Annotated in this window: 351 protein-coding genes and 4 pseudogenes (1 of these 355 only partly in view); 176 read left to right on the top strand and 179 right to left on the bottom strand. The window is 73.1% G+C overall.

The features are described from left to right. Positions 1–165: 165 nt before the first annotated feature. Positions 166–918, bottom strand: coding sequence for a peptidylprolyl isomerase (locus tag ACIHAD_RS21835; protein WP_397356368.1), 753 nt, complete (start codon positions 916–918; stop codon positions 166–168). Positions 919–1,721: 803 nt separating this feature from the next. Next, positions 1,722–3,149 carry an alpha/beta fold hydrolase gene (locus ACIHAD_RS21830; protein ID WP_397356367.1) on the bottom strand — a complete coding sequence of 476 codons (1,428 nt, stop codon included), beginning with the start codon at positions 3,147–3,149 and terminating at the stop codon, positions 1,722–1,724. Between the two features lie 346 nt (positions 3,150–3,495). Here ACIHAD_RS21830 and ACIHAD_RS21825 point away from each other — a divergent pair, with 346 nt between their 5' ends. Together ACIHAD_RS21825 and ACIHAD_RS21820 are read left to right on the top strand one after the other, a co-directional pair. Then, on the top strand, positions 3,496–4,023 hold the full coding sequence (locus ACIHAD_RS21825) for a hypothetical protein (RefSeq protein WP_397356366.1): 528 nt from the start codon (positions 3,496–3,498) through the stop codon (positions 4,021–4,023). Positions 4,024–4,185: 162 nt separating this feature from the next. Then, positions 4,186–4,311: a hypothetical protein gene (locus ACIHAD_RS21820; RefSeq protein WP_397356365.1), complete on the top strand. Its 126-nt coding sequence runs from the start codon at positions 4,186–4,188 to the stop codon at positions 4,309–4,311. A 387-nt stretch (positions 4,312–4,698) separates the two neighbouring features. Here ACIHAD_RS21820 and ACIHAD_RS21815 read toward each other — a convergent pair whose 3' ends face one another. From ACIHAD_RS21815 to pdhA, 3 genes are read right to left on the bottom strand one after another with little or no spacing between them, the layout of a single operon-like run. After that, positions 4,699–6,114: a dihydrolipoamide acetyltransferase family protein gene (locus ACIHAD_RS21815; protein WP_397356364.1), complete on the bottom strand. Its 1,416-nt coding sequence runs from the start codon at positions 6,112–6,114 to the stop codon at positions 4,699–4,701. Further along, positions 6,111–7,163: an alpha-ketoacid dehydrogenase subunit beta gene (locus ACIHAD_RS21810; protein WP_397356363.1), complete on the bottom strand. Its 1,053-nt coding sequence runs from the start codon at positions 7,161–7,163 to the stop codon at positions 6,111–6,113. Before ACIHAD_RS21810 ends, ACIHAD_RS21815 begins: the two co-directional genes overlap by 4 nt. A 1-nt stretch (position 7,164) precedes the next feature. Next, positions 7,165–8,247 carry a pyruvate dehydrogenase (acetyl-transferring) E1 component subunit alpha gene (gene pdhA / locus ACIHAD_RS21805; protein ID WP_397356362.1) on the bottom strand — a complete coding sequence of 361 codons (1,083 nt, stop codon included), beginning with the start codon at positions 8,245–8,247 and terminating at the stop codon, positions 7,165–7,167. Between the two features lie 144 nt (positions 8,248–8,391). Here pdhA and ACIHAD_RS21800 point away from each other — a divergent pair, with 144 nt between their 5' ends. After that, positions 8,392–8,901, top strand: coding sequence for an Lrp/AsnC family transcriptional regulator (locus ACIHAD_RS21800; RefSeq protein WP_397356361.1), 510 nt, complete (start codon positions 8,392–8,394; stop codon positions 8,899–8,901). Positions 8,902–9,012: 111 nt separating this feature from the next. On the opposite strand, the gene ACIHAD_RS21795 is transcribed toward ACIHAD_RS21800, so the two are convergent. Together ACIHAD_RS21795 and paaZ are read right to left on the bottom strand one after the other, a co-directional pair. Then, complete coding sequence (locus ACIHAD_RS21795) at positions 9,013–9,804, bottom strand: enoyl-CoA hydratase/isomerase family protein (RefSeq protein WP_397356360.1); 792 nt, start codon at positions 9,802–9,804, stop codon at positions 9,013–9,015. Position 9,805: 1 nt separating this feature from the next. Further along, the gene (gene paaZ / locus ACIHAD_RS21790; protein ID WP_397356359.1) at positions 9,806–11,845 is read right to left on the bottom strand and encodes a phenylacetic acid degradation bifunctional protein PaaZ; all 2,040 of its coding nucleotides are present in this window, start codon (positions 11,843–11,845) and stop codon (positions 9,806–9,808) included. A gap of 91 nt (positions 11,846–11,936) precedes the next feature. Between paaZ and paaA the strand changes: the two genes are divergently transcribed. From paaA to ACIHAD_RS21755, 7 genes are read left to right on the top strand one after another with little or no spacing between them, the layout of a single operon-like run. Beyond that, a complete protein-coding gene (gene paaA / locus ACIHAD_RS21785) occupies positions 11,937–12,902 on the top strand; it encodes a 1,2-phenylacetyl-CoA epoxidase subunit PaaA (protein WP_397356358.1) in 966 nt (321 codons plus the stop codon). After that, positions 12,899–13,192 carry a 1,2-phenylacetyl-CoA epoxidase subunit PaaB gene (paaB, locus tag ACIHAD_RS21780; protein WP_352324188.1) on the top strand — a complete coding sequence of 98 codons (294 nt, stop codon included), beginning with the start codon at positions 12,899–12,901 and terminating at the stop codon, positions 13,190–13,192. Before paaA ends, paaB begins: the two co-directional genes overlap by 4 nt. A gap of 14 nt (positions 13,193–13,206) precedes the next feature. Continuing rightward, on the top strand, positions 13,207–14,112 hold the full coding sequence (gene paaC, locus ACIHAD_RS21775) for a 1,2-phenylacetyl-CoA epoxidase subunit PaaC (RefSeq protein ID WP_397356357.1): 906 nt from the start codon (positions 13,207–13,209) through the stop codon (positions 14,110–14,112). Then, the gene (gene paaD / locus ACIHAD_RS21770; protein ID WP_397356356.1) at positions 14,109–14,675 is read left to right on the top strand and encodes a 1,2-phenylacetyl-CoA epoxidase subunit PaaD; all 567 of its coding nucleotides are present in this window, start codon (positions 14,109–14,111) and stop codon (positions 14,673–14,675) included. Before paaC ends, paaD begins: the two co-directional genes overlap by 4 nt. 1 nt (position 14,676) lies before the next feature. Continuing rightward, the gene (paaE, locus tag ACIHAD_RS21765; protein ID WP_397356353.1) at positions 14,677–15,762 is read left to right on the top strand and encodes a 1,2-phenylacetyl-CoA epoxidase subunit PaaE; all 1,086 of its coding nucleotides are present in this window, start codon (positions 14,677–14,679) and stop codon (positions 15,760–15,762) included. A 56-nt stretch (positions 15,763–15,818) separates the two neighbouring features. Then, on the top strand, positions 15,819–16,559 hold the full coding sequence (locus tag ACIHAD_RS21760; RefSeq protein ID WP_397356352.1) for an enoyl-CoA hydratase/isomerase family protein: 741 nt from the start codon (positions 15,819–15,821) through the stop codon (positions 16,557–16,559). Continuing rightward, a complete protein-coding gene (locus ACIHAD_RS21755; RefSeq protein ID WP_397356351.1) occupies positions 16,556–17,410 on the top strand; it encodes a 3-hydroxyacyl-CoA dehydrogenase family protein in 855 nt (284 codons plus the stop codon). Before ACIHAD_RS21760 ends, ACIHAD_RS21755 begins: the two co-directional genes overlap by 4 nt. 7 nt (positions 17,411–17,417) lie before the next feature. Here the strand turns inward: ACIHAD_RS21755 and ACIHAD_RS21750 are convergent, their stop codons facing one another. Then, positions 17,418–18,047 (bottom strand): TetR/AcrR family transcriptional regulator, encoded by a 630-nt coding sequence (locus ACIHAD_RS21750; RefSeq protein WP_397356350.1) that lies wholly within the window; start codon positions 18,045–18,047, stop codon positions 17,418–17,420. Between the two features lie 112 nt (positions 18,048–18,159). Here ACIHAD_RS21750 and ACIHAD_RS21745 point away from each other — a divergent pair, with 112 nt between their 5' ends. Beyond that, on the top strand, positions 18,160–19,011 hold the full coding sequence (locus ACIHAD_RS21745; RefSeq protein ID WP_397356349.1) for a PHP domain-containing protein: 852 nt from the start codon (positions 18,160–18,162) through the stop codon (positions 19,009–19,011). Between the two features lie 3 nt (positions 19,012–19,014). Here ACIHAD_RS21745 and ACIHAD_RS21740 read toward each other — a convergent pair whose 3' ends face one another. Genes ACIHAD_RS21740 through ACIHAD_RS21705 form a run of 8 tightly spaced genes read right to left on the bottom strand, consistent with a single transcriptional unit; the run spans position 19,015 to position 29,264 of the window. Beyond that, positions 19,015–19,749 carry a tyrosine-protein phosphatase gene (locus ACIHAD_RS21740; protein WP_397356348.1) on the bottom strand — a complete coding sequence of 245 codons (735 nt, stop codon included), beginning with the start codon at positions 19,747–19,749 and terminating at the stop codon, positions 19,015–19,017. Then, positions 19,746–21,362 carry a beta-N-acetylhexosaminidase gene (locus tag ACIHAD_RS21735; protein WP_397356346.1) on the bottom strand — a complete coding sequence of 539 codons (1,617 nt, stop codon included), beginning with the start codon at positions 21,360–21,362 and terminating at the stop codon, positions 19,746–19,748. Before ACIHAD_RS21735 ends, ACIHAD_RS21740 begins: the two co-directional genes overlap by 4 nt. 10 nt (positions 21,363–21,372) lie before the next feature. After that, positions 21,373–23,322 carry an NPCBM/NEW2 domain-containing protein gene (locus tag ACIHAD_RS21730; RefSeq protein WP_397356345.1) on the bottom strand — a complete coding sequence of 650 codons (1,950 nt, stop codon included), beginning with the start codon at positions 23,320–23,322 and terminating at the stop codon, positions 21,373–21,375. Between the two features lie 10 nt (positions 23,323–23,332). Then, positions 23,333–24,877 (bottom strand): alkaline phosphatase D family protein, encoded by a 1,545-nt coding sequence (locus tag ACIHAD_RS21725; protein WP_397356344.1) that lies wholly within the window; start codon positions 24,875–24,877, stop codon positions 23,333–23,335. Between the two features lie 9 nt (positions 24,878–24,886). Beyond that, positions 24,887–26,188, bottom strand: a complete 1,302-nt coding sequence (locus ACIHAD_RS21720; protein WP_397356343.1) for an ABC transporter substrate-binding protein — start codon at positions 26,186–26,188, stop codon at positions 24,887–24,889. Positions 26,189–26,210: 22 nt separating this feature from the next. Further along, on the bottom strand, positions 26,211–27,032 hold the full coding sequence (locus ACIHAD_RS21715) for a carbohydrate ABC transporter permease (RefSeq protein WP_397356342.1): 822 nt from the start codon (positions 27,030–27,032) through the stop codon (positions 26,211–26,213). Positions 27,033–27,039: 7 nt separating this feature from the next. After that, on the bottom strand, positions 27,040–27,966 hold the full coding sequence (locus tag ACIHAD_RS21710; RefSeq protein WP_397356341.1) for a carbohydrate ABC transporter permease: 927 nt from the start codon (positions 27,964–27,966) through the stop codon (positions 27,040–27,042). After that, complete coding sequence (locus tag ACIHAD_RS21705) at positions 27,963–29,264, bottom strand: glycoside hydrolase family 36 protein (RefSeq protein WP_397356340.1); 1,302 nt, start codon at positions 29,262–29,264, stop codon at positions 27,963–27,965. Before ACIHAD_RS21705 ends, ACIHAD_RS21710 begins: the two co-directional genes overlap by 4 nt. Positions 29,265–29,425: 161 nt before the next feature. Between ACIHAD_RS21705 and ACIHAD_RS21700 the strand changes: the two genes are divergently transcribed. The 4 genes from ACIHAD_RS21700 (at position 29,426) to ACIHAD_RS21685 (ending at position 34,270) form a co-directional block, all read left to right on the top strand. Continuing rightward, entirely contained in the window at positions 29,426–30,580 is a 1,155-nt protein-coding gene (locus ACIHAD_RS21700; protein WP_397356339.1) for an ROK family protein, read from the top strand. A 212-nt stretch (positions 30,581–30,792) separates the two neighbouring features. After that, a complete protein-coding gene (locus ACIHAD_RS21695) occupies positions 30,793–32,457 on the top strand; it encodes an RICIN domain-containing protein (protein WP_397356338.1) in 1,665 nt (554 codons plus the stop codon). A gap of 147 nt (positions 32,458–32,604) precedes the next feature. Beyond that, a complete protein-coding gene (locus tag ACIHAD_RS21690) occupies positions 32,605–33,633 on the top strand; it encodes an alcohol dehydrogenase catalytic domain-containing protein (RefSeq protein WP_397356337.1) in 1,029 nt (342 codons plus the stop codon). Between the two features lie 13 nt (positions 33,634–33,646). Continuing rightward, on the top strand, positions 33,647–34,270 hold the full coding sequence (locus ACIHAD_RS21685) for a cysteine hydrolase (RefSeq protein WP_397356336.1): 624 nt from the start codon (positions 33,647–33,649) through the stop codon (positions 34,268–34,270). A 48-nt stretch (positions 34,271–34,318) separates the two neighbouring features. Here ACIHAD_RS21685 and ACIHAD_RS21680 read toward each other — a convergent pair whose 3' ends face one another. Further along, positions 34,319–34,771, bottom strand: coding sequence for a hypothetical protein (locus tag ACIHAD_RS21680; protein ID WP_397356335.1), 453 nt, complete (start codon positions 34,769–34,771; stop codon positions 34,319–34,321). 279 nt (positions 34,772–35,050) lie between these two features. Between ACIHAD_RS21680 and ACIHAD_RS21675 the strand changes: the two genes are divergently transcribed. From ACIHAD_RS21675 to ACIHAD_RS21630, 10 genes are all read left to right on the top strand, one after another. Next, positions 35,051–37,258 carry a hypothetical protein gene (locus ACIHAD_RS21675; RefSeq protein WP_397356334.1) on the top strand — a complete coding sequence of 736 codons (2,208 nt, stop codon included), beginning with the start codon at positions 35,051–35,053 and terminating at the stop codon, positions 37,256–37,258. 112 nt (positions 37,259–37,370) lie between these two features. Next, positions 37,371–38,486, top strand: a complete 1,116-nt coding sequence (locus ACIHAD_RS21670; protein WP_397356333.1) for a GntR family transcriptional regulator — start codon at positions 37,371–37,373, stop codon at positions 38,484–38,486. A gap of 55 nt (positions 38,487–38,541) precedes the next feature. Further along, positions 38,542–39,834 (top strand): ABC transporter substrate-binding protein, encoded by a 1,293-nt coding sequence (locus ACIHAD_RS21665; RefSeq protein WP_397356332.1) that lies wholly within the window; start codon positions 38,542–38,544, stop codon positions 39,832–39,834. Continuing rightward, on the top strand, positions 39,831–40,763 hold the full coding sequence (locus ACIHAD_RS21660; RefSeq protein WP_397356331.1) for a carbohydrate ABC transporter permease: 933 nt from the start codon (positions 39,831–39,833) through the stop codon (positions 40,761–40,763). Before ACIHAD_RS21665 ends, ACIHAD_RS21660 begins: the two co-directional genes overlap by 4 nt. Then, a complete protein-coding gene (locus tag ACIHAD_RS21655; protein ID WP_397356330.1) occupies positions 40,756–41,568 on the top strand; it encodes a carbohydrate ABC transporter permease in 813 nt (270 codons plus the stop codon). Before ACIHAD_RS21660 ends, ACIHAD_RS21655 begins: the two co-directional genes overlap by 8 nt. Before the next feature lie 34 nt (positions 41,569–41,602). Beyond that, complete coding sequence (locus tag ACIHAD_RS21650; protein WP_397356328.1) at positions 41,603–42,610, top strand: Gfo/Idh/MocA family protein; 1,008 nt, start codon at positions 41,603–41,605, stop codon at positions 42,608–42,610. Beyond that, a complete protein-coding gene (locus tag ACIHAD_RS21645; RefSeq protein WP_397356327.1) occupies positions 42,607–43,377 on the top strand; it encodes a sugar phosphate isomerase/epimerase family protein in 771 nt (256 codons plus the stop codon). The genes ACIHAD_RS21650 and ACIHAD_RS21645 overlap by 4 nt, the downstream gene beginning before the upstream one ends. Continuing rightward, positions 43,374–44,813 (top strand): beta-N-acetylhexosaminidase, encoded by a 1,440-nt coding sequence (locus ACIHAD_RS21640; protein WP_397356326.1) that lies wholly within the window; start codon positions 43,374–43,376, stop codon positions 44,811–44,813. The genes ACIHAD_RS21645 and ACIHAD_RS21640 overlap by 4 nt, the downstream gene beginning before the upstream one ends. Continuing rightward, positions 44,800–45,825 (top strand): NAD-dependent epimerase/dehydratase family protein, encoded by a 1,026-nt coding sequence (locus tag ACIHAD_RS21635; RefSeq protein ID WP_397356325.1) that lies wholly within the window; start codon positions 44,800–44,802, stop codon positions 45,823–45,825. Before ACIHAD_RS21640 ends, ACIHAD_RS21635 begins: the two co-directional genes overlap by 14 nt. A gap of 1 nt (position 45,826) precedes the next feature. Beyond that, on the top strand, positions 45,827–46,831 hold the full coding sequence (locus ACIHAD_RS21630; protein WP_397356324.1) for a dihydrodipicolinate synthase family protein: 1,005 nt from the start codon (positions 45,827–45,829) through the stop codon (positions 46,829–46,831). 48 nt (positions 46,832–46,879) lie between these two features. On the opposite strand, the gene ACIHAD_RS21625 is transcribed toward ACIHAD_RS21630, so the two are convergent. The 5 genes from ACIHAD_RS21625 to ACIHAD_RS21605 all read right to left on the bottom strand — a co-directional run bounded on the left by ACIHAD_RS21625 (position 46,880) and on the right by ACIHAD_RS21605 (position 52,210). Continuing rightward, complete coding sequence (locus tag ACIHAD_RS21625) at positions 46,880–48,028, bottom strand: mandelate racemase/muconate lactonizing enzyme family protein (protein ID WP_397356323.1); 1,149 nt, start codon at positions 48,026–48,028, stop codon at positions 46,880–46,882. Positions 48,029–48,207: 179 nt separating this feature from the next. Then, positions 48,208–49,167, bottom strand: a complete 960-nt coding sequence (ppk2, locus tag ACIHAD_RS21620; RefSeq protein WP_397356321.1) for a polyphosphate kinase 2 — start codon at positions 49,165–49,167, stop codon at positions 48,208–48,210. A gap of 102 nt (positions 49,168–49,269) precedes the next feature. After that, positions 49,270–50,346 (bottom strand): phosphate ABC transporter substrate-binding protein PstS, encoded by a 1,077-nt coding sequence (gene pstS / locus ACIHAD_RS21615; protein ID WP_397356320.1) that lies wholly within the window; start codon positions 50,344–50,346, stop codon positions 49,270–49,272. 423 nt (positions 50,347–50,769) lie between these two features. Continuing rightward, positions 50,770–51,450 carry an alpha/beta fold hydrolase gene (locus ACIHAD_RS21610; protein ID WP_397356318.1) on the bottom strand — a complete coding sequence of 227 codons (681 nt, stop codon included), beginning with the start codon at positions 51,448–51,450 and terminating at the stop codon, positions 50,770–50,772. A gap of 1 nt (position 51,451) precedes the next feature. Next, positions 51,452–52,210: a DinB family protein gene (locus tag ACIHAD_RS21605; RefSeq protein WP_397356317.1), complete on the bottom strand. Its 759-nt coding sequence runs from the start codon at positions 52,208–52,210 to the stop codon at positions 51,452–51,454. A gap of 72 nt (positions 52,211–52,282) precedes the next feature. Here ACIHAD_RS21605 and ACIHAD_RS21600 point away from each other — a divergent pair, with 72 nt between their 5' ends. Beyond that, positions 52,283–53,239 (top strand): helix-turn-helix transcriptional regulator, encoded by a 957-nt coding sequence (locus tag ACIHAD_RS21600; RefSeq protein WP_397356316.1) that lies wholly within the window; start codon positions 52,283–52,285, stop codon positions 53,237–53,239. A gap of 7 nt (positions 53,240–53,246) precedes the next feature. Here ACIHAD_RS21600 and nhaA read toward each other — a convergent pair whose 3' ends face one another. Continuing rightward, the gene (gene nhaA, locus ACIHAD_RS21595) at positions 53,247–54,449 is read right to left on the bottom strand and encodes a Na+/H+ antiporter NhaA (RefSeq protein WP_397356315.1); all 1,203 of its coding nucleotides are present in this window, start codon (positions 54,447–54,449) and stop codon (positions 53,247–53,249) included. Positions 54,450–54,622: 173 nt separating this feature from the next. Further along, the gene (locus ACIHAD_RS21590) at positions 54,623–54,769 is read right to left on the bottom strand and encodes a hypothetical protein (protein ID WP_397356314.1); all 147 of its coding nucleotides are present in this window, start codon (positions 54,767–54,769) and stop codon (positions 54,623–54,625) included. A gap of 279 nt (positions 54,770–55,048) precedes the next feature. Between ACIHAD_RS21590 and ACIHAD_RS21585 the strand changes: the two genes are divergently transcribed. Then, positions 55,049–55,381: a YnfA family protein gene (locus ACIHAD_RS21585; RefSeq protein ID WP_397356313.1), complete on the top strand. Its 333-nt coding sequence runs from the start codon at positions 55,049–55,051 to the stop codon at positions 55,379–55,381. Here ACIHAD_RS21585 and ACIHAD_RS21580 read toward each other — a convergent pair. Then, positions 55,359–56,045 (bottom strand): glycosyltransferase family 2 protein, encoded by a 687-nt coding sequence (locus ACIHAD_RS21580; protein ID WP_397356312.1) that lies wholly within the window; start codon positions 56,043–56,045, stop codon positions 55,359–55,361. The two genes, ACIHAD_RS21585 and ACIHAD_RS21580, sit on opposite strands and share 23 nt — an antisense overlap. Beyond that, complete coding sequence (locus ACIHAD_RS21575) at positions 56,042–57,022, bottom strand: NAD-dependent epimerase/dehydratase family protein (protein ID WP_397356311.1); 981 nt, start codon at positions 57,020–57,022, stop codon at positions 56,042–56,044. Before ACIHAD_RS21575 ends, ACIHAD_RS21580 begins: the two co-directional genes overlap by 4 nt. Before the next feature lie 128 nt (positions 57,023–57,150). On the opposite strand from ACIHAD_RS21575, the gene ACIHAD_RS21570 reads away from it, so the two are divergent. From ACIHAD_RS21570 to ACIHAD_RS21560, 3 genes are read left to right on the top strand one after another with little or no spacing between them, the layout of a single operon-like run. Then, entirely contained in the window at positions 57,151–58,476 is a 1,326-nt protein-coding gene (locus tag ACIHAD_RS21570; RefSeq protein WP_397356310.1) for a glycosyltransferase 87 family protein, read from the top strand. A gap of 29 nt (positions 58,477–58,505) precedes the next feature. Beyond that, the gene (locus ACIHAD_RS21565; protein WP_397356309.1) at positions 58,506–59,132 is read left to right on the top strand and encodes a TIGR04282 family arsenosugar biosynthesis glycosyltransferase; all 627 of its coding nucleotides are present in this window, start codon (positions 58,506–58,508) and stop codon (positions 59,130–59,132) included. After that, positions 59,129–59,740 (top strand): class I SAM-dependent methyltransferase, encoded by a 612-nt coding sequence (locus ACIHAD_RS21560; protein WP_397356307.1) that lies wholly within the window; start codon positions 59,129–59,131, stop codon positions 59,738–59,740. The genes ACIHAD_RS21565 and ACIHAD_RS21560 overlap by 4 nt, the downstream gene beginning before the upstream one ends. Positions 59,741–59,865: 125 nt before the next feature. Here ACIHAD_RS21560 and ACIHAD_RS21555 read toward each other — a convergent pair whose 3' ends face one another. The 4 genes from ACIHAD_RS21555 to ACIHAD_RS21540 form a co-directional block, all read right to left on the bottom strand. Further along, positions 59,866–60,390, bottom strand: coding sequence for a PepSY domain-containing protein (locus ACIHAD_RS21555; RefSeq protein ID WP_397356306.1), 525 nt, complete (start codon positions 60,388–60,390; stop codon positions 59,866–59,868). Positions 60,391–60,547: 157 nt separating this feature from the next. Beyond that, the gene (locus ACIHAD_RS21550) at positions 60,548–61,390 is read right to left on the bottom strand and encodes a GNAT family N-acetyltransferase (RefSeq protein ID WP_397356305.1); all 843 of its coding nucleotides are present in this window, start codon (positions 61,388–61,390) and stop codon (positions 60,548–60,550) included. A 178-nt stretch (positions 61,391–61,568) separates the two neighbouring features. Further along, entirely contained in the window at positions 61,569–62,615 is a 1,047-nt protein-coding gene (locus ACIHAD_RS21545) for a methyltransferase (protein ID WP_397356304.1), read from the bottom strand. A gap of 160 nt (positions 62,616–62,775) precedes the next feature. Further along, positions 62,776–63,642: a hypothetical protein gene (locus tag ACIHAD_RS21540; protein WP_397356302.1), complete on the bottom strand. Its 867-nt coding sequence runs from the start codon at positions 63,640–63,642 to the stop codon at positions 62,776–62,778. Between the two features lie 164 nt (positions 63,643–63,806). Between ACIHAD_RS21540 and ACIHAD_RS21535 the strand changes: the two genes are divergently transcribed. Next, positions 63,807–64,001 carry a peptide deformylase gene (locus tag ACIHAD_RS21535; RefSeq protein WP_397356301.1) on the top strand — a complete coding sequence of 65 codons (195 nt, stop codon included), beginning with the start codon at positions 63,807–63,809 and terminating at the stop codon, positions 63,999–64,001. Here the strand turns inward: ACIHAD_RS21535 and lexA are convergent. Continuing rightward, positions 63,985–64,644 carry a transcriptional repressor LexA gene (gene lexA / locus ACIHAD_RS21530; protein WP_397356300.1) on the bottom strand — a complete coding sequence of 220 codons (660 nt, stop codon included), beginning with the start codon at positions 64,642–64,644 and terminating at the stop codon, positions 63,985–63,987. The two genes, ACIHAD_RS21535 and lexA, sit on opposite strands and share 17 nt — an antisense overlap. Before the next feature lie 221 nt (positions 64,645–64,865). Here lexA and ACIHAD_RS21525 point away from each other — a divergent pair, with 221 nt between their 5' ends. Next, positions 64,866–66,215, top strand: a complete 1,350-nt coding sequence (locus ACIHAD_RS21525) for a S8 family peptidase (RefSeq protein WP_397356299.1) — start codon at positions 64,866–64,868, stop codon at positions 66,213–66,215. 81 nt (positions 66,216–66,296) lie between these two features. Here ACIHAD_RS21525 and ACIHAD_RS21520 read toward each other — a convergent pair whose 3' ends face one another. From ACIHAD_RS21520 to ACIHAD_RS21505, 4 genes are all read right to left on the bottom strand, one after another. After that, positions 66,297–67,004 (bottom strand): hypothetical protein, encoded by a 708-nt coding sequence (locus ACIHAD_RS21520; RefSeq protein WP_397356298.1) that lies wholly within the window; start codon positions 67,002–67,004, stop codon positions 66,297–66,299. A gap of 86 nt (positions 67,005–67,090) precedes the next feature. Next, positions 67,091–68,134, bottom strand: a complete 1,044-nt coding sequence (locus ACIHAD_RS21515) for a LuxR C-terminal-related transcriptional regulator (protein WP_397356297.1) — start codon at positions 68,132–68,134, stop codon at positions 67,091–67,093. A 55-nt stretch (positions 68,135–68,189) separates the two neighbouring features. Next, positions 68,190–69,080 carry an aldo/keto reductase gene (locus tag ACIHAD_RS21510; RefSeq protein WP_397356296.1) on the bottom strand — a complete coding sequence of 297 codons (891 nt, stop codon included), beginning with the start codon at positions 69,078–69,080 and terminating at the stop codon, positions 68,190–68,192. A gap of 48 nt (positions 69,081–69,128) precedes the next feature. Continuing rightward, on the bottom strand, positions 69,129–69,419 hold the full coding sequence (locus ACIHAD_RS21505; protein ID WP_397356295.1) for an NAD-dependent epimerase/dehydratase family protein: 291 nt from the start codon (positions 69,417–69,419) through the stop codon (positions 69,129–69,131). A gap of 72 nt (positions 69,420–69,491) precedes the next feature. Here ACIHAD_RS21505 and ACIHAD_RS21500 point away from each other — a divergent pair, with 72 nt between their 5' ends. Both ACIHAD_RS21500 and ACIHAD_RS21495 read left to right on the top strand, forming a co-directional pair. Then, the gene (locus tag ACIHAD_RS21500) at positions 69,492–70,397 is read left to right on the top strand and encodes a LysR family transcriptional regulator (protein ID WP_397356294.1); all 906 of its coding nucleotides are present in this window, start codon (positions 69,492–69,494) and stop codon (positions 70,395–70,397) included. Positions 70,398–70,471: 74 nt separating this feature from the next. Further along, the gene (locus ACIHAD_RS21495) at positions 70,472–70,933 is read left to right on the top strand and encodes a VOC family protein (protein ID WP_397356293.1); all 462 of its coding nucleotides are present in this window, start codon (positions 70,472–70,474) and stop codon (positions 70,931–70,933) included. 43 nt (positions 70,934–70,976) lie between these two features. On the opposite strand, the gene ACIHAD_RS21490 is transcribed toward ACIHAD_RS21495, so the two are convergent. Then, on the bottom strand, positions 70,977–71,312 hold the full coding sequence (locus ACIHAD_RS21490; protein ID WP_397356292.1) for a hypothetical protein: 336 nt from the start codon (positions 71,310–71,312) through the stop codon (positions 70,977–70,979). A gap of 144 nt (positions 71,313–71,456) precedes the next feature. Here ACIHAD_RS21490 and ACIHAD_RS21485 point away from each other — a divergent pair, with 144 nt between their 5' ends. Then, complete coding sequence (locus tag ACIHAD_RS21485; RefSeq protein ID WP_397356291.1) at positions 71,457–72,098, top strand: 4a-hydroxytetrahydrobiopterin dehydratase; 642 nt, start codon at positions 71,457–71,459, stop codon at positions 72,096–72,098. A gap of 13 nt (positions 72,099–72,111) precedes the next feature. On the opposite strand, the gene ACIHAD_RS21480 is transcribed toward ACIHAD_RS21485, so the two are convergent. After that, positions 72,112–73,167, bottom strand: a complete 1,056-nt coding sequence (locus ACIHAD_RS21480; RefSeq protein ID WP_397356290.1) for a B12-binding domain-containing protein — start codon at positions 73,165–73,167, stop codon at positions 72,112–72,114. Next, on the bottom strand, positions 73,164–74,735 hold the full coding sequence (locus ACIHAD_RS21475; protein WP_397356289.1) for a PP2C family protein-serine/threonine phosphatase: 1,572 nt from the start codon (positions 74,733–74,735) through the stop codon (positions 73,164–73,166). The genes ACIHAD_RS21480 and ACIHAD_RS21475 overlap by 4 nt, the downstream gene beginning before the upstream one ends. A gap of 237 nt (positions 74,736–74,972) precedes the next feature. Between ACIHAD_RS21475 and ACIHAD_RS21470 the strand changes: the two genes are divergently transcribed. The 6 genes from ACIHAD_RS21470 to ACIHAD_RS21445 all read left to right on the top strand — a co-directional run bounded on the left by ACIHAD_RS21470 (position 74,973) and on the right by ACIHAD_RS21445 (position 82,078). Next, positions 74,973–76,331: a TrkH family potassium uptake protein gene (locus ACIHAD_RS21470; protein ID WP_397356288.1), complete on the top strand. Its 1,359-nt coding sequence runs from the start codon at positions 74,973–74,975 to the stop codon at positions 76,329–76,331. Next, on the top strand, positions 76,324–76,986 hold the full coding sequence (locus ACIHAD_RS21465) for a potassium channel family protein (RefSeq protein ID WP_397356287.1): 663 nt from the start codon (positions 76,324–76,326) through the stop codon (positions 76,984–76,986). The genes ACIHAD_RS21470 and ACIHAD_RS21465 overlap by 8 nt, the downstream gene beginning before the upstream one ends. Before the next feature lie 118 nt (positions 76,987–77,104). Further along, on the top strand, positions 77,105–78,232 hold the full coding sequence (locus ACIHAD_RS21460; protein WP_397356286.1) for a M20 family metallopeptidase: 1,128 nt from the start codon (positions 77,105–77,107) through the stop codon (positions 78,230–78,232). 98 nt (positions 78,233–78,330) lie between these two features. Continuing rightward, positions 78,331–79,218 (top strand): GNAT family N-acetyltransferase, encoded by an 888-nt coding sequence (locus ACIHAD_RS21455; protein WP_397356285.1) that lies wholly within the window; start codon positions 78,331–78,333, stop codon positions 79,216–79,218. Next, the gene (menC, locus tag ACIHAD_RS21450; RefSeq protein WP_397356284.1) at positions 79,215–80,324 is read left to right on the top strand and encodes an o-succinylbenzoate synthase; all 1,110 of its coding nucleotides are present in this window, start codon (positions 79,215–79,217) and stop codon (positions 80,322–80,324) included. Before ACIHAD_RS21455 ends, menC begins: the two co-directional genes overlap by 4 nt. An 89-nt stretch (positions 80,325–80,413) precedes the next feature. Continuing rightward, entirely contained in the window at positions 80,414–82,078 is a 1,665-nt protein-coding gene (locus ACIHAD_RS21445) for a helix-turn-helix domain-containing protein (RefSeq protein WP_397356283.1), read from the top strand. Here ACIHAD_RS21445 and ACIHAD_RS21440 read toward each other — a convergent pair. The 8 genes from ACIHAD_RS21440 to ACIHAD_RS21405 form a co-directional block, all read right to left on the bottom strand. Continuing rightward, positions 82,056–84,134 (bottom strand): prolyl oligopeptidase family serine peptidase, encoded by a 2,079-nt coding sequence (locus ACIHAD_RS21440; RefSeq protein ID WP_397356282.1) that lies wholly within the window; start codon positions 84,132–84,134, stop codon positions 82,056–82,058. The two genes, ACIHAD_RS21445 and ACIHAD_RS21440, sit on opposite strands and share 23 nt — an antisense overlap. Continuing rightward, a complete protein-coding gene (locus tag ACIHAD_RS21435; protein WP_397356281.1) occupies positions 84,131–85,405 on the bottom strand; it encodes an erythromycin esterase family protein in 1,275 nt (424 codons plus the stop codon). The genes ACIHAD_RS21440 and ACIHAD_RS21435 overlap by 4 nt, the downstream gene beginning before the upstream one ends. Next, positions 85,402–87,264 (bottom strand): ABC transporter substrate-binding protein, encoded by a 1,863-nt coding sequence (locus ACIHAD_RS21430; protein WP_397356280.1) that lies wholly within the window; start codon positions 87,262–87,264, stop codon positions 85,402–85,404. Before ACIHAD_RS21430 ends, ACIHAD_RS21435 begins: the two co-directional genes overlap by 4 nt. A gap of 79 nt (positions 87,265–87,343) precedes the next feature. After that, a complete protein-coding gene (locus ACIHAD_RS21425) occupies positions 87,344–88,240 on the bottom strand; it encodes an ABC transporter permease (protein WP_397356279.1) in 897 nt (298 codons plus the stop codon). Beyond that, a complete protein-coding gene (locus ACIHAD_RS21420; RefSeq protein WP_397356278.1) occupies positions 88,237–89,187 on the bottom strand; it encodes an ABC transporter permease in 951 nt (316 codons plus the stop codon). Before ACIHAD_RS21420 ends, ACIHAD_RS21425 begins: the two co-directional genes overlap by 4 nt. Next, a complete protein-coding gene (locus ACIHAD_RS21415; protein WP_397356277.1) occupies positions 89,184–91,241 on the bottom strand; it encodes a dipeptide ABC transporter ATP-binding protein in 2,058 nt (685 codons plus the stop codon). Before ACIHAD_RS21415 ends, ACIHAD_RS21420 begins: the two co-directional genes overlap by 4 nt. A gap of 168 nt (positions 91,242–91,409) precedes the next feature. Beyond that, the gene (locus ACIHAD_RS21410) at positions 91,410–92,834 is read right to left on the bottom strand and encodes a serine hydrolase domain-containing protein (protein ID WP_397356276.1); all 1,425 of its coding nucleotides are present in this window, start codon (positions 92,832–92,834) and stop codon (positions 91,410–91,412) included. Between the two features lie 300 nt (positions 92,835–93,134). Beyond that, complete coding sequence (locus ACIHAD_RS21405; protein WP_397356275.1) at positions 93,135–95,492, bottom strand: family 20 glycosylhydrolase; 2,358 nt, start codon at positions 95,490–95,492, stop codon at positions 93,135–93,137. A 168-nt stretch (positions 95,493–95,660) separates the two neighbouring features. Here ACIHAD_RS21405 and ACIHAD_RS21400 point away from each other — a divergent pair, with 168 nt between their 5' ends. The 6 genes from ACIHAD_RS21400 (at position 95,661) to ACIHAD_RS21375 (ending at position 101,483) form a co-directional block, all read left to right on the top strand. Continuing rightward, the gene (locus ACIHAD_RS21400; RefSeq protein ID WP_397356274.1) at positions 95,661–97,148 is read left to right on the top strand and encodes a sulfatase-like hydrolase/transferase; all 1,488 of its coding nucleotides are present in this window, start codon (positions 95,661–95,663) and stop codon (positions 97,146–97,148) included. Between the two features lie 46 nt (positions 97,149–97,194). Then, complete coding sequence (locus ACIHAD_RS21395; protein ID WP_397356273.1) at positions 97,195–98,199, top strand: aliphatic sulfonate ABC transporter substrate-binding protein; 1,005 nt, start codon at positions 97,195–97,197, stop codon at positions 98,197–98,199. Positions 98,200–98,246: 47 nt separating this feature from the next. After that, entirely contained in the window at positions 98,247–99,458 is a 1,212-nt protein-coding gene (locus ACIHAD_RS21390) for an ROK family protein (protein WP_397356272.1), read from the top strand. Positions 99,459–99,621: 163 nt separating this feature from the next. Further along, a complete protein-coding gene (locus ACIHAD_RS21385; RefSeq protein ID WP_397356271.1) occupies positions 99,622–100,422 on the top strand; it encodes an ABC transporter permease in 801 nt (266 codons plus the stop codon). Next, positions 100,419–101,189, top strand: coding sequence for an ABC transporter ATP-binding protein (locus ACIHAD_RS21380; protein WP_397356269.1), 771 nt, complete (start codon positions 100,419–100,421; stop codon positions 101,187–101,189). The genes ACIHAD_RS21385 and ACIHAD_RS21380 overlap by 4 nt, the downstream gene beginning before the upstream one ends. Before the next feature lie 39 nt (positions 101,190–101,228). Continuing rightward, positions 101,229–101,483, top strand: coding sequence for a hypothetical protein (locus tag ACIHAD_RS21375; protein ID WP_397356267.1), 255 nt, complete (start codon positions 101,229–101,231; stop codon positions 101,481–101,483). Here the strand turns inward: ACIHAD_RS21375 and ACIHAD_RS21370 are convergent, their stop codons facing one another. Both ACIHAD_RS21370 and ACIHAD_RS21365 read right to left on the bottom strand, forming a co-directional pair. Next, positions 101,484–103,538, bottom strand: coding sequence for a SpoIIE family protein phosphatase (locus ACIHAD_RS21370; protein WP_397356266.1), 2,055 nt, complete (start codon positions 103,536–103,538; stop codon positions 101,484–101,486). It lies immediately after the preceding gene. Between the two features lie 79 nt (positions 103,539–103,617). Then, entirely contained in the window at positions 103,618–104,175 is a 558-nt protein-coding gene (locus ACIHAD_RS21365) for a TIGR00730 family Rossman fold protein (protein ID WP_397356265.1), read from the bottom strand. 107 nt (positions 104,176–104,282) lie between these two features. On the opposite strand from ACIHAD_RS21365, the gene ACIHAD_RS21360 reads away from it, so the two are divergent. Beyond that, a complete protein-coding gene (locus ACIHAD_RS21360) occupies positions 104,283–105,188 on the top strand; it encodes a polysaccharide deacetylase (protein WP_397356263.1) in 906 nt (301 codons plus the stop codon). Between the two features lie 38 nt (positions 105,189–105,226). Here the strand turns inward: ACIHAD_RS21360 and ACIHAD_RS21355 are convergent, their stop codons facing one another. Continuing rightward, positions 105,227–106,777, bottom strand: coding sequence for an alpha-L-arabinofuranosidase B (locus tag ACIHAD_RS21355; protein ID WP_397356262.1), 1,551 nt, complete (start codon positions 106,775–106,777; stop codon positions 105,227–105,229). 531 nt (positions 106,778–107,308) lie between these two features. On the opposite strand from ACIHAD_RS21355, the gene ACIHAD_RS21350 reads away from it, so the two are divergent. The 7 genes from ACIHAD_RS21350 (at position 107,309) to ACIHAD_RS21320 (ending at position 113,492) form a co-directional block, all read left to right on the top strand. After that, positions 107,309–107,605: a phosphopantetheine-binding protein gene (locus ACIHAD_RS21350; RefSeq protein WP_397356261.1), complete on the top strand. Its 297-nt coding sequence runs from the start codon at positions 107,309–107,311 to the stop codon at positions 107,603–107,605. Continuing rightward, positions 107,598–108,779, top strand: coding sequence for a cytochrome P450 (locus ACIHAD_RS21345; RefSeq protein WP_397356260.1), 1,182 nt, complete (start codon positions 107,598–107,600; stop codon positions 108,777–108,779). Before ACIHAD_RS21350 ends, ACIHAD_RS21345 begins: the two co-directional genes overlap by 8 nt. Continuing rightward, on the top strand, positions 108,776–110,050 hold the full coding sequence (locus ACIHAD_RS21340; RefSeq protein ID WP_397356259.1) for a condensation domain-containing protein: 1,275 nt from the start codon (positions 108,776–108,778) through the stop codon (positions 110,048–110,050). Before ACIHAD_RS21345 ends, ACIHAD_RS21340 begins: the two co-directional genes overlap by 4 nt. Next, entirely contained in the window at positions 110,043–111,422 is a 1,380-nt protein-coding gene (locus tag ACIHAD_RS21335) for an amino acid adenylation domain-containing protein (protein WP_397356258.1), read from the top strand. Before ACIHAD_RS21340 ends, ACIHAD_RS21335 begins: the two co-directional genes overlap by 8 nt. A gap of 247 nt (positions 111,423–111,669) precedes the next feature. Further along, entirely contained in the window at positions 111,670–111,804 is a 135-nt protein-coding gene (locus ACIHAD_RS21330; protein WP_397356257.1) for a hypothetical protein, read from the top strand. Between the two features lie 135 nt (positions 111,805–111,939). Continuing rightward, complete coding sequence (locus tag ACIHAD_RS21325) at positions 111,940–112,500, top strand: RNA polymerase sigma factor (protein ID WP_397356256.1); 561 nt, start codon at positions 111,940–111,942, stop codon at positions 112,498–112,500. Continuing rightward, positions 112,497–113,492 (top strand): hypothetical protein, encoded by a 996-nt coding sequence (locus tag ACIHAD_RS21320; protein ID WP_397356255.1) that lies wholly within the window; start codon positions 112,497–112,499, stop codon positions 113,490–113,492. Before ACIHAD_RS21325 ends, ACIHAD_RS21320 begins: the two co-directional genes overlap by 4 nt. Before the next feature lie 90 nt (positions 113,493–113,582). Here ACIHAD_RS21320 and ACIHAD_RS21315 read toward each other — a convergent pair whose 3' ends face one another. From ACIHAD_RS21315 to ACIHAD_RS21300, 4 genes are all read right to left on the bottom strand, one after another. After that, complete coding sequence (locus ACIHAD_RS21315; protein ID WP_397356254.1) at positions 113,583–114,293, bottom strand: SDR family NAD(P)-dependent oxidoreductase; 711 nt, start codon at positions 114,291–114,293, stop codon at positions 113,583–113,585. A 61-nt stretch (positions 114,294–114,354) separates the two neighbouring features. Next, a complete protein-coding gene (locus ACIHAD_RS21310) occupies positions 114,355–114,999 on the bottom strand; it encodes a response regulator (protein WP_397356253.1) in 645 nt (214 codons plus the stop codon). After that, the gene (locus tag ACIHAD_RS21305) at positions 114,963–116,219 is read right to left on the bottom strand and encodes a sensor histidine kinase (RefSeq protein ID WP_397356252.1); all 1,257 of its coding nucleotides are present in this window, start codon (positions 116,217–116,219) and stop codon (positions 114,963–114,965) included. The genes ACIHAD_RS21310 and ACIHAD_RS21305 overlap by 37 nt, the downstream gene beginning before the upstream one ends. Continuing rightward, positions 116,216–116,992 carry a lysostaphin resistance A-like protein gene (locus ACIHAD_RS21300; RefSeq protein ID WP_397356251.1) on the bottom strand — a complete coding sequence of 259 codons (777 nt, stop codon included), beginning with the start codon at positions 116,990–116,992 and terminating at the stop codon, positions 116,216–116,218. Before ACIHAD_RS21300 ends, ACIHAD_RS21305 begins: the two co-directional genes overlap by 4 nt. A gap of 199 nt (positions 116,993–117,191) precedes the next feature. Between ACIHAD_RS21300 and ACIHAD_RS21295 the strand changes: the two genes are divergently transcribed. Next, the gene (locus tag ACIHAD_RS21295; protein WP_397356250.1) at positions 117,192–119,057 is read left to right on the top strand and encodes a serine hydrolase domain-containing protein; all 1,866 of its coding nucleotides are present in this window, start codon (positions 117,192–117,194) and stop codon (positions 119,055–119,057) included. Between the two features lie 2 nt (positions 119,058–119,059). Here ACIHAD_RS21295 and ACIHAD_RS21290 read toward each other — a convergent pair whose 3' ends face one another. Beyond that, positions 119,060–122,848: a protein kinase gene (locus ACIHAD_RS21290; RefSeq protein ID WP_397356249.1), complete on the bottom strand. Its 3,789-nt coding sequence runs from the start codon at positions 122,846–122,848 to the stop codon at positions 119,060–119,062. Between the two features lie 201 nt (positions 122,849–123,049). Here ACIHAD_RS21290 and ACIHAD_RS21285 point away from each other — a divergent pair, with 201 nt between their 5' ends. After that, positions 123,050–124,327 carry an NAD(P)/FAD-dependent oxidoreductase gene (locus ACIHAD_RS21285; protein WP_397356248.1) on the top strand — a complete coding sequence of 426 codons (1,278 nt, stop codon included), beginning with the start codon at positions 123,050–123,052 and terminating at the stop codon, positions 124,325–124,327. Between the two features lie 10 nt (positions 124,328–124,337). On the opposite strand, the gene ACIHAD_RS21280 is transcribed toward ACIHAD_RS21285, so the two are convergent. From ACIHAD_RS21280 to ACIHAD_RS21270, 3 genes and pseudogenes are all read right to left on the bottom strand, one after another. Beyond that, positions 124,338–125,321, bottom strand: a complete 984-nt coding sequence (locus ACIHAD_RS21280; protein ID WP_397356247.1) for a BtrH N-terminal domain-containing protein — start codon at positions 125,319–125,321, stop codon at positions 124,338–124,340. A 128-nt stretch (positions 125,322–125,449) separates the two neighbouring features. Then, positions 125,450–126,931: an MFS transporter gene (locus ACIHAD_RS21275; protein ID WP_397356246.1), complete on the bottom strand. Its 1,482-nt coding sequence runs from the start codon at positions 126,929–126,931 to the stop codon at positions 125,450–125,452. A gap of 110 nt (positions 126,932–127,041) precedes the next feature. Further along, positions 127,042–127,260 (bottom strand): annotated as a pseudogene (locus tag ACIHAD_RS21270) (trypsin-like serine protease); the annotation flags it as partial. A 45-nt stretch (positions 127,261–127,305) separates the two neighbouring features. Here ACIHAD_RS21270 and ACIHAD_RS21265 point away from each other — a divergent pair. From ACIHAD_RS21265 to ACIHAD_RS21255, 3 genes are read left to right on the top strand one after another with little or no spacing between them, the layout of a single operon-like run. Further along, positions 127,306–127,497, top strand: a complete 192-nt coding sequence (locus ACIHAD_RS21265) for a hypothetical protein (protein WP_397356378.1) — start codon at positions 127,306–127,308, stop codon at positions 127,495–127,497. Between the two features lie 10 nt (positions 127,498–127,507). Continuing rightward, a complete protein-coding gene (locus ACIHAD_RS21260) occupies positions 127,508–128,572 on the top strand; it encodes a serine hydrolase domain-containing protein (protein ID WP_397356245.1) in 1,065 nt (354 codons plus the stop codon). Between the two features lie 34 nt (positions 128,573–128,606). After that, positions 128,607–129,092: a protein-tyrosine phosphatase family protein gene (locus tag ACIHAD_RS21255; RefSeq protein WP_397356244.1), complete on the top strand. Its 486-nt coding sequence runs from the start codon at positions 128,607–128,609 to the stop codon at positions 129,090–129,092. Positions 129,093–129,111: 19 nt separating this feature from the next. On the opposite strand, the gene ACIHAD_RS21250 is transcribed toward ACIHAD_RS21255, so the two are convergent. Both ACIHAD_RS21250 and ACIHAD_RS21245 read right to left on the bottom strand, forming a co-directional pair. Next, a complete protein-coding gene (locus ACIHAD_RS21250; protein WP_397356243.1) occupies positions 129,112–129,645 on the bottom strand; it encodes a helicase-related protein in 534 nt (177 codons plus the stop codon). Continuing rightward, on the bottom strand, positions 129,635–130,210 hold the full coding sequence (locus ACIHAD_RS21245; RefSeq protein WP_397356242.1) for a DEAD/DEAH box helicase: 576 nt from the start codon (positions 130,208–130,210) through the stop codon (positions 129,635–129,637). Before ACIHAD_RS21245 ends, ACIHAD_RS21250 begins: the two co-directional genes overlap by 11 nt. A 516-nt stretch (positions 130,211–130,726) precedes the next feature. Here ACIHAD_RS21245 and ACIHAD_RS21240 point away from each other — a divergent pair. The 3 genes from ACIHAD_RS21240 to ACIHAD_RS21230 all read left to right on the top strand — a co-directional run bounded on the left by ACIHAD_RS21240 (position 130,727) and on the right by ACIHAD_RS21230 (position 135,700). Further along, entirely contained in the window at positions 130,727–133,135 is a 2,409-nt protein-coding gene (locus ACIHAD_RS21240; RefSeq protein WP_397356241.1) for a PQQ-dependent sugar dehydrogenase, read from the top strand. Positions 133,136–133,160: 25 nt separating this feature from the next. Then, the gene (locus ACIHAD_RS21235) at positions 133,161–134,909 is read left to right on the top strand and encodes a CBM35 domain-containing protein (protein WP_397356240.1); all 1,749 of its coding nucleotides are present in this window, start codon (positions 133,161–133,163) and stop codon (positions 134,907–134,909) included. A 248-nt stretch (positions 134,910–135,157) separates the two neighbouring features. Beyond that, complete coding sequence (locus ACIHAD_RS21230; RefSeq protein ID WP_397356239.1) at positions 135,158–135,700, top strand: cysteine hydrolase family protein; 543 nt, start codon at positions 135,158–135,160, stop codon at positions 135,698–135,700. Positions 135,701–135,828: 128 nt separating this feature from the next. Here ACIHAD_RS21230 and ACIHAD_RS21225 read toward each other — a convergent pair whose 3' ends face one another. Continuing rightward, entirely contained in the window at positions 135,829–136,674 is an 846-nt protein-coding gene (locus ACIHAD_RS21225) for an alpha/beta fold hydrolase (RefSeq protein WP_397356238.1), read from the bottom strand. A gap of 64 nt (positions 136,675–136,738) precedes the next feature. Between ACIHAD_RS21225 and ACIHAD_RS21220 the strand changes: the two genes are divergently transcribed. After that, positions 136,739–137,290, top strand: a complete 552-nt coding sequence (locus ACIHAD_RS21220) for a helix-turn-helix domain-containing protein (RefSeq protein ID WP_397356237.1) — start codon at positions 136,739–136,741, stop codon at positions 137,288–137,290. 66 nt (positions 137,291–137,356) lie between these two features. After that, positions 137,357–137,854 (top strand): hypothetical protein, encoded by a 498-nt coding sequence (locus ACIHAD_RS21215; protein ID WP_397356236.1) that lies wholly within the window; start codon positions 137,357–137,359, stop codon positions 137,852–137,854. Positions 137,855–137,875: 21 nt separating this feature from the next. Here ACIHAD_RS21215 and ACIHAD_RS21210 read toward each other — a convergent pair whose 3' ends face one another. Then, positions 137,876–138,349, bottom strand: coding sequence for a nitroreductase family deazaflavin-dependent oxidoreductase (locus tag ACIHAD_RS21210; RefSeq protein ID WP_397356234.1), 474 nt, complete (start codon positions 138,347–138,349; stop codon positions 137,876–137,878). Between the two features lie 90 nt (positions 138,350–138,439). Continuing rightward, a complete protein-coding gene (locus tag ACIHAD_RS21205) occupies positions 138,440–138,976 on the bottom strand; it encodes a TetR/AcrR family transcriptional regulator (RefSeq protein ID WP_397356373.1) in 537 nt (178 codons plus the stop codon). A gap of 123 nt (positions 138,977–139,099) precedes the next feature. Between ACIHAD_RS21205 and ACIHAD_RS21200 the strand changes: the two genes are divergently transcribed. Both ACIHAD_RS21200 and ACIHAD_RS21195 read left to right on the top strand, forming a co-directional pair. Further along, positions 139,100–139,699 (top strand): hypothetical protein, encoded by a 600-nt coding sequence (locus ACIHAD_RS21200; protein ID WP_397356232.1) that lies wholly within the window; start codon positions 139,100–139,102, stop codon positions 139,697–139,699. A gap of 63 nt (positions 139,700–139,762) precedes the next feature. After that, a complete protein-coding gene (locus ACIHAD_RS21195) occupies positions 139,763–140,287 on the top strand; it encodes a GNAT family N-acetyltransferase (RefSeq protein ID WP_397356230.1) in 525 nt (174 codons plus the stop codon). A gap of 49 nt (positions 140,288–140,336) precedes the next feature. Here ACIHAD_RS21195 and ACIHAD_RS21190 read toward each other — a convergent pair whose 3' ends face one another. Next, complete coding sequence (locus ACIHAD_RS21190) at positions 140,337–141,755, bottom strand: hypothetical protein (RefSeq protein ID WP_397356228.1); 1,419 nt, start codon at positions 141,753–141,755, stop codon at positions 140,337–140,339. A gap of 84 nt (positions 141,756–141,839) precedes the next feature. Further along, positions 141,840–142,361: a snapalysin family zinc-dependent metalloprotease gene (locus tag ACIHAD_RS21185; protein WP_397356227.1), complete on the bottom strand. Its 522-nt coding sequence runs from the start codon at positions 142,359–142,361 to the stop codon at positions 141,840–141,842. 188 nt (positions 142,362–142,549) lie between these two features. Between ACIHAD_RS21185 and ACIHAD_RS21180 the strand changes: the two genes are divergently transcribed. Continuing rightward, entirely contained in the window at positions 142,550–143,806 is a 1,257-nt protein-coding gene (locus ACIHAD_RS21180; RefSeq protein ID WP_397356226.1) for a cation:proton antiporter, read from the top strand. A gap of 39 nt (positions 143,807–143,845) precedes the next feature. Here the strand turns inward: ACIHAD_RS21180 and ACIHAD_RS21175 are convergent, their stop codons facing one another. From ACIHAD_RS21175 to ACIHAD_RS21155, 5 genes and pseudogenes are all read right to left on the bottom strand, one after another. Next, the gene (locus ACIHAD_RS21175; RefSeq protein ID WP_397356377.1) at positions 143,846–144,013 is read right to left on the bottom strand and encodes a hypothetical protein; all 168 of its coding nucleotides are present in this window, start codon (positions 144,011–144,013) and stop codon (positions 143,846–143,848) included. A 211-nt stretch (positions 144,014–144,224) separates the two neighbouring features. Continuing rightward, positions 144,225–144,440: pseudogene (locus ACIHAD_RS21170) on the bottom strand (alpha/beta fold hydrolase); the annotation flags it as partial. Continuing rightward, positions 144,410–144,694, bottom strand: coding sequence for a hypothetical protein (locus ACIHAD_RS21165; protein WP_397356376.1), 285 nt, complete (start codon positions 144,692–144,694; stop codon positions 144,410–144,412). The gene ACIHAD_RS21165 and the pseudogene ACIHAD_RS21170, both read right to left, overlap by 31 nt. A gap of 57 nt (positions 144,695–144,751) precedes the next feature. Next, the gene (locus ACIHAD_RS21160; RefSeq protein ID WP_397356225.1) at positions 144,752–145,444 is read right to left on the bottom strand and encodes a YqjF family protein; all 693 of its coding nucleotides are present in this window, start codon (positions 145,442–145,444) and stop codon (positions 144,752–144,754) included. Between the two features lie 224 nt (positions 145,445–145,668). Beyond that, positions 145,669–146,268 carry a helix-turn-helix domain-containing protein gene (locus tag ACIHAD_RS21155; protein ID WP_397356224.1) on the bottom strand — a complete coding sequence of 200 codons (600 nt, stop codon included), beginning with the start codon at positions 146,266–146,268 and terminating at the stop codon, positions 145,669–145,671. 116 nt (positions 146,269–146,384) lie between these two features. On the opposite strand from ACIHAD_RS21155, the gene ACIHAD_RS21150 reads away from it, so the two are divergent. Beyond that, positions 146,385–147,221, top strand: a complete 837-nt coding sequence (locus ACIHAD_RS21150; protein WP_397356223.1) for an EamA family transporter — start codon at positions 146,385–146,387, stop codon at positions 147,219–147,221. Between the two features lie 34 nt (positions 147,222–147,255). Here the strand turns inward: ACIHAD_RS21150 and ACIHAD_RS21145 are convergent, their stop codons facing one another. Together ACIHAD_RS21145 and ACIHAD_RS21140 are read right to left on the bottom strand one after the other, a co-directional pair. Next, positions 147,256–147,795, bottom strand: a complete 540-nt coding sequence (locus tag ACIHAD_RS21145) for a hypothetical protein (protein ID WP_397356222.1) — start codon at positions 147,793–147,795, stop codon at positions 147,256–147,258. After that, positions 147,792–148,142: pseudogene (locus tag ACIHAD_RS21140) on the bottom strand (AAA family ATPase); the annotation flags it as partial. The gene ACIHAD_RS21145 and the pseudogene ACIHAD_RS21140, both read right to left, overlap by 4 nt. A 21-nt stretch (positions 148,143–148,163) precedes the next feature. On the opposite strand from ACIHAD_RS21140, the gene ACIHAD_RS21135 reads away from it, so the two are divergent. Further along, a complete protein-coding gene (locus ACIHAD_RS21135; RefSeq protein ID WP_397356221.1) occupies positions 148,164–148,352 on the top strand; it encodes a hypothetical protein in 189 nt (62 codons plus the stop codon). Here ACIHAD_RS21135 and ACIHAD_RS21130 read toward each other — a convergent pair. After that, positions 148,312–148,845 carry a hypothetical protein gene (locus ACIHAD_RS21130; protein ID WP_397356220.1) on the bottom strand — a complete coding sequence of 178 codons (534 nt, stop codon included), beginning with the start codon at positions 148,843–148,845 and terminating at the stop codon, positions 148,312–148,314. The genes ACIHAD_RS21135 and ACIHAD_RS21130 overlap by 41 nt on opposite strands. Before the next feature lie 155 nt (positions 148,846–149,000). Between ACIHAD_RS21130 and ACIHAD_RS21125 the strand changes: the two genes are divergently transcribed. The 13 genes from ACIHAD_RS21125 to ACIHAD_RS21065 all read left to right on the top strand — a co-directional run bounded on the left by ACIHAD_RS21125 (position 149,001) and on the right by ACIHAD_RS21065 (position 160,736). Continuing rightward, positions 149,001–149,405 (top strand): hypothetical protein, encoded by a 405-nt coding sequence (locus ACIHAD_RS21125; protein ID WP_397356219.1) that lies wholly within the window; start codon positions 149,001–149,003, stop codon positions 149,403–149,405. A 425-nt stretch (positions 149,406–149,830) separates the two neighbouring features. Beyond that, positions 149,831–150,301, top strand: a complete 471-nt coding sequence (locus ACIHAD_RS21120) for a hypothetical protein (RefSeq protein ID WP_397356218.1) — start codon at positions 149,831–149,833, stop codon at positions 150,299–150,301. A 34-nt stretch (positions 150,302–150,335) separates the two neighbouring features. Then, positions 150,336–150,935 carry a hypothetical protein gene (locus tag ACIHAD_RS21115; RefSeq protein ID WP_397356217.1) on the top strand — a complete coding sequence of 200 codons (600 nt, stop codon included), beginning with the start codon at positions 150,336–150,338 and terminating at the stop codon, positions 150,933–150,935. Positions 150,936–150,940: 5 nt separating this feature from the next. After that, positions 150,941–151,069, top strand: a complete 129-nt coding sequence (locus ACIHAD_RS21110) for a hypothetical protein (protein ID WP_397356216.1) — start codon at positions 150,941–150,943, stop codon at positions 151,067–151,069. A gap of 148 nt (positions 151,070–151,217) precedes the next feature. Then, positions 151,218–152,651: an MFS transporter gene (locus ACIHAD_RS21105; protein ID WP_397356215.1), complete on the top strand. Its 1,434-nt coding sequence runs from the start codon at positions 151,218–151,220 to the stop codon at positions 152,649–152,651. Then, on the top strand, positions 152,648–154,174 hold the full coding sequence (locus ACIHAD_RS21100; RefSeq protein WP_397356214.1) for an FGGY family carbohydrate kinase: 1,527 nt from the start codon (positions 152,648–152,650) through the stop codon (positions 154,172–154,174). The genes ACIHAD_RS21105 and ACIHAD_RS21100 overlap by 4 nt, the downstream gene beginning before the upstream one ends. Continuing rightward, positions 154,171–155,844, top strand: coding sequence for a glycerol-3-phosphate dehydrogenase/oxidase (locus ACIHAD_RS21095; protein WP_397356213.1), 1,674 nt, complete (start codon positions 154,171–154,173; stop codon positions 155,842–155,844). Before ACIHAD_RS21100 ends, ACIHAD_RS21095 begins: the two co-directional genes overlap by 4 nt. Further along, a complete protein-coding gene (locus ACIHAD_RS21090; protein ID WP_397356212.1) occupies positions 155,841–157,394 on the top strand; it encodes an FAD-binding oxidoreductase in 1,554 nt (517 codons plus the stop codon). The genes ACIHAD_RS21095 and ACIHAD_RS21090 overlap by 4 nt, the downstream gene beginning before the upstream one ends. Before the next feature lie 10 nt (positions 157,395–157,404). Next, a complete protein-coding gene (locus ACIHAD_RS21085) occupies positions 157,405–158,016 on the top strand; it encodes a glycerol-3-phosphate responsive antiterminator (protein ID WP_397356211.1) in 612 nt (203 codons plus the stop codon). 25 nt (positions 158,017–158,041) lie between these two features. Then, complete coding sequence (locus ACIHAD_RS21080; protein WP_397356210.1) at positions 158,042–158,959, top strand: DMT family transporter; 918 nt, start codon at positions 158,042–158,044, stop codon at positions 158,957–158,959. Continuing rightward, complete coding sequence (locus ACIHAD_RS21075; protein WP_397356209.1) at positions 158,959–160,059, top strand: alcohol dehydrogenase catalytic domain-containing protein; 1,101 nt, start codon at positions 158,959–158,961, stop codon at positions 160,057–160,059. The genes ACIHAD_RS21080 and ACIHAD_RS21075 overlap by 1 nt, the downstream gene beginning before the upstream one ends. Before the next feature lie 86 nt (positions 160,060–160,145). Beyond that, complete coding sequence (locus tag ACIHAD_RS21070) at positions 160,146–160,385, top strand: hypothetical protein (protein ID WP_397356208.1); 240 nt, start codon at positions 160,146–160,148, stop codon at positions 160,383–160,385. A gap of 111 nt (positions 160,386–160,496) precedes the next feature. After that, complete coding sequence (locus tag ACIHAD_RS21065) at positions 160,497–160,736, top strand: hypothetical protein (protein ID WP_397356207.1); 240 nt, start codon at positions 160,497–160,499, stop codon at positions 160,734–160,736. 19 nt (positions 160,737–160,755) lie between these two features. Here ACIHAD_RS21065 and ACIHAD_RS21060 read toward each other — a convergent pair whose 3' ends face one another. Continuing rightward, a complete protein-coding gene (locus ACIHAD_RS21060; RefSeq protein ID WP_397356206.1) occupies positions 160,756–161,946 on the bottom strand; it encodes a MarP family serine protease in 1,191 nt (396 codons plus the stop codon). A gap of 154 nt (positions 161,947–162,100) precedes the next feature. After that, positions 162,101–162,895, bottom strand: coding sequence for a polyphosphate kinase 2 (ppk2, locus tag ACIHAD_RS21055; RefSeq protein WP_397356205.1), 795 nt, complete (start codon positions 162,893–162,895; stop codon positions 162,101–162,103). A gap of 144 nt (positions 162,896–163,039) precedes the next feature. Here ppk2 (ACIHAD_RS21055) and ACIHAD_RS21050 point away from each other — a divergent pair, with 144 nt between their 5' ends. Together ACIHAD_RS21050 and ACIHAD_RS21045 are read left to right on the top strand one after the other, a co-directional pair. Further along, complete coding sequence (locus ACIHAD_RS21050; RefSeq protein ID WP_397356204.1) at positions 163,040–163,918, top strand: GerMN domain-containing protein; 879 nt, start codon at positions 163,040–163,042, stop codon at positions 163,916–163,918. A 239-nt stretch (positions 163,919–164,157) separates the two neighbouring features. Then, positions 164,158–164,763: a hypothetical protein gene (locus ACIHAD_RS21045; RefSeq protein WP_397356203.1), complete on the top strand. Its 606-nt coding sequence runs from the start codon at positions 164,158–164,160 to the stop codon at positions 164,761–164,763. A gap of 43 nt (positions 164,764–164,806) precedes the next feature. On the opposite strand, the gene ACIHAD_RS21040 is transcribed toward ACIHAD_RS21045, so the two are convergent. Further along, positions 164,807–165,703, bottom strand: a complete 897-nt coding sequence (locus tag ACIHAD_RS21040) for a universal stress protein (protein WP_397356202.1) — start codon at positions 165,701–165,703, stop codon at positions 164,807–164,809. A 202-nt stretch (positions 165,704–165,905) separates the two neighbouring features. On the opposite strand from ACIHAD_RS21040, the gene ACIHAD_RS21035 reads away from it, so the two are divergent. After that, positions 165,906–166,760, top strand: coding sequence for a universal stress protein (locus tag ACIHAD_RS21035; protein WP_397356201.1), 855 nt, complete (start codon positions 165,906–165,908; stop codon positions 166,758–166,760). A 426-nt stretch (positions 166,761–167,186) separates the two neighbouring features. Next, the gene (locus ACIHAD_RS21030; RefSeq protein ID WP_397356200.1) at positions 167,187–167,375 is read left to right on the top strand and encodes an acetate--CoA ligase family protein; all 189 of its coding nucleotides are present in this window, start codon (positions 167,187–167,189) and stop codon (positions 167,373–167,375) included. A gap of 3 nt (positions 167,376–167,378) precedes the next feature. Here ACIHAD_RS21030 and ACIHAD_RS21025 read toward each other — a convergent pair whose 3' ends face one another. Both ACIHAD_RS21025 and ACIHAD_RS21020 read right to left on the bottom strand, forming a co-directional pair. Further along, a complete protein-coding gene (locus tag ACIHAD_RS21025) occupies positions 167,379–168,041 on the bottom strand; it encodes a response regulator (protein ID WP_397356199.1) in 663 nt (220 codons plus the stop codon). Beyond that, complete coding sequence (locus tag ACIHAD_RS21020) at positions 168,038–169,150, bottom strand: sensor histidine kinase (protein WP_397356198.1); 1,113 nt, start codon at positions 169,148–169,150, stop codon at positions 168,038–168,040. Before ACIHAD_RS21020 ends, ACIHAD_RS21025 begins: the two co-directional genes overlap by 4 nt. A 218-nt stretch (positions 169,151–169,368) precedes the next feature. Here ACIHAD_RS21020 and ACIHAD_RS21015 point away from each other — a divergent pair, with 218 nt between their 5' ends. Continuing rightward, positions 169,369–169,749, top strand: a complete 381-nt coding sequence (locus tag ACIHAD_RS21015) for a DUF6223 family protein (RefSeq protein WP_397356196.1) — start codon at positions 169,369–169,371, stop codon at positions 169,747–169,749. Between the two features lie 58 nt (positions 169,750–169,807). Continuing rightward, complete coding sequence (locus ACIHAD_RS21010) at positions 169,808–170,044, top strand: hypothetical protein (protein ID WP_397356194.1); 237 nt, start codon at positions 169,808–169,810, stop codon at positions 170,042–170,044. Positions 170,045–170,083: 39 nt separating this feature from the next. On the opposite strand, the gene ACIHAD_RS21005 is transcribed toward ACIHAD_RS21010, so the two are convergent. Continuing rightward, a complete protein-coding gene (locus ACIHAD_RS21005; protein ID WP_397356193.1) occupies positions 170,084–170,707 on the bottom strand; it encodes a TetR/AcrR family transcriptional regulator in 624 nt (207 codons plus the stop codon). A 59-nt stretch (positions 170,708–170,766) separates the two neighbouring features. On the opposite strand from ACIHAD_RS21005, the gene ACIHAD_RS21000 reads away from it, so the two are divergent. The 4 genes from ACIHAD_RS21000 (at position 170,767) to ACIHAD_RS20985 (ending at position 172,879) form a co-directional block, all read left to right on the top strand. Continuing rightward, positions 170,767–171,159 carry a VOC family protein gene (locus ACIHAD_RS21000; RefSeq protein ID WP_397356192.1) on the top strand — a complete coding sequence of 131 codons (393 nt, stop codon included), beginning with the start codon at positions 170,767–170,769 and terminating at the stop codon, positions 171,157–171,159. Continuing rightward, positions 171,156–171,605: a cupin domain-containing protein gene (locus ACIHAD_RS20995; RefSeq protein WP_397356191.1), complete on the top strand. Its 450-nt coding sequence runs from the start codon at positions 171,156–171,158 to the stop codon at positions 171,603–171,605. Before ACIHAD_RS21000 ends, ACIHAD_RS20995 begins: the two co-directional genes overlap by 4 nt. Positions 171,606–171,636: 31 nt before the next feature. Next, the gene (locus ACIHAD_RS20990) at positions 171,637–172,050 is read left to right on the top strand and encodes a DUF6294 family protein (RefSeq protein WP_397356190.1); all 414 of its coding nucleotides are present in this window, start codon (positions 171,637–171,639) and stop codon (positions 172,048–172,050) included. A 520-nt stretch (positions 172,051–172,570) separates the two neighbouring features. Further along, positions 172,571–172,879 (top strand): hypothetical protein, encoded by a 309-nt coding sequence (locus ACIHAD_RS20985; protein ID WP_397356189.1) that lies wholly within the window; start codon positions 172,571–172,573, stop codon positions 172,877–172,879. Between the two features lie 84 nt (positions 172,880–172,963). Here the strand turns inward: ACIHAD_RS20985 and ACIHAD_RS20980 are convergent, their stop codons facing one another. After that, on the bottom strand, positions 172,964–173,290 hold the full coding sequence (locus ACIHAD_RS20980; RefSeq protein ID WP_397356188.1) for a hypothetical protein: 327 nt from the start codon (positions 173,288–173,290) through the stop codon (positions 172,964–172,966). Positions 173,291–173,476: 186 nt separating this feature from the next. Continuing rightward, complete coding sequence (locus ACIHAD_RS20975) at positions 173,477–175,462, bottom strand: acyltransferase domain-containing protein (RefSeq protein ID WP_397356187.1); 1,986 nt, start codon at positions 175,460–175,462, stop codon at positions 173,477–173,479. A 610-nt stretch (positions 175,463–176,072) separates the two neighbouring features. Here ACIHAD_RS20975 and ACIHAD_RS20970 point away from each other — a divergent pair. Beyond that, on the top strand, positions 176,073–176,921 hold the full coding sequence (locus ACIHAD_RS20970) for an IclR family transcriptional regulator (RefSeq protein WP_397356186.1): 849 nt from the start codon (positions 176,073–176,075) through the stop codon (positions 176,919–176,921). Between the two features lie 254 nt (positions 176,922–177,175). Here the strand turns inward: ACIHAD_RS20970 and ACIHAD_RS20965 are convergent, their stop codons facing one another. Then, positions 177,176–180,859, bottom strand: coding sequence for a hypothetical protein (locus ACIHAD_RS20965; RefSeq protein ID WP_397356185.1), 3,684 nt, complete (start codon positions 180,857–180,859; stop codon positions 177,176–177,178). Positions 180,860–181,283: 424 nt separating this feature from the next. Here ACIHAD_RS20965 and ACIHAD_RS20960 point away from each other — a divergent pair, with 424 nt between their 5' ends. After that, entirely contained in the window at positions 181,284–181,757 is a 474-nt protein-coding gene (locus ACIHAD_RS20960) for a hypothetical protein (protein WP_397356184.1), read from the top strand. A gap of 38 nt (positions 181,758–181,795) precedes the next feature. Here ACIHAD_RS20960 and ACIHAD_RS20955 read toward each other — a convergent pair whose 3' ends face one another. After that, positions 181,796–182,452, bottom strand: coding sequence for a hypothetical protein (locus tag ACIHAD_RS20955; RefSeq protein WP_397356183.1), 657 nt, complete (start codon positions 182,450–182,452; stop codon positions 181,796–181,798). A gap of 344 nt (positions 182,453–182,796) precedes the next feature. Here ACIHAD_RS20955 and ACIHAD_RS20950 point away from each other — a divergent pair, with 344 nt between their 5' ends. Genes ACIHAD_RS20950 through ACIHAD_RS20930 form a run of 5 tightly spaced genes read left to right on the top strand, consistent with a single transcriptional unit; the run spans position 182,797 to position 192,412 of the window. After that, positions 182,797–184,299, top strand: a complete 1,503-nt coding sequence (locus ACIHAD_RS20950) for a hypothetical protein (RefSeq protein ID WP_397356182.1) — start codon at positions 182,797–182,799, stop codon at positions 184,297–184,299. 10 nt (positions 184,300–184,309) lie between these two features. Next, complete coding sequence (locus ACIHAD_RS20945) at positions 184,310–185,299, top strand: polyprenyl synthetase family protein (RefSeq protein ID WP_397356181.1); 990 nt, start codon at positions 184,310–184,312, stop codon at positions 185,297–185,299. A gap of 31 nt (positions 185,300–185,330) precedes the next feature. Next, positions 185,331–185,909 carry a hypothetical protein gene (locus ACIHAD_RS20940; RefSeq protein ID WP_397356180.1) on the top strand — a complete coding sequence of 193 codons (579 nt, stop codon included), beginning with the start codon at positions 185,331–185,333 and terminating at the stop codon, positions 185,907–185,909. Positions 185,910–185,912: 3 nt separating this feature from the next. Continuing rightward, entirely contained in the window at positions 185,913–188,126 is a 2,214-nt protein-coding gene (locus ACIHAD_RS20935; RefSeq protein WP_397356179.1) for a geranylgeranyl reductase family protein, read from the top strand. After that, positions 188,123–192,412, top strand: coding sequence for a fibronectin type III domain-containing protein (locus ACIHAD_RS20930; protein ID WP_397356178.1), 4,290 nt, complete (start codon positions 188,123–188,125; stop codon positions 192,410–192,412). The genes ACIHAD_RS20935 and ACIHAD_RS20930 overlap by 4 nt, the downstream gene beginning before the upstream one ends. On the opposite strand, the gene ACIHAD_RS20925 is transcribed toward ACIHAD_RS20930, so the two are convergent. Further along, positions 192,396–193,631 (bottom strand): MFS transporter, encoded by a 1,236-nt coding sequence (locus ACIHAD_RS20925; protein WP_397356177.1) that lies wholly within the window; start codon positions 193,629–193,631, stop codon positions 192,396–192,398. The two genes, ACIHAD_RS20930 and ACIHAD_RS20925, sit on opposite strands and share 17 nt — an antisense overlap. 98 nt (positions 193,632–193,729) lie before the next feature. Here ACIHAD_RS20925 and ACIHAD_RS20920 point away from each other — a divergent pair, with 98 nt between their 5' ends. Further along, entirely contained in the window at positions 193,730–193,951 is a 222-nt protein-coding gene (locus ACIHAD_RS20920) for a hypothetical protein (protein ID WP_397356176.1), read from the top strand. Between the two features lie 63 nt (positions 193,952–194,014). Here ACIHAD_RS20920 and ACIHAD_RS20915 read toward each other — a convergent pair whose 3' ends face one another. The 3 genes from ACIHAD_RS20915 to ACIHAD_RS20905 are packed head-to-tail and all read right to left on the bottom strand — an operon-like array spanning position 194,015 to position 196,356. Continuing rightward, on the bottom strand, positions 194,015–195,256 hold the full coding sequence (locus ACIHAD_RS20915) for an RNA polymerase sigma factor (protein WP_397356175.1): 1,242 nt from the start codon (positions 195,254–195,256) through the stop codon (positions 194,015–194,017). 49 nt (positions 195,257–195,305) lie between these two features. Beyond that, positions 195,306–195,677, bottom strand: a complete 372-nt coding sequence (locus ACIHAD_RS20910) for a YciI family protein (RefSeq protein ID WP_397356173.1) — start codon at positions 195,675–195,677, stop codon at positions 195,306–195,308. Between the two features lie 40 nt (positions 195,678–195,717). Then, positions 195,718–196,356 (bottom strand): DUF998 domain-containing protein, encoded by a 639-nt coding sequence (locus ACIHAD_RS20905; protein WP_397356172.1) that lies wholly within the window; start codon positions 196,354–196,356, stop codon positions 195,718–195,720. A gap of 159 nt (positions 196,357–196,515) precedes the next feature. Here ACIHAD_RS20905 and ACIHAD_RS20900 point away from each other — a divergent pair, with 159 nt between their 5' ends. The 4 genes from ACIHAD_RS20900 to ACIHAD_RS20885 all read left to right on the top strand — a co-directional run bounded on the left by ACIHAD_RS20900 (position 196,516) and on the right by ACIHAD_RS20885 (position 200,347). Continuing rightward, a complete protein-coding gene (locus ACIHAD_RS20900; RefSeq protein ID WP_397356171.1) occupies positions 196,516–196,941 on the top strand; it encodes a hypothetical protein in 426 nt (141 codons plus the stop codon). Positions 196,942–197,147: 206 nt separating this feature from the next. Next, complete coding sequence (locus ACIHAD_RS20895) at positions 197,148–198,368, top strand: MFS transporter (RefSeq protein ID WP_397356170.1); 1,221 nt, start codon at positions 197,148–197,150, stop codon at positions 198,366–198,368. Between the two features lie 175 nt (positions 198,369–198,543). After that, complete coding sequence (locus ACIHAD_RS20890; RefSeq protein ID WP_397356169.1) at positions 198,544–199,239, top strand: response regulator transcription factor; 696 nt, start codon at positions 198,544–198,546, stop codon at positions 199,237–199,239. Beyond that, positions 199,232–200,347, top strand: a complete 1,116-nt coding sequence (locus ACIHAD_RS20885; RefSeq protein ID WP_397356168.1) for a sensor histidine kinase — start codon at positions 199,232–199,234, stop codon at positions 200,345–200,347. The genes ACIHAD_RS20890 and ACIHAD_RS20885 overlap by 8 nt, the downstream gene beginning before the upstream one ends. Here ACIHAD_RS20885 and ACIHAD_RS20880 read toward each other — a convergent pair. Next, positions 200,307–201,128: a helix-turn-helix domain-containing protein gene (locus ACIHAD_RS20880; RefSeq protein WP_397356167.1), complete on the bottom strand. Its 822-nt coding sequence runs from the start codon at positions 201,126–201,128 to the stop codon at positions 200,307–200,309. The two genes, ACIHAD_RS20885 and ACIHAD_RS20880, sit on opposite strands and share 41 nt — an antisense overlap. 102 nt (positions 201,129–201,230) lie before the next feature. On the opposite strand from ACIHAD_RS20880, the gene ACIHAD_RS20875 reads away from it, so the two are divergent. Both ACIHAD_RS20875 and ACIHAD_RS20870 read left to right on the top strand, forming a co-directional pair. Continuing rightward, positions 201,231–202,055 (top strand): phytanoyl-CoA dioxygenase family protein, encoded by an 825-nt coding sequence (locus ACIHAD_RS20875; RefSeq protein WP_397356165.1) that lies wholly within the window; start codon positions 201,231–201,233, stop codon positions 202,053–202,055. Between the two features lie 42 nt (positions 202,056–202,097). Further along, a complete protein-coding gene (locus tag ACIHAD_RS20870; protein ID WP_397356164.1) occupies positions 202,098–202,886 on the top strand; it encodes a hypothetical protein in 789 nt (262 codons plus the stop codon). 24 nt (positions 202,887–202,910) lie between these two features. On the opposite strand, the gene ACIHAD_RS20865 is transcribed toward ACIHAD_RS20870, so the two are convergent. Together ACIHAD_RS20865 and ACIHAD_RS20860 are read right to left on the bottom strand one after the other, a co-directional pair. Then, the gene (locus tag ACIHAD_RS20865; RefSeq protein ID WP_397356163.1) at positions 202,911–203,546 is read right to left on the bottom strand and encodes a cysteine hydrolase; all 636 of its coding nucleotides are present in this window, start codon (positions 203,544–203,546) and stop codon (positions 202,911–202,913) included. Between the two features lie 24 nt (positions 203,547–203,570). Further along, a complete protein-coding gene (locus ACIHAD_RS20860) occupies positions 203,571–204,812 on the bottom strand; it encodes an MFS transporter (protein WP_397356162.1) in 1,242 nt (413 codons plus the stop codon). 136 nt (positions 204,813–204,948) lie between these two features. Here ACIHAD_RS20860 and ACIHAD_RS20855 point away from each other — a divergent pair, with 136 nt between their 5' ends. From ACIHAD_RS20855 to ACIHAD_RS20845, 3 genes are all read left to right on the top strand, one after another. Continuing rightward, positions 204,949–205,911, top strand: a complete 963-nt coding sequence (locus ACIHAD_RS20855) for a LysR family transcriptional regulator (RefSeq protein ID WP_397356161.1) — start codon at positions 204,949–204,951, stop codon at positions 205,909–205,911. Positions 205,912–206,481: 570 nt separating this feature from the next. Continuing rightward, positions 206,482–207,078, top strand: coding sequence for a cadmium resistance transporter (locus ACIHAD_RS20850; protein WP_397356159.1), 597 nt, complete (start codon positions 206,482–206,484; stop codon positions 207,076–207,078). 121 nt (positions 207,079–207,199) lie between these two features. Next, entirely contained in the window at positions 207,200–207,850 is a 651-nt protein-coding gene (locus tag ACIHAD_RS20845; protein ID WP_397356158.1) for a hypothetical protein, read from the top strand. 537 nt (positions 207,851–208,387) lie between these two features. On the opposite strand, the gene ACIHAD_RS20840 is transcribed toward ACIHAD_RS20845, so the two are convergent. From ACIHAD_RS20840 to ACIHAD_RS20825, 4 genes are all read right to left on the bottom strand, one after another. Next, a complete protein-coding gene (locus tag ACIHAD_RS20840; protein WP_397356157.1) occupies positions 208,388–208,924 on the bottom strand; it encodes a hypothetical protein in 537 nt (178 codons plus the stop codon). 48 nt (positions 208,925–208,972) lie between these two features. Continuing rightward, a complete protein-coding gene (locus tag ACIHAD_RS20835; RefSeq protein ID WP_397356156.1) occupies positions 208,973–210,148 on the bottom strand; it encodes an alpha/beta hydrolase family protein in 1,176 nt (391 codons plus the stop codon). A 45-nt stretch (positions 210,149–210,193) separates the two neighbouring features. After that, positions 210,194–210,682 carry an RNA polymerase sigma factor gene (locus ACIHAD_RS20830; RefSeq protein WP_397356155.1) on the bottom strand — a complete coding sequence of 163 codons (489 nt, stop codon included), beginning with the start codon at positions 210,680–210,682 and terminating at the stop codon, positions 210,194–210,196. A 90-nt stretch (positions 210,683–210,772) separates the two neighbouring features. After that, entirely contained in the window at positions 210,773–211,711 is a 939-nt protein-coding gene (locus tag ACIHAD_RS20825; RefSeq protein WP_397356154.1) for a MerR family transcriptional regulator, read from the bottom strand. A 249-nt stretch (positions 211,712–211,960) separates the two neighbouring features. Here ACIHAD_RS20825 and ACIHAD_RS20820 point away from each other — a divergent pair, with 249 nt between their 5' ends. From ACIHAD_RS20820 to ACIHAD_RS20810, 3 genes are read left to right on the top strand one after another with little or no spacing between them, the layout of a single operon-like run. Continuing rightward, positions 211,961–213,415, top strand: a complete 1,455-nt coding sequence (locus ACIHAD_RS20820) for a phytoene desaturase family protein (protein WP_397356153.1) — start codon at positions 211,961–211,963, stop codon at positions 213,413–213,415. Then, positions 213,412–214,311 (top strand): phytoene/squalene synthase family protein, encoded by a 900-nt coding sequence (locus tag ACIHAD_RS20815; protein WP_397356152.1) that lies wholly within the window; start codon positions 213,412–213,414, stop codon positions 214,309–214,311. Before ACIHAD_RS20820 ends, ACIHAD_RS20815 begins: the two co-directional genes overlap by 4 nt. Beyond that, positions 214,308–215,276, top strand: a complete 969-nt coding sequence (locus ACIHAD_RS20810) for a phosphate acyltransferase (RefSeq protein WP_397356151.1) — start codon at positions 214,308–214,310, stop codon at positions 215,274–215,276. Before ACIHAD_RS20815 ends, ACIHAD_RS20810 begins: the two co-directional genes overlap by 4 nt. A gap of 5 nt (positions 215,277–215,281) precedes the next feature. Here ACIHAD_RS20810 and ACIHAD_RS20805 read toward each other — a convergent pair whose 3' ends face one another. Beyond that, positions 215,282–215,989, bottom strand: a complete 708-nt coding sequence (locus ACIHAD_RS20805; protein WP_397356150.1) for a spheroidene monooxygenase — start codon at positions 215,987–215,989, stop codon at positions 215,282–215,284. Between ACIHAD_RS20805 and ACIHAD_RS20800 the strand changes: the two genes are divergently transcribed. After that, a complete protein-coding gene (locus tag ACIHAD_RS20800; RefSeq protein WP_397356149.1) occupies positions 215,961–216,554 on the top strand; it encodes a glycerol-3-phosphate acyltransferase in 594 nt (197 codons plus the stop codon). The two genes, ACIHAD_RS20805 and ACIHAD_RS20800, sit on opposite strands and share 29 nt — an antisense overlap. Here the strand turns inward: ACIHAD_RS20800 and ACIHAD_RS20795 are convergent. The 3 genes from ACIHAD_RS20795 to ACIHAD_RS20785 are packed head-to-tail and all read right to left on the bottom strand — an operon-like array spanning position 216,508 to position 219,883. Then, a complete protein-coding gene (locus ACIHAD_RS20795; RefSeq protein ID WP_397356148.1) occupies positions 216,508–217,632 on the bottom strand; it encodes a glycosyltransferase in 1,125 nt (374 codons plus the stop codon). The genes ACIHAD_RS20800 and ACIHAD_RS20795 overlap by 47 nt on opposite strands. 53 nt (positions 217,633–217,685) lie before the next feature. Then, positions 217,686–219,125, bottom strand: a complete 1,440-nt coding sequence (locus ACIHAD_RS20790) for a phytoene desaturase family protein (protein ID WP_397356146.1) — start codon at positions 219,123–219,125, stop codon at positions 217,686–217,688. Further along, on the bottom strand, positions 219,107–219,883 hold the full coding sequence (locus ACIHAD_RS20785; protein ID WP_397356145.1) for a carotenoid biosynthesis protein: 777 nt from the start codon (positions 219,881–219,883) through the stop codon (positions 219,107–219,109). The genes ACIHAD_RS20790 and ACIHAD_RS20785 overlap by 19 nt, the downstream gene beginning before the upstream one ends. Before the next feature lie 133 nt (positions 219,884–220,016). On the opposite strand from ACIHAD_RS20785, the gene ACIHAD_RS20780 reads away from it, so the two are divergent. The 4 genes from ACIHAD_RS20780 to ACIHAD_RS20765 all read left to right on the top strand — a co-directional run bounded on the left by ACIHAD_RS20780 (position 220,017) and on the right by ACIHAD_RS20765 (position 224,827). Then, positions 220,017–222,158 (top strand): NACHT domain-containing protein, encoded by a 2,142-nt coding sequence (locus tag ACIHAD_RS20780; protein ID WP_397356144.1) that lies wholly within the window; start codon positions 220,017–220,019, stop codon positions 222,156–222,158. 33 nt (positions 222,159–222,191) lie between these two features. Continuing rightward, positions 222,192–222,368, top strand: coding sequence for a hypothetical protein (locus ACIHAD_RS20775; RefSeq protein ID WP_397356143.1), 177 nt, complete (start codon positions 222,192–222,194; stop codon positions 222,366–222,368). 113 nt (positions 222,369–222,481) lie between these two features. Continuing rightward, entirely contained in the window at positions 222,482–224,305 is a 1,824-nt protein-coding gene (locus tag ACIHAD_RS20770) for an alkyl/aryl-sulfatase (RefSeq protein WP_397356142.1), read from the top strand. 24 nt (positions 224,306–224,329) lie between these two features. Then, positions 224,330–224,827, top strand: a complete 498-nt coding sequence (locus tag ACIHAD_RS20765) for a DUF1269 domain-containing protein (protein ID WP_397356141.1) — start codon at positions 224,330–224,332, stop codon at positions 224,825–224,827. Between the two features lie 34 nt (positions 224,828–224,861). Here ACIHAD_RS20765 and ACIHAD_RS20760 read toward each other — a convergent pair whose 3' ends face one another. After that, positions 224,862–225,485 carry a response regulator gene (locus ACIHAD_RS20760; RefSeq protein WP_397356140.1) on the bottom strand — a complete coding sequence of 208 codons (624 nt, stop codon included), beginning with the start codon at positions 225,483–225,485 and terminating at the stop codon, positions 224,862–224,864. After that, positions 225,482–226,666, bottom strand: a complete 1,185-nt coding sequence (locus ACIHAD_RS20755; RefSeq protein WP_397356139.1) for a sensor histidine kinase — start codon at positions 226,664–226,666, stop codon at positions 225,482–225,484. The genes ACIHAD_RS20760 and ACIHAD_RS20755 overlap by 4 nt, the downstream gene beginning before the upstream one ends. A 148-nt stretch (positions 226,667–226,814) precedes the next feature. On the opposite strand from ACIHAD_RS20755, the gene ACIHAD_RS20750 reads away from it, so the two are divergent. Together ACIHAD_RS20750 and ACIHAD_RS20745 are read left to right on the top strand one after the other, a co-directional pair. Continuing rightward, positions 226,815–227,912: an ABC transporter permease gene (locus tag ACIHAD_RS20750; RefSeq protein ID WP_397356372.1), complete on the top strand. Its 1,098-nt coding sequence runs from the start codon at positions 226,815–226,817 to the stop codon at positions 227,910–227,912. Next, positions 227,909–228,598, top strand: coding sequence for an ABC transporter ATP-binding protein (locus tag ACIHAD_RS20745; protein ID WP_397356138.1), 690 nt, complete (start codon positions 227,909–227,911; stop codon positions 228,596–228,598). Before ACIHAD_RS20750 ends, ACIHAD_RS20745 begins: the two co-directional genes overlap by 4 nt. Before the next feature lie 38 nt (positions 228,599–228,636). On the opposite strand, the gene ACIHAD_RS20740 is transcribed toward ACIHAD_RS20745, so the two are convergent. Continuing rightward, entirely contained in the window at positions 228,637–229,422 is a 786-nt protein-coding gene (locus ACIHAD_RS20740; protein ID WP_397356137.1) for a hemerythrin domain-containing protein, read from the bottom strand. Positions 229,423–229,707: 285 nt separating this feature from the next. Between ACIHAD_RS20740 and ACIHAD_RS20735 the strand changes: the two genes are divergently transcribed. Further along, positions 229,708–230,637 (top strand): non-reducing end alpha-L-arabinofuranosidase family hydrolase, encoded by a 930-nt coding sequence (locus tag ACIHAD_RS20735; RefSeq protein ID WP_397356136.1) that lies wholly within the window; start codon positions 229,708–229,710, stop codon positions 230,635–230,637. A gap of 194 nt (positions 230,638–230,831) precedes the next feature. Here the strand turns inward: ACIHAD_RS20735 and ACIHAD_RS20730 are convergent, their stop codons facing one another. Next, the gene (locus ACIHAD_RS20730) at positions 230,832–232,688 is read right to left on the bottom strand and encodes a vWA domain-containing protein (protein ID WP_397356135.1); all 1,857 of its coding nucleotides are present in this window, start codon (positions 232,686–232,688) and stop codon (positions 230,832–230,834) included. A 134-nt stretch (positions 232,689–232,822) separates the two neighbouring features. Then, positions 232,823–234,091 carry an MFS transporter gene (locus tag ACIHAD_RS20725; protein WP_397356134.1) on the bottom strand — a complete coding sequence of 423 codons (1,269 nt, stop codon included), beginning with the start codon at positions 234,089–234,091 and terminating at the stop codon, positions 232,823–232,825. 203 nt (positions 234,092–234,294) lie between these two features. Between ACIHAD_RS20725 and ACIHAD_RS20720 the strand changes: the two genes are divergently transcribed. From ACIHAD_RS20720 to ACIHAD_RS20710, 3 genes are all read left to right on the top strand, one after another. After that, entirely contained in the window at positions 234,295–235,686 is a 1,392-nt protein-coding gene (locus ACIHAD_RS20720; RefSeq protein ID WP_397356133.1) for a rhodanese-like domain-containing protein, read from the top strand. Between the two features lie 64 nt (positions 235,687–235,750). Further along, entirely contained in the window at positions 235,751–236,320 is a 570-nt protein-coding gene (locus ACIHAD_RS20715; RefSeq protein ID WP_397356132.1) for a rhodanese-like domain-containing protein, read from the top strand. Continuing rightward, positions 236,317–237,165, top strand: a complete 849-nt coding sequence (locus tag ACIHAD_RS20710; protein WP_397356131.1) for a sulfite exporter TauE/SafE family protein — start codon at positions 236,317–236,319, stop codon at positions 237,163–237,165. Before ACIHAD_RS20715 ends, ACIHAD_RS20710 begins: the two co-directional genes overlap by 4 nt. On the opposite strand, the gene pta is transcribed toward ACIHAD_RS20710, so the two are convergent. From pta to ACIHAD_RS20695, 3 genes are all read right to left on the bottom strand, one after another. After that, on the bottom strand, positions 237,151–239,211 hold the full coding sequence (gene pta, locus ACIHAD_RS20705) for a phosphate acetyltransferase (protein WP_397356130.1): 2,061 nt from the start codon (positions 239,209–239,211) through the stop codon (positions 237,151–237,153). The two genes, ACIHAD_RS20710 and pta, sit on opposite strands and share 15 nt — an antisense overlap. 82 nt (positions 239,212–239,293) lie before the next feature. Continuing rightward, positions 239,294–239,821, bottom strand: a complete 528-nt coding sequence (locus ACIHAD_RS20700; protein ID WP_397356129.1) for a hypothetical protein — start codon at positions 239,819–239,821, stop codon at positions 239,294–239,296. A 112-nt stretch (positions 239,822–239,933) separates the two neighbouring features. Further along, complete coding sequence (locus ACIHAD_RS20695; RefSeq protein WP_397356128.1) at positions 239,934–240,908, bottom strand: Acg family FMN-binding oxidoreductase; 975 nt, start codon at positions 240,906–240,908, stop codon at positions 239,934–239,936. 107 nt (positions 240,909–241,015) lie between these two features. Here ACIHAD_RS20695 and ACIHAD_RS20690 point away from each other — a divergent pair, with 107 nt between their 5' ends. Further along, a complete protein-coding gene (locus ACIHAD_RS20690; protein ID WP_397356127.1) occupies positions 241,016–241,141 on the top strand; it encodes a hypothetical protein in 126 nt (41 codons plus the stop codon). After that, entirely contained in the window at positions 241,138–244,059 is a 2,922-nt protein-coding gene (locus tag ACIHAD_RS20685; RefSeq protein WP_397356126.1) for a pyridoxamine 5'-phosphate oxidase family protein, read from the top strand. Before ACIHAD_RS20690 ends, ACIHAD_RS20685 begins: the two co-directional genes overlap by 4 nt. A gap of 15 nt (positions 244,060–244,074) precedes the next feature. Here the strand turns inward: ACIHAD_RS20685 and ACIHAD_RS20680 are convergent, their stop codons facing one another. The 3 genes from ACIHAD_RS20680 to ACIHAD_RS20670 all read right to left on the bottom strand — a co-directional run bounded on the left by ACIHAD_RS20680 (position 244,075) and on the right by ACIHAD_RS20670 (position 246,959). Continuing rightward, entirely contained in the window at positions 244,075–245,199 is a 1,125-nt protein-coding gene (locus ACIHAD_RS20680) for a M50 family metallopeptidase (protein ID WP_397356124.1), read from the bottom strand. 69 nt (positions 245,200–245,268) lie between these two features. Next, positions 245,269–246,114, bottom strand: coding sequence for a universal stress protein (locus ACIHAD_RS20675; RefSeq protein ID WP_397356123.1), 846 nt, complete (start codon positions 246,112–246,114; stop codon positions 245,269–245,271). Continuing rightward, positions 246,102–246,959, bottom strand: a complete 858-nt coding sequence (locus ACIHAD_RS20670; RefSeq protein ID WP_397356122.1) for a universal stress protein — start codon at positions 246,957–246,959, stop codon at positions 246,102–246,104. The genes ACIHAD_RS20675 and ACIHAD_RS20670 overlap by 13 nt, the downstream gene beginning before the upstream one ends. A gap of 213 nt (positions 246,960–247,172) precedes the next feature. Between ACIHAD_RS20670 and ACIHAD_RS20665 the strand changes: the two genes are divergently transcribed. Both ACIHAD_RS20665 and ACIHAD_RS20660 read left to right on the top strand, forming a co-directional pair. Beyond that, positions 247,173–248,078: a universal stress protein gene (locus ACIHAD_RS20665; RefSeq protein ID WP_397356121.1), complete on the top strand. Its 906-nt coding sequence runs from the start codon at positions 247,173–247,175 to the stop codon at positions 248,076–248,078. 31 nt (positions 248,079–248,109) lie between these two features. Then, the gene (locus ACIHAD_RS20660; protein ID WP_397356120.1) at positions 248,110–248,937 is read left to right on the top strand and encodes a universal stress protein; all 828 of its coding nucleotides are present in this window, start codon (positions 248,110–248,112) and stop codon (positions 248,935–248,937) included. A 12-nt stretch (positions 248,938–248,949) separates the two neighbouring features. On the opposite strand, the gene ACIHAD_RS20655 is transcribed toward ACIHAD_RS20660, so the two are convergent. Together ACIHAD_RS20655 and mgtA are read right to left on the bottom strand one after the other, a co-directional pair. Next, positions 248,950–249,660, bottom strand: coding sequence for a universal stress protein (locus ACIHAD_RS20655; protein ID WP_397356119.1), 711 nt, complete (start codon positions 249,658–249,660; stop codon positions 248,950–248,952). A 23-nt stretch (positions 249,661–249,683) separates the two neighbouring features. Continuing rightward, a complete protein-coding gene (mgtA, locus tag ACIHAD_RS20650) occupies positions 249,684–252,401 on the bottom strand; it encodes a magnesium-translocating P-type ATPase (protein ID WP_397356118.1) in 2,718 nt (905 codons plus the stop codon). Between the two features lie 341 nt (positions 252,402–252,742). Here mgtA and ACIHAD_RS20645 point away from each other — a divergent pair, with 341 nt between their 5' ends. Then, positions 252,743–255,259: a cation-translocating P-type ATPase gene (locus tag ACIHAD_RS20645; protein WP_397356117.1), complete on the top strand. Its 2,517-nt coding sequence runs from the start codon at positions 252,743–252,745 to the stop codon at positions 255,257–255,259. 19 nt (positions 255,260–255,278) lie between these two features. Here ACIHAD_RS20645 and ACIHAD_RS20640 read toward each other — a convergent pair whose 3' ends face one another. The 4 genes from ACIHAD_RS20640 to ACIHAD_RS20625 form a co-directional block, all read right to left on the bottom strand. After that, positions 255,279–255,410: a hypothetical protein gene (locus ACIHAD_RS20640; RefSeq protein ID WP_397356116.1), complete on the bottom strand. Its 132-nt coding sequence runs from the start codon at positions 255,408–255,410 to the stop codon at positions 255,279–255,281. 3 nt (positions 255,411–255,413) lie between these two features. Then, positions 255,414–255,914, bottom strand: coding sequence for an HPP family protein (locus ACIHAD_RS20635; RefSeq protein ID WP_397356115.1), 501 nt, complete (start codon positions 255,912–255,914; stop codon positions 255,414–255,416). Further along, a complete protein-coding gene (locus tag ACIHAD_RS20630; RefSeq protein WP_397356114.1) occupies positions 255,911–256,750 on the bottom strand; it encodes a universal stress protein in 840 nt (279 codons plus the stop codon). Before ACIHAD_RS20630 ends, ACIHAD_RS20635 begins: the two co-directional genes overlap by 4 nt. Positions 256,751–256,873: 123 nt before the next feature. Beyond that, the gene (locus ACIHAD_RS20625) at positions 256,874–258,055 is read right to left on the bottom strand and encodes an acetate/propionate family kinase (protein WP_397356113.1); all 1,182 of its coding nucleotides are present in this window, start codon (positions 258,053–258,055) and stop codon (positions 256,874–256,876) included. A gap of 220 nt (positions 258,056–258,275) precedes the next feature. Between ACIHAD_RS20625 and ACIHAD_RS20620 the strand changes: the two genes are divergently transcribed. The 8 genes and pseudogenes from ACIHAD_RS20620 to ACIHAD_RS20585 all read left to right on the top strand — a co-directional run bounded on the left by ACIHAD_RS20620 (position 258,276) and on the right by ACIHAD_RS20585 (position 263,837). Continuing rightward, positions 258,276–258,881, top strand: a complete 606-nt coding sequence (locus tag ACIHAD_RS20620) for a CBS domain-containing protein (RefSeq protein ID WP_397356112.1) — start codon at positions 258,276–258,278, stop codon at positions 258,879–258,881. 141 nt (positions 258,882–259,022) lie between these two features. Then, positions 259,023–259,325 carry a hypothetical protein gene (locus tag ACIHAD_RS20615; RefSeq protein ID WP_397356111.1) on the top strand — a complete coding sequence of 101 codons (303 nt, stop codon included), beginning with the start codon at positions 259,023–259,025 and terminating at the stop codon, positions 259,323–259,325. 99 nt (positions 259,326–259,424) lie between these two features. Next, positions 259,425–259,538: pseudogene (locus ACIHAD_RS20610) on the top strand (hypothetical protein); the annotation flags it as partial. Positions 259,539–259,563: 25 nt separating this feature from the next. Next, complete coding sequence (locus ACIHAD_RS20605) at positions 259,564–259,836, top strand: hypothetical protein (RefSeq protein WP_397356375.1); 273 nt, start codon at positions 259,564–259,566, stop codon at positions 259,834–259,836. Between the two features lie 103 nt (positions 259,837–259,939). Further along, positions 259,940–260,803, top strand: a complete 864-nt coding sequence (locus tag ACIHAD_RS20600; protein ID WP_397356109.1) for a PaaX family transcriptional regulator C-terminal domain-containing protein — start codon at positions 259,940–259,942, stop codon at positions 260,801–260,803. Positions 260,804–261,128: 325 nt separating this feature from the next. Next, on the top strand, positions 261,129–261,449 hold the full coding sequence (locus ACIHAD_RS20595) for a hypothetical protein (protein WP_397356108.1): 321 nt from the start codon (positions 261,129–261,131) through the stop codon (positions 261,447–261,449). 8 nt (positions 261,450–261,457) lie between these two features. After that, positions 261,458–262,771: an L-seryl-tRNA(Sec) selenium transferase gene (gene selA, locus ACIHAD_RS20590; protein WP_397356107.1), complete on the top strand. Its 1,314-nt coding sequence runs from the start codon at positions 261,458–261,460 to the stop codon at positions 262,769–262,771. 103 nt (positions 262,772–262,874) lie between these two features. Next, the gene (locus tag ACIHAD_RS20585) at positions 262,875–263,837 is read left to right on the top strand and encodes a helix-turn-helix domain-containing protein (RefSeq protein ID WP_397356106.1); all 963 of its coding nucleotides are present in this window, start codon (positions 262,875–262,877) and stop codon (positions 263,835–263,837) included. A 4-nt stretch (positions 263,838–263,841) separates the two neighbouring features. Here the strand turns inward: ACIHAD_RS20585 and ACIHAD_RS20580 are convergent, their stop codons facing one another. Both ACIHAD_RS20580 and ACIHAD_RS20575 read right to left on the bottom strand, forming a co-directional pair. Next, the gene (locus ACIHAD_RS20580) at positions 263,842–267,366 is read right to left on the bottom strand and encodes a S8 family peptidase (protein ID WP_397356105.1); all 3,525 of its coding nucleotides are present in this window, start codon (positions 267,364–267,366) and stop codon (positions 263,842–263,844) included. A 437-nt stretch (positions 267,367–267,803) separates the two neighbouring features. Next, the gene (locus tag ACIHAD_RS20575; RefSeq protein WP_397356104.1) at positions 267,804–268,214 is read right to left on the bottom strand and encodes a DUF2871 domain-containing protein; all 411 of its coding nucleotides are present in this window, start codon (positions 268,212–268,214) and stop codon (positions 267,804–267,806) included. Positions 268,215–268,231: 17 nt separating this feature from the next. Between ACIHAD_RS20575 and ACIHAD_RS20570 the strand changes: the two genes are divergently transcribed. Together ACIHAD_RS20570 and ACIHAD_RS20565 are read left to right on the top strand one after the other, a co-directional pair. After that, positions 268,232–268,606 (top strand): sterol carrier protein domain-containing protein, encoded by a 375-nt coding sequence (locus tag ACIHAD_RS20570; RefSeq protein WP_397356103.1) that lies wholly within the window; start codon positions 268,232–268,234, stop codon positions 268,604–268,606. Between the two features lie 89 nt (positions 268,607–268,695). Next, positions 268,696–269,256 carry a hypothetical protein gene (locus tag ACIHAD_RS20565; protein ID WP_397356102.1) on the top strand — a complete coding sequence of 187 codons (561 nt, stop codon included), beginning with the start codon at positions 268,696–268,698 and terminating at the stop codon, positions 269,254–269,256. On the opposite strand, the gene ACIHAD_RS20560 is transcribed toward ACIHAD_RS20565, so the two are convergent. Beyond that, the gene (locus tag ACIHAD_RS20560; protein ID WP_397356371.1) at positions 269,223–271,082 is read right to left on the bottom strand and encodes a hypothetical protein; all 1,860 of its coding nucleotides are present in this window, start codon (positions 271,080–271,082) and stop codon (positions 269,223–269,225) included. The genes ACIHAD_RS20565 and ACIHAD_RS20560 overlap by 34 nt on opposite strands. Positions 271,083–271,258: 176 nt before the next feature. After that, a complete protein-coding gene (locus tag ACIHAD_RS20555; RefSeq protein WP_397356101.1) occupies positions 271,259–271,471 on the bottom strand; it encodes a hypothetical protein in 213 nt (70 codons plus the stop codon). Between the two features lie 180 nt (positions 271,472–271,651). On the opposite strand from ACIHAD_RS20555, the gene fxsT reads away from it, so the two are divergent. Continuing rightward, positions 271,652–274,138: an FxSxx-COOH system tetratricopeptide repeat protein gene (gene fxsT, locus ACIHAD_RS20550; protein WP_397356100.1), complete on the top strand. Its 2,487-nt coding sequence runs from the start codon at positions 271,652–271,654 to the stop codon at positions 274,136–274,138. Here fxsT and ACIHAD_RS20545 read toward each other — a convergent pair. The 3 genes from ACIHAD_RS20545 to ACIHAD_RS20535 form a co-directional block, all read right to left on the bottom strand. After that, the gene (locus tag ACIHAD_RS20545) at positions 274,135–275,421 is read right to left on the bottom strand and encodes an HEXXH motif domain-containing protein (RefSeq protein ID WP_397356099.1); all 1,287 of its coding nucleotides are present in this window, start codon (positions 275,419–275,421) and stop codon (positions 274,135–274,137) included. The two genes, fxsT and ACIHAD_RS20545, sit on opposite strands and share 4 nt — an antisense overlap. Beyond that, complete coding sequence (locus ACIHAD_RS20540; RefSeq protein ID WP_397356098.1) at positions 275,418–276,686, bottom strand: FxsB family cyclophane-forming radical SAM/SPASM peptide maturase; 1,269 nt, start codon at positions 276,684–276,686, stop codon at positions 275,418–275,420. Before ACIHAD_RS20540 ends, ACIHAD_RS20545 begins: the two co-directional genes overlap by 4 nt. A gap of 229 nt (positions 276,687–276,915) precedes the next feature. After that, positions 276,916–277,872: a cyclase family protein gene (locus tag ACIHAD_RS20535; protein WP_397356097.1), complete on the bottom strand. Its 957-nt coding sequence runs from the start codon at positions 277,870–277,872 to the stop codon at positions 276,916–276,918. A gap of 277 nt (positions 277,873–278,149) precedes the next feature. Here ACIHAD_RS20535 and ACIHAD_RS20530 point away from each other — a divergent pair, with 277 nt between their 5' ends. The 13 genes from ACIHAD_RS20530 to hypE all read left to right on the top strand — a co-directional run bounded on the left by ACIHAD_RS20530 (position 278,150) and on the right by hypE (position 287,674). Then, the gene (locus tag ACIHAD_RS20530) at positions 278,150–278,398 is read left to right on the top strand and encodes a carbohydrate-binding module family 20 domain-containing protein (RefSeq protein ID WP_397356096.1); all 249 of its coding nucleotides are present in this window, start codon (positions 278,150–278,152) and stop codon (positions 278,396–278,398) included. 134 nt (positions 278,399–278,532) lie between these two features. Next, positions 278,533–279,837, top strand: a complete 1,305-nt coding sequence (locus ACIHAD_RS20525) for a hypothetical protein (protein ID WP_397356095.1) — start codon at positions 278,533–278,535, stop codon at positions 279,835–279,837. A 14-nt stretch (positions 279,838–279,851) separates the two neighbouring features. After that, positions 279,852–280,364, top strand: a complete 513-nt coding sequence (locus tag ACIHAD_RS20520) for a hydrogenase maturation protease (protein ID WP_397356094.1) — start codon at positions 279,852–279,854, stop codon at positions 280,362–280,364. Then, on the top strand, positions 280,357–280,710 hold the full coding sequence (locus ACIHAD_RS20515; RefSeq protein WP_397356092.1) for a hydrogenase maturation nickel metallochaperone HypA: 354 nt from the start codon (positions 280,357–280,359) through the stop codon (positions 280,708–280,710). Before ACIHAD_RS20520 ends, ACIHAD_RS20515 begins: the two co-directional genes overlap by 8 nt. Before the next feature lie 56 nt (positions 280,711–280,766). Next, positions 280,767–281,807 carry a hydrogenase expression protein HypE gene (locus tag ACIHAD_RS20510; RefSeq protein WP_397356091.1) on the top strand — a complete coding sequence of 347 codons (1,041 nt, stop codon included), beginning with the start codon at positions 280,767–280,769 and terminating at the stop codon, positions 281,805–281,807. A 33-nt stretch (positions 281,808–281,840) separates the two neighbouring features. After that, positions 281,841–283,637, top strand: a complete 1,797-nt coding sequence (locus ACIHAD_RS20505; protein ID WP_397356090.1) for a nickel-dependent hydrogenase large subunit — start codon at positions 281,841–281,843, stop codon at positions 283,635–283,637. Further along, on the top strand, positions 283,630–284,166 hold the full coding sequence (locus ACIHAD_RS20500; RefSeq protein ID WP_397356089.1) for a NifU family protein: 537 nt from the start codon (positions 283,630–283,632) through the stop codon (positions 284,164–284,166). The genes ACIHAD_RS20505 and ACIHAD_RS20500 overlap by 8 nt, the downstream gene beginning before the upstream one ends. Next, positions 284,163–284,756 carry a DUF5947 family protein gene (locus tag ACIHAD_RS20495; protein WP_397356088.1) on the top strand — a complete coding sequence of 198 codons (594 nt, stop codon included), beginning with the start codon at positions 284,163–284,165 and terminating at the stop codon, positions 284,754–284,756. The genes ACIHAD_RS20500 and ACIHAD_RS20495 overlap by 4 nt, the downstream gene beginning before the upstream one ends. Positions 284,757–284,766: 10 nt before the next feature. Then, the gene (locus ACIHAD_RS20490) at positions 284,767–284,976 is read left to right on the top strand and encodes a hypothetical protein (RefSeq protein ID WP_397356086.1); all 210 of its coding nucleotides are present in this window, start codon (positions 284,767–284,769) and stop codon (positions 284,974–284,976) included. A gap of 29 nt (positions 284,977–285,005) precedes the next feature. Further along, positions 285,006–285,119, top strand: a complete 114-nt coding sequence (locus ACIHAD_RS20485; protein WP_397044786.1) for a DUF6893 family small protein — start codon at positions 285,006–285,008, stop codon at positions 285,117–285,119. 10 nt (positions 285,120–285,129) lie between these two features. Beyond that, a complete protein-coding gene (locus ACIHAD_RS20480) occupies positions 285,130–285,399 on the top strand; it encodes a HypC/HybG/HupF family hydrogenase formation chaperone (RefSeq protein ID WP_397356084.1) in 270 nt (89 codons plus the stop codon). Between the two features lie 11 nt (positions 285,400–285,410). Beyond that, on the top strand, positions 285,411–286,538 hold the full coding sequence (gene hypD, locus ACIHAD_RS20475) for a hydrogenase formation protein HypD (RefSeq protein WP_397356083.1): 1,128 nt from the start codon (positions 285,411–285,413) through the stop codon (positions 286,536–286,538). Beyond that, a complete protein-coding gene (gene hypE / locus ACIHAD_RS20470; protein ID WP_397356082.1) occupies positions 286,535–287,674 on the top strand; it encodes a hydrogenase expression/formation protein HypE in 1,140 nt (379 codons plus the stop codon). The genes hypD and hypE overlap by 4 nt, the downstream gene beginning before the upstream one ends. A 65-nt stretch (positions 287,675–287,739) precedes the next feature. Here the strand turns inward: hypE and hypF are convergent, their stop codons facing one another. The 10 genes from hypF to ACIHAD_RS20420 all read right to left on the bottom strand — a co-directional run bounded on the left by hypF (position 287,740) and on the right by ACIHAD_RS20420 (position 295,360). Beyond that, complete coding sequence (gene hypF / locus ACIHAD_RS20465) at positions 287,740–290,016, bottom strand: carbamoyltransferase HypF (protein WP_397356081.1); 2,277 nt, start codon at positions 290,014–290,016, stop codon at positions 287,740–287,742. Further along, a complete protein-coding gene (locus ACIHAD_RS20460; protein ID WP_397356080.1) occupies positions 290,006–290,668 on the bottom strand; it encodes an SIS domain-containing protein in 663 nt (220 codons plus the stop codon). Before ACIHAD_RS20460 ends, hypF begins: the two co-directional genes overlap by 11 nt. Continuing rightward, positions 290,665–290,880 (bottom strand): HypC/HybG/HupF family hydrogenase formation chaperone, encoded by a 216-nt coding sequence (locus ACIHAD_RS20455; protein ID WP_397356079.1) that lies wholly within the window; start codon positions 290,878–290,880, stop codon positions 290,665–290,667. Before ACIHAD_RS20455 ends, ACIHAD_RS20460 begins: the two co-directional genes overlap by 4 nt. After that, the gene (locus ACIHAD_RS20450; RefSeq protein ID WP_397356078.1) at positions 290,877–291,488 is read right to left on the bottom strand and encodes an SIS domain-containing protein; all 612 of its coding nucleotides are present in this window, start codon (positions 291,486–291,488) and stop codon (positions 290,877–290,879) included. Before ACIHAD_RS20450 ends, ACIHAD_RS20455 begins: the two co-directional genes overlap by 4 nt. Before the next feature lie 35 nt (positions 291,489–291,523). After that, the gene (locus ACIHAD_RS20445; protein ID WP_397356077.1) at positions 291,524–291,919 is read right to left on the bottom strand and encodes a PadR family transcriptional regulator; all 396 of its coding nucleotides are present in this window, start codon (positions 291,917–291,919) and stop codon (positions 291,524–291,526) included. Positions 291,920–292,051: 132 nt separating this feature from the next. Continuing rightward, positions 292,052–292,522 (bottom strand): S26 family signal peptidase, encoded by a 471-nt coding sequence (locus ACIHAD_RS20440; protein ID WP_397356076.1) that lies wholly within the window; start codon positions 292,520–292,522, stop codon positions 292,052–292,054. Then, complete coding sequence (locus tag ACIHAD_RS20435; protein ID WP_397356075.1) at positions 292,519–294,345, bottom strand: ABC transporter ATP-binding protein; 1,827 nt, start codon at positions 294,343–294,345, stop codon at positions 292,519–292,521. The genes ACIHAD_RS20440 and ACIHAD_RS20435 overlap by 4 nt, the downstream gene beginning before the upstream one ends. Then, positions 294,342–294,878, bottom strand: a complete 537-nt coding sequence (locus ACIHAD_RS20430) for a TlpA family protein disulfide reductase (protein ID WP_397356074.1) — start codon at positions 294,876–294,878, stop codon at positions 294,342–294,344. The genes ACIHAD_RS20435 and ACIHAD_RS20430 overlap by 4 nt, the downstream gene beginning before the upstream one ends. A 36-nt stretch (positions 294,879–294,914) precedes the next feature. After that, entirely contained in the window at positions 294,915–295,109 is a 195-nt protein-coding gene (locus ACIHAD_RS20425; protein WP_397356073.1) for a hypothetical protein, read from the bottom strand. Positions 295,110–295,180: 71 nt separating this feature from the next. Beyond that, positions 295,181–295,360 (bottom strand): hypothetical protein, encoded by a 180-nt coding sequence (locus ACIHAD_RS20420; protein WP_397356072.1) that lies wholly within the window; start codon positions 295,358–295,360, stop codon positions 295,181–295,183. A gap of 215 nt (positions 295,361–295,575) precedes the next feature. Here ACIHAD_RS20420 and ACIHAD_RS20415 point away from each other — a divergent pair, with 215 nt between their 5' ends. From ACIHAD_RS20415 to ACIHAD_RS20370, 10 genes are all read left to right on the top strand, one after another. Next, entirely contained in the window at positions 295,576–296,097 is a 522-nt protein-coding gene (locus ACIHAD_RS20415; protein WP_397356071.1) for a MauE/DoxX family redox-associated membrane protein, read from the top strand. 505 nt (positions 296,098–296,602) lie between these two features. After that, the gene (locus tag ACIHAD_RS20410) at positions 296,603–298,054 is read left to right on the top strand and encodes a thioesterase domain-containing protein (protein ID WP_397356070.1); all 1,452 of its coding nucleotides are present in this window, start codon (positions 296,603–296,605) and stop codon (positions 298,052–298,054) included. Then, positions 298,051–302,661, top strand: coding sequence for an amino acid adenylation domain-containing protein (locus ACIHAD_RS20405; RefSeq protein WP_397356069.1), 4,611 nt, complete (start codon positions 298,051–298,053; stop codon positions 302,659–302,661). The genes ACIHAD_RS20410 and ACIHAD_RS20405 overlap by 4 nt, the downstream gene beginning before the upstream one ends. Then, the gene (locus ACIHAD_RS20400) at positions 302,658–308,057 is read left to right on the top strand and encodes an SDR family NAD(P)-dependent oxidoreductase (RefSeq protein WP_397356068.1); all 5,400 of its coding nucleotides are present in this window, start codon (positions 302,658–302,660) and stop codon (positions 308,055–308,057) included. Before ACIHAD_RS20405 ends, ACIHAD_RS20400 begins: the two co-directional genes overlap by 4 nt. Next, positions 308,054–308,245, top strand: a complete 192-nt coding sequence (locus ACIHAD_RS20395; protein ID WP_397356067.1) for an MbtH family protein — start codon at positions 308,054–308,056, stop codon at positions 308,243–308,245. The genes ACIHAD_RS20400 and ACIHAD_RS20395 overlap by 4 nt, the downstream gene beginning before the upstream one ends. Continuing rightward, entirely contained in the window at positions 308,238–311,378 is a 3,141-nt protein-coding gene (locus tag ACIHAD_RS20390; RefSeq protein WP_397356066.1) for an amino acid adenylation domain-containing protein, read from the top strand. The genes ACIHAD_RS20395 and ACIHAD_RS20390 overlap by 8 nt, the downstream gene beginning before the upstream one ends. Then, the gene (locus tag ACIHAD_RS20385) at positions 311,375–314,497 is read left to right on the top strand and encodes an amino acid adenylation domain-containing protein (protein ID WP_397356065.1); all 3,123 of its coding nucleotides are present in this window, start codon (positions 311,375–311,377) and stop codon (positions 314,495–314,497) included. Before ACIHAD_RS20390 ends, ACIHAD_RS20385 begins: the two co-directional genes overlap by 4 nt. Then, the gene (locus ACIHAD_RS20380) at positions 314,490–317,522 is read left to right on the top strand and encodes an amino acid adenylation domain-containing protein (RefSeq protein ID WP_397356064.1); all 3,033 of its coding nucleotides are present in this window, start codon (positions 314,490–314,492) and stop codon (positions 317,520–317,522) included. The genes ACIHAD_RS20385 and ACIHAD_RS20380 overlap by 8 nt, the downstream gene beginning before the upstream one ends. Next, a complete protein-coding gene (locus tag ACIHAD_RS20375; protein WP_397356063.1) occupies positions 317,519–321,139 on the top strand; it encodes an amino acid adenylation domain-containing protein in 3,621 nt (1,206 codons plus the stop codon). Before ACIHAD_RS20380 ends, ACIHAD_RS20375 begins: the two co-directional genes overlap by 4 nt. Then, positions 321,120–322,391: an MFS transporter gene (locus ACIHAD_RS20370; RefSeq protein WP_397356062.1), complete on the top strand. Its 1,272-nt coding sequence runs from the start codon at positions 321,120–321,122 to the stop codon at positions 322,389–322,391. The genes ACIHAD_RS20375 and ACIHAD_RS20370 overlap by 20 nt, the downstream gene beginning before the upstream one ends. Here the strand turns inward: ACIHAD_RS20370 and ACIHAD_RS20365 are convergent. From ACIHAD_RS20365 to ACIHAD_RS20345, 5 genes are all read right to left on the bottom strand, one after another. After that, positions 322,360–323,379 carry an LLM class F420-dependent oxidoreductase gene (locus ACIHAD_RS20365; RefSeq protein ID WP_397356061.1) on the bottom strand — a complete coding sequence of 340 codons (1,020 nt, stop codon included), beginning with the start codon at positions 323,377–323,379 and terminating at the stop codon, positions 322,360–322,362. The two genes, ACIHAD_RS20370 and ACIHAD_RS20365, sit on opposite strands and share 32 nt — an antisense overlap. Continuing rightward, on the bottom strand, positions 323,358–324,092 hold the full coding sequence (locus ACIHAD_RS20360) for a thioesterase II family protein (protein ID WP_397356060.1): 735 nt from the start codon (positions 324,090–324,092) through the stop codon (positions 323,358–323,360). The genes ACIHAD_RS20365 and ACIHAD_RS20360 overlap by 22 nt, the downstream gene beginning before the upstream one ends. Further along, positions 324,089–328,072 (bottom strand): amino acid adenylation domain-containing protein, encoded by a 3,984-nt coding sequence (locus ACIHAD_RS20355; protein ID WP_397356059.1) that lies wholly within the window; start codon positions 328,070–328,072, stop codon positions 324,089–324,091. The genes ACIHAD_RS20360 and ACIHAD_RS20355 overlap by 4 nt, the downstream gene beginning before the upstream one ends. After that, positions 328,069–328,380: an acyl carrier protein gene (locus tag ACIHAD_RS20350; RefSeq protein WP_397356058.1), complete on the bottom strand. Its 312-nt coding sequence runs from the start codon at positions 328,378–328,380 to the stop codon at positions 328,069–328,071. Before ACIHAD_RS20350 ends, ACIHAD_RS20355 begins: the two co-directional genes overlap by 4 nt. 208 nt (positions 328,381–328,588) lie before the next feature. Further along, positions 328,589–328,783, bottom strand: coding sequence for a hypothetical protein (locus tag ACIHAD_RS20345; protein ID WP_397356057.1), 195 nt, complete (start codon positions 328,781–328,783; stop codon positions 328,589–328,591). A 125-nt stretch (positions 328,784–328,908) separates the two neighbouring features. On the opposite strand from ACIHAD_RS20345, the gene ACIHAD_RS20340 reads away from it, so the two are divergent. Beyond that, positions 328,909–332,043: an ATP-binding protein gene (locus ACIHAD_RS20340; RefSeq protein WP_397356056.1), complete on the top strand. Its 3,135-nt coding sequence runs from the start codon at positions 328,909–328,911 to the stop codon at positions 332,041–332,043. A 102-nt stretch (positions 332,044–332,145) separates the two neighbouring features. After that, entirely contained in the window at positions 332,146–335,793 is a 3,648-nt protein-coding gene (locus ACIHAD_RS20335) for a serine/threonine-protein kinase (RefSeq protein ID WP_397356055.1), read from the top strand. A gap of 247 nt (positions 335,794–336,040) precedes the next feature. Here ACIHAD_RS20335 and ACIHAD_RS20330 read toward each other — a convergent pair whose 3' ends face one another. Together ACIHAD_RS20330 and ACIHAD_RS20325 are read right to left on the bottom strand one after the other, a co-directional pair. Further along, complete coding sequence (locus tag ACIHAD_RS20330; RefSeq protein WP_397356054.1) at positions 336,041–336,232, bottom strand: hypothetical protein; 192 nt, start codon at positions 336,230–336,232, stop codon at positions 336,041–336,043. Positions 336,233–336,285: 53 nt separating this feature from the next. Beyond that, positions 336,286–336,480: a hypothetical protein gene (locus ACIHAD_RS20325; RefSeq protein ID WP_397356053.1), complete on the bottom strand. Its 195-nt coding sequence runs from the start codon at positions 336,478–336,480 to the stop codon at positions 336,286–336,288. 385 nt (positions 336,481–336,865) lie between these two features. On the opposite strand from ACIHAD_RS20325, the gene ACIHAD_RS20320 reads away from it, so the two are divergent. Continuing rightward, positions 336,866–337,666 carry a GNAT family N-acetyltransferase gene (locus ACIHAD_RS20320; protein WP_397356052.1) on the top strand — a complete coding sequence of 267 codons (801 nt, stop codon included), beginning with the start codon at positions 336,866–336,868 and terminating at the stop codon, positions 337,664–337,666. Here the strand turns inward: ACIHAD_RS20320 and ACIHAD_RS20315 are convergent. From ACIHAD_RS20315 to ACIHAD_RS20275, 9 genes are all read right to left on the bottom strand, one after another. Beyond that, positions 337,612–338,286 (bottom strand): ABC transporter ATP-binding protein, encoded by a 675-nt coding sequence (locus tag ACIHAD_RS20315; protein ID WP_397356051.1) that lies wholly within the window; start codon positions 338,284–338,286, stop codon positions 337,612–337,614. The two genes, ACIHAD_RS20320 and ACIHAD_RS20315, sit on opposite strands and share 55 nt — an antisense overlap. Further along, positions 338,286–340,085 carry a dipeptide/oligopeptide/nickel ABC transporter permease/ATP-binding protein gene (locus tag ACIHAD_RS20310; protein ID WP_397356050.1) on the bottom strand — a complete coding sequence of 600 codons (1,800 nt, stop codon included), beginning with the start codon at positions 340,083–340,085 and terminating at the stop codon, positions 338,286–338,288. The genes ACIHAD_RS20315 and ACIHAD_RS20310 overlap by 1 nt, the downstream gene beginning before the upstream one ends. Next, the gene (locus ACIHAD_RS20305; RefSeq protein WP_397356049.1) at positions 340,085–341,014 is read right to left on the bottom strand and encodes an ABC transporter permease; all 930 of its coding nucleotides are present in this window, start codon (positions 341,012–341,014) and stop codon (positions 340,085–340,087) included. Before ACIHAD_RS20305 ends, ACIHAD_RS20310 begins: the two co-directional genes overlap by 1 nt. Next, entirely contained in the window at positions 341,015–342,592 is a 1,578-nt protein-coding gene (locus tag ACIHAD_RS20300; RefSeq protein WP_397356048.1) for an ABC transporter substrate-binding protein, read from the bottom strand. Positions 342,593–342,688: 96 nt separating this feature from the next. After that, entirely contained in the window at positions 342,689–344,272 is a 1,584-nt protein-coding gene (locus tag ACIHAD_RS20295) for a PucR family transcriptional regulator (RefSeq protein ID WP_397356047.1), read from the bottom strand. Between the two features lie 29 nt (positions 344,273–344,301). After that, positions 344,302–345,156 (bottom strand): serine hydrolase, encoded by an 855-nt coding sequence (locus ACIHAD_RS20290; RefSeq protein WP_397356046.1) that lies wholly within the window; start codon positions 345,154–345,156, stop codon positions 344,302–344,304. After that, positions 345,149–346,468, bottom strand: a complete 1,320-nt coding sequence (locus ACIHAD_RS20285) for a serine hydrolase domain-containing protein (protein ID WP_397356045.1) — start codon at positions 346,466–346,468, stop codon at positions 345,149–345,151. Before ACIHAD_RS20285 ends, ACIHAD_RS20290 begins: the two co-directional genes overlap by 8 nt. Before the next feature lie 9 nt (positions 346,469–346,477). Next, positions 346,478–347,791: a serine hydrolase domain-containing protein gene (locus ACIHAD_RS20280; RefSeq protein ID WP_397356044.1), complete on the bottom strand. Its 1,314-nt coding sequence runs from the start codon at positions 347,789–347,791 to the stop codon at positions 346,478–346,480. Beyond that, on the bottom strand, positions 347,755–349,602 hold the full coding sequence (locus ACIHAD_RS20275; RefSeq protein WP_397356043.1) for a S9 family peptidase: 1,848 nt from the start codon (positions 349,600–349,602) through the stop codon (positions 347,755–347,757). Before ACIHAD_RS20275 ends, ACIHAD_RS20280 begins: the two co-directional genes overlap by 37 nt. A gap of 556 nt (positions 349,603–350,158) precedes the next feature. On the opposite strand from ACIHAD_RS20275, the gene ACIHAD_RS20270 reads away from it, so the two are divergent. Beyond that, positions 350,159–350,773, top strand: a complete 615-nt coding sequence (locus ACIHAD_RS20270; RefSeq protein ID WP_397356042.1) for a TetR/AcrR family transcriptional regulator — start codon at positions 350,159–350,161, stop codon at positions 350,771–350,773. Positions 350,774–350,989: 216 nt separating this feature from the next. Here the strand turns inward: ACIHAD_RS20270 and ACIHAD_RS20265 are convergent, their stop codons facing one another. From ACIHAD_RS20265 to ACIHAD_RS20255, 3 genes are all read right to left on the bottom strand, one after another. Beyond that, positions 350,990–351,883 (bottom strand): aminoglycoside phosphotransferase family protein, encoded by an 894-nt coding sequence (locus ACIHAD_RS20265; protein WP_397356041.1) that lies wholly within the window; start codon positions 351,881–351,883, stop codon positions 350,990–350,992. Positions 351,884–351,911: 28 nt separating this feature from the next. After that, the gene (locus tag ACIHAD_RS20260) at positions 351,912–352,331 is read right to left on the bottom strand and encodes a cupin (RefSeq protein ID WP_397356040.1); all 420 of its coding nucleotides are present in this window, start codon (positions 352,329–352,331) and stop codon (positions 351,912–351,914) included. A 337-nt stretch (positions 352,332–352,668) separates the two neighbouring features. Next, a complete protein-coding gene (locus tag ACIHAD_RS20255) occupies positions 352,669–352,884 on the bottom strand; it encodes a 4-oxalocrotonate tautomerase family protein (protein WP_397356039.1) in 216 nt (71 codons plus the stop codon). Positions 352,885–353,059: 175 nt separating this feature from the next. Here ACIHAD_RS20255 and ACIHAD_RS20250 point away from each other — a divergent pair, with 175 nt between their 5' ends. Next, complete coding sequence (locus ACIHAD_RS20250; RefSeq protein WP_397356038.1) at positions 353,060–353,824, top strand: beta-phosphoglucomutase family hydrolase; 765 nt, start codon at positions 353,060–353,062, stop codon at positions 353,822–353,824. Continuing rightward, positions 353,821–356,265, top strand: coding sequence for a glycoside hydrolase family 65 protein (locus ACIHAD_RS20245; RefSeq protein ID WP_397356037.1), 2,445 nt, complete (start codon positions 353,821–353,823; stop codon positions 356,263–356,265). The genes ACIHAD_RS20250 and ACIHAD_RS20245 overlap by 4 nt, the downstream gene beginning before the upstream one ends. Here the strand turns inward: ACIHAD_RS20245 and ACIHAD_RS20240 are convergent. The 6 genes from ACIHAD_RS20240 to ACIHAD_RS20215 form a co-directional block, all read right to left on the bottom strand. Further along, positions 356,232–356,468 (bottom strand): DUF6289 family protein, encoded by a 237-nt coding sequence (locus ACIHAD_RS20240; protein ID WP_397356036.1) that lies wholly within the window; start codon positions 356,466–356,468, stop codon positions 356,232–356,234. The genes ACIHAD_RS20245 and ACIHAD_RS20240 overlap by 34 nt on opposite strands. A 38-nt stretch (positions 356,469–356,506) precedes the next feature. Then, positions 356,507–356,659 (bottom strand): hypothetical protein, encoded by a 153-nt coding sequence (locus ACIHAD_RS20235; protein ID WP_397356035.1) that lies wholly within the window; start codon positions 356,657–356,659, stop codon positions 356,507–356,509. 181 nt (positions 356,660–356,840) lie between these two features. Continuing rightward, the gene (locus ACIHAD_RS20230) at positions 356,841–358,013 is read right to left on the bottom strand and encodes a DegT/DnrJ/EryC1/StrS family aminotransferase (protein ID WP_397356034.1); all 1,173 of its coding nucleotides are present in this window, start codon (positions 358,011–358,013) and stop codon (positions 356,841–356,843) included. After that, positions 358,010–358,774: an amidohydrolase family protein gene (locus tag ACIHAD_RS20225; protein WP_397356033.1), complete on the bottom strand. Its 765-nt coding sequence runs from the start codon at positions 358,772–358,774 to the stop codon at positions 358,010–358,012. Before ACIHAD_RS20225 ends, ACIHAD_RS20230 begins: the two co-directional genes overlap by 4 nt. Beyond that, a complete protein-coding gene (locus ACIHAD_RS20220; protein WP_397356032.1) occupies positions 358,771–359,478 on the bottom strand; it encodes an amidohydrolase family protein in 708 nt (235 codons plus the stop codon). Before ACIHAD_RS20220 ends, ACIHAD_RS20225 begins: the two co-directional genes overlap by 4 nt. 10 nt (positions 359,479–359,488) lie before the next feature. Next, complete coding sequence (locus tag ACIHAD_RS20215) at positions 359,489–361,465, bottom strand: PQQ-binding-like beta-propeller repeat protein (RefSeq protein ID WP_397356031.1); 1,977 nt, start codon at positions 361,463–361,465, stop codon at positions 359,489–359,491. Positions 361,466–361,572: 107 nt separating this feature from the next. On the opposite strand from ACIHAD_RS20215, the gene ACIHAD_RS20210 reads away from it, so the two are divergent. The 3 genes from ACIHAD_RS20210 to ACIHAD_RS20200 are packed head-to-tail and all read left to right on the top strand — an operon-like array spanning position 361,573 to position 365,020. Beyond that, a complete protein-coding gene (locus ACIHAD_RS20210; RefSeq protein ID WP_397356030.1) occupies positions 361,573–362,310 on the top strand; it encodes an amidohydrolase family protein in 738 nt (245 codons plus the stop codon). Continuing rightward, complete coding sequence (locus ACIHAD_RS20205; RefSeq protein ID WP_397356029.1) at positions 362,307–363,035, top strand: amidohydrolase family protein; 729 nt, start codon at positions 362,307–362,309, stop codon at positions 363,033–363,035. Before ACIHAD_RS20210 ends, ACIHAD_RS20205 begins: the two co-directional genes overlap by 4 nt. 41 nt (positions 363,036–363,076) lie before the next feature. Then, complete coding sequence (locus ACIHAD_RS20200; protein WP_397356028.1) at positions 363,077–365,020, top strand: twin-arginine translocation signal domain-containing protein; 1,944 nt, start codon at positions 363,077–363,079, stop codon at positions 365,018–365,020. A gap of 9 nt (positions 365,021–365,029) precedes the next feature. On the opposite strand, the gene ACIHAD_RS20195 is transcribed toward ACIHAD_RS20200, so the two are convergent. The 5 genes from ACIHAD_RS20195 to ACIHAD_RS20175 all read right to left on the bottom strand — a co-directional run bounded on the left by ACIHAD_RS20195 (position 365,030) and on the right by ACIHAD_RS20175 (position 370,154). Then, on the bottom strand, positions 365,030–365,905 hold the full coding sequence (locus ACIHAD_RS20195) for a dihydrodipicolinate synthase family protein (RefSeq protein WP_397356027.1): 876 nt from the start codon (positions 365,903–365,905) through the stop codon (positions 365,030–365,032). A 10-nt stretch (positions 365,906–365,915) separates the two neighbouring features. After that, the gene (locus ACIHAD_RS20190; RefSeq protein WP_397356026.1) at positions 365,916–366,782 is read right to left on the bottom strand and encodes a carbohydrate ABC transporter permease; all 867 of its coding nucleotides are present in this window, start codon (positions 366,780–366,782) and stop codon (positions 365,916–365,918) included. Continuing rightward, on the bottom strand, positions 366,779–367,645 hold the full coding sequence (locus ACIHAD_RS20185; RefSeq protein WP_397356025.1) for a carbohydrate ABC transporter permease: 867 nt from the start codon (positions 367,643–367,645) through the stop codon (positions 366,779–366,781). Before ACIHAD_RS20185 ends, ACIHAD_RS20190 begins: the two co-directional genes overlap by 4 nt. Positions 367,646–367,673: 28 nt before the next feature. Further along, on the bottom strand, positions 367,674–368,918 hold the full coding sequence (locus ACIHAD_RS20180; RefSeq protein ID WP_397356024.1) for an ABC transporter substrate-binding protein: 1,245 nt from the start codon (positions 368,916–368,918) through the stop codon (positions 367,674–367,676). Positions 368,919–369,020: 102 nt separating this feature from the next. Continuing rightward, entirely contained in the window at positions 369,021–370,154 is a 1,134-nt protein-coding gene (locus ACIHAD_RS20175) for a DegT/DnrJ/EryC1/StrS family aminotransferase (RefSeq protein ID WP_397356023.1), read from the bottom strand. Positions 370,155–370,228: 74 nt separating this feature from the next. On the opposite strand from ACIHAD_RS20175, the gene ACIHAD_RS20170 reads away from it, so the two are divergent. Beyond that, on the top strand, positions 370,229–371,428 hold the full coding sequence (locus ACIHAD_RS20170; protein WP_397356022.1) for a hypothetical protein: 1,200 nt from the start codon (positions 370,229–370,231) through the stop codon (positions 371,426–371,428). Positions 371,429–371,451: 23 nt separating this feature from the next. On the opposite strand, the gene ACIHAD_RS20165 is transcribed toward ACIHAD_RS20170, so the two are convergent. The 4 genes from ACIHAD_RS20165 to ACIHAD_RS20150 all read right to left on the bottom strand — a co-directional run bounded on the left by ACIHAD_RS20165 (position 371,452) and on the right by ACIHAD_RS20150 (position 375,272). Continuing rightward, the gene (locus ACIHAD_RS20165) at positions 371,452–372,507 is read right to left on the bottom strand and encodes a dihydrodipicolinate synthase family protein (protein ID WP_397356021.1); all 1,056 of its coding nucleotides are present in this window, start codon (positions 372,505–372,507) and stop codon (positions 371,452–371,454) included. 35 nt (positions 372,508–372,542) lie between these two features. Next, the gene (locus ACIHAD_RS20160) at positions 372,543–373,550 is read right to left on the bottom strand and encodes an NAD-dependent epimerase/dehydratase family protein (protein ID WP_397356020.1); all 1,008 of its coding nucleotides are present in this window, start codon (positions 373,548–373,550) and stop codon (positions 372,543–372,545) included. Between the two features lie 77 nt (positions 373,551–373,627). Then, positions 373,628–374,521, bottom strand: a complete 894-nt coding sequence (locus tag ACIHAD_RS20155; RefSeq protein WP_397356019.1) for a Gfo/Idh/MocA family protein — start codon at positions 374,519–374,521, stop codon at positions 373,628–373,630. A gap of 319 nt (positions 374,522–374,840) precedes the next feature. Further along, positions 374,841–375,272 carry an ester cyclase gene (locus ACIHAD_RS20150; protein ID WP_397356018.1) on the bottom strand — a complete coding sequence of 144 codons (432 nt, stop codon included), beginning with the start codon at positions 375,270–375,272 and terminating at the stop codon, positions 374,841–374,843. A gap of 265 nt (positions 375,273–375,537) precedes the next feature. Between ACIHAD_RS20150 and ACIHAD_RS20145 the strand changes: the two genes are divergently transcribed. Continuing rightward, positions 375,538–376,500 (top strand): LysR family transcriptional regulator, encoded by a 963-nt coding sequence (locus tag ACIHAD_RS20145; RefSeq protein WP_397356017.1) that lies wholly within the window; start codon positions 375,538–375,540, stop codon positions 376,498–376,500. Here ACIHAD_RS20145 and ACIHAD_RS20140 read toward each other — a convergent pair. The 10 genes from ACIHAD_RS20140 to ACIHAD_RS20095 all read right to left on the bottom strand — a co-directional run bounded on the left by ACIHAD_RS20140 (position 376,487) and on the right by ACIHAD_RS20095 (position 389,239). Further along, entirely contained in the window at positions 376,487–377,335 is an 849-nt protein-coding gene (locus ACIHAD_RS20140; RefSeq protein ID WP_397356016.1) for an alpha/beta fold hydrolase, read from the bottom strand. The two genes, ACIHAD_RS20145 and ACIHAD_RS20140, sit on opposite strands and share 14 nt — an antisense overlap. A gap of 126 nt (positions 377,336–377,461) precedes the next feature. Beyond that, positions 377,462–378,250 carry an ATP-binding cassette domain-containing protein gene (locus ACIHAD_RS20135; RefSeq protein WP_397356015.1) on the bottom strand — a complete coding sequence of 263 codons (789 nt, stop codon included), beginning with the start codon at positions 378,248–378,250 and terminating at the stop codon, positions 377,462–377,464. Beyond that, on the bottom strand, positions 378,247–379,281 hold the full coding sequence (locus ACIHAD_RS20130) for an ABC transporter ATP-binding protein (protein ID WP_397356014.1): 1,035 nt from the start codon (positions 379,279–379,281) through the stop codon (positions 378,247–378,249). The genes ACIHAD_RS20135 and ACIHAD_RS20130 overlap by 4 nt, the downstream gene beginning before the upstream one ends. Then, the gene (locus tag ACIHAD_RS20125) at positions 379,274–380,260 is read right to left on the bottom strand and encodes an ABC transporter permease (RefSeq protein ID WP_397356013.1); all 987 of its coding nucleotides are present in this window, start codon (positions 380,258–380,260) and stop codon (positions 379,274–379,276) included. Before ACIHAD_RS20125 ends, ACIHAD_RS20130 begins: the two co-directional genes overlap by 8 nt. After that, positions 380,257–381,186 (bottom strand): ABC transporter permease, encoded by a 930-nt coding sequence (locus tag ACIHAD_RS20120; protein ID WP_397356012.1) that lies wholly within the window; start codon positions 381,184–381,186, stop codon positions 380,257–380,259. Before ACIHAD_RS20120 ends, ACIHAD_RS20125 begins: the two co-directional genes overlap by 4 nt. Further along, positions 381,173–382,876, bottom strand: a complete 1,704-nt coding sequence (locus tag ACIHAD_RS20115) for an ABC transporter substrate-binding protein (RefSeq protein ID WP_397356011.1) — start codon at positions 382,874–382,876, stop codon at positions 381,173–381,175. Before ACIHAD_RS20115 ends, ACIHAD_RS20120 begins: the two co-directional genes overlap by 14 nt. A gap of 242 nt (positions 382,877–383,118) precedes the next feature. Then, positions 383,119–386,223, bottom strand: a complete 3,105-nt coding sequence (locus ACIHAD_RS20110) for a glycosyl hydrolase (RefSeq protein WP_397356010.1) — start codon at positions 386,221–386,223, stop codon at positions 383,119–383,121. Positions 386,224–386,227: 4 nt separating this feature from the next. Further along, positions 386,228–387,106 carry a carbohydrate ABC transporter permease gene (locus ACIHAD_RS20105; RefSeq protein ID WP_397356009.1) on the bottom strand — a complete coding sequence of 293 codons (879 nt, stop codon included), beginning with the start codon at positions 387,104–387,106 and terminating at the stop codon, positions 386,228–386,230. Beyond that, entirely contained in the window at positions 387,103–387,987 is an 885-nt protein-coding gene (locus tag ACIHAD_RS20100) for a carbohydrate ABC transporter permease (RefSeq protein WP_397356008.1), read from the bottom strand. The genes ACIHAD_RS20105 and ACIHAD_RS20100 overlap by 4 nt, the downstream gene beginning before the upstream one ends. Further along, positions 387,974–389,239, bottom strand: coding sequence for an extracellular solute-binding protein (locus ACIHAD_RS20095; protein ID WP_397356007.1), 1,266 nt, complete (start codon positions 389,237–389,239; stop codon positions 387,974–387,976). Before ACIHAD_RS20095 ends, ACIHAD_RS20100 begins: the two co-directional genes overlap by 14 nt. A gap of 321 nt (positions 389,240–389,560) precedes the next feature. Between ACIHAD_RS20095 and ACIHAD_RS20090 the strand changes: the two genes are divergently transcribed. Further along, positions 389,561–390,595 (top strand): LacI family DNA-binding transcriptional regulator, encoded by a 1,035-nt coding sequence (locus ACIHAD_RS20090; protein WP_397356006.1) that lies wholly within the window; start codon positions 389,561–389,563, stop codon positions 390,593–390,595. Here ACIHAD_RS20090 and ACIHAD_RS20085 read toward each other — a convergent pair. Both ACIHAD_RS20085 and ACIHAD_RS20080 read right to left on the bottom strand, forming a co-directional pair. Next, positions 390,576–393,545 carry an alpha-mannosidase gene (locus tag ACIHAD_RS20085; protein ID WP_397356005.1) on the bottom strand — a complete coding sequence of 990 codons (2,970 nt, stop codon included), beginning with the start codon at positions 393,543–393,545 and terminating at the stop codon, positions 390,576–390,578. The genes ACIHAD_RS20090 and ACIHAD_RS20085 overlap by 20 nt on opposite strands. A 19-nt stretch (positions 393,546–393,564) precedes the next feature. Next, on the bottom strand, positions 393,565–395,796 hold the full coding sequence (locus ACIHAD_RS20080; RefSeq protein ID WP_397356004.1) for an FAD-dependent oxidoreductase: 2,232 nt from the start codon (positions 395,794–395,796) through the stop codon (positions 393,565–393,567). A 128-nt stretch (positions 395,797–395,924) separates the two neighbouring features. Between ACIHAD_RS20080 and ACIHAD_RS20075 the strand changes: the two genes are divergently transcribed. After that, entirely contained in the window at positions 395,925–397,214 is a 1,290-nt protein-coding gene (locus ACIHAD_RS20075; protein WP_397356003.1) for an ROK family transcriptional regulator, read from the top strand. A 2-nt stretch (positions 397,215–397,216) separates the two neighbouring features. Here the strand turns inward: ACIHAD_RS20075 and ACIHAD_RS20070 are convergent, their stop codons facing one another. Both ACIHAD_RS20070 and ACIHAD_RS20065 read right to left on the bottom strand, forming a co-directional pair. Next, positions 397,217–399,076, bottom strand: a complete 1,860-nt coding sequence (locus ACIHAD_RS20070) for a glycoside hydrolase family 97 catalytic domain-containing protein (RefSeq protein WP_397356002.1) — start codon at positions 399,074–399,076, stop codon at positions 397,217–397,219. 60 nt (positions 399,077–399,136) lie between these two features. Further along, positions 399,137–399,671, bottom strand: the 3' portion of a protein-coding gene (locus tag ACIHAD_RS20065) for a hypothetical protein (protein WP_397356001.1). The gene runs 134 nt beyond the window's last position; the window shows 535 of its 669 coding nt (coding positions 135–669); its start codon lies beyond the right edge, outside the window; the stop codon is at positions 399,137–399,139.

The following is a 399,671-nucleotide window of genomic DNA, read 5'->3' as shown; positions in this document are numbered from 1 at the left end:
AGGTCCTGCCACCCCGAGAGGGTAGCTGTTCGCTCCGCCCTACGACCGCAGAAATCACCCACCGTCACTGCTCCACAACCTTTGATCCAGATCCCGTTCCAGACCGTGCCGCCCCCGTTCCAACCGGTAAGTGGGACGGGGGCGGCGCGAAAGCGAGAGCGGCGCCTACCTGCGGCAGACCTGGGCGTCCCGGATGTCGACCGGCAGGACGGGCTTGCCGTCCACGGGCGGCGTGGGGCCGTCGGGCTCCGGCTGGATTCCGCCCGCGGCGATACGGTCGAGCGCGGCGAGCCCGGCGGCATCCACCGCGCCGAAGACCGTGTAGTTGGGCGCCAGGCCAGAATCGCCATAGACCAGGAAGAACTGGCTGCCGTTGGTGTCCGGCCCGGCGTTGGCCATGGCCAGCACGCCCCGCGCGTACGTCTTGCGCACTCCGGTCGGGTCGCCGGGCCACGGCGGCAGATCGGTGGGCAGCTCGTCCTTGTACCGGTAGCCCGGCCCGCCCTCGCCGGTGAAGCTGGGGTCGCCGCACTGCAGCACCTTCAGCCGGTCGTACGCGGTGAGCCGGTGGCAGGAGGTGGCGTCGTAGAAGCGGTGACGGATCAGGTGCACGAAGCTCTGCACAGTGCACGGCGCCTTGGCCGGGTCGAGGGTGAGCCCGATGTCGCCGTGGTTGGTCTTGAGCACCGCGGAGACCGGACGGTCGGGGGTGCGGCGCGGGTCCGGCGGCAGCGGCACCTTGCGCACGGCCGGGTCGTCGGGGGTCTCGGTGTACGCGCACGGCCCCTTGGTCGTCCTCGGCGGACGGTCCAGGGCCGTCGCGGAGGCCGGCATCGCGGCGGCCGCGACCAGCGCGCCCGTCGTGACTGCGGATAACGCGGCGCGGGCCGCGAGTCGTACCAACGCTCTGCCGGACATCGTGTCCTCCACTGCGTGATGATCGCCGGGCTTCCTGTGGTCTAGTCGATCTGACCCGCTCAGTCAAGACCATGGCCGCACGGCGTCGGCACCGCCCCCACGCAACGTCCGCGACAGTCGAAGTCCAACCCCGGGTTGATGCGCCCGGAGCGCGGTTCGCCTGCTGGCACGTCCAATCCCGAGTTGACGCGCCGGGGGCGGGTTGGCCTGCCGGGTGCTTTTCCGCGTCGCACCCTTTGTCCATCGGATTACTCGGCCTCTGGTGCGGGTCTGAGGGCACGCTTCCGGCGGGCTGCAGCGGCGTGGTGTGAGGGTCTCGAACAAGGGTGAGGGCCTTCGGCTCGATGCGGATTGCGCCAGCAAGCACCGGGCCGAAGGCCCTCACGGCCCCACCGTAACGCGCCCGCCGTCCGGGCGGGCGCCTACGCCGAGATCCCACGTAGGCGCGTTTCGTAACCGTTGGCTGTGCGTCCTCGCCGAAGGCTTACCTATGCCGATGTCTTGTGGATTCGGTCGCGCCGTTGGGTGTTAGGGCCTGGCGCCTCAAGCGGGACGGGGTAACGCTTGTTCTCGCTGGAGGGGCGATTCATGGTGGGCCGCGGATGGGGTCTGGGCATGCGGCTTGGCCTTGGACTCGTCACGAGTGGTGGCCGGCCGTGTGGGAGGCCGTGCGACTTGCATCATCGTGAGGCGGGACTGTGGCCTCATCGGCTCGCGCGGACGCCGAATCGCTTTGGGGCAGTCGCCTGGCCAGGGCGTTCTGGTTCGGTGGATTCGGGAGCTGTGCGGGGCTTCTGGGGTTGTCAGCATGGGGTTTTCGGAGCGGGCATGGTGAGGTCGGTGAAGTAGCGGTTCATCAGGTCGCGGGCGCAGGTGTTGAAGCCGTAGAGAGTGTGGCCGGGGCCGTCGTGGCGGATGGTGGCGCTGCCGGGGACGGCGGCCAGGGCGCGTTCGACCGCGTCCGACTCGCCCCAGGCGCCCGCGCCCAGGATGGGAGGTACGCCGTTCGGGAGGGGGGCGGGTGGGTTGGTGACCGGGACGGGCCAGCCGATGCAGCTGAGGGTCGCCGATGCCAGGGTGTTGGCGGTGCCGGTGAGAGGGGCGATCTTGCGGAGTCGGGCGTCGGCGGCGGTCAACTCCTTGAGGGTGGTGTGGCGCGGCCAGTCGAGGCATTCGGTGACGGGGGTGGACTGGTCCGGGTAGCGGGCGCCGCCGGCCGGGACGAAGTCGGAGGCGTCGCCCTTGTCGTCCGCCTTGCGGATCGCGCGTGCCAGGGCGGGCCAGGCCGGTGTGCCCTGGCGGGCCATGAAGAGGGCGAGGGACTGCAGGTCGCGGGCGTCGTACGCCAGGTTGGCCGTCGTGGTGGGGATGGGCTTGTGGCGGGCTCGTTCGGTCAGTTTGCGCCAGAGGCCGGGGACGTCCTGGCAGTCGTGGGTGGCGCACCAGGTGAAGAAGCGCCGCATCGCCTCCTCGTTGGACTTGGCCATCTCCTCCAGTTCGCGAGACCAGTCGGCGGGGTCGTGGTTCCAGGTGCCGTCGAGGACCATCGTGCGGATCTGGCCGGGGAAGAGCCGGGCGTAGTCCTGGCCGTAGAAGCCCGCGTAGGAGGCGCCGTAGTAGTTGAGCTTCGCGCCGCCCAGGGCCTTCCTGATCGCCTCCATGTCTCTGGCCTGGTCGGCTGAGCTCATGTTGGCGAACAGTTCGGGGTCTTGGTGGCGGCAAGCCTCGGCGTAGCCGCGGTTGGTGTCGGACAGGCGGCCGAAGTCGGCGTCGTCCCGTGGGGATTCCGGGATGGGGATGCGGGTCCAGACGCATGTGAGGCCGGTGCTCAGGCCGCCGAACTGCTCGCCGTAGCCGCGGGTGTCCCAGGTGACGATGTCCATGCGGTCGCGTAGCCGGGCCCACCAGTCGGGGAAGGCCTGGGTGGTGGCGATGCCAGGGCCTCCCGGGCCGCCGTAGGCGACCAGGACCGAGCCTTCGGAGGTGCCCGTCGCCTTCAACCTGCCCAGCTTCAGTGTGATCTTGCGGCCGTCGGGTTTGCGCCAGTCGACCGGGACTTGGAGGTCGGCGCACTCCATGCCGATCTTGTCGTTGGGGCAGGGTCGCCAGGTCAGGGACGATTTGGCGGTCGGGTTGGGGGGCTGGGCTGAGGAGGGGCCGGCTGCGGCCATGGCGGGCTGGCCGCTCAGCGCCAGCAGGGCGGCCAGGATCGTGGCGAGGGGTTTCGGCATGCGGTCATGATTGCGGCGCGGGGGGCGGGATCGCGTCGGACCAGGGTCTGGTCTTGAAGGAGGGAAGTCCTACCACGGGTTGTCAGACCGTGGTCTGGCCGGTGTCACGCCCTCCCGGCAGCCCCTGCTACGGACCACGGAGAGCGTTGCCCGGAGGGCTTTCCGGCCGGACCTTTGGTGGCCCGGGGAGGCTGTCCTGTTTGAGGAGGTATGGGGGCCGGCCGAGGGGCGAGGAGGTCCCGCTGTCGATCAAATGGCCGGGCAGTTCGGGATCGCCAGGGACGGCCTGGGGGTGCTCTGCGAGAGGCACGAGGCCGTCGTCGTACGGGTGCGCTAGCCTGCCGGGATGCGGCGGATTCTGGTGGCGGGCATCAGCGGGGCGGGCAAGTCCACGCTCGCGCGGGCGCTGAGCAGCCGTCTCGCCGTGCCTCATCACGAGATGGACGGCCTGTACTTCGCCGGGCCCGGCTGGGCGGTGAACAAGGCGTTCCCGGAGCGGGTCGCCGAGATCGCCGGGACCTCGGCCTGGATCTTCGACTCCTTCGGCTATCCGGAGGTGCGCGACCTGCTGTGGGAACGTGCCGACACCGTCGTCTGGCTCGACTATCCGCGCCGGGTGGTCATGCCGCGCGTCCTGCGGCGTTCGCTGCGCAGGACGGTTCTGCGCGAACCCGTCTTCAACGGCAATCGGGAGACGGTCGCCGGATGGTTCCAGAGAGATCATCCGGCGTGGTGGGCGTGGTCGCAGCACGCGTCGCGACAGGCGGAGATCCGGCGGCGCACCCGCGATCCGCGCTTCGCGCACCTGCGCGTGCTCCGCTTCACCAGTACGTACGCGGCGGCGGTCTGGCTGCGGTCGGTCCGGCCGGTCTGACGTCGGGCAGCCTGTGTTCGCCGGGTGTGCAGGCGCTGGGCGACTGCCCGTTCGCCGATGCCGAGGAGGGGCGGCGGCAGGCGGAACAGCAGCGCGAGGCCATGGCGGCGGCGGTGGGCAAGGCCCGCCGACGCCAGGCGGACGGCCTGATCCGCGCACGTCGTGGAGGCGGCCCTGCAGGAGTCCGGGCTGTCGTGGACGTTCATCCGGGCGGGGATGTTCGCCACCAACACCCGCTGGTGGTGGACGCGGGCGATCAAGGGCGGCGGGGACGGAGAACGTCCCTGAGACCTCGGTCATCGTGGAGAGGCTCACCGGGCGGCCCGGTCAGACGTTCGCGGAGTGGGCGCGAGATCACGCCGCCGACTTCCGCTGATCGCTGGGCGTCCGAGGTTCGGCCCACGTGGCTCGGCCTGGGGTTCATGGTGTTCACCGTCCTGGGGCTGGAGGACGGGCGATAGGCGGCTCATCGCGGGCCCGGCGGGTCGCGATGATCGTGCTCCAAGGGCTGTCGTGGAAGCAGGGGGTGACGCTCGGCGGGACCAGGATCTCCGGACCTGGTCCCACCGGCTGTCGTTCGCGGTCGTAGCGGGATCTCCGCCTCCCCCGCCGACTACGGGCGCCTCTTCGGCGCCGGCGGGGCGGCCGGGTTGCGGAACGTACTGATCGGTGCGGTCAGACGTGGGCGAGCAGGACGGCCGGGTTCTCCACGCAGTCGGCCACGAAGCGCAGGAAGCCGCCTGCCGCGCCGCCGTCGCAGACGCGGTGGTCGAAGGTGAAGGACAGTTGGGTGATCTTGCGGGGTACGACGGCGCCGCCGTACACCCAGGGGCGGTCGATGACGCGGCCCACGCCCAGGAGCGCCGCCTCCGGGTGGTTGATGATGGGGGTGGAGCCGTCCACGCCGAAGACGCCGTAGTTGTTGAGGGTGAACGTGCCTCCCGTCAGCGCGGCCGGGGGCAGGCCGCCGGAGCGGGCCAGGGCGGTCAGGCGGGTCAGTTCGGCGGCCAGTTGGGCCGTGGTCATGAGGTGGGCGTCGCGGACCACCGGTACGACGAGGCCGCGGTCGGTCTGGGCGGCGAAGCCCAGGTTGATGTGGCCGTGACGGACTATCTCGGCTCGCTCGGTGTCGACCGAGGAGTTCAGCTCGGGGAAGCGGAGCAGGCCGGCCACGCAGGCGCGGGCCAGGAGTGCCAATAGGCCGATGCCCAGGTCCGGGTTGGTCCGCCGGAGGGTGTCGCGGATGGTGATCAGGTCGGTGGCGTCCACGTCCACCCAGGTGGTGGCGTCGGGGATCTCGGTGCGGCTGCGGGTCAGCTTGTCGGCCACCGTACGGCGCAGGCCACGCAGGGGGACGCGCTCCGCCACCGGCGCCGCCGCGGCCCCGGGGCGGGAGGTCACGGGATCCGCCGTCCGGACCGCGGGCGGGGCGTCATGGGCGGGAGCGGGGGTGGCGATGGCGTGTTCGACGTCGCGGCGGAGGATCATCCCGTGGGGGCCGGTGGGGAGGACGGCGGTGAGGTCCACGCCGTGCTCGCGAGCCATCCGGCGGACCAGCGGCGAGATCACGCGAGGCGCACGCCCCGGCCCGCTCGACGCCGAAGGCGCGGGCACGGGCGCGGGCGCAGACGCGGGCACGGGCGCAGACGCGGGTGCGCGGGTGGCGGTGGGGGGAAGGGGGCTGGTGGGGCGGGGGCGGCGGCGGGTTCTGGGTGGGGTGCCGGTGGTGCCGTAGCCGATCAGGACGTTGCCCGAACCGGCGCGTTCCTCCTCCCGGTACCGCGCCGCCGCCGAATCCTCCGCCCGGTTCTCCCCAGGGTCCTCCGCCCGGTTCTGCGCCTCGGACCCGACCTCGATGAGGGGCTCCCCCACCGCCACGACCGCGCCCGCCTCGGCGTGCAGCCGCAGTACGGTCCCCGCGTACGGCACCGGCACCTCCACCGCCGCCTTCGCCGTCTCCACCTCCACCACGATCTGGTCGATCTCCACCGTGTCCCCCACGGCCACCTTCCACTCGACGATCTCGGCCTCCGTCAGGCCCTCGCCGAGGTCGGGCAGCCGGAACACCTGCCGCGCGGCGGTCGCCGTCATGACGCCTCCCGGGTGAGGTGCAGGAGGTCGGGCTCGTCGTCGAACTGGAGCCGGTCCACGGCGTCGAGGACGCGGTCCACGTCGGGCAGGTGGGAGTGTTCCAGGATCGGCGGCGGGTACGGGATGTCGAACCCGGTGACGCGCAGCACCGGCGCGGCCAGCGAGTGGAAGCACCGCTCCTGCACGCGGGCGGCGATCTCCGCCCCCACCCCGGCGAACCCCTGGGCCTCCTGGATCACCACGCAGCGCCCGGTCTTACGCACCGAGGCCACCACGGTCTCGTCGTCGAACGGGACGATCGTCCGCAGATCGACCACCTCCAGCGAGAGCCCGTCCTGGGCCGCGGCCTCGGCGGCCTGGAGCGCCACCGGCACGCTGGGCCCGTAGGCGACGAGCGTCGCGTCGCGTCCCTCGCGGCGGACGGCCGCCCGGCCGAACCCGGCGGCGCGCCGGTCCGCGGTGGACGTCTCGTCCTTCGACCAGTACAGCCGCTTGGGCTCCATGAAGATCACCGGGTCGGGGTCGGCGACGGCGTCGCGCAGCAGCCAGTACGCGTCGTCGGCCGTCGCGGGCGTCACGACCTTGAGCCCCGGCGTGTGGGCGTAGTACGCCTCGCTGGAGTCGCAGTGGTGCTCGACGCCGCCGATGCCGCCCGCGTACGGGATCCGGATCACGATCGGCAGCGACAGCCGCCCGCGGGTGCGGTTGCGCAGTTTGGCGACGTGCGAGGCGATCTGCTCGAAGGCCGGGTAGGCGAAGGCGTCGAACTGCATCTCGATCACCGGGCGGAAGCCGCCCATGGCCAGGCCCACGGCCAGGCCCACGATCCCCGCCTCGGCCAGCGGCGTGTCGAAGCACCGCTCCTCACCGAACTCCTTGGTGAGCCCGTCGGTGACGCGGAAGACGCCGCCGAGCGGGCCGACGTCCTCGCCGAAGACGAGGACGCGCTCGTCCTCGCGCAGGGCGTCACGGAGGGCGGCGTTCAGCGCCTGGGCCATGCTCAGAGCGGCGTTCGGGGTGGTCGGGGTGGTCGGGGTGGTCGCGGTCATCTCAGTCCTCCCGCGCGGTCAGCTCGGACGCCAGCAGGGCCCGCTGCTCGTTCAGCTGGGGCGTCGGCTCGGCGAAGACGTGGTCGAACAGCTCGAAGGGGTCGGCCTCGGGGTCGGCGTTCATCGCGTCGCGCAGGCGGGCGGCGTACTCCTCGGCGGCCTTGTGCGCGGCGGCGACGTCCTCGGCGCCGAGCAGGCCGCGCCCGCTCAGGTACGTCTCCAGCCGGGCCAGCGGGTCGGCCGACTCCCACTGCTCGACCTCCCGGCTCTCGCGGTAGCGGGTGGGGTCGTCGGCGTTGGTGTGGGGGTCCATGCGGTAGGTGTGCGCCTCGACGAGGAACGGGCCGCCGCCGGTCCTGGCGTGCGCCACGGCGGCGTTCAGGACCGACAGCACGGCGACGAGGTCGTTGCCGTCCACCTGCTCGGACGGGATGCCGTAGCCGATGCCCTTGTAGGCCAGCGCCGGGGCCGCGCTCTGCTTGGCCAGCGGCACCGAGATGGCGTACTTGTTGTTCTGGACGAGGAACACGACGGGGGCGCGCAGGACCGCGGCGTAGTTGAGCGCCTCGTGGAAGTCGCCCTCGCTGGTGCCGCCGTCGCCGATGAAGGCCATGACGACGCCGTCCTCGCCCTTGCGGCGCATGGCATCGGCCATGCCGACCGCGTGGATCGTCTGGGTGGCCAGCGGCGTGCACTGGGGGGCGACGCGCGTGGCGGCGGGGTCGTAGCCGCAGTGCCAGCCGCCGCGCAGCAGGGTGAGCACCTCGACCGGGTCGAGGCCGCGGGAGACGAGCGCGACCGAGTCGCGGTAGGTGGGGAACAGCCAGTCGTCCTCGCGCAGCGCCAGGACGCCGGCGATCTGGCAGGCCTCCTGGCCGCGGCTGGAGGGGTAGACGGCCAGCCGGCCCTGCTTGGTCAGCGCGGTCGCCTGGCGGTCGAACCGGCGGCCCAGGACCATCCGCCGGTACGCCTCCACCAGGTGCTCCCCGGTGGGCTCGGCGTACCCGGCGGGCGGCTCGACGGCGGTGCCGTCCTCGGCGACGAAGCGCACCGGCTCGGGTGAGGGCAGCAGGCCCTCGACCATCCGCGGACTCCTCCTCACGGACATGGCGACGCTCACTTTCTCTGGACGTTTGTGAGGGAAAGCGTCCGCTTCCCGAGCCATCCGTTCAAGACATCAGGCATGATGAGCGACAAATGGATTCATTGAGGACTTCGGGAGGGCCAATTGTCGGCCAACGAGGGCATCGAGGGTGGCTGGCCGGGACGTTCGGCCGCGAACCTGGACGGGGTGGACCGGGCGATCATCGCCGAGTTGCTGCGCGACGGCCGGATGTCGATGCGTACCCTGGCCGAACGCGTGCACGTCTCGCGCGCCAACGTCTACGCCCGGCTCACCCGGTTGATGGACGACGGCGTGATCACCGGCTTCACCGCCGAGCTGGCGCCGCACCGGGCGGGCCTGGGCACCAGCGCGTACGTGTCGGTGACGATCGAGCAGAACTCCTGGCGCCAGGTCACGGCCAGGCTGCGCGAGACGCCCTACGTGGAGCACTTCGCCATGGTCGGCGGCGACTACGACGTCCTGGTGCTGGTCAGGACGCCGGACAACGCGGCGCTGCGGCACGTGGTGCTGGAACGCATCCAGGACATCCCGGGGGTGCGGGCCACCCGTACCTGGCTGGTGTTCGAGGAGGCCCGCGGCCGGGGCGCGGAGTGGGGGGCACACGAGAGCTGAGGCGGCCACACCGGCCACACCGGCCCCTCCGGAGCACACGAGAGCCGAGGCGGCCCCCAGGCCCCCACGGCGAAGGGGGCCGGTCAGCGGTTCGTGAAGGCCAGGGGCGGGTCAGCGCCCCTCGAAGGTGGGTCTGCGTTTGGCGAGGAACGCCTCCACCGCGCCCGCGTGGTCGGCGGTCAGCCCCAGCCTGGCCTGCGCGCGGGCCTCGGCGGCGAGCACCGTGCCGAGGTCCTGCTCCCACCCCTGCGCGATGAGCCGCTTGGACTCGGCGTAGGCGGCGGTCGGCCCGGCGGCGAGCCGGGCGGCGAGCTCGCGTCCCGCCATGCACACCTCGGCCCCCGGCACCACCCGCCCCGAGACGCCCCACGCGACCGCCTGCGCGGCCCCGAACGGCTCACCGAGCAGCACCAGCTCCTTGGCCCTCGCCTCGCCGACCGCCCGCGTCAGCGTCAGCGACAGGCCGGAGTCGCAGGTGAGCCCGACCCCGGCGAACGCCGTGGCGAGCTTCGCGTCCTCGGCCAGGACGCGCAGGTCGCAGGCGAGCGCGAGGGCCAGCCCGGCGCCGACGCAGGTGCCGTTTACGGCGGCGACGACCGGCTTGGGCATCGTGGCGAGAAGCCGCACGACCGGCGCGTAGTCCGCCTCGACGGTGTCGAAGGCGTGGCCGGGGTCGGCGCGCAGGGCCTCGGCGTGCTCGGCGAGGTCCTGGCCGACGCAGAACGCGCGGCCCGCGCCGGTCAGCAGCACGGCCCTGACCGAGTCGTCGGCGGCGACCTCCTCCAGCGCCCGGCGCAGGGCCCTCTTGAGCCCGTCGTCCAGGGCGTTGCGCCGGTCGGGGCGGTTGAGCGTCACCACGGCCACGGCGCCGTCGTGTTCGAGCAGGATCGGGGTGTCGTCCACGTCAGCCCTCCGGCCAGGTCTTGGCCACGAGGGTCAGCACGTCGTACGTGGCGACCGGGACGCCGTCCTGGTTGGTCACGGTGGCGTCCCAGCGGACCTCACCGTAGTCGGCGCCGCTGCGCGGCGTGATCTGCTTGACGGTCAGCGCGACGGCGATGGCGTCGCCGGCCTTGACCGGGGTGAGGAAACGCAGCCCGTCGACGCCGAAGTTGGCCAGCACCGGGCCGGGCGCCGGGTCCACGAACAGCCCGGCGGCCAGCGACACCACCAGGTAGCCGTGCGCGACGATACCGCCGAACAGCGGGTTGCGGGCGGCGGCCTCGGGGTCGGTGTGGGCGTAGAAGGTGTCGCCGGTGAAGTCGGCGAAGTGCTCGATGTCGGCGAGGGTGACCGTGCGCGGCGCGGAGGCGATCGTGTCGCCCACCCGCAGCTCGGCCAGCGACTTGCGGAAGGGGTGGACGCCGGACTCGGCACGGGCCGAGCCGGTCGTCCAGCGGCCGGTGATCGCGGTGAGCTGGTCCGGCGAGCCCTGGACGGCGGTGCGCTGCATGTGGTGCAGGACGCCGCGCACGCCGCCCAGCTCCTCCCCGCCGCCGGCCCGCCCGGGGCCGCCGTGGACGAGGACCGGCAGCGGCGAGCCGTGCCCGGTGGACTCCTTGGCGTCGTCGCGGTCGAGGACGAGGACCCGGCCGTGCCAGGGCGCGAGCCCGAGCACGACGGACCGAGCGACCTGCGGGTCGTGGGTGGCGACGGAGGCGACCAGACTGCCCTTGCCCCGAGCGGCCAGGGCGACCGCCTCCTCGACGCCGTCGTAGGCGAGCACGGTCGCGACCGGCCCGAACGGCTCCACGTCGTGCGGCTCGGCGGCGCCGGGGCGGGCGCGCAGCAGGAGCGGGGTCATGAACGCGCCGCGCTCGGGGTCGCCGTCGAGCAGGGACGCGCCCCGCGGGTCGCCGTGGACCACCTCGGCGCCGGCCCGCAGCGCCTCGACCGCCTTGCGCACTTCCTCCCGCTGGCCGAGACTGGCCAGCGGGCCCATCCGCACGTCGGGGTTGCGCGGGTCGCCGACGCTGATCGCCGACAGGCGCGCGGCCAGCGCCTCGACCACCTGGCCGGCCAGGTTCTCCGGCACCAGCACGCGGCGGATGGCGGTGCACTTCTGCCCGGCCTTGACCGTCATCTCGGTGACGACGCCCTTGACGAACAGGTCGAACTCCGGATCGTCCGGGCGCACGTCGGGGCCGAGGATCGAGCAGTTGAGCGAGTCGGCCTCGACGCCGAGGACGACGCCGCCGTCGAGCACGTTCGGGTGGCGGCGCAGGATGCCCGCGGTGTGGGCCGAGCCGGTGAAGGCGACGGAGTCCTGGACGGTCAGCTCGTCGAGCAGCCCGGCGGGGCTGCCGGAGAGGAGCTGGAGCGTCCCTTCTGGCAGGAGGCCCGACTCGATGATCTGCCGGACGGCCAGCTCGGTGAGGTAGGCGGTCTGGGCGGCGGGCTTGACGATCGACGGGAGCCCGGCCAGGAAGGCCGGCGCCAGCTTCTCCAGCATGCCCCAGACGGGGAAGTTGAAGGCGTTGATCTGCACGGCGACGCCCGGCCGCGAGGTGTAGAGGTGCTGGCCGGCGAAGGTGCCGCCCTTGCCCAGGCGCTCCAGGCCGCCGTCGAGGACGACGGTGTCGTTGGGCAGCTCGCGCACGCCCTTGCTGGCGTAGCTGAACAGGGTGCCGATGCCGCCGTCGACGTCGACCATGGTGTCGCGCGAGGTGGCGCCGGTGCGGGTGGACAGGGCGTACAGGGCGTCCTTGCGCTCGATCAGGTGCTTGGCCAGCGCCTTGAGCAGGGCGGCCCGCTCGTGGAAGGTCAGGGCCCGCAGCGCCGGGCCGCCGGTGTCGCGGGCGTGCCGGACCAGGGCGGCGACGTCCAGCCCCCGGCTGGAGATCCGCGCGACCTCCTCGCCCGTCGCGGCGTCGAGCAAGGGTTCCCCGTCGTCCGACGCGCGGAACCATCGTCCGGCGGCGTAGCTCTCCAGCAGCGCGCTCACGCTGTCTCCTCTCTTGCGCGGAAGCCCCGACTCATGCAACCGTATTACTGACCGAGCGATAAGTAAATAAGACCGATGTCTCGGAGGGACGATGACCACCACGCCGGCGGAGCCGGACCTGGAGGAGCGGCTGCAGGCCGCCTTCGACGCGACCATCGCGGGTCACGACCGGATCGAGCCCCGCGACTGGATGCCGGAGGCGTACCGCAGGACCCTCGTCCGCCAGATCGCCCAGCACGCGCACTCCGAGATCATCGGCATGCAGCCCGAGGGCGAGTGGATCGGGCGCGCCCCGTCGCTGCGCCGCAAGTCGATCCTGCTGGCCAAGGTGCAGGACGAAGCCGGGCACGGCCTCTATTTGTACTCCGCGTGCGAGACGTTGGGCGTCTCCCGCGCCGAGCTGACCGAACTCCTCTTGTCCGGCAAGCAGAAATACTCCTCGATCTTCAACTACCCGACGCTGTCCTACGCCGACGTCGGCACCATCGGCTGGCTCGTGGACGGCGCCGCGATCTGCAACCAGGTGCCGCTGTGCCGCACCTCCTACGGCCCGTACGGGCGGGCCATGATCCGCATCTGCAAGGAGGAGTCCTTCCACCAGCGGCAGGGCTACGAGCTGCTGATGACGATGATGCGCGGCACCGACGCCCAGCGGGAGATGGTCCAGGAGTCGGTCGACCGGTTCTGGTGGCCCTCCCTCATGATGTTCGGCCCGCCCGACGACCGCTCCCCCAACAGCGAGCGCTCGATGGCCTGGGGCATCAAGCGCAACTCCAACGACGAGCTGCGCCAGAAGTTCGTCGACATGACGGTCCCGCAGGCGAAGGCGCTCGGCGTCACGCTGCCCGACCCCGACCTGCGCTGGAACGAGGAGCGCGGGCACCACGACTTCGGGCAGCCGGACTGGTCGGAGCTGGCGGCGGTCATCCGCGGCGACGGGCCGTGCAACGCCCAGCGCGTGCGCCACCGCCGGGCCGCCCACGAGGACGGCGCCTGGGTGCGCGAGGCCGCTTCGGCGTTCGCGAGCCGTACGGCGGCCGGGGCGGGCGCCCGATGAGCGCCGACCGGCGGGAATGGCCGCTCTACGAGGTGTTCGTCCGCGTCAAGCGCGGGCTCAACCACGTCCACGTCGGGTCGCTGCACGCCCCCGACGACGCGATGGCCCTGCGCCACGCCCGTGACGTCTACACCCGGCGCAACGAGGGCGTGAGCATCTGGGTCGTACGCTCCGACGCCATCACGGCCTCCAGCCCGGACGAGAAGGACCCGCTGTTCGCACCGAGCGGCGACAAGGTCTACCGGCACCCGACGTTCTACGACATCCCGGGCGACGTCCCGCACATGTGAGAGGGGGGTCCAGCGTGAGCGATGACCACGGCAGCATCTTCGACGGCCTGACCGGCGGGGACTCCGCGCAGTGGGCGTTCGGGACGGACTTCGAGGACCCGCTGGCGGGCGTGGACACCACCGTGCCCGAGGGGGTCGGCTGCGCCGAGCTGGCCGCGTACTGCCTCATGCTCGGCGACGACGCGCTGATCATGTCGCAGCGGCTCACGGAGTGGTGCAGCCGCGCGCCCGACCTGGAGGAGGACATCGCGCTCGCCAACGTGGCGCTCGACCTGCTCGGGCAGGCGCGCTTGCTGCTGGCGCGGGCGGCCGCGGCCGACCCCGGCGTGGCGCCCGCGCTCCCGCAGGGCTCGCCGGTGCCGCCGGAGGACGCGCTGGCGTTCTTCCGCGACGCCGGGCAGTTCAGGAACGTGTGGCTGGCCGAGGTCGAGAACGGCGACTTCGCGCACGTCGTCGTGCGCCTGCTGCTGTTCTCGACGGCCCGGCTGGCGCTGCTGGAGCGGCTGTCGGCGAGCGCGGACACGGTGCTGGCCGCCGTCGCCGCCAAGGGCGTCAAGGAGGTCTCCTACCACCGGGACTGGGCGGGCCGCTGGTTCCTCACCCTGGCGCAGGGCACCGAGGAGTCGCGCCGCAAGCTCGACGCCGCGCTCGACGAGCTGTGGCCGCTGCTGGCCGAGCTGGTCACCGCGCATCCGGTCGAGCTGACCCTCGCGGACGCGGGCGTCGCCGTCGATCCCGCCGCGCTGCGCGCCGACGTGGACGCCGTGCTCGGCCAGGTGTTCGCCGTGAGCGGCGTGCCCCGTCCGGCCGGCGAGGGCGAGCCGGGCGGCGGCCGGGACGGCGGCCACACCCCGGCACTGGCCGGTCTGCTGGCCGACATGCAGTCGGTCGCCCGCGCCCACCCGGCAGGCCGCTGGTGAACGCCCGCGAGCACGCCGGACACGCGCCCCCGGACGCCCGCGAGCACGCGACCCGCGACGCCCGCGAGCGCGCCGCCCGGGTCGCCGGGCGGGTGCGGGATCCGGAGATGCCGATGCTCACCCTCGCCGACCTCGGCGTGCTGCGCGGCGTCGAGGTGGAGCCGGGCCCGGACGGCGAGGTCGTGGTCGCCTCGATCACCCCGACGTACACCGGCTGCCCGGCCATGGCGACCATGCGCGACGACCTCGTCCACGGGCTGCGGGAGGCGGGCTTCCCGCGGGTCGAGGTGCGCGTCGTGCTCGATCCGCCGTGGTCGAGCGACTGGATCTCCGAGCGCGGCAGGGCCGCCCTGCGCGCGTCCGGGCTGTCGGCGCCCGGACCGGCCCGCCGGACGTCCGGGCCGGTGCCGCTCACGCTCGGCCCGGCCAGGCCCGCCCCGGCCTGCCCGCGCTGCGGGTCGCGGGCCACCCGGCTGACCTCCGAGTTCGGCGCCACCGCCTGCAAGGCCCTCTACGCCTGCGCCGACTGCCTGGAACCGTTCGAGCATGTCAAGGAGATATGAGATGACCACGCTCGCGCCCGCGCCGGCCCGGGCGCACGCCGCCTTCCACCCGCTGACCGTGGCGGCGGTCGACCACCTGTGCGAGGACGCCGCCGCGATCACCTTCGCCGTGCCCGGCGAGCTGCGCGAGGCGTACGCCTTCCGCGCCGGCCAGTCGCTCACCCTGCGCCGCTTCGTGGACGGGCGGGAGGAGCGGCGGTCGTACTCGATCTGCGCCCCGGCCGGGCAGGCGCCTCGCATCGGCGTCCGGGAGATCCCGGGCGGGCTCTTCTCCTCCTGGCTGGTCCGCGAGGTGCGGCCGGGGACGCGGATCGAGGTGCAGACCCCCACCGGCTCCTGGCAGGCCGACCCGGACCTGGGCGAGCGGCACCTGTGCGTGGCCGCCGGCTCGGGTATCACCCCGATGATGTCGGTCGCCTCGACGGTGCTCGCCCATCCCGGCGCGCGGGTGTCGCTCCTGTACGGCAACCGGACCAGCCGCACCGTGATGTTCGCCGAGGAGCTGGGCGACCTGAAGAACCGGTACGGCCCCCGCCTCCAGCTCGTCCACGTGCTCTCGCGGGAGCCGCGCGACGTCGAGCTGTTCTCCGGCCGGCTGGACGGCGACCGGCTGCGGCGCATGTTCACCGAGCTGGTGCCGATCGAGACGTTCGACCACGTCTGGCTCTGCGGGCCGCTGCGCATGGTCGAGGACGCCCGCCGCGTCCTGGCCGAGCTGGGCGTCCCGGCCGCGAACGTGCACGTCGAGCTCTTCTACGTCGACGCTCCCCCGCCGCGGCCGAGGCGGCCCGAGGGTGTACCGGCCGGCGCGACCACCGTGCTGACGACGGTGCTCGACGGAAGGCGCACGACCGCCACCGTCTCGCGCGAGTCCACCCTGCTCGACGGCGCCCAGCAGACCCGCTCCGACCTGCCCTTCGCCTGCCGGGGCGGGGTCTGCGGCACGTGCCGGGCGGTGGTCCGCGAGGGCGCGGCGGACATGCGCCGCAACTACGCGCTCGAACCGGCGGAGGTGGACGCCGGATTCGTGCTCACCTGCCAGACGTTCCCGGCCGGCGACCGTGTCACCGTGGACTACGACGCCTGATCCCACACAGAGGAGCTTTCCGTGACCGAAGCCCGCGCTCCCCAGGCGGAGCGCCCATGACCCTCATCGTCGAGGAGGGCGCCGACCGGGTGGTGTGGCGGCTCAACCGGCCGCAGGTGCGCAACGCGATCGACCGGGAGCTGGTCGCCGCGCTGCACGAGGCGTGCGCCGCCGTCGAGGAGGAGCCGCGCGTCGTCCTGCTCACCGGCGAGGGCACGACCTTCGCCGCCGGGGCGGACATCGCCCAGCTCCGCGAGCGGGACCGGGGCGACGCCCTGCGGGGCATCAACTCCAGGATCTTCGACCGGATCCACCGGCTGCCGATGCCGACCGTGGCCCTCGTGGACGGCTACGCCCTGGGCGGCGGGGCCGAGCTGGCCTACGCCTGCGACTTCCGGATCGGCACGCCGCGCACCCGGATCGGCAACCCGGAGACCGACCTCGGCATCCTGGCCGCCGCCGGGGCCGCCTGGCGGCTGGCCGAGCTGGTCGGGGAGCCGCTGGCCAAGGAGATCCTGCTGGCCGGCCGGGTGCTGACGGCCGAGGAGGCGCGGGCGGTCCACCTGCTCAACGACGTCGTGGAGCCGGAGGACCTGCTGGCCGCCGGTCACCGGCTCGCCGACCGCATCGCGGCGCGGGCGCCGCTGGCGACCCGGCTGACCAAGGCCGTCTTCCACGCCCCGCGCGCCGCGCACCCGTTCGTGGACGACCTGGCCCAGGCCGTCCTGTTCGAGACCGAGGAGAAGCACGCGCGCATGACGGCATTCCTGGACCGGCGGAAGGAGCGGCGCTCATGACCGCTCCACTGACACTGCCGCGGATCGTGGGCGTCTTCGGCGGCGGGCGGATGGGATCGGGGATCGCGCACGCCTTCCTCGCCGCCGGCAGCCACGTGATCGTCGTGGAGAGCGGCCCGGGGACCGCCGCCCAGGCCCGGGAACGGGTGACGGGAAGCCTGGCCAAGGCCGAGGAGAAGGGCAGGCTGGGCAGCCCGCTCCAGGACGTCCTGTCCCGGCTGCGCGCGACGGCCGACCCCGCCGAGCTGGGCCCGTGCGAGCTGGTCATCGAGGCGGTGCCGGAGGACGCGGCGCTCAAGGCGCAGGTGTTCGCCCTGGTCGAGCGGCAGGCGCCGGGCGCGGTGCTGGCCACGAACACCAGCAGCCTGTCGATCGGCGGGCTCGCGGCCGGCCTGGCCGCGCCGGAGCGTTTCATCGGGCTGCACTTCTTCAACCCCGTCCCGGTCAGCGACCTCATCGAGGTCGTCGTCGGGCCGCGTACGGACCCCGAGCTGGTCGAGCGGGCCCGGGAGTGGGCCGAGGCGCTGGGCAGGACGCCGGTCACGGTGGCGGACTCGCCGGGCTTCGCCAGCAGCCGGCTCGGCGTCTGCCTGGCCCTTGAGGCGATGCGGATGCTGGAGGAGGGCGTGGCGAGCGCGGCCGACATCGACACGGCCATGACCCTCGGCTACCGCCATCCGACGGGCCCGCTGCGCACCACCGACGTGGTGGGCCTGGACGTGCGGCTCGCGATCGCCGAACACCTGGCCCGCGAGCTCGGGCCCCGGTTCGAGCCGCCCCGGATCCTGCGTGACCTGGTGGCCGCCGGGCATCTCGGCCGCAAGACGGGCCAGGGGTTCTACACCTGGTGAGCCCCGGTCAGCGCGCGTGCCCGGCCAGGCCGTCGAAGGCGATGGCGGTGACGGCGTCGGCGACCATCGCCCGGTCGTAGGCGCCGTCCGGGCGGTACCACTCCACCAGCGAGTTGACCATGCCGAACACCAGCCGGCTGACCAGCGCGGGCGGCACGTCGTCGCGCAGCGCGCCCTCGGCGACGGCGTCGGCGACCAGCGCGGCCAGGCGGTCGTCGAGCCAGCGGCGGCGTTCCAGGGCCGCCAGCTCGACCGGGCTGTTGCCGCGTACGCGCAGCAGGAGCGTGACGCTGGGCTGGTGGGCGACCAGCACCTCGACGCTGCGCCGCACGACCTCGCGCAGGCGTTCGTAGGCGGTGCGGCCGGCGGCGTCGCGGGTGGCGGCGGTCAGGGCGGCGGTGAGCTCGTCGAGCGCGTCGTCGAGGGCCTGGCCGAGCAGTTGCTCCTTGCTCGTGACGTGGTGGTAGATGGCCGGCTTGGTCAGGCCGAGCTCCTTGGCCAGGTCTCCCATGCTGGTGGCGTCGTACCCCCTGCGGTTGAACAGCTCCACCGCGGCGCGCAGGATCGCGGCCTGGTCGTAGCCGGGGCGGCCGCGCCCGCGGCGCGGGGCGGGCCCGGCGGGCTCGGTCGTCGTCACGAAAGCCAGCATCTCACGGCAGATCAGACGTCCTCCCCGAGGCGGCCACGCCCCGGGACGCGGAGGCGATCGCGGGGTACAGTCATGATGATCTTCTCCTACCCTCCGAGGAGTGAGCCCTGTGACGTTGCCCGCCGACAGCCATGTGCACAGCGAGTGGTCCTGGGACACCGCGGGGGGTGACATGGAGCGTTCCTGCGCGCGGGCGGTTGAGCTGGGCCTGCCCGCGATCGCGTTCACCGAGCACGTCGACCACACCGTCTGGACGGTCGCCCCCGGCACCCTCGACGGCTACGACCACCTGCTCGCGCTGACCTCGCCGGACGGGCACCTCACTCCCCCGGCCTTCGACGCCGCCGGCTACCTGGAGGCGGTCGAGCGGTGCCGCGAGCGTTTCCCGGAGCTGCGGATCCTGAGCGGCCTGGAGGTGGGCGAGCCGCACCGGCACGCCGGGAGCGTCGCCCACGTGCTGGCCGCCGGGCGGTTCGACCGGGTGCTCGGCTCCCTGCACTGCCTGCCCGCCGGTGACGGCTTCAGCGAGCCGCCCGGCCTGTACGCCCGCCGCGCCGCCGCCGAGGTCGTCCGGGACTACCTGGCCGAGATCCCCGAGGTCGTGGCGGGCAGCGACGTGTTCTCCGTGCTGGCCCACGTCGACTACCCGGTGCGGTACTGGCCTCGGGCGGCCGGGCCGTTCGACCCGGCCGACTTCGAGGAGGAGTTCCGGCACGCGCTGCGGGTGACCGCCGGGTCGGGCCGGGCGCTGGAGATCAACACGGTCGTGCCGCTGGACGCGACCCTGCTGCGGTGGTGGCGCGAGGAGGGCGGCCAGGCCGTGACGTTCGGCAGCGACGCCCACGAGCCGTCCGTCGTCGCGCGCCGGTTCCGGGAGGCGGCGGAGCTGGCCCGGGCGCACGGCTTCCGCCCGGGCCGGGACCCGTACGACTTCTGGGGCCGTACGGGCTGACCCCTACCGCTCCACCAGGCGGGCCCTGAGCGGCGCCAGGTCGGCCGCCGGCAGGCCGCCGGACAGCAGGTACGCCTCCGCGCCGCCGTGCCGGCCGTCCAGGTGGGTCAGGGTGGCGAGCATGGTGTCCGCGGTGACCTCGGCGAACAGGCGCAGCGCCCTGGTCCGCGTGGCGTCGTCGTCCAGGGCGGCGAGGTGGTCGTCGAGGCGCAGGCAGACGGCGGTCATGGCGTAGTCGGCGGCGATGTCCGCACGGGAGACGCCGGCCAGCGAGAGGGCCAGCGCCACCGCCAGGCCGGTGCGGTCCTTGCCGGAGTGGCAGTGGAGCAGGACGCCCCCGGCCGGCGCGTGGGCCACGGCCGACAGGACGGCGGCGAACCGGCGGGCGCCCCGGTCGAGGATCACCCGGTAGATGCCGGGCAGCGTGTCGTCCAGCGCCTCCAGGACGCTGTCCTCCTCCCGCAGCACGGGCAGGTGGCGGCGGCCCGGTACGGCGGGGCCGGGGTCGGCCCGGCACTCGGCGGCCAGCCGGAGGTCGGCGACGAGCCGTACCCCGTGGGCGCGCAGCGCCGGGACGGCCGTCCGCCTCGGACGGTCGCCCCGCACCAGCGCGCCCCACCGGATCCGCCCGCCGTCCGCGGTCGGCAGGCCGCCGAGGTCCCGCACGTTCTCGCAGCCGGGCCAGCTCAGCACCCGCCCGCCCGCCGGGGGCTCCAGGGGCGTCGCAGGGCCGGTCATGCGAGGTCCCGCAGGTTGCTGGTCCAGGCGTCGATGGTGGCCTGCCACTCCTTCGGGTCCTCCGGGCGTCCCGGCACGCCGGGCCGGGTCTGCCACGGCAGCGGCCCCGACGCCCGCCGGTACTCCACCCCGATCGCCTCCAGCCGTGGCAGATGTCCCGCCAGCCGCGCGCGGAAGTCCTCCAGGTCCCGTCCGGCCGTCGCCCAGACGGTCTCGGCGAAGGCGGCCAGCCGGGGGAAGACCATGTAGTCGACGCGCCGGTTGGAGTCGATCAGCTCCGTCCAGACCCCGCACTGCGCGCCGAGGACCTGGGCCGCCGCCGGGTCGTCGCGCAGTTGCGCGGGCACGGGCTCGAAGGCGTAGACGTCCTCCAGGGTGAGCACGGTCCCGAACGGCACGGGCTCGTCCTTCCCCGGCCCCTGGCGGTAGTCGAAGTAGACCTGGGTGTTGGAGCAGTTGATGACGTCGTGCCCGCGCCGGGCGGCGGCCACCGCGCTGAGGTCGCCGCGCCAGGACGCCACCACCGCCCCCGGCGCCAGGCCGCCTTCCAGGATCTCGTCCCAGCCGACCAGCCGGCGCCCGCGTCCGGCCAGGAAGTCGTCGAACTGGTGGATGAACCAGCTCTGCAGCTGCTCCTCGTCCCGCAGCCCCAGCTCCCGGATGCGGCGCTGGGCGGACGGGCTCTCCCGCCACTGGTCCTTGCGGCACTCGTCCCCGCCGACGCACACGTACGGGCTGGGGAACAGCTCCAGCACCTCCTCCAGGACGTCGCGGAAGAAGGCGATGGTGGCGTCCTCGACGTTGAGCACGTTCCGGCCGATGCCCCAGGTGGTGCGGACCTCCGGCGCCGTGCCGAGGTTGCCCAGCTCGGGGTGGGCGGCGATGGCGGCCTGCGTGTGGCCGGGCAGGTCGATCTCGGGCACGACGGTGATGTGGCGGGCGGCGGCGTAGGCGACGATCTCCCTGATGTCGTCCTGGGTGTAGAAACCGCCGTGCGGGCGGCCGTCCATGGCGCCGTTCCAGCCGGTCTGGCTCTCCCGGCGCCACGCGCCGACCTCGGTCAGGCGGGGGTACCGGCGGATCTCCAGCCGCCAGCCCTGGTCGTCGGTGAGGTGCAGGTGCAGGACGTTGAGCTTGTGCAGGGCCATCAGGTCGATGAACCTCAGCAGGTCGTGCTTTGTCATGAAATGCCGGGCGACGTCGAGGAGGCAGCCGCGCCAGCCGAAGCGCGGCTCGTCCTCGATGTGCGTGCCCGGCGCGACGAGGGGTTCCGTGGCCGGCGTCCGGCGGAAGGCGGCGGCGGGCAGGAGCTGGCGGAAGGTCTGCGCGCCGTAGAAGGCCCCGGCGGGGCCGCCCGCGTCGATGGCGACGCCGTCGTCGCCCACGCTCAGCCGGTACGCCTCGGGCCCGAGGCCGTCGCCGAGCCCCAGGGTGATCGTCCCCGGGCCCGGCGTGCCGGGCAGCAGCTCACCCCCGGCGACCTGGCTGAGCTCGGCGCGCAGCCAGGCGGCCACCCCGGCGAGCGCCGGATCGGCGGTGAGCGCCGTGCGCCCGTCCAGGACGAACCTCCCGCGCCTGGTCTCCTGACCGACGGGCCTGGGAACGATCTTCAAGGGGATCTCCTCACTGGCAGGTGATGGCGGCGTCGGCGAAGTCGGCGTGGTCGGAGGTGGCGTTGTCCCCGCCGTTGGTCGCGACCAGCCGGACGAACCGGGCGCCCGTGACGGACGCCGTGACCTTCCTGGCGGGCACGGCGCCGGTGAGCACGCCCGAATGCGCGACCCGGCCGCCGTCGGCCCACACCTCGAAGTCGGCCGATCCGGCCTGGCCGACCTCGTCGTCGATGCCGGCCTGGAACTCGACCGTCGTGCAGCGGCCTGCGGTGTAGAACTCGATGTCGGCGGGGGCGTGCGTGCCCAGGCCCTTGGCGTACCGGACGCCCTCGACGGTGATCGGGCGGCCGTCGCCGGCGGCCTTCTCGCCGTTGCTGGTGTCCTTCTCGACCGGGCCGAAGTAGTTCGCGGCCCTGGTCCAGGCGAGGTCGCTCAGGTAGGTGCGGCCCGAGCCCGGCGCCTTCGCCACGATGACGACGGCGACGGCGCTCCGTCCACCCTGGGTGAAGGCGACCTCGTAGGTGCCGGGGGCGGTCCCGGCGGGCGGGGTGACGGTCCAGGTCACGGTGAACGTCTCGCCGCCGCCGAGCCGGGCGGTCCCGGCCGGCGTACGGGCCTCGGCGCGCCAGCCGTCCGGCGCGGACGCCTTGACCTCGACGTCCCGCAGCGGGGCGGTGGCCCCGGTGTTCGTGACGCGGGTGACCAGGTCGCCGGGCACGCCGGGCTCCAGCACCGACGGCCGGTCCTCGCCGAGGAAACGCGGCGGGTCCGCCTCGAACGTCACCAGGGGCGGCGCCTGCTCCCGGCTCTCCGAGACCCGGTAGAGCAGCGCCGCGTGCGCCGGGACCTGGGCCGACAGCACGTCCTTCGCCGAGGCGACCGCGCCGGACCACAGCTCCTCGACGCGGTGGCGGGAGCCGGCGCCGAGCCGGGTGGAGATCACCGCCGCCCGGTCGCTCTCGTTGAACAGCGCGATCGCCCGGTCGCCGCCGTCCAGCGGCTTGGCCAGGACGTGGTACCAGCCGTCGGAGGAGACGAGCCGGCCGTGCGCGCCCAGCCGGTCCTGGTCCACCGCGATCACCTTGGGGTTGGCGACGACGGCGGCCGGCGCCTTGGCCGGGTCGGCCTGGAGGACGAGCGGCGCGGCGCCCATCGCCCACAGCGTGAACTGGGCGCGGTACTCGGTCTCGGTCATCCCGCCGCGACCGGCCTGGATCAGGTCGGGGTCGGCCCAGCTCCCGGGGCCGGCGTACTCGGCTCTGAGCTGGTTGGTCTCCCAGATGTCGACCATGCTGGGGTAGCTGTCGGGGATGGGCTTGTTGTAGACGTTCGTCCGCCAGGTGGTGGCGCCGGCGTCCTTGCCCCACAGCCAGGGCACGGTGCTGCCGTCCTCGTTGTTCATGGCGAACACCACGCCGTCGCCGAGGGCCTGGCGCATGCGCGGGTAGAGGGTCTGGGCGATCTGCTGCACGTTCTGGCCGGGGAAGTCGGCCGTGGGGACGTTGCACCAGTCGTACTTGACGTAGTCGGCGCCCCACGCCCTGAGCTGGGCGGCGTCGGCGGCCTCCTGCTTGTAGGAGCCGGGGCCGCCGCCGGAGCACGCCTTCGTGCCGGCCGACAGGCTCAGGCCGAGCTTGAGTCCCTTGCCGTGCAGCTCGTCGGCCAGGGCCTTGACGCCGCTCGGGAAACGGGTCGCGTCGGGGGCCAGGGCGCCGCCGTCGCGCTGGGCGGCCAGCCAGCAGTCGTCCAGGACGACGTACCGGTAGCCGAGCGGCGCGAGCGGGGCGAGGGCGGCGGCGGCCTGGCGGACGGCCGCCTCCGAGACCGAGCAGCCCAGGGAACGGCTGCTCCAGCCCATCGGGGGCGCCGCAACGGTCGCCGCGGTCGCCGCTGAGCCGGGTAAGGGTGCGAAGGGCAGGGTGAGGAGGGCCGCCGCGGCGGCGGCCGTGATCGTGCGCATGGGGATCCCGTCAGGCTGGGTTGAGGCTCGGGGTGCCGGGCTCGACGACGAACGAGCCGGAGGTGTAGGCGGGCGCGTACGGCTCGGTCACCCGGGACAGCGAGCGGAAGTCGACCTTCATCTCCTGCTGGGTGAGTCTGGCGCGGACGTAGCCGCGGCGGCCGTTGAAGAACTTCACGTGCGGGTTCTCGGCGAGCAGGGTCTGGGTGTTGGGGTACTCGTCGAGGCCGTTGCCCGCGCTGGTGACCGACGTGGTGACCAGCTCGACCGCGACGGACTTCGACTCGGGGTCCTGGAAGTCGCGCTTGACCTCCCCGGCCCAGTGGGAGTGCACGTCGCCGGTGAGGACGACGGCGTTGCGCCGGTGGTCGTCGATGGCGGCGGTCAGGCGGTTGCGGGAGGCGACGTAGCCGTCCCAGCCCTCGTTGGAGTAGCCCTTGCCCTCGCCGTTGGTCCAGTCCATCTCCATGAGGAAGACCTGCTGGCCGAGCAGGTCCCAGGTGGCCTGGGAGCCCTTGAGCTGCCCGTCGAGCCAGGACTCCTGCGCGCCGCCGAGCATCGTGCGGTTGGGGGCCAGCCGCTCGGCGCAGTCGGCGCCGACCGTGCCGCTCTTGCCGGTGCAGGCGTACAGGTCGCGGTACTGGCGGGTGTCGAGCATGTGCAGGTTCGCGACGGCGCCCCAGCGGATCGTGCGGTAGAGGCGCAGGGCGGGGCCGTCGGGGCGCTGGGCGCGGCGCAGCGGCATGTTCTCGTAGTACGCCTGGAACGCCGCGGCCCGGCGGGCGAGGAAGGGCGGGTCGGGCTGCTCGGGCACGTCGCCGGCCCAGGCGTTCTCGATGTCGTGGTCGTCCCACACGACGACCCAGGGCGCGACGGCGTGGGCCATCCGCGACTCCGGGTCGGCCTTGTGCTGGGCGTGCCGCAGCCGGTAGCCGGCCAGGTCGAGGCATTCGCCGCCGGCCTGGTCGCGTACGGGGTACTTGTAGTCGCCGTACTCGTAGATGTAGTCGCCGAGGAAGGCGATGAGGTCGGGGTGGTCCTCGGCCATCCGGCGGTAGGGGGTGAACCAGCCGGTCTGGTAGTCGGCGCAGGAGGTGAACGACAGGTTCAGCGGACGGGAGCGGGTGCCGGGGGCGGGGGCGGTCAGGGTGCGGCCGGCCTCGCTGATCTCGCCCTCGGCGCGGAAGCGGTAGAAGTACTCCGCGCTCGGGCGCAGGCCGTCCAGCTCGACGTGCACGCTGTGGGCCGACTCGCGGCGGGCGTCCTCGACGCCCTGGCGTACGACGTGGCGAAAGTTCTCGTCGGTGGCGAGCTGCCAGCGCACCGGCACGACGCGGTCCGGCATGCCGCCCAGGCCGTCGAGCGCGACCGGGTCCATGGCGAGCCTGGTCCAGAGGACGACGCCGTCCGGCGTGGGCTCGCCGGAGGCGACGCCGAGCTGGAAGGGGTCGGACAGGGGGGCACGCCGGGCCGCCGCGCGCACGGGTGGGGCACCCAGTGCGGCGGCGAGGCCCAGGCTCGCGCCCCCGGCGAACAACGATCGCCGGGTGATCAAATGAAGCTCCTACTCTATGGAGGCGTTGCCGGCGGCCACGGCCTGGTCGGCGGCCTGCTGGGGGGTGAGCTTGCCGAGGTACATCTCGTTGAGGATCTGGTTGAGCTTGGTCTCGAAGCCGGTGAAGCCGGTGGTGACCGGCAGCGGGAAGGTCTGGCCCTCCGACTCCTTCAGGAACGGCGAGACGTCGAGCTTCTTGGACTTCCAGTAGTCGACGTAGCCCTGCGACAGCCCGTTGAGCGCGGGGAAGACGTAGCCGCCGTCGGCCATCATCTTCTGCGGCTCCTCGGTGCCGAGCCAGGCGGCCAGTTTCATCGCCTCGGCCGGGTGCGCGCTCTTGGCGGAGACGGCCTCGGCCAGGCCGTTGAGGTTCACCGAACGGCCCTGCGGGCCCTCGGGCATGGCGGCGACGCCGATCTCGAAGTTGGCCTCCGGCGCGACGAACGGCAGCAGCGCGTTGTTCGCCGGGAACATGGCGACCTTCCCGGCCTTGAACATGTCGGTGACCTTGCCGGTGGGCGGGTTGGTCTGGGTGGCCGGGGGCGAGACGTGGTGCTTGTTGACCAGGTCCACGCCGAACTGCAGCCCCTGGACCGAGGCGGCGTCGTTGAAGGTGTAGGTGCCGAAGGGCTTGTCCAGCAGCTTGCCGCCGTTGGAGTTGATCCAGTTCATCCACTGCGTCTGGTAGTGGTTCCAGGAGGCGAAGCCGTACGTGGTGACCTTGGCGGGGTCGAAGCCGGGCTCGCCGGGGTGCTTGCCGGCCTCGTCCACGGTGAGCTTGCGGGCCGTGTCGAGCAGGGTGCCGGAGCCGTCGGCCGTCCAGGTGAGCTTGTCCGGCAGGGGCACGCCGGCCTTGTCGAACAGGTCCTTGTTGTAGAGCAGGCCGACGATCCCCCAGTCCTTCGGCACGCCGTACAGCTTGCCCTGGTAGGTGAACGAGCCGACCACGGTCGGGTGGTACTTGGAGGCGTCCACCTGGACGGGCGCCAGCACGCCCTTGGTGACGAACTCGGGGAACTGGGTGGGGCTCATCCAGAAGACGTCCGGCGCGGTGCCGGCGACGGCGTCGGCGGTGAGCTTGGTCCAGTACTGGTCGTAGGGCAGCAGTTCGATCTTGACGTCGATGCCCGGGTTGGCCTTCTCGAAGGCGGCCATGACCTTCTCGTAGCCGACCTTCTGCTGGTCGTCCCAGAGCCGGTAGGTGAGCGTGACCTCGCCGGAGTCTCCGGAGCCCGACCCGCAGCCGGACAGGATGAGCGTGGCGGCGCAGAGCAGCGCCCCGGCCCAGCGAATCGGGGGGGATTGCAACATTCGCTGACCTCTTGTTCGTGTGCTACTTGAGGCCGGTGAGGACCACCGACCGGACGATGTGCCTCTGGAAGAAGACGAAGACGGCCACCATCGGCACGAGCGCGATCAGCCCGCCGGCCATCATCAGGTTGTAGTCGACGCCGATGCCGACCTTGAGGGTGGCGAGCGCCACCGTCATCACCCTGGTCTCGTCGCCGCTGGTGATGATCAGCGGCCAGATGAAGCTGTTCCACGACGAGATCACGGTGATGATCGTCAGGGTGCCGAGCGCCGGGCGGCACAGCGGCAGCAGGATGCGGAGCAGGACGGTCATGGCCCCGGCCCCGTCGATCCGGGCGGCCTCCTCCAGCCCGGCGGGCAGGGACTTGAAGAACTGGCGCATCAGGAAGATGCCGTACGGGGTGCCCAGCACGTACGGGATGAGCAGGCCGTACCAGGTGTTGACCAGGCCGAGCTCGCGCATGATGAGGAACAGGGGGATCATCGTGACCGCGCCCGGCACCATCATGGTGGCCACGTACAGCCAGAACAGGGCCTCCCTGCCCCGGAAGCGCAGCCGCGCGAAGGCGTAGGCGGCGAAGGTGGTGAAGACGAGCTGCCCGAGGGTGAGCACGACCGTCATCAGCAGCGTGTTGAGCACGTAGCGGGGGAAGTCGCCGCTCAACAGCCGGGTCAGGTTGCCGGTGGTGGGCGGCAGACCGGGCAGCCACGGGTCGGTGGAGCTGAGCTGCGACTGCGTCTTGAAGGCGGTCAGCACGACCAGCAGGTACGGGAAGACGGAGACGAACGCGCCGGCCGCGAGCGCGACGTGGAGCAGGATGCGCTTGATCAGGGATGCCGTCATGGGGGCCTCAGCTCAGGTCGTAGGTGGTGCGCTTGCCGAAGAACCTGACCTGCGCCAGCGTGACCAGCAGGATGACCCCGAACAGCAGCATCGACAGGGTCGAGGCGTAGCCGAAGTCGAACTGCTTGAACGCCGTCTCGTAGATGCGGAAGTTGAGCACTTCGGTGCTCTGGCTGGGGCCGCCGTCGGTCATGACGTACACGGTGTCGAACACCTGGAAGGCGCCGATCAGGTTGGTCACCATGACGAAGAACATCGTGGGGTTGAGCAGCGGCAGCGTGATGCGCCAGAACCGCTGGGCGGGGGTGGCGCCGTCGGTGGCGGCGGCGTCGTACAGCTCCTTGGGGATGCCCTGGAGGCCGGCCAGGAAGAACAGCATGGTGTAGCCGGTGTGCTGCCAGACGTTGACCAGCGCGATCGCGGGCAGCGCCCAGGCGGGGTCGGACAGCCAGTCGGGGCCGGTGACCCCGGCCAGGCCGAGCAGGCTGTTGAGCGCGCCGTCGCGCGGGTCGAAGATCCAGTTCCAGACCAGGCCGAGGACGATCGGGGTGGCCATCCACGGGATCACGAACAGCGAGCGGTACAGCCGCAGGCCCTTGACCTTGCGGTCCAGCAGCAGCGCCAGCACCAGGGCCAGCACGGTCTGCAGCGGGATGCACAGGACGACGTACAGGAGGGTGACCCCCAGCGCGTGCCAGGTCTCGCCGTCGCCGGCCAGCTTGCGGTAGTTGTCCAGCCCGGCGAACGTGGGCTCCGACAGCAGCTCCCAGTTGAAGAAGCTCAGGACCAGGACGATGACGACCGGCAGCAGCAGGAACGCCACGACCCCGAACAGGCTGGGCCCGATGAACAGGTAGGCGTGCCAGCCGCGGGCGCGCCGGCGAGGCTTGTCCGGCGCGTCCCGGACGGCGGCCCGGACGGACTGGGTGATCACGACGGGTCCGTGGCGGTGGGGACCAGCAGGCGGCGGGTGGTCTCCAGCCCCCAGTCGTCGAGCGCGGCGATCGGGTCGCTGGAGCCGCGCAGGCCGCCCGTGGCCCCGATGTGCGCCGCCCACTCCTGCCGGGCCTCCACCTCGGGCCGCACGATGAGGCAGTCGGGGTCGTTGACCCACCAGCGGGCGTGCAGGAACTCGCGCGCCGCGCCGGTCAGCCGGGCGCCAAGCTGGGAGGGCTGGCTGATGTCGCCCGATCGGGGGTGCAGGGTGGGGGCGATGTCGGGGCTGACCCGCATGATGTCCACCAGCCCGATGCTGGGCAGCATGGGCGCGCCGCAACCGTGCAGGGTGGCCCGCGGGCCCGCGCCGCGCCGGACGAGCTCCAGCCCGCGCCGGTAGGCCGCGATCGGGTCGAGGTCCTCGTGGCGGCGGCCGGCCAGCGCGCCGGCGTAGAGGTAGTCGAGCTTGAAGTGGGTGATGCCCATGGCGGCGAAGGTGCCGAAGACGTGGGTCAGGTGCTCGGCCGCGCCGGGGTGGGTGACGTCGAGGACGGCGAGGTCCTGGTTCCACATGCGGCCCGCGTACGCGCCGTCCACCAGCCAGTCGGGGTGCTCGCGGTGGAGGCGGCTGTCGTGGCCGACGAGGAAGGGGGCGGTCCAGATCCCGGCGCGGCGGCCGGAGCCGGTGACGGCGTCCAGGGCGCGGGCGAGTGAGCCGAAGCCGGGCCGGGGGTCCAGCCAGTCGCCGATGCCGGCCTCGTAGCCGTCGTCGATGAGGAACATGTCGGTGGGCAGGGCGTGCCTGTCGGCCAGCGCCAGGTTCTCCAGGACGTCGGCGTCGGTGACCTTGTCCCAGTAGCCGTACCAGGTGCACCACATGGGCGGGACTGGGGGGAACGTCCTGGGTTCGGCCAGGTCGTCCGCCCAGGCACGCAGGGCCCGGCCGAGGTCGCCCTCGACGCGGTGGTGGCGTACCGGGCCATCGGCGGAGATCACCAGGCGGTCGCCCTCCCGGCGGGCCCGGACGGAGGGCACCTGGAGGGGGCCGGGCGCGCTCCACAGCTCGACCGCGCCGTCGCCGGTCTCGACGGCCAGCAGCCCCTCGCCCTGGAAGACGCCGTCGGGAACGGGGGTCTCGGGCCGGTAGGCGAGGATCTGGATCGTCTCGTCGGCGGGTCTGGGCGGGAGGTCCCCGAGGCCGTAGGCGCCGGTGGGGCTCCACGACTGCCAGCCGTGCTCGAAAACCCGCGCCCGGGCCTGGTCACACCTGATCTCGCCGACGTCAACGAATGACATCAGACCTCATCTCTCTCAACTTACGAAGGAGCACTTCATTAGTAGCACTGGCCCTTTCGGAGGGTCAACGCCCAATTTCTAGGCGTTTGTACGAGATGCGGCCTCCGGCCGGCCCCTGGCATAATCTCTGCTTACAGAGGAGACCTACGTTAAGGACGGCGATGGCGGATCTACGCGGCGGCGACCTGTCACGGCTGCGACAGCTCAACTCGCTGACCGCCATCCGGGCGCTGCGCCGGGCCGGCCCGCTCACCCTGTCGGCGCTGGCCGAGCGCACGGGGTTGTCGCGGCCGTCCATGAAGGAGGTCACCGGCGAGCTGATGGACCTGGGCTGGGTGGAGGAGGTTCCGCCGAGCCCCGGCTCGATGGGCCGGCCGGCCCGCCGCTACCGCTTCCGCGCCGACAGCGGCTACCTGGTGGGCGTGGACGTGGGCGGCCACAACGTCCGCGCGGCCCTGGCCGACCTCGACGGCGAGATCCTGGCCGAGACCCGGCAGCCGGTGCTGCCTGACGCGCCGCTGGAGGACCGCCTGGCCGCCATCGAGCGGGCCGTCTCCGGCTGCCTGGCGCTCGGCCGCGTCCCGGTGTCCGACCTGTGGACGATCGCCGTCGGCACCATCGGCGTGATCGACATCGAGGGACGGGTCATCTACTCGGCCGCCGTCCCCTCCTGGCGCGACCTCGACCTGGCGAGCCGGATGCGCGAGATGTTCCCCTGCCAGGTGCTGATCGAGAACGACAGCCGCCTGGCGGCCATGGCCGAGACCCGGCGGGGCGTCGCCCAGGACGCCAGAGACGTGGTGTTCCTGCACGTCGGCAGGCGCATGGGCGCCGGGCTGATCATCGGCGGCAAGGTCCACCGGGGGTTCGGGGCGGCGGCCGGGGAGATCTCCATGCTGCCCGAGGCCCGCTGGTTCGACGCGCCCGAGCACCTCAACTCGTGCGCGGTCGTCCCCGAGGGCACGCCGCCGGAGGACGCGGCCGGCTGCACCCTGGCCGCCGCCAGGAACGGCGACCCGGTCGCACTGGAGGCCGTCGGGCGCTACCTCGACGACCTGGCCATAGGCGCGGCGGCCATGGTGCTCGTCCTCGATCCGCAGGTCGTGGTGCTGGGCGGCGGGTTCTCGCGGTCGGCGGACGTGCTGCTCGGGCCGCTGCGCGACCGGCTGGAGCGGCGGTGCATGCGCATGCCGGAGGTGCGGGCGTCCACGCTGGGCGACGAGTGCGTGGTGGCGGGCGCGATCGACTACGCCGTCGACCATCTCGACGACCAGCTCTTCACCCCCGAACGCGGCCCGCTCCCGCTCACCCGCTGAGGGTTCGTTGCACAATTCCTGCAATCGGTTGTTGCAGAAATAACGACACCACCAGGCAGAACGCCGAGCGCGTTTGCAGTTTTACCTGGACGTATTGACCTTTCCCCGGTGTGAAGCCACTGTTACTGCAACCGGTTGGCACCAGCTCGCGCGGCACACCCCCCTTCCACTCCTCCATCGAAACGGAGCTGGACGTGCGTAAGAACCAACCCTTGGCGACAAGGCTGGCGGTCGTGCTGACCACCGGCCTGCTCACCGCAGGCGGCCTGGTCGCCGTGCTGAACACGCCCGCCTCGGCGGCCCCCGCCGGCGGCGACTACACGCTGGTCAACGGCGGCAGCGGCCTGTGCGCCACCGTGCCGGGGCAGAGCACCGGCGACGGCGTGCAGCTCGCGCAGAACGCCTGCGCCGAGGCCGCCGGGCAGGTCTTCACCCTCACCGCCGCCGGGAGCGGCTTCCAGGTCAAGGCCGCGCACAGCGGCAAGTGCGCGGGCGTCCGCGACGCCTCCACCAGCGCGGGCAAGGCCGTGCAGCAGGAGACCTGTACGGGCGCCGCCTCCCAGACCTGGCAGCTCACCGCGTCCGGCGGCGCGTACCGGATCGTCAACGCCAACGGCGGCAAGTGCCTCAACGTCAAGGACAACTCCACCTCCCCGGGCGCGCTCCTGCAGCAGAACTCCTGCGACTCGGCCGCCACCAAGCAGTGGACGCTGAAGCCCGCGGGCGGCGGCCCCACGACCACCCCGACGGCCACCCCGACCGTCACGCCCACCGTCCCGCCGCCCACCGGCGCCCTGTACGCGTCCCCGAACGGCAAGGACGGCGCGGCCGGCACCCAGTCCGACCCGACGACGCTCACCTCCGCCATCACCCGCGTCGCGGCGGGCGGCACGATCTACCTGCGCGGCGGCACGTACGCCTTCTCCCAGACGGTCACCATCGCCCCGGGCAACAACGGCACCGCCTCGGCCCGCAAGAAGCTGTCGGCCTACCCCGGCGAGACCCCGGTGCTGAACTTCGCGGCCCAGAGCGAGGACCCGGCCAACCGCGGGCTCGCCGTCAACGGCTCGTACTGGCACCTGTACGGCATCACCGTCGAACGCGCCGGCGACAACGGCATCTTCGTCGGCGGCAGCGGCAACATCATCGAACGCTCGGTGACCCGGTACAACCGCGACACCGGGCTGCAGCTCTCCCGGATCGCCTCCGACACGCCGCAGAGCCAGTGGCCGTCCGGCAACCTCGTCCTGAGCACGGTCTCGCACGACAACGCCGACTCCGACGGCGAGGACGCCGACGGCTTCGCCGCCAAGCTCACCGTCGGGCCCGGCAACGTCTTCCGCTACGCGGTGTCCCGCAACAACATCGACGACGGCTGGGACCTCTACACCAAGACCGAGACCGGCCCGATCGGCCCGGTCACCATCGAGGACTCGCTGTCGTACGGCAACGGCACGCTCAGCGACGGCAGCCAGGCCGGGAACGGCGACCGCAACGGCTACAAGCTGGGCGGCGAGGACATCAAGGTCAACCACGTCGTCCGGCGCAACATCGCCTTCCGCAACGGCAAGCACGGCTTCACCTACAACCGCAACCTCGGCACGATGTCGGTCACCGGGAACGTCAGCATCGACAACACCGAGCGCAACTTCTCCTTCGACGGGGGCACCTCGGTGTTCCGCGACAACACCTCGTGCCGCTCGGGCAGCGGCGGCAACGACAAGATCGTCGGTGACGCCGACGCCTCCAACCAGTTCTGGTCCGGCTCGAACGGCTCCCGCTGCTCCGCCTACGGTGGCGCCCTGAACTGGTCCTTCGCCGCGGACGGCCGCCTGGTGGTGACCTTCGGCGGCGTCCCGGTCGCCCCCGCGGGCTGACCGGCGGCCCCACAGGTCCGGGACCCGCGCCACGGGTTCCGGGCCTTCGCGCGCCGGTGGGGTAAACGAGGCGGAAGTGGAAAAGGTGGCTTTGTGAGGGCCTCGCGGTGAGGCCGCTGCTTCCCGTACGAAGAAAGAGGAGACGCCATGCCGTCTTCTGCCCTGCACCGTTCCATCCAGGTCGCCGAGCCCGGCGGCGCCATGGCCCAGACCCCGGCGCGGACCCGCGAACCGGGCCCCGGCCAGGTGCGGATCACCGTCGAGGCGTGCGGGGTGTGCCACTCCGACGCGCTGATCCTCGGCGGCGCGATCCCGGGCACCGCCTTCCCCGTCACGCCGGGGCACGAGATCGCCGGACGCGTCGAGGCGATCGGCGACGGCGTCGCGGGCTGGTCCGTGGGCGACCGGGTGGCGGTCGGCTGGTACGGCGGGAGCTGCGGCCACTGCGACGCCTGCCGGCAGGGCGACGGCGTGCTCTGCCCCGAGCTCCAGGTGCCGGGCGCCGCCTACCCCGGAGGGTTCGCCGACTCCGTCGTGGCGCCGGCCGTCGCCCTGGCCGCGATCCCCGACGAGCTGACGGCGGTGCAGGCGGCGCCCCTGGCCTGCGCGGGCGTGACCGTGTTCAACGCGCTGCGGCGCAGCTCGGCGCGGCCGGGCGACACCGTCGCGATCCTCGGGCTGGGCGGCCTGGGGCACCTGGGCGTGCAGTTCGCCGCGCAGATGGGCTTCGAGACGGTCGCGATCGCGCGCGGCGGCGACAAGGAGCCGCTGGCGCGCGAGCTCGGCGCCGCCCACTACATCGACGGCGCCGCCGAGAAGGTGGCCGACGCGCTTCTGGCGCTGGGCGGGGCCAAGGTGGTGCTGGCGACGGTGACCAGCTCGGCGGCGATGTCCGGCACGATCGACGGGCTGGGCCGGCGCGGCGAGCTCATCACCGTCGGCATCGACACCGACCCGCTCGTCGTCACGCCGCTGCAGCTCGTCGGCGGTGCCCGCCGGGTCTACGGGCACGCCTCCGGCATCGCCGTGGACACCCAGGACACCATGAGGTTCGCCGCTCTGAACGGCGTGCGGGCGTGGACGGAGGAGGTGCCGCTGGAGGAGGCCGCTGCGGCGTACCAGCGGATGTTGTCCGGGCGGGCCCGTTTCCGCATGGTCCTGACCACCGGCAACTGAACGGCGGGGAGCCATGACCGAGTCCTACGACCCGGGCCGCACGGCGGTGCTGCTGGTCGATCCGTACAACGACTTCATCTCCGAGGGTGGCAAGGTGTGGCCGCGGCTCGGGCCGGTGGCGCAGTCGATCGGCCTGCTGGACAACCTGCGGGCGGTGATCACCGCGGCGCGCGCGGCCGGGGTGCTGGTGGTGTTCGTCCCGCACCGCCGCTGGGAGCCGGGCGACTACGAGAGCTGGGCCCATCCGAACCCGACGCAGCTCGGCATCCGGCAACGGCACACCTTCGCCCGCGGCTCCTGGGGCGGGGAGTTCCATCCCGACCTCCAGCCGCAGGAGGACGACGTCGTCGCCCACGAGCACTGGGCGCAGAGCGGCTTCGCCAACACCGACCTGGACCTCCGGCTCCGGCAGCGCGGCGTCACGCACGTGGTGGCCGTCGGCGTGCTGGCCAACACGTGCGTCGAGTCCACCGGACGGTTCGCCATGGAGCTGGGCTACCACGTGACGCTGGTGCGCGACGCGACCGCCGCCTACCTGCCGGAGATGCTGCACGCCGCGCACGAGCTGAACGGGCCCACCTTCGCCCACGCCATCCTCACCACCGAGCAGCTGGTCACGGCCTTCGCATGCGGCTGAGCCGGGGCGGCGGCGTGGGTGCGGGTGGGGAGCGGGCGGCGGGCGCGGTCAGCGGGCGGCGGGGCGGGTGGACGTCCAGTAGGACCGGGTCATCTCGGCGGCCAGGCCGATCACGACGAGCCCGATGATCCCGTGGTACCAGCGCCAGCCGACGCCGATGCCGACGAACCCGTCCAGGATCATGATGCCCGCGCCCCCGCCGACGGCCGCCAGCATCACGGCCAGTACGGCGAGCACCGCGCCCCTCGGCAGCCGGCGGCCCACGGCGGTGACGGTGGCCAGGACGACGCACGCCCCCAGCACCCCGGAGGCCGCCGCGAACCCCTGCGCGAGGGACGCGTCCAGGAAGTAGCCCGCGGCCTCGGCCGCCGGCACGGGCGGCCCACCGGGGAACCCGAGCCTGCCCTGCACGGCGAAGACGGCCTTGCCCGCCGCGTACCCGAGCATCAGCGCCGCCAGCCCGTACGCCGGCCACCGCCGCGGGCGATGAGAGTCAACCATGCCGGCCACGCTAGGCACCCCCCGCCGCGCACCCCTCCCCCACACGCGCGACCCCCCTCCCCCACCAGAGGGACCCCCCTCACCCCCTCCACCCGAGGAGCACCGCGCTGCCGCCGTCCGGACCGGCTCCTACCGCCGACAGGGCAGCGCTCCATTCGACAGCCGGAATTCATGCCATTTTTCTTCCGGAAATTCACGGCTATCGTTTCGCCATCTCACGGATTCAATGTCCGGACATTTCCGTTTCCGGCGTTAATTCATTCCTATGGAGGTGGCTTCATGCCCGCAGGGCTGTGGAGAATCGCGGGCGCGCTGGCGCTCGCCGTACCGCTCGCCACGGCGCCCCCCGCCGTGGCGAGCGCGGCGGACCCGCCGTCGGTGGTGATCGACTCCTCCGAGTCCGCCCCCGGCCTGGTACGGCTGACCGGCCGCTTCACCTCCGCCTACGACGTGTCGGTCGTGCTGGACGGCGAACGCATGGAGCGGGCCAAGGTCACCGACCCCGACGCCGACGACAGCGGAACCTGGTCCTACGACCTCGACACCAGCGCCCTGGACGGCGAGATCGAGGTCTACGCCAAGGCCACGGCCGCCGACACCCGCTACGGCACCTGGTCGCCGCCGCTGACCCTGCGCGTGGACAATCCGCAGGCCAGGGCCCCGCGCGTATCGATCGCCGAACCCGCCGACGGGGCCCGGCTCACGCGTCCCACGCCGGTCCGGGTGGACGTGTCCGGCGCGGACGTGCGCACGGTCCGGGTCCGTGTCAACGGCGGCCCCTGGCGGCGCGCCGCCGGCGGGGCAGGACGCTACGTCACGCTGGTGAACCCGGCGCGGTACGGCGACGTCATGGCGAGCCTGGAGGCGGAGGCGGTCGACGCGCGCGGCCACGTGTCCAGGTCGTCCACCACGTACGTGGCGCTCGGGGCGGCGAGGAAGCGGGCGGCGGTGCCGCACCGGCAGGACCGGGCGATGTGGATCTGGGAGAAGGCATCCTACAACCTGGTGCTCAACCCGGGTTCGCGCCGCCTGCTGGAGACCGTCCTGCCCGCCGGATCGACGCTCTACCTGGGCGTGGACACCTACGCCGGGCGCGACCTGATCGAGGACGCGCGTCCGGAGCTGCGCGACCTGGTGGCCTGGGCGCACGGCCGGGGGATGAAGGTGCACGCCACCGTGGCCGGCGGGACCCGGCCGCCGTACCTGGGCGCGCTGTCCCGCTACCGCGAGCGCGCCGTCGGGGAGATGGAACGGGTCCTCGACTTCAACCTGTCCTCGAAGCCGGAGGAGCGGTTCGACGGGATCAACGTCGACATCGAGCCGTACAGCCTGCCCTGGTTCACCAGCGGCAAGCCCGACGTGCAGATCCAGTGGCTGGACACGCTGCGCGCGATGATCGCCCGCCGGGACGCCTCCGGGCAGCCGCTGCTGTTCGGCCCGGCCGTGCCGCGCTGGCTGGACACCTCCGCCTGCTGCACCGGCATCACGTACGGCGGGACCACCCGCACCATGGCCGAGCACATCCAGGACCTCAGCGACTACATCGCGATCATGGACTACCGCGACCAGGCGGACGGCGGCGTCGGCATCATCGCGCAGGCGGCCGGCGAACTGGCCTACGCCGAGCGCATCGGCAAGCCGCTGTCGGTGGTGGTCGGCGTGGAGACGCTGGACATCGCGACCAGCGGCGACCCGTCCAGCATCACCTTCCGCGAGGAGGGCAGGGACGCGCTGGAGGCCGAACTGGGCAAGGTCTCCCAGGCGTTCGCGGGCAGCCCTGCCTTCGCCGGGATCGCGCTGCACCACTACGACTCCTACCGGGAGCTGCCCACGGTCTGGGGCCCCTCGGCCAGGTGGCCCGCCCCGCCCGCCGACTCCGGGCCGCCCACGGGCGTGGCCTCGCCGCCGCGGGCCGTCGCGTTCGACCACGCCACGGTGGACCTGACGTACGGGCGGGCGCTGGACGACACCGAGGTCGCCCACTACGAGGTGCACCGCTCGACCGAGCCGGGCTTCACCCCCGGCCCCGGCACGCTCGCCGGGAAGGCGCGCGGCCTCACCCACACCGACACCGGCCTGCTGCCCGGCACCGCCTACCACTACCGGATCGTGCCGGTGGACGTGGCCGGGCACCGCGGCCCGGCCTCCGACCCGGTCACCGTGACGACCGGCGCGACCGCCCTGCGGCCCATGGTCGTGGAGTCGATGGCGGTGACGGTGGAGGGCGGCGCGGCCCGCGTACGGCTGCGCGTGGTGGACAAGGAGAGCGGGCAGCCGGTGGCGGCCACGGTGCGCGGGCGGTTCACCTTCTCCGCCGGCCGCTACGTGACGGTCACGGCGGGCGCCGACGGCTGGGCCACCGCGACGTCGGAGGCGCTGAAGCAGCCGACCGGCGAGGTCGGCTTCGCCGGTCACCGCCTGACCGCCGCCGGCCACTACTGGGCCGCCGCCTACGACCGCGACAAGGACGTCACGGCCCGCTGGTGACCCCGAAAGGGAGGGAATTCATTCCTCATATGCCACTGATAACGGAGTGAATTTAGGGTTGACATTACTTCGGAATAGCGAGAAGAATCCCGTTATGGAGCCACCTGAAGGAATGAATTCCCTCCCCAGGGGAAGGCGATTCCGCACCCTCGCGGCGCGCCTGCGGCAGGAGATCGTGCAGGGCCGCTGGCCGGTCGGCGGCAGGCTGCCGACCGAGTCCGAGCTGGCGCAGACCTACTCGGTCGGGGTCAACACCGTGCGCCGCGCGGTCGACCTCCTGGTCGAGGAGGGGCTCGTCCGGCGCCGGCAGGGGTCGGGCACGTTCGTGACCAGCTCCGTCACCCCGGGGGCCAGGCCGCGTCTCATCGGCGCGCTCGTCCCGTCGAACACCTACTACTTCCCGCAGGTCGTGCAGGGCATCGAGCGGGCGGCCACCGCCGCCGGCGTGCAGCTCGTGCTGGCCTGCTCCAACTACGACCCCGACGTCGAGGCCGGGCAGATCCAGCAGCTCGTCGACGTCGGCGTGGCCGGGCTGCTGCTGGTGCCCAACCTGCACCTCACCGCCGACCCCGACGCCCACCTGGCCCGCCTGCGCGGGCTGCCGGTGCCGTACGTCCTGGTGGAACGCCGGCCGGCCGACCCCCGCCCGGCCGACCCGACCTCCTACGTCTGCACCGACGTGCACGGCGGCGGCTACGCCGCGGTGCAGCACCTGAGCGAACTCGGCCGGGGCCGGATCGGCTACCTCGGCCGGATCGGCACCGCCAGCTCCGAGCAGGTCTTCGCGGGATACCGCCAGGCCGTCGCCGACCTCGGGCTTCCGGAGATCCCGGAGGCCGTGGCCCGGCAGCCCGTCTGGACCGGCCCCGACATGCTGGCCTACGCCAACACGCTGGTCACCGAGAAGGTGCGCGCGGTGGTGTGCCTCGGCGACCGCGAGGCCACCGCGCTCCTGCCCTACCTGCGCCGGGTCGGCCTGACCGTGCCCGACGACATCGCCGTCGTCGCCTACGACGACGAGGTCGCCGACCTGTCGGAGGTGCCGCTCACCGCGGTCTCGCCGCCCAAGGCGGAGGTCGGCCGCATGGCGACCGAGCTGCTGCTGCGCCGGATCGAGCTCGGCGCCGCCGCCCCGGTCTGCCGGGTCGTGCTGCAGCCCCGCCTGGCCGTCCGCGCCTCCTGCGGAGCCGCCTCCGGCAGCCTGGTCGAGGTCCGCGTCCCGACCTGACGCCGGCGTTCCCCTCACCCCCCTTCCCCCCTCTTCGTTCCTGTTGGAGGACCCAATGAGAGTGCGCGTGCTCGCCGCTGCCGCGGTGGCCGTCCTCACCGTGGCCGGTACGGCGTCGTGCGGCGGCTCGGCCGACGACTCCGGCGCCGTCACCCTGAAGCTCGGTTTCTACGCCGCCGCGGGCGACCCGGCCGACACGACCATGCGGCAGCTCGTCAAGGAGTTCACCGCCGCCAACCCGTCGATCAAGGTGCAGCTCGAGGTCGCGCCGTACGTCAAGTTCTTCGACCGGCTCAGGACGCAGATCGCCGGCGGCCAGGCGCCCCAGCTGTGGCTGTCGGACGGCGTGCTCGTGCAGGAGTTCGCCGCCCGCGGCGCGCTGGCCGACCTGAGCGACCGGGTCAAGACCGTCAACGCCGCCGACTACTCCGGCATCGACCTGAACCGCGACGCCCAGGGCCGGGTCTTCGGCTTCCCGCAGGGCGCCCAGACCCCGGTGCTCTTCTACAACAAGAAGATGTTCGCCGAGGCCAAGGTCGCCGAACCGACGGCCGAGTGGACCTACGACGACCTGGCCGCCGCGGCCAAGAAGCTCACCAAGGACGCCAACGGCGACGGCAGGCCCGACACCTACGGCTTCCGCGCGTACTCGCCGGGGTTCACCGAGAGCTGGTGGCCCATCGTCAAGGCGTTCGGCGGGGACGTCGTCACCGACGGGGGCCGCAAGGTCGTCGTGGACAGCCCGCAGTCCACGGCCGGGCTCGACTGGATGCTGCGCGCCATGGGCAAGGACGGCTTCGCCCCCGACTACGTGACCACCGAGGCCATGGGCAAGGGCGTCGTGCACACGCTGTTCGCGACCGGCCGGGTCGCGATGTCGTACGGCATCTACGCCCGCACGCTTCCCGCGGTGAGCGCCGGCGTCGACTTCGGCGTGGCGCCGCTGCCCAAGGGCCCGGCCGGGCGCGGCAACGTCGCGATCGTCAACTCGTGGGTGGTCAGCAAGGCCGCCTCCCCCGCGCAGGCCGACGCGGCGTGGAAGTGGATCACCTTCTTCTCCGGCGAGGGCCCGCAGCGCAAGTGGGCCGAGCTGGGCGAGGCGATCCCGATCAACAAGAAGGTCGCCGCCACGGCCCTGCCCGCCGACCGCGGCCCGGTCTTCCTGGAGTCGCTCGACGCGGCCACCGACCTCGGCACCAACGCCGTGTGGTCGGAGTACACCGAGGCCCTGGCCAAGCGCATGAACGAGGCCCTGTCGAACGCCACGCCGGTCGCCACCGCGCTCCAGACCGGGCAGAAGGAGGCCCAGGAGGTCATCGACCGCTTCTACGCCGGGAAGACGCAGTGACGGTGCTCACCAGGCGTTCCGGGCAGGTGGCCGCCGAACAGCGGCCGCCCGCCCGCAGGCGGCGCTCGGGCGAGCGGGCCTGGGCCTTCGCGTTCGCCTCGCCCTACCTCCTCCACCTGGTCGCGCTGGCCGCCTGGCCGCTGCTGGCCTCGCTGTTCTTCAGCATGACCGAGTACGACCTGATGTCCCCGCCGAGGTTCGTCGGGTTCGGCAACTTCACCCGCCTGTTCGGCGACCCGGTCTTCTGGCGCACGCTGGGCAACACCGCCTACTTCGCGGTGCTGTTCGTGCCGGCGCAGACGGCGCTGGCGCTGGCCCTGGCGGTCGCGCTCAACCAGCGGCTGCGCGGCATGGCGCTGTTCCGGGCGGCCTACTTCGTCCCGGTCGTCTCCTCGTGGGTGGTCGTCGCCTATGTGGCCGACGCGGTCTTCAACCCGCAGACCGGCATCGCCAACCAGGTGCTCGGCCTCCTCGGGCTGCCGGCCGAGAACTGGTTGCAGGATCCGGCGCTGGTGATCCCCACGCTGGCGGCGGTCGCCGTCTGGAAGGGCGTCGGCTACATGGCGGTGCTCTTCCTGGCGGGGCTGCAGGCCATCCCCGAGGAGCGCTACGAGGCGGCCAAGATCGACGGCGCGTCGGCCTGGAACCGGTTCCGGTACATCACCCTGCCGGGCATCTCCGGCACCACGTTCCTGGTGCTGGTGCTCACCTCCATCGAGACGCTGCAGTCCTTCGAGCAGGTCTTCGTGATGACCGACGGCGGGCCGCACGGCGCGAGCGAGCTGACCGTGCTCTACCTCTACCGGCAGGGTTTCCAGTTCTTCCAGATGGGCTACGCCTCGGCCGTGGCGTGGGTGCTGTTCGTGCTGGTGCTCGCGCTGACCCTGGTGCAGTTCCGGCTCCAGCGCAGGTGGGTGCACTATGCGTAAGACCGTCTCGTACGTGCTGGTGCTGGCGGGGGCGGCGGTCATGTTGCTGCCGTTCGTCGCGGCGCTGGGCAACTCGCTCAAGAGCTTCGCCCAGTACATCCAGGTGCCGCCCGCGTGGATCCCCGACCCGGTCCAGTGGGACAACTACGCCGAGGTGTGGCGGCGCACGCCGTTCGGGCTCTACCTGGTCAACAGCCTGGTGATCGCGGTGCTCGCGGTCGCCGGGAACGTGCTGACCAGCGCCATGGTCGGGCACTCCCTGGCCAGGATGCGGCTGCCGGGCAAGCAGGCGCTGCTGACGATGGCCCTGGGCACGATGATGTTGCCGACCGTCATCACGATCGTCCCGAACTTCCTGCTGTTCCGCTCGCTGGGCTGGCTGGACTCGATGCTGCCGCTCATCGTGCCGTACTGGCTGGCCACGCCGATCGGGATCTTCCTGATGCGGCAGACGTTCCTCGGCATCCCCAAGGACTTCGAGGAGGCGGCGGGCCTCGACGGCGCCAACCCCTGGCAGGTGTTCTGGCGCATCCACCTGCCGCTGGCCAAGCCCGCCCTGGCCACGCTCGCGGTCTTCACCTTCACCACCTCGTGGAAGGCCGTGCTGGAGCCCACGATCTACCTCACCTCGCCGGAGAACTACACGCTGCCGGTCGGCGTGCTGAGCCTGAAGGGGCAGTTCGTCGGCAACGACCAGCTCGTGACGGCCGCGGCGATGATGAGCCTGCTGCCGATGCTGGTCGTGTTCGTGCTGGCCCAGCGTTACTTCGTCCGCGGAACCATGTCCGCGGGTCTCAAGGGCTGAGATCAGGCCCTCCGTCCGATCCGGAAAGGAAATCGTGACCACAACATCCGGGCTGCGCCTGGGCGTCATCGGCGCGGGCACCATCGCGGAGTTCCACGTGGCCGCCGCCCGCCAGAGCGCCGGGCAGGTGAAGGTCGCCGCGGTGTGCGACGTACGGGCCGAGGCGGCCGAGAAGCTGGCCGCCGAAGCCGGCGCCCGCGTCTTCACCGACCACCGGGCGATGCTCGACGCGGGCGGTCTCGACGCGGTCGTGATCACCGTGCCGCACGCGCTGCACGCCCCGATCACCCTCGACGCCGCCGCGGCCGGGCTGCACGTGCTCGTGGAGAAGCCGATCGCCACCACGCGCGAGGACGCCGTCCGCATGATCGAGGCGTGCCGGGCGGCCGGCGTCGTGTTCGCGGTCGGGCACGTCCTGCGCTTCGTCCCGATGCTGCGCGCGGCGGCCGGGTTCCTCGCCTCGGGCGAGCTCGGCCAGGTCGTGGTGGCCGCCGAACGGCGCACCGCCGACTACGCCGACCCCTCGCGTCCCCGCTGGTTCCTCGACGCCGACATGGCCGGCGGCGGCATCGTGCTCAACGTCGGCACGCACAGCATCGACAAGCTCCAGATGCTCGTCGGCTCGCCGATCGTCGAGGTCACCGCGCACGTCGCCGGACCCGCCGGCGGGTCGGTGGAGACCGAGGCGGTCGCCCTGGCCCGGCACGCCGACGGCACCCGTTCGACGATCTCCGTCACCGGCACCGGCCTGCCGTTCACCGACGAGGCGGAGATCGTGTGCGGCGGGGGCGCGGTGCGCATCAGCCGCGGCGAGGGCGTCTGGTCCTTCCGGGGCGGCATCGCCACCCAGGTCGCCGCGCCCGGCATCGGCGAGATGGCCACCGCCTTCGCCGCGCAGCTCGCCGACTTCGCGCGGGCCTGCGCCGGCCGCACCACCCCCGAGGTCACCGCCGAGTACGCCCTGTCGGTCCTCGACGTCGCCCTGGCCGTCTACGAGTCCGCCCGCCAGGGTTCCACCGTCACAGTGAAGGGACAGTCATGAACCCGCTCGCGTTCAGCACGCTCGGCATGCCGGGCGCACCGGCCGAGGAGGTCATCGCCACCGCCTCCCGGTACGGCTGCGCCGCCGTCGAGCTGCGCTGCGCCGATGGTGAGATCATCGCGCCGGACACCCCCGACGGCGAGCTGCGCTCGATCGCCCGGACGTTCGCCGCCGCCGGGATCGGGATCGTCGCCGTGTGCTCCTACGTCCGCGTGGCCCGGCCGGACGGCGACCCGGTGGCCGAGGTGCTGCGCCACGTCGAGATCGCCGAAGCGCTCGGCTCGCCGTTCGTGCGGGTCTTCGGCGGGGTCGAAGGCCAGGACGACCCGGCCGCCGCCGCGACTCGGAGGCTCGCGGACGTGGCCGGGCGGCTCCCGGGCAACGGCGTGGACGTGCTGCTGGAGACGCACGACGTGTTCCTGACGGGCCAGGCGGTCGCCGGGGTGCTGGCCGCGGTCGGCTCGCCGCGCGTCGGCGCGCTGTGGGACGTGGTCAACCCGTGGCGGGCGGGCGAGAGCCCCGCGGCCACCGCGGACGCGCTGGCGCCGCACCTGCGGCACGTGCAGATCAAGGACGCGGCCTCACCCGCCGACCTGGCGCCCGTGCTGCCGGGCAAGGGCGCGGTGGGCGTGCCCGCCGTGCTGGCCGAGCTGGACCGCATCGGGTACGCGGGCGTCCTGGCGCTGGAGTGGGAACGCGCCTGGTACCCCGACGCGGCGCCCGTCGGCGAGGCCCTGACCGCCTTCCGAACGGTGCTGGGACGATGATCCCCCTGGCCGCCTCGGCGCGTCCGGGGGAGGGAACGTTCCAGCCGGGCGTGGGCGCGCCCGTACGCGGGCCGCACGCCGCCCTGGCCAGGGAGCTGCTCGGACCGGCCACCGGCGGCGACGCCCCGGGCGAGATCGAGCTGCGCCTGGTGCCCGACCCGTCGCTCGGCGCGGAGGGCTACACCCTGGACGTCGCCCCGGAACGGGCCGTGATCTCCGCCGCGGACGTCGCAGGGCTGCGCTGGGGCGTGCAGACGTTGCGCCAGCTCGACGGCCCCGGCGGCGTGCCCTGCGGGACCGTGCGCGACGTGCCCAGGTACGCCTGGCGCGGCGTGATGATCGACGTGGCCCGCTGGTGGCGCCCGATGTCCTTCCTGCGCTCGTACGTCGACCTGCTGGCGCTGCACAAGTTCAACGTGCTGCACCTGCACCTGACCGACGACCAGGGCTGGCGGTTCGAGGTGCGCGGGCATCCGCGGCTGACCGAGGTCGGGGCCCGCCGCGCCGAGTCGCCGGCCGGGCACGCGCGCGAGGGCCGGTTCGACGGCACCCCGCACGGCGGCTTCTACACCCAGCGGGAGCTGCGCGACCTGGTGGACTACGCGGCGGCGCGCGGGGTGAGCGTGGTCCCCGAGATCGAGTTCCCCGGCCACTCGCAGGCCGCCATCGCCGCCTGCCCGTGGCTGGGCCGCCCCTCCGGGACGCCCGTCCGGGTGCGTACGTCGTGGGGCATCTCCTCCCACGTGCTCAACGTGGGCGACCGGGCCGCCGGGTTCGCCCGCGACGTGCTCGACGAGCTGTGCGACGTGTTCCCGTCCAGGTACGTGCACATCGGCGGGGACGAGGTGCGCGGCGAGGAGTGGGCCGCCGACCCCGAGGCCGCGCGGCGGGTCGCCGAGGCCGGGCTCGACGGGCCGCGGGCCCTGCTCGGCTGGTGGGGCCGGCTCCTCGCCGGGCACCTGCGCGGGCTCGGCCGCCGCGCGGTGGCCTGGGACGACATGCTCGACCACGACCCGCCCGAGGACATGGTGATCATGGCCTGGCGGGGCGTGGACCGCGTCGAGGCGGCCCTGCGCGCCGGGCACGACGTGGTCGCCGCGCCGCACACGCACACCTACCTCGACTACGCCGAGTCCGACGCCCCGGGCGAGCCGGTCAGCATCTCGGGGCCGCTCCCCCTGGAGACGGTCTACGGGTACGACGCCGGCGAGTCCGTCCTCGGCATGCAGGCCCAGCTCTGGGGTGAGTACCTGCCCACCAGGGAACGCCTCGACTACAACGCCTTCCCGCGCCTGTGCGCCGTGGCCGAGGCGGCCTGGTCGGCGGGCCGCGACCTGGGCGGCTTCACCCGGCGGCTGGCCGGCCACCTCCCCCTGCTGGACCGGCTGGGCGTGGCCTACCGGCGACCCGAAGGAGCCGCGCGTGTTCACCTCTGAGCAGGAGCTGGAGGACCGGCTGGCCACCCCGTCGGCCGCGCTGACCGCCGACGTCGCCGGGCTGGACGGCGACCTCGTCGTGCTCGGCGCGGGCGGCAAGATGGGGCCGAGCCTGGTCCGGCTGGCCCGGCGCGCCCTGGAGGCGGCGGGTCGCGGCTCGGCCCGCGTGTACGCGGTGTCCCGCTGGTCGGACGGCCGGGCGGCGCGGGCGCTGGCCGACGAGGGCGTCGAGGTGGTCGCCCACGACCTGATGTCCGGCGGCGACCTGGCCGGGCTGCCCGACGCGGCGAACGTCGTGTTCATGGCGGGCGCCAAGTTCGGCACGTCGTCGGCGCCGTACCAGGCGTGGGCGGTCAACGCGGCGCTGCCGGCCGCCGTGGCCCGGCGCTACCGCGACTCGGCGATCGCGGTGTTCTCCACCGGCAACGTGTACCCGCTGGTGGACGTGGCCGGCGGCGGCAGCGCGGAGGAGGACCGGCCGGACCCGGTGGGCGAGTACGCGATGAGCTGCCTCGGCCGGGAACGCGTCTTCGAGCACGCCGCCGCGGCGTACGGCACCAGGGTCGCGATCCTGCGCCTGAACTACGCGGTGGACCTGCGCTACGGCGTGCTGGCCGACCTCGCGGCCACCGTGGCGGCGGGCGAGCCGGTCGACCTCACCACCGGGCACGTCAACGTCGTGTGGCAGGGGTACGCGAACGAGGTCGCGCTGCGGTCGTTGCGCCACGCGCGCGCCCCGGAGGCGTTCACCCTGAACCTGACCGGCCCGGAGACCGCCTCGGTGCGCCGCACGGCGGCCCGGCTGGCCGCCGCGATGGGGACGGAGGCGTCCTTCGCCGGCGTCGAGAGCGGCACCGCGCTGCTCAACGACGCCTCGCGCTGCCACGGCCTGTTCGGCTACCCGGACGTGCCGCTGGACACCCTGATCGCGTGGCAGGCCGCCTGGCTGTCGCGCGGGCTGCCCCTGTCGGGCAAGCCGACCAAGTTCGCGGTACGCGACGGGAGGTTCTGAGATGTCGATCGGCCTGCTGCGGGAGGGTACGGTCATCCCCGCCCACCCGCTGGCGCTGACCTCCGGGCGCGTCCTGGACGAGCGCCGCCAGCGCGCGCTCACCCGCTACTACCTGGCCTCCGGGGCGGGCGGCGCGGCGGTGGCGGTGCACACGACGCAGTTCGAGATCCGCCGGGCGGGGCTGCTGCGGCCGGTGCTGGAGCTGGCCGCCGAGGTCGTGGCCAAGGAGGCGGGGCGGCCGTTCGTCATGGTGGCGGGCGCGTGCGGCCGGACCGCCCAGGCCGTGGCGGAGGCGGAGCTCGCGGCCTCGCTGGGCTACCACGCCGTGCTGCTGTCGCCGCAGGTGCCCGGCGCGGGCGAGCCGGAGCTGCTGGCGCGGGCCAGGGCGGTGGGCGAGGTGCTGCCGGTGATCGGCTTCTACCTTCAGGAGGCGGTGGGCGGACGGCGGCTCGGCCCGTCGTTCTGGCGGTCGCTGAGCGAGCAGGAGTCGGTGGTGGCGATCAAGATGGCGCCCTTCGACCGGTACCGCACCGTGGACGTGGTCAAGGCGGTGGCGGCGTCGGGCCGCGACGACATCGCGCTCTACACCGGCAACGACGACAACGTCCTGGCCGACCTGCTCGCCCCCGTCGCGGGCCGCCGGATCGTCGGCGGGCTGCTCGGCCAGTGGGCGGTGTGGACGCGGGCGGCGGTGCTCATGTTCGAGGAGGTCCGCCGGGCGTGGGCGGGGGACGACGAGGTCCTGCGTTCCCTGCTGGCCCGCGCCGGCGACCTCACCGACGCCAACGGCGCGGTGTTCGACGTGGCGGGCGGGTTCCACGGCTGCATCGCCGGGGTGCACGAGGTGCTGCGCCGCCAGGGCCTGCTGGCCGGCACGTGGTGCCTGGACCCGGGTGAGGGGCTGTCGCCGGGGCAGGCCGGGGAGATCGCGCGGGTGAGCGCGGCCTATCCGTGGCTGGTGGACGACGAGTTCGTCGCCGCGCACCTGGACGACTGGCTGCGCTGAGACGACGACCGGGGCCGGGACACGCGTCCCTGCCCCGGTTCCCGCGCGTCAGACGGTCCAGTGGGCCGTGGACAGGGCGCGGACGGCGTCCTCGTCCACCTCGACGCCGAGGCCGGGGCCGGTGGGCACCAGGGCCGTCCCGTCCGCGACCTCCACCGTCTGGCCGCCGACGTACGCCGAGCGCACGAACTGGCGGCCGTTGAGGTCGACCGGGGTGTCCACGCCGAAGGCCGCGAACAGGTGCAGCGAGGCGGCGAACCCCAGGTCGGTGTCGGTCAGCCCCGAGCCCATGATGCGCAGCCCGGCGTCCTCGGCGAGCTGGCAGAGCCGGCGCGACAGCGTCAGCCCGCCCGACCGCTGCACCTTGGCGATGGCGATGTCGACGGCGTCGAGCTTGACGAACGTGGCCAGGTCGGTGGGGTGGCGCAGGCTCTCGTCCAGCGCGACGGGGAGCGGGCTGTGGTCGCGCAGGCGGCGCAGCCCGGTGACGTCGTTGGCGGGCAGGGGCTGCTCGAACGCCGTCACGCCGAGGTCGGCGAGCCGGCGTGCCATGCGCAGCGCGCCGTCCACCGTGTAGCCCTGGTTGGCGTCCACCCACAGGGGCGCGTCGGGGGCCGCCTCCCTGACGGCCGCGACGACGGACAGGTCCGTCGCCTCGTCGTGCAGGCCCACCTTGACCTTGAACGCGCGGTAGCCCTCCGCCCGCCCCTCCTCGACCGCCTGCCGCACCTCGCCGGGCGTCTGACCGGCCACGATCCAGCCCAGCGTGATCCGGTCGAGGCGGCGCTGGCCCCAGAGGACGCCGACGGGCACGCCGAGGGCCCGTCCGAGCAGGTCGTGCAGCGCGATGTCGAGCGCGGACTTGGCGATGGGCGAGCCGATCGTCAGCCCGCGGTTGATCGCCTTCTCGTAGGCCGCGCAGGCGCCGTCCAGGTCCCAGGCGGGGCGTCCGACGAGGGCGGGGGCCAGGTAGCCGGCGATCGTCGTCGAGATCGTCTCCACGGTCTCGTACGTCCAGGCGGGCGTCGGCGTGGCCTCGCCCCAGCCGGTCACCCCGCCGGCCGTCACCTTGACGAGAACCCGCTCGGCGGGCCTCCCCTCCGTGGTGACGTTTCCTCCTGAAATGCTGAACGAACGGATGGACGGCAATTGCACGACGAATATATCGACACGCTCGACGACCAGCGATTTCATCATTCTCCAACGAGCAGGAATTCATGCTTACCGCAGCATTTGAGCCTCCCGAATCTAGCATGCCGGAATTGATTCACGAATCAATGGCAGGAATTCATGCCGCAAATGCCGGAGCCCTTTCGCCGACGCCCTGACCTCCCGGTACGACGAGATCGCGGACTACGACCGGGCGAACCCGCCGGTCACGGGTCGGTGCCCTGGGAGGCGACGTGGTCCTCGTCGAAGATGTCACCCGCCGAGATCACGATGCGCGGGTCGGGCACGCCGACGACCTCGTCGTCCTTGTCGTCGTAGCCGAAGAGGCTGAGCACGTGGCGCATGGCCTCCAGCCGGGCGCGTTTCTTGTCGTTGCTCTTGATGACGGTCCAGGGCGCCGACTCGGTGTCGGTGTGCAGGAACATGTCTTCTTTGGCCTGGGTGTAGTCGTCCCATTTGCGGAGGGAGGCCAGGTCCATCGACGACAACTTCCACTGCCGTACGGGGTCCACCTGGCGGATGATGAACCGGGTGCGCTGCTCGGCCCGCGAGACCGAGAACCAGAGCTTGACCAGGTGCAGCCCCGAGTCCACCAGCAGGTCCTCCAGCCGGGGCACCTGCTCCATGAACTCCAGGTACTCGTGCACGTCGCAGAAGCCCATGACCCGCTCGACCCCCGCCCGGTTGTACCAGGAGCGGTCGAACAGCACGATCTCCCCGTTGGCCGGCAGGTGGGCGATGTAGCGCTGGAAGTACCACTGGCCGCGCTCGCGCTCGCTCGGCTTCTCCAGGGCGACCACCGTGGCCCCCCGCGGGTTGAGGTGCTCCATGAAGCGCTTGATCGTGCCGCCCTTGCCGGCCGCGTCGCGCCCCTCGAACAGCACCACCAGCCGGCGGCCGGTCGCCTTGATCCAGTACTGCAGCTTGAGCAGCTCGATCTGCAGCAGCCGCTTGTCCCGCTCGTACACCTCCCGGGACAGGCGCTCGTCGTAGGGGTAGTGCTGCCGCCAGGTGTCGACCGGGCGGCCGTCGGCGCGCACCAGCACCGGATCGTCGTCGTCGCCGTCGTCCACCCACAGTCCGGGGGTGGTGTCGAGCAGTTCGCTGTGCTCCGCGGCCGCCAGGGGGGCGAGGACCACGGGCTGCTCGTCGTCCGGACCGGTCATGCGGTCCGCGACCGGATGTTCGCGTTCATGGCATCCTCTCTTCACCGGACGCGGCGGGCTAATCGTGCCGGCGCTCCCGGAATTCGCCCGGCGGCGGCCCGTTCAGCTCGTGGCGCCCAGGTGCCCGCGCACCTGGGCGAGCAGGTCGTGCGGCAGGGGGGCGTAGCCGTACAGGGCCAGATAGGACTGGCCGGCGTCGCTGGAGGTGTAGTCGAGGAAGGCGCGCACCAGCGGGTCCGCCCGGCCCGCGCAGACGATCTCGTACGTGACCTGGACGATCGGGTAGGCGCCTGGGACCGCCCGCCGGTGGTCGAAGGCCAGCACCAGCCCGCCCTCGCGGCTCGTGACCGTGGCGCCCTGAAGGGCCTTGCTGGCGCTCTCCGGCGAGAGCGTGACGAACTCGCCGGCGGCGTTGCGCACGTCCGCGGTGCTCAGGCGGGCGCTGCTGGCGAAGCCGTACTCCACGTACCCGATCGAGTTCTGGGTGTGCTGGAGGACCTGGGTCATCCCGCTGGAGCTGGTCACGCCCTGGCCGACGCCGGTCCACGTCCTGGACGGCTGGTGCGGCCAGCCGCCGGTGGCCCGCAGGAACTCGGTGAGGTTCTGGGTGGTGCCGGACTGGCCGGAGCGGCGGAAGACGTGGATGCGGGTGCCCGGCAGGCCGTGGCCGGGGTTGTCGGCGGCGATCTCGCGGGCGTTCCACTTGGCGATGCGCCCGGTGAAGATGCCGGTCAGGGTCGCGGGCGACAGGCGCAGGGCGGGTACGGAGGTCAGGTTGTAGGCCACCGCGACCGGGGCGACGACCATCGGCAGGTGCTCGGCCCGGCTGCCGCAGCGCCGGTCGGCGCGCGCCTGCTCGTCCGGGGTCATCGGCACGTCCGTGCCGGCGAACGCGCTGCGTCCCGCGATGAAGTCCTCGATGCCGAGGTCGGAGCCGTTGGCCTCGTAGGTGACGCGTAGTTCGGGGTGGACGCGGTGGAACTCGCCGATCCAGGCGTCCATGGCGCCCTTCTGCGCGGTGGAGCCCGAGCCGCGCAGCCACGCGACGACCGGCTCGGGGGCGGACCCGTCCTCGCTGCTCATGCTCAGGAACACGGCCCCGGCCGCGGCGGCGGCCCCGGCGACCAGAACGAGCACGGTGACCAGGACCGACTTGGCCGTCCATGTCAGCCTTGCCATTGCACAAGGTTATGAACCGGTCGCGTCCGGACGCGTCATCCGGGGGTCAAGCCCTCGGACATGAACGGTTACCTTGTCGCCAAGCCGGCCGGCCGTCCCGTACCGCTCGGACATGTTCACCGCATGGACATCGGCCGGACGGAAAGATGTCCGGCGAGACGTACAGGGCCGTGTCCCGCGATGTGCTTCTCTGCCCGATTCGTTCCATATGGGGGCGTCATGCACTCCTCGTCCAAGCGGCGCCTGGCGGCACCGGCGGCCACACCGGCGCCGACGTCCCCGTGACCGCCGCGGGCCCGCTGGCCGAGCAGTTCACCGGCAAGCACCCCAACACCCACGTGCACGAGGTGCTCTCGCAGATCCTCACCTCGCGCCACTGAGCCCCGCGGGCGCTCAGCCGCCGCCAGGAGAGCCCGCGGGCGCTCAGCCGGCCGCCGCCGCCAGGAGCCGGGCCAGCGCGACCGGCTCGGTGATCATGGGCCAGTGCCCCGAGTCGATGTCGACGAGGTCGAGGTGCTTGACCCGGGCCAGCTCGGGGACGTCGCCCCCGTCGATCCACTCCCGCGCCTGGGCGGGGGTGAACTCGGGGCACACGACGACGGCCGGCACCTCGAAACGCCGCTCGTCCGTCAGCCGCACCACGCCCCTGGCCACCCCCTCGGGGACGGGGATCGCGGCGGCGGCGAAGCTCCGCCTGGCCTCCTCGTCGAGGTCGGCCGAGTCCGGCCCCTCGAACGGCCCCCACCCGGGGAACGGCATGACGCCGTCCGCGATCTCGAAGAAGTCGGCGTAGGTGCCGCCGTCGGCAGCGGGGAAACCGCCGATGAAGGCGACCTTGCCCACCTTGTCCGGGCGCGCGTCGGCGGCCAGCCAGGCCAGGGTGCAGGCGGCGGAATGACCGGCCACCAGGGGCCTGCCCTGAGCCGCGTCCACGGCGGCGAGCACCGCGGCCACCTGGTCGGCGAGCGCGGCGGAGGCGGATCCGTCGCCCTGGCCGGGGAGGGCGACCGGCACGGGACGGTGGCCGAGCGCCTCGATCGCGGGCGCCACCTCGTCCCAGGCGGAGGCGTCGAGCCACAGGCCGCCGATGAGCAGGATGTCCATGTCAGTCTTCTTTCCGTAGTGCGTTCAGGTCACGTTCCGCGTAGAGCCGGTGTTCCCATTCCTCGTTCAGGACGATGTGCAGGCACTCCTTGAGGGGGAAGCCCGCCAGCCGCGGCCAGCCGGGCTCGTCGCGGGTGACGTCCGAGGCGAGCCGTGCGGCGGTTAGCGAGGCGACGACCCGGCCGACCATCGCCTGACGAGTGCGGCGGACCGCCAGCACCTCCTCCAGCGGAGGCCGCGCCTCGCGGTCCCACGGGACGCCGTCCCAGCCGGGCGCCTCGTCCCAGGGCAGGTCGAGCGGGTGCCACGGCGAGACGTCGCCCAGGATCATCCGGCCGACCCAGGCGGCCGAGGCGAAGTTGAGGTGCCGCAGGGTCTGGACGAAGGACCATTCGCCGTCCACGCTCCGGTGGAGCTCCGCCTCCGGGAACGTCGCGGCGCGGGCGAGGGTGCCCGCCCACAGTCGTTCCAGGATCGCCCACGCCTCGGCGAACCCCTCGGGGTCCTCGGGGCGCATCCTGGCGCGCTCGGGCATGCGGCGGTTCAGCTCGGCCTCGACGAGGGGGACGATGTCCACGCCGTTCACCACGACGTTCCGCAGCTCGCCGCTGATCTCCACGTCGACGAGCTCGGCGCCGCTCACCCGCAGGCCGGAGAGGTCGGCCGCGCGCACGCGGGCGTCATGGAGGCGCACCCGCGTGAACGTGGCCTTCCGCAGGCACACGCCTTCGACGTGCGTGCCTTCCTGGAAGTCGGTCATGCCACCCCACGTTAGGACCTGTTCCGGACGTTCTACTTCCGGTTTCCGCCATGACCGTTCTAATCTGCCCGGGTGCCGACCGAACTCAGCCCCACCGCGCGAGCCCTGCGCGCCATGGAGGTCCTTCAGCGGCGTCCGGGCGTGACGGCCGGCGAGCTGGCCGCTTCCCTGGGCGTGACCGAGCGCGCCGCCCGCCGGTACGTCGGGATCCTGCGCGAGGCGGGCGTCCCCGTCGAGTCCGCCAGAGGCCCCTACGGCGGCTACCGACTCGGACGCGGGGCCAGGCTGCCGCCGGTCGCCTTCACCGAGCCCGAGGCGCTCGGCCTGGTCATGGCGGTGCTCGACGGCCAGCCGTCCGCCGCCGACGCCGACGACCTGGTGGGCGCCGCCCTGTCCAAGGTCATCCGGGCCCTGCCGGAAGGCGTCGGACGGCAGGCCGCCGCGCTGCGCGAGCACGCCTCCGCCGCCCCCGACCGGTACGCGGCCCGTCCGGACATCGCCGTGACCAGCGCGCTCGTCGCCGCGTCCGCGGCCCGGCGGCGCGTGCACATCGCCTACCGGAGCGGGTCGGGCCAGGAGTGGGAGGCCGAGGTCGACCCCTGGGCGGTCGTCGTCCGGTACGGGCGCTGGTACCTGCTGTGCCACTGCCACCGCGCCGGCGCGATCCGCACGTACCGGGTGGACCGCGTCCGATCCGTACGTCAGAGCACCCGCGGCTTCCGCCCGCCCGACGGCCTGGACCCGGTGGCGGCGCTGGAGGAGAACCTGGGCGCCGGATGGGCGTACTCCACCCGTGTGGTCTTCGACGCGCCCCTGGCCGAGGTGGCGTCCTGGGTCCGGCCGCCCATGGGGCGGCTCGAACCGTACGGGGAGGGCTGCGTGCTGGTCGGCAGCACGGGCAACCCGGCCATGTACGCCCAGGAGTGGCTGTCGGCCGTGCCGTTCGCCTTCCGCGTCGAGGGCGGCCCTGAGCTGCGCGCGGCGGTCGCGAGCCTGGCCGCCCGCCTCGCCGCCGCGCTGTCCGGTTAGCTCAGGGTCAGCCCGGACCGGTCGGCCGGTGCCGGCGGGCGCGGGCGCCGAGGATCAGGGCGGCCAGCACGGACGCCGCCGCCGAGGCCAGCAGGATCGCGCCCTTGGCCTGCGTCAGGTGCGCCGGGCCGGCGTAGGAGAGCTCGGCGATCAGCAGCGAGACGGTGAAGCCGATCCCGCCCAGGACGCCCACGCCTGCGATGTCGGTCCAGCTCAGCCGTGGGTTGAGGTGGGCGCTGGTGAAACGCGCGGTGAGCCAGGCGGCCCCGACGATGCCCAGCGGCTTGCCGGCCAGCAGCCCGGCCAGCACGCCCCACGTCACGGTCCCCGCCCAGAAGCCGCCCGCGCCCGACAGGGGGATCCCGGCCGACAGCAGCGCGAACACCGGCAGCACCACCCCGGCGCAGAACGGCCGCAGCGCGTGCTCGGCGCGGTGGGAGGGCGGCTCCTGCTCGCCGGCGCGCGGCCTGGTGCGCATCAGCAGGCCCATCGCCACGCCGGCGATGGTCGCGTGCACCCCGCAGGCGTGCGTCAGCGCCCAGATCAGCGCCGCGAGCGGCCCGTACAGCAGCCACGAGGGCAGCGCGCGGCGCACGGCGGTGACCGCGCGGCCCCGCCCGTGCTGCAGGTACGCCCACACGCACAGCCCGGCGGCGGCCCCGGCCAGGGCCGCGAGGTTGAGGCCCGAGGTGTAGCCGACGGCGATCACGACGACCGCGCACACGTCGTCCACGGTCGCCAGCGTCAGCAGGAACGTCCGCAGCGGCGCGGGCAGGCCGCGGCCCACCACGGCCAGGACTGCGAGCGCGAAGGCGATGTCGGTGGCCATCGGCACGCCCCAGCCGCCGGCCGCCTCGCCCGACGCGGCCGCGTTCACCGCCAGGAACAGCAGCGCGGGGACCACCACGCCGCCGAGCGCGGCCACGACGGGCAGCGCGGCGCGGCGCGGGTCGCGCAGCTCGCCGTGCACGAGCTCCTGCTTGAGCTCGTTGCCGACGATGAAGAAGAACACCGCCAGCAGCCCGTCGGCGGCCCACGCCTGGGCGCTCAGGCGCAGGCCCAGCCCGGACGGGCCGAACGACCACGTGCGCAGGGCCTCGTAGGACGCGGCGAGGGACGAGTTGGCCCAGGCCAGCGCGGCCAGCGCGGCGAGGATGAGCAGAGCGCCGCCGACCGCGTCGGAGCGCAGGGCGGTGATGATCCGCGACATGAGGGGAGATCTCCAGAACGGTAAGGACGAATCGGGCCACCGGATGCGCATCCTCGACCGCGCGGAGCATTCGCGCGCCGAAAGCCTTCAGCGAGCTCCGGCCGTGCGGAACTTCGCGGCGGAGGGCCTTCGGTGGGCCCCGGCCGTGCGGGCCTGCGGGTGGTGGAGGGCTGTCAGCGGGTCTGCGGCGGGCGGATGCCCGCGATCACGCCCCACGTGCTGACGTAGCCGTTCGTGCCGACCGGGCGGAACTCCAGCGGACGCACCGGACGGGCGTGCCGCTCGCTCGCGACATGGAGGCAGGAACGGAACTCACGCACCCTTGCCTCCCTTTTGTCCACCCATGTCCTCGTACCACCCTACAAGTTCCCGCCGCCCCTTGAATCCGGTACCCAGGTACGGGGTTACCGTCGGGACATGACGGCCGCCGCCGCCACCCCACGCCCGACCTGCGCGCCCACGCCCAGGCCAAGATCGACGAGATCGACCTGAAGATCGCCGACCTGACCACCATCCGGGAGTCGCTGACCCAGGTGGTCGCCGCCGGCTGCGCCTGCCCCGACTGCCCCCGCCCTCGCGGATGCGGTGTACTGACCGTCATGACGATGATCCGCTCGCTGCTGCTGTTCGCCCTGGCCGCGCTCGCCGAGATCGGCGGCGCGTGGCTGATCTGGCAGGGCGTGCGCGAGCAACGCGGCCTGCTGTGGATCGGCGGCGGCGTCATCGCCCTCGGCCTGTACGGCTTCGTCGCCACCCTCCAGCCGGACGCCGACTTCGGCCGCATCCTGGCCGCCTACGGCGGCGTCTTCGTCGCCGGGTCCCTGCTGTGGGGCATGGTCGTCGACGGCTTCCGCCCCGACCGCTGGGACGTCATCGGCGCCCTGATCTGCCTGGCCGGCGTCCTCGTCATCATGTACGCCCCCCGCTCCTGACCCCGCCCGGGCGCACGTCCGCCATGACGCGGCGCATGTCGGCCACGGCGCGCAGCGTCCCGCGCAGGGTGCCGGTCACCTTCGAGCGGCCCGTCCGGGGCAAATAGTCCACGTCCGCCTCGCCGATCCGCCAGCCGGCCGCCGCGGCGCGCAGCACCATCTCCAGCGGGTATCCGAAGCGGCGGTCGGCCAGCCCGAGCGACAGCAGCGGCACGCGGGCGGCCGCCCGCATCGGGCCGAGGTCGCGCAACGCCACGCCGGTACGTCGGCGCAGGCCACGGGCCAGCACGGCGTTGCCCAGCCGGGCGTGCCGGGGCCAGGCTCCGGCGCCGCGCGGCAGCCGCCGGCCGAGCACGAGATCGAGCTCCCCGCCGAGGACGGGCGCCGCGACCAGGGGAAGCTGGACGGGATCGAGCGAGGCATCGGCGTCCATGAAGCAGACCAGATCGGCGGACGCGGCCAGCAACCCGGCCTGACAGGCAGCGCCGAATCCGCGTACGGGTTCGGCGACCACCCGCGCCCCGAGATCGCGGGCGACCTCGGCCGAGCGGTCGGTGGAACCGTTGTCGACGACGATCGGACGGTAACCGGCCGGCATGCGCCCGAGCACCCAGGCGAGCGCGGCCTCCTCGTTCAGGCAGGGCAGGATCACCTCGATCGTCATGACCGGGCGAACTCCCCCATCCCGGCCTCGAACCCGATCGTGGCGCGGAACCCCAGCTCGGCCTCCGCCCGCCGGGGCGAGGCGACGATGTGGCGGACGTCCCCCAGCCGGTAGCCGCCGGTGATCCGCGGGGCGGGGCCGCCGCACCCGGCGGCGAGCGCGCGGGCCATCTCGCCCACGGTGCGCGGGGCGCCGGAGGCGATGTTCCAGGCCCTCATCCCGCCCGGCGGCGAGGACGCGGTCAGGGCCGCGAGGTTCGCCCTGGCCACGTCGCGCACGTGGACGAAGTCGCGGAGCTGGCGGCCGTCCTCGAACACGACCGGAGCCCGGCCGGCCCGCAGCTCGGAACGGAAGATCGCGGCGACCCCCGCGTACGGGGTGTCGCGCGGCATGCGCGGCCCATAGACGTTGTGGTAGCGAAGGGCCGCCACGGTCCCGCCGGTCTCCCTAGCCCAGTTGGCGGCCAGGTGTTCCTGGGCGAGCTTGCTGGTGGCGTAGGCGTTGCGCGGATCGGGCGGGGCGTCCTCCTCGACCGGGGCCCAGCGCAGGGGTTCGCCGCACCGCGGGCAGCGCGGCTCGAACCGGCCCTTCCGCAGGTCGTCCACGGTACGCGGGCCGGGCCGGACGTCGCCGTGCGCGGCGCACCCGTAACGTCCCTCGCCGTAGACCACCATCGAGGAGGCCAGCACCAGCCGAGCGATCCCGTGCCGGGCCATGGCGGCCAGCAGCACGGCGGTGCCGTAGACGTTGACGGAGGCGTAGGCGGGCAGGTCGGAGACGTCCACGCCGAGGCCCACCTTGGCCGCCTGGTGCACGACGGCGTCGACGCCGGGCAGCAGCGCGTCCAGGGCCGTGGCGTCGCGCACGTCCGCGCCGGTCCGCGTGTCCAGGCCGACGAGGTCGTGGCCCGCCGCCTCCAGGGCCTCGGCGACGTGGCCGCCGATGAAGCCGGCCGAGCCGGTGACCATCACTCTCACGCCGCCGACGGTAGCCGCCGCGCGGGCCGGGCCGAAGCGGCGTTCACGGTTCGTAAGGGTTCTTACGAAGAGCGAACGGGAACCGCCGCCGCGTCCTCGGACCGGCCCGGGGATGCGAGGCTGCCGCCGTGAACCGGAACACGACGGTGGCCGCCGGGACGCTGGCCGCTCTGGCGGCCGTGGTGCTCAGGACGGTGACGGGACCGCCCCACCTGGGCTGGTACCTGACGGCCTGGGCGCTGTTCGCGGCCGCGCTGTGGCGGGCCGGACGGCTGCCGGAACGGCCGCTGGCGGCGCTGGTCGTCGCGGGCGGGATCGCGCTTGCCGGGTTTGGCCTGCTGGCCCCGCCGAGCAGCAGCACCGACTCCTTCCGGTACGCCTGGGACGGCCGGGTGCAGGCCGCCGGCATCTCGCCCTACGACCATCCGCCGTCCGACCCGGCGCTCGCCCGGCTGCGCGACGACTGGCTCTTCCCGCCCGCCTGCGACGCCCCCGCCCTGTGGCCCCTGCCCGGCGGCGGCTGCACCCGGATCAACCGCCCCTCCGAGCCGACGATCTATCCGCCGGTCGCCCAGGGATACTTCCTGCTGGTCCACTGGCTGTCGCCGGACGGGGTGCGGCACAAGGCGCTCCAGCTCGGCGGCTTCGTCGCGGCCGTGGCCGTCCTGGCGATCCTGTGCCGGACGGCGGGGGCCCGGCGGGCCGCGTACTGGGCGTGGTGCCCGGCCGTGCCCGTGGAGGCGGTGAACAACGCGCACGTCGACGTGCTGGGCGTGCTGCTGGTGGTGCTCGCCTTCAGTGCCGTCCGGGGGCGCGGCGCGCTGCTCGGCGCGGCCGTGGCGACCAAGCTGCTGCCCGTGACCGCGCTTCCCGGCGCGTTGTCCGGCGTGCTGGCCGAGGGCGTGGCCTGGCGCCGGATCCTCGCCACGGCCGGGCCCGCCGGGCTCGTGCTCGCGCTGTCCTACCTGCCGTACGTCCTGGCCTCGGGTGCCTCGGTGGCGGGCTACCTGCCGGGCTATCTCAAGGAGGAACGCTACGACGGCCCCGGCGGCGGCAACCGCTATGCCGTCCTGCGGCTGCTCGTGCCGGACGGGTGGGCGCCCTGGGCCGCGATCGCGCTGCTCGGCCTGGTCGTCCTCGCCGTCCTGCGGTACGGCGACGCCGACCGGCCCTGGCGCGGCGCGCTGCTGGTCAGCGGCTCCCTCCTGCTCCTGTTCACCCCCGGCTACTCCTGGTACGCGCTGCTCGTCATCGCCCTGGCCGCCCTGGACGGGCGGTGGGAGTGGCTGGGCGTCGCGCTGGCCGGCGCGGTCGCCTACACCGCCGGCCCGGCGGCGCCCGGCACCCCGGGCACTCCCTCGTACGCCGCGGCCGCCCTGGCCGTGCTGATCGGCTGGGCCGTACGACGGTCCCGCGGCGGCGATCACCTGCTGTCAGCGGCTCGGAAGGACTGAGGAAGCTGAGTCACCCCACGTTCGAGCACATGCCGCAGATCGTGCTCATCGCCAAGGAGCCCGTGGCCGGACGCGTCAAGACCCGGCTGACGCCCCCGTACAGCCCGGCCGAGGCCGCCGCGCTCGCCGAGGCCGCGCTCCGCGACAGCCTGCGCGCCGTCGCCGCCGCCCCCGCCTGCCAGCGGGTGCTCGCCCTGGACGGGCTGCCGGGCCGCTGGCTGCCCCGGGGGTTCGTGGTGATCCCGCAACGCGGCACCGGCCTGGACGAGCGCCTCGCGGCCGCCTTCGCCGACGTCCACCGGCTGCGGCCCGGGCCCGTCGTCCTCATCGGCATGGACACCCCACAGGTCACTCCCGAGCTGCTGCGCGAGGCCGGGGAGGCGCTGGAGGAGCACGATGCGGTGTACGGCCCGGCCGCCGACGGTGGTTTCTGGCTGCTCGGGCTGCGGCGGCCGGACCCGGCGTTGCTGCTCGGGGTGCCCATGTCGCACGCGGAGACCGGCAAGCTTCAGCTCGACCGGCTCGACCGCGCCGGGCTGACCGTTCACCACCTGCCCGAGCTGATCGACGTCGACACCGCCGCGGACGCCGCCGCGGTGGCGAGTGAGGCCCCCGCGTCCCGCTTCGCCACCGCGATCCGGCGGCTGAGCCGATGATCGGGGAGATCTACGCCGCCGCGCTGGCGGGCGAGCGCGCCGAGATCGAGTACGTGGACGGCACCCGCGCCGTGCTGGAGGCCGCGCGCTGGTCCGCGCCGATCGACGGCGACGAGGAGCTCCTGAGCCGCTGTCGCAGCCCCACGCTGGACATCGGCTCCGGCCCCGGCCGCCTCACGGCGGCCCTGACCCGGCGCGGCGTCACCTCGCTCGGCATCGACATCACGCCGCGCGCCGTCGTCCTGACCCGCCGGGCCGGCGGGTTCGCCCTCCTGCGGGACGTCTTCGACGACGTCCCCGGCACCGGCCAGTGGGCGACGGCGCTGCTCGCCGACGGCAACATCGGCATCGGCGGGGACCCCGGGGCGCTGCTGCGCCGGGTCCGGCAGCTGGTCCGGCCGGGCGGCACGGTCCTGGCCGAGCTCGCGCCGCCTTGGACGCCCAGCCGGGTCGACCGGCTGCGGCTGCGCCGGGGAACGCGTGCCGGGGAGTGGTTCGGCTGGGCGACCGTCTCGGCGACCGACATCCGGCGGCTGGCCGCGAACGCCGGGTTCACGTCCTCCCGCTGCTGGCCGGCGCACGGCCGCTGGCTGTCCCGCCTGCGATAGCCCCCGCCTCGCGGACTCCGTCCACAGGACGGACCCGGCGGGACGGTCGACCGGCACGACGGGGAACACCCGGGTCACCGTGATGGCGGCCCGGGTGCGGGACCGCCGCCGGGCGCGTGCAGCCCTCAGTCGTCGTCGCCGCCGGACGCGCCGTGGTCGTCGTCGCTGTCGGACGCCCCGTGGTCGTCGTCGCTGTCGGCGGTCTGGTCGTTCTTCTGGTCGCCCTTCTGGGCGTCCGTACGGTTGCCCGTGCGGTCGTCGGCCTGGTCGTCGCCGTGGTCGTCGGCCTGGTCGTCGGCATGGTCGTCGGCCTGGTCGTCGGCGTCGTCGTCCGTCTCCTCGGCGAGGACGGTGCCCTTGGCGGCGTCCACGGTGATCTCGTGCTCGACGCCGTCGGCGGCGTCGATGTCGATCTCCCAGACCTGGCCCTCGTCCTCGCTCTCCAGCTCGGCCGAGGTGACCTTGCCGCCCGGCACCTTCTCCAGCGCCGTCTTCTCGGCCTGCTCCCGGGGGACCGCCGGAGCCGCGGACGTGGCGGCGGACGTGGGGGCGGCAGGCGAGGGGGTGGAGGCGGTGGCGAAGGCCGTGCCGGCGCCCGCGGCGAGTACGGTGGCCGTGGCCAGTCCAGCGATGATCATAGGCTTGCGCATGCGGAAAACCCTCCGTTGCGTGGTCGTCGTCCTGACGCCTCCTACAGTGGCCGCCGGCACGATAGCGACGAACTGCGGGAACCCTAACGTCCGGTTAAGACGCCGAACCGGGCCCCACGACCACCACGGCCCGCGAAAACCCTTGCGGGCACGCCCCCTACTCGTAACGGGCGCGGCGGGCGATCTTCTCGAACCCGAGCCCCTGGAAGAGGGCGCCCGAGGCCGGGTTGTTGACGTTGACGTCCAGGAAGACCTGGACGGCCCCGCCATCGCGCATCCGGCCGAGCGCCGCGACGGCCAGCGCCCGCGCCAGCCCGCGCCGCCGCCAGCCGGGCACGGCGCCCACCTGGACCAGGAACTCCTCCGCGCACGTCACGAAGCCGACCGCGACGCCCGCCTCGCGCGCCACCAGCGAGCACCCCGGCAGGAACCCGTCATCGACCAGCCAGTCGACCCACTCCTGCCGCGACCACCCGGGAAAGCCCGGACGGTCCGCGAAGGACGCGGCGTACGCCTGGTGGAAGGCCCCTTCGGTGTCCGGGGACCACTCCTCGACCGCCACCTCCGGCGGCATCGGGACGTCCGGCAGCGGCCGGGCCAGGTCGCGCCGGAAGACGTCCTCGGCGAACGCCTGGCGGAACCCGCGCGCCAGGAACAGCGCGTGCGCCTGCGGGGTCAGCGACTCGGTCTCCAGCCGCACCGCCCCCGGTTTCACGGCCAGCCGGTCGAGCAGGCCCGACCCCAGCCCCCGTCCCCGGTGGTCCGGGTCGACCAGGCCCGTCGCCGCCGACGTCCCGCCCACCGGCCGCACGGCCCCGCAGGCCACCAACCGGCCGTCCGCGAACGCGCCCACCGCCGTGCCCCCGGTGTACCTGCGCTCCAGGAAGGACGGCGACGCGGTCGCCGGGAGCCCGCCGTCGCGCGCCGCGCACCTGCCGGCCAGACCGGCGATCTCCGGCAGGTCCGCGGCGGACAGCGCGGCCCATTCGATGGTGGTCACTACGGTCTCCTTCGCGTGCGGATGATCAAGTATGTCCTCGCACCGGAGGCGACGAGGCCCAGGGAGTGACGGCCCGCTGTCGCAGGCACGGGCCAGGGGTGCCGGCGCCGGCGCCGGGACGCGGGCCGAGGACGGCCGGGGGACGGCCGGGGGCGCGGCCTCAAGCCGTACTGATCGGTCAGCCGTTCCCGGGGACGCAGTCGAGGACGACGTTGCCGAGCGGGGTGTGACGCACCCCGGCCACGTCGAGCCCGGCCCCGGCGGCTAGAGCGGCGTAGTCGTCGACCGTCCGCTCCCGGCCGCCGCTCAGGACCAGCATGCGCAGGTTCATCTCGGCGAACATGGCCGGGTCGTCGTCCGCCCCGCCCCGGGACTCGATCACCACGACCCGTCCGTGCGGCCCGGCCGCGTCGGCGCAGCGCCGCAGGACGCGCTCGGCGTCGTCGTCGCTCCAGTCGTGGATCACCCGCCTGAGCACGTAGACGTCGCCGCCGGCGGGCAGCGGCTCGAAGAAGCTCTGGGGGGCGAACGCGCACCGCTCGTCCAGCCCGAGCCCGGTCAGGAACCGCCGGCCCCGCTCCAGCGTGTCGGGCAGGTCGACGAGCGTGGCCCGGAGCCCCGGGTTGGCCTTCAGGAGCTCGGCGATCAGGGCGCCGGTGCCGCCGCCGACGTCCACGACGTGCCGTACGCCGGACCAGTCGTACCCTTCGGCCGCGTCGGTGAGGTCTCCGGCCCCGGCGGCCATGAGGGCGTCGAACGACTCGCCCACTTCCCGGTGGGCGGCGAGATGGTCCCAGATCGTGACGCCGAACACGGTCTCCCACGCGGGCTGCCCGGTGCGGACGGTGTGCAGCAGGCCGGTGAACGAGACGTCCATCTGCCCGCCGAAGCCGTCGAGGTCGAGCCGGTCCCGCATCATGGAGGGGTGGCCGGAGGCCAGCAGCGCGGCGGGCTCGTTGACCGCGAACACGCCGGGCGTTCGTTCGGCGTAGACGCCGCGGCAGGCGAGGTGCCGCAGCAACCGGCCCAGGGCGTCGGCGTCGGTGCCGGTACGGCGGGCCAGTTCCTCGACGGGCAGCTCGTCGCCGCCCATCAGATCGGTCAGGCGCAAGGTGGCCGCGACGCGTACGGCCATCGGGGTGACCATGTCCGTGACGGGGGCCAGCACCTCCCACGCCGCTTCCCACGCCGTCGGACGGACGGTCTCGTCGCCGGTGCCTGTCATGGCCGCGCCCCCTTCTCCCAAAGGATCAAGGCTCGCCCGCAACCTACCACGCGATCACCCGCCGCTGCCGTGCCCATCTCAGGGCGAACCCGCCCCAACGGGCGGGAACACGGAGAGGACAGACCCCGGTCCCCCGAGAGGGACAGAGCAGGCCCGTAGGTCAGCCCAGGAGCCTGGAGAACAGGGTCCCGAGGCCGAGGCCGTCCAGGAGGGACGTCGGCCGGTCCTGCTCGGTGGTCGCCGCCGACAGGGGCACGTTCTCGGTGGCGCACGCCGACGGCCTGCCGACCAGGACGTCAAGCGTCCTTCTGACGCCGAGCGCGTCGAGCAGCGACACCTGGGACGAGTCGGTCGTGATCGACATGCCGGTGTCCGAGGCGCGGATGGTCGAGGCGCCGTCGGTGACGCACGTCTCGGGCCGGTTCACCAGCGCTTCGAGCACCGCCGTGGCCCCCGCGGCGTCCAGGAGGGACGTCGGCTCCTCCTCGGCCGACGAACCGACGTCCGCGGAGTCGGTGGCCGACGGGTCAGTGGCTGCGGAGGCCGTGGCCGAGGAGCCGGTGGGCGAGGAGCCGGTGGGCGAGGAGCCGGTGGGCGGGACGCAGCCCATGGCGTCGGCGACGATCGGCTCCAGGATCCTCCTGGACAGCGCGTCACTGTCCGAATCTGTGAGCCCGACGTCGCCCGGGTCCCCGTCCGTCCTGGTCACCCCGACCTCGTCCTCCACGTCGAGCAGGAACGCGTCGAGGACGCCCGGGAACTCGGCGGCCTCGACGAACGACGCGTCCGCCGAGAGCGGCAGCGCCCCGGGCCGGTCCGCCGGACGGAGGAGCCCCCGTAGGAACGTGCGCACGGCCGAGGTGTCGAGCAGCGTGCCCGCCACGACCGAGGGCCCGCCGGCGATCTCGACCCGGGCGGCGACGCACGGCGCGGCGGCCGTGCCGGCTTCCTCGGCCGTCGCCGGGCCCGCCGCCGCCAGCAGCCCCACTGCGGTCAGGCCGAAGACGGCGATCGTTCTCTTGCACATGGGTGCCTCCCCGCGACGTTACGTGATCATCCGCAGCGATCATTACCCATTGCAGTGGATCAACTACTCTATGAATGTTCACAGCCCTCTTTACCCGCCGAAACCGGGTCACCCCGCATGCTCTACCGTCTGCTGAGCGAGCGACCGTCGAGCGGAAGGACCCCATGAGACACGTGAACGGCGTGAGCGCCGAGGAGCTGTCCGGCCGGCCGGCCCGCATCGCCCAGCACGAGACCGACCACCTGAACGGCACCCTCCACCTCGACCGCGCCGACCTCCGCACGCTCTCGACCACCGCCAACCACGAGCGCTTCCAGGCCCCCGGCCCTGACGCCCGCGGGGTCACACGCTGCGGATGACCGAGACCACGATCCCCAGCACCACGGCCTGGTCGCCGTCGATGACGTCGTAGCGGGGGTTGCGCGGTTCGAGCAGGACGTGCCCGCCGCGCCGCCGGTAGACCTTCACGGTGGCCTCGCCGTCGATCATCGCGGCGACGATCTGCCCGGAGTGCGCCTCGGGCTGCTGCCGCACCACGACGATGTCGCCGTCGCAGATGGCCGCGTCGACCATCGAGTCGCCCCGCACCCGCAGGCCGAACACGGTGCCGCGGCCGGTGAGGTCGCGGGGCAGGGTCAGGGTGTCGTCGAGGTGCTCGTCGGCGAGGATGGGGGCGCCCGCGGCGATGTCGCCGACCACGGGGACGCTCACCAGCTCGCCGGACGGCTCCGGCGACGGCGGCCGCAGGAACAGGCGCACGTCGATCGGGCGGGTCATCGTCGCGCCGCGGCTGAGGAAGCCCTTCTCCTCCAGGCTCCTCAGATGCTTCGAGACCGACGAGGACGAGCGCAGCCCGACCGCCTGGCCGAGCTCGCGCGTGCTCGGCGGGTATCCGTGTCTGACCACCCAGTCGCGGATCGTGGCCAGGATGCGCTGCTGGCGTTGCGGCAGGGCCGAGAAGTTCAGGTACTCGAACGCGTCGTGGTCGTCGTAGGTGGTCACAGAGGAATGCTAGAGGCCCGGTGGCGGGCGCGGTGGCGACCACCGGCGGAACGGGCGATCCCGGCCGCGAGGGCGCCGGCCGCGGCGGGACGGCGACAAAGAGGTGACTTCCAGGGCAATGAAGTGCTGACACTACTGTAAGTAGTTAATTCACTACAGAGGGTATTTGCAAGGGGAAGCAACAAGTGTCCCATGCCCGTCCCGAGAAAGGAGGTGGAGCCTTGCGTGTCCTGATTCAGCTCCGCCCCGCCCGAGAAACCGTCGAAGCCGTCCTCGACCCCGGTGTGACCGCCACCGTCGCCGACGTGGCGGGCGACCTGCCGGGACTCGTCCTGGACCAGGCGTTCGCCCCGCTGGCCCTGCCGCGCGCGCTGCCCGCCTCACCCTCAGGCGGCCTGCTGTCGTCGCTCAACCGGCCGCTGGGCTTCTCCCTGTCGGCCGAGCACGCCGGCGTGCTCGTGCGCGGCGAGCTCTCCGACGACGACCTCACCTCCAGGCTGGCGCTGCTGTCGTCGTCCGTACGCGAGGTCGTCGGCGTGTTCGCCGACCCGTCCATCCATCCCAACCTGACCTGCGCCGACACCGGCCCGGTCGGCGACTGGCACGACGTGGAACGCCTGCTGCACGCCTCCGACCTGCGCGCGGCCGGCTACGACGGCCACGGCGTCAACCTGGCGGTCGTGGACGGCGGCGTCAACGCCGACCACGTGAGCACCAAGCTCGGCCGTCAGGTCACGCTCGACGCCGGGCACAGCTGGGCCCCGCCGGGCGTCACGCCCACGCCGGGGCGCTACCCGGTGGAGCACGGCAGCCTGTGCGCGTTCAACACCCAGATCGCCGCCCCGCGCTCGACGCTGCTCGACATCGCCGTCCTGCGCAGCAGGAAGGGCACGGTGGAGGGCATGCTGTCCGACGCCGTGGCCGCCTACGCCCATCTGCGCGGGCTCCTGGAGGCGATGCCGGCCGAGTCCCGTTCGCTGGTGGTGAGCAACAGCTGGGGCCTGTACAACCCGGAGCAGGACTTCCCGCCCGGCCACCCCGGCAACTACTCCGACAACCCGATGCACCCGTTCAACGTCATGATCTCCAGCCTGGAGCACGCCGGGGCCGACATCGTGTTCGCGGCGGGCAACTGCGGGCGCGACTGCCCGGCGGCGAGCTGCGGGTTCACCGACATCGTGGGCGGCAACGGCCATCCGAAGGTGGTCACGGTGGCCGGGGTCGACACCCACGGCGAGCGCGTCGGCTACTCCTCGCAGGGCCCGGCCCGGCTGGGCGACCACAAGCCCGACCTGGCCGCCTACACCCACTACGCCGGCTCCGAGGCCGGCGGGCCCGGCACCCCCGACACCGGCACGTCCACCTCCTGCCCGGTCGTCGCCGGCGTCATCGCCGCGCTGCGCACCCGCCACCCGTCGGCCAAGCTCTCGCCCGCGCAGCTCCGCACGCTGCTCAACCGCACCGCCGAGGACCGCAGCACGGTCGGCTTCGACCATGACTACGGCTACGGCATCGTCAACCCCGTCGGCGTCCTGGCCGCGCTCCGCTCGCACCGCACCCGGGCCGCCTGACCCGCGGCGACGCCGCGCACCCGCGAACGAGACGGGTGCGCGGCGTCGCCGTCCACCGGGGAGGGCCGGTGGAGGGAGAGGTCAGCCGTGGTTCCAGACCGAGGAGATCCGGTCGTTCCAGCCGCTGGGGACGAGGGTCGGGATGTCGGAGAAGGGGGCGACGAGGATGGAGCTGCCGCCGAAGTTGATGTGCTCGTAGTAGCGGACCGTGCAGTTCGTGCCGCCGATGGAGCTGATGACGTCGTTCCAGTCGTGCAGGTGCAGCGGGCCGTGGTGGACGTCGGTCAGATCGTTGTAGCCCAGCCGGGCCGGGCACCAGAACCAGTCACCGGCGTACTCGACGTGCTCGAACATCTGCACCTCGCCCTGCGTGGCCGGGCGCGGGTCCCGCAGTCGCGCCGAGGCCCACAGGGCGCCGTTGAGCGCGGTGTCGTCGGTGAGCGCGGTCAGGCGCTCGGGGTGGTAGAGGTAGGTCAGCGGGCGGCCGTCGAACCGCGCCAGGTCGGCCGGGTCGTGCTCGACGCCGTCCACGACCACCGCCATGGCGGGCGCGGGGTGGGTGAGGGGCCGCGCGGGCTTGGGCCGGGCCAGCGCCCTGGCCGGGTCCATCGGCACGGGCGGGGCCGAGCGGGGCGCCCTGACCGCCTTGGCGACGAGCGCCTCCAGCGTGGTGATGCCGTGGTCGCGCAGGAGCGCCAGCACGTCGGACTCCTCCAGGCCCCCGACGTGGTCGGAGAACTCCAGGAAGCGCTCCACCTGGCGGCGGGCGGGGGTTGAGATCTGGGTCACGGGTGCCTCCCCTGGTAGTGCTGCGTACTCCTTCATGGTCGGGCGGGGCGGCGGCCCGGACAGCCCCCCAGTGTCGGGGATGGCGCTCAGGAGGTGAAGGCGGCCATGAGCTCGTCCCGGCCGCTCGCGCCGGTCTTGCGGAAGACCGCTTTGAGGTGGTCGTGCACGGTGTGCCCGGAAAGGTCGAGCAGCCGGGCGATCTGCTTCGGCGCCGCTCCGCCGCACAGCAGGTCCAGCACGCCGCGCTCGCGCGGGGTGAGGGCGTACCAGTCGCAGAACGAGGGCAGCAGCAGCCCGCCGGTCGCCGACTGGATCACCACGGCCACGTCGCCCGCGCCGTCCTCGTCCAGGGCCTGGGCCTCGACGGCGAGCCAGCGGCCGTAGCGGGCCGCGGGGGCGCAGATGATCGGCCGGGCGGCGTCCGCGCCGCGCGCGTGCTCGGCGGCGTCGGCGGCCAGGGCCGTGACGAACGTGTCGGCCAGCCAGGCGTGCACGCCGTGCCGGTCGGGGCAGCGCAGCCGGTCGAGCCATGCCTGGGCCTGCGGCGTCACGGCGCGGATCGCGCGGTCGGGGCCGACGACGATCACCCCGGCCGACAGGGCGGGCACGGTGGGGGCGAGCGGGGCGGCGGTGACGTACCCGCGCAGCACGGTCATCAGGGCCGGGGCGAGCAGCGTCGCCCTGTGCAGGTCGTCCTCGGTGAACGGCGGGGCGTCGCGGGCGCGTACCAGCCCGAGCAGGCCCCACACGCCGCCGCGCGCGTCACGCAGCAGCAGCCGCAGCTCGCAGGAGGCGCCGCAGGCCGCGAACGCCCGCCGCGCCCCCTCCTCGGCGCCGGCCACCGCGACCGGCACCCGCAGCCGGGCCAGGGACGCGGGCCGGCAGGGGTCGCCGTGGGCGCGGCGGTGGGCGAGCAGGGAGACGGCGAGCTCGCGTTCGTAGCGGTGCCAGAAGCTGAACGAGCCCTGCCCGAGCCCGGTCGCCGGGCTGGTGCCGACCAGGCGCAGCGCGTCGTGCCGCAGCAGCGGGGCGATGGCGGCGGACACGGCGGCGCCGAGGTCCTCGGCGGCGATGCCCCGGTCCATCAGGGTGCGCACCTCGTGGACCACGCGGTCCTGGCATGAGCTCACGCGGCCAGGCCAGCACACCGTCGCACCGCCGCGCAAGCGGAAAGTAGTCGGCCGGCTACGCATCCCGCCCGTCCGCGGCCTGCCCCAGCCGTCGGAGCTCGTCCTCCGTCAGGGTCAGGGACGCCGCCCGCGCCGAGGCCCGGACCGACTCAGGACGGCTGGCGCCCGGGATGGGGACGACGTGCCCGGAGTGGGCCAGGTGCCAGGCCAGGCAGACCTGCTGCGGGGTGACGCCGCGTTCCTCGGCCACCTCGTGGAAGGGGGTGCGCGGCGGGGCGGCGCCGGGGCCGTCCAGGGCGCTGCGGGCGATGCCGCCGAGGGGGCTCCACGGCAGGAAGGCGAGGCCGAGGCGGCCGCACAGCCGCAGCTCGGGCAGGCTGTCGCGGTGCTGGGGGCTGTAGCGGTTCTGGACCGAGACGAGGGAGTCGCCGAGGACGGCCCTGGCCTCGTGGATCTGCTCGCAGGTCACGTTGGAGACGCCGGCCGCGCGGATGAGCCCCGCGTCGAGGAGGTCGCGCAGCGCGCCCACCGACTCCGCCCACGGGACGGCCGGGTCCGGCTTGTGCAGCTGGTAGAGGCCGATCGCCTCGACACCCAGGCGGCGCAGGGAGCCCTCGCAGGCGGCCCTGAGATGGTCGGGACGGCCGTCGACCGTCCAGGCGCCGTCGCCTGGACGGCCGCGTCCGCCCTTGGTGGCGACCAGGACACCGGAGGCGTCGCCGGGCCGGGCCGCCAGGGCCTCGGCGATGAGCTCCTCGTTGTGGCCGCGCTCGCCGGCGTGCCAGTGGTAGGAGTCGGCCGTGTCGATCAGGGTGATGCCCGCGTCGAGGGCGGCGTGCACGGTGGCGATCGCGCGGGCGCGGTCGGGGCGGTCCTCGATGGACAGCGGCATGGCGCCGAGGCCGACGGCGCTGACCTCGGCGGTTCCGATGCGGCGGGTGATCATGGTTGTCCGGCTTTCCGGGAGGAGGGCGGTTTCAGGGATGACGCCGGTTCACGCGGCGAGGTCGGCGGCGGCTCGCGGCAGCCGGGCCGCGACGTCGGTGAACGGGAAGCCGAGCGCGGCGGCCCGGCCGTTGTCGACGGCGTAGAAGCGGGTCCGGCCGGCCAGGGCGCGGGCGAGGGCCGCCGCGTCCGCCCGGTCGGCCACGACGTGCTCGACGCCGGACGGCGGCGCGGCCGAGCCCCGGTTGACCACGGTCACATGGTCCCCACCGTCCCGCAGCAGGCGGATCAGGTGGCGGCCGAAGTAGCGGTTGCCGCCGATGACGCAGATCTGTCGCATGCCGCCAAGACTGGCCCGGACGGGGTCACCAGTGGTAGTGGTGGCTTGCTGGCCTCGTGTTAAGGAGAACTGTTGATCGACGCCCATCGGCTCAGGGTGCTGCGGGAGGTGGCCGCGCACGGCAGCTTCAACCGGGCCGCGGCCGCGATGCTGCTCACGCCGTCCGCCGTCTCGCAGCAGATCGCCGCGCTGGAACGGCAGCTCGGCACCCCCGTCGTCACCCGCAGCACGCGCGGCGTGGCCCTCACCGAGCCGGGCCGGCTGCTGGTGGAGACGGCCGAGACGATCGCGGCCGAGCTGCGGCACGCGCGGGAGCGGATCGACGAGCTGGCCTCCGGGCGCGGGCGGCTGACCGTGGCCACCTTCACCAGCGGGGGCCGCGCGCTGCTGCCCGGCGTGCTGGCGCGGTTCGTCGCCGCCCATCCCCAGGTCGAGACGAACGTGGTCGAGCGGGAGCCGGAGGACAGCCTGCCGCTGGTCCGGCGGGGCGAGGCGGACCTGGCCGTCGCCTACCACTTCGCCGGGCCGCTGCCGGTGCTGCCCGGCGACCGTACGGGGCTGAGCTGGACGCCGCTGGCCGAGGACCCGCTGTCGGTGGCGTTGCCGGCCGCCCATCCGCTGGCCGGCCGGCCGTCGCTGGACCTGACCGAGCTGGCCGAGCAGCCGTGGGTGATCGGCTGCTCCAAGACGGAGGCGTTCCTGCGCGGCTACGCGGCGGCGGCCGGGTTCGAGCTGCGGGTCAGCGGCTCGACCAGCGACTACCACCTGGCGCAGGCGCTCACGGCGGCCGGGCTCGGCGTCAGCCTGGTGCCGTCCATCTGCCTGGCGCCCGGCACGCCCGGCCTGGCCGTCGTGCCGCTGAACCCGCCGCGTCCCGTCCGCTACATCGGGGTCGCCACCGCCCGGCGGCGCGACCACCCGCTGGTGCCGACCCTGGTGGAGTGGCTGCGCGAGGAGGCGGCCACGCTCGGCCGGTAGCGGACCGATCCTGTCCGCCGGTGCTGTCACAGTGTTCCCGGAAACGTTCTCTCCACCGAATGGAGTGATGTCATATGAGCCGCCATGTCCAGATCACCTTCGACGCCCACGACCCCAAGGCGCTGTCCACGTTCTGGCGCGACGCGCTGGGCTACGTCCACCCCGGCCCGCCCGGGGTCGAGCTGCCCGAGGGCGCCGACCCGCTGGCCGCGTGGGACGACTTCCTGGCCCGGGCCGGCGTCCCCGAGGAGGAGCGCGACGCCAGGTCGGCCGTCGAGGACCCCGACGGGCGGGGCCCCCGGGTGTTCTTCCAGCGGGTGCCGGAGGGCAAGGCCGCCAAGAACCGCGTGCACCTCGACGTCCGGGCGGCTCCCGGGCTGCGCGGCGAGGAGCGTATGGCGGCGCTGGAGGCCGAGTGCGAGCGGCTGGTCGAGCTGGGCGCGACGCGGGTGCGACGCCACGAGCCGGAGCCCCCGTTCGGCGCCGGCCACATCGTGATGACCGACCCCGAGGGCAACGAGTTCTGCCTCGACTAGGCCGTTCACGCGCGTCCCCCCGGGCGGCGCGGGGTGGCCGGTGTCAGTCCCCGGCGCACCTGCACGGCACGGACACCAGCGTGCCGGCTTCGATGTGGGCCAGCTTCTTCGAGCCGAGGCAGAAGCGGCATCCGAGCGTCTCGGCGATCCACGGGTCGGACCACACCCTGTGCTCCCAGGCCGGCGGCGGCCCGTCCGGGGGCGGTTCCTCGCCGCGCTCGGCGGGCTCGCCGCCGCCGCCCACCTGGCCGAGGCCGCCGCAGAACGTGCAGGCGAGGAACGGCTCCCCGAGCCGCACGCCGCGCCGGCCCTGACATTCCGGGCAGGTCATCGGGTCCGTCACTTCCGGACGCTCTTCCTGCTCGTCATCGTTCGCCATACTTCGGACGGTAGCCGAACATGCGCGGAGTGTCCGCCGCTCGACGGAACCGGCGCGTACGTGCGCACGCGTGCCCGGCACGGCGCGTCGAGGCTGCCCGCGGGGGTGGGGTCCGGCGAGGCCGACGCCTGCGAAGATGACCGCATGACCAAGTTGACCGGACCGCAGATCGCGCAAGAGGACCTGGCCGGGTGGGCGTACCTGCTGCGCGGCCTGCACACCCGCCTCCGCACCGGGACGTTCGCGGCCGGGCTCGCGCTCGTCGACGCCATCGGGGCGGTGGCCGAGGAGATGGACCACCATCCCGATCTCGACCTGCGCTACACCCATGTGGACGTCCGGCTGACCAGCCACGACACGGGCGGGGTCACCGGCCGCGACGTACGGCTGGCGCGCGCGATCTCGGCCCTGGCCGCCGACGCGGGCGTACGGCTGGACTCCGCGGCCGTCTCCGCGCTCGAACTCGGCCTCGACACCCCCGCGCGGGACTCGGTACGGCCGTTCTGGGCGGCGGTGCTGGCGATGGAGCCCGACGCCGGGGACGACCTGCGCGACCCGGCCGGCGCGCTGCCCAACGTGTGGTTCCAGGCGTCCGGCGACGAGGAGCCCCGCCAGCGCTGGCACCTCGACGTGTGGGTGGAGCCCGAGCAGGTGCGGCCGAGGATCGACGCGGCGGTGGCCGCGGGCGGCCGGCTGGTCTACGAGGACGAGGCGCCGCAGTTCTGGGTGCTGGCCGACCCCGAGGGCAACCACGCCTGCCTGTGCACCTGGCAGGAGCGCGACTGACCGGCGGGAACGGTCAGCCGGGCCCGTCCGGCAGCCCGGCGCGGGCCTGGGCGATGAGCTCGCGGGTGAGCGGCAGGCCGGCCAGGCGGGCGTCCAGCGCGTCCAGCGTGACGGCCAGGACGCGGGCCGGCACCCCGCGCGCGGCCAGCACCTGCGCCATCCAGCCGATGAAGGACGTGAACAGGCCGGGGTCGTTGACGTACGCGGCGGCTTTGAGGTAGTCGACGACGTACGCGACGTCCTCGGCGGTGTGCCCGGTCGGTTCCTGGCCCTCGGCGACGGGCGCGTGCTCGTCCAGCTCGTCCACGACGCCTCTGACCAGCTCCTGCGCCCGCTCGGTGAGCACGGTGTACTCGGGGCCGGCCAGGTGCGGCGGCTGTCCGGCGCTCAGCCCCGTCGCGGCCCGGCGCCGCGGCGGCCCGGCGTCGAGCAGGTCGGCGGCGGCCCGCGCGTCCGGCGCCCAGGCGTCGGCACCGAGCAGGCGGGCGTAGCGGCCGTCGGGCCCGAAGGCGCCGCCGCCGACGAGCACGGGCGTGCCCGCCGCCTGGCAGGCGCTGATGGCGGCGTGCGCGGCGGGCAGCCGGGTGGCGATCGACCCCGACAGGGCGACCGCGACCGGCGCGGTCCTGTGCACGTGCACGACCAGGTGCGCGGGGGGGACGTGCGCGCCCAGGTAGTCCACCTGCCAGCCGCGCAGCCGGAGCACCTCGGCCAGCAGCCGGGCCGGGAAGGTGTGCCACTCGCCGTCCACGCACGCCACGCTCACCCGCCCCCTGGGCGGCCCGGTGCGGTGGCCGCGCGCGGCCGGCTCGTGGGCCAGCACGGCGAGCACCCGCTCGTGGACGGCGGTCGCCGTGTGCTCCTGGGCGACGGTGAGCCGGTTGGCCGCCCAGTCCAGGCCCACGCGGGCCTGCGCGACGGCGAGCACGTCGAGGAGCATGGTCTCCAGGGGCGCGCCGGCGTCGAGCGCGGCCCGCGCGGCGTCGATCGCGGCGTACTCGTCGCCGGCCTCCGCGGCCGCCCGCAGCGTCTCGACGCAGCGCTCGATCTCGCCGTTCACGCCGTTCACGCCGGGGGACCTCCGGCCGGGCCGTCGGGCGCCTCGCGCGGCGCGCCGATGGCGACGATGGCGATGTCGTCGCGCTCCCGCTCGCCCGCCCACTGCGAGGCGAGCATCTGGACGCGTTCGGCCAGGGCGGCGGCAGGCATGCCGACGCAATGCCGCAGCTCCTCCCGCAGCCGGTCGTCGCCGAACATCTCGTCGCCCAGCGGCCCGCCCCTGGCCTCTATGACGCCGTCGCTGTAGAGCAGGCACGTCTCGCCGGGGTCCAGGAGCACCGTCTCGGTCACGCTGGTGACCTGCTCCAGCAGGCCGATCAGGGTGCCGCGGGTGAGGGCGACCTCCACCCGGCCGTCGTTGCGCACGATCATCGGCGGCGGATGCCCGGCGCTGGTCAGCCGCAGCTCCAGCCGCGGGCCGCGACGCCCGACCCCGGCCAGCACGAGCGTGACGTAACGCGGGCTGGACTCGGCGAGCAGCACCTCGTTGAGCCGTTCCAGCACGCGCTGGTGGTCGTCGGCCAGCGGCAGCAGGGCGCGCAGCGTGTTGCGGATCTTGCCGGTGAGCACGGCGGCCTCCAGGCCCTTGCCGGAGACGTCGCCGAGCACCACCAGCGCCGCCCCGCCGGATCCGGCGACGGGGTGCACGTCGTAGAAGTCGCCGCCGACCAGCGCGCCGTGGCCCGCCGCCCGGTAGCGGGCCGCCACGTCGGCGACGTCCAGGTACGGCGTCATCGGCGGCAGCAGGTCGGCCATCAGCGTCTCGGTGACGGCGCCCTGCTCGGCGTACACGCGGGCGATGGAGATCGCCGTGCCGGCGCGGGCCGCGAACAGCCGCGCGAACACCTCCTCGGCCGGGGTGAAGCCGGCCGAGGCGCGCAGCAGGATCAGCGCGCCCGCGGGCAGGCCGTAGCCCGGAAGCGAGATCACCACCACCGAACGGGCCCCGTCCTGCCCCTCGCCCAGGACCCAGCCGGGCGCCTGCTCGGGGTCCACCCAGCGGGCGGGCACCGGAGGGAAGGCCCGCAGAGCCTCGGCCAGGCCAGGCATGGCCTGCGGATCGATGTCCAGGTTCCTGCGCATGGCCTCGCCGCCGGCGTCGTGGTAGGCGACCTCGTACCGGCGGCAGCCCATCGGCACGACGACCCGGGCGGCCTGGGCGAGGTGCGTCACGGCCAGGCGGGCGACGGCCTCCAGGCAGCGGTCGAGGTTGAGCGAGGACAGCAGCTCGGTGGCGGCGGCCACCATGGACGCGGCGGAGTCCCGCTCGGCCCGCAGCCCCCCCATGGCGTGCTCCCGCGTGGTGACGTCGACCAGCCACCAGGTGACGCGCTCGCGATCGGCGCGCACGGGATGGGCCTCGAAGACGCGCTCACCGACCGGTCCCCGGGCGGGTTCGGGCGCCTCCCCGGCGCCGGCGGCCAGGCGGGCGCAGAGCTCGTGGTGGGCGCGGGCGAGCCATTCCGGCCCGATCCGCGCCGAGCCGCCCAGCAGCGACCGGGCGGCGGCGTTCGCCCGCTCGACGGCGCCGGAGGCGTCGGCGACCAGCATCGGGTACGGCGTGTCCTCCCCCAGCATGCCGATCCCGCCCCATTCGTGATCACCTACGTGACTGTCACTCTACTGACGTGACCTGCACGGCTTTCCCGACGCCGAATCGTTTTTGTCGCATTTTTAGCCTCGGCACCTTCGCGCGGCGTGATCCCGTCCCGGCTCCCGACGCGTTTGCGGGAGCGGTGGCCCGGTGGTCTACGGTCTGATCGTGCTCGCCTCACATCATGTCCCCCGCCCGGCCGCGTACGGCGGGAGCGCGTCATGAGACACCTGCGGCTGACGGGCGCCTTCCTGTCCCGGTTCCACCACCCGGCGCAGGTCATCGCGACCGGGTTCGCCGCCTTCATCCTGACCGGCACGGCCCTGCTGACCTCGCCGATGGCCACGGCCACGGGCGAGTCGGCCGGCTGGCTGACCGCGCTGTTCACCGCGACGTCCGCGGTCTGCGTGACGGGCCTGGTCGTGGTGGACACCGCCACGCACTGGTCGGTGGCCGGGGAGGTGGTGATCGCCGGGCTGGTCCAGGTGGGCGGCCTGGGCATCATGACGATGGCCACGCTGTTCACCGTCCTGGTCGCGGGCCGGCTGGGGCTGCGCGCCCGCATGTTCGCCCAGGCCGAGACCAAGACGCTGAGCATGTCCGACGTCCGGCGCGTGGTGCGCAACGTGGTCATCTTCAGCCTCGTCTCCGAGCTGATCGTCGCCTCGCTGCTCACCGCGCGCTTCGTCACGGGGTACGGCGAGCCGCCGGGCCGCGCGATGTACCTGGGCTGGTTCCACGCGGTGTCGGCGTTCAACAACGCCGGGTTCGCGCTGTGGCCGGACAACATGGTGGGTTTCGTCACCGACGCGTGGATCTGCCTGCCGATCGCGCTGGCGGTGATCGTGGGCGGGCTGGGCTTCCCGGTGGTGTTCGAGCTGGCCCGCGCCTGGCGCCGGCCCAGCCGCTGGTCGGTGCTCACCCGGGTCACCGTCGGGGTGACGCTCGTCCTGCTCGCGGTGGGCACGCTGATCTTCCTGGTGACCGAGTGGCGCAACCCGAGGACGCTCGGCGGGCTCGACGACTCCGGCAAGCTGCTGGCCGCGTTCTTCACCGGGGTCATGCCGCGTTCGGGCGGGTTCAACAGCCTCGACATCGGCCAGCTCTACCCGAGCAGCCTGCTCGCCACCGACCTGCTGATGTTCATCGGCGGCGGCAGCGCCGGCACGGCGGGCGGCATCAAGGTCACCACGTTCGGGCTGCTGGCGTTCATCATCTGGGCCGAGCTGCGGGGCGAGCCCCGGGTGAACATCGGCCACCGGCGCCTGGCCGAGTCCGCGCAGCGCCAGGTCATCTCGATCACGATGATCGGCGTCGTCCTGGTCGCCGTCTCCACCTACCTGCTGCTCGCCATCACGCCCCACAGCCTGGACCAGGTGCTGTTCGAGGTGGTCTCGGCGTTCGGCACGAACGGGCTGTCCACCGGCATCACCGCCGACACCACGCCGGCCGGGCACCTGCTGCTGGTCGCGCTGATGTTCATCGGGCGCATCGGCCCGCTCACGCTGGGTTCCGCGCTCGCCCTGAAGGAGCGCACCCGTCGGTACGAACTACCCGAGGAACGTGTCATCGTTGGCTGACAAGAAGACAGACCCCGTCGTGGTCATCGGCCTGGGCCGGTTCGGCACCTCGCTGGCCCTGGAGCTCACCCGGCGCGGCACCGAGGTCCTGGCCATCGACAACCGGCCCAAGGTCGCCCAGAGCCTGGCCGGGCAGATCACCCACATCGCCACCGCCGACTCCACCGACCTGGAGACGCTGCGCCAGCTCGGCGTGCCGGACTTCTACCGGGCGGTGGTGGCCATCGGCGGCGACCTGGAGGCCAGCATCCTGACCACGTCGCTGCTGATCGAGCTGGAGATCGACGACATCTGGGCCAAGGCCGTCAGCCGCCAGCACGGCCGGATCCTGGGCCGCATCGGCGCCCATCACGTCGTCTTCCCCGAGCACGACATGGGCGAGCGGGTGGCCCACATGGTGACCGGCCGGATGCTGGACTTCATGCAGGTGGACGAGAACTTCGCGCTGGCCAAGACCCGGCCGCCCAAGGAGTACATCGGGGTGCCGCTCGGCCGTTCCAACCTGCGCCGCAAGTACGGCGTCACCGTGGTGGCGGTCAAGAGCCTGGAGGAGGAGTTCACCTACGCCAGCTCCGACACCGAGCTGGCCTACGGCGACGTGATCATCGTTTCCGGCCGCACGGAGGACGTCGAGCGCTTCGCCGAGCTGCCGTAGCCGCCCCTGGGGTCGTCGCCGTGGCCCAACGCGGCGGGCCGATGTTGGCCGGTGCGACAGGTCCGTCGCGGTCGTGGTTCACGAGGATGGGCGGTCCGTCCGACCGGAGGCAGCCGTCATGACCCCACGCCGTACCACGTCCGACCGGGCCCGCGAGGCCGCGATGATCGCCGACATCGAGCGGCTCGTACGCTGCGAGTCGCCGTCGGACGACCTGGCCGCGGTCGCCCGCAGCGCCACGACCGTCGCCGGCGTCGGCGCCGCCCGTCTGGGGGCCGCGGCCGAGCGCGTCGTCATCGGCGGGCGCACCCATCTGCGCTGGCGGTTCGGCGGCGAGCCCCGGGTGCTGCTGCTCGGCCACCACGACACGGTCTGGCCGGTCGGCTCGCTGGAGCGGCACCCGTTCGAGGTGCGTGACGGGGTGCTGCGCGGGCCGGGGTGCTTCGACATGAAGGCCGGGCTGGTGATGGCCTTCCACGCGCTGGCGGCGCTGGACGACCTGGACGGCGTGACCCTCCTCGTCACCGGCGACGAGGAGCCCGGCTCCCCCACCTCGCGGGAGCTGGTCGAGCAGGAGGCGCGCGGGTGCGCGGCGGCGCTGGTGCTGGAGGCCGCCGGTCCGGGCGGGGCGCTGAAGACCGAGCGCAAGGGCGTCTCCCGGTACGAGGTGCTGGTACGGGGCCGGGCCGCGCACGCCGGGCTGGATCCGGAACGCGGCGTGAACGCGACGGTCGAGGTGACCCACCAGATCGCGGCCGTGGCGGCGCTGGCCGATCCCGCGCTGGGCACGACCGTCACCCCGACCCGCCTGGAGGCGGGCACCACGGCGAACACCGTGCCGGCGCGGGCCCGGTTCGAGGTGGACGTACGGGCCGTGGACGCCGCCGAGCAGGACCGGGTGGACGCGGCGATGTGGGGCCTGCGGCCGGTGCTGCCCGGCGCGGGCGTCACGGTCGGCGGCGGGCCGAACCGGCCGCCGCTCCCGGCCTCGGCGTCGAAGGACCTGTTCGAGCGGGCGTGCCGGCTCGCCGGCGCGCTCGGGATCGAGCCGCCGGCCTCGGTCGCCGTGGGCGGGGCCTCCGACGGCAACTTCACCGCAGGGGCCGGCACGCCCACCCTGGACGGCCTGGGCGCGGTCGGCGGCGGCGCCCACGCCGACGACGAGCACGTACTGGTCGCGCAGCTCCCGGGCCGCACCCGCCTGCTGACCGCCCTGGTCGCCGACCTGCTGACCGCGAAGCGGTGACCGCCCCGCCGCCCCTTGTCCGGGCGGACGAAAGCGGTGCCGCCGCCCGGTGCTCGCCGACCAGCTACGGGACGGGAGCGGCTGCCACCATGACCGGCGTGACCGATCTCATCCGTGACCGTCGCGACTCCCGGCCCGTCGAGGCCGCGTGCGCCGCGGCGCAGGCCGCCGCCGACGGCGCGGGCATCGACATCCGCCCCTTGGACAGCGTCGGCGAGCTGGAAGCCGTCCGCCGCCTGTACGAGCACATCTGGCGCACCGGCGAGAACAACCCGCCGGTGACGGCCGACCTGCTGCGCGCGATGTCGAAGGCGGGCAGCTACGTGAGCGGCGCCTTCGACGGCGGCCGGATGGTGGGCGCCTGCTTCGGCTTCTTCTCCCCGCCGGCCCGCGCCGCCCTGCACAGTCACATCGCCGGCGTGCTGGCGAGCATGCGGGGCCGCAACGTCGGCTTCGCGCTGAAGCTGCACCAGCGCGCCTGGGCGATGCTGCGCGGCGTCGGCGAGATCTGCTGGACCTACGACCCCCTGGTACGCCGCAACGCCCACTTCAACCTGGCCAAGCTGGGCGCCGTCCCGTCCGAGTACCTGCCGAACTTCTACGGCCCCATGGACGACGACATCAACCGCGCCGACGACACCGACCGCGTCCTGGTCCGCTGGCGGCTGGAGACGCCCGCCGTCGAGGCGGCCTGCGCGGGCCGTCCGGCCCAGGCGGACGCGGCGGCGGCCAGGGCGGCCGGCGCGGCCGTGGCGCTGGAGGCGTCCGCGGCGGGCGGGCCGCTGACCCGGTACGCCGGCGCGCCCACCGTCCTGGTCGGGGTGCCCGGCGACGTCGAGGCGATGCGCGAGAGCGACCCGGCCCGCGCCGCCGACTGGCGCAGGGCACTGCGGGACGTGCTGGGCGAGCTGCTCGAAGGGGGCGCCCGGGTGCGCGGCTTCGACCGTACAGGCTGGTACATCGTGGACAGACAGGAGACGGAATGAAGATCACCGGGGTCGAGATCCGCACGGTCGAGATGCCGCTCGTGACGCCGTTCCGCACGTCGTTCGGCACCGAGACGGTCCGGCAGGCGGTGCTGGTGCGCGTCGTCACCGGCGAGGCCGAGGGCTGGGGCGAGTGCGGCGCGGGCACGGCGCCCCTGTACTCCTCGGAGTACACCCACGCGGCGGCCGACGTGCTGGCCCGCTTCCTGGTCCCGGCGCTGGCCGGCGTGGCGGACCTTGACGCGCACAAGGTCGCCCCGGCGCTGGCGGCGTTCAAGGGGCACCGGATGGCCAAGGCCGCGCTGGAGACCGCCGTCCTGGACGCCGACCTGCGCGCCCGCGGCGTCCCGCTGGCCCACGCGCTCGGGGCGGTGCGCGACAGTGTGCCGTGCGGGGTGTCGGTGGGGATCACCGGGTCGATCCCCGCGCTGCTCGACGCCGTCGCCGAGTACCTGGACGCGGGCTACCTGCGGATCAAGCTCAAGATCGAGCCGGGCTGGGACGTCGAGCCGGTCCGGGCCGTACGCGAGCGGTTCGGCGACATCCCGCTCCAGGTGGACGCCAACACCGCGTACGGGCGCGGCGACCTCCGGCACCTGGCCGGGCTGGACCCGTTCGGCCTGCTGCTGATCGAGCAGCCGTTCGCGCAGGACGACCTGATCGGGCACGCCCGGCTGGCCGAGCGGATCACCACGCCCATCTGCCTGGACGAGTCCATCGTCTCGGCCCGCGCCGCCGCCGACGCGATCGCGCTCGGGGCCTGCCGGATCGTGAACATCAAGCCGGGCCGGGTGGGCGGCCATCTGGAGGCCAGGCGGATCCACGACGTCTGCGCCGCGCACGACGTCCCGGTGTGGTGCGGCGGCATGCTGGAGACCGGCGTGGGCCGGGCCGCCAACGTGGCGCTGGCCGCGCTGCCCGGGTTCCTGCTGCCGGGCGACACCTCGGCCTCCGACCGCTACTACCGGACCGACCTGACGCCGCCGTTCCGCCTGGTGGACGGGCACCTCGCCGTGCCGACCGGCCCGGGGATCGGCGTCGCCCCCATCCCGGAGGTCCTGGAGGCCGTCACCGTCGCGAAGACCTGGGTGCCGATGCCGTCCTGACCGATTCGTCCGTTTCGACGGATCGGACGGTAGCATTTCGTCATGCCGGACGAACGACACGCCACCGGGGCGGCGCTAGCTTCGGGAACGTGCTCGTCGCCATGACCGGCCTCCCGCGTGCCAGCCTGGGCCGCGTCCTGGAGGAACTCGGTACCACCCTGCTCCACGTCGTCTGCGGCGACGCCGGGGCCGCCCAGGACATCGGCGGCGTCGTCATCCACGACCCGCTCGACGAGCCCGAGCTGCCCGGCAACGCGCTGGTCCTCGGCGTCGGCCTGCACGACCCGGCCGACATCGCGCGGGTCGTGACCCGGCTCGGGCGGCACGGCGCCGCCGCGCTGGTGGTCCGCGCGCCCGTCGTCGCCGACGAACGGCTCGTCGCGGCGGCGGGCCGGGCGGGCGTGGCGGTGCTGGCCTTCGCCCGGGGCGCGTCCTGGACGCATCTGGCGGGCATGCTGCGCGAGCTGACGTCCGAGGGCGGCCGGCTCGACCCCGACGCCCACGCCTCGGGCCGGATCCGGTCCGGCGACCTGTTCGCCGTCGCCAACGCCACCGCCGCGCTGCTCGACGCGCCGGTCACCATCGAGGACCGCAACTCGCGGCTGCTGGCCTTCTCCAGCCGCCAGGAGGACACCGACACCTCCCGCGTGCGCACGATCCTGGGCCGGCAGGTCCCGGAGCAGTACACCCGCATCCTGGAGGAACGCGGCGTGTTCCAGGCGATCTACCGCAGCGACCGGCCCGTCTTCGTGGCCCCCCTGCCCGACCCCGACGGAACGGTCCAGCCGCCCGCGCTGCCCCGGACGGCGATCGCGGTGCGTGCCGGAGACGAGATCCTCGGCACGATCTGGGTCGTCGTCCCCGGACCGCTGGGCGAGGAGCGCAGCCAGGCGCTCTACGAGGCGTCCAAGCTGGTGGCGATGCACATGGTGTGGCAGCGTGCCGACGCCGACATGGAACGGCGGCTGCGGGCCGAGCTGCTGGGCACCGCGCTGGAGAGCGGGCCCGGCTCCCTGGAGGCCGCGCGCCGCCTGGGTCTGAAGGACGAGCCCGCGGTCGTCCTCGCGCTCACCGTCGTGGGCCCGGCGGGCGAGAGCCCGCTGCCCGCGCAGCTCGCCGCCGAACGCAAGCGGCTCGCCGACGCCTTCGCCATGCACCTGTCCGCCGTGCATCCGCGGGCCGCCGCCGCGCTGGTCGGCGACGTCGCCTACGGCATCCTGCCGCTGCCGCAGAACCGGCAGGACGCCGAGGAGCGCGCGGTCCTGGTGGCCACCGAGTTCCTGTCGCGCGTCGGCTCCCGGCTGCGCCCGCTGGTCGGGGTGGGACGGCCGGCCGGGGACAGCACCGCGCTGGCCCGTTCGCGTTCGGGCGCGGACCGGGCGCTGCGCGTGCTGCGGTCGGGCGTCGCCGGCCGGCAGGTGGCCCGCCTGGACGACGTGCACGTGGACGCGCTGCTGCTGGAGCTGGCCGACCTCGTTCCGCGCGGCGACGTGCCCAGCGGGCCGGTCGCCCGGATCGTCGCCTACGACAAGGAGCACCAGACGAGCCTGGCCGAGACGCTGGGCGCCTGGCTCGACGCCTTCGGCGACGTCTCGGTGGCCGCCGCCGCGATGTTCGTGCACCCCAACACCTTCCGCTACCGGCTGCGGCGCGCGGCCGAGGTCGGCCGCCTCGACCTCGGCTCCGCGGACGCGCGCCTGTCGGCCATGCTGCAACTGCGCCTGATGTCGATCAGGTCGGCTCCGGACGACTGACCGCGCCGCGCAGGCCGAGCGTCCCGATGAGGAACGCCAGCCATTCGGCGTCCTGGGCGACCGCCACGTCGTGGGGGGTGGCCGCGCCGTGCCCGGCGTCGTCGAAGACGTGCAGCAGGACGGGCTCGTCCCCCTGCTGGGCGGCCTGGAGGCGGGCGGCGAACTTGCGCGCGTGCCAGGGGCGGCATCGCGGGTCGGCCGCCCCCGCCTGGATGTAGAGCGCGGGGAAGACGCCGGGGCGCACCAGCTCGTACGGGGACATCCGGAGCAGCCGCCGGACCTCCTCGGGGTCGTCCGGGTCCGCCCACGCCTTGCGGATGACGAAGTCGAGGTACGGGTCGCGGGTGCCGCCGATCAGGTCCAGCAGCGGCGCCCGCGGCAGGACGGCCCGCCACAGCTCGGGCCGGGTGGTGACGGCGATCCCGCACATGAGCCCGCCGTCGGAGCCGCCGGTCAGCGCGAGCCGGTCGGCGGCCGTCACCCCCTCGGCGATCAGGTGCTCGGCGACCGCCACGAGGTCGGAGTCGCGGACGTGCCGCCGCTCCCGGTGCGCGGCCCGGTACCAGTCGCCGCCGAACTCGCCGCCCCCGCGCAGATACGCCTGGACCAGCACGCCCCCGGCGGCGACGAAGGCGGCCAGGTCGGGCTGGTACTGGGGAAGGAGGGGCACGTTGGCCGCCCCGTAGGCCGAGACGAGCGTCGGCGCGGGCCACGCCGGGTCGAGGCCCGCCGGGCGCACGACGTGGTACGGCACCGCGACCCCGTCGGCCGCCACCGCCTGCCCGGCCTCCACCTCGGCGTCGAGGGTGACCGCCGGGGCCGACAGGGTCTCCGGCGCGCTCTCGCCGGGTCGGTGCCGGTAGACGCCCCAGGAGCTGGTCAGGGTGGAGAAGGCGAAGACGAAGTCGGCCGCGGGCACGCCGGTGGCCAGGGCGGTCAGCGCGAAGAAGGGGGCGGCGAGCGCGCCCCGGCCGGGCAGGGGCACCTCCCCGGCGACGCCGCCCGCCCGGTCGATGATCCGGACGCGGGCGAACGTGCGGTCGAACTCGCTGAGGTACAGGTGCTCGCCGACCGGCGTGAGCGAGCGCAGCACGGTGTCGCCCTCGGGGACCAGTTCGGCCCATCCCGAGGGGTCGTCCGGGTCGGCGGCGTCGAGCGGGATGGCGACCACCCGGCCGCGCGGCGCGCCGACGTCGGTCACGGCCACGTAGCGGTCGCCGACGACGTGGCCGGCGACCGTGCCGGCGCAGCGGGTGACGAAGGGACGCCACGCCGCCCCCGGCTTCGACAGGTCGCGGACCGCGCACGGGATCGGGCTGCCCACCCGGTGCGCGGCCACCGCCCACCGGCCGTCCGGCGAGAACTGGACGAGCGTGTACTCCCGCGAGCCCGCCGGGACCGGGACCGGTTCCACGACGGTCTCCCCCGGCGTCCCGAGCCGGTGGGAGAACACCGCCTGCCGGAATTCCTCCGGCGGGCCGGTGAGCGCGAAGAAGGAGAAGCCGCCGCTGTCGGGCGTCCAGGAGACGCCGCCGGCCCAGGCGCTGTGCAGGACCTGTCCGGGCGCGTCGAGCAGCCGGCCGGTGTCCACCTCGACGAGCCGGATGGTGTTGTGCTCGCTGCCGTCGGCGCACACGCCGAGGGCCAGGACGCGGCCGTCCGGGGAGGGCGCCAGCCAGGACAGCACCGCCGGGTTCTCCTCGCCGCCGAACCTCGCCAGGTCGGCCACCGTCCGCCCGGGGCCGTAGGGCCGGTCGGCGACGACCACGGCGGACGCCGTACCGCCCGGCGGGGTGACCGGGCGGAACCAGCGGCCGGCCGCGTACCTGGGCAGGGCCGGGCGGGATCCGCTGTCGTAGGCCCGGATCAGGTCCCGTACGGCGACCGGGTCCTGCCCGTCGTAGGCGACGGCGGCGGCCAGCTCGCCCTGCCGCCGCTGCCATTCCCGCACCTCTGGCGTCTCCCGCTCCAGCCACCGGTACGGATCGGGCACGCGGACGCCCGCGACGTCCTCGACGACCTCGACGGTGCGGGCGGGCGGGTAGGAAAGGGTCACGGTGACTCCGACGGTCGGGAACGGGCGGACGGCTGGTCGGGAGGGGCGGGCTGCCGGGGGTCCGGGGGTGCGGCGGCGGCGAACTCCGCGTGCAGCCGTTCGAACGCGCCGGGGATCCGGCTGACCCGGCGGACGTGGACCAGGACGTCGTAGGCCGCCGGGAAGTCGTCCACGGGGTCGAGGCCGCCGCCGGCGAGCGTGCCGTCGATCCCGTCGAACAGCTCGCCCGGCGCGCGGCGGAGGTCGACCACGGTCACGGGCGGCCCGAGACGGTCCAGCGGCGCCTCGACGCAGTTCGGGGGCAGGGTCCGCGCCGCCAGCGAGACGTCGCAGTCGAACGGCCTCGGGGAACGCTGCGTGAAGCGCACCTCCGGGCCGGAGCCGTAGGTCGCGCCGATGACGACCAGGCCGCTTCCCAGGGACGCGGCGAGCAGGCCGCCCAGCGTCGGCCGCCCGTGGAAGGGCGAGCGCCGGACGTGGGAGTTGTGGGCGCTGACGACGATCCGCTCCTCCCGTTCGAGGATCCATTGCACGGTCTCGGCCATGAACCGTTCCCGGGGGTAGGGCGCGCCCGGCGACACGTCACCCTCGGTCTCGTCGGTCTCGTCGGTCTCGTCGGCGAACGCCTGGAGGGAGGCCGCGCACCGGCGCAGCACCGGGTCGTCCAGCAGAAGCGCGCGCCCGGCCAGCTCGCGCAGCCCCGCGATCAGCCGGGCGCGGCCGGTCGCGGGCATGGCCGCGTACCGGATCGCCGCCTCGGTACGGCCTCCCAGGTCGCTCAGGAGCAGCAGCTCCTCGTCGCCCGGCCCGGCCGGCATGCGGTCCAGGCACGCGCGCACCGCCGGTCCGGGCGAGGTGGACGAGCCGGGCAGGTCCATGCCGTAGAAGGAGACCTTCGCCGGGCCGCCGGAGTTGCGGCGGCGCATCCAGCGCAGTTGCCGCCGCATCGGCTCGCACTCGCCGAACCGGTAGGTGATGCCGTCGCGGGCGACCGCCGCGGCCTCCCCCGGCCCGCCGTGGACCCAGGCGTCCACGGCCAGGCCCTCGGCGAAGCCGGACTCCATCACGAACGCCGAGAACCCCAGCTCGCGGACAAGGATGCGGAACAGCCGGTCCTTGAGCTGGTAGAACTCGGTGACGTTGTGCGCCCCCTCGCCGACGGCCACCACCCTGGCGTCGCCGACCAGCTCCCGCAGCGTACGGGCGTCGGCGAGGGCGGCGGCGGCCGGGTCGAGGTGGCGCAGCGGCCGGGCGAAGGCGTCCCGGGTCATGCGTGGAAGTACCAGAGCTCGGGCGTGTACAGGTAGCTGAGCAGGGCCCGGAACGACGACTGCGGGCCGGACAGCGTGTCCTTCCACACCACCAGGGTGTGCGGGGTCGGGAAGAACAGCACCGGCAGCTCCTCGGCGATCCTGGTCACCTCGGCCGACAGGGCCTTGGCGTCGGCGCCGAAGGTCGAGGCGTCGATGAGCCGGTCCACCTCCTCGTCGCGGTAGCTGCCCAGGTTGAAACTGCCCTTGGCGTTGAACACGGTGTTGCTGCTGGGGTAACCGGCCGCCAGGTAGAGCGGGCCGTAGTCCTGCATCGCCCAGTCGTTCTTGGTGGCGGGCGCGAAGGTGTTGCCGTAGTTGGCGTACATGTAGGTGAGGGACTTGGTGACGATCTTGACCTCGACGCCGAGCTTCTTGGCCGCCGAGGCGAAGGCGACGTCCCGGGCGCCGACGTAGGCGGGGGTGTTCGCGGAGGCCAGGGTGAAGCTGATCTTCTGACCGCGCGGGATGCCGGCGCCGCACTCGCCCGTCCCGGTGCCGGGCCGCACGCAGGTGGTGGAGCCGTTCGGGACCACCTGCCAGCCGTTGTCGGTGAGCAGTTCGGCCGCCGCCGCCGGGTCGTGCGGGTACGGCGGCGCGTCGCCGAACGCCGGCGGGTACGGGGAGCCGCTGCCCGCCGTGCTGTAGTTGGGCGAGCCGGCGCCGTTGTAGATCCCCCGCCCGGCGATGTAGCCCGGCTGGTCGATCAGGCGCTGGAACGCCTGCCGGACGTACGGCTGCTGGATGATCTTGTCGAAGCCGTTCACGGTGTTGCCGAAGTTGATGGTCAGCGAGTCGAACCGGGCGGGCGCGGGCGCGCCGTAGACGTTGAACCCCTTGGCCTTCAGCGCGCCGATCTGGGTGATGAAGCTGGAGTCCAGCGTGCCGACGGTCAGGTTCCCCGCCTTGAACTGGTTGAGCACCGCGGCGGCCGAGGTGAAGGCCTTGAAGTCGACCTGGTCGAGCCGCGACTCGCCCGGCCCGCTGTAGGACTCGTTGGGCGCCAGCGAGAACGAGCCCGTCGTCGGGTCGAAGCTCTTGAGCCGGTACGGGCCGTTGACCACCTGCCACAGCGGGTTCGTGGCGAACGTGGACTGCGACTCCGACTCCTTCGTCAGGTACCTGTAGATCGCCGCGGCGTTCTTCGGCTTGGTGTAGTCGAGGTGCGGGCCGCCGGCGCGGTCGATGTCCCACGCCTTGGACGGCATCACGTACAGCAGCGTCAGCATCGACATCAGGTACGACGGGTTGTAGGCCGTCTCCAGTTCGAGGGTCAGCGTGTCCGGCGCGGCGGCCTTGGCGGTGACCCCGTCGGGGAACTGGCCCGGGGTGTAGAAGCTCCAGTTGGCCGGGCTCTGCGCGAGCGCCGCCTTGAGCAGCGTCAGGGAGAAGACGGCGTCATCGGCGGTGACCGGGGTGCCGTCGGACCACTTGTAGTCCTTCATCCTGATGGTCACGGTCTTGCGGTCGGGGCTGTAGGCGGGCGGCTCGGCCAGGCTCAGCTCGGCGTCGGCCACCTGGTCGCCCTCGCCGCTGGGCCGGTAGAGGGAGCGCCACATCAGGCCGCGGGCGATGACGGTCCCGTTGGCGGCGGCCGGCGGATAGGGGTAGATGTAGTTCGGGCTGAGACCGGGGGTCAGCGCGACCGTGACCGTGCCGCCGTCCTTGGGCTTGCCCGACTGCGCCGGCTGGCCGGCGTAGCCGGCGGCGGCGTCCTTCGCGGCGCCCCCGCCGCCGGTGCACGCTGTGGCGAGCACCGCCACCGCGGCGGCGAGCGCCACCGCCAGGCGTGCTCGCCGCTTTCCGGACACGTGCGTCATTGCAGGCTCCCTACGTGTGGGGTGGAGATGCGCGAACGGGGCGAAGGAGCCGCGGCCTCGCGGTGGGGGGCGGAACGCATCAGTCGGCCCGCCGCCCGACGGCGTCCCGCAGGGCGTCGGCGAGCAGGTTGAGCGCCAGCACGGTCAGGACGATGCAGCCCCCGACCGGGTAGATCAGCCACCAGTAGTCGGCCGAGATGTAGGCGACGCCGCCGGCGAGCTGGCTGCCCCAGTCCTCGGTCGGGTACGTCAGGCCGAACCCCAGGAAGCCCAGCGCCGCCACCACGAGGATGGCGTCGGCGACCTGGAACGTGATGTTGACGATGATCACGCCGAGCGCGTTCGGGATCAGGTGGGTGAGGATGAGCCGCCGGCGGGAGGCGCCCATCACCCGCGCGGCCAGCACGAACTCCCGCACCCGCAGCGTCAGCACCTCGCCGCGGACCAGCCGGGCGGAGACCAGCCAGGAGAACCCGCCGATGACCAGGCTCAGCGACAGGGCGTCGGCGTGGAAGCGGGCCGACAGGATCAGGACGAAGAACAGGAACGGCACCGACAGCATGACGTCGACCAGCCGCATCAGGAAGCCGTCCACCACGCCTCCGGCCAGCCCGGCGACCGCGCCGTACAGGGTGCCGATCGCGGTGGCGAACAGGGCGGCGAGCAGGCCGATCTGCAACGACAGGCGGCCGCCGGCCATCAGCCGGCCGAGCACGTCGAAGCCGTTGGCGTCCGTGCCGAGCGGGTGCCCGGGGCCGGGCGGCAGGGCCGCGTTGACCAGGTCCACGTCGATCTGGTTGGTGCGGTAGAGCAGCGGCCCGAGGAAGCAGAACCCGGCGATCAGCAGCAGGAGCAGGCCGCCCGCGAGGCCCAGCGGGCTGCGCCGGAGCCCGCGCAGCACCGAGGGCCGCTCCCGCGCCGAGGTCGTCTCGGCCGTCTCGGCCTCGGGCCGCGCGTCCACGTTCTGTGTGGTCATTTCCTCAGCTCGATTCGGCGGTCGGCGGCGGCGACCACGAGGTCGGCGACGAAGTTGCCGGCCACGGTCAGGACGCCGCCGACGAGGGTGTAGGCGAGGAGCACCGGATAGTCCTCGCGTTGCAGGCTGTTGAGGAACAGCAGGCCGAGGCCGGGATAGTTGAACAGCGACTCGACGATCAGGTTGCCCGCCAGCAGCGTGGGGATGAGCGTGCCGACCAGCGTGACCAGCGGCAGGCAGGCGTTGCGCAGCAGGTGGCGGAGCAGGACCAGCCGCTCCGGCAGCCCCTTGGCCCGCGCCACCCTGATGTAGTCCAGGCCGAGCTGGTCCAGGGCCGAGGAACGCTGATACTGCGCGAAGACCGCGACGCCGGCCGCGGCGAGCGTGATGACCGGCAGCGCCATGGCCCGCGGATCGGTGAGGACGACCCACGGCGAGTGCGACTGGGACGCCTCGGCCGGGAAGAACGGCAGCGCCTGGCTGAAGACGGCGATGAGGATCAGCCCGAGCAGGAACGACGGCGTCGCGTAGAGCACGTAGGAGGCGGCCGTGAGGAGCCGGTCGGCGACGCTGTTGCGCCTGACCGCCTGGAGCACGCCGAGCGGCACGGCGATCACCAGTGCCAGCACCAGCCCGGCCGCGGAGAGCATCGCGCTGCGGCCCGCGTTCTGGCCGAGCAGGGTCGCCACGTTCTCGTTCAGCTTGTACGACCTGCCCAGGTCGCCGTGGGCCAGCTGGCCCAGGTAGCTGACGTACTGGGCGAGGACCGGGCGGTCGAACCCGTGCTGCCGGTTGAAGTCGGCGACCGCCTCGGGCGAGGCGCGCTGCCCCAGGACGACCCGGCCGGGGCTGTCGGAGACGAGGTGCAGCAGCAGGAAGACCACCGCGGAGATCCCGAGCAGGACGACGAACGAGATCGCCAGCCGCCGGACGACGTACCAGGTCATGACCGGGAGGCTCCCTTCAGCGAGGTGGCCGCGGGTTCGAGCGGCTGGAGCGGGTGGTGGCAGGCGACCTGGTGGGTGCCGGTGACCGGCCGCGGGAGGGGTTCGGCCTGCGCGCACAGGTCGTCGGCCAGGGCGCAGCGGGTGCGGAAGCGGCAGCCGCTGGGCGGGTCGATCGGGCTCGGCAGCTCGCCGCGTACGCGGGCGCCGCCCGGCTGCGGGGCCCCCGGGTCCGCGTCGGGGACGGCGGCGAGCAGGCCGGCGGTGTAGGGGTGGGCGGGGGCCCCGTACACCTCTTCGGTGGTGCCGGTCTCGACCAGCTTGCCCAGGTACATGACCCCGACCCGGTCGGCCAGGTAGCGCACGACGGCCAGGTCGTGCGAGATCACCACGCTGCTGAGGCCGCGTTCGATCTGGATGCCGCGCATGAGGTTGAGCACCTGGGAGCGGATGGAGACGTCGAGGGCGCTGACCGGCTCGTCGGCGACCAGCACCGCCGGGTCGAGGGCCAGGGCGCGGGCCAGGTTCACCCGCTGCCGCTGCCCGCCGGACAGCTCGTGGGGGTAGCGGTCCATGACGCTGCCGGGCAGCCCGACGTCCCGCAGCAGCTCGCGGGCGCGGGCCGTGCGGTGGGCGCGGTCGCCGGAGCCCTGGATCGCCATCGGTTCGCGCAGGATCGTGCCGATGCGCATGCGGGGGTCGAGGGCGGCGCCGGAGTCCTGGAACATCATCTGCAGCCGGCCGCGGCGCGGGCCGAGCGCCCGCGCGCTCATCCGGCTGACCGGCTCGCCGTCGAAGATCACTTCGCCGGAGGTGGGCCGGTCGAGGGCGACGAGCATCCTGCCCAGGGTCGACTTCCCGCAGCCCGACTCTCCGACCAGCCCGAACGTCTCCCCCGCCGCCACCTCGAAGCTCACGCCCGAGACCGCCTTGAGGGTGCGGCGCCCGCCGAACAGACCCCCGCCGCCGACCGGGTACTCGCGCCGGAGATCGACGACGCGCAACCGCGGCGCCGCCGCCCGCTCCGGGGACGCCGCCGGGCGGGTGACGAACCGGGCCTGGACCCGGTCGGCCGGTCCGGAGGCCGGGTGGTGGCAGGCGTGGACGTGCCCGCCGTCCTCCGCCGAGGGGGCCGGACGCTCCTCGCGGCATCGGTCGGTGGCGGCGTCGCAGCGCGGCGCGAACGGGCAGCCGGGCCCGGCCGCGGTCAGGTCGGGCGGCGCGCCGGGGATGCTGAACAGCCGCTCGTCCCGGTCGTGGGTGAGCGAGGGGATCGAGGACAGCAGCGCGTGCGTGTAGCGGTGCCGGGTCCGGGTGAAGAGCACGGGGGTGGGGGCGGTCTCGGCCAGGCGGCCGGCGTACATGACGCCGACGCGGTCGGCGTGCCGGGCGATGACGCCCATGTCGTGGGTGATGAGGATCATCGACATGCCGAGCCGGGACCTGAGGTCGTCCAGGAGGTCGAGGATCTCGGCCTGGATGGTGACGTCGAGTGCCGTGGTCGGCTCGTCGGCGATGACGACCCGCGGCTCGCACGCCAGCGCCATCGCGATCATCACGCGCTGCCGCATGCCGCCCGAGAGCTGGTGCGGGTAGTCGTCCATGCGCTCGGCCGGGCGGGGCAGGCCGACCAGGGCGAGCACCTCGGCGGCGCGTTCGCGGGCGGCCCGCCGGGAGGCGCCGTGGTGCAGCCGTACCGGCTCGGCGACCTGCTCGCCGATGCGCCGGGTGGGGTTCAGCGCGGTCAGCGAGTCCTGGAACACCATCGCGATCTCGTTGCCGCGCAGGGTCCGGTAGCGCGCGGCGGGCAGGCCGACCAGTTCCTCGCCGCCGAAGTCGATCGAGCCGCCGGTGACCTGGCCGCCGGCCGGCAGCATGCCCATGATCGCGAGACCGGTCATGGACTTGCCGGACCCGGTCTCGCCGACGATCCCCAGGGTCTCGCCGCGGTTCAGCACCAGACTGACGTCCGAGACCGGGCGGACGACCCTGTCACCGCGCCGGATCTCGACCGACAGATCCCGGATCGCCAGCACGCGATCGCTCTCCAAATCCATCCGACGATAGTGGGACCCGCGCCCCCGGCGGTGTTCGTCGCGGTCATCGAACGTTGGGGGCCGGGTTCGTCCGGGCGTACCAACTGATCGGCGGGTGGGCAGGGCGGGGGCGGGCATGGGAAGAGCCCGCCCGGCGCGGCGCGGGCGGGCCCTTCCGGTGCGGGTGCCTCAGGCGGACGTGCGGCGGTCGGCGCGGCCGTCGTGCAGGTAGAGGGCGCGGCCCGTGCCGTCGTCGCCGAGGAAGGCGATCGGCGCGTGCACGCCGCGCTCGGGTTCGAGCGGGAGCAGCACGTCGCCGCGCCAGGCGGCCAGTTCGGTGCGGTACGGCACCTCGTCCAGCTCGGCGGTGATGCCCACGGGCGTGCGCCGCAGCCACAGCCGTCCCGCCGCGTCGAGGCTCACCTCCGTCTCGCACGTGCTCGACGTGTACGTGCCGGCACAGCGGGCGGCGACGGCGGACGGCACGGCGGACGGCACAGTGATCGGCACAGTGATCGGCGCGGAGGCCGGGGCGGGTGCCGGGGGCGCGGGCAGCTCGACCCCGCCCAGCTCGCCCAGCACGCGACCGGCGATCTCGGCGAACACCGGCCGCGACCGGCCGCCGTTGGCGACGATCACCACGGCGACGTCGCGTCCGGGCACCACGCGCAGGCACGCCGACTGGCCGACGGTGCTGCCGTCATGGCCGAAGACCGCGCCGCCGGGCAGGTCGAACAGCTCCCATCCGAGGCCCCAGGCCGTGCCCTGGGCGATGTCGGGCAGCGTGACCTGCGGCCGCCGCATCGCGCTGACGCTCTCCGCGCTCAGCACGCGGGCGCCGTCCGGGCCGAGGCCGCCGTCGAGGTGCATGCGGGCGAAGGCCAGCAGGTCGCGCGGGCGCATGGCCAGCATCGACCCGGCGGGCGCGTTCGAGCGGGCCAGCGCCCACACCGGGGTCGGCTCGTACGGGCCGTCCGGCGTGCGCTGGACGTGTCCCACCGCCGTACGGTGGACGATCGCCTCGTAGGGGTCGTTGGCGGCGTGGGTCATGCCGAGGGGCGTGAGCAGGTGGTCCCGCAGGCACGCGTCGAACGGTTTGCCCCGTAGGACCTCGACGATCCGGCCCAGCACGCAGTAGCCGGCGTTGTTGTAGGAGAACATCTCGCCGGGCTCGAACAGTTGCGGCACCTCGTGCAGGACGTCCAGGAAGCGCTCGACGCAGTCGTCGCCCTTGCCGGTGTCGGTGAAGACGTCCCCCTCGAAGCCCGCGACGTGGCACATGAGCTGCCGGGCGGTGATCCGCCGCGCGGCCCGCTCGTCGCCGATCCGGAACTCCGGGAGGTGGGCGCGCACGGGCGCGTCGAGGTCGAGCCGCCCCTCGTCGGCCAGTTGCATGGCCAGCGTCGCGGTCAGCACCTTGGTGATCGAACCGATCTGGAACAGTGAGCCGGTGGTGGCCTCGACGCCCGTGGCCGTGCTCAGCGTCCCGGCCGCGACCTCGACCGTCTCCCCGCCCGCGCAGACCGCCACGGCGGCCCCGGGCACCTGGTTCTCGGCGAGCAGCCCCGCCAGCCGGTGACGCAGCCACGCACCGATCTCCTCCAGCTCCGGCACCGGTGTCCCCCCTGGCTCGACTCCGCCCGACCCTAGAGCCGACGGCAACCGTCAGGTTCGTCCGCTGCCACTATGCCTGGTCCGTTTCTTCGTCGGAACGACCCAGACCGATGTGATCTGTGATGGATATTTCAGTACTGCCTGACTCTCTGTCATATGCGATGTTCCGCTCACAAGCCGCATGAGCACAGCTCATGTCACCCCCGGAGAAAGGCAGCAGCGCGCCGCCGCCTCCCGTCCCGCTGAAGGCCGGACGGGAGGCCGGGTGCGGGCCCCGGAGGCCGGGGCCCGCGTCGCGGCTCAGTCCTTCACGGTGACCGTCAGAGCCCCCTGCACCGGCGCGAGGCCGGTCGGCCGCACGGTCAAGGTGCCGCTGTACGTGCCGGCCCCGGCGAACGACCGGTCCGACCGGGCCGTGAAGGCGTCGTTGACCCGCATGTCCGGGATGCTCGCCGCGCGCGGCGTGGTCAGCGTGACCTCCTCCGTCACCCCGTCGCTCCAGGCGATCGACGCCTTGAGCCCGTCCGCGGCGTGGCCGGGCGCGGTGACCGTCCACGTGGCCCCCGCCGGACGTCCGGCGCGGACGGTGACGGGCCGGCCGAGGACCTGCAGCCGCCACGGGACGTCGGCGGTGGGGAAGAAGTTGGTCCCCGCGACCGTCAGCCGGCCGCCGACCGCCGACAACCTGGTGCTGAACCCGGCGTAGTCACGCTGGTCCTGCGGGGTCCAGCCGACCTCGGCCGTCGCGATCAGGCGCGGGAAGGAGTAGTACTGCGCCTGGCCGAGCCGCCTGATGAACTCGCCCCACATCGCCGACTCCACGCCCAGCACGGACGACTCCGCGACGCCGGGCACGTACGTGCCGGGGTTCCAGTTGTAGTGGCGGTCCAGCCCGCAGACCCCGCCGCACGCCCAGGTGCCGCCCTGCGGCTGGCGGGGGTCCTGCTTCTGCGGGACGTAGGTGTTGGCCGCCGGGGACAGGATCGCCTTGGCCCCGCGCTCGTTGACCGCCTTGGCGACGGCGGCCAGGTTGCCGTTCCAGAACTGCACGACGGCTTCTCCCTGGGGCAGGGCGGTTCCGGCGTACTCGTTCCAGCCGACGACGGTCTTGCCGAGGCCCTTCACCGCGGCCGTGAACGCGTCCACCATCCTGACGTAGTCGGCGTGCGGGGTGACGTGCGCCTCGTCCCCGCCGATGTGCAGGTACGGGCCCGGCGTCATAGCGGCGATCTCGGCGAGCACGTGCCGGGCGAACTCGTAGGTGACGGGGGCGGCGGCGTCCAGCGAGGAGTAGCCGACCGCGCCGGTGCCGTTGTGCGGCACGGTGGCCTCGCCCGGCTGGAGCCGCGGCTGCGCGCCCGCCGTGTTGAGCTGCGGGACGGAGTGCAGCGCCGAGTTGACGTGACCGGGCAGGTCGATCTCGGGGATGACGGTCATGCCGTTCTCCCCCGCGTACCGGACGATCTCGGTGTAGTCGGCCTTGGTGTAGAAGCCGGTGATGCCCGGTTCGGTGCCCCGGTCGGTCATCGCGGTGGCGCCGCCGACCCGGGTGAGCAGGCCGTAGTCGATGTCCGAGGGGTTGGAGGCCGGGTCGTCGACGGCGATGCGCCAGCCCTGGTCGTCGGTGAGGTGCAGGTGCAGCCGGTTGATCTTGAACTGGGCGGCGGCGTCGATCGCGGCCTTCACCTCCGCCACCGGGTAGAAGCTGCGCGCGACGTCGAGCATCATGCCCCGGTGCGCGAAGCGCGGGTAGTCGGTGATCGTCACCGCGGGCGCCGTCCACGAGGCGGGCACGACGGAGTCGGACGCGATCCACTGCGGGAAGAGCTGGCGCAGCGTCTGGACGCCGTTGAGCGCGCCGGCGGCCGTGCTCGCGGTGAGGGCGATCCGGCCGGGGGCGACGGTGAGCCGGTAGCCCTCCTCCTCGTGGCCGGCCGGGCCCTTGCCGGGGCCGACCTCGACGACGATCGGCGTGGGGCCGTCCCCGGCGGTGACGACCGGCAGGCGGTAGCCGGTGGCCGGGCGCAGCGCCCTGGCCAGGTACTCGGCGGGCGCCCGCGCGTCCTGCCCGGCCGCGATGACCCGGGTGTTCTTGTGCAGCGTGTACGGCGTCCCGCCGTGCTCCCGGAGCGCGACCGGCTTCGGCAGCAGGCCCAGGACGGGCTGGGGCGGCGCGGGCGGCCGGTCCCAGATCTCGAACTCGGAGATCGAGTAGCCGTAGGAGGCCCAGCGCTTCCTGCCCTGCATCCGGACATAGGAGACGGGGGCCTGTGAGGCCACGTCGATGACGTCGGTGCGCGGGCAGGTGTCGCGTTGCAGCGCGGCCACGTCGGTCCAGGTCACGCCGTCGGCGGAGGTCTGCAGGACGAGGTCGCGGGCGCAGGCGTTCGGCCAGCGCAGGGTCACGTGGTCGATCTTGGCCGGCGCGTCCAGGCGTACCTGGACCCAGTTGTCGTCGGCGTACTTGGAGGACCAGCGGGTGGCGGTGTCGCCGTCGTTGACGTGCGCGGCGGCGAAGTCGGCGCGGTCCAGCTCGACGCTGGAGGCGGTGGCGGTGCCCGCGAGGGCCAGGTTGACGGGCTCGACGGCGGCGTACGCGCTCGGCGCGGGCCCCAGGGCCGCGGCCACGAGCGCGGCGGTCAGGAGGTGTCGGCGCATCGGACTCCTTCGGGAGGCGGGGGGATATCGCAAAGTGTGATCACCCTCACCGATTTACGTCAAGAGATCGGAAATAAAAACCGACATCTCTCCCCCGTCACCCCCTTGCGGAGCCCATGATCCTTCTTTAACGTAAACCCTCAAGAAAAATTAGCGATCGGAGAGCGAGTGACCAGTCCCCGCAACGTCCTGTTCCTGATGACCGACCAGCATCGGGTGGACACCCTCGGCTGCTACGGCAACCCCGTCGTCCGCACCCCCGCGCTCGACGGCCTGGCGGCGGAGGGCACGCGCTTCGACCGGTTCTACACGCCGACCGCGATCTGCACCCCGGCCCGCGCGTCGCTGTTCACGGGGCTGCACCCGTTCCGGCACGGCCTCCTGGTCAACCCCGAGCGCAACGGCGGCGGCCGGGACGAGGTCGCCGACGACCACCCGACCCTGGCCGCGCCGCTGCGGGCCGCCGGCTACAACCTGGGCCACGTCGGCAAATGGCACATCGGCCGCGAACGCGGACCCGAGTTCCACGGCATGGACGGCGAGCACCTGCCCGGGGCGCTGAACCCGTTCGACCACCCCTCCTACGAACGGTGGCTGAAGGAGCACGGCCATCCGCCCTTCGCGGTGGACAGCCCGATCTTCGGCAAGGCCCCGAACGGCACCGGCCGAGGCCATCTCATCGCCGGCAGGCTCCGGCAGCCGGCCGAGGCCACCATCGAGGCGTTCCTCGCCGACCGCACCCTGGAGCTGCTGGAACGCTACGCGGCGGACTTCGGCCGCACCGGCCGCCCGTTCCTGCTGTCCTGCCACTGGTACGGCCCCCACCTGCCGTACCTCATCCCCGACCGCTACTACGACATGTACGACCCGGACCTGGTGCCGCTGCCCGCCTCGATGGCCGAGACCTTCGACGGCAAGCCCGAGGTGCAGCGCCGCTACTCCGAGTACTGGTCGGCCGACAGCTTCGACGCCGACGCCTGGCGCAAGCTGATCGCCGTCTACTGGGGTTACGTGTCGATGATCGACGATCAGATCGGCCGGCTCCTGACGGCGCTGCGCGAGCTGTCCCTCTGGGACGACACCACCGTGGTCTTCACCGCCGACCACGGCGAGTTCACCGGCGCCCACCGGCTGAACGACAAGGGCCCGGCCATGTACGAGGACATCTACCGTATCCCCGGCATCGTCCGGGTGCCCGGCGCCCCGGCGAAGACCGTGGACGCGTTCGCCACCCTGATCGACCTCAACCCCACCATCCTGGACCTGGCCGGGCTGCCGCCGCAGGAGCCCTGCGACGGCGAGAGCCTGCTCCCGCTGCTGCGCGGCGAGCCCGCCGAGGGCCGGGACTCGGTGGTCGCCGAGTTCCACGGCCACCACTTCCCCTACTCCCAGCGCATGATCCGGGACCGCCGCCACAAGCTGGTCTTCAACCCGGAAGGCGTGCACGAGCTCTACGACCTGGACGCCGACCCGCACGAACTGCACAACGTCTACGCCGCGCCCGCCTACGCGGCGGTCCGGCGCGAGCTGACCGTAGGCCTGTACCGGGAACTGCTGCGCCGCGGCGACCCGGCCTACACCTGGATGAGCTACATGGCCGACATCGGCGAAGGCCGCGCCCCCGACGTGGACGGCGTCGCCGACGAGGTCGCATGAGGCCGCCGTCACCCCCCGATCCCTCCGTGAGACGAGAAAGGACCCCATGATGAGGCGTCCTCGTACCCTGGTCAGCGCCCTGGCGGCGCTGGCCGTCCTCCTCCCCGCCGCCGCCTGCGGCTCCTCCTCCGGCGACGGCCCCGAAGCCAAGAGCGTGCGCTTCGGCTACATCGCCGACTTCTCCGGCGCCGCCGCGCTCGCCGCGGCCGACAAGCAGGGCCTGTGGGCCAAGCAGGGGCTGGAGCCCGACCTGAAGGTGTTCACCAACGGCCCGCTGCAGATCCAGGCGCTCGGCTCCGGCGACATCGACTTCGGCTACATCGGCTCCGGCGCGACCTGGCTCCCGGCCAGCGGCAAGGCCAAGATCATCGCGCCGAACATGCTCGGCATGGCCGACCGGGTGATCACCTACCCGGAGTCGGGCATCTCCTCCGTCAAGGACCTGAAGGGCAAGAAGGTGGGCGTCCCCGAGGGCACGTCCGGCGACATGATCCTTGAGCTGGCCCTGAAGGAGGCCGGGCTGTCCGGCAAGGACGTGCAGAAGGTCAACATGGACCCGAGCACGGTCGTGACCGCGTTCAGCGCCAAGCAGATCGACGCGGCGGCCATCTGGTACCCGCTGATCGACACCATCAAGAAGAACGTGCCGGGGCTGGTCGAGCTGACCAAGAGCGAGGACTACTACCCCAAGCTGAGCTTCCCCAGCTCGTTCGTCGCCCGCAACGAGCTGGTCTCCGGCGACGCGGCCACCGTCACCAAGGTGCTGAAGGTGCTCCAGGAGGCCAACGACTGGGTCGCCGGGCACGCGGCCGAGGCCGAGACGCTGACCGCCACCTTCCTCAAGGCGCCGCCGCAGCAGTTCAAGGGCGCCTCGGCGGTGACGAAGATCCTGCCGACCGCCGAGCTGGTCAAGCAGGCCAAGGACGGCACCGCGGCCGGCTGGTACAAGGGCCTGGCCGACCTGTTCGTCACCATGGGCAAGCTGAGCGAATCGCCCGACCCGTCCACGTACTTCACCGCCGACCTGTACGCGTCGGCCGCCGCCGGATGATCCGGCCGGAGAGTTGACCGAAATGCCTTGCCCACCATCATGGTCCCATGTCGTCACCCACTGACGCGCTGCAGCGGCTGCGGCTGGTGCACGAGGACGCCGTGCTCGCCACGCTGCGCGCGGCGGGCGCGCTGAGCCGGGCCCAGCTCACCGAGCGCACCGGCCTGTCCCGCAGCACGCTGTTCGCGATCATCTCCGACCTGATGGAACGCGGTGCGGTGATCGAGACGGACTCGGTGCCCGCCGAGCCGCGCGGACGCGGCAGGCCCGCCGCGTACGTCTCGCTCAACCCGGCCGCCGGCCTGCTCCTCGGCCTCGACCTCGGACGCGGGCGGGTACGGCTGGCCGTGGCCAACGCCGCCCACCAGGTGGTGGCCACCGCCTCCGCCTCCCTGCCGGAGGACGCGGCCCCGCTGGAGGAGGCCGAGGCGGCGATCCGGCTGACCCGGGAGATCGCCGCCGAGCGCGGCATCGGCCTGGGCGCGCTGGAGGCCGTCGGCCTCGGCCTGGTCGGCGTCGTGGACGAGAGCCCCACGCCGGCGCCCCTCGACGTTCCCGGCATCCCGCCGACGCTGCCGGCCTCCTACCTGCCGGTGGCCCGGCGGGTGGCCGAGGAGTTCGGCGTGCGGGTGGCCGTGGACAACAACGCCAGGCTCGCCGCGCTGGCCGAGGCCACGTGGGGCGTCGGCCGCTCGGTGCGCGACATGGTCTACGTACGCTGGTCGGTCGGCGTCGGCGGCGGCTTCATCGTCGCGGGCCGGCTGCTGCGCGGCGCGCACGGGGCCAGCGGCGAGATCGGCCATGTCTCCCTCGACCCCGGCGGCGAGCCCTGCCACTGCGGCAGCCGCGGCTGCCTGGAGGGCGGCATCGGCGGCCAGGGCCTGCTCAGGGCGTGCGCCGCGCGCGGGGTACGGCTGTCCGGCCTGGACGCGCTGGTCGCGGCCGCCCAGGACCGCGTGCCGGCGGTGTGCGAGGTCATCGTCTCGGCCGCGGCCGACCTGGGCCGGGTGCTGGCCGGCACCGTCGCCCAGCTCGACCCCGCGCTGATCGTGGTGGGCGGCGAGCTGGCCGGCCTGGGCAGCCTCGTCCTCGACCCGATCCGCGACGCGGTCGCCCGGCTGGCGCTGCCGCGCTCCCCCCGGGAGATCGCGGTCGCGCAGGCGGACCTGGGGGTGAACGCCTCGGCCATGGGGGCGATCGCCCTCCTCGTCCACGAGGAACCCTCGATCCCCGCCCACCTCCGCCCCTTGACCCCCTGACCCGCCCCACCCCAACCGCTCCTCGTGTTCCGCCGCCCCTCGAACCCCGCACTCACCTCACCCGCCGCCCCTCGAACCCCGCCCCGCTTCGGCCCCCTTTTACGCAACCCCCGACACACCTGCACCGCCCGGAAGGACCCCCGACGATGACGAGCCCCGAACCATGACCGCCGTGACCGTGACCGACCCTCCCCCGGCCCGCAGGCGGCGCCTGGCGCGCCCCCGCCGCACGCTCGTGCTCAACGCGGCCGCCGTCGTGGCGGGCCTGGCCGTCTGGAGCGGGCTGTCGCTGACCGGCATCCAGGGCCTGTCCAGCCCGGCCGAGGTGGCGGCCCGCGCCGCCGAGCTCGTCTCCGACGGCACCCTCCCCGCCGACCTGCTGGCCAGCCTGCGCCGCGTGTTCACCGGCTTCGCGCTCGGCACGGCGCTGGCCGTCCCGATCGGCTTCCTCATGGGCTGGTACGCCACCGCCCGCGCGCTGATCGAACCGTACGTCCAGTTCTTCCGGACGATCCCGCCGCTGGCGATCATCCCGCTGGCCATCGTGCTGATGGGCATCGGCGAGACGCCGAAGATCTTCGTGATCTTCCTGGCGGCGTTCCTGTCGAGCGTGGTCTCCACCTTCCAGGGCGTCCTGGACGTCGACCGCACGCTGATCAACGCGGCCAGGGTGCTGGGCGCGGGCGACCGGACGATCTTCCTGAAGGTGATCGTCCCGGCGTCCACGCCGTTCATCATCGTCGGCATGCGGATCGGGCTGGGCGCGGCCTGGGGCACCCTGGTCGCCGCCGAGCTGATCGCCGCCCAGGAGGGCCTGGGCTACCGCATGCAGCAGGCGCAGCTCTACTACGACCTGCCCACGATCTTCGTCGGGCTGATCAGCATCGGCGTGCTCGGCCTGGTCATGGACCGGCTGCTGCTGCTCGCCGAGCGCCGTTTGACCGGATGGCAGGAGCGCCGATGACCCCCAAGATCTCCTTCGAGTCCGTCTCGAAGACCTTCCCGCTCAAGGACACCGAGTTCGTCGCCCTCGACCGGGTCGACCTCGACATCGCCGACCGCGAGTTCGTCACCGTCGTGGGCCCGTCGGGATGCGGCAAGAGCACGCTGATGAGCATGGCCGCGGGCCTGACCGAGCCGGGCACCGGACGCATCCTCCTCGACGGCGTCCCGGTGACCGGCCCCGGCCCCGAGCGCGGCGTGATCTTCCAGCAGTACGCGCTGTTCCCCTGGCTGACCGTGCGCAAGAACGTCGAGTTCGGCCTGAAGCTGGCCGGCCTGCCCGCCGGCGAGCGCAGGCGGCGGGCCGAGCACGCCATCGAACTGGTGGGCCTGACCGACTTCGCCGACGCCCTGCCCAAGACGCTGTCCGGCGGGATGAAGCAGCGCTGCGCCATCGCCCGCGCGTACGCGGTGGGCCCGCAGGTCCTGCTCATGGACGAGCCGTTCGGCGCGCTCGACGCCCTCACCCGGGTGCAGTTGCAGGACCAGCTCCTCGACACCTGGAGCAGGGAACGCCGCACGGTCATGTTCATCACCCACGACGTGGACGAGGCGGTCTACCTCGCCAACAAGGTCGTCGTCATGGCCGCCCGGCCGGGCCGGATCCACCGCGTCATCGAGGTGGACCTGCCCTACCCGCGTACCGAGGAGATCCGGCTGTCGCCGGAGTTCGCCCGCATCAGGAACGAGGTCTGGCACTCGGTCTACCACCAGGACGCCACCGTCTGACGGACCCCGACGCGGGCGGGGACGGCTCCCGAGGGCCCGGTGTCGCCCGTACGCGCCTGCTCGGCCGCCGACCGGGCCGCCGCCGCACCGGCGTTCCACCTCCTGGACTCCACCGGCCTGGTCACCGGCGTGGCCGGGAGCGCCCGGTACGCCATGGCCGCCCGCGACCCCGCCATCAAGGCCATGGGACGCGAGAGCGCCGCCGCCCTGCTGGCGGGGGACTACCGGCGGGCCTTCGACGCCCACACGGCGCTGCGCGACCTGTGCCTGATCACGGGCGTGCCGCGCCGCTGATCACTCCTCCGCCGCGGGCGGGAGCCGGAGGGCGATGATGGCGATGTCGTCCAGCCCGGTGCTGGGCAGGCCGCTGAGCACCTGGTCGCAGAAGCCGTCCAGCGGTTCGGCGGCCAGCGACTCCGCCACCCGGCGCAGGCGTTCCAGGCCGAGGTCGAGGTGCTCGCCCGACCGCTCGATGAGGCCGTCGGTGTAGAACAGCAGCGTGCTGCCCGGCGGCAGCGGCTCGGTCTGGGAGGCGCGGGTCTCGTCGTCGGCGAAGCCGAGCAGCGGGCTGAGGGCCCCTTCCAGGAAGCGTCCGTGACCCTGGGCGGTGACCAGCAGGGGCGGCGGATGGCCGGCCACCGCGAACCGCAGCTGGTGGCCGCCGTCGCACGCCTCCACGCGGGCGAACACGCACGTGGCCGTGACGTCGCCGAACAACGACTCCATCGCGACGTTGAGCCGGGTCAGGATCTCGCCGGGCGGCTCGCAGCGGTCCATCGCCAGCGCCCGCAGCATGTTGCGCAACTGGCTCATCAGGACGGCCGCCGACAGGTCGTGCCCGGACGCGTCGCCGATGACCAGCGCCAGGACGTCGTCGGGCAGGATGAAGGAGTCGTACCAGTCGCCGCCCACCTCGGCGGCGCTCGGGCTGGCCCGGTAGCGGGCCACGATCCGCAGGCCGGGCAGCCGCGGCGGCTCGGCGAGCAGGCTGTACTGCAGCGCCAGCGCGACCTGCTGGGTGCGCTGGAAGCGGATGGCCCGGCTCAGGGCGTCGTGGGCGTGGCCGAACATGTTGCTCAGCAGCGTGATGTCGGCCCGGCTGATCGCGGCCCGTTCGCCGCACGTCACCACCGCGACCACGGCGGGGACCGTGCCGTCGACCACGACCGGCAGGATCAGCATGCTGTTGGCGCCGCTGGCCGTCAGCCAGGCGCGCGTGCTCGCCGGCGCCAGGTCGGGCGGCGGCGATCCGGCCGGGAACGTCTGCAGCACGGGACGCCGCCGGCGTACGGCCGTCACGAAGGTGTTGCCTTCGTCGAGCTGCTCCTCGCTGTACGGCGACTGCGGCACCAGCCCGCGACGGGCCGCGCTGACCAGCCGCTCGACGACGAACGGGGCGCCGCCATGCCGCTCCCCGGTGAGGTCGGTGACGAGATAGACGCCGCAGCCGTCGGCCAGTTCGGGCACGATGACGTCGGACAGCGCGCCGAGCATCTCCTCCAGGCTGCTGAGCTGGGCCGTGGCGGCGGCGGCGCTGTCGAGCAGGCGCTGCCGCCGCTGCTCCTGCCACTGCTCCTCGATGTCGGTGCACGACCCCACCCACTCCACGACCTCCCCGTTCTCGCAGATGGGCACGGCGCGCATCTCGAAGTGCCGATAGGAGCCGTCGGCGGTGTGCAGCCGGTAGACGTGCTCCCAGGTGTCGGTGGCCCTGCTGACCGCCCGAACCCACGACCTGATCGTGTCCTGGCGGTCGTCGGGATGGACCATCTTCAGCCAGCCCTGGCCGCGGTGCCCCTCCCACGACTGCCCGGTGACCCGCTCCCAGCTCGGGCTGGGCTCGTGCACGTAGCCGTCGCGGGTGGTCACCCAGATGATCTGCGCGCTGACCTTCATCAGGCTCTCGTAGCGGCGCAGGATGCGGCGGCGTTCCTCGGCGATGGCCTCGATCCGCCGCGCCGCGGTGACCTGGTCGGTCACCTCCATCACCACTTCCAGCACGCCGTAGTCGCCCGGTCCGAAGACGACCCGCGACAGGCTGGAGGTGAAGAACCGCCCCTCCTGGCCTTCGAGCCCGCCGACGACGTACTCCGGCTCGGCCGTGGTGACGAACGGCTCGCCGGTGGCGTAGACCCGGTCGAACTGGGCGCGGAAGTGCACGTCGACGAACTCCGCGAACGCCTGCTCGACCGGCAGCCCGGTGCGGTGGTGGGCGAACAGGGAACGGTAGGCGGCGTTGGTGTAGACCAGCCGGTGGTCAGGGCCGCGCGCCACCGCCACGCCCATCGGCGCCGGTTCCAGCACCTCGAACGCCAGCCCGCTGCCTGCGGGCTCGCCGTCAGCCCCCATCGTGACCTCCCCCGACGGCCACCGCCTCCCCCACCCCTACCCGCTCGCGATCCGCCCCGAACGCCCGCCGCCGGGCCGGTCAGCCCTGGTCACCCGGCGGGATCAGGCCCGACTGCTCCTCCAGGTAGGCGATGGCCCCGACGCTCTCCTCGGCGAAGAACACCAGCTCGGTGAGGGGCAACGGCAGGAAGCCCTCCGCCTCCATGCGCTGGAACTGCTGCTTCAGCCCGTCGTAGAAGCCCGCGGTGTTCAGCAGCACGACCGGCTTGGTGTGCAGGCCGTGCTTGCGCAGCTCCAGGATCTCGGTGGCCTCGTCGAGCGTGCCGCTGCCGCCCACCATGATCACGAAGCCGTCGGCGCGGGACAGCAGTTGCGCCTTGCGCTCGGCCAGGTCGCGGGTGACCATCATCTCGTCGGCGCCCGGCCGGGCCTTGTGCGCCAGGAACTCGACCGAGACGCCCACCAGGCGGCCGCCGGCCTCCTGCACACCGTCGGCCATGACCTTCATCAGGCCGGTGTCGGAGCCGCCCCACACCAGGGTGTGGCCGCCCTTGCCGATGAGCTCGGCGAACTCGCGGGCGGGACGGGTGTAACGCTCGTCGAGGTCGGCGGCGGAGCAGAAGACGCAGATGTTCACGCCGTAACTGTAGGCGAACCGGTCCAGGCCAGGGCACCTGTGAAGGATCTCCCCAAGATCCGTCGAGCCCGGTGCCCGGCCGTCACACCGGGGGTACGTCCTGGTCCATGAAGAAAGCCATCAACGTGTGCTTCGGCGTGGACGTGGACGCCGTGGCGGGCTGGATCGGCTCGTACGGCGGCCAGGATTCACCGAACGACATCCAGCGGGGCGTGTTCGCCGCCGAGGTCGGGACCCCGAGGCTGCTGCGCCTGTTCGCCCGCGAGGGGATCAGGACGAGCTGGTTCGTCCCGGGACATTCGGCGGAGTCGTTCCCCGACCAGATGCGGCGGATCGTCGAGGCCGGGCACGACGTCGGCGCGCACGGCTACATGCACGAGAACCCGGTCTCGATGTCCGCCCAGCAGGAGGAGGACGTCCTGGCGCGCAGCCTGGAGGTGCTGGACCAGGTGTTCGGCGTCCGGCCCCGCGGCTATGTGGCGCCGTGGTGGGAGATGTCCGCGCGGACCGTCGAGCTGCTGCTGCGCTACGGCTTCGGCTACGACCACTCGCAGTCCTACCGCGACTTCCAGCCCTTCTACGCCCGCAAGGGCGAGCGGTGGACGCGCATCGACTACGAGCAGGCCGCCTCGACCTGGATGAAGCCGCTGGTGCCCGGCGAGGAGGTGGACCTGGTGGAGTTCTCGGCGAGCTGGTACCTCGACGACCTGCCGCCGATGATGTTCATCAAGAGCCCGCCGAACAGCCACGGCTTCGTCAACCCGCGCGACCTCGAACAGCAGTGGCGCGACCAGTTCGACTGGGTCTACCGCGAGCTGGACTACGCGGTCTTCCCCATCACGCTGCACCCCGACGTCAGCGGGCGTCCCCAGGTGCTGCTGATGCTGGAGCGGCTCATCGCGCACATGCGCGGGCACAAGGGCGTCACGTTCATGTCGATGGCCGAGGCCGAGATCGACTTCCGCGCCCGCTACCCCTTCGGCGGGCGGGCGCGTCCGGCCGACATGCACTGAGCCGTCCCCGGCCGCGCGCCGGGGACGGCTCGGGGTCCTCACGCCCAGGGCGGGCTGACGACCCAGCTCACGTCGGCGGCCCAGGAGGTGGCGCTGTCGAAGACGTGCGAGCCGCCGTTGCTCGCGACGTAGACGGTGTTGTCGTAGTGGCGCAGGAACCGGTCGGGGAAGTTCGAGGAGGCGAACGACGTGCCCTGACCGCTCTTGCCCGCCTGCGGGCAGAAGGTGGCGTCGGCGGCGAACAGCGCGCTGCCGTCGTTGTGCTGCCGGTAGAGCTGGTAGTTCTGGTGCCGCAGGTAGTCGCCCGGGTAGTTCCGCGACTCGAACGACACGCACGAGGCCCCGGCCAGCCCGCCGCGCACGATCCAGGTGGCGTCGCTCCTGTCCACCGACGAGCTGCCGGAACCGATCACCGACGTGACCACCTGGTCGTTCTGGTGGCGCAGGTAGCGGGTGGTGCAGCAGGCCGTGGTCGCGCGCAGCGAGATGGACGCGCCTGGGGTGAGCGTCCCGTCCGAGCCGCCGCCCGTCGTGGTGTACCCGGCGGCGACGATGCCGGCCTGCACGGCGTTCTCGGTGGCGTTGGAGGGGTAGCCGGAGGTCATCACGCCCTCGTAGAAGGTGCCCGCGGAGCCGTTGCTGTTGTCGCCGCCGATGCCGAGGATGATCGCGCCCTCCTTCTTCATGGGGTTGTAGCCGGGGGCGTTGGGGCGGGGGCCGTCGTAGTAGGTGGACAGGGCGCCGGACTGGGCGTTCCCGGCGCGGATCGCCCAGTGGTTCGGCTCGCCCTTGACGATGGCGGTCAGGTAGCGGTGGCTCACGCTGGGGTCGTTCGCGTTGTAGCCCGGGTTCACGCCGGAGAACAGGCCGTTCTCCAGGTCGGCCATGACCCAGGGGCCGTTGCCGGTGCCGTAGCCCCAGACCTTGATGTCGCCGAAGTAGATGGCCTCCATGGTGCCGTTGCCGTTGTCGCGGCTGTTGGTCTCGGCGTTGCCGTAGTCGAAGCAGCAGCCGCCGTTGTGGTGGGTGCCGTCGAAGACGGCGTACATGCCTTCGGGCTGGTCGCCCTTGGCGACGCCGTTGGTGTTGTTGTTGCGGTAGCCGGTGCCGGGGGTGACACGGACGCCGTACGCCTTGTGGCCGTTGATCATGGTCGGGGCGGCGGTGGCGATCGCGAGGTTGTCGTACCCGCCGGGCGCCGGGCCGGGGAACCCGCCGGGGGGCGCCTGGGTGAGGTGGTTACCCCGTCCGGACTGGTCGTAGATGACCGTGATGACGCAGGTCGTACCGGCGCAGAACGTGTCCTGGGCGGCGGCGTCGGCGTAACCGCCCACGCCGAGGAGGCCGATGTTGCGAGTGGCGTTGTCGGAGGAGCGGCGCACCTGGTAGAGCGAGCCGTTGTAGGCGGCGTACAGGGCGCGGGTGGTGCTGTGCGCCGCCACGCAGGGCGTGCCGCCGGCGGCGTAGATGTCGCACGACTGCTGGGTGGCGGCCTGGGACGTCGCGGGGGCGGCGGCGAGCAGCCCGGCGACGAGCGCGACGGCCGTTCCCGCCTTTTTGAGAATGGTTAATCCGGACCGGGACATCATCAATGAACCTCTGCCTTTCAGGGGGGCGCCGAGAGAATTTGACGCAGGGAAACACGCGCGCGGACGCGCGCAGCCTTATGCCCGTTGACCTGCGACAAACCGACGGGGACGAAAAGGAAGTTACTCTGTTATCGCTAACATTTTTGGCGCTGCGAGCCTCCGGATATATGCAAGAGAGTTGACCGGCCCACTATGAAACGAAATCACGCGGCCCGTCAAGTTCTTCGCCGTGTTTCACCGGGGACGGCTCACGCCGTTTCGGACAGGCGTACCACCACGAGGGCGCCGGGGCTGGAGGAGCCGGATCGCGACCGGCCCGCGTAGGCGTCCGCCCGCATCCGGTGGGTGCCGGCGGGGCCGACAGGGAGAGTGCCGGCAGCGCGATTCCTGTGCGCGGACCGTTCACGGTCACCTCCCGACGGGAGCCTGGCCGGGTGGGGGCGAGGGTGATCAACACATTCTCAACGGGGGCTCAACATCGGCGGGGGCAGGCTGGCCCGGCCTTCGCCTTCACCTCACCACGGAGCCGGGATGACCACTGTCACGTCACGGGACGACCTAGAACTGGAATCGGCGTACGAGGCTCCGCGCACCGACGTCGAACGACGGCTGGCCCGCCTGTGGTCGGCCAAGCTGCGCGTCGCGCCCGTCGGCATCGAGGACGACTTCTTCGAGCTGGGCGGCGACTCGCTGCTGGCGGCCGACGTGCAGTTCGCGATCGACCGCGAGTTCGGGTTCGAGGTGCCCGCCTGGACGCTGTTCCTGTCGCCGACCATCGCCGAGCTCGCCGAGGTGATCGGCTCGCCGGCCCCCCTCGACCATGCGTGACCTCGCCGACCCCGGCCTGTTCGAGGCGGGCGGGCAGCACGAGACCTGGCGGTGGTGGCGCGAGAACCACCCGGTGCACCGGCACGACCGGGGCTTCTGGTCGGTCACCCGGTACGCCGACGTGGACCGCGTCCTGCGCGACCACACGTGCTTCACCAGCGAGCGCGGCACCCTGCTCAACCTCCTGGGCCGCGACGACCCGGCGGCCGGGCGGCAGCTCGCCGCCACCGACCCGCCCGAGCACGACCGGATGCGCGCCCCGCTGCAGAGGGTCATGGGCCTGCGTTCGGCCGCGGCCCACGAGCCGTCCGTCATCGCGGCGATCACCGGGCTGCTCGCCCCCGGCCTGGACGGGCCGGAGTTCGACCTGGCCACCGCCGCCCGGGGGCTGCCGCTGGCGCTGGCCGGGCCGCTGCTGGGGCTGCCGGAGGACGACCGTCCGCGCCTGCTCACGCTGGTCATGGCGGCCAGCGCCGAGGACGACCCCGACTACCAGGTCGCCGGCGACGCGTCCGGGACGCTGCGCCGGGCGCACCGCGAGCTGTTCGCCTACTTCCTGCACCTGGTACGGGAACGCGCCCGCACCCCCGGCGAGGACCTGATCAGCCTGATGCTGTCGGCCGACGGCGGCCGGATGGACCCCGGCACGGCCGTCTCCAACTGCTACAGCCTGCTGCTCGGCGCGAGCGTCACCCTGCCCAACGTGGTCAGCTCGACGGTGTTCGAGCTGGCCCGGGGCGGCGGCTACCGCGCCTGGGCCGCCCGTCCCGAGCTGCTGCGCGGCGGGGTCGAGGAGGCGCTGCGCTGGGCGTCGCCCGGCAGCCACTTCATGCGGCACACGACCCGGCCGGTGCGGCTGTCCGGCGTCGACCTTCCGGCGGGCGAGCCCGTGGTCGCCTGGATCGGCTCGGCCAACCGCGACACCGCCGTCTTCGCCGACCCGGACACCTTCGACCCGGCCCGTACGCCCAACCGCCACCTCGCCTTCGGCAGCGGACACCACTACTGCATCGGATCCCACCTGGCCCGGCTGACGCTGCGGCTGTTCTTCGCGACGCTGTTCGCGACCTTCGCCGACGTCGAGGTCGCCGGCGAACCGGTCCGGGTGCGATCCACCTTCCTCACCGGCTTCAAGAAGCTGGTCATCTCGGGAACGCCCAGGAGAGGCCGATGACGACAGAGATCCCGTTCACCTACGCCCAGCAGTTGCTGCTCGGGCTGGAGCAGGCCGTGCCGGGGAGCGTGGTCAACTCGACGTTCATCGTGCGGGCGGCCTACCGCGTGGAGCACGAGGTGGACGCCGGCGTGCTGCGCCGGGCCGTGGACGACGTCGTGGCCAGGCACGACGCCCTGCGCACGACCGTGTCGCGCGACCCGGACGGCGGCGTCCGGGCGCGGGTGCACGAGAGCGTGCCGGGCCGCCTGCTGGTGCACGACGTGGACGACGAGGACGCCTTCCTCGCGGCGGCCACCGGCTCGGCGTACCCGCCGCAGGAGCCGCCGCTGCTGTGGGTGCACCTGGGCCGGTGCGAGGACGGCACGAGCCTGCTGGTGATCGTCACCCACCACCTCGTCTCCGACGCCTGGTCGCTGCCGCTGCTGGCACGCGACCTGTCCGACGCCTACACCGCCCGGCTGCGCGGCGGGCCGCCGCCGGATTCCGGCGTCATGGGGTACGCCGAGGTCGCCGCCGACGACTTCTCGCCGTCCTGGGAGAAGACGATCACCGACGCGCTGCCGTACTGGAAGGACCGGCTGGACGGCGTGGCGGAGCTCGCCATGCCGGTGCCGACGCCCGGCAGGCGCGGCGACCAGCGGACGTGCCGCTTCACCGTGCCCGGCCCGCTGTGGCGGCGCCTGGGCCGGGCGGCCCGCCGCCGCAGGACCACGCCGTTCACCCTCCTGCTGACCGCGTTCACCGCGTCGGTCTGGGCCGGGCACGACGACGCCGTCGTGCCGATCATCACCGCCGGGCGCAAGCCGTCGGAGTGGTACACGGCCGGGTTCATGCTCAACCTGCTGTGGTTGCGGATCACCACCGGTGACCCCGCCGACCTGGACGAGCTGAGCCGCCGCGCCGACGAGGCGTGCCGGGCGGCCTACCGGCACGACGTGCCGCTGCTGCGGGTGCTGCCCGAGGCGCCGGAGCTGGCGGCCGTGATGTTCGACCCGTCGGAGGTCGTCGAGCGCACCTTCCCGGTGTTCCAGCTCATCCCGAGGACGCCGTTCGCCCCCACCGCCGAGGACCCGGCGCTGCTGCTGACGCCCGTGCCGGAGGAGCGGCAGCCCGCTCCCGTGATGCCCGTGCACCTGCTGTGGTCGATGCGGGTGGACGAGGAGGTGGTCGGCATCGTCTCCTACGAGACCGCGATGTTCGGCCGGGACTGGGTGGAGGAGAAGGTCGCCGGGTTCCTGCGCGTACTGGAGCGGCTGGCCGATGCTTGAGCTCATCGAACCGCACCTGGGCCGCGAGGCCACCGCGATCGCCGACCGCGAGGGCGAGCTGTCCTACCGGGACCTGGACCGGCTCAGCGCCGGGCTCGCGCGGGTGTTGCTGGACGCGGGTCTGCGTCCCGACGAGCCCGTGGTGATCCATGCGCATCTGTCCCGGTGGGCGGTGATCGGCATGCTCGCCGTCCTGCGGGCCGGCGGCCGTTACGTGGCCATCGACGCCGCCTTCCCCTTCCAGCGGCAGCAGGACGTGGCCCAGGCGTGCGGGGCGCGGATCGCGCTCATCGAGCCGGACATGATCGTCCCGCTGACCGGCCCGGCCCGGCGCGTCGAGATGGCCCGTACGGACCTGCCGGACGGGCCGGTGCCCGCCACTCCGGCGCGGCTCGCCTACACCTGCTTCACCAGCGGCTCGACGGGCACGCCCAAGCCCGTCACCGTCTCGCGGGCCGCCCTGGCCTGGTCGACCTCCGCCCGGCTGGCCCACTACGCGTCGCCGGTCACCGGGTTCCTGCTCTGCTCGTCCATCTCGTTCGACAGCTCGGTCGCCGGGATCTACTGGACGCTGGCCTGCGGCGGCAGGCTGGTCATCCCGAGCCAGCGCCCGTCCGACCTGGCCGCCGCCGCGCGCTTCGCCGTCGAGCACCGGCCCTCGCACCTGCTCATGGTGCCGTCGTTCTACGGGCTGGCGCTCCGCAACGGCCTGGCGGAGGCGTTCGGGTCGCTCGGCACGGTGATCGTCGCGGGTGAGACGTGCCCGCCCGCGCTGGTCGGCGAGCACTACGCCGCGCTGCCCGGCGCGGTCCTGCACAACGAGTACGGCCCCACCGAGTGCACGGTCTGGAGCACGGTCCACCGCTGCCTCCCCCAGGACGCGGAGGCGTCCCGGGTGCCGATCGGCCGCCCGGTCCCGGGGGCGCGCGTGTCCATCGCCGACCCCGGCCCGGACGGCGTCGGCGAGCTGGTGATCTCCGGCCCCGGCCTGGCCGAGGGGATCGGGGACGCCTACCGCACCGGCGACCTGGTCTCCCGGCGCCCGGACGGGGAGTTGCTGTTCCACGGCCGCGCCGACCACCAGCTCAAGCTGGGCGGCGCGCGGATGGAACGCGCGGAGATCGAGCACGCCATGGCGGGCTTCCCCGGCGTGCTGGCCGCCGCAGTCGGGGTCGCGCGGGCCGGCTCCGGACCGGCCCGGCTGAAGGGCTACCTCGTCACCGGCCAGGACCGGATCGACCGCCGGGCCCTGCGCGCCCACCTGCTGGACCGGCTGCCGATCGTGGCCGTCCCGACGGTGTTCCAGCGGCTGGAGTCCCTGCCGCGCCTGCCCAACGGCAAGGTCGACTACCAGGCCCTCGACGGCGGCTGACCGCCTCCCCGGGATGATGAGGGGCGTTCCTTACGCGGTCGCAGGGAACCGCTCACGGCCGGTCAGGCAACAACTGTTGTCCTGATTCATCGCCGAAAGGCCACAAAGTGAGGGCCCCGAATCATCCGGAAGGTGATGACGCCTCCCATGTCCAACGCTCCCTCTACGAACCGGAAGCCTTCGCCGAGCTGTTCCGCCGGCACGCCTCCAGATCATCGAACCCGCTCCCGACGGGAACAGCTTCTCGGTGGCCCCGCACGACCAGTCGGCGGAGGTGGGTGGCCGCTGGATCGTGTGGGCCGCTGAGCCGTACCGGCTGGGCGCGGTACGGCTGCTGGTGTCGGAGAAGCGCGTGCCGAAGAACCCGGTGACCGGCAACTGACCCCGCGTCTCCTCCCGCACCTCTCGCCGCTCCCCGCTCGCCATGATTTAAGACGAAATGATGGCGCGGGCGCGCACATAGGCAGAGGTGTCCGAACAAATGATTCGATGAGGAGATTCGCCATGGGAACCGCCCGTGGATGACGAGCGGTCGGCCAAGTTCGAGGCCGCCTACAACCGGGCCTACGGCCAGATCACCGCCTACGCCGCGCGCCGGTGCGACTCGCCTCAGGACGCCGCCGACGTGGTGGCCGAGACCTTCACCGTCGCCTGGCGCCGGGTGGACGAGCTGCCGGAGGGCTCTGAGGCCACCCTCTGGCTGTACGGGGTGGCGCGCAAGGTCCTGGCCAACCATTTCCGGGGCGACAACCGGCGCAGGGAGCGCACGGCCGAGCTCGACGCCGAACTGGCCGACCTGTACGGCCACTCCCCCGACACCCAGGTCGAGCTGGACGCGATCGGCCGGGCGTTCAGGAGCCTGCCCGACGACGACCGGGAGCTGCTGTCCCTGGTCGCGTGGGAGGGGCTGGAGCGCGAGGAGATCGCGAAGGCGCTGGGGCTGTCCCGCAACGCCGTACGCATCAGGCTGCACCGCGCCCGCAAGCGCCTGTCGCGCGCCTTGACGTCGGCGGGCGTGCACGTCACCGCAGACAGCCGGCTGGTCCCGGCGGAGAGGCCGTTGGGAGGAGCGCTGTGAGGAACGCGGAGAAGAACACCGAGAAGACCCTGGACGAGATCGAGGCGATCGGGAGGTTGGCCCGGGTCGCGCCCGGCGAGCGGGGAGGCGAGCCGTCCGGCGCGGGGGCGCGGGCGCTGCTGGCCGCGATCACCGCCGAAGAGCCGGGCACTGCACCGGGCACAGCACCGGGCGCGGCACCGGGCGCGGCCCGGCCGGGGTGGCGTGGCATCAGGCCCAGGCGGCCGGCGTTCGGTGTCGCCGCCGCGGTCGCGCTGGCCGCGGGTGTGGTGGCGGTCCCGATCGTGCTGACGGGCGGCGCGCCCAGCTCGTGGGCCGTCAACCTGGACGAGGGGATGGTGACGATCCAGATCCGCGACTTCGACGACGCCTCCGGGCTGGAGAAGCGGCTGAAGGAGCTGGGCGTGCCCGCGCTGGTGGACTACGTGCCCAAGGGCATGATGTGCCGCGAGCCGCGTGGCAAGGACGTGGAGAACATCCCCCGCGGCATCTACAGCCTGCCGGAGAACATCCCGGGCGAGTCGGAGGGCTGGCAGATGCGCATCAACACCAAGCTGTTCGGCCCGGGGCAGACGTTCGTCTGGACGCTCAGCGGCAAGGGCGGTCTGACCTCCACGTACCTGATGGAGGGCCCGGTGGCGCCCTGCGAGCCCGTGCCCATCCCCACGGTGAAGCACGAGGAGCCGGAGTTCCGCGCCATGAGCACCAGCGAGCTGGGAGGTCTGCGGGTGGACGAGAAGACCGTCGGCGAGGTGCTGCCCCAGCTGAGGAAGCTCGGCCGGAAGGTGATCTTCGCGGTCATCACCGTCCCGCCCGGCAACCCGGGAGGGTTCGGCATCGACCACACCCAGAGCACGCCCGTCGGCGACCACTGGGTCGTCTGGGACGCGGAGCAGAACGCCAAGGGGGTGATCCAGCTGCTCGTGACGGAGGAGCGCCTGGACAAGAACCCCGTCTACGGCGGCCCCCGCGACGCGATCATCAAGGACTGACGACTCGCCCCTCCGCGCCTCCCGGGGAGGCGCGGAGGGCGCTCCATCAGGGCCTTCCGTGGTCGAGCGGCGGGCGTCGGGGTGCGGTGGTCACCAGGCGAGGGGGCCCTCGGCGTCGAAGTAGCCTCCGGTGGGGCCGTCGGGTCCGACCTGGGCCATGCGCACGATGATCTCGGCGCCCCGCTCGACGGTCTGCCGGCCGCTGTTGCCGTTCAGGTCGGTACGGGTGAAGCCGGGTTCGACCGCGTTGATCCGCATCCGGGGAAACGCCTTGGCGTACTGGACGGTGATCATGTTGACCGCCGTCTTCGACGCCGGGTATGCGACGCCCGGGTAGGGGTGGCCGGGGCTGCCGGGGTCGCTCATCCGGGAGAGCGAGGCCAGGCCGCTGCTGACGTTGACGACGACCGGCGCGCCGGACCGCCGCAACAACGGGAGGAACGCGTGAAGGACGCGCACCATGCCGAAGACGTTCGTCTCGAACGTCCGCCGCATCATCTCGGCGGTCAGCTCCGCCGCGCCGGCCACCTCCTGGCCGTCCACCATCTCCACCTGGATGCCGGCGTTGTTGACCAGCACGTCCAGCCCTCCACCCGCCTCGACGGCCCGCGCCGCCGCCGCCACGGACGCGTCGTCGGTGACGTCCAGCGGCACCGCCCGCGCGCCCAGCCGCTCGGCGGCCCGCCGCCCACGTCCGGCGTCCCGGCTCGCGACGTAGACGGTGTGCCCCGCGCCGACGAGCCGCCGGGCGGTCTCGAACCCGAGCCCCTTGTTGGCCCCTGTGATCAGTGTCGTCGTCATGGCGGAACGCTAGGAATTGAAGCGCGCTCGAAGTCAATCCGCCCGGAATACCGGGTGACGGTCAGCGTTTGAGGTAGGCCAGGACGGCGAGGACGCGGCGGTTGTCGTCGGCCGAGGGGGCGATGCGGAGCTTGGCGAAGATGTTCGCGGTGTGCTTGGCGACCGCGCTCTCGCTGAAGTGCAGAGCGGCGGCGATGGCGACGTTGGACCGGCCCTCGGCCATCATCTCCAGCACGTCGAGCTCGCGCGCGGTCAAGCTGTCGATCATGCCGCGCGCCTGGCTGCGGGACAGCAGTTTGGTGATGACCTGGGGGTCCATCACCGTGCCGCCCGCCGCGACCCGGCGGACCGCGTCGACGAACTGGGCGGTGTTGGTGACCCGGTCCTTGAGCAGGTAGCCCACGGCGCCGTCGCCGGTCGCCAGCAGCTCGTTGGCGTAGAGCTGGTCGACGTACTGGGACAGGACCAGGACGGGCAGGCCGGGACGGCGGCGGCGCGCCTCCAGCGCGGCCTGGAGGCCCTCGTCGGTGTACGTGGGCGGGAGCCGTACGTCCACCACGGCGATGTCCGGCTCGTCCTCCAGCAGCGCCCGCAGCAGGGACGGGCCGTTGTCGACCGACGCCACCACCTCGCAGCCGTGTTCGCGCAGAGTCCTGGTCAGCCCGTCCCTCAGCAGGAAGAGGTCTTCGGCGAGGACAACGCGCACGGGATCTCCAGGGTCGCAGTGGTCGGCCCGCCGGGCGGGCTGTGCAGGGTGAGGACGCCGTCGAAGGATTCCAGACGGCGGCCGACCCCGCGCAATCCGGTGCCCTTCGCGGGGTCGGCGTCGCCCCGGCCGTCGTCGGTGACGGTGACGCACAGGCGCCCGCCGTCGTGATCGAGGACGATGGCGACCTCCCGCGCGGCGGCGTGCTTGGCCGCGTTGGCGAGCAGTTCGCCGACCGCGAAGTAGGCCGCCGACTCCACCGGCGAGGGCAGGCGCCCGGTCAGCCCGACCTGGACGTGGACGTCGAGGAAACTGTCCAGCGCCAGCGACCTGACGGCGTCGCCGAGTCCCCGGTCGGCCAGGACCGGCGGCTGGATGCCGTGTACCAGGTTGCGCAGGTCCTCCAGGGCGCGGGCGGAGGTCTCGCCCACCTCCAGCAGCAGTGCGCGGGCGGCGGCCGGATCGCTGTCGAGGAGCCGGGTGGCGCTGTCGAGGGTCAGGCCGAGGGAGACCAGCCGGGCCTGGGCGCCGTCGTGCAGGTCGCGCTCGATGCGCCGCAGCTCGGCCGCCTGCACGTCGAGCACCTGGGCCCGGGTGTCGGTCAGGTGGGCGATCCGCCGGACCATCTCGGCACGGCGTGGCACCGACAGCAGCAGCCGGGTCCACCGGGCGTGCAGGCGCAGAACCGGCGGGGCCAGCAGGAGCCCGGCGGCCATGAAGGCGACCCCCAGCACGAGGGCCGCCAGCATCGTCGTCGTGTCGTGCACCGGGACGAACGCGTACCAGTTGCCGTCGCCGAGCAGCCGCCACACGAACGGCTGCACCAGCGCGCCGAACGCCCCGTACCAGAGGAAGGCGAGCGGGACGGCGACGAGGACGCCGCCGGACCAGGGCTCCAGCCAGGCCCAGACCAGGTCCCGCCAGAACCCGTCGGCGGCCAGGATCGCCCCCGCCCGCCTGCGCCTGCTCCAGGAGCGGTCGCCGGCGAACGGTTCGGGCGGGGTGACGCGCGTGCCCGTCCATCGGGCGGCGCGGGCGCGCGAGCGGTCCGACAACGACCGCAGCGCCGTCGCCCCGGGGACGAGCAGCCAGAAGCCGGCGCCGATCGGCAGCAGGAGGAGAGCCAGGACGACGAGCGACCCGACCGCCGACACCGCCACGGCGAGCAGCCCCGCGAGCTGGCAGCGCGCCACGGCGACCAGCGCCCTCTTCGCCCTCATCGAACGTGGATTCTAACCGGTGCCCTCCACACCCAGAGCAGCGCCGCCAGCAGGCACGCCACGCCGAACAGCGCCACCGGCGCGACCGCGCCCGCCTCCTCGTCCATGAACAGCAGCAGGCCGAGGTTGATCAGCGTGTGGAAGCCGCCGGTCAGCAGCAGCCGGTGGGCGCGCACCCGTTCCATGGCCAGCCCCATCACGACCGACATCGACACCGTCGCCAGCAGGAACGCGGCCGCGTACGCCGGGCCCAGGCCGAACACCGGGACGTGCCACGCCCCCCACAGCACGCCCACCACGACCGACGCCGTCAGCGGGCCGATCCGGCGGCGCAGCAGCGGTTGCAGCAGGCACCGCCAGCCGATCTCCTCGGCGCACGCCCCGATGAACTGCGCGACCACGATCAGCGCGAACGGGCTGCTCAGCGCCCCCGGCGCGGTGAACCGCGGGTCGCCGGTCAGCAGGCCGTACGCGCCGACGCACAGCACGATGATCAGCGGCGCCGTGGCCGGCAGCGCCACCCCGGCAACACCGACCCGGTCACCACGGCCGATGCTCCCGGACAGAACCTCGCGGGCCGTGCGCGGCCACAGCAGCGCGACGGCCGCCACGCCCAGGGCCGGGCCGAACTGGGTCAGCTGGATGACCTCGGGCGGGATCGGCGTGCCCGCCTGCCAGGCGCCCAGAAGCCCCGCCGCCGCCAAGGCGACCACGGCGAACACCCCGGCCGGCGCCGCCACGCCACGGGCCGTCCCGCGTTCTGTCCTCACCATGTTGTACTCACACTTTCGTCGAACCGGTAGAACCAGGACGACGATGCCGCCCGGTCCGCACCCGTTCAATGCATCTGTCCCCTCGGCAGGGGTGGACCCAGGTACACCCCCCGCCCTCGCCAGGACCGGTCGCGGTTGGCCCTGGCCGACCATCTCTGCCAAGATCACCGTGTTTCGCCCGCCTTGACCGAGGAGCCCTGTGGACAGGAGACGTTTTCTCACCCTGACCGGTGTCGCCGGACTGGCGGCCACCACAGTGGCCGCCACAGTGGCCGCCACAGTGCCCGCCGGGCCCGCGCTGGCGGCGGCCTATCCGTCCGCGGACGCGGGCCTGACCGCCGAGGCGCACGCCAAGCTGGTCGAGCTGGCTCCCTACGGCGTCACGGCGCTCGCCTTCACCCCGTCCGGCGGCTGGGTCGTGGTCACGCAGGACGGGCGTTACTTCGCCCGCGGCATCCCCGACGCCTGCTTCACGGAGCTGGGGGCGCTGGTCAAGGCCGCCCGGAAGATCAACGCCATCGCCTTCCCGCCGGAGGGCGGCGACCGCTGGGTGATCACCACCGACAAGGGCGTGTCGGCGCGCGGCCTGCCCACGGCGTGCCTCAGCCGGATCAAGGCGTACTACACCGCCGGGCAGCAGGTCGTGGACGTGGCCTTCCCGCCCGCCGGCGGCGACCGCTGGGTGGTGGTCGCCGCGAACGCCTTCCAGGCGAACGGCGTGGACGACGAGTGCTACCAGATGATGCGCAACCTCACCCAGGGCGGCCGCCGGCTGACCCGCGTCGCCTTCCCGAAGGCGGGCGGCTGGGCGCTGGTCGCGCAGGACGAGTTCCACGCCCGCGGCGTCCCCGACGCCTGCTTCAAGCAGATGAAGACCGTGGCCGGCGGCGGCTGGCAGCTGCACAACCTGGCCTTCGCGCCCGGCGGCGGCTGGGCGCTGGGCTCCCGGGGCAAGGCGCCCGCGCTGCCCGCCGACCGGGTGCGGCAGTTCGAGAACGCGGTCGGCGGCTCGACCATCTGGCAGCGGATGAGCGCGTACAAGACGCCGGGCGTGGCGGTCGCGGTGGTCGTCGGCAACAAGATCGCCTGGTCCGCCGGCTACGGGCGGCTCGCGGCCGGCGGCGCCGCCGCCACGCACCCGGAGAGCGCGTTCCAGGCCGCCTCCATCAGCAAGGCCGTGACCGCGGTGGGCGTACTGCGCCTCCTCCAGACGCGCAAGATCGCGCTCACCGCCGACGTCCGGCCGCATCTCGGCTGGACGCTGCCGGCCCGCTCCTGCGTCTCGCCGACGGCGACGCCGACCGTCGAGCAGCTCCTGACGCACCGGGCCGGGGTCGTCGGGCGCGGCTCCACCTCGCCCGCCGGGGCCTGCTCCGGCTTCGACGCCTCCGGCGGCGGCTTCGCCGGGTACGGCGCCTCGGCCACGGTCCCCTCACTGCTCCAGGTCATGAACGGCGAGGGCAACTCCCCCAGGATCGAGCTGTCCACGGAGCCGGGCGCCGAGTACCACTACTCCGGAGCCGGGTACGTGCTGCTGCAGCGCATGGTGGAGGAGCTGACCGGCACGTCGCTGGCCGACTACATGACCCAGGAGGTGTTCGCCCCGCTGGGGATGGCGGGCAGCTCGTACGCGCTCTCCCCCGCCTTCGAGCTCGCCTCCGGCCACACCTCCACCGGGACGGTGATCCCGGGCGGCCACAACCGTTACCCCGAGTCGGCCGCCGCGGGCCTGTACACGAACGTGCTGGACCTGTGCCGCCTGGTGTCCTACCTCAACCGGGCCTGGACCGCCGGCGGCGACATCGCCGGCCCGCTCAGCCGCGCGTCCGTGCGCACGCTGCTCACCCAGGGCCCGCAGCCCGGGATGGGACGCGGGCTGTTCATCGCCGGCTCCGGCACCCAGAACTTCTCCTACACCCACGACGGCTCGAACTACGGCTTCAAGTCGGTGTTCAAGGGCTATCCGGAGCTGGGCGCGGGCTACGCCGTCCTGGCCAACGGCAACGACACGGCGCTGGTCAACGAGGTCGCCGCGGCCGTCAGGTCGGTCTACGGCTGGGCGTAGGGTCAGGCCGGGCCCTCCTCCAGCTCGGACAGGCGGTCGATGAGCCGCGTGGCGGTCGGCCGCCCGGCGGGATCCTTGGCGAGGGCGTCGGTCAGCAGCGGGCGCAGCAGGCCGGGGGCCGCCCCCACGTCGGCCTTTCCATGCACGATGTTGTAGAAGATCCTCTCGATCGAGCCCTCGCCGAAGGGCGGCCGGCCGGTGGCCGCGTACAGCATCGTGGCCGCCCAGGCGTGCACGTCGACCCCCGGCCCGGCCACCTCGCCCGCGATGATCTCGGGGGCGAGGTAGCCGGGGGTGCCGATGAACATGCCCGTCATGGTGAGCCTGGTGGAGTCGACGGCCTGGGCGATGCCCAGGTCGATCACGACGGGGTCGCCGTCCATCAGGAGCACGTTGCTCGGCTTCAGGTCGCGGTGGACGACCCCCACCTTGTGCATGGCGGCCAGCGCCTCGGCCATGCCCTTCCCGAGGCGGAGCAGGGCGGCTACCTCCAGCGGCCCGTCCTGGCGCACCAGCTCGTTCAGTGACACGCCGGGGACGTACCGGGTCACGATGTACGGCGGGTCGCCGGTCACGTCCGCGTCGACGATCTCGGCCACGGCGGCGGCGCGGACCCTGCTCGTCGCCTCCACCTCCCGGGCCAGGCGCCGCCGGGCGAGCTTGTCGCCGGCCACCTGTGAGTGCAACACCTTGATGGCCACCGGCCTGCCATCGGGATCGACGGCGAGGTGGACCATGCCGCTGCCGCCCTCGCCGAGCCGGCGGACGAGCCGGTAGGGGCCGAGGCGTTCTTCGTGCGAGCGGGCCGCCGGCGGGCCCGGCCGCGCCGGGGCCGCCGGTTCGTCCCGGAGGCGCAGCCGACGCGAGCGGCCGAGGGTGACGGAGGTGCCGGGCCGGATCGTGACCGGCTCGTCCGGCGGCAGGTCGTGGGCCACGGCGTCGCCGGGGAGCCGCAGGCGGGTGCCGTGGGTGGAGCCCAGGTCGATCACGTTGACGTCCCAGCCGTCCAGCTTCACCCGCAGGTGGTGGCGGGAGACCGTGCCCTCGGAGTCGTCCATCTTGACCGGGCGGGCCTTGCCCGCGACCACCTCCGGGGCGGTCTCCGGGGAGCGGCCGACCAGGTGGGTGGCGTCGAGCCGGAACGTCGTCCCGTCGTCCAGATCGAGCATCCCGAGCGGCGGCCGCGGGCCCTTGTGTGGCACGAGCGTCCGTTTCAGGGCTCGGCCGCAGACGGCGCAGGTGGCCAGGCGGGGGTCGTTGAAGTGCCCGTTCTCGCAGTCGACGCCGTACACCTGCACGCCGTCCCGGGGGACGTCGGGCAGCGGGACGGTCTCGTCCACGGGCGGCCGGACGGGGCCCGGCGTGTCCGGCAGGCTGAGCGCACGGCCCTCGGGGGTGTCCGCCAGGGCGGCCAGGAGATCGGCGGGATGCTGGAAGCGCTCCTCCGGCCCGCTCGCCGTCGCCGTGGTGATGATGTCCCGCAGGTGCGGCAGGCCGGTCAGGGCCGACAGGTCGACCCGCCCGGCCAGGATCGCCGAGATGACCGCGGGGATGCTGCTCTCTCCCGGGTACGGCGACTGCCCGGTCAGCGAGAAGTACAGGATGACGCCGAGAGAGTAGAGGTCGGACCTGATGTCCACCACCTCGTTCCGCACGGCCTCGGGCGACATGTACGCGGGCGTCCCGACGATGGCCTCCCCGGGACTGGTGATCTCGGCCGCGCCCCTGCTCTTGGCGATGCCGAAGTCGACGATGACGGCGTCCTTCGACGGTCTCATCATGATGTTCGACGGCTTGAGGTCGATGCGGGTGACCCGGCGGCTGTCCAGGTAGCCGAGCGCCTCGGCGATCTGCGCGCCCAGGCGGACCACGTCGGTGGGGCTCAGTGGCCCCTGCTGGTGCACGATCTCGTTGAGCGTCCGCCCCTCGACCAGTTCCATCACGAGGATCGGCCGGCCCTCGTCGTCCTGGGCGACGTCGTAGGTGCGGACGATCCGGGGGTGGTCGAGCCGGATGGCGATGGCGGCCTCCCGGCGCAGCCGGGCCTCACCCTCCGGGTTGCCGGACGGGAAGCGCCGCGGCACCTTCACGGCCACGTCCCGTGCGAGCACGATGTCCCGGCCCCGGTAGACGGTGCTCTGGCCGCCCTCGCCGATGAGCTCGACCAGCTCGTACCGGTCGCCGACGGTCCGCAGCACGGACTCGACCATGGGCGGGGGGCTCGCCTGCGGGGTGCGGACCAGCGTGACGTCGGCAGCCGGGACGCGCAGGGACACGTCGAGCGCGGCCCGCTCCCCCTCGTTGCCGAGGGCGATGCCGAGCAGGGCCTGCTTGAGCCCGTCCGCGAGCTTGTACGACACCAGCCGCGCGTCGGTCTCGCCGCCGTAGTTCGTCGCGTCCGGCCTGCCGGGGTCGCGGGCCACACTCAGCACGCCGTGCACCTCCAGGTGCAGCAGCAGCCGGTCGACACTGGCCCTGCCGACGTGCAGCAGCGGATCGAGCTCGGGCTGCTCGGCGGAGCCGACGATGTCCATCGCGGTGAACGAGTCGCCCTGCCGCTTCAGGATCCAGTCCACGATGTAGTAGCCGGTGAGCCGCCACCGGTCCTCGTCGATCGGCACCCGGAAGAGCCGGTCCTGGCCGCTCTGCCGGAAGAAGAGCTCCAGCAGCTCCTCCAGCCGGGCGTAGAACGCGACGCGCTGCTCGTCCTGGTCGCCGACGACGAGGAACGGCCGCTCGCCCTCCCACCTGACCAGCTCGCCGAACTCCTGGAGCAACCGGCGGGGTATCCCGCGCGCCTTGAAGCGGAGGTAGCGGGCCAGTTGCTCGAACTCGGCCGGCCGCTCGTCGAGCACCGCGTCCAGCAGGCGGCCGGGCGCCTCCCAGGAGCAGGGGACGTAACAGCGCCAGGCGAAGACGCTCTCGTAGACGCTGTTCCCCCGGCTGGTGTCCCTGACCACGTGGTCGTGCAGGTCGGGGCCGGCCACCACGAGGAAGTGCGCGCCCTGCGTGGTGAGCGTGTTCTTGAGGCCGCCCAGCAGCCGTTCGATCTCCTCGAGGCCGGAGGGGTGCGCGGTGAGCTTGTCCACCTCGTCGAGCACGATGATCAGATGGACCCGCCGCGGCCCGCGCGACCACCGGCGCCACCCGCGCCGCCGCGCCGGCTGCCTGGCCAGCAGGTTGATGATGCGCGACAGGTCGTGCTCGACGTCGGTGTCCGAGTAGGTGAGGTACGAGGCCTCCAGCGCCAGGGAGCGGGTGCGCTTGCCGGACAGGCCACCGCTCGGGCTCAGCCAGCCGGCCGGCCCGGTCAGCTTCTTGGCCGCCGGGCCCATGCCCACGTTGAAGGTCGCCGTCCGTTCGGAGGCGTCCGACTGCGTCTGCTTCAGCCCGAACGAGGTGCGCACGTGCGCGAGCAGCAGCGCGCGCCGCGCGCCCGCGTCGAGGCGTTGCAGCACCCGCCGGTCGTGCAACGCCTCGTAGGTCCGCCTGACCACGGCGAACAGGAGCTGGTCGGGGGTCATGGGACGGGCGACGTTGAGCGAGATGGGCACGACGAGCTCGTCCCTGGGGCGGCCGGCGGCGATCTCCTCCACCGCGCGCATGACGACCGTGCTCTTGCCCACGCCCCGGAACCCGGTGATGAGGAACGTGCCTCCGCGCGACCAGCGCAGCCGCTGGTCCAGCTCGTCGATGAGCTCGGCGTTCCCCAGCAGCGGCATCGACTGCTCGTCGTGCCGCAGCGGCTCGTGGATGTAGCGGAACGAGCCCTTGAGAGGAACCCTCAGCATTCTCACCCCTCGCTCGGCGGAGCAGATCCTCTGGGACGGACGAGGGCGCCGGGTTCTCGGTTCCTCTCGGAGTACCGTACGCGGCGGTTCCGCCTTTTCGCCGCGGTATGCCGGAACCCGATCATGGCCGCCCCCGGTCGCCGGGTCGGAGCCGCGTCTGAGCTGCGTCTGAGCGGCGGGGTCGGGGGTAGGGCCCCTGGCATGGACAACGAGCGGGAAATGTCGGAGGCCGTCATCGTCGTGGGGGCCGGGATGGCGGGGCTGGCCTGCGCGGTGCGGCTGCACGAGGCCGGCGTGCCGGTACGGGTGCTGGAGGCGTCCGACGGGGTGGGCGGCCGGGTGCGCACCGACGTCGTGGACGGGTTCCGGCTGGACCGCGGCTTCCAGGTGTTCAACACCGCCTATCCCGAGGCCCGCCGGATGCTCGATCTGGACGCGCTCGACCTGCGCCCGTTCGCCTCGGGCATGATCGTCCAGGGGACGAGGGCGCGGGCCAGGGTGATGCTGCCGTGGCGGCACCCCCTGCACGCGCTGAGCGGGCTGCTGACCGGCCTCGGCACGCCGCGTGACGACGCCGTGCTCGCCGCCCTCACGGCACGTGACCTGGTCCTGCCCGCGTCCCGGCTGCGCGGCGGGCCGGACCGGCGTACCGACGACGAGCTGCGCGCCTGGGGCATGTCCGAGAGGATGATCGACTGCCTGATGCGTCCGTTCCTGGCCGGTGTGCTCCTGGAACGCGACCTGGAGACCTCCAGCCGGGTCTTCCACCTGTTCTGGCGGTCGTTCGCGCGCGGCACCATCGCGCTGCCGGCCCTCGGCATGGGCCAGATCCCGCGCCAGCTCGCCCACCGGCTGCCGCCGGGCGCCGTCACGCTCGGCGCCCGCGTCACCGAGGTGACCCTCGGCGGCGTGCGGCTCGCGGACGGCGCCACGGTCCGGGGCCGTGCCGTGGTGGTGGCCGCCGACCCGCCGGCCGCGGGCCGTCTGCTGAGCGAGATCGACACACCCGAGATGCGCGCGGTGACCACCTTCTACCACGCCGCGCCCCGCTCCCCCATGCGCGAGCCGATCCAGGTCATCGACGCCACCGGGGCCGTCGCCGACACCCTGGTCCTGACCGACGCGGCTCCCGGGTACTCCGCCGACGGGCGGGCGCTGGTGTCCACGTCGGTCCTGGGCCTGGCCGACGACGAACGTCCGGTCCGCCGGCGCCTGGCCGAGATCTACGGCGACACCTCCGGCTGGGAGCACGTGGCGACGTACCAGGTGCCGGCGGCGCTGCCGGCGATGCGGCCGCCGTACCCGCTGCGCAGGCCGGTACGCCTGCGCGCCGGCCTGTACGTGTGCGGCGACCACCGCGACACCGGCTCGCTCCAGGGGGCGCTGGTCTCCGGGCGGCGCGCGGCCGACGCCGTGCTCGCCGACCTCCCGTCCCTGCGCGCCGTGAGCCTCGCCGCCCTCGACCGCGCGACGTTCTAGCGGCCCGCGATCACAGCTCGCGCAGTGCCAGCATGGCCTCCCGCTCGATGCGCGCGAGGTCGTGCAGGACGGCCCCGGCCTGCTCCAGGTACGCCGCGTCGCGCGCCTCCCCGGCCTTGGCGACCAGGGCGGACACGTCCGTCCACAGGGCCGCCGCCTCGGCGTACAGGCGGTGGCCGGCGCGCAGGCGGTCGTCGTCGACGAACTCGCCGCACTCGGCGAGGAAGTCCCGGTACAGGGCGCGGAACAGGCCGCCGCCGGTGCCGCCCCTCTCCATGAGGAGGGCGGCCTGCGGCAGGTCCCGCGCGGGCTCGTCCGCGCGGGCCAGCCACTTGGGCACCAGGCGGGCGGCCTTGTCGATGCCGCGGTGGCCCAGGTTGGCGATGGGCGCGGCGAGGAACGCCTCGGCGCACGTCCTGATCGCCGGGACGGCCCGCTCCCGCCAGGCGGGCGGGCCGCCCGGCAGGGTGAGGGAGAAGGACCGGTTCCTGGCGGTCATCGGGCCGCGTTCGGCCCGCGCCGCGGCCAGGCTGTCCAGGCTCGTCCGCACGGCGCCGCCCTGTTGCGCGGTGTCCACCAGGTACGCCTGCCGCTCGTCGTAGCCGTACATGGCGACGACGTGGCCGCCGAAGCGCACCTTCGAGCCGAAGTAGTCCAGGTGGTAGCAGTCGAGCTGGAGGCCGACCGGCAGGCCGTCGTCGATGCGGGCGGCCACGTTCTCCCACGCCTTGCGGGCCGAGCCGGTCTCCTCCACGCGCAGGGTCAGCCCCAGCCTGCCGGCCAGGTTCCTGGTGAGCTCGAACGGCTTGACCCGGCCGCCCATGAACGGGAAGTCCATGCCCTTGGCGTCCCAGTAGACGAAGGACAGGCCGGAGCCGAGCCCGAACAGCATGGGCTCGGACAGGTCGAGCCCCTGGTGCCGCAGCAGCACCCCCAGTGCCGTCGTCTCGCAGTGCTCCATGCCGCGAGCCTCGATGCCTTCCACGATGGTCATGCGTCGCTCTCCTCGGTGGCCGGGTCGATCAGCGTGCGCGGGGCCGCCGGCCGGTCCGGGCCCCGCACGCAGCATGACGCCTCCCACGGGGGGAGAGTCCACCTCCCGTCCCGGCCGCGCGGCCCGGCCTACGGCTTCGCCCGGCCCGTACGGTCGGCCGCGTACGCGGTGAGGGCGCCGGTCGCGCAGACGGCCGCGAAGCCGAACAGCACGTACCGGGCCGAGTCGAGCATCGAGGAGCCGCCGAGGTTGACCAGGATCCCGGCGAGTGCCGTGCCGAACGCGATCGACAGGCTGGTCACGGTGGCGATCGCCGCGGCCGCCCGTCCACCCTCCTCCGGATCCCGCGTACTGGTCATCACGGCCACGGACAGGTGCGGGTAGGCGAGGCCGATCCCCGCCCCGGCGGCGAACAGCACCGGCACCCAGACCAGCACCAGCCATCCCGGCGTGTCCGCACGCTGCACCAGCCCCTGGACGAGGAGTCCGGCCGCGAGCAGCATCGGGCCGAGCACCCGCAGCCGCCGCACCGCGCGCCGCCCGGTCACGGACGAGCTGCCGATCTGGGTCGTCGACCAGCCGAGCGAGACGGCCGCGGCGAAGAATCCGGCCACCAGCGGCGGCAGCCCGGCCAGCCGCTGCCCGAACAGCGGCAGGAACGACTCGACCGCGACCCCGAAGGTCAGCACCCCGATCGTCAGGTAGACCCACTTCAGCGACGAACCCCGCCGGTACGTCGCCTCCGGGAAGACCCGGTGCGCGCCGCGCCGCTCGTGGACGACGAACCCGCCCATGAGCAGCAGCGCCAGGGCGAGGACGGCGGCCTTGGCGGGCGTCCCGGCCACGACCCCCGCCACGCTCACCGCCCCGGCGGCCGCCGTCACCAGCACCAACGATCCCACCGGCACCGCGGCCCGCGCCCCGCGCTCCCCACGCTCACCGCGCGGCAGGGCGCGGGGGACGATCGCCCCGCAGACGACCCCGATCACCGCCATCGCCGCGAACGCCGGCCGCCACGCCCCGAACTGCGCGAACAGCCCGCCGAGCGCCGGTCCGGCGAAGTTGCCGACGCCGTACATCGCCGACATGAGGGCGGTGCCACGCGTCCAGAGCCGGGGCGGCAGGGCCGACCGGACGACGGCGAAACCCAGCCCCGACAGCAGCCCGGCGCCGAGCCCCTGAACCCCCCGGGACACCAGCAGCGCCGCCATCGCCGGGCTCGCCGCGCAGGCCAGCGAGCCCACGGTGAACGTGGCGAACCCGGCGAGGTAGGAGCCGACGTTCCCCCACGCCGACAGCGAGCGGGCGGTGAGCATCGTCGCGATCACCATGGCGACGAGGTAGACCGTCATGTTCCAGGCGTAGAAGCTCGCCCCGCCGAGATCGGCCACCGCGGTCGGCAGCAGGCTCGCCGCCAGGTAGATGTTGATCGCCCCGGCGAGCACGCCCCCGGCCAGCACGACCGCGGCTCCCAGATGCTCGCGCCCCAGCAACTCCCGCCACGTGGCGGCGGCGTCCGGGGGGTCGGGCGGGCGGGGTGGCGATGGCGGGACGCGTGTCCCGTGGGCGGGCTCGCGGCCGCCGGTCTGTTCGTGGTGGTCAGCACTCATGACTTCAAGGCTGTCGTTGAACCGTCCCCGGAAGCTTTCCGCGCCTGCGCCGCGTAGGGCGCTGGACCGGCGGGCGGGCAACCCTCAACCCCCGGTGGACACCCGCCGGGTCAGCTGTGGGCGCGCATCGTCCTGCTGATCCACTCCGCGTACGCCGGCACGTTGGTGTACAGACCAGGACCTTCCGCACAGGACGGGCTCTTGGCGCCGGGGCCCGAGGTGACCCCGATGAGCTCCCATCGCCCTCCCCTGCCCCGCCGCACCTGCGGAGAGCCGGAGTCGCCGTTGCACGCCATGGCCTTGGGCGTCCGGCTGATCGTGCACAGCCGGGTCGCGCCCGCGTACCCGGGGCCGCACTCGCGTCGGCGAGCCCCATGGCCGGGGCCGCGATCGGGATCGAGGCCATGAACGGGTCCGACTCCGTGGCCTTCCTGCCGTTGACGATCGCTCCGGCGCTGCCGGTGGTGGCGGCGAGGCAGGCCGCGCCCGCCACGGCGCAGGGCTGCGGTTTTCCGCAGGGGGACTGGGCGGAGCACCGCATTCCGGTGCGCAGCCCCTCTCCCTAACGTTGATCACATGATGCAGACGATGATGAACGTGCTGGTGGCGGCGACGATGGCGGCGGGGAGCCAGGGCGCCGGAGTGGGCCCCGAGCTGGAGAGGATCGTGGCGGGAAAGGGCGCGACGGCCGCCCTAGCGCGGGTCACCGACGGCGGCCGCACCTGGTCGGGCTCGGCGGGCGTACGTGACGTCGAGCGCGGCGGACGCCCCTCGCCCGACGGCTACTTCCGGATCGGCAGCGTGACCAAGACCTTCGTCGCCACCGTGCTGCTCCAGCTCGTGGACGAGGGCAAGCTGAAGCTGGACGACCCGATCGACGACCACCTGCCCGGCCTGGTCCCCGGCGGCGGCCGGATCACGGTCCGCAGCCTCCTCGACCACACCAGCCACCTGTACGACTACATGAGCGAGCCCGGCTACTCCACCAACCGCTGGCGCGGCGAGGCCCGCTTCCGCTCCTACCGGCCGGACGAGCTGCTCAAGGTGGCCTTCGCCAAGAAGCTCCCCGACGACGGCAGGTGGCACTACTCCAACACCAACTACGTGGTGCTCGGCCTGCTGGTGGAGAAGCTGACCGGCCGCCCGTACGGCGAGGAGGTCAGCCGCCGGATCCTGCGCCCGCTGGGGCTGCGCCACACGCTGGTCCCCGGCGACCGGGCGGGGCTGCCGTCCCCCCACGCCAAGGGGTACGAGCCGATGCCCGCCCTCGTGGACGCCACCCGCATGAACCCCTCGCTGGACTGGGCCGCGGGAGAGATGATCTCGACCGCCGCGGACCTGGAGCGGTTCATGTCCGCCCTGCTGAGCGGCAGGCTGACCAGCGCCGCGTCGCTGAAGGCCATGCGCACGACCGTCGAGACGGGCGCCGGGTTCGGCTACGGGCTCGGGCTCCAGGCGTACGCGCTGCCGTGCGGCACGGTATGGGGGCACAGCGGCGAGCTGATCGGGTACCTGACGTTCGCGTTCCGCTCGGACTCGGGCAAGTCGCTGACCCTGTCGCTCAACCCCTCGACCAGGAACCCGTCCACGGAGGAGATCATGGGCATGGCCGTCAAGGTATTCTGCGGGACCGCGGGCTGAGACCGGACGGCCCCCGAGATCGCGAGGAGTTCCCTTGGAAGGTCCGACGGACAGCGCGACGGGCGAGCCTCCGCTCCTGGGCGCCTTCCGGCTCCCGGACGGCGCCTGGATCCGCGGCCGGGGCCTGCGCCACCCGCTGCCCGCGGGCCCGGTGCCCGGCTTCGGCCTCTATCTGGGGTCGGCGCGGCTCGCCGGCCGCCACGAGGACGGGCTGCGGTGGCCGCACGCGTGGATCGAGTGGCCCGACTTCCTGCTGCCCCGCGACCGTGACGCGGCCGTGGAGCGGATCCGCGACCTGCACCGGCGGGCGCGGGAGGGCGCGGCGGTGGAGGTGGCGTGCGGGGGCGGCGTGGGCCGCACCGGCACGGTCGTCGCCTGCCTCGCCGTCCTGGCCGGCCTCGACCCGGCCGACGCCGTCGCCTGGACGCGCGAGCACCACCACCCCCGGGCCGTGGAGACTCCGTGGCAACGCCGCTGGATCCGCCGCTTCCCCGGCCCTCTCCGGGCTGAGGCCGGCTGAGCCGGGCTGAGCCGGGCGATCAGGGTGCCTTCGTCCGTACGGAATCCGTCAGGAGGCCCTCTTCGAGGACCAGGTCGAGCTGGAGTTCCCGGTATCCGGCGTCCTCGAACAGGACCGTCAGGCGGTCCTCGCCGCGCTGGATGACCTGGCCCGGCCCCCACCTGCGGTGTTCCACCCGGGCGCGAGCCGTACCGCGCCCGCTCTCCAGCAGGTCCAGCAGCGCTGTCAGGCGTCGCGCCGACAACCCGGCACGTTCCGCCAGTCCCTTGCGGTCGCCGCCGGGGCCGGAGTCCGCGACCGCCTCGGCGACCCGCGCCAGCTTCTCCTCGTCGGGCACGCCGCCGGTGAAGAAGCGCTGCAACCCCAGGTCCTCGGGCCGGTAGAAGAGCACGGCCGCGGCCGGCTCGCCGTCCCTGCCCGCCCGGCCGATCTCCTGGTAGTACGCGTCCGGCGAGCCGGGGATCTCGGCGTGCAGGACGAAACGTACGTCCGGTTTGTCGATGCCCATGCCGAAGGCGTTGGTCGCGACCACGACATCCAGGTCACCGGCCATGAACCGGCCGTGCACCTCGTCCCGTTCGGGCGGTCGCCGTCAGGGCCGCGACGACCGGACGGCCGAGCGCGTCGGCCACCGAGCCGAGCCGCAGGTAGTCGGGGCGGAAGTCGTGCCCCCAGGCCGAGACGCAGTGGGCCTCGTCCACCACCATGAGCGAAGGTCCCGCGGCGGCGAGCTCGCGCAGGACGTCGGGACGGGCGAGCTGCTCCGGCGCGCAGAACAGGAACTCCGTCTTCCCCGCCCGCAGCGCCTCGAACGTCTCCGAACGCTCGCCCGCGCGCGTTCCCGCGTCCAGGCTGACGGCCTCCTCGTCGCGGTCACGCAGGGCCTCGACCTGGTCGCGTTGCAGGGCGATGAGCGGCGAGACCACCAGGGTGGGGCCGCTCAGGAGCAGCGCCGGCACCTGGTAGATCGCCGACTTGCCGCTGCCGGTCGGCATCACCACCAGCGTGTCCCTGCCCTCGGCCAGGGCCGTCATCGCCCGTAGCCGGCCGGGCCGCAGGTCGGTCAGGCCGAGCGCCTTCCTGGCCGTCCGTTCGCACTCCGCCGCTGTGTCGCGCATCCGGTCCTCTCTGGTCGGGGAAGACCGTCCCTCCTGCCCCGCCACCGGACTTCCCATGCGTCATCGGGGCGGGAGCCGGAGCTCGAAGGCCGGGCGTCGAGGGCGACAGGATCCCGACGAGGAACCCACGGCGACGACGCGGTCATGGTCCTCGGGGCCCGGCCGGCCGCAGCCGCGGCTCGCCGCCATCGCTCTGGTCCATGATCACGTATCGTCCCGGCCCCATCGGCCGCCTGTCCAGCGGCAGCGGGCGGCGAGCGCTGATGTGCGTTTCCGAGCGGCACGATCTTGGCCTCCCGCCGAACGGCGACGATCACAGGTCCGACCTCGCACCTCCTTCAGGCATACATCTCCGGCGGATGCCTGTCCACGGCCAGTCGCACCTCCGATGTCTCCTCAGGGCCGAGTTAGGAAAGTTTCCTAAACTTGGATCGTTCCAAGATCGATAATCTGTTGACGGGTGTGACTCCCTGTGGGAACACGATGAAAAGCCGCTCACCCCCCAGGAGCCACCCGATGAACTCGTGGAAATCCCGGTTATGCGTCCTCGCGCTGGTCGCGGGCGCGTTGACCGTGCCCGCCGGCCCCGCCGACGCCGCCCCCACCCGCTACGAGGCCGAGAACGCGACGGTCTCGCTAGGAGCCGTCGAGTCCAACCACACCGGCTACTCCGGCAGCGGCTTCGTGAACGGCGACAACGTCGCCGGCTCCTACACGGAGTGGACCGTCAACGCGCCCAGCGCCGGAACCGCCACGCTGGCCCTGCGCTACGCCAACGGCACCAGCTCGGACCGGCCCAGCGACCTCGCGGTCAACGGCTCGGTCGTGGCCGCGTCCCGCGCGTTCGCGCCCACCGCGAACTGGGACACCTGGGCCACGGTCACGCTGACCGCCCAGGTCAAGGCGGGCCCCAACACGATCAGGGCCACCGCCGCCACGGCCGGCGGGAACCCCAACTGGGACTACCTCGACGCCGAGGTCCAGGTCAGCGGCTTCACCGACTACCAGGCCGAGACGGCCACGATCGCGCAGGGCGTGGTGGAGTCCAACCACGCCGGCTACACCGGCTCCGGCTTCGTCAACTACGACAACGCGACCGGCTCATACGTCGAGTTCCAGGTCAGCGCGGCGGCGACCGGCCCGCAGAGCCTGACCTTCCGCTTCGCCAACGGCACCACGATCGACCGGCCGATGAGCATCTCCGTGAACGGCTCGGCGTCCACCCGCTCCTTCCCCGGCACCGGCGCGTGGACCACCTGGAACGAGGTCACGCTCAACGCCACCCTGAACGCGGGCGCCAACACCGTACGGGCCACCGCGACCACCGCGGACGGCGGCCCCAACCTCGACCGGCTGCGCGTCAGCGGACCGGGCGACACCGAGAAGCCGAGCGCGCCCGGCCAGCCGGTGTGCGGCGAGATCACCCACAACAGCCTGAAGCTCGACTGGCCGCCGTCCACCGACGACATCGGCGTCGCGGCCTACGACATCTACCAGCAGGGCCAGCTCATCGCCACCGCCCCCGCGCCACCGGCCACCCTGACCGGGCTGACCCCCGACTTCGGCTACCAGTTGTCGGTGTTCGCCCGGGACGCCTCCGGCAACGTCTCGCTGAGCAGCCCCGAGGCGAACTGCCACACGCTGCCCGCGCCGCCGGACGACCCGCCGTCGCAGCCGGGTCAGCCCGCGGTCAGCGGCGTCCAGCCCACGTCGGCGACCGTCACCTGGGCCGCCTCCACCGACGACGGCGGCGTGCGCGCCTACCTGGTCCGCGACCACGCCTCCGGCACCGTGCTGGCCACCGTGACCGGCGCCCCGCCCGTCACCACCGCGAGCGTGCCGCTGGAGTGCGCGCGCACCTACCAGCTCGACGTCGTCGCCCGCGACACCGCAGGCCAGCTCTCCGCGCCGAGCGCGGCGTCGGCCTCGTTCACCACGGGGACCTGCGGGACCGTGCCCCAGACGCCGGCCGGCGTGGCGGGCGGCTGGGACGTGCCCTGGGACGTCTCCTGGGTGCCGGACGGCTCGTACGCGCTGGTCACCGAGCGGGACACGTTCAAGGTGTTCAAGGTGACACCGGCGGGCACCAAGACGCAGGTCGGGACCGTGCCGAACGTGCAGACCACCGACGGCGAGGGCGGCCTGATGGGCCTGGACCTCTCCCCCACCTGGAACGGCACGACCGACCAGGAGGTGTTCTTCATGCACACCGCCTCCGAGGGCAACCGCATCGCGAGGATGAACTTCAACGGCAGCACGCTCAGCGGCTACACCACGATCCTCCAGGGCATCGACAAGAACCGCTACCACAACGGCGGCCGCGTCAGGTTCGGCCCCGACGGCTACCTGTACGCCACCACCGGCGACGCCCAGCAGTCGAGCAACGCGCCCAACCTGAACTCGCTCAACGGCAAGATCCTGCGCATCACCAGGACCGGCGCCGCCGCGCCCGGCAACCCGTTCGGCACCCGCGTCTACAGCTACGGCCACCGCAACCCGCAGGGCCTGGCCTGGGACTCCGCCGGCCGCCTGTGGTCGTCGGAGCTGGGCAACTCCTCGCGCGACGAGCTCAACCTGATCCAGCCCGGCAAGAACTACGGCTGGCCCACCTGCGAGGGCACCTGCACCACGTCCGGCATGACCAACCCCAAGTACACCTGGGGCGTCGCCGAGGCCTCGCCGAGCGGCATCGCGATCGTCAACAACACGATCTTCATGGCGGCGCTGCGCGGGCAGCGGCTGTGGCGCATCGTCCTGAACGGCGAGAACGTCTCGACGGTCAACTCCTACTTCAACGGCACGTACGGCAGGCTGCGCGCGGTCGAGAAGGTGCCGAACGCCGCCGCCATCTGGTTCGGCTCGACCAACTCCGACAACAACGGCGACGGCAGCGCCGACACGATCCGCCGCTCCGCCATCCAGTAGCCCCCACGCCCCCTGAGGACAGACCGTGCTTTCATCGCGCTTACGCACCCTCGTCCCGATCGCCGCCGCGTGCCTGGCCGTCTCCGCGCTCGTGGCGCTGCCCGCTCGCGCCGCGACCGTGCGCTACGAGGCCGAGAACGCCACCAACGTCCAGGGCGCCGTCGAGGCGAACCACACCGGGTTCTCCGGCACCGGCTTCGTCAACAGCGTCAACGCGGCCGGCCCGTACACGGAGTGGACCGTCAACGCCCCGGCGGCCGGCACCGCCACCCTGGCCATCCGGTACGCCAACGGCACCGGCTCCGCCCGGACCTCCGACGTCTCCGTCAACGGCGCGGTCGTGTCGGCCGGACGTTCGTTCGGCGCGACGGCGAACTGGGACACCTGGGCCACCTCCACCCTCACCGCCACCCTGAACCAGGGCGACAACAAGATCCGCGTCACCGCCGCCTCCCCGGGAGGCAACCCCAACCTCGACTTCCTGGAGGCCACGACCGCCGACGCCCCGGCCACCGAGTACCAGGCCGAGGCCGCGACGCTGGCGCAGGCGAGCGTCGCCACCAACCACACCGGCTACACCGGCGCCGGGTTCGTCGACTACGTCAACGCCGCCGGCGGCTCGATCGAGTGGTCGGTCAACGTCGCCGAGGCCGGCAGCCACACGCTGACCTTCCGCTACGCCAACGGCACCGCCGTCGCCCGCCCGATGGACATCGCCGTCAACGGCGTCACCGCGGTGACCGGCCTGGCCTTCCCCGGCACCGGAAGCTGGGACACCTGGGCCGACGGCCGCGCCACCGTGACGCTGAACGCCGGCGTCAACACCGTCCGCGCGACCGGGACCGGCGCCGACGGCGGCCCGAACGTGGACCGGCTGTCGGTCAGCGGCTCCGGCGGCCCCGACGGCCAGGCGCCCACCGTGCCCGCGGGCCCGCGGGTGACCGGCACCTCGGCCGCCGGCATCTCCCTGGCCTGGACCGACTCCACCGACAACGTGGGCGTCACCGGCTACCGCGTCTACGAGGGCACCACCGTGGTGGCGACCTCGCCCACCGCGAGCGCCACGGTGGCGGGGCTGGCCTCCGGGTCCACCCACACGTACACGATCACGGCGGTGGACGCGGCGGGCAACGAGTCCGGGCACAGCGCCGCGGTCACCGGCACCGCGACCGGCGGCACCGGCGGGCCCACCGCCGACCAGCTCCTCGCCAAGGTCACCACGTGCTCCCAGATCTCCACCGGCAAGTACAAGACCGACTCCGACGTCTCCTCGGGGACCGTCCCGGTGTGCGGCAAGACCGGCGGCGTGTTCTGGAAGGGCGATCTGGACATCGACTGCGACGGCGTCCGGACCACGCAGTGCAACGAGAACACCGACTGCTGCTTCCAGGCCGACACGTTCTGCCACACCACGTCCGACACGCCGCTCAACGCGGCGCAGCTGGCGTACATGGTGGTGCCGAGCCCCAGCTCGATCTGGGACTACCGGACCAAGGGCATCGGCTGCGGGACGGTGGTGGCCGTCATCTACAACGGCCAGGTGGAGTACGCGGTCATGGGCGACACGGGCCCGTCCGGGATCATCGGCGAGGCTTCCTACCGCACCGCCGCCGACCTGGGCATCAACCCCGACCCGAGCAACGGCGGCACCGACTCGGGCGTCACGTACATCGTGTTCACCGGCTCGGGGACGAAGGTCTCGGCCATCGAGAACCACAACCAGGCCGTGACGCTGGGCAGGACCCTCGCCCAGCAGTTCGTCGACGACAACTGACCACCCTGTCAGCGGGCCGTCGGGGGTGACGCCTCGGTCGGCGAGGGCGGCCGCGCCGCGATCGGCGTGGCCGCCGCCGAAGATGCGGAGGTTCCGTGGCTCGCCCGCGATCCGGGCGCTCCGCTGTGGAACCTCCGCTGCCCGAGCGAGGACGAGGCCACCACGGTCGCCGGGCGCATGGCCGCGGTGCGCCGTCTGCCCCGATTTGTCCAGGATAAAACGGTGGGCGGCTGGACAGGACAGAAGTCATGGCAAGATCTGCGCTGGTCGTCATCGACATGCTGAACCCGTACGAGCACCAGGACGCCGAGCAGCTCGCCCGGCAGGTGGAGCCGATCGTCGAACCGCTCGCGGAACTGGTCGCGCGGGCTTGCGACCGGGACGACGTCGAGCTGGTGTACGTCAATGACAACTACGGCGACTTCGCCGCCGACCGGCGGGAGATCGAGGAGCGGGCGATGAAGGGCCGGCGCCCCGACCTCGTGCAGCCGATCCTGCCGCCGCCGGGGTGCGCGTTCCTGCCCAAGGTGCGGCACAGCGCCTTCTTCGGCACGCCCCTGGAGTACCTGCTGTCGCAGAGCCGGGTGGAGCGGGTCGTCCTGGCCGGGCAGGTGACGGAGCAGTGCGTGCTGTACAGCGCGCTGGACGCGTACGTGCGGCACTACGAGCTCACCGTGCCGCCCGACTGCGTGGCGGCCATCCACCAGGATCTCGGGCAGGCCGCGCTGAACATGATGGAGCGCAACATGTCGGCCCGGCTCACCCCGTCCGGCGACTGCTTCACCGGATGAGCCGTACGGGTTCGCGGCACCGGCCCGGCCAGGGGCCGGCCGGGTTCGCCCGGGGCCGGGGGCGCCGCCGGCCGCGGGGCGGCCACTCCCCGAACCACACCGAAGGGCCGCCCCCATTCGCGGGCGGGTCAGGGGGTGAGGTGGAGGAGGCGGGTTGTGCGGTCGGCGATGAGGTGCGGCTGTTCGGCCTGCACCAGATGCCCCGAGGAGATGTCCTCGTGGCGCCCGTCGGGCAGGCTCTCGGCGTAGCGGCGCTGGTGCTCGCGGTTGGCGGCGTGCTGGCGCTCGCGCCCCCGGGCGGCGCGGGTCACCGACAGCACGATCGTCGGGCATTCAGGGAGCCGAGGCGGACGCGCCCGGAACTCCGGGATCGCGGCGGCCACCGCCCGGATCTCCCCGCGGGTCTGGGCCACCCCGGCGGGGGTGAAGTCCTCGGCGAGCATGGTCCGGTAGGTGTCGGCCGGGAACAGCCGCCGGACGTTCCCACTGAACAGCCGCGCCAGGGGACGGAACCGGCTGAGCGCCTGCGTCACCGCCATCATGCGGTCGATCTGCTCGGTGGTCCGGTCCCAGGTGTCGTACACCGGCGACGTCTCCGGCAGGACGTCGGCCAGCAGCAGCCCCCGCAGCCGAGGCCCCAACAGCTCGGCGGCCCGGCGGGCGACCAGCCCGCCCATGCTGTGCGCGACCAGCACGAGCTCCCCCGGTACGACGGCCTCCGTCAGCGCGACCAGGTCGGCGGCCAGGTCGTCGATGCCGAGCGGCCCGGCGGCGGGGCCGCTGAGCGCGCGCCCGGCGCGGTCGTAGGCCACCAGCCGCGCCCTGGTCGCCAGCAGCGGCGTCACCGCGTCCCAGCAGGTACGCCCGCAGCCGCCGCCCGCCTCGAACACCACCGGTAAGGGCCCTTCACCGGACTCCTCGACGTAGACGTGCCGCCCGTTCACCGGCACCACCCGCCCCCGCACGTCCCGCATGCCGCCTCCTCCGCTCGAACGTTTTCATTTTGGATAACGGTATCTCATATGAAATCGTTGGGCCATGGACCCCGTCGAGCAGTTGCTGCACCCCGTACGGCTGCGCATCGTGCACGCCGTGTCCGCCGCGGGCACGATGACGATCGCGCAGCTCTGCGCCCGCATGCCCGAGGTTCCGAAGATCACCGTCTACCGCCAGGTCGCGCACCTCACCGAGGGCGGCTTTCTGGAGGTCGAGGGCGAGCAGCGCGTACGCGGCGCCACCGAACGCCGCTACCGGCTGCGCCAGGACCGTCCCGCGATCGACGCCGGCGCCGCCGCCGCGATGTCGCCGGACGACCACCGCAGGGGGTTCGCCGCCGCCATGGCCGTCCTGATCGCCGAGTTCGACGCCTACCTGCGCCGCGAGGGCGCCGACCCGGTCGCCGACTCGGTCTCCTACCGGCAGGGCACCCTGTGGCTCAGCCCGGACGAGCTCGCCGCGATGCTGACCGACCTGCTGGCGGTCCTGGGCGACCGCCTGGGCAACACCCCCGCCCCCGGCCGCGCCCCCTACCTTCTCAGCGCGATCCTGTTCCCCTCCGGCGACCTGCCTCCGCACGAGACCGACCGATAGCCCGCCCGCGCCCTGTGGATGACGCTGCGCGGGTGCGACCGGGTCACGCTCGACCCACTGGGAGGCGTGCGGCAACCCCGAGGGCAAGCCCGCGCTGGTCGTCCACGGCTGCGCGAGCCCCTGGGCGTGGACCGCTGGCTGCTGCACGCCGGGCTGATGGCCGACCCCGATCCGGCGGTCCGCGCCAAGGCCGCCCACGACTGGACGGCGTGGGAGGACACGGTCATCTCGCTGGAGACGAACGGCAAGCCCAACGCCTACAGCGACCGGCCGCCGGACCGGCTGGCGGCGCTCGTCCGCATCTGCTCCCACTACTTCTCCAACGGCGCCTGGCTGGAGGAGGGCGTGCTGCTGCGGGAGGCTCACCGGCTGGCGGGCATCCCCGGCGTCCTCATCCACGGCCGCTTCGACCTCGGCGCGCCCCTGGAGTACGCCTGGGACCTGGCCCAGGCGTGGCCCGACGCCCGCCTGGTGATCGTGGAGGACTCCGGGCACACCGGCAGCGGCACCTTCCGCGACGAGATCCTCAAGGCTTTGGACGGCTTCGCCACCCTCCGCACCTGATCGCGGCCGCCCAGGGGATCATCACTCGGCGGGAACGAAGCGGACGAACGGGATGTGGCTCCCGACCTCGCGGTAGTCGTCCACGCCGCCGTCGACGGCGAAGCCCATGATCTTGCAGAGCCGGCGGGCGGCGGCCGGGTGGCGGGGGGCGTACCGGGCCATGATGTCGGCGCCCTCGCCCGGCTCCAGCGGTACGGCCGTGGCCCGGAAGCGGTGGCCCCCCACCTGGATGGTCACCTGCGGGGTGGCCCTGACGTTGCGGTACCAGTCGGCCCTGGGGCCGAAGCCGGAGGCGGCCACGTAGCCGCGCCCGTCACGCTGGACGACCTCGATGACGGCCCGGCGGGGCAGGCGCGAGACGCGTCCGGTGTGGGTGAGCAGCATGACGCGGCGGCCCAGCAGCGGCCCGAGGCCGAGGCGGTACAGCAGGATGGGCAGCCGCCACAGCCGGCGGCTCAGCCCGGTCGGCGGGTCAGGTCTTGCGACGATCTCCATGGTTCGGTCCCTTCCGTGGTTGGGTGGGGGCGGGACGCCCTCCCCGACCGCCCGCGCGACCTCGGTGCGGACGACTCGCGGCCGGGCCCGTCATGAGCCGTCCGCCGCCAGCAGGTCCTCCACCGCCGACAGCGCCTCGCCGACGGGGAGGCCGGGGTCGATCATGTGGTGCAGCATCAGCCCGTCGATCGCGGCGGTGACGAGCGTGGCGACGCCGTCCAGGCGGGCGGCCGTCCAGCCGGGGCGCAGGCGGGCGAGGCGGGCGGCGATCCGGGCGCGGGCCCGGCGGAGCTCGTCGCGCAGCACCACGCCCAGGGCCGGGTCGCGGGTGGCGCCCACGATCAGCTCGGCCGCCAGCCGGGTCATCGGCTCGTCGCCCGCCGCCCGGGCCGGCAGGTCGCGCATCAGGGCCAGCGCGGCGCGCTCGTCCTCGGCCGCCAGCAGCTCGGTGACCAGCGGGTTGATGACGACGTCCGTGGCGCGGCGGAAGATCGCCTCGCGCAGGCCGGGCAGCCCGCCGAAGTGGTAGTGGATCAGGCCGGGGTTGGTGCCGGCCCGCTCGGCCACGGCCCGCGTGGTGACGCCGGGCCACCCGTGCTCGCCCAGCAACGCGACCCCGGTCTCCACCAACTGCTCACGACGGCGGTCGCCACGCGCCGAATTTGGCCGATCGGCCAAGTTGGTCATACGGCCAAGTTAGCACCGGAAATTCGCGTGCGCCAGGGCCGGTGGCCGGTGTTGCATGTCCGGATGATCGACGAACCCCTGGAACGCCTCCGCGCCGCCGCACGACGTACCCGCGAACTGGCCCTGGAACGGGGGGCCACCGGCGTGGGCCACGAGGACGCCGACGACGACGCCGGCACGGTCGGCACCGACGGCGCCCTCGGCTTCGACCCGTTCCCCCTGCTGGAAGCCCTCCACCGGCACCGCGTCCGGGCCGTGGTGATCGGGCAGGTCGCCGGCATCATGCACGGGTCCGCCGAGCTGACCGGCGACCTGGACCTGCTGTGGGACGGCGTCCCGGAGCACGCCCCGGCCCTGGCCGCCGCCTTCGCCTCCGTCGGCGCCCGGCTCGGCGACGAGACGGGCCGCCCCCTGGCCGCGCACCCGGACTCCCTCCTGCGCCCGAAGGTGCGGTTCACCTCAGCCGGGGCCGGCGGCGACTGCTGCACCCCGGCGCTCCCCTGGGGAGGGTTCCAGGTCGGCGAGTGCCTGGACCGCGCGGTGACCGCGACCGGCCCGGACGGCCTGAAGGTGCGCTACGTCTCGCGCGACGACCTGGTCCGGATGCGCCGCGCCCTCGGCCGCCCGAAGGACCTGCGCCGGGCGGCCGAGCTGGAAGCCTGACCGGCGGCGCTCCGGCGGAAAAAGATTCGTACGGAATGCGGCTTTCGAGTAGCTTCGCCGTTCATGACCCCTACTCTGCGCACCGAGCGGCTGCTGCTGGAGCCGTACGTCCCCGAGGACGAGGACGCCTTCGTCGCCCTGTTCCAGAATCCGCAGGTCACGCGATGGATGGGGGACGGCACCGGCACCGAGGCGGAGGACCGCGCGCTGTTCGGCCGGATCTTCAGCAAGGTCTACGCCCAGGACCTGTTCGCCGTCTGGGCCGTACGCCGGGACGGCGCGCTGATCGGCCACGCCGAGATCAAGCCGACCGACACGGTGTCGGGCCACGAGCTCGTCTACGCGCTCACCCCTGAGGTGTGGGGCGCGGGCCTGGGCCGGGAGCTGGCCGAGGCGATCGTCGCCCACGGCTTCGACGCCCTGGGCCTCACGGAGGTGCACGCCACCGTGGCGCCGGCCAACCTCGCCTCGCTGGCCGTGCTGGGCAGGCTCGGCTTCGAGCACGTACGCGACATCGCCGAGGACGACGGCGGCACGACCCACGTGCTGACCCGCCGCCGTCCGGCCGGTCACCCGGTCCCGGCGTAGGGGCCCGCCGCCGGGAACACGACGGCGACCGCCCCGCCCGGCCCGCCGGTCATTCGACGGCGCCCGCCCGCGTGAGCAGGTCCCGGTACCAGGTGTCGTACGGGTGGTTGGTGGCCGGGTAGTTCGCCGGCGGGTCGGTCGCCTGGCCGGCCGAGTCGAAGTCCCAGCCGCGTACGAGCCGTCCGGCCCGCCGCGCCTCGGTGAGGAACGAGGTCTGCCCGGCGGGCGCCGCGTAGAACAGGGCGTCCTGCCGCAGCTCCGCGCTGTCCCCCTGCTGGAACTCGTCGAAGGCGACCTGCTGGTGGCGGATGCGGTCGCCGGTGACCGCGTCGGTGTCCACCCGCAGGGTCCTGGACGGGGTCGGGCCGTCGGCGCCGGTCCACACGTGCACGCGGGGCGCGCCGCCGGCCGAGGTGGTCTTGTCGTGGCGGGCGTCGGAGGTCCTGGCGTTGCCGCTCCAGGCGACGCTCGTCGCGGCGGTGTCCAGCGCGCCGGACCACTCCCAGTTCTGGGCGCCGCTCTGGCTGCGGTGGATCTCCCGGAGCCGGGTCCCGCCGGCGTCGGTGAAGCGGACCGTGGGCAGGACGCCGTTGTCGTACTGGCGGCTCGCGGACCAGGTGATCTCGCCGTCGGCGTCCAGGCGTCCCACGTGGTACCAGAGCGTGGTGGCGTTCTGGGACTGGTGGACCTCGACCAGGTCGCCGTTGTCGTTGAGGGCGACGGCCGGGGTCACGCCGGTGTCGTACCTGCCGTGGCGCAGCCAGGTCACGCGGCCGTCGGCGCCGTACCTGCCGCTCCAGTACCACAGCGCGCCGGCGCCCGAGTCGTGCACCTCCACGACCTGGCCGCGGTTGTTGGCCGCGACTGCCGGGTTGGCGCCGACGTCGCGCTTGTACTGCGTACGGGTCCCGCCGTCGCCGGAGATCACGGTGAGCACGCGGCCGCGCAGCGCGTCCACGGTCGGCGGCCCGGACGGGTAGTCCTCGGCCCGCAACAGCCGCGGCCCGAAGGCGGAGACGAGCTTCTGGTTCAGCGCGGCCAGGTTGCCGGCGGCGTAGGACGGGTTGTCGGTCAGGTCGTCCTTGAGGTCGAGGGCGACGACGATCGGGGCGGCCTCGGGATGCGCCGCCGACCAGCCGTCGATCACCGCGAGCCAGTCGCCGAGCAGGTTGGAGGCCGGGTTGCCCGCGTGGTCGACCTCGTCGCCGGGCGCGTCGTGGCCGACGGAGTAGTCGTGGGCGGTGGCGTACCCGTTGTCGTGGACGTCGAGCTCGACGAAACGGATGCCGTGGTCGAGCTGGTAGGCGATCGAGTTCTTGGCGCCGGTGACGTTGCCCGAGTAGCTGTTGTGCGTGGCGCGGAAGATCGCCGAGGGTAACGGCGCGTCCGCCGCCGCCTCGGCCGGTGCGCCGGCCGTCAGGACCGAGGCGGCGGCGAGGACTGACAGGACGGCTCTCGAACGGGGCATGCGCTGATCCTCACGTCGGGAGGTGTCTCGCGGGGACGACGCCGTCCCGCCGCCCGGACCGGGAGGCGGGACGGCCGGGCGGGGTCAGCGGTCCTCGTGCACGCGGCCGAACTCCACCGCCGGGGCGCCGCCGGCGAAGTTGCGGTCCACCTCGGCCCGTTCGGCCGCACTGGGGGTGGCGTTCGTGCAGCTCACGGGGGCACTGGAGCCGGACATCAGGTCGCTGCACAACCCGGTGCGCCGGTCCGGCAGGCCGAGGATGTGGCCGATCTCGTGCGTGGCGATCCGCAGCGGGAAGTAGCCCTGGTCGACCGCCTGGCGGCCCATCCAGATCGTGCCGCGGCCGAGGCTGGTCGGCAGCGTCCTGGGCCAGCCGTCGTCGGCCAGGACGACGAAGCTCGCGGGCGTGCCCTGCATGAGCCGGACGTTCACCACGTTCGCGTTCCAGACCTGGGCCGCCTGGTTCACCACGTTGACGAACTCCGCCGACCGGGAGGCGTCGTACCGCACGACCCGGACCAGTACGGCGGCCTGGGCCGGGGAGGTGACCAGCAGGAAGGAGAGGGCGAGGATGACGGAGAGCGCGACACGGAGAGACCTTGACACGGATCCTCCTCCAGGGGTTGGGGGGCCATGTCACGGTATGCAGGAATTCAGGAGCCAGAAAAGTAGCAATTGGTGCATATTGCCGCCATATGACGCTGGCGGCACCGGCTCGCCGGCGCGGGCGACACTGAGCGGTTTGGAGGCACAAAGCAAGATTGTCGTGAGTTGCGCGGGGCAGGGGGGCCGGGATGTCCACCCCCGATCTCGTCCTGGCCCTCGGCGGCGCCGCCGCCCTGCTCGCCGCCGTCCTGCCCGGCCTGCTCTCCCGCCGGGCCTTCTCCCCTCCCCTGGTCTACCTGCTCGGCGGCATGGGGCTGTACCTGCTGCCGATCGGGCTGCCCGAGCCCGACCCCGTCGCCCATCGGGCGGCCGTCGAGCACATCACCGAGATCTGCGTGCTGGTCTCGCTCATGGGCGCGGGGCTGGCGCTCAACCGGCGGATCGGGTTACGGAGCTGGTCGACGACCTGGCGGCTGCTCGGCTGGGCGATGCCGCTGACCGTCGCCGGGGTCACGGCCGCGGCGACCGGCTTGCTGGGCTGGCCCGTCGCCGCGGCGCTGCTGCTCGGGGCCGTGCTCGCGCCCACCGATCCGGTGCTGGCCTCCGACGTCAGCGTGGGCGAGCCCGCCGACGCCGAGAACGCCGACGACGAGGTCCGCTTCGCCCTCACCTCGGAGGCGGGCCTGAACGACGGCCTGGCCTTCCCCATCGTGTACGCCGCCATCGCCCTCGCCACCGCCGGCGGACTGGGCTGGACGGGCGAGTGGGCGCTGACGGACGTGCTCCACCGGACCGTCGCCGGGGTCGTCTGCGGCCTGCTGATCGGCCGCCTGCTCGGCCGGCTGTTCTTCCACTCCCCCGCCGAGGAGCTGCGCCTGGCCGAGCGCCGCGACGGCTTCGTCGCCCTGGGCGCCACCCTGCTCGCCTACGGGGTCACCGAACTGGCCGGCGGCTACGGTTTCATCGCCGTGTTCGTCGCCGCCTGCGCCATCCGCCGGGTCGAGCACGGCCACGGCTACAACAACGTCCTGCACGGCTTCGTCGAGCAGCTCGAACGGCTCTTCACCTCCTGGCTGCTGCTCCTGCTCGGCGGTTTCGTCGCGGCCGGCGGCCTGGCCCCGCTCACCTGGCGCGGCGCCCTCGTCGGCCTGCTGCTGATCCTGGTCATCCGCCCGCTGTCGGCCCGGCTCGCGCAGATCCGCGGCCTGGCCGGCCCCCGGGAGCGCCGGGTCATCTCCCTGTTCGGGATCCGCGGGGTGGGGTCGCTGTTCTACCTGGCGTACGCGCTGGGTCACGCCGACTTCGGCGTGCCGCCCGAGGAGCTGTGGGCGGTGACGGCCTTCACCGTGATGCTCTCGGTCGTCCTGCACGGCATCACCGCCACCCCGGCCATGGCCCGCCTCGACGCCCTCCGCGAGCGCGTGACGCCCGGCGCCCGGGGGTAGGACGCGGCCTCGCGGAGAGGGGGCCGCGCCGCCGTACGCCTACCGCAGGACCGACGTCCACCCGGGACGGCCCGGCAACGGGCGGAGCATCCGGTCCCAGTCGCGGTAGCCGCGGACGGGCAGGGCGTAGTCCTGGCAGAAGACGAAGGTCGCGTCGTTGACGGTCTCCCCGGCCGCCTTGACGGGCGGCGCGAGAAGGGGGCTCACCGTGCGGCGCCGCTCTCCATGGTCGCCAGCAGCCCGGCGAGCCGGCTCCAGGCGGGGCCGTAGAACGCGCCGAAGGCCAGGCCGATGAGTCGAGCCTGCGCAGCTTGACGTCCGGCTGACCGGGGAAGGTCAGCTCGCCCCGGTCGGCCCTGGCCAGCAGGTCGTGCCACACCGCGCGGACGTCCCTGCCGTGCAGCGCGCAGGACTCGGTCCGCCCGCACCAGGACACGAACTCGTTGAAGGAGTCCTGGGAGGTCCACGCCTCGGTGTCCAGGAACGCCTGGGTGCCGAGGCTGTGGTCCATGTTGCTGTCCAGGGCCAGGGCGCGGACGCGGCGCGGGTAGCGCTCGGCGTAGAGCCGGCCGATCAGGGTGCCGTACGAGACTCCGTAGTAGGTCAGCCTGTCGTCGCCGAGGGCGGCGCGCAGGGCGTCGAGGTCGCGGATCGCGTACCCGGTGTGGACGGGGCGCTCGCCCTGCGCCGGGCCAGGTCCAGCTCGGACGTCCCGGCGCGCGGGTCGTTCCAGTCGATCGGCACGGTCATCGTCCCGCAGTCGACCGCGGGATCCTCGGCGCACGGCGCCCACCGCACGGCCGGGGCCGCGGCGGCGGCCGCGGGGACCGGCGCGAGCGGCGCCGCCAGGGCCGCTAAGAGGGTGAGGACCAGGACTGGTCTTCGCATCGGCCGCCGGACCCGAGCACGCCGGGGATGGGCGGAAGCGTCCGGGGCGTTCCGCGATCACCAGGACCACATGCCCACGCGTACGTCCACCCCCGGCGAGGCGTGCAGGAGGGGGGCACCGCCGGGGGCGGGCAGGCCCGCGGCCCTGAGCAGGTCCTGGTCGAGGCCGGTCAGCTCGACGTGCTGGAGCGGCCAGGGCGGGTGCTCGACCTCGGCGGCGGCCAGCCGGCCCGCCACCCTGGTGAACAGGCGGTGGCGGGCGGTCAGGAAGTGGGCGAGCTCGTCCCGCTCGTTCTCCTGGAGGACGCCGCCCACCTCCGCCTCGGCGTCGCACCGTACGCCCGCCGGGCCCGGCCACCGCCGGCGGCAGCGGTACCGGCGGCGGTGCCGCTCGATCTCGACCGACATGTCGGACCAGTGGTAGGGCAGCCGGTAGCCGGATCGCCCGCCGAGTGCGGCCAGGAGCCTGCCCGCGTCCAGGGACAGGAACCAGACCCCGGAACGGCCGCGCGCGTCCCGCACGTACGTGCGGCAGTTGGTCTCCGGGAAGGCGGACAGCCACGGCACGGCGGGGAGGCCGGGCACCCGTACGTCCTCCATGAGGAACGGCGTCACGCCCACCCACGCCGACCCGTCGATGGTCTCGACGGCGAGCTCGTCCGGCACCAGCCCACGGACCACCTCGGCCGGGTACCGCCAGTGCAGGAACGTGATGTGCGCCCACCGGTGACACATGACCGGCAGCGGCACGCGAGGGGACGGCGGCGCCTTCACGCCGTGCGGCGGTGCTCGGCGAGCACTCTGCCGTCGTGGCGCGCCGGACGCGGGGTGCAGGGCGTGTGGCGGTGCTCCATCCAAGTCTCCTCACGACGGGGGCGGACCGCCGCCTGCCCTACCCGAGGCTCCGCGGCTCAATCCCTGGCCGCCGGAGGCCGCCTGACGGCTCTCCGGCGGGCCGGTCCCCGCCCATGAGGTCACGGAGCCGCGGGTGATCCGAGGGTCCAGGGGCCGGGTGGGAGCTGGACGGTCATGATCATGTCGCAGGTGCCGGTGCCCGCGCCCCGGTAGCCGTGCGGGGCGTCGCCGTCGAAGGTGGCGGTCTGGCCCGCCTCGACGGGATGCTCGACGCCGTCGAGGATCAGCGTCATCCGCCCGGACACGACGCTGAGCGTCTCCACGACCCCGGCCTGGTGGGGCTGGCTGGGGTACTCCTCGCCGGGCTCCAGCCGCCAGCGCCAGACCTCGACCGGGGCCGGGCCCGCGGTGGTCAGCATGAGCCGGGCCTGGCCGCCCCGCGGTCCGGTCCACAAGGGGATGACGGCGTCGGCGGCCACGACGCGGAGGCGGCCCTCGGGCGGCCCCTGCATCAGGGCCGAGACGGAGACGCCGAGGGTGTCGGCCAGCCGGACCAGGGTGGCCAGGTTGGGGTTGCCCTGCGCCTTCTCCAGCGCCACCAGCGCGCCCTTGCTGACCTGGGCGCGCCGGCCGAGCTCCTCCAACGACAGGCCCGCGCGGGTGCGGGCGGCCTTGACGTTGTGGGCGACCGTTCGCAGGGCTTGGGCCGGCTCGGCCATCTGTTCACCTTCCTCGCAGGCAGACCAGTGCAATGTACTGCGCGGTCGGTCTGTTGGCATGTTGCGGTCATTCTACTGTACTCTTTGGTCGTTCCAATGGATGTCCGGGAGGTGTCGTGATCGCTCTGCTGCTGGCCCTGGGCAGCTCGCTCGCCTACGGCTGCGCCGACTTCCTCGGCGGCCTGGGTGCCCGCAAGGCCCATGTGCTGCGTACCGTGATGGTCGCGGCCCCGGCCAGCCTCGTGGTCGAGCTGCTGCTGTGGCCGATGCTCGGCGCGTCGTTCAGCCCCGCGGCGCTCGGCTGGGGCGCGGCCTCGGGAGTGGCCTCGGCCGCCGTGTTCGCCCTGCTCTACCGCACGCTGGCGATCGGCCCGATGAACGTGTTGTCGCCGGTGACCGCGCTGATCTCGGCCGCGCTGCCCGTCGCCGTGGGCCTGCTCCAGGGCGAGCACCTGTCCGCCGCCGGGCTGGTGGGGCTGCCGCTCGCGCTGGTGGCGGTCGTGCTCGTCAGCGCGGGGCACGGCGGGGGTTCGGCGCGTCCGTCGCGTACGGCGCTGCTGCTGGCGTTCGGCGCGGGGTCGGCGATCGCCCTCCAGCTCGTCTTCCTGCACCAGGCGCCCGCCGACAGCGGGGTGGCGCCGCTGATCGTCGGCCGCGCGGTCTCCTCGGCCGTCACCTTGACGGCGGCCGGGCTGCTGCGCCGCCAGCTGGGCTCCGAGCGGCCCGCGTACGCGCTGTCGGCCACCGCGGGCGTGCTGGACTCGGTGGCGAACCTGCTGTTCCTGCTCGCCGCCCGCAGCGGTGACCTGGCCGTCGTGGCCGTGATCACCGCCCTCTACCCGGCCGGCACGGTCCTGCTCGCCCGCGGCGTGCTCGCCGAACGCATCCACCGCGGCCAGCTCGTCGGCCTGGGGGCCGCCGCCGTCGCCGTCAGCCTCCTCGCCCTGCCCTGAGCCGGCGCCGTACGCGCGGGCGGCCCGACGGGCGTCAGGAGCGCGCGGTCGCGACCGCGCCGTTGCGCAGGATCATGCCGAGCGCCAGCCCGAGCAGCGTGGTCGTCACGATCATGAGGGTGCCGCCGGCGATGACCGTCCAGGCGCCGGCGGGCAGCGCCGACGGGTGGAACTCCGCGGCGACGAACCGTCCGTAGAGGTAGCCGGGCACCGCGATGAGCAGCGAACAGGCGACCGCGACGCCGCCCAGCACGACCGCCTTGGCCGCCAGCACCCGGCCCCTCGACGGCATCGCCACGAACGTCACGCCGATCATGCCGGACGCGTGCTCGCCACTGGCCGTCAGCGCGCCCAGCATGCCGAGCGGGAGCTGGGCCAGGATCACCCCCACGTACACGGCGGCCACGACGCCCATGGCCGCCTGGTCGGCCGTACGGCCCGGGTCCCACCGCGAGATGACGGTGGCGGCGCCGAGCGCGGTGAGCGCGAGCGACATCAGCACCCCGACACCCAGCGCCCACCAGGTCGAGCGCAGGGTCCGCAACTTGATCCACTCGGCCGCGACGGCGTTCACCGCTCGCTCCTTCCGACGAGGTCCATGAACGTCTCCTCCAGGGAGGCGCCCGGGCCGACCAGCTCGCGAAGCCCGGCGTCGGCCCGCAACCTGCCCCCGGCCAGGACGATCAGGTGGTCGGCCGTGACCGCCATCTCGCTGATGAGATGGCTGGACACCAGCACGGTGCGGCCCTCGGCGGCCAGCGACCTGAGCAGGCCGCGCATCCAGCGGATGCCCTCGGGGTCGAGCCCGTTGACGGGCTCGTCCAGGACCAGCACCTCGGGGTCGCCGAGCAGCGCCGCGGCCAGGCCGAGCCGCTGTTTCATGCCCAGCGAGAACCCGCCGACGCGCCTGCCGCCCATCCCGCCGTCCCCAGGAAGGCGGTCGTGGTCCTCGGCGTCGCGTCCGCCTACCACGTCGAGTCGCTGGTGTGGGCGGTGACCAGAGCCGTCCTCATGGCGGGCGTCGGGGTGCTGGCCGCCGTGGTCGTCGCCCTGGCGGCCCGTCCCCTGCTGCGCGGCGCGCTGCGGCGGTCTACCGGTGAGCCTCCGGGCGGCGGGCGACCGGCTGCCTGAGCAGCGTCCTGGGGTCGGGGTCGGTGAAGTCGGTCAGGTAGATCTCGTGGTGCAGCCCGTTGGGCACCAGACCGTGCTCGGCCATGTACGCCTCCATCACCTCCAGCGATCTCTTCTCCTCGCTGTAGGGCCCCTCGTGCAGCAGCTCCACGCACTCGCCCTCGGTGAAGGTGACGACCAGGACCCGGTCCACGGCCGCCCCGGACGCGCGTGCCCGCTCACGTGCCGCCTCGGCCGCCCCCGGCTCGGGCATCTCGCGCAACGGCAGCAGCAGATGCCACCGCCACCGGTCGCGGGGCGTCTCCAGCGGCGGCAGGGAGGTGCCCTCCACCCACCACCGCCCCTCCAGCGGCCCGGCCGGGCCGCCCATGACGGAGGCCACGGCATACAGGGCACCGATGGCCGAGACGTGCTCGGCGCCGCCGGGCTCTCCCATGCCCGTGACGTTGAGGCAGGTGACGGGGTCGCAGTGGATCAGTCGCGGGGTCATCATTTCTCCGGGTAGATCTGGGTGGAATCCCCCTAGCGTGGGCTCTCCCCATGGGGGAGAGTCCAGTCAGCGGCGGCGGAGTGCGCCGGGGGCGTCGGCTCCTGGGCGCCGCCGGCGCCGTCCGACCGGCCCACCACCACAGATCCGGAGGATGTCCCATGACCACGCCGAACCCTCCCGCCGCGCTGCCCGGTTCCGGCCTGCACACGGCGAAGATCCTGGTCGCCGCCTACGCCGCGCTCAGCCTGCTGACCGTCGTGGCGATCGCCGTCTTCTCGGCCGTCGCGCCGTCGCTCGTCACCCCGGAGGCCTGGGGGCGCGGCGTCATCGTGGCGGCGACGTCCATCCTCACCTTCGCCTTCGCCCGCCGGGCCCAGCGCGGAGGCGACCGGGCGCTCCTGCGCCTGCGCATCGTGCTCGTCGTGATCCTCGTCGCGGTGGTGGGAGTGCTGCTGTTCCTGCCGCTGCCGAGCTGGATGGTCGCCGAGCAGGGCGTGTGCGGAGTGCTGCTGCTCTGCGCGGCGGTGCTCGCCTTCCGCGCCGTACCGCCCGCCGGCAAGTGAGGTAGACCCTGGCGGGATGCCCGCGCCGAGGGGACGGCCGGCAGGCGCGGCCGCGTCGTACCTGCCGGCCCCGACCGGGTCGCGGCCCGTCGGCACGACGTCCCTGTACCTGAAGGACACCTCGCGTCCCGACCCCTGGGTCCCCACGGCCAAGGCGCGCGAGCTCATGGTCTCGCTCTGGTACCCGGCCAGGGCGCCGGGCCGCCGGCGGGCCCCGTACATGACGGCGAAGGCGTCCGAGCTGCTGCTCAAGGACGGCGGGATCGCCGACCTCCCGCCCGACACACTGAGCAGGACCCGGACCAACGCCTTCACCGACGCCCGCCCCGCCGGACGCCCCCGGAGCCTGCCCCTCGTCGTCCTGTCCCACCGGCGCGCGGGCGAAGTGGAAGGGGTCCGGGCTCGTCGATCCGTCCAGGATCGCCATGGCGGGTCACTCCGTGGGCGGCGCGGCCACCGTCGCGTCCATGCAGGCGGACACCCGGCTGCGCGCCGGCATCGACCTCGACGGCAGCGTGGAGACGACGCTCCCGGAGGACGGATCGGCACGGCCGTTCCTGTTCCTGGGCAAGTCGGCCACGTACACGCCGGGCAAGGGCGAGTCGGCGGCCACGTGGGAACGCGTCTGGACGCGGCTGAACGGATGGAAGCGCTGGCTGCTGCTGACGGGCGCCGCGCACACGTCCTTCACCGACCTGGGCGTCCTGATGGACCAGCTCGGCATCGAGGACGGCGCCGCCGTCCCCGGCGCCCGCGCCCTCGACGTCACCCGCGCCTACGTCACGGCCTTCTTCGACCAGCACCTGCGCGGGAGGCCCCAGCCGCTGCTGGACAAGCCGTCGGCCGACGTCCCGGAGGTCAGGTTCTGCCGCCCGGAGGAGAAGACCTGTGCATAATGGACAGCCATCGGCCCGTCCCCTCGGAGCGTCCATGGATCGACTGTTCGTGCGCCTGGTCCTCTACGTGCTCAGGTTCGCCGGGGCCGTCGCGGGGGTGTGGGGCGTCGCCTACGCCGTCAACGGCGCCACGCAGGCCGAGGGGGTCATGACCGTGCGCGTCGTCCCGCGGCCGGAGGTCGCCGACCGGCTCGGGCTCAGCGGGGTGCGGCTGCCCGGGGGCGTCTCGCCGGGAGGAGGAGAGCTGTCGCTGCGGGTCTGGGACTCGACGGCGGCCGAGCAGGTGCTCACGCGCGCCGACGTCATGGTGGGCGGCCTGTGCGCGCTCGTGGCCGCCCGCCTGCTCGGCGGCCTGCTGACGTCCGTGTTCGAGGGGGAGCCGTACCGCCGGGGGAACGCGGCGCGGGTCGCCTGGCTCGCCGTCCTCGCGCTCGTCTCGGGAGCGGCCCAGGCGCTGCCGGGCCTCGCGGTGGGCGCGGTGCTCGACCGCACCGGCGTGAGCGGGACGTTCGGGCCCGCGTTCGGATTGTCGTGGGTGCCGTTCGCGGGCGCCGCGTTCCTGCTGGCGCTGGCCCTGGCGCTGCGGGCCGGACGGCGGGCCTCCCCGGCGCAGACGGCCGCGGCCGGTTCCTGATCCTCGTGATCGCCTCCGGCCAGGAGCGGGCGCTGGAGAAGGCCGGGTTCACCCGCGAAGGCGTGCTGCGCGGCGGCGGCTCCCGACCGGCCGCACGCCGGGAAGGGGTGCGAGCTGCGACGATACGGCCGTGACTGCTTGACATACCGGACAACCGGCACATAGTGTCCCGTCAATCGGCAGGCACAGACGAAGACATCCCTGTCAGTGGTCTTCGTCTGTGCCTTTGTCGTATCCGGACCGCTGGCGAGGGACCTCACCCCCCCTGAAAGGCGGCCGGGCATGAGCGACGCCCCCGTGCAGAACACCTCCATCACGCGGATCCGCAACGCCGGAGACGCGGCCGACGTCATCAACACCCTGACGAGCCTGGCCGGCCGGGCGAACTGGATCTGGTTCCTCGCCCTGGCGGGCCTGTTCCTGGACGCCTACTCCAACGCGGCCCTGGGCGCCGGCCTGTCCCCCATGGTCAAGCAGCTGGGCCTGTCGCCGGGCCAGGTCGGGCTGCTCACCGCCATGGCGCCGGCCATCGCCATCATCTCCAATCCGTTCGGCGGCTGGCTGGCCGCCCGGATCGGCCGGGTCAAGCCGCTGCTGCTGACCAAGGTGGTGTTCGCGCTCGGCGCGCTGCTGACCGCGGCGGGCTCGGACTTCCAGACCGTCTTCGCCGGCCGCGGCCTGGTCGGCATCGCGTACGGCATCGACTTCGCGGTGGCCATGGCGCTGCTGGCCGAGTACACGCCGTCCACGCTCAAGGGCAGGCTCAACTTCTGGCAAGGCGTCTGGTACACCGCCACCACCACGAACCTGCTGCTCACTCTGGTGTTCTACCGTTTCGACGTGGGCGCGGACATCTGGCGCTGGTCGGTGGGCTCCTCGGCCGCCTTCGCCGTCGTGCTGCTGGTCCTGCAGCTGACGTTCCTGGTGGAGAGCCCGACGTGGCTGGCCGCCAAGGGACGGCTGCGCGAGTCGGCCGCCGCCCTGCGCCGCATGTACGGCTTCGCCGTCCAGGAGGACACCCGAGAGGGCGGCCCGGCCGAGCAGGGGCGGCAGGTGGGGATGACCGACGCGGGCGTGCTGTTCCGCAAGCCGTACCTGCCGCGCACGGTGTTGTCCACGGTCATCTCGCTCACCCAGGCCATGCAGTACTTCGCGGTCGGCTGGTACCTGCCGGTGATCAGCCTGGAGCTGTTCGGCAAGGAGTTCGAGAAGGCCACGATCGGGTCGATGGCGTTCAACGCGGTCGGCATCGTCGGCGGCTGCCTGGCGGCCTACACGGGCCGGCGCCTCGGCCTGCGGGTCAGCTCGATGGCCGGGTACGCGGTGGTGTTCGTGGCGCTGCTGGTGATGGGCGCGACGTTCAAGGAGCTGCCGGTCGCGCTGGCCGCGCTGCTGCCGGTGCTGTTCATCTTCTTCCACTCCGCCGGGCCGGGCCCGAACGGCAAGTCGATCGCCGCACTCTCCTACCGCAGCGACATCCGGACCCTGGGCACCGGCGTGACCGGCATGCTCGGCAGCCTCGGCTCGGTCGCCGGCCTGTACCTGTTCCCGCAGTTGCAGGCGGGCATCGGGGTCGGCGCCAGCCTCATGGTGCTGTCGGTGGTGCCGCTGGTCGGCCTGGTCACCTGCCTGCTGATCAAGTGGGACCCCACCCGTGTGGCGGTCAACCTGGAGGAGGAGGAGATCGCGCTGCCGAAGAGGGACGAGCGCCGATGACCGGCCGTACCCGACGGGGGGTCCTCAGCATCGACGAGGGCACGACCGGCACCCGCGCCGCGGTCGTCCTGGACGACGGCACCGCGGCCCCGCCCGCCTACCGGCCCATCTCGGTCCACTCCCCCGACCACCTGCGGGTCGAGCAGGACGCCATGGAGATCTGGGCGAAGACCGCCCAGGTCTGCGCCGAGGCGTTGGAGTGGGCGCGGGCGCACGACGTCGAGGTCACCGGCGTGTCGATCGCCACCCAGCGGGCCACCGTACTGCTGTGGGACACCGTCACCGGCGAGCCGCTCACCCCGGCCGTGGTCTGGCAGGACCGCCGGTACGCCGCCCGGCTGCGGGCGTGGGAGCCCGGCTGGGACGCCCGGCTGGTCGAGCACACCGGCCGGCCGGTCGGCTCGCGCGCCCCGCTGCTGTGGGCCGCCGACGTGCTGCGCGACGACCCGGCCGCACGCCGGGCGCACGAGGCGGGACGGGTGGCGTTCGGGTCGGTCGACACCTGGCTGGTGTGGCGGCTCACCGGCGGCGCGCGGCACGTCATGTCCGCCACCAACGCGGTCGCCGCCGGCGCCTACGACCTGCGCACCGGCGACTGGTACGAACCCTGGGCGGACTTCCTCGGCTGCCCCCGCGACGTGCTGCCGCGGATCCTGGACGAGGACGGCGACTACGGCCACACCGACCCGTCGGTGCTCGGCGTACGGCTGCCGGTGTTGTCGGTGATGGGCGACCAGCACGCCGCGATGATCGCGCTCGGCGCGCACCGGCCTGGCCAGGCCATGTGCGTGCACGGCACCGGAACGTTCCTGGACGCCGTCGCCGGTGACCGGCCGCCCGCGCATCGCCGTGCGGTGCCGGGGGTGCTGACGCTCGTCGGCTGGCGCTCGCGCGGCGCGGCGGTGTTCAGCCTGGAGGGCTACGCCGCCACGACCGGCTCGGCGGTGCGCTGGTTGTGCGAGGAGATCGGGCTGTTCGACTCGCCCGCCCAGCTGACCGCGCTCGCCCGCGAGCATCCCGGGCCGAGCCGGGTGCGTTTCCTGCCCGCGCTGGCCGGGATGCGCACCCCGGTCTGGTCGCCCGAGGCCACCGGCGTCCTGACCGGGCTCAGCCTGTCCACCACCAGGGCCGAGCTGGCCCGGGGCGTCCTGGAGGGCATCGCGCACTCGGTGTGCGACCTGCTCGACGGGGTGGAGCAGGCGCTCGGCGCGCCGGTCACCGATTTGTTCTGCGGCGGCGGGCTGGCCAGCAGCGACGTGCTGATGGCGAGCCAGGCCGACCTCGTCGGGCGGCCGGTCCGCCGCGCCCGCGCCAACGAGACGGCCAGCCTGCGCGGCGCCGCCTACCTCGGGGGCGTGCGCGCGGGGCTCTGGCCCGACCTGCCCGCCGCCCTCGCCGGGCTCGGCGACGTCCCCGTCTTCGAGCCCACGTTGCCCGACGCCGCCCGCGAGGAGGCCCGTGCCGCCTGGCGCGACCTGCTCGCCCGGCACATCTCGTACCCACAGGAGGAGTCCCCCTCGTGATCCGGCTTCCAGAACGCAAGCCCAGATCGGAGACCAGCAGCGCCATCCGGCGCACCCCGCTGCGGCTGGACCGTCAGGCGCAGATCGAGCGGCTGGCCACCAGGCCGGTGGACGTGCTCGTCGTCGGCGGCGGCGTCACCGGCTGCTACGCCGCGCTGGACGCCGCCACCCGCGGGCTCAGCGTGGCGCTGGTGGAACGCGACGACTTCGCCTCGGGCACCTCCTCCAAGTCGTCCAAGATGGTGCACGGCGGCCTGCGCTACATCGAGCAGGGCAACCTGCCGCTGGTGCGGCGTTCGCTGCTGGAGCGCCAGCGTTTCCGCCGCAACGCGCCGCACCTGGTGCGGCGGCTGCCGTTCGTGCTGCCGATCCTCGCCCAGGACGGCGTCTTCGACGCGCGCATCGCCAAGGCGTTCGAGGGCCTGCTGTGGACCTACGACCTGGCGGGCGGCTGGCGCATCGGCCGCCTGCACCAGCGGCTCAGCGTGGCCGAGGTGCTGGCCAGGGCGCCGCGGCTGCGCGCCGACCGGCTCAAGGGCGGCCTGCTCTACTACGACAGCCGCACCGACGACGCCCGCCTGACCCTGACCATCGCCAGGACCGCCGCCCACTTCGGCGCCACCGTGCTGAACGGCGCCACCTGCCGCGAGCTGGTCAAGGAGGGCGGCCGGGTGCGCGGCGCCCGCGTCGAGGTGGACGGCCGCACGGTCGAGGTGCGCGCCGGGGTCGTCGTCAACGCCACCGGCGTGTGGACCGACACCCTGGACGCGCTGTCCGACCCGGGACACCGGCCGCGGGTGCGTCCGGCCAAGGGCGTGCACATCGTGGTGCCGTGGACGCGGCTGCCGGTGGACGGCACGGTGACCGTCCCGGTGCCCGGCCGGGCCCGCCGCGCCACCTGCACCCGCTGGGGCGACGTGGTCGTGGTCGGCACCACCGACACCGACTACGACGGCTCGCCCGACGAGGTGCTGTGCACCCGCGAGGAGATGCAGTACCTGCTCGACGGCGCCAACACCGCCTTCGACGCCGACCTCACCCCGGACGACGTGATCGGCTCGATCGCCGGGCTGCGCCCGCTGGTCGGCGAGAAGGAGGGCGCCACGCTCGACATGAGCCGCGACCACCGGATCACCACCGACGGCTTCGGCCTGGTCACGGTGACCGGCGGCAAGCTGACCACCAGCAGGCACATGGGCGAGCTGGCGGTGGACGAGGCGCTGAAGGTGCTCGGCCGCCGGGCGCGCTGCCGCACCGCGCGGCTGCCGCTGCTCGGCGGCGCCGGCTACGACGCCGAGGCGACGACCGCGACCGGCGGGCTCGGCGCCCACCTGGGCGAGCGGTACGGCACCGAGGCCAGGTTCGTCGCCGACCTGATCACCGAGGACCCGTCGCTGGCCGGGCCGGTCGTCGAGGGCAGCGAGTACCTGCGGGCCGAGGTGGTCTACGCCGCCCGGTGCGAGCTGGCCAGGAACGTGGACGACGTGCTGTCGCGGCGCACCCGGATGCGGGTCTTCGCCCGTGACCTGTCGGTCAAGGCGGCTCCCGAGGTGGGCCGGCTGCTCCAGCGGGAGCTCGGCCTCTCCGACGACGAGGTGGCCGGGCAGGTCGAGGACTACGTACGCGGCGTGGACCGCGAGAAGAGCGTTCTGATGGAGGGACTTTCATGATCAGCAGGCAGACCGTCACCCACCCGTTCAACCGCGGCGACTACGTCGTGGGCGCGCCCACCCCGCCGCGCTGGGCCGCCGACTGCCCGCCGGGGACGGGACCGGCCAGCCTGCAGGGCAAGGTCGTGCCGGTCCCCGAGAGCGTGCTCGCCGAGCTGCGCGCGGTCAGCGCCGCCGTGCACACCGAGCGGGACGAGGTGATCCTGCGCACCCGCGACTGGTGGGCGGGCACCTCCATCGGCGAGACCGACGGCCGCCCGGCCACGCCGGAGGCGGTCGTCGTCGAGGTGGACGAGGAGGAGCAGGTGGCCGCCGTCGTGCGGATCTGCCACGAGCACCGCCTCCCGCTGACCGTCTCGGCCGGCCGCAGCAACGTGCTGGGCGCCGCGCTGCCCGTGCACGGCGGCGTCGTGCTGGACGTGTGCCGGCTCAACCGCATCCTGTCCTTCGACGCCGAATCCATGATCGTCGAAGTGCAGGCGGGCATGTTCGGCGACCTGTTCGAGAAGGAGCTCCAGGAGACGCACGGCGCCACCACCGGCCACTGGCCGTCGGCCTTCGCCATCTCCACGGTCGGCGGCTGGGCCGCCTGCCGCGGCGCGGGCCAGCTCTCCACCCGCTACGGCAAGATCGAGGACATGGTGGTCGGGCTGGACGTGGTGCTGCCCGACGGCACCACCGCCAGCTACGGCACCTACCCGCGCGCCGCGGTGGGCCCCGACCTGCGGCAGCTGTTCATCGGCTCGGAGGGCACGCTCGGCGTGATCACCCGGCTGCGGCTGCGTACGCACCGGCTGCCCGGCTACGCCGCGGGCATCGCCTACGGCTTCGACACCTTCGCCGCCGGGCTCGACGCGTGCCGGGAGATCCTGCAGCGCGGCGCCACCCCGGCCGCGCTGCGCCTGTACGACCGGCACGAGAGCGGCACCCACTTCGGCGAGCCGGGCACCAACCTGCTGCTCATCGCCGACGAGGGCGACCCGGTGCTGGTCGACGCCGTCATGAGGATCGCCGCCGAGGTCTGCGCCGAACGCGCGTCGGTGACGTTGGACGGCGACGCCGTCTTCGCCCGCTGGCTGGAGGAGCGGATGATCGTCGGCAAGGCCGCCGACGGCTTCGTCCGGGGGCCGGGGTTCGTCTCCGACACCTGTGAGATCGCCGGGCCGTGGGCCGCGCTGCCCACCCTGTACGACGAGGTCGTGGCCGCCGTCGAGGCCGTCCCCGGCACGCTGCGCGCCTCGGCCCACCAGTCGCACGCCTACACCGACGGCGCGTGCCTGTACTTCTCGCTGCGCGGCGACGTCGAACGCGACCAGCGGCGCGCCTGGTACCGGGCCGCCTGGGACGCCGCCGCCGCGGTGCTCGTCAAGCACGGCGCGGCGATCAGCCACCACCACGGCGTCGGCCTGCTGCGCTCGCCGTACATGCGGGACGCGCTGGGCAGCGGCTACCCCACGCTGGTGGCGGTCAAGCAGGCGCTCGACCCGCGGGGCATCATGAACCCCGGCAAGCTGGGCCTGCCCGCGTCCTTCGAAAACACGGCGCACTAAGGTGGATGCGGTGAACTCTCGACACAAGGGCCCGATGGACCGGCGCCTGCTCGCCGCCCTGGCCGAGCATCCCGTCGCCGCGTCGCTGGTGGGGGTGGACATGGTCGAGCGGTTCACCTCCTCCCCCACGCCGCTCGGCATCCTGGCCTCGATCCCGCTCGGCGACCTGGCGGCCATGGTCAGGCGCACGGTGGCCGCCCAGAAGATCGGGTTCGTCAACATCGACTCGACGCCCGGTCTGGGGCACGATCCCGGGGCGCTGGCGTATCTGCAGGGGATCGGGGCGGTCGGGATCTGCTCCACCCGGCAGGCGATGATCGAGCGGGCCGCCGGGCTCGGGCTGCTGACCATGCAGAAGGTGTTCGTGACCGACCGGTCGAACCTGAAGCGCAGCATGCAGTCCATCACGCGGTCACGGCCCGACCTGGTGCAGCTCATGCCGGCCATGGTGCTGCGGCACGTCGAGCCGCAGGTCAGGGCGGTCGGGGTGCCGTGCCTGGCCGCGGGGTTCGTGCAGAGCGCCGACGACGTGGTGGAGGCGCTGCGGCACGGGGCCGTCGGCGTGTGCACCTCCGACGAGGAGCTGTGGGGGCTGCGCCGCTCGGCCCTGCGCGCCTCCTGATCCTCTCATCCGGAAGGACCATGCGATGACGCCTGCCCGCGTGCGGGAGACCGCCGCCTCCACGGTGCCCGTCCGGGGCAGCGGGAGGCGGTGGCCGGTGGCGCCCGCCGTGTTCGTCGTCCTGTGGAGCAGCGCGTTCATCGCGGGCATCCCCGGGGTCAGGGCGGCGCCGCCGTTGCTGCTGATGTTCGGCAGGTTCGCCGTCGCCGGGGTGCTGCTGGGGGCGTACGCGCTGGTCAGGCGGGTGCCGTGGCCCCGGGGGCGGGACCTGGCGCACGTGGCCGTGGCCGGGCTGCTGATCCAGGCCGTGCAGTTCGGCGCCTTCTACAGCGCGCTCGGCGCGGGCCTGCCGGCCGCGGTCGTGTCGCTGGTGCAGGGGCTGAACCCGGTGGTCATCCTGCTGGTCGGCCGGGTGCTGGGCGAGCGGGTCGGCGCCGGGCAGTGGGCCGGGTTCGCACTCGGCCTGGCCGGGGTGGTGCTGGCGGTCGCCGACCGGATCAGCCTGTCCGCCTCCGGGGTGGCGCTGTGCCTGCTCGGGCTGGCCGGGCTCAGCGCGGGCACCCTCTACCAGCAGCGCTACGCGCCCCGCATGGACGCGCTGAGCGGCACCGCGACGCAACTGCTCGTCAGCGCCCCCGCCGCCGGGCTGGCCTGCCTGGCGCTCGGCCCGGTACGGGTGTCGGACTGGACGGCCTTCGGGCTGTCGGTCGGCTGGATGGCGCTGGTCAACTCCATCGCGGCGTTCATCCTGCTCAACCGGATGTTGCAGCGCTCACCGGCCAGCCGGGTGAGCACGGTGTTCTTCCTGACCCCGGCGGTGACCGCCGTACTGGCCTGGTCGCTGGCCGGGCAGCCGCTGCCCCCGCTCGCCGTCGCCGGGCTCGTCCTGGGCGGCTGCGGGGTGCTGCTGGCCAACCTCTCGACACGAAGAAGGGCGAACTGATGCGCATTCGCGGCGCGGTCCTGGAGGAGATCGGCCGGTCCCGGCCCTACGCCGGGTCGCGGCCCCTGTCGGTCTGCGACCTCGAACTCGACCCGCCGGGGCCGGGCGAGCTGCTGGTACGGGTGGAGGTGGCGGGCGTGTGCCACTCGGATCTGTCGGTGGTGGACGGCAACCGGGTGCGTCCGGTGCCCATGCTGCTCGGCCACGAGGCGGCGGGCGTGGTCGAGCGGACGGGCCCCGGCGTCGACGACCTCGCCCCCGGCCGGCGCGTCGTGATGACCTTCCTGCCCAGGTGCGGCGGCTGCGACGGCTGCGCCACCGAGGGCGTCACGCCCTGCGTCCCGGGCAGCGCCGCCAACAACGACGGCACCCTGCTGAGCGGCGCGGTCCGCCAGCATCGGGACGGTGCGCGGGTGCTGCACCACCTCGGGGTGTCGGCGTTCGCCACGCACGTGGTGGTGGACCGGCGCTCGGTCGTCCCGGTGGACGCCGACGTGCCGCCCGAGGTCGCCGCCCTGCTCGGCTGCGCGGTGCTGACCGGCGGCGGCGCCGTCCTCAACGTCGGCAGGCCGCGCCCTGGGCAGACGGTCACGGTCGTCGGGCTGGGCGGCGTGGGCATGGCGGCGCTGCTCACCGCGCTGGCCCTCGACGGCGTCAGGGTGATCGGCGTGGACGCCAACCCGGCCAAGCTCGCCACCGCCCGCGAACTGGGCGCGCACGAGGTGTACGGCCCGGCCGACCTGCCGGGCGAGGCGGACGTCGTGGTGGAGGCGGCGGGCAGTGCGCGGGCGTTCGAGACGGCGGTGTCCGCGACGGCCCCCGGCGGCCGTACCGTCAGCGTGGGCCTGCCCGCGCCCGGCGCCCGCGCCTCGATCTCGCCGCTCGCGCTGGTGGCCGGCGGGCGCAGCATTGTCGGCAGCTATCTGGGCTCGGCGCTGCCCGCCCGCGACATCCCGGTGTTCGCGCGAATGTGGCGCGAGGGCCGGCTGCCGGTGGAGCGGCTGGTCTCGGCCAGGATCGGCCTGGCGGACATCAACGAGGCGATGGACCAGCTCGCCGAGGGGGCCGCCCTGCGCCAACTGATCGTCTTCGACGGGTGACCGCCGGGGCCGGGCGCTACCCCGACGCGACGACCAGCGTCTGAGGGGCCGCCTGCTTCATCCGGCCGCGTGCCCACAGGAGCTGGGTGGCGGTCTCGCCCTCGCAGCGCCGGACCGCCTCCAGCAGCGGCTCGTCGCGCGGGATGGTAGGCCGCGGACCGCAGGAAGGCCCGCCCGCCGGGTTCCTGGGCCACGTACTGCTCGCGGCCGTACTCGGCGCCGGTGACCAGGCCCTGGCCGTAGGTCTCGCAGTAGTCGGGGTCGGTGTCGAAGCGCCCGCCGCCGTACAGGCCCCGCTCCCGCTGCGGGCGTCCGGCCCGGCGTGAGGCGCCGAGCTGCGGATCTTGTCGGTCGCAGGTCACTTCCAAGTGGTACTGCACCGGCTTGGGCAAGCATGTCCGTCGTGCCGGAGAACCGGCGAGATCGATCTGAGGGACGTGACCGTGTACAAGAAGGCGTTTGCCACCGCGGCGTCCGCCGTCCTGGCCCTGACCCTGGCTCCCGCCGTGCCCGCGGCGGCGAAACCGGCCGTGCAGATCGTCGAGGGGTACTCCGCGACGATACGGGAGAACGACAGCAGGTTCTTCTGCCCGGCCGGTGAGGTGCTCATCGGCCGGGCGCACAACGGGGACGAGAACGGCGACACCGTCTACCAGTACGCCACGGTCTCGTACTGACCGCAGGGCTCCGCGGCGGTCAGTCGCAGGTCTGGGTGCTGACGGGATCGGTGGCCGTGGCCGCCTGGCGGGCGTCGGGGGCGACCTCGGCGGCGGTCAGCGCGTAGCCGGTCTCGACCTGACCGGCTACGGCGGCGAAGATCACGCCCAGCACCCGGCCGTCGACGGCCAGCAGCGGGCCGCCGGAGTTGCCCTGCCGGATCTTGCCCCGGATCAGGTAGACGTCCCTGGTCACCTTCGAGGCCCGGTAGATGTCGGGGCTGGCGGCCCGCTGCCGGATCGCGACGCGGGCGGGTTCCGGGGTGAACCCGCCGCCGTTCGGGTATCCGGCGACCAGCGCGTCCTGGCCCTCCCGCGCCTGGGCGCCGAAGGCGAGCGGGGGCAGCCCGAGCCCGGGGACGTACAGGACCGCGATGTCGCGCCGCGGGTTGTACCAGACGACCTGGGCCGGGTGGGGCCGCTGCTGGTGGTCGACCACCTGAAGGTCCGCGTCCACCCCGGCCACGACGTGCGCGTTGGTCATGATGTGGTCGGGCGCGTAGGTGAACCCGGTGCCGGTGATGCGCTTGCCGCAGGAGGAGGCTGTCCCCTGGACCTGGAGGATGCCCGTCCGCGCCTGCCGCAGCGCCGGGCCGCGCAGCACGGCCACGTCCGGCGGCGGCACCCGGACGCTGCTCAGCCCGGCGATGGCGTCGAGCACCGGCGGGAAGTCGGACCGGTCGATGAACTGCTTGAAGGGCCGCTGCCAGTCCCGCGCCGCCTCGGGCACCGCCTCGTCGACCGTGGACAGCAGCGCCGAGCCGCGGATCTGCTCCACCACCAGCGACCAGGGACTGACCACCAGCAGGTTGCCCACCAGCCAGGCGACCACCAGGACCAACGTGGCGTTGACCAGCCCGCCGCCCACGGAGTCCAGGATCCAGGCCGGCTCACCCCGGAGGTGCGTGCGTAACCGCACCCCCAGCGTGGACGCGGCGAACTGGCCGATCAGCGCGATCAGGAAGACGATGACGACCGCCAGGGCCGTCTGCGGCAGGTCGCCGGTCACCAGCGCGCCCGTGACGGCGGGGGCGACGGAGATGCCCAGCACGCATCCCGCGACGAACCCGATCGAGCTCGTCACCCCGACGACGAACCCCTGCCTGAACCCCGCGAAACCGAAGCCGATCACCAGAACGACCAGGACGACGTCGAGCAGATCACCGGGCACAGGGAAAGACAATCACCTTTTGCCCCGCGGGGGAGGGTCCGATCCGGTACGACGGCTTTCCTTGATCCACCCGGTCCGGGCAGGCGCTTCCCGAACGCCGCCGGTGACGCGGGCTGACGATCCGCGAGAGCGGCGCGGCGCCCGGCGGCCTCGCTCAGAGCTCGGCCGTGACGTCGGGCACGTATCCGCCCGGGCGGCGCGGCGGCCGACGGTAACCGGTGGCGGGCGGTCGCGGCGGGATCTCCAGCGGCGCCCGTTCCACCCGCCGGTAGGGGACGGTGGACAGCAGGTGGGCGATCATGTTGAGCCTGGCCCGCCGCTTGTCCTCGCTCTCCACCTCGTACCAGGGGGCCTCGGGGATGTCGGTGTGCACCAGCATCTCGTCCTTGGCCCTGGAGTACTCCTCCCACCTGGTGATCGACTCCAGGTCCATCTCCGACAACTTCCACCGGCGCATCGGGTCCTCCAGCCGGTCGCGGAAGCGCCGCTCCTGCTCGGCGTCGCTCACCGAGAACCAGTACTTCCGCAGCAGGATCCCGTCCTCGACCAGCAGCCTCTCGAAGATCGGGCACTGGTGCAGGAAGCGCGTGTACTCCTCCTGCGTGCAGAACCCCATCACCCGCTCGACCCCGGCCCGGTTGTACCAGCTCCGGTCGAACAGCACGATCTCCCCCGCGGCCGGCAGGTGCTCGACGTACCGCTGGAAGTACCACTGCGACCGCTCCCGCCCGGTCGGCACGGGCAGCGCGGCGATCCTGGCCACCCGGGGGTTCAGGTACTCGGCGACCCGCTTGATCGTGCTGCCCTTGCCCGCGGCGTCGCGGCCCTCGAAGATCACCACGAGCCGCCGCCCCTCGGCCCGCACCCACTCCTGCAGCTCCACCAGCTCCGCCTGGAGGCGGAGGAGTTCCTTCTCGTACGGCCTGCGGCGCAGCTTGTCAGTCCCCATGCCTGCGGATTCTAGGAGCCGGTCCCTCCCGGGACGCCGGAGAGCGCCGGAAGGTCACGGAGTTCAGGACGTCCGGCGGTGTCGTCCCGCGGTCGCACGCGTCAGTCTGGGACCAGGATCACCCACGGGAAAGAGATGATGATCATGTCCCCGATCCGTTCCCTCCTCGCCGTCGCCATGGCGGTGACCGTCACCGGCGTGCCGGCCTTACCCGCGCGGGCGGCGCGGCAGGCCGCCGTCCCCGTCCTGGTGGGCATCCGGGCCGCGCACCTGTCCGGGCTGGACCGGCTGGTCTTCGAGTTCCGCGGCCCGGTCCCGGCCCGGCACGACGTCCGCTACGTGTCCCGGCTGATCGCCGACGGCTCCGGGCGTACGGTCGGCGCGGTCGGCGACGCCCTGCTCCAGGTCAGCTTCGACCAGGCCGACGGCCACGACCGCCGGGGCCGGGTCACCTACGGCCCCACCCGCCGGACGTACGCGCTCCCCGGCGTCATCCAGGTCGTCAACACCGGCGACTTCGAGGCCACGCTGACCTTCGGCGTCGGCCTCGCCAGGCGCGTGCCCTACCGGGTCCGCACGCTCACCCGGCCGAGCAGGGTCGTCGTCGACCTGACCACGTCCTACCGGACCGTGCCCGTGCGCGACCACTTCCTCGACGCCACCGGCCGGAGCCCGCGTACGGCGGCCGTGACCCGCCCGGTGGCCCCGCCGGCGACCGCCTTCGGCGCGCTGCGACGGCTGTTCGCCGGCCCGACGCCGGCCGAGCGGGCGCGTGGGTTGCGCTTCGTCAGCTCCAGGGCCACCGGCTTCAGCAGGCTGACCGTGGAGAACGGGGTCGCCAGGGTGTACCTGACCGGCCCCGTCAACGGCGGCGGATCGGCGTTCACGATCGCCGACCAGATCAGGCCGACGCTCAAGCAGTTCCCGTCGATCAGGTGGGTCAAGATCTACGACCCGGCGGGACATACCGGGCGACCCGCCGGACCGTCGGACTCGATCCCCCGCTCGCTGGAGCCGGGCTGAGGGAGCCGGTCCGAAGATGCCGGGCTCCTCGGACGTCTTCCCAGGAAAACGGCCATGTTGATCTCCTCGGTTCGTTCATGATGGCGGGGTGAGCACACCTTCTCCTCGTGATCCGGAAGGCACGGCCGCCCGGTCCGTGCCGTCATGACGAAGTCGGGACGAAGGCCCTCCCGTCAAGGGCCACACGCCCCTGCCGTCCCCCGCCGGGACACTCGCACAGTGCTTCAAGGAGGTGCCCGTTGAAAGCGTTGATCGATCTTCTGACCCGGCGTGTACGCCTGTACCGTCCCGACGGCAATCCCCTGCGTCGCCGTTCCGACCGGCTGGAGTCGGTCGCCGTGCTGGTGACCGCGCTCGTGGTGCTCGCGGGCGTCTGGCCCGCGATTCTCGCGGGGCGGCTGGCCTACGGGGGCGCGCTCCAGGAGGAGAGCGCGCACGCCGCGGGACGTCACCAGGTCAGGGCGACGCTGCTGGCGGACGCGCCGGCCGCCGGCGTGGCCCTCACCGAGATGCCGGTGCGCGAGCAGCAGGTGATGGCACGCTGGACGACGCCCTCGGGCGCGGCGCGCAGCGGCCCGGTGCCGGTCCCCGGGGCGGCCAAGGCCGGCTCGACGGTCCCGTTGTGGATCGACGCCGATGGCAGGCCGGCGCCGCCGCCCGCCGACCGTACGGTCCTGCGCACGAGGGGCGTGGTGACCGGCGTCCTGCTCATGTCCGCGATCGTGCTGACCGCTCTGGGCGGGTTCGCGGGGTTCCGGTGGTGGACGGACCGCAGGCGGTACCAGGAGTGGGAGGTCCAGTGGGCGCGCGCCGACGAGGAATGGGGGCGGCGGCGGAGCCCCTGATCACGCCGCTCTCCCTCACCGCGACTCCCTCACCGCGACTCCCTCACCGCGACTCCCTCACCGCGGCTCGCGGCTCGCGGCCCCCGGCGTCCTCGGCGGGACGGACCACCGCGACCGGGCAGCGCGCGTGGTGGAGCACCCCTCTGCTGACCGAGCCGAGGAGCAGCGAGCCGAACGCGCCCCGCCCGCGCGAGCCGACCACGAGCAGATCGCACGGGGCGCCGGTGAGCGCCTCGACCGGGTGCGCGCTCTGGACGTCCTCGACCAGGTCCACCCCGGGATACCTCTCCCGCCAGCCGGCCGTCCTGGTACGGATCACCGCACGCTGGGCGGCCCGGACCTCGTCCACGTCGAAGGCGATCTCCGGGGCGAAGGCGTGCACGGGAAGCTGCCAGGCGTGGATCAGGCGGAGCCTCGCGCCCCGCCGGTCGGCCTGCTCGAAGGCGTAGCCGATCGCGGGCCCGCAGACGTCGGAGTCGTCGATCCCGACGCCGACCTCGCCGACCCGTTCGGGCGGGTCCGCGCGTACCACCACCACGGGGCACCGGACCTGCCCGGCCACCTGCGTGGTCACCGACCCGAGCAGGGCTCCGGCGAACCCGCCCAGCCCCCGGTTGCCGATGACCAGCTCGTCCGCCTGCCGCGCCTGCTCCTGGACGACGGCCGCGGGCGTCCCCTCGACGACCTCGGCGTGCACCGGCACGGACGGCTGCCGCTCACGGGCCGCCGCCTCCGCCGCCTCCAGCACCCTGGACGCCGCCATCAGCAGGTAGTTCCACTGCCCGAAGTCGGGAAACCGGCCCACGCTGTACGGCTGCCGGTCCAGCGCGTGCACGATCCGCAGCTCCGCGCCCGTGCGCGCCGCGTCGTCGGCGGCCCATCCCAGCGCGGCGTTCGACGGCGCGGACCCGTCCACGCCGACCATGATCCGTCCCGGCATCGCGTCCTCCCGGGCGGGGATCTTCCTCGGCCCCCACCTGCCCAAAGTCAGGAGTGGGCGAAGAATCCGCAAGTTCCGCCGCCGGAAGGCCGGTCGGGGCCGCCCGCGGTCACCCCGGCCGCCAATCTTCTCCAAGTCTTGGGACGGGCGATCCTGTCCGCTCACCTCCCGGACGGCTGAATGAGTAGGGGAGGTATGAGCGATGTCTGAGCTGGTCGTGGTGGGTGTCGACGGGTCGCCGTCCGGGTTCGACGCCGTGGCGTGGGCGGCTGACGACGCCTTCAGGGCGGGAGCCGCGCTGCGGATCGTGTCCGTGGTGGAGACCTGGCCGTACCAGGTTCCGCAGATCGCCGCCGTCGAGTGGGAGAACTCGATGACGGAACGCGCGCGGGAGATCCTGGCCCAGTCGGAGGAGATCGTCCGCGAACGCCGGCCCACGGTCGACGTGAGCACCAGGGTCATGGCCGGGAAGGCGTCGGTCGCCCTCCGGGAGCAGGCCGCCGAGGCCGCCGAGCTCGTGGTGGGGCGCAGGGGGACGGGCGGTTTCGCCGGGGCCGTGCTCGGCTCGGTCAGCATGAGCGTCGCCGGTCAGGCGCCGGGCCCGGTGGTCGTCGTACGGGACGAGGGCGCCCCCGCCCACGACGAGGTCGTCGTCGGCGTGGACGGCTCACCCGCCGGCGAACCGGCCCTCGCCTACGCCTTCCGGCAGGCCGAGCTGCGCGGCAGCCGGCTGCGGGCGGTGCACGCCTGGCCGCCGCCGTTCGCGCTGGCGCCGGACTTCTCCTGCGACATCGAGGCCCTGCGGGAGAGCCACCTGCGCATCACCAGGGAACAGCTCACCCCGTTCCAGGAACGACACCCCGAGGTCGAGGTCGTCACGGACGTCCAGTGCGGCCATCCCGTCAAGACGCTCGCCGCCGCGGGCGATCGGGCCGACCTGCTGGTCATCGGGGCGCACGGCAGGAGCGGGCTGGGGGCGGCCGTCCTCGGCTCGGTCATGCGCGGCGTCCTGCACCACGCGCACTGCACCGTCGCGGTGGTGCGCGAGCGTTCCTGAGCCACCCCGCCGTGCCGTGCTCGACGACCACGTCCGAGGGAGCCACATGTCCGGTGGATACGACGTGCTGCTGCGCGACGGCGGCATCGCCCACGTGCGCCCGTTGCTCCCCGCCGACCGCGAGGCCCTGCACGCGCTGGTGGACCGCTCGTCGGAACGCTCGGCCTACCTGCGCTTCTTCACCGGAGGCCGCGCCACGGCCCACTGCTACATGGACCGCGTGACCGGCGACCGGTACGAGGGCCGCGCCCTCGTGGCCACGATGCGGGATCGGGTCGTCGCCATCGCCGAGTACCTGCCCATCGACCGGCGCCGCGCGGACCTGGGCATCCTGCTCGACGACGCCGTCCACGGCCACGGCCTCGGCACCCTGCTGCTGGAGCACACTGCGCGCCCCTGCTGCACGGCTACCGCGGCTCGCCCGCCATGGACGTCAAGGCCCTGGAGGACCAGCTCGTCCGCGTCGGCCGGTTGCTCGACGACCTGCCGCAGATCGCCGAACTCGACCTCAACCCGGTCGTCGTCACCCCCGGCGGCGCCACCACCGTGGACGCCCGCGTCCGGGTCGCCCCCTGCGCGGCCCGCCCGTCCCCGCTGCTGCGCCGCCTGCGCTGACCCTCACAGGCTGCGCGGCGTCACCAGGCCCGACTCGTAGGCCAGGACCACGAGCTGGGCGCGGTCACGGACGCGCAGCTTGGCCATCGCCCGGTTGACGTGGGTCTTCGCGGTCATCGAGCTGATCGCCATCCGAGCGGCGATCTCGTCGTTGGACAGGCCCCGCGCGACCAGGGCGACGGCCTCGCGCTCGCGGTTGGTCAGCTCCCGCAGCTCGGCACCGGTGTCGGCGGTGGGCGGCCGGGTGACGTACCGGTCGATCAGCTTGCGGGTGATCGAGGGCGCGAGCAGCGCGTCACCGCGCGCGGCGACCCGCACGGCGTGCAGGAAGTCCTCCGGCACGACGTCCTTGACGAGAAACCCGGCCGCGCCGGCGCGCAGGGCGTTGTAGACGTACTCGTCCAGGCCGTAGTTGGTCAGGATGACGACGCGCACGCCGGACAGGGCCGGGTCGGCGGCGATGCGCCGGGTCGTCTCGATGCCGTCCACGACCGGCATCTGGATGTCGACGAGCGCGACGTCGGGCAGGTGTTCCCTGGCCAGGGCCAGGCCCTCCGCCCCGTCGGCGGCCTCGGCGACCACCTCGATGTCGTCCTCCAGGTCGAGCAGCGCGCGGAACCCGCCGCGCAGCAGCGGCTGGTCGTCCACCAGCAGGACCCGGATCACGGCGTACCGTCCATCGGCAGCTCGGCCTGGACGGTGAAGCCGCCCGTGCCGCGCGGCGCCGCCCGCAGGCGACCGCCGAGCGCCGTGACGCGTTCGCGCATCCCGATCAGCCCGACGCCGGGCACGGGGGCGGCGTCCGGCGTGGCGGTGCCGTCGTCGTCCACGCGGATCGCCAGGGCGTCGGGACGGTAGTCGATCCGGACCTCCGCGGTCGCGGCGGCGGCGTGGCGGGCGATGTTGGTCAGCGACTCCTGCACGATCCGGTACGCGGTCCGATCCACGGCGGCCGGCACGTCCCGCCGCTGTCCTCCGATCGTCAGCGTCGTGTCCAGGCCGGTGGTCCGGGCCCGTTCCAGGAGCTCGGGGACCTGGTCGAGCCCGTGCGGCGGGGTGGCGTCGTCGCGCAGCGCCTCCAGGGTCGCGCGCAGCTCCCTGGTCGCCTCGCGTCCGGCCTCCTGGATCACCAGCAGGGCCTCCGGCACCTGCTCCCCCTTCTTGCGGGCCACGTGCACGGCCACCTCGGCCTGCACCTTGATGACCGAGATCTGGTGGGTGAGCGAGTCGTGCAGGTCCCGCGCGATGCGCAGCCGCTCCTCGTCGGCCCGCCGCCGCGCGGTCTCCTCCCGGGTACGCTCGGCCTCCTCCGCCCGCCCCTCCGCCTGCCGCAACGCCTCCCCGGCGGCGCCGGCCGCGACCAGCCAGGCCAGTTCGAGCGCGCCCCGGGCCTGCGCGAACGCCTCCCCCGTGTCGTGCAGCCCCGAGGCCAGCGCCGCCAGGGGCAGCAGGGCCAGCACGGCGACGCTCGTGACCACGGTGACCAGGCGCCTTCCGGCCCGCATCGCCGCGTACACCGCGAACAGGTACGCCACGGCCGGCACGTCGAACCCGGCCGCCTGGTACCCCACCGCGCACAACCCCGTCACGGCCAGGACGGGTACCGGAGCCCGGCGGCGCGCGGTCAACGCCAGGCCGCCGGCCGCCAGCAACGCGTAGCCGAGCAGGTCGAGAGCGGTGTCGGAACGCTGCCCCGACAACCCGGTGACGACCAGCGCCGCCGCCACGCCGACCGCGATCAGCCAGTCGACCACCCCGGCCCGCTTTGTGCTCATACGCGCACCATAGCGGCCTGTTCGCCCGGACGACTCCTGCCCGAGGATCACCCACCGCCTACCGCGGACGCGGTACATCCGCGGTTCCTGCCGCCCGCGCGGTAGCCGGCTGCGGCATCGGCGGCACCCCGGAAAGCCCGCCGCGGCCGGACGACCGGCGGCGGGCCCGGCGGCCATGCTCTTCCCCACGTCGACGTTCCAGACGAAAGGGACCTGTCATGCTCATCCAGCACCTGCTCGCGACCCAGGCCGACCCGGTCGGCGCCTACACCATGACCACCGGCCGGCTGTGGTCCCTGATCGCCGCCGGGCTGGGCCTGGCCGGCGCCGTCATCGGCGCCGTCGCCCTAGCCCGCTCCACCGGCCGCCTCCGCCCCCGCCCGGGAGCCGGGGCCGGGGCCGGGACCGGCCGGCGCGGGGCCGTCGTCGCCCTGGTCGCCGGGCTGACCAGCATGGTCATCGGCGGCCTGGTCGTGGCCGCCGCCAAGGGCGGGCCCGGCACCGGCTACGGCATCGTCGGCGGCTACCTGGACCTGGTCGTCGGCCTGGCCGCCATGATCCTCGGCACCCTCACCCTGACCCGCCCCCGCCGCACCTGACGCCCGCCTCCCGCGGCGGTCCTCGTTCAACAGGTCAAGGTGGGGGCAGTTGCGGGTCATGAACGAACAGGACAAGCTTCCCGAGGACCTGCCGCCCGCGGTCGGACGGGTCAACGGGGAGAGCGACACCACCGCCGCCCGGGCGTCCGTCGAGGTGCGGGACGCTCCCCGGCCGATCCCCGCGGAGCCGGTCGAGCCTCCGCCCGACCCGGAGGAGAAGGTCGCGCGGGAGCGCCACGAGGTGGCCGAGGACTCGGGCGAGCACGAGGACCCCGACCCGGAGCCGACCGGCTGACGACGGGCCCGGTTCGGGCAGGCCGCGATCCGGGGCCTGTCAGCAGCGCAGCAGGGCGTGGGAGAGCTGGTCGGCGCTCCAGTCCGCCCACTGCGCCGTCGTCCAGCCGCATTCGCGGGTCATCACCAGGAACAGATCCGGCGACAGCAGCCCCACGGTGATGTCGGTGGCCTGGTCGCCGGTCACGCCGGGCCGGAGGGCGTCCAGGCGGTCGAGGATGGCGACGACCTGGCCGTGGGCGGTGTGCCGTTGCTCGCTGTTGGCGGCCCACTGGGCCGCCATGTCGGCGTCCCCGGCGGCCGCGTCGCGGACCACGGCCAGGATGGGGGCGACGCGGTCGAGGATGACGCCGCTCTGCTGCACCCACCCCCGGACGACCTCCATCGGGTCACGCGCCGACCGCAACGCCTCGAACCAGGGCCGTCCCAGCAGCGGCACGGGCTCGTCGTCACCGACGGAGGCCACGTCGACGACGTGCTTGAGCAGCCGGCTCTTGGTTCCGTAGTGGAAGTACACCGTCTGCACCGACACCTCGGCCGCGTCCGCGACGAGCTGGAAGGTCGTCCCGGCATAGCCCCGCACGACGAACAGCCCCTGAGCGGCGTTCACGATCCGGCTTCTGGTCTGTGCCGAGCGCCGCTTGGGGCTCTTGACGTCGTCCACCGATTTAGAGTACCACTTTAGAGTGACACCTTAAAGTCACGCTACAAGGGTGGTGAGGCATGACCCTCCTGAACGGGTTCCACCACGTCAAGCTCCCCGTCTCCAACGTCCACAAGAGCCTGGAGTGGTATCGGCGCGTGCTCGGCCTGCGAGTGGCGATCGAGTTCGTCGAGGACGGCGTGCTGCGCGGCGTGGCCCTGAGCGACGCGGAGCAGACGATGATGATCGCGCTGCGCGAGGAGCCCGAGCGGGCCGGCGGGTGGAGCGGGTTCGATCCGGTCGCGCTGGCCGTGCCGACCCTGGAGGCGCTCCACGCCTGGTCCGACCACCTGGACGCGCTCGGCGTCGGCCACTCCGGCATCGCCGAGGGCAGCGTGGGATGGCTCATCGGCGGCCTGCTCGACCCCGACGGCATCGAGATCCGGCTCTACACGCTGCAGAGACGGCCATGAGCGCCCTCCACCTGCCCGCCGGGGCCGGCTCCACCCACCCGTTCCTCGGCACCACCATGACGGTGAAGGCGGGCCGGGCGGAGACCGGCGAGAGCCTCACCGTCATCGAGCAGGAGTGCCCGCCGGGCTTCGCCACGCCCTGGCACGTGCACAAGCACGACGACGAGGCGTTCTACGTACTGTCGGGAACGGTCCGCATGTACTGCGGCGAGCAGACGTGGCAGGCCGCCGCCGGCGCCTTCGTCCTGCTCCCCCGCCAGGTGCCGCACGCCTTCGCCAACGACCAGGACGCTCCGCTGCGCCTGCTCCAGCTGACCTGGCCCGCCGGCTTCGAGGGCTTCGCCGCCGACGTCGCCGCCGGGGACGCCGACCCCGGCCGCCTGGTCGAGGTGGCCGCCCGTCATGGCTACCAGGTCATCGGCCCGCCCCCGGGCACCGCCACCTAACCCCCTTCAGGCCGAGCTCCGAGGAGACCTCATGAAAGGCAAGACCACGAGCGTGCTCGCCACCGCCCTCGCCCTGGCGCTCTTCGCCCCCGCGACGGCCGGCGCGTCCGCCCTGGAGCAGAAGACGTACATCTGGCGCGGCTACCTGTCGGCGGGCTCCTGCACGATCGAGCCCGGCGCGACCTGGACGTTGTACTCGAACGGGACCGCCCGCCTGGACGCCACGGTCTCCAGCCTCGGCGACGAGGACGCCTGGCTGATGTGGGCGCACCTGAAGGACGGCTCCGGCGCCCTGCTCGGCGACATCCGCGTGTACGGAAGCACCAGCACCAAGTTCGTCAAGAACCTGCACGACCGGCGGACCTATCGCTGGATCACGAAAGGCCAGTTCGACCCCGACCTGTTCGACCTGGTCAAGCGCATGTCGCTGAGCAAGCACTGCTGAGCCGCCCCGAACCGCCCCCGGGCACGCATCGACATATCCACATGCCTGCACTCTGTCCGCCCGCGCCCCCGAGTTCCAGGGCACCTCATCGCCTGCCAAGCAGATTCCATAACTGGCCAAAAGGGGAACACCGGCAGTCCCGAGGATAGGCGGCGTGCAGCAGCGAGGGTGTTGTCGGTGTTGCGACGTTGAACAGGCGCTTGATCTCAGCGATGCCGGCAGACATGCATCGACGTGCTGTGCGCCTACCTGCGCATGCCCTATGAGATCAGTCCCGAGCCAGACGCCTCCGTGGAACATCGACTCCATGTGCTGTCGATGAGCGAGGTGAGACGCATCATCTGGCGGCTCATCGGAGCTCACCTGCGGCCTGAAACAGCGCAGTCATGGGACGGACACAGTTTCGACTTCACCGGTGCCGTGATTGACTGCGACGTTCCCTTATACGGAGTCCGACTTTCCGCCGGCAAACTTAGGTTCAACGATTCCCGGATCGTCAGAGGGAACGTCTGGTTTCAACGTGATCTGGCTGGTCGGCACCAAGTTCCGTGGTGGAGAGGTGTCCTTTGGGCACAGCAACTTCTGCGGCGCCGAAGTTTGGTTCCACAACACCCAGTTCAGCGGAAGCGAGGCATGGTTCGACCACGCACGGTTCCTCGACGGCAAGGCATATTTCGGCACCGCGGCATGCGACGGCAGCGAAGTCACGTTCGAAGGCGCACTTTTCGAAGGCGGCGAGGTGGATCTACGAGAGGCCTCAGGTGCGGACCCTGCCCTCTTCGGACTTCCCTCCACAGCTCAGGGCCTACTTCTACCGCCTCCGGAGTAGCGACGCATAGCGGGCTCTTGACCGTGATGGCGGTCAAGAGCCCTTTGTGCCTGGCGGCGTCCGGCCGCCCGTGCTCTCCGTGGTTCAGACGGCGCGTTCGTCGACGCCTACGGCGCCGACGCCCGTGCCGAGCCGGCCGCAGACGCCCTGCGACTGACCTGAACCGCCCGGTGGGAGGTTCACCCAGTCCCCGACGACGTCCGGCGCCCAGCCGCAGGTGATCACGGCCCGGAACCGCCAGGTCTGGCCCGTCGGGTTGCTGCACATCGCGATGCCGACGTAGTTGTCGTTGTTGTGGACGAACGTGTCGCAGTTGAGGACGGTGGCGGCCGACGCAGGGGCGGTGAGCCCCAGCGAGACCAACGCGACGGACCCGGCGACGATCCCCGCGACATGCCTTCTCTTGAGCAAAGCCCCTCCTGAACGAGTGATGACCTGTCACTTACCGTTATGCAGCGTACGCAAAGAGTGGCGACAGGGGAAGGTGCGGGTCGGCCAGAGCCGGCTTCCCCGCTGCTCGTGGAGGTGCAGCCGACCGCGCCCGGCGGCGCATCGCACATCCCGGGGGCGGGTGAGGGTGAGCGGAGTACGCGTCGTTCACGCCGTGCTGGACGCCGGAGGCCACGACCACCCGTCCCCCGGCCACGGGTGTTCGCCGAGGGTGGGGTGGGCCGGGGTGAGTTCGTACAGCAGGCGTTGTGGTCCCTGGTAGTAGGCGGTGAGCAGCGGGGGTGCCGCGGCCAGTTCGGCGGCCAGGGCGTCGAGTGCGGCGGGCAGCTCGACGTCCGTGGTGGCGACCGCGACGCAGGCGCAGTCGGCCAGTTCGGCGGCCAGCGGCTGGATCGCCCCGGTGAACAGGCCGGCGATCGGGTGCGGGACCACCTCCTCGCGTACCGCGTCCATGACGAGGGCGGCGATGCTGTGGAGGTGGGGGAAGCGGGCGGCGGTGGCGATCATCGCCTGGTGCACCAAGCCGGCGTCGGGGCCGGGGCGGGCCACCACGCGCAGGTGCCGGGGCGTCAGCGGGAGCCAGGTCCAGTCGATGGTGCCGGCGTCGGCCACCACCACGTCGTCGCGATCGTCGGTCAGCGCTCGTAGGGCCGGGGCGTCGGCGCGGCCGCACAGCAGGAGCGTCGCCGCGGGCAGCATACGATCGGCGGCGGGCGAGGGGGGCGGTGCGGGCGCGAGCCGTGGCCGCATCGCCTGTCCGACGCCTGCAACATCCGCCACCCCCACCCAGCCCCTCGCCGCCTGTCCTCGCCCCTCGCCGTAGCCCTGGTTCTGGCCGTAGCCGTAGCCCTGGCCCTCGCCGTGGTGCTGGTTCTGGTCGTGGCCCTGGTTCTGGCCATACCCGTGCCCGGGGCCGGGGCTGGGGTTCTGGTCCTGGTCCTGGCCCTGCGCGGGCAGGAGGTCGGCACCGGCTTGCGGCAGCGCGACAGGTTCGGCGAGGGCGGCGGGTTCCGCGGCTTCGTCACGGCGGGCGGGCTCTGCGGGTTCGTCGCTCTCTGCGGGGTGGGCCCGATGGACGAGCATGGCAGGGCCGCCATGTGCGACCCCATTTGGCGTGGGTGCGGAGCCGTTCGACTCGCGTGCGGGGCCGTTCGAGGCGGGCGGCGGGCCGTTCGAGGCGGATGTGGGGGCGTTCGGGGTGAGGGTGGGGCGGGGTGGTTGCCAGGGGCCGTTGTCGGCCAGGGGGGAGGCGGCGGTGGCGGCGGGGGTGATGGCGCGGACCAGCGCGACCGCATCCTCGCGGGCCCCGCACTCCAGGAAGACCTCCGCGCCGCGGGCGGACAGCGCCGTCACGGCCTGACGGAAGTGGACGGTGACGACCATCGCGTTGGCGGTGACGGCGACGGGGTCGTCGTCCGACGTGAGCAGGCGTCCCAGGGTCGGGGAGAACACCTGCCAGCGTGCCGCAGCCGTCTTGACGTCCGGCAGGCGGTGTCTCAGGTCGGTGGCCGCGGCGGCGACCGCGGGCGTGTGGCTGGGGTGCGGGACCTGGAGTTCGGTGCTCGTCCAGCCCAGGTGCTCAGCGATCCGGGCCGCCAGCGGCATCAGCTCACGCGGCCCCGACAGCACGCACCGCTGCGGCGTGTCGTCGCAGCCGACCACGAGGTGGGGATGGTCGAGCAGGGCGACCAGGTGCCGGCCCTGCACGGCCGAGACGTCGAGGGACATCATCGTCCCCTGCCAGTTCAGGCCGGTCAGTGCGCGGCTGCGTTCGCAGGCCAGGCGCGCGCCGTCGCCTACGCTCAGGACTCCGGCGGCGACCAGGGCCCACAGTTCGCCGAGGCCGTGGCCCACGAGCGCGTACGGCTGGAGCCCTTCCCGTACGAGGGTGTCGAAGGTGGCTAACGACACCGCCATCAAGGCCAGGTAGTGGCTTTCTGGGCCGGGCGGGCGGGGGGCGTCCGGGGTGAGGAGGTAGGCGCCGATCGAGGAGGAGCCGTACTCGGCGGCGACGGCGTCGATCTCCGGCAGGAGCTCCGAAACGGCCGGCGTGCGGGCGTCCAGGGACGCCAGCACGCCGGCGGAGGGAATGGCTACGCTGCCCGGGAAAACCGCGACGACTTTGCTGCGCATGTAGTCCCTTCCTGGAGGCGGGGCTTTTGCGGCACACGGGAAAGGACCGGCGAGGGTTACGGCTGTGGCGAGCCGCTGGTTGCGTCACCGGCCCGTTCGGCCGAACGACTGATACCGCTCGCACACGATAAGTAGTCGTATCATCGCGACACGTCACCCTATCGGTGGAGAAACTCGCCTATAGCCGTCCTCACCTCTTGCAGGACCGAGGCCGGAGTGTGCACTCAACGCCAGGCACGAGCCGCCGACGCCGACCGACCTCGACGGGGACGCCAGGATGGCCCTGGGGACGTTCGCCCGACGGTTCCGTGACGAGACGGGGCGGCGGCTGATCAGGCAGCGGGCGGCCAGGGGCACGCGAAGTGCTGGAGCCCGCAGAAGCCGAGCATCGAGCGTACGGCTTTACGACGGCCGGGCTCCCGCGGCAGCTACCCGCACGCCGCGACCGGCGTTCCGCGGAGGGCGCGGCTCCGCACCCTTCGGGTCGCACCCCTTCCCGCGTCATCACTCAAAGTGATTGGTTAGTCACATATAGCTGCAAGGAACCTGAGGAGCCCGTCCGTCCCGGTGATACGAACGGGTGGGGTCAGAGCGGCCCGGGGGGTGCGCGATGGGATTCTGCCCGGAAGAGGTCGCCGGCTCGATCGGCGGCGGCCACGGGGACGAGGGACGAGCCGGGCCGGCCGCCGGCCGTGGGGTGCTGCACGGCGCGTTCGCGGTGCTGGAGGAGCTGGCGCGGGTGGAGGAGGCGGGGCTGACGCAGCTCGCCGTGGCCACCGGCCTGCCCAAGGCGACCGCCCACCGGTTGTTGTGCCGGCTCACCGACCTCGGTGTGGTGCACCGCGAGGACGGCGGCCGCTACCGGATCGGGACGCGCATGTTCCGCTGGGGTCAGCGGTGGTCGCCCGCGCAGGTGCTGAGTACGGCCGCCGTACGACCGCTGCGGCGACTGGCCGCCGCCGGGTGCAGCGTGACCATCGCGGTCAGGGACGGTGACGACGTCATCGTCGTGGCGGGGATCGGCGATCCGGCCGTGGACGAGGTGTTCCGGATGCGTCCGGGGGTGGTGCTGCCGGCGGCCAGCGCCGCCGAGGTCGTGCTGGCGGTGGGGAATCCGGCGTCGGCCCTCCGTCCGGATCCCGGGTGGAGCCTGCCGCAGGGGCATTCCCGGGCCGAGTGGGCGCGGCGGGTCGGCGACGCCCGGGACCGGCGGGTCGCCTTCGACTTCGAGGCCGCCCTGCCACCCCTGGGGTGCGTGGCCGCCCCCGTACGGGCGCCGACGGGAGCCGTGGTGGCCGCGGCGGCCGTCGTGGTGGTCGGCACGAACCGGCTGCCCTTGCTGGCGGACGCCGTACGGGAGACCGCGGCGTGCATCAGCGCCAACCTGGCCCGCGTACCGGGAGCCGGCCGCTCCCTGAGCCTCCTGGCCGCCCCGGAAGGCCCACCCCGCGACCGATAGCCCCAACCGCGCCGCGGACCCTCGCCAGCCAGACCGTGAACCGCCAGCCCCTCCCTGGACACCCACCGGCCAGACCACGGCCCCGGCCGGCCCCAAACGCTCAACCGATCCGGACCATGCGCCCGATCGGCCAGCCTTCGGAGGCCCGCTGGCCGAACCAAGAGCCGCGCCCCGAGCCATAGGGCCACGGGGCTCGTGCGGGCGGCGGGCCGTGACCGGCAGCGGTCGCAGCTGGTCACGGCCCGGCGGCCCGGCTATGCGTCGAAGTCGATGACCAGCCGGCCCAACCGGGCACGGAGCGGGACGCTGTCCGCGTGGACGAGCCGCTCGGCCACCGGGATCCGCTGCCGCCCACCACTCGTAGCCACCCCGGGCGACCCGTCGATGCCCGCCGTCCCGCCACGGGTGCCGTCGATGGCCACTGTCTCGTCGGCCGTTCCCGGGTCGGTGCGGTAGCGTTCCCGGTCTTCCACCAGGAGGCGGTACTGCCAGATGATGTCCAGCCCCACCGGCGGGATCACCCCGGACCACTGGAACCCGGTCCGAGTCGCGGCGCAGGTCAGCTCGGCCCTGATGGGTGTGTCCGTCCAGTCGAGGTCTTCGATGCTCGTGAAGGGCCGCCGCTGGACGGTCGCGGTGACGCGGTGGCTCGCCGCGACCGCGGGCAATCCCGCACCGGCCTGGGCGCCGAGCTCGGTGGCGGCGGCGGGCCCGGCGAGGGTGACGCGCAGCCCCCCGCCGGACACCTCCTCGACCGTCAACGTACGGCCCGGCACGAGCTGCGCGAACTCCGCCCGCACCACGGACGACAGCTCCAGCCCCGGCAGGGCGTGCGGCTGGTAGCGGGCCAGGGCCAGGCGCAGGTACGGGAAGTAGGCCGACTCCCGCCCCGCCGCGCCCAGATCGACGTCGACGTCGGCGAACCACAACCCCTTGGCCGCGTCGTACGACGGCTGGTACGCCGCGACCGCCGCGACCAGCTCGCGCCCCTCCCCCGACTCGGCCAGCCGGAGTCCGGCGGGCGCGGCCACGGGTCCGGGGAAGTTCGCGGGAGCCGGCGGGGGCAGCACGGTCGTGTCCGACCAGACGGGATCGGCGCCCCACCGGGTCGCCAGGTGACCGGGCAGCGGGTCGCCCCCGGGCGGGTCGAGGACGACCGCCAGCAACTCGTCGTCGCCGGAGGAGAACCACGGCCGGTCGAGGTAGACCCGCACACCGGCCCCGTCGCGTACCGTCACGAACCGCTTGTCGCGGCGGTCCTCCCGCCGGTTCCACCGGAAGGTGGGCAGCAGGTACGAGGGCTTCGGCGGCTCCGGACGCCTGCTCGCGGGCACCGGCCAGCCCCGGCCCGCCGGCCCGGCGCTCGGCTCGCCGGCGCTGGTGACGAGTGCGGGATCGGCGGTGATCGACGGGTGGAAGTACTCGCGGAACCGGGTGGTGGCGGTCGGCCGGTAGACGACGTTGCGGTGCAGCGTGTCGCCGAAGTCGTGGCGGACGGGGGTCGCCGCGTGCGGCAGGCGTACCTCGTCGCGGTCGGAGTAGGAGAGCTCGACGCGGCCGACGTGGGCGTGCTCCTTGATCCGGCGGGGGGCCGGTTCGGTGGGGTCGTCGAGCCAGCGCGTCCAGGTGGCGTCGATGTCGACGTGGCCGGTGCTGCGGGGGTGCGACCGCAGCGTTCCGCGCAGGTCGGCGAAGGTCTGTTCGGGCTCGCGTACGAAGCTCGTCCCGCCGAGCGCGGGCGGCGACAGCGGACGTTCGACGGCGTGCACGAGACGGAGTTCCGTGTACGGGGTGAGCAGCCAGTTCAGCCCGGCGACGGTCTCGTCTGCGATCAGCTCCCGCTCGGCGTCGGTCAGGCCGCGCCAGAAGTCCGAGACGAGCAGGCGCTGCCAGACGGGCAGCAGGGCGAGGTCGGCCGCGGTGAGCCGGCAACTGAGCCGCACGGTGGCCATCTCGGCCTTGGGCAGGTAGACGGTGAGCCGCCGGGGGACGTCCCGCCATCGCGGCGGCTCGTCGCCCTCCTCGATCCGCAGCGTGAACGGCGCCGCGTCCGGCCAGGTGTCGTGGAAGTCGTCGTAGAACGGGACGGGGTGGATCGGCGCCGCGCCCGGCAGGCCATACAGCGTGACGCCCCTGGCCAGGACATCGGGCAGGTAGGGAAGGATCAGCTCGGCGGCGGTGTGCACGACGAACTCGCCCTGCTTCAGCCCGGCGCCGCGCGTCACGGGCAGCGGGGTGACCGGCTCGGGGTCGGAGGCGTCGTGCTTGGCGACCGCGATCTCGCCGAAGAACAGCAGGTCGCGGGTGCGGCTCGGGTCGCCGGCGTAGCTGACCACGGTGTCGAGGAACGTGCCGGCCTCGCGCGCGGCGGCCGTGAAGAACCGCCTGCGCACCTCCTGCGGCCGGTCGCCGCCGACGGCGTCGTCGAACCGGCCGTGCCGCTCGGCCATCTGCAGCGACGTCTTGGGCGGGGCGACGAACCGCTCGTCGTAGTAGAGATACCGGCGGCTCAGCCCGTCGGTGGCGGGCGGGTGGTCGGTGTGGCCGGGGACGTCCTGGCGGTCGAGTGCCCACTCCCAGGCGGGCACGTCCCGGCCGGCGGCCGTGACGGTGCTGCGGATGACCATGCACTGGCTGGACTCGCCCTCGTTGAACGGCTTGCGCTCGACGATCGCGGGCGGCGGCACCGGCTCCCACCGCGAGTACGTGATCGCCCGCGACAGCGCGGACCCGGGCGCCTCCGCCGCCGGTTCCGGGGCGTTGCCCGCCAGGTCCACGACGCGGGCCCGCAGCCGGTAGGTGCGCCCGTACCGGAGCGCCGGCAGTGAGCCGGGCACCGGCGTGAACTTGGTGTCGAGCGGGAAGTTCGCGTCCACCTCCGGATCGGCGACGACCGGCCGGCCGAACCTGTCGAGCGTGCGGCCGGGCAGCGGGGCGGCCAGGCTCCAGGTGATGAAGAGCCGCTGGGCGAGGTAGGCGGGGTGTTCCGGGCGCTGCGGGTCGAACGTCCGCTCGGTCACCTTCACCAGGTCCGCGCGGTGCCCGAAAGGGCACAGATAGCCCGAGTAGAGCACCCGTACGTGGTGGTCGCGGCCCATGGCCGTCCGGTGCCGCCACTGGCTGACGTTCGTGATCGCCGGGCGGGGGTCCCAGCTTCCGAGGGCATCGAGCCAGCCGCCCAGGGCGGACAGGATCAGATGCCCGACCTCGACGGGCGCCGGCACGTACGGGCGGTGCCCCGGCTCGGTGACCAGCCCGCGGTCGCTGGTGAGGTGGACGATCGCGGCCCGGTCGGCGGGGGTCAGCGACGTGGTCAGCGGGTCGGGCGGCGGCTCGACCGGCGTGTCGCCGGGGAAGTCCCTGGTCCACACGGCCCTGGCCCGCGTGTCGCGCACCCGTGTGTGCCACAGCTCCACCCGGCCCGAGTCGTCGGCGGGCGCCGTGCGGTGGGTCCAGCGCACGTCCGGCGGCGGCGACAGCAGCAGCCGGTACGGCAGCTCGATCGCGGTCCTCGGATCCCCGGCGGGGTCGCGCAGCGGGTCGGCCGGGCCCTCGTCGCCCACGGTGCGCAGCGGCAGCCGTCCCATGGCCGCCAGCAGGCCCTCGGCGGTGTACGGGATCTCGTCGCCGGGCCCCACGACGAAGACCAGCGTGGTGCGTCCGCTGATCCGGGAGACGACGGGCGGCGCCGGATGGGGCTGCACCGGGACGGGGTCGGGCAGCCCGGCCCCCGCGGACTCGAAGAACGCCTGCTCGATCACGTGCTGAGCGGGGAACGTGACGACGATCAGCCCCTCGCGTTCCGGCACGGCGCGGACCAGGATCCGGCCGGCCGCCGGGCGCTTGAACGACAGGCCGGGAAAACCGAAGCGCAGATCCGCCAGGTCCGTGGCGCGGACCAGGCGGACCCGCTCCGGCTCCTCCTCGGGACCGGTCAAAGCTTCACCACCCTTTCCCGCTCAGCCGACGAACGGGGACGCGAAGGCGAACTGCTCCCGGCGGACCAGGTCGGTGACCTGGATGGAGCCCAGGGCGCGGTCGAACCACGCCGGGCGCCATCACCACCGCCCCCGCCACCGCCGCCGCGACGAGAGCCCGTGACAGGGCCCTCGCGGATCTGTCGTTCATGCTGCTCGTCCTTCCGTGGAACGGCCTGATCGCCTCCGGAGCGAGCGTCGCCGTCGGTGAGCGATCACTTACGTTGCGTCCATGCTGTTGGCGTGACGGGGGACGGGCAACGTTCGGTCCACTCAGTGGACCGGCCGCCCGGCCGCCTGCGGCGGGCCGGCGGGCGCCCGCGCTGACCTGGCGACTCGCTTCCGGGACCGCATGTTCCTGCCGCATGGAACAGCCGGAGAAGGCGTGACCGGCCTCCTCGACGTCCGGCGGATCTACGTCGAGCCCGAGGCGGCCGCCCTGCCGCGCGGGCGCGAGGTCCTCGCCCGGTTCCCCGCCGCCGAGATCGTCGAGGTCGAGAGCCACCACCGCATCCCCGAGCTGTACGGCGACGAGGCGAACGTGGCCCGCTGGGTGCGCATCAAGACCGAGGCGCTCAAGTACGTCAACCGCGACCTGCTCGGCTGGGACCCTCGCGGGCACACGCGCGTGCGCTTCAGCCTCATGCCCGCCGCCGGGTACGAGGTCCACGTCAACCTGGGCTGGCACCCGAAGGCGGAGGAGGTGCCGTGGCGGCCGGAGCTGCAGTGGGCCAAGCGGTGGGAGACGGGCGGCTGGAGCGTCCGCTACCGCAACGGCCACAAGGGCCGCTGTGTCGCCGCCCTCACCGGCCTGCTCGCCGCCAGGCTCCCCTACTGCCGGGTCCGCTACGCCTTCTGACGCCGGGCCGGTGAACCGCGCGGCTCACCGGGAGCCGGTCAGGGGCTGGTGATGACGCCGCGAGGAGCCAGGTCGAACCTTCCCTTGACGATGACGTTGTCGCCCACCTTGAGCCCGTCCCCGACGCAGCGGGGGTTGACGGTCGCGATGCGCACGTGGTCGCGGTCCTCCAGGAGGATCGCGCCGCTGAGGTTGTCGTAGGTGGCGTCGGCCTGCCCGGTGGCGGTCAGGACGCAGCCGTCGCTGCTCTCCACGCCCACGCTGACACCGGACACCCGGCCCGCGACCTTGCCGGTGCCGGGGTCGAACGCCGTCGCGTCGAACTTCAGCGGCAGGACGTCGGCCGTGACGTCCAGGGTGGCGCCCAGCGGGCCCGCGCAGGTGGCGCCCACGGGGGCGAAGGAGATGCCGGTGATGGAGATGACCCCCTCACCGGGCAGGCCCGTGCCGCGGCGGGCGCTGACCTTGGCCTCGACGGTCTTGCAGGTCATGAACCAGCCGCTCTGGACGACCATGGCCGTGATCTCGCCGGTCCCGGTCGCGATGCCGCTCATCGGGACGGTCCAGGTGGGCGCCTGGGCCTGGGCCTCGAACCCGACCGCGGCCGAGCTCAGGGTCATGGTCATCGCGAGGCCGGCGACGACGGCCGCGAAGGCGGTTCTGGGGGGCGTGAAGTGCTGGAACACCTTGGTCATGCGGGGCTCCCGAGAACCTTTCGACGAGGGCTGGACTGCCCCTGCGAGATGATCATGCGGCGCCGGGACCCGTCAATGGATGCACGAAGATTGGCCACTTCTGGCCAATTACGCCCCTTTTTGCACACCTTTACTCACCCAAGGTAATGCGAAAAGTTCTCACCTTTAATGGGGTCCCCAGGCGCTACCTCCCGAAAGGCCGACATAAGGCCAGATAAGGTGCAGACCGAAACCAGCGAAAGGCAGCCGAAACCGGTATTCGGTCTTTACTGACCCCTTGACTTACCGACCGTTTCTGCCGATCCTTGCGGCCAAGTACAAGATCACCCAGCACAGGGAGCCCGATGGCCGGACCTGAGGAATGGCGAAGGGCACGGCCTCTGGTTCGCCAGGCCCGTGACCAGCTCTGGGCGCGGTTCCGCGACGACCCCAACGTCGTGGGCATCGGCTTCGGCCCTCCGACGCGCGGCGGCGAGGTGCAGGACACGCCCTCGTGCATCGTCCACGTCATCAGGAAGACGCCCGCGAACCAGCTCGCGCCCAGCCGCGTCCTGCCGAGGAGCCTCGACATCGCGGGCTCGACCGTCGAGACCGACGTGGTGGAGTCCGGCTACTTCTACGCCTACGCCTTCAACGCCCGGGAACGCCCGGCGATGGGCGGCATCAGCGTCGGCCATCCAAAGATCACCGCCGGCACCCTCGGCTGCCTGGTCAAGGACCTGCGCGACGGCGACAAGGTCGCCATCCTGTCCAACAACCACGTGCTGGCGGCGGAGAACGACGCGCTGGCCGGCGACCCGATCTACCAGCCGGGCCCGTACGACATGCCGATCTCGCCGAACAACAGGATCGCCACCCTCACCCGGTTCGAGACCCTGCGCTTCGACGGCTCCTACAACCGCATCGACGCGGCGATCGCGCAGCTCGACGACAACTGCGTCGTCTTCGACGACATGAAGGGCGACATGACCAGGCCCACGGTCGCCCAGCCCGCGGTCGGCCTGCTGTTCGGCGGGAGCAAGGTCCGCACGATCCTCAACCCGATCAACGACGTGGCCTCCCGGCTCGGCATCGAGATGATCCACGGCCCGGCCGCCCGGTCCGTGCTGACGGAGGAGGACGTCCGGCCCGACGGCGCGGCGGTCCAGAAGACCGGCCGGACGACCGAGTACACCACCGGACGCGTCACGGCCATCGACTCGGTCGCCTCGGTCAGGTACGGCGTCGGCGTGGCCACCTTCGACGGGCAGATCATCACCACCCCCATGAGCCAGGGAGGCGACTCGGGGTCGGTGGTGTGCCGGGGCGGCTCCGGCGGCACGTTCTTCTCCTTCGTCTGCCCCTTCCTGGCCACCGCCGAGGACCTGACCGGCGTGCCGTTCACCCAGGAATGGATGTCGATCTCCTACGCCCGCGACAAGTACCTCGCCACCACGCTGGTCGGCCGCTGGCTGATCGAGGCCCTCTACCTGAACGAGCGGACCGCCATGGTCCGCTCCGGCGAGGTCAAGCCGCAGGTGCCCGACAGCGACCGGGCCTTCGCCCAGGCCCTGTACTCCCAGCACGGCGGCGACATGAAGCTCGTCCTGATGAACCCCGACCGCGACGACATCCGGGTCAGCGAGCAGTTCCTGCACGACGCCGAGGAGTCCCTGGCCAGGGCCCGCAAGTTCATGCTGCCCGACGAGGCCGCCGCGGCCGAGCAGACGATCGCGCTGGTACGCGAGCGCGGCGTCGTCGGCATGACCGGCCGGCAGCTGATCAACCTGCTGGACGACCCCAACCTGCTGGAGAAGCTCAAGCAGATCGCCGCCGGCACGGGATCGCTGCTGGACCCCGATGGCTAGCGGGGCGGGTGTGTCAGGGAACATCGAGATCGGCCGCTGGCTCACCCACGAACCCGCCGCCGACCTGCTGACCGGCCTGGACGCCGTCCTGGACGACGCCGTGCGGTCGCACGACCCGCACCTGGCCCGCGCCGCCGCACACCTGGTGGGCGGCGGCGGCAAGCGGGTCCGGCCCGCCCTGCTCTTCCTGGCCGCCGCGTTCGGGCCCGGCGCCGCCCGGGAGGACCTGCTGCGCGTGGCCGCCGCCGTCGAGCTGCTGCACGTCGCCTCGCTCTACCACGACGACGTCATGGACCGCGCCGAGACCCGGCGGGGGGCGCCCACGGTCAACGTCCTGCGCGGCGACGCCGAGGCGGTCACCTCGGGGACGTTCGCGTTCGCGCGGGCCATCCGGCTGCTCACCGAGGTGGACGAGGTGGTCACCGCCTGGGCCGGCCGATCGATGCTCGCCCTGGCGCTGGGCCAGATGCAGGAGGCGGAGAACACCTACAACCTCGACCACCGCCTCGACTCCTACGCCGAGATCGCGGCGCGCAAGACCGCCGCCCTGTTCGAGCTCTCCTGCCGCGCCGGGGCCCACCTCGCGGGCGCGGCCCCCCAGGACGTGGACGCGCTCGGCCACTACGGCAGGGCGCTCGGCCTGGCCTTCCAGGCCGCCGACGACACCCTCGACGTCATCGCGCCGCAGTCGGCCCTCGGCAAGCGGCCCGGCACCGACCTGCGCGAAGGCGTGTACGGCCTGCCCGTCCTGATCTCCCTGCACCAGAGCGGCCCGGACAGCGACCGGCTGCGGGAACTGCTGCGCCGCGACGACCTCGGCCCGGCCGAGCAGGAGGAGGCGTGCGCCAGGATCGCCTCCTCGGGCGGGATCAACGGCGCGTCCGCCATCGCCCACGACTACGCGCACCAGGCCGTGACCCACCTCGCCGGTCTCCCCGCCGGCGACCCGAAGGACTCGCTGGCGCGCCTGGCCCGCTACGTCGTCATGCGGCCGTACTGACGACATGTGCCCGTACTAAGGAGCCGAGTCCATGGATCGACCACCCCACAGCCCCAGCCGGCGGGGCTTCATCAGGACGGCCGGCATCGCGCTCGGCGGCGGGAGCACGATGCTGGGCGTGACGGGCGCGACCGCGGGGGCGGCGGGCGCGACCGGGAGCGGCACGATGAGCCAGGCCCGTCAGGCGGCCTTCTCGGCCCTGGCCGAGACGATGGCCGGGCTGCGCACCGCCGGCGACCCCCGGGCGGCCGGCCGCCGGATCAAGGAGTGGTACGCCGCGGCGGACGCCGCCGGGCGGGTGGAGATCGACGCCGCCCTCGACGCGGTGCTCGACCTGCCCGGGGACTTCTCCTCGCTGGGCGCCCGCGACCGGCTCGCCCTCCTCGCCGAACAGCTCGCCGGCCCGCAGGAGAGCCGGATCACCGCCGCCATCGGGCTGGCCGTCGCCGGTCTCAGCGAGGCGGCCGGCAGCGGTCCCGGCAACGCCGCGATGGCCGGCCGCCTGTACGCCAGGACGATCCGCGCGCTGCCCGCCCAGTCCGCCGCCCGCCAGGAGCAGGAGACCCGCTCCGGCGGGGGCGCCGCCGTCTGCCCCGCCCCCAAGGGCTGAGGCGTGGACGGGACCGGGAACGGCACGGAGTGGGACGCGGTCGTCGTCGGGGCGGGCCCGGCCGGCGCCGCCGCGGCCTTCCATCTCGCCCGGCGGGGACGGCGGGTCGTGCTGCTGGAACGTACGGCCTTCCCCCGCGACAAGAGTTGCGGCGACGCCGTCAACAGGGCGGGGGTCGAGCTGCTGCGGGAGATGGACGTGCTCGGCGACCTGCCGGGCGCCTTCGGCATCGGCGGCCTCGAGGTCTCCATGGGCCCGGCCGGTGAACGCAGCACCAGGGCGTTCCGGTACGGCAGGGAGGACCCGTCCGGCGGCCGGTACGGGATCGTCGTCCCCCGGTCGCTGCTCGACGACGTGCTGGTGCGCAGGGCGGTGGAGGCGGGCGCCGTCTTCCGGTCCCGCGTGCACGTGCGCGGCCTGGTCAGCGAGGACGGCGTGGTGCGCGGCGTCGAGGCCGTGACCGCCGGGGGCCGGGAGACCGTCCGGGGGCGGGTGGTGGTGGCGGCCGACGGCAGCACCTCGAAGCTGGCCCGCCAGTCCGGGCTGGTGGAGACCGCCCGGGGCCGGCTGGGGTACGCGATGCGCACGTACTTCTCCGGGGCGCCCGTCCTGGAGGACATGCTGAGCTTCCACATGCCGCTCGACAACCCCGCCACCCATTCCCGGCTGCCGGCGTACGGGTGGATCATCCCGCTCGGCCCGGGCCGCGCCAACGTCGGGGCGGGGGTGGCGGAGAAGCATCCGGGGGTCCGGCTCGACGACCTGTTCGACCGCTTCGTGGCCGAGCTGCGGGCCACCGTCCCGTGGTTCGCCGACGCGCGGCAGGAGGGCCCGCCGAAGGGCGCGCCCCTGTTCTTCGGCTTCACGCCCGCCCGGTCGTGGAGCCCCGGCCTGGTGCTGGCCGGGGACGCGGCGGGCATGGTCAACCCGGGCACCGGCGAGGGCATCAGCTTCGCCCTGGAGTCCGGCAAGATCGCCGCCGAGGTGGTCGACGCGCGCCTGTCGCGCGGCCCGGCCGAGGACCTGTCGGAGTACGCGGCCACGCTCACCCGCCGGTTCAGCGGCCACCTGGAGAGCGGGCGGCACGCCGTCAACCGGCACCGGCTGGCCTGGCGGGTGCTGGAGGACACCTTCGACTCCGACCGGCCGGTGTTCGCGCTGGCCCGGCGGGCCATGCTGGCGCCCGACCACACCGCCGGGTTCGAGACCACGGCGCCCGGCGCGCTCGACGACATCCGCCACTGCCTCGACCCGGGGCTGCGGCTGGCCGCGCCGCTGGTGGAGGTCGGGGAGATCCTCGCCGACACCGTGCGCAAGGACTGGCCGTTCCTGGACCGGCTGCCCGCCCTGCTGTCGGAGGAGTACCTCATGGCGCCGCGACCGGCGCTGCTCGTCCTGCTGGCCGCGGCGGCGTACGGGCGGGACCGGCCGCCGGTCGCGCTCGCCGCGGCCACCGACCTGGCCGCGCTGGCCGCGATCGCCCAGGCCAGCGTGGACGTCACCCCGCCCGGCGGGACGCGCGCCCCCCGCCAGAACTGGGGCACCATGTTCGCCGTCCTCACCACCGACCTCTTCCTGGCGCGGGCGCTCGAACTGTGCGCCACCCAGGACGTCCGGCTCACCGCGCGGCTCGCCCGCGCCATCGAGGACGCCAGCCACGGCCGCATGGCCGAACTCGTCGCCGCCCGCGCCGCCGGGCCCCCGGACCCGCGCGCCTGGCTGGCGCTCTCGGCCGCGTCGGGCACGGCGGCGTTGTGCGCCGCGGCCTGCGACATCGGGGCGGCCACCGCCGGAGCCCCCGGCGCGGCGGGCGAGGCCCTGAGCGGGTACGGCCGCGCGATCGGAGCGGCGGCCCAGCTCGCCGACGACCTGCGGCGGCTGTCCGGCGGCCTCGACCGGCTCGGCCGTGACGCCCTGGCCGATCTCGACGACCACGACGCGGGGCTGTCGAGCGTGCCCTTCCGGCTGGCGCTGGCCGAGCTGGGCGGCGAGATCCGCCTTGAGGGCTCCTCCCGGCCGGAACGCGCCGCCGAGCTGACCGCCCTGGTCGGGCGGACGACCGCGCTCAAGCAGACGGCCGTCTGGATCCGCGAGCTCTGCCGGACGGCCCAGCGGAGCCTGCCTGGCGTGCCCGAGGGCCCCGCCCGGACCTCCCTCCACGCCATCGCCGACCACCTGCTCCGCACCGCCCGGCCTGACCTGGGGGCCCGTTCATGAACCGTCCTGCCCGCCCGTGGCTGTCCGCCGTCCTGTCGTTACTCCTGCTGGCGACCCTCCTGTCCGCGCCCCCGGCCACCGCGGGCGCCACGGTCGCGGCGGGAGCGCTCGCCGCCGCGAGCGCGGCCCCGGACGCGCCGCAGCCCGGCCAGTTCTACCCCGTGCGCGGGCGCGTGGCCGGCGCGCTCGACATCGCGGCCGGAGCCACCGCCACGGTGAAGGTGGCCGGCGTGGTGGGCGTGCCCGCGACCGGCGTGGCCTCCGTGGCGCTCAGCGTGGCCGCCAAGGGCACCGGCGGCGCCGGCTCGCTGGTCACCTACCCCTCCGGCGCGGCCGAGCCCGCGGTGACCGCGCTCACCTACCGCTCGGACCTGTACGTCCACAACCTGCTCACCGTCAAGACGGGCACGGACGGCAACGTCAAGATCGCCAACAAGGGCGCGGTCACCGTACGGCTCTACGCCGACGTCTACGGTTACACCCTCACCGCGGCCGGCGCGGCGGCGGGCAGCGTCTTCGTCGCGGTGTCGCCCGACAGGGTCGCCGACACCACGATCGCGGCCAACGGCTCCCTTACCGTCTACCCCTTGCGCGAGGCGGGGATCGCCCGCGGCACGATCTCCCACGTCGCCCTCATCGTGTCGGCCGCGGGCGGCTCGACCACGGGCAAGCTCACGGTGTTCCCGACGGGCACGGCCAAACCCGCCGAGGTCAACCTCGACTACGGCACCGCCGCCGAGCTGCGCAACTACGTGATCTCCGGGCTCGGCGCCGACGGCTCGGTCACCATCAGCAACACCGGTTCTGGCGTGGCCAAGGTCATGGTGGACCTCGCGGGCTACTTCGTCGCGCCCAGCGCCACGGCGGCCGGCGCCACGTTGCGGCCCGTGCAGCCGGCCAGGATCGCGGCCAACGTCGCGATCAACGCCGGGGCCGCGTACACGCTCGCGCCGCTCGGGAAGGGCGGCGTCCCCGCCTCCGGCGTGTGGTCGGTGGGCCTGTCCCTCACGGTCAAGGGGGCCGACGCCTCCTGCTGCAACGCGCTGCAGATCTACGCCTCCGGCGAGGCGAACGCCGGCGGGGTCGCGGCCTGGTACGAGAAGGGCGTGACCGGCACCGCGTTCGTCGCGGCCAAGCTCGGCGCGGACGGCAAGGTGATCGTCTACAACAACAGCACGACCAAGGCCACCGTCCAGATCGACGTCTTCGCCTACTTCACCGGCCCCGGCAAGCCCGGCGCGCCCACGGCGGTCACCGGGGTGGCCAGGCACCAGGCGGTACGGGTGTCGTGGCAGCCGCCCGCCTCCGACGGCGGCACCCCGATCACCGGCTACACCGTGACCGTCACGCCCGGCGGCAGGACCGTCACGACCGCGGGGGCCACGACCGCCAACGTGACGGGCCTGTCCAACGGCACGGCCTACACCTTCACGGTCACCGCGGCCAACGCCGTCGGCACCGGCCCGGTGTCGGCGGTGTCGGCGGCCGTCACCCCGGTCCAGGGCAAGCTGCCCGGCGCGCCGATCAAGATCGTCACCGCGCCGGAGTTCGGATCCGTGCACGTCACCTGGCAGCCCCCCACCGACGACGGCGGGGCGGACATCACCGAGTACAAGGTCGTCACCTCGCCCGGCGGCGAGACGGCCAAGGCGTGGTGGGGCGAGACCGAGGTCACCGTCAAGGGGCTGACCGACGGCCAGCTCTACACCTTCGCCGTCACCGCCACCAACGCCATCGGCGCCGGACCGTCCTCGGCGCCCTCGCCGGTGACCGCCCCGGCGGCGCCCACCTCGCCGGGCGCGCCGCTCATCACCGACCTGCTGCCGCGCGACGGCGCGGTCCGCGTCACCTGGAGCCCGCCCGACGCCGGCACCGGGGAGATCACCTCGTACGTGGTCACCGCCAGTCCGGGCGGGAAGAGCGTCACCACGGGGCCCGACGAGTACGAGGCCGTGGTGACCGGGCTGACGAACGGCTCACCGTACGCGTTCACCGTGACCGCGATCAACGTCATCGGGAGCACGTCCTCGCGAGCCTCGCCGCTGATCGCGCCCGAGCCCGCGTCCGTGCCGTTCCTGCCGGCCGCGCTGCTGGCCGTCCCCCTGGACGGGCGGATCGACGCGCAGTGGGTGGCCCCCCAGGACGGCGGCTCCCCCATCACCGGCTACACGGTGACGCTCGACCCCGGCGGGCGCACCCTCGACGTCGCCGCCGGCACGACGGTGGCCTCGCTCACCGGCCTGACCAACGGCACCTCCTACACCGTGCGGGTCGTCGCCAGGAACGCGGCGGGGACGAGCGAGGCGGCCCAGCAGGCGGGCGTCGTCCCGCAGGCGGCCCGCGTCCCGGGAGCTCCCGCGGAGGCGCAGGCCGCCGCCACCGGCGCCGGGACCGTGGCCCTGACCTGGACGGCCCCCGCCGACGTCGGCACCGCCCCGGTCACCGGCTACACCGTCACGGCCGACCCCGGCGGCAGGACGGTGACGTCCACCGGCACCACCGCGACGATGACCGGCCTCGACCCGGCCCTGTCCTACAGCTTCACGGTCAAGGCGGCCAACAGCCACGGGAGCGGCGCGCCGAGCGCCCGCACCCCCGCGATCGTGCCCAAGGTGACGGTCCAGAGCCCCCCGGTCGTGCTCTCGGACGCCTCCCTCGACACCCTGCGCACCTCGGCCGCGGACGGCACCCTGTCGTTCGAGCAGCCTCCGGCCCAGGTGACCGGTCTGGCCGCGAACACGATCGTGGTCGTCCTGCCGACGGCCAAGGTCCCCGACGGGCTGTTCAGGAAGGTCGTCTCCACGGGCCCGCAGAACGGGCTGTTCCGGGTGGCCACCAAACCCGCGACGGCGGGCGAGGCGCTGGCCGACGGCGCCGTGGCCGTCAGCGCCGGCATGGACGCCGGCGACCTGGCCAGGCTCCAGCAGGACGCGCCGGGGGTCAGGCTGCGCGGGCCGACGATCAAGGGCAAGACCCTGGCCGAGGGCGCGGCGCAGGCCAAGGTGTCGGTCAAGGGCGTCTCGGCCGGCATCAGGAACGGCAGCCTCGTGGTCGAGATCGCGGTCGGCACCGATCCGCGTTCCAACCCTCAGGGCAAGGGCGGCCGGTTCGAGGCCACCTTCGTCATGACGCCGCACATGGACCTCAAGCTCTGGATGACGCAGGGCAAGGTGTACTTCGACACCTACCTGAGCCTGGCCTACGGCGCCGACACGCGGGTCCGGCTGGGCAACGGCGCCGACGCCGACTACTTCAAGCGGCTGCCCGCGATCAGCCTCGGCCGCAAGGTCGTGTGGGCCGGGCCGGTCCCCGTGGTCATGAATCCCACCTTCAACATCTCCACCAGCCTCCAGAGCCACATCAGCGGGGAGGTCTCGGCGGGGTTGAAGTACGCCAGGCAGGTGGGCGCCCACATCATGCGGGACGGCACCGGTGTGCACGCCGAGCCCATCGACAGGTCGCCGGCGAGCAACGGCGGCTCGATCACCATCACCGGGAACGCCAACGCCAAGATCGCGTTGCTCGCGGAGTTCACCCTGATCTTCTACGAGGGCGGCGGGCCCGGCGTCGGCGTCGGGCCCACCGTGGAGTGGAAGGCGGACACGACCAAGAACCCCTGGTGGGAGGAGTGGCTGGGGATCCGGGTGGACGCGTACCTGCGCGCGAGCACGTGGCTGGGCGGCGGGGAGACCCGCTTCGACCGGCTCGTCGACCAGTCCTGGAAGACCCGCGACGCCGGCGGCGGGTTCGCCGGGATCGCCGTGGACCCGCCCCGCGCGGACGTCGAGGTCGGCAAGCCGGTCTACTTCAAGGTCACGTTCTTCGGCCTGCCCACCGCGCCGGTCACCTGGAAGGTCACCGCCGGGCCTGGCACCATCGACGCGGCCGGCAAGTACGTCGCCGACCGGCCCGGCGTCGCCGAGATCACCGCCACGACCTCCGGCCGTACGGTGTCGGCGCTGGTGTTCGCGCAGTGCTGGCTGGAGGCGTCCCCGCCGGCGCTCGGCATGCTGGGGCCGCCGCTCAACGTGGCGGCCACGGCCGGGGCGAGCTCCGCGACCGTCACGTGGGACCCGCCCCGGGTGCTCGGCGGCCTGCCCGTCCGCCGGTACGCGCTGATCACCTCTCCGCCCAGCCGGACCACGTACGTGCCGGCGGACCGGACGAGCGCCGTCGTCCAGGGGTTGCGGGCGGGGCAGGCGTACAACGTGATCGTGTACGCCATCACCGACGTCGCGATGAGCCCGCCGTCGTCGCCCGGCGGCGCCGTCACGCCGACGAACTGACCACCGGCGCGCGGCCGGACCCGTCCCGGCCGCGCGCCTCGCGGACGAAGGCCAGGGCCACGGCCCCCGCCACGGGCCCGGCGGCCAGGGTGGCGAACGCGGCGGAGAAGGAGCCGCTCGCCTGGTAGACCGCGCCCACGACGACCGGCACGGTGACGCTGCCCAGTTGCGCCACCGCGTTCGTCGCGCCCGCCGCCGAACCGGCCAGCGCCGTCCCCGACAGGCCGGGCACCATGGCGATCAGCAACGGCGAGTACAGGTACGCCCCCAGCCCCGCGAACCCGGCCGTCACCAGGAACGCCGTCTCGGTCTCCATGCCGCCGAACAGCAGCAGGCAGCCCGCGAAGGCCACCAGCACGGCGACGGCGGGACGTTTGCGCCCCCGTCCGGCCAGGTCGGTGGCCAGGCCGATGACCGGTTTGCCCACGGCGCCCGCCGCCGCGAACACCACGACGACCGTGCCCGCCGCGACCGGGTCGAGCCCGTGGCCCTTCACCATGAGGGTGTTGGACCAGGTCACGAAGCCGTACGTGCCCCACAGCCCGCCGAAGCCGGCCAAGCCGATCAGCAGCAGGTCGCGGTCGCGGACCAGGCCGCGCGGCGACGGGCGCGCCGCCGGCGGCTCACGCCGGTCGCGCAGCAGCGCCAGGCACACCAGCGCGAGCCCCATCGACACGATCCCGAACAGGTGGTACGAGGCCCGCCAGTCGTACCACTGGATGAGCCGGGGCACGAGCACGTTGGCGATCATCGTGCCGAGCGAGGAGGCCATGGTGAACACGCCCATCGCCAGCCCGCGTTCCCGCTCGCCGAACCAGGACGCGACGAGCTTGACGCCCGCCGCGAAGTCGGCCCCCGCGCAGAGCCCGATCAGCGCCTGCACCGCGATCCCGGCCCCGGCGGACGGCACCGACCCGAACACGATCATGAAGCCGCCCGCCGTGAACAACGACGCCGACAACACGACCCGGCTGCCGATCCGGTCGCCGAGCAGCCCGCCGCCGATGTTGGACAGCACGTAACCGACGTAGTAGGCCGTCGCGAACGCCCCGAGCCCGGCCAGCGACACCCCCAGCGCCTCCCCCGCCTGCAACGACGCGGGCCCCCAGGTGGACCGGTCGACGGAGGTCATGGTGAGCGAGGCCCAGCAGAGCAGCAGCACGACCCACCGCCGCAGGGACCGGCTCCCGGCCGGAGGTGACGCTGTGTGGTCGCTCACATCTCGTCACGCTACAGCGCTTGTGACTCTCTGTACTTGTCATATGACAATCTGCTACTGTCGGCGGTCCTTCCCGACCAAGCCGAGGGGACGTCCAGATGCCCGAGAGAAGACGCAGCTCACTCACCGTCGCCGCCGCCGTCGCCGGCGTGCTGGCCGCCGCCGCCCTGGCCGGGCCGGCCCAGGCGGCCGCCCCCGTACCGCTGCCCCATCCTTACCCGGGCTTCGGGCCGGTCGGCCCCGCCTGGCACGCCCCGGCGGGCACCACCGGGTCCGCCGACATCCGCACCCGGGCCACATCCGGCGGCAAGGGGTTGTGAGCCCTGACGGGCAGGGCGCCGGGCGCGGCCGTACCGCGACGTCCGGCGCCCCGGCCCGCGCGCTCAGCCGAGGCGGGCGGCCTGGTCGAGCAGGTATCGCCGTTCGATCTGGTTGGCGGTCAGCGCGGCCGCCTCGCGGTACAGGGCCGCCGCGCCGGCCGCGTCGCCGGTCATCCGCAGCAGGTGGGCGCGTACCGCGCGTTCACGCCGGCGGACCAGCGGGTCCTGGTCGAGCCGGAAGCGGCGGTTGAGATCGTCGAGCAGGGCCAGCCCGCGCACCGGCCCGTACGCCTTGGCCACCGCCACCGCCCGGCTCAGCCGCACCGGCGAGGTGGGGTTGAGCCGTTCGAGCCACAGGTAGAGCGCCGCGATCTGCGGCCAGTCGGTCTGCTCCGGCGTGGCCGCCGCGGCGTGCACGGCCGCGACGGCCGCCTGCAACTGGTAGGAGCCGGCCGCGCGGCGGCTCCAGACGCCGTCGATCAGCTCGGTGCCCTCGCGGATGAGCTCGGCGTCCCAGCGTGACCGGTCCTGCTCGTCCAACGGCACCAGCTCGTCGTCCCCGCCGGTCCGCGCGGGATGGCGTGCCTCGGTGAGCAGCATCAGCGCGAGCAGGCCGGTGACCTCGGCGTCGGCGGGCAGGGCCCGGTGGAGCATCCGGGCCAGCCGGACGGCCTCGCCGGTCAGGTCGACCCGGGCGAGCCGGTCACCGGCGGAGGCCGTGTAACCCTCGTTGAAGATCAGGTAGAGCACCTGCGCCGCGGCGGCGATCCGGCTGTCGCGGTCGGCGTCGGCCGGTGGGGTGAAGCGGGCTCCGGCGCGGGCCAGTTGCTGCTTGGCCCGGCTGATCCGGGTGCCCATGGTGTTCTCGGAGGTGCCGTACGCGTGCGCGATCTCGGCCGTCGTCAGGCCGCCCACGGCGCGCAGCGTGAGCGCCACCTGCGAGGTGGCGCTCAGCGCGGGGTGGCAGCAGAGCAGCAGCAGGGCCAGGCTGTCGTCGGTCTCCCGCGCGGGCCCCGCCCGGCGGGCGGGCTCCTGCATGGCCAGTTCGGCGACGCCGGCCTCCTGCTCGCGCCGGCGTCTGGCCTGGTCGGCGCGGAGGAGATCGACCATCCGCCGGTAGCCGATGCGGATCAGCCAGCTGCGCGGGTTCTCCGGCACGCCGTCGGCCGGCCAGGCCCGGCTCGCGGCGAGCAGCGCCTCCTGCACGGCGTCCTCGGCGATGTCGAAGCGGCCGAAGCGCCTCACCAGCGCGCCGAGCACCTGCGGCGCCTCGGTGCGCAGCAGGTGCTCGATGTCGGCGTTCATGTCGCGTGCCCTCTGTCCGGCCGGGCCGGGCGCCGGCCGGTCCGTACGGTCACGCCGTGAAGTCCTCGCCCATGATCGGCCGGATCTCGATGGGCTCGCCCAGCACCTCGACGATCCGCGAGCCGATCTCCAGGGCGCGTTCCTGGCTCGCCACGTCGATGACGGCGAAGCTGGCCAGGACCTCCTTCAGCTCGGCGAACGGCCCGTCGGTCGCCACCACGCCGTCGGCCGTCCTGCGGATCGTGGTGCTGACGGCGGGATGCCCGAGGCCCTCGCTGCCGACGAACTCGCCGGTCTCCGTCAGTTCCCGCTCGAACTCCTGGTAGGCGGCGAACGCCGCCATCGCCTCCGCGGAGGGGGTGTCCGCGGTGGCGGCGTCCCAGGCGGCGGCCGGGGTGTAGCTGAGCAGCAGGTATTTCATGGCAGATCCCTTGTCGAGCGTGCGGCCAGCGTATGCGAGCTCACGCGGAGCGGCGCAGGGACACGGCCAGGACGGTCGTCCAGGTGAAGGCGACCAGGCCGTTGACCGCGACCTGGATGCTCATGTGCTCCGGCGACATGGGCAGCAGCAGGACGAGCGCGGCGGCGCCGTTGCCGACGGCCGCCGGCACCGCCCGGCGGCGGGCGCATCGGACGGCCAGCACGATGGCGGCGACGGCCAGCGCGGTGAAGGCGACGGCGGCCGCGGCCGAATGCGCGACGCTGTGCCAGGACATCTCGGCCACCGGCTCGTCGGGGGTTCCGGCGGGGAAGCCGTTCTCCGGATCCATGACGAGCACGCCGGCGGCGACCATCCCGGCCCCGAAGATCGCGACGAGGACGGGCAACGCCCGCCGTCCCACGCCTTCGGTGACGGTACGGCGGATGCCGGCGGCCAGCGCCAGGCCGCCCATGCCGGCGAGCACGAACGTGGCGATCTGGATCCAGCCGAGGTCGCCGGTGGAGAGCTGGCTGATGGGATGGCGGGTGAGGTCGAAGCCCTCACGGGTGAGCATCTGGACGGTCGCCGAGAGGCAGAACACCGGCCCGGCCAGGGCTCCGGCGAGCAGCAGCGGGTGACGGGCCGGGCGGTGGACGGCTTGGGTGTCGGTGGTGGCCACAACTTCCTCCTTGACGGGTTCCTGCCGGTACCTCGGGGCCGGACCCGGCCGCTCGACAGTGCCTCGGTGTGATCTGAAACACATCCGGGACGTGTCGAGACCCGCGGCCGGCCTCCGAGGTACCGGCGAACACCGACCACACCTCACAAGGAGGACGAGATGTCCGAGACCAGTCAGCCGAGCGCCGCCATGAAGGCCCTGGACCGCCTGACCGGCACCTGGGCGATCACCGGAGGCGCCGAGGGGACCGTGCGGTACGAGTGGATGCCGGGCGGCTTCTTCATGCTCCAGCACGTCGAGCTCAGCCAGTTCGGCCAGGCCGTCACCGGCCTGGAGGTGATCGGCCACCTGCGCCCGTTCGGCGAGCCGGCCGGCGAGGACGTGGTGTCCCGCTTCTACGACTCGGCCGGCAACACGCTCGACTACGTGTACGAGCTGACCGGCGACAAGCTGACCATCTGGGGCGGCGCGAAGGGCAGCCCCGCCTACTACGAGGGCACGTTCAGCGCCGACGGCACGACCGTCACCGGTGAATGGGTCTACCCCGGCGGAGGCGGCTACCCCTCCACCATGACCAGGATCTGACGCACCGGTTCTGCGGCGCTTCTCGGCCGGCCCCCCGCGCTGGTGCCCCTGTTCACCCCCGAACCGCCCCCGCCCACGCGACCGACGTGGACGTCCACCTCGCGCCCGCCACCTGACCGCCCCGCCGGGCCTCCGTCCAGGAAGATTGTCGGGCGTCTTCGCGTGTTCGCGGCGCGCCCGCCGCGCCATCCGCGGCACCATGTCCCATGCCGAACATGCAGGCCAGGAGCCTGTTTCCGGTCGAACTGGGGCGCAACGGGCTGCTGGTCATCGCCGCGCGGGCGCTGCGGACCTTCGGCTACGGATGCACCAGCGTGCTGCTCGCCGAACTGCTCACCCAGGACGGCGACGCCCCCTGGCAGACCGGTCTGCTGCTGGCCGTGGCCTCCACCGGATCGGTGTTCGCGAGCCTGGTGCTCGGCCTGTTCGCCGACGTGTGGGGGCGGCGCCGGACGCTGGTCGCCTGCGGCTGCCTGATGGCGGTGACCGGCGCCGTGTTCGCGCTCAGCGAGTCCTACCCCGTCCTGATCGCCGCCGCCTTCATCGGGACGATCTCGCCCTCCACCAACGACAACACGCCCTTCTCCGGGGTGGAACAGGCGATCCTCGCCCAGACCTGCCCCCAGGCCCGGCACACGTCCGTCTTCACCTGCTACAACGTCACCGCCATGGCCTCCGGCGCGCTGGGCGCCCTGGCCGCCGCCGCGCTCGGGCTCCAGCCCTGGACGTCGGCCCCCGACGCCGCCTTCGCCCTGTACGCGCTCCTGGCCGCCGGCACCGTGACCCTGTTCTGGAACCTGACGCCGGAGGCCGAGCCGCCCCGGACCGCGCCCTCCGGCCAGGAGCGGCGTCGTGGGCGGATGTCCGGCCAGGTCCGGCTGCTGGCGGGGTTGTCCGCCCTGGACGCCCTGGCCGGGGGGCTGGCCGTCCAGGCGGTGCTGGCCTGGTGGTTCGCCCATCGTTACGGCGCGACGACCACGCAACTGGGCCTGGTGTTCTTCGCCGCCAACCTGCTCCCGGCCCTGGCCCAGCTCACCGCGCCCCTGCTGGCCGCCCGGCGCGGGCTGCTGGCCACCATGCTGCTCCCCCACACCGTGGCCAACCTGCTGCTGGCCTGCATCCCGTTCGCCCCGAACCTGGCCACCGCCGTCACCCTGCTGCTGCTCCGCCAGACGGTGTCCAAGATCGACGTGCCGGCGCGGCAGGCGTTCACGGCCGCGGTCGTGCCCTCCGCCCACCGTGTGGCCGCCGCCAGCATGACCAGCCTGGCACGCAGCGTCGCCGTCTCGGTCGCGCCGATCGCCGCCACCACCATGCTGACCGGCACCCTGGCCGCGCTGGGGGCTCCGCTGCTGCTCGGCGCGGCCCTGGGCCTGGGCTACGACCTCGCCCTCTGGCGCGCCTACCGCGGCGTGCCCCTGACCTGAGGCGGACGGGCCGGTCATCGCCGCATCCGCGGATCGCGGGTGGGGCCGGCGTACCTGCGCGGGCAGCCGTCGCCGGCGGCCTCCCGTTCCGAGCCGTACCGGGCCCGGGCCGTTGCCCGTACGTAGGTCGTTCTCGATACGCGGGCGATAGGTCCCGGGCCCTACCTTCAGGAGTATGCGGGTACTGATCGTCGAGGACGAGCCCTATCTGGCGGAGGCCGTCCGCGACGGCCTCCGCCTGGAAGCGATCGCCGCGGACATCGCCGGCGACGGCGACACCGCCCTGGAGCTGCTGAACGTCAACGCCTACGACATCGCCGTCCTCGACCGCGACATCCCCGGCCCGTCGGGTGACGAGATCGCCGCCCGCATCGTCGCCTCCGGCAGCGGCATGCCGATCCTCATGCTCACCGCCGCCGACCGGCTCGACGACAAGGCCACCGGGTTCGAGCTGGGCGCCGACGACTACCTCACCAAGCCCTTCGCGCTCCGCGAGCTCGTGCTCCGCCTCAGAGCGCTCGACCGCAGACGCGCCCACAGCAGGCCGCCGGTGCGCGAGATCGCGGGCCTGCGCCTGGACCCGTTCCGCCGCGAGGTCCACCGCGACGGCCGCTACGTCGCGCTCACCCGCAAGCAGTTCGCCGTGCTCGAAGTCCTCGTCGCCGCCGAGGGCGGTGTCGTCAGCGCCGAAGCCCTGCTGGAACGGGCGTGGGACGAGAACGCCGACCCCTTCACCAACGCCGTCCGCATCACCGTCTCGGCCCTGCGCAAGCGCCTCGGCGAGCCCTGGGTCATCGCCACCGTGGCCGGGGTCGGCTACCGCATCGACCCGGCCCCCGGCAGCCGACGCGAGGGCGGTGACCGTGGATAGGGCCCCCGGCCTGAGCGTCCGCCTCAAGCTCACCCTCAGCTACGCCGGGTTCCTCATGCTCGCGGGCGCCCTTCTGCTCGGCGCCGTGGGGGTCTACTACCTGCGCGGCCTGCCCGATCAGGCGATGTACGCGACCGGCGACTTCCTGGTCAACCGCTCGGTCATCCTGCGTTCGTTCGCTCCGGTCGCGGCTCTCGTGCTGGCGTTCCTGCTGGTGTTCGGCCTCGTGGGCGGGTGGTTGCTCGCCGGCCGGATGCTCGCCCCGCTGACCCGCATCACGGACGCCGCCCGCAAGGCCACCGGCGGCTCGCTCTCCCACCGCATCCGGCTGCCGGGCCGCGGAGACGAGTTCCGCGAACTCGCCGACGCCTTCGACACCATGCTCGTACGGCTCGAAACGCACGTCGCCGAGCAGCGGAGGTTCGCCGCCAACGCCTCCCACGAACTGCGCACCCCCCTCACGATCGCCCGGACGCTCCTCGACGTGGCCCGCACCGATCCCACCCGCGACCCCGCCGAGCTGGTGAACCGCCTCCACCTGGTCAACACCCGCGCGATCGACCTCACCGAGGCGCTGCTCCTGCTCAGCCGCGCCGACCAGCGGTCCTTCCCGCGTGAGCGCGTCGACCTGTCCCTGATCGCGGAAGAGGCCGTCGAGACGCTCCTGCCCCTGGCCGAGAAGCGCGGCCTGACCGTCGAGACCGCCGGCGACCTGACCCCCGCCACCGGCTCGCCCGCGCTCCTGCTCCAGATGACGACGAACCTCGTGCACAACGCGATCGTCCACAACCTGGCCGGGCAGGGCACGGTGTGGGTCACGACCGCCGTCCGTCCCGGCGCGGTGACGCTCACCGTCGAGAACACCGGCGACGAGCTCTCCCCGGACCTGGTCCGCACGCTCGTGGAGCCGTTCCGGCGCGGCACCGACCGCGTCCGCGGTGACCACGCGGGCGTCGGCCTCGGGCTGGCGATCGTCGGCAGCATCGCCCGGGCGCACGACGGAACCCTCGTCCTCGCCCCTCGGCCCTCCGGCGGTCTCCGCGTCACCGTGCGCCTGCCGGCCGAGGTCACGGGTGGCGCCCCCGGTCGCCGTCCGCCCGCCGCCTGAACTCCGTGGGCGTCAGGCCGACCGACTCGCCGAAGGCCCGGTAGAAGCCCGACCTCGTCTGGAAGCCGCTCGCGTGCGCGACCCTGTCGATGCCCCAGTCGGTGACCAGCAGCAGCCTGCACGCGTGGGCGACCCGCAGCCGGGTGACGTACTGCCAGACGGGCATGCCGAGGGCCCGCTTGAAGGCCAGGGCCGCATAGGTGGGGTGCACTCCGGCGGCTTCGGCGATCTCCTCGACCGAGAGCCTGTCGGTGTAGCGGCGGGCGACGACGGCCAGCATCCGCTCGGCCGATCCGGCCGCCGCCGCCTCGGGGGCCGCCGCCTCGCGCGGGCCGCCCGTCAGGCGGGCCAGCCGGGCGTGCATCTCCAGCAGGCAGATCTCGGCCACCGAGGGGGCCGGCTCGTGGCGCAGCTCCTGATCCCAGCGGCCCATGAGAAAGCGGTCGTGCTCGCCTTCGGCGGCCGTGCCGTACAGGAACTCCCCGGACAGCGCCCGCTCGACCGTGCCGCGCAGGGGGTCGTGGCCGATGACGGCGCTGAGGGGGACGGTGGCCCACAGGAAGTCCACGCCCTCGGCCGTGAGGAGCCGGTGCGGGTAGCCGCCCCAGAAGACGGCGAGGCGGCCGGGCGGCAGGTCCACCTCGCCGCCGACGGTCGCGTACGTGGCCGTGCCCGACAGGACGAGGTTGAACTCGATCTCGGGGTGGATGTGGGAGCGGGGCATGGGACCCGACGTCACATGGAACGCCTGCAGGCCGATGACCTGGGCGAGTGAGCGCACACCTTGAGGATATGCGACATCTCGGATCTTCCGGGTGGATGACCGGGATGAGGCCGTCGAGGCAGAGTGGCGGCATCTCACCACACCCCCGGAGGTTCCACCATGTCCGAGCTGGACGACTTCATGTTCGACCTCAACGGCTACCTGATCCTCAGGAACGCCGTCGACACGGATCTGCTGCGGCGGCTCAACGAGGAGTTCGACGCCTTCCCGCGCCACATCGGCAGGGGCGACTGGTACCGGGGCGCCCAGCGCCGCGACTACACCCCCGAGACCGGCTTCGAGCTGCACCAGGCGGTGGCGGCGGGCCGGCCCTTCGAGGAGCTGGTCGACCACCCGAGCTGGTTCGAGCTGGTCAAGCACTACGCGGGAGAGGAGGACAGCTACATCCCGGGCGTCTTCGTGGACGAGACGATCGCCTCGATCCGCGAGTCGGGCGGGCACCACCCCGTGCACTCGGGCGGTCACCGCACCGCCCTGCGCTGCGGCTACCGCTACGACCACGGCGTCTTCCGCTGCGGCCAGGTCAACATCATCCTCGCGCTGACCGACATCGGCGAGGGCGACGGCGCGACCATGGTGGTGCCGGGCTCGCACAAGTCGAACTTCAGGCACCCGCTGGCCGGCGACTACGCCAAGGGCGACCGCATGGACACCCTGCCGGGCGCGATCCCCGTCCATCTGGACAAGGGGGACGCGTTGCTCTTCGTGGACGGGCTCATGCACGGCGGCTCCACGCGTACCAACCCCGGCGAGCGCCGCGTGGTCATCTACCGCTACGGCCCGGTGTGGGCGGGCAGCCGGTACGGCTACGTCTACGACGAGTCCTGGCTCGGCCAACTGCCCGAGCAGCGTCGCAAGGTGCTCTACCCGGTCCCGCGCGTCCGGGTCGGCGACCCTTGCCCCGGGGAGCCCGGCGACAGGTGACCGAACGGTCATGTCCGCGGGAGGCTGTGACAGCCTGGGGACGTGACAGTCGAGTGGTCCCGGCCGGAAGTACTCGAAGCCGTCAGGACGCGCCTGCTGCGTCCGGGCGCGGTCACCGAGGGGTTCTCCGGGGTGGCGGTCGTGGCGGAGGCCGACGGCATGTCGGTGGTCTTCCGCTGGCGGCGCGACCCGAACACGTACGCCATCAGGGTCGGGTTCCCGGCGGCGCCGGAGAGCGCGTGGACCGGTCTGCCGGTGAGCTCGGCCGACGAGTGGGCCTCGGACGTCGAATTCCTGCTCATGGAGGAGCTCGACACCGGGCTGGTCCGCCGCAGCCGCCGGACGGTCCGGGACGGCCACGTCCTGCTGGACACCCGTGACGCTCCGGACGTCTGGCCGGCCGGGTACCACATCGGCCTGGTCCCCTTCGACGACGACGTCCCCTCCCCCGATGCCGGCTTCTGGCTGGCCGGGGAGGGGCTGGACGTCGGCGTTCCCCGGCGGCTGCTCGCCGAGGGGAGGCTCGCCTGCTGGTTGCAGGCCTACGTCGACAACGACCGCGGGGAGCCGTTCGTCGGCCAGGCGGCCGCGTCCTGGGAGGACGAGCGGCACACCGGCGCCCGGCTCGACGTGGTGCACGTCCGGCCCGGCGTCCCGTCACAGGTGCGCCGGGCGCTGGCGCGCATGGCGGTCTGCGAGGTGGCCGAGGCGGGCGGCCTGAGCGTGGTCACCACGATCGACGCGCCCGAACTGCGGGAACTCGGCTTCCGGCCCACCGACGACGGCGTCCTCACCCTGCGCACCAGGAGCGGCGCGGTGATCCCGGAGTGACGGTCCGGCGGCACGCGTCATTCCTCACGCGTGTGGGCGAGGATGGCCGGTGTCCGCCTGGTCCTGTCGCCCCTCGCGCAGGAGTGAGCGCAGACCGGCGGTGTCGATGACGTGGGCCATTCTCGGGAACACGGTGGTCATCAGCGTCTCGTGGGCCTGCCGGTCCGGGTCGGTGACGCCGTCGGACAGGACGTGGAGCCCGTAGTCGCGGTCGGCGGCGTCGGTGAGGGTGGACAGGACGGCGCCGCTGGTGGTCAGGCCGGCGACGACGAGCGCGGTGACCCCGCGATCCCGCAGCCGGCGGTCGAGGTCCGTCGTGGACAGCGCGCCGACCCGGGTCTTGCGGACGACGACGTCCCCGGGCTCGGGAGCCAGCCGTGGGTGGAAGTCCGTGGCGGGGTCGGCGTGGTGCAGGAGCCGCCGGTGCCCGATGAAGGAGAACGTCTTGTTGGCGGACGGGATCGCCGCCCAGTCGGCGTCGGTGAACCCGAGCCGCACGTGCACGATGACGGCGCCGTGTGCCCGCATGTCGGCGACCGCGCCGGCCACCCGGGCCGGCAGGTCGTCCAGGCCGGGGAGCGAGGCGAGCACTCCCTGCTGGCAGTCCAGGACGAGCAGCGCGGCCGTCCGCGGGTCGAGCGTGAGGGGTGTGGCGGTCATGTTCTCTCCTTGGTGATGAGGGGACTACGCGTGGGGTGCGGGCACCGGTTCTGGAACGGGCGCCGCGGCGCGCCGGGGAAGCAGCAGCGGGGTCGCCAGCAGCAGCACGCCGGCCAGGCCGATGGCCGTACGCGGGCCGAGCAGGCCGCCCAGCAGGCCCCATGCGGCCGTCAGCAGCGCGGTCGCCGCCTTGGTCGTCACCGACCAGGCCGACAGCGTGCGGGTGATGCGGTCGTTCGCGGTGCGTTCGAGGCGGTAGGTGGCCTGGACGGGGTTGAAGACGCCGCAGCAGAAGATGAGCCCGAGTTCGACGGCCATCACCAGCAGCAGCCCTCCGGTGCCCGGCCCGACGAAGGCCAGCCCGACGGGCCAGATCGCGCGCAACGTCCCGGTCACGACCAGGACGCGGTGCTGCCCGAACCTGGTGACGAGCGGACGGGCCAGCCGCGACCCGAGCAGCCCGCCGATCGCGGGCACGGCGAAGGCGAGACCGTACTGCCACGAGGTGAACCCCAGCCGGCCGAGCATCAGGACGGCCAGCAGCGCGTCGGCGGCCATCAGCAGCCCGTTGAACAGGGCCGTGTTGAAGAACAGCGGGCGCAGCGTGGCGTCGGCGAGGATGTACCGCCAGCCGTCGAGCAGGTCCCCGGCGCGCATGCGCGCGGGCTCCCGGCGTTCGGGGCGCGGCTCGTGGCCGCCCGTCGCGCGGACGCCCAGGGCCGACAGCAGATAGCTGACCGAGTCGGCCACCACCGTCGCGACCGGGCCGAGGAGTGCGATCGCGGCGCCGCCCAGCGGCGGCCCGATGATCGTGGTCGTCCAGGTGGTGGACTCGAAGCGGGCGTTCGCCACGAGCAGGTGCTCGGCCGGCAGCAGCGTCTTGAGGTAGGCCCCGGAGGCGGCGCGGAAGGTGATGTCGGCCGCCGCGACCACGACCGACACCAGCAGGAGCTGGACGAAGGTGAGCACGCCGAGCGCGAACGCGGCCGGGATCGTCAGCAGTGCCGCGAACCGCACCAGGTCCGCCCCGATCAGCACGGGCCGCTTGCGGCGGAACTCCACCCACGGGCCCAGCGGCACCGCCACGGCCGCGCCCACCGCCGCGCCCACGGCCGACAACGCCGCGACCTGCGCCGGCCCGGCGTGCAGCACCTGGACCGCGATCAACGGGAACGCGCCGAAGGCCAGCCACGTGCCGAGGGCGCTGGTGCCGTACGCCCCCCACAGCCAGCCGAACCGCCGGCCCAACCGGTGCCCGTTTCTCATGTCCGACACTCCTCGTCACTCGCCCGTTACAACCGATCCGCGATCGGAAGCATCAAATCGGGCCGTGTACCAGGAGATCAAACAACCGTGGAGGCAGTGCGGCACAACCGTTGGTTGTATCCGTAGAGTGTCCCGCATGGATCTCGACACCGTCCGGACCTTCGTCGCCGCCGCCGAGGCGGGGCAGTTCCAGGAGGCCGCCGCCGACCTGGCGGTCACCCAGCAGGCCGTCTCCAAGCGCGTCGCCGCCCTGGAACGCACGCTCGGGGTGCGGCTGTTCACCCGCACCCCGCGCGGCACGAAGCTCACCATCGACGGGCAGGCGTTCCTTCCCCACGCCCGCGAGCTGCTCCGGGTCGCCGAGCGCGCGGTCGCGTCCGTGCGGGCGGGCAGCCGTCCGCTGCGCGTCGACGTGCTCGCCTCGCGCAGCGCGGGGTCGGGCCTGATGCGCGGCTTCCACCGCGCTCATCCCGACGTCGACCTCGACGTGGTGATGCTGTTCGACGTCGACACGGCCGTGGCCGCCATCCGGTCCGGCACGATCGACGCGTCCTTCCGCGCGGTCGCCATGCCCGGCCGCCCGCTGCCCGAGGACGTCGAGTCCGCCTGGGTGATCGACGAGGCCCTCCAGCTCCTCACCGGCCCGGCCCACGCGCTGGCCGACGCCCGGTCGGTGCCGCTCGCCCGGCTCGCCGGGCACCGGATCTGGATGCCCGGCCTCGCCCCCGGGACCGAGTGGACCGCCTACTACGACGACCTCGTCGCCGAGTTCGGCCTGACCATCGAGGCGACCGGCCCCAACTTCGGCTCCGACGCGCTGCTCGACACCGTCGCCGACACCCCGGCGCTGGCCACGTTCATGGGCGACCGGACCCGTCTCGTCTGGCCCGCGGGCCACGGCCTGCGCCGCGTCCCGGTGACCGATCCCGTGCCCGTCTACCCGCACTCGCTCCTGTGGCACCGCGACAACCCGCACCCGGCGCTGGCCACCCTCCGCGCCCACCTCGCCGCCACGGCGGCCGGTCGCCGCGCCGCCGGGACCTGGGTCCCGGCGTGGGCACGGGCCGGGGACGGTCGCGGGCCGGTTCAGCCTTCCTGAGGTCCTTGGGTGACCCAGTAGTCCTGGAGCAGGGTGTTCTTGGGGCACCACTCCTCGGAGACGGACGTGCCTCCCACCATGGGGCCCGGGGCGCTCCGGCTCGATCCCGCAGCGGATGTGCACCTGGTGCCAGTGCTGGTAGGTGCCCGCCGGGCAGACGGACCGCGCCCCGAACTGCTCGTACTTGATGACCGAGCCGCCGACGCGGTGGGTCTGCTCCGCCCGGCAGGGGCCGTCCGCCGCCGCGGCCCGGTGGTGGGGGTCCGGGCCGGTCTGCGCCGGCGGCCGAGCAGGGACAGGGCCCCGGCGACGATGACGGCCGTGGTGGCGAGTGCGGCGCGTGCGTACATGCTGGTCTCCTCTGTTCGGTGGGTTTCCGGTGGACGACAGCGGAACAGCTCCGGCGCGGTGTCCAACAGGACCTCGGCCGGTCCGGGACGCCGAAGGCGTGGGGGAAGCGCTGCCGCTGCCGGGCGGGGCGGGCGTCGGGAGGACGTCCCCGCAGGAGCGGGCCGCCCGCCCCGATAAGGTCTTTCCGGGCACCCCCGGACAGAAGGAGCACCCCCTCCGGTGAACCTGGGCATCGTCGGGCAGGCCGCGGGGCTGTTCGCCGTCACCAACATCGACGACATCCTGATCCTGGCGCTGTTCTTCGCCCAGGGCGCGGGCCGGCGGGGCGCCGCCGTCCGGATCGTGGCGGGCCAGTACCTGGGCTTCCTCGCCCTCGTGGCGGTGGCCGTGGCGGCGGGCCTCGGGGCGACCTTCCTGCCCGAGCAGCTCGTCCCGTACCTGGGGCTGCTCCCCCTCGCGCTGGGCGTCAAGGCCGCCTGGCAGGCGTGGAGGAACCACCGCGACGACGACGAACCCTCCGGCGGGCGGGCCGGCGGGCCGAGGACGCTGGAGGTCGCCGCGGTCACCTTCGCCAACGGCGGCGACAACATCGGCGTGTACGTGCCGGTCTTCGCCACCGCCGGGCCGGGCGGCACGAGCGTGCACGTCATCGTGTTCCTCGTCCTGGTCGCCGTGTGGTGCGCGGCCGGACGGTTCTTCGCCACCCGCCCTCTCGTCGCCAGGGCCCTGAGCCGGTGGGGGCACGTCCTGCTGCCCGTGGTGCTGATCGGCGTCGGCCTGCTCATCCTCGTCGAGGGCGGAGCCTTCGGGTTGTAGGGCCGAGGAACTCCGGCGGGTCCCCGAACCAAATGTCCCGTGGCGGCATCCAACAAGATCACGGCATCGGAAGGGGGCTCGGGGTGTTCATCCGGTCGGGCGGCGCGTGCGGATCCCGGGCATGGTGACGCGCGGGCGCGTCCCACGTCCGGCGCAGCGGATCGACGTGGGACGCGTCCCCGAGGACGTCGTGGCGCTCATCGACGCCCTCGAACCCGGCGAGAGCCTGGTCCTCACGCGTGACGGCGCGTCCATCGCGACGATCTCCAGCACCGTGGACGTGGTCCGGGGCGCGGTCGTCGATCGCGCCGCGCCGGACGAGCCCGACGACCCGCCGCCGATCAACCATGACGGCGTGACCGTCGTGGCCACCGCGATGGAGCTGTCGAACGCCGCCCGCGTCGCGCTGTCCACCCAGCTCGGGGCCGACTACGTGGTGCTCGACATGCACGCGGCTCCGACGACGGCCGACGTGCTGCTGGTGCCCGCCGGCAGCCCGCAGCTGATCGCCGGGCTCCGGTCGATGTTCCCGGACGCGCGCGTCGTCGTCACCGAGATCGAGGACCCGGAGCTCGGGGTGCGCTACGACGGCCCGGTCCGGCGCCTGCTCGACGCCGGCGCCGACGCGTACCTGCCGCCGGCGACCCTCCCAATCCTGGCCAGGCAGCTCGACCACGCCCTGCACCGGGGACGTGAGCTCGCCGGCGGGGCCGCACCCCTGCTGGAGATCACACCGGCCGCGGAGCCCGCCGATCCGGCCGGGGACGCGTGAGCCCCCGGCCGGATCGGCGCTCAGCCCGGGTCTGGTCCGCCCGCCAGTTCCGTGAGGCGGCGTTCGAGGAAGCGGCGTTCGGCGCCGTCGCCGGTGAGGGGCGGCGGGCACGCCGGTGACGCCGGCGGCCCATTCGGGCGGGCACCCGGCCAGCAGCGCGGCGAGTTCGGGCAGGCCGGTCACCCTGCGGCGCAGGAACTCCGCGTCGATCAGGTTCTCGGCCAGCAGCACGTGCGCCATGCCGTGGAAGAGCGGGCCCGCCGGCCGCGACCGCAGCCCCCGGGCCACGTGGTCGAGGGCCTCGGGCCAGCTCACCGGCTCCAGGCGGCCCGCGCGGCGCAGCAGCGGCTGGGTGACGCCTCCGTCAGCGGCACGTCCAGCGCGTCCGCGGCGAGGAAGCCCCCCAGCGGCGGGTCGGGGAGGAGTGCGGGCTCGGCTCGGCCGGCAACCTCCGGCGCCACTTCACCCGCGCGGTCGGCGGCGCCGACCGAATACCGCAGGGCCTTCCAGGAGACGCGCGCGTGAGCCGGGCGGCCGCTATCCGGCGGGGGTCACGGTCGCGCCCGGCAGTGACTCCCGCCGGGCCTCCGGCGTGCCCACGACGGCGTTGAGGCCGCCGCGGTAGATCTGCGCGACCGCGTTGCCCGAGACGGACGGCTTCGAGGTCTCCCCCTCGACCCTGATCAGCATCCTGGTGGGGGTGCAGAACAGCGTGACCTTGCTCTCTTGGGCGCCGCCGACCTGCGGCTCCCCGGGCCCGGAGAAGCCGTCCTCCTGCGTGGGCTCCGCCATGTCGGATTTGGTCAGGTCGGCGTTCATGCTCCACCCAGGGCCGGTCAGACCGCACAGACCCGAGGAGTTGATCCACGCGGTCAGGCCGATCGAGCCGACCTTGATCCGCGCCAGCGCCCGCTCCGCCTCCTGAGGCAGCCCGGCAGGACGGGGAAGCTCCTCCAGTTTCGCCAGCGGCCATCGCGCCGGATCCTTGAGCATCGGCTCCTTGGCCGGCGCGGAACACGCACCGAGGGCCGGTAACAGCACGAACGCCACAGCCGGGGCAAGACGCCTGATCATCGTTATCTCCATCTGAAACGGTTCGGGTGGACCTGGTGACAGGCGACCTCACCTCCGCGTGACATTCCGCGCAAGGAAGTCGCCGACCAGCCGATCGTAGCGAGGCCGGTCGACGTTCCACGCCTCCGTGTGCGCGCCCTGCCCGAACGGCTCGAACTGGATTTCCCATCCCAGGCGCCTGCCCGCGGCCACGAGGCCGTAGGCCTCCTGGATCGGGTGGTCGGTGTCGGGAAGGGTGTGGATCAGCAGCAGCGGCGGCCGGACGCGCGGCGGATGCCGGATCAGGCTGAGCCTGTCCAGATCGACGCCGGTGCGCCACCGGACGACCTGGTTCGACAGTCCGGCTATGAAGGCGGGCAGGTGGTGGTTCTTGGCGCCCTGTTCGGCGGTCATGCCCACGTCGATCATGGGGGCGTCCATGATGGCCTGGTCGACCAGGTTCGCCAGCGGTGACCGGTCCAGGAACTGGCCGACGATCTGGCCGCCCATCGAGGTGCCGTACAGGACGAACCGTCGTGCCCCCATCATCTGGGCCTGGCGCAGGGCGGCCTCCAGGTCGCGCCACTCCGAGTCGCCCAGGTGCAGCAGCCCGTCGGGCGAGGGCGGCGCGCCTTCGTCGTTGCGGTAGCTGATGTCCAGGAAGGGCAGCCGCAGCCGGTGCACGGCGGGCAGGATCTTCAGCTCCGCCTTGCGCCGGCCGTTCTGGCCGTGGACGGCGACGACCCAGGTGTCGCCGTCGCCGGGCACGTACCAGGCCGGGGCGGGCCCGAGCTCGGTGGGGACCATGATCTCGGTGTAGCCGATGCCCCAGGCCACCTGGGGGTCGCCGGGGGGCACGTTGCCGAAGTAGCCGGGCGTGCCCACCGAAGGGGTCGAACCGCGCAGCACCTTGCGCGTCACCCGGCCCGGCGCGCGGGAGACGACGTCTCCCAGCATGGCGTACGAGCCGGTCCACTCCAGCCAGTACGCGCCCGGCTTGCCGGTCTCCGGCGTTTGCGTGAGCGTCACCAGGTCGCCCCGCACGGCCAGCACCTCGGTGTTGCCCGTGCCGTAGTGGACGACGCCGATCGACTGGTCGCTGCCGAACCAGGCCCCGAACCCCGTCACCCCGGCCAGGACGACGACGATCGCCAGGCCCGCGATCCACCACCGCCGGCCCCGGCGCGTCCGCCGCCCGGCATCCGCCTTCCCGACGCTCTTCTCCCGTATTCGCGACGTCCTCATGTATACACAGTAAACCATGAACGTTTACGGCGTATACATCGAAGCTCAGCTCCGCAGCAGAGCGGAGAGCCGGTGCAGCCCGCGCGAGATGCGGGCCTTGACGGTGCCGATCGGCACGCGCAGGTGGTCGGCGATCTCCCGCTGGGTCAGGTCGGCGAAGTAGGCCAGCTCGATGGCCTGCCTCTGGGCGTCCGACAGTTCGGCGAGCGCCCTGTCGATCTGGTCGCGGTCGCCGAGCTCGTCCGGCGCGAGCCGCCCGCGCCCCGGCAGATCCCCGGCCTCCTGCAACGGCACGGTCAGCAACCGGCGGGCCCGCAGGTGGTCGACGGCGCGACGGTGGGCGATGGCGAAGACCCACGCGGCCTGGCTCCTGGCGGGGTCGTAGCGCTGACGCGAGCGCCAGACGTCGGCGAAGACGACCTGCAGCAGGTCCTCCACCTCCTGGGCGGGCACGAACCGGCGCAGGTAGGAGCGCACGGAGGGGGCGTGCGTGCGGTAGCACTCGCCGAGCGCTTCCTCGTCATTGGTGTCCATGCGCCTGCCCCTCACCGCAAAAACCTATTCAAAACTTATTCATATCGAGGCGCGGGGCGGCGTCACAAGCTCATCGGGGGAAAGGTCAGCTCAAATCAGGGTCGACATGACGCATGCGACGGCGTCGGGCAGCGTCGACACCCTGATGACGCCCGAGGGCGTCGGGCCCAGCCAGCCGAGGCCGCCGATGACGACCTGGCACGCGGGACGCACGTGGGGCAGGTCCGCGAGAGGGGCGGTGTCACCGGTGGCCGCCCGCTGCGACCAGACGAACACGGCCGCCGGGCCGAGCCGGCGCATCGCGTGCGCCAGCGCGCCGTAGGGGGTGCGGGCGCCGAGCACGCGGGTCTGCACGCCTCGTTCGGCGAGCGCGGCGGCCAGGGCGTGCACCGGCAGGCTGTGCTGCTCCTCCTCGGCGCAGGCCAGGAGCACGGGCCGGTCGTCCGCCCGCGGCGGCACGTCACCGGCGAGCCGGTGCAGCGCCGCCTGGAGGTGGCCGGACAGCAGGTGTTCGGCGTCGATGCCGGTTCCCGTCTCGTCCTGATCCCGGCAGACGGTGTCGAAGGCGGGCAGGACGAGGTGCTCCCACGTCCACACCACCCCCCGTGCCGACAGCGTCTCCTCGATCAGGCCGGAGACGGCGCGGCCGTCGAGCATGATCGCGGCACGGGCCAGCGCGGCGACGGCCGGCCGCGCCCCGGACCGCCCGCCCGTAGGCGGCGGCGTGGGGGAAGGCGCGGCGGAAAGTGTGGGGGAAGCGGGCGGCGGGGGCGTGTCCGGCAGCGACAGGGCGAGTCTGGCGGCCTCGGCCGGCACCAGCCCGGTGGCGATCAGGCGCTTCATCTCGGCCAGCCGCCGCACGTCGGCGGCGCCGTAACGGCGGTGGCCACCGGGGCTGCGGCGGCTGGGGCCCAGGCCGTAGCGCAGGTTCCAGGTGCGCAGGGTCGGCGCGGGGATGCCCAGGCGCCGGGAGACGGCCCCGATGCCGAACCCCGCGTCCCCTTCGCTGACCGGTGTGTCCTCGTCCATGGTGTTCCCGCTGCCGCTCGACGTGTCCGCCTATCTTTTCGTGATTACGGGGTCCTTGGGCGCAGGGCCGGGCGAGTCCGGCTCGATCCCCTTGTCCGGTGGCCGCCGTCGCGGGCCGGGTGCAACCGGGCGGGCTCCCGCCACGAAGGCTTTCATAGCGACAGAAGGAGCTGCGTGCATGGACACGGTGACCTCGCAGGCCGGGAACGCGCGTGAGCCGGACGCTCCGTCCACCGGGGAGGGCGTCCGATGAGTCCCGTGGTCGTCATCGGGGCCGGGCTGGGCGGCCTGGCGGCGGCCGTCCGTCTGGCGGCGGCCGGCCGTCAGGTCAGCGTGGTCGAAGCCCTCGGCGAGCCCGGCGGCTGCTGCGGCACCGCCCGGCTCGGCGCGTTCCGGTTCGACACCGGCCCGTCCGTTCTGACCATGCCCGGCGTGCTCGCCGAGGTCTTCGGCGCGGCCGGGCAGGAGCTGCGGCACTGGCTGCCGCTGCGCCGCCTGGACCCCTCCTACCGGCTGGTCTTCGACGACGGATCACGGCTGGACGTGCTGCCCGAGCGCGAGGCGATGGCCGAGCAGGTGCGGACGGTGTGCGGGCCCGCCGAGGCGGTGCGCTACGACCGCTACCGGCGGCTGCTCGACGAGCTGTTCCGGGTGGAGTGGCCGGTGTTCATCGACGCGGACATGAGCCGGCTGCGCGCCCTGGCCCGGCCGGCCGCGCTGCTCCGGCTGGCCCGGCTGGGCGGCTTCCGGCGGCTGGACAGCCTGGCCGCCCGGCACCTGCGGGACCCGCGGCTGATCAAGGCGCACACCTTCCAGTCCCTGTACGTGGGGCTCGCCCCGCAGCGCGCGCTCGGCATCTACGCCGTCATCGCCCACATGGACACCGTCGGCGGCGTGTACTTCCCCGAGCGCGGCGGCATGCACGCCATACCGGCGGCCATGGCGGCCCTGCTGGAGAAGCTGGGCGCGGACATCCGCTACGGCGCCCGCGCCGAGAAGGTCGAGACCGACTCCGACGGCGTCACCGGGGTCCTGCTGGCCGACGGCGAACGGCTGGCGGCGCGGCACGTGGTGGTGGCCTGCGACCGCCTGGCCGCCCGGCGGCTGCTGCCCGGCGCGGCGGCCGACTGGCGGTTGCGTCGCCCCCACCACTCCCCTTCCTGCCTGGTGCTGCACGTGGGCCTGGACCGTCCGCTGGACGGCCAGGCCCACCACACCCTCCATTTCGGACGCGCCTGGCGGGAGACCTTCACGGCGCTGGCGGCGGGCCGTCCGCAACCGGATCCCAGCCTGCTGATCACCCATCCCGAGCCGGACGGCGAGGCGGCCCCGGCCGGGCGGGCCACGCTCAGCGTCCTGGAACCCGCGCCCAACCTGCGGACCGCCGACTGGGACCGGTTGCGGCCGGAGCTGGAGAGGCGGCTGCTCGGCCGCCTGGCCGCGCTCGGCTACGGCGACCTCACGGACGCGCCCCGGCTGGTCCTCGACCCGCCCGCCTGGGCCGCGCGCGGGCACAGCGCGGGCACCCCGTTCGCGCTGGACCACCGCTTCACCCAGACGGCGTGGCTGCGGCCCTCGGCCGTCGCCCGGCGGGTGCCCGGACTGCACTTCGCCGGCATGTACACCGCGCCCGGCGTCGGGATCCCTCCGGTGCTGATCTCCGGCCGGCTCGCCGCCGAACGCATCCTGAAGGAGGCCCGTTGACGCTCACCGCCAGCTACGAACGCTGCCGCCGGCTCCACGCCCGCTACGGCCGCTCCTACTACCTGGCCACCCGGCTGCTGCCGCAGTGGAAACGACGGCACGTGCACGCCCTGTACGGCTTCGCCCGGTACGCCGACGAGATCGTCGACTCCTTCGCCATGACCGGCGACCGCGCCCGCGCCCTCGACGACCTGTCCGCCGAGGTCGAAGCGGGACTGGCCGGGACGGCGACCGGCGATCCGATGTTGCCCGCGTTCCTGCACACGGTGCACTCGTTCGGCATCGACCACGGCGACGTCCGCGCCTTCCTCGCCTCGATGCGCGCCGACCTGTCCGTACGGCGCTACGCGACCTACGACGACCTGCTGGGCTACATGTCGGGGTCGGCCGCCGCGATCGGCACGATGATGCTGCCGCTGCTGGAACCCGCGCCCGGCCACGAGGAACGGGCCCGCGAGCCCGCCCGCCAGCTCGGCCTGGCCTTCCAGCTCACCAACTTCCTGCGCGACGTCGCCGAGGATTTCGCGCGTGGCCGCGTCTACCTGCCGCTGGAGGACCTGGACAAGTTCGGCGTCGTGCCCGGCATGCTGGGCGAGCGGCGCGCCCGGCGGGCGGTGCGGGACCTGCTGGCCTACGAGGCCGGGCGGGCCCGCGACCACTACCGCGCCGCCGACCACGGGATCGGCCTGCTCGTCCCCTCCTCGCGGCCGTGCGTGCGCGCCGCCTTCGAGCTGTACGGCGGCATCCTCACCGAGATCGAGCGCCGTGGCTTCGACGTCCTGGCCGGGCGGGTGCGCGTGCCGCGCCGCCGCAAGGCCGCCGTCTTCGCCCGTCACCTGCTGGCCTCCGCCGGGTCGGGCAGGGCCGAGCGCCGCGTCCGGGTGGAGCTGCCGTGACCGGCGCGGCCCCCGTGGTCCTGGACGCGATGGGCGGCGACCACGGGCCCGCCGAGGTGATCGCGGGGGCGGTGCGGGCGCGCCGCGAACACGGCGTGCCCGTCGTCCTGGTGGGCCCGCGGGCGCGGCTGGGCGAGGAACTGCGGCGGCACGGCGCCACAGGGGAGATCGCGGTGGCCCACGCCGAGGACGCCGTGCCCATGACCGAGCGGGGGGCGGGCGCGACCGCGCTGACCGCCTCCAGCCTGGCGATCGGCTGTGAGCTGGTCGGACGGGGCGAGGGCGGGGCGCTGGTGTCGGCCGGATCCACCGGCGCGGTGGTCGCGTGCGCGGTGCGCGGCATCGGCCGGGCGGCCGGCGTGTTGCGGCCCGCGCTGGCCGTGGCGCTGCCGTCCCTGGCGGGCGGGGCGAGCGTGCTGGTGGACGCCGGCGCGATCGCCGACCCGAGTCCCGCCATGATGGCCCAGTTCGCGCAGCTCGGGGTGGCGTACGCGCGGGCCGTGCTCGCCGTGGAGGACCCGGTGGTGGGGCTGTTGTCCATCGCCGCGGAGCCGGGCAAGGGCAACCGGCTGGCCCGCCGGGCGGAGGAGCTGCTCGGCGGGCTGCCGGTGCGCTTCCACGGGCCCGTCGAAGGGCACGACGTCCTGGCCAGCACGGTGGACGTGATCGTCACCGACGGTTTCACCGGCAACGTCGTGCTCAAGAACGTCGAAGGCTGCGTGCGCACGGCGCTGACCATGGTCGCCCGCGCCGGCATCGCCTCCCCCGACCGGCTCGCCGAGGTGGCGGGCCGCTACGACCCGCGGACGCACGGCGGGGCCGTCCTGCTGGGCCTGCGCGGCACGGTCGTGGTCGCGCACGGCTCCTCGCGGGCGGCCACGATCGCCCGCGCCTGCGTGGTGGCCCACACGCTGGCGGGACGGGATCCGGCGGCCGGGATCGTGACGACGGCGGCGGCGGGATGAGCGGGTCAGCTCAGCGGGTCGCGCCCGTCCCAGGTGCCCTCGCTGGCGTAGGGCACGAAGCGGGCGAACAGCTCTTCGGCGTACCAGTCGTGTGCCCGTACCTGCTCGATGACCCGCCGGTGGGCCCGCCCCTGGTAGGCGAAGGCGCGTACGGCCCGCCGGTCGCGCCACAGCGAGAAGGTGGCCTGCCGGGCGAGCGGCCACTCCCCCATGCCGACGGAGGCCAGGCAACCGTCCTGCCGCCGCAGCAGCTCCTCGACCGGCCGGACCGACCGGTAGAAGGCGACCAGGCGCCTGGGCCGGATGGAGGCCCTGGTGAGCACCGCCACGGGGCCGGGTCCGCCGTCGTCCCGGGCCGTCACGCCGTCGAACGGGTCACGGCCGGCCCAGGCGCCGCGCGAGGCGAGCGGCGCCAGCCGGGTCTGCCAGTACTCCGACGACTCCGCCCGCCAGCGACAGGCGATCGGCGAGCTCCGCAGGAACTCCTCCAGGTCCTCCTCCCGGCGCCAGACGGCGAACAGCGCCCAGCGCCGCAGGTCGGCCCCCAGCGACATCGATCGGCCGCTGCCGGTGCCGAGCAGCCTCCAGAACCGCGGGCCCCCGGCGCGGCGCAGCAGCGGCCGGTCGAAGGCCATGTGCTTCATCGCCCCCCTGCCGCCGTACCGGACGAGGTGGAACGACGCGATGGTTGAGGTGCTCGTGTCGGTCGTCATCGGCTACCTGCTGGGCTCGGTGCCGGTCGCGGTCCTGACTGCGCGGGCGCACGGCGTCGATCCACGCGACGTCGGAGACCGCAACCCGGGGTACTGGAACGTCAAGGAGCAGCTCGGGCGGCGGGCGGGCGTACCGGTCTTCGCGGGCGACACGCTGAAGGGCGCTCTGGCCGCCCTGGCGGGGCTGCTGGTCGGCGGCGGCCACACCGCCGCCTTCGGCGTGGTCTCCGGGACGAGCGTGGCGCCGGTGTACGCGGCCGTGGCGGCGTCCATGGCGGGGCACGCCTGGCCGTTGTTCGCCGCGTTCCGGGGCGGGCGTTGCGTGCTGACCTTCGCCGGCGGGGTCGCGGTCATCTGCCCGCCGGCGTTCGCGCTGGCCGTGGTGGCGCTGGCGCCGGCGGCGCTGGTGACGCGGTCGTTCGCGGCGGGCGCGCGGCTGGCGGTGTTCGGGATCCCGCTGTTGCAGCTGCTGTTCATGCCCGCCGAGCTGGTGGCGGCCACCGGTGGGCTGATGTGCCTCATCGGGCTCCGCTTCGGGCAGGCCGCGCTGGCCGGCCGCCGCTGACCTCGCCGTAGGTGCGTCCGCGCCATCTGCGCACCGGCCGTACGGTGGCCTGCGTCAGCCGGAACGCGGCCGCCGGGTCCAGCAGCGGCGACAGCAGCAGCCCCGCGCCGGGCCGCCGGTAGCTGCCCCGCAGCGCGGCGGCCAGCGACACGCGCAGCGCCACCAGCGCCAGGTCCAGGCCGGTCGGCCGGCCCGACGCCAGCCGCAGGACGGGCAGCGCCGCCGTCAGCCAGACGACCGCCAGGTCGGCCGCCTGCCATCCGGGGCCGGTCACGTCGGCCAGCGGCAGCGAACGCCCCCACTCGCGCCACAGCTCGCCCGCCGAGTCGTGCATGTCGACCTCCAGCAGGCCGCCCGCGTCGAGGAAGCCCACCGACCAGCCTTGTCCGGCCAGGCGGCGGGCCAGCGCCACGTCGTCGGTCATCCGGTCACGGACGAGCGCGAAGCCGTCCGCCTCGGTCATCCGGGCCCGCCGGAAGGCCATGCACTGGCCGTTGGCGATGGCCCGGTGCGGCGGCGGGGGGCTCGGCGGGCCGACGGGGCCGAAGCGGTAGACCAGGGTCGCCAGCATCGAGGCGTGCAGGGCCTGCTCCAGCGCGCCGTCGCAGATGAAGCGGGGGCCGGCGCTGACCAGGTCGTACCGGTCCAGGGTGGCGGCCAGCGCCCCGAACAGGCCGGGCGCGGGCCGGACGTCGGCGTCCAGCGTGACCACCACGCCGGACCGGGCGGCGGCCACCCCCTGGCGCAGCGCCCACTGTTTTCCCACCCATCCGGGCGGCAGCGGCCCGGCGGGGACGACGGTGGCGCCCAGCGACGCGGCCAGCTTCGCCGTGCCGTCGCGGGAGCCGTCGTCCACGACGATCACCTCGCGGACGGCGGGGGCGGCCAGCGCGGCGCGCAGGCACGGCCCGATCCTGGCCTCCTCGTTCCGCGCGGGGATCACCACGGAGACCGGCTCGTCCGCGGCCGGACGCGGCAGGAGCGCGGGCAGCCGCCGCCGTCCCCGGGCGAGCCGGGCCACCACGACGGCCGCCGCCGCGACCTGCGCGACGGTGAGCGCGGCCCGGACCGGCCTCAACGGGAACCGCCCGCGAGGACGCGGGCCGCCCGCGAGGTCCCGGGCCGACGGCCTCACCGCGGGCCGCCCGCGAGGTCCCGGGCCACCAGGCCGGCCACGATGCGGGCGCCGAGCGTCACCATCGGCAGACCTCCGCCCGGGTGGGCCGAGCCGCCCACCAGGTACAGCCCGCGCCGCGGCCCCCGGTTGCCCGGCCGGGCGAAGGACGCCAGCCTGCCGCGGTAGGCGCTGCCGTAGATCGCGCCACCCCACGCGCCGTAACGGTCCCGCAGGTCCGCCGGGGTGAAGACGTCGACGAAGCGCAGCCGGCCCGCCAGGTCGCAGCCGCGCCCGGCCAGCCGCTCCAGCACCAGGTCCCGGTACGCCTCGACCCCGATCCCCCATCGCGCCGGATCACGGGCGGGCACGTTGACCAGCATCGTCCAGTTCTCCGCCACCGCCGGGGCCTGGGAGGCGTCGTCCACCGCCGAGCAGCCGACGTAGACCGTCGGATCGAGGGGCGGACGCCGCCGGTCGAAGATGTCGGCGAACTCCCGTTCGTGGTCGGCCGAGAACAGCACCGAATGATGCGGCAGACCGGGCGTGCGCCCGTCCACCCCGGCCAGCAGCAGGAACGCCGAGGAGGAGGGCCCGAGCCGGGCGATCCGGCGCAGCCGCCGCCGGTCCGGGGACAGGCGTCCGTACAGGGCGGCGGCGTCGGTGTTGGCCACCACGACGTCGGCCCGCACGCCGCGTCCGCTCGCCAGCCGTACGCCGGTGACCCTGGACGCGTCGGCCTCGACGGCGGCGACGGGCTCGGACAGGAAGATCTGCACTCCGGCGGCCTTCAGCAGCAGCGCCAGGTCGTCGGCCAGCCGGGCCAGGCCGCCGGGCGCGTACCAGACGCCCTGCCCGTGTTCCAGCGCCGGGACGCAGCCCAGCGCGGCCGGCGCACGGTACGGGCTCGATCCCGCGTACGTGGCATAGCGCCCGACATACTGGCGAAGCCGGGCATCTCGGAAGTAGCGCCGCGCCAGCCCGGCCAGCGTGCGCGTGGGGGCCACCGCCGTCAGGTCCGACAGGCGCGGCCTTCCCTGACGCCGGATCGGCGGCCCGGCGAACACGGTCCGCTCCGCCGCCCGCAGACAGCCTTCGGCCCAGGCGTGAAAGGCCGACCAGGCCCGTCCCTCCCCCGGTGCCAGCCGTTCCACCTCGGCGGCCATCCGCCCCGGATCGCGGTGGGCGTCCAGGACCGTGCCGTCGGCGAACCGGTAGCGGCACAGCAGCGCCGGCTCGACCAGTTCGCGGTCGAGCCCCAGCTCGCGCAGCACCCGCGGCATGGTGAGCAGCGACGGGCCGAGGGAGAAGGTGAAGCCGTCACGCCGATGTTCGGCCAGCTTGCCGCCCAGCCGCGGCGACTGCTCGTACAGCCGCACCTCGTGCCCCTGACGGGCCAGCAGCAGCGCGCACGCCATGCCGCCCACCCCGCCGCCGATCACCGTGACTTCGGCCATGACCGCCTCCAGGCCGGCGCGGCGAACGCGCCCATCGTGATCCCTCCGGCGGCGGCGACCAGGGGGTCGGGCGGCTCGAACACCGCCGCGAAGCCCACCGTCTCCATCACCGCCATGACCGTGTAGAGCGCGAGCAGCCCGCGCGCCGGGGCGGTGGCCCCGGCGATCCGCCCGACGGCCACCATGACCAGCGCCGACACCAGCAGCCAGCCCGCGAAGTTGCTCAGCGGCACGCCGCGGTAGAAGCCCTCACGCGCCCACGTCCACATCCCGAGCCGGACCATCTGGGGGTCGAGGAACAGGTCCCACGCCGTCAGCGCGCCCGCGCCCGCGCACACCCGGGCCACCCCTCCGGACGGCACCACCGCCACGGCCACCGCGTACGCCGCCAGCCCCATGCCGCCCCACGCCAGCACCACCACCACGGGGACACCGGCCACCTGCGGCCACAGCGCCTGGCTGTAGCTGTAGGAGCCGAACGGGAATCCGGTCAGCAGCCCGGCCAGTTCGGCGGCGTACCCGGTCAGCGCCGCCGCGGCGAAGGCCGCCGCCGCCCTGGCCGCCCCCCAGGTGTCCGCGGCGAAGGCCACGGCGCACGTCGCCAGCAGCACGACGATCACTCCGGTGAGCCGTTCGGGCCGCGCGTCCAGCCCCGACGCCACCTGGCAGCCGATCATGGACAGCACCGACAGCACGCCGAGCGCGCGTGCCGGCCTCGGGGCCGCACCCGTCACCTGCCGGCCCGGTGTCCGTTCCACATACCTGGTTTTCGCACGTGCCGCGTCCGGGGTTGCACGTCCCCGGCCGGACCGCGAGCCGGGTACGGGGATGAAGCGGGTTCTTTGTGCCTTTCCCGGCCCACGACAGGTGTCGGCTTGAAATGCTGGGACCGTGAGGCGGCGTACGAAGGCATGGTGGCTCCGGGCGGGCGTGGCGATCGGGATGGTCCTGCTGATCGCCGCCGCGCTGCGGTTGTGGACGCGGTATCCCGGCGACGTCGACCCGGTCGGCGGGGGGTTCGCGCTCATCGGAACCGGCATCGCCGTGATCTCCTGGTGGCAGGCGCAGCGGGTGGCCGACACCGACGTCCAGGCGGCCGGGATCCTGCTGGCCCGGCGGGTGCTGGCCGAGGAGCGGGCCCAGCGGGCACAACTGCTGGGCGGCAAGGGCAGCGACGCCGTCATCGACGTCGACTTCACCTTCCACCCCACCGGCGGTTCCGTCTCCGCTCCGCCGAGCGGCAACCTGACAAAGGTGGCCGCCTACTTCCGCGGCCTGCGGGAGCCGCGACGGTTCGTGATCGCCGGAGTGGCGGGGTCGGGCAAGACCGTCCTCGCGATCGAGTTGATCCTGAAACTGCTCGGCGGCAGGCAGCCCGACGACCGCATCCCGGTGCGGATCTCCGCGACCAGCCTGGATCCGGACGTACCGGTGAGGGAGCTGCTCGCCCGGCACCTGACCGCGACGTACGGGCTGAAGCCGGCGACCGCGCGCACGCTCGTGGAGGCGGAGAAGATCCTGCCCGTCGTCGACGGGCTCGACGAGATGGACGAGACCGACGAGCCGGGCTACGGGTCGCGGGCCGCCCGGGCGCTGCGCGCGCTGGAGGACTACGAGCACGGGCCGGACCGCTGCAGCCTGATCGTGACCTGCCGCACCGACCAGTACGACGCCCTGGTCGCCGACCGGGCCGTCCCCCGCGGCGTCGTCCGGGTCGACGTGGACAAGGTGCTCACCGACAAGGCGTGGCGGTTCATCCAGGCGGTCACCGACCAGGAGGACCCGGACCGCTGGCGGCCGGTGCTGGACGCGCTGACCCGCGACGGCCACGTCCTGGCCGAGGCGCTGAACACGCCGTGGCGGCTGACCCTGGCGGTCAGCGTCTACGAGGAACGCGATCCGCTCACCGGGCGTTACGTGCGCTCCCCCGAGGTCCTCACGGAGTTCGCCGACCAGTCGTCCGTACGGGAGCACCTGCTCGGCCTGTTCATCCCCGCCCGCCTGGCCGCGACGGACCCGGCGGGCAGGGGGCCCGGCGCCGAGCGGACGCACGCCTGGCTGGCCGTCCTGGCCGGTTACCTGCGCGGGAACGCGGGCCGGCCGCCGTTCCACGGGCGCGTGTTGTCCGGCACCGACCTGGTTCTGCACCAGTTGTGGCCGCTGGCGGGGGATCGCCCGCGGGTCATCGGCGCGCTGGTGGCCCTGGCGACCTGTCTTCCCGGGATCGGCGTGGTCGTCGCCGCCGCGGTCCTGGTGTTCTCGCAGATGGACGTCGTGGACGGCCGGCTGTCGGGCGCGGCGGTGGGCGCGCTCATGATTCTCTGGCTGCCCGGCGCGGTGTCGGTGGGCCTGCTGGCGGAGCCGTACAGGGCCTGGCGGGAGGTGTGGTCCACGGCGGACGAGGCCGGCTTCCGCCGGTTGCGCCGCGTACGTGACCGCAGGAGGGCCGTCGTGGAGGGCGTGCTCGCCGCCCTGTGCGGCTGCCTGGCGGGCGCGGCGGTCATCATGGAGTTCGACACCGCCCTCCCGCTGTGGGTGCCGGTCGTCTTCGGCGTCCTGTTCGGGATCGGGATGGCGAGCGGGAGGAGCGGGGAGAACGGGTACGCCGGTTCCTGGGACGGCGCCGACCCCAGGGCGATCATCCGCGACGACGTCGTCTCGACCCTGGTGGCCGCGCTCACCTTCGGTCCCGGATTCGGGTTCATCCTCGGGATCTGGTTCGCGGAGCTGCTGGAGGGGCTGTCGGTCGTCACGGCGGCCACCGCGAGCGCGGTGTTCGGCATGTCCCTGGTGGCGTCCTGGTCACCGTTGCTGGCGCGCCGCTACCTGGGGTTCCTGCTGTCCACGCGCGGCCGGCTGCCGTGGCGGCTCGGACGGTTCCTGCACCGGTGCTACGACGCGGGGCTGCTGCGGATCTCCGGGGTCGCCTACCAGTTCCGTCACCGCGAGCTCCAGGACTATCTGGCCGAGCACCCCACACCTCCGATAAATCCGACAAACGAGCACATACATGCACATACGGAGATAAGATGACCCAAGCCTTCCCTCTCCCCCGGAGAAGACGCCATGCGAAAGACCGTCCACATCCGTCCCATTGACGACCGCGTGGGGCACGAGGAGTCCCCGCAGTGCGCGTGCGGCCCCGCCCCGCAGGAGGTCTACCTCCAGGCGGACGAGCGGGTCATCGGCACCATCTACCGCCATCACCCCCTGGTCCCCTGCCAGGAATGGGAAGCCTCCTGACCATCCGCGCCTGCGCCGCACGCCGACGATGACCATCGCCTGCGTCGCAGGGGATGCTCTTTCTTGAGGCTCTCCTTGCCCTCATCGAAGACGGCCGAGGGCAGGACGGTCTCATGGCAGACCTTCCTTTTCAGGATCGAACGGACTTCGAGCACGCCGATCGCGGCTTCATCGCCAAGCTGACCCCCGGCGTGGTCAGGACGTCCGACGGCGAGGTCGTCTGGGACAACGACGCCTACGACTTCCTGGCCGGCGACTGCCCGCAGACCGCTCATCCGAGCCTGTGGCGGCAGGCGCAACTGTGCGCCCGGCAGGGCCTGTACGAGGTGACCGACGGCGTCTACCAGGTGCGCGGCCTGGACCTGTCGAACATGACCCTCGTGGAGGGCGACACGGGCGTCATCGTCATCGACCCGCTGGTCTCCGCCGAGTGTGCCGCCGCCGCGCTCCGGCTCTACCGCGACCACCGCGGCGACCGCCCGGTCACCGGGGTCGTCTACACCCACAGCCACGTGGACCACTTCGGCGGCGTACGCGGCGTCACCGACGGGAACGTGCCGATCCTGGCCCCCGCCCACTTCATGGAGCACGCCGTCGCGGAGAACGTCTACGCCGGCAACGCCATGAACCGCCGCGCCCTGTACATGTACGGCCAGCGGCTCCCCCGGTCCCCGGAAGGCCAGCTCGGCTGCGGGCTGGGCATGGGCACCTCGCAGGGCACCGTCTCGCTCATCCCGCCGACCGTGGACATCACCCGTACCGGGCAGGAGGAGACGGTCGACGGCGTACGCGTCGTCTTCCAGCTCACCCCCGGCACCGAGGCGCCCGCCGAGATGAACTTCCTCTTCCCCGACCGCCGTGCCCTGTGCCTGGCCGAGAACGCCACCCACAACCTGCACAACGTGCTCACCCTGCGCGGCGCGGTGGTCCGCGACGCCCGTGTCTGGGCCCGCTACCTGACCGAGGCCGTCGAGCTCTTCGCCGACCGGGCCGACGTCGCCTTCGCCTCCCACCACTGGCCCACCTGGGGCAGGGACGACATCGTCACCTTCCTGTCCCAGCAGCGCGACCTGTACGCCTACCTGCACGACCAGACCCTCCGCCTGCTCAACCAGGGCCTGACCGGCGCCGAGATCGCCGAGGTCATGCAGGTGCCGCCCGCGCTGGAGCAGGTCTGGCACACCCACGGCTACTACGGCTCGGTCAGCCACAATGTCAAGGCCATCTACCAGCGCTACCTGGGCTGGTTCGACGGCAACCCCGCCCACCTGTGGGAACACCCGCCCATCGAGCAGGCCCGCCGCTACGTCGAGTCGTTCGGCGGCACCTCGGCCGTGGTGGGGCTGGCCGACCGCTACATCGAGGAAGGCGACCTGCGCTTCGCCGCGACCCTGCTCAACCACGTCGTGTACGCCGACGAGAACGACGCCTCGGCCCGCAGGCTCCTGGCCCGCGTCTACACCCGCCTCGGCCAGGGCGCCGAGAACGCGACCTGGCGCAACTTCTACCTCACCGGCGCGGGCGAGCTGAAGAACGGCCCCTCACCGGGCTCCACCAGCACCACCACGCCGGACATGCTCAGCGCGCTGTCCAGCGAGCAGATCTTCGACTCCCTGGCCATCCGGGTGAACGGCCCCCATGCCTGGAACGAGCGCTTCGCCATCGACTGGCACCTCACCGACTTGGACGAACGCCACCGGACCACGATGTCCAACGGCGCCCTCGTCCACCAGAAGTCACCCACGGGCAACGGAGCCGACCTGACGCTGCGGCTGACCCGGCAGCGCCTGCTCGCCCTGCTCGCCGGTGACGGCGACGGGCCGGGCCACGGGCTTGACCACGACGGGATCGACCACGACGGTGACCTGACCGTCCTGCGCCGCCTGACCTCCGTGCTGGAGGAGCCCAAGCCCGACTTCGCCATCGTCACACCCTGAAACCGCAACCGCAGGAGATCCGCAATGAGCAACCTGATCGCCATCGCCTACCCCGACGTCCAGACCGCCATGTCCGTACGCGACCGCCTCGCGCAGATGCAGAAGGAGAACCTGCTCAAGCTGGAGGACGCCGCCGTCGTCGAGCGCAAGCGGGACGGCAAGATCAAGCTGCACCAGGCCACCAGCACGGCGGGCATGGGCGCGGCCGGCGGCGCCCTGTGGGGCGGCCTCATCGGCCTGCTGTTCCTCATGCCCCTGCTCGGCATGGCGCTCGGCGCGGCGGGAGGGGCCGTCGGCGGCGCGCTCACCGACACGGGCGTCGACGACGACTTCATGCGCGAGCTGGGCACCAAGCTCGAACCCGGCACCGCCGCCCTGTTCCTCCTGGTCGTCCAGAGCACCCCCGACAAGGTGATCCCGGAGATCGCCCAGTACGGCGGCCACATCCTGCAGACCTCGCTCAGCCACGAGCAGGAGGAGCAGCTGCGCGCCACCGCCCAGGCCGCCAGGACCGGCGCGTAGCCACCGGCCCCGGCGGGACGCCGCCGGTCCCGGCTCACGGGGAACGGATCAGGCCCCTCTTCGAGGCCGCGGCGACGGCCGCAGTGCGGGAGTCCACGTCCAGCTTGGTGTAGATGTGCGCCAGGTGGGTCTTGACCGTGGTCTCGCTGAGGAACATCGCCTTGCTGATCTGCCGGTTCGACAGGCCGGCGGCGACGTGCCCGAGGACCTCCAGCTCGCGCGGGCTGAGCGTGGCGTCGGGAGCGCGGACCCGGCCCAGCAGGCGTGAGGCCACGCTCGGCGCCAGGGCGCTGGCTCCCGCGGCGGCCGACCGGATGGCGGCGTGCAGGTCCTCCGACGGGGCGTCCTTGAGCAGGTAGCCGGTCGCTCCCGACTCGATGGCGGCCACGATGTCGGCGTCGGTGTCGAACGTCGTGAGCACCAGGACCCGGGGCCCGCCCAGGGCCACGATCCGGCGGGTCGCCTCGCTGCCGTGCATGCCCGCCCCCAGCTGGAGGTCCATCAGGACGACGTCGGGGGCGAGCGTGGCGGCCAGCTCCACGCCCTGCTCCCCCGTGGCGGCCTCGCCGGCCAGGTCGAAGTCGGGCTGCCCGGCGAGCATGGCGCGCAGGCCGGAACGGACGACGGGATGGTCGTCCACCAGGACGATCCGGATCACGGTCCCTCCAGGGGCGGCAGCGGCAGGGTGGCCACGACGGCCGTGCCCTCGCCGGGGGCCGACTCCACGGTGAGGCTGCCGCCCAGGGCGCTGACCCGCTCGCGCATCGCGCGCAGGCCGAAGCCGGCCGAACGTCCGGGATCGAAGCCCCGGCCGTCGTCGTACACGTCAAGCATGACCACGTCATCCAGGTACGTGAGGGTCACCCCGGCGTGACCGGCTCCGGAGTGGCGGCTGACGTTGCCCAGGGCGCCCTGGGCGATGCGCAGCAGCGTGGCGTCGTAGTCGGCGGGCAGCGGCGCCGGGATGCCGGAGATCTCGAAGCGCGCCCGGATGGGCGTGCCCGCCACGGCGGAGTCGCTGGTCCTGCGCAGCGCCGCGATCAGCGACGCGTGTTGCAACGCCGGAGGAGCCAGGCCGCGGACGAAGTTCCGGGCCTCCTCCAGGTTCTCCTTGGCCGCGTCCGCCGCCTCGGCGATGCGGCGCTCGGCGGCCGGGAGGTCTTCCGCCAGGTCCCGCCGGGCCGCGCGCAGGAGCAGGATGATGCTGGACATGCCCTGCGCCAGCGTGTCGTGGATCTCCCTGGCCAGGCGTTCCCGCTCGGCCAGCCGTACGGCGTCGCCCTCCGCCTTGAGCAGTTTCCCCCGCGTGCGGACCAGGTCGTCGATCAGCAGGCGGCGCTCCTCGCTCTCGGCGTGCAGCGCCTTGTAGACCATCGCCATCAGGGTGGCCACCGCCGCGCCGATCGTCGGGCCGATGACCAGGGAGGCGGTCAGCCGGCCCTCGTGCCAGGCGGCGGCCAGGACGGCCGCGACGGTCAGCGCCACCACGCCCGGCAGCGCGACCGCCAGGGGCAGGAGGTGGAGGTAGGCGAAGAAGAGCGGGAAGGCCAGCCAGACGAACTGCGGCGCGGCCAGGGCCAGCACCGCCCATCCGACCGTGGTCAGCACCAGCCAGACCCGGCCCAGCCGCAGGTGCGTCGGCCCGCCGAAGTGCGGCAGCCGCCCTTCGATCACGATGCCCGCCAGGTAGAGAGCCCCGAGGAGCGCTCCGCCCAGCACCAGCTCGTACCGCCCCTTCCCGGCGACGCCGGCCAGCGCGATCACCAGGAGGATCGCGAACGTGCCGTGCACGGTCCATCGGAGCAGCCGGAGGGCGGGCGGGAACGGATAGTCAGACATCTCTTACAAAGCGTATGCGACTGCCTCGCGTCCCAAATCGTCCGAAAGAAGTATTCGGGGCGGACCGCATGCACGATGCGCGCGTGAACCGGGCACCCGCACGCTGGGGAACGTCAATGTGACCTTCAACCGCAACGGGGGATGCGCCGTGTTCGTGGCGCTCAGAGACCTGCGCTTCGCGAAGGGACGGTTCGCTCTCATGGGCGCCGTCGTCTTCCTCATCACCCTCCTGGTGACCATGTTGTCCGGCCTGACCGCCGGGCTGGCGCGGGAGAACATCTCGGCCGTGGAGAGCCTGCCCGCCGGGCACCTCGTCTTCGCCGGCGGCGGGAAACCCGCCTTCGCCGACAGCCGCGTCACCGACCGGACCTGGCAGGAGTGGCGGCGGGTGGCCGGCGACTCCGTCGAGCGGCTGGGCGTGTCCATGTCCAGGCTCGGCTACGGCGGCGACCAGAGCGCGGGGGTGGCGCTGTTCGGCGTCCAGCCGGGCGGCGTCCTCGCCCAGGGACGGCCCGTGGACACGGGGAGGATCGTCCTGTCCGCCGCGCTCGCCGCCGACACCGGGGTGGGCACCGGTGACACGGTCCGGATCGCCGGCAAGGACTTCACCGTCTCCGGCGTCGGCGGCGAGGCGTCCTACAGCCACACCCCCGTCGTCTGGCTCGGCATCGGCGACTGGGAGTGGATGGGCCGCCAGGGCGGCGCGGACACCGTGGCGACCGTCCTGGCACTGCCCGACGACGGCGCCGATCGCCTGGCGTCGTCTCCCGGCGGCACGGACGGCCTGGCCGCGGCCGACGTCCGGATCGGCACCACGACGGTCCCGCTGTCCGACGCGCCCGCCGCGATCGGCTCGTTCTCCTCCGAGAACGGCTCCCTCCAGCTCATGCGCGGCTTCCTGTTCGCCATCTCGGCCCTGGTCATCGGGGCCTTCTTCACCGTCTGGACGATCCAGCGGCGCGGCGACGTCGCCGTGCTCAAGGCTCTGGGCGCGAGCTCCGGCTACCTCCTGCGGGACGCGCTGGCCCAGGCGGTCATCGTGCTGCTGGGCGGCGCGGGCGTCGGCGGCCTGCTCGGCGCGGGTCTCGGGGCGCTGGCCGAGGGGACCGTCCCGTTCGTGTTGTCGGTGACCACCACCGTCGTGCCGGTGGCCGTGATGGTCGTCCTCGGGGCGGCCGGAGCCGCGCTGGCCATCCGCAAGATCACCTCTGTCGACCCGCTGACCGCCCTGGGAGCCTCCCGATGACCCTCAAGCTCACCGACGTCGTCCTGACCTACCCCGACGGGGACCGTACGCTGACCGCGCTCGACCACGTGAGCCTGGCCGTCGCGCCGGGCGAGTTCACCGCGGTGGTCGGCCCGTCCGGCTCGGGCAAGTCCAGCCTGCTCGCCGTCGCCGCCACTCTGATCACTCCCGCGGCGGGCGACGTGGTCATCGCCGGGCAGGACGTCTCCCGCGCCGGCCAGGCGATCCGCACCAGGGTGCGCCGGGACCACATCGGCATCGTGTTCCAGCAGGCCAACCTGCTGCCCTCGCTCACCGCGCTCGACCAGCTCCTGGTGATGGCGCACCTGGCCGGCGAATCCCCCCGCGGCGCGGCCTCGCGGGCGCGGGAGCTGCTGCTCGCCGTCGATCTGGGCGGCAAGGAGCACAAGCGCCCGCACCAGTTGTCCGGGGGCGAGCGCCAGCGCGTCAACATCGCCCGCGCGTTGATGAACTCCCCCGAGGTCCTGCTCGTGGACGAGCCGACCAGCGCGCTCGACCACCACCGGGGCGAGCGGATCGTCTCCCTGCTGGCCGATCTCACCAGGAAGAACGACCTGGCCACCGTCATGGTCACGCACGACCTGGCCACCCTGGCGAAGGCGGACACCGTCCTGACCATGGACGACGGCAGGCTCGGCGAAGGCGCCGCCACCCGGGTCGCCTGATCCGGGGGCGCCGGGCCCTTCCCCGGCGTCCGGCCGGGTCAGCCGCGAGGGGTGAACTGGTCCAGGTCGTAGATGCCGAGCGCCTTCTCGATGTCGGCCACCTGCCCGACCACGCCGGTGAAGCCGGCCGCGCCGAAACGGCGGTGCTCCTCGTCCTCGAACGTCTCCGCCAGCTCGGTGAACTTCTCGGGCGGGATCACGTCCCGCATGGCGGGGAAGACCACGGTGTCCTCGCGGGCTTCGTGGGGCTCGTACATGCGGATGAAGGCGGCCATGTCGGCGGCCAGGCCGCGGCGGGCCACCTGGGGGGTGGGTCTGGCGGTGGCGTCCAGGATGCGGCCGGTCAGGACGCGTCCGCGCCGGTGCTGCCGGATCAGGACGGGGACGACGTCGGTGAGCTTGCCCGCCTTGACCAGGGGCGGGAAGACGTACCGCTCTTCGAGCTGCTCGTGGTACTGCTCGATGAAGGTGCGGATGATGCCGGCTCCGGCGTGCAGGGGCCGTACCGGCACCTGCTCTCCCGCGCCGATCCGCCGGACGCCTTCCCGGTAGATCAGCAGGACGCGTTTGAGCACTCCGTGCTCGCGCATGAGATCTTCGGGCGGCGTGACCGGCACTTCCCGCTCGGGGCCGGGGGCGGTGGTGGCCGTGGTGGGCGTGGTGGGCGTGGCGGCCGGGGTGGCCGTGGTGGCACTGCGGGCCTGTCCCTCGGTGTCGCAGCCGGTCAGCACCGCCGAGCCGCAGGCCAGGGCGACGGGCATGGCCAGCATCTCGCGACGGCGCACGCTCGGTGGCATGCGGCCTTCGCGCGTTTCGTCCCTCATGGTCAGCCCCCGTTCCCCAAGGTGGTGTTGCCCGTCCGCCGGTGTTCCGACGCGGATGCCCAGGTAATCCTTGCTTCTACCCGAAAGTTTCATATTTTCCTTGACAATTTTCGGCGCGCTTCACACACTGAGTCCCCGAGGCGATCTTGTCCCTTGACTCGCACACGGAGGCTCAGGCATGAGCGTCAACGCCCTGTCCCCACCAGCCACCCGCCGACGCCGCCGGACGCTGATCACAGCGGCCGCCGCGCGGAGCGGCGCCGACCGGCAAGGGCGACTCGTCCGGTGAACGGCGGCACCCCCGGCACGTGCGACCTTCCGTCGGCGTACCGCTGGAGCTCGACCGGCGCGCTGGCGACCCCGAAGTCCGGCTGGGTCTCCCTCAAGGACTTCACCGTCGCCCCCTACAACGGCAGGCACCTCGTCTACGCCACCACCCACGACACCGGGACGAAGTGGGGCTCGATGAACTTCAGCCCCTTCACCAACTGGTCCGACATGGCCTCGGCGAGCCAGAACGCCATGTCATCGGGCACCGTCGCGCCCACACTGTTCTACTTCGCCCCGAAGAACATCTGGGTACTCGCCTACCAGTGGGGCGGAACCGCCTTCTCCTACCGCACCTCCAGCGACCCCACCAACCCCAACGGCTGGTCAGCCCAGCAGACACTGTTCTCCGGCAGCATCTCCGGCTCCGGCACCGGCCCCATCGACCAGACCCTCATCGGCGACGACACGACCATGTACCTGTTCTTCGCCGGCGACAACGGCAAGATCTACCGGGCCACCATGCCCATCGGGAACTTCCCCGGCAGCTTCGGCACCACCTCGACCGTGGTCATGAGCGACACGACGAACAACCTGTTCGAAGCCGTCCAGGTCTACAAACTCCAGGGCCAGAACCGCTACCTCATGCTCGTCGAGGCGATCGGCGCCCAAGGCCGCTACTTCCGCTCCTTCACCGCCACCAGCCTGAACGGCACATGGACACCACAAGCCGCCACCGAGGCCAACCCCTTCGCCGGAAAGGCCAACAGCGGCGCCACCTGGACCAACGACATCAGCCACGGCGAACTGATCCGCACCAGCGCCGACCAGACCTTCACCGTGGACCCCTGCAACCTCCAACTCCTCTACCAGGGACGCAGCCCCAGCTCCGGCGGCGACTACGGCCTCCTGCCCTACCGGCCGGGCCTGCTGACACTCCAGCGCTGACGGCGTGACGGGGCCGGGAACGGGCCTCCCCGAGGTTCCCCGGAAAGGCCGGGAACGGGCTTTCCCGAGGTTCCCCGGAAACCCGTCGTGGGCGGGCTCGGCGCAAGGCCGGGCCCGCCCACGTCAGCTACGGCCGGTGTCGCCGCTCGCTGTGGCCGGTCCGCCCGCATGCGTCGGGCGGCCGGCGGAGGCTGTCATTCCCATCGTCCGCCGGGGTGCGCCCACGGCGGCAGGTCCTGGCAGCCGAAGGCCGATTTGTCGCAGTCCTCGTGCCAGTCCGGGTGCGGCTCGCAGTGACCCCAGTACGGCTGCTCCTTGTGGCAGTGCCCGGGGTGCGTCGGCGTCGGCGTCGGCGTCGGCGTCGGCTTCGGCGTGGGCGTTGGCTTCGGGGTCGGCGTGGGCGTCGGAGTCGGCGTCGGAGTCGGCGTGGGTGTCGGCGTGGGTGTCGGCGTGGGTGTCGGGGTCGGGGTCGGGGTCGGGGTCGGGGCGGGTGGGCGGTTGTAGACGGTGCAGCTGACGGCCGCGTCGCTCGGCACCTCGACCGTGAAGCCGAGCCCGCCGCTGTTGGTCACCGGCACCTCGATGTCGGTGTCGATCTCGCGGCAGACCGCGTTCTGCCCGCCCTGCGTGACCAGGGTGTGATCGGGGTGCTGCGTCTCGGTGACGGTGACGTCGGCCGAGGCCGCCTCGTTGAACGTGAGGTCGAAGTTGACCGACCCCGTGCCGTCGTCGATCGTCGACTCGGTGGCCGGCAGCCCGCCGATGCCCGGTGTGTCGGTCTCGGCGCCGAACTCCCAGCCGGCGCCGGCCGGGGTGGCGCCGGTGACGTCCTCACCGGTGTTGCCGGGCGGGACGATCTGCTTGATCACCGACAGCGACCCCTGGCACTGGGCCCGGACGATCTCCCGCAACGCCTGCCCGGCGGCGGCGTAGTCGCTGGTCTGGAAGTAGTCGGCGGCGACCGCGTTGGTGCCGTCGAAGGCGGTGGTGCCCGAGATGGCGCGCAGGTTGAGCGCGGTCAGGCCGGTCACGCCGTTGCCGACGCCGACGGCCAGGACGCGGGTGCCCTTGGCCTTGACCGCGTTGGCGGAGAAGATCCCGGCCTCCACCTCGGCGATGCGGGTGTTACTGCCGTCGCCGAGCAGGCTGTCGTAGTAGGTGGGGTTGCCGTCGGTGAGCACCACCAGCAGGTCGTAGCGCGGCGCCGCCTCGGCGACCGCCGCCAGGCCGCGGTCCCAGTTGGTGCCGCTGCCGAGCTGCCAGTCGGCGTACAGGCTCTTGAACGCGTCGGCGCCCGCCTCGGTGGACACCGGCATGAGCTCGGGATTGTTCGTGGTGCCGGCGCTGGGCGAGCCGCGGTCGAACGTGAACAGCGCCATCCGCGACGGCGTGCCGGTCAGCGCGTCGGTGAAGGTGTCGGCGGCCTCCTTCAGGTCGGGCAGCGCGCTGCCCACCGAGGCCGACAGGTCGAGCAGCAGCGCGACGTCGAGGCCGCAGGTCAGATCGGGCTGGGGGTTGACCCGTGACTGCTGCCAGATCCCGGTCGAGGCGGTGGCGTCCCCGCGGGTGTTGTTGATCATGAAGTCGCGGGTGGAGCTGTACGTGGTGTCGCTCTCCAGCGCGGGGGTCTGGAAGACGTACGGCGTGGCGACGGAGTTGGACCCGCTGCCCCGGCCGGTGCGCAACTCGGGGTTGGTGTACCAGCCGCCGGGGGCGGAGATCTGCTTGACGTAGAAACGCGCGCCCTCGTTGGCGCCGCCCGGCGCCGTGTCGGGGACGACGAAGCTGCAGTCGCCGTCGTCGTCCGACACGCACACGCCCCAGTCGCCGTCGACCGGGGTGGTGGCGTCGGGGCCGGTGAACAGGCCGAGCTCGACCCCGGCCAGCGGGCCCACCGCGGTGTCGCCGATCCGGTCACCGCCGGTCTTCACCGTCACCACCGACGTGTCCGGCGACGGGTCGGGCACGACCAGAGGGGACGACGGGACCGCGAGCAGCCCCGCACACAACACCTTCGCCATCCTGGTGGCGACTATACGAACACTCTTCATCTTCCCCCCTGGGCGAACAGATCACTACGGACTGTAACCAGAGGTGGATCAAGGAACGCTTCCGCCGTTTCCGGCGACGCGGGCAATGCGAACCGCAGCTTGAGCCGCGCTTGACCCAGGCCGGGCCCCCGCCGTCAGCCCCTCGTACGGTCGGTGATCCAGCGGGCGGCGAGCAGGCCGGAGACGGCGGTGAGCACGGCGCCGGCGACGACCGTGGCGCCGAGCCCGAGCGCGTCGGCCAGGACACCGGCGACGAGGGCTCCCGCGGCGTAGCCGATGTCGCGCCAGAAACGGTAGGCGCCCAGGGCGTTGGCACGCCAGGCGGGATGGGCGTGGTCGGAGACGGAGGCGATCAGGGCGGGGTAGACCATGGCGGTGCCGAGCCCGAGGGCGACGGCGGACAGGCCCCCGGCGAGCAAGGGGGTGTCCAGCAGGGCGAGCGCGAGGAGCAAACCTGCGGCCTGGACGAGCATGCCGGTGACGATGAGGGGTTTGCGGCCGACGCGGTCGGCGAGGTGACCGGCCGGGATCTGGCCGATGCCCCACAGGAGCGGGTACAGCCCCTTGATCAGCCCGACGGCGGCCAGCCCCAGGCCGTGGTCGGTGAACAGGAGGGGGAAGACGCCCCAGGTGAGGCCGTCGTTGAGGTTGTTGACGAGGCCGGCCTGGCTGACGCCGCGCAGCGAACGGTCGCGCCAGGAGGTGCGGGCGAACACGGCCGCCGGGCCCGGGGTCCCACCGGCGGCCAGGGGCCGGGGATGCCGGTCGAGTTCGAGGGCCACATGGGCGGCGGTGTCGCGGACGACCAGGGCCAGCGCCAGGCCGGCCGCGACGAAGACGACGCCGACGAGCTCGGGGACGGGACGCAGGCCGTAGCCGGTGGCGAGGTAGCCGGTCAGCAGGGCGGTGGCGCCGACGGCGGTGTACCCGGCGGCCTCGTTGAGGCCCGTGGCGAGACCGCGCCGGGCGGGCCCGACCAGGTCGATCTTCATGTTGACGGTCATCGACCAGGTCAGGCCCTGGTTGAGGCCGAGCAGGACGTTGGCGGCCACGATCCACCCCCAGGAGGGCGCCCAGGCCAGGACGAAGGGGACGGGGATCCCGATCAGCCAGCCGGCGACGAGGAGCCGCTTGCGGCGGAACCGGGCCGTCAGGGCGCCGGCGGCCAGGTTGGTGAACGCCTTGGTGAGGCCGAAGGCGACGATGAAGGAGAAGACGGCGAGGTCGCTGGTCAGGCCGAAGGTGTGGGCGCCGATGAGCGGCACGGTGGTGCGTTCGAGACCGACCAGGCCGCCGACGGCGACGTTGACGACGACCAGCAGGGAGAACTGGAGCGCGTTCACCCGAAGCCCGAGGCGTACGGGCGGCCGGCCGGTCGGGGCGGGCGCGGGGTTGGTCTTCACGGGCGGGGGTCCTTCGCACCTGGAACGCGCCGGAGAGCGGCAGGGGTGTACGTCCAGGTCACCATACCCCCCCAGGTATTCTGGACGATACCCAGAGGGGTATTTGACATCCTCTTCACGCACAACCTACTGTCGGGTCCAAGATACCCGGGGGGGTATCAAGCCTCCACCCCGCCGGCCGCGTTCCTCACGAAGGGATTGCCGTGTTCTTCACCCAGTACTACCTGGACTGCCTCTCGCAGGCGTCGTACATGATCGCCGACGAGGGCACCGGCCAAGCGGTGGTCGTCGACCCCCGTCGGGACATCTCCGAGTACCTGGCCGACGCCCGCGCGCACGGCTTCACCGTCGTCGGCGTCGTCAACACCCACTTCCACGCCGACTTCGTCGCCGGGCACCTGGAGATGGCCGACGACACCGGCGCCTGGATCGGCTACGGCCGCCGCGCCGAGACCGAGTACCCGATCCGCAAGCTCGCCGACGGCGAGCGCATCTCGCTCGGCGACGTCACCCTGGAGATCATGGAGACGCCCGGCCACACCCCGGAGTCGATCAGCGTCCTGGTCCACGAACGGGCCGAGGACCGCGTCCCGTACGGGGTGCTGACCGGCGACGCGCTGTTCATCGGCGACGTCGGCCGCCCCGACCTGCTCGCCTCCGTCGGCGTCACCCCCGAGGAGCTGGGCACGATGTTGTACGACAGCGTGCAGAACAAGCTCATGGGCCTGGCCGACGAGGTGCGGGTCTTCCCCGCGCACGGCGCCGGCTCGGCCTGCGGCAAGAACCTCTCGACCGAGAAGCAGTCGACCATCGGCGAGCAGCGGGCCACCAACTACGCCTGCGCGCCGATGGACCGGGAGACGTTCGTCGCGCTCGTCACCGCCGGCCAGCCGGCCGCGCCCGGCTACTTCGCCTACGACGCCGACCTCAACCGCAAGGACCGCGCCCGCCACGACGCCTCGGCCGCCCCCCGGCCGCTGACCCTCGCCGAGTTCACCGGGCTGCGGGCCGCCGGCACGATCGTGGTGGACGCCCGCGACCCGCAGGACTTCGCCGCCGGGCACCTGCGCGGCGCGGTGAACGTGCCCGCCGACGGGCGCTTCGCCGAGCAGGCGGGGACCGTGCTCGCCCCGGCCGACGAGCTCGTCGTCCTGGCGCCGCAGGACCGGGAGGAGGAGGTCGTCACCCGCCTGGCCCGGATCGGCTTCGACCGGGTCGCGGGCTACCTGCGCAACCCCGACGACGCGCTGGTGGCGCTCGCGGGCGAGGTCGCCCCGGCCGGCCGCCTGACCGCCGCGCAGCTGCGCGCCGCCCTCGCCGGCGACGCCCCTCCGGTCGTCGTGGACGTCCGCACCTCCGGCGAGCGCGAGGCGAACGGCTTCATCGACGCCGCCGTGCACATCCCCCTGAGCGAACTGCCCGCGCGCAGCCACGAACTGCCCGCCGACCGGCCCCTCGTCCTGCACTGCGCGGGCGGTCACCGCTCGTCCATCGCGGCGAGCCTGCTGCGGCACCGCGGCTTCCAGGACGTCTCCGACATCCTGGGCGGCTACGCCGCGTGGGCCCTGTCGGCCGCCGAGCCGGCCGGCGTCTGACCTCACCGGCTTCCGCACGCCTCCTCGATACCCCCCTGGGTATCAGAACCTGAAGGAAAGTCTCATGATCACCTCCTCCCTCACCCCCGCCCTGCTCCAGCGGCTCGTCGCCGAAGGACGGGCGCCCCGCCTGCTCGACGTGCGCACGCCCGGCGAGTTCCGTACGTCGCACATCGCGGGCTCCTACAACGTGCCCCTGAACACCCTGCGCGAGCACCGGGCCGAACTCCTGGCCCACCTCGACGAGGAGGTCGTGCTCGTCTGCCGTTCCGGGGCCCGTGCCGCCCAGGCCGGGCAGGCCCTCGCCGAGGCCGGCCTGCCGAACCTGCGGGTCCTGGAGGGCGGGATCGTCGCGTGGGAGACGGCCGGCGCGTCCCTGGAGCGGGGGCCCGAGCGGTGGGACATCGAGCGCCAGGTCCGGCTCGTGGCCGGGTCGATCGTCCTGGCCACCGGTCTCGTCGGGATCTTCGTGCCCGGCGCGCACCTGATCGGCACCGCGATCGGCGCCGGCCTGACGTACGCGGCGGTCAGCAACTCCTGTGCCATGGGCGTCCTGCTGTCCAGGCTGCCCTACAACCGCGGGCCGCGCCCCGACATCCGCACGGTGATCGCGCAGCTGCGGAGCACCCCGTGACCGTCCTGATCGTCGCGGCGTCCCTGCTCGTCGGCGTCAGCCTCGGCGTACTCGGCGGCGGGGGGTCGATCCTGACCGTGCCGATCCTGGTCTACCTGGCCGGGCAGGACACCAAGGAGGCGATCGCCACCTCGCTGTTCGTGGTCGGCGTCACCAGCCTGGCCGCGCTGGTCCCGCACGCGCGGGCACGGCGGATCCGCTGGCGCACCGGGCTGCTCTTCGGCGCGTTCAGCATGGCCGGCGCGTACGGCGGCGGACGCCTCGCCGAGTACGTCCCCGGCACGGCGCTGCTCGTCGCCTTCGCCCTGATGATGCTGGCCACGGCGGTCGCGATGCTCCGCAGGCCTCGGCCGGGCCGGAAGAAGGCGCGGCCGGCCGACGGCGACCTGCCGCTGAAGCACATCGCGGTGGAGGGGCTCGTCGTCGGCGCCGTGACGGGGCTGGTCGGCTCCGGCGGCGGGTTCCTCGTCGTCCCGGCCCTCGCCCTGCTCGGCGGGCTGCCGATGGGCGTCGCGGTCGGCACCTCGCTGCTCGTCATCGCCATGAAGTCCTTCGCCGGGCTCGCCGGGCACCTGGCGGGCGTGGCGATCGACTGGCGCCTGGCCCTGACCGTGACGGCGGCCGCGGTGCTCGGCAGCCTGGCCGGCGGCCGGCTCGCGGGCCGCATCCCGCAGGACGCGCTGCGCACGGCGTTCGGCTGGTTCGTCGTCGTCATGGGCGTGTTCGTGCTCGTGCAGCAGGTGGACACCGCCGTCTGGAGCCATCCGGCCACGTGGGCGGGGCTCGTCGCCGTACTGGCCGCCGCCCTCGCCACCCGTCGGTGGCGCGCCTCAGGCGCCGGCTGACGGTTCGGGGGACGCCGGTTCGTCGCGTACCTGGGCGGCCGTGACCGCGACGGTGGTGACGATGTCGGCCACGGTGGCGCCCCGGGACAGGTCGTTGACCGGCCTGCGCAGCCCTTGCAGCACCGGCCCCACCGCGACCGCCCCCGCGCTGCGCTGGACGGCCTTGTACAGGTTGTTGCCGGTGTTCAGGTCGGGCACCACGAAGACCGTGGCGTGTCCGGCCACCTGGCTGCCGGGCATCTTGGCCCGCGCGACGGCGGGGTCCACCGCGGCGTCGTACTGGATGGGCCCTTCCACCTGGAGGTCGGGACGCCGCTCACGGACCAGCTCGGTGGCGGCGCGCACCTTGTCGACCTCCGCGCCCGCCCCCGAGGCGCCCGTCGAGTACGACAACATCGCGATCCTCGGCTCGACCCCGAACATCGCCGCGGTGCCGGCCGAGGCGATCGCGATGTCGGCGAGCTGCCCGGCGCTCGGGTCGGGGTTGACCGCGCAGTCGCCGTACACCAGGACGCGGTCGGCCAGGCACATGAAGAACACGCTGGAGACCAGCCCCAGCCGCAGGATCTCGAACGCCGGCCTGATCGTGTGCGCCGTGGTGTGCGCCGCGCCGGAGACCATGCCGTCGGCCAGGCCGGTGTGGACCATCAGCGTGCCGAAGTAGGAGACGTCGGTGACGGTGTCGCGGGCCAGCTCGACGGTCATCCCCTTGTGCGCCCTGGCCTCGGCGTAGGCATGGGCGAACCGCTCGCGCAGCTCCGGGTCGAACGGGCTGAGCACCCTGGCCGCGTCCAGGTCCAGGCCGAGCTGGGCGGCCTGGACCCTGATGCGTCCGGCGTCGCCGAGCAGGGTGAGGTCGGCCACGTCGCGGCGCAACAGGACGTCGGCCGCGCGCAGGATGCGTGGCTCCTCGCCCTCGGGCAGCACGATGTGCCGGCGCCGGGCGCGTGCCCGGTCCAGCAGCTCGTACTCGAACATCAGCGGCGTGACGACGTCGGTCTTGGCGATGTCCAGCCGGTCCAGCAGCAGCCGGCCGTCCACGTGCGCGGCGAACAGGCGCAGCGCCGCGTCGATCTTCCCGCCCGCCTCGGGCGTGAACCGCCCCTCCACGGCCGAGAGCCGGGTCGCGGTGTCGAAGGTGTCGTGACCGGTGGCGATCACCGGCAGCGGGATCGCCATGCCGCGCAACAGCCGTTCCACGGGGTCGGGCAGGTCCGTGCCGCCGGTGAGCACCACCGCCGACAGGGACGGGAAGCCCGGCGCCGTGTGCGCGGCGATCAGGCCGGGCAGCAGCGCGGCGGCCCGGTCGGACGGGATGATCACCGCCGCGCCCTCGGTGAGGCGTTCCAGGATGCCGGGCAGCGACATCGCGCCCACCATCAGCGCGCTCGCCTCCCGGCCGAGCCCGTCACGCTCGCCGAGGAAGAACCGGCCCTCGCACGCGTCCAGCAGGTCGGCCACCGTCGGCGCGCGCAACGAAGGGGTCTCCGGCAGCACGAAGACCGGCGTCGCATGGCTGATCGCGGGCGGCCCGCCGGCCGACCGGGTGACCACGACCGCGAGCTCCTGGGCGTGATGGTGGGCCAGCTCCCTGGACGACAGCTCGACCGCCGCGGCGATCCGGGCGGCCGTCCGGCCCCTTCCGCTCACCACGTTGATCACGGGTGTGCCCAGGTCGGCGGCCAGCCGGGCGTTGAACCCGAACTCCGTCGGCGCCCCCACGTCGGTGTAGTCGGTGCCGACCACCACGACCGCGTCGCACCGCCTGGCCAGCGCGCGGAAGCGGGCCACGACGTCCCCCGCCGCCCGCTCGACGTCGGCGTGCACCTCGTCGTAGGTGACCCCCGCGCACGCCTCGTAGGGCAGGGCGAGCTGGAACCGGCTGCGGATGGTGTTGATCAGGCCGTCCTCGCGGCCGGCCCGTACCACCGGCCGGAACACCCCCACGGTTCCCACCTGCCGGGACAGCAGCTCGACCAGTCCGAGGGCGACGGTCCCCTTGTTGCTTCCCGCTTCACCCGCGGCGACATACACAGCACGTGTCATGACACTCATTCTCGATGTCCTAGTACGTCCGAAATGCCACGGGCCCACCCCGCCGAGGGGTGGGCCCGTGGCCTGGGTCCGGCTACCTGAGCCAGGCGTTGCGGCGGACGATCGGCAGGTTGCCGAGTCCGAGGGTGGCGCCGGCGCCGGTCAGGGCCAGGCCGATGAGGACGATGGCGTAGATGATGTGCTCGTCCAGGAAGGGGTTGGTGGCCAGGGGGAGTTCGGCGGCCCACATCAGGGCCAGCATGAGGGTTCCGGTGACGGCGGCGATCCGGGTGCCGACGCCCAGGACCAGGGCCAGGCCGATGCCCAGGAGACCGGCCATGAACAGCCAGTCCACCCACGCCTGACCGGCCAGGTTCGCGAACAGGCCGCCGAGCGCGTTCTCGCCGGTGCCCTTGAGGAAGCCGGTCGTCGGGCTGCCGCCCGCCAGCCACGCCTTGTTCGCCGGGGTCGCGAAGCCCCAGCCGAACGTCTTGTCCAGGAACGCCCACAGGAAGATCCAGCCGATCGCGATCCGGGCGACCGCCCAGACGTAGTCGACCGGGGTGCGCGCCGCCTTGCCGGCGGCGACGTCCATCACGGGGCGGTGAATGGTGGTGGCCATGGCGGGCCTCCCTTTCAGGGGGTGTACGTCCTTGTTCGCACCTCCATTCCACTGGTTCCGTCCGCTCGCGGTCAGTGTCGTACGCCCCCCGCTGGAAGGACCTTGGTCCCTCTCACTCCAGGACGTCGGACAGCGGGCGCCGGGGCGTCTCCTTGCCCTCGTGGGTGACGCCGAGCCGCATGATCATTTGTGGGTACTCGCCCGAGAAGAGCTCCAGACGCAGGAACTCGCGCAACAGGTCCAGCTCGAGAGCCTGCGTGTGGAAGGCGGCGCTCACCCCGTGCGCCGAGGCGTGCAGCAGCACCCGTTGCAGCGCCTGCCCCGCGACCAGCCACTGCTCGCGGCCGTCCGCCCGCGTCGTCAGCACGGCCACCACCCCGGTCGCCGTCTCCTCCTGACCGCCGGGCGAACCCCAGCCGTGCCGCCACGAATAATGACGCTGAGGGAACTGCGCCTCCGTCGGCGCGCCCTCCGCCGGATAACTGCCGGCGGGCACGCCGTCGGCACGGGTGCTGCCCGGCGGCCTGGCCCACGCGACGAGCTCCAGGCTGAACCGCTGATCCTGGGCCTGGACACCCTGCGCCGCCCGGGTGAGCGCCGCCAGAACCTCCACCGCCTCCCCCGACCGGACGGGCGTCAACTTCGCCCCCTCGCCCATCGCCCCCATCACCAGCGACTCCACCAGCCGATCAGGTACGGGGACGTCGGCGAAACCCGCCCGATGCGTGTGACGCCGCTCGATCTCACCCCCCAGCACCCGAGTGACCTCGTCAGGCTCGCACTCCCGCCCCGGCCTGATCGTCGCCAGCAACCCCGGCCGATCGGGATCGGGCAGGATCCGCACGACCGGCTCGAACCCCTGACACCGCATCGCCGTACGCATCGTGAACAGCGCCGCGCCACAACTGATCACCAGCTCCCGGCCCGTCACGTCACCGGCCGACAGTTTCCTGGCCGTGTCGGCCTTCAACCCGATCTCCTCGTCGGAGACGGAGAAGACCCACGGCTGGGTGTTGTGCACGGAAGGAGCCCATCGGCCGGCCTCGACCGCCGCGTCCATGGCCTGCCTCGGCGAGCGCGTGCTCATGGTCCACCTCCAGAAGACGATGAGCACAGCGCATCACATCGGTGACCCTCAGTGAAGCAGCCCCGCCCCATCAAAGGACCAAGGGCCCTGTCTGGGGGGTGAGGCAGGTGGGTAGCGTCATCGACATGGCCGTCCTCGACCTGAACCGGCTGCGGGCCGTGGTCCCCGGCACCGGGGGGGTGCGGGTGCGCACCTCGCCGGCCTCGCGCGACCTCTCCGTGGGGTCGCGATGAACCCGTGGACGCTCACGTACGAGGGCTTCGCCCCGGCCTCGGAAGGGCTGCGCGAGGCGCTGTGCACCCTCGGCAACGGCCGCTTCGCCACCCGCGGCGCCACGCCCGACGGCCGGATCCGCACGCCCGGCACCTACCACGCGGGCTGCTACGACCGTCTGGCCTCCGAAGCGGGCGGCCGGACGGTCGTCAACGAGGACCTGGTCAACCTGCCCGATTGGCTGCCGCTGACCTTCGCCACGCCCGGCGAGGACTGGTTCGGCCCGGAGCTGGCCGAGCTGCCGGACTACACCCAGGAGCTCGACCTGCGCCACGGGGTGCTGCTGCGGGAGCTGCGCTGGCGGGACGGGCAGGGCCGCGTCACCCGGGTGCGGCAACGCCGCCTGGTCTCCATGGCCGATCCCTCCCTGGCCGCGCTGGAGACGACCTTCACGGCGGAGAACTGGTCAGGGCCGCTCCGCGTCCGCGCCGGGCTGGACGGGCGCATCACCAACGAAGGCGTCGAACGCTACCGCGACCTGCGCGGCGACCACCTGACGGAGCACGCCACGGGCCGCCAGGACGAGCTGACCTGGCTGACCGCGACCACCCGCTCCTCCCGCGTCACCGTCGCGCTCGCCGCCCGCCTCGACGGCCCCGCCCCCGGCTCCGGCCGCGTCTTCGTGGAGCGCGACCACGTCACCAGCGAGCACGTGCTGACGGTCGTCGAGGGCACGCCGGTGACGTTCACGAAGGTCGTCGCCCTGCTGACCTCGCGCGACCCCGCCGTGCACGACCCGCTGTCGGCCGCCCTGCGGCGCGCGGGGACGGCTCCGGGCTTCGCCGAGCTGCTGGAGGCGCACGCCGCGGCCTGGGAGCGGCTGTGGGATCGGGCCGAGCTCAACGTGGACGGGCCGGAGCTGTCGCAGATCGTCCACCTGCACATCTTCCACCTGCTCCAGACCTTGTCCCCGCACACCGCCGACCTCGACGCCGGGGTGCCCGCGCGGGGGCTGCACGGCGAGGCGTACCGGGGGCACGTGTTCTGGGACGAGCTGTTCGTCCTGCCCTGGCTCAACCTGCGCTTCCCCGAGATCTCCCGCGGCCTGCTGCGCTACCGGTGGCGCCGCCTGCCCGAGGCCCGCGCGGCGGCCCGGTCGGCCGGGTACGACGGCGCGATGTTCCCCTGGCAGAGCGGCAGCGACGGCCGCGAGGAGACCCAGACCTTCCACCTCAATCCCGACTCCGGACGCTGGCTGCCGGACGTCTCCCACCTCCAGCGCCACGTCGGCCTCGCCGTCGCCTACAACGTGTGGCAGTACCGCCTGGCCACCGGCTCGATGCCGTCGTGGTGCGCCGACCTGATGATCGGCATCGCGCGGTTCTTCGCCTCGCTGGCCGTGCTCGACCCCGGCTCCGGCCGGTACGAGATCCGCGGCGTCATGGGCCCCGACGAGTACCACACCGCCTACCCCGGCGCCGCCGGACCAGGCCTGGCCAACAACGCCTACACCAACGTCATGACCGTCTGGCTGCTGCGGCACGCCCTGCAGCTCGGCTCCCAGATCGGTGCTGTGGACGCGCGGGAGGCGGCGCGCTGGCAGGACATCACCCGCCGCATGCGGGTGGACTTCCACGACGGCGTCATCAGCCAGTTCACCGGTTACGCCGACCTCGCCGAGCTCGACTGGGAGCGGTACGCGGGCGTGCGCCGCCTCGACCGGGCCCTCGAAGCCGACGGCGACGACGTGAACCGCTACAAGGCGTCCAAGCAGGCCGACACGCTGATGTTGTTCTACCTGCTCAGCGCCGACGAGCTGCTGGCGATCCTGGACCGGCTCGGCTACCCGGCCGACCCCGGCCTGATCCCGCGCACGATCGGCTACTACCTCGACCGCACCAGCCACGGCTCCACCCTCAGCGCCGTCGTCCACGCCTGGGTGTTGTCGCGCTGCGACCGGGCGCGCTCCTGGCAGTTCTTCGCCGAGGCGCTGCTCGGCGACGTGCACGACGTCCAGGGGGGTACCACCGCGGAGGGCGTCCACCTGGGCGCCATGGCCGGGACCGTGGACATGTTGCAACGCTGCTACCTGGGCCTGGAGCCGAGGCCCGACGGGCTGCTGCTCAACCCGCTGGTGCCCGGACGGCTGGGCACGCTGTCGTTGCCGGTCCTGTTCCGCGGGCGCCGGATCACCGTCGAGGCCGACCACGAGAGCACGCGGGTCGACGGTGTCCCCGTGCCGGGCGGTGTCGGCCTCGTCCTCACGGAGAAGGAGATGATCATGACGAACAGTGGTGACTTCGGACGCCGGGTGACCTACCACCGCGACCGGCTCGGCCTCACGATCGACCAGCTCGCCGACCGCGCCGACATGTCCCCGGGCTATGTCACGTACCTGGAGGGCCACCTCGGCATCCCCGACAGGAACACGGTGACCCGCCTGGCCACCGCCCTGGAGACGACCCCGCAGGACCTGCTCGGCGGCGGGCGCGACCGCCCGCCGGGGCCCGGCGCGGGCCCGGACGAGCCGGTCCTGGAGGTCCTGGACGCCGAGGAGTGCCTGCGCCTGGTCGCGCCGGGCGGCATCGGGCGGATCGCGTTCAACGGCTCCCACGGGCCCACGGTGCTGCCCGTCAACTACCGGCTGCACGACGGCGCCGTGCTGTTCAGGACCGCCCGCGGCGGCCCCATGGACCAGGACCTGCGCACCGGCCTGGAGGGCGTGGACATCATGATCGGCTTCCAGGTGGACCGCATCGACGAGGTGCGCAAGGAGGGCTGGAGCGTCCTTATCCAGGGCCCCGCCCACCACGTGCCCGAGGACGAGGTCGCCAAGCTGGCCGAGGCGGGCGTCACGCCCTGGGCCGGCGGGGAGCGCCATCTGTACATCCGGATCGTCCCGCACCAGGTCACGGGCCGCCGCGTGCACGGCCTGTGAGGGCGGCGGCCGGCGTCACACGGGCGCGGCGGGCCGCAGCAGCGCCTGTTGCAGCGTCCTGCCGAGGTCCGCGTCCGTGATCATGCCGGTGACCAGCCCGCCCTCGACGACCACGGCCCGCAGGCCGCCCGTCCGCGAGGGACGCTCCAGCAGGGCGGCGGCGTCGTCGTCCGGCGACAGGACGCGCGGCGGTTTCTGGCCCATGACCAGGGCCTCCACCCTGGTGTCCGCTCTGCGTTCTGCGGGCACGGCGAGAAGGGACTCCAGCGACACCACGCCCAGCGGAGCGCCGTCGAACCCCACGACGGGGAAGACCGACTGGTGGGAGCCGAGCACCACCGTGTCGACCAGCCCCTGCACGGTCAGCCACGCGGGCGCCAGGTCCGGCGTGGCCGTCATGACGTCCCGCACCGACACGCCGCCGAGTCCGCGCCGGGCCGTCCTGCTCAGGATCTCGCTGCGGGCGGCGCCCGCGATGTACCAGCCGGTGATCACCAGCCACATCCCGCCCAGCGGGCTCCACACCCAGATCACCATGAACCCGGCGAAGGTCAGGGCGAGACCGATCCCGTAACCGGATCTCGCGGCGCCCGCGTCGGCGCGGGCCCGATCTCCGTAGCGGCTCCACAGCAGCCCGTGCAGCACCCTCCCGCCGTCGAGCGGGCTGCCCGGCAGCAGGTTGAACACGCCCAGGATCAGGTTCATCATGGCCAGCCACGCCGCGGCGGCCCTGGGTACGCCCGGCGGCAGCACCGCCGCGACGGCGAAGGCCAGGCCGGAGAGCAGCAGGCTCGCGGCGGGGCCCGCGGCCGCCGTCGCCACCTCGCCCGCGGGCGTCCTCGCCTCGTCGCGGAACTCCGTGACGCCTCCCAGCGCCCAGAGCGTGACGCTCTCCACCTCCATGCCGCACCGCTTGGCCGTGAGCGCGTGCGCCAGTTCGTGCGCGAGCAGGGACGCCATGAGCAGCAGCCCGATGACCACTCCGGCCACCCAGTACGCCGTCCTGCCCGCGCCCGGGGCGGCTGTGGCCAGGACTCCCGAGCCCAAGGCCACCACCACGAGCGCGACGATGCCCAACGCCGACCAGTGAGCGCCGACGGGTATTCCGGCCACCCGTCCGAAGCGCAGGGTTTGCCTCATACTTCCAGCTTGCACGCTTCTATGCCCTCCTGACCAGGGACGTTCCCCCAAGCCCCGCCGGCAGGGCCTTCAGGGACGGACCACCGCGACGGGACAGCGGGCATGGTGCAGCACTCCCCTGCTGATCGAGCCGAGGAGCAGCGAACCGAATGTGCCGCGCCCGTGGGAGCCGACCACGACCAGATCGCACGGGGCGCCGGTGAGCGCCTCGACCGGGTGCGCGCTCTGGACGTCCTCGATCACGTTCACCTCGGGACATCTCTCCCTCCATCCGGCGGTCCGGCCGCGGACCACCTCGTGCTGGGCGGCCCGGACGTCGTCCAGGTCGTAGGCGATCTCGGGGGCGAAGGCGTGCACGGGCAGTTGCCAGGCGTGGATCAGGCGGAGCGTGGCGCCGCGCGACCTGGCCTGCTCGAAGGCGTAGCCGATCGCCGGCTCGCAGGTGCCGGAGTCGTCGATGCCGACCCCGATCTCGCCGACCGGCTCCCGCCCGTCGGCGCGCACCACCACGACCGGGCAGGCGACGTGCCCGGCGACGTGCATGGTCACCGACCCGAGCAGGGCTCCGGCGAACCCGCCCAGCCCCCGGTTGCCGATGACCAGCTCGTCCGCCTGCCGCGCCTGCTCCTGGAGGACGGCCGCGGGCGCCCCCTCGACGACCTCGGCGCGCGTCCGGAGCGACGGCTGCCGGGCGCGCGCGACCGCTGTCGCGGCCTCCAGCACCCTGGAGGCCGCCATCAGCAGGTAGTTGCCCTGGCCGTAGTCGGGGAACCTGGTGACGGCGTACGGCTGCCGGTCCAGGGCGTGCACGATGCGCAGCTCCGCGCCGGTGCGCGCCGCGTCGTCGGCGGCCCATTCGACCGCCGCGGACCCGGGGGCCGAACCGTCGGCACCCACCACGATCAGACCGGCCAAGAGACCCCCTCGTCCGCATGCGGCCGTACCACCGCCACCGGGCAGGCCGCGTGGTGCAGCACCCCGTGGCTGACCGAGCCGAGCACCGCGGAGGAGAAGCCGCCCCGTCCGCGCGAGCCGACCACGACGAGGTCCGCGGCGGCGGTCGCCTCGGTGAGCGCGGCCACCGGATGGCCGCGCACCTGCTCGTCGGTGATCACGACGTCGGGGTTCTCGTTCCGCCACGGGGTCACCCGCGCGCGGGCCGCCCTCGCCTCCTCCTGGAAGGAGTCGGCCAGCAGGTGGCTGTAGGCCGCCCAGTACGGCGAGACCGCCGGCGCCTGCCAGGCGTAGACCACGTGCAGGCGGGCGTGGCGCGCACGGGCCTGCTCGACGGCGTACGCCATGGCCTGCCGCGACCCCGCCGAGCCGTCGTCACCGGCCACCACCAGATCGTGCCGGACGGCGACGACCCCGCGGACGATCACCACGGTCCCCGCGGCGTGCCCGGCCACGGCCCCGCCCACCGACCCGAGCACCATGCCGGCGAACCCGCCCATGCCCCTGCTGCCCAGCACCAGACTGTCGGCGGAGGCCGATTCGAGGATCAGCGCGTCGATCACGTTGCCCGCCAGCATCTCGGCGACGACCTCGACGTCCCCGCTGATGGCGCGGGCCCTGTCGGCGGCGGCCTCCAGCGCGCCCGCGCAGTACCGCGCGCTGTCGATGCCGAGCGCCCACTGTTCGCACACGTGCACGATGCGTAGCGGAAGCCTTCTGCGCTGGGCGTCGCCGGCGGCCCATTCCACCGCGGCGGTCGATGACGCGGAGCCGTCCACCGCGGCCACGATCCGTCCGCGCATCATCCCTCCTTCGCCCTCGATTTCCACATTCCCGCTAAAGGGGACAGAAAGCAGCAAACACCCCCAAAAGACGCCAAGTTTCGGAACGCTCCGCACGACGGGCAAGCAGGCCAGACCAAGAGTTTCCTCCCCTGTGGGGCTCTTCGCCCCGGACGCGGGAAGGCTCATCCGCGCAGGTAAGCAGGTAACCGGACGATTCCTCACCCGGAGGCGGCATTGATCGACGAACACGCCGGCCGGCCCGTGCTCGTCGGCTACGACGACTCGATCGAGAGCCGGCACGCGTTGCACTGGGCGGTCGCCGACGCGCGGCTGCGCGGACTGTCCGTCCTCGTGTGCCACGCCCTGCACTGGCCCTACGCCCCCAGGCCCGTCGCCCAGGAGATCATGGAGCACATCGAGCCGGTGGCACTCGGCGTCGTGGACGAGGGCGTCCGGCGGGCCAGGGAACTGGCCCCGGAGCTGGACGTCCAGCCGCTCCTGGGGCGGGGCACGCCCTCGGCGGTGCTGCTGGAGGCCGCGCGGGACGCCGAGCTGACCGTGCTCGGCTCTCGCGGGCAGGGCGGGTTCGAGGGCCTTCAGGTGGGATCGGCCGCCGTCCAGGTGCCCGCGCACAGCGTCACGCCGGTCGTGGTCGTACGACCGCCTCTCCACCCGCCCACCAGCCAGGACGTCAGGGTCGTGGTCGGCCTCGACGGCTCACCCGCCAGCCTGGCGGCCTTCGACCTCGCCCTGGACGAGGCCGCCCTGCGCGAGGGCACCGTGACCGCCCTGTGCTGCTGGGCGGACTGCGGATCGTCGTCCTGGCAGGAGCCGCTGCCCTTCGTGGACTCGCACGCGCTGCGCCGAGGCGCGGAGAACCGCTTCCGTGAGGTCGTCTCCCACCTGGCCCGCAGGCGCCCCGAGGTGACGGTGGTCACCGAGTTCCTGACCGAACGCCCCCAGCGCGTCCTGGTGGACGCCTCCAAGGACGCCACGCTCCTCGTGCTCGGCAACCGGGGGAACGAGTCCCCGCCCTGCCTGCTCCTCGGAGCGGTGACGCAGGCCGCGCTGCTGGAGGCCAGGTGCCCGGTCGCGGTGGCCCCCGGGACCGTCCTGAGCCCGCGGCTGCCACCGGGATGACACAGCCGGGATGACGCAAGGGAGAGACGAGATGGCCGGACGGATCGTCGCAGGCGTGGACGGGTCGCCGCCTTCACTGGCGGCGGTCGAGTGGGCCGCCGCGGACGCCCTCAGACGCTCGCTCGACCTGCGCCTGGTCCACGTGTGCGAGCAGTGGTCGCGCGACGCCGGGATCGTCGAGTACTGCGCCGGGATGCTGGAGGCGGCGGCCGACCGGGCGCGCGCCCTGGCGCCCGGCATCGGGATCGGCACGGACATGCTGCCGGGCCCGGTGGTGGCCGACCTGGTGCGGGAGTCGGCCGAGGCCGACAGCCTGGTGGTGGGCAGCAGAGGGCTGGGCGGCTTCGCCGGCATGGTGCTCGGCTCCACCAGCCTGGCGCTGGCCGGGCACGCCGCGGGGCCGGTCGTCGTCGTCCGCGAGGCCGCCACCGTGCGGCACGGCCGGATCGTGGTCGGGTACGACGGACCGCACTCCCGTACGGCCATGGAGTACGCCCTGACGCAGGCGCGCGCCCAGGACGCCGAGCTCCTGGTGCTCTTCGCCTGGCAGCCGCCGATCCTGTCGTCGTACGCGGCCGCCTACGACATGCTGAGCGAGGGCTTCCAGGACAAGGCCCGGGTCGCCGCCCATGAGGTGGCTCCCTGGCGGGAGGCGAACCCCGGCGCGCGGATCGTCGACGACCAGCGGTGCGACCATCCCGTGGCCGCGCTCAGGAACGCCTCGTCCACGGCCGACCTGGTCGTGGTGGGCTCGCGCGGGCTGGGCGGGTTCGCCTCGGCGCTGCTGGGATCGGTCAGTCACGGCGTGCTGCACCACGCGGTGTGCCCGGTGGCCGTGGTCCCGCCCGCGTCCGGGTGACGCGCGGGGGCGTCAGGGGTGGTTCCCCGGCACCACCGCGACCGGGCAGGGCGCGTGTTGCGGCAGGGAGCTCGCGGTGCCGAGATGCGCGGCCCGTGTCCGGCCCACGACGACGAGGGTGGCCCGCTCGTGGGCGTCGCCCCGCTCAAGCCGGACCTCCGGATGGCGTGCCGGCCACTCCCCCAGGTCGGCGGAGGCGGCCAGGGACAGCCCGCGCATGGCCGCCTCGGCGAACGCGAACTCGATGACCGCGGCGTCGGGCTCCCGCTCGGCCAGGACGACCGGGCCCGGCCGGGTGGCCTTGGGCAGCGGTCCAGGACCGCGTACGACGATCACCGGGCACTCAGCGTGGGCGGCGACGTACCCGGCCACCGAGCCGACCACCACCCTGGGCAGCGCGCTCAGCCCCCGGGAGCCGACCACGAGGAGCGTGGCCCGGCCGGAGAGCTCCACGAGGCGCTGGGCGGCCGGTCCCTCGTACAGGTCGGTCTCCACGCGGACGCCCGAGCTGGTGGAGCGGGCGCAGTCGGCGCCGTGCCACAGGACGTGCTCGGCCGCCTTGCGCAGGTGGGCCTTGGCCTCCTCGTCCGCCTCGCCGTACGGCCACTGCCAGGCGTGGACGACGGTCAGGGGCAGGTTCCTGAGCTCGGCCTCGTCCAGCGCCCAGTCCAGGGCCTGCACGGAGAAGTCCGAGCCGTCGTAGCCGAGCACGATGCGATCCATGTCCGCGATCCCTTCAGACGTCCCTAGGGCTCAGCCTCGGCCCCCGGAGGCCGGCCGCCCAGGGGGGACCGGCCCTTCTTGACGGGACCTTGGTCCTCCCTTTCCGGCCGTGCGGGGCCGGCGCCGGCCGTGCTGAAACGATGGGCTCTGCGGTGCGTGCGATGGGCGGCGGTACGCCCGCCACCGGCGAGAGGCACCGGGGCGGCCCGGTAGAAGCGGCGCTTGCCGAGCTCGATGAGCGCCAGGTAGGCGGCCACCATCAGGCCCAGCGCGAGGAAGAAGGGGCCGGGCAGCGGCTGGAAGCCCAGGACGGCGGCGAGCGGGGTGGCGGGGAGGACCGCGCCGAGTGCCACGACACCGAGGGCAGCCATCAGCAGGGGGACGCTCGGACGGCTGCGGAAGAACGGCACGCGCCTGGTCCGGATGGCGAAGACCACCAGCACCTGGGTGGCCAGGGACTCGACGAACCAGCCGGTGCGGAACAGCGGCGGCCCGGCGTGGAAGACGCCGAGCATGACCGCGAAGGTGGCGAAGTCGAACAGCGAGCTGATCGGGCCGAAGAACAGCATGAACCGCCGGATCAACGACACGTCCCAGCGGGACGGGCGCCGCAGTTGCTCGGGATCGACGTTGTCGGTGGGGATGGCGAGCTGGCTGGAGTCGTAGAGCAGGTTGTTGAGCAGGATCTGGGAGGGCAACATCGGCAGGAACGGCAGGAACGCCGAAGCGGCGGCGGCGGAGAACATGTTGCCGAAGTTGCTGGAGGTGCCCATGAGGACGTACTTCATGGTGTTGGCGAAGATCTGCCGGCCCTGGGTGACGCCGTCGGCCAGGATGTCGAGGTTCTTCTCCAGCAGCAGCACGTCGGCGGCGTCCTTGGCGACGTCGGTGGCCGCGTCGACGGAGATGCCCACGTCGGCGGCGTGCAGCGCGAGGGCGTCGTTGACGCCGTCGCCGAGGAAGGCCACGTCCAGGCCGCTGCGCCGCTGGGCGCGCACGATCCGCGCCTTGTGCTCGGGGCTGACGCGGGCGAACACGACGGCCTGTTCGATGAGCGCGGTCAGCCGGGCGTCGTCGGCGCCGTCGACGTCCTGCCCGGTCAGCACCCGGCCGCCGGTCAGGCCGAGATCGGCGCACAGCTTGGCCGCGACCGCGGGGTTGTCGCCGGTGAGGACCTTGACGGTGACGCCGAGCCGGGCCAGGCGTTCCAGCGCCTGAGAGGCGCTGGCCTTGGGCGGGTCGAGGAAGACCAGCAGGCCGCGGAAGGTGAGGTCGTGCTCCTCGGCCGGGGTGAGGGTCGTCTGACCGGCGGCGGCGCCGGACAGCCGGCGGGTGGCGACCGCGACCACGCGGTTGCCCGCGGCGAACTCGGCCTCCAGCATGGCCCTGGCCCGGTCGGTGATGGCGGCGCAGCGCGCCAGCACGGCCTCCGGGGCGCCCTTGGTGACGATCATCCGGCCGTCGTCGTCCTCGACCAGGACCGAGGCCGCCCTCCGTTCGTGGTCGAAGGGCACGACGGCCAGGCGCCGGCAGGTCAGCCCGGCCCGCAGGGCGGAGGCGGCGGGCGCGTCCCACAGGGCGAGGTCCAGGGGGTTGCCGCTCGCCGCCCGGCCCGCCTCCCCGTCCTGGTCGTCGACGACGGCCTCGTTGCACACCAGGCCGAGCTCCAGCACCTGGTCGTCGGGCCGGCCGTCCGGCCCGAGCGAGCGCATGAAGCTGATCCGGCCCTCGGTCAGGGTTCCGGTCTTGTCGGTGAACAGCACGTCGATGTCGCCCAGGTCCTCGATGCAGACCAGCCGTTTGACCAGCACCCTGTGCTGGGCCAGCCGGTGGGTGCCGGCGGCCAGGCTGGTCGAGACCACGGCGGGCAGGAGCTGGGGGGAGATGCCCACGGCGATCGCCAGCGAGAACAGCAGCGCGTCCAGCACCGGGCGGTGCAGGACGAGGTTGATGACGAAGATCCCGGCGGTGAGCGCGGCGGCGACGCGGACCAGCAGCATGGAGAACTTGCGCAGCCCGATCTGGAACTCGGTGTCCGGATGGCGGTCGCCGAGCTGGAGCGCGATGCGCCCGAACTCGGTCCGTCCGGCGGTGGCCACCACCACGCCGGTGCCCGACCCGGCGTGCACGACGGTGCCCATCAGCGCGCAACTGGCCAGCTCGGCCAGCGGGAGGTCCGGGCCGACGGGCTGGACGGCCTTGGCCACGGGCAGCGACTCGCCCGTCAGCACCGACTCCTCGCACTCCAGCCCCGCCGTCGAGATCAGCCGCAGATCGGCCGGGACGATGTCGCCCAGCCGCAGCGTGACGACGTCGCCCGGGACCAGCGTGACCACGTCCACCAGCCGGGGACGGCCGTCCCGCAGAGCCAGGCAGCGGTGCCGGATCTGGGTGTGCAGCGCTTCGGCGGCCTTCTCCGCCCGGTACTCGTTGAAGAAGCCCAGTCCGACCGAGACCGCCAGGATCACGCCGATGATCAGCGCGTCCGACGACTCGCCGAGGAAGAACGACGCGGCGGCGGTGACGGCCAGGAGGATCAGCAGGGGCGAGCGCAGTTGGCGGGCCAGCACCGCGAGGCGCCGGGCCCTGTGGGTGCGCAGGGAGTTGGCCCCCACCGCGGCCAGGCGGTGCTCCACCTCGGCCTGGCTCAGGCCGCCGCTCGTGCCGCCCAGCCGGGCCACGACCTCCTCGACCGGCAGTCCGGCCGCGACCGTGACGTCCAGCGCGTCCTGTCCGGTCATGTCACTGTCCGTCGCACGTCCCGGCCTTCCCGCTCGGTCCCCTCCTCGTTCTGGTTACCAGCCCCTCACCCAAGACGAAGGCAAAGCCGCCCAACGCCCACGCCAACGCGCCGGCGTGCCGTCAGCCCCCGGCCGGACGACGAGACCCGGCCTCCCGCCGCCGCCCGCAGAGCCGAAGGCCGGCCGGGGCAGGGCCGGAGGACCTCTCCGTCGAGGAGTACCCGGACCCGGCTGGCACACCCGGACGTTTACGGCCCTGACCAGGGCGAAGACTAAATCCTGAGACACCTTGCAGCGACTCCGCCGGCCCGAAGGCCACGGCGGGCAGGAAGGACACCCACGTGACGCCCTCGTCCCCTGGCCTGTCATCGGCGGAGGCGGCCGTGCGCCTGGAACGCGACGGCCCCAACCTGCTGCCACGCAAACCGCCCACCCCCCTGTGGCGGCGCGTCGTCACGCAGCTCCGGGATCCGCTGATCGTCGTGCTGCTGATCGCGGCGGCGCTGACCATCAGCACCGGCGACTGGACCGACGCCGCGGTGATCGCCCTGGTGATCGTGGTCAACACGGCCGTCGGGGTGACGCAGGAAGTGCGCGCCGACCGCGCCATCACGGCCCTGGCCGAGCTCGCCACGCCCGAGACCCGCGTCGTACGCGACGGGCACCAGCGGCAGATCCCCGCGGGCGACGTCGTGGTGGGAGATCTCCTGGTGCTCGCCGAGGGCGACATCGTCCCGGCCGACGCCGAGGTGGTGGAGTCGGCGGCGCTGCTGGTCGACGAGTCGGCGCTGACGGGCGAGTCGGTCCCGGTGGACAAGGACGCCGGCGCGGCGGTCTCCTCGGGCACCGTCGTGGCGCGCGGCAGGGGCCGGGCGGTGGTCACCGCGATCGGCGCGGCGAGCGCGAGCGGCCGCATCGCCGCGCTCATGGTCAAGGGGGCCGGTCTCACGCCGCTGCAGCGCCGCCTGGTCGGGGTCGGACGGCTGCTGGCCGGCGCCGCGGTGCTGCTGTCGGCGCTGGTGCTGACCCTGGGCCTGGTACGCGGCCAGCCGGTCGAGCTGATGGTGGTGACCGCGATCAGCCTGGTGGTCGCCGCCGTGCCCGAGTCGCTGCCCGCGGTCGTGACCCTGAGCCTGGCCCTGGGCGCCCGCCGGATGGCGGCCCGCGACGCGCTCGTCCGCAACCTGCCCGCCGTGGAGACGCTGGGCTCGGTGACCGTGCTCGCCACCGACAAGACGGGCACCCTCACCGAGGGCCGGATGGTCACCCGGCACCTGTGGACCCCGGCGGCCGAGGCCACCGTCACCGGTTACGGCTACGGGCCCGACGGCGAGCTCGTCACCGACCAGGACCCCGGCGAGTTCGCCGCGCTGCTGACCGCCGCGGCGCTGTGCAACGACGCCCGCCTGCGCCCGCCGCAGGAGGCGGGCGAGGAGTGGACGGCGCTGGGCGACCCCACCGAGGCCGCGCTGCTGGCCGCCGCCACCCGGCTCGGCCTCGACCGCGAGAGCCTCCAGGAACGTTTCCCCAGGGTCGCCGAGCTGCCCTTCGACAGCGACCGCAAGCGCATGAGCACGGTGCACCCGTTGCCGCACGGAGGCGTCCGCCTGGTCTGCAAGGGCGCCCCGGAGGCGCTGCTGCGCCCGGACGTGCTGACCGACGATCCGGCGCTGCGGGCCCGTGCCGCCGAACGCGCCGACCGGTTCGCCCGGGACGGCTTCCGCGTGCTGGCGGTCGCGAGCGCCGACCTGGACGCCGTCCCGCACCCCGTACGGGAGGAGGGGTTGTCGCTGCTCGGGCTGGTCGCGATCCTGGACCCGCCGCGGCCCGCGGCGGCGGCGGCCGTGGCCGACTGCAGGCGGGCGGGCATCAGGCCGGTCCTCATCACCGGCGACCATCCCGGCACCGCCCGCGCCGTCGCCGCCGATCTGGGCATCATCGACCCCGCCGAGCCGGTGGTCGACTGCCGCGTGCCCGGCGCGCTCGCCGCGGGCCCGGCCGGCGTCTACGCGCGGGCCACGCCCGAGCAGAAGCTCGACATCATCGAGGGCCTGCGCGGCCGGGGCGAGGTCCTGGCGATGACCGGCGACGGCGTCAACGACGGCCCGGCGCTGCGCCGCGCCGACATCGGGGTGGCCATGGGCAGGCGCGGCACGGAGGTCGCCCGGCAGGCCGCCGACCTCGTGCTCGCCGACGACAATCTGGACACCGTCGTCGCGGCCGTCGAGGAGGGCCGCCGGGTCTACGCCAACATCCGCCGCTTCCTGGTCTACGGCCTGTCGGGCGGCGCGGCCGAGATCGCGGTGATGGTGCTGGGCCCGTTCGTGGGGCTGCCGCTCCCGCTGCTGCCCGCCCAGATCCTGTGGATCAACCTGCTCACCCACGGCCTGCCCGGCGTGGCGCTGGGCGGGGAGCCGACCGTGCCGGGAACCATGTCGCGGCCGCCCCGGCCACCCGGCCAGAGCATCATGGGGGCGGGCCTGTGGCAGCGGGTCGTCCGCATCGCCGTCGTGCTCACCGCCGTCACCCTGGGGGTCGCCGTCTGGGGTTCGCAGACCGGGCGGGCCTGGCAGAGCATGGCCTTCTTCGCCCTCGGCGCCACCCAGCTCGGCGTGGCGCTGGGCACCCGTACCCGCCCGGGTACGCTGGCCAACCCGATGCTGCTGCTCGCCGTGGCGGGCGCGCTCGTCCTGCAACTGGCCGGGATCTACCTGCCGCCGCTGCGCGAGCTGCTCGGCACCCGGCCGCTGCCTCCGGGCGACCTGCTGATCGTCGTCGCGCTGTCCACGCTGGGCTACGCCGCCGCCCGCCTGGACCGGATCCTGCACCCGTCCCCCGGGCCCGCGCCGCGTCGGTGACCCGGCGCCCGACGGCCTGTCAGGCGGCCGGGACCGGCAAGGACGTGGCCAGGCTCTCGCCCCACTGCCTGGCCCGCTCCGGTTCCCCCGGCGCCAGCGGCCCCTGCGTGCCGGCCACGTGGAAGCTGCGCGGCGGCCCGACGAGCTTCATCTCTCACGCCTCCCGCCAGCTCCTCGACGACCGGGACGGTTCCCGCCGTTCCGGCAGGATCGGTTCGAGGTGGAACATCCCGGTCACCACCTCGGTCGGCTCGTGCCGCGGCTCGATCCGTCCGGCGACCACCGACAGGACGTCCCGGGCGGTGATCAGGCCGACCAGGCCGTCGTCGGACAGGACGGGCACCGCGTCCACGTCGGCGTCGAGCATGGCGGCCGCGACCCTGCTCAGCGGGGTGCCCGGCGCCACCCTGGGCGTGCGGACGCCGCCGAGCAGATCCCGTACCTCGCGGCCGGCCTGCTCCTGCGGCCCGCCGGACCAGGACGCCGCAAGCTGCTCACGCGTCAGGATGCCCAGCAGGCGCCCGCCGTCGACGACCGGCAGGTGGTGCACGCCAGCCCGGCGCATCAGTTCCCAGGCCATCAGCGGCGACTCCTCCGGTCTGACGGCCACCAGGACGCGGCTCATGACCTGCACGGCGGTCGGCGAGCCGTTCATGACCGCTCCTCCGCACGCGGCCGGACCACCGCGACCGGGCAGGTCACGTGGTGCAGCACGCCGTGGCTGACCGAGCCGAGCAGGGCGGAGGCGAACCCGCCCCGGCCGCGTGAGCCCACCACGACCAGGTCGGCCGTCCCGGCCGCGTCCATCAGGGCCGAGACCGGGTGCGCGCACGGCTGCTCGTCGGTGATCACCAGGTCGGGGTTGGCCTGCCGCCAGGGCGTCACGCGCTCGCGGGCCGCCGCCTGCTCCTCGCGCACCGCGTCCTCGATCAGGCCGCCGTAGGCGACGGCGTACGGCGAGAACACCGGCACCTGCCAGGCCGAGACCACATGCAGCCGCGCGTGGCGTGCCCTGGCCTGCTCGACGGCGTACTCCATGGCCGCCCGCGAGTCGTCGGAGCCGTCGAGGCCCACCACCACCGTGCCGTGCCCGGCCGTACCGGCCGTACGGACGACGACGACCGGCCCGGCCGCGTGCCCGGCCACCGCCAGGCTCACCGAACCGACCGTCATCCCGGCGAACCCGCCGAGCCCCCGGCTGCCCAGCACCAGGCCGTCGGCCCCCGCCGACTCGCGGATCAGCTCCTCGGCCACGTTCCCGGACAGCAGCTCCGTCGTCACCTTGACGCCGCCCGCCACCGCACGGGCCCGCTCGGCGGCCTCCTCCAGCATGCGGGCGCAGTGCTCGGCGTTCCCGTCGTGCAGCCACTGCGGGCCCACGTGCACGAGACGCAGGTCCAGGCCCCGGCGCCGCGCGTCGGCGGCCGCCCATCCCACCGCTTCGGTCGCCGGGACGGACCCGTCCACGCCGACGACGATGTGAGTGCTCATCACGCGTCTCCTTCACCGGTCGAAGCTCTCACCGCCACCCTCGTACGGGCGGCGGCGCGGCGCCGGAGGAGGAAGTCCCGTCCGGCAGGGCCGTTGGTCCTTCGACCGGCGGCCCTGCCGCCGTCAGGAGGAGGTCAACCGCGCGAACGTCTGGTGGGCGATCTCCCACTCCTCGTCGGTGGGGATGACGAGGACGGGCACCTCGACGCCGGGAACGGACACCGCGCGCTCACCGGACGGTCCCGCCGCGTTGAGCGCGGGGTCCACGGCGATGCCGAGCCGGTCGAGCCCGGCCAGGGAGGCGGCGCGGGTGGCGGCGTCGTGCTCGCCGACGCCGCCGGTGAACACGATCGCGTCCACCCGGCAGCCGAGCAGCGCGTGGTAGGCGCCGACGTACTTGCGGATCCGCCGGGCGTAGATCTCCAGGGCGAGCCTGGACTCGTCGTCGTCGCGGGCGCGCACCTCGCGCATGTCGCCGGACCCGGTGAGCGCGAGCAGGCCGCCCCGGTGGCTGAGCGCGTGCTCCACCTGCTGGGCGTCCAGGCCGTCCGTACGGGCGAGGTACGCGGCGAGGGCCGGGTCCACGTCGCCCGAGCGGGTGCCCATGACCAGCCCTTCCAGCGGCGTCATGCCCATGGAGGTGTCGACGCTGCGCCCGCCGGAGATCGCGGTGGCGCTGGCGCCGTTGCCGAGGTGGAGCACGATCAGGTTGAGGTCGGCGAGGTCGCGGCCCAGGAGGGCCGCGGCGCGGCGGGAGACGTACGCGCACGAGGTGCCGTGGAAGCCGAAACGCCGCACGCCCTGCTCGCGCCACTCGCGCGGCACCGCGTACGTGTACGCCTCGGGCGGCAGCGTCCGGTGGAACGCGGTGTCGAACACGGCCACCTGCGGCACCTCGGGGAACACCTTGAGCGCGAGCCGGATGCCGGTCAGGTTGATCGGGTTGTGGAGGGGGGCGAGCGGGGCCAGCTCCTCGATGGCGGCGATGACCTCGTCGTCGATGCGCACGGCCGCGGCGAACCGCGTGCCGCCGTGCACCACCCGGTGCCCGACCGCGATCGGGGCCGGCTCGGGCCCAACGGCGGCGAACGCCTCCAGCATCGCCTCCAGCCCCTCGGCGTGGCCGGGGAAGGAACGCTCCCGGACGTACGGCGGCCCGTCCCCGGCGCGGTGCGTGAGCCGCCCGCGCTCCTCCCCGACGCGCTCGACCAGACCTCTGGCGGCGCGGGTGCGGGTGTGGGGGTCCACGAGTTCGTACTTGATGGAGGAGGATCCCGTGTTCAGCACGAGAATGGGGTCGGCCATGGCCATGAGCCTATTTCCGTTTCCGATTCCGGAACGTACCGCATCCAGGTGGGGCGATCGAGCCCGGCGGACGCCGGGCAGGAACCTTGGGTGGACACCTCCGGGGTGCGGGTAGGGGTGGGCCAGGGAATCGTGACGCCGCCCGGCCGGACGGACCGCCGCGCGCAGGCCGGCGTCGCCGACCAGGAAGACCGATGACTCCGAGGGAGGCCGGACAGCGATGTTCGTCCGCGAGGTCATGAGCAGTCCGGCCGTCACCGTCCGCCGCACCGATCCGGTGCGGCGGGCCGTCCGGATCCTGCACGCCCACGACATCACCGCCGCCCCCGTCGTCGACGACGACGGCGCGCTCGTGGGCGTCGTCAGCGAGCTGGACCTGCTGCGGGGGGAGTTCGAGCCCGACCCCCGCGCGACCGTCCGCCCGCCCGCCCCCTCCGCCGAGCCGCTGCCGCGCCGGGTCCTGGAGGTCATGAGCAGCGACGTCGTCACGGTCTCCGAGACCACCGACGTCACCGTCGCCATCGACCTCATGGTCCGCGAACGGGTCAAGAGCCTGCCCGTCGTGAACGGCGCGCGGATCGCCGGCATGGTCAGCCGCCGCGACCTGATGGCCATGCTCGCCCGCCCGGACGAGGACCTGCGCCAGGACGTCGAGGCGGCGCTGTGCGAGCAGTTCCCGGCCGGTCCGGGCTGGGACGTCGTCGTCCATGACGGCGTGGCCGAGCTGAGCGGGCCGTCCCGGCGGCACGCCGATCACATCGCCGACGTGCTCGCCCGTACGGTGCCGGGGATCGTACGGGTCAGGCATGTCGGGCAATCACCGTGAAACCGGCCGCCGGGATTCACGCGCGGGCCCGCGCAGCGCGAGTCAGCCGACCACGACGTCGCCGCCGGCGCCCCTGCCGCCCGCCTCGGGGCGGCCGGCAGCCACCTGTCCGGGCCGCCGTTCACCGTCTTCCACGGCACGGTGAGCGAGGACTCGAACGGCCCGGTGGAGGTGTGCCTGCCGACCGCCGGGCCGATCGAGCCCGTCGGCCGCATCGGGGTCCGGCGGGAGCCTGCCCACCGCGCCGCGTACGTCGAGGTCAGCAAGGAGCTGTGCCGCTATCCGGCCATCCTGCCGGCGTACGACACGCTCAGAGCCTGGCTGGACGACCACGAGCTGGCCCCGGCGCTGTCCATGCGCGAGATCTACCACCCGAACCGGGAGACGGCGGGACCGGCGGAACACGTCGCCGACATCGCGGCGCCGTTCGCGCCACCCTCCTGAAGGCCCGGCATCCAGGGGCCGCGTTCCCATTTTCGTTCGCTCTGGCTACTATCGTCCTCATTACGATAGTTTCGATATCAGTAGAGGCCCATCACCTTCATGACGAGCGAACCTGACGCGACCGGCTCCCGGCACGTCGACGTACTGATCATCGGCGCCGGTCTGTCCGGCATCGGCGCCGCGTGGCATCTCCAGCGCCGGCCCGGACGTACCTACGCGGTGCTGGAGGCTCGCGGAGGTGCTGGACGGGCGTCCGCTGGCCGACGTCCTCGCCGCCGAGCGCCCGCGCTGGCCACCGGGACGGCCCGGCTACCACGCGGTCACGGCGGCCGTCCGGCCGCGTGCCGCCGGACGGGACCGGGTGCTCAGTATCGGCTCGGCCTTCGGGTGCGCGCTGCCCAGTCGCGCGTGGCGGCTCGGGTCCCCGACGGCCTTCGGCCATCCGGGCATCGGCGGCGCGCTGGGCCTCGGCGATCCCCGCCGGGGCCGGCCCTGGCCTTCCTGCCGCTGACGATGCCCGCCGACGCCTTGGCCGACGTCCGCCATCGCGTCCTGCTGGACGCGGTGACCCGCGTCATCGGTGCGTAACTATCGGAGTGGTTACGATAGTCGGCATGGACGTCCACATCCCCACCCGGATGCTCGTCGAGGCGCTCGTCCGCACCGATCTGACGGTCGACGCCGGCGAGCTCTACGAGACCGCCAACCTGCTGGACATGAACGACCAGCAGGTGCGCCTGTGCATCAAACGGCTGGTCGCCGAGGGGCGGTTCGTCCAGGAAGGGCGGGGGCGCAAGGCGGTCCTGCGCGCCACCGGCAGCGCCGAACGCGCGATGGGGCTCGACGTCGAGTTCGTCACCCACGCCTTCCGCCAGGACGCCGGGCTCGCCCCCTGGGACGGCGCCTGGCACCTGATCGCCTTCGCCGTCCCGGAGAGCGCCCGTCCCGGCCGCGACGCGCTGCGCGCCGCGCTCACCCTCCTGGGCGGCGCCGCCGTCCACGGGGGCCTCTACCTCAGCGCCAACCCGTGGGAGCCCTACGTCGAGGAGCACGCCCGCCGCCTGGGCGTGCTGGGCCATGTCACCTTCCTGACCACCCGCGACCTGCGCCGCGGCGAGGAGACCGATCCCGTCGCGCTCGCCCGCGCCATGTGGCCGCTGGACGAGATCGCCGGACGTCACGACCGGCTCGCCGCGGTGGCGGAGCCCCGGCTCCGGCTGCTCCAGGACGGCACCGGGCCGTCCGAGGCACGGCGGCTGACCATCGCGGTCGAGCTGGCCGCGGAGTTCACCCGCGCGATGGAGGCCGACCCGCTGCTGCCCCCCGAACTGCTCCCCCGGCCCTGGGCCGGCGCCCGTGCCCGCGCGCTGACCGCGCGCTGCTGGTCGCTGCTGGAGGAGCAGACGGGCAAGGACGACGGCGCCATCCGCCTGTTCGGTCTCTACGGCGGACTGAGCCGCCTGGCGGCGGGCGCCTGACGGACCGTCACACCACCTCCACGGCGACCTCCACCGGCCCCGCCCGCCCGACTCACCCCTGGCGACGGCGAAGAACGCGGGCAGCGAGCCGGGCCCCCTGAACCCGAAGGCCCGGACGGCGGCGCGCACGGCCCGCCACAGGGTCGGCCCGGCGACGTCGGCCGCGGCCGTCTCGTTCGTCAGCCTGCCCCGGTCGATGTCGCGGCGCAGCACGTCCAGGTAGGCGGCGGTCCCCGGGGTGAGGACCATGAGACCGGCCGACTCCCCCGCCACCCGGTAGCTGCGCGCCAGGGTCAGGGGCTCGGGGCGGCCCACGGTGTACGCGGTGCCCTCGTGGCCGCCCGGAAGTGCGAGCAGGACCGGTCGCAGGGGTGGCCGCCGTCGCCGCACGACCGCCTGCCAGTCGCGGTGCCCCACCTTCCTTCTGCTCGCGGACGGCCGGCAGTACCTGCTCGGCGAGCGGACCGTCAGCCCGCCGGGCAACATCACCCTCTCCCCTGACGGACGCCGGCTCGGACGTGACGTCACGGGCAGGCAGGTGGCCCGCCTGCCGCTGCCGTCCGACCAGTTCCCGATCGGACCGGTGGACGACGGTTCCGCGGTGGTCCTGTGCGAGCCCTTTCATGATCACGCCTTGCGGCGATAATGGGCGCCATGATCGCAGACCATCGTCGATCCATTCCGCGGACGGACACGCTGCTCGCCGACCCCCGGCTGGTCGAGGCGCGGCGGCGGTTCGGCCATGCCCGGGTCAAGGCCGTGATCGTCGCGGCGCAGCGGCGTGCCAGAGACGGCGACCTCCCGCCGGGGGACGTCCTGACCGCCGTGCTGGCGGCTCTGCCCGCCTCCGCGGCGGGCCTGCGTACGGTGATCAACGCCACCGGCGTGCTGCTGCACACCAACCTGGGCCGCGCCCCGCTGTCGGCCGCCGCCCGCCAGGCGGTGGACCTGGCCGCCGGGGCCACCGACGTCGAGCTCGACCTGAACACGGGCGACCGGGGCAGGCGGGGACGTACGGCGCTGGCCGCGCTGGCCGCCGCGGTGCCCGCGGCCGAGGCCGTTCATGTGGTGAACAACAACGCCGCCGCGCTCGTGCTGGCGGCCACCGCGCTGGCGGCGGGAGGCGAGATCGTGATCAGCCGGGGGGAGCTGATCGAGATCGGCGACGGCTTCCGGCTGCCCGACCTGCTCGTCTCCACGGGGGCCCGGCTGCGGGAGGTCGGCATGACCAACCGCACCGCCCTCGCCGACTACGCCGACGCGATCGGGCCGCGGACGGGCATGGTGCTGAAGGTGCACCCCTCCAACTACCGGATCGAGGGATTCACGGCCGACGTCCCGGTGGCGCGGCTGTCGGAGCTGTGCCGGGAGCGGGGCATCCCCCTGGTGGCCGACGCGGGCTCGGGACTGCTCGCCCCAGAGCCGCTGCTGCCCCGTGAGCCCGACGTCACGAGCTGGTTGACCGAGGGCGCGGACCTCGTCACGACCAGCGGGGACAAGCTGCTCGGCGGCCCCCAGTGCGGGCTGATGTTCGGCCGCGCCGACCTCGTGGACCGGCTGCGCCGCCACCCCCTCGCACGCGCGCTCCGGGTGGACAAGGTCACGCTGGCGGCCCTGGAGGCCACGGTCGCGGGCCCGCCGACCCCGACCTGGGAGAGCCTGCACGCCGATCAGGCCACGCTGCGATCCCGTGCCGAGAACCTGGCGGCCCGGCTGCGTGACAAGGGGGTCGACGCCGAAGCCGTCGACAGCCGGAGTGTGGTCGGCGGCGGCGGGGCGCCCGGGGTGTCCCTGCCGAGCGCCGCCGTCGCGCTGGACAGGCGGACCGCCGCCGCGCTGCGCCGGGCCGAGCCGCCCGTCCTCGCCCGCGTGGAGAACGGGCGCTGCCTGCTCGACCTGCGCGCGGTGCCGGCCGAGCACGACGACACGCTGCTGGCCGGCGTCCTCGCCACGCTGCCGGGGCGGTGAACGCTCCGGCCGGCCCTGCGGCACTCGCCGCCGCCCCCGGCCATCACCCGGCGGCTCCTCCCTACAATGGCCGGGTGAATCTGGATCGGGTCGTGAGCGGCACGTGCTGAGCGCGGCGGGGCTGGGCGCGGAGGAGGAAGCCGCCTACCGGCTGCTGGTCAGGACCACCGAGGTCGAGTCCGACGCCCTGGCCGAGGAGCTGGGCGTGGCGGCCGAGGTCGCGCGGCAGGCGCTCGGCTCGCTGCTGGCCAAGGGGCTGGCGCGGGCCGTACCGGGAGATCCCGGCCGGTTCACGGCGGTCGCGCCCGACGTCGCGCTCGCGGCCCGGCTGCACCGGCGGCAGGCCGAGATCGACCGGGCGCGCCACGCCATCGAGCAGCTCACCGGCGAGTACCTGGCGCACGCGCGGCGCCGCGAGGCGGCGCAGCTCATCGAGGTGATCACCAGCCGCACGGCGCTGCGCGAGCAGCTCCGGCTGCTCCAGGACGGCGCCCGCCACGAGGTCCTCAGCCTCTGCCGGGCCGGGCACGTGGCGATGACCTCGCAGGAGAACACCGAGGAGCTGGCGGCGCTGCGGCGCGGGGTCGGATTCCGCGTCATCTACGAAGGGGCGTTGCTGGAGGAACCCGGCATGCTGGTCAACCTCGCCGACGGCATCACGCTGGGCGAGCAGGCTCGCGCGCTGCCCGTCCTGCCGGTACGGATGATCATCGCGGACGGCGAGCTCGGGGTGCTCCCGCTCATCCAGCACACCGACGGCCTGACCCAGCTCACCGCCGCGCTGATCAGGCCCAGCAGCCTGCTCGACGCCCTCAAGGCCCTGTTCGAGAGCCTGTGGGAGCGGGCCACGCCGATCAGCCTCACCAACCCCGGCAGCCCGCTCGACGCCGACCATCTCTATCTGCTGTCGCTGCTGGTCGCGGGCGTCCCCGACAAGTCGATCGCCACCCAGCTCAAGATCTCCCAGCGTACGGTGCAGCGCAGGATCGCCTACCTGATGGAGCGGGCGGGTGCGCAGACCCGGATGCAACTGGCCTGGCACGCCGCCCGCGAGAACTGGCTCTGACCGATCAGTAGGCCCTGATCACCGTCTGCCTGACCGAGTTGCCGGCCGAGTCGGTGGCGGTGACCCGCAGCGACGGGTGCTCGCGCAGGACGACCGCGCTGTAGCGTCCGCCGCCGAGCGGGATCACCGGCTGCGCGCGCCACGTCGCGCCGTCGTCGTAGGACAGCTCCAGCCTCAGGTCCTTCGCGCGCGCCCCGCTCACGCCCTCCTGGTGCCGTACGGCGAAGCCCACCAGACCGGGGCGCTCCGGACGCACGTCATAGTCGACCTGCAGCAGCGGCAGCACCCGGTCGTCCGGCTTGGAACGGAACGTCCAGGCCGTCTCGGTCGCGGTCGCCGTGGTCCACTCCTCCGAGGTGCGCCTGGTGGACAGCTCCAGCCGGTAGGCGGCCTCCCGCGGCGACGCGGGGAACGCGCCCCAGGCGGCGTCACCCTCCGCCACCAGCGTGCCGTCCCGGTAGAACCGGGCCGACGCGGTGTCGTTGTCGACGCCCGCGCGCGAGACGTGACCGGAGGAGTCCACGAACTCGGGGATCCGGATCTCCATCGTGTCGCCCTCGCGGGTGGAGGGCTTGATCCAGGCGGGGATCGCCGGGCGGACCACCGGGGCGTGCCAGCTCTCGCCGGTCCGCGCGCCCGGCCGGTAGGTGCGCGGCTGCTCGGTCATGCCGTCGAGCAGCCGGCCCATGTCGTCCCAGACGTACTGGTGGTTGACGAGGTGCTGCCAGAAGGAGCCGTTGGCGCTGACGTATTCGGTGCGGCGCAGCGGGGTCTTGACGATCCGCTGGGTCTCCATCTGCTGGCCGAGCGAGTACGACTGCCAGGGACGCCAGCCGAAGCGCTGCTCCTTGGCCCAGGCAAAGCCCCCGTTGTCGGCATATGTAGTGGCGACACGTGCGGTGTTGCTGTCGTTCACCTCATACACGATCTTGTCCGGCACGCGGCCGTCGGAGACCTGCATGACGTCGTAGAGGTAGGGCGAGTCCATCATCCCCGTGACCTCGACCTTGGCGTTGCCCTTCTTCATCCGCTCCAGCAGCCGCTGCCCGTCGTCGTTGGCGACCACCAGGGCCGGGATCGGCAGGTCGGCGCCGACCGGCCGCCAGCCGTGCCCGAACGCGTCGTCGGGGGGCAGCACCAGGATCACGGCGACCGCTCCCGCCTTGATCGCGGCCCCGGACGGGTCGGCCCAGTCGATGTCCTCGCTGCGGATGACCGCGGCCTTGCCCTTGGACCCGGCCGCCCCGTCGGCGAGCCGCCACATGTGCCGCCCCTCCACGCCCGGCGACCTGCCCAGGAACCCCATCGGGTACGGCTCCGTACCGGGCACGCGGGCGGTGAGCTTCGGCGCGACGAGCTGCCAGCGCGAGGCGAACTCGAACGAACCGTCACGCACCGGCTGGGTCGGCGAGACGTTGAGCCCCTCGATGACATCGAAGTTCATGACGCCCTGGGAGATCTTCCGCGAGCCGAACGCGCGATAGGTGAAGTAGGTGTAGATACCCACCTGCTCGGCGGGTTCCTTCGTCTTTATGGTCACCGGGGTGGTCTTGCGGAAGTCGAGCACCACGTCCAGGTCGCGGTCGACCTTGAGCTCGGGGATGACGACCATGCCGTCACGCGGGTGCATGCGGCCCCAGCCGCTGCCCAGGTTGAGCGACTGCGTCATGTAGGTGCCCTCGGAGACCTCCACGGTCAGCCCGTCCGCGGGCACCCAGGTGAAGACGTCGTCCAGCTGCGAGGCGCCGAACATCGACAGCGTGTCCGCGCCGGTCCGCCGGCCCGCGGCGTCGATGGCGGTGAAGCGGACCTTGTGCTGCGGCCCCTTCCAGGTCAGCGCCAGCGTGGTGTGCACCTGCTCCGCGCCCGCCGTGGCGGTGACCAGCCCGCCGTACCGGCCGAAGGAGAGCGCCGCCAGGTCCACCGTGACCTTGACGTCGGCGGTGCCGCCCGCCGCGACCGTCACGGTCCTGGCGCTGAGCTCGGCGCCTTCGAGGGTGGCGGCCAGCTCCAGCGTGACCGAGGCGGCCGTGCCGTTGCTGTACGTGATCGTGCCCCCGGCCGTGGCCGGGCCCTCGCCCTGCTGGTGCTTGCCGAGGTCGACCACGCCGGTCGCGGTCACGCCCTGGCGCACCGCGCGGGCCACGTCCAGGCGGCCGGCGCCGGCGTCGTCGATCTGCTGGCCGGCGATGGGCTTGGCCGAGCCGACCAGCGCGTCCTTGATCTGCTTCGCCGTCCAGTCGGGGTGCCGCTGCTTGACGATCGCGGCGGCCCCGGCCACGTGCGGCGTGGCCATCGAGGTGCCGGAGGCGGCCGTGTATCGCTCGTCCACCGGCTGGCCCATGCTGGTGCCCGCCGCGCGGGCCGCGACGATGGCCACGCCGGGGGCGGTGAGGTCGGGCTTGGGCGCGTCGTCCAGGCGCGGGCCGCGGCTGGAGAACTCCGCGAGCACGTCCTTGCCGTCGACCGCGCCGACGGTCAGCGCCGAGGTCGCCGCGCCGGGAGTGCCGATGGAGTAGGCCGAGCCGTCGTTGCCCGCCGCGACCACGAACAGCGCGCCGGTGCGCTCGGTGAGGGTGTCGACGGCGACGCTGAGCGGGTCGGTGCCGTCGGTCGCGCTGCCGCCGAGGCTCATGCTGATCACCGACGCGCCTTCGGCGGCGGCCCACTCCATGCCCTCGATGACGCCGGACAGGGTGCCCGAGCCGTCGTCGCCGAGCACCTTGCCGACCATCAGCTCGGCGCCGGGGGCGACGCCCTTCCTGCCGTCGCCGCCCGCGATGGTGGCGGCCACGTGCGTGCCGTGCCCGTTGCCGTCCTGGACGCTCGGCTCGCCGGTGAACACCTTGGTCTGCTTGACGCGTCCGGCCAGGTCGGGGTGGGTGGCGTCGACGCCGGTGTCCAGCACGGCGACCTTGACGCCCTTGCCGTCGTACCCGGCCTTCCACGCCTCCGGCGCGCCCACCTGCGGCACGCTGTGGTCGAGGGTGGCCTTGACCTTGGCGTCCAGCCAGATCTTCGCCACGCCCTGCGACAACGTGGCCCGCTGCTCGTCGAGCGACTTCCACAGCTCGCCGATCGTACGCTTGTCGGCGGCGACGACCCGGCCGTTGACGCTCTCCAGCTCGGGCGCGGTCGCGCTCTTCGGCGCGGAGCCGTCGTAGAGGAACAGCAGCGGCAGCTTGTCCGTCTTCGCGTCGTCGTACCCCTGGGCGATCAGCCGGGTGACCGAGAACAGGCCGGGGTCCAGCCGCTTGGCCGCCAGGAAGGGGACGATGTCGCTGGGCAGGACCCGCAGCTCGCCGTTCTCCTCGGTGGTGTTGAACGCCATCCGCTCACGGCCCGGCCCCGGCTTCACCTCGACCGCGTGCCGGCCCGCTTCGGCCTCCCTGACGGTCACCACGTCCCCGGTGATCAGCGTGACCTGGTGGACGCTCCCGGCGGAGGCGGGCTCGATCCCGGGCGCGGCCGCGGCTGCGGGTAACGGGAAGCTCAGCAGGGCTGCGGTGGTGACTCCTGCCACCGTCACATGGGCGGACCAGTGCATGGGGGTGAAACCTCTCGTAGCAACAACCAGTGGACACGAGAGTGGGTGATGCGGTGCCCAGTGCGCCAGGTGTCGCCCGTGCCGTTTGTCCGCCATGTCGCGATTACGACACCGGCAGATCCTGCACCGCCCCGGGTGCGGCGGCCCCCAGCTGTCCGCCCGAAGCAGGAAGCGGCCGATCGAGCTCCGCTCCCCCGGGCAGTCGGTCGTTCAGGCTGGCCGTCGTGACCCCGACACACTGGGGACAGAAAATGCCCAGGCCGCTGCTCGACGCCGACGGATACGTCACCGACAGTGTTCATCCGGTAGAGCACCACGCGTTGGGTGGCCCCCCGGGGGGCCACCCAACGCGGGTGGAAGGCCCGCGTGAACGGACGACGTCCTCACCGCCGTCGCCCCCTGCCAGGCCGTAACCATCGTCAGCTCTTGGCGGGGATACGCTTGCCGAGGTTGACGAAGAAGAGGATCAGCCCGACCGTCAGCACGATGTGCCCCAGCCCGGCCATTCCGGTAATCGCCGGGCTGGTCTCGGCGCCGAGCACCGTCTGGGTGCCGTGCACGAGCATCATCGCCACCGTCAGCGCCAGCCCGCCGTTGTAGACCCAGAAGAACCAGGTGAACAGCTTGCCGCCGGCGCTCAGCGTGAACATCTTCTCCAGCGCCAGCACGATCAGGAAGAACAGCATGCCCAGGGCGAGCAGGTGGGTGTGCACCACACCGAGCTGGGTGTCGCCGGTGAAGTCGTTGAGCTTGGTGATCTCGCGGTAGTACAGGCCGCTGATGACGCCGACGATCATATAAATATGCGCCGCATGGTAGATCTTTTTCACGGATGAGACCTTAAAGGGTGAATTATCACACTCCGCACCCGGGCTCCCGAAATGTCCAGGACGCCTCAAACTCCGGCGGTGCGCCCTGTGCAGCGCATGGTGGTGCCCTTCTTCACGAACGTGGAGTCCACGGCGAGTGGAACGCCGGACGCCACCACCTGCGGGCCGACGGCGACTCCGTCACCTGCGAACGCACCCGGGCCCGGCCCGACCTGCGGCTGACCGCCGCCGAACTGGGCGCCGCCCATCTGGGCGGCATTACCCTGTCGTCCCTGGCCGCCGCGGGCCGGGTCGAGGAACCGCGCCCCGGCGCGGTCGGCGCCGCCTCGCTCGCCTTCCGGGGCGAGCGCGCCCCCTTCCACCCCTCGGGCTGGGCCTTCCCGGCCTTCTGACGGCCCGCGTCTCGCGACGGAGAGCGCACGGGCGCCGGACCGCCTGAATGCCTGCGCGGCGGGAGGGGTGGAGCGGACAGAATCGAGGCATGCCCGATGCCACGCTCCTGCCGGCCGTCGTCTCCGCACTCGGTGGCGTGATCGGCGCCCTCAGCGCCCTGGGCGGCGTCACCCTGACCAACCGCGCCGCCGCTCGCAAGGAGGAACGCGAGGCCCGCCGGCGCCGCGAGGAACAACAACAACAGCAGCGTGACGACGCCTACGCCAACCTGCTGGGCGGTGCCCGGAAGCTCAGGCTGCAGATCGAGGTCGCCGCCCACCGCCCCTGGGAGGACATGAACCAGCGGCTCGGCGCCATCGAGACCCAGGCGGCCCTGCTCGGCGACCTGGCCGCCCGCGTCGCCGTGCTCTCCCCCGGCCCGGCCGCCATCGCCGCCCGCCGGCTCGCCGACGCCACGTACGAGCAGGCCAGCCGTGCCGCCCAGGCGACGAAGATGACGTACGACGTCGAGGGCCAGTTCTTGAAAGGGGAAATGGTGGGGCCGTTGGCGTTCGACGAGCTGGACGCGAGCTGGGAGGACTTCAGCCAGGCGACGTCAGACCGGAAACCGTCGGATCACAAGGCGCTGGACCCGCCGCCCAGGAGGTGAAGCGCCGCCTCGTGCTGGTGGGGCGCCAGCGCCGGCGCGGTGGCGGCCAGCGAGAGCCGGGCGAGGTCGGCGGCGCCGGTGCGGTTCCCGCCGAGCTCACGGACCCGGGCGGCGTACAGGAGGGCGGGCCCGTTCCCCGAGCCGGCCGACAGCGCGGCCTGCACGTCCTCCTCGGCCTCGCCGGGTCTACCCATGGTGCTGAGGGCGAGCGCGCGGGCGGCGCGGCCCTCCGGCCGCAGATGGCGCCCGACCAGGTTCAGGTCGCGGAGTGCCGCCTCGGGCTGGCCGAGGTCGGCGAGCATCTCCCCGCGCGTGCGCAGGGCCTCAGGGGCCCGGGAGTCGGCGTTGAGCACGTCCGTGAGCACCGTCACCCCGGCGCGCGCCTGGCCCACCAGCCACAGGACGCGGCCCAGTTCGGTCTGCAGGGCGGAGTCGGCCGGCGTGCGGTCGACGGCCGACCGCATGGTCTCCACGGCCTCGGCGTCCTTCCCCTTGGCCAGCAGCGAACGCCCGATGGCCGCCAGGAGACGGGCCACGGTCGAGTTCTCCTGCACGGCCTCGAACAGCGCGGCCGCCGTCCGGTAGTGATCGACGGCCTGCGCGGGATGGCGGCGCAGGTGCGCGACGTCACCGAGCCGCGACTCCGCGACGGCCCGGACCGCCAGGTCGTCCTCCTCGGCGGTGGCCAGCGCGGCCGCGGCCAGGCGTTCGGCCGCCGTGAGGTCGAGCCTGGACAGCGCGGACTCCGCCGCCTCCAGATACCGCTCGGGGGTGATCTCGCCGGTCTGGAGCTCGGGCACGTCCACCCGCATCAGCGGGGCGACCAGCAGCTCGTGCCGCAGCCGGTACGCCGTGCCGCCCTTGAGCACGTGTTTGTCCTCAAGCGCCTGGAGCACCCCGGCGGAGAGCTCCTCGCGGGTGATCCCGCCGGTGCGCCCCGGAGCGAAGGCCCGCTGCAACGCCGAGGTCAGCCGCAGGGCCGACACGTTGTGATCCCTGGCGACCTCCCTGATCACCCGCCCGCACAACAGCGTGAGCGACCGCTCGACCCCCGGCCGGGTCCGCACGTCGTGGACGGTGATGCCCGGCGTGTCGGCGGGCAGCGACGCCCACAGATCCGAACACGCCGCCTGGAGCAGCACCGGATCGACCCCGCCCGGCCCTCCGGTCCGGGACACGATCTCCTCGGCCGCGCCTTCGGCGAACCACCGTCCGCTGCCTCTGACCGGCCCCTCCACGGCCTCCAGCGCCTGCCGCTCCGTCAGCGGCTCCAGCCGGTACGTCTCCAGAGGCCCCAGCGCGCTTTCCAGATCACCGAGATGCTCCTCGCGGACGGACAGCAACATCCGCAGATCCGGCATCTCCTCGATGGCCTCGCGAATCTGGGCGAGGAAGTCCTCGCGGTACGCGGTCAGCTGCGGCGGCCCCTCGAACACCTGCTCAAGCTGATCCACGACCACCGAGCGCACGGCGTTCGCGCGCAGGTACTCATGGACCGACAGGCCCGCGACCCGATGCGGCGGCACGGCCGGGGACCACGTGGACAGCAGGGCCAGCGCGTAGGGGTTGTGCTCGGGAACCGCGCCGAGCGGAAGCGGAGGGGCACTCAGCGGGCTCCCGGCAGGCACGGTTCCGGACACGACCCGCGCATTGATCAGGGAGGTCTTCCCCACCCCCGCCGGCCCGACGAGAACGGTGACGCGATTCCTCGTCCATTGCCGGCAGAGCTCGGCCGCCGCCTCGTCCCGCCCGAAGAATTGGCCGGCCTCATCCGTACGAAAGGGACGACCGCCAACATATGGATGCCTATCGACATCATGGGTCATCATGCTGATGGTCATCCCGATGGCCTCATTCGAATCCGGCGGGCGGCGCCCGGTTCGGCGTACGAGGCGATTTTAGGGTGGCCGAGAGACTGGAAATGGCGCGACCCACCGCGCGGGATGCGGACGGTGTCCTGCATGGCGGTCGCCTCCCAAACGCAGTCGGCGAACAAAACGGGTCATATGGATTGATTGAACCCAGGGAGGAAACCACTCTGGGCGATCGCCCTCTTGACCGCCTCCGCGAAGACGGACGGATCGTCGTCCGAGAGGGCCGCGATGTCCCGCAGCGACGCCTCGGAGAGGTCGAACGAGCCCTCGCCGCCTTCCTCTGGACTCTTGTGCAAACCTTCCTCCTGTGTCCCCGCCGGGCGGACGGCCGCAAGGCTCACCCGCTACAGCATCGCCCATTGGGCGATCCTTGCCTAGATAGACGTAACCTTCCGGGTGAAAAATAAATATATCAGAAGGTTATACCGAGATGTCCTTTTTGCTGACAGCGGTGTCGCGGTGCGCTCCACAAGCCGGTTATTGCTACGATCGACAGCGTGACGGGTTCGCGGACTGTGGCCATGCCCAAAATCTGGGGCGACAAGATACCACCGCGCAATAAGAATTTCACGGGCCGAGAAGCCCTTCTGGAGCAACTTCACGCTGGAATCGCCTCAGATGTCACAGCGGTCGTGCCGCACGCCCTGCACGGCATGGGCGGCGTCGGCAAGACCCAGGTGGCCGTGGAGTACGCCTGGCGATACGCCTCCGACTACGACGTCGTCTGGTGGATCGCCGCCGACCAGGCCCTTCTGGTGCCCGCCGCGCTGGCGGCCCTCGCACCGCGCCTGGATCTCCCGCCGGTCAAGGCCGTCGGCATCGAGGACACCGCGGCCGCCGTTCTCGACGCGTTGCGCCGGGGCGAGCCCTCCGACCGCTGGCTGCTCATCTTCGACAACGCCGACCAGCCGGAGGACATCAACCGGCTGATCCCCCGCGGCCCGGGCCACGTGCTGATCACGTCGCGGAACCAGGAGTGGCGGAGCGTCGTGGACACCGTCCCGGTGGACGTGTTCACCAAGGGCGAGAGCGTACAGTTCCTCCACAAGCGGGTGTCCAACAGCCTGCAGGAAGCCGACGCCCAGCGCCTCGCCGACGAGCTGGGGCACCTGCCGCTCGCCCTTGAGCAGGCCGGAGCGCTGCAGGCCGAGGCGGGGATGTCGGTGGAGGAATATCTCCAGCAGCTCGCCAGGCACATGCCCGACACCTTGCAGGACCCGAAGCCGCTGGACTACCCGCGCTCGATGACGGCGGCCTGGAGACTGTCGGTCTCCCAGCTGGAGCAGCAGATGGCCGAGGCGGTCGACCTCCTGCGCTGCTGCGCCTTCTTCGGCCCCGACCCCATTCCGGTCGACGTCTTCCGCTGGGGCGCCGACGGGGCCGGCCCGGGCCTGCAGGAGCTGCTCGACAAGCCGCTGCTGCGCAGCAAGGCGATCCGGGTCATCGGCCGGTACGCCCTGGCCGGGCTCGACCCGGAGAACCGCACGCTCCAGGTGCACCGCCTGATCCAGGCACTGCTCCGCGCCGACCTCGACGACGAGGAACAGGACCGCTTCAGGAAGGTGGTCCACCGGCTGCTGGCCAGCGCCCGGCCGGGAGACCCGGAGAACGAGGCCAACTGGCCCCGCTACAGCGAACTGGTGCGCCACATCGTGCCCTCGGAGGTGGCCTTCACCCGCGACCCCGAGGTCCGGGACTTCGCCCTGAACATGGTCCGCTATCTCTACCGGTCCGGGCAGCACCAGCAGGGCCTGACCTTCGCCGGTGACTTCCTGCGGCAATGGACCCTGGACTCCGGTCCCGACGACCGTCACGTGATCGCCGCCCAGGCGCAGATGGGAAGCGTTCAGCGGGAGCTCGGCGACTACCCGGGAGCCTACGAGACGGACAGGGCCGCGTGGGAACGCGCGAAGCAGGTCCTCGGGGACGAGCACGAGATGTCGTTGTTCATCTCCCAGGGCCTCGGAGCCGATCTGCGGGCACGGGGCGACTTCGCCGAGGCGACCCGGCACGAGGAACAGGTCCTTCAGGCGCACATCTCCGCCCTGGGCCGCCCCCACCTCGAAGTACTCAACGCCACCAACAACCTGGCCCTCGACTACGCCCTGATCAGCAACTACACGCGGGCCCGCTCGATGCACGAGGAGGTCTACAACGCCTCCAGCAAGCGCACCGACGTGAGCAAGGTCTCGCACCTGATCTTCTGGGGCAACCTCGTCCGGGTGGTCCGGCTCTGCGGCGACTACGAGGAGGCCTGCGACCTCGCCGAGGAGGCGCACGCCTTCGGCGTGAAGGAGCTCGACATCGAGCACTGGGTGACGCTGCGCACGGCCAAGGACTGGTCGATCGCGTTGCGGCGCTCAGGCCGCTACGACGAGGCCAGCGCGCTGGCCCAGGACGTGCTCGAACGCAGCACGAGGCTCTACGGGCCGACCCATCCCGACACCCTCGCCGCCGCCATGAACAACGCCAACGCCATGCGCACCACCGGCCGGATCAACGCGGCGTTCGACCTGGCCGCCCAGACGATGGAGCGATACCCGGGGGTCTATCGTCCCGAGCACCCCTACAACCACGGTTGTGCCGGCAACCTCGCCCTCATGCACCGCGTACGCGGTGACGCCGCCAGCGCCCGCAAACTCAACGAGCAATGCCTCGAAGCGCTGGACGACCGGCTCACCCGCGACCACCACTACTCCCTCACCGTCGCCATCAACCTGGCCAGCGACCTGACCGCGCTGGGCGAGCTGACCCGCGCGCAGCAGCTCGGCGACGACACCCTCCAGCGCACCAGGCAACTGCTCGGGGAGACCCATCCGCTGACCCTGGGCTGCGCCGCGAACCTCTCCGTGATCCTGCGCCGGACCGGGTCCGAGGACGAGGCCGACGCCCTGCTGGCCGGCACCCTCGTCCACTACGGCCGCGTGCTGGGCCCGAACCACCCCGACGCGGTGGTGGCCAGGGAACAACGGCAGCTCGACTTCGACTTCGACCCGCCGCCGATCTAGATCCGCGGCTCGCCGTTCGCCAGCCGCCACCGGGTGAGATGCCGCTCGGCCTGGTGGCGGGCGTTGGCCATGGCCGGTTCGGGCACGGGCTCGCCGAGCCACGACAGCAGGACGCGGCCCATGCCGGTGACGAACCGTCTGCCGGCCGGGGTGAGCAGGCCGCTGTCCATCAACGTGTCCACCGCCTTGCTGGTGCCGTCGCGCCAGCGGGCGAACTCGGCGTCGGCGTACAGGGCGATCTGCTGGTGCCGGCGCTGCCGTCGCCAGAAGCCGCTGACGCCCAGGAACGCGTAGGCGCCCTGGAGCAGCGCGGCGACAGGCCGCGGATCGTCGCGCCAGGGGGCGTAGAAGCGGCTGCGGTCGTCCGGTTCGGTCAGCCGGACGACCTCCTGAAGCGCGCCCAGCTTGGCGTGCTGGACCTCGTGCGCGAGCGCGGCGGCGAGGGTCAGGCCGTCCGGTGGAGCCGACAGGCCGACGGCGCCGAAGGTCTCCGACGCCGTCCCGCTCACCTGTCCGCCTCGTTCGGGGCAGCGCAGCGGAGTGACCACGCGGTACGCGAGCCGGATCTCATCCGCCGTGGCGGGATGGTGGGCGGTGAGAATCTCCCACGCCTCGCGCAGAGCGGCCCGCCACCAGGGAAGCTCCTCGTCGGGCAACCGGCCCGCCACATCGGCGGCCATCCGGTACGGGTCGAGGTCGTCGACCATCAGTTCGAGCGTGCGGCCGTTCGCGGAGGCGGTCAACCGGCGCAGCCCTCGCCAGCCCGGACCGTCACCCGAAGGCGCGATCACGACATCTCCGACACTGGCCCCACCGGGAGTGGAACGGACCGTCACCCGATCATCCGCCGCAAAGGCCACACCCAGCGACGGCAGCACCAAAGAGCCCTCATGGGTGCTCACCTCGACGGACAGCGGAGCCCGTGCCCTGATCGCCGCGGCCGCCGCCAGCGCCGCCAGGCCGTCCGGACGGGCGCGCGCCGGATCCCGGTCCAATTCCAGCACGGTCGCCCGCAACCAGGCCCCCACGGACGGATAACACAACACCGCCTCGACGGCCTCGGGCGCCTTGTCCTGGATGGCGGCCAGCAACTCGTAGGCGTCCGCGGCCCCGCGCGCGCCCGGATGGCCGGCGGTTCGAGCGCCGAGCACGACTCCGCGCAGCAGCAACAGGTGTTTACTGCGTTCGATGGCGGCCAATTGGCGCATGGCCTCGGCTCCGCCCCCTCCGGACGCCATCGCGGTGAACAGCTCGCCGGATATGCGATGCCTCCTGAAGCTCATCTGAACCTTTCCAGATCGGCCGCCACGGCATTCCTGATGTGCCCGATGAGTTTCAACAAGTCCGGGCAGTAGACGGACGGATTGGCAAAACCCCGGCCCCGGTCGTAACGATGCGCATAATAACCACCGCCGCAAACGCTTCGCACCTGGCAGGAACGGCATTCCGGCGCCAGCGCCAGCTCCCCGATTTGCCGGGCCGCGGCGTCGGGCAGGAGCAGAGCCTCGTCGAACGCGTTCCTGGACACGTGCAACCCGGTCACGGACGAGTCAGGTCGCAGGGATTTGACGGTGTCGGACAGCTCGATCGCGCCATCGGTGTCTATCACCAGAACGGTCACCGGCATCAGCCCGATGGACTCGTTGTTCGACCGCCCGCCGAGCAGGAGTTGGATGATCTCGCTGAACAGGCGGATCTCGGTGTCCTTCCGGGGTGCGCCGTACCAGCGGTCGAAGACGGCGATGAGCCAGTCGGCGTACGGCGTCCGCGCGGATCCGCGGACCCGCCCCGGCGGCGGGGACGACCAGTCGCCCAGCGGCAGCAGGAAGTCCATTTTCGGCGGCTCGTGGCCGAGCAGCGCCTCATAGGTGGCGACCGGGTCGTTCGCGAGGTCGACGGTGCACAGCAGGCCGCTGAACAGGTGCGGGAACGAGCCGCGGAGCAGGGCCAGCGATGCGGCGACGGCGTCGTGGCTGCCCTTGCCGTTCGCGAACCGCCGGTGGCGGTCATGGGCGGCCCGGCCGCCGTCCAGGCTCACCGCCACTTTGATGCCCAGCTCGTCGAACGCGCGAAGGGACCCGGCGTCGAGCCGGACGCCGTTCGTCTGCACGCGGGCGTTCACCCGGGCCCTCTCACCGACGGCCTCGCGCACGCCGGCGACGATGGCGGACAGCAGGTCGGGGCCGGCCAGGAGCGGTTCGCCGCCGTGCAGGATCAGCTCGACGGAACGCAGCCCGTGGGCTTCGGCGTGCTCGGCGATCCGGTGGGCCAGCCAGGCCGCTGTCGAGGTGGACATGCGCATCGGCTGATCGCGCCAGCTCTGGTCGGCCATCTCGTACACGTAGCAGTAGTCGCACGCCAGGTCACATCTGCTGTTGACCTTCACCACGAATTCGCCGAACGGGGTCGGCGTCCACCCGCCGGCGACGAGCGCGGGCACGTCCAGCGTTTCCGGCCACTCGGTTCGGTCCTCGCGCGGCATCGATCCGGAGTCCACTGCCACGCCTTGATCAACCCCCGAACTGAGGATCCGGCCGTCGTCGCGCATTTGATCGATGTGCATAACCACTATGAGCGGGTCAAGCGGTGTAGTCAAACGTTGTCACGGTCCATGCGGCCTGCCGGAATACGGCTGCGAATATCGAAAATGAGGACGCCTGAGTTCGATATGGCGACCCGCCCGAGCTGCTTCTCGATGTCGTGGCGCTGCGAAAGTCATCGCGAAACGCTCGGACCGGATCGGTTCTCGTGGCTGTCCGCCGCCGCGTGAACCGGGGTCAGAATGTGGCGATCGGGTTGACCGGGCTGCCGGACGTGCCGGCGAAGCGGACCGGCGCGACCGCGAGCTGGAAGTCCCACTGGCCGAGCTCGGCAGCCGTCGTCGCGCACGCCTCCAGGTCGCAGTTGTCGAGCATCCACAACCCCATGGCGACGAGGCTCACGGCGTGGACCGGCATCAACACGTCTTCGTACCCCGAGGGCTGAACGTCCTGGGGGGTGTCGGCGCCGATCAGCGCGACCTCCCGTTCGTGCAGCCACGGCAGGCAGGACGCGTGCCACCCGGCCTGCGTGAAACCGCTGACCGCACCGGATTCGTGCCGGACGCGGCCGTTGCCGGTCCGCAGGAGCACCGCGTCGCCGGGACGCACCCGCACACCCTGGCGACGCTCGGCCTCTTCGAGGTCGTCGGGAAACACCCCCTGCCCCGGTTCCAGCCACGGCACATCCCGCACGCTCGCGACGTCCAGCAGGACGCCACGCGTGACGATCCCGCTCGCCGCCGCCGTGACGGAAGCCCACCCCGATCCCGTCGCGGCGTCGACCAGCGAGTGCGGCCGCCCGTTGTACATCGTGCCGTCCCAGAAGATGTGGCACGGCGCGTCGAGGTGGGTGATGGTGTTGCCGTGGAAGGTGACGCCGAGCCGCTCGGAGGAGAAACCCCAGCGCCGGTCGTTGCGGAATCCGGGCGCCGGCATGTTCTCGGCGCCCGGCATGTCGGCGGCGCACGGGCACGTCGTCGTCGACCGCTCCATCTCCTCCGGTACGGCGACCTCCCACGCGCACGACACGCTCCTGCCGTGTCGCACGGCCCGCGCCGCCGCCAGCCGGACGTCGTCGGTGATGTGGTTCAGCGTGCCGCGCTCGTCGTCGTCGCCCCAACGCCCCCAGTTCGACAGCGTGTCGAAGTACTCCAGCACGTCGTCCTGCGTGGGGATCGGTCGCCCTGCCGTCATCCCAGCATCGACTCCTCCGGTCATGTGGTTCGAGGCACCGCAGGCAGGGTATCCCGCCCTCTCCTTCGATGTGACCTTGCCGGGTCTCGACAGCGGGTGGCGGCGGCCGGCCGTGCGGCGTCCTCGGCCGGTTCGGTCATGTGCCTCCCCGATCGGTCGGATGCGGATGGCCGGGCGAACGGTGCGCGGCCGGTCTCACGACTTCGTGGCGCCGCTGGTCAGGCCGGCCACCAGGTGACGCTGGACGACGAGGAAGACCGCCGCGGCCGGAACCGCGATGAGCACGGCCGAGGCGGTCAGCAGGCCCCAGTCGGACCAGTGCTGGCCCCCCGCCGCGGCCGTCCCGTTGTCCTCGGCCGACTACCCGGTCTGGCGCCCGACCGTCGACCTGCCTCCCGGCACCGGCGTCGAGTACAAGTACATCAAGAAGAACCCCGACGGTTCGGTCACCTGGGAATCCGGCGGCAACCGCGCCTTCACCACCCCGTCCGGCGGCACCGACACCAGGAACGACACCTGGAAGTAGCGAGCCGCGGCCCGGATCAGTGGCCGGCCCCTGACGGGGGCGGCCACTCCGGTGCCGGTGGCGCTAGGTGACTTCGGTACATACTGTACAAACTCACTTACCGTACGTGTGCATCCCTTGCTATACCGGACACCGTGGGCCCGGATGACACCTTCGACAGCGTCCGCGCGATCGCCGACGCGATCCTGTACGAGGGGTACCTGCTGTACCCCTACCGCCGCTCCTCCGGCAAGAACCGGGTCCGGTGGCAGTTCGGCGTGCTGCTGCCGCCCGCCTGGGCACGGGCCCGCGGGCTCACCGGCGCGGGCGTGGCGGGCTCGGCGGAGTCGTGGTGCCAGCAGACGGAATGCCTGCTCGAAGCGGGCGGCGAGGCCACGGTCGAGCTGCGGATCCGCTTCCTGCACCAGCAGCGGCGCCAGGTCCAGCGCCGGGACGCCGCCGGCTCCTGGCAGCCGGTCGACTCCCTGGGGGACGGGCCCACGCTGGAACTGAGCTTCGACGAGGCCGTGCCGCGCGAGTTCGACCTGCGTGCCGACACGGCCGAGCTGCTCGCGGGCGAAAGACGGATCACCGTCGGCGTGCCCGCGGGCGAGGAGATCCGGCCGCTGGACGGCGGCCGGATCGTGGTCAGCCGGTCGGCGATCCGGGCGACGGTCGTCGTCTCGGCCACGCCGTGCGCGACGACGTCCCCGCTGCTGCGCCTGCGCTGCCGCGTCGAGAACGACGACCCGGCCACCCCCGCCGACGCCACCCGCGAGGACGCGCTGCGCGCCTCGCTCCTGGGCTGCCACACCCTGCTGGCCACGGGCGGCGGCTCGTTCGTCTCCCTGCTCGACCCGCCGGAATGGGCCGAGGCGGCGGCCCGCGACTGCGTCAACGCGGGCACCTTCCCCGTGCTGGCCGGTACGCCCGGCGCGCGGGACGTGGTCCTCTCCTCCCCGATCATCCTGTACGACCACCCGCGCGTGGCCCCCGAGAGCCCCGGCGACCTGCACGACGCCACGGAGATCGACGAGATCCTGTCGCTGCGCACCCTCACGCTGACCGACGCCGAGAAGCGGGAGGCCCGCGCCACCGACGCGCGGGCCGCCGAGATCATCGACCGGGTCGACTCCATGCCGCCCGCCGCGCTGTCACGGCTGCACGGCGCGGTCCGCTCCCGCCGGCCCGCGGCGGCGGCGGACGGCGTGACGGTCGCCGGGGTCGAGGTCTCGAAGGGAAGCCGGGTCAGGCTCCGGCCGCGGCGGTCGGGCACCGACCCCCAGGACATGTTCCTCGACGGCAGGACCGGCCTGGTCGAGGACGTCCTCCAGGACGTGGACGACACCTGGCACCTGGCCGTCACCGTCGAGGACGACCCGGGCGCCGACCTGAACCGCTGGTACGGGCGCTACCGCTACTTCACCCTCGACGAGGTCGAGCCCCTGGAGGCGAGATGACGCGTGGAGGCGAGATGAGCGCCGGTGGCTCCCGGAACGTGCTCGTGGCCGGCATCGGGAACGTGTTCCTGGGCGACGACGGCTTCGGCGTCGAGGTGGTCAGGCGCCTGGACCGGGCGGAGCTGCCCGCGACGGCCGACGTCGCCGACTACGGCATCCGCGGCGTCCACCTCGCCTACGAACTGCTGGACGGCCGCTACGACACCCTGATCCTGGTCGACGCCGTCCCGCTCGACGGCCCGCCGGGGACGCTGGCCGTCATCGAGGCCGACGACCGGCCGGCCGGGGGCGACGTGGCGATCGACGGGCACGGGCTGCATCCGGACGCCGTGCTCCGGCTGCTGAACCACCTCGGCGGCGGCGTCGAGCGGGTCCTGATCGTGGGCTGCCGGCCCGCGGTCCTGGACGAGGTGATGGGGCTGTCCGAACCGGTGGCCGCCGCCGTGGACGGGGCCGTCCGCCTCGTCGCGGAGCTGGCCCGGCGGGAGGCGGCGGGAAAGATCGAGAAGGAGACCACCGATGCATGAACTGGGGCTGTGCGACGCGATCGTGGAGGCCGCGCTGGGACGGGCCGGCGGACGCCGGGTGAACGCGGTGCGCGTCCGCGTCGGCGGGCACCCGGTGGACCCGCGGGTGATCGACACGGGCTTCCGCCTGGCCGCCGCGGGCACGGTCGTGCAGGACGCGACCGTCGAACTCGTCACCGTGCCGTACGTGATGCGCTGCGCGGGATGCGGCGCCGAGCAGGAGGCCCGGACCGCCACGGACCTCCTCGCCTGCCGGAGCTGCGGCGGGATGGACGTGGAGAGCGTCACGGACGAGAGCGTCGTGGTGGAGTCGATCACGTTCGAACCGGTCCCGGAAACCGCCTGACGGACCCGCCGGCACCGGCTGGAGAACAGGCCGCTGACGTGAAGGAGAGACGTGACATGGCCGATCAGAAGAGCGGATTCGACGAGATGCACATCCTGTGGATCTCCGAGGGCATGAGCTGCGACGGCGACACCGTCTCCGTGACGGCCGCGTCCCAGCCCGCCATCGAGGACGTCGTCACCGGCCTCGTGCCGGGGCTGCCGAAGGTGCACCTGCACAACAAGGTCCTGTCCCCGACGTTGGGCGGCGAGGACTTCCTGGCCCCGTTCCGGGCCGCGGCGCGCGGCGAGCTGGAGCCGTTCATCTTCGTCCTGGAGGGGTCCGTCCCCAACGAGAGGATCAACGGCGAGGGCTACTGGACGTCGTTCGGCAACGACCCGGACACGGGCGAGCCGATGACCCTCAACACCTGGATCGACCTGCTCGCCCCCAACGCCTGGGCGGTCGTCGCGATCGGGACCTGCGCCACCTACGGCGGCATCCACGCCATGGCGGGCAACCCGACCGGCTGCATGGGCCTGGCCGACTACCTGGGCTGGGACTTCCGGTCGGCCGGCGGGCTGCCCATCGTCAACGTCCCGGGCTGCCCGGTGCAGCCGGAGAACTTCATGGAGACCCTCACCTGGGTCCTGCAGCACGCGGCCGGTTCGGCGCCGCCGCCGCCGCTGGACGCGCTGCTGCGTCCCCAGTGGCTGTTCGGCAAGACCGTGCACGAGGGCTGCGACCGTGCCGCCTACTACGAGCAGGCCGACTTCGCCAAGGACTACAACTCGCCCAAGTGCCAGGTGAAGGTCGGCTGCTGGGGGCCGGTCGTCAACTGCAACGTGCCCAAACGCGGCTGGATGAACGGGGTGGGCGGCTGCCCGAACGTCGGCGGGATCTGCATCGGCTGCACGATGCCCGGCTTCCCCGACAAGTTCATGCCGTTCATGGACATGCCGCCGGGCAGCAGCCTGTCCTCGATGCTGATCAAGCCCTACGGGGCGTTCATCCGCCGCATGCGCGGCATCACCAACAACACCGCGAACGCCGAGCCGCGGTGGCGGCACAACCGTGACGCGCTGACCAGCGGCTTCGATCCGCGGTGGCGCCCGTAAGGGCCCGCGACGCCAGAGAGGACACACCAGCACATGGCCATCTCCGAGCAGGAAGCGCCCGACCGGCGACCACCGGGGGAGCTCGTCGAGATGTCGTGGGATCCCATCACACGCATCATCGGCAACCTGGGCATCTACACGAAGATCGACTTCGCCAACCGGCGGGTCGCCGAGTGCCACAGCACCTCCTCGCTGTTCCGCGGCTACTCGGTGTTCATGAAGGGCAAGGACCCCAGGGACGCGGGCTTCATCACCAGCCGGATCTGCGGCATCTGCGGCGACAACCACACCACATGCTCGATGTACGCCCAGAACATGGCGTACGGCATCAAGACGCCGCCGATGGCCGAGTGGATCGTCAACCTCGGCGAGGCCGCCGAGTACATGTTCGACCACACGATCTTCCAGGACAACCTCGTCTTCGTGGACTTCTGCGAGGCGATGGTCAAGGAGACCAACCCGACGCTGCTGGCGCGGGCCAGGACCACCGAGGCGCCCGGGGCGGCGATCCACGGCAAGCGCACGATCGCCGACATCATGGAGGCGTTCAACCCGTTCGAGGGCGACATCTACAAGGAGGCGCTGCGGGTCAGCCGCGTCACGCGGGAGATGTTCTGCCTGATGGAGGGCCGGCACGTGCACCCGTCGACGGTCTATCCGGGCGGGGTCGGCACGATGCCGGAGCCGACGTTGTTCACCGACTACCTCTCGCGCCTGCTCGGTGTGGTGGACTTCGTCAAGAAGGCCGTCGCGCTGAACAACGACGTGTTCGACTTCTTCTACGAGGCGCTGCCCGGCTACGAGGAGGTCGGCCGCCGCCGGATCCTGCTCGGCTGCTGGGGGGCCTTCCAGGACCCGGCCGTGGTCGACTACCGCTACGAGACGATGAACGACTGGGGCAAGGCCATGTTCGTCACCCCGGGCATCGTGGTGGACGGCGAGCTGGTCACCAACAACCTCGTCGACATCAACCTCGGCATCCGCATCCTGCTCGGCAGCTCGTACTACGACGACTGGACCGCCGAGGAGCCGTTCGTCACCCACGACCCGCTCGGCAACCCGGTCGACATGCGGCACCCGTGGAACCAGACGACCCTGCCCGCGCCGCAGAAACGCGACTTCGAGGGCAACTACAGCTGGGTCATGAGCCCCCGGTGGCTCGACCCGCGCACCGGTGACCACCTCGCGCTCGACACCGGCGGCGGCGCCTTCGCCCGGCTGTACGTCACCGCCCTGTCGGGCATGGTGGACACCCCGTACGTGAAGGCGACGGGCTCGGCGGTGCAGATCTCGCTGCCGAAGGGCCGTGACCTGCCGGAGACGACCCTGGAGTGGCGCATCCCGCCCTGGTCCAACGCCCTGGAACGCAACCGGGCCCGGGTGTACTTCGTGGCCTACGCCGCGGCCATGGCGGTGTACTTCGTCGAGCAGGCCATGGAGCGCATGCGCGCCGGGGACACCAAGGTGTTCACCGACTTCGCCGTGCCGGAGGAGGCCATCGGCGTCGGGTTCCACGAGGCGGTGCGCGGCGTGCTCTCCCACCACATGGTCATCAGGGACGGCAAGATCGCCAACTACCATCCGTACCCGCCCACGCCCTGGAACGGCAGCCCGCGCGACAGCTTCGGCACGCCGGGCCCGTACGAGGACGCCGTCCAGGACATGCCGATCTTCGAGGAGAACGGCCCGGACGACTTCAAGGGCGTCGACATCATGCGCGCGGTGCGCAGCTTCGACCCCTGCCTGCCCTGCGGCGTGCACATGTACGTCGGCAAGGGACGCACGGTGAAGAAGCTGCACTCGCCGATGTTCGGAGCGGGTCATGGCTGAGCCGGACCGCCTGGACGACCAGGCGGTGGCCCGCCTGCTGGAGCGGCTGGAGGCAACCCTGGGGCGGCTGGAGGGCACGCCCGGCCCGACGGCGGAGACGGCGCTCGACGCCGTCGCGATCCTCGCCGAGGTCTACGGCGAGGCCCTGGCCCGGGTCATGGACCGCATCCCGGCCGGGACCGCCGTCGCCACCGCCCTCGCCGACGACGAGCTGCTCGGCCACCTGCTGGTGCTGCACGACATCCATCCCGAGCCGCTCCGGCGGCGGGTCGAGCGCGCGCTCGACGGCCTGGCCGGGGCCCTGCGCTCCCAGGGGGTGGAGGCGCGGCTCGCCGACGTGACGGGCGACGTCGCGCGGGTGCGGCTGACGGGCGGCTGCTCGTCCGGGTCGGAGCCGGTACGGCGGGCGGTCGAGCAGGCGGTGCGCGCCGTCGCGCCGGAGGTGCGGACGGTCGAGGTGAGCCGCGCCGCGCCGGTCGCCTTCGTCCCCGCCGACGCGCTGCTGACCCGGCCCGGCGGCGCCGCGTGAGCACGACCGCGCACGGCCGCCTGCTCGGGCGGGCCACGGGCCGCCGGAACGCGGGCGAGCGCTGCGAGCTGTGCGAGGCGCCCGTCCGGGGCGAGCACGGGCACGTCGTGGAGGCGCGCTCGGCGGAGGTGCTGTGCGCGTGCCGGGCGTGCGCGCTGCTGTTCGAGCCGGACGGCGGCGGCCACTTCCTGCGGGTGCCCGACCGGCGGCTGCGGCTGGCCGGGCTGCGGCCGGCCGATCTCGGCATCCCCGTGAGCCTGGCGTTCTTCGTCACCGCGCCGGACGGCTCGGCCACCGCGCACTACCCGAGCCCGCTGGGCGCCACCCGCAGCGACCTGGACGCCCCGGCCTGGCAGGCGGTCGCCGCCGGCGCCGGGGAACTGCGGACCATGCGGCCGCTGGTCGAGGCGCTGCTCGTCAACGGCGTTCGGGGGGCCGGCGAGTGCTGGCTGGTCCCGATCGACGACTGCTACCGGCTGATGGCCCTGGTACGAGGCGAATGGACAGGTATGTCAGGCGGCGATCAGGTATGGGCAAAGATCGCGCAGTATTTCGCCCAGCTCGACGACGCCCGGCCTCACCGGGGGTAGGACCTGCACCATGGCACACATCAAGGTGGGCAAGCCGGACGTCGCACCCGACGCGACGGCGCACGTCAAGGGCGTCGAGCAGGGCAACCGGCCCGGCGCCTACGAGCACCAGGCGGGACACCACCGGGACGGCACGGCCGACGCCCGGCGCTCGACGGGGATCCGCCCCAAGAGGCACGACCCGATCCTGCCCGTCATGCCCAACCTCCCGCCCGGCTGAGAAACCCGGCTGAGAAAGAGGAGACAGACATGCGGCGACCACGTACGACACTGCTGGCCGGGCTGGCCGGGGCGGTGCTCCTGGGGATGTTCTGGAAGGAACTCCCGGCGCTGAGGCGCTACATCAAGATCAAGCAGATGTGATCCCGGAACCATGTGTCTCGGCATCCCCGGAGAGATCGTCGAACTGCTGCCGGACCGGCCTGAGCTGGCCACCGTCGAGGTCGCGGGCGTACGCCGCGCGATCAGCGTCGGCCTGCTGGACGGTCCGGTCCGGCCCGGCGACTGGGTCCTGGTCCACGTGGGCTTCGCGATGTCGAGGATCGACGAGGCCGAGGCCGCGGCGACGCTCGCGCTGCTGAACGACCTCGGCCCCGCCTACACCGACGAGCTCCAGGCGCTCGCGGAATCCGACATCACGTGAAAGGCGCCGGCATGCGCTTCGTCGACGAGTACCGCGACGCCCAGAAGGCGCGGGCCCTGGCCGGGCGGATCGCGGAGCTGTGCGAACCCGGCCGCCGCTACACCTTCATGGAGGTGTGCGGCGGGCACACCCACACGATCTACAAGCACGGCGTCGAGGACCACCTGCCGCCGAACGTGAACCTCGTCCACGGGCCCGGCTGCCCCGTCTGCGTGATCCCCATGGGACGCATCGACGACGCGATCGCCATCGCCCGCGAACCGGACGTGATCATGACCTCGTTCGGCGACATGATGCGGGTGCCCGGCGGCGACGGCTCCTTCCTGGACGCCAAGGCCGCCGGCGCGGACATCCGCATGGTGTACTCCCCGCTCGACGCGCTGAGGATCGCCCGCCAGAACCCCGGCCGCCGGGTCGTCTTCATGGCGATCGGCTTCGAGACCACCGCGCCGTCCACGGCGATGACCGTGCTGCGCGCCGCGGCCGAAGGGCTCGGCAACTTCTCCGTCTTCTGCAACCACGTCATGATCATTCCGGCGATCAAGGCGATCCTGGACTCGCCGGACCTGCGGCTCGACGGCTTCATCGGGCCGGGCCACGTCTCCACCGTCATCGGCTGCCGGCCGTACGCGTTCATCGCCGAGGAGCACGGCAAGCCGCTCGTCTGCTGCGGGTTCGAGCCGCTGGACGTCCTGCAGTCGATCCACATGCTGCTGCGCCAGCTCGCCGAGGGGCGGGCCGAGGTGGAGAACCAGTACACGCGGGTGGTGCCGTGGGAGGGCAACGGCCGGGCGCTGGAGGCGATCGGCCGGGTCATGGAGCTGCGCCCGTACTTCGAGTGGCGCGGCCTCGGCTTCATCTCCCACTCCGCGCTGCGCCTGCGCGACGCCTACGCGGCCCACGACGCCGAACGGATCTTCCAGGTGCCGGGCGTACGGGTGGCCGACCCGAAGGCGTGCCAGTGCGGCGAGGTGCTCAAGGGCGTGCTCAAGCCGTGGGAGTGCAAGGTCTTCGGGACCGCGTGCACGCCGGAGACGCCGATCGGCACCTGCATGGTGTCCTCCGAGGGCGCCTGCGCCGCGTACTACAACTTCGGCCGGTTCACCCGCACGCGGGCCAAGGAGGCGACCACGGCATGACGACCGAGCGCACCGCCGGATGGGCCGAGCGGGCCGTCCGCGAGGCGGGCGGGCCCGCCGGCCCGGCGACCCGCGAGGAAGAGGTGCTGCTGCGCATCGAGCGCGCCCGGGGACGCAAGGCCCGGGTCCGGGAGGAGCGCATCACCCTGGCCCACGGCGCGGGCGGGAGCGCCTCGCACACGCTGGTCGAGGCCGTGTTCGTCGACGCGTTCCGCAACCCGATCCTGGAGCCGCTCGGCGACGGCGCCGTGCTGGGGGTGGCGGGCGGGCGGCTGGCCTTCAGCACCGACTCCTTCGTGGTCTTCCCGCTGTTCTTCCCCGGCGGCGACATCGGCGACCTCGCCGTCAACGGCACGGTCAACGACCTGGCCGTCTGCGGGGCCCGGCCGCTGTACCTGTCGGCCGGCTTCATCCTGGAGGAGGGCTTCCCGGTCGCCGACCTGCGGCGGATCGCCGCCTCGATGGCCGCCGCCGCGGATCGCGCCGGCGTCCAGGTGGTCACCGGGGACACCAAGGTCGTGGAACGCGGCAAGGCGGACGGATGCTACGTCACCACCGCCGGCGTGGGCGTGCTGGAGCGGGAGACGGAGCTGACGCCGTCGGCGATCAGGCCGGGCGACGCCGTCATCGTCTCGGGGCCGATCGGCGAGCACGGCGTCACCATCATGATCTCCCGTGGGGAGCTGGACATCGAGGCCGACCTGGCCTCCGACACCGCGCCGCTCAACGGCGTCGTCGCCGCGCTGCTCGACGCCGTCCCCGGGGTGCGGGTGCTGCGGGACGCCACGCGCGGAGGGGTGGCGACGGTGCTCAACGAGCTGGCCCGCTCCTCGCGGCTCGGCGTCGTGCTGGAGGAGTCGGCGGTGCCGGTCCGCCCGGTGGTGAACGGCGCCTGCGAACTGCTCGGCATCGACCCCCTGTACGTCGCCTGCGAGGGCCGGTTCGTCGCCGTGGTCGACGGCGATCAGGCCGGAAGGGCGCTGGAGGCGCTGCGCGGCCATCCTCTCGGCGCGGAGGCGGCCGTGGTCGGCCGGGTGCGTGCCAAGCCCGCGGGGCTCGTGCTGCTCGACACCGCCTTCGGCGGCACCCGGATCGTCGACATGCTGGTCGGGGACCCGCTGCCGCGCATCTGCTGAGCCCCGGCCCGACCGGCGCGGTTTATCCGGCGCGGCTTGTCCGGCGTGTGCTTGTCCGGCGCGGTCTATCCGGCGTGGTCCAGGGCGGCGGCGACGGCGGCCTGACCCAGGCTGAGGCCGCCGTCGTTGGGCGGCACCCGCGAGTGGAGGAGCACCCGCAGGCCCGCCTCCCGCAGCCCCGCCTCCATCCGCTCCAGCAGGACGACGTTCTGGAACACGCCGCCGGACAGCGCCACGTCGCGCAGCCCCGTCCGCTCGCTCAGCGTCAGCACCGCCCGCAGCAGGGCGCGGGCCAGGCCGTTGTGGAAGCGCGCGGCCACCAGCGGCGTCCGCACGCCCGCCAGCAGGTCCTCGACCGCGCCGCGGACCAGGTCGGTCCCGGACACGACCAGCTCCGGCCCGCCGGACAGCGCCGCCGGGTAGGCGGCCCGCTCGCCCGGCTCGGTGAGCTGCTCCAGTTCGATCGCGGCCTGCCCCTCGAAGAGCACCCGGTCGCGCAGCCCGGCGATCGCGGCCACCGCGTCGAACAGCCGGCCCGCGCTCGACGTGGCCGGCGCGTTCGTCCCGGTGCGGGCCAGCGACGCCACCGCCGCCCACCGGCCCCGGTGCCGCCGCACGAAGGGCAGGTCCGGTGGCGCGTCGCCGTAGATCGCATCGAGGTAGGACACGCCCATGCGCCACGGCTGCCGTACGGCCGCCGCCCCGCCGGGCATGGGCAGCGCCTCCAGGTGCCCCGCCCGCTCGAACCCCCGCAGGTCGGCGACCAGCAGCTCGCCGCCCCACAGGGTGCCGTCGGAGCCGAGGCCCAGGCCGTCCAGGGCGACGCCGATCACCGGGCCCTCCTCGCCGTTGTCGGCCAGGCAGGAGGCGATGTGGGCGTGATGGTGCTGCACGCCGATGAGCTCGACGCCGTCGAGGCCGAACGCGTACTTGGTGGACAGGTACTCCGGGTGCAGGTCGTGGGCCACGAGCCGGGGCCGGACGCCGAACAGCCGGCTCAGATGGCCGATCCCCTCCGCGTACGAGCGCAGGGTCTCGTAGTCCTCCAGGTCGCCGATGTGCTGCGACAGGACCGCGTGGCGGCCCTTGACCAGGCAGAAGGTGTTCTTCAGCTCGCCGCCGCAGGCCAGCACGTGCCGGGACGGCGGCCGTCGCAGCGGCACGGGCGCGGGCACGTACCCGCGCGAGCGGCGGACGGGCAGCTCCCGGCCGCGGAACAGGCGCACCACCGAGTCGTCGGCCCGGACGTGGATGCGCCGGTCGTGGACGAGGAAGCCGTCGGCAATGCCGGCCAGCCGGTCCAGGGCGTCGTCGTCCCGGTGCGCGATCGGCTCGTCCGACCGGTTCCCGCTGGTCAGGACCGCGGGCCGGCCGAGCCGTACGGCCAGGAGGTGGTGCAGCGGCGTCGCGGGCAGCATCACCCCCAGCTCGCGGTTGCCCGGCGCGACCGCCTCGGCGACCGGGGCCCCGCCCCGGCGCGGCAGCAGGACGACGGGCCGCCGCGGTCCGCTCAGGACGCGCTCGGCGGCCGAGGTGAGCAGGACCAGCTCGCGCGCCGCGGCCAGGTCGGCGGCCAGCACCGCGAACGGCTTGCCCTCCCTGCGCTTGCGGGCCCGCAGCGCGCCGACCGCCTGCTCGTCCCCGGCCACGGCCGCGAGGTGGTACCCGCCCACGCCCTTGACCGCCAGGATCCCGCCCCGCGCCAGCCAGAGCGCCGCCGTCCCGACCGGGTCGCCCGGTTGCGGCCGGCCGTCCGCGTCCAGCAGCCGCAGCGACGGCCCGCACGCGGGGCAGCACACCGGCTGCGCGTGGAAGCGCCGGTCGCCGGGGTCGCGGTACTCCCGCGAGCAGTGGGCGCACATCGCGAACGGGGCCATCGTGGTGTTGGGCCGGTCGTAGGGCAGGTCGGTGACGATGGTGAACCGGGGCCCGCAGGCCGTGCAGTTGGTGAAGGCGTAGCCGTGCCGGCGCGCGCCCGGGTCGGCGATCTCCGCCGCGCAGGCGTCGCACGGCGCCGTGTCCGGCGGCACGCACACCTGGCGGGCGCCCTCGCCGCGACTGGCCACGATCCGGAAGCCCGACTCCGCGACGGGCTCGGCGTCCGCCACGGTGACGCTCTCGACCAGCGCGGACGGCGGCGCCCGCCGCTCCAGCTCGGCGACGAAGGCCCGCAGCGCCGACGGCTCGCCCTGGGCCTCGATGAAAACGCCGCGCGGATCGTTGCCGACGAACCCGGCCAGCTCGTGCCGTCCGGCCAGGCCACTGACGAACGGCCGGAAGCCGACGCCCTGGACCAGCCCCTCGACCCTGATCCGGATCCGGCCGGGCCCCTCAGCCGTCACCGGTCAGCGCCCGCTGCACCAGCTCCCACAGGACGTGGTAGAGGGTCACCTGGGCCTCCTGGATCCGGTGCACCGACGGGGACGGCACGACGAACAGGTGATCGGCCAGGCCGTCCGCCGCCATCCGCCCGCCGTCACCGCCGGCCAGGCCGACGGTCAGCGCGCCCCGGCGACGCGCCTCGGCGAAGGCGTGCAGCACGTTCGCCGAGCCGCCGCTCGTCGACAGGCCCACCACGATGTCGCCGGGCCGGGCGAAGGCGGCGACCTGGCGGGCGAAGGCCAGGTCGTAGCCGACGTCGTTGGACAGCGCGGTGACGACGGCGGCGTCGGCGGCCAGGCAGGTCGCCGGGAGCCCCCGCCCGTGCGGCGGGTGGGCGAAGAGCTGGGCGAGCGCCTGCGCGTCCGTGGCGCTGCCGCCGTTGCCGACGGCGAACAGCCTGCCGCAGGACTCGAAGGCCGCCGCCGTCCGCGCCGCGCAGCGCGCCAGCTCCTCGCCGTGCAGCCCGGCGACCGTCTCCCGCAGCGCGACGATCTCGTGCGCCTTGGCCGCGCAGGAGCGGCGCACCTCCTCCAGCAGGGCGTCGGGGTCGGTGGGCCGGACGTACAGGGACGGGTAGAGGGCCTCGACGCCGGTGCCTTCCGTCGTGCTCATCCGCACTCTCCCCCCACCGCGATGGCCTCACCGGCGTGCACCAGGACGACGTCACCCGGCCCGGCCTCGACCAGGGCCACGCTGATCTCCTGCGGGCCGCCGGCGTCCCCCTGCGCGATCGCCAGGCCGTCCCCGAGCAACTCGACGACGCGCATGGGCAGCGCGAGGTCGGAACAGGTCAGGCACACCCGCTCCCCCGGCTCCTCGGTCATCGGGCCTCCTGCGGCTGGTCGAGGAAGACGTGCACCAGCTCCCAGAGCAGGTGGTAGACCGTCATGTGGATCTCCCGCACCACGCACGGGTCTCCGGACCGGGCGGCGAGGACGTGGTCCACGGCGGGGCTGCGGCCGACGGCGCCGCCGTCCCCGCCGTCCCCGCCCTCTCCGCCTTCTCCGCCCACGAGCGCGACGGTCAGCAGCCCGAGCCCGTGTGCCGCCTCCAGCCCGCGCAGCACGTCCGCGCAGCCGCCGTCCCAGGAGAACCCGAGCGCCATGTCGTGCTCGGCGGCCAGCAGGCGCACCTGCTCGGCGTAGACCTCCTCGAACCCGCTGGTCGCGGCGACGGCGGTCAGCCGGGCGGCGTCATGGCTGAGGGAGAGGGCGGGCAGGGCCCTCTTACCGACGATGACCGGGTGGACGAACTCCACGGCCACGTGCTGGGCGTCCGCCGAGGCGCCGCCGTCGCCGAAGACCAGCAGCCGGCCGCCCCGCGCGAACCGCAGGGCCATGGCCCGGCACGCCAGGGCGATCGAGGCGGCCTCCCCGGCGAGCGCCCGCCCTGGGGCGACCCGCCGCTCGAAGGCCGGCGACACAGGCGTCATCTCACCTCTCCTTCCGAAGGGCGGCGACACAGGCGTCATCTCACCTCTCCTTGCCACGAGGCGACGCGGGGACGGGACGGGCCCGCGTCATGGGACGGCGGCCGGTGTCCCTCGTCCCACAGAGCCGCGCAGGTGCGCAGGACGTCCCCCAGGTCCCGCAGCCGGATCATGGCGGCCTTCAGGTCGCTCAGACCCGAAGCGGTGATCTCGTACTTCCTGCGCGGAGGCCCCGTACGCGAGGCGGTCCACGAGGAGACCAGGCACTGGTCGCGTTCGAGGGCGCGCAGCAGCCGATAGACGTGGCCGGGCTCCACCCCCGCCACGCCCAGCTCCCCCAGCCGGTCGATCAGGTCGTAGCCGTGGCTGGGCCGGTTCCAGATCAGGAGAAGCAGGATCGGGGACAACAATCCTCGCCTCTCGCCGCCTTCCATACGAACTCCCCCGCCAGCGGAACGCACCCTCCAAGGGGTAGTAGAACGTCCACGCCTGGCGATTCCGCGGCTGCGCGCGCCGTCCTTGCCAACTTCTGGCAGAAGGCAAGCCAAGGGATAGGTCTCGGGCGGTCAGCGCACCACGATGTCCCGCCGGCGGCCGGAGAACGGTTCGACCTTGCGCAGCACCACGCCGAGCAGGCGGTCGGCCGTCAGGTATCCGGCGCGGCGGGAGTCGTACGAGCGCCGCGGGTTGTCGCCCAGGACGACCAGGTGGCCGTCGGGGACGCGGGTCCCCGGAGCGTCGCGGAGGGCGGGCACCCTCTCGCGGGGCACGGGGTCGCCGGGGACGGCCGCCAGGCGCTTGATGATCCAGTGCGCGCCCGCGTCCTCGGACGGGCCGGCGGCCCGTGAGAGCACGACGACCTGGCCGGCGCGCAGTCCCCGCAGCGACGCCCGCCGCACCAGAACCCGGTCACCGGGCCGGTATGCCGGAAGCATGCTCTCCCCCTCCACGGTCACCACCAGGTATCTGAGGCGGAGCCACAGGACGCCTCCGAGCACGAGCGCCACCGGACCCGCGAGCGTGCCGAGGACGATCACCGCGGCACCTCCACGTCGTCCCGGTAACCGCCGGCCTGCCGGGTGAACAGGCGGGCGTAGGTGCCGTCCAGGGCCATCAGCTCGGTGTGGGTGCCCAGTTCGGTGACCACGCCGTCGCCGAGCACCACGATGTCGTCGGCGTCGCGGACCGCTCCGAGCCGGTGCGAGACGACGACGCTGGTCCGTCCGGAGCGCAGCCGGGCGAGCTGGTTGTGGATCTCGTGCTCGGCCTCGGCGTCGAGCCCCGCGCTCGGCTCGTCGAGGATCATCAGGTCGCTGTCGCCTCTGAGGAAGGCCCTGGCCAGCGCCAGCCGCTGCCATTGCCCGCCGGACAGCAGCACGCCGTCCTCGTCCTCGTCCTGGTCGGGTGCGAAGCCGCGGCTCAGCATCGTGTCGTACCCGTACGGCAGGCCGGCGACGGCGTCATGGATGCCGGCCTCGCGGGCGGCCCGTTCGATGCGCCGGCGGTCGCCCTCCGCGGTGAGGTCGCCCACGGCGATGTTGTCGGCCGCGGTCAGCTCGTAGGAGACGAAGTCCTGGAAGACCGCGCCCATCCTGGCGCGCAGGGCCTCGGGCGCCACGTCGCGGATGTCCACCCCGTCCCACAGGATCGAGCCGCGGGTCGGGTCGTAGAACCGGCACAGCAGCTTGACCAGCGTGCTCTTGCCGGCGCCGTTGCGTCCGACCAGCGCGACGGTGTGCCCGTACGGGATGAACAGGTCGACGCCGCGCAACACCCAGGAGTGCTCGTCGCTGTAGCGGAACCACACGTCGCGAAGCTCGATGCCGCGACGCAGCGCGGGCAGCGGGACGGGCTCCGGAGGCGAGAGCAGCCCCGGGCCGGAGGTCACGATCGTGAGGTGGTGGTGGAAGGTCAGGAGCTGCTCGTGGGCCATCGTCCCGGCGGACACCATGATGTTCAGCGCCGCCTGCACGCCCGCGACGGCCGCGACGAACATCGACACGTCACCCACGCTCAGCCGTCCCTGCCCCGCCGCCAGGATCGCCCACACCAGGCCGATCCCGGCGACCAGCGCCGACGTGCCGGCCAGGCCCGCCTGGACCCCGAACTCCCGCCGGTCCATCGTCCGGCGGGCCCTGACGGCGGTCCGCGCCTCGGTCAGCATGCGCAGCCGCAGGAACGCCCCCAGGTCGAACAGCCGGATCTCCTTGGCCGCGTCCGCCGTGGACATCAGGTGCGCGTAGAACATCTCCCTGCGTTCGGCCGGCCCGATCCGCCACATCATGTCGACGCGCTGCCGTGCCAGCCGCAGCTCGATCAGCAGTGCCGGGACCGCCGACAGCAGCACCAGCCCGGTGAAGCCGGGGCTGATCAGCGCCAGCGAGCCCACGAACCCGGCGACGGTGATCGTGCCGCTGGTCGCCGACAGCGCGGTGTCCACCAGCCTGCCGGGGTTGCTCGCGCTCTGCTGGGCCATGCGCAGCCGGTTGAGGAAGGCCGGGCTCTCGAACCTGGCCAGCCCGGTGAATCCGCACACCGCCGCGAACAGCTCGATCTTGGCCTGCACGGACACCTGGCGATCGACCTCGGCCCGCAGGTACTGCGCCGCCTGCCCGGCGCCGGAGGCGAGCGTCGTCACGGCCGCGATGGCCACCGCGAGGCCGAGCAGCGGCGCGGCCTGCCGGTTCGCCACGCCGTCGAGCACCGCCTTGGTCAGCCATGCGAGCGCGATCGGGGTGACGGCGGTCATCAGCGTCACCGCCAGGTATGCCAGGACGTACACGGGCGCCGCCCGCCACACCAGCCCGACGCTCCTCACCGCGCACGCGGTGAGGACCCGCGGGCCCGGCCCGTCCCTCATGCCGCCGATCCGGCCGGCAGCTGGGAGACCCCGCCGATCCTGGCCCGCACGCTGCCGTCCGCGGCGACCTGGAAGAAGCTGGGGAAGGACGTCACCTGGAACGCGCCGGTCAGCCGCCCCTCGCCCGCCTCCACGACCACCTGGGCCACCGGTGAGAGTGTCTCGGCCATCGGCTCGGCGTCGACCACCACGAGCACCCGCGACCGGTCCTGCCGGGCCGCCCAGGAGGCCAGCTCGGGCAGTTCGGTCCGGCACCTGCCGCAGTCGGCCGACAGGAACGCGACCACGGTGCCGTCGGGGAGCAGGTCGCGTGCCACCCGGCCGCCGTCGACCGTCCGCACGTCGAACTCGCCGACCGTGTCGCCGACGGTCAGGCCGTCGGCCCCGGGCGCGCCGCCGCGCGCGACGACCTCGTACAGGGCGTCGATGAGTTTCCTGTGCTCCTGCAGCCGCCGGGCCACCCCCAGCGTCAGGACCAGGCCCACCAGGCACAACACGCAAACCAGGATCGACACCATCATCAGGGGGGTCATCGGGTTCACCTCCGGTTCGATGTTCACGACGCCGGCCTACCGCGGGAAGTCGTTCGTCCCAGGGGCCGGAGCCGTCGCCGTGGAGGGGTTCAGGACGCCGGCGACGAGGTCGTACAGGCCGTCGATGAGCGCGGTGTGCGCGCGCAAACGCCGCAGCACGCCGAGCGTCAGCATCACGTTCATCAGGAACAGAGCACCGGCCAGCGCCGGCAGGGCAACGGTGTGGGACACCGGTCACCTCCTCCGTGACGGGCGTGAGAGAGGCGCCCGGCCGCCGGACGGCCGCCGGGCACCGGTCGGTCTCAGCACCACTTCTGGGAACTCGAGTTGGTGATGCAGGAACCGCAGTGGGAGGTGCCGTTCGGGTAGTAGCAGCAGTACTTCCAGTAGTTCGCGCCGCAGCACTGGTAATCGCAGTCGGTCGCCCGTGCGACGGTGTGCGGGGCGACCATCTCCAGGAGCCGGTCGGCCAATCTGCTCATGGCCCGCATGTGGCATTCCTTTCGGTCGGATACCTGGTCGCCGCAGCATGCGCCGCCGTTCTGAATGGTTTCTCAGTGGTTTCTCAATGACTTCTCAACGCCCCTGACAGCGCCCGCCGCCAGCACCTCGACACGGCCGCGGCCCCTCCGGCCCGGCCGGGCGCGCGATTGAAGAACCCCTATGACGCCATTGCCGGATTTGTTAGGTTGCGATCATGCAGTACGTCGATGTGGCGTGCAGGCTGCTGCTGCTCACCGTTTTCGCGCTGGCGCTGGCGAGTAAAGTGATCGGCCGTACGGCCTGGACAGAGTTCGTCGAATCCGTCAGAGCAATGAGGGTCGTCGGGAATGGCGCGACCACGACGGTCGCCGTGGCGACCGCGGCGGCGGAGGGGCTGGTGGTCGTCCTCGCCGCGACACCTCTGCCGTGGGCGGGGCCTTCGGCGTTCGTGGTGGCGGCGGGGTTGATGATCTGCCTCACGGCCGCCGTCGTCATGGTCGTCCGGCGCGGTGTCGCGACGCCCTGCCGCTGTTTCGGGGGCTCGTCCACGCCTTTGGGGCCGCAGCACGTGGTGCGCAACGTCCTCCTCCTCGCGGTCGCCCTGCTCGGGCTGGCGAGCACGGTGACCCACCAGCCCGCCGACCTCGTGCTCGGCGCGCTGGTCGGCGTCTTCGGCGCCGTCGCGGGGCTGCTCATGGCCCGCTGGGACGACCTCGTCCTGCTGCTGCGCGGCTGACGGTTCGGCGGGCGCGGGACGGCGGCTGTCAGGACGCCGCAAGGCCGCTGTCAGCCGGATCACCGCAGATCTGACCGATATGCAGAATCGGACTCGACTCAATCTGTCAAAAGGGACAGATGTCCCTTCCAAAGGGAGGACCGAAACACTAATTACGGGCATTCCATAGAGGAACAAGATCATCACATAGAGTGGCAAAACCCCAAGGTGCGGGGGGAGACAGAGATCATCCGCCCAGCCGGGGAGGCCCGCCGCCCGCCGACGGCCCCGCCCGCGGCGGCTTTTCGCGATGCCCGAAACCAGGATTCCATCATTGGTTTAAATTTCATCCCTTGACTGACTTTCGGACAAAATAATAGGAATGGCGTGGCTTCAGCCGAGAGCCGCCCCTCGCCAGGACGAACCCTGACGAGCGGCCCATACTTCCTGCTGCCCGCGCGACGACCTCGCACGGCGCGGTGGACCTGCCGGGGGGTGACTTCGCGTCGCGATGCCAGAAGAACACGTGCTGTCCGAGACCCCGTTCGCCTCGCTGACGCGATACCCGCCCGGCGCTCGGACCCTCTTCTGCCTCCCCTACGCCGGTGGGGACGTCTCCGCCTTCTGGGCGTGGAGGCAGGCGTTCGACGGCGTCCTCGACGTACGGGTGGCGATGCTCCCCGGTCGTGAAGGCCGGATCGCCGAACCCGGAGCCCTCTCCCCCGAGCTGATCGCCCGGTCCATCGCCGCCCACCAGCGCACGCCGTACTCGATCTACGGGCACAGCATGGGCGGCCGGGTCGCCTTCGAGGTGGTCCGCGAGCTGCGGCGGCTGGGCGCACCGCCGCCCGAGTGCCTCTACGTCGGCGCCGCGCACCCGCCGGAGCGCCGGGAGACGCTGGGCCGCTGGACGGGCCTGGGCGACGAGGACCTGATCGACGAGCTGATCCACCGGCTCGGCGCGCCCCCGGAGTTACGGACGCAGCCCGAGGTCAAGGCCCTGCTCATCCCCGCCCTGCGGACGGACATGGAATGGCTGCGCCGCTATCGCTTCGTCAGGCAGGAGCCCCTCGACGTCCCCGTCGTCGCCTTCGCCGGCGCGCACGACCAAGAGGTCGCCCACCCCACCATGCTCGGCTGGGCCCGCCACACCTCCTCGACCTTCCGCCTGCACACGCTCGACGCCGCCCACCTCTTCCTCGCCACGCACGGCGATGAGGTGGCGCGGACGATCGCGGAGGGCCCCCGGCAGGGCCTGGCCGACGACGAGGTGCACGTGTGGCTGGCCGACCTCGACGAACTGCCCGAGATGCGCGCGGCCGTCGACGAGCTGTCCCCGAGGGAGGCGGCACGGGCGGCCAGGTTCCGGCAGGAGGACCACCGGCGCGGGTTCGTCGGCGGGTCGGTGCTGCTGCGGCGGCTGCTCGCGGAGTACGGGGTCGAGCCGGGCGCCCGGTCCGGCGGTGTGCCGTACGCCGGGACCGAGCTCACCTACAGCCTCAGCCGCTCGGGCGGGCTCGTGCTGGTCGCCCTGACGACGGGCCGGGAGGTGGGCGCCGACCTGGAGCGCTTCCGCCCGCCGGCCGACGAGCAGGCGTTCTTCGAGCGGGTGCTGGACGAGCGGGAGCGCGACGAGTTCGCCGCGCTGCCCGAGGAACTGCGCCTGCACAGCGCGCTGCGCACGTGGACGGCCAAGGAGGCGCTGCTGAAGGCGCTCGGCGACGGGCTGCGGGTGGATCCGGCGCTGTTCGGGTTCGCCGGGCAGCGGCCGGGCGCCACCTGGGTGCCCGAGGCGGCACCCGAGGCGGCGCCCCAGGCGGAGTGGATGACGGAGCGGCTGGCGGAGTGGCGGGTGACGCACCTGCCGCTGGGCCGGGCGCTCGCCGCGATCGCCGTCCGCGCGCCGCGCTTCCTGCTGCGTTTCGAGACGGTACGGCAAGGCCGGCTGGTACGGCCGGGTGTGGAGGCCGCAGGATGACACTCCTCAGCAGTCTGATCACGGCTCAGGCCGCGCGGACCCCGGACGCCCCGGCGGTCCGGCAATGGGAGAACGTGCTCACCTATGCCGAGCTGGTCGAGCGGGCGTGGGCGCTGGCGGGCCGGCTCCGCGAGCTCGGCGTCGGGCCCGAGGCACGGGTGGGGTTGTGCACCCGCCGTACCCCGCTGATGCCGGTGGCGGTGCTGGCCATCCATCTGGCGGGCGGCGCGTACGTGCCGCTGGATCCGGGGCATCCGCGCCGGCGGCTGGAGGAGGTGGTGGAGGACGCCGGGATCGCGGTGGTCGTCGTGGACGAGCGCGGCCACGAGCTCCTGGACGGCTGCGCCGCCACGCTCGTGCACGCCTTCCAGGAGGGGCCGGCCGTACGGCGGGAGAGCGAGGCCGTCGCGGGCAACGCGGCCTGGGTGATCTACACCTCCGGCTCCACCGGACGGCCCAAGGGCGTGGTCGTGAGCCATGCCAACGCGGTCTTCTTCGTCACCGCGACCGTCGCGCACTTCGGCCTGGACGCGAGCTGCCGCTCGATGGCCTTCTCCGCGCTGGGCTTCGACGCCTCGATCATGGACATGGTGATCCCGCTGACGATCGGCGGCTGCGTGCAGCTCGTGCCGGACGAGGACCGCGTCGATCCGGCCCGGTTGCAGCACTTCCTGGAGGAGCACGACGTCACCTGGGGATACCTGCCGCCCGCGCTGCTCCCGCTGGTGGACCCGAGCCGGCTGCCGTACCTGAGGGACGTGGTGACGGCGGGCGAGCCGCCCCCGCCCGAGCAGGTGGCGCGGTGGTCGGCGCACACGCGCTTCCACAACCTGTACGGCCCGACCGAGCTGACCGTCGTCGTGGTGGGCGGCGAGTTCCACGGCGTGTGGGAGCGTCCGCTGCCGATCGGCCGGCCGCTGCGCGGCTGCCGGGCGTACATCGTCGATGAGGACATGAACGAGTGCCCGCCGGGCGTCCCCGGCGAGCTGCTGGTCGGCGGCCCGCAGGTCAGCCGCGGATACCTGGGCCGGCCCGGGCTGACGGCCGAGCGCTTCGTGCCCGACCCGTTCTCGGCCGAGCCGGGAGCGCGGCTGTACCGGACCGGCGATCACGTGGCCTGGCAGGAGGACGGCCAGATCGCGTTCATGGGCCGCCTCGACCGCCAGGTGAAGGTCCAGGGGCAGCGCGTGGAGATCGGAGAGGTGGAGACGACGCTGCGCGCCCATCCGGGGGTGCGGCAGGCGGTGGTGGACCACGCGGGCGAGCTGGTCGCCTACGTGACGCCCGAGGACGCGCCCGACCTGGCCGAGTTGCGCGACGACCTGGCGGTGCGGCTGCCGCCGTACATGCTGCCGACCAAGCTGGTACGGCTGGCCCTGCTCCCGCTGAACGCCTCGGGCAAGGTCGACCTCGCCGCCCTGCGGGCACTGGCCCAGCGGGAACAGGGCACGGGTACCGGGCTGGCCGGGATCTGGGCGCGGGTGCTGGAGGCGCCCGTCCCGGACGACGAGGACGACTTCTTCCAGCGCGGCGGCCACTCGCTGCGGGCGATGCGGCTGGTGGCCGCGGTACGCGCGGAGCTGGGCCGGGTGGTGTCGGTCCAGGACGTCTACGAGGGCAGGACCTACGGCGCGCTGCGCGCGCTCGTGGAGGGCGCGCGACGGGCGACCGCCGCCGCGCCGCCCACGGGGAGCCCGGCCGCGTTCTCCCCCGCCCAGCGCCGGATGTGGTTCGTCGAGCAGCTGGCGCCCGAGTCGGCCGCGCACAACATCGCGATGGCCGAGCGGATCCGCGGCCCGCTCGACGTCGCCGCGCTCCGGCGTGCGCTCACCGGCGTCGTGGCGGCCCACGAGGCGTTGCGCTGGCGGGTGGGCTCGCGCGACGGGATCCCCGACGTGACGGTCGCGCCGCCGGACGAGGTGCCGCTGCCGATCGACGACCTCTCCCCCGCGGAACTGGCCGGAGCGCTGCAGAAGGAGGCGCGGGAACGGTTCGACCTGGCCGCCGGGCCGCTGTTCCGGGCGCGGCTGATCCGGCTGGCCCCCGACGAGCACGTGCTCTGCCTGACCGCGCACCACCTGGTGTTCGACGGCTGGTCGCAGGACGTGCTCTACCGGGGCCTGTCCGCCGCCTACCGCGGCGAGCCGGTCGAGGTGAGCGAGCACACGTTCGCCGACTACGTGCGCTGGCTGCGCGGCAACGGCGACGGCCGGGCGCTGGGCTGGTGGCGGGAGCGCCTGCGGGACGCCCCGCTGGTGCTTGACCTGCCCAGGGACGCGGCCAGACCGCCCGCGCAGACCTTCCGCGGCGCCGCCTGCCGGGGCGAGCTGGACCCGGCACTTGCCGGACGGGTCGCCGAGCTGGCGGCGCGGCTGGGCACCACGCCGTACGCGGTGCTGCTGGCCGCCTTCGGCCGCCTGCTGGGCGCGCTGTCGGGACGGGACGACCTGGTGGTGGGGGCGGCCTACGCCGACCGGCCGCACGTCGCGTTCGAGTCGCTGGTGGGGATGTGCGTGCAGGTCCTGCCGCTGCGGCTGCGCCCCCGGGGCGACTTCGCCGAGCAGGTGGCGGCGTGCGCGGCCGAGCTGAACGCGGCGATCAGGCACCGGGACGTGCCGCTCGGGCAGCTCCTGGAGTCGCTGCGGCTGCCGCGCGACCTGAGCCGCAACCCGATCACGCAGGTCATGTTCAACATGTACAACTTCGCGCAGGCCCGGCTGGAGCTGGCCGGTTGCGCGAGTGAGACGTTGCGCCCCGGGCTGCCGGGAGCGCTGTTCGACCTGACGATGTACGTGGGCGAGCAGCGCGGCGGCTACGCGCTGGAGCTGGTCTACAACCCCGACCTCTTCACGGCCGGGCGCATGGCGGCGCTGGTCGAGGGCTATGTCGAGCTGCTCGGCGAGTTGCTGACCGGGCGCCTGGAACCCGGCCCGCCCGACGCTGAGCTCCCGGCCTGGGACGGGCCCGGACTGCTGGAGCTGGTCGGCGACGCGCACGCGGGGGCGCGGCGGCGGACCGAGGCGGCGCTGCGGCGGGCGGAGGTCGGGCCGGGGGCCGTGGTGGCCGTCGTCGCCTCCCGGGTGCCCGAGCTGCCGGGGATCCTGCTGGGCGTGCTGGCGGCGGGGGCACGGTGGGTGGTGATCGACTCGGCCCATCCCGCCGCCGTGCAGGACAGGCAGATCGCCGCCGCGGGGGCCCGGGCGGTCCTCCGGGGCCAGGAGGTCGAGCTGCGCGAGGGCGGCGCCGACCTGCCGGGGCCCGGCTATCTGTCGATGACCTCGGGCACCACGGGCGATCCCAAGGCGGTCGTCACCTCCGACAGGCCGCTGGCGCACTTCGTCTCCTGGTACGTCCGCACCTTCGACGTCGAGCCGCACGACCGGTTCGCGCTGTTGTCCGGGCCGGCCCACGATCCGGCGCTGCGTGACATGTTCGTCCCGGCCGCGGCGGGCGCCGAGCTGTTCGTGCCCGAGCTGGAGCTGGTGCGCGATCCCGTCAAGCTCGTCACCTGGCTGCGCGAGCACGCGATCACCGTCCTGCATCTGACGCCGCAGCTCGCGGCGATGCTGGCGGACACCGGCGCCACGCTGCCCGACGTGCGGCTGGCCGGCGTGGGCGGCGACCTGTTCACCGGCGCCCAGGCGGGCCGGCTGCGCACGCTCGTGCCCCGTGCCCGGCTCGTCGCCTTCTACGGCACGACCGAGACGCCGCAGGCGCACGCGTGGCACGAGCTCGCGGAGCCGTACCCGGAGATCGTGCCGATCGGACGGCCCGTCGAGGGCAGCGAGATCATCGTGGTCGCGCCGGACGGCCGGCGGGCCCGTGTGGGCGAGCTCGGCGAGGTGGTCGTCCGCAGCCGCCACCTGGCCTCCGGCTACCTGGACCCGGTGCTGACCGGCCGGCGCTTCGCCGGCGACCGCTTCCGCACCGGGGACCTCGGCCGGCGCAACCCCGACGGCACGGTCACCCCGGCCGGGCGCGCCGACGACCAGGTGAAGGTGCGCGGGTTCCGGGTCGAGCTGGGCGAGGTGGAGGCGGCGCTCGCCGCCTGCCGGGACGTACGCGCCGCCGCGGCCAGGGTCGAGGGCGGCACGCTCATCGGCTACGTGGTGCCCGCCGGGCCGGGGGCGGCGGCGCATCGCATCCTGGAGGAGCTGCGCCGCGCGCTGCCCGAGCACGCCGTCCCCACCGAGGTGGTGGCGCTGCCCGCGCTGCCGCTGACGCCCAACGGCAAGGTGGACCGCGCCGCGCTGCGCGGGCGGCCGGTCGAGCAGCCGAAGGCAGGCGGCGGCCTCGACGGCCCCACGCAGAAGACGGTCGCCCAGGTGTGGCGGGCCGTGCTGGGCGTGCCGCGGCTCGGCCCCGACGACAACTTCTTCGAGATCGGCGGCCACTCGCTGGCCGTGGCGGCCGTGCAGGCGCGCCTGAAGGCGGCGACCGGCCGCGAGATCCCGATCACGGAGCTGTTCAGGCATCCCACGATCCGGACGCTCGCCGCCCACCTCGACGGGGCGGGCGGCAGTCCGGGGCTGGACCGGGCGGCGCGCCGCCTGGCCTCACGGCGAGACAGGTTGAGGAACCGCAACGAGAAGGGGATTGCCCCATGACGGACGAGCCCACGGCTGAGCCGATCGCGATCATCGGCTTGTCGTGCCGGGTCCCGGGAGCGGGTGACGCGCAGCAGTTCTGGCGCAACCTCGCCGACGGCGTCGAGTCGCTGACCACCTACACCCTGGAGGAGCAACGGGCGGCGGGGGTGCCGGAAAGTCTGCTGGCCGACCCGAACTTCGTGCCGGCCGCCATGGCGCTGGAGGACCATCAGGACTTCGACGCGGCGTTCTTCGGCATGTCGATCAGGGAGGCCGAGGTCCGCGATCCGCAACATCGGCTGTTCCTGGAACTGTCGCACACGGCGTTGGAGGACGCGGGCTACGACCCGTTCCGCTATCCGGGCGAGATCGGGGTCTACGCCGGGACCGGGACGGACACCTACCAGTGGCGGAACATCCGCAGCAACTCCCAGGCCCACAAGAACGCCGGCTGGCTGGCGGTCATGGTGGGCAACCACGTGGACTACTGCGCGACCCTCACCTCCTACAAGCTCGACCTGCGCGGCCCCAGCTACACCGTGCACACCGCGTGCTCGACCGCGCTGGTGGCCTTCCACATCGCGTGCGAGGCGCTGCGCAACGGCGAATGCGACATGGCGCTGGCCGGCGCGGCCATGCTGGACCTGCCGCAGGGCGAGGGGTACATCTACGACCAGGACGGCATCGTCTCCCCCGACGGGCACACCCGCTCTTTCGACGCCGACGCCGGTGGCACGGCCTGGGGCAGCGGCGGCGGCGTCCTCGTGCTGAAGCGGCTGTCGGAGGCGATCGAGGACCGCGACAACATCCGCGCGGTGGTCCTGGGCAACGCGATCAACAACGACGGCGCGGGCAAGGTCGGCTTCTCCGCGCCGAGCCTGGACGGGCAGGCCGCGGTGATCGCGCAGGCGCTGGGCGTGGGCGGCGTGGACCCTCGTACGGTCACCTACGTCGAGGCGCACGGCACCGGCACGGCGCTCGGCGACCCGATCGAGGTGGCCGCGCTGTCCAGCGTGTTCGCGCAGCACACGAGCGACACCCAGTGGTGCGGCATCGGCTCGGTCAAGAGCAACATCGGCCACCTCGGCCAGTCGGCCGGCGTCCCCAGTCTGATCAAGGCGGTGCTGTCGCTGGAGAACAAGCTGATCCCGCCGACGTTGCACTTCAAGAGCCCCAACCCGAAGATCGACTTCCCGGCGAGCCCGTTCTACGTCGTCTCCGCGCCGACGAAGTGGGAGCGCGACGCCTTCCCGCGCCGCGCGGGGGTCAGCTCGTTCGGCATCGGCGGCACGAACGCGCACGCCGTACTGGAGGAGGCGCCGCCGCGCCCGCCGCTGCCCCGCGAGCGGCCCGCGCACCTGCTGAAGCTGTCGGCCAGAACGGAGTCGGCGCTGGCCGCGGCGCGGGAACGGCTGGCCGCCCACCTGGCCGCGCACCCCGAGACGGACCTGGCCGACGCGGCCTTCACGCTGCGCGTGGGCCGCCGGGAGCTCAAGCACCGCGCCGCCGTCGTCGCCACCTCGCCGGGCGACGCGGTGAACGCGCTGTCCGACCCCAGGCGGATCGTCGCCGGGGCCAAGCCGAAGCGACCTCCGCAGGTGGCCTTCCTCTTCTCCGGCCAGGGCTCCCAGTACGGCGGCATGGCCGCGGAGCTGTACCGGAACGAGCCGATCTTCCGCGAGGCGGTCGACGAGTGCGCGGCCGTCCTGGACGTGCGTGAGCAGATCTTCGCCACCGGCGAGCAGGCGGACGAGGCGCTGAGGCAGACCTCGCTCACCCAGCCCGCCCTGTTCACCGTCGAGTACGCGCTGGCCAGGCTCTGGCTCTCGCTGGGCGTCGAGCCCGCCGCGATGATCGGCCACAGCATCGGCGAGTACGCGGCGGCCACCATCGCCGGCGTCTTCACGCTGCCCGACGCGTTGCGGCTGGTCGCGGAGCGCGGGCGGCTGATCCAGGCCCTGCCGCCGGGCTCCATGCTGGCCGTGCAGCTCATGCCCGACGAGATCGCGCCGATGCTGCCCGACGACGTCTCCGTGGCCACCGTCAACGGCCCCGGCACGTGCGTCGTGTCCGGCCCGTCGGAGTCGATCACGGAACTGGCCGAGATGCTGGAGGAGGAGGGCATCGGCTGCACCCGGCTGCGCACCTCGCACGCCTTCCACTCGGCGATGATGGAGCCGATGCTCCGCGAGTTCCGCGAGCTGGTCGCCGCCGCCCGTCCGGCCGCGCCGAGCCTGCCGTTCCTGTCCAACGTGACCGGCACCTGGATCACCGCCGCCGAGGCCACCGACCCGTCCTACTGGGCCAGGCACGTGCGCGAACCGGTCCGCTTCGGCGACTGCGTCTCGACGCTCCTGGCCGACGGCGAATGGGTCATGATCGAGTGCGGGCCGGGGCGGCAACTGTCCGGCCTGGCGGCCACCCAGCTGGCCACCGGCGCGATCGCCCCGCTGCCGTCGCTGCCGGGCCCGCGCGACCGGGCCGGTGACGTCGCGGTCTTCTCGCAGGCCGTGGGCGCGCTCTGGGTGCACGGCGTCGAGCTGAACGACTTCGGCGCCCCCGGTTTCCGCGTCTCGCTGCCCGGTTACCCGTGGGAGCGGCAGCGCGCCTGGATCGACCCCGACCCGCAGGGCGCCTCCGGCGTCGCCGCCCCGCGGCGGGCCGACGGGCCCCTGCCGCCCGAGCAGTGGTACGGCGTGCCCGTCTGGCACCAGGCACCCGTCCGGCCGGCGGCTGCGTCGGCGATCACGCGCTGCCTGGCCTTCGTGGACGAGGACTCGGCCGCGCTGGCCGACGTGCTGCGCGCGTCCGGGGCCGAGGTTCTGGAGGTCCGGCCGGGCACCGCGTTCGGCGCCTTCGACGGACATTTCACGGTACGACCGGCCGTACGGGAGGACTACGACGCGCTGCTCGACGCGGTCGGCGAAATTCCCGAGCGGATCGTGCACGCCTGGGCCCTCACCGGCGGCGAGCAGACGTGGGCGGCACAGGACCGCGGCTTCTTCGGCGTCCTGGGCCTCGTGCAGGCGCTGTCGGCGGCCCAGCCCCCGGGCGGGGTGCAGCTCGACCTGGTGACCGCGGGCACGATGGACGTCGTCGGCGGCGACCTGACCAGGCCGGAGCACGCGACGCTGGCCGCCTTCGCCCGGGTCGTCCCCCTGGAGACGCCGTGGCTGCGCGTCCGCCACATCGACGCGCCCGACGGGGACTCGCCGGACCGGGACGCCCTGCGTGGCGTCGCCGCCGAGCTGGGCCGCGCGGCCGAGCCCGGCGAGGCCGGGCTGCTGGCCCCGGTCGCCCTGCGCGGCGGGAAGCGGTGGCTGCTCGGGTACGAGCAGGTGGAGGTGTCGAGCGAGCCGGGTGAGCCGCGCGACGGCCAGGTGTACGTGATCACCGGCGGTCTGGGCGGCATCGGCGTCTCGCTGGCCGAGGACCTGGCGGCGCGGGCCCGGGTCGACCTCGTCCTGCTGTCCAGGACCGGCCTGCCCGCCGGGCCGCCGCGCTCGGCCCGCGAGGCGCGCGCCGTCGAGGCGATCCGCCGGATGGAGGCCGCCGGGGCGCGGGTGCTGACCCTGGCCGCCGACGTGACGGACCCGGCGGACATGCGCCGGGTCAGGGACGAGACGCTCGCCGCCTTCGGCCGGGTGGACGTGCTCGTGCACGCGGCCGGCCTGCCCGGCGGCGGCATGGCCCAGATCAAGGAGAGGGAGACGGCCGAGGCCGTGCTCCGTCCCAAGGTGCTGGGCACGCTGGCACTCCAGGAGGCGTTCGGCGACCTGGAGCTGGAGGCCGTGGTGCTCTGCTCGTCGATCACCGCGGTGGCCGGCGGGTTCGGGCAGATCGACTACTGCGCGGCCAACAACTTCCTCGACGCGCACGCCCGCGCCGGACGAGGCTGGAACGCCGCCCAGGTCGTCAGCGTCAACTGGGGCAGGTGGCTGGAAGTCGGCATGGCGGTGGAGACCGCGGCGCCCGCCGGATTCGTCGCGTTGCAGCGCGGCGACCGGATCAAGGCGATCGACCACCCGGTCCTCGACGCGCGGCACGCCGCGGAGGGCGGCGGCCTCGACTGGTGCAGCGGCACGCTCTCGCCGAGCACGCACTGGGTGCTGGACGAACACCGCATCGCCGACGTACCGGTGCTGCCGGGCACCGGCCACGTCGAGCTGGCCAGGACGGCCACCGAGGCGGTGCTGCCCGGCGGCGGGCTCGTCGAGCTGCGGGACGTGGTGTTCGTCGAGCCGTTGTCGGTGGCCGACGGCGCGACCGCCGAGGTACGGGTGATCTTCACCCCGGAGGCGGACGGCGCGGAGTTCCAGGTGCAGAGCATCATCGGCGGATCACACCGTACGCACGCCAGAGGCACGGCGGCCAAGGTGAGCCCGCCGGCCGCCGACCGCGTGGACCTGCGCGCCATCATGGACCGCTGCGTGTCCTCGGCGGACGAGCAGGGCGGCGTCCCGCTGTCAGGGCTGCTCACGCTGGGCGCGCACTGGCACCGGACGCTGACCGCCACGCATGTCGGTCAGCAGGAGGCGCTCGGCCTGTTCGAGGCCAACGACGTGCTGATGGTCGATCTCGACCGCTGGGGGCTGCACCCGGCCCTGCTCGACGCCGCCACCACCTTCAGCTGGGTCGCGGTCGAGGGCCACTACCTGCCGCTCGGCTACGGCCGCATCACCGTGTTCGGCAGCCTGCCCGAGGCGTTCTGGAGCCATCTGCGCATCACCAGCACCGACACCGACGAAGTGCTGGTCGTGGACGTCACGCTGATCGCGCCCGACGGCACGGTGCTGGTGCAGATCTCCGACTACGTCCTGCGCAGGATCGACACCGAGGCCGTGGTGTCCGGGGTCGTCACCAGCGCCGACTCCCAGCGCGCCGCCCCCGCCGCGGCCGACGACTCGGCCGGCATCAGGCCGGCCGACGGGGCCGTCTCCCTGCGCAGGCTGCTCGCCGCCCCGCTCGGCCCCCAGGTCGTGGTGGCGGCCAGCACGGTGGCCGAGCTCGTCGCCGGCGTCGGCTCGCTGACCCAGGAGACCGTCGAGACCGAGCTCGATCCGGCGGCGGTCGCCGACCGGCAGGACAAGGCGCCCGCCGAGGGCTACCTCGCCCCGCGCAACGACGCCGAGGCCACGATCGCCCGCCTGTGGGGCGAGGTGCTGGGCGGCGACCACATCGGCGTGGACGACGACTTCTTCGAGCTGGGCGGCAACTCGCTCATCGCGGTCCAGCTCATCGCCCTCATCCGCAAGGAGCTGGGGGTGCGGCTGCCGATGCGCAACCTCTTCGAGGAGCCGACCGTGGCCGGGGTCGCGGCGCTGGTCGACGCCGCCACCGCCGCGGCCCCCGAGCCCGCCCCCGCCGGGCCCGCCACCCAGACCATCCCCCGTCTTCCCCGGAGTTCCGCATGAGCGCAGAGACCAAGGTCGTACGCAACGACGAGGAGCAGTACTCCATCTGGCCCGCCGGCCGGGACAACCCCTCGGGCTGGCACGACGCCGGTTTCTCCGGCACCAAGGACGCCTGTCTGGAACACATCGAGCAGGTGTGGACCGACATGCGGCCGAAGAGTCTGCGAGAGGCCATGGACAGTGAGTGATGCCTTCCCCGCCTCCTCCGGTCAGGAGCGGATGTGGTTCCTTTCGCGCTTCGAGCCCGATCTGGCCGTCTACAACATCGGCATGATCATGCCGATGGCGGCCAGGCAGCCGGTGGACCCGCGCCGGCTGGAGCGGGCGATCGATCTGGTCGTGCGGCGCCATGAGGCGTTGCGCACCACGTTCGACTTCCGGGACGGGCAGGTGGTGCAGATCGTCAGCCCCGGCGCGCCGCCCACGGCGCTGACCGAGACGGACCTGACCCACCTCCCGCGGGACGCCGCCGAGGCGGAGCTGGCCCGCCTGGCCAGGGCGGACGCGGTCCTGCCTTTCGACATGGAACGGGCGCCGCTGTACCGCGGCAGGCACGTCAAGCTGGCCGCGGACGATCTGCGGCTGGCCGTCGTCTTCGATCACACGATCTTCGACGGCGTCTCGTCCATGGTCTTCATGGACGAGGTGGAGGAGTGCTACGACGCGCTCGGCGAGGGCCGGGCGCCGAAGCTGCCCGAACTGCCGATCCAGTTCGCCGACTTCGCCGTGTGGCAGCGCGGCCGGTTGTCCGGCGAGTTCCTGGAGACCGAGCTGGTGCACTGGCGCGAACGGCTGGCCGGGGTGCCCGCCGACCTCGCCCTGCCCGGTGACCGGCCGCGGCCGGCCCGCCGTACCTATCGGGGCGGGATCCGGCTCGGCTCCTACTCCCCCGAGCTGTCGGCGAGCGTGGAGCGGCTGGCCAAGGAGCTCAACACGACGTTGTTCACGGTGATGCTCACCGCGTACGCCGCCGTGCTGTCGCGCTGGTCCGGGATCGACGACATCGTGGTGGGCACGCCGGTCGCGGGACGGCTGCTGCCCGAGACCGAGCCGGTCATCGGCATGTTCGTCAACGCGGTGCCGCTGCGCGTGGACCTGTCGGGCGCGCCCAGCTTCCGCGAGGCCGCCGCCCGCGTGCGGGCGACGGTGGCCGAGGCGCTGGACCACCAGGAGCTGCCGTTCGAGCGGCTCGTGGAGGACCTGCAGCCGGCCCGGGACCTGAGCGTGCCGCCCCTCTATCAGGTGATGTTCAACCTGGCCGTCCGCACCAACGAAGGGCAGATCGCCAACGGCACCGCGAAGGTGGACGTCCAGCTCGACGTCAACATGCGCGACGGGCTGCTGCACACCCGGCTGGAGTACGCCACCGACCTGTTCGACCCGGAGACGATCGAACGCTTCGAGGCCAACCTGCGGACGCTGGTCGAGTCGGCCGCCGCCGACCCCGACCGGACGGTCTCCGCGCTCCCCGTGCTCGCGGAGGACGAGCGTGGGCGCGTGCTGGCCCTCGGAACCGGTGCGCCCGAGGCCGCGCCCGGGACCCTGCACGCGTCGGTCGAGGCCCGGGCCGCCGCGACCCCCGACGCCCCCGCGGTGCTCTTCGGCGAGGTCACGCTCACCTACGCCGAGCTCAACGGCCGCGCCAACCGGCTCGCCCGGCGGTTGCGGCACCTCGGCGTGGAACGCGGCCGGCCGGTCGCGGTCTGCGCGGAACGCTCGCCCGAGCTGGTCGTCGCGCTGCTCGCCGTCCTCAAGGCGGGCGGGGCGTACGTGCCGCTGGATCCCGAGTACCCGCGGGACCGGCTGGAGTTCATGCTCTCCGACTGCGGCGCGCGGGTGCTGCTCACCCAGCGCCACCTGCCCTCCCCCGGGACGATCGAGACGGTGCTGCTGGAGGACGACCACGACCTGGACTCCGGCGATCTCGACCCGGTGACCGGACCGGACGACGCCGCGTACCTCATCTACACCTCGGGCTCGACCGGCCGGCCGAAGGCCGTGGTCAACACCCACCGCGGCATCGTCAACCGGCTCGCCTGGATGCAGGAGGCGTTCGGCCTGACGGCCGGCGACGTGGTGATGCAGAAGACCCCGACCAGCTTCGACGTGTCGGTGTGGGAGTTCTTCTGGCCGCTGCTCCAGGGCGCCTGCCTCGTCCCGGTACGGCCGGGCGGCCACCGCGACCCGGCCCACCAGCGCGACCTGATCAAGCGGCACGCGGTGACCACGATGCACTTCGTGCCGTCGATGCTCGCCCTCTTCCTGGAGGAGGCGAACATCGAGTCGTGCGCGTCCCTGCGGCGCGTGGTGTGCAGCGGCGAGGAGCTGCCCCCCAGGATGGCGGCCCGCTTCTTCGAGCGCCTGCCCGGCGTGGAGCTGCACAACCTCTACGGCCCCACCGAGGCGGCCGTGGACGTCTCCTGGCACGCCTGCCGGCCGGGCGAGACGGTGATCCCCATCGGCCGCCCGATGCCCGGCTGCCGCCTGCACGTCCTGGACGGGAACCTGGAGCCGATGCCCGTCGGCGTACCCGGTCAGCTGTACATCGGCGGCGTCCAGGTGGCCCGCGGCTACGCGGGACGGCCGGGGCTGACGGCCGAGCGCTTCGTCCCCGACCCGTACGGGCCGCCGGGCGCGCGCCTGTACGCCACCGGCGACCTGGCCAGGCTGCGCGCCGACGGCGAGCTGGAGTTCCTCGGCCGCATCGACGACCAGGTGAAGGTGCACGGCTGGCGGGTCGAGCTGGGCGAGGTCGAGGCGGCGCTGGCCGCCGATCCCCGGGTGCGCGGGGTCGTGGTCGCCCTGCGCGACGACGCGCCGGGCGGCCAGGGGCTGGTGGCCTACGTGGACTGGACCGGCGAGCCGAACCAGTTGTCGCACGAGATGCGGACCGGGCCGGCGCGCACGTTGCCGGCGGCGCTGGTGCCGCAGGCGTTCGTGCAGGTCACCGAGTTCCCCTTGGGCCCGAGCGGGAAGCTCGACCGCGCCGCGCTGCCGCCGCCCACCGGGCCCGGCCGCGGCGATCTCGGCACCACCTACGTCGCGCCGGAGACGCCGCTCGAGGAGGAGCTGTGCGCGCTCTGGGGCGAGTTGTTGGGCCGTGAGCGGGTGGGCGCCGAGGATGACTTCTTCGCGCTCGGCGGACACTCGCTGCTGGCCGTCCTGCTGATCACCAGGTATCGGGAGGCGTACGGGATCGAGATGGACCTGCGGGCCTGCTTCGAGCTCACGACGGTGGCCGAGCACGCGCTGGCCGTACTCGAACTCCAGCTCGGCGACGTCGAGCTGGACGATCTCCTCGCGGAGGACGCGGACGGATGAGCGAGGTGAGAGGGCGGCTGGCCCGCCTCAGCCCGGAACAGCGCGCGGCGCTGGAGCGCAGGCTCCAGCGGCAGCCGAAGGCCCGGCCCGCCGGGATTCCCGCGCGCAGCGATCCGGACGCGCCCGCGCCGCTCTCCTACGGGCAGGAGCGGCTCTGGTTCCTGCAGCGGCTCGACCCCGCCGACGCCTCCTACAACATGTACATGGTGCAGCGGCTGCGCGGCGAGTTGTCCGTCCCGGACCTGGCCAGGGCGCTGACCACCGTGGCGGCCCGGCACCCGATGCTGCGGGCCCGCTTCCCCGCCGTCGAGGGCAGCCCGGTCCAGGTCGTCGAGCCTGAGCTGACGCTCGAACCGGTGCTGGTGGACCTCGCGGACCTGCCCGCGTCCGAACGGGAGGCGCGCGCCACGCAGATCGTGGCCGAGCTGACCAACACGCCGTTCGACCTGGCCACGGGCCCGCTGGTGCGGGTACACCTGATCACGCTGTCGGCGACCGATCACGTGCTCTGCCTGGTTCTGCACCACCTGGTGGCCGACGGCTGGTCGCTCAAGATCGTCTTTTCCGAGCTGGTCGCCTGCTACGCCGGGAACGCGGCCTCCCTGAGCACCCCCTCGGTCGACTACCGTGACTTCGCGGCCTGGCAGCGTGGCCGCGAGCCGTCGCAGGAGTCCCTGGACTACTGGCGCGGCCGGCTCGACGGCGTGCAGCCGCTCGACCTGCCCACGGATCGGCCGCGGCCGGCCGTACGCGTGCCCAGCGGCGACTACTGCGCGCGCCGCATCGGCCCCGAGCTGACGGCCCGCCTGGAGAAGCTGGCCAGGGACGAGCGCGGCACGCTCTTCATGGTCCTGCTGGCCGCCTACCAGCTCCTGCTGGGCGCGCACTGCGGCACGGACGACCTCACGGTCGGCTCGGTCATCGCCGGACGCGACCGCCCGGAACTCCAGGACGTCGTCGGTTTCTTCCCCGAGACGCTCGTGCTGCGCGGCGACCTGTCCGGCGACCCGTCCTTCCGCACGCTGCTCGCGCGGACCAGGGCGACGGTCCTGGACGCGTTCGCGCACCAGGACATCCCCTTCGAACGCCTGCTCAACGACCTCGGCATCCGCCGCGACCTGAGCACGACACCGCTGTTCCAGGCGATGTTCGTGATCCAGGACAAGGAGGCCGCCGCCCTGCCGCTGCCCGGCGTCGAGGCGGAGATGTTCGACCCGGGGGCCACGCAGGCGAAGTTCGACCTGATGCTGGACATCACCCAGTTCGACGGCTCCCTCTGGGCGATGTTGTCCTACGCCGGCGACCTGTTCGAGGAGGAGACCGCGACGCGGTTGCTGCGGCGGTGGGAGCGGGTGCTGGAGGCGGTCGCGGACGACCCGGGCGCGCCGCTGTCCGCGCTGCGCGCGGCCATGACGCTGCCCGAGGACAGGCCGCCGGTCCTCGACACCCCGCAGCCGCCCGCGCGCGACGTGCTCGACCTGTTCCACGAGCGTGTACGGCTGGCGCCCGGCGCACCGGCGGTGAGCCACGGCACCCGCCGGGTCACCTACGCCGAACTGGACGCCATGGCCACCGCGCTGGCGGGACGCCTGTCCGCCTCCGGGGTCGGCCCGGACACGGTGGTGGGCCTGCGCGCCGGGCGCTCGGTGGAGCTGATCGCCGGGATGCTCGCCGTCGGCAAGGCGGGCGGCGCCTACCTGCCGCTCGACCCGGCCTACCCGCCGGAGCGGCTGCGGCGGATGGCGGCGGACGCGGGCGCGGCCCTGGTGCTGGACGAGGATGATCTACGCGAATCCGAAGAATCGTCCTTCGTCGCAGTGCCGGGCTCGCTGGCGTACGTGATCTACACCTCGGGCTCGACCGGGCGTCCCAAGGGCGTGGAGGTGCCGCGCGAGGCGCTCGCGTCGCGGGTGAGCTGGATGCGGGCCCACTACGAGCTCGGGCCGGGCGACCGCGTCCTGCAGTTCGCCTCGCCGAGCTTCGACACGCACGCCGAGGAGATCTACCCGACGCTGGCCGCCGGCGCCGAACTGGTCCTGTGCCCGGACGACCCGCTGCCCGACTTCCTGAAGACCCCGGAGGGTGCCGCGCTCACCGTGCTGGACCTGCCCACGTCGTACTGGCAGGAACTGGTGGCCATGGGGGTCGAATGGCCGCCCGGTCTCCGGCTGCTCATCCTGGGCGCCGACCCGCTGCCCGGCCCCGTCCTGGCCACCTGGTACGCGTCCGGGCCCCCGGGCGTCCGCCTGGTCAACAGCTACGGCCCCACCGAGGCCACGATCATCGCCGCCACCGCCGACATGGACCCCGCCGAGGCGCCGCGCCGCCCGACCGTGGGCGTCGCCCTGCCCGGCACCACGCTCCAGGTGCTGGCCCCCGACGGGCTCCCGGTGCCGCCCGGTGCCGCGGGCGAGCTGTACATCGGCGGCAGCGGCCTGGCTCGCGGCTACCGGGGCGCGCCCGCCCTCACGGCCGAGCGCTTCGTCCCCGGCCCCGACGGCTCACGCCTCTACCGCACTGGCGATCGGGCCCGCTTCCGCCTGGACGGGAGGCTGGAGATCCTCGGCCGCCTGGACCGGCAGGTGAAGGTGCGCGGTTTCCGCGTGGAGCCGGGCGAGGTGGAGTCCGCGCTGCTGGCCCACCCGTCGGTACGGCAGGCCACCGTGGTGGTCCGCGACGACCGCCTGATCGCCTACGCCGTCCACGACGCCGGGGACGCGTTACGCGAACACCTCGCCGCCGAGCTGCCCCCGCACATGGTGCCCAGCGCGATCGTCCCGCTCGACCGCATCCCGCTGACGCCCGGTGGCAAGGTCGACCGGGACGCCCTGCCCGATCCGGGCCGGCCGCGAAGCGCTGCGTACGAGCCGCCGGCCGGCGCGGCCGAGGAGCTCGTCTGCATGGTGTGGTCCGAGGTGCTGGGGCTGGACCGGGTGGGCGTGCTGGACGACTTCTTCCAGCTCGGCGGCCACTCGCTGCTGGCCACCAGGACCACGGCCCGCATCGCCGCGGCCACCGAGCTGGAGGTGCCGCTCAAGCTGGCCTTCACCCACCCGACGCCACGCCTGCTGGCCGCGGCCCTGGAACACCTGGCCGAGGAGGCCGACGAGCGTGGATGAGCGGCATGCGCGCGTGCAGGCCCGCTTCCGCAAGGCGATCGCGGGCCTGGGCGCCACGGAACAGATCCCGCGACGCGCCGAGGGCAGCGATCCGCCGCTGTCGTTCGCGCAGGAGCGGCTGTGGTTCATGGAGCAGTTCGCCCCCGGGACGAGCGCCTACGTGCTGCCCGTGTCGGCCAGGCTCCGGGGCCCGCTGGACGTCGAACGGCTGCGGCGCTCGCTCGACGCCGTGGTCGCCCGGCACGAGAGCCTGCGCATGACCTTCCCGGCCGGCCCCGACGGGCGGCCGGAGGTGCGGGTGGCGGATCGGGTACGGGTCCCGCTGCGCGTCGTGGACGTGACGACGGAGGCGGCGGCCAGGCAGGTGCTCAGCGCCGACGCCGCGCTCCCCTTCGAGCTGGCGGCCGGTCCGCTGCTGCGCGCCACCCTGGTACGCCTGGCGCCCGACGACCACGCGCTGCTGGTCGCCGTCCATCACATCGTCGCCGACGGCTGGTCGGCCGACCTCGTCATGCGCGAACTCCTGGAGCCGCCGGAGAGCGGGCCGCCGCTCGGTTACGGCGACTACGCGTCGTGGCAGCGAGAGCGGCTGAGCGGCGCGCGCCTGGCCGGCGACCTGGCGTTCTGGCGCGCCGAGCTGGACGGGTTGCAGGCGCTCGAACTGCCTCTGGACCGGCCGCGCCCGCCTCGGCAGGGCTTCCGGGGCGGCTGGCACGACGTCGAGCTGGACGTGGCGGCCTTCCGCGAGTTGTGCCGGGCCGAGGGGGCGACGCTCTACATGGGGCTGCTCGCCGCCTTCCAGGTGCTGCTGGCCCGCTGGTCCGGCATGACCGGCTTCGCGGTGGGGTCGCCGGTGGCCGGACGGACCCGGCCGGAGTTCGAGGAGATGGTCGGGCTGTTCGTCAACCTGCTCCCGCTGCGGGCGCGGCTGGCGGGCGATCCCGGATTCGCCGAGCTGCTGCGCCGTACGCGGGACGGCGCGATCGAGGTCTACGGCCACCAGGAGCTGCCCTTCGAGAAGCTGGTCGCCGAGCTGGACCCCGAACGCGACGTCAGCCGCCCGCCGCTGGTCCAGGTGCTGTTCGCGTTGCAGAGCTATCGCGACGGCGGCGAGGGCTTCGAGCCGGACAGCACGACCACCCGCTTCGACCTGGAGCTCTACGCCGCCGAGCGCGGCGAGCTGGTGGAGGGCCGTCTCGTCTACAACGCCGAGTTGTTCCGGCCGGAGACGATCGAGCGGCTGGCCCGGCGGTTCGCCGCGCTCCTGCGCGCGGTGGTGGCGACGCCCGACGTGCCGGTGGGACGACTGGACATCCTGCCCCCCGAAGAGCGGGAGCAGCTCTCGCGGTGGAACGCCACCGCCCGGGAGCATCCTGGCGGGACCCTGCACGAGCTGGTCTTCGAGCAGGCGGAGCGCACCCCGGACGCGACGGCGCTCGTCTTCGAGGGCGACCGGCTGACCTACCGCGAGCTGGCCGAACGGGCCCGCGGGGTGGCGGCCCGCCTGGGTCCTCGGGTGGACCAGCCGATCGGCGTCAGCATGGAACGCGGGCTGGACCTGCCGGTCGTCCTCCTCGGGGTGCTGGCGGCCGGTGGCGCCTACCTGCCGCTCGATCCGGACCACCCGGCGGAGCGGACGCGCGGCATGCTGGCCGACGCCGGCGCCGACCTGGTGCTGACGGCGGCGGACGCGACCGCGGCCCCGGCGCCCGTCGTGCGGGTGCGCGAGGACAACCTGGCCTACGTCATCTTCACCTCCGGCTCCACCGGACGGCCCAAAGGCGTCGGCGTCTCCCACCGCGCCATCGTCAACCGGCTGCGCTGGATGCAGGACACCTTCCGGCTCACCCCCCAGGACCGCGTCCTGCACAAGACACCCACCACCTTCGACGTCTCGGTCTGGGAACTGTTCTGGCCCCTCATCACCGGCGCCACCATGGTCATCGCCCGGCCCGGCGGCCACCGCGACACCGCCTACCTACGCGACCTGATCAAGACCGAGAACATCACCACCACGCACTTCGTCCCCTCGATGTTGCAGGCATTCCTGGAAGAGGAAGGCGTCCAACCCCCAGCACGGATCATCTGCTCCGGCGAAGCCCTTCCCCCCGGCCACCACCTGCCCGGACTCCACAACCTCTACGGCCCCACCGAAGCCGCCGTAGACGTCTCCTGGCACCCCTGCCAACCCGAAGAAACCCTGGTCCCCATCGGCAAGCCCATCGACAACACCACCCTCCACGTCCTCGACCAGAACCTCCAAGAAGTCCCCATCGGCACCCCCGGCGAACTCCACATCGGCGGCATCCAACTAGCCCGCGGCTACCTCGGCAAACCAGCACTCACCGCCGAACGCTTCATCCCCGCCCCCAACGGCCAACGCCTCTACAAGACCGGCGACCTCGCCCGCTGGCTCCCCACCGGCGAACTCGAATACCTCGGCCGCACCGACCACCAGGTCAAGATCCGCGGCATGCGCGTGGAGCTGGGCGAGATCGAAGCCGTCCTGCGCGCACAACCCGGCGTCACGGGAGCGGCGGCCAAGCTCGTGGACGGCCGCCTGGTCGGCTACGTCGTCGGTGACACCCCGGACCTGTCCGACCTGCTGCCGGACTTCATGATCCCGACGGCGTGGGTGCGGCTGGACCGCCTGCCCGTGACCTCCAACGGCAAGCTCGACCGCGCCGCCCTCCCCGCGCCCGAGCGCCCGGCCGACCTGCCGTGGGAGCCGCCACGCGGCGAGGCGGAACGCGCCGTCGCGCAGGTCTGGCAGGAGGTTCTCGGCCTCGACCGGGCCGGCCGGAACGACACCTTCTTCGCCGTCGGCGGCGACTCGATCAGCAGTCTCAAGGTCGTGGCCCGGCTGCGCGCCATGGGCTACGGCGTGGAACTGCAGCACCTGTTCACCCACCAGGCGGTCGCCGAACTGGCCGCCGTCCTGCGGCCGCGGGAGGCCGTACCGGAAACCACGGCGGGAGCCTTCGACCTGCTCAGCCTGGCGGACAGAGAGAGGCTCACCCGATGATCACCGACGCCTACCCGCTCAGCGCCCTCCAGGCCGGGATGCTGTACCACAGCGAGCTGGACGGCGTGACCTTCCATGACCACACCACGCTCACGCTGCGCGGCACGTTCGACGAGGCGGCGCTGGTCAGGGCGCTGGACGAGCTGTCGGCCCGGCACGAGGTGCTGCGGACGTCCTTCGACCTGACCGGGTTCAGCGAGCCCGTCCAGCTCGTGCACGACCGCGCGGAGATCCCGCTGACCGTCTCCGGCGGCGAGCCGGAGTACGGGCCGTTCGACTGGACGCGGGCTCCCCTGCTGCGCGTCCACGTGCGGCCCGAGGCCGACCGGTTCGCGCTGACCGTCTACTTCCACCACGCGATCCTCGACGGGTGGAGCGTGGCGAGGCTGGTCAGCGAACTGCTGGAGCGCTATGCGACCCCCGGGCTGCCGGTGGACCCGCCGGCGGCGCGCTTCCGCGACCTGGTGGCGGCCGAGAAGGCCATGCTCGCCCGGCCGGAGGCGGCGGAGTTCTGGCGGGAGGCGATCGCCGAGGCGCCGGAGGGCCGGCTGCCCCGGATGCCCGGCTACCCCACCGGCGGACCGCGCAAGGTCGAGGTGCTCGCCACGGCGCTCCCCGGCGACCTGGCGAAGGCGCTGACCGAGGAGGCGGCCGCCGCCCGGGTGCCCCTGCGCTCGGTGCTGCTCGCGGCGCACGTACGCGTCATGGCCCTGCTCACCGGCGACCCGGACGTCCTCACCGGGATGCTCACGCACAGCCGTCCGGAGAGCGAGGCCGGTGACGAGGTGCTCGGGCTGTTCCTCAACACCGTCCCGCTGCGCGCCCGCGCCGACGCCCCCGACCTGGTCCGGCGGGTCTTCCAGGCGGAGGTGGCGGCGCTGCCGTACCGGCACTTCCCGCTCTTCGAGATCCAGCGGGCCAGCGGTCGCGCGCGCCTGCTGGACACGCACGTGGACTTCCGCGACTTCCACGTACGGGGCGCCGCCGCCACGCCCATCGAGGGCCAGGACTTCTTCGAGCAGACCGACTTCGCCTTCAGCGCGGCCTTCGTCCGGACGCCGGGCGGAGGACTGACGCTGACCGTCTCCTACGACACCACGCAGTTCCCCGCCGACCAGGTCGCGGCGATCCGGGACCACTACCTCCGCGCATTATCCGGAAATATCGGTATCTCGCCGCAGGACGCGGCCCTGCTCTCGCGGTGGAACGCCACCGCCCGGGAGCATCCTGGCGGGACCCTGCACGAGCTGGTCTTCGAGCAGGCGGAGCGCACCCCGGACGCGACGGCGCTCGTCTTCGAGGGCGACCGGCTGACCTACCGCGAGCTGGCCGAACGGGCCCGCGGGGTGGCGGCCCGCCTGGGTCCTCGGGTGGACCAGCCGGTCGGCGTCAGCATGGAACGCGGGCTGGACCTGCCGGTCGTGCTCCTCGGGGTGCTGGCGGCCGGTGGCGCCTACCTGCCGCTCGACCCGGCCGATCCCGAGGAACGGCGCCGCGGCATGCTCGCCGACGCGGGGGCCACGACCGTCCTCACCGCCGCGGGTTCCGGAGGTCGCTTCACTCCGCCGCCGGTGCGCGAGGACAACCTGGCCTACGTCATCTTCACCTCCGGCTCCACCGGACGGCCCAAAGGCGTCGGCGTCTCCCACCGCGCCATCGTCAACCGGCTGCGCTGGATGCAGGACACCTTCCGGCTCACCCCCCAGGACCGCGTCCTGCACAAGACACCCACCACCTTCGACGTCTCGGTCTGGGAACTGTTCTGGCCCCTCATCACCGGCGCCACCATGGTCATCGCCCGGCCCGGCGGCCACCGCGACACCGCCTACCTACGCGACCTGATCAAGACCGAGAACATCACGACTGTCCACTTCGTCCCCTCGATGTTGCAGGCATTCCTGGAAGAAGAGGACATTCAGCCACCCAAGCGGATCATCTGCTCCGGCGAAGCCCTTCCCCCCGGCCACCACCTGCCCGGACTCCACAACCTCTACGGCCCCACCGAAGCCGCCGTAGACGTCTCCTGGCACCCCTGCCAACCCGGAGAACCCACCGTCCCCATCGGCAAGCCCATCGACAACACCACCCTCCACGTCCTCGACCAGAACCTCCACGAAGTCCCCATCGGCACCCCCGGCGAACTCCACATCGGCGGCATCCAACTAGCCCGCGGCTACCTCGGCAAACCCGCACTCACCGCCGAACGCTTCATCCCCGCCCCCAACGGCCAACGCCTCTACAAGACCGGCGACCTCGCCCGCTGGCTCCCCACCGGCGAACTCGAATACCTCGGCCGCACCGACCACCAGGTCAAGATCCGCGGCATGCGGGTCGAACCCGGTGAGATCGAGGCGGCCCTGCGCGCCCAGCCGGGAGTCCGCGACGCGGCCGTCACGGCGTACGGGCACAGCCTGGTCGGCTACGTCGTGGGCGACGTCCCCGACCTCCGGGACGTCCTGCCCGAGCACCTGATCCCGCGTCGGTGGGTGCGCCTGGACGCCCTCCCCCTCACCCGCAGCGGCAAGCTCGACCGGGCCGCGCTGCCCCCGCCGGAGACGGCGGGCGGCCGGCCGTACGTGCCGCCTCGCGACGAGGTGGAGGCGCGCCTCGCCACGCTCTACGAAGAGGTGTTGCAGGTGCCCGCGGCCGGGATCCTGGACGACTTCTTCGAGCTCGGCGGCCACTCGCTGAGCGCCCTGCGGCTGGCCGCCCGCATCCGCCAGGAGCTGGGACGGAACCTGCCCGTGGGCACCGTCCTGACCGCGCCGACGATCGTCGCGCTGGCCAGGGTGCTGCGCCAGCCCGAGGACCTGGCGCCGCCGAGCCACGTCGTGCCGCTCAACCCGGACGGCGACCGTACGCCGATCTTCTTCATCCACGCGCTCGGCGGCCAGGTCTTCCGCTACCACCCGCTGGCCCGCCGCCTCGGCCCCGACCAGCCGGTGTACGCCATCGCCGCGCGCGGGCTCGCGCCCGGCGAGGAGCCGCACGCCACGCTCGCCGAGATGGCCGACGCCTACGTGGCCGACCTGCTGGAGGTCCGGCCGGCGGGGCCGTACGTGCTGGGCGGGTTCTGCATCGGCGGGAACATCGCCCTGGAGGTGGCCAGGCGCCTGCGCGAGCGCGGCGAGCAGGTGCCGCTGGTCGTGCTCCTGTACGCCAACGCCGAGGAGCCCGTGGCCGGCGCGTCGCTGGAGGACGACACGGTCCTGCTGTTCCACGCGCTGGCCGGCGGCCCTGAGGAGACCCTCGGGCTGGACCCGGCCGAACTCGCCGCCCGGTCACCGGAGGAGCGGCTGCTGACGGTCATGGGCGCTGCCTCGGCCGCCGACCGGCTGGCGCCCGACACCGCCGAGGTCGAGCAGGCGCGTCGCTACCTGGCCGTGTTCCGGGCCAACGCGCACGCGGTCGGCGGCTACCGGCACGAGCCCTACGACGGCGACGTCGCGCTCTTCGCGCCCACGCGCGAGGACGGCGGCTGGTCCTCCGTCGCCAAGGGGCGGCTCGCGCACTTCGCGATCCCCGAGGAACGCGTCCCGATCCTGTACGAACCCCTGGTCGCCGGAGCGGCCACCGAGATCAGAAGGTGGATGGATCATGGCATCCCCGACCAGTGAGCAGCAGACGAGCCTCTGGAAGTACCCCGACTTCCTACGGCTGTGGGCAGGCCAGAGCCTGTCGCAGTTCGGCTCGGCGATCAGCCTCTTCGCGTTCCCCGTCATCGCGGTCACCGTCCTGAACGCCTCCGAGGCGGAGATGGGCGTCGTCGGCTTCCTGCTGCGGCTGCCGATGGTGTTCTTCCTCCTGTTCGGCGTGCTCGCCGACCGGGTGCGCAAGCGGCCCATCCTGATCTGGACGGACGTGGCGCGCTTCGTGCTGCTGATGCTGATCCCCGTCGCATGGTTCGCCGACATGCTCACGCTGGCCTGGGTCTACGGCGTCATCTTCGCTCTCGGGCTGCTCAGCACGCTGTTCCAGACGGCCTACCGCAGCTACTTCCCGTTCCTGGTGCCGCGGGAGAACTTCCTGGAGGGCAACTCCAAGCTGCAGCTGACCGAGTCGGCCGCCCAGACGTTCGGACCGGGCCTGGCCGCGGCGCTGCTGAAGGTGCTCGCCGCGCCCGTGCTGTTGATCATCGACGCGGTGTCGTACCTGGCCTCCGCGATCGCGGTGGCACTGATCAGGCGGCCGGAGGCCCGGCCGGAGGCGGACGACACCACCGCCGGGCAGGTGCACCAGGCGATCTGGCAGGGCATGGGCTGGGTGATGCGGCACAAGCTGATCCGGCCGCTGGCCATCTCCTCGGCCGTGTACTCGCTGTTCATCCTGGGCTCGATGAACTCGATCTACGCCCTGTACGTGATCCGCGACCTGGGCGTGCCCGCGGCCTGGTTCGGCAGCATCCTGGCCGGTGGCGGCGTGGGCGCGATCATCGGGGCGCTGATCGCCGTCAAGGTGATGCGGCGCTACGCGATCGGCAAGGTGCTGGTCTGGTCGATGGTGTACGGCAACCTCGCGCTCTTCCTCATCCCGCTGGCCATCGGGCCGGTCTGGGCCTCGGTGGCCATGCTGGTCGTCGCGCAGCTCGTCAGCGGCGTCAGCTCGCAGATCTTCTTCGTCACCAACACCACGCTGGTGCAGACGATCACCCCGCCGCACCTTCAGGGCCGCGTGGTGGCGTCGATCTACTCGCTGGGCCTGATCCCCGCCCCGCTGGGCGCGCTGGGCGCGGGCCTGCTGGCCGGCGCCCTGGGGACGCGTGCGACGCTGTGGGTGGTCGTCGCGATCGGCGCGCTGGTGCCGATCGCGGCGATGGCCTGGTCGCCGCTGGCCAAGCTCATCGGGATGCCGGAGCCAGACTCGCAATGAGCCGTAGCTGACGGCTGCGCAGCCGCCGGGTGGGCGTGACCAGGCCGACGATCAGCGTGGTCGCGCCCGCCTCCTGGTAGGCGGCCATCCGCTCGCGCACCTTGCCCGCGGGACCGCACATGGTCATCGCGTCCACGAGCGCGTCGGGCAGCATCGCCATGGCCTCGCCCTGCCGCCCGGCCAGGAAGGCGTCCTGCATGCGGGCGGCCTCCTGCTCGAAGCCGAGCGTGGCGGCCAGTCGGTTGTAGAAGTTGGTACGGCGCGAGCCCATGCCGCCGAGGTAGAGGGCGAGCATGGGCCGCATCATGTCGTAGGCCAGCTCCTGGTCCTCCTCGACGAGCGTGAGCACCATGGGCGCGATGTCGAGGTCGGCGCCGTTGAGGTGCTTGGCCATCCGGGCCAGGTGGTCGGGCGGGAAGTGGATGGCCAGCCAGCCGTCGGCGAGCTCACCGGCCAGCGCGACGTTCTTGGGGCCCATCGCGGCCAGGTAGACCGGCAGCCGTTCCTGCACCGGCGAGACGGCCAGGGTCAGTTCCTTGCCCTCGCCGCCGGGCAGGGGCAGCGTCATCGTGGCCCCGTCGTGCCGGACCGGCTCGCTCCGCAGCGCCTTGCGCACCACCTGGAGGTAGTCGCGGGCGCGGGCCAGCGGCCGTTCGAAGCGCTCGCCGTGCCAGCCCTCGACCACCTGCGGGCCGGAGAGGCCCACGCCCAGCCGGGCACGTCCGCCGGAGAGCTGGTCGAGGGTGGCCGCCGTCATCGCGGCGACCACGGGTTTGCGTCCCGACATCTGGAGCACGCCGGTGCCCAGCGCGATGCGGTCGGTCTGGCCGGCGATCCAGGCCAGCAGGCTCGCCGGGTCGGTCCCGTAGGTCTCGGCCGCCCACACGGACGAATAGCCCAGAGCCTCCGCCTCCCGTACCAGCGCCAGGTGGTCGGCCGGGCCGAGGCCCGCGCCGCCCCAGTAGCTCATGCTGTAACCGAGGCGCATCCCATCTCCTCAACGATCGCGGCGGCCAGGACGTCCGGAGTCTCCTCGGCCAGCCAGTGGGTGGAGTCGAGCTCCTTCAACGCGGGCCTGTGCACGCTCTGCCGCCGCCAGCCCAGCAGGCCGCCCCTGGTCAGCGAGGCGTCCCGGGCTCCGTACAGGACGGAGACGGGCAGCGGCAGCGGCGGCCCGGGCCGGTGGTGGTAGCCGGCCAGCAGCCCGAAGTCGGCGCGCAGCGCCGGCTCCAGCACCGGCCAGAGCGCTTCCCGGTCGGCCAGTTCCGGCGGGACGCCGCCGAGTTCGATCAGCTGCTCCCAGAACAGCCACGACGGCAGCGACGGCAGGCGGCGCAGCAGCAGGGTCACGTCCGGCGCGGCGAACGAGCCCACGACGAGCCGTTCCGGCCGCCCGCCCAGCTCGACCACGCGACGGCAGACGAGGAAGGCCAGCAACGCCCCGCTGCAATAGCCGAACAGCGTGTACGGCTCGCGCCACCCGGCGAGGTCGCGCGCCAGGTCCTCCACCAGCCCGTCGAGGTCGGTCCGTGGCTCTTCGGCGAGCCTGGCCTGACGCCCCGGCAGGTTGACCGACCACAGGCCCACCTCGGGCGGGAGATGTCCGGCGAGCTCGCCGAGCGAGGCCGGGCCGCCGCCCGCGTGCGGAAAGGCGACCAGCGCCCGCGCCCCCTCCTTGACCTGGACGAACCACGGCGTCATAGGGCGTCCCCCAGATGTAGGGCCAGTTCGGCCGGCGTCGGATGGTCGAACACGGCCCGTACCGAGACGGCACGCCCCGCCAGCTCCTCCAGCGGACCGATCAGCCGGACGGCCAGCACGGAGTGGCCGCCGTTGAGGAAGAAGTTGTCGTGCGGCCCGAGCCCGGGCCGCTTCAGCGCGTCACGCCACAGCGCCACCACCTGCTGGACCAGCCCGTCGCCCGCCTCCCGCGCCGGGGCGCCGCCTTCGTCGGGCACCACCAGCTCGCGGTAGGCGATCTTCCCGTTGGCGGTGGTGGGCAGCCTGTCGGTGACGACGTACCGGGTGGGGACGGCGTAGTCGGGCAGCCGAGTCCTGGCGAAGCGCCACAGCTCCTCCTCGGCGGCCTGGCCGGTGACCTCGACGAAGGCGGCGAGCCGTCCGTCGGTCTGCGGGTCGCCGTCGAGGATCACCGCGGCCGTCCGCACCGCCTCGTGCTCGTGCAGCGCCGCCTCGACCTCGCCGAGCTCGATGCGGTGGCCGCGCAGCTTGATCTGCCGGTCGTCGCGGCCCAGGAGCTCCAGCGTGCCGTCGTGGCGGAACCGCGCGCGGTCGCCGGTCCGGTAGAACCTGCCGTACCGGTCATGGTGCCCGAAGCGCTCGGCCGTCAGCTCCGGCCGGCCGAGGTAGCCCGCGCTCACCCCCGCGCCGGCGACGCACAGCTCGCCCGGCACGCCCGGCGGCAGCTCGCGGCCCGCGGGGTCGGTGACGAAGATCCGGGTGTTGGCCAGCGGCTCCCCCGCCGGGACCGGATCGAGCGGCGGCTCGCGCAGCTCGGCGGCGGTGGACCAGATGGTGGTCTCCGTCGGCCCGTAGACGTTGAACACCCGGCAGCCCAGCTCCAGCAGGTCCCTGGCCAGGGCGGCGGGCATCGGCTCGCCGCCGCACAACACCGTGCGCCCGGCCAGCTCCTGACCGGCTTCCGGCGCGATCAGCCGCCACGCGGTCGGCGTGGCCTGCACGACCTGGACGCCGGACGCGGCGATCAGCTCCAGGAACCTGCCCGGCTGCACCTGGTCCTCGTCCGAGGCCACGACGACGGTGCCGCCGGAGGCCAGCGGCAACAGCAGCTCCAGCCAGGAGATGTCGAAGGAGGTGGTGGTGGACCACAGGACGCTCGCGGGCGCACCCAGCCGGTCGGCGAAGTCGAGCACGAGGTTCGTCAGGTTCTCGTGCGTGACCTGCACGCCCTTGGGTCGCCCGGTGGAGCCGGAGGTGTAGATGACATAAGCGATGTTTCCGTACTCGCCGGGGACGGGTTCCCCCAGCGTGCCGGGCATCGGCACGACCGGCGTCCCACCCGCCCACCGCGGCCCGCCCTCCGCGACGACCAGCCGCGCGCCCGAGTCGGCCACCTGGAAGGCGAGGCGCGACTCCGGTTGCCGCACGTCCAGCGGCAGGAACGCCGCCCCCGCCTGCCACACGCCCAGGACCGCCGCCACCAGGTCCGCCGAGCGTCCCAGAGCCAGGGCGACGACGTCGCCGGGGCCCGCCCCTCGCTCGCGCAGCAGGTCGCGGACCGCCGCCGCGCGGCCCAGCAGCTCGTCGTAGCCGACCTCGCGCCCGCCCTCGCGCACCGCCACGGCCGGGCCCGGCAGGATGCGCCCGGCCAGTGTGCCTGGCCAGGCGCGGCGCGTGTCGTTGACCCGGTCGAGCAGCGCCCGGTCCGCCGGCGAGAGCACGTCCGGCACCCCGCCGCGCGCCGCCTGCCGCACCACCGCGCACATCCTGGCCGTGAACGCCCCGATCTCGTCCTCGTCGTGCACCTCGGTGCTGTGCACCATGCGGACGGTGAGCCGGTCCGGCTCCTGGATGACGTTGCACTGCAGGTCCAGGCGGCTGCGGTCGATCAGGTTGTCGACGTACCCGGGCACCTCGCCCTGGATGTGCACCTTCTCGTCGCTCCAGGGCCGGTAGTTGAACATGTGCCGGAACAGCGGGACGCGCCAGTCGTCCGTGCCGTGCCCGCGGCGGGTCAGCACCGCCTCCACCGAGGCGCCGGCGTGCTCGACCCCCTCCGCGAAGGCGTCCTCCACGCGCCTGGCGACCTGCTCGAAGTCGTCGTCCAGCTCGACGTGGACGCGCAGCGGCAGTGTGCTCACGGCGTAGCCGACGCGTTTGTGCTCCTCGCCCGTCTTGGTGCTGACCGGCATGCCGATCACCAGGTCCGGGCCGGCGCCGTGCCCGCGCAGCGTCAGCAGGAAGGCGGTGGCCAGCACGATGTTGCCGGTGGTGCGCAGCCCGGCCCGCAGCTCGTCCAGGGCCGCCACCGTCTCGGCGTCGACCTGCCACGAGCAGGTGTGCCCGGCGAACGTCGGACGGCCCGGCGAGTGCCTGCTGCCCGGCAGCACCATGGCGGCCGGGTCGACGCCGTCGAGCCGGTCCAGCCAGTAGCCGATCGACTCCTCCGACGGCTCACCCGGCTCCAGCATCGGCGCGGGCCCGGCCAGCTCGGGAGGCAGCGTGCCGTGCCCGGTCTGGCTGTCGTAGAAGCGGCCCAGCTCCTCCACCAGGAGCTGCATGGACGTGCCGTCGATGATGATGTGGTGGCCGGCCAGGCACACCACGGTCCCGGCGCCGTCGGGCAGGGTGAAGTGCCCCACCCTGATGAGCAGGTCGCGGCCCAGGTCGAAGGGCTCGTCCAGGAAGGACCGCAGGTCCGCGACCAGCGTCTCCTCCGTCGTGGCCCGCGTCTCGACCTTCAGCTGGGCGTCCTGGGGCGCCACCAGGTGCCTGACGGGTGCCCCGTCCACCACGGGGAACCGCAGGCGCAACGCCGGATGTCGCTTGAGCAGCCGGTTCACCGCGATCTGCAGCGGCAGCCTGCGCAGCGGCGTCCGGAACCTGAGCGCCACCGCCAGGTTCGAGACGCCGCTGTCCGGCGCGAGCTGCTCCAGGACCCAGAAGGAGTACGGGACCGCCGGCAGCGGACGCGGCTCCTCCACGGAGGCGGGCAGCTCCGGCTGCGGCCTCGGGACGGGGACGCGTTGCAGCGGGTGGTCGGGATCGAGCGCGGCCCAGTCCACCCGGCCGCCGCCCGTCCAGTACCTGGCCACGGCGGCGAGCACTTGCGCGAGGTCACCGCCCGCCCGGACCTCGGCCCCGGACGTCGCCGGCGCGAGGGCGGCGAGCGCCTCGTGCGGCGAAGGGTCGTCCGCGAGGAGTTGCGGGTCCGGGACCGCTGCCAGGACGCCCCAGGCGGCGAGGGTGGCGGCCAGCCCGTAGGCGGTGGCGAAGGCACGTGACACCTCGGCGCCGCGCGCTTCCATCACCTCGGCGCCGCGCGCTTCCATGAGCTCTTCGCACACGTCCACGGCCTCGGTGAACACCCGCTCCACGCCGTACAGGCCGGACGCCTCGGCGGAGATGGCCAGGTGTACCGGCTCCTGCTCGTAGGTGTGCTCCCGGGCCAGCGCGAGTGCGGCCTCCGCGGCGCTCCGGCAGACCACCGCGCCCCTCACGGGGTGGTGGACGCGTCCCTGCTGCAGAGTTCCCACCACGTCGGCGAAGCGGTCCTCCGGCAGTCCGGCGAGGAAGCCGGCCAGGCTTCGCCGTACCGACTCGGCCTCCTCGCGGGTACGGCCGGACCACACCACGACCCGCGGACGGCCGTCGCCCGGCGCGTGCACCGGCGGATAGCCCTCCTCGACCTCCAGGTCGTCGGGCCAGATCACCCGGTGCACCAGGTCGCCGTCGAGCAGCGCCCGGTCGAGGAGCCGCAGGACCAGGGTGCCGCGCAGCGTGCCCGGCGGCAGCTCGCCGGCGTCGGTCACGGCCAGCTCGCACTCCCCGGCCAGCAGCGCCGCGCAGGCCTTGCCCACCCCGCCGTACACCCGGACGGCCTGCGCCCCGGGATCATGCCCGGCCTCCTCGGCCGCCCCCGTCTCCAGCGGGAAGCGCCCCACCGCGATCACCGCGACGGGCTGTTCGTGTGGGGTCACCGACCTTCCTCACGGATCCTGGCGCGCACGTCGCGGCGGCTGCCGCCCAGCGGACGACGGCGGGCGCCGTCCTGCCGGGCGGGGGCGGGCGCCTGGCCCTGCGCGATCAGGTCCGAGAGGGCACGCAGGTTCGGGTGGGTGAACATCGCGGTGACCGGCAGGCTCAGGCCCAGTGCGCCGGTGATCTCCTCGTGCAGCTCGACCAGGGCGAGCGAGTCGAAACCGGCTTCGAAGAAGTTGAGGTCGGGATCGAGAGCGTGGCCTAACCTACGCTCCACGAGAGATGCAACCGCGTCGGCCTGGGTCATCCGGCGTCCTTTGTCTCGCCTGCGATCGGACGGGATCACCGTCCGCCTCCCAGCATCCTTCCGGAGCGCCACAATCAACCACAAGCCCGTATTTATCGGGATTTCGGTCACGCAAAAACCGCGTGGCGGCGCGCCGCCGGTTCCGACCGGCGTACGAACACGCACCGATCACGAGCGCTCGCCGGCCGTACGCGTCGCCGCGACCCGCTCAGCGGTTGCCGAAGGGGTCGAAACGTTCGCCGGGCGCGCCGACCGGAGGCTGGGAGACCGCCACCCTCAGCAGTTCTTCGGTGGTGAACGCGTCGAAGCGGTGCTGGAGCTTGACCTCGGCGACGACGCCGGGGATGCCGAGCTCGGCCACCGCCCGGTCGAGCACCTGCTGAACACTCTCGCGTACTGCCATCGCACTGCCCTTCTGTGGCCTGTTCCGTACGTCGTCCACAGTGCCGATCTGCGCTGTTATGCCGCTTAGAACGCTCTTTTGGCCGACGTGGCATCGCTTTCGACGGCGTCGTACCCTTGGCCTTTGTGCGCATCGAGGTGCTGGGACCGGTCCGGGCCTTCACCGGCGACGGCGCGCCCATCGACGTCGGCGGCGTGATGGTGCGCGCGCTGCTGGCCAGGCTGGCACTGGCCCAGGGCGAGACCGTGCCGGTCGGCACCCTCGTCGAGGACCTGTGGGAGGAGCGCGCACGCGGGGGCACCGTCAACGCGCTGCACGGGCTGGTGCACCGGCTGCGCAGGGCGCTGGGCGAGGCCGGGGTTCTGGAGAGGGCGGCCGGCGGATACCGCCTGCACGTGCGCGCCGAGGACGTCGACGCCTGCCGTTTCGAGGAGACGGCCAGGCGCGGCGGGCGCGAGCTGGCCTCGGGCACCGCGCGGCGAGCCGGCTCGCTGCTGGAGGAGGCGCTGGCGTTGTGGCGGGGAGACGCGCTGGCCGACGTGCGCGAGGCCCCCTTCGCCGGTGCGGCGGCGCCGCGACTTGAGGAGTTGCGCGTCGCGGCCGTCGAGGACCGGTTCGAGGCGAAGCTGCGCCTGGGACGCCATGACGACGTCCTGGCCGACATGGCGGCGATGGCCACCGTCCACCCGTTGCGTGAACGGCTGGCCGGGCTGCGGATGCGCGCCTTGCACGCGGCGGGCCGCCGGTCCGACGCGCTGGCCGTGTTCGAGCAGGTCCGCGGCACGCTCGCCGAGGAACTGGGGGTCGACCCGTCCGAGAGACTGCGCGACACGCACCTGGCCGTGCTGCGAGGCGAGCTGGAGAGCCCCGAGGCGGAGCAGAGCCGGCCGGAGGCGCTGCGGGGACGGCTGCCGGCCCCGCTGACCAGCTTCGTCGGCCGGGCGGACGAGCTGAGACTGCTGGCCGGTTCGCTGGAGACCTCCCGGCTGGTCACCGTCGTGGGGCCGGGAGGCGCGGGGAAGACCCGGCTGGCCGTCGAAGCGGCGAGCCGGCATCGAGCCCATCGGCGGGGCCGCGTCTGGCTCGTCCTGCTGGCCGGGGTGAGCACGGCCGACGGGCTGCCCGAGGCGGTGCTGGGCACGCTCAGCCTCGCCGACGTCCACCCTTCCGGCACGCCCCTGGAGCGGGTGGTCAACCTGCTGGCCGGTGACGAGGGCGTGCTGGTGCTCGACAACTGCGAGCAGATCTCCGGCCTGGTCGCGGAGTTCGCCGGGCACCTGCTGGAACGCCTGCCGTACCTGACCGTCCTGGCCACGAGCCGGGAACCGCTGGAGGTGATGGGCGAGACGCTGTGCCGGCTGGGCCCGCTCGGCCTGCCGCCGGCACACGCCGACGCCGCCCAGGCCGCCGAATCGGACGCGGTGCGCCTGTTCCACGATCGCGCGACGGCCGTCCAGCCCGGCTTCGCCATGGACGCGCCGAGCACGTCCGCGGTCGTGGACATCGTGCGCCGCCTGGACGGGCTGCCCCTGGCCCTCGAACTGGCCGCCGCGCGGCTGCGGACCATGAGCGCCCAGCAGATCGCCCAGCGGCTGGACGACCGCTTCCGGCTGCTCAGCACCGGCAACCGGGCCGCCCAGCCCCGCCAGCAGACCCTCCACGCGGTCATCGAATGGAGCTGGGAGCTGCTCACCGACCAGGAACGTGTGCTCGCCCGCCGGATCTCGATCTTCCCCGGGAGAACCGGGATCGCCGCGATCGAGGCGGTCTGCTCGGACGGGACACTCCCCGCGGCCGAGGTCGCCTATCTGCTGGACTCCCTGGTCGGCAAGTCCATCGTGGAGCGGGCCGGCGACGCCTACCGGATGCTGGAGACCATCCGCGCCCATTCGGCCGACAAGCTTCGCCTCGCCGGGGAGGCCGAAACCGTCCTGCGCGGGTTCGTGCGGCACTTCGCCGAACTGGCCGGGGAGCACGAGCAACTGCTGCGCTCGCACGAACAGGCGCGGGCGCTGGCGCTGTTCCAGGCCGAATACGACAACCTGATGCTCGCCCTGCACACGGCCGTCGACACCGGCGACGCCCACGCGGCCGCCCGGCTCCTCGGCCCGCTGTACTGGTACTGGGTCGTGCTCCGCTACGACGCCCGTGCCGACGCCTACGTCGCCAGGGTCGCCGCGTTCGGCGACGCGCTGCCCTCCGACGCCAGGGCCGCGTTCACCGCGATCCACCTGGTGGCCGGCGAGGGCGGGCCGATCAGGGATCCCGAGCGCCTGCGCGCGATCATCGACGACTGCGCGCGCACGGGCGCGCTGCGGCGTCATCCGATGCTGCTGACCATCGTGCTGCCCATGGCGGCGATGATCGGGCCGGAGGAGCTGGTCGACCGGGAGATCGCCCGGGTGCGCGGCGGCTCGGACCGCTGGGCGATCGCCTGCACGCTCATGATCGAGGCCATGCGTCACCGAGAGCGAGGCGACCGGGAGAACTCCGCGACCGCGATCGCGGCGGCGCTGCGCGCGTTCGAGGAGACCGGCGACCGATGGTGGACGGCCAAGGCACTGTACGGGCTGGCGCAGATCCACGCCGCCGACGGCGAACACGAGCGGGCGATCGCCGCCTATGAGCGCACCATCGCGATCGCCGCCGATCTCGGCTCGCAGGACGAGGTCTCGGCCCGGCTCGGGCTCGCCGCCGCACGCATGCGCGCCGGCGACCTCACCGGCGCCGGGCACGACATCGACGCCGCCGAACGAGCGGCCTGGGAGCGGGGTCAGCCCATCCTGGAGATCGACGTCCTGGGCAGCAGGGCCGAGCTGTATCGCCGCCGCGGCGAGACCGAACGGGCCGGCCGGGAACTCGACCGGATGGAGACGCTCGCCCGCCGGGCCCGCGTCACCGCGGAGACGATCGCGAACCTGCTGACGCCCGCCAGGATGTCGAACCTCCTCACCGCCGGGGAAGCCGCGCCCGCGCGGGCGTTGCTGCCCGGGGCCCTCCGGGCCGCGCAGGCGACCATGGACGCCCCTTCGGCCGCGCATCTCCTGGCCCGGCTGCTGTTCCTGGAGGGCGATCCGGTCGGCGCGGCCACCGCGCTCGGGCTGAGCCAGGCCATCCGCGGCACCTTCGACCACGGCGACATCGAGCTGCGTTCCCTGGCGGACACGCTCGCGGAGCGGCTCGGCCGTACCGGCTATGACACCGCCTACCGGCAAGGCGCCGCCATGACTCCCCACGAGGCCGCCGACCGGCTGACGTGACAGCCCGGACTGGATCAGGCGCGAAAGGCGCGGGCATGATCCGGCAGCGGATCCGTTCGCCGCGCGGCATCGGCAGGTCCACGTCGTACGTGTTGTCCAGCGGTGCGCAACTTTCCCGGAAAAGTGCGCATCCAACTCGCCGTGGACATGTTGATCGAAGGCGACCCGCACCGCCTCGGACGTTACTGGCTCGCCGGACGGCTCGGCGCGGGCGGGCAGGGCGTGGTCTATGAGGCCTACGCCGAGGACGGCCGGCGGGTGGCCGTCAAGGTCCTGCACGGCGACCAGGCGCGCCAGCTCGCCAAGGAGGCGACCGCGGCCCGGCGGGTGGCGGCGTTCTGCACCGCCCCCGTCATCGAGACCGCGCTGGAGGGGCCCCGGCCGTACATCGTCAGCGAGTACGTCGAGGGCCCGAGCCTGCGCAAGGCCGTCGACGAGGGCCGCCGCTTCGGCGGCGCCGACCTGCACCGGCTCGCCACCGCGGTGGCCACCGCGCTGACCGCGATCCACGACGCCGGCGTGATCCACCGGGACCTGAAGCCCGACAACGTGCTGCTCGGCCCGGACGGCCCGCGCGTCATCGACTTCGGGATCGCCAGGACGGCCGAGATGTCGCTGACCGAGACCGGGCTGGTCACCGGCACGCCCACGTACATGGCGCCGGAGGTGTTCACCGGGCAGCGGGCGGAGATGCCCGCCGACGTGTTCGCCTGGGGCGGCATCATGCTGTACGCCGCGACCGGCGCCGACCCGTTCGAGGCCGAGAGCCTGGGCGGCGTCATGCACCGCGTGCTGTCGGCCAATCCCGACCTCGGCGCGCTGCCCGGCTCGGTGCGCTCGCTGGTGGGCGCCGCGCTGGACAAGGACCCGGCGCGGCGGCCCACCGCCAGACAGCTCCTGCTGGCCCTGGTCAGCGCCGAGGGCGGGCTCGACACCGCCCATCTGCTGGCCCAGGGCAGCGGGCAGGCGGCCGGCATGACGGGGAGCGCCGACGACCCGGGGCTCGGCACACTGGCCGAGCAGGCGTACGGGATGCTCACCCGCGACGAGCGCGAGCTGGCCGCCGAGGTCTTCCTGCGGCTGGTGACGGTCGGCGAGCGCGGCGAGCTGGCCGTACGCCACGCCGCCCTGTCGGAGCTGACCGAGGGCAGACCGGCGCCGGAGTCGGCGGCCGTGGCCCGGATCATGGACGTCTTCGGCTACCTGCTCGGCCGCGACGCCGAGGAGGTGTGGCTGTCGCGGCCCGCCCTGCCGCACGCCTGGCCGCGCTACCGCCGCTGGGTCGAGGCCAACAAGGACGGCCTGGCCGCGCACCGGGAGATCCTGACCGCCGCCAGGCGCTGGCACCAGACCGGCCGCAGGGACGGCGACCTGTTCCAGGACCAGAGCCTGGAGAGCGCGCTGCGGTGGGCCGCCACCGAGCGCAGGAACATCACCCTGTCGCCGTTCGAACGAGACTTCCTGGACGCGGGCGCCCGGCTGGCCAGGCGCAGGGCCAGGCGCAACAGGCTGGTCACCCTCAGCCTGGCCGGGCTGCTGGTGATCTCGCTGGTCGCGGGAGGGCTGGCCGTGCAGCAGAGCGTCCTGGCCGACGACCGGGCCGACGCGGTGGCGGCGCAGCGCGACCGGGCCGAGGGGGCGCGGCTGGCGCAGGTCGCGGGCACGCTGCGGTACACCGATCCGCGGGTGGCGATGCAGCTCAGCGTGGCCGCGTGGCGGCTGGCCGGGTCGGCGCAGGCGCGCTCGGCGCTGACGACGTCGCTCGCGCAACGCGAAGTGGCCGTGTTCAGAGACCCGGCGGGGGCCGGTGACACCGTCCGCGCGCTGAGCCGTGACGGCAGGATCCTGGCCAGCGTGGGCGGCGACGCGATCAGGCTGTGGGACCTGCGTACCGGCCGGCGCGCGGGCGGCGTCGCCGAGCTCGGACTGAAGGGAGAGGCTCCGGTCGCGGCCGCCCTGTCGCCGAGCGGCCGGGACCTGCTGCTCACCACGTCCAGACGGCTCGTGGTGTGGCGGCCGGGCGCCGGGCGGATCGTACGGTCCCTGCCGATGCGCCGCGACGTGCAGCTCTACGGCCGCTACGGCACCGTCGACCGCTATGTCATGACCACCTACACCGACGACGACGGCCACCGGCACGACCGCGTCTGGGATCTCGAACGCGGCACCCACAAGGCGATCGCCGACTACGACGGCGCCATGACGGCGGCGGGCGACGCGATCTACGTACGCGGCGGCGCGCGTGGCCGGGTGGAGCGGCGCGGCCTGCCGGACCTGAACCTGGAGCATGCCCAGCCGCCTGCCGCCGTGTGCGCCTGCCGGGCTCCCCTGGCCGTCACGGCCGGGGGCGGCAACCTGGTCGAGGAGACCAAGGACGACCTGGTCGCGACGCCGGTGAAGAACGTCCGCCCGCAGGACCTCACCCTGCAGACGGGCGAGACGCGGTGGAACCGCGGCGAGCTCACCGTCAGCCCCGACGGCCGGTTGTTCGCCTCGGTCACCGAGTCGCAGATCCAGGTGTGGCGGGCCTTCGACGAACACCTCACCACGGTCGCCCTGCCCACCGGCGCCGACAACGGCTCGCAGGCCGCCCAGGTGGGATTCGACGGCGCCGACATGCGCTATCTGACCGAGGACCGCGTTCTCACCGTGGATCTGGCCGACCTGCCCGTCAAGGCGGCGCCGGCGACGCCGTGGGGCCGGCCCGTACTGAGCCCCGACGCCCGCCACCTGCTCGCCGTCGCCGAGGACGGCACGATCTACGCCGGCGCCCGGCCCACAGACAAGACGAACAAGACAAACAAGGCGGGCGAGGCGGGCGACGGCGGCGGGCTGCGGCCCGTGGCGAAGGTGGCCGGTGACGACGCCGGCTCCGTCCTGGCCACCGCCTTCAGCCCGGACAGCCGCCTGGCGGGCGTGGGCGCCACCGGCAGAATCGTCGTCATCGACGTCGCCACCCGCCGCCCGCTGGCGCAGTGGCGTCCGGACCTCGGGGGCCGGCCACAGGCGACCGACCTGCTGGCCTTCGCCCCCGGCGGCACCCGGGTGGCCGCCGCGCAGTTCCGCGCCGACGGCGACGCCGACGACCGGAGGCTGGCCGTGTGGGACTGGAGGACCCACCGCCCGCTGTGGTCGACGCGGTTCACCAACATCAAGGGCGTCAGGTTCGCTCCGGACGGGCGGACCCTCGCGGTCGCCGGCGAGAAGTCGGCCGAGACGCCGGGCTACGACCTGCGGCTGCTCGACGCGGCGACGGGCAGACAGCTCGGCGCGCCGCTCGGCATGCGCGGCCAGGGATCCACCGTCATCGACTTCGCCTTCTCCCATGACGGGTCCTCGGTGGCGGTCGTGGACGGGCGCGGCCGGGTGACCGCCTTCGACGTGGCCACGCGCCGCCGGACCGGCCAGGTGGGCCAGGGCGGCGGACTCGTCGGCGACGCCGTCACGTCGCCGCGCGAGAACGTGATCGCGATCAGCGCGAAGACCGGCCGGGTCCGGCTCTTCGACCTGGCGACCGGAACGGACCTCGGCCTCCTGCGCGACGGCGACGTGGGCGGCGTGGACGCGCTGGCGTTCTCCGCCGACGGGACGGCCCTGACGACCGTCGACCGGACGGGCCTGCCGCACGAACACCCGGTGGAGCCGGGCAAGATGGCCGCGGCGATCTGCGCGCGAGCGGGCGCGCCGCTGACGCCGGCCGAATGGCGCACGTACGTGACCGGCGCCCCCTATCGCAAGGTCTGCCCGTGACCGCGTGGTCCACGAGGCGCGTCCGTCGATGCAACGTGGCACCCACGCCGGTCCGCGAGGCGTCGGGAGCCGCCTCGGTCGCGTACGGCCCCAGGCGGGCGGTGCGCGCCCCGACGTGGACCACGCCCGACACCGCCGGCCTACGCGGAGACGAGGGCGCCCAGCCCCACCACGGCCGTCATGAAGAACGCCGCATCCGTTGAGATCGCCGGCGCCCCGAGACAGACCACGCCACATCGGTGATCGCTCAACGTGTCGCGCCTCCGCACGTGCCGCACGCACTCCTGCCCGCCGCCTCGGCGACGTGCAGTTCCATCCGCGTGACGGGGCGCACCTCGAAGCCCTGAGCCCCGGCGCTCGACTGGCCGGCCTTGAGGTCCCGGCAGTCCTCGGAGGAGTGGTGGCAGTCGCCTGCGCCGGTCACCCACACCTGGGTCATGGTGCCGTCGCTTCTGGAGGCTTGCCGGGCCTGCTCTTGATGCCGATCACCGTTCAGGAACTGAGGCGCTTGCGCCCCTTGTCCGTCAACGACGCCAGGTGTACGGCTACCCCGAAGGTGGTGAAGCCGTTCCGGGCCGCGTCCGTGAACCCTGCGATCACCGCCTCTGACGAGTATTGCTTGACCAGGACGTCATAGGCCGCGAATTCGTGATCCCGGATGGCGGCGAGGACCATGTCCGTGCTCAACGAGGACTCCACGATCTCCTCCAGCAGCTCGACTCGCCCTCTACAGTCGCATCGTCTACCGAGACTTGTCACCCTCATTGCCTCGCGGAGCGCGGGATGCGAGCCAGTGGGTCGTCGCGCGCCATCGGCACTTCCCGGGCCGGCGCGCCCGTCGGGCTCAAGGACGCGCCGGGCCGGCCGACCGGCGGTTCCGGGCTCGCGCGGGTGTTTCACCAGGGCACAACGGTCGGCCAGGAGCCCCACGAAACCGCGGCGACCGTCGCCGAATCGATCGCTGTCTTATCCCACGAAGCCCCGGATGCTCTTTGGCGTCCCGCACGATTCGTGGCGCCGTGCCGGTGCCGTAGCGTCACCGTGACACTTGAGCGTTCGGAGGGCTGGCACGTTGATCGCGATCAGGGAACTCCACGAGATCGCGGAGTTCGAGCAGGTCAGTGGCCTGTTCGACGAGATCTGGCACTTCGACCCGGACAGCCGGCCGATCTCGGTCGAGCTGATGCGGGCGATGTCGCACGCGGGCAACTACGTGGCCGGCGCGTTCGACGCCGGGGGCCGCCTGGTGGGCGCGTCCGTCGGCTTCTTCGGGGCGGGCAACACGCTGCACTCCCATATCACCGGTGCGGCGGCCGGTCACGGCATCGGCTTCGAGCTGAAGCTGCACCAGCGCCGCTGGGCGCTGGCGCGCGGTATCGAGCGCATCACCTGGACCTACGATCCGCTGGTACGCAGGAACGCCCATTTCAACCTGGCCAAGCTGGGCGCCCGGCCCATGGAGTACCTGCCGAGCTTCTACGGCGTCATGGCCGACGCCATCAACCAGGGCGGCGAGTCCGACCGGGTGCTGGCCTCCTGGCCGCTGTCGGAGCCGCACGTGGCGGCCCTCGTACGGGGTGAGCCCCGGCGCCGGCCCCTCCCGGCGGACGCCGAGATCGTGCTGGCCGACGAGGACGGACGCCCGGTGTCGTGCCACAGCGACGCCCCCACCCTGCTCGTGGCGCTGCCCGAGGACATCGAGGCGATGCGCGTCACGGACCCGGGAGCCGCCAAGGCGTGGCGGCTGGCCGTGCGGGAGGTGCTGGGCGGCCTGCTCGTGGAAGGCGGCACAGTGACCGCCTTCCACGACAAGGCGTTCTACGTGGTGGAGCGGCCCAGCCTGGGCACGGCCTCCAGCAGCGACCGGGTGTAGTCGTGGGCGGGGGCGCCGACCACTTCCTCCGTCGGCCCCAGCTCGACGATGCGCCCGTGGTGCAGCACCGCCACCACGTCGGAGACGTAGCGCACCACGGCCAGGTTGTGCGAAATGAACAACATCGACAGCCCGAGCTCGTCGCGCAGCCTGCGTACGAGGTTCAGCACCGAGCCCTGGACGGACACGTCCAGGGCGCTGGTGATCTCGTCGGCGACCAGCAGGTCGGGCTCGGCGCCCAGCGCCCTGGCGATGGCCACGCGTTGCCGCATGCCGCCCGACAGCTCGCGCGGGTAGCGCCGGGCCACCTCGGGCGGCAGGGAGACGAGTGACAGCAGCCTCTCGACCGCGTCCTTGCCGCAGCCTTCGGCGATGGACGCGCCGATCTTCATCCGGGGGTCGAGCGAGGCGTAGGGGTCCTGGAAGACCATCTGGACGCGGCTGGCGCCGGTGATGGTCCCGGTGTGCGGCACCAGGCCGCTCACCGCCCTGGCCACCGACGACTTCCCCGACCCCGACTCGCCGACCAGCCCGACGATGGATCCGCTCGGGACTTCGAGGGTGATGTCGTCGACGGCGGTGAACGAGCCGAACCGCACCGTCAGATTCTCGATGATCATCAGACCTCCCAGCAGGCGACCTGGTGCGCCTTGCCGTACGACGCCAATGGGGGCAGTTCGCCGGAGCACCGGGCCGTGGCCAGCGTGCAGCGGGCGGCGAAGGCGCAGCCCTCGCCCACGTCGGCGGGGGCGGGCTGGCGGCCGGGGATGCTGGCCAGCGGCAGCGACCTGTCGGTGTCCATGTCGGGCAGCGAGTCGATGAGCGCCCGCGTGTAGGGGTGCGCGGCGCCGGTGGCCAGCCGTTCGACCGGCAGTTGCTCGACGACGCGGCCGGCGTACATGACGACGACCACGTCGCACAGCTCGCCGACGACGGCGATGTCGTGGGAGATGAACAGGGCGGCCGCGGCGGTCTCGTCGGTGACCTCGCGCAGCAGCTGAAGGATCTGCCGCTGCACCGTCACGTCGAGCGCGGTGGTGGGCTCGTCGGCGATGAGCAGCCTGGGGGTGCCCATGAGGCCCATGGCGATGACGGCGCGCTGCCGCATGCCGCCGGACAGCTCGTGCGGGTGGCGGCGCGCCACCCGGTCGGGCGCGGGCAGGCGCACGTGACCGAGCCGGTCGACAGAGCGCCGGTGGGCCTCGGCCTTGCCGGCGCCCTGGTGCACGATCGCGACCTCGGCCAGCTGCCCGCCGACCTTGAGCGCGGGGTTGAGCGAGGCCATCGGGTCCTGGAAGACCATGGCGAGGGCGGTCCCGAGCTGCTTGGGCGACATCTCGGAGATCTCCTGGCCGGCCAGCGCCAGCCTGCCCGCCGTCACCACGCCCGGGTACGGCACCAGCCCCCCGATCGCGGCCGCGGTGAGGCTCTTGCCGCTGCCGGACTCCCCGACCAGCCCGACGATCTGGCCGGGCGCGACCGTCAGCGACACCCCTCGCACCGGCGTGACGCCGCCGGGGAAGGTCACCGTCAGGTCCTTGACCTCCAGCACCGCCTCGGGATCCGGCTCGCCGGGGGCGGCCGGCGCCACGGGCGTGACCTCGCGCGTGTGCGCGGCGGTCCGGGAGGCGGCCTTGGCCAGTGTGTCGCCCAGCAGGTTGAAACCGATGCCGGCCAGCGCGACCGCCAGGGCGGGCCCCAGCGCCACCACGGGTGTGACGTAGATGCGGCCGAACCCGTCGAACAGCAGCCGCCCCCAGTCGAAGGCGGGCGGCTGCACGCCGAGGCCCAGGAACGACATCCCGGCCAGGCCCAGCAGCGCCCCGCCGAGCGCCTGGGTGAGGTTGAGGATCAGCGGCTCGGCGATGTTGGGCAGCACGTGCCTGGTCAGGACGCGCATGCGTGGCACGCCCAGCATGCGGGCGGCCAGGACGTAGTCGGCGCCGGCGACGGTCGCGGCGAGCGTCTGGGTGAGCCGGGCGAAGCCCGGGGCGATGGCCACGCCGATGCCGAGCACCGCGCCCTTGGCGCCGAGCCCGGCGATCACCGCGGTGAACATGGCCAGCAGCAGGCCGGGAAAGGCGACGAGCGCGTTGACGGCGCCGGTGACGAAGCGCGCGCCGCGCGGCGGCAGCACGGAGGGCAGCGCGCCGAGCACGGTGCCGGCGACCGCGCCGATGAGCGTGGCGGCCAGCGCGAGCAGGAGGGAGAAACGGCCGGCGACCAGGACCCTGGCCAGCAGGTCGCGTCCCAGGTTGTCGGTGCCGAGCGGATGGGCCGCCGAGGCGCCCTGCAGGATGGCGCCCGCCTCGATCTTCTCCGCCGCCTCGCCCCAGATCGGCGGGCCGATGACGGCCAGGATCACCATGAGCGTGACCAGCACGGCTCCGGCGACAGCGGCCGGGGTGCGCAAACGCATCAGTTTTCCTTGATCTTGGAGGTGGGGTCGAGCGCGCCCAGGATCAGGTCGACGGCGAGGTTCACGATGAGCACGATCGCGCCGTAGACGAGGATGACGCCCTGGGCGACGGGGTAGTCCTTCTGCGTGATCGACTCGACGATCTTCAGGCCGAGCCCCGGCCAGGCGAAGACGTACTCCACGAGCACGCTTCCGGCGATCAGCGAGGTGAGCAGCAGGCCGCCCACGGTGAGCGTCGCCGTCAGCGTGTTGGGCAGCACGTGCCGCAGGTGCAGGCGGGCGGCGGGCAGCCGTTTGGACCGGGCCAGCCGTACGTAGTCCGTGCCGAGCTCGCGCAGGGTCTCCACGCGGGAGATGCGGGCGATCATCGCGGTCGGCCCGATCGCCAGGGCCGCCACGGGCAGGACGTACGAGATCAGCCCCTCCTTGCCGGCCGGCGGGAACAGGCCGAGCCCGATGGAGAAGGCCGCCACCAGCGCGATCGAGTAGAGGAACTCGGGAACGGCGACGGCGGTGCCGGTGACGGAGCTGAAGGTGATCTCGGTGCCGCGGTTCCTGCCGTTCTCCGTGCGGATGGCCGCCCACATGCCGAGCGGCACGGCCAGCAGCAGCGCCACCCCGGTGGCCAGCAGCGCCAGGCCCAGCGTGTTGGGCAGCCGGGCGGCGATGACCTCGCCGACGGGTTCGCCCGTCAGGAACGACGTGCCGAAATCGCCGGTGAAGATGTGCCCGACGTAGGCGGCGAACTGCTCGGGCAGCGACTTGTCCAGCCCGAGCAGCTGCTTGCGGGCCTCGACCAGCTCGACCGGCGCGGCCGGGCCGAGCGAGGCCCGCACCGGGTCGCCGGGAATGAGGTGGATCATCGCGAACGACGCCACGAGCAGGACCGCCAGCGACACGACGAAGCGCACGAGGCGCCGTACGCTCACTCAGCCTCCCTGGGTGAGGCGGATCGTCGAGGGCAGAAACAGGCCGGCCACCGTCCGGAAGGTGGCGCCCTTGGTGGCGGTCAGCGTGTTGATCTCCACCACGGGCACCATGTCGGCGTTGTCGAACAGGGCCGACTCCGACGCCTCCCACTTGGCGCAGCCTTCCGCGCCGGTCAGCTTGGCGGCCCCGGCGACCAGTTCCTCGTACGTGGCGTTCTTCAGGTGGGCGAAGTTGGCGCCCTTGGGGGCGGCGGGGCCGGACAGGAAGCCGACCAGCTGCGAGGGCAGCGTGACGCCGATGGGCAGCCAGACGACGTCCCAGTCCTGGGTGGCGTTGAGCGACTCCGACAGCTTGGTGTCGATGACGCCGTTGAGCTTCACCTCGACGCCGATCTTCTTCCACGCCGACGCCATGTACTCGGCGGCGGCCACGATGCCGGGGCCCCTGGTGGTGGCGTACATGTAGCGCAGGGAGAGCTTCTTGCCGTCCTTCTCCCTGATGCCGTCGGCCCCGGTCTTCCAGCCGGCCGCGTCCAGGGCCGCGGTGGCGGCGGCCGTGTCGAAGGCGGGCACGTGACCGGTGACGGTGTCGCCCTGGCACGGGCGGGGCGGCGCCACGAGCCCGGTGGCCGGCTTGCCGGTGCCGCCCGAGGCGATGCCGCCCAGCTCCTTCATGTTGAGTGCCTGGGTCAGCGCCTTGCGGACGGCGGGGTCGTGGCCGGGCCTGTCCTCGCCCTGGTGGTAGAAGAACTGGCCGTTGCCCTCCGGCTCGATGATCTTGCCGAGGGCGGGGTTGGCCTCCAGGCGGGTCCGGTCGGGACCGAAGAAGGTGGCGGCGTTGAGCGAGCCGGCGAGCAGCAGGTTGGCCGCGGTCTGCTCGTTCGGCACCACCTTGAGCACGAAGGTCTCGGGGATGTCCTTGGCGGTACCGCCCTCGGGACCCCAGGCGTACTCCCGGCGTACCTTGAAGGTGTAGTGGTCGCCGGGGACGGCCTCGGTGAGCTGGTACGGCCCGGTGCCGGAGGTGCCGCGCGCGAGGAGCGAGCGGTCCTTGACGGCCTTGCCGCAGACGATGAACAGCAGCCGTGAACTCTCCAGGATGAAGCTGAACGGCTCGGGCGTCGACAGGGTCACGGTGCCGGCGGCCTCGTCGGCCTCGGCCTTCATGCCGGCCGGTACGAGCACCCCGTAGATGGGCGACTTGGTGGCGGGGTCGGCGATGTGGTTGACGTTCTCGGCGACGTCGGACGGGGTGAGCTTGGAGCCGTCCGAGCAGGTGACGTCCTTGCGCAGGGTGAAGGTCACGCGGTCGGGTTTGACGTCCCACTTCTCGGCCAGGGCGGGGACGGTCTTGCCGTCCGCCGAGGTGGAGACCAGGGTGTCGTAGGCCACGGACAGGACCTTGTTGGTGACCGAGAGCACGCCCATGGCGGGGTCGAGCAATCCGGGGTCAGCGGTGACGGCGGCGGTGAACGTGCCGCCCGTGACCGGCTTGCCCGTGCTGCCTGCCGTGCCTCCGCCGCTGCCGCAGGCGGCCGCTAGCAGGGCCAACGCGGCGAGCACCGCTGTCTTCTTCATGGCGACTCCAGGAGAGGGTGGGGTGGTGACCCACATTCGTCCCTCGCGGCCCGACCTTCTTCGTCGCTCGTCACAAAAAGCGGAGATGACCTCGTGCTAGCGTCCGAAGATCCGCATCTGCAGCATCACGGTGAGTCGCGCGTCGGGGTCGGACAGGTCGAGCCCGCTGATCTCGGTGAGCCGTTTGAGCCGGTAGCGGAAGGTGTTGGCGTGCACGTGGACCTTGGTGCAGGCGGCGTTGACGTCGCCGAACGCGTCGAGGTAGGCCCGCAGGGTGGGCACCAGTTCGCTGCCGTGCTCGGCGTCGTGCGCGAGCAGCCGCTCGTAGGGGCCGGTGGGGGTCTGCTCCTCGGCGGCGACCACGTCGGAGACCTGGAGCAGCAGCGACTCGAAGTGCACGGCCGTGTAGCCGGCGACCTGCCCGGCCAGGCCGCGGGCGCGCAGCACGCGCAGCGCCCGGTCGGCGTCGGCGCGGGCCCTGGCGACCTGGGAGAGGTTGGCGGCCATCCGGCCGACCCCGATGTTGGCCGCGTGCCGCGGCCCGACCCTGGCCAGGAAGGACTCGGCGACGCGTACGGCCCGCGTCTCCTCGTCGCCGCCCGAGCTCAGCGGGAGCACGGCGTAGGCGACCGAGCCGATCATCGCGGCGGCGGCCTTGGGGTGGATGGCGCCCACGTGCAGCGCCAGGGCGTCGCAGAAGCGTTGCCGGTCGTTCTCGCCGCGCGCCGGGTCGGCCGCGTCGCCGTCGGCGAGCTGGGCGGCGAGCACGCACAGCCGTTCGGTGGCGATGCCGAGCCGTCCGGCGGCGTCGGCCGCGTCGGACCCGCCGGCCAGGACCGTGGACAGCAGGTCGGCGCGCAGCCGCCGCTGGGTGTCGGCGCCGGCGCGCTCGCGCAGCAACTGCAGCGCGACGATCTTGGCGGCGTCGGCCAGGGCGCGTTCGCGCTGCGGGGGCAGCGGCTCGCGCACGGCGACCCAGATGGAGCCGAGGATCTCGTCGCCGATCCGCACGGCCACGGCCGCCCGGTTGATGCTGTCGCCGTCGAGCTCGATGTAGATGGGGTCGCGGCTCTGGTAGAGCTTCTTGAAGAAGCCGCGCTCGTCGAGCATGCGCTGGAAGCGCTCGGGCACCTGGCGGCCGAGCACGGTCTCGACCCGGCCGGGGTCGGCCTCGTCCTGCCTGCCGGAGAAGGCCAGGACCCGGGTCGACCTGTCCTCGATGGTGACGGGCGCGTCGAGCAACGCGCAGACGGCGTTGGCCAGCGAGAACAGGTCGCCCTGCGGCCCCATCTCCGGCGTGGCCAGGTCGCCCTCGGCCAGGAGGGAGCGCAGCAGCGCGGCGACCTGCGACCAGGACGCGGCCCTGGTCAGCCCGAGCACGGCGACGCCGGTCTCCAGAACCTTGCTGCGGACCTGCTCGTCGACGCCGACGGGCAGCTTGACGATGATGCCGCTGGCCTCGCGGGCGGCGTCGAGCAGGGCGCAGACGGCGGCGGCGCCCTGCACGCCGACGGCCAGCAGCAGCCCGCCCGGCGGCACGTACAGCTCGTCGAGGGGGTCGTAGATGTGCACCCCGGTGACCTCCGTGTCGAGGTCACCGGGCGAGGCGGCCACGTCGAGGACCGTGCTGCCCAGATCGAACAGGATCCGCTCCAGGCTGGCACGCGGACGGCTGTTCATCCGCTCACGATAGTCGACGTCGGCCGACATCAGCCGCGCAGGTGTTCGACGGCCAGCCGCCCCGCCTTGCCGATGGCGGCGTCCGCGGCGGGATTGCGGAAGGCCAGGTCGTCGCCGTGCAGGAACACCGCGACGGCGTACCGGCCGCCGTCGGGGTACTCCACGACGCCCGCCTCGTTGCGCACGCCCCACAGGGTTCCGGTCTTGGCCGACACCCGCACCTCGTCGGGGAAGCCCGAGGACAGGCGGTGCGGCCAGATCTGCCTGCTCATGATGTCGCGCACCTCCGCGCACGCCTCGGCGGGACCCGCCTCGTCGCGCCAGACGAGGCCGAGCAGGGTGGTGATCTCGCGGGGCGTGCCGGCCGTGGTCCGTTCCGGATCGCGTACGGCCAGCGCCCTGATCCGCTCCTTCGGGATGCCCGCCGTGTCGATGGTCCCCAGCTCCTCGACCACCGACTCGAACAGCGTCGCACAGCCGCCGATCAGACGGGTGCGCCTGAGCCCGAGTTCCTCCAGGGTGGCGTTGACGCGGTCGAGCCCCACCCGGCGCAGCAGCACGTCGGTGGCCGCGTTGTCGCTCATCGACATCATGAAGTGCGCCAGGTCGCGCAGCGTCAGCGACACGTCGTCGGCGCAGCCCGAGGTGCCGATGCCGCCGTCCTTGTCCGCCGCGGTGACGGTGAGCCGTTCGGTGCGGTCCGCCTGGCCGGCCACGGCCTGCCTGGCGTACTCCAGCAGGATCGGCAGCTTGAACACCGAGGCCAGGACGACCGGCGCGTCCGGGTGGAGTCCGGTCTCGGCGTCGCCGTCCACGTCGCGGGCGTGCACGAAGCCGCGCACGCCCGCCGTCGCGAAGATCTCCCGTGCGCCCTGCTCAAACACGCGGGACCGCGCGGCCGTTGTGCAGGTGCGTGGCGACCCCGTCCCGCACGACGAACGTGACGGTGCCGTGCCTGCCCTCCTCGGGCTGCTCGGCGATGAAGGTGTTCTCGGCGAGATGGACGTACCTGGCGGTGGTGCCCACCTGGCCCATGCCGGCCATGAACGCGCCGGGGATCAGGGCGACCTGGAGGCCCCCGTCGGCCGGCGAGACCTCGTAGGCGAGCTGGGGTCCCTCGTAGCGGCCGGTGTAGGGCGCGGGATCCACCGTCCGCGGCTGCTCCGGTGGGGAGGGCAGGTCGGGGGCGGCCAGCCCCGCTTCTCTGAGCAGCGGGAGGAGCAGGTCGTTCATGACGCCGATGAAGTTGCCGCCGTTCACGCTCATCGCGATCGCGAACGAGCCGTCGTCGGCCACCCGCCAGAACGTGCTCTGGCCCGGGGTGCCGCCGTCGTGCCCGTAGGCGCCCCAGGTGAACAGCTCGAAGCCGAGCCCCCAGTCGGCGGCCATCAGGCCGGGCACGCCCGGCACCCCGACCTGCGGGGTGCGCATCGCGGCGACGCTCTCCTGCGACAACACCCTGGTGCCGTCCTCGGCGACGCCGCCCGCGGCGAACATGCGGCCGAACCGCACCAGCTCGCGCGGGGCCAGGCACATGGTGGCCCCGGCGGGCGCGTTGGAGCGGGGCATCTGCCACCGGGGGTAGACGGCGTTGTCCGGCCCGATGTGCCCGGCCGCCGCGCGGAACAGCACGGCCTCCTCGGCCAGCAGCGCCGCCTGCGTGGCGCCGAGCGGCGTCAGCAGGTGCTCCCGCATCGCCTGCTCCCAGGTGGTGCCGCGCAGCCTGGCCACGATGGCGCCGAGCACGCAGTACCCGGCGTTGCAGTACGAGAACAGCTCGCCCGGCTCGTGCACCTTGCCCGCGCCGTGCAGGTAGGCCACGAACCTGTCGAGGCTGTCGTCGCCGCGCCCGGTGTCCTCGAACAGGTCGCCGTCGAAGCCGCCGGTGTGCGTCAGGAGCTGCCGGACGCTGATCACGGCGTCGTAGGACAGGGCGAACTCGGGCAGGTAAACCCCGATCTCCTCGTCCAGGTCGAGCAGGCCCTCCTCGGCCAGCTGCATGATCAGGGCGGCCGTCCACACCTTGGTGGCCGAGCCGACCTGGAAGACGCTGTCGGGGGTGGTCTCCACGCCGGTGCCGAGGTTGACCACGCCCGTGGCCGCCTCGTGCAACCCGCCGCCGGTCCACACGGCGATGGCCGCGCCCGGCACGTTGTGGGCCTTGGCCGCTTCGTCGAGGCGTTTCTGCAGATCCATGGGGGCTCCTCAGGCGATCTTGGGGGTGGCGCGGACACCGAGGTGCAGGTAGGACGAGCCGTCGTCGAGCTGGTAGAACACGCCCGAGACCCAGTCGGGGTCGCCCTCGCGGCGGCCGACGAAGGTGACGTCGTCCACCGCGACGAGGTCGAGATCGAACGGCTCCTGAAGGGCGGCGAGCGCGCCCGTCGCCTCGACGCGCAACCTGAGGGCGCCGTCGTGCACGCTCGCGGTCATGCGGGCGCCGACCCGCTCGTAGACGCCGGCATAGCGCTCGACGTCCACCTGCACGGGGGACTCGGGCGGGCCGAGCACCGGCGGCACGCTCAGGCCGTCGAGCTCGGCGAACAGCTCGGTGGCCACCGCGTGGGTGAAGGCGCCGCTGTGGCCGCCGTTGGCGGTCACGCACACGACGGTGCCGGTGTCGGGCACGGCCCAGAGCATGGCGTGCTGGCCGATGGTGTTGCCGCCGTGGGAGATGACGCGGTGGCCCGACCACTCGTCGAGGATCCAGCCGACGCCCCACTGCTTGCCCAGGGTGTACGGGTTGGGGATGTCGACCTGCGGCTCCCACATCGCCCGCGGGTCCTCCAGCAGGCCGCCCTCAAGGTGAGCCCGTCCGAAGGCGACCACGTCGCGCGGACGGGCGCAGATGAGGCCGGCCGGGCCGCACGAGCGCATGAGGCCCCACACCGGGGCCGCCTTGCCGCCCTCGACGTGGCCGTGCGCGGCGCGGAAGCGCAGCACGTCCTCCGGGAGCGTCCAGGTGTGGGTCAGGCCGAGCGGCTCACAGATGTGCTCGCGCAGCACCGCGTCCCAGGTCTTGCCCTCCAGCACCTCCAGGATGCGCCCGGCGATGACGAAGCCGGAGTTGCAGTACGACTGGGTGGCGCCGAGCGGATGGTTCTGCTCCAGGCCCGCACATGCCTCGACGTACTTCTCGATGCAGTCGTCGCCGCGGCCGGTGTCGAGGAACAGGTCGCCGTCGATGCCGCTGGTGTGCGACAGCAGGTGCCTGACCGTGACGGCCTTGGACACCTCGGCGTCGGCCACCCGGAAGCCGGGCAGCAGTTCGGCGACCGGGGTGTCCAGGGTCAGCCGGCCGCGCTCCACCTGCTGCATGAGCAGGGTGGCGGTCCACACCTTGGAGACCGAGCCGATCTGGAACAGCGAGTCGGGGGTCGCCTCGACGCCGGTGTCGACGTTGAGCACGCCCGCGGCGAACTCGTGCAGTTCCCCGTTGTGCAGGTAGGCGAGCGCCGCGCCCGGGACCTCGTACTTCTCGATCAGTTCGGCGAGCCGCTGACCCATTGCTCCAGCCACGTGAGGATCCTTTCGTTGTAGTCGAAGCGGTGCGAAGGACGTCCGTTGACGATGAACAGGTGCGAGCCGCCGGGATAGCGGACCAGGCGGACCGGCACCCGGCGTTCGCGCAGCGCCTCGAACCACTGCTCGGCCTGGCCGACGGGGCAGCGGTCGTCCGCGCCGCCGTGCAGGATCAGGGTCGGGGTGACGACGTTGCCGACGTTGGTGATCGGCGACTGCTCGACGAACTCCCCTCTGACCTCGTGCTTGGACAGGAAGTAGCCGAGGTCGGCGGTCCCGGCCATGCTGCGCAGGTCGACCACGACCCCGCCGGGCACGGCCGCGGCGAAGCGCCCGGTCCGGCCGGTGAGCCAGCAGGTCATGTAGCCGCCGTAGCTGTAGCCGGTGACGGCCAGCCGGGCGGGGTCGGCGACGCCCTCCTCGACCAGGACGTCGAGCGGGGTGAGGAAGTCGTCCTCGTCCGCGAGGCCCCAGGCCCCGGCCGTGGCGGTGTAGAAGGCCTCGCCGTACCCGTCGCTGGCCCGCGGGTTCACCGTCAGCACGGTCCAGCCCTGGGCGGCGAGGGCCTGGTGGTAGAGGTGGACGCCGTCGAAGACGGGCGCCCAGGCGTTGTGCGGGCCGCCGTGGATGTCCAGCAGCAGCGGGCCCGGTCCGGTGAGCGTCTCGTCGCGCAGCAGGAACGCCTCGACCGGCGTCCCGTCGGGGGCGGTGAAGGTACGGCTGCGCGGCTGGAACAGCTCGACGCCCTCGGGGGCGTGGTCGGTGAGGGCGTCCCCGTCGAGGTAGACGTCGCCGGCGCTGCGCGGGGTGGAGGCGATGTAGGCGACGCGACCGCGCGCCACGCTGAGGCCGGCCACGTTGTGACCGCCGTCGACGATCCGCTCGGCGACGCCGCCGGGCGGCAGCCGGTACAGGTGGGTGAGCCCGCGGTAACGGACGCAGAACAGCAGGTCATCGCCGTTCATGGCGGGCGTCGCCCCCGGGTAGGCGGGCGCGCCGATCATCACGTTGCGGTCGAGGCCGGTCTCGATCTCGACGAAGTCGCCCCCCTCCAGGGCGAACAGGCGGGTGTGCCCCTCGGGCACCTCCCGGTAACCGGCCACGACCCAGCGTCCGCCCAGCCACCAGACGCCCGCGCAGATCACGCCGGTCCCGCCCGCGCGTTCGAGTGCGCCGTCCTGCTTGGCCTCGACCAGGTAGAGGCCGCCGCAGATGTCCAGGTCGCGGTCGGCGTCCATGCCGGCGGTGAACGCCAGCAGGTCGCCGTCCGGGGCCCAGGCGGGCGCGCCGGCGTGGAAGTCGCCCGAGGTCACCTGCGCCGAGGCGCCGTCCTCGACGTCGACGACGAACAGGTGCGTGGTCAGGCCGTGCAGCAGCCCGGCGCCGTCGGCCTTGTACTCCAGCGTGTCGATGACGATCGGCGCGTTCTCGTCCACCTCGCCGGACGGCCCGGCGTAGGCGATGCGGGTGCCGTCGGGCGACCAGACGGGCACGCCGGCGCCGAGCGGCGCCGAGGTGAGGACGCGCGGCTCGCCGCCGTCCATGGGCAGCAGGTGGATCTGCGGCGGCCCGCCGGCCGGGCGCAGGAAGGCGAGGGTGCGGCCGTCGGGCGACCAGCGGGGGGCCGCGCCGGTCGCCAGCCTGCGCGGGGCGGCGCCGGGGGCGGCCAGCCAGATCTCGGTCACGTTGGCGTCGGACTCTCGGTCCGCGGTCGTCAGGGTGTAGGCGACCGCGGAGCCGTCAGGGCGCAACTGCGGATCACCGGGTACGGCCAGGCCGTACAGGTCGTCGAGGGAGAGGCGGCGCATGACCGAACGCTAGGCCAGGCTGCCGCGGTCCTCTTCATCGTGGACGACGAATGGCACCCGAAACGTTGTGCCCCCCGCCAAAGCTCGTGTTCCGGCCCCACGACCGCGGGATGTCAGAGGGATTCCCAGAATCGGCACTTGTGCCGTGCGGCGTGATCGGTGAGGGAGACGCCGCCCGGGGCGAACGACAGTGCGCCGTCGCCGTCGAACCTCGGCCAGCGCGGCAGCCCGGCGGGGGGTAGGAGGCGCCCATGTCGAACAGGGAGAGCAGTTCGGAGCCGTGATAGGCGCCCAGAGGCAGGCCCAGAGTCGTGACCTGCCCCGCCTGGACTGACGCCTCGTGTGCCGAGAAGGACGCGCGTCAGCCGTGCCGGTGGGCCGTGGTTGGCGTGTTCGCTCTCGCGTGCGGAAATGAGGGCGAGATGGCGCGGCTCCTCGACAACGGGAACGATGCTCAGCGCACCGGCGATCATGCCTACGATGACCAGCGTTCCCGCGATTGTCGTTGCCCGCCTGTTTGTATGCACGATCACCGCAACCGCTCAGCAGGGTCCTCGTGCTGGAAGCCGCGATCCGGGTCGCGGATCGCGGCGGCGTGGAGGCGATCACGATGCGCCGGGTGGCGCAGGAGCTGGGCGTCGAGGCGATGTCGCTCTACCACCACGTGCCGAACAAGGACGCGATCCTCGACGGCGTGGTCGACATGGTGTTCGCGGCGATCGAGCTCCCCGGTACCGAGTGCGACGACTGGCGCGATGCGATCCGTACGCGCGCCTTCTCCGCACGTGGGGTCCTGTCGCAGCACAGCTGGGCTCTCGCCCTCATGGACTCCCGTCGCGATCCGGGACCGGCGACGCGGCGCCACCACGACGCCGTCCTGGGCGTCCTCCGGAAGGCGGGGTTCACGCTGCCGATGGCCGCGCACGCCGTCTCGCTCATCGACAGCTACGTCTCCGGGTTCGTCCTGCAGGAGGCGAACCTGCCGATGACGGCGCCGGACGATGTCGAGGAAGTGGCCGGCGGCCTCCTCCGCCATCTGCCGGAGGAGGGCTTGCCGTACCTCACCGAGATGATCCGCGACCACGCCCTGCGGCCGGGCTACGACTACACCGGCGAGTTCCGCTACGGCCTGGACCTGATCCTGGACGCACTCGAGGCTCGCCGGCTCTGAACGGTGAAGCGCTCGGGTGGCCGGGCCGATTCAACCGCCCTGGTTGCGACGAGGAGAAGGCCGCTCCAACCGCCTGAACCCCGCCCTCCTCCGGGACGCCGCGGCCCACTGCCCGCCGCGTCCCCCGCCCTCCTGATGTCTACGCGGCTGATCGGCGCGATCGCGGGCTGCCGCATGCCCTCAACGCAGATCGAGAACTGGTTCACGCCGTGTGCGTCAAACGCCCTTCAGAACGCGATCAAGGGCCGCCCGGCCTGCGGGCCCCCAGTTCGGTTTGCCGCCCGGAAGGCCCCGATCCCCGTTCTGCCCCATGAGCATCAGGAAGAGGCTCTTCAGAGCGGCCAGCCCGCGGGCGCGCCGGATCGCCGCCTCGTCCGCGTGCCCGTACATGTCGAAGAACCGTGCGGCCGTGCCCGCGGGTAGCAGCACCCAGGCGGCGGCGAGGTCCCACGCCGGGTCGCCGGCGAACATGTCACCGAAGTCGACGACGCCCGCGAGCGTTCCGTCCGAGACGACGACGTTCGCGGGATGGAGGTCGCCGTGCACCCACACCGGCGGGCCCTCCCACGCGCCGGCCGCGACGGCGTCGTCCCAGACGGCCCGGACGTCGGCAGCGTCGTCGGGGGCAACGGCCTGGAGGAAGCTCTCGAAGCCGTCCGTGCAGTCCCTGGGATGGGCGCCGCGGTCCGTGGCGGTCGGCGCCTCGGCGGGCGCCTCCACATGGAGCGCCCGGAGGAAGCCCGCCAGCGTGTCGGCCGCGTGGACGCCGCGGCTGATCGAGCCGTGGTCCAGCGGCTCGCCGTGAACCCACGTCATCACGGTCCAGTGCTTGGGGAAACGTTCGGACGGTTCGCCGGACCGCACCGGGGTCGGCACCGGGAGCGGCAGGCGCGGGGCCAGCACGGGCAGCCAACGCCGCTCCTTGAGCTGGAGCTCCGGGGTGAGGGCCATGCGCTGCATGCGCACGGCCAGCTCGTCCCCGAGGCGCCACATCTGGTTGCCCCAACCGCCCGCCACCTCGCGGATGGCCAGCCCCGCGAGGTCTGGATGTTGCTCCCGCAGCAAGTCGCGGACCAGGTCTGCGGTGATCTCGGGCTCAGCGTCGGTCATGCGATGCCACAGTACCAAGGCCGAGCGGTCAGCCGGAGGACATCAATTCCGGCTGGTCGGCGAGCTTCTCCAGGCGGCTGCCGCGCGGCAGGGTGACCGTCATGACGACGCTGGGGATGTCCAGCCTGATGCGGTGCCATCGGCCCCGGGGGACGATGGCGGCCCTTCCGGCCGTCAGCCTGATCTCGATCTCCTCGTCCTCCTGCTCTCCCGGTTCCTGCGGGCGCAGGTGGAGGCGGATCTTGCCGATGAGGCAGGAGACGACCCTCTCGGCCTCGGGGTGGATCTCCCAGTGGTCGGCGTGCACGTCGTCGTCCGTCTTGGCCTGGAAGGCCGTCAGCTGCCAGCCGTCCTGGCCGGGGTCCGTGTGGCGTCCCGCGGCGTGGATCCCGCCGCCCTGGTCGAGGCGGATCGAGGACGCGAACAGCTCGAACGGGGTGACGGTCATGCTGCCTGCCCTCCTTCGGCGCGGATCGTGTACATGCTGGACATCATGCTGTCCCGGCAGGTCAGCGGGCATCCTGCCGAGGAAGGGTTCTCCGCCTGGCACCCGGGGAGTAGCCAGGGCCCGACTACGACGCCGGGAGTAGTGCCGTACGAAGCGTGGTGGTGACGGTCCACGGTGAGAGCATGCTGCCCGCGTACCGGCCCGCCCTGGATCATCAAGCGGGTCGCGGCCGTCCCGGGCGACCGGCTGCTCGGCGTGGTCCTCCGCAAGATCGGCGGGCAGACGTGATCCGCCGACTCCGGCAGCGCACCCTCGGCCGGGACCGTCCCGACGGACATCATCCTGAGGCCAGCGCCTTCACCTCCGCGGCCGTCACCGGCTTTCCCCCCACACCCCAGTCGCCGCTCTTGATCTCCTCGACGACGACCAGGGTCAGAGGGCGCATGTGCTCACCCTCGATGGCGACGATCGCGTCGGTCAGCTTCTTCACCATCTCGGCCTTCTGGGTGTCGCTGAACACACCCTCGATCACCTTCACGTTGACCAGTGGCATGGGGTTCCCCTCCCTCTCGATGCGGTGCACCGATGGCACCTCACGCCGTTCAGCCGACATGCCCCTGGACACAGGGGACAAACTCGGCCTGTTGCCGACGCGCCCGTGCGGGTGAGGAGCGAAGGCGGCGGGGTATGCGCAGGTGGGGGCCGGTGTGATGGTGAACGGGGGATCCATGCTGGGGCTGCCTGAGGGCATTCGGGGGTGCCTGTTCGACATGGACGGTGTGCTGACGCGTACCGCCACCGTGCACGCCAGGGCGTGGAAGTCGATGTTCGACGACTTCCTGCGGGCCTGGAGCGACAGGACCGGGGCCGCGTTCGTGCCCTTCGACGCGGGCGCCGACTACGACCGCTACGTGGACGGCAGGAAACGGCTGGACGGTGCGCGCGGCTTCCTGGACGCCCGAGGCATCAGCCTGCCCGAGGGGACGCCGGACGACCCGCCCGGCACGATGACCGTGTACGGCCTGAGCAACCGCAAGAACGCCCTGGTGCAGGCCATCATCGACCGGGACGGCGTGGACGTGTTCCCCGGCTCCGTCCGCTACCTGGCCGCGGTCCGGGACGCGGGGCTGCGCCGCGCGGTGGTGTCCTCCAGCGCCAACACCGAGCAGGTCCTCGCCGCCGCCGGGCTCGCCGCGCAGTTCGAGGCCCGGATAGACGGCGTCGTGGCCCGGGATCGGGGGCTCGCGGGCAAGCCGGCTCCGGACATGTACCTGGCGGGCGCCGAGGCACTGGGGCTGACGGCGTCCGAGGCGGCGGTGTTCGAGGACGCCCTGGCCGGAGTCGCGGCCGGCCGGGCGGGAGGGTTCGGCTTCGTGGTCGGCGTCGACCGGGCGGGGCAGGCGGACGCGTTGCGCGACCACGGCGCCGACGTCGTGGTCACCGACCTGGCCGACCTGCTGGAGCGGGGCGCGCCGTCCCGGGAGGCCGGATGATCCGGCACCCGGCGTTCACCGTCGAGCCGTGGGCGATCCGGGAGCGGCATCTCGACCTGCGGGTGCTGGCGCAGACCGAGTCGGTGTTCGCGCTGTCCAACGGCCATATCGGGCTGCGCGGCAACCTGGACGAGGGCGAGCCGCACGGGGAGCCTGGGACGTACCTCAACGGGTTCTACGAGGTGCGGCCGCTGCCGTACGCGGAGGCGGGCTACGGGTACCCGGAATCCGGACAGACGGTGGTGAACGTCACCAACGGCAAGGTGATCCGGTTGCTGGTCGGGGACGAGCCGTTCGACCTGCGTTACGGGACGCTGCACAAGCACGAGCGGGTCCTCGATCTGCGCGCCGGCACCCTGACGCGCACGGCGCACTGGAGCTCCCCGACCGGGGCCCCGGTCCGGATCAGGTCCACCCGGCTGGTGTCCTTCACCCACCGCGCGGTCGCCGCGATCCTGTACGAGGTCGAGGCGGTCGACCGGCCGTTGCGCGTCGTCGTCCAGTCGGAGCTCATCGCCAACGAGACCCAGACCTACGCGGCCGGCGACCCGCGCACCGCCGCCCCGCTGCACGCGCCGCTGGTCGCGGAGGAGAACGTGCCCAGCAGCGACGGCACGGCGATCATGGTTCACCGCACCCGGGCCAGCGGCCTGCGCGTGGCCGCCGGCATGTGCCACGAGATCGACGGGCCGGACGGCACCCGGATCGAGGCGCAGGGCAGCGACGACGTCAGCCGGCTGACCGTGGCCACCCGTCTGTCGCCCGGCCGGACGCTGCGGCTGGTCAAGTTCTTCTCCTACGGATGGTCGGCGCGGCGCTCGCGGGCCGCGCTGCACGACCAGGTGGCCGCGGCGCTGGCCTCCGCCCGCCTGGACGGCTGGGACGGCCTGCACGCGGACCAGCGACGCTTCCTCGACGACTTCTGGGAAGGCGCGGACGTCGAGGTCGAGGGCGACGCCGAGGTGCAGCAGGCGGTGCGTTTCGGGCTGTTCCATCTGCTGCAGTCGGCCGCGCGCCTGGAGGAGCGCGCCATCCCGGCCAAGGGCCTGACCGGCTCCGGCTACGACGGGCACGCGTTCTGGGACACCGAGATCTTCGTACTGCCGGTGCTCACCTACACCCATCCCGCGGCCGTCGCGGACGCGCTGTCGTGGCGGCGGACCACGATCCCCCTGGCCCGCGAGCGCGCGAAGCAGCTCGGCCTGCACGGCGCCGCCTTCCCCTGGCGGACCATCAACGGCGAGGAGTGCTCCGGCTACTGGCCCGCCGGAGCCGCGGCCTTCCACGTCAACGCCGACATCGCGCACGCGGTGACCCAGTACGTGGACGCCGGCCAGGACATGTCGTTCGAACGGCAGACCGGCCTGCCGCTCCTGGTCGAGACGGCCCGGCTGTGGTGCGCGCTCGGCCACCACGACCCGGTAGGGCGCTACCGCATCGACGGTGTGACCGGCCCCGACGAGTACACCGCCGTGGTGGACGACAACGTGTACACGAACCTGATGGCCCAGCAGAACCTCCGCGCGGCGGCCGAGGCCGCGGCCCGCCATCCGGGCCCGGCGGAGCGGCTCCAGGTCACCGCCGAGGAGATCCGCCGCTGGCGGGACGCGGCGGAGGCGATGTCCGTGCCCTACGACGAGCGGCTGGGGGTCCACCCGCAGTGCGAGGGCTTCACCCAGCACGCGTTCTGGGACTTCGCCGCCACCGCGCCCGATCAGTACCCGTTGCTGCTGCACTTCCCGTACTTCGATCTCTACCGCAAGCAGGTGGTCAAGCAGGCGGACCTGGTGCTCGCCATGCATCTGCGCGGAGACGCCTTCACGCCGGAGCAGAAGTCCCGCGACTTCGCCTACTACGAGGCGCTGACCGTGCGGGACTCGTCCCTGTCGGCCTGCACCCAGGCGGTGATCGCCGCTGAGGTGGGCCACCTGGAGCTCGCCTATCGCTATCTCGGCGAGGCGGCGCTGATGGACCTGGCGGATCTGGAGAAGAACACCATGGACGGCGTGCACATGGCCTCGCTGGCCGGGGCGTGGATCGCCCTCGTCGCGGGCTTCGGCGGGATGCGCGCGGGTCAGGGACGGATCTGCTTCGCCCCGGCGCTCCCCCCTGGCATCACCCGGCTCGCCTTCCGGCTGCGCTACCGCGGCAGCCTGCTCACCGTCGGCGTCGCCCCGGAGGCGACGGTCTACCGGCTGCTGCAAGGGCCGCCGATCACGGTGACCCACCACGGCGAGCAGATCCTCCTGGACCGGACGGAGGTCACCCGGCCCAACCCGTCGCGGCCGGCTCCGGAGCAGCAGATCCGCCAGCCGCCCGGCCGCGAACCGAGCCCCCGCCACCAGCCGCGCACGGCCCGGCCTCCCGGCGAGCCGCCGGGAGGCCGGGCCCTGCCGGATGCCTTCCCTCAGTTGCAGGGGCTCGACGACCAGGTGATGTAGCCGCTGAGCCTGCCCCAGGTCGAGACCTCGCCGTCGCAGAATTGCGTCTTGACGCCCACCAGGTTGGTGCGCGCGGAGTCGGAGAAGTACTGGGTGTTGCACAGGTAACCGGCCGGGCAGGCGGGGACGGCCTGCGCGGCGGCCGGGATGGTGGCGAGCGTGGCGGTGGCCAAGACCGCGACGGCCAGTACGCGACGGATCATGGATCGTCCTTCCTGATGCGCAGGGAAACGGGTGGGAATCAGCTACGGGGAGTTCCGGACCGGTCCTGGTGCACGGTGCGCACGCCCGATTCGTAGAAGGAGCCGTCGCGACTCTCGAAGCGGCCCGCCGACGTTCTGGTGTCGGACCGGTACGTGGTGATGCAGTGGAGGACGAGAGCGCGAAGGATCATTCATGGTCCTCCTGAGCACGAAGCAGCACAAAGGTCCCTCGGCTTCATGAGCGGCCCAGCCGGTGATCGAAATGATCCGTCCCCATGGACGAAAACGCAAGAGGAGCACATTTCTCCCCACGCCCGTGGAGCAACCATCACATTCATCGCATACGTCGCGATATAGCAGGCGGACCCGGCGTCAGGCGCGGCTGGTCAGCACCTTCGCCAGGGCTTCGGCGACCTGGGCGGGGCCGTCGGTGTCGTCCATGAGCATCGGCTGGCGGATCCAGACGACGGTCCGGGCGGCCTCTTCGGCGGACGGGCACGGCTCCACGCGGGCGCCTTCGGCGGTCAGCGCGGTCATCGTGCCCAGGGGCGGGTAGCCCGCGTCGAGCGGCACGCCCTCGGCCTCCATCGCGGCCAGCAGGAACGTCCGGTCCACCACCTCGGGCTCGACGCGCAACATGAGCAGGTGGCGGGAGTCGCGGGTGGTGCCCGGCGGGCGGGGCACGACGGATACCGGGCGGCCGGGGAGGGTGGCCAGCTCCCGTTCGAGGGCGGCGCAGAACCTCTCACGGGTGTCGATCTCGTCGTCCAGCCGGTCCAGCCAGGGAAGCAGCAGGGCTGCCTGGATCTCGGTCAGGCGCAGGTTCCAGCCGGTCCTGGGATGGCCGTACCAGGCGCCGCCGGGACTGCGGCCCACGTTGCAGACCGACCAGATCTCCCGGTACGCCTCCTCCGTCCGACAGACGATCAGGCCGCCCTCGCCCGCGGTCATGGCCTTGCTGGCCTGGAAGCTGTAGACGCCGGCGTCGCCCAGCCCGCCCACCGGCCGGTCCTTGTAGGCGGCGCCGTGCGCCTGGGCGGCGTCCTCGACGACGGCCAGGCCGTGGCGGGCGGCCAGGGCGTTCAGCGGGTCCATGTCGGCTGGACTGCCGGCCAGGTGCACGGGCATGACGGCCGCGGTCGCGCTGGTCACGGCCCGCTCGGCGGCCCCGGCCGACAGGTGCAGGTCGTCCGGGTCCACGTCGGCGATCACGGGGGTGGCCCCGGTCAGCAGCACGGCGGTCGCCGATGCCACGAAGGTGTAGGCGGGCACGATGACCTCGTCGCCGCGGCCCACGCCCAGGCCGCGCAGGGCGGCGAACAGGCCGAGGGTGGCGTTGCCGGTGGCGACGGCGTACGGGGCGCCGGAGCGGCGGGCGAACGCGGCGGCCAGGTCCGTGACCACCGAGCCGCCCTGGGTGGCGCCCCACTGGCCGCTCTCCAGCACACGGGTGACCAGTTCGCGCTGGGCGGCGTCCAGGGGCGGTGGCCAGGCGGGCCAAGGAACGGCGCGTACGGGCGCGCCACCGTGGAGGGCGAGGGTCACTGGGCGGGTCCCTTCTGAAGCGGCGGACGGAGTCCGGGGTCGGCCACCGGCGGCAGCCGGAGCAGGCGGGCCAGGTTGCCGCCCTGGACGAGTGCGCGGTCGGCGGCGGTGAGCGGGGCCAGCGCGACGCGGCCATAGCCGGTGCGCAGGTCGAGGAAGCAGGCGTCGGAGCCGAACACCACCCGCTCCGGCCCGGCCAGCTCGGCCAGGCGGGCGATCCACCGGCCGGTCATCTTCGAGCCGCAGGTGTCGAGGTACACGCTGGGGTGGTCGGCCACGAGCCGGACGGCCCGGGCGAACCCGTACTGCCACAGACCGGTGTGCCCCATGATCAGCGGCACTCCGGGGTGGCGGGCCGCCACGGCGGCGAACTGCTCGGGGTCGCTCCAGGGCGAGCCGGTCTGCCCGTGGGAGAGCACGGGCAGGCCGAGGTCCCAGACCGGGTCGTAGAGCGGGTCGTCCAGGCGGCACAGGTGCACGTCGGGATGGAGTTTGACGCCCCACACGCCGGTCCGGGCGAGCGGCGTGCGGTGGTGCGGGTTGAACACCTGCCAGACGCCGAACCGGCCGGGGAAGCGGGCGGCCGCCTCCATGGCCAGCTCGTTGCCGCGTACGGCGTCGGCGCCGACGGCCAGCAGATGGCTGATGCCCATGGCGGTGACGCCGGTCGCGTCCATGACGGCGACCAGCCCGTCGGGCGTGGGATCGGGGATGAGGAAGTCGGGCCAGGTCCCCACGTGGCCGTGGGCGTCGAGGATCACAGCAGGGCCTCCAGGGATCCGGCGGCGATCCGGTCGACGTCGTCGGGGGGCAGGTCGAGGTGGTCGAGGAGGAAACGCGGGCCGCAGTCGTCGGCGACCGGCGCGCCCGTGCCGAAGACCAGCCGTGCGGCGCCGAAGCGCGCGGCCAGCCATTCGACGCCGCCCTGGGTGTTGACGGTGCCGATCTCGGCCCGCACGTTGGGCGCCTCGGTCATCAGTTCGGCGAGCGCGCGCAGCCTGCGGTAGCCGGGGTTGAGCAGCAGGACGGGAAGGTCGGGCAGGCGGCCGGCCAGGGCGATGAGCTGCGCGGGCGAGGTCTCCTCCAGGTCGACCGCCACGGGCAGCCCGAGGGCGGCCAGCCAGCGCAACGCGCTCGGTCCGGTCAGGTCGAAACGGTGACGTTCGGGACAGAGCCGGACCATGCGTACGCCCCACGCCCGCACCTCGCCGGGCGTGTCGGGCACGCACGTCCCCGGCACGCCGGGGACCACGACCGGGACGGGGAGCAACCGCCCGCCCGGCACGCCGGTGGCGGCCAGGAGGGCGGCGTTGCCGGCGGCGGGGTCGGAGTGGAGGCTGAGGGCGTGGGTGACGCAGGCCCGGTCGATGCCCAGCCGGTCCATGTCGTCCAGGGGGTCGGGCGGCAGGTCGTCGAACGGCACCGGGCCGATCAGCCGGTGGGCATCGATCACAAATTTCGGCACAGACCGAAACCTAGCCAGCGGTCGGCGGGACGGTCAAGGGCGGACAGCCCGGGTCGAGCCTGATCTGCGCCAGGTCACGCCCGGCCAGCGCCCAGGCCCGCCAGGAACCGGGCTCGAAGTGCAGCTGCGGATTGGTGTACCACTCGTCGCCGAGCCCGGTGGCCAGCAGCCGCTCCCGCACGCCCAGCTCGTAGGCGTTGCCGCCGCCGAAGAAGGTCGAGGCGAAGACCCTGCCCCGGTGCACGGTCAGCTCGCCGTACCCGGACAGCTTGCCCTGGCGGACGATCTTCCGGGTGGCCAGGTCCAGGGCGATCCAGGTGCCGGAGTCGCGCTTGTAGACGGCGTACAGCAGGCCGTCGTGGGCCTTGACGTCCTGGAAGGTGCGGTGACCGGGGATCGGGTCGGTGCGCCAGAGCACCTGGCGGGCGCGCAGGTCGAAGGCCGCTACGGAGGCCGACGTGGCGACCGGCGGGGTGCCGCCCCCGCCCAGGACGTCGCCGCCGAGGTAGACGACGCCGCCGCGCGGGTCCACCGACAGGCTCATCAGGCTCTGGTCGGGGATGACGCCCTCGTAGACGTCGATGCGACCGGTGTCGGGGTCGATCACGGACAGCGCGCCTTCGAGCTTGGCGCCCAGCGGCGCCGAGGCCACGACGAGACGGTCGGTGACGGGGTCGTACTCGATGTCCCAGGGGCGCTGCTGGTGGTGGCCGAGCGTGCCGAGGACGCGTACCGCGTCGGTGCGCAGGTCGACGGAGACGATCTGGCCGCTGGGGTACATGGCGGCGTAGATCTTGTTCCCCCGGCGGACGAGGTCCTTGGGCTCGCCGGGCATCCGGAACCGGCGCCGCTCGCCCATGCGCAGGTCCCGGACCTCCATGGAGAAGTGGCCGCCCACGTACACCGCCCGGTTGGGCACCAGGAGCATGCTCTGCGGACGTTCGGACCCGGCGGGCAGACCGGCCTCGATGAGGTCGGTGTACTCCGAGCCCCCGGTACGCAGGTCCACCCGCCAGGCGCCGCCGCTGCCGGCGAAGCCGAGCAGGGTGTTCTCGTCGAGCAGTTGCAGCCGCCGGGTCTCGTCGCCGGGCGAGGGCGGGCCGGCGACCTTGGTGAACGAGCCGTCGCGGTAGCGGTGGACGGCGCCGTCGGGGCGGGAGGTGGCGTAGACGGCGCCGTCGGGGGCGGCCGTCATCATGTCGATGCTGCTGCCCTCCGCGAGGCTGACGCGCCGCTCGTCCGTGCCGTCCTTGCGCACGTCGATGAGGACGCCGCCGCTGGCCGCCAGCACGCGGTCGCCGTTCAGCGTGATCGCGCCGATGCCGGTGGGGCCGGTGGCCAGGTCGCGCTTGGCGCCGGTGGCGCGGTCGATCCGGACGAGCCTGCCCTTGTCCAGCAGGCCCGCGTAGACGGCGTCGGCGTCGGCGGCGACCGCCCGCACGTACCGCTCGCCCTGGGCCAGGACGCCGAAGTCGCGCACCGCGCCGGTGGCCGGGACGTACTCCCAGACGCGGCCGTCGGGGTAGGTGCCGGCGTAGAGCGTGCCGTCGGGGGCGGCGGCCAGGCTCCAGACGAACCCACCGTTCTTGCCGAACGTCCGCAGGTGCTCGATCGAGCCGGTGGCCGGGTCGAAGCGGTACAGGTCGGGCACCGGGTAGGTGCCCACATAGATCTTGCCACCGGACACCGCCGTGGCCCAGGCGCCTTCCGGCTCCCCCACGGCGGGCCCGTCGGGCAGGGTGACGCTCCTGACGACCTTGCCGGAGGCCAGGTCGAGGTCGGCGAGCACGGGCGGCTTGAGCCCTCTGGTGACGACGTAGGCGTGGCCCTCGTGCACGGCGGCGCCGACGATCGCGCCGGTCACCGAGGCCGGGCCGTACCGCGTCACGGCCGGCTCCGCGCAGGACGCCGCCGCCTCGGCGACGGGCCCGGCGAGGAGGAGCGCCGGCAGCAGGGCCGCCAGAGCGATGACTGAGGAACGTGGCATGGCCACCTCACGTTCATGACTGCTCGATTTTGGTCCAGACCGTAACCTTATGATCGCCGTTCGTCAATGGCATGATGTCGCGCATGGCGATTAAGGATGGGACCGCTATGCCGTTCGACGCGTGGCGGCTGATCGGCGGCCACGAGGTGGCGCTGGACGTGGACGTGCTGTTCGGCGCCTACCCCGACCGGGACGGGCCGCCCGGCACGCCGGAGGCGGTGCTGCGCACGCTGGCCGAGCACCGCATCCGCGCGGGCGCGGCGGCGAGCCTGCGGGCCGCGCTGTTCGACATGCGCTCGGGCAACGACGAGGTGCTCGGCCTGGCGGGCCCCGGGGTGGTGCCGGTCGGTGCGGTGGACCTGCGGGACCCGATCGGGTCGGCGCGGGAGCTGGAGCGGCTGGCGGCGCAGGGGGTCAGGGCGGTCCGGCTGTTCCCCGACGAGCAGGGCGTCGAGGCGGGCTTCCCGTCGGTGCGGCACGTCGCCGGGCGGGCGACCGCGCTCGGCCTGACGCTGCTGAGCGGCGGGGACGTGCGGCGGTTCTGGCGGCCGTTCGCCGGGCTCGGCGCGACGGTCGTCTTCCTCGACACGCACTTCTACCACCTGGGCGACTTCCTGGTGGCCGCCGGCGAGGAGCCCGGCTTCCACACCTCTACCCGCCTGCTCAACTCCCCCGACGCCCTGGAGCTGGCCGCGGCCGAGGTCGGCGCGGACCGGCTGCTGTTCGGCTCGCGCGCGCCGCACTACGAGCCGCTGGTCCCGCTGCTGCGGCTGGCCACCGGCGGGCTCAAGCCGGACGAGATCGCCGCCGTGGCGGGCGGCAACGCAAGGAGGCTGCTGACGTGATCATCGACGTGCACGCCCACTGGGGCCCGTGGTTCTTCACCATGGACGTGGCCGCCGCGAGCCTGGCCACCATGGACCGCTACGGCATCGACCGGGCCGTCGTCTCGGCCACCGAGGCCGTCATCTACGACGCCCCGGCGGGCAACCGGGCGCTGGCGGCGTACCTGGCCGGCCAGGAGCGCCTGTACGGCTACGTCACGGTCAACCCGCGGCGGCTGCGCGAGGCGCGGGCCGACCTGCGCGCGTACCTGCCGGGCGGGCGGTTCGTCGGGGTGAAGATCCACACCGACTACACCGGCTCCCCCGCGGCCTCGGCCGCGCTGCGCGCCGCGCTGGCCGAGGTGGCCGAGGCCGGGGTGCCGGCGCTCGTCCACACCTGGGGCACGTCAGTGCTCGACCTGGCCCAGGCGTGCCTGGACACGCCGGGGCTGCGGGTGATCGCCGGGCACATGGGCGCCGACGGCTTCCGGTACGCGATCGAGGCCGCCGGCGCCTGCGACCGCCTCTACCTGGAGCCCTGCTGGTCGCACGCGCCGGCGGGCCGGATCGCCGAGGTGGCGGCGGCGGTGGACGGGCGGCGGCTGCTCTTCGGCACCGACGCCACGCTCATCGACCCGTCCTCGGCGTACGGCGCGGTGGCGGCGGCCCGGCTGGCTCCGGAGGCCGCCGAGCGAGTCGCCTGGCGCAACGCCGCCGAGCTTTTCGATCTGGACATTACGGCCTAGCCCGTTATAGCGTGCGGCAAACTTCATCAAGGGAGCCGCGCATGATCCCCCGCCGTCGTTTCCTCCAGGCGGCCGCCGCGACCACAGCGGCCGCCACTCTCCTCCCCTCCCCCGCCCATGCCGCTCCGACCAGGCGTGACCCCGAAGGAACGGTGACCGGACTGGGCCCGGCCAGCGTCGCGAGCCCGCTGGGCAACGGCGAGTTCGTGGGCGGCGTCCTGTACGCCGGCTCCCGCGGGCTGTCCCCCAACGTGGTCGGCGCCTACGACCTGGCCAAGGATTCGGTCACGGCCCATTTCGACATCCCGACGGGCATCGGCGTCTGGGCGATGGCGAGCGTGGGGACCGACGTCTACATCGGCACGCACTCCAGGTCGGACCTGTACCGGCTCGACACCACCACCGGCCAGGTCACCAAGGCCGCCTCCTACTCCGACCACTTCATCTGGACCATGGCCGCCTCCCCCGACGGCAAGGTCTACCTCGGCACCTCCGAGCCGGGCCGCGTCCACGAGTACGACCCGGCCACCGGCGCGAGCCGCGACCTGGGCGAGGCCGTCCCCGGCGAGGCGTACGTCCGCAGCATCCAGGCCGACGAGCGGTACGTCTACGCCGGCGTCGGCGCCAACGCCCACCTCGTCGCGATCGACCGGGCCACCGGGGAGAAGCACGACCTGCTCCCGCCCGCCCTGGCCGACCGCGACTGGGTGTCGAGCATGCACGTCTCGGCCACCCACATCGCCGGCGGCATGAACTCGCTGGCCGAGCTCCTCGTCCTGGACAAGGCCGACCCGTCGGCGTACAAGGTGGTCAAGGCCACCGCGCCGGGCGAGAAGTACATCGTCTCGGTGCTGATCCACGACGGCTGGGTGTACTTCGCCGGCCGTCCCACCGGCACGCTCTACCGCTACGAGCTGGCCGGCGGCAAGCTGGAGGTGCTCGGCGTGCCCTACTTCGAGGCCGCCACCCACCGCCTGCTGGCCCACGAGGGCCGCGTCTACGGCGTCCAGGACAACGCGGTCTTCGTCTACGACCCGGCCACGGGCACGCTGGACTATCGCAACCTCGTCCAGCGGGGCTTCAGGTCGGCGCCTGAGGAGCCGATGTCGGTGCACTCCGACGGCCGGCGCGTCTACGTGGGTGGCAAGAGCGGCGCCGACGTGCACGACCTGGCCACGGGCAAGGTGACCAGGCTCGCCATCCCCGGCGAGCCGAAGACCCTGCTCACCGTCGGCGGCCTGACCTACCTGGGCGTCTACACGCAGGCCGCGCTCTACCGGCACCGCGCCGGACAGCCCGAGGCCGAGCTGGTCGCGCGTACCGGCAACCAGCAGGACCGGCCGCGCGACCTGGCCTACGACACGCGTACCGGGCTGCTGGTGATGCCCACGCAGCCCGAGCCGGGCCACATGAACGGCGCCCTGTCCCTCTACTCGCCGCGCAAGGGCACGTACGAGACCTACCGCCCGGTCGTGGAGCGCCAGACCGTCTACAGCGTGGCCGCCCGGCACGGCGTCGCCTACCTCGGCACCCTCACCCAGGAGGGCCTGGGCCTGCCGCCGGTCACCACGACCGCCCGCCTGGCCGCGTTCGACCTGGTGAGGCGGACGCTGCTCTGGCAGGTCGAGCCGGTGCCGGGGGCCCGGAGCGTCACCTCGCTGTCGTTCGGCGCGACGCTGCTGTACGGCATGGCCTCCACCGGCGACGTCTTCGAGTTCGACCCGCGCCGCGGGAAGGTGACCAGGACGCTCAAGGTCGGCGCCAAGGGCGGCGAGCTGTTCGTCACCGGCCGGGTGGCCTACTGCTCGGACGGAGACCGGATCTACAAGATCGACCTGGCCTCCTTCACCGCGAAGGTCATCGTCGAGGGCCTGGCGGGGCAGTGGTTCGGCGGCGAGCCCAAGCTCGCGCTCGACCCCTCCCACCGCGCCCTGTACGCCGTGCGCGGCCGCGACCTGGTCAGGGTCGCCATCGACGGCCGCTGAACCGGGGCCTCAGCTCAGGGGGCGGCCGAACAGGGCCGCCTCCTCCGCCGGCAGCGGCGGCCCGTACGGGTCGCAGGCATGGGCGGCCGGTATGCGGCCCTCGGCGGCGGCCAGCCAGAGCATGCGCTGCACGTACCCCTCCATGGGCTCGGTGAAGGTGATCGAGGCCAGCCGGTCCAGCCGCGCCGACGCCTCCTCGAACGCGCGCAGGTCGCTCCCCCGGTAGGCGTCCAGGACGGCGGCGGTCACGTCCACACTGGCCGCCGCGATGCCCACCAGGGCCGCCTGCGCGCCCCACAGCAGGGACGGGCCGAACATGCGGTCCTCACCGGTGATCGCCAGCCGGCCGGCCTGCCTGGTGAGGGTGATGGCCCGCTGGCAGCCCATCGCGTCCGACAGCAGCGCCGTCTTCAGGCCCGCCACGCCGGGGTGGCGCAGCAGCTCACGCATGGTGGCGGGCGGGCAGGGACGCGTGTAGAGGTCGAAGGCGATCATCGGCAGCCGGGCGGCCCGCCACACCTCGTCGTGGAGCGCCACCCGGTCGCCCTCGGAGGGGAACACCAGCACGCCGTCGGCGCCCAGCTCGGCCGCCGCCCGCGCCTGCGCGACCGGGTCGTCCTCGCCGCCACCGACGCCGACCAGCACGGGCACGCCGAGCGCGACCGCCAGGCCGATCACCTCCGCGCGCACCCCGGGCGCCAGGTACGGCCCCCGCCCGGTGTGCGCGAGCACCGCGAGCGCCCCCGCGCCGTCGGACACCAGTCCGGCCAGGTACCGCCCGACGACGCCGAGGTCGACCTCGCCGGAGCCGGTCATGGGGGTGGCCGCCGCGGCGATCAGCGTGCCGTGCAGCCGGTTCCGGAGGTTCTGCGCAGATTCATCCACCCGGCAGAGCCTATTTGAGGCCGGTCATCACGATGCTGTTGACCAGGTAGCGCTGCAGGAGGAAGAAGACCAGCAGGCACGGCACCACGGAGACCGCCGCCGAGGCCATGAGCAGCGACAGCTGCGTCTCCTCGGTCCGCAGCGTGGTCAACCCCACGGTGAGCGTACGGGTGGCGTCGCTCTGGCCGATCACCAGTGGCCACAGGAAGTCGTTCCAGTGCCACAGGAACACGAACACGCCGAGCGTGGCCAGGATGGGCCTGGTCAGCGGCACGACGATCGTCCAGTAGACGCGCCACTCGGAGGCGCCGTCCACCTTGGCCGCGTCGAAGAGCTCGTCCGGCAGCCCCTTGATGAACTGCCGCATCAGGAAGACGGCCTGGGAGTTGGCCAGCGTGGGCACGATCAGCCCCCAGAACGTGTCCACCCCGTCCAGGCTGTTGACCAGCACGAACGTCGGGATGAGCGTGGCCTGGAACGGCACCATCATGGTGGCCAGGAACGTCCAGAACATGGCCTCGCGGCCGGGGAAACGCTTCTTGGCGAAGGCGTACCCGGCCATCGAGGACGTCAGCAGGATGACCACCACCGAGACCAGCGCGTAGACCAGGGAGTTGACCGTCCAGCCGGCGAAGCCGGTGGAGGAGACCACCCGAGCGATGTTGTCCAGCGTCAGGGACTCGGGCCACCGGCTGGGCACGGTGGGCCGGCCCGCCGGGGACAGCGCCACGATGAACATCGCCACGAACGGGCTGACGGTCAGCACCGACAGCAGCGCGAGCAGCGCCGCGAGCGGCCACCTCCCCCGCCACCACCGCCGGGCCGTCCGCGGAGTCTCGGTTCCGGACGTCACGGGCCGGGACGCGGTGATCGTCATGTGTTCCCCCGATCCAGGAAGCGGCGCTGGACCAGTGAGACGACGAGCACGACCGCGAACAGCACCATGCCCAGCGTGGCGGCGTAGCCGAAGTCGAAGGACCGGAAGCCGTAGTCGTAGATGCCGTAGATGAGGGTGTACGTGGCCCGCGCCGGGCCGCCGCCGGTCATCACGTACACGGTGTCGAAGGTCTGGAAGGCCGAGATCGTCTCGATCACGACGACGAAGAAGATCGTCGGTTTGAGCAGCGGCAGCGTGATGCGGCGGAAGCGCTGCCAGGCGCCCGCGCCGTCCACCCGGGCCGCCTCCATGTAGGAGGAGGGGATGGCCTTGAGCCCGGCGAGCAGGATCAGCATCGAGTAGCCGAACCCCTTCCACACCGAGACCACGGCCAGGGCGGGCAGCACCACGCCCGACTGCTCCAGGAACGCGACCGGCCCGAGGTCGGCCTTGGCCAGCAGGCCGTTGATCAGTCCGTCGAACTCGTAGATCCAGCGCCAGATGATGCCCGCCAGCACGAAGCTGGTCACGTACGGCAGGAAGAGCATGCCGCGGAACAGGCCGCGCAGGAAGACCACCTGGTTGAGCAGCAGCGCCGTGCCGAGCGCGACGCACAGGGTGAGCGGCACGTAGACCGCCACGTACACGAGCGTGACCTTCAGGCTCAGCCAGAAGTTGACGTCGTCGAGCAGCCGGGCGTAGTTGGCGGCGCCGACGAAGTCCCAGTCCCCGCCGATGTTCCAGTTGGTCAGGCTCATGCCCGCCGCCCCCAGGGAGGGGAAGATCCGGAAGACCAGGAAGAGCACGAGCATCGGCAGGACGAACAGCAACCCGGTGACCGGGTCGCGCAGACGTTGACGCACCAGGTGGATCCTTTCCTCGCTCAGCCGCTCAGCCGCCGGCGCCCAGCAGCGTGGCGGCCTCCTTGGCGGCCGCGTCGAGCGCGGTCCTGGCGTCCTCCTTGCCCAGCAGCGCCGCCTGGATGTGGGGGGCGATGACGCCCATCACCTGCCGGGCCTGGGGGTGGGTGTCGCCGGGGAAGGCGTATTGGAGGGACTTGGCGAACTCCTTGGACGCCTCGCTCTGGCCGGGCACGGTGACGTCGGTGCGCGCCGGGAAGAAGCCCGACTCAGCGGCCAGCTCGGCGGCGACCTCGGGGGAGGCCAGGTAGGCGGCCAGCTTCTTCGCGGCGTCCTTGTTCTCCGAGTGCCTGGCCAGCACCAGGCCGCCCGGGATGCCGAACGCGACGCGCTTGCTGCCCTCCAGCGGCAGGCCGATGCCGACGTTCTCGGCGCCGATGGCCGTGCCGAGCTGGACGGCCTGCAACGCGGTGGCCGCGTGGTACATCGCGGTCTTCCCGCCGGCCAGCGCACCGCCCTCGATGTCGTTGCCCTTGCTCGCGGTGTTCTCCGGCAGCCCGCCGGCGGCCTTGAGGTCGAGCAGGAACTGCAGGCTCTGCACGCCCTCGGGGCTGTTGAAGGCGACGCTCTTACCGTCGGGGGCGAAGACGCTGCCGCCGTTGGCCCACAGGATGGGGTAGAAGCTCTGGTTGAGGCTGACCTCGGGCTTGCCCGGGTAGTCGAGCACGGCGACCTTCTTGGCGGCCAGCTTGGGCGCGGCCTCCTTCAGCTCGGCCAGCGTCTCGGGCACCTTGGTGACGCCCGCCTCGGCGAACAGCTTCTTGTTGTAGATGGGCGCGGTGATCGTCTGGTAGATCGGGACGCCGTAGAGCTTGCCGCCGATGGTCAGGGCGGCCAGCGAGTTGGGCAGGTAGGAGCCCTTGGCGGGGGCCACCACGTCGTCGACCGGCTCGATGATGCCCTGCTGGGCGTACTGCGGGATCTGGTCGGGGCCGAGCACGACCAGGTCGAAGCCCTTCTTGGAGACCAGCGCGGTGGTGACCTTCTCCTGGCGGCCCTCCCAGGGCTGCAGGTCGATCTTGACGTCGATCCCGGTGTTCTTCGCCTCGAAGTCCTTCTCGACCTTGGCCCAGAACGCCTGGTTCTTCGCCTGGTCGGAGATCACCGGGTACATCCACAGGGTCACGGCGCTCTTGTCCGAGCCGCCGCTGGAACCGCATCCTGCGGCCGCGAGGCTCAGGGCGACCGCGACGCCGACTGCCGTTGACTTCTTCATCGGCGTTTCCTTTCGCTAATACCGGCCCTGACCGAAACCTAGTGACGGCCTTTCGCCGGGTCAATGCCTGATACATGAACGTAACGGGGGGCAATCCCGCGATCAGGTCCCGAACTTCGCCATGGTGTCGGCGATCAGCTCGACGTGGGCGCTGGTGTAGTGCTCGTTCCAGTCGATGACGAGCAGCGTCCGGGCCACCATCCGCTCGGCGGTCGGGCAGGGGGCCGGGACGTAGCCGTCGTCCAGGGGGTAGCGCGAGCGGCCGTAGACCGGCCCGTCCCAGACCGGCGCCCGGTTCAGCGGCTCGGCGAGATATCCGGACCGCGCCGGAATCCCGGCGGCGCTCAGGTGCGCGGCCCGCTCGGGAGCGTCCCCGCGCGGGCAGACCAGCGGGAACAGCCACCAGGCATGGCCGTCGGGACGCGGCGGCAGGAGGTCCGGCAGGCCGCGCAGGGCCGCCAGCAGTTCCCCGGCCGTACGGCGGCGGGCGGCGACGACGCCGGGCAGTTTGGCGAGCTGCGCCCGCGCCACGGCGGCCTGCAGCTCGGTCATGCGGTAGTTGAGCCCGAACGCGGCGTGCGAGCGCCCGGCCGCGCGGTCCCATCCCTTGTCGGCGAACAGGCGCATCCGCCGGGCCAGGCCGTCGTCGTCGGTGATCGCGATCCCGCCGTCGCCGCAGGTGATGTGCTTCCACTGCTGCAGGCTGAGGCAGCCGACGTCGCCCACCGTCCCGGCCGGGCGGCCGCCGGGCAGCTCGGTCAACCACGCCTGGGCGCAGTCCTCGATCAGGGTCAGGCCGTGGTCGTCGGCGAGCGCGCGCAGCTCGCCCACCCTGGCCGGCGCGCCGAACAGGTGGACCGCCATGATGGCCCTGGTCCGCGGCGTGATCAGGGCCGCCACCGCGTCGGGGTCGAGATTGCCGTCGCTGGGATCCACGTCGGCGAAGACAGGAACGGCGTTCTGCGCCAAGATGGGGGCCACGGTGCCGAAATCCGTGATCGGCGTCGTGATGATCTCGTCCCCGGGGTCCGGCGCGGCCGCCGCGACCGACAGATGGAGGGCCGCGGTGCCGGAGCTGCACGAGATCGCGTGGCGGGAGCCGTACAACTCGGTGACGGCGGCTTCCAGGGCTCGCGCCTCGGTTCCCCAGACGGAGTTGAGCATGCCCGAGCGGATCACCCGCGCCAGGGCGTCCACCTCCTCGTCGCCGAGGGTGCGGCCGTCCGCTTCTGCCATTGACGGGAACTTCACCGAGCACCTTCCAAGGTATAATTGCGGTCTTGACCGTAATAAGGGAGAGGGGGACGAGCGTGGGAATCCTCATCGGCGTTGTCGGGCCGCACGACCTGGTCGACGACGTCGCCGCCGTCTGCGAGGAGCAGCCGGGCGTCAGCACCCTGCGGCTCGACTACGACCACGAGTCGCAGGCTCCCGCGCTCGCCGACGCGCACGCCGGGGCGGTCGAGGGCTGGCTGTTCACCGGGATAGTCCCGTACATGCTGTCCAGGGACACCCTCACCCGCCCGGCCGCGTTCGTCGACTACTCGGGCGCGACGCTGCTCAGCGCCCTGGTCCGCCTCCAGCACCAGGGCCAGGACGTCGCCCGCCTGTCCATCGACACGCTGTCGGCCGCCGACGTCACCGCCACCTACGCCGAAGCCGGGCTGCCCACCGGTGACCTGCGCACGCTCCCCTACCGGCCGGAGATGACCTCCGAGCAGGCCGTCGCCTTCCACCGCAAGGGCCCGGCGCACCCGGTGATCACCTGCCTCAGCTCGGTGCACGAGGCCCTGCGCGACGAGATGCGGGTCCTGCGCCTGGTGCCCTCGGTCCACTCCGTGCGCGTTGCGCTGCGCCAGCTCGTGCTCACCGCCGAGGGCCAGGCCCAGGAGGACGCCCAGATCGCGCTCGGCCTCGTCGAGGTGGCCGGCGAGGAGGGCCTGCTGCGCGAGGCCACCGCGCTCGGCGGCACGCTGGCCGCCTTCCGCGGCGGCACCCACCTGCTGGTGACCACCCGCGGCCCGCTGCACGACGCCACCGGCGCCTTCACCGGCCTGCCCATGCTGGCGCGCCTGGCCGGCCACAACGACGTCGTCCGCATCGGCTTCGGCCTGGGCCGCAGCGCCGCGGAGGCCGAGAGCCTGGCCCGCCGCGCCCTGAGCCGCGCGCGGCGCATCGGCGACGTGGCAGCCGTGTTGTCGCTGCGCGCCGACACCGACATCGTGCTGGAGTCGGCGACCCCCGCTCCGGCCGCCGCCCAGAACCTGTCGGTCATCGCCCGCCGGGTCGGGCTGTCGGTGCCCACGCTGGAGAAGCTCCTCCAGGCCAGGGCCGCCGCCGGGGGCGAGCCGCTGACCACCCGCGAGATCGCCGACCGCCTCGCCGTCCAGCAGCGCACCGCCCGCCGCATGTTGCACCGGCTGGAGCTGGCCGGGCTGGCCGAGCGCACGGGGAACCTGACCAGCGGTTCCAGCGGCCGTCCGCTCACGCTGTACCGCCTCACCCTCTGAGGCGGCGGGTGCGGCCGGCCGCCTCAGGACAGCCACCGGTCGAGGCCGTCGGCCACGAAGTCGTCGTCCCGCAGCCAGGGGTAGGCGGCCCAGATCCGGTCGATCTCGGCGAGCTGGCCGGGCGACAGGTCCTCGGCCGGGTCCAGGCACCAGCGCCCCGCCAGCAGCCCCTGCCGGCGCAGCACCTCGTGGATGCCGGGGATGCAGCCGTGGAAGCCGTTGGCCGAGTCGAAGATGGCGGCGTTGGCGTCGGTCAGATGGCCGTCCAGGGAGAGCAGCCGGCGCACCGCGCCGTCGTCGCCCGACCGGGCGCGGGTGGCCTCCTCCAGCAGTTCCACCGCCCGGCGCACCCACACCGCCCACTGGCCGAGCAGGCCGCCGACGAACTCGACCTCGACCTCGCGTCCGTCCACCACGACCCGGTGGGCGGTGATGAGGTCGGCCAGGATGTGGTCGTCGTTGCCGGTGTAGAGCGCGACCTCGTCGGCCCGCCCGGCGCGGACGACGCCGTGCAGGACGTCCAGCGTGCGGTACCGGTCGAACGGCGCGACCTTGATGCCGACCACGGAGTCGATCGAGGCCAGTCTCGTCCAGAAGTCCCGTGACAGCGGCTTCCCGCCGACCGCCGGCTGCAGGTAGAAGCCGATCACCGGCAGCACCTCGCCCACGGCCCTGGCCCGCTCGACCAGCGCCTCCTCATCCAGCTCCCGGTACGGGCTGAGCAGCACCATGTGGTAGCCCAGCGAGCGCGCCAGCTCCGCCTCGGCCACCGCCTGCGCCGTCGGCCCGGTCGCCCCGGCCACCATCAACACGTCCCTGCCGGACTCCCCGGCGGTGCGCGCGGCCAGCTCCAGCACCGGCGCCAGCAGCCCGGTGCCGTGGAGGGCGAACTGCGTGGTGTGCACCCCCACCGCCAGCCCGCCCGCGCCCGCCTCCACGTAGTAGCGGGTCAGCGCCCGCTGGCGGCGCTCGTCCAGTTTTCTGTCCTCGGTGAGGGCCAGCGGGTGGGCCGGGATCACCAGCCCGCGCCTGAACAGGTCGCGCATGGAGGCCTGCGTCTCCGGAACCGTGCTGAGCACGTGAGATCCCCTTCGGTGTAGGTCGGGCACGCCGGTCAGAACCGTCCGTCGCGGCGCTCGAACTTGGTGGGCTTGCCGAGCAGCGGGCCGCCATCGGCGACCCAGCGGGCCGTGTGCTCGATGAGCTCGGCGGGCGTCAGCTCGGGGTAGCCGAACAGCCGGTGGCATCGCCCGGCGTTGGACAGCAGCGCCGTCGGGGCCTCCTCGCCGGTGAACACCGGCTCCTTGCCGAGCAGCTCGCCCAGCGCCAGCGCCGCCTGCCGCACCGAGACCAGCTCGGGGCCGGTGACGTTCAGCACGTACGGCGGCGCGGCGGCCAGCGCCAGTGCGCGCAGGGTGACCTCGTTGGCGTATCCCTGCCAGACGACGTTGGCCTGGCCGGTGGTCAGGTCGACCGGCTCGCCCGCCAGCACCTTCTGCGCCAGATCGACGAGCACGCCGTACCTGAGCTCGACCGCGTAGTTGAGCCTGATCAGGGCGAGCGGGGTGCCGTAGGTCTCGGAGAAGTGCGTCAGCACCCGCTCCCTGCCCAGGCAGCTCATCGCGTAGTCGCCGACCGGGCCGACCGCGGAGTCCTCGGTGCTGCCACCGCTCGTGACGGGGACCAGCGGGTAGACGTTGCCGGTGGACAGGGCGGCGATCCTGCTGTCGCGGAACCTGTCGGCGACCCGGCCCGGCAGGTAGGCGTTGGTGAACCAGGTGGCGTGTTCCCGGCCCTGGGTGCCGAACTTGGCCCCGACCAGGAAGACGACGTTGCGGGCGTCGGGCAGGTCGCGCAGCGCCCGCTCGTCGGCGACGTCGGCGGCCACCACCGTGGCGCCCTCGGCGGACAGCGCCTTGGCGAGGCCGGGTTCGGAGAAGCGGGACACGGCGATGACCCGCCGGTCGCCGCGCGTCGCGTTCAGCGCGAGCCGTACCAGGCTGGGGCCCAGCTTGCCGCCGGCGCCCAGGATCATGATGTCGCCGTCGAGGCTGGCCAGATCCTCGACCAGCCCGGCGCTGGGCCGGGCCAGCCGCTCTTCCAGTTCCGCTGTCGTCCGCACCCGTTCTCCTCTGTTCCGTATTTACGGTCCAGACCGTAACTGGCATGGAGTTCGGCTGTCAACGGGCGCCGCCGCTCTCAGCCGGTGGCCGCCCGCTCCCGGGCCGAGACCAGGATCTCCAGGATCGCCATGGTCTGCTCCCACGGCACCGGGCTCGGCCCGCCGCGCACCATGCCGAGGAACGCCTCGATCGTCCCGGCGTACCCGAGACCCTGGACCGGGTCGGGGCCGGCCTCGATCACGACCGACTCGCTGCGCTGCCGCCCGTGCAGCGTCACGGTGTACGCCTCGCCCTCGGACACACCCAGGATCTCGACCGTCCCTACGGTCCCGTTCGCCCACTGGAGTGCCAGCATGCCGGTGTCCTCCGAGCGCAGCGTCCGGTAGTGCCGCCTGGCCCCGGCCGCCCCGACCAGGCGCACGTCCGGGCCCAGCAGGGCGACCAGCAGCTCCACGCCGTGGATCCCCATGGTCACCATCGTCCCGCCGCCCTCGCCGGGCGTGTCCTGCCAGGCGTTGTAGCCATCGGCCCACATGCCCACGTCATGCCGGACGGTCGCGCGTACCGACAGCACGTCCAGCGGCTCGGCGCGGAACCCGGCGAAGGCGGGCGCGAAACGCAGCACCGAAGCCGACAGCACCCGCTCGTGCACCGGCAACCGGCGCAGGGCGTCGAGCTGCTCCCGGGTCGCGGCGGCGGGCTTGTTCACGAAACACGGCACGCCGGTCTCCAGGACGCGCCCCAACGCTTCGGGCACCCGCGGGTTGGGCACCGTCAGCACGACCCCGTCCGGCTCCCCCGCCAGCAGCTCGTCAAGGCCGTCCGCCACCTTCGCCTGAGGGTGCTCGTCGGTGAAACGCCGCAACCGGGCGGGGTCCGGCTCCCACACGACCAGCTCGGCGTGGCGGGCGAGAGTGCGGGCGTCGGTGTACGGATGGCTGGTGGCGAGCCCGGCGAGCGCGATACGCACAGCTTTCCCTCCAAATGGGCGCAGTTCCATGGTCTGATTGTCGCGTCGGCATCGCCGCGACGTGGGCTGCCGCCCGTCAGGTCATGGATGACATGGTCAGTCTGTTCGGTCATTCTCTGCCTCGTGACATGGTCCTCACACCATCCGCCCCTCGAAGGGCGGCGTCATGGCGGAGGCGTCAACCCGTGATGCCCTCAGCGACGCCCGTGTGGGCCTTGCGGGCGATGGCGAGCGCTGCCGCCTCGGCGGACGGCGGCATGATGGCCGAAGAAGGTCAGGCCCATGGCGTGCCTGCCGGTCGGCTGCGCCGACTTCTCCGCTACTCGTGGCGAAAAGTCGTCGAACATGAAAGCTGGCTGAGCAGCTCCAGTTGATCGAAATACAGCCGCAGACTGGCGATGAATCCGTTCTCTATCGTGCAGACATAACAGCACCGCAGCCGGATGGGGCGACCCGTCGCGGGAATCACCTGGCCATCGGGCATGGCGTACGGCCCCTTGTGCGTGCCGACGAAAAGAAATTCGTCAACAGTCGAGTCCTCGACCTCGAACGACTCCACGACCACGGCCTGGACGTCGGGGAATGCCTCCCAGAACTCCTTCAGATAGGAAGCCAGCTCTTCGCGCCCCTGGGAAACGCCTTCGGGACTGATCGCCACTCCGTCCGGACTGACTGTGCGAAGCAGCGCCTTCATGTCGTGGGCGTTGAACGCGGCCGTGTATCTGTCGCGCACCTCGCGGGCAACGGTCATGGCGCCTACTCTCCTCCCCGTTCGCTCGATACCCGACGGGCCGCGCGACAAACGGTCGGCCCGTCGTCCGGAGTGTCGCCGCGTGGTCCGGTCAACGACTCGGTGTTCTCCGCCGGCGAGCTGCCCCGGCGGCGGCCCACCGCTCGGCCGGCACACCCATGCCGGAGCGGCCGTGTCCGGGGGCGCCCGCTAGCATCTGGAGTTCCCGGTCTCACCTCGCGGATGCGCCGCGACGGACGCCCGGCCGACTCGCCACGGAGCGCACGTGCCCACGATCGACCCCCGACGTCTCCTCGTCCTTCGCGCCTTCGTGCTGTCCGACTCGGTCACCGCGACCGCGGCGGCGCTGCACCTGACGCCGTCCGCCGTGTCGCAGCAGCTCGCGGCGCTCGAACGCGAGGTCGGCCACGCGCTCGTCGTACGCACGGGGCGCAAGCTGGCGCTCACGCCGGCGGGGCGCATCCTCGCCGGGCACGCCGAGGAGATCAGCTCCCTGCTGAAGATCGCCGAGGCTGACCTGGCCGCGCACGCGGGCGGTGTCCTCGGGCAGCTCCGGATCGGCGCGTTCCCCACGGCGATCAGCTGGCTTGTGGCGCCCGCCATCGTCGAGCTGCGCCACAAGGCGCCGGGTGTCGACGTCACGGTCGTCGACGCGGAGGTGCACATGAGCCACCGGATGCTGATGCGCGGCGACATCGACATGACCATCAGCCTGGAGTACGACTCCGACCCCGAGCGCGATTCTCCCGACATCGTGAAGTTCCCGCTCTACATCGAGCGGTTCAAGGCCGTCCTCCCCCACGCGCATCCGCTGGCCGGTGAGGAGGGCGTCGCGCTCACCCAGCTCACCGAGGACGGCTGGATCATGCCCTCGCCCGGCAACCCGTGCCGCACGATGGTGCTGCAGGCGTGCGCCGAGCTCGGCTTCCACCCGCCGATCAGCCACGTCTCCGACGACTACCGCGCCGCGCTGGCGCTGGTCGCCGCGGAGGCGGGGATCTGCCTGGTGCCGGAGTCCGCGCTCTACGCCCGCGACGCCGACTGGGTGACGATCCTGCCGACGCGCGGCATCGCGCCGCTACGCAAGGTGATCATGACGACGCGCCGCGACAACCAGAGTCACCCCGTCGTACGCGCGGGGCTGGAGGCGATGCGGGCCGCCGTCGCCGAGCCGGACTCGGAGATCTACGGCCCGCTCGCGCGATCCGACACCTTCAGCGTCGAGTGACGGTTGCGGCCGGCGGCGCGTTCTCGCGGAGGAAGGCGTCGACGTGCCGGTGGTACTCCTCCGGCTTGTCACGGCGCACACAGTGGTGGGCGCCCTCGATCACGACGACGTCGAAGCCGGGCGCGACGGCCGTGAGCCGCTCACGGGAGTGCTTGTCGACGATGACGTCGCCGGTGCCGGTGACGAGCAGCGCCGGGACGCCGGCCGGGCCGACCGTGATCTGCCGCGCGGTCGGCGTCCAGATCCGGCGCTTCTCGTGGACCCGCTGCTGCATGTAGTCGATGTCGACGGCCTTCATCGCCTCGGCGAGCGGGCGCAGCTCCTGCTCCGCCCAGTGGGGCTTGAGCTCGCGCTGCATGTCCATGAGCTCCTCGACCGACGCCGTGTCGGCGTAGTCGAAGGGGTCCTTGGTGGTCTGCTCGACGCTGAGCCACGGGTTGGGACCGGCCTCCGGCACCCACCACGGCGGGTCCTCCAGCACGACGCCGGCCACGAGGTGAGGGGCGTCGGCGGCGACGAAGGCGGCGATCCGCGCGCCCATGGAGTGCCCGACGACGAGCGTCCTGCGCCCGGTCTCGTCGAGCATGTCGTTGAGGATGTCGATCGCGTCCTGCACCATCACGTCGGTGGACGGGACGCCCTCGTGCTCGGGCAGGCGGCCGGGCGACTTGCCGTGGCCTCGGGCGTCCGGCGCCACGATGTGGTAGTCGCCGCCCCAGCGGTCGACGGCGTCACCGTAGCAGGCGCCGGACTCCACGGCGCCGTGGAGGATGAGGATGGCGGGCGCATCTGCTGCGTCCCGCCCGTACTTCCGGACGAACAGGTCGGTTCCCACGTGTCCTCATTCGGTGCTCTGTCGTGCCGGCCCCCGGCCGGGTCACGACGGGGTTGTCGTTCAATGGATCATGGTCATGATCGTGGCACGCCTCTTCGGCGTCGCGCAACGCTCCCTCAGGTCAGGTCAGGTCGGCAGCTCCGCCTCCGGCGTCGCCTCGACCAGCGCGCGCGTGTAGGGGTGCCGCGGGGAGCGGAAGAACTCGTCGGACGGGCCCGTCTCGACGATGCGGCCGCGCTGCATGACGGCGACGCGGTCGCTGTAGAGCCGGATCACCGCCAGGTCGTGGCTGACGTGCAGGAACGAGATCCCCTGGTCGCGTTGCAGGTCGGCCAGCAGGTTGAGGATCTGGGCGCGGACCGACACGTCGAGCGCCGAGGTCGGCTCGTCCGCGATGATCAGGTCCGGTCCCAGGGCGAGCGCGCGTGCCACGGCGACGCGCTGGAGCTGCCCGCCGGACGCCTCGTGCGGGTAGCGCCCCAGGTATTCGGCGCCGAGGCCGACCGACTCCAGCAGCGCGACCAGCTCGGCGGTCGACGTCGTCTCGCCGTGCGCGCGGAAGACGTTCTCCAGCGTCTGCCGCACGGTCTGCAGCGGGTTCAGCGAGGCCAGCGGGTCCTGGAAGACCATGGCGACGTTGCGCCGCAGCCGCCGTAGTCCCCGCCGGCCGAGGCGGGCGACGTCCTGCCCGTCCGTACGGACGGTCCCGGACGTCGGCGCCACCAGGCCGTTGACCATCCGCGCCAGTGTGGACTTGCCCGAGCCGGACTCGCCGACCAGGCCGAGCGCCTCGCCCCGTTCGATGTGGAGCGAGACGCCGTCCACGGCGAGGAAGCTCCCGCGCCGGCGGCCGAAGCCACCGGCGGTGCGGAAGCGCTTGCTGACGTCGGTCATCTCCAGGATCGGCGCGCTCACCGGGCGACCTCCTGCTGTGCGGGGAGACGGTCGAGGTGGCAGGCCGCAAGGTGCAGGCCGCCGGCCTCGCTGGTCGGGCGGACGGTGGGCAGGGGCGCCTCGGCGACGCAGCGTTCGCCGACCTGGTCCGCGAAGCCGCAGCGCGGCGCGAAGGCGCAACCGGGTCCGGCGGCACGCAACGACGTGGGCGCGCCGGGGATGGCACGGAGCCGGGTCCGCCGCCCTCCGGTGTCGAGCCGGGCGTCCAGCCGCGGCGTGGCCGCGCGGAGACCGGCGGTGTACGGGTGGGCGGGCCGGTCGAAGATGTCGCGGAGGCTGCCGTACTCGGCCTGGCGGCCGGCGTACAGCACGAGGACGTCGTCCGCCGCCCTCGCCACCACCCCGAAGTCGTGGCTGATCAGCAGCATCGCCATGCCGTACTCCTGTTGGAGCTCGCGGAGCAGGGCCAGGATCTGCGCCTGCACCGTCACGTCGAGCGCGGTGGTCGGCTCGTCGGCGATGAGCAGCGCCGGGCGGTTCACCAGGGCCGTCGCGATCACCGCCCGTTGCCGCATGCCGCCGGAGAACTCGTGCGGGAAGCGGCGTACGGCCTGCGCGGGCTCGGGGATGCCGACCCGGTCCAGCATCTCGACGGCACGTGCCCGAGCGGCGCGGCGGGTGACCGACGGGTCGTGCAGGCGGACCGCCTGGGCGATGTGCGCGCCGATGTCGAGGTACGGGCTGAGCGCGGACATCGAGTCCTGGAACACCATGGCCACGTCGGAGCCACGGGCCCGGCGCAGCTCGCGCTCGTCGGCGGAGAGCATCTCCCGGCCGGCGACGACGATCCGGCCCTTGGCACTCGCCCCGCGCGGCAGCAGCCGCATGACGGCCCGGCCGGTGATCGTCTTGCCCGACCCCGACTCGCCGACCACGGCGAGCGTGCGGCCGCCCTCCAGCCGCACGGAGAGATCCCGGACGACATCGACGGTGACGCCGCCGCCGGTGAACGAGACGCACAGGTCCTCGATCTGGAGAACGGGGTCAGGCACGGCGGATCCTCGGGTCGAGAAGTGGCATCAGCAGGTCGGCGATCAGGTTGCCGACGATGATGAGGAAGGCGGAGAAGAGCGTCACCCCGACGACGATGCTCAGGTCGGACTCGTTCACACCGGACAGCAGCAGGTCGCCGAGCCCGTGCAGGCTGAACACCTTCTCCGCGATCACCGACCCGCCCAGGAGCGCGGTGACGTCGAGCGCGAACATCGCCACGACCGGCACCATCACGCCCCGGACGGCGTGCCGGTTCACCTGCCGGACCGACGCGCCGCGCGCGGTCATCGCGACGAGATGGTCGGCCGAGAGCTCGTTGAGCAGCTGGTTGCGGGTGACCCGGATGTAGCCGGCGGCCAGGATGAACGACAACACCATCCACGGGCCGACCAGGTGCCAGGCCCAGCCCGCCGGAGACTCCGAGAACGACACGAACCCGGAGTACGGCAGCGCGTTGAGCATGAAGCCGAAGACCTGGACGACGAGCAGGCCGACGAGGAAGGTCGGCACCGACAGCCCGAACATCGCGAAGCCGGTCGAGAACCGGTCGACGACCCCGCCCTTGCGTATCGCCGACAACGCGCCGAGGCCGATGCCCACGACGAGGCACAGGACGGCCGCGCCGAGCGCGAGCGACAACGTGACGGGCAGCCGCTCGGCGATGAGCGTCGTGACGTCGCTGCGGTTGGGGAAGGAGTAGCCGAAGCAGGGGGCGTCGCAGTGCACCTGCTGGGCGCCCTCGCCGTAGGTACGGCCGGTGAAGAGGCCCTTCACGAACTCGGTGTACTGCCACACCGGGCTGTGATCGGTCTGCATGTAGGCGCTGACCTTGGCCCGGGTCTCGGGCGGGCACGGCTTGCCGCACATGGCGCGGGCCGGGTCCTTGGAGGCCCCGAAGAACAGGGCGATCGTCACGAAGGCTATCGCGAGGAGCATGAACACCGCGGTGAATATGCGGCGGGCGATGTAGACGATCATGCGGCATCCTCCGTGCGCACGTCGAGGACGTCGCGCAGCGCGTCACCGGCGAGCGTGGCGCCGAATACGATCAGGAACACCACGGCGCCCGGGAAGAGCATGTACCAGACGTCCGCGCCGCTGTAGATCCACGGCAGCGAGTCCGAGAGCAGCTTGCCGAGGTCGGGGACATCGCCGCGCAGGCCGACGCCGAGGAACGACAGGCCCGCGATGACGCTGACGTTGCCGGGCAGCGACATCGCGAACAGGACGACGACCAGCCCGAAGAGGTGCGGCAACATCTCGCGGCGGATGATCTGCCAGGGCGGGGCCCCGGTCGCGCGCGCCGCCTCGACGAAGGCGCGGGCGTTGACGGCGCCGGCCTGGGCGCCGATGATCCGGGCCGGGACGGTCCAGCCGAAGAAGGCCAGCACCAGCACGAGGACCAGGCCCCGCGGCAGCTCCGGCGGCACGATCGCGGTGATCGCGATGACGAACATCAGGCCCGGGAAGCCGAACATGAAGTCGATCACCCGCCCCGCGACGGCGTTGAGCCAGCCGCCGAAGTACCCCATCGCCGTACCGAGGACGGCGGCGAAGGCGATCGCCAGGATGCTCGCCCCGAACGCGATGAACAGCGACGAGCGAATGCCGTAGACGATCTGGGCGAACAGGTCGACGCCCGTCACCGGGACGACGCCGAGCCAGTGGTCGGCGCTGACGCCACCGAGGACCCCCAGCGGACGGCCGCCGTCGGGGGCGAGCAGGTCGGTGTGCAAGGTGTTCGGATCCTGCCCCTCGATCCGCACGAGCAGCGGGGCGCAGAGCCCCGCGACAAGCGGCACGACCAGCATGACCAGGCCGGCGACGCCGGACCGCTTCCGCAGGAGGCGGCCCAGGACCGACGTACGCCGGCCCTGTGCCTGCCGCGTCTCAGCGATCGACACCGACGACCAACTCGTTCGCGAACGGCGGGTAGGCGGGGATGAAGTAGTTCGAGATCTTCGAACCCGCCAGGGCCTGCGTGCGCTGCACGAGGATCGGCACGACCGGGGCGTCCTGCATGATCTGCCTGTCGATCGCGGCCCACATCGTGGCGGCCTTGTCGAGGTCCGGCTCCGCGATCGCGGCGTCGATCGCGGCGTCCACCTTCGGGCTGGAGAACTTCGAGGCGTTGCCGCCGCCGTTGTCGATCTCGCTCGACGCGAACAGCGGCTGGATGGTGCTCATGCCGCTCGGGAAGTCCGCTCCCCAGCCGTTCGTCGTCATGTCGTAGTCGCCGTCGGCGGCGGAGATGAGCTCGTACCAGGTGTTGCCGTCGAGGCCCTTGAGCTCCACCTTGACGCCGGCCCGCGCCAGCGAGTTCTTGATGCTCTGGGCTTCCTTCTCCTCGATCGCACTCACGTCGGTCGGGTAGGTGAGCGTGAGCTTCAGGTCGGAGACCCCGGCCTCGGCGAGCAGCTGCTTGGCCTTGTCGACGTTGCCGGTGTCACCGCCGTCGTACAGGTTGTACTCGGTGTAGCCGGGGATGCCGGGCGTCATGATGGTCGAGGTGATCTGGCCGCCGAACTTCGGGCCGCCGTACACGCTCTGCACCTCGGCCTTGTTGATCGCGTAGTTGATCGCCTGCCGCACGCGGACGTCGGAGAGCCCCGGGCGCTTGACGTTCATGGCGAGGTAGCGGAAGTAGCCCGACGGGCTGTTGGCCATGCGCCCGGAGATCGACGGGTCGGACTCGATCCGCTGGAACTGCGACGGCGAGATGAGCGCGTTGCTGATCGCGGTCCGGTCCTCGCCCTTGTCGTCGATGAGGCGCTGCACGATCGTGTCGTTGTTCAGGCCCATGTCGAGGACGATCTTGTCCGGGCCGGCGAACCGGGCCTGGTCGCTGTCGGCCTTCCAGTTCGGATTGCGGTCCAGCACCGCCTGCGAGCCCTTGCGGAAGCTCGTCACCTGGTACGGGCCGCTGGCGACCGGGTGCTCGCCGTACGTCTCCGGCTTGGTGTCGGCCGCGGCCGGCACCGGCGCGAAGGCCGGCATGCTGACGATCCACGGCCAGTTGCCGAACGGACGCCTCAGGTGGAAGACGAGCTTGTGGTCGCCGGCGACCTCAATGGAGTCGAGCTCCTTGCCGTCGTACGGGCCGTCGTAGTCGGTGCCGCCGACCAGCAGCGTCTTGTGGTAGCCGAGGCCGCCCTGGAACATCGGCGCGAACGACCGCTCGATGCCGTACTTCACGTCCTGCGCGGTGATGGGGGTGCCGTCGGAGAACTTCAGGCCCTCCTTCAGCGTGAAGGTCCACGTCTTGCCGCCGTCGTCCGTCTTGCCGGTGTCGGTGGCCAGGTCCGGCACGAGCACCGTGTCCTTGTCCGGGAGCGTCCGCCACGACGTCAGCCCGCGGTGCACCCACCGCAGCCGGCTGGTCGGGACCATCTGCGCGTTGGCGGTCTCGAAGGACTCGGTCGCGCGCCGCGAGAGGTAGTGCAGGGTCCCTCCCTGGGGCACGGAGTCGAGCGCCGTCGCCTTCTTGTCCCTGGTCGGCTCGGTGGGCTGCGAGTTCGCGTTGCAGCCCACCGTCACCAGGGCCAGGACGAGCGCGAGCCCCGCGGGCAGCATTCTCCGGGATCGATTCGCCATAGATCGCGCTTCCTGTGAGGCGGTCCCGATCGATCGGGTCCGCTGCTTGGATCTCAGGAAGGGAGTCTGTTGGCGGGCGGAAGAGCGCGTCCATCGAGAAGATCTGCAGGGAACCTTGCAGAAAAACTTCAAGATCGCGGATATCCGCGCGCGCGGCGTCCATGATAGCCCGGCGGCCCCATGGCCGGAACCCGCGGTGGAGCGGCTGGTCGCTCGTCAGGGTGATCGAGGCAGGCCCGGTGTCATCCCTTCAGCCCGCTGGTGAGTCGTACGGGGAAGTGCCGGCCGGTGTCCTTGCTGTGGCCGATGCCGGACGACCACTCCAGATAGCCCTTCCTGCCGGGGCCGTCGTCGTCGTTGACCAGCAGGGACAGCGCGAACACCCCGGCCGGAGGGCCGTTGAGTCCCAGGCTCTGCCAGGGCAGGACGACGTCGTAGGTCGTGGTGGTGCCCGTCCGGGTCACCGAGAGCCGTTCGGCCGGGGTCGGGCCGGTGATCGCGATGCCGAAGGCGGCGAAGGTGTAGGCGGCCGGTCCGTCGGGCGTCAAAGCCAGGCCGATCTCGGTCCGTTCCGTGGACGCGCCGGGCGGCGCGGGCGAGAGGGAGAGCTGGATGGAGTCGCCGTTGTACAGATTGCCCGCCGGGTTCTTCTGGGTGAACACGTCGTCCTGGACCGCGGCCTGGAAGCGCAGCCCCGTCGCGGTCTGGGTGATCCGGACGGGACCGCCGAGGTCGGCGGCCCCGCCCCAGTCGGCGGTGTAGCGGACCCAGGTCGCGTCGGCCGCCAGGTCGATCGGCGCCGCCGTGGTGGCGGCGTCCGGCTCGATGGGTCCCGCGCCGACGGACTGCCGCAGTTTCAGGGCGTCACGGCCCCGCAGCCCGATGGACAGGTCGAGGTAGCCCTGCTCCCACACGCGCAACGACGGGAGCGGGACGGCGTGCGAGACCTGCTCGCCGGGCTGCAGCGTGGTGGTGTCGGCGATCGTGCCCGACTCCTTGCCGAGGGTCCAGGTGAGGCCGTCGAGGGTCACCGGGGTCCTGCGGGAGGTGTTGGTCAGGGAGACGGACGCCTGCGCCCGGTAGCCGCCGTCGCGGACGAGGTCCACCTCCACGGCGGCGACGACGGGGGTGGTGATCCTGATCGTCGGTGTCGCCAGCCGCGCCACCTTCTCCTCCCCGGCCGCGGCCCAGCTCGCCTTGCCGCCCGCGGGCGTGGGGAGGTCGAAGACGGCCTCGCCGGTGCCGCAGCCCCTCACCTTCACGTCGCGGCGCCGCCCGTCCAGGGTGATCGTCACCTTGGCGGGGACGGCGCGGCAGTTGCGGCCGGTGCGGTCGACGACCGCGCGCACCTCGATGCCCTCGCCGTCGGCGACGGTCGGCGACGTCTTCAGCGTGATGGCGGGCGCGGGATCGAGGGCGAGGGAGTCGACCTGGCCGCGGACGTAGACCGGGTGCTCGGTCAGGGTCACCTGGACGGCTCCGGCGTGCGGGGTCAGGGTGGTGGGCACGCCGTACTGGTCGGTGAGGGTGAGCGGCTCGCCGGTGCGCAGCGTCACGGTCCTGGGACCGTCGGACGCCCACATGACGCGGTCGAGGTCGCCCGCGGCGTCCTTGAACGGGAAGGAGTACGTCGTCGCGTCCAGCGTGTCCCGCTCGGTGATCACGCGCCCGGCGAGCTCGGCCGCCATCACCGCCTGGGCGACCGCCGCGGGCTTGGGCTCGGCGGCGTAGCGGGCGGTCGCGCGCCGGACCTCGAAGACGCCGAAGTTGTGCTCCTGGTTGTTCGGATCGGTGCCGTCGTCGCGGGCGTCGTACCAGTAGAGGCGGTCGGCTCCGCCGGCCAGGGAGAGCACCGCCGAGCGCACCAGGTAGTCGGCCTGCATGGCGTCGGTCGTGCCGCCCGCGGTGTGGGTCGGCCAGCCGTACTCGGTGAGCCACAGCGGGAGCGAGCGGCCCGCGGCGTCGTCGACGGTCCGGCTCAGCGACGCCATCTGCGCGTCCATGCCTTCCGGCGGCGTGGGGTGACGGTAGGGGTGGACGGACACCGCGTCCAGCGCCTGCGCGCCGCCCTGTTCGAGCACCTGGCGCACGTAGTCGGCCGAGGCGCCGGAGATCGCCGGGCCCACCAGCCGGGCTCCTTGCGGCTTCGCGGCGGCGGCGGCCTGGAGGAGCTGCGCGTAGCAGGCGGGCGTGCGGCCGCACAGGCCGTCGTTGAAGTTGATGTTGAACTCGTTGTAGACCTCGGTCGCCCGGGTGTAGGTCGCGAAGTGCTGGTTGACGGCGGCCGTGAAACGTCCGTAAGCGGCCAGGCCCTCGGGCGAGCTGGGCGTCCGGTTGCCGTCGTAGAGCGGGTTGCGGTAGGCCGAGATCGGCAGCGGCTCGATCCCGGCGGCGTGCAGCGCGGCGAATCCGGCGTCGTAGCGGTCGAAGGCGTAGACGCCCGCCTGCTTCTCGACCGCAGACCAGGCCACGTCGTTGCGCGAGTGGGTGTAGCCGATGCGCGCGATGCCGTCGATGAGCTCCTGCTCGTACCCGTGCAGCCCGACCCCGAACGGCGAGCCGGCCGCGGCGGCGGGCATCGGCGGCACGATGCCGAAGCCCGCGCTCAGCGTGCCCGAGGTGAAGGTGTAGAAGCCGTTGGGCAGCGAGGCGAGGTTCACCACGCTGCTCCCGCCGGTGAAGGTGGCCGTGCCGCCGGCGACCTGCGTCCCCCGCGCGTCCCGTACGGCCCAGGCGGCGGGGGCGGGGTCCGGGGCGTCGGTGAACAGGTCCAGCGCGGCCTTGCCGGGGTCGAAGAGCAGGGAGTCGTTCATGATCCCGAAGTAGGTGGAGTGCTCCTCGAATCCGGGATTGGCCAGCAGGTTCTGGCCGGTGCCGTCCTCGGTCATGGTCAGGTCGTCCAGCCGTACGCCGGGGGTGACGTCCTGCGAGACGATGCGGAGGGAGAAGCTGGTCTGGGTGGCGAGGGTGGTGTAGGTCCACGAGACCTGGCGCCAGTCGTAGGCGCCCATCGGGAAGTTGAAGCGCTGGGTGCCGTCGGGGCTCAGCACCGCCTGCAGCGCGGCCGCCTTCGACAGCCCCTCCGAGGCGATCCAGGCGGTGAACCGGTAGAGCGTGCCCGGCTTGACCGGCACCGTCTGGGCGAGCTGCCCGTAGGTGTTCGGGCTGCTCGGCGTCTGGTTGACGATGCGCGCCGCGGACCCGGTGTGGCCCTGGGCGGTGGCGGTGAAGGCGACCTCGGCCGAGCCGCTTCTGCTGATGCTCCACGGGTCGAAGGTGTTGGAGTACGGGAGTTTGGGGGCGGCGAACGTCCCGGCGACGAGCAGGAGTGCTAACAGTGGCTTCATCGGGTCACCCCTTGACCGCGCCGGCCCGGCCGGCGCTGCGTAGGAACTGCTTCTGGAACAGCAGGAAGAAGACCAGCGGGAGGATCACCGCGATGAACATGGCGGCGATGAGCGTGCTGGTCTCGGCGGTGGCCGAGATCTTGTAGAGGACGACGGACAGAGGCTGCAGATCGGGCGAGGGCAGCACGAGGAGCGGCCACAGGAACTCCTTCCAGGCCGACACCAGCGTGAGCAGCGAGACGACGGCGATGATCGGCCGCGACATCGGCAGCACGATGCGCCGGAACACCTCGAAGGAGTTGGCGCCGTCGACCTTGGCCGCCTCGAAGACCTCCTTCGGCAGCTCGGCGAAGAAGTTCTTCACCAGCAGCACGTTGAAGGCGTGCGCGGCGGCGGGCAGCCACACGGCCCAGTAGCTGTTGATCAGGTTGGCCCCGATGCCCGGCACGTCGATCACGGTCAGGTACAGCGACACGAGGGAGACGACCCCCGGGATGAACAGGGTGGCCATCACCGCGGCCGAGACCACCCCGGCGTACCGCGGGCGCAGGATCGCCAGCGAGTAGCCGCCGGTCAGCGCGACCAGCAGGCCGAAGAACCAGTTGCCCGCCGCGATGTAGACCGTGTTGGCCAGGGCCCGGCCGATGTCCATGCCGTCCCACGCCTCGGCGAGGTTGGCCCACCGGATCCCGCTCGGCCACCAGCCGAACGGGTCGCGCAGGATGTCCTGCGAGGTCGAGACCGCCGACTTGGCCAGCCAGAGGATCGGCCCGGCCGCGACGAGCGCGAGGCAGGCGAGCACGGCGACGATCAGCCCCGTGAACACCACGCGGGTCGCCGGCCTGCGGCGTTCGCCGGTGGACAGGATGCCACGTTCGTTCATGAGCGTTTCCACCCCCTCGTCGCGCGCAGGTACACCGCGGACAGTGCGGTGAGGAAGACGGCGAGCATCAGGCTCAGCGCCGTCGCCTTGCCGAAGTCGCCGACGACGAAGGCGTACCTGAAGATCAGCATGAGCAGTGTGATCGTGCTGTTGTCCGGCCCGCCGCCGGTCATGACGTAGGGCTCGGTGAACACCTGGAAGGTGCCGATCACCTGGAGGATCAGCATGAGCAGGATGACCGGGCGCAACTGCGGCAGCGTGATGTGCCACACCCGTCGCAGCACGCCGGCGCCGTCGAGCTCGGCCGCCTCGTAGAGCTCGGGCGGCACTGACATCAGCGCGGCGACGTAGATGATCGTCGTGGTGCCGAAGCCCGCCCAGGTCGCCTGCACGACGATGCTGGGCATCGCCGTCTCGGCGCTCTGCAACCAGGGGAAGGGGCCCAGCCCGGCCCAGCCCGCCGCGGTGTTGAGCAGGCCGTGCTCGCCCGGGTCGTACAACTGCTTCCACAGCAGCACCGCCACGACCGGCGGGATGATGATCGGGATGTAGACGAGCACGCTGGCGATCGTCCTCGTACGGCGCAGCTCCCCGATGAACACGGCGAGCAGCACCGGCACGGGGAAGCCGACGACCAGGGCCAGCGCGGTGAACCACACGGTGTTCCAGGCCGCGGTGGCGAGCAGCGGGTCGGCGAGCACCCTGCTGAAGTTGCGCAGCCCGACCCAGGTGGGGTCGGTGACCAGGTTGGTGCGCTGGAAGCTGAGGACCAGGCTCCGCAGGATCGGCCACCACGAGAACAGTCCGAACAGGATGAGCATCGGCGCGGTGAACAGGAGTTTCCCGAGGCCGCCGCGCCGTGCCCAGTTACTGAGCGGCATCGATCAGCGCCTGCGCGTCCGTCCGGGCGCGGGTGAGCGCCGCCGGGATGTCGGCGTCCTGTTTGGTGAGGACCTGCTGGGTGACGGCGTCGAGGAGCGCGTAGGTCTCCTGCGCGGCCACGGGCGGCTCGCCGAGGATCGGCAGCCGGCCGAGGCTGTCGAAGTAGGCCCGGTATTTGTCCCGCTTGACGTTGACGTAGCCGGAGACCCAGGTCAGGTAGCGGTCGTAGATCTCCGGCGAGAACAGCGGCACCTCGGGGGCGCCCACGGGCAGGCCGCCCGCCTTGGAGGTCTCGGCCCACTCGACCGCGGCCTGCTTGTCGAGGAAGCGGCTCAGGTAGCGGAACTTCACCCATTCCAGCGCGGCTGCCGCCTCGCTCGGGCCGGCCTTGGGGCTGACGACGGCGATGTCGCCGCCGCCCAGGGTGCCGATGCCGGTGGCCGACTGCGGGAGCGGTGCGATGCCCAGGTCGTCGCCGGGCATGTCGCGGTTGCCGACGAGGTCGCGGTAGAGGTCGGCGCCGAGGACGGTCTGCCCGATCCGGCCGGCGGCGATGGCGTTGCGCATGTCGTCCTGGCTGAGCAGGAAGTTCTTGCCCGCGGCCTGGTCGGTCCATCTCACGTCGTGCAGGAACGTCAGGGCGTCCTTCACGCCGCCGGCGTCGATCGTGGACGTGACGGTGTCGCCCTCGCGCCGCTGGACGGCACCGCCGTTGGCGTAGGCCATCGTGGTGAGGATCCAGCCGCCGGAGTTGGTGGTGGTCGCGATCGTGAATCCGGCGGCGTCGTCCGCCGTGCTGATCGCCTTGGCGTTCTGGCGCACCTGCTCCCAGGTCTTCGGCGGGGCGTCGGGGTCGAGGCCCGCCTTCTTGTAGAGCGCCCTGTTGTAGATGAGGGCCATCGTGTACGCGGCGGAGACGATGCCGAAGGTGCGGCCTTCGGCGTTCTGCGTCTGCTTGGCGACGGCCGGGTTGAGCTTGGAGAGCACCGCGTCGCCCTTGACCAGGTCGGTGATGTCGCGTACCTGGCCGTTGAGCGCGAGCTGCTGGATGTTGGTGTACGGCACCTGCATCGTGGTGGGCATCGAGCCGCCGGCGACGAGGGCCGCGAACGTCTGCGGGTCGAACTTGGTCTCTTCGCCCACCACGGTGATGTCCGGGTGGAGCTTCTGGAAGGCCGCGACCTGCTTGTTGAACAGAGCAAGGTTGTCGGGGTTGTCCTTGGTGGGCATGTTGCCGACGTGGATCGTCACCTTGGCGTTCGGGACCGCCCCGGCATCGGGTCGTCCGGACGAACACGCGGTGAGAGCTATGATTCCGGTCATCGCGATACCGGCGAGTCGCCAGTTTTTGTGATAAAGCATGACGAATCCCTCTTTGCGGGCATGGTGGCGATCAAGCTCGGGCGGTGTCGTGACCGCGGGGGGCTCACGCGGGCAGCGGTGGCGCGCCGGCGGATTTATTGGCGATGGTCAACCGGTTGACCATCGCCATGGTCTTGCCGATCCTGCTACTTTGTCAAGTGTCCGGAGAAACGTGGATTTAACGTGTTGTCACCGGGACGGAAGGAACTCATGGCGCGCAAGGCCGCTACCCTCGCGGATGTCGCCGCGGCCGCCGGCGTCTCGGTGTCACTGGTGTCGAAGGTGCTCAACAACACCGGACGCGCCTCCGAGGAGACCCGCAGGCGCATCCACGACGCCGTGGAACGCCTCGACTTCCGGCCCAACGCGCTGGCCAAGTCCTTCGCCAGAGGGCGGAGCGAACTGGTCGGGATCATCATCGAGGACGCCTCGGAGATCTTCAGCAGCATGGTGCTGCGCGGCGCGGAACGCAGGCTGGCCGCGGCCGGGCTGGCCACGCTCGTGTGCGACGCCGCCGAGAGCGACCAGCGGCGCTCCCGGTTCGTCCGCGACCTGGAAGCCCGCCGCGTCGATGCCGTGCTGGTCATCGGCTCCGGGCCGTCGGGGCCTTACCCGTCCGTCTCCGGGCGGTTGTCCTGCCCGGTCGCCTACGCCTTCTGCGAGTCCGACGACCCGGCCGACGTCTCGTTCCTGCCCGACGACCGCGGCGCGGGGCGGCTGGCCGCCGAGCACCTGCTGTCGCTCGGCAGGACGAAGATCGCGCACATCGCGGAGGGCAGCGAGAGGGGCGCCGAGCTGCGCACGCGCGGGTTCGTGGAGACACTCGCCGCCGCCGGGCATGCGGTGGAGCCGATCTACGGCGACTGGTCCAAGGCGTGGGGTCTCCAGGCCGTCAACCAGCTGATCGAGGCGGGCACCGAGGTCGACGCGATCTTCTGCGCCAACGACTTCATCGCCTACGGCGCCTACATCGGCCTGCGCGCCCACGGCCTGCGGATCCCCGAGGACGTGGCGCTGGTCGGCCACGACCACTTCTCCATGGACCCGCCGCAGCGCAGGTCGGGGTTCCTGACGACCATCGACCCCAACCTGCCCGCGCTCGGCGACGCGGCGGCGCGACACCTGATCGCGCCGGGCACGGCGGCCGACTTCACGCCGAAGCTCGTCGTCGGCCGCACGACCGCGGGCGGTCAGACCTCCACCGACCTGGCCACCCTCCTGGAGTTCATCGACCAGCTGCTGTGAAGCGCAGGGTGACGAGCTGGAACGGGCGCAGCGTCAGCGACACGGCTCCCGGCTCGAACTCCGCCCCCGCGGGCGGCTCGACGTCGCGTTCGATCAGATCCACGAAGCGCGCGTCCCCGACGCCTTCGACGCGTACAGGCGCCCTGGTTCCCTCCGACTCGTACAGGCGCACGATCACGTCGCCGCTGCGGTCCTCGGCGAGCTTGACCGCCTCCACCATCACGGCCGGGTGCGAGACCCGCACCAGCGGCTCGACCTCCCGCGCCCCGCGCACGGCACGCGCCGGCACGTTCACGCGATACCCCTCGGCGACGGCCTCGCGGATGCCCGCGTTCGGCCTGATCGCGTAGGCGATCGTGTGCGCGCCCAGGTCGGCTCCGGGATCGGGGAACATCGGCCCGCGCAGCATGGACAGGCCGACCGTCGTGGTCGTGCCGCCGTCCTGCCGGGTGTGCCGCACCACGTCGTGCCCGTACGTCGACTCGTTGGCGATGGCCACGCCGTACCCGGGCTCGCCGACGTGGATCCAGCGGTGCGCGCACACCTCGAAGCGGGCGGCGTCCCAGGAGGTGTTGGTGTGCGTGGGCCGGTACACGTGGCCGAACTGGGTCTCGGCGGCGAACCTGTCGGCGTGCACGTCCAGCGGGAAGACGAGCTTGAGCAGGGCGTGACGCTCGTGCCAGTCGACCTCGCCGACCAGGTCGAGCGCGGCCGATCCGGGACGCAGCCGCAGCGTCTGCCTGATCGTCGAGTCGCCGAAGCGGCGGGTGACGACGACTTCCCCGTCCCCTGTCTCCAGCTTCTCGACCTCGTCGATGTCGCGGGCGACACGGCGGTAGTGCTCGTCGATGTCCCAGGCGTCCCACGCGTTGGGGATGTCGCGGTGCAGCACCAGCCGGTGGCCCGCCGCTCCCGGCGCGATCGCCTCGCGGCCGCTCTCTGTGTCGCGCAGCGACACCAGGTGGCCCCGGCGGTCGATCACGGCCCGGACGAGCCCGTTGTCGAGCACGAACCCGGCGTCCTCCTCGGTGAGGGAGACGCCCGCCGTGTGCGTGACGCGCTCCTGGATGCCGAGCCCGTGCGTGGTCAGCTCCAGGTCGCCGTCCCCGGCGAGGACCCGCACGCTCTCGTCGATGACGCGGCACAGCCTCTCCCGCAGGTCGGCGTTGTTCTGCTCGACCTCGTCGTGCACCCAGGCGATCGAGGTGCCGGGCAGCACGTCGTGGAACTGCTGCAGCAGCACGGTGTGCCAGATGTCGGTGAGCTCGTCGTAGGGGTAGGCGGCCCCCTCGCGGACGGCGGCGGTCGCGGCCCACAGCTCGGCCTCGCGTAGCAGGTGCTCGTTGTGGCGGTTGCCCTGCTTGGTCAGATGCTGGCTGGTCAGGGCCCCGCGGTGCAGTTCGAGATAGAGCTCGCCCGACCACACCGGCGGGCTCTCGTACTCGGCCTCGGCCTGCTCGAAGAAGGCCTGCGGCGAGTCGATCGTCACCGCCGGCGAGCCCTCCAGAGAGGTGAGCCGCTTGGCGGCGGCGAGCATCTCGCGGGTCGGGCCGCCGCCGCCGTCGCCCCAGCCGAACGGCACGAGCGAGGTCGCCGCCGCGCCCTTCTCCTTGTAGCTGCGCGCGGCGTGGGCGAGTTCGGCGCCGGACAGCTCGGAGATGTAGGTGTCGGCGGGCGGGAAGTGGGTGAAGATCCGGGTGCCGTCGATGCCCTCCCACAGGAAGGTGCTGTGCGGGATCTGGTTGACCTGGTTCCAGGAGATCTTCTGGGTGAGGAACCAGCGGCTGCCGGAGGCGGCGATGATCTGCGGCAGCGCGGCCGAGTAGCCGAAGGTGTCCGGCACCCAGGCCTCCAGGGTGTCCACGCCGAACTCCTGGAGGAAGAACCGCTTGCCGTACAGGAACTGGCGGGCCAGCGACTCGCCGCCGGGCATGTTGATGTCGGGTTCGACCCACATGCCGCCGACCGGGATGAACTGCCCGGTGGCCACCTTCTTCCTGATGCGCTCGAACAGCGGCGGGTAGTGCTGCTTCACCCAGGCCAGTTGCTGGGCCGAGGAGCAGGCGAAGCGGTACTCGGGGTGCTCGTCCATGAGCGTCAGCGCGCTGGCGAACGTGCGCGCGCACTTGCGGATCGTCTCGCGCACCGGCCACAGCCAGGCCGAGTCGATGTGCGCGTGCCCGACGGCGACGATCCGGTGGCTGGTGGCCGCCGCCGGGCTGGCCAGCACCCCGGCCAGCGCCGCGCGTCCCGCCGCCGCGGTGGCCGGGACGGCGGCGGGGTCGACGGCGTCGAGCATCCGCTCCAGCGCGCGCAGGATCTCCCACCGGCGCGCCGACTCGGGACTCAGCTCGCGCATCAGCCCGTCCAGCGTCCAGATGTCCTGCGCCAGCTCCCAAACGCCGACATCCAGCAGCGCCACGTCGAACGCCCTGGCCGTGTACAGCGGCCCGCCGCCCGCCGTCGCGCGGTCGCCCAGCGTCGTCGGCTCGTAGGTGTTCTCGCCGGCGAGTTCCGGGTTCGCCGCCGCCTCCACGTACAGGTCGATGTACGGCTCGGCCGGATCCCACGGCAGGTGGGAGCTGCGCGGCGCCACGGCCTTGATGAGCGTGCCGTCGGGCAGGTAGCCGAGCCCCTCGGCCTGGAACCCCGGGCGCGGCCCGGAGAAGCCCAGGTCGACGACGATCTCCAGTCGGGTGCCCGGCGGGATCTCCTCCGGCACTTGGCCGGTGACGTGGAACCAGGTGGTTCCCCAGGGGTCGCCCCACCGGTGCGGCAGCGTGACCGGCCGGTAGCCGGCCGCGAACGCCACCGGGGCGGGCACCGGCTCGCCCGGCACGTCCCACGCCTCGACGGCGAGGGGCCGCCGTTCCCGGTAGAGGGCGCCGGGCAGGAACTGCTGGACGAAACGCTCCAGACGTCCCTCGACGATCAAACGGTTGTCATGCACGATGCACTCTCTCCAGAAGTCAGGTTTCGAAGACGCGCACGGCGACGATCATGGCTCGCTCGTCGCCGTTGGTCGCCGTGACCACGATCCGCAGCGCGCCCGTCCGCGCGGCGGGGTCGAACACGTGGACCCGGCGCCGCATCCGGTTGCCGGTGACGGACACGGCCGCCTCCCAGCCGCCCGCCCGTTCCACCTCGATCCGGTAGTCCTTCACCAGCTCCGGCATGACGAGGTAGGGCGTGCGGTGGTGGTGCAGGTTGACCAGGTCCTCGTCGACGTCGTCATTGAAGATCAGCTCCACCCGGCCGATCGTCCGCTGCTCGCTCCAGCGCAGCTCGACGTGCTGCTCGCCGCCGCCCTCCGAGACCCACAGGTTGGGCCCGTCGTACGGCCTGGCCGGGCCGCCGGCGACCCGGTCGGGCCGGTAGGCCGCGGTCGCGGGCTCGACCTCGAACCGCGGTGTGCGCCTGCGCAGCTCGGCAGCCGACCACGCGTTGCTCTGCGGCGTCCCGGCGTCGAGCGCCGGTTCCCTGCTGAGCAGCCCCAGCACGCCGTACGGCGGGCGGTCCGGGCCGACCAGGACGGCGAGGTCCGCGTTGCGCCGGACGACCACGACCACCTCGCCCCCGTCGACGGGCACGTCGTCGAAGCGGGCCTCCAGCCGGCCGCACCCGGCCTCGATCCGGACCTGGCGCCGGGCGAGCGGTTCGACGGGGATGTGGTTCAGCCCGTTGCCCGTGCTCCACAGCTCGACCGTCGCGGTGGTGGCGCGGGCGGCGTCGACGCCGATCCGCACGACGTCGATCCGCGGATCGGCGGGCAGCAGCAGCCCGAAGTCGGCCTCGCCGATCGGGAGCGGCTCCGGCTCGCCGCCCGCTCCGCCCGCCAGCCGGGTGAGCGTGGACGAGGCCGTCACGGCGGCCTTGAGCGCCAGGTCGGACGGGTCCTGCCAGGGCACCCCCAGCAGGGAGGCGTCCTGCCGCAGGAGCATCGACTGCAGCTCGGCCACGTGCGAGGCCGCGATCTCGCGCGGCGTCAGGCCCCTGCGGACGGCGAGCGCGGCGCCCGCGCCCGCTGCCTCGCCCACGACGGCGCAGGTGGCCATCACGCGGGTGCTGCCGAAGGCGACGTGGCTGGCGGAGATGTCGCGGCCGGCCAGCAGCAGGTTGCGCACGTTGGCGGAGTACAGGCAGCGGAACGGGATGTCGTAGAGGCCGGGGCCGAACAGATGCTTGGAGGGGCTGTCGGCGGCGTAGATGCCGCCGGGCGGGTGCAGGTCGATGGACCAGCCGCCGAAGCCGACCGCGTCGGGGAAGCGGGTCTGGCCGGTGATGTCCTGCTGGGTCAGGACGTGGTCGCCGAGGAAGCGGCGGTACTCGCGCTTGCCCGGCAGGCTGCCCACCCACTCCAGCGTCAAGGTGTCCGCCTCGAAGCGGCCGGAGTTCTTGATGTGGTCCCAGATGCCGAAGACGATGCCCCACAGCTCGTCGCGGATGCGCTCGTTGTCGGCGACCGCGTCGAGTTCGCCGCCCCACTCGATCCACCAGTAGTCGCAACCGTTCATGCCGGGGTCGATGTGGCGGCGCAGCGGCAGGTCGAACGCCTCGATGTCCTTGGTGATGGCGGGCGGGACGAAACGGACCGGCCGGCCCGCGTCCTTGGTGTAGAAGAGGATCGTGCTGCCGAGCATGTCGTCGTCGGCGACCTCGGGGGCCCACGGCTCGCCGTACACGCTCCGGTCCTCCCTGCCGGTGGCGAACCTGGCGCCCGAGAGCAGGCCGACCAGGCCGTCTCCGGTGCAGTCGAGGAAGATCGGCGACTCGAACCGGATCAGTTTCTCCGAGCCGGACTGCCAGCCGGTGACCGAGCGGATCATCCGGTCCTCCTCCTCGCCGTCGGCGTCGACCTCGCGGACCTCGGTGTTGAGGAAGAGGGTGATGTTCGGCTCGGCGCGCACCAGGTCGAGCACGACGTGGTCCCACAGGATCGGGTTGCCCTCCGGGTTGCGCCACTGGTTCTCCGCGAACAACTCGCCCATCAGGCCGGTCTCGCGGGCGAACTTCTGCGCGCCGTGCGCGGTGGCGCCCACCACCCACACCCGGATCTCGCTGCTGGAGTTGCCGCCCAGCACTCCCCTGTTGTTGATCAGGGCCACCTTCGCGCCGTTGCGCGCGGCGCTCACGGCGGCCGTGACACCGGCCAGGCCGCCGCCGACCACGGTGACATCGGCGGCGTGTGCGAGCTGCATCATGAATGCCGACTTTCTTGGTCGAATCAAGCAAAGCGGATCTACAATATTTCCGACGTCTTGAATAAGTCAATGACGGGTTGGCTAAGGTAGGCGCAGGGCGCGACGACGGACGAGGGGAACGGGGACCAGTGGCAGCAGCCAGGCGGGAGTCCACCACGGTCGGGAAAGCAGTCAGGCGCGAGGGCGGGCCACCTGCCCGATCCTCCGGGCTGCGGCGCGGCTCCAACCTTGAGCACGTCGCCGACTTCAACGACTCCGTCGTCCTCGACGCGATCAGGCGCGCGCGGACCGGGAGCTCGCGCGCGGAGCTGGTCGTCGAGACGGGGCTGGCCGCGCAGACCGTGTCGGACGTCTGCCAGCGCCTGCTCGACCAGGGGCTCATCGCGGAGACCGGCACGTCCACGACCGGGTTCGGCCGGCCCCGCCGCACCTTGGAGCTGGTGCCGGCCAGCCGCTACGCGCTGGGTGTGCACATCGACCCGGCCATGATCACCTACGTGCTGCTCGACCTCGGCGGCAATCTCGTGGCCCACTTCAGCAGGCAGACCTCCAGCCCCCAGGACGCCGACGTCATCATGACCGGCATGGCCTCGGCCCTCGACGTCCTGCTCGCCGGGTCCGGCGTCGAGCGCGACCGGGTCCTCGGCCTCGGCATCGCGGCGCCCGGCCCCCTCGACATCGCCGGCGGGGCCATGGTCGACCCGCCGCACCTGCCCGGCTGGCACCGCGTCGAGCTCGTCGACCGGCTGCACCGGGCGACCGGGCTGCCCATCGTCCTCGACAAGGACGTCACCGCCGCCGCGGTGGCCGAACGCTGGGCCGGCAGCGCGACCGGCAACAGCGACTTCGCCTTCCTCTACCTGGGCACGGGCGTCGGGGTCGGGCTGGTCAGCGGCGACATCGTCGTGCGCGGCCGCTCCAGCAACGCCGGCGACATCGGGCACCTCATCGTCGACGCCGACGGGCCGCCCTGCTGGTGCGGGCAGCGCGGCTGCCTGGGCACCGCCTGCTCGCCGCTGTTCCTCATCCAGGAGGCCGTCGCGGCGGGCGTCCTGCCCGCCACGCCGCAGGACGGGCAGCTCGTCCAGGCGGTCAGGCGGCTCGGCGCGCTGTGCCGGGCGGCCGACGACGGCGACCCGCGCGCGGTGGAGATCCTGCACCGGTCCGCGCGGCGGCTGGCCCGCGCGATCCTCACCATAGGCAACCTGCTCGACACCGAGCTCGTCGTGTGCGGCGGGCCCGCCTGGGCTCCGGCCGCCCACCACTACCTGCCGCTGCTCAGGTCGTCGGTGGCCGAGCGGTTCGTGATGCGCGAGATTCACGGCCTCGGCGTCGTGGGGACCGGGCTGGGCGCCGACGTGGCGGCGATCGGCGCCGCCTGCCTGATCCTCGACGAACGGTTCTCGGCCCGCCCGTAGCCCTACTCCGGCAGCAGGCGGGCGACGAACCCGCCGCCCGCGGGCATGGCGGGCACGCGGAACACCTCGCCCGCCGCGACGTCGCAGACCGCCACCCCGTCGCGATCGGCACCGTCGGAGACCAGGCGCCAGGTGCCGCCCAACGGCCCGAGGCGCCCGAGGCCGAGGGGGGCCGCCGGGCGCGCCTCCGGGCCGTTGATGCCCGCCAGCCACCAGGTCCCTCCCGTACGGCGGGCCAGCACGACGTGGTCGCCCGGCTCCCCCGCCAGCCCGACCGTGTCGTCCCACGCGGCCGGTACGGCCCGCAGCACCTCACGCACCTCCGCCGCCCGCGCCCGGTAGGACTCGGGCGAGTCCGCGAAGTGCAGCAACCCCGACTCGTAGACCACCGCCAGCGCCAGCTCGTGCGCCGCCGTGGTCCTGCGGGGCCTCAGCGCGTCGCCGAACGTCACCGGCGTGTAGTCCATCGGGCCGATCACGTTGCGGGTGAACGGGAGCACGGTGTTGTGCCACACGGCCTCCTCCGCGAACGACGGCCCGAACAGGTACCACTCGGCCCCGCGTACCGCCTCCAGCGTCATCAGGTGCGGCCAGGTCCGCTCCCAGCCGCGCGGGATGGTGCTCCCGTGGAAGTTGACCATCAGCCCCGCCTCGGCCGCGTCCCGCAGGATGCCGAGGTAGTGCGCGATCCCGTCCTGTTTGTCGGAGTGGAAGAAGTCGACCTTGATCCCGGCGATCCCCCAGCCCGCGATCCTGGCCAGCTCGGCTCGCCGTGCCTCGGGCAGGTGCATGAGGTCGCGCGGCCCCTCGGTCGAGGCGTTGTTCGGCCCGGCGGAGTTGTACCAGAGGAACAGCCGCACGTCCCGTTCGGCGGCGTAGCGGACCAGGTCGCGGATCTCCTGCTCCGTGTGGACCGTCCAGTTCGCGTCGACCAGCGAGTACTCCCAGCCCATCTCGCCCGCCAGATCCACGAACCGCCGCAGCGCGCCCAGGTCTCGCGGGCTGCTGTTGTCCGACCACCAGCTCCACGACACGCGTCCCGGCCTGATCCACGAGGTGTCGGTGATCACGGCGGGCTCCGCCAGGTGCCACACGATCGTGGACTCGACCAGCTCGGCCGCGGTGTCCGCGAGCGCGACGAACCGCCACGGGAGCGTCCACGGCAGCGCCGACGTGGCCAGGGCGTCGCCGTGCCCGAGGCCCTCGTCCGGATCGGGTCCCAGCACGCCGTACTCCCGGCCGGCCGGTACGGGGGCCAGCCGCGTGCCGTGGAAGGTCGCGTCCGGTCCGGCCTCGGAGACCAGCAGCCACTGCCCGTTCACCTCGAAGGTCGCGGGCAGGTCGTAGGAGCGCGCGCCGGTCGGGGTGCCGATGGGCACGCCGTCGGTGTAGAGGTTCTCGTGCGCGGGGCCGCCGCCGTCGGAGGGCGAGGTCGGCTGCGCCCAGACCCGTCCTTCGGCCGCGAAGGCGAAGGACGTCAGCTCCCTGGTGACCGTGGCCGTGCCGGGACCCTCGGGAAAGCGGTAGCGGAACGCGACGGCGTCATCCAGGACGCGGAAGTCGAGATCGAGGCGCGCGCCATTGCGTCCGCGCACCGAGAGCGTCGCCGCCGTGGACCGTTCGCGCAGCATGGCGCGCTTGCCGTGCACCGCGGGGTAGCTCTCGTCCCGCGCCTGCGGCACCGGCTCGGCCACCGGCGTGAGCCCGTTGTGGAACGAGGCGTCCTGCCGCTCGACGCCGAGCCTGGACCGCTGGAGGAGCACGACGCCATGCCGCCGTACGTCGTAGAAGAGCCGGCCTCGATCGTCCAGCGAGACATCGAGCTCCACCGCGCCCTCGGGCGACTTCATGGTCCACAACACGTTGGGTTCCTTCAATCCGATGGATGGAATAAGAAGCGTCATGAGGGAGGAACCCTCGTCCTACCTGAGCGTCAGGAGGCGCGGCGTCAACGGGGCGAGCTCCGTCCGCGACCGGTCGAGTCGTTCACCGGTGAGCAGATCGTGGAGTTCGAGCGGTCTGCGACCGTGGAGCCTGATCGTCACCACTTCAGCGTGCGTGCCGTAGTTCGTCGCTCCGACCAGCCAGCGCCTGCCGTCGTGCACGGGCCGCCACTCGACGGTCGTCGGTGTGCCGCCGGCCGTACGCTCCAGCGTCACCGCGTCGAGCCGGCTCCGCCGCGCCAGGTCGAGCACCGCGGCCCCGATGCCGGCCGGGCCCTCGGCCGGCAGGACGGTCGCCCTCCGGAGCACCGCCGTACGCTCACCAGCCGCATGGGCCTGGTCGCGCTCGTCGGAGGCCAGGGGATCGGCGCCCGCGACGACGAGCCGGACCTCCCGGGTCAGCTCCCGCAGGCCCCGCAGGCAGGCGGACGGCAGATGCGTCACCCCAGGCGCGATCATCATCTTCACCCCGTCGGAGACCTGCCGCCGGGACAGCGTGGACTCGGTGACGAAG

The sequence above is a fragment of the Nonomuraea sp. NPDC052265 genome (assembly GCF_044547985.1).
Lineage (GTDB): Bacteria > Actinomycetota > Actinomycetes > Streptosporangiales > Streptosporangiaceae > Nonomuraea.
This window is presented reverse-complemented; position numbering and strand designations above follow the sequence as displayed.

Bases quoted from the DNA above. Each gene is read 5' to 3' on its own strand.
- ACIHAD_RS21835 (WP_397356368.1), bottom strand. From the start codon at position 918: ATGTCCGGCAGAGCGTTGGTACGACTCGCGGCCCGCGCCGCGTTATCC.
- ACIHAD_RS21830 (WP_397356367.1), bottom strand. From the start codon at position 3,149: ATGCCGAAACCCCTCGCCACGATCCTGGCCGCCCTGCTGGCGCTGAGC.
- ACIHAD_RS21825 (WP_397356366.1), top strand. From the start codon at position 3,496: ATGCGGCGGATTCTGGTGGCGGGCATCAGCGGGGCGGGCAAGTCCACG.
- ACIHAD_RS21815 (WP_397356364.1), bottom strand. From the start codon at position 6,114: ATGACGGCGACCGCCGCGCGGCAGGTGTTCCGGCTGCCCGACCTCGGC.
- ACIHAD_RS21810 (WP_397356363.1), bottom strand. From the start codon at position 7,163: ATGACCGCGACCACCCCGACCACCCCGACCACCCCGAACGCCGCTCTG.
- pdhA (WP_397356362.1), bottom strand. From the start codon at position 8,247: ATGGTCGAGGGCCTGCTGCCCTCACCCGAGCCGGTGCGCTTCGTCGCC.
- paaA (WP_397356358.1), top strand. From the start codon at position 11,937: ATGACCACCACGCCGGCGGAGCCGGACCTGGAGGAGCGGCTGCAGGCC.
- paaB (WP_352324188.1), top strand. From the start codon at position 12,899: ATGAGCGCCGACCGGCGGGAATGGCCGCTCTACGAGGTGTTCGTCCGC.
- paaE (WP_397356353.1), top strand. From the start codon at position 14,677: ATGACCACGCTCGCGCCCGCGCCGGCCCGGGCGCACGCCGCCTTCCAC.
- ACIHAD_RS21760 (WP_397356352.1), top strand. From the start codon at position 15,819: ATGACCCTCATCGTCGAGGAGGGCGCCGACCGGGTGGTGTGGCGGCTC.
- ACIHAD_RS21755 (WP_397356351.1), top strand. From the start codon at position 16,556: ATGACCGCTCCACTGACACTGCCGCGGATCGTGGGCGTCTTCGGCGGC.
- ACIHAD_RS21740 (WP_397356348.1), bottom strand. From the start codon at position 19,749: ATGACCGGCCCTGCGACGCCCCTGGAGCCCCCGGCGGGCGGGCGGGTG.
- ACIHAD_RS21730 (WP_397356345.1), bottom strand. From the start codon at position 23,322: ATGCGCACGATCACGGCCGCCGCCGCGGCGGCCCTCCTCACCCTGCCC.
- ACIHAD_RS21720 (WP_397356343.1), bottom strand. From the start codon at position 26,188: ATGTTGCAATCCCCCCCGATTCGCTGGGCCGGGGCGCTGCTCTGCGCC.
- ACIHAD_RS21715 (WP_397356342.1), bottom strand. From the start codon at position 27,032: ATGACGGCATCCCTGATCAAGCGCATCCTGCTCCACGTCGCGCTCGCG.
- ACIHAD_RS21705 (WP_397356340.1), bottom strand. From the start codon at position 29,264: ATGTCATTCGTTGACGTCGGCGAGATCAGGTGTGACCAGGCCCGGGCG.
- ACIHAD_RS21700 (WP_397356339.1), top strand. From the start codon at position 29,426: ATGGCGGATCTACGCGGCGGCGACCTGTCACGGCTGCGACAGCTCAAC.
- ACIHAD_RS21690 (WP_397356337.1), top strand. From the start codon at position 32,605: ATGCCGTCTTCTGCCCTGCACCGTTCCATCCAGGTCGCCGAGCCCGGC.
- ACIHAD_RS21685 (WP_397356336.1), top strand. From the start codon at position 33,647: ATGACCGAGTCCTACGACCCGGGCCGCACGGCGGTGCTGCTGGTCGAT.
- ACIHAD_RS21680 (WP_397356335.1), bottom strand. From the start codon at position 34,771: ATGGTTGACTCTCATCGCCCGCGGCGGTGGCCGGCGTACGGGCTGGCG.
- ACIHAD_RS21675 (WP_397356334.1), top strand. From the start codon at position 35,051: ATGCCCGCAGGGCTGTGGAGAATCGCGGGCGCGCTGGCGCTCGCCGTA.
- ACIHAD_RS21670 (WP_397356333.1), top strand. From the start codon at position 37,371: ATGAATTCCCTCCCCAGGGGAAGGCGATTCCGCACCCTCGCGGCGCGC.
- ACIHAD_RS21665 (WP_397356332.1), top strand. From the start codon at position 38,542: ATGAGAGTGCGCGTGCTCGCCGCTGCCGCGGTGGCCGTCCTCACCGTG.
- ACIHAD_RS21655 (WP_397356330.1), top strand. From the start codon at position 40,756: ATGCGTAAGACCGTCTCGTACGTGCTGGTGCTGGCGGGGGCGGCGGTC.
- ACIHAD_RS21645 (WP_397356327.1), top strand. From the start codon at position 42,607: ATGAACCCGCTCGCGTTCAGCACGCTCGGCATGCCGGGCGCACCGGCC.
- ACIHAD_RS21640 (WP_397356326.1), top strand. From the start codon at position 43,374: ATGATCCCCCTGGCCGCCTCGGCGCGTCCGGGGGAGGGAACGTTCCAG.
- ACIHAD_RS21630 (WP_397356324.1), top strand. From the start codon at position 45,827: ATGTCGATCGGCCTGCTGCGGGAGGGTACGGTCATCCCCGCCCACCCG.
- ACIHAD_RS21625 (WP_397356323.1), bottom strand. From the start codon at position 48,028: ATGATGAAATCGCTGGTCGTCGAGCGTGTCGATATATTCGTCGTGCAA.
- ppk2 (WP_397356321.1), bottom strand. From the start codon at position 49,167: ATGACCGGTCCGGACGACGAGCAGCCCGTGGTCCTCGCCCCCCTGGCG.
- pstS (WP_397356320.1), bottom strand. From the start codon at position 50,346: ATGGCAAGGCTGACATGGACGGCCAAGTCGGTCCTGGTCACCGTGCTC.
- ACIHAD_RS21610 (WP_397356318.1), bottom strand. From the start codon at position 51,450: ATGGACATCCTGCTCATCGGCGGCCTGTGGCTCGACGCCTCCGCCTGG.
- ACIHAD_RS21605 (WP_397356317.1), bottom strand. From the start codon at position 52,210: ATGACCGACTTCCAGGAAGGCACGCACGTCGAAGGCGTGTGCCTGCGG.
- nhaA (WP_397356315.1), bottom strand. From the start codon at position 54,449: ATGTCGCGGATCATCACCGCCCTGCGCTCCGACGCGGTCGGCGGCGCT.
- ACIHAD_RS21585 (WP_397356313.1), top strand. From the start codon at position 55,049: ATGACGATGATCCGCTCGCTGCTGCTGTTCGCCCTGGCCGCGCTCGCC.
- ACIHAD_RS21580 (WP_397356312.1), bottom strand. From the start codon at position 56,045: ATGACGATCGAGGTGATCCTGCCCTGCCTGAACGAGGAGGCCGCGCTC.
- ACIHAD_RS21565 (WP_397356309.1), top strand. From the start codon at position 58,506: ATGCCGCAGATCGTGCTCATCGCCAAGGAGCCCGTGGCCGGACGCGTC.
- ACIHAD_RS21560 (WP_397356307.1), top strand. From the start codon at position 59,129: ATGATCGGGGAGATCTACGCCGCCGCGCTGGCGGGCGAGCGCGCCGAG.
- ACIHAD_RS21555 (WP_397356306.1), bottom strand. From the start codon at position 60,390: ATGCGCAAGCCTATGATCATCGCTGGACTGGCCACGGCCACCGTACTC.
- ACIHAD_RS21545 (WP_397356304.1), bottom strand. From the start codon at position 62,615: ATGACAGGCACCGGCGACGAGACCGTCCGTCCGACGGCGTGGGAAGCG.
- ACIHAD_RS21540 (WP_397356302.1), bottom strand. From the start codon at position 63,642: ATGTGCAAGAGAACGATCGCCGTCTTCGGCCTGACCGCAGTGGGGCTG.
- ACIHAD_RS21535 (WP_397356301.1), top strand. From the start codon at position 63,807: ATGAGACACGTGAACGGCGTGAGCGCCGAGGAGCTGTCCGGCCGGCCG.
- ACIHAD_RS21510 (WP_397356296.1), bottom strand. From the start codon at position 69,080: ATGATCACCCGCCGCATCGGAACCGCCGAGGTCAGCGCCGTCGGCCTC.
- ACIHAD_RS21505 (WP_397356295.1), bottom strand. From the start codon at position 69,419: ATGCGACAGATCTGCGTCATCGGCGGCAACCGCTACTTCGGCCGCCAC.
- ACIHAD_RS21495 (WP_397356293.1), top strand. From the start codon at position 70,472: ATGAGCCGCCATGTCCAGATCACCTTCGACGCCCACGACCCCAAGGCG.
- ACIHAD_RS21490 (WP_397356292.1), bottom strand. From the start codon at position 71,312: ATGGCGAACGATGACGAGCAGGAAGAGCGTCCGGAAGTGACGGACCCG.
- ACIHAD_RS21485 (WP_397356291.1), top strand. From the start codon at position 71,457: ATGACCAAGTTGACCGGACCGCAGATCGCGCAAGAGGACCTGGCCGGG.
- ACIHAD_RS21475 (WP_397356289.1), bottom strand. From the start codon at position 74,735: ATGCTGGGGGAGGACACGCCGTACCCGATGCTGGTCGCCGACGCCTCC.
- ACIHAD_RS21470 (WP_397356288.1), top strand. From the start codon at position 74,973: ATGAGACACCTGCGGCTGACGGGCGCCTTCCTGTCCCGGTTCCACCAC.
- ACIHAD_RS21460 (WP_397356286.1), top strand. From the start codon at position 77,105: ATGACCCCACGCCGTACCACGTCCGACCGGGCCCGCGAGGCCGCGATG.
- menC (WP_397356284.1), top strand. From the start codon at position 79,215: ATGAAGATCACCGGGGTCGAGATCCGCACGGTCGAGATGCCGCTCGTG.
- ACIHAD_RS21435 (WP_397356281.1), bottom strand. From the start codon at position 85,405: ATGACCCGGGACGCCTTCGCCCGGCCGCTGCGCCACCTCGACCCGGCC.
- ACIHAD_RS21430 (WP_397356280.1), bottom strand. From the start codon at position 87,264: ATGACGCACGTGTCCGGAAAGCGGCGAGCACGCCTGGCGGTGGCGCTC.
- ACIHAD_RS21425 (WP_397356279.1), bottom strand. From the start codon at position 88,240: ATGACCACACAGAACGTGGACGCGCGGCCCGAGGCCGAGACGGCCGAG.
- ACIHAD_RS21420 (WP_397356278.1), bottom strand. From the start codon at position 89,187: ATGACCTGGTACGTCGTCCGGCGGCTGGCGATCTCGTTCGTCGTCCTG.
- ACIHAD_RS21415 (WP_397356277.1), bottom strand. From the start codon at position 91,241: ATGGATTTGGAGAGCGATCGCGTGCTGGCGATCCGGGATCTGTCGGTC.
- ACIHAD_RS21405 (WP_397356275.1), bottom strand. From the start codon at position 95,492: ATGCGCCGACACCTCCTGACCGCCGCGCTCGTGGCCGCGGCCCTGGGG.
- ACIHAD_RS21395 (WP_397356273.1), top strand. From the start codon at position 97,195: ATGATGAGGCGTCCTCGTACCCTGGTCAGCGCCCTGGCGGCGCTGGCC.
- ACIHAD_RS21390 (WP_397356272.1), top strand. From the start codon at position 98,247: ATGTCGTCACCCACTGACGCGCTGCAGCGGCTGCGGCTGGTGCACGAG.
- ACIHAD_RS21385 (WP_397356271.1), top strand. From the start codon at position 99,622: ATGACCGCCGTGACCGTGACCGACCCTCCCCCGGCCCGCAGGCGGCGC.
- ACIHAD_RS21380 (WP_397356269.1), top strand. From the start codon at position 100,419: ATGACCCCCAAGATCTCCTTCGAGTCCGTCTCGAAGACCTTCCCGCTC.
- ACIHAD_RS21370 (WP_397356266.1), bottom strand. From the start codon at position 103,538: ATGGGGGCTGACGGCGAGCCCGCAGGCAGCGGGCTGGCGTTCGAGGTG.
- ACIHAD_RS21360 (WP_397356263.1), top strand. From the start codon at position 104,283: ATGAAGAAAGCCATCAACGTGTGCTTCGGCGTGGACGTGGACGCCGTG.
- ACIHAD_RS21355 (WP_397356262.1), bottom strand. From the start codon at position 106,777: ATGATGTCCCGGTCCGGATTAACCATTCTCAAAAAGGCGGGAACGGCC.
- ACIHAD_RS21350 (WP_397356261.1), top strand. From the start codon at position 107,309: ATGACCACTGTCACGTCACGGGACGACCTAGAACTGGAATCGGCGTAC.
- ACIHAD_RS21345 (WP_397356260.1), top strand. From the start codon at position 107,598: ATGCGTGACCTCGCCGACCCCGGCCTGTTCGAGGCGGGCGGGCAGCAC.
- ACIHAD_RS21340 (WP_397356259.1), top strand. From the start codon at position 108,776: ATGACGACAGAGATCCCGTTCACCTACGCCCAGCAGTTGCTGCTCGGG.
- ACIHAD_RS21335 (WP_397356258.1), top strand. From the start codon at position 110,043: ATGCTTGAGCTCATCGAACCGCACCTGGGCCGCGAGGCCACCGCGATC.
- ACIHAD_RS21315 (WP_397356254.1), bottom strand. From the start codon at position 114,293: ATGACGACGACACTGATCACAGGGGCCAACAAGGGGCTCGGGTTCGAG.
- ACIHAD_RS21305 (WP_397356252.1), bottom strand. From the start codon at position 116,219: ATGAGGGCGAAGAGGGCGCTGGTCGCCGTGGCGCGCTGCCAGCTCGCG.
- ACIHAD_RS21300 (WP_397356251.1), bottom strand. From the start codon at position 116,992: ATGGTGAGGACAGAACGCGGGACGGCCCGTGGCGTGGCGGCGCCGGCC.
- ACIHAD_RS21290 (WP_397356249.1), bottom strand. From the start codon at position 122,848: ATGCTGAGGGTTCCTCTCAAGGGCTCGTTCCGCTACATCCACGAGCCG.
- ACIHAD_RS21285 (WP_397356248.1), top strand. From the start codon at position 123,050: ATGGACAACGAGCGGGAAATGTCGGAGGCCGTCATCGTCGTGGGGGCC.
- ACIHAD_RS21280 (WP_397356247.1), bottom strand. From the start codon at position 125,321: ATGACCATCGTGGAAGGCATCGAGGCTCGCGGCATGGAGCACTGCGAG.
- ACIHAD_RS21275 (WP_397356246.1), bottom strand. From the start codon at position 126,931: ATGAGTGCTGACCACCACGAACAGACCGGCGGCCGCGAGCCCGCCCAC.
- ACIHAD_RS21265 (WP_397356378.1), top strand. From the start codon at position 127,306: ATGGCCGGGGCCGCGATCGGGATCGAGGCCATGAACGGGTCCGACTCC.
- ACIHAD_RS21260 (WP_397356245.1), top strand. From the start codon at position 127,508: ATGATGCAGACGATGATGAACGTGCTGGTGGCGGCGACGATGGCGGCG.
- ACIHAD_RS21250 (WP_397356243.1), bottom strand. From the start codon at position 129,645: ATGGCCGGTGACCTGGATGTCGTGGTCGCGACCAACGCCTTCGGCATG.
- ACIHAD_RS21245 (WP_397356242.1), bottom strand. From the start codon at position 130,210: ATGCGCGACACAGCGGCGGAGTGCGAACGGACGGCCAGGAAGGCGCTC.
- ACIHAD_RS21240 (WP_397356241.1), top strand. From the start codon at position 130,727: ATGAACTCGTGGAAATCCCGGTTATGCGTCCTCGCGCTGGTCGCGGGC.
- ACIHAD_RS21230 (WP_397356239.1), top strand. From the start codon at position 135,158: ATGGCAAGATCTGCGCTGGTCGTCATCGACATGCTGAACCCGTACGAG.
- ACIHAD_RS21225 (WP_397356238.1), bottom strand. From the start codon at position 136,674: ATGCGGGACGTGCGGGGGCGGGTGGTGCCGGTGAACGGGCGGCACGTC.
- ACIHAD_RS21220 (WP_397356237.1), top strand. From the start codon at position 136,739: ATGGACCCCGTCGAGCAGTTGCTGCACCCCGTACGGCTGCGCATCGTG.
- ACIHAD_RS21210 (WP_397356234.1), bottom strand. From the start codon at position 138,349: ATGGAGATCGTCGCAAGACCTGACCCGCCGACCGGGCTGAGCCGCCGG.
- ACIHAD_RS21200 (WP_397356232.1), top strand. From the start codon at position 139,100: ATGATCGACGAACCCCTGGAACGCCTCCGCGCCGCCGCACGACGTACC.
- ACIHAD_RS21195 (WP_397356230.1), top strand. From the start codon at position 139,763: ATGACCCCTACTCTGCGCACCGAGCGGCTGCTGCTGGAGCCGTACGTC.
- ACIHAD_RS21190 (WP_397356228.1), bottom strand. From the start codon at position 141,755: ATGCCCCGTTCGAGAGCCGTCCTGTCAGTCCTCGCCGCCGCCTCGGTC.
- ACIHAD_RS21180 (WP_397356226.1), top strand. From the start codon at position 142,550: ATGTCCACCCCCGATCTCGTCCTGGCCCTCGGCGGCGCCGCCGCCCTG.
- ACIHAD_RS21165 (WP_397356376.1), bottom strand. From the start codon at position 144,694: ATGCGAAGACCAGTCCTGGTCCTCACCCTCTTAGCGGCCCTGGCGGCG.
- ACIHAD_RS21155 (WP_397356224.1), bottom strand. From the start codon at position 146,268: ATGGCCGAGCCGGCCCAAGCCCTGCGAACGGTCGCCCACAACGTCAAG.
- ACIHAD_RS21130 (WP_397356220.1), bottom strand. From the start codon at position 148,845: ATGATGACCCCGCGACTGATCCACTGCGACCCCGTCACCTGCCTCAAC.
- ACIHAD_RS21125 (WP_397356219.1), top strand. From the start codon at position 149,001: ATGACCACGCCGAACCCTCCCGCCGCGCTGCCCGGTTCCGGCCTGCAC.
- ACIHAD_RS21120 (WP_397356218.1), top strand. From the start codon at position 149,831: ATGGCGGGTCACTCCGTGGGCGGCGCGGCCACCGTCGCGTCCATGCAG.
- ACIHAD_RS21115 (WP_397356217.1), top strand. From the start codon at position 150,336: ATGGATCGACTGTTCGTGCGCCTGGTCCTCTACGTGCTCAGGTTCGCC.
- ACIHAD_RS21105 (WP_397356215.1), top strand. From the start codon at position 151,218: ATGAGCGACGCCCCCGTGCAGAACACCTCCATCACGCGGATCCGCAAC.
- ACIHAD_RS21100 (WP_397356214.1), top strand. From the start codon at position 152,648: ATGACCGGCCGTACCCGACGGGGGGTCCTCAGCATCGACGAGGGCACG.
- ACIHAD_RS21090 (WP_397356212.1), top strand. From the start codon at position 155,841: ATGATCAGCAGGCAGACCGTCACCCACCCGTTCAACCGCGGCGACTAC.
- ACIHAD_RS21080 (WP_397356210.1), top strand. From the start codon at position 158,042: ATGACGCCTGCCCGCGTGCGGGAGACCGCCGCCTCCACGGTGCCCGTC.
- ACIHAD_RS21075 (WP_397356209.1), top strand. From the start codon at position 158,959: ATGCGCATTCGCGGCGCGGTCCTGGAGGAGATCGGCCGGTCCCGGCCC.
- ppk2 (WP_397356205.1), bottom strand. From the start codon at position 162,895: ATGGGGACTGACAAGCTGCGCCGCAGGCCGTACGAGAAGGAACTCCTC.
- ACIHAD_RS21050 (WP_397356204.1), top strand. From the start codon at position 163,040: ATGTCCCCGATCCGTTCCCTCCTCGCCGTCGCCATGGCGGTGACCGTC.
- ACIHAD_RS21040 (WP_397356202.1), bottom strand. From the start codon at position 165,703: ATGCCGGGACGGATCATGGTCGGCGTGGACGGGTCCGCGCCGTCGAAC.
- ACIHAD_RS21035 (WP_397356201.1), top strand. From the start codon at position 165,906: ATGTCTGAGCTGGTCGTGGTGGGTGTCGACGGGTCGCCGTCCGGGTTC.
- ACIHAD_RS21030 (WP_397356200.1), top strand. From the start codon at position 167,187: ATGGACGTCAAGGCCCTGGAGGACCAGCTCGTCCGCGTCGGCCGGTTG.
- ACIHAD_RS21020 (WP_397356198.1), bottom strand. From the start codon at position 169,150: ATGAGCACAAAGCGGGCCGGGGTGGTCGACTGGCTGATCGCGGTCGGC.
- ACIHAD_RS21015 (WP_397356196.1), top strand. From the start codon at position 169,369: ATGCTCATCCAGCACCTGCTCGCGACCCAGGCCGACCCGGTCGGCGCC.
- ACIHAD_RS21010 (WP_397356194.1), top strand. From the start codon at position 169,808: ATGAACGAACAGGACAAGCTTCCCGAGGACCTGCCGCCCGCGGTCGGA.
- ACIHAD_RS21000 (WP_397356192.1), top strand. From the start codon at position 170,767: ATGACCCTCCTGAACGGGTTCCACCACGTCAAGCTCCCCGTCTCCAAC.
- ACIHAD_RS20995 (WP_397356191.1), top strand. From the start codon at position 171,156: ATGAGCGCCCTCCACCTGCCCGCCGGGGCCGGCTCCACCCACCCGTTC.
- ACIHAD_RS20990 (WP_397356190.1), top strand. From the start codon at position 171,637: ATGAAAGGCAAGACCACGAGCGTGCTCGCCACCGCCCTCGCCCTGGCG.
- ACIHAD_RS20975 (WP_397356187.1), bottom strand. From the start codon at position 175,462: ATGCGCAGCAAAGTCGTCGCGGTTTTCCCGGGCAGCGTAGCCATTCCC.
- ACIHAD_RS20970 (WP_397356186.1), top strand. From the start codon at position 176,073: ATGGGATTCTGCCCGGAAGAGGTCGCCGGCTCGATCGGCGGCGGCCAC.
- ACIHAD_RS20955 (WP_397356183.1), bottom strand. From the start codon at position 182,452: ATGACCAAGGTGTTCCAGCACTTCACGCCCCCCAGAACCGCCTTCGCG.
- ACIHAD_RS20950 (WP_397356182.1), top strand. From the start codon at position 182,797: ATGGCCGGACCTGAGGAATGGCGAAGGGCACGGCCTCTGGTTCGCCAG.
- ACIHAD_RS20940 (WP_397356180.1), top strand. From the start codon at position 185,331: ATGGATCGACCACCCCACAGCCCCAGCCGGCGGGGCTTCATCAGGACG.
- ACIHAD_RS20930 (WP_397356178.1), top strand. From the start codon at position 188,123: ATGAACCGTCCTGCCCGCCCGTGGCTGTCCGCCGTCCTGTCGTTACTC.
- ACIHAD_RS20920 (WP_397356176.1), top strand. From the start codon at position 193,730: ATGCCCGAGAGAAGACGCAGCTCACTCACCGTCGCCGCCGCCGTCGCC.
- ACIHAD_RS20915 (WP_397356175.1), bottom strand. From the start codon at position 195,256: ATGAACGCCGACATCGAGCACCTGCTGCGCACCGAGGCGCCGCAGGTG.
- ACIHAD_RS20910 (WP_397356173.1), bottom strand. From the start codon at position 195,677: ATGAAATACCTGCTGCTCAGCTACACCCCGGCCGCCGCCTGGGACGCC.
- ACIHAD_RS20900 (WP_397356171.1), top strand. From the start codon at position 196,516: ATGTCCGAGACCAGTCAGCCGAGCGCCGCCATGAAGGCCCTGGACCGC.
- ACIHAD_RS20895 (WP_397356170.1), top strand. From the start codon at position 197,148: ATGCCGAACATGCAGGCCAGGAGCCTGTTTCCGGTCGAACTGGGGCGC.
- ACIHAD_RS20890 (WP_397356169.1), top strand. From the start codon at position 198,544: ATGCGGGTACTGATCGTCGAGGACGAGCCCTATCTGGCGGAGGCCGTC.
- ACIHAD_RS20875 (WP_397356165.1), top strand. From the start codon at position 201,231: ATGTCCGAGCTGGACGACTTCATGTTCGACCTCAACGGCTACCTGATC.
- ACIHAD_RS20865 (WP_397356163.1), bottom strand. From the start codon at position 203,546: ATGACCGCCACACCCCTCACGCTCGACCCGCGGACGGCCGCGCTGCTC.
- ACIHAD_RS20860 (WP_397356162.1), bottom strand. From the start codon at position 204,812: ATGAGAAACGGGCACCGGTTGGGCCGGCGGTTCGGCTGGCTGTGGGGG.
- ACIHAD_RS20855 (WP_397356161.1), top strand. From the start codon at position 204,949: ATGGATCTCGACACCGTCCGGACCTTCGTCGCCGCCGCCGAGGCGGGG.
- ACIHAD_RS20845 (WP_397356158.1), top strand. From the start codon at position 207,200: ATGGTGACGCGCGGGCGCGTCCCACGTCCGGCGCAGCGGATCGACGTG.
- ACIHAD_RS20840 (WP_397356157.1), bottom strand. From the start codon at position 208,924: ATGATCAGGCGTCTTGCCCCGGCTGTGGCGTTCGTGCTGTTACCGGCC.
- ACIHAD_RS20835 (WP_397356156.1), bottom strand. From the start codon at position 210,148: ATGAGGACGTCGCGAATACGGGAGAAGAGCGTCGGGAAGGCGGATGCC.
- ACIHAD_RS20830 (WP_397356155.1), bottom strand. From the start codon at position 210,682: ATGGACACCAATGACGAGGAAGCGCTCGGCGAGTGCTACCGCACGCAC.
- ACIHAD_RS20825 (WP_397356154.1), bottom strand. From the start codon at position 211,711: ATGGACGAGGACACACCGGTCAGCGAAGGGGACGCGGGGTTCGGCATC.
- ACIHAD_RS20820 (WP_397356153.1), top strand. From the start codon at position 211,961: ATGAGTCCCGTGGTCGTCATCGGGGCCGGGCTGGGCGGCCTGGCGGCG.
- ACIHAD_RS20800 (WP_397356149.1), top strand. From the start codon at position 215,961: ATGGTTGAGGTGCTCGTGTCGGTCGTCATCGGCTACCTGCTGGGCTCG.
- ACIHAD_RS20805 (WP_397356150.1), bottom strand. From the start codon at position 215,989: ATGACGACCGACACGAGCACCTCAACCATCGCGTCGTTCCACCTCGTC.
- ACIHAD_RS20790 (WP_397356146.1), bottom strand. From the start codon at position 219,125: ATGGCCGAAGTCACGGTGATCGGCGGCGGGGTGGGCGGCATGGCGTGC.
- ACIHAD_RS20775 (WP_397356143.1), top strand. From the start codon at position 222,192: ATGCGAAAGACCGTCCACATCCGTCCCATTGACGACCGCGTGGGGCAC.
- ACIHAD_RS20770 (WP_397356142.1), top strand. From the start codon at position 222,482: ATGGCAGACCTTCCTTTTCAGGATCGAACGGACTTCGAGCACGCCGAT.
- ACIHAD_RS20765 (WP_397356141.1), top strand. From the start codon at position 224,330: ATGAGCAACCTGATCGCCATCGCCTACCCCGACGTCCAGACCGCCATG.
- ACIHAD_RS20755 (WP_397356139.1), bottom strand. From the start codon at position 226,666: ATGTCTGACTATCCGTTCCCGCCCGCCCTCCGGCTGCTCCGATGGACC.
- ACIHAD_RS20745 (WP_397356138.1), top strand. From the start codon at position 227,909: ATGACCCTCAAGCTCACCGACGTCGTCCTGACCTACCCCGACGGGGAC.
- ACIHAD_RS20740 (WP_397356137.1), bottom strand. From the start codon at position 229,422: ATGAGGGACGAAACGCGCGAAGGCCGCATGCCACCGAGCGTGCGCCGT.
- ACIHAD_RS20730 (WP_397356135.1), bottom strand. From the start codon at position 232,688: ATGAAGAGTGTTCGTATAGTCGCCACCAGGATGGCGAAGGTGTTGTGT.
- ACIHAD_RS20715 (WP_397356132.1), top strand. From the start codon at position 235,751: ATGATCACCTCCTCCCTCACCCCCGCCCTGCTCCAGCGGCTCGTCGCC.
- pta (WP_397356130.1), bottom strand. From the start codon at position 239,211: ATGACACGTGCTGTGTATGTCGCCGCGGGTGAAGCGGGAAGCAACAAG.
- ACIHAD_RS20700 (WP_397356129.1), bottom strand. From the start codon at position 239,821: ATGGCCACCACCATTCACCGCCCCGTGATGGACGTCGCCGCCGGCAAG.
- ACIHAD_RS20695 (WP_397356128.1), bottom strand. From the start codon at position 240,908: ATGAGCACGCGCTCGCCGAGGCAGGCCATGGACGCGGCGGTCGAGGCC.
- ACIHAD_RS20685 (WP_397356126.1), top strand. From the start codon at position 241,138: ATGAACCCGTGGACGCTCACGTACGAGGGCTTCGCCCCGGCCTCGGAA.
- ACIHAD_RS20680 (WP_397356124.1), bottom strand. From the start codon at position 245,199: ATGAGGCAAACCCTGCGCTTCGGACGGGTGGCCGGAATACCCGTCGGC.
- ACIHAD_RS20670 (WP_397356122.1), bottom strand. From the start codon at position 246,959: ATGATGCGCGGACGGATCGTGGCCGCGGTGGACGGCTCCGCGTCATCG.
- ACIHAD_RS20660 (WP_397356120.1), top strand. From the start codon at position 248,110: ATGGCCGGACGGATCGTCGCAGGCGTGGACGGGTCGCCGCCTTCACTG.
- ACIHAD_RS20655 (WP_397356119.1), bottom strand. From the start codon at position 249,660: ATGGATCGCATCGTGCTCGGCTACGACGGCTCGGACTTCTCCGTGCAG.
- mgtA (WP_397356118.1), bottom strand. From the start codon at position 252,401: ATGACCGGACAGGACGCGCTGGACGTCACGGTCGCGGCCGGACTGCCG.
- ACIHAD_RS20640 (WP_397356116.1), bottom strand. From the start codon at position 255,410: ATGAAGCTCGTCGGGCCGCCGCGCAGCTTCCACGTGGCCGGCACGCAG.
- ACIHAD_RS20635 (WP_397356115.1), bottom strand. From the start codon at position 255,914: ATGAACGGCTCGCCGACCGCCGTGCAGGTCATGAGCCGCGTCCTGGTG.
- ACIHAD_RS20630 (WP_397356114.1), bottom strand. From the start codon at position 256,750: ATGAGCACTCACATCGTCGTCGGCGTGGACGGGTCCGTCCCGGCGACC.
- ACIHAD_RS20625 (WP_397356113.1), bottom strand. From the start codon at position 258,055: ATGGCCGACCCCATTCTCGTGCTGAACACGGGATCCTCCTCCATCAAG.
- ACIHAD_RS20620 (WP_397356112.1), top strand. From the start codon at position 258,276: ATGTTCGTCCGCGAGGTCATGAGCAGTCCGGCCGTCACCGTCCGCCGC.
- ACIHAD_RS20600 (WP_397356109.1), top strand. From the start codon at position 259,940: ATGGACGTCCACATCCCCACCCGGATGCTCGTCGAGGCGCTCGTCCGC.
- selA (WP_397356107.1), top strand. From the start codon at position 261,458: ATGATCGCAGACCATCGTCGATCCATTCCGCGGACGGACACGCTGCTC.
- ACIHAD_RS20565 (WP_397356102.1), top strand. From the start codon at position 268,696: ATGCCCGATGCCACGCTCCTGCCGGCCGTCGTCTCCGCACTCGGTGGC.
- ACIHAD_RS20560 (WP_397356371.1), bottom strand. From the start codon at position 271,082: ATGACCCATGATGTCGATAGGCATCCATATGTTGGCGGTCGTCCCTTT.
- fxsT (WP_397356100.1), top strand. From the start codon at position 271,652: ATGCCCAAAATCTGGGGCGACAAGATACCACCGCGCAATAAGAATTTC.
- ACIHAD_RS20545 (WP_397356099.1), bottom strand. From the start codon at position 275,421: ATGAGCTTCAGGAGGCATCGCATATCCGGCGAGCTGTTCACCGCGATG.
- ACIHAD_RS20540 (WP_397356098.1), bottom strand. From the start codon at position 276,686: ATGCGCGACGACGGCCGGATCCTCAGTTCGGGGGTTGATCAAGGCGTG.
- ACIHAD_RS20535 (WP_397356097.1), bottom strand. From the start codon at position 277,872: ATGACGGCAGGGCGACCGATCCCCACGCAGGACGACGTGCTGGAGTAC.
- ACIHAD_RS20530 (WP_397356096.1), top strand. From the start codon at position 278,150: ATGAGCACGGCCGAGGCGGTCAGCAGGCCCCAGTCGGACCAGTGCTGG.
- ACIHAD_RS20520 (WP_397356094.1), top strand. From the start codon at position 279,852: ATGAGCGCCGGTGGCTCCCGGAACGTGCTCGTGGCCGGCATCGGGAAC.
- ACIHAD_RS20515 (WP_397356092.1), top strand. From the start codon at position 280,357: ATGCATGAACTGGGGCTGTGCGACGCGATCGTGGAGGCCGCGCTGGGA.
- ACIHAD_RS20510 (WP_397356091.1), top strand. From the start codon at position 280,767: ATGGCCGATCAGAAGAGCGGATTCGACGAGATGCACATCCTGTGGATC.
- ACIHAD_RS20505 (WP_397356090.1), top strand. From the start codon at position 281,841: ATGGCCATCTCCGAGCAGGAAGCGCCCGACCGGCGACCACCGGGGGAG.
- ACIHAD_RS20500 (WP_397356089.1), top strand. From the start codon at position 283,630: ATGGCTGAGCCGGACCGCCTGGACGACCAGGCGGTGGCCCGCCTGCTG.
- ACIHAD_RS20490 (WP_397356086.1), top strand. From the start codon at position 284,767: ATGGCACACATCAAGGTGGGCAAGCCGGACGTCGCACCCGACGCGACG.
- ACIHAD_RS20485 (WP_397044786.1), top strand. From the start codon at position 285,006: ATGCGGCGACCACGTACGACACTGCTGGCCGGGCTGGCCGGGGCGGTG.
- ACIHAD_RS20480 (WP_397356084.1), top strand. From the start codon at position 285,130: ATGTGTCTCGGCATCCCCGGAGAGATCGTCGAACTGCTGCCGGACCGG.
- hypD (WP_397356083.1), top strand. From the start codon at position 285,411: ATGCGCTTCGTCGACGAGTACCGCGACGCCCAGAAGGCGCGGGCCCTG.
- hypE (WP_397356082.1), top strand. From the start codon at position 286,535: ATGACGACCGAGCGCACCGCCGGATGGGCCGAGCGGGCCGTCCGCGAG.
- ACIHAD_RS20460 (WP_397356080.1), bottom strand. From the start codon at position 290,668: ATGAGCACGACGGAAGGCACCGGCGTCGAGGCCCTCTACCCGTCCCTG.
- ACIHAD_RS20455 (WP_397356079.1), bottom strand. From the start codon at position 290,880: ATGACCGAGGAGCCGGGGGAGCGGGTGTGCCTGACCTGTTCCGACCTC.
- ACIHAD_RS20450 (WP_397356078.1), bottom strand. From the start codon at position 291,488: ATGACGCCTGTGTCGCCGGCCTTCGAGCGGCGGGTCGCCCCAGGGCGG.
- ACIHAD_RS20445 (WP_397356077.1), bottom strand. From the start codon at position 291,919: ATGGAAGGCGGCGAGAGGCGAGGATTGTTGTCCCCGATCCTGCTTCTC.
- ACIHAD_RS20435 (WP_397356075.1), bottom strand. From the start codon at position 294,345: ATGAGGGACGGGCCGGGCCCGCGGGTCCTCACCGCGTGCGCGGTGAGG.
- ACIHAD_RS20430 (WP_397356074.1), bottom strand. From the start codon at position 294,878: ATGACCCCCCTGATGATGGTGTCGATCCTGGTTTGCGTGTTGTGCCTG.
- ACIHAD_RS20420 (WP_397356072.1), bottom strand. From the start codon at position 295,360: ATGAGCAGATTGGCCGACCGGCTCCTGGAGATGGTCGCCCCGCACACC.
- ACIHAD_RS20415 (WP_397356071.1), top strand. From the start codon at position 295,576: ATGCAGTACGTCGATGTGGCGTGCAGGCTGCTGCTGCTCACCGTTTTC.
- ACIHAD_RS20405 (WP_397356069.1), top strand. From the start codon at position 298,051: ATGACACTCCTCAGCAGTCTGATCACGGCTCAGGCCGCGCGGACCCCG.
- ACIHAD_RS20400 (WP_397356068.1), top strand. From the start codon at position 302,658: ATGACGGACGAGCCCACGGCTGAGCCGATCGCGATCATCGGCTTGTCG.
- ACIHAD_RS20395 (WP_397356067.1), top strand. From the start codon at position 308,054: ATGAGCGCAGAGACCAAGGTCGTACGCAACGACGAGGAGCAGTACTCC.
- ACIHAD_RS20385 (WP_397356065.1), top strand. From the start codon at position 311,375: ATGAGCGAGGTGAGAGGGCGGCTGGCCCGCCTCAGCCCGGAACAGCGC.
- ACIHAD_RS20375 (WP_397356063.1), top strand. From the start codon at position 317,519: ATGATCACCGACGCCTACCCGCTCAGCGCCCTCCAGGCCGGGATGCTG.
- ACIHAD_RS20370 (WP_397356062.1), top strand. From the start codon at position 321,120: ATGGCATCCCCGACCAGTGAGCAGCAGACGAGCCTCTGGAAGTACCCC.
- ACIHAD_RS20365 (WP_397356061.1), bottom strand. From the start codon at position 323,379: ATGCGCCTCGGTTACAGCATGAGCTACTGGGGCGGCGCGGGCCTCGGC.
- ACIHAD_RS20360 (WP_397356060.1), bottom strand. From the start codon at position 324,092: ATGACGCCGTGGTTCGTCCAGGTCAAGGAGGGGGCGCGGGCGCTGGTC.
- ACIHAD_RS20350 (WP_397356058.1), bottom strand. From the start codon at position 328,380: ATGACCCAGGCCGACGCGGTTGCATCTCTCGTGGAGCGTAGGTTAGGC.
- ACIHAD_RS20345 (WP_397356057.1), bottom strand. From the start codon at position 328,783: ATGGCAGTACGCGAGAGTGTTCAGCAGGTGCTCGACCGGGCGGTGGCC.
- ACIHAD_RS20330 (WP_397356054.1), bottom strand. From the start codon at position 336,232: ATGACCCAGGTGTGGGTGACCGGCGCAGGCGACTGCCACCACTCCTCC.
- ACIHAD_RS20315 (WP_397356051.1), bottom strand. From the start codon at position 338,286: ATGATCATCGAGAATCTGACGGTGCGGTTCGGCTCGTTCACCGCCGTC.
- ACIHAD_RS20310 (WP_397356050.1), bottom strand. From the start codon at position 340,085: ATGCGTTTGCGCACCCCGGCCGCTGTCGCCGGAGCCGTGCTGGTCACG.
- ACIHAD_RS20300 (WP_397356048.1), bottom strand. From the start codon at position 342,592: ATGAAGAAGACAGCGGTGCTCGCCGCGTTGGCCCTGCTAGCGGCCGCC.
- ACIHAD_RS20295 (WP_397356047.1), bottom strand. From the start codon at position 344,272: ATGAACAGCCGTCCGCGTGCCAGCCTGGAGCGGATCCTGTTCGATCTG.
- ACIHAD_RS20285 (WP_397356045.1), bottom strand. From the start codon at position 346,468: ATGGATCTGCAGAAACGCCTCGACGAAGCGGCCAAGGCCCACAACGTG.
- ACIHAD_RS20275 (WP_397356043.1), bottom strand. From the start codon at position 349,602: ATGCGCCGCCTCTCCCTCGACGACCTGTACGGCCTGGCCGTACCCGGT.
- ACIHAD_RS20265 (WP_397356041.1), bottom strand. From the start codon at position 351,883: ATGACCGACGCTGAGCCCGAGATCACCGCAGACCTGGTCCGCGACTTG.
- ACIHAD_RS20260 (WP_397356040.1), bottom strand. From the start codon at position 352,331: ATGACCGTCACCCCGTTCGAGCTGTTCGCGTCCTCGATCCGCCTCGAC.
- ACIHAD_RS20255 (WP_397356039.1), bottom strand. From the start codon at position 352,884: ATGCCACTGGTCAACGTGAAGGTGATCGAGGGTGTGTTCAGCGACACC.
- ACIHAD_RS20250 (WP_397356038.1), top strand. From the start codon at position 353,060: ATGCTGGGGCTGCCTGAGGGCATTCGGGGGTGCCTGTTCGACATGGAC.
- ACIHAD_RS20245 (WP_397356037.1), top strand. From the start codon at position 353,821: ATGATCCGGCACCCGGCGTTCACCGTCGAGCCGTGGGCGATCCGGGAG.
- ACIHAD_RS20240 (WP_397356036.1), bottom strand. From the start codon at position 356,468: ATGATCCGTCGCGTACTGGCCGTCGCGGTCTTGGCCACCGCCACGCTC.
- ACIHAD_RS20235 (WP_397356035.1), bottom strand. From the start codon at position 356,659: ATGATCCTTCGCGCTCTCGTCCTCCACTGCATCACCACGTACCGGTCC.
- ACIHAD_RS20215 (WP_397356031.1), bottom strand. From the start codon at position 361,465: ATGCCACGTTCCTCAGTCATCGCTCTGGCGGCCCTGCTGCCGGCGCTC.
- ACIHAD_RS20210 (WP_397356030.1), top strand. From the start codon at position 361,573: ATGCCGTTCGACGCGTGGCGGCTGATCGGCGGCCACGAGGTGGCGCTG.
- ACIHAD_RS20200 (WP_397356028.1), top strand. From the start codon at position 363,077: ATGATCCCCCGCCGTCGTTTCCTCCAGGCGGCCGCCGCGACCACAGCG.
- ACIHAD_RS20190 (WP_397356026.1), bottom strand. From the start codon at position 366,782: ATGACGATCACCGCGTCCCGGCCCGTGACGTCCGGAACCGAGACTCCG.
- ACIHAD_RS20180 (WP_397356024.1), bottom strand. From the start codon at position 368,918: ATGAAGAAGTCAACGGCAGTCGGCGTCGCGGTCGCCCTGAGCCTCGCG.
- ACIHAD_RS20175 (WP_397356023.1), bottom strand. From the start codon at position 370,154: ATGGCAGAAGCGGACGGCCGCACCCTCGGCGACGAGGAGGTGGACGCC.
- ACIHAD_RS20150 (WP_397356018.1), bottom strand. From the start codon at position 375,272: ATGACCGTTGCCCGCGAGGTGCGCGACAGATACACGGCCGCGTTCAAC.
- ACIHAD_RS20125 (WP_397356013.1), bottom strand. From the start codon at position 380,260: ATGATCGTCTACATCGCCCGCCGCATATTCACCGCGGTGTTCATGCTC.
- ACIHAD_RS20115 (WP_397356011.1), bottom strand. From the start codon at position 382,876: ATGGCGAATCGATCCCGGAGAATGCTGCCCGCGGGGCTCGCGCTCGTC.
- ACIHAD_RS20110 (WP_397356010.1), bottom strand. From the start codon at position 386,223: ATGAAGCCACTGTTAGCACTCCTGCTCGTCGCCGGGACGTTCGCCGCC.
- ACIHAD_RS20105 (WP_397356009.1), bottom strand. From the start codon at position 387,106: ATGAACGAACGTGGCATCCTGTCCACCGGCGAACGCCGCAGGCCGGCG.
- ACIHAD_RS20100 (WP_397356008.1), bottom strand. From the start codon at position 387,987: ATGCCGCTCAGTAACTGGGCACGGCGCGGCGGCCTCGGGAAACTCCTG.
- ACIHAD_RS20090 (WP_397356006.1), top strand. From the start codon at position 389,561: ATGGCGCGCAAGGCCGCTACCCTCGCGGATGTCGCCGCGGCCGCCGGC.
- ACIHAD_RS20080 (WP_397356004.1), bottom strand. From the start codon at position 395,796: ATGATGCAGCTCGCACACGCCGCCGATGTCACCGTGGTCGGCGGCGGC.